The 429,660-nt window shown below is 63.0% G+C and carries 378 protein-coding genes, 3 tRNA genes, 2 pseudogenes and 3 riboswitches (1 of these 386 only partly in view); of the genes and pseudogenes, 165 read left to right on the forward strand and 218 right to left on the reverse strand.

Annotated elements, in window-relative coordinates; genetic code table 11:
- Positions 1 to 1,007 carry the 5' portion of an NAD(P)H-quinone dehydrogenase gene (locus tag BLQ01_RS06700; RefSeq protein ID WP_026542741.1) on the reverse strand. 403 nt of this gene lie to the left of the window's left edge, so 1,007 of the gene's 1,410 nt are visible here — the first part of the coding sequence; it begins with the start codon at positions 1,005 to 1,007; the stop codon falls past the left edge of the window.
- A gap of 104 nt (positions 1,008 to 1,111) precedes the next feature.
- Here BLQ01_RS06700 and BLQ01_RS06705 point away from each other — a divergent pair, with 104 nt between their 5' ends.
- Both BLQ01_RS06705 and BLQ01_RS06710 read left to right on the forward strand, forming a co-directional pair.
- Complete coding sequence (locus BLQ01_RS06705; RefSeq protein ID WP_091550718.1) at positions 1,112 to 1,930, forward strand: purine-nucleoside phosphorylase; 819 nt, start codon at positions 1,112 to 1,114, stop codon at positions 1,928 to 1,930.
- Between the two features lie 115 nt (positions 1,931 to 2,045).
- A complete protein-coding gene (locus tag BLQ01_RS06710) occupies positions 2,046 to 3,791 on the forward strand; it encodes a phospho-sugar mutase (protein ID WP_091550720.1) in 1,746 nt (581 codons plus the stop codon).
- Positions 3,792 to 3,812: 21 nt separating this feature from the next.
- Here the strand turns inward: BLQ01_RS06710 and nirD are convergent, their stop codons facing one another.
- Positions 3,813 to 4,175: a nitrite reductase small subunit NirD gene (gene nirD, locus BLQ01_RS06715; RefSeq protein WP_026542744.1), complete on the reverse strand. Its 363-nt coding sequence runs from the start codon at positions 4,173 to 4,175 to the stop codon at positions 3,813 to 3,815.
- Positions 4,176 to 4,457: 282 nt separating this feature from the next.
- Between nirD and nirB the strand changes: the two genes are divergently transcribed.
- Genes nirB through BLQ01_RS06730 form a run of 3 tightly spaced genes read left to right on the forward strand, consistent with a single transcriptional unit; the run spans position 4,458 to position 9,301 of the window.
- Positions 4,458 to 7,088, forward strand: a complete 2,631-nt coding sequence (nirB, locus tag BLQ01_RS06720; RefSeq protein ID WP_026542745.1) for a nitrite reductase large subunit NirB — start codon at positions 4,458 to 4,460, stop codon at positions 7,086 to 7,088.
- A 9-nt stretch (positions 7,089 to 7,097) separates the two neighbouring features.
- Positions 7,098 to 8,132, forward strand: a complete 1,035-nt coding sequence (gene cobA, locus BLQ01_RS06725; RefSeq protein ID WP_026542746.1) for a uroporphyrinogen-III C-methyltransferase — start codon at positions 7,098 to 7,100, stop codon at positions 8,130 to 8,132.
- A gap of 11 nt (positions 8,133 to 8,143) precedes the next feature.
- Positions 8,144 to 9,301, forward strand: a complete 1,158-nt coding sequence (locus BLQ01_RS06730) for a uroporphyrinogen-III synthase (RefSeq protein ID WP_091550722.1) — start codon at positions 8,144 to 8,146, stop codon at positions 9,299 to 9,301.
- Between the two features lie 110 nt (positions 9,302 to 9,411).
- Here the strand turns inward: BLQ01_RS06730 and BLQ01_RS06735 are convergent, their stop codons facing one another.
- Both BLQ01_RS06735 and BLQ01_RS06740 read right to left on the reverse strand, forming a co-directional pair.
- Positions 9,412 to 10,710: a Y-family DNA polymerase gene (locus BLQ01_RS06735; protein WP_091550723.1), complete on the reverse strand. Its 1,299-nt coding sequence runs from the start codon at positions 10,708 to 10,710 to the stop codon at positions 9,412 to 9,414.
- A gap of 204 nt (positions 10,711 to 10,914) precedes the next feature.
- Positions 10,915 to 11,580, reverse strand: coding sequence for a hypothetical protein (locus tag BLQ01_RS06740; protein ID WP_139183448.1), 666 nt, complete (start codon positions 11,578 to 11,580; stop codon positions 10,915 to 10,917).
- Between the two features lie 315 nt (positions 11,581 to 11,895).
- Here BLQ01_RS06740 and BLQ01_RS06745 point away from each other — a divergent pair, with 315 nt between their 5' ends.
- The 3 genes from BLQ01_RS06745 to BLQ01_RS06755 are packed head-to-tail and all read left to right on the forward strand — an operon-like array spanning position 11,896 to position 16,261.
- Positions 11,896 to 13,422: a tetratricopeptide repeat protein gene (locus BLQ01_RS06745; RefSeq protein ID WP_139183449.1), complete on the forward strand. Its 1,527-nt coding sequence runs from the start codon at positions 11,896 to 11,898 to the stop codon at positions 13,420 to 13,422.
- Positions 13,419 to 14,609, forward strand: coding sequence for an MFS transporter (locus BLQ01_RS06750; RefSeq protein WP_091550728.1), 1,191 nt, complete (start codon positions 13,419 to 13,421; stop codon positions 14,607 to 14,609). The genes BLQ01_RS06745 and BLQ01_RS06750 overlap by 4 nt, the downstream gene beginning before the upstream one ends.
- Positions 14,609 to 16,261, forward strand: coding sequence for an alpha/beta hydrolase family protein (locus BLQ01_RS06755; protein WP_091550730.1), 1,653 nt, complete (start codon positions 14,609 to 14,611; stop codon positions 16,259 to 16,261). The genes BLQ01_RS06750 and BLQ01_RS06755 overlap by 1 nt, the downstream gene beginning before the upstream one ends.
- 19 nt (positions 16,262 to 16,280) lie before the next feature.
- Here the strand turns inward: BLQ01_RS06755 and BLQ01_RS06760 are convergent, their stop codons facing one another.
- On the reverse strand, positions 16,281 to 16,568 hold the full coding sequence (locus BLQ01_RS06760; protein ID WP_254779262.1) for a hypothetical protein: 288 nt from the start codon (positions 16,566 to 16,568) through the stop codon (positions 16,281 to 16,283).
- Positions 16,569 to 16,693: 125 nt separating this feature from the next.
- A complete protein-coding gene (locus BLQ01_RS06765; protein WP_026547099.1) occupies positions 16,694 to 17,125 on the reverse strand; it encodes a LexA family protein in 432 nt (143 codons plus the stop codon).
- A 267-nt stretch (positions 17,126 to 17,392) separates the two neighbouring features.
- On the opposite strand from BLQ01_RS06765, the gene BLQ01_RS06775 reads away from it, so the two are divergent.
- The 12 genes from BLQ01_RS06775 (at position 17,393) to BLQ01_RS06830 (ending at position 29,910) form a co-directional block, all read left to right on the forward strand.
- Entirely contained in the window at positions 17,393 to 17,824 is a 432-nt protein-coding gene (locus tag BLQ01_RS06775; RefSeq protein WP_091550735.1) for a hypothetical protein, read from the forward strand.
- Positions 17,825 to 17,972: 148 nt separating this feature from the next.
- Entirely contained in the window at positions 17,973 to 18,404 is a 432-nt protein-coding gene (locus BLQ01_RS06780; RefSeq protein WP_091550737.1) for a hypothetical protein, read from the forward strand.
- Positions 18,405 to 18,552: 148 nt separating this feature from the next.
- Entirely contained in the window at positions 18,553 to 21,318 is a 2,766-nt protein-coding gene (locus BLQ01_RS06785) for a GMC oxidoreductase (protein ID WP_091550738.1), read from the forward strand.
- A gap of 74 nt (positions 21,319 to 21,392) precedes the next feature.
- Positions 21,393 to 23,378: a hypothetical protein gene (locus BLQ01_RS06790; protein ID WP_254779264.1), complete on the forward strand. Its 1,986-nt coding sequence runs from the start codon at positions 21,393 to 21,395 to the stop codon at positions 23,376 to 23,378.
- Positions 23,375 to 24,448 (forward strand): alpha/beta fold hydrolase, encoded by a 1,074-nt coding sequence (locus tag BLQ01_RS06795; protein WP_091550741.1) that lies wholly within the window; start codon positions 23,375 to 23,377, stop codon positions 24,446 to 24,448. The genes BLQ01_RS06790 and BLQ01_RS06795 overlap by 4 nt, the downstream gene beginning before the upstream one ends.
- Positions 24,445 to 25,416: an acetoacetate decarboxylase family protein gene (locus BLQ01_RS06800; RefSeq protein ID WP_091550743.1), complete on the forward strand. Its 972-nt coding sequence runs from the start codon at positions 24,445 to 24,447 to the stop codon at positions 25,414 to 25,416. Before BLQ01_RS06795 ends, BLQ01_RS06800 begins: the two co-directional genes overlap by 4 nt.
- On the forward strand, positions 25,413 to 25,895 hold the full coding sequence (locus tag BLQ01_RS06805; protein ID WP_026547092.1) for a hypothetical protein: 483 nt from the start codon (positions 25,413 to 25,415) through the stop codon (positions 25,893 to 25,895). Before BLQ01_RS06800 ends, BLQ01_RS06805 begins: the two co-directional genes overlap by 4 nt.
- Positions 25,892 to 26,374, forward strand: coding sequence for a hypothetical protein (locus tag BLQ01_RS06810; RefSeq protein ID WP_223944974.1), 483 nt, complete (start codon positions 25,892 to 25,894; stop codon positions 26,372 to 26,374). The genes BLQ01_RS06805 and BLQ01_RS06810 overlap by 4 nt, the downstream gene beginning before the upstream one ends.
- The gene (locus BLQ01_RS06815; RefSeq protein ID WP_091550744.1) at positions 26,371 to 27,726 is read left to right on the forward strand and encodes a patatin-like phospholipase family protein; all 1,356 of its coding nucleotides are present in this window, start codon (positions 26,371 to 26,373) and stop codon (positions 27,724 to 27,726) included. The genes BLQ01_RS06810 and BLQ01_RS06815 overlap by 4 nt, the downstream gene beginning before the upstream one ends.
- A 156-nt stretch (positions 27,727 to 27,882) precedes the next feature.
- A complete protein-coding gene (locus BLQ01_RS06820; RefSeq protein ID WP_091550746.1) occupies positions 27,883 to 28,800 on the forward strand; it encodes an FAD-dependent oxidoreductase in 918 nt (305 codons plus the stop codon).
- 136 nt (positions 28,801 to 28,936) lie between these two features.
- Complete coding sequence (deoC, locus tag BLQ01_RS06825) at positions 28,937 to 29,629, forward strand: deoxyribose-phosphate aldolase (protein WP_026542761.1); 693 nt, start codon at positions 28,937 to 28,939, stop codon at positions 29,627 to 29,629.
- A 53-nt stretch (positions 29,630 to 29,682) separates the two neighbouring features.
- Positions 29,683 to 29,910, forward strand: coding sequence for a hypothetical protein (locus BLQ01_RS06830; RefSeq protein ID WP_026542762.1), 228 nt, complete (start codon positions 29,683 to 29,685; stop codon positions 29,908 to 29,910).
- A gap of 85 nt (positions 29,911 to 29,995) precedes the next feature.
- Here BLQ01_RS06830 and BLQ01_RS06835 read toward each other — a convergent pair whose 3' ends face one another.
- Both BLQ01_RS06835 and mfd read right to left on the reverse strand, forming a co-directional pair.
- Positions 29,996 to 30,805: a metal-dependent hydrolase gene (locus BLQ01_RS06835; protein WP_026542763.1), complete on the reverse strand. Its 810-nt coding sequence runs from the start codon at positions 30,803 to 30,805 to the stop codon at positions 29,996 to 29,998.
- A gap of 4 nt (positions 30,806 to 30,809) precedes the next feature.
- The gene (gene mfd, locus BLQ01_RS06840) at positions 30,810 to 34,442 is read right to left on the reverse strand and encodes a transcription-repair coupling factor (RefSeq protein WP_091550747.1); all 3,633 of its coding nucleotides are present in this window, start codon (positions 34,440 to 34,442) and stop codon (positions 30,810 to 30,812) included.
- A gap of 109 nt (positions 34,443 to 34,551) precedes the next feature.
- Between mfd and BLQ01_RS06845 the strand changes: the two genes are divergently transcribed.
- Genes BLQ01_RS06845 through BLQ01_RS06855 form a run of 3 tightly spaced genes read left to right on the forward strand, consistent with a single transcriptional unit; the run spans position 34,552 to position 36,861 of the window.
- Positions 34,552 to 36,093, forward strand: coding sequence for an SDR family oxidoreductase (locus BLQ01_RS06845; protein WP_091550749.1), 1,542 nt, complete (start codon positions 34,552 to 34,554; stop codon positions 36,091 to 36,093).
- A gap of 47 nt (positions 36,094 to 36,140) precedes the next feature.
- Positions 36,141 to 36,638 carry a DUF2505 domain-containing protein gene (locus BLQ01_RS06850; protein ID WP_026542766.1) on the forward strand — a complete coding sequence of 166 codons (498 nt, stop codon included), beginning with the start codon at positions 36,141 to 36,143 and terminating at the stop codon, positions 36,636 to 36,638.
- A gap of 1 nt (position 36,639) precedes the next feature.
- A complete protein-coding gene (locus BLQ01_RS06855; protein WP_026542767.1) occupies positions 36,640 to 36,861 on the forward strand; it encodes an SCO4848 family membrane protein in 222 nt (73 codons plus the stop codon).
- 66 nt (positions 36,862 to 36,927) lie between these two features.
- Here the strand turns inward: BLQ01_RS06855 and sufU are convergent, their stop codons facing one another.
- The 10 genes from sufU to BLQ01_RS06905 all read right to left on the reverse strand — a co-directional run bounded on the left by sufU (position 36,928) and on the right by BLQ01_RS06905 (position 51,675).
- Positions 36,928 to 37,380 carry a Fe-S cluster assembly sulfur transfer protein SufU gene (gene sufU, locus BLQ01_RS06860; protein WP_091550751.1) on the reverse strand — a complete coding sequence of 151 codons (453 nt, stop codon included), beginning with the start codon at positions 37,378 to 37,380 and terminating at the stop codon, positions 36,928 to 36,930.
- A gap of 58 nt (positions 37,381 to 37,438) precedes the next feature.
- Positions 37,439 to 38,764 (reverse strand): cysteine desulfurase, encoded by a 1,326-nt coding sequence (locus BLQ01_RS06865; RefSeq protein WP_091550753.1) that lies wholly within the window; start codon positions 38,762 to 38,764, stop codon positions 37,439 to 37,441.
- A 79-nt stretch (positions 38,765 to 38,843) separates the two neighbouring features.
- Positions 38,844 to 41,279, reverse strand: a complete 2,436-nt coding sequence (locus BLQ01_RS06870; RefSeq protein WP_091550754.1) for an ATP-binding protein — start codon at positions 41,277 to 41,279, stop codon at positions 38,844 to 38,846.
- A 473-nt stretch (positions 41,280 to 41,752) separates the two neighbouring features.
- Positions 41,753 to 44,488 (reverse strand): helix-turn-helix transcriptional regulator, encoded by a 2,736-nt coding sequence (locus BLQ01_RS06875; RefSeq protein WP_091550756.1) that lies wholly within the window; start codon positions 44,486 to 44,488, stop codon positions 41,753 to 41,755.
- 32 nt (positions 44,489 to 44,520) lie between these two features.
- Positions 44,521 to 47,253 (reverse strand): helix-turn-helix transcriptional regulator, encoded by a 2,733-nt coding sequence (locus BLQ01_RS06880; protein ID WP_175493363.1) that lies wholly within the window; start codon positions 47,251 to 47,253, stop codon positions 44,521 to 44,523.
- Positions 47,254 to 47,394: 141 nt separating this feature from the next.
- Positions 47,395 to 47,979 carry an aminoacyl-tRNA hydrolase gene (gene pth / locus BLQ01_RS06885; RefSeq protein WP_026547081.1) on the reverse strand — a complete coding sequence of 195 codons (585 nt, stop codon included), beginning with the start codon at positions 47,977 to 47,979 and terminating at the stop codon, positions 47,395 to 47,397.
- Positions 47,980 to 48,120: 141 nt separating this feature from the next.
- Positions 48,121 to 48,690 carry a 50S ribosomal protein L25/general stress protein Ctc gene (locus tag BLQ01_RS06890; protein ID WP_026542774.1) on the reverse strand — a complete coding sequence of 190 codons (570 nt, stop codon included), beginning with the start codon at positions 48,688 to 48,690 and terminating at the stop codon, positions 48,121 to 48,123.
- A 316-nt stretch (positions 48,691 to 49,006) separates the two neighbouring features.
- Entirely contained in the window at positions 49,007 to 49,987 is a 981-nt protein-coding gene (locus BLQ01_RS06895) for a ribose-phosphate diphosphokinase (RefSeq protein WP_011774071.1), read from the reverse strand.
- Entirely contained in the window at positions 49,984 to 51,483 is a 1,500-nt protein-coding gene (gene glmU, locus BLQ01_RS06900) for a bifunctional UDP-N-acetylglucosamine diphosphorylase/glucosamine-1-phosphate N-acetyltransferase GlmU (protein ID WP_026542775.1), read from the reverse strand. The genes BLQ01_RS06895 and glmU overlap by 4 nt, the downstream gene beginning before the upstream one ends.
- Positions 51,484 to 51,603: 120 nt before the next feature.
- Positions 51,604 to 51,675 (reverse strand) — tRNA-Gln (locus BLQ01_RS06905).
- A gap of 299 nt (positions 51,676 to 51,974) precedes the next feature.
- Here BLQ01_RS06905 and BLQ01_RS06910 point away from each other — a divergent pair.
- Together BLQ01_RS06910 and BLQ01_RS06915 are read left to right on the forward strand one after the other, a co-directional pair.
- Positions 51,975 to 52,574: a TetR/AcrR family transcriptional regulator gene (locus BLQ01_RS06910; RefSeq protein WP_026542776.1), complete on the forward strand. Its 600-nt coding sequence runs from the start codon at positions 51,975 to 51,977 to the stop codon at positions 52,572 to 52,574.
- A 248-nt stretch (positions 52,575 to 52,822) separates the two neighbouring features.
- Entirely contained in the window at positions 52,823 to 53,224 is a 402-nt protein-coding gene (locus tag BLQ01_RS06915) for a VOC family protein (RefSeq protein ID WP_091550759.1), read from the forward strand.
- Between the two features lie 473 nt (positions 53,225 to 53,697).
- Here the strand turns inward: BLQ01_RS06915 and BLQ01_RS06920 are convergent, their stop codons facing one another.
- From BLQ01_RS06920 to BLQ01_RS06940, 5 genes are all read right to left on the reverse strand, one after another.
- The gene (locus BLQ01_RS06920) at positions 53,698 to 55,527 is read right to left on the reverse strand and encodes an ABC-F family ATP-binding cassette domain-containing protein (RefSeq protein ID WP_091550760.1); all 1,830 of its coding nucleotides are present in this window, start codon (positions 55,525 to 55,527) and stop codon (positions 53,698 to 53,700) included.
- Positions 55,528 to 55,579: 52 nt separating this feature from the next.
- Positions 55,580 to 56,572 carry a 4-(cytidine 5'-diphospho)-2-C-methyl-D-erythritol kinase gene (locus BLQ01_RS06925; protein ID WP_091550762.1) on the reverse strand — a complete coding sequence of 331 codons (993 nt, stop codon included), beginning with the start codon at positions 56,570 to 56,572 and terminating at the stop codon, positions 55,580 to 55,582.
- Positions 56,569 to 57,450, reverse strand: a complete 882-nt coding sequence (gene rsmA / locus BLQ01_RS06930) for a 16S rRNA (adenine(1518)-N(6)/adenine(1519)-N(6))-dimethyltransferase RsmA (RefSeq protein WP_091550763.1) — start codon at positions 57,448 to 57,450, stop codon at positions 56,569 to 56,571. Before rsmA ends, BLQ01_RS06925 begins: the two co-directional genes overlap by 4 nt.
- Positions 57,451 to 57,476: 26 nt before the next feature.
- Entirely contained in the window at positions 57,477 to 58,634 is a 1,158-nt protein-coding gene (locus BLQ01_RS06935; protein WP_091550765.1) for a resuscitation-promoting factor, read from the reverse strand.
- Positions 58,635 to 58,926: 292 nt separating this feature from the next.
- A complete protein-coding gene (locus tag BLQ01_RS06940; protein ID WP_091550766.1) occupies positions 58,927 to 59,814 on the reverse strand; it encodes a TatD family hydrolase in 888 nt (295 codons plus the stop codon).
- Positions 59,815 to 60,010: 196 nt separating this feature from the next.
- Between BLQ01_RS06940 and BLQ01_RS06945 the strand changes: the two genes are divergently transcribed.
- Genes BLQ01_RS06945 through BLQ01_RS06955 form a run of 3 tightly spaced genes read left to right on the forward strand, consistent with a single transcriptional unit; the run spans position 60,011 to position 65,133 of the window.
- The gene (locus BLQ01_RS06945; protein ID WP_026542783.1) at positions 60,011 to 61,099 is read left to right on the forward strand and encodes an AAA family ATPase; all 1,089 of its coding nucleotides are present in this window, start codon (positions 60,011 to 60,013) and stop codon (positions 61,097 to 61,099) included.
- 9 nt (positions 61,100 to 61,108) lie between these two features.
- A complete protein-coding gene (locus BLQ01_RS06950; RefSeq protein ID WP_091550768.1) occupies positions 61,109 to 62,635 on the forward strand; it encodes a DUF58 domain-containing protein in 1,527 nt (508 codons plus the stop codon).
- Positions 62,632 to 65,133 (forward strand): transglutaminase TgpA family protein, encoded by a 2,502-nt coding sequence (locus BLQ01_RS06955; RefSeq protein WP_091550770.1) that lies wholly within the window; start codon positions 62,632 to 62,634, stop codon positions 65,131 to 65,133. Before BLQ01_RS06950 ends, BLQ01_RS06955 begins: the two co-directional genes overlap by 4 nt.
- A gap of 207 nt (positions 65,134 to 65,340) precedes the next feature.
- Here the strand turns inward: BLQ01_RS06955 and BLQ01_RS06960 are convergent, their stop codons facing one another.
- Together BLQ01_RS06960 and rsmI are read right to left on the reverse strand one after the other, a co-directional pair.
- Positions 65,341 to 66,822 (reverse strand): NAD-dependent succinate-semialdehyde dehydrogenase, encoded by a 1,482-nt coding sequence (locus BLQ01_RS06960; RefSeq protein ID WP_026542786.1) that lies wholly within the window; start codon positions 66,820 to 66,822, stop codon positions 65,341 to 65,343.
- 160 nt (positions 66,823 to 66,982) lie between these two features.
- Positions 66,983 to 67,858: a 16S rRNA (cytidine(1402)-2'-O)-methyltransferase gene (gene rsmI, locus BLQ01_RS06965; RefSeq protein WP_254779299.1), complete on the reverse strand. Its 876-nt coding sequence runs from the start codon at positions 67,856 to 67,858 to the stop codon at positions 66,983 to 66,985.
- A gap of 125 nt (positions 67,859 to 67,983) precedes the next feature.
- On the opposite strand from rsmI, the gene BLQ01_RS06970 reads away from it, so the two are divergent.
- Together BLQ01_RS06970 and BLQ01_RS06975 are read left to right on the forward strand one after the other, a co-directional pair.
- On the forward strand, positions 67,984 to 69,801 hold the full coding sequence (locus tag BLQ01_RS06970) for a dolichyl-phosphate-mannose--protein mannosyltransferase (protein ID WP_091550771.1): 1,818 nt from the start codon (positions 67,984 to 67,986) through the stop codon (positions 69,799 to 69,801).
- 10 nt (positions 69,802 to 69,811) lie between these two features.
- Positions 69,812 to 71,644, forward strand: coding sequence for an AMP-dependent synthetase/ligase (locus BLQ01_RS06975; RefSeq protein ID WP_091550773.1), 1,833 nt, complete (start codon positions 69,812 to 69,814; stop codon positions 71,642 to 71,644).
- Positions 71,645 to 71,690: 46 nt separating this feature from the next.
- Here the strand turns inward: BLQ01_RS06975 and BLQ01_RS06980 are convergent, their stop codons facing one another.
- Positions 71,691 to 72,905, reverse strand: a complete 1,215-nt coding sequence (locus BLQ01_RS06980; RefSeq protein WP_091551148.1) for a TIGR01906 family membrane protein — start codon at positions 72,903 to 72,905, stop codon at positions 71,691 to 71,693.
- A gap of 139 nt (positions 72,906 to 73,044) precedes the next feature.
- Positions 73,045 to 74,037: a stage II sporulation protein M gene (locus tag BLQ01_RS06985; RefSeq protein WP_091550774.1), complete on the reverse strand. Its 993-nt coding sequence runs from the start codon at positions 74,035 to 74,037 to the stop codon at positions 73,045 to 73,047.
- 107 nt (positions 74,038 to 74,144) lie between these two features.
- Between BLQ01_RS06985 and BLQ01_RS06990 the strand changes: the two genes are divergently transcribed.
- Complete coding sequence (locus BLQ01_RS06990; protein WP_091550776.1) at positions 74,145 to 74,948, forward strand: RDD family protein; 804 nt, start codon at positions 74,145 to 74,147, stop codon at positions 74,946 to 74,948.
- 32 nt (positions 74,949 to 74,980) lie between these two features.
- On the opposite strand, the gene BLQ01_RS06995 is transcribed toward BLQ01_RS06990, so the two are convergent.
- The 5 genes from BLQ01_RS06995 to BLQ01_RS07020 form a co-directional block, all read right to left on the reverse strand.
- Positions 74,981 to 75,820 carry a pentapeptide repeat-containing protein gene (locus BLQ01_RS06995; protein WP_091550778.1) on the reverse strand — a complete coding sequence of 280 codons (840 nt, stop codon included), beginning with the start codon at positions 75,818 to 75,820 and terminating at the stop codon, positions 74,981 to 74,983.
- A gap of 187 nt (positions 75,821 to 76,007) precedes the next feature.
- On the reverse strand, positions 76,008 to 77,228 hold the full coding sequence (locus tag BLQ01_RS07005) for a L,D-transpeptidase (RefSeq protein WP_254779266.1): 1,221 nt from the start codon (positions 77,226 to 77,228) through the stop codon (positions 76,008 to 76,010).
- Positions 77,229 to 77,345: 117 nt separating this feature from the next.
- Positions 77,346 to 78,824 carry an adenosylhomocysteinase gene (gene ahcY, locus BLQ01_RS07010; RefSeq protein ID WP_091550781.1) on the reverse strand — a complete coding sequence of 493 codons (1,479 nt, stop codon included), beginning with the start codon at positions 78,822 to 78,824 and terminating at the stop codon, positions 77,346 to 77,348.
- A gap of 45 nt (positions 78,825 to 78,869) precedes the next feature.
- Positions 78,870 to 79,088: a Trm112 family protein gene (locus BLQ01_RS07015; RefSeq protein ID WP_026542796.1), complete on the reverse strand. Its 219-nt coding sequence runs from the start codon at positions 79,086 to 79,088 to the stop codon at positions 78,870 to 78,872.
- Between the two features lie 144 nt (positions 79,089 to 79,232).
- Positions 79,233 to 79,610 carry a DUF3499 domain-containing protein gene (locus tag BLQ01_RS07020; RefSeq protein ID WP_175493379.1) on the reverse strand — a complete coding sequence of 126 codons (378 nt, stop codon included), beginning with the start codon at positions 79,608 to 79,610 and terminating at the stop codon, positions 79,233 to 79,235.
- A gap of 142 nt (positions 79,611 to 79,752) precedes the next feature.
- Between BLQ01_RS07020 and BLQ01_RS07025 the strand changes: the two genes are divergently transcribed.
- Entirely contained in the window at positions 79,753 to 80,271 is a 519-nt protein-coding gene (locus tag BLQ01_RS07025) for a metallopeptidase family protein (protein WP_091550785.1), read from the forward strand.
- Between the two features lie 27 nt (positions 80,272 to 80,298).
- Here BLQ01_RS07025 and BLQ01_RS07030 read toward each other — a convergent pair whose 3' ends face one another.
- The 3 genes from BLQ01_RS07030 to BLQ01_RS07040 form a co-directional block, all read right to left on the reverse strand.
- Positions 80,299 to 81,852, reverse strand: coding sequence for a DUF5719 family protein (locus tag BLQ01_RS07030; RefSeq protein ID WP_254779268.1), 1,554 nt, complete (start codon positions 81,850 to 81,852; stop codon positions 80,299 to 80,301).
- 94 nt (positions 81,853 to 81,946) lie between these two features.
- On the reverse strand, positions 81,947 to 85,333 hold the full coding sequence (locus BLQ01_RS07035) for a glycosyltransferase (RefSeq protein WP_091550788.1): 3,387 nt from the start codon (positions 85,331 to 85,333) through the stop codon (positions 81,947 to 81,949).
- Positions 85,333 to 85,878 (reverse strand): WhiB family transcriptional regulator, encoded by a 546-nt coding sequence (locus BLQ01_RS07040; protein WP_081733423.1) that lies wholly within the window; start codon positions 85,876 to 85,878, stop codon positions 85,333 to 85,335. Before BLQ01_RS07040 ends, BLQ01_RS07035 begins: the two co-directional genes overlap by 1 nt.
- 377 nt (positions 85,879 to 86,255) lie before the next feature.
- Here BLQ01_RS07040 and BLQ01_RS07045 point away from each other — a divergent pair, with 377 nt between their 5' ends.
- On the forward strand, positions 86,256 to 86,951 hold the full coding sequence (locus BLQ01_RS07045; protein ID WP_091550790.1) for a TIGR03089 family protein: 696 nt from the start codon (positions 86,256 to 86,258) through the stop codon (positions 86,949 to 86,951).
- Here BLQ01_RS07045 and BLQ01_RS07050 read toward each other — a convergent pair.
- A complete protein-coding gene (locus BLQ01_RS07050) occupies positions 86,938 to 87,501 on the reverse strand; it encodes a GtrA family protein (protein ID WP_026542802.1) in 564 nt (187 codons plus the stop codon). The two genes, BLQ01_RS07045 and BLQ01_RS07050, sit on opposite strands and share 14 nt — an antisense overlap.
- Before the next feature lie 191 nt (positions 87,502 to 87,692).
- Between BLQ01_RS07050 and BLQ01_RS07055 the strand changes: the two genes are divergently transcribed.
- The 5 genes from BLQ01_RS07055 to BLQ01_RS07075 are packed head-to-tail and all read left to right on the forward strand — an operon-like array spanning position 87,693 to position 93,320.
- On the forward strand, positions 87,693 to 88,880 hold the full coding sequence (locus BLQ01_RS07055) for a 5-(carboxyamino)imidazole ribonucleotide synthase (protein ID WP_091550791.1): 1,188 nt from the start codon (positions 87,693 to 87,695) through the stop codon (positions 88,878 to 88,880).
- Positions 88,877 to 89,440 carry a 5-(carboxyamino)imidazole ribonucleotide mutase gene (gene purE, locus BLQ01_RS07060; RefSeq protein WP_026542804.1) on the forward strand — a complete coding sequence of 188 codons (564 nt, stop codon included), beginning with the start codon at positions 88,877 to 88,879 and terminating at the stop codon, positions 89,438 to 89,440. The genes BLQ01_RS07055 and purE overlap by 4 nt, the downstream gene beginning before the upstream one ends.
- 20 nt (positions 89,441 to 89,460) lie before the next feature.
- Positions 89,461 to 91,077, forward strand: a complete 1,617-nt coding sequence (locus tag BLQ01_RS07065) for an LCP family protein (RefSeq protein ID WP_091551151.1) — start codon at positions 89,461 to 89,463, stop codon at positions 91,075 to 91,077.
- 53 nt (positions 91,078 to 91,130) lie between these two features.
- Positions 91,131 to 92,381 (forward strand): mannose-6-phosphate isomerase, class I, encoded by a 1,251-nt coding sequence (gene manA / locus BLQ01_RS07070; protein WP_091550793.1) that lies wholly within the window; start codon positions 91,131 to 91,133, stop codon positions 92,379 to 92,381.
- A 3-nt stretch (positions 92,382 to 92,384) separates the two neighbouring features.
- Positions 92,385 to 93,320, forward strand: coding sequence for a lipid II:glycine glycyltransferase FemX (locus BLQ01_RS07075; RefSeq protein WP_091550795.1), 936 nt, complete (start codon positions 92,385 to 92,387; stop codon positions 93,318 to 93,320).
- 308 nt (positions 93,321 to 93,628) lie between these two features.
- On the opposite strand, the gene glpX is transcribed toward BLQ01_RS07075, so the two are convergent.
- Positions 93,629 to 94,651 (reverse strand): class II fructose-bisphosphatase, encoded by a 1,023-nt coding sequence (glpX, locus tag BLQ01_RS07080; RefSeq protein ID WP_026542808.1) that lies wholly within the window; start codon positions 94,649 to 94,651, stop codon positions 93,629 to 93,631.
- A 200-nt stretch (positions 94,652 to 94,851) separates the two neighbouring features.
- Here glpX and BLQ01_RS07085 point away from each other — a divergent pair, with 200 nt between their 5' ends.
- The 5 genes from BLQ01_RS07085 to BLQ01_RS07105 all read left to right on the forward strand — a co-directional run bounded on the left by BLQ01_RS07085 (position 94,852) and on the right by BLQ01_RS07105 (position 100,291).
- The gene (locus BLQ01_RS07085; protein WP_254779269.1) at positions 94,852 to 95,553 is read left to right on the forward strand and encodes a DUF4245 domain-containing protein; all 702 of its coding nucleotides are present in this window, start codon (positions 94,852 to 94,854) and stop codon (positions 95,551 to 95,553) included.
- A gap of 51 nt (positions 95,554 to 95,604) precedes the next feature.
- A complete protein-coding gene (locus tag BLQ01_RS07090) occupies positions 95,605 to 96,219 on the forward strand; it encodes a carbonic anhydrase (RefSeq protein WP_026542810.1) in 615 nt (204 codons plus the stop codon).
- 87 nt (positions 96,220 to 96,306) lie between these two features.
- Positions 96,307 to 97,734, forward strand: a complete 1,428-nt coding sequence (locus BLQ01_RS07095) for a class II fumarate hydratase (protein ID WP_091550798.1) — start codon at positions 96,307 to 96,309, stop codon at positions 97,732 to 97,734.
- 185 nt (positions 97,735 to 97,919) lie between these two features.
- Positions 97,920 to 98,606 carry a TetR/AcrR family transcriptional regulator gene (locus BLQ01_RS07100; RefSeq protein WP_026547058.1) on the forward strand — a complete coding sequence of 229 codons (687 nt, stop codon included), beginning with the start codon at positions 97,920 to 97,922 and terminating at the stop codon, positions 98,604 to 98,606.
- Positions 98,603 to 100,291 (forward strand): MDR family MFS transporter, encoded by a 1,689-nt coding sequence (locus tag BLQ01_RS07105; RefSeq protein ID WP_091550799.1) that lies wholly within the window; start codon positions 98,603 to 98,605, stop codon positions 100,289 to 100,291. The genes BLQ01_RS07100 and BLQ01_RS07105 overlap by 4 nt, the downstream gene beginning before the upstream one ends.
- Positions 100,292 to 100,296: 5 nt before the next feature.
- Here the strand turns inward: BLQ01_RS07105 and BLQ01_RS07110 are convergent, their stop codons facing one another.
- Together BLQ01_RS07110 and BLQ01_RS07115 are read right to left on the reverse strand one after the other, a co-directional pair.
- On the reverse strand, positions 100,297 to 100,773 hold the full coding sequence (locus tag BLQ01_RS07110; RefSeq protein WP_091550801.1) for an NUDIX hydrolase: 477 nt from the start codon (positions 100,771 to 100,773) through the stop codon (positions 100,297 to 100,299).
- A 153-nt stretch (positions 100,774 to 100,926) separates the two neighbouring features.
- Positions 100,927 to 101,478 (reverse strand): prepilin peptidase, encoded by a 552-nt coding sequence (locus BLQ01_RS07115; RefSeq protein WP_091550802.1) that lies wholly within the window; start codon positions 101,476 to 101,478, stop codon positions 100,927 to 100,929.
- A gap of 61 nt (positions 101,479 to 101,539) precedes the next feature.
- Here BLQ01_RS07115 and BLQ01_RS07120 point away from each other — a divergent pair, with 61 nt between their 5' ends.
- Together BLQ01_RS07120 and BLQ01_RS07125 are read left to right on the forward strand one after the other, a co-directional pair.
- Entirely contained in the window at positions 101,540 to 102,301 is a 762-nt protein-coding gene (locus BLQ01_RS07120) for a hypothetical protein (RefSeq protein WP_091550804.1), read from the forward strand.
- 238 nt (positions 102,302 to 102,539) lie between these two features.
- Positions 102,540 to 103,205 carry a GNAT family N-acetyltransferase gene (locus BLQ01_RS07125; RefSeq protein WP_091550805.1) on the forward strand — a complete coding sequence of 222 codons (666 nt, stop codon included), beginning with the start codon at positions 102,540 to 102,542 and terminating at the stop codon, positions 103,203 to 103,205.
- Between the two features lie 104 nt (positions 103,206 to 103,309).
- Here BLQ01_RS07125 and BLQ01_RS07130 read toward each other — a convergent pair whose 3' ends face one another.
- Positions 103,310 to 104,704, reverse strand: coding sequence for a PhoH family protein (locus tag BLQ01_RS07130; RefSeq protein ID WP_091550807.1), 1,395 nt, complete (start codon positions 104,702 to 104,704; stop codon positions 103,310 to 103,312).
- 237 nt (positions 104,705 to 104,941) lie between these two features.
- Complete coding sequence (locus BLQ01_RS07135) at positions 104,942 to 105,748, reverse strand: isoprenyl transferase (RefSeq protein ID WP_051420836.1); 807 nt, start codon at positions 105,746 to 105,748, stop codon at positions 104,942 to 104,944.
- Positions 105,749 to 105,855: 107 nt separating this feature from the next.
- Between BLQ01_RS07135 and BLQ01_RS07140 the strand changes: the two genes are divergently transcribed.
- Positions 105,856 to 106,497 carry a PAQR family membrane homeostasis protein TrhA gene (locus tag BLQ01_RS07140; RefSeq protein ID WP_091550809.1) on the forward strand — a complete coding sequence of 214 codons (642 nt, stop codon included), beginning with the start codon at positions 105,856 to 105,858 and terminating at the stop codon, positions 106,495 to 106,497.
- Between the two features lie 195 nt (positions 106,498 to 106,692).
- Here the strand turns inward: BLQ01_RS07140 and BLQ01_RS07145 are convergent, their stop codons facing one another.
- A complete protein-coding gene (locus BLQ01_RS07145) occupies positions 106,693 to 107,013 on the reverse strand; it encodes a hypothetical protein (RefSeq protein ID WP_091551153.1) in 321 nt (106 codons plus the stop codon).
- Positions 107,014 to 107,119: 106 nt separating this feature from the next.
- Positions 107,120 to 108,025, reverse strand: a complete 906-nt coding sequence (gene mca, locus BLQ01_RS07150; RefSeq protein WP_026547487.1) for a mycothiol conjugate amidase Mca — start codon at positions 108,023 to 108,025, stop codon at positions 107,120 to 107,122.
- Between the two features lie 74 nt (positions 108,026 to 108,099).
- Between mca and BLQ01_RS07155 the strand changes: the two genes are divergently transcribed.
- Entirely contained in the window at positions 108,100 to 108,558 is a 459-nt protein-coding gene (locus tag BLQ01_RS07155; RefSeq protein WP_091550810.1) for a DUF4307 domain-containing protein, read from the forward strand.
- A 151-nt stretch (positions 108,559 to 108,709) separates the two neighbouring features.
- The gene (gene greA, locus BLQ01_RS07160) at positions 108,710 to 109,204 is read left to right on the forward strand and encodes a transcription elongation factor GreA (RefSeq protein WP_026542824.1); all 495 of its coding nucleotides are present in this window, start codon (positions 108,710 to 108,712) and stop codon (positions 109,202 to 109,204) included.
- 141 nt (positions 109,205 to 109,345) lie between these two features.
- Here greA and BLQ01_RS07165 read toward each other — a convergent pair whose 3' ends face one another.
- The 4 genes from BLQ01_RS07165 to BLQ01_RS07180 form a co-directional block, all read right to left on the reverse strand.
- Entirely contained in the window at positions 109,346 to 109,963 is a 618-nt protein-coding gene (locus tag BLQ01_RS07165) for a rhomboid family intramembrane serine protease (RefSeq protein ID WP_026547488.1), read from the reverse strand.
- Positions 109,964 to 109,978: 15 nt separating this feature from the next.
- A complete protein-coding gene (gene ilvA, locus BLQ01_RS07170) occupies positions 109,979 to 111,217 on the reverse strand; it encodes a threonine ammonia-lyase (RefSeq protein WP_026542826.1) in 1,239 nt (412 codons plus the stop codon).
- A 3-nt stretch (positions 111,218 to 111,220) separates the two neighbouring features.
- Positions 111,221 to 112,501 (reverse strand): AI-2E family transporter, encoded by a 1,281-nt coding sequence (locus BLQ01_RS07175; RefSeq protein WP_091550812.1) that lies wholly within the window; start codon positions 112,499 to 112,501, stop codon positions 111,221 to 111,223.
- Positions 112,502 to 112,586: 85 nt separating this feature from the next.
- Positions 112,587 to 113,537, reverse strand: a complete 951-nt coding sequence (locus BLQ01_RS07180) for an aldose 1-epimerase family protein (protein ID WP_254779271.1) — start codon at positions 113,535 to 113,537, stop codon at positions 112,587 to 112,589.
- 99 nt (positions 113,538 to 113,636) lie between these two features.
- Here BLQ01_RS07180 and galT point away from each other — a divergent pair, with 99 nt between their 5' ends.
- The 3 genes from galT to BLQ01_RS07195 all read left to right on the forward strand — a co-directional run bounded on the left by galT (position 113,637) and on the right by BLQ01_RS07195 (position 117,246).
- Entirely contained in the window at positions 113,637 to 114,788 is a 1,152-nt protein-coding gene (galT, locus tag BLQ01_RS07185) for a galactose-1-phosphate uridylyltransferase (RefSeq protein ID WP_091550816.1), read from the forward strand.
- A complete protein-coding gene (gene galK, locus BLQ01_RS07190; RefSeq protein WP_091550818.1) occupies positions 114,785 to 115,945 on the forward strand; it encodes a galactokinase in 1,161 nt (386 codons plus the stop codon). Before galT ends, galK begins: the two co-directional genes overlap by 4 nt.
- A gap of 62 nt (positions 115,946 to 116,007) precedes the next feature.
- Positions 116,008 to 117,246: an acetyl-CoA C-acetyltransferase gene (locus BLQ01_RS07195; RefSeq protein WP_091551155.1), complete on the forward strand. Its 1,239-nt coding sequence runs from the start codon at positions 116,008 to 116,010 to the stop codon at positions 117,244 to 117,246.
- A gap of 370 nt (positions 117,247 to 117,616) precedes the next feature.
- Here the strand turns inward: BLQ01_RS07195 and BLQ01_RS07200 are convergent, their stop codons facing one another.
- Positions 117,617 to 118,528 carry a Bax inhibitor-1/YccA family protein gene (locus BLQ01_RS07200; protein WP_091550820.1) on the reverse strand — a complete coding sequence of 304 codons (912 nt, stop codon included), beginning with the start codon at positions 118,526 to 118,528 and terminating at the stop codon, positions 117,617 to 117,619.
- A gap of 418 nt (positions 118,529 to 118,946) precedes the next feature.
- On the opposite strand from BLQ01_RS07200, the gene BLQ01_RS07205 reads away from it, so the two are divergent.
- The 5 genes from BLQ01_RS07205 to BLQ01_RS07225 all read left to right on the forward strand — a co-directional run bounded on the left by BLQ01_RS07205 (position 118,947) and on the right by BLQ01_RS07225 (position 124,025).
- Positions 118,947 to 120,281 (forward strand): branched-chain amino acid ABC transporter permease, encoded by a 1,335-nt coding sequence (locus BLQ01_RS07205; protein ID WP_254779273.1) that lies wholly within the window; start codon positions 118,947 to 118,949, stop codon positions 120,279 to 120,281.
- Positions 120,282 to 120,290: 9 nt separating this feature from the next.
- Positions 120,291 to 121,259, forward strand: coding sequence for a branched-chain amino acid ABC transporter permease (locus BLQ01_RS07210; RefSeq protein WP_026542834.1), 969 nt, complete (start codon positions 120,291 to 120,293; stop codon positions 121,257 to 121,259).
- A complete protein-coding gene (locus BLQ01_RS07215) occupies positions 121,256 to 122,272 on the forward strand; it encodes an ABC transporter ATP-binding protein (protein ID WP_026547494.1) in 1,017 nt (338 codons plus the stop codon). Before BLQ01_RS07210 ends, BLQ01_RS07215 begins: the two co-directional genes overlap by 4 nt.
- Positions 122,269 to 123,042, forward strand: coding sequence for an ABC transporter ATP-binding protein (locus tag BLQ01_RS07220; RefSeq protein ID WP_035761224.1), 774 nt, complete (start codon positions 122,269 to 122,271; stop codon positions 123,040 to 123,042). Before BLQ01_RS07215 ends, BLQ01_RS07220 begins: the two co-directional genes overlap by 4 nt.
- Positions 123,043 to 123,140: 98 nt before the next feature.
- Complete coding sequence (locus tag BLQ01_RS07225; protein WP_091550822.1) at positions 123,141 to 124,025, forward strand: phosphotransferase family protein; 885 nt, start codon at positions 123,141 to 123,143, stop codon at positions 124,023 to 124,025.
- A 98-nt stretch (positions 124,026 to 124,123) separates the two neighbouring features.
- Here BLQ01_RS07225 and BLQ01_RS07230 read toward each other — a convergent pair whose 3' ends face one another.
- The 24 genes from BLQ01_RS07230 to BLQ01_RS07345 form a co-directional block, all read right to left on the reverse strand.
- The gene (locus BLQ01_RS07230) at positions 124,124 to 125,479 is read right to left on the reverse strand and encodes an ABC transporter substrate-binding protein (RefSeq protein ID WP_026542837.1); all 1,356 of its coding nucleotides are present in this window, start codon (positions 125,477 to 125,479) and stop codon (positions 124,124 to 124,126) included.
- A 221-nt stretch (positions 125,480 to 125,700) separates the two neighbouring features.
- A tRNA-Leu gene (locus BLQ01_RS07235) sits at positions 125,701 to 125,774 on the reverse strand.
- Between the two features lie 21 nt (positions 125,775 to 125,795).
- Positions 125,796 to 126,716, reverse strand: coding sequence for an N-acetyltransferase (locus BLQ01_RS07240; RefSeq protein WP_091550823.1), 921 nt, complete (start codon positions 126,714 to 126,716; stop codon positions 125,796 to 125,798).
- Positions 126,717 to 126,838: 122 nt separating this feature from the next.
- Positions 126,839 to 128,293 (reverse strand): NAD(P)/FAD-dependent oxidoreductase, encoded by a 1,455-nt coding sequence (locus BLQ01_RS07245; RefSeq protein WP_091550825.1) that lies wholly within the window; start codon positions 128,291 to 128,293, stop codon positions 126,839 to 126,841.
- A 38-nt stretch (positions 128,294 to 128,331) separates the two neighbouring features.
- Complete coding sequence (locus BLQ01_RS07250; protein WP_091550826.1) at positions 128,332 to 129,723, reverse strand: S8 family serine peptidase; 1,392 nt, start codon at positions 129,721 to 129,723, stop codon at positions 128,332 to 128,334.
- A complete protein-coding gene (locus tag BLQ01_RS07255; protein ID WP_091550828.1) occupies positions 129,720 to 130,691 on the reverse strand; it encodes a Ppx/GppA phosphatase family protein in 972 nt (323 codons plus the stop codon). The genes BLQ01_RS07250 and BLQ01_RS07255 overlap by 4 nt, the downstream gene beginning before the upstream one ends.
- A complete protein-coding gene (locus tag BLQ01_RS07260) occupies positions 130,688 to 131,371 on the reverse strand; it encodes a DUF501 domain-containing protein (protein ID WP_175493381.1) in 684 nt (227 codons plus the stop codon). The genes BLQ01_RS07255 and BLQ01_RS07260 overlap by 4 nt, the downstream gene beginning before the upstream one ends.
- A 68-nt stretch (positions 131,372 to 131,439) precedes the next feature.
- Positions 131,440 to 132,282, reverse strand: coding sequence for a septum formation initiator family protein (locus BLQ01_RS07265; RefSeq protein ID WP_091550829.1), 843 nt, complete (start codon positions 132,280 to 132,282; stop codon positions 131,440 to 131,442).
- A 165-nt stretch (positions 132,283 to 132,447) separates the two neighbouring features.
- Positions 132,448 to 133,728, reverse strand: coding sequence for a phosphopyruvate hydratase (eno, locus tag BLQ01_RS07270; protein WP_026542844.1), 1,281 nt, complete (start codon positions 133,726 to 133,728; stop codon positions 132,448 to 132,450).
- A 116-nt stretch (positions 133,729 to 133,844) separates the two neighbouring features.
- Complete coding sequence (locus BLQ01_RS07275) at positions 133,845 to 134,576, reverse strand: MazG nucleotide pyrophosphohydrolase domain-containing protein (protein WP_091550831.1); 732 nt, start codon at positions 134,574 to 134,576, stop codon at positions 133,845 to 133,847.
- The gene (locus BLQ01_RS07280) at positions 134,554 to 135,696 is read right to left on the reverse strand and encodes an adenosine deaminase (RefSeq protein ID WP_026542846.1); all 1,143 of its coding nucleotides are present in this window, start codon (positions 135,694 to 135,696) and stop codon (positions 134,554 to 134,556) included. Before BLQ01_RS07280 ends, BLQ01_RS07275 begins: the two co-directional genes overlap by 23 nt.
- Positions 135,697 to 135,768: 72 nt before the next feature.
- Entirely contained in the window at positions 135,769 to 136,482 is a 714-nt protein-coding gene (locus BLQ01_RS07285) for a DedA family protein (RefSeq protein WP_254779275.1), read from the reverse strand.
- Between the two features lie 175 nt (positions 136,483 to 136,657).
- Positions 136,658 to 137,308, reverse strand: a complete 651-nt coding sequence (locus BLQ01_RS07290) for a DedA family protein (protein WP_026542848.1) — start codon at positions 137,306 to 137,308, stop codon at positions 136,658 to 136,660.
- An 86-nt stretch (positions 137,309 to 137,394) separates the two neighbouring features.
- Positions 137,395 to 138,705: a thymidine phosphorylase gene (locus BLQ01_RS07295; protein ID WP_091550832.1), complete on the reverse strand. Its 1,311-nt coding sequence runs from the start codon at positions 138,703 to 138,705 to the stop codon at positions 137,395 to 137,397.
- The gene (locus tag BLQ01_RS07300; RefSeq protein ID WP_026542850.1) at positions 138,702 to 139,106 is read right to left on the reverse strand and encodes a cytidine deaminase; all 405 of its coding nucleotides are present in this window, start codon (positions 139,104 to 139,106) and stop codon (positions 138,702 to 138,704) included. Before BLQ01_RS07300 ends, BLQ01_RS07295 begins: the two co-directional genes overlap by 4 nt.
- A gap of 2 nt (positions 139,107 to 139,108) precedes the next feature.
- Positions 139,109 to 140,398, reverse strand: a complete 1,290-nt coding sequence (locus tag BLQ01_RS07305) for an ABC transporter permease (RefSeq protein ID WP_026542851.1) — start codon at positions 140,396 to 140,398, stop codon at positions 139,109 to 139,111.
- Complete coding sequence (locus tag BLQ01_RS07310) at positions 140,395 to 141,765, reverse strand: ABC transporter permease (RefSeq protein WP_091550834.1); 1,371 nt, start codon at positions 141,763 to 141,765, stop codon at positions 140,395 to 140,397. The genes BLQ01_RS07305 and BLQ01_RS07310 overlap by 4 nt, the downstream gene beginning before the upstream one ends.
- On the reverse strand, positions 141,758 to 143,275 hold the full coding sequence (locus tag BLQ01_RS07315; RefSeq protein WP_091551161.1) for an ABC transporter ATP-binding protein: 1,518 nt from the start codon (positions 143,273 to 143,275) through the stop codon (positions 141,758 to 141,760). The genes BLQ01_RS07310 and BLQ01_RS07315 overlap by 8 nt, the downstream gene beginning before the upstream one ends.
- Positions 143,276 to 143,410: 135 nt before the next feature.
- Complete coding sequence (locus BLQ01_RS07320; RefSeq protein WP_035761225.1) at positions 143,411 to 144,649, reverse strand: BMP family lipoprotein; 1,239 nt, start codon at positions 144,647 to 144,649, stop codon at positions 143,411 to 143,413.
- Between the two features lie 113 nt (positions 144,650 to 144,762).
- Positions 144,763 to 145,773 carry an NADP-dependent oxidoreductase gene (locus tag BLQ01_RS07325; protein WP_026542855.1) on the reverse strand — a complete coding sequence of 337 codons (1,011 nt, stop codon included), beginning with the start codon at positions 145,771 to 145,773 and terminating at the stop codon, positions 144,763 to 144,765.
- Positions 145,770 to 146,201, reverse strand: coding sequence for an organic hydroperoxide resistance protein (locus tag BLQ01_RS07330; protein WP_026542856.1), 432 nt, complete (start codon positions 146,199 to 146,201; stop codon positions 145,770 to 145,772). Before BLQ01_RS07330 ends, BLQ01_RS07325 begins: the two co-directional genes overlap by 4 nt.
- A gap of 59 nt (positions 146,202 to 146,260) precedes the next feature.
- Positions 146,261 to 146,695 (reverse strand): MarR family winged helix-turn-helix transcriptional regulator, encoded by a 435-nt coding sequence (locus BLQ01_RS07335; RefSeq protein WP_091550836.1) that lies wholly within the window; start codon positions 146,693 to 146,695, stop codon positions 146,261 to 146,263.
- 121 nt (positions 146,696 to 146,816) lie between these two features.
- On the reverse strand, positions 146,817 to 148,022 hold the full coding sequence (locus tag BLQ01_RS07340; RefSeq protein WP_026547510.1) for an amidohydrolase: 1,206 nt from the start codon (positions 148,020 to 148,022) through the stop codon (positions 146,817 to 146,819).
- A gap of 110 nt (positions 148,023 to 148,132) precedes the next feature.
- Positions 148,133 to 149,266 (reverse strand): mannose-1-phosphate guanylyltransferase, encoded by a 1,134-nt coding sequence (locus BLQ01_RS07345; RefSeq protein WP_026542859.1) that lies wholly within the window; start codon positions 149,264 to 149,266, stop codon positions 148,133 to 148,135.
- A gap of 253 nt (positions 149,267 to 149,519) precedes the next feature.
- Here BLQ01_RS07345 and sdhC point away from each other — a divergent pair, with 253 nt between their 5' ends.
- From sdhC to BLQ01_RS07370, 5 genes are all read left to right on the forward strand, one after another.
- Positions 149,520 to 149,900, forward strand: coding sequence for a succinate dehydrogenase, cytochrome b556 subunit (sdhC, locus tag BLQ01_RS07350; RefSeq protein WP_018777254.1), 381 nt, complete (start codon positions 149,520 to 149,522; stop codon positions 149,898 to 149,900).
- Between the two features lie 3 nt (positions 149,901 to 149,903).
- Complete coding sequence (locus BLQ01_RS07355) at positions 149,904 to 150,380, forward strand: succinate dehydrogenase hydrophobic membrane anchor subunit (RefSeq protein ID WP_026542860.1); 477 nt, start codon at positions 149,904 to 149,906, stop codon at positions 150,378 to 150,380.
- A 98-nt stretch (positions 150,381 to 150,478) separates the two neighbouring features.
- A complete protein-coding gene (gene sdhA / locus BLQ01_RS07360; protein ID WP_026547511.1) occupies positions 150,479 to 152,278 on the forward strand; it encodes a succinate dehydrogenase flavoprotein subunit in 1,800 nt (599 codons plus the stop codon).
- Entirely contained in the window at positions 152,278 to 153,060 is a 783-nt protein-coding gene (locus BLQ01_RS07365) for a succinate dehydrogenase iron-sulfur subunit (RefSeq protein WP_026542862.1), read from the forward strand. Before sdhA ends, BLQ01_RS07365 begins: the two co-directional genes overlap by 1 nt.
- Positions 153,061 to 153,174: 114 nt before the next feature.
- A complete protein-coding gene (locus BLQ01_RS07370) occupies positions 153,175 to 153,951 on the forward strand; it encodes an alpha/beta hydrolase (RefSeq protein WP_026542863.1) in 777 nt (258 codons plus the stop codon).
- A 77-nt stretch (positions 153,952 to 154,028) separates the two neighbouring features.
- On the opposite strand, the gene BLQ01_RS07375 is transcribed toward BLQ01_RS07370, so the two are convergent.
- Positions 154,029 to 155,330, reverse strand: a complete 1,302-nt coding sequence (locus tag BLQ01_RS07375; RefSeq protein WP_091550837.1) for an ABC transporter substrate-binding protein — start codon at positions 155,328 to 155,330, stop codon at positions 154,029 to 154,031.
- A gap of 110 nt (positions 155,331 to 155,440) precedes the next feature.
- Between BLQ01_RS07375 and BLQ01_RS07380 the strand changes: the two genes are divergently transcribed.
- On the forward strand, positions 155,441 to 156,364 hold the full coding sequence (locus tag BLQ01_RS07380; protein WP_091550839.1) for a glycoside hydrolase family 43 protein: 924 nt from the start codon (positions 155,441 to 155,443) through the stop codon (positions 156,362 to 156,364).
- Positions 156,361 to 158,574 (forward strand): hypothetical protein, encoded by a 2,214-nt coding sequence (locus BLQ01_RS07385; RefSeq protein WP_091550840.1) that lies wholly within the window; start codon positions 156,361 to 156,363, stop codon positions 158,572 to 158,574. Before BLQ01_RS07380 ends, BLQ01_RS07385 begins: the two co-directional genes overlap by 4 nt.
- On the opposite strand, the gene BLQ01_RS22305 is transcribed toward BLQ01_RS07385, so the two are convergent.
- The 14 genes from BLQ01_RS22305 to glyA all read right to left on the reverse strand — a co-directional run bounded on the left by BLQ01_RS22305 (position 158,571) and on the right by glyA (position 170,831).
- Positions 158,571 to 158,723 (reverse strand): glycine zipper domain-containing protein, encoded by a 153-nt coding sequence (locus tag BLQ01_RS22305; protein ID WP_172323851.1) that lies wholly within the window; start codon positions 158,721 to 158,723, stop codon positions 158,571 to 158,573. The two genes, BLQ01_RS07385 and BLQ01_RS22305, sit on opposite strands and share 4 nt — an antisense overlap.
- A gap of 23 nt (positions 158,724 to 158,746) precedes the next feature.
- Positions 158,747 to 159,832: a YihY/virulence factor BrkB family protein gene (locus BLQ01_RS07390; protein ID WP_026542866.1), complete on the reverse strand. Its 1,086-nt coding sequence runs from the start codon at positions 159,830 to 159,832 to the stop codon at positions 158,747 to 158,749.
- Positions 159,759 to 160,436 (reverse strand): 2'-5' RNA ligase family protein, encoded by a 678-nt coding sequence (locus tag BLQ01_RS07395; protein ID WP_026542867.1) that lies wholly within the window; start codon positions 160,434 to 160,436, stop codon positions 159,759 to 159,761. The genes BLQ01_RS07390 and BLQ01_RS07395 overlap by 74 nt, the downstream gene beginning before the upstream one ends.
- 4 nt (positions 160,437 to 160,440) lie before the next feature.
- Positions 160,441 to 161,550, reverse strand: coding sequence for a tryptophan--tRNA ligase (trpS, locus tag BLQ01_RS07400; RefSeq protein WP_026542868.1), 1,110 nt, complete (start codon positions 161,548 to 161,550; stop codon positions 160,441 to 160,443).
- A gap of 20 nt (positions 161,551 to 161,570) precedes the next feature.
- Positions 161,571 to 162,404, reverse strand: coding sequence for an exodeoxyribonuclease III (locus tag BLQ01_RS07405; protein WP_026542869.1), 834 nt, complete (start codon positions 162,402 to 162,404; stop codon positions 161,571 to 161,573).
- Between the two features lie 10 nt (positions 162,405 to 162,414).
- Positions 162,415 to 162,981, reverse strand: coding sequence for a hypothetical protein (locus tag BLQ01_RS07410; RefSeq protein ID WP_026542870.1), 567 nt, complete (start codon positions 162,979 to 162,981; stop codon positions 162,415 to 162,417).
- Between the two features lie 139 nt (positions 162,982 to 163,120).
- Complete coding sequence (locus BLQ01_RS07415) at positions 163,121 to 163,954, reverse strand: ABC transporter permease (protein WP_011773963.1); 834 nt, start codon at positions 163,952 to 163,954, stop codon at positions 163,121 to 163,123.
- Positions 163,951 to 164,748, reverse strand: a complete 798-nt coding sequence (locus BLQ01_RS07420; protein WP_091550842.1) for an ABC transporter permease — start codon at positions 164,746 to 164,748, stop codon at positions 163,951 to 163,953. Before BLQ01_RS07420 ends, BLQ01_RS07415 begins: the two co-directional genes overlap by 4 nt.
- Before the next feature lie 58 nt (positions 164,749 to 164,806).
- Positions 164,807 to 165,736 carry an ABC transporter ATP-binding protein gene (locus BLQ01_RS07425; protein WP_026542873.1) on the reverse strand — a complete coding sequence of 310 codons (930 nt, stop codon included), beginning with the start codon at positions 165,734 to 165,736 and terminating at the stop codon, positions 164,807 to 164,809.
- Between the two features lie 196 nt (positions 165,737 to 165,932).
- Entirely contained in the window at positions 165,933 to 166,253 is a 321-nt protein-coding gene (locus BLQ01_RS07430) for an SHOCT domain-containing protein (RefSeq protein WP_051421675.1), read from the reverse strand.
- 150 nt (positions 166,254 to 166,403) lie between these two features.
- Positions 166,404 to 167,069: a response regulator transcription factor gene (locus tag BLQ01_RS07435; protein WP_091550844.1), complete on the reverse strand. Its 666-nt coding sequence runs from the start codon at positions 167,067 to 167,069 to the stop codon at positions 166,404 to 166,406.
- Positions 167,066 to 168,202, reverse strand: a complete 1,137-nt coding sequence (locus BLQ01_RS07440; protein WP_217638354.1) for a sensor histidine kinase — start codon at positions 168,200 to 168,202, stop codon at positions 167,066 to 167,068. The genes BLQ01_RS07435 and BLQ01_RS07440 overlap by 4 nt, the downstream gene beginning before the upstream one ends.
- A 289-nt stretch (positions 168,203 to 168,491) precedes the next feature.
- On the reverse strand, positions 168,492 to 169,385 hold the full coding sequence (locus tag BLQ01_RS07445) for a bifunctional methylenetetrahydrofolate dehydrogenase/methenyltetrahydrofolate cyclohydrolase (RefSeq protein WP_091550848.1): 894 nt from the start codon (positions 169,383 to 169,385) through the stop codon (positions 168,492 to 168,494).
- A 150-nt stretch (positions 169,386 to 169,535) separates the two neighbouring features.
- Positions 169,536 to 170,831, reverse strand: coding sequence for a serine hydroxymethyltransferase (gene glyA, locus BLQ01_RS07450; RefSeq protein ID WP_026542877.1), 1,296 nt, complete (start codon positions 170,829 to 170,831; stop codon positions 169,536 to 169,538).
- A 250-nt stretch (positions 170,832 to 171,081) separates the two neighbouring features.
- On the opposite strand from glyA, the gene purU reads away from it, so the two are divergent.
- The 3 genes from purU to BLQ01_RS07465 all read left to right on the forward strand — a co-directional run bounded on the left by purU (position 171,082) and on the right by BLQ01_RS07465 (position 173,214).
- Entirely contained in the window at positions 171,082 to 171,933 is an 852-nt protein-coding gene (purU, locus tag BLQ01_RS07455; protein WP_091550849.1) for a formyltetrahydrofolate deformylase, read from the forward strand.
- Between the two features lie 21 nt (positions 171,934 to 171,954).
- Positions 171,955 to 172,623 carry a class I SAM-dependent methyltransferase gene (locus BLQ01_RS07460; RefSeq protein WP_091550851.1) on the forward strand — a complete coding sequence of 223 codons (669 nt, stop codon included), beginning with the start codon at positions 171,955 to 171,957 and terminating at the stop codon, positions 172,621 to 172,623.
- 69 nt (positions 172,624 to 172,692) lie between these two features.
- Complete coding sequence (locus BLQ01_RS07465; RefSeq protein WP_026542880.1) at positions 172,693 to 173,214, forward strand: gamma carbonic anhydrase family protein; 522 nt, start codon at positions 172,693 to 172,695, stop codon at positions 173,212 to 173,214.
- Positions 173,215 to 173,288: 74 nt separating this feature from the next.
- Here the strand turns inward: BLQ01_RS07465 and BLQ01_RS07470 are convergent, their stop codons facing one another.
- Positions 173,289 to 174,992 carry a flavin monoamine oxidase family protein gene (locus BLQ01_RS07470; protein WP_175493366.1) on the reverse strand — a complete coding sequence of 568 codons (1,704 nt, stop codon included), beginning with the start codon at positions 174,990 to 174,992 and terminating at the stop codon, positions 173,289 to 173,291.
- Positions 174,989 to 176,419, reverse strand: coding sequence for an amino acid permease (locus BLQ01_RS07475; protein ID WP_245232910.1), 1,431 nt, complete (start codon positions 176,417 to 176,419; stop codon positions 174,989 to 174,991). The genes BLQ01_RS07470 and BLQ01_RS07475 overlap by 4 nt, the downstream gene beginning before the upstream one ends.
- A 194-nt stretch (positions 176,420 to 176,613) precedes the next feature.
- Between BLQ01_RS07475 and alr the strand changes: the two genes are divergently transcribed.
- Together alr and BLQ01_RS07485 are read left to right on the forward strand one after the other, a co-directional pair.
- Positions 176,614 to 177,861, forward strand: a complete 1,248-nt coding sequence (alr, locus tag BLQ01_RS07480; RefSeq protein ID WP_254779277.1) for an alanine racemase — start codon at positions 176,614 to 176,616, stop codon at positions 177,859 to 177,861.
- Positions 177,851 to 179,461 carry a PucR family transcriptional regulator gene (locus tag BLQ01_RS07485; protein ID WP_091550854.1) on the forward strand — a complete coding sequence of 537 codons (1,611 nt, stop codon included), beginning with the start codon at positions 177,851 to 177,853 and terminating at the stop codon, positions 179,459 to 179,461. Before alr ends, BLQ01_RS07485 begins: the two co-directional genes overlap by 11 nt.
- Here BLQ01_RS07485 and BLQ01_RS07490 read toward each other — a convergent pair.
- A complete protein-coding gene (locus tag BLQ01_RS07490; protein ID WP_091550856.1) occupies positions 179,458 to 180,300 on the reverse strand; it encodes a carbon-nitrogen hydrolase family protein in 843 nt (280 codons plus the stop codon). The two genes, BLQ01_RS07485 and BLQ01_RS07490, sit on opposite strands and share 4 nt — an antisense overlap.
- 311 nt (positions 180,301 to 180,611) lie before the next feature.
- On the opposite strand from BLQ01_RS07490, the gene BLQ01_RS07495 reads away from it, so the two are divergent.
- The 5 genes from BLQ01_RS07495 to BLQ01_RS07515 all read left to right on the forward strand — a co-directional run bounded on the left by BLQ01_RS07495 (position 180,612) and on the right by BLQ01_RS07515 (position 187,225).
- Positions 180,612 to 181,802 carry an ROK family transcriptional regulator gene (locus BLQ01_RS07495; protein ID WP_026542886.1) on the forward strand — a complete coding sequence of 397 codons (1,191 nt, stop codon included), beginning with the start codon at positions 180,612 to 180,614 and terminating at the stop codon, positions 181,800 to 181,802.
- Between the two features lie 129 nt (positions 181,803 to 181,931).
- On the forward strand, positions 181,932 to 183,488 hold the full coding sequence (mmsA, locus tag BLQ01_RS07500) for a multiple monosaccharide ABC transporter ATP-binding protein (RefSeq protein WP_026542887.1): 1,557 nt from the start codon (positions 181,932 to 181,934) through the stop codon (positions 183,486 to 183,488).
- A 44-nt stretch (positions 183,489 to 183,532) separates the two neighbouring features.
- On the forward strand, positions 183,533 to 184,804 hold the full coding sequence (mmsB, locus tag BLQ01_RS07505) for a multiple monosaccharide ABC transporter permease (protein ID WP_091550858.1): 1,272 nt from the start codon (positions 183,533 to 183,535) through the stop codon (positions 184,802 to 184,804).
- Positions 184,805 to 184,858: 54 nt separating this feature from the next.
- Positions 184,859 to 185,956, forward strand: coding sequence for a substrate-binding domain-containing protein (locus BLQ01_RS07510; RefSeq protein WP_091550859.1), 1,098 nt, complete (start codon positions 184,859 to 184,861; stop codon positions 185,954 to 185,956).
- 198 nt (positions 185,957 to 186,154) lie between these two features.
- Complete coding sequence (locus BLQ01_RS07515; RefSeq protein ID WP_091551163.1) at positions 186,155 to 187,225, forward strand: Gfo/Idh/MocA family protein; 1,071 nt, start codon at positions 186,155 to 186,157, stop codon at positions 187,223 to 187,225.
- Positions 187,226 to 187,342: 117 nt separating this feature from the next.
- On the opposite strand, the gene BLQ01_RS07520 is transcribed toward BLQ01_RS07515, so the two are convergent.
- From BLQ01_RS07520 to BLQ01_RS07530, 3 genes are all read right to left on the reverse strand, one after another.
- Positions 187,343 to 187,783 carry a DoxX family protein gene (locus BLQ01_RS07520; protein WP_091551164.1) on the reverse strand — a complete coding sequence of 147 codons (441 nt, stop codon included), beginning with the start codon at positions 187,781 to 187,783 and terminating at the stop codon, positions 187,343 to 187,345.
- Positions 187,784 to 187,850: 67 nt separating this feature from the next.
- A complete protein-coding gene (locus tag BLQ01_RS07525) occupies positions 187,851 to 188,522 on the reverse strand; it encodes a phosphonatase-like hydrolase (RefSeq protein WP_091550861.1) in 672 nt (223 codons plus the stop codon).
- Positions 188,519 to 189,286: a GntR family transcriptional regulator gene (locus tag BLQ01_RS07530; protein ID WP_091551166.1), complete on the reverse strand. Its 768-nt coding sequence runs from the start codon at positions 189,284 to 189,286 to the stop codon at positions 188,519 to 188,521. The genes BLQ01_RS07525 and BLQ01_RS07530 overlap by 4 nt, the downstream gene beginning before the upstream one ends.
- 164 nt (positions 189,287 to 189,450) lie before the next feature.
- On the opposite strand from BLQ01_RS07530, the gene BLQ01_RS07535 reads away from it, so the two are divergent.
- The 5 genes from BLQ01_RS07535 to BLQ01_RS07555 all read left to right on the forward strand — a co-directional run bounded on the left by BLQ01_RS07535 (position 189,451) and on the right by BLQ01_RS07555 (position 194,489).
- A complete protein-coding gene (locus BLQ01_RS07535; RefSeq protein WP_091550863.1) occupies positions 189,451 to 190,668 on the forward strand; it encodes a TIGR03364 family FAD-dependent oxidoreductase in 1,218 nt (405 codons plus the stop codon).
- Between the two features lie 30 nt (positions 190,669 to 190,698).
- Positions 190,699 to 191,613 carry a phosphate/phosphite/phosphonate ABC transporter substrate-binding protein gene (locus tag BLQ01_RS07540; RefSeq protein ID WP_091550864.1) on the forward strand — a complete coding sequence of 305 codons (915 nt, stop codon included), beginning with the start codon at positions 190,699 to 190,701 and terminating at the stop codon, positions 191,611 to 191,613.
- Entirely contained in the window at positions 191,613 to 192,383 is a 771-nt protein-coding gene (locus tag BLQ01_RS07545; protein ID WP_026542895.1) for a phosphonate ABC transporter ATP-binding protein, read from the forward strand. The genes BLQ01_RS07540 and BLQ01_RS07545 overlap by 1 nt, the downstream gene beginning before the upstream one ends.
- Positions 192,380 to 193,234, forward strand: coding sequence for a phosphonate ABC transporter, permease protein PhnE (phnE, locus tag BLQ01_RS07550; protein ID WP_091550866.1), 855 nt, complete (start codon positions 192,380 to 192,382; stop codon positions 193,232 to 193,234). Before BLQ01_RS07545 ends, phnE begins: the two co-directional genes overlap by 4 nt.
- A gap of 145 nt (positions 193,235 to 193,379) precedes the next feature.
- A complete protein-coding gene (locus BLQ01_RS07555; protein WP_091550868.1) occupies positions 193,380 to 194,489 on the forward strand; it encodes an FAD-dependent oxidoreductase in 1,110 nt (369 codons plus the stop codon).
- Positions 194,490 to 194,592: 103 nt separating this feature from the next.
- Here BLQ01_RS07555 and BLQ01_RS07560 read toward each other — a convergent pair whose 3' ends face one another.
- The gene (locus BLQ01_RS07560; RefSeq protein WP_091550869.1) at positions 194,593 to 196,815 is read right to left on the reverse strand and encodes an NADP-dependent isocitrate dehydrogenase; all 2,223 of its coding nucleotides are present in this window, start codon (positions 196,813 to 196,815) and stop codon (positions 194,593 to 194,595) included.
- Between the two features lie 355 nt (positions 196,816 to 197,170).
- Here BLQ01_RS07560 and BLQ01_RS07565 point away from each other — a divergent pair, with 355 nt between their 5' ends.
- Positions 197,171 to 198,175: a trypsin-like serine peptidase gene (locus tag BLQ01_RS07565; protein ID WP_091550872.1), complete on the forward strand. Its 1,005-nt coding sequence runs from the start codon at positions 197,171 to 197,173 to the stop codon at positions 198,173 to 198,175.
- 219 nt (positions 198,176 to 198,394) lie between these two features.
- Here the strand turns inward: BLQ01_RS07565 and purH are convergent, their stop codons facing one another.
- Both purH and BLQ01_RS22610 read right to left on the reverse strand, forming a co-directional pair.
- Positions 198,395 to 200,065: a bifunctional phosphoribosylaminoimidazolecarboxamide formyltransferase/IMP cyclohydrolase gene (gene purH, locus BLQ01_RS07570; RefSeq protein WP_091550874.1), complete on the reverse strand. Its 1,671-nt coding sequence runs from the start codon at positions 200,063 to 200,065 to the stop codon at positions 198,395 to 198,397.
- 394 nt (positions 200,066 to 200,459) lie between these two features.
- Positions 200,460 to 200,918: an endonuclease domain-containing protein gene (locus BLQ01_RS22610; RefSeq protein ID WP_254779279.1), complete on the reverse strand. Its 459-nt coding sequence runs from the start codon at positions 200,916 to 200,918 to the stop codon at positions 200,460 to 200,462.
- Positions 200,919 to 201,712: 794 nt separating this feature from the next.
- Here BLQ01_RS22610 and BLQ01_RS07580 point away from each other — a divergent pair.
- The 3 genes from BLQ01_RS07580 to BLQ01_RS07590 are packed head-to-tail and all read left to right on the forward strand — an operon-like array spanning position 201,713 to position 204,986.
- Entirely contained in the window at positions 201,713 to 202,657 is a 945-nt protein-coding gene (locus BLQ01_RS07580; protein WP_091550877.1) for an N-acetylglucosamine kinase, read from the forward strand.
- Positions 202,632 to 203,582, forward strand: coding sequence for an N-acetylmuramic acid 6-phosphate etherase (gene murQ, locus BLQ01_RS07585; RefSeq protein ID WP_091550879.1), 951 nt, complete (start codon positions 202,632 to 202,634; stop codon positions 203,580 to 203,582). The genes BLQ01_RS07580 and murQ overlap by 26 nt, the downstream gene beginning before the upstream one ends.
- A 51-nt stretch (positions 203,583 to 203,633) precedes the next feature.
- Positions 203,634 to 204,986 carry an MFS transporter gene (locus tag BLQ01_RS07590; protein WP_091550881.1) on the forward strand — a complete coding sequence of 451 codons (1,353 nt, stop codon included), beginning with the start codon at positions 203,634 to 203,636 and terminating at the stop codon, positions 204,984 to 204,986.
- 117 nt (positions 204,987 to 205,103) lie between these two features.
- Here the strand turns inward: BLQ01_RS07590 and purN are convergent, their stop codons facing one another.
- Positions 205,104 to 205,673 (reverse strand): phosphoribosylglycinamide formyltransferase, encoded by a 570-nt coding sequence (gene purN / locus BLQ01_RS07595; protein ID WP_091550882.1) that lies wholly within the window; start codon positions 205,671 to 205,673, stop codon positions 205,104 to 205,106.
- A gap of 11 nt (positions 205,674 to 205,684) precedes the next feature.
- Here purN and BLQ01_RS07600 point away from each other — a divergent pair, with 11 nt between their 5' ends.
- On the forward strand, positions 205,685 to 206,134 hold the full coding sequence (locus tag BLQ01_RS07600) for a CD20-like domain-containing protein (protein ID WP_026542906.1): 450 nt from the start codon (positions 205,685 to 205,687) through the stop codon (positions 206,132 to 206,134).
- 41 nt (positions 206,135 to 206,175) lie between these two features.
- Here BLQ01_RS07600 and BLQ01_RS07605 read toward each other — a convergent pair whose 3' ends face one another.
- The 4 genes from BLQ01_RS07605 to BLQ01_RS07620 all read right to left on the reverse strand — a co-directional run bounded on the left by BLQ01_RS07605 (position 206,176) and on the right by BLQ01_RS07620 (position 209,822).
- On the reverse strand, positions 206,176 to 207,507 hold the full coding sequence (locus BLQ01_RS07605; protein WP_091550884.1) for a cell division protein PerM: 1,332 nt from the start codon (positions 207,505 to 207,507) through the stop codon (positions 206,176 to 206,178).
- Between the two features lie 874 nt (positions 207,508 to 208,381).
- Entirely contained in the window at positions 208,382 to 208,759 is a 378-nt protein-coding gene (locus BLQ01_RS07610; RefSeq protein ID WP_091550886.1) for a hypothetical protein, read from the reverse strand.
- Positions 208,756 to 209,175, reverse strand: coding sequence for a J domain-containing protein (locus BLQ01_RS07615; RefSeq protein WP_091550887.1), 420 nt, complete (start codon positions 209,173 to 209,175; stop codon positions 208,756 to 208,758). Before BLQ01_RS07615 ends, BLQ01_RS07610 begins: the two co-directional genes overlap by 4 nt.
- A 224-nt stretch (positions 209,176 to 209,399) precedes the next feature.
- Entirely contained in the window at positions 209,400 to 209,822 is a 423-nt protein-coding gene (locus BLQ01_RS07620) for an Hsp20/alpha crystallin family protein (RefSeq protein WP_026542910.1), read from the reverse strand.
- Positions 209,823 to 209,964: 142 nt separating this feature from the next.
- Here BLQ01_RS07620 and BLQ01_RS07625 point away from each other — a divergent pair, with 142 nt between their 5' ends.
- Positions 209,965 to 210,402 carry a MerR family transcriptional regulator gene (locus BLQ01_RS07625; protein ID WP_091550889.1) on the forward strand — a complete coding sequence of 146 codons (438 nt, stop codon included), beginning with the start codon at positions 209,965 to 209,967 and terminating at the stop codon, positions 210,400 to 210,402.
- A gap of 247 nt (positions 210,403 to 210,649) precedes the next feature.
- Here the strand turns inward: BLQ01_RS07625 and BLQ01_RS07630 are convergent, their stop codons facing one another.
- From BLQ01_RS07630 to BLQ01_RS22525, 4 genes and pseudogenes are all read right to left on the reverse strand, one after another.
- Positions 210,650 to 211,624, reverse strand: a complete 975-nt coding sequence (locus BLQ01_RS07630; protein WP_091550891.1) for a hypothetical protein — start codon at positions 211,622 to 211,624, stop codon at positions 210,650 to 210,652.
- Positions 211,625 to 211,777: 153 nt separating this feature from the next.
- Positions 211,778 to 212,656, reverse strand: coding sequence for a DUF4062 domain-containing protein (locus BLQ01_RS07635; RefSeq protein ID WP_368086110.1), 879 nt, complete (start codon positions 212,654 to 212,656; stop codon positions 211,778 to 211,780).
- A 19-nt stretch (positions 212,657 to 212,675) separates the two neighbouring features.
- Positions 212,676 to 212,741 (reverse strand): annotated as a pseudogene (locus tag BLQ01_RS22855) (hypothetical protein); the annotation flags it as partial.
- 288 nt (positions 212,742 to 213,029) lie between these two features.
- A complete protein-coding gene (locus BLQ01_RS22525) occupies positions 213,030 to 214,772 on the reverse strand; it encodes an FG-GAP-like repeat-containing protein (RefSeq protein ID WP_254779281.1) in 1,743 nt (580 codons plus the stop codon).
- A gap of 310 nt (positions 214,773 to 215,082) precedes the next feature.
- Here BLQ01_RS22525 and BLQ01_RS07645 point away from each other — a divergent pair, with 310 nt between their 5' ends.
- From BLQ01_RS07645 to BLQ01_RS07665, 5 genes are all read left to right on the forward strand, one after another.
- A complete protein-coding gene (locus tag BLQ01_RS07645) occupies positions 215,083 to 216,249 on the forward strand; it encodes a glycosyltransferase family 4 protein (protein ID WP_091550897.1) in 1,167 nt (388 codons plus the stop codon).
- Positions 216,246 to 217,664, forward strand: coding sequence for a UDP-glucose dehydrogenase family protein (locus BLQ01_RS07650; RefSeq protein WP_091550899.1), 1,419 nt, complete (start codon positions 216,246 to 216,248; stop codon positions 217,662 to 217,664). The genes BLQ01_RS07645 and BLQ01_RS07650 overlap by 4 nt, the downstream gene beginning before the upstream one ends.
- A gap of 21 nt (positions 217,665 to 217,685) precedes the next feature.
- Complete coding sequence (locus BLQ01_RS07655; RefSeq protein ID WP_091550900.1) at positions 217,686 to 218,438, forward strand: tyrosine-protein phosphatase; 753 nt, start codon at positions 217,686 to 217,688, stop codon at positions 218,436 to 218,438.
- Between the two features lie 113 nt (positions 218,439 to 218,551).
- A complete protein-coding gene (locus BLQ01_RS07660) occupies positions 218,552 to 218,965 on the forward strand; it encodes a hypothetical protein (RefSeq protein ID WP_026547553.1) in 414 nt (137 codons plus the stop codon).
- A gap of 306 nt (positions 218,966 to 219,271) precedes the next feature.
- Positions 219,272 to 220,543: an MFS transporter gene (locus BLQ01_RS07665; protein WP_091550902.1), complete on the forward strand. Its 1,272-nt coding sequence runs from the start codon at positions 219,272 to 219,274 to the stop codon at positions 220,541 to 220,543.
- On the opposite strand, the gene BLQ01_RS07670 is transcribed toward BLQ01_RS07665, so the two are convergent.
- Together BLQ01_RS07670 and BLQ01_RS22615 are read right to left on the reverse strand one after the other, a co-directional pair.
- A complete protein-coding gene (locus BLQ01_RS07670; protein WP_091550904.1) occupies positions 220,540 to 221,793 on the reverse strand; it encodes an APC family permease in 1,254 nt (417 codons plus the stop codon). The two genes, BLQ01_RS07665 and BLQ01_RS07670, sit on opposite strands and share 4 nt — an antisense overlap.
- Positions 221,794 to 221,862: 69 nt before the next feature.
- On the reverse strand, positions 221,863 to 224,430 hold the full coding sequence (locus BLQ01_RS22615; RefSeq protein ID WP_254779283.1) for a helix-turn-helix transcriptional regulator: 2,568 nt from the start codon (positions 224,428 to 224,430) through the stop codon (positions 221,863 to 221,865).
- Between the two features lie 482 nt (positions 224,431 to 224,912).
- Here BLQ01_RS22615 and BLQ01_RS07680 point away from each other — a divergent pair, with 482 nt between their 5' ends.
- Together BLQ01_RS07680 and BLQ01_RS07685 are read left to right on the forward strand one after the other, a co-directional pair.
- Positions 224,913 to 225,536, forward strand: coding sequence for an ABC transporter ATP-binding protein (locus tag BLQ01_RS07680; protein WP_091550907.1), 624 nt, complete (start codon positions 224,913 to 224,915; stop codon positions 225,534 to 225,536).
- Positions 225,533 to 226,474, forward strand: coding sequence for a hypothetical protein (locus tag BLQ01_RS07685; protein WP_091550910.1), 942 nt, complete (start codon positions 225,533 to 225,535; stop codon positions 226,472 to 226,474). Before BLQ01_RS07680 ends, BLQ01_RS07685 begins: the two co-directional genes overlap by 4 nt.
- Before the next feature lie 72 nt (positions 226,475 to 226,546).
- Here BLQ01_RS07685 and BLQ01_RS07690 read toward each other — a convergent pair whose 3' ends face one another.
- Positions 226,547 to 226,750, reverse strand: coding sequence for a transcription antiterminator/RNA stability regulator CspE (locus BLQ01_RS07690; protein WP_011773907.1), 204 nt, complete (start codon positions 226,748 to 226,750; stop codon positions 226,547 to 226,549).
- A gap of 309 nt (positions 226,751 to 227,059) precedes the next feature.
- On the opposite strand from BLQ01_RS07690, the gene BLQ01_RS07695 reads away from it, so the two are divergent.
- Together BLQ01_RS07695 and BLQ01_RS07700 are read left to right on the forward strand one after the other, a co-directional pair.
- Positions 227,060 to 227,407 (forward strand): hypothetical protein, encoded by a 348-nt coding sequence (locus BLQ01_RS07695; protein WP_091550912.1) that lies wholly within the window; start codon positions 227,060 to 227,062, stop codon positions 227,405 to 227,407.
- A gap of 48 nt (positions 227,408 to 227,455) precedes the next feature.
- On the forward strand, positions 227,456 to 228,700 hold the full coding sequence (locus BLQ01_RS07700; RefSeq protein ID WP_091550915.1) for a flavin-containing monooxygenase: 1,245 nt from the start codon (positions 227,456 to 227,458) through the stop codon (positions 228,698 to 228,700).
- A gap of 12 nt (positions 228,701 to 228,712) precedes the next feature.
- Here the strand turns inward: BLQ01_RS07700 and BLQ01_RS07705 are convergent, their stop codons facing one another.
- The 6 genes from BLQ01_RS07705 to BLQ01_RS07735 all read right to left on the reverse strand — a co-directional run bounded on the left by BLQ01_RS07705 (position 228,713) and on the right by BLQ01_RS07735 (position 238,401).
- The gene (locus BLQ01_RS07705; RefSeq protein ID WP_139183450.1) at positions 228,713 to 228,913 is read right to left on the reverse strand and encodes a hypothetical protein; all 201 of its coding nucleotides are present in this window, start codon (positions 228,911 to 228,913) and stop codon (positions 228,713 to 228,715) included.
- Positions 228,914 to 229,017: 104 nt separating this feature from the next.
- Positions 229,018 to 230,871, reverse strand: coding sequence for an alpha/beta hydrolase family protein (locus BLQ01_RS07710; RefSeq protein WP_175493370.1), 1,854 nt, complete (start codon positions 230,869 to 230,871; stop codon positions 229,018 to 229,020).
- A gap of 166 nt (positions 230,872 to 231,037) precedes the next feature.
- Positions 231,038 to 232,006: a GIY-YIG nuclease family protein gene (locus tag BLQ01_RS07715; RefSeq protein ID WP_091550921.1), complete on the reverse strand. Its 969-nt coding sequence runs from the start codon at positions 232,004 to 232,006 to the stop codon at positions 231,038 to 231,040.
- A 51-nt stretch (positions 232,007 to 232,057) separates the two neighbouring features.
- Complete coding sequence (locus BLQ01_RS07720; protein ID WP_091550924.1) at positions 232,058 to 233,287, reverse strand: McrC family protein; 1,230 nt, start codon at positions 233,285 to 233,287, stop codon at positions 232,058 to 232,060.
- Entirely contained in the window at positions 233,287 to 236,214 is a 2,928-nt protein-coding gene (locus BLQ01_RS07725) for an McrB family protein (protein ID WP_139183451.1), read from the reverse strand. The genes BLQ01_RS07720 and BLQ01_RS07725 overlap by 1 nt, the downstream gene beginning before the upstream one ends.
- A gap of 831 nt (positions 236,215 to 237,045) precedes the next feature.
- A complete protein-coding gene (locus BLQ01_RS07735; RefSeq protein ID WP_091550933.1) occupies positions 237,046 to 238,401 on the reverse strand; it encodes a GmrSD restriction endonuclease domain-containing protein in 1,356 nt (451 codons plus the stop codon).
- A gap of 532 nt (positions 238,402 to 238,933) precedes the next feature.
- Here BLQ01_RS07735 and BLQ01_RS07740 point away from each other — a divergent pair.
- The 6 genes from BLQ01_RS07740 to BLQ01_RS07765 are packed head-to-tail and all read left to right on the forward strand — an operon-like array spanning position 238,934 to position 246,604.
- The gene (locus BLQ01_RS07740; protein ID WP_091550935.1) at positions 238,934 to 240,127 is read left to right on the forward strand and encodes a DNA cytosine methyltransferase; all 1,194 of its coding nucleotides are present in this window, start codon (positions 238,934 to 238,936) and stop codon (positions 240,125 to 240,127) included.
- Positions 240,124 to 240,666, forward strand: coding sequence for a very short patch repair endonuclease (locus tag BLQ01_RS22860; protein ID WP_091550937.1), 543 nt, complete (start codon positions 240,124 to 240,126; stop codon positions 240,664 to 240,666). Before BLQ01_RS07740 ends, BLQ01_RS22860 begins: the two co-directional genes overlap by 4 nt.
- Before the next feature lie 33 nt (positions 240,667 to 240,699).
- Positions 240,700 to 242,997, forward strand: a complete 2,298-nt coding sequence (locus BLQ01_RS07750) for an ATP-binding protein (RefSeq protein WP_217638355.1) — start codon at positions 240,700 to 240,702, stop codon at positions 242,995 to 242,997.
- On the forward strand, positions 242,994 to 244,670 hold the full coding sequence (locus BLQ01_RS07755; RefSeq protein WP_091550941.1) for a DEAD/DEAH box helicase: 1,677 nt from the start codon (positions 242,994 to 242,996) through the stop codon (positions 244,668 to 244,670). The genes BLQ01_RS07750 and BLQ01_RS07755 overlap by 4 nt, the downstream gene beginning before the upstream one ends.
- Entirely contained in the window at positions 244,670 to 245,245 is a 576-nt protein-coding gene (locus BLQ01_RS07760) for a hypothetical protein (protein ID WP_091550943.1), read from the forward strand. The genes BLQ01_RS07755 and BLQ01_RS07760 overlap by 1 nt, the downstream gene beginning before the upstream one ends.
- Before the next feature lie 6 nt (positions 245,246 to 245,251).
- Positions 245,252 to 246,604 carry a sigma factor-like helix-turn-helix DNA-binding protein gene (locus tag BLQ01_RS07765; RefSeq protein ID WP_091550944.1) on the forward strand — a complete coding sequence of 451 codons (1,353 nt, stop codon included), beginning with the start codon at positions 245,252 to 245,254 and terminating at the stop codon, positions 246,602 to 246,604.
- A 592-nt stretch (positions 246,605 to 247,196) separates the two neighbouring features.
- On the opposite strand, the gene BLQ01_RS07770 is transcribed toward BLQ01_RS07765, so the two are convergent.
- A complete protein-coding gene (locus tag BLQ01_RS07770; RefSeq protein WP_091550946.1) occupies positions 247,197 to 248,138 on the reverse strand; it encodes an EamA family transporter in 942 nt (313 codons plus the stop codon).
- A gap of 87 nt (positions 248,139 to 248,225) precedes the next feature.
- Between BLQ01_RS07770 and BLQ01_RS07775 the strand changes: the two genes are divergently transcribed.
- On the forward strand, positions 248,226 to 248,729 hold the full coding sequence (locus BLQ01_RS07775; RefSeq protein WP_091550948.1) for a MarR family winged helix-turn-helix transcriptional regulator: 504 nt from the start codon (positions 248,226 to 248,228) through the stop codon (positions 248,727 to 248,729).
- A gap of 31 nt (positions 248,730 to 248,760) precedes the next feature.
- A complete protein-coding gene (locus BLQ01_RS07780) occupies positions 248,761 to 249,351 on the forward strand; it encodes a hypothetical protein (protein WP_091550949.1) in 591 nt (196 codons plus the stop codon).
- Between the two features lie 42 nt (positions 249,352 to 249,393).
- On the opposite strand, the gene BLQ01_RS07785 is transcribed toward BLQ01_RS07780, so the two are convergent.
- Entirely contained in the window at positions 249,394 to 249,588 is a 195-nt protein-coding gene (locus BLQ01_RS07785; protein ID WP_091550951.1) for a hypothetical protein, read from the reverse strand.
- 135 nt (positions 249,589 to 249,723) lie between these two features.
- Between BLQ01_RS07785 and BLQ01_RS22075 the strand changes: the two genes are divergently transcribed.
- The 6 genes from BLQ01_RS22075 (at position 249,724) to BLQ01_RS07815 (ending at position 253,336) form a co-directional block, all read left to right on the forward strand.
- Entirely contained in the window at positions 249,724 to 250,002 is a 279-nt protein-coding gene (locus BLQ01_RS22075; RefSeq protein ID WP_139183452.1) for a hypothetical protein, read from the forward strand.
- Positions 250,003 to 250,158: 156 nt separating this feature from the next.
- Positions 250,159 to 250,476, forward strand: a complete 318-nt coding sequence (locus BLQ01_RS07795; RefSeq protein WP_091550954.1) for an ArsR/SmtB family transcription factor — start codon at positions 250,159 to 250,161, stop codon at positions 250,474 to 250,476.
- Complete coding sequence (locus BLQ01_RS07800; protein ID WP_091550956.1) at positions 250,469 to 250,876, forward strand: SRPBCC family protein; 408 nt, start codon at positions 250,469 to 250,471, stop codon at positions 250,874 to 250,876. Before BLQ01_RS07795 ends, BLQ01_RS07800 begins: the two co-directional genes overlap by 8 nt.
- Positions 250,877 to 251,055: 179 nt before the next feature.
- On the forward strand, positions 251,056 to 251,925 hold the full coding sequence (locus BLQ01_RS07805) for an FG-GAP repeat domain-containing protein (protein WP_091550958.1): 870 nt from the start codon (positions 251,056 to 251,058) through the stop codon (positions 251,923 to 251,925).
- Positions 251,926 to 252,033: 108 nt separating this feature from the next.
- On the forward strand, positions 252,034 to 252,273 hold the full coding sequence (locus BLQ01_RS07810; protein WP_091550959.1) for a PLDc N-terminal domain-containing protein: 240 nt from the start codon (positions 252,034 to 252,036) through the stop codon (positions 252,271 to 252,273).
- Between the two features lie 4 nt (positions 252,274 to 252,277).
- Positions 252,278 to 253,336 carry a hypothetical protein gene (locus BLQ01_RS07815; RefSeq protein ID WP_091550961.1) on the forward strand — a complete coding sequence of 353 codons (1,059 nt, stop codon included), beginning with the start codon at positions 252,278 to 252,280 and terminating at the stop codon, positions 253,334 to 253,336.
- A gap of 50 nt (positions 253,337 to 253,386) precedes the next feature.
- Here BLQ01_RS07815 and BLQ01_RS07820 read toward each other — a convergent pair whose 3' ends face one another.
- On the reverse strand, positions 253,387 to 253,692 hold the full coding sequence (locus tag BLQ01_RS07820) for a winged helix-turn-helix domain-containing protein (RefSeq protein ID WP_026542943.1): 306 nt from the start codon (positions 253,690 to 253,692) through the stop codon (positions 253,387 to 253,389).
- Complete coding sequence (locus tag BLQ01_RS07825) at positions 253,689 to 254,132, reverse strand: hypothetical protein (RefSeq protein ID WP_091550963.1); 444 nt, start codon at positions 254,130 to 254,132, stop codon at positions 253,689 to 253,691. The genes BLQ01_RS07820 and BLQ01_RS07825 overlap by 4 nt, the downstream gene beginning before the upstream one ends.
- 180 nt (positions 254,133 to 254,312) lie before the next feature.
- Between BLQ01_RS07825 and BLQ01_RS07830 the strand changes: the two genes are divergently transcribed.
- Positions 254,313 to 255,500 carry a TerC/Alx family metal homeostasis membrane protein gene (locus BLQ01_RS07830; protein WP_026542945.1) on the forward strand — a complete coding sequence of 396 codons (1,188 nt, stop codon included), beginning with the start codon at positions 254,313 to 254,315 and terminating at the stop codon, positions 255,498 to 255,500.
- 24 nt (positions 255,501 to 255,524) lie between these two features.
- Here BLQ01_RS07830 and BLQ01_RS07835 read toward each other — a convergent pair whose 3' ends face one another.
- Genes BLQ01_RS07835 through BLQ01_RS07845 form a run of 3 tightly spaced genes read right to left on the reverse strand, consistent with a single transcriptional unit; the run spans position 255,525 to position 258,052 of the window.
- Entirely contained in the window at positions 255,525 to 256,127 is a 603-nt protein-coding gene (locus BLQ01_RS07835; protein WP_091550965.1) for a TetR/AcrR family transcriptional regulator, read from the reverse strand.
- Positions 256,128 to 256,184: 57 nt separating this feature from the next.
- Positions 256,185 to 257,024, reverse strand: a complete 840-nt coding sequence (locus BLQ01_RS07840) for an alpha/beta fold hydrolase (protein WP_091550967.1) — start codon at positions 257,022 to 257,024, stop codon at positions 256,185 to 256,187.
- A gap of 32 nt (positions 257,025 to 257,056) precedes the next feature.
- On the reverse strand, positions 257,057 to 258,052 hold the full coding sequence (locus tag BLQ01_RS07845) for an NADP-dependent oxidoreductase (RefSeq protein WP_091550968.1): 996 nt from the start codon (positions 258,050 to 258,052) through the stop codon (positions 257,057 to 257,059).
- Between the two features lie 189 nt (positions 258,053 to 258,241).
- Here BLQ01_RS07845 and BLQ01_RS07850 point away from each other — a divergent pair, with 189 nt between their 5' ends.
- Together BLQ01_RS07850 and BLQ01_RS07855 are read left to right on the forward strand one after the other, a co-directional pair.
- Complete coding sequence (locus BLQ01_RS07850) at positions 258,242 to 258,454, forward strand: hypothetical protein (protein WP_091550970.1); 213 nt, start codon at positions 258,242 to 258,244, stop codon at positions 258,452 to 258,454.
- 99 nt (positions 258,455 to 258,553) lie between these two features.
- On the forward strand, positions 258,554 to 259,705 hold the full coding sequence (locus BLQ01_RS07855) for a hypothetical protein (RefSeq protein ID WP_091550972.1): 1,152 nt from the start codon (positions 258,554 to 258,556) through the stop codon (positions 259,703 to 259,705).
- 22 nt (positions 259,706 to 259,727) lie between these two features.
- Here BLQ01_RS07855 and BLQ01_RS07860 read toward each other — a convergent pair whose 3' ends face one another.
- Complete coding sequence (locus tag BLQ01_RS07860; RefSeq protein ID WP_091550974.1) at positions 259,728 to 261,092, reverse strand: MFS transporter; 1,365 nt, start codon at positions 261,090 to 261,092, stop codon at positions 259,728 to 259,730.
- 143 nt (positions 261,093 to 261,235) lie between these two features.
- Between BLQ01_RS07860 and BLQ01_RS07865 the strand changes: the two genes are divergently transcribed.
- Complete coding sequence (locus tag BLQ01_RS07865; protein WP_091550975.1) at positions 261,236 to 262,003, forward strand: tyrosine-protein phosphatase; 768 nt, start codon at positions 261,236 to 261,238, stop codon at positions 262,001 to 262,003.
- Between the two features lie 7 nt (positions 262,004 to 262,010).
- Here the strand turns inward: BLQ01_RS07865 and BLQ01_RS07870 are convergent, their stop codons facing one another.
- Positions 262,011 to 262,748 (reverse strand): GAF and ANTAR domain-containing protein, encoded by a 738-nt coding sequence (locus tag BLQ01_RS07870; protein ID WP_091550977.1) that lies wholly within the window; start codon positions 262,746 to 262,748, stop codon positions 262,011 to 262,013.
- Between the two features lie 265 nt (positions 262,749 to 263,013).
- Here BLQ01_RS07870 and BLQ01_RS22620 point away from each other — a divergent pair, with 265 nt between their 5' ends.
- The gene (locus tag BLQ01_RS22620) at positions 263,014 to 263,460 is read left to right on the forward strand and encodes a hypothetical protein (protein ID WP_254779285.1); all 447 of its coding nucleotides are present in this window, start codon (positions 263,014 to 263,016) and stop codon (positions 263,458 to 263,460) included.
- Positions 263,461 to 263,567: 107 nt separating this feature from the next.
- On the opposite strand, the gene BLQ01_RS07880 is transcribed toward BLQ01_RS22620, so the two are convergent.
- The 4 genes from BLQ01_RS07880 to BLQ01_RS07895 are packed head-to-tail and all read right to left on the reverse strand — an operon-like array spanning position 263,568 to position 267,536.
- The gene (locus BLQ01_RS07880) at positions 263,568 to 264,590 is read right to left on the reverse strand and encodes a LacI family DNA-binding transcriptional regulator (RefSeq protein ID WP_091550978.1); all 1,023 of its coding nucleotides are present in this window, start codon (positions 264,588 to 264,590) and stop codon (positions 263,568 to 263,570) included.
- Between the two features lie 24 nt (positions 264,591 to 264,614).
- Entirely contained in the window at positions 264,615 to 265,376 is a 762-nt protein-coding gene (locus BLQ01_RS07885; RefSeq protein ID WP_309803627.1) for a cupin domain-containing protein, read from the reverse strand.
- Complete coding sequence (locus tag BLQ01_RS07890) at positions 265,363 to 266,403, reverse strand: DUF6807 domain-containing protein (protein WP_091550982.1); 1,041 nt, start codon at positions 266,401 to 266,403, stop codon at positions 265,363 to 265,365. Before BLQ01_RS07890 ends, BLQ01_RS07885 begins: the two co-directional genes overlap by 14 nt.
- Positions 266,404 to 266,429: 26 nt before the next feature.
- A complete protein-coding gene (locus tag BLQ01_RS07895; RefSeq protein ID WP_091550984.1) occupies positions 266,430 to 267,536 on the reverse strand; it encodes a Gfo/Idh/MocA family protein in 1,107 nt (368 codons plus the stop codon).
- Positions 267,537 to 267,739: 203 nt separating this feature from the next.
- Here BLQ01_RS07895 and BLQ01_RS07900 point away from each other — a divergent pair, with 203 nt between their 5' ends.
- Together BLQ01_RS07900 and BLQ01_RS07905 are read left to right on the forward strand one after the other, a co-directional pair.
- A complete protein-coding gene (locus tag BLQ01_RS07900; protein WP_091550985.1) occupies positions 267,740 to 270,100 on the forward strand; it encodes a glycoside hydrolase family 3 N-terminal domain-containing protein in 2,361 nt (786 codons plus the stop codon).
- Positions 270,101 to 270,229: 129 nt separating this feature from the next.
- Positions 270,230 to 270,742 (forward strand): GNAT family N-acetyltransferase, encoded by a 513-nt coding sequence (locus BLQ01_RS07905; protein ID WP_091550987.1) that lies wholly within the window; start codon positions 270,230 to 270,232, stop codon positions 270,740 to 270,742.
- A 144-nt stretch (positions 270,743 to 270,886) separates the two neighbouring features.
- On the opposite strand, the gene BLQ01_RS07910 is transcribed toward BLQ01_RS07905, so the two are convergent.
- Both BLQ01_RS07910 and BLQ01_RS07915 read right to left on the reverse strand, forming a co-directional pair.
- On the reverse strand, positions 270,887 to 271,576 hold the full coding sequence (locus BLQ01_RS07910) for an SDR family NAD(P)-dependent oxidoreductase (protein WP_091550989.1): 690 nt from the start codon (positions 271,574 to 271,576) through the stop codon (positions 270,887 to 270,889).
- The gene (locus BLQ01_RS07915) at positions 271,573 to 272,262 is read right to left on the reverse strand and encodes a P-loop NTPase family protein (RefSeq protein WP_026542959.1); all 690 of its coding nucleotides are present in this window, start codon (positions 272,260 to 272,262) and stop codon (positions 271,573 to 271,575) included. The genes BLQ01_RS07910 and BLQ01_RS07915 overlap by 4 nt, the downstream gene beginning before the upstream one ends.
- Positions 272,263 to 272,359: 97 nt before the next feature.
- Between BLQ01_RS07915 and BLQ01_RS07920 the strand changes: the two genes are divergently transcribed.
- The 4 genes from BLQ01_RS07920 to BLQ01_RS07935 all read left to right on the forward strand — a co-directional run bounded on the left by BLQ01_RS07920 (position 272,360) and on the right by BLQ01_RS07935 (position 277,067).
- Entirely contained in the window at positions 272,360 to 272,791 is a 432-nt protein-coding gene (locus BLQ01_RS07920) for a VOC family protein (RefSeq protein ID WP_091550991.1), read from the forward strand.
- On the forward strand, positions 272,788 to 273,282 hold the full coding sequence (locus BLQ01_RS07925) for a DinB family protein (protein WP_091550992.1): 495 nt from the start codon (positions 272,788 to 272,790) through the stop codon (positions 273,280 to 273,282). The genes BLQ01_RS07920 and BLQ01_RS07925 overlap by 4 nt, the downstream gene beginning before the upstream one ends.
- A 44-nt stretch (positions 273,283 to 273,326) precedes the next feature.
- Positions 273,327 to 275,345 carry an HNH endonuclease signature motif containing protein gene (locus BLQ01_RS07930; RefSeq protein ID WP_091550994.1) on the forward strand — a complete coding sequence of 673 codons (2,019 nt, stop codon included), beginning with the start codon at positions 273,327 to 273,329 and terminating at the stop codon, positions 275,343 to 275,345.
- A gap of 384 nt (positions 275,346 to 275,729) precedes the next feature.
- The gene (locus tag BLQ01_RS07935) at positions 275,730 to 277,067 is read left to right on the forward strand and encodes an amidohydrolase family protein (protein WP_091550995.1); all 1,338 of its coding nucleotides are present in this window, start codon (positions 275,730 to 275,732) and stop codon (positions 277,065 to 277,067) included.
- On the opposite strand, the gene BLQ01_RS07940 is transcribed toward BLQ01_RS07935, so the two are convergent.
- Genes BLQ01_RS07940 through BLQ01_RS07960 form a run of 5 tightly spaced genes read right to left on the reverse strand, consistent with a single transcriptional unit; the run spans position 277,064 to position 283,434 of the window.
- Positions 277,064 to 277,789 (reverse strand): DUF624 domain-containing protein, encoded by a 726-nt coding sequence (locus BLQ01_RS07940; RefSeq protein WP_091550997.1) that lies wholly within the window; start codon positions 277,787 to 277,789, stop codon positions 277,064 to 277,066. The genes BLQ01_RS07935 and BLQ01_RS07940 overlap by 4 nt on opposite strands.
- Before the next feature lie 8 nt (positions 277,790 to 277,797).
- Complete coding sequence (locus BLQ01_RS07945; RefSeq protein WP_091550998.1) at positions 277,798 to 279,447, reverse strand: ABC transporter substrate-binding protein; 1,650 nt, start codon at positions 279,445 to 279,447, stop codon at positions 277,798 to 277,800.
- Between the two features lie 5 nt (positions 279,448 to 279,452).
- The gene (locus tag BLQ01_RS07950) at positions 279,453 to 280,322 is read right to left on the reverse strand and encodes a carbohydrate ABC transporter permease (protein ID WP_026548039.1); all 870 of its coding nucleotides are present in this window, start codon (positions 280,320 to 280,322) and stop codon (positions 279,453 to 279,455) included.
- Positions 280,323 to 280,378: 56 nt separating this feature from the next.
- Entirely contained in the window at positions 280,379 to 281,359 is a 981-nt protein-coding gene (locus BLQ01_RS07955) for an ABC transporter permease (RefSeq protein WP_091551000.1), read from the reverse strand.
- A complete protein-coding gene (locus tag BLQ01_RS07960; protein ID WP_091551002.1) occupies positions 281,359 to 283,434 on the reverse strand; it encodes a beta-galactosidase in 2,076 nt (691 codons plus the stop codon). The genes BLQ01_RS07955 and BLQ01_RS07960 overlap by 1 nt, the downstream gene beginning before the upstream one ends.
- Before the next feature lie 643 nt (positions 283,435 to 284,077).
- Here BLQ01_RS07960 and BLQ01_RS07965 point away from each other — a divergent pair.
- Positions 284,078 to 284,830: an ArsR/SmtB family transcription factor gene (locus tag BLQ01_RS07965; RefSeq protein ID WP_091551167.1), complete on the forward strand. Its 753-nt coding sequence runs from the start codon at positions 284,078 to 284,080 to the stop codon at positions 284,828 to 284,830.
- Positions 284,831 to 284,929: 99 nt separating this feature from the next.
- On the opposite strand, the gene BLQ01_RS07970 is transcribed toward BLQ01_RS07965, so the two are convergent.
- Entirely contained in the window at positions 284,930 to 285,931 is a 1,002-nt protein-coding gene (locus BLQ01_RS07970; protein ID WP_091551003.1) for a nucleoside hydrolase, read from the reverse strand.
- A 127-nt stretch (positions 285,932 to 286,058) separates the two neighbouring features.
- Positions 286,059 to 287,480, reverse strand: coding sequence for an MFS transporter (locus tag BLQ01_RS07975; RefSeq protein ID WP_091551169.1), 1,422 nt, complete (start codon positions 287,478 to 287,480; stop codon positions 286,059 to 286,061).
- A gap of 183 nt (positions 287,481 to 287,663) precedes the next feature.
- Between BLQ01_RS07975 and BLQ01_RS07980 the strand changes: the two genes are divergently transcribed.
- Genes BLQ01_RS07980 through BLQ01_RS07995 form a run of 4 tightly spaced genes read left to right on the forward strand, consistent with a single transcriptional unit; the run spans position 287,664 to position 290,065 of the window.
- Positions 287,664 to 288,437: a GntR family transcriptional regulator gene (locus tag BLQ01_RS07980; protein ID WP_026548045.1), complete on the forward strand. Its 774-nt coding sequence runs from the start codon at positions 287,664 to 287,666 to the stop codon at positions 288,435 to 288,437.
- 33 nt (positions 288,438 to 288,470) lie between these two features.
- On the forward strand, positions 288,471 to 289,355 hold the full coding sequence (locus BLQ01_RS07985; protein WP_091551005.1) for a PfkB family carbohydrate kinase: 885 nt from the start codon (positions 288,471 to 288,473) through the stop codon (positions 289,353 to 289,355).
- Positions 289,356 to 289,409: 54 nt separating this feature from the next.
- A complete protein-coding gene (locus BLQ01_RS07990) occupies positions 289,410 to 289,676 on the forward strand; it encodes a type II toxin-antitoxin system Phd/YefM family antitoxin (protein WP_026548047.1) in 267 nt (88 codons plus the stop codon).
- A complete protein-coding gene (locus BLQ01_RS07995) occupies positions 289,673 to 290,065 on the forward strand; it encodes a type II toxin-antitoxin system VapC family toxin (RefSeq protein ID WP_091551006.1) in 393 nt (130 codons plus the stop codon). The genes BLQ01_RS07990 and BLQ01_RS07995 overlap by 4 nt, the downstream gene beginning before the upstream one ends.
- 14 nt (positions 290,066 to 290,079) lie before the next feature.
- Here BLQ01_RS07995 and BLQ01_RS08000 read toward each other — a convergent pair whose 3' ends face one another.
- The 3 genes from BLQ01_RS08000 to BLQ01_RS08010 form a co-directional block, all read right to left on the reverse strand.
- Positions 290,080 to 290,364 carry an acylphosphatase gene (locus tag BLQ01_RS08000; protein ID WP_091551008.1) on the reverse strand — a complete coding sequence of 95 codons (285 nt, stop codon included), beginning with the start codon at positions 290,362 to 290,364 and terminating at the stop codon, positions 290,080 to 290,082.
- A gap of 96 nt (positions 290,365 to 290,460) precedes the next feature.
- On the reverse strand, positions 290,461 to 291,417 hold the full coding sequence (locus tag BLQ01_RS08005; RefSeq protein WP_091551009.1) for a pullulanase X25 domain-containing protein: 957 nt from the start codon (positions 291,415 to 291,417) through the stop codon (positions 290,461 to 290,463).
- A gap of 156 nt (positions 291,418 to 291,573) precedes the next feature.
- Positions 291,574 to 292,605 (reverse strand): adenosine deaminase, encoded by a 1,032-nt coding sequence (locus BLQ01_RS08010; RefSeq protein WP_026543115.1) that lies wholly within the window; start codon positions 292,603 to 292,605, stop codon positions 291,574 to 291,576.
- Positions 292,606 to 292,687: 82 nt separating this feature from the next.
- Between BLQ01_RS08010 and BLQ01_RS08015 the strand changes: the two genes are divergently transcribed.
- The 3 genes from BLQ01_RS08015 to BLQ01_RS08025 all read left to right on the forward strand — a co-directional run bounded on the left by BLQ01_RS08015 (position 292,688) and on the right by BLQ01_RS08025 (position 295,199).
- A complete protein-coding gene (locus BLQ01_RS08015; protein ID WP_026548050.1) occupies positions 292,688 to 293,602 on the forward strand; it encodes an MSMEG_6728 family protein in 915 nt (304 codons plus the stop codon).
- A gap of 155 nt (positions 293,603 to 293,757) precedes the next feature.
- Positions 293,758 to 294,150 (forward strand): DUF1622 domain-containing protein, encoded by a 393-nt coding sequence (locus BLQ01_RS08020; protein ID WP_026543117.1) that lies wholly within the window; start codon positions 293,758 to 293,760, stop codon positions 294,148 to 294,150.
- Positions 294,147 to 295,199, forward strand: a complete 1,053-nt coding sequence (locus tag BLQ01_RS08025) for an alpha/beta hydrolase (RefSeq protein ID WP_091551011.1) — start codon at positions 294,147 to 294,149, stop codon at positions 295,197 to 295,199. The genes BLQ01_RS08020 and BLQ01_RS08025 overlap by 4 nt, the downstream gene beginning before the upstream one ends.
- A 111-nt stretch (positions 295,200 to 295,310) precedes the next feature.
- Here the strand turns inward: BLQ01_RS08025 and BLQ01_RS08030 are convergent, their stop codons facing one another.
- The 3 genes from BLQ01_RS08030 to BLQ01_RS08040 all read right to left on the reverse strand — a co-directional run bounded on the left by BLQ01_RS08030 (position 295,311) and on the right by BLQ01_RS08040 (position 299,062).
- Complete coding sequence (locus BLQ01_RS08030) at positions 295,311 to 297,803, reverse strand: Tex family protein (RefSeq protein WP_091551012.1); 2,493 nt, start codon at positions 297,801 to 297,803, stop codon at positions 295,311 to 295,313.
- A 237-nt stretch (positions 297,804 to 298,040) separates the two neighbouring features.
- The gene (locus tag BLQ01_RS08035; protein WP_026548053.1) at positions 298,041 to 298,475 is read right to left on the reverse strand and encodes a CBS domain-containing protein; all 435 of its coding nucleotides are present in this window, start codon (positions 298,473 to 298,475) and stop codon (positions 298,041 to 298,043) included.
- A 92-nt stretch (positions 298,476 to 298,567) separates the two neighbouring features.
- Positions 298,568 to 299,062, reverse strand: a complete 495-nt coding sequence (locus BLQ01_RS08040; RefSeq protein WP_091551014.1) for a nucleoside deaminase — start codon at positions 299,060 to 299,062, stop codon at positions 298,568 to 298,570.
- A gap of 98 nt (positions 299,063 to 299,160) precedes the next feature.
- Here BLQ01_RS08040 and BLQ01_RS08045 point away from each other — a divergent pair, with 98 nt between their 5' ends.
- Positions 299,161 to 302,739, forward strand: a complete 3,579-nt coding sequence (locus BLQ01_RS08045; RefSeq protein WP_091551016.1) for a TM0106 family RecB-like putative nuclease — start codon at positions 299,161 to 299,163, stop codon at positions 302,737 to 302,739.
- A 63-nt stretch (positions 302,740 to 302,802) separates the two neighbouring features.
- On the opposite strand, the gene BLQ01_RS08050 is transcribed toward BLQ01_RS08045, so the two are convergent.
- The 14 genes from BLQ01_RS08050 to BLQ01_RS08115 all read right to left on the reverse strand — a co-directional run bounded on the left by BLQ01_RS08050 (position 302,803) and on the right by BLQ01_RS08115 (position 315,155).
- Complete coding sequence (locus BLQ01_RS08050) at positions 302,803 to 303,552, reverse strand: triose-phosphate isomerase family protein (RefSeq protein ID WP_091551170.1); 750 nt, start codon at positions 303,550 to 303,552, stop codon at positions 302,803 to 302,805.
- Positions 303,553 to 303,582: 30 nt separating this feature from the next.
- On the reverse strand, positions 303,583 to 304,932 hold the full coding sequence (locus BLQ01_RS08055; protein ID WP_026543124.1) for an MFS transporter: 1,350 nt from the start codon (positions 304,930 to 304,932) through the stop codon (positions 303,583 to 303,585).
- A gap of 147 nt (positions 304,933 to 305,079) precedes the next feature.
- The gene (locus BLQ01_RS08060) at positions 305,080 to 305,844 is read right to left on the reverse strand and encodes an SDR family NAD(P)-dependent oxidoreductase (protein WP_091551017.1); all 765 of its coding nucleotides are present in this window, start codon (positions 305,842 to 305,844) and stop codon (positions 305,080 to 305,082) included.
- A 21-nt stretch (positions 305,845 to 305,865) separates the two neighbouring features.
- Positions 305,866 to 306,873 carry a 3-hydroxyacyl-CoA dehydrogenase family protein gene (locus BLQ01_RS08065; RefSeq protein ID WP_091551019.1) on the reverse strand — a complete coding sequence of 336 codons (1,008 nt, stop codon included), beginning with the start codon at positions 306,871 to 306,873 and terminating at the stop codon, positions 305,866 to 305,868.
- Between the two features lie 2 nt (positions 306,874 to 306,875).
- Positions 306,876 to 307,358 (reverse strand): ribose-5-phosphate isomerase, encoded by a 483-nt coding sequence (locus tag BLQ01_RS08070; protein ID WP_026543127.1) that lies wholly within the window; start codon positions 307,356 to 307,358, stop codon positions 306,876 to 306,878.
- Entirely contained in the window at positions 307,355 to 309,103 is a 1,749-nt protein-coding gene (gene dhaL, locus BLQ01_RS08075) for a dihydroxyacetone kinase subunit DhaL (protein WP_091551021.1), read from the reverse strand. The genes BLQ01_RS08070 and dhaL overlap by 4 nt, the downstream gene beginning before the upstream one ends.
- Before the next feature lie 4 nt (positions 309,104 to 309,107).
- Positions 309,108 to 310,109, reverse strand: a complete 1,002-nt coding sequence (locus BLQ01_RS08080; RefSeq protein WP_091551172.1) for a sugar phosphate isomerase/epimerase family protein — start codon at positions 310,107 to 310,109, stop codon at positions 309,108 to 309,110.
- Positions 310,110 to 310,300: 191 nt separating this feature from the next.
- A complete protein-coding gene (locus BLQ01_RS08085; RefSeq protein ID WP_026543130.1) occupies positions 310,301 to 310,996 on the reverse strand; it encodes a GntR family transcriptional regulator in 696 nt (231 codons plus the stop codon).
- Between the two features lie 162 nt (positions 310,997 to 311,158).
- Positions 311,159 to 312,229, reverse strand: coding sequence for an alkene reductase (locus BLQ01_RS08090; protein ID WP_026548059.1), 1,071 nt, complete (start codon positions 312,227 to 312,229; stop codon positions 311,159 to 311,161).
- A 91-nt stretch (positions 312,230 to 312,320) separates the two neighbouring features.
- On the reverse strand, positions 312,321 to 312,995 hold the full coding sequence (locus tag BLQ01_RS08095) for an SRPBCC family protein (RefSeq protein WP_091551022.1): 675 nt from the start codon (positions 312,993 to 312,995) through the stop codon (positions 312,321 to 312,323).
- Positions 312,996 to 313,090: 95 nt separating this feature from the next.
- Positions 313,091 to 313,714, reverse strand: coding sequence for an SIS domain-containing protein (locus BLQ01_RS08100; RefSeq protein ID WP_254779290.1), 624 nt, complete (start codon positions 313,712 to 313,714; stop codon positions 313,091 to 313,093).
- A 26-nt stretch (positions 313,715 to 313,740) separates the two neighbouring features.
- Entirely contained in the window at positions 313,741 to 314,319 is a 579-nt protein-coding gene (locus tag BLQ01_RS08105) for a hypothetical protein (RefSeq protein ID WP_091551024.1), read from the reverse strand.
- A 106-nt stretch (positions 314,320 to 314,425) separates the two neighbouring features.
- A complete protein-coding gene (locus BLQ01_RS08110; RefSeq protein ID WP_254779291.1) occupies positions 314,426 to 314,857 on the reverse strand; it encodes a hypothetical protein in 432 nt (143 codons plus the stop codon).
- Positions 314,858 to 314,951: 94 nt separating this feature from the next.
- A complete protein-coding gene (locus BLQ01_RS08115) occupies positions 314,952 to 315,155 on the reverse strand; it encodes a hypothetical protein (RefSeq protein ID WP_026548062.1) in 204 nt (67 codons plus the stop codon).
- A 133-nt stretch (positions 315,156 to 315,288) separates the two neighbouring features.
- On the opposite strand from BLQ01_RS08115, the gene BLQ01_RS08120 reads away from it, so the two are divergent.
- Positions 315,289 to 316,464 (forward strand): zinc-dependent alcohol dehydrogenase, encoded by a 1,176-nt coding sequence (locus BLQ01_RS08120; protein WP_026548063.1) that lies wholly within the window; start codon positions 315,289 to 315,291, stop codon positions 316,462 to 316,464.
- Positions 316,465 to 316,484: 20 nt separating this feature from the next.
- Here BLQ01_RS08120 and BLQ01_RS08125 read toward each other — a convergent pair whose 3' ends face one another.
- Positions 316,485 to 317,471, reverse strand: coding sequence for an SDR family oxidoreductase (locus BLQ01_RS08125; RefSeq protein WP_091551028.1), 987 nt, complete (start codon positions 317,469 to 317,471; stop codon positions 316,485 to 316,487).
- Between the two features lie 108 nt (positions 317,472 to 317,579).
- Here BLQ01_RS08125 and BLQ01_RS08130 point away from each other — a divergent pair, with 108 nt between their 5' ends.
- A complete protein-coding gene (locus BLQ01_RS08130) occupies positions 317,580 to 317,765 on the forward strand; it encodes a CsbD family protein (protein ID WP_018777112.1) in 186 nt (61 codons plus the stop codon).
- Between the two features lie 100 nt (positions 317,766 to 317,865).
- Here the strand turns inward: BLQ01_RS08130 and BLQ01_RS08135 are convergent, their stop codons facing one another.
- Positions 317,866 to 319,593 (reverse strand): purine-cytosine permease family protein, encoded by a 1,728-nt coding sequence (locus BLQ01_RS08135; protein WP_091551030.1) that lies wholly within the window; start codon positions 319,591 to 319,593, stop codon positions 317,866 to 317,868.
- A 168-nt stretch (positions 319,594 to 319,761) separates the two neighbouring features.
- On the opposite strand from BLQ01_RS08135, the gene bioB reads away from it, so the two are divergent.
- The 3 genes from bioB (at position 319,762) to BLQ01_RS08160 (ending at position 322,272) form a co-directional block, all read left to right on the forward strand.
- A complete protein-coding gene (gene bioB / locus BLQ01_RS08140; RefSeq protein WP_026548066.1) occupies positions 319,762 to 320,796 on the forward strand; it encodes a biotin synthase BioB in 1,035 nt (344 codons plus the stop codon).
- A 236-nt stretch (positions 320,797 to 321,032) separates the two neighbouring features.
- Positions 321,033 to 321,560 (forward strand): very short patch repair endonuclease, encoded by a 528-nt coding sequence (locus BLQ01_RS08150; protein WP_091551033.1) that lies wholly within the window; start codon positions 321,033 to 321,035, stop codon positions 321,558 to 321,560.
- A 334-nt stretch (positions 321,561 to 321,894) separates the two neighbouring features.
- Positions 321,895 to 322,272 carry an Hpt domain-containing protein gene (locus BLQ01_RS08160; protein WP_091551035.1) on the forward strand — a complete coding sequence of 126 codons (378 nt, stop codon included), beginning with the start codon at positions 321,895 to 321,897 and terminating at the stop codon, positions 322,270 to 322,272.
- An 87-nt stretch (positions 322,273 to 322,359) separates the two neighbouring features.
- Here the strand turns inward: BLQ01_RS08160 and BLQ01_RS08165 are convergent, their stop codons facing one another.
- Positions 322,360 to 323,103: a response regulator transcription factor gene (locus BLQ01_RS08165; protein ID WP_026543143.1), complete on the reverse strand. Its 744-nt coding sequence runs from the start codon at positions 323,101 to 323,103 to the stop codon at positions 322,360 to 322,362.
- 99 nt (positions 323,104 to 323,202) lie between these two features.
- Between BLQ01_RS08165 and BLQ01_RS08170 the strand changes: the two genes are divergently transcribed.
- A complete protein-coding gene (locus BLQ01_RS08170; protein WP_091551037.1) occupies positions 323,203 to 324,873 on the forward strand; it encodes a sensor histidine kinase in 1,671 nt (556 codons plus the stop codon).
- A 6-nt stretch (positions 324,874 to 324,879) separates the two neighbouring features.
- On the opposite strand, the gene BLQ01_RS08175 is transcribed toward BLQ01_RS08170, so the two are convergent.
- The 13 genes from BLQ01_RS08175 to BLQ01_RS08235 form a co-directional block, all read right to left on the reverse strand.
- The gene (locus BLQ01_RS08175) at positions 324,880 to 325,089 is read right to left on the reverse strand and encodes a PLDc N-terminal domain-containing protein (protein WP_223944804.1); all 210 of its coding nucleotides are present in this window, start codon (positions 325,087 to 325,089) and stop codon (positions 324,880 to 324,882) included.
- A gap of 65 nt (positions 325,090 to 325,154) precedes the next feature.
- Positions 325,155 to 326,363, reverse strand: a complete 1,209-nt coding sequence (locus tag BLQ01_RS08180) for a 5-methylcytosine restriction system specificity protein McrC (protein ID WP_035761254.1) — start codon at positions 326,361 to 326,363, stop codon at positions 325,155 to 325,157.
- A gap of 73 nt (positions 326,364 to 326,436) precedes the next feature.
- On the reverse strand, positions 326,437 to 328,671 hold the full coding sequence (locus tag BLQ01_RS08185) for an McrB family protein (RefSeq protein ID WP_091551040.1): 2,235 nt from the start codon (positions 328,669 to 328,671) through the stop codon (positions 326,437 to 326,439).
- Between the two features lie 73 nt (positions 328,672 to 328,744).
- Positions 328,745 to 329,317: a DUF1349 domain-containing protein gene (locus tag BLQ01_RS08190; protein ID WP_254779292.1), complete on the reverse strand. Its 573-nt coding sequence runs from the start codon at positions 329,315 to 329,317 to the stop codon at positions 328,745 to 328,747.
- A gap of 127 nt (positions 329,318 to 329,444) precedes the next feature.
- Positions 329,445 to 331,382 (reverse strand): DUF5107 domain-containing protein, encoded by a 1,938-nt coding sequence (locus BLQ01_RS08195; RefSeq protein WP_254779293.1) that lies wholly within the window; start codon positions 331,380 to 331,382, stop codon positions 329,445 to 329,447.
- Position 331,383: 1 nt separating this feature from the next.
- Positions 331,384 to 334,557, reverse strand: coding sequence for a glycoside hydrolase domain-containing protein (locus BLQ01_RS08200; protein WP_091551043.1), 3,174 nt, complete (start codon positions 334,555 to 334,557; stop codon positions 331,384 to 331,386).
- Positions 334,558 to 334,732: 175 nt separating this feature from the next.
- A complete protein-coding gene (locus tag BLQ01_RS08205; protein WP_091551045.1) occupies positions 334,733 to 335,497 on the reverse strand; it encodes a copper homeostasis protein CutC in 765 nt (254 codons plus the stop codon).
- 80 nt (positions 335,498 to 335,577) lie between these two features.
- Positions 335,578 to 335,994 (reverse strand): acyl-CoA thioesterase, encoded by a 417-nt coding sequence (locus BLQ01_RS08210; RefSeq protein ID WP_091551047.1) that lies wholly within the window; start codon positions 335,992 to 335,994, stop codon positions 335,578 to 335,580.
- Positions 335,995 to 336,050: 56 nt separating this feature from the next.
- Positions 336,051 to 338,129, reverse strand: coding sequence for an ABC transporter ATP-binding protein (locus tag BLQ01_RS08215; RefSeq protein ID WP_026543168.1), 2,079 nt, complete (start codon positions 338,127 to 338,129; stop codon positions 336,051 to 336,053).
- A complete protein-coding gene (locus tag BLQ01_RS08220; RefSeq protein ID WP_026543169.1) occupies positions 338,126 to 339,859 on the reverse strand; it encodes an ABC transporter ATP-binding protein in 1,734 nt (577 codons plus the stop codon). Before BLQ01_RS08220 ends, BLQ01_RS08215 begins: the two co-directional genes overlap by 4 nt.
- A 290-nt stretch (positions 339,860 to 340,149) precedes the next feature.
- Positions 340,150 to 342,318 carry an MFS transporter gene (locus BLQ01_RS08225; RefSeq protein WP_091551048.1) on the reverse strand — a complete coding sequence of 723 codons (2,169 nt, stop codon included), beginning with the start codon at positions 342,316 to 342,318 and terminating at the stop codon, positions 340,150 to 340,152.
- Positions 342,319 to 342,326: 8 nt separating this feature from the next.
- Positions 342,327 to 342,809, reverse strand: a complete 483-nt coding sequence (locus tag BLQ01_RS08230) for a MarR family winged helix-turn-helix transcriptional regulator (RefSeq protein ID WP_026543171.1) — start codon at positions 342,807 to 342,809, stop codon at positions 342,327 to 342,329.
- An 82-nt stretch (positions 342,810 to 342,891) separates the two neighbouring features.
- Positions 342,892 to 343,791 (reverse strand): LysR family transcriptional regulator, encoded by a 900-nt coding sequence (locus BLQ01_RS08235; RefSeq protein ID WP_026543172.1) that lies wholly within the window; start codon positions 343,789 to 343,791, stop codon positions 342,892 to 342,894.
- Positions 343,792 to 343,886: 95 nt separating this feature from the next.
- Here BLQ01_RS08235 and BLQ01_RS08240 point away from each other — a divergent pair, with 95 nt between their 5' ends.
- Positions 343,887 to 344,915, forward strand: coding sequence for an MBL fold metallo-hydrolase (locus BLQ01_RS08240; protein WP_091551050.1), 1,029 nt, complete (start codon positions 343,887 to 343,889; stop codon positions 344,913 to 344,915).
- A 31-nt stretch (positions 344,916 to 344,946) separates the two neighbouring features.
- On the forward strand, positions 344,947 to 346,281 hold the full coding sequence (locus tag BLQ01_RS08245) for an MFS transporter (protein WP_026548084.1): 1,335 nt from the start codon (positions 344,947 to 344,949) through the stop codon (positions 346,279 to 346,281).
- Between the two features lie 62 nt (positions 346,282 to 346,343).
- On the opposite strand, the gene BLQ01_RS08250 is transcribed toward BLQ01_RS08245, so the two are convergent.
- Together BLQ01_RS08250 and speB are read right to left on the reverse strand one after the other, a co-directional pair.
- Positions 346,344 to 348,068 (reverse strand): thiamine pyrophosphate-binding protein, encoded by a 1,725-nt coding sequence (locus BLQ01_RS08250; RefSeq protein ID WP_026543175.1) that lies wholly within the window; start codon positions 348,066 to 348,068, stop codon positions 346,344 to 346,346.
- Positions 348,065 to 349,135, reverse strand: coding sequence for an agmatinase (gene speB, locus BLQ01_RS08255; RefSeq protein WP_026543176.1), 1,071 nt, complete (start codon positions 349,133 to 349,135; stop codon positions 348,065 to 348,067). The genes BLQ01_RS08250 and speB overlap by 4 nt, the downstream gene beginning before the upstream one ends.
- A 221-nt stretch (positions 349,136 to 349,356) precedes the next feature.
- Between speB and BLQ01_RS08260 the strand changes: the two genes are divergently transcribed.
- Together BLQ01_RS08260 and BLQ01_RS08265 are read left to right on the forward strand one after the other, a co-directional pair.
- Positions 349,357 to 351,330, forward strand: coding sequence for an APC family permease (locus BLQ01_RS08260; protein ID WP_091551052.1), 1,974 nt, complete (start codon positions 349,357 to 349,359; stop codon positions 351,328 to 351,330).
- A 246-nt stretch (positions 351,331 to 351,576) separates the two neighbouring features.
- Positions 351,577 to 352,419, forward strand: coding sequence for an endonuclease domain-containing protein (locus BLQ01_RS08265; protein ID WP_035761258.1), 843 nt, complete (start codon positions 351,577 to 351,579; stop codon positions 352,417 to 352,419).
- Between the two features lie 92 nt (positions 352,420 to 352,511).
- Here the strand turns inward: BLQ01_RS08265 and BLQ01_RS08270 are convergent, their stop codons facing one another.
- The gene (locus BLQ01_RS08270; RefSeq protein WP_024819844.1) at positions 352,512 to 353,087 is read right to left on the reverse strand and encodes a helix-turn-helix domain-containing protein; all 576 of its coding nucleotides are present in this window, start codon (positions 353,085 to 353,087) and stop codon (positions 352,512 to 352,514) included.
- A gap of 266 nt (positions 353,088 to 353,353) precedes the next feature.
- Here BLQ01_RS08270 and BLQ01_RS08275 point away from each other — a divergent pair, with 266 nt between their 5' ends.
- The gene (locus tag BLQ01_RS08275) at positions 353,354 to 354,889 is read left to right on the forward strand and encodes a sodium:solute symporter family protein (RefSeq protein WP_175493372.1); all 1,536 of its coding nucleotides are present in this window, start codon (positions 353,354 to 353,356) and stop codon (positions 354,887 to 354,889) included.
- Positions 354,890 to 355,162: 273 nt separating this feature from the next.
- Positions 355,163 to 355,282, forward strand: a riboswitch (SAM riboswitch).
- Between the two features lie 16 nt (positions 355,283 to 355,298).
- A complete protein-coding gene (locus tag BLQ01_RS08280) occupies positions 355,299 to 355,616 on the forward strand; it encodes a hypothetical protein (RefSeq protein WP_026548088.1) in 318 nt (105 codons plus the stop codon).
- On the opposite strand, the gene BLQ01_RS08285 is transcribed toward BLQ01_RS08280, so the two are convergent.
- Positions 355,613 to 355,804, reverse strand: coding sequence for a hypothetical protein (locus BLQ01_RS08285; protein WP_026543179.1), 192 nt, complete (start codon positions 355,802 to 355,804; stop codon positions 355,613 to 355,615). The two genes, BLQ01_RS08280 and BLQ01_RS08285, sit on opposite strands and share 4 nt — an antisense overlap.
- Positions 355,805 to 356,033: 229 nt before the next feature.
- Between BLQ01_RS08285 and BLQ01_RS08290 the strand changes: the two genes are divergently transcribed.
- The 3 genes from BLQ01_RS08290 to BLQ01_RS08300 all read left to right on the forward strand — a co-directional run bounded on the left by BLQ01_RS08290 (position 356,034) and on the right by BLQ01_RS08300 (position 359,225).
- Complete coding sequence (locus BLQ01_RS08290) at positions 356,034 to 357,197, forward strand: VIT1/CCC1 transporter family protein (protein WP_026543180.1); 1,164 nt, start codon at positions 356,034 to 356,036, stop codon at positions 357,195 to 357,197.
- 162 nt (positions 357,198 to 357,359) lie between these two features.
- A complete protein-coding gene (locus tag BLQ01_RS08295) occupies positions 357,360 to 358,172 on the forward strand; it encodes a matrixin family metalloprotease (RefSeq protein ID WP_091551175.1) in 813 nt (270 codons plus the stop codon).
- Positions 358,173 to 358,280: 108 nt separating this feature from the next.
- Positions 358,281 to 359,225 (forward strand): matrixin family metalloprotease, encoded by a 945-nt coding sequence (locus BLQ01_RS08300; protein WP_254779294.1) that lies wholly within the window; start codon positions 358,281 to 358,283, stop codon positions 359,223 to 359,225.
- A 7-nt stretch (positions 359,226 to 359,232) separates the two neighbouring features.
- Here the strand turns inward: BLQ01_RS08300 and BLQ01_RS08305 are convergent, their stop codons facing one another.
- The gene (locus BLQ01_RS08305; protein WP_175493374.1) at positions 359,233 to 360,372 is read right to left on the reverse strand and encodes an LOG family protein; all 1,140 of its coding nucleotides are present in this window, start codon (positions 360,370 to 360,372) and stop codon (positions 359,233 to 359,235) included.
- A gap of 74 nt (positions 360,373 to 360,446) precedes the next feature.
- Between BLQ01_RS08305 and BLQ01_RS08310 the strand changes: the two genes are divergently transcribed.
- Both BLQ01_RS08310 and BLQ01_RS08315 read left to right on the forward strand, forming a co-directional pair.
- Positions 360,447 to 361,238, forward strand: coding sequence for a gamma-glutamyl-gamma-aminobutyrate hydrolase family protein (locus BLQ01_RS08310; protein ID WP_091551055.1), 792 nt, complete (start codon positions 360,447 to 360,449; stop codon positions 361,236 to 361,238).
- 168 nt (positions 361,239 to 361,406) lie between these two features.
- Entirely contained in the window at positions 361,407 to 364,280 is a 2,874-nt protein-coding gene (locus BLQ01_RS08315) for a chitobiase/beta-hexosaminidase C-terminal domain-containing protein (RefSeq protein WP_254779295.1), read from the forward strand.
- 147 nt (positions 364,281 to 364,427) lie between these two features.
- Here BLQ01_RS08315 and sucD read toward each other — a convergent pair whose 3' ends face one another.
- From sucD to BLQ01_RS08345, 6 genes are all read right to left on the reverse strand, one after another.
- On the reverse strand, positions 364,428 to 365,330 hold the full coding sequence (gene sucD / locus BLQ01_RS08320) for a succinate--CoA ligase subunit alpha (protein ID WP_026543186.1): 903 nt from the start codon (positions 365,328 to 365,330) through the stop codon (positions 364,428 to 364,430).
- Between the two features lie 12 nt (positions 365,331 to 365,342).
- The gene (gene sucC, locus BLQ01_RS08325) at positions 365,343 to 366,512 is read right to left on the reverse strand and encodes an ADP-forming succinate--CoA ligase subunit beta (protein WP_026543187.1); all 1,170 of its coding nucleotides are present in this window, start codon (positions 366,510 to 366,512) and stop codon (positions 365,343 to 365,345) included.
- A 253-nt stretch (positions 366,513 to 366,765) separates the two neighbouring features.
- Positions 366,766 to 367,455: a hypothetical protein gene (locus BLQ01_RS08330; RefSeq protein WP_091551058.1), complete on the reverse strand. Its 690-nt coding sequence runs from the start codon at positions 367,453 to 367,455 to the stop codon at positions 366,766 to 366,768.
- Between the two features lie 22 nt (positions 367,456 to 367,477).
- Positions 367,478 to 368,920 (reverse strand): putative Ig domain-containing protein, encoded by a 1,443-nt coding sequence (locus BLQ01_RS08335; RefSeq protein WP_175493375.1) that lies wholly within the window; start codon positions 368,918 to 368,920, stop codon positions 367,478 to 367,480.
- Positions 368,921 to 369,057: 137 nt separating this feature from the next.
- Positions 369,058 to 371,601 carry a DNA helicase PcrA gene (gene pcrA, locus BLQ01_RS08340; RefSeq protein ID WP_091551061.1) on the reverse strand — a complete coding sequence of 848 codons (2,544 nt, stop codon included), beginning with the start codon at positions 371,599 to 371,601 and terminating at the stop codon, positions 369,058 to 369,060.
- A 109-nt stretch (positions 371,602 to 371,710) separates the two neighbouring features.
- Entirely contained in the window at positions 371,711 to 372,556 is an 846-nt protein-coding gene (locus tag BLQ01_RS08345) for an inositol monophosphatase family protein (protein ID WP_026543191.1), read from the reverse strand.
- A 33-nt stretch (positions 372,557 to 372,589) separates the two neighbouring features.
- Here BLQ01_RS08345 and BLQ01_RS08350 point away from each other — a divergent pair, with 33 nt between their 5' ends.
- Positions 372,590 to 373,216 (forward strand): hypothetical protein, encoded by a 627-nt coding sequence (locus BLQ01_RS08350; protein WP_091551063.1) that lies wholly within the window; start codon positions 372,590 to 372,592, stop codon positions 373,214 to 373,216.
- Positions 373,217 to 373,588: 372 nt separating this feature from the next.
- Here the strand turns inward: BLQ01_RS08350 and BLQ01_RS08355 are convergent, their stop codons facing one another.
- Positions 373,589 to 374,419 (reverse strand): DUF998 domain-containing protein, encoded by an 831-nt coding sequence (locus BLQ01_RS08355; protein ID WP_091551064.1) that lies wholly within the window; start codon positions 374,417 to 374,419, stop codon positions 373,589 to 373,591.
- Positions 374,420 to 374,528: 109 nt separating this feature from the next.
- On the opposite strand from BLQ01_RS08355, the gene BLQ01_RS08360 reads away from it, so the two are divergent.
- The 3 genes from BLQ01_RS08360 (at position 374,529) to BLQ01_RS08370 (ending at position 375,456) form a co-directional block, all read left to right on the forward strand.
- A tRNA-Arg gene (locus BLQ01_RS08360) sits at positions 374,529 to 374,601 on the forward strand.
- Between the two features lies 1 nt (position 374,602).
- Entirely contained in the window at positions 374,603 to 375,061 is a 459-nt protein-coding gene (locus tag BLQ01_RS08365; protein ID WP_091551066.1) for a DUF6314 family protein, read from the forward strand.
- Positions 375,058 to 375,456, forward strand: a complete 399-nt coding sequence (locus BLQ01_RS08370; RefSeq protein ID WP_026548292.1) for an NUDIX hydrolase — start codon at positions 375,058 to 375,060, stop codon at positions 375,454 to 375,456. The genes BLQ01_RS08365 and BLQ01_RS08370 overlap by 4 nt, the downstream gene beginning before the upstream one ends.
- Here the strand turns inward: BLQ01_RS08370 and BLQ01_RS08375 are convergent, their stop codons facing one another.
- The gene (locus BLQ01_RS08375) at positions 375,457 to 377,370 is read right to left on the reverse strand and encodes an ABC transporter ATP-binding protein (protein ID WP_026543196.1); all 1,914 of its coding nucleotides are present in this window, start codon (positions 377,368 to 377,370) and stop codon (positions 375,457 to 375,459) included. It abuts the gene before it with no gap.
- Positions 377,371 to 377,373: 3 nt separating this feature from the next.
- The gene (locus tag BLQ01_RS08380; protein ID WP_091551178.1) at positions 377,374 to 379,035 is read right to left on the reverse strand and encodes an ABC-F family ATP-binding cassette domain-containing protein; all 1,662 of its coding nucleotides are present in this window, start codon (positions 379,033 to 379,035) and stop codon (positions 377,374 to 377,376) included.
- A gap of 209 nt (positions 379,036 to 379,244) precedes the next feature.
- Between BLQ01_RS08380 and BLQ01_RS08385 the strand changes: the two genes are divergently transcribed.
- The 7 genes from BLQ01_RS08385 (at position 379,245) to BLQ01_RS08415 (ending at position 385,141) form a co-directional block, all read left to right on the forward strand.
- Complete coding sequence (locus tag BLQ01_RS08385; protein ID WP_091551067.1) at positions 379,245 to 379,967, forward strand: hypothetical protein; 723 nt, start codon at positions 379,245 to 379,247, stop codon at positions 379,965 to 379,967.
- Complete coding sequence (locus tag BLQ01_RS08390; protein ID WP_091551069.1) at positions 379,964 to 380,671, forward strand: hypothetical protein; 708 nt, start codon at positions 379,964 to 379,966, stop codon at positions 380,669 to 380,671. The genes BLQ01_RS08385 and BLQ01_RS08390 overlap by 4 nt, the downstream gene beginning before the upstream one ends.
- A 238-nt stretch (positions 380,672 to 380,909) precedes the next feature.
- Positions 380,910 to 381,725: an amino acid ABC transporter substrate-binding protein gene (locus tag BLQ01_RS08395; protein ID WP_091551071.1), complete on the forward strand. Its 816-nt coding sequence runs from the start codon at positions 380,910 to 380,912 to the stop codon at positions 381,723 to 381,725.
- Positions 381,726 to 382,385 (forward strand): amino acid ABC transporter permease, encoded by a 660-nt coding sequence (locus BLQ01_RS08400; RefSeq protein ID WP_026548287.1) that lies wholly within the window; start codon positions 381,726 to 381,728, stop codon positions 382,383 to 382,385. It abuts the gene before it with no gap.
- The gene (locus BLQ01_RS08405) at positions 382,372 to 383,166 is read left to right on the forward strand and encodes an amino acid ABC transporter ATP-binding protein (protein WP_091551072.1); all 795 of its coding nucleotides are present in this window, start codon (positions 382,372 to 382,374) and stop codon (positions 383,164 to 383,166) included. The genes BLQ01_RS08400 and BLQ01_RS08405 overlap by 14 nt, the downstream gene beginning before the upstream one ends.
- A 13-nt stretch (positions 383,167 to 383,179) precedes the next feature.
- Positions 383,180 to 384,088 carry a hypothetical protein gene (locus BLQ01_RS08410; RefSeq protein ID WP_091551074.1) on the forward strand — a complete coding sequence of 303 codons (909 nt, stop codon included), beginning with the start codon at positions 383,180 to 383,182 and terminating at the stop codon, positions 384,086 to 384,088.
- Between the two features lie 3 nt (positions 384,089 to 384,091).
- A complete protein-coding gene (locus BLQ01_RS08415) occupies positions 384,092 to 385,141 on the forward strand; it encodes a hypothetical protein (protein ID WP_091551076.1) in 1,050 nt (349 codons plus the stop codon).
- Between the two features lie 79 nt (positions 385,142 to 385,220).
- Here the strand turns inward: BLQ01_RS08415 and BLQ01_RS08420 are convergent, their stop codons facing one another.
- The 10 genes from BLQ01_RS08420 to BLQ01_RS08465 form a co-directional block, all read right to left on the reverse strand.
- Positions 385,221 to 388,250, reverse strand: coding sequence for an alpha-mannosidase (locus BLQ01_RS08420; RefSeq protein WP_091551077.1), 3,030 nt, complete (start codon positions 388,248 to 388,250; stop codon positions 385,221 to 385,223).
- A 123-nt stretch (positions 388,251 to 388,373) separates the two neighbouring features.
- On the reverse strand, positions 388,374 to 389,285 hold the full coding sequence (gene fdhD, locus BLQ01_RS08425) for a formate dehydrogenase accessory sulfurtransferase FdhD (RefSeq protein WP_091551079.1): 912 nt from the start codon (positions 389,283 to 389,285) through the stop codon (positions 388,374 to 388,376).
- A gap of 1 nt (position 389,286) precedes the next feature.
- The gene (locus tag BLQ01_RS08430) at positions 389,287 to 391,593 is read right to left on the reverse strand and encodes an FdhF/YdeP family oxidoreductase (protein ID WP_026548282.1); all 2,307 of its coding nucleotides are present in this window, start codon (positions 391,591 to 391,593) and stop codon (positions 389,287 to 389,289) included.
- A gap of 66 nt (positions 391,594 to 391,659) precedes the next feature.
- Positions 391,660 to 393,015, reverse strand: coding sequence for a molybdopterin molybdotransferase MoeA (locus BLQ01_RS08435; protein ID WP_091551080.1), 1,356 nt, complete (start codon positions 393,013 to 393,015; stop codon positions 391,660 to 391,662).
- The gene (locus tag BLQ01_RS08440) at positions 393,012 to 393,917 is read right to left on the reverse strand and encodes an NTP transferase domain-containing protein (RefSeq protein WP_091551082.1); all 906 of its coding nucleotides are present in this window, start codon (positions 393,915 to 393,917) and stop codon (positions 393,012 to 393,014) included. Before BLQ01_RS08440 ends, BLQ01_RS08435 begins: the two co-directional genes overlap by 4 nt.
- A gap of 42 nt (positions 393,918 to 393,959) precedes the next feature.
- Positions 393,960 to 394,460, reverse strand: coding sequence for an HNH endonuclease (locus BLQ01_RS08445; RefSeq protein ID WP_026543209.1), 501 nt, complete (start codon positions 394,458 to 394,460; stop codon positions 393,960 to 393,962).
- A 289-nt stretch (positions 394,461 to 394,749) separates the two neighbouring features.
- Complete coding sequence (locus BLQ01_RS08450) at positions 394,750 to 395,523, reverse strand: NlpC/P60 family protein (protein WP_091551084.1); 774 nt, start codon at positions 395,521 to 395,523, stop codon at positions 394,750 to 394,752.
- 99 nt (positions 395,524 to 395,622) lie between these two features.
- Positions 395,623 to 396,369, reverse strand: a complete 747-nt coding sequence (locus tag BLQ01_RS08455; RefSeq protein WP_238325003.1) for a C40 family peptidase — start codon at positions 396,367 to 396,369, stop codon at positions 395,623 to 395,625.
- A gap of 4 nt (positions 396,370 to 396,373) precedes the next feature.
- Positions 396,374 to 396,542: riboswitch (cyclic di-AMP (ydaO/yuaA leader) on the reverse strand.
- A 138-nt stretch (positions 396,543 to 396,680) separates the two neighbouring features.
- A complete protein-coding gene (locus tag BLQ01_RS08460) occupies positions 396,681 to 397,511 on the reverse strand; it encodes a M23 family metallopeptidase (RefSeq protein ID WP_091551085.1) in 831 nt (276 codons plus the stop codon).
- Positions 397,512 to 397,515: 4 nt separating this feature from the next.
- Positions 397,516 to 397,757: riboswitch (cyclic di-AMP (ydaO/yuaA leader) on the reverse strand.
- Positions 397,758 to 397,944: 187 nt separating this feature from the next.
- A complete protein-coding gene (locus BLQ01_RS08465; protein WP_026543213.1) occupies positions 397,945 to 398,640 on the reverse strand; it encodes an iron-dependent transcriptional repressor DtxR in 696 nt (231 codons plus the stop codon).
- A gap of 293 nt (positions 398,641 to 398,933) precedes the next feature.
- On the opposite strand from BLQ01_RS08465, the gene serC reads away from it, so the two are divergent.
- Positions 398,934 to 400,064, forward strand: a complete 1,131-nt coding sequence (gene serC / locus BLQ01_RS08470) for a phosphoserine transaminase (protein ID WP_091551087.1) — start codon at positions 398,934 to 398,936, stop codon at positions 400,062 to 400,064.
- Between the two features lie 67 nt (positions 400,065 to 400,131).
- Here serC and BLQ01_RS08475 read toward each other — a convergent pair whose 3' ends face one another.
- From BLQ01_RS08475 to BLQ01_RS08500, 6 genes and pseudogenes are all read right to left on the reverse strand, one after another.
- Positions 400,132 to 401,445 (reverse strand): MFS transporter, encoded by a 1,314-nt coding sequence (locus BLQ01_RS08475; RefSeq protein WP_091551088.1) that lies wholly within the window; start codon positions 401,443 to 401,445, stop codon positions 400,132 to 400,134.
- A 43-nt stretch (positions 401,446 to 401,488) separates the two neighbouring features.
- A complete protein-coding gene (locus BLQ01_RS08480) occupies positions 401,489 to 402,136 on the reverse strand; it encodes a DUF3027 domain-containing protein (protein WP_091551090.1) in 648 nt (215 codons plus the stop codon).
- A 7-nt stretch (positions 402,137 to 402,143) separates the two neighbouring features.
- The gene (locus BLQ01_RS08485) at positions 402,144 to 402,527 is read right to left on the reverse strand and encodes a cold-shock protein (protein ID WP_026543217.1); all 384 of its coding nucleotides are present in this window, start codon (positions 402,525 to 402,527) and stop codon (positions 402,144 to 402,146) included.
- Positions 402,528 to 402,854: 327 nt separating this feature from the next.
- The gene (locus BLQ01_RS08490; RefSeq protein ID WP_091551091.1) at positions 402,855 to 403,454 is read right to left on the reverse strand and encodes an NUDIX hydrolase; all 600 of its coding nucleotides are present in this window, start codon (positions 403,452 to 403,454) and stop codon (positions 402,855 to 402,857) included.
- Between the two features lie 147 nt (positions 403,455 to 403,601).
- A pseudogene (locus BLQ01_RS08495) lies at positions 403,602 to 404,153 on the reverse strand (LysR substrate-binding domain-containing protein); the annotation flags it as partial.
- Positions 404,154 to 404,314: 161 nt separating this feature from the next.
- Positions 404,315 to 404,731 (reverse strand): GNAT family N-acetyltransferase, encoded by a 417-nt coding sequence (locus tag BLQ01_RS08500; RefSeq protein ID WP_091551093.1) that lies wholly within the window; start codon positions 404,729 to 404,731, stop codon positions 404,315 to 404,317.
- A gap of 137 nt (positions 404,732 to 404,868) precedes the next feature.
- Between BLQ01_RS08500 and BLQ01_RS08505 the strand changes: the two genes are divergently transcribed.
- The 3 genes from BLQ01_RS08505 to BLQ01_RS08515 all read left to right on the forward strand — a co-directional run bounded on the left by BLQ01_RS08505 (position 404,869) and on the right by BLQ01_RS08515 (position 409,288).
- Positions 404,869 to 405,084: a hypothetical protein gene (locus BLQ01_RS08505; RefSeq protein WP_026543226.1), complete on the forward strand. Its 216-nt coding sequence runs from the start codon at positions 404,869 to 404,871 to the stop codon at positions 405,082 to 405,084.
- Between the two features lie 69 nt (positions 405,085 to 405,153).
- On the forward strand, positions 405,154 to 407,616 hold the full coding sequence (locus tag BLQ01_RS08510; RefSeq protein ID WP_091551180.1) for a helicase-associated domain-containing protein: 2,463 nt from the start codon (positions 405,154 to 405,156) through the stop codon (positions 407,614 to 407,616).
- A gap of 13 nt (positions 407,617 to 407,629) precedes the next feature.
- Entirely contained in the window at positions 407,630 to 409,288 is a 1,659-nt protein-coding gene (locus BLQ01_RS08515) for a DNA repair helicase XPB (protein WP_091551182.1), read from the forward strand.
- A gap of 46 nt (positions 409,289 to 409,334) precedes the next feature.
- Here the strand turns inward: BLQ01_RS08515 and BLQ01_RS22320 are convergent, their stop codons facing one another.
- The 3 genes from BLQ01_RS22320 to BLQ01_RS08530 form a co-directional block, all read right to left on the reverse strand.
- Positions 409,335 to 409,475, reverse strand: a complete 141-nt coding sequence (locus tag BLQ01_RS22320; protein WP_155854161.1) for a hypothetical protein — start codon at positions 409,473 to 409,475, stop codon at positions 409,335 to 409,337.
- A gap of 384 nt (positions 409,476 to 409,859) precedes the next feature.
- Positions 409,860 to 410,084: a hypothetical protein gene (locus tag BLQ01_RS08525; RefSeq protein WP_026543230.1), complete on the reverse strand. Its 225-nt coding sequence runs from the start codon at positions 410,082 to 410,084 to the stop codon at positions 409,860 to 409,862.
- Positions 410,085 to 410,151: 67 nt separating this feature from the next.
- On the reverse strand, positions 410,152 to 411,072 hold the full coding sequence (locus BLQ01_RS08530; protein WP_091551096.1) for a LysR family transcriptional regulator ArgP: 921 nt from the start codon (positions 411,070 to 411,072) through the stop codon (positions 410,152 to 410,154).
- 68 nt (positions 411,073 to 411,140) lie between these two features.
- On the opposite strand from BLQ01_RS08530, the gene BLQ01_RS08535 reads away from it, so the two are divergent.
- The 4 genes from BLQ01_RS08535 to BLQ01_RS08550 all read left to right on the forward strand — a co-directional run bounded on the left by BLQ01_RS08535 (position 411,141) and on the right by BLQ01_RS08550 (position 414,471).
- Positions 411,141 to 411,776: a LysE/ArgO family amino acid transporter gene (locus tag BLQ01_RS08535; RefSeq protein ID WP_026543232.1), complete on the forward strand. Its 636-nt coding sequence runs from the start codon at positions 411,141 to 411,143 to the stop codon at positions 411,774 to 411,776.
- A gap of 68 nt (positions 411,777 to 411,844) precedes the next feature.
- A complete protein-coding gene (locus BLQ01_RS08540; protein ID WP_026543233.1) occupies positions 411,845 to 412,555 on the forward strand; it encodes a response regulator transcription factor in 711 nt (236 codons plus the stop codon).
- A gap of 2 nt (positions 412,556 to 412,557) precedes the next feature.
- Complete coding sequence (locus tag BLQ01_RS08545; protein ID WP_091551097.1) at positions 412,558 to 414,024, forward strand: sensor histidine kinase; 1,467 nt, start codon at positions 412,558 to 412,560, stop codon at positions 414,022 to 414,024.
- Between the two features lie 156 nt (positions 414,025 to 414,180).
- A complete protein-coding gene (locus BLQ01_RS08550) occupies positions 414,181 to 414,471 on the forward strand; it encodes a WXG100 family type VII secretion target (RefSeq protein WP_026543235.1) in 291 nt (96 codons plus the stop codon).
- Positions 414,472 to 414,706: 235 nt separating this feature from the next.
- Here BLQ01_RS08550 and BLQ01_RS08555 read toward each other — a convergent pair whose 3' ends face one another.
- From BLQ01_RS08555 to BLQ01_RS08575, 5 genes are all read right to left on the reverse strand, one after another.
- Positions 414,707 to 415,786 (reverse strand): ribonuclease HI family protein, encoded by a 1,080-nt coding sequence (locus BLQ01_RS08555; protein ID WP_091551099.1) that lies wholly within the window; start codon positions 415,784 to 415,786, stop codon positions 414,707 to 414,709.
- Between the two features lie 209 nt (positions 415,787 to 415,995).
- On the reverse strand, positions 415,996 to 417,621 hold the full coding sequence (gene groL / locus BLQ01_RS08560) for a chaperonin GroEL (protein ID WP_026543237.1): 1,626 nt from the start codon (positions 417,619 to 417,621) through the stop codon (positions 415,996 to 415,998).
- Positions 417,622 to 417,963: 342 nt separating this feature from the next.
- The gene (locus tag BLQ01_RS08565; protein ID WP_026543238.1) at positions 417,964 to 418,167 is read right to left on the reverse strand and encodes a cold-shock protein; all 204 of its coding nucleotides are present in this window, start codon (positions 418,165 to 418,167) and stop codon (positions 417,964 to 417,966) included.
- A gap of 172 nt (positions 418,168 to 418,339) precedes the next feature.
- Entirely contained in the window at positions 418,340 to 418,948 is a 609-nt protein-coding gene (locus tag BLQ01_RS08570; RefSeq protein WP_026543239.1) for a LytR C-terminal domain-containing protein, read from the reverse strand.
- A gap of 49 nt (positions 418,949 to 418,997) precedes the next feature.
- A complete protein-coding gene (locus BLQ01_RS08575; protein ID WP_175493384.1) occupies positions 418,998 to 419,309 on the reverse strand; it encodes a DUF3263 domain-containing protein in 312 nt (103 codons plus the stop codon).
- Between the two features lie 132 nt (positions 419,310 to 419,441).
- On the opposite strand from BLQ01_RS08575, the gene BLQ01_RS08580 reads away from it, so the two are divergent.
- Together BLQ01_RS08580 and BLQ01_RS08585 are read left to right on the forward strand one after the other, a co-directional pair.
- A complete protein-coding gene (locus BLQ01_RS08580; RefSeq protein WP_091551101.1) occupies positions 419,442 to 420,209 on the forward strand; it encodes a uracil-DNA glycosylase in 768 nt (255 codons plus the stop codon).
- 152 nt (positions 420,210 to 420,361) lie between these two features.
- Positions 420,362 to 421,201, forward strand: a complete 840-nt coding sequence (locus tag BLQ01_RS08585) for a siderophore-interacting protein (protein ID WP_091551102.1) — start codon at positions 420,362 to 420,364, stop codon at positions 421,199 to 421,201.
- Between the two features lie 76 nt (positions 421,202 to 421,277).
- Here the strand turns inward: BLQ01_RS08585 and BLQ01_RS08590 are convergent, their stop codons facing one another.
- The 8 genes from BLQ01_RS08590 to BLQ01_RS08625 all read right to left on the reverse strand — a co-directional run.
- Positions 421,278 to 422,765, reverse strand: a complete 1,488-nt coding sequence (locus BLQ01_RS08590) for a threonine/serine exporter family protein (protein WP_026543243.1) — start codon at positions 422,763 to 422,765, stop codon at positions 421,278 to 421,280.
- A gap of 27 nt (positions 422,766 to 422,792) precedes the next feature.
- Positions 422,793 to 424,109 carry a peptidoglycan bridge formation glycyltransferase FemA/FemB family protein gene (locus BLQ01_RS08595; RefSeq protein WP_091551104.1) on the reverse strand — a complete coding sequence of 439 codons (1,317 nt, stop codon included), beginning with the start codon at positions 424,107 to 424,109 and terminating at the stop codon, positions 422,793 to 422,795.
- Between the two features lie 129 nt (positions 424,110 to 424,238).
- Positions 424,239 to 425,327: a lipid II:glycine glycyltransferase FemX gene (locus BLQ01_RS08600; protein ID WP_081733450.1), complete on the reverse strand. Its 1,089-nt coding sequence runs from the start codon at positions 425,325 to 425,327 to the stop codon at positions 424,239 to 424,241.
- Positions 425,328 to 425,635: 308 nt separating this feature from the next.
- Positions 425,636 to 426,142, reverse strand: a complete 507-nt coding sequence (locus tag BLQ01_RS08605) for a hypothetical protein (protein ID WP_091551106.1) — start codon at positions 426,140 to 426,142, stop codon at positions 425,636 to 425,638.
- Positions 426,143 to 426,190: 48 nt separating this feature from the next.
- Positions 426,191 to 426,844 (reverse strand): hypothetical protein, encoded by a 654-nt coding sequence (locus BLQ01_RS08610; protein WP_091551108.1) that lies wholly within the window; start codon positions 426,842 to 426,844, stop codon positions 426,191 to 426,193.
- 434 nt (positions 426,845 to 427,278) lie between these two features.
- Complete coding sequence (locus BLQ01_RS08615) at positions 427,279 to 427,572, reverse strand: hypothetical protein (RefSeq protein ID WP_091551109.1); 294 nt, start codon at positions 427,570 to 427,572, stop codon at positions 427,279 to 427,281.
- A 511-nt stretch (positions 427,573 to 428,083) separates the two neighbouring features.
- Positions 428,084 to 428,905 (reverse strand): DNA/RNA non-specific endonuclease, encoded by an 822-nt coding sequence (locus BLQ01_RS08620; protein ID WP_091551111.1) that lies wholly within the window; start codon positions 428,903 to 428,905, stop codon positions 428,084 to 428,086.
- A gap of 38 nt (positions 428,906 to 428,943) precedes the next feature.
- Positions 428,944 to 429,660: L-serine ammonia-lyase (locus BLQ01_RS08625; RefSeq protein WP_091551112.1), on the reverse strand; the 717-nt coding region annotated here is incomplete at its 5' end.

The following is a 429,660-nucleotide window of genomic DNA, read 5'->3' on the forward strand; positions in this document are numbered from 1 at the left end:
GCGATGCGGCCCTGCATGGCCGCGACCGAGGCCAGGGCGAAGACGCCCGTGCAGTCGCCGGCGGCATAGATGTTGGGAGCTGTGGTGCGGGAAACGCCGTCCACCTTGATGTGGCCGGACTCCGTGAGGGTCACGCCGGCTTCTTCAAGGCCAACACCGGCAGTGTTGGGGATGGAACCAACACACACCAGGCAGTGGGTACCTGTCACGATCGATCCGTCACCCAAGGTGACCTTGACGCCGTCGTCCGTTCGCTCCACCGCGTTGGCGCGGGACTTGGAAAGGACGGTGACGCCGCGGCGTTCAAAGACGCCTTCGAGCAACTTGGCCGCATCCGTGTCCTCGCCGGGGAGGACCTGGTCACGGCTGGAGATCAGGGTGACCTTGGAGCCCAAACCGTTGTAGGCCGAGGCAAACTCGGCACCGGTGACGCCCGAACCCACAACGATCAGTTCTTCGGGAAGCTCATCCAGGTTGTAGATCTGGGCCCAGTTGAGGATGCGTTCGCCGTCGGGCTTGGCGGTGGGAAGTTCACGAGGGTGTGCGCCCACAGCCAGCAGGATGGCATCGGCGTCAATGGTCCGGGTGCCCTCGAGCGTGAGGACCTCGATGGTGTTGTTGTCCAGCAACTTGCCGGAGCCGATCACGATCTCCACGCCCAGGCGCTCCAGGCCGGCACGGATGTCCTCGGACTGTCCATGGGCCAGGTTCAGCACGCGATCGTTGATGTGCTTGAGGTCTGCACGGGGCTTGGAAGCCGAGCCGTCGCCGTCAAACTTCACTCCGAGCTCATCCGCCTCGCCAACGCGGGTCATGAGGTCGGCGGTAGCAATGAGGGTCTTGGAAGGCACGACGTCGGTCAAGACGGCTGAGCCGCCGAGACCTGCACGCTCAACGATGGTGACGTGGGCGCCGAGCGAAGCGGCCACCATGGCAGCTTCATATCCGCCGGGACCACCTCCCAGGATCGCGATACGGGGGGCACTGAAGTCAACTTGGGTGGTCACAATCCTCAATTCTCGCTCATTGCCGCTCCGGCTGCCACTCAGCCCACCCTCACCAGGTCGCGGGTCCCTACCAAAGTCCCGTGGCCGCAAGGTAGCTTGTACCAGTGAGTAACACTGAGCTGATGAACACAGACCCCTTTGAGGCCGCGAAAGCCGCCGCCGACTTCATTGCCGCGGAGACCGGCGTCGAGTCCCACGACGTAGCCCTGGTGCTCGGATCCGGATGGGCGGAGGCTGCGGATTTGATCGGTGAAACCACCGCCACCCTGAACGCCACCGAAGTTCCCGGCTTCCACAAGCCCGCCGTGGTGGGCCACGTTGGCACCATCCGCTCCGTCCTGACCAAAGAAGGCAAGCGGGCCCTGGTCCTTGGCGCCCGGACACACTACTACGAAGGACGCGGCGTGCGCTCCGTAGTCCACGGTGTCCGGACGGCAGCTGCCGCCGGATGCAAGACGCTGGTCCTCACCAACGGGTGCGGCGGGCTCAATGAGGACTGGACCCCGGGCACTCCCGTACTGATCAGCGACCACATCAACCTCACCGCAGCATCTCCGCTTGAGGGCGCGACGTTCGTTGACCTCACCGACCTCTACTCCTCCCGCATCCGCGAGCTCGCCCGTGAAGTAGATCCCTCCCTGCAGGACGGCGTGTACGCACAGTTCACCGGGCCTCACTACGAAACACCGGCAGAAGTCCAGTACGCCAAGCGGATCGGCGCAGACCTGGTGGGGATGTCCACGGCACTGGAAGCGATCGCCGGCCGCCACGCCGGCATGGAAGTTTTCGGCATCTCGCTCGTCACCAACCTCGCCGCCGGCATCAGCCCGGTTCCCTTGAGCCACGCGGAAGTCCTTGAAGCCGGACACGCAGCCGGAAAGCGGATCTCCAAGTTGCTGGCAGAGATCATCGCCAAACTCTAGCTTTGCCCGGGCAACTCCGCCGGGAGTGGGATCCCACCCCTTTAAGACCACTTTTAGGGGCGGGATCACACCGCCCGTTGCCCCTGAAGCGCTCAATGAGGATAGTTTTGACCCTATGACATCCAGCGATGCCGCATTTGACCAGCTGCTCACCGACGCCCGCCAATGGGCCTCACAAGACCCGGACCCGGCGACGTCGGCTGCCTTGGAGGAGCTGACGGAGCTCGCCGAGGGTGGAGATGCGGCAGCAGTGCAGGAACTGGGCGACAGCTTCAGCGGCACCCTGCAATTCGGCACGGCCGGTCTCCGCGCAGCCCTCGGCCCCGGCCCAAACCGCATGAACCGCGTCGTGGTCCGGCGCGCAGCAGCAGGCCTGGCAGCTTTCCTCACGGAGACGGTAGCCGCAGCGGCCCCCGGGACCCGGCCGCGCGCCGTCGTCGGCTTCGACGCCCGCTACAACTCGGACATCTTCGCGCAGGAAACTGCCGCGATCTTCACCGCCGCGGGCATAGAGACGTTCCTGATGCCTGCAGCACTTCCGACGCCGTTGCTCGCCTACGCGGTCAGGAACCTGGACTGCGACGGCGGCGTGATGGTCACAGCCAGCCACAACCCGCCGCAGGACAACGGCTACAAGGTCTACCTCGGGCGGCATGCTGTTTCCGGGAGCGGACGCGGCTCCCAGATCGTGGCTCCCTACGATGCGCAGATCGCGGAAAAAATCGACGCTGTGGGTGCGCTGGACTCCATAGAGCTGGCCGATAGCGGTTGGACCGTACTGCCCGTGGCCATCGCCGCGGACTATCAAGCCACCATGGCCGGGCTGGTTGACCGGGAACATTTCCCGGCCCGGGACCTCAAAATCATCCTCACCCCCATGCATGGCGTCGGCGGCGAAACAGCTGTCTCCGTCCTGAATGCCGCCGGATTTGGGGATGTCACTCTCGTGGCCGAACAGGCTGAACCCGATCCGGACTTCCCCACTGTTGCCTTCCCCAACCCCGAAGAGCCTGGTGCGCTGGACTTGGCGCTCGCAGCTGCCGCGGAGGCCGGCGCGGACATCGTCCTGGCCAACGACCCCGACGCCGATCGGGCTGCGGTGGCCGCCTTGGACCCGTCCACGGGAACCTGGCGGATGCTTCGTGGAGATGAAGTGGGCGCGCTGTTGGGTGCACACATCGTGGCGCGCCGGGCAGCCGGTGAAGGCGAGGAAGCCAGGGAGGGCGTCTTCGCAAACTCGATCGTTTCTTCGCGCCTTCTGTCCCGGATCGCCGCAGCCGCAGGGTACGCCCACGAGGAAACGCTCACTGGCTTCAAATGGATCTCACGGGTTCCCGGCCTCACCTACGGGTACGAGGAGGCCTTGGGGTACTGCGTTGCGCCCGAGCTGGTGCGGGACAAAGACGGTATCTCAGCGGCGGTACTGATCGCGGAACTGGCAGCAGCTGCCAAGGCCGAGGGCAGGACGATCTTTGACACCCTTGACGATCTCTACCTGGTGCATGGCCTGCACGCCAGTGACCAGTTGAGCATCCGGGTGGCGGACCTTGGACTGCTGGATGCCATGATGAACCGCCTGCGCGTCAATCCGCCCGAAGCGTTCGGGGGCTCCGCCGTCGAGGTCTTTACCGACCTTGCCGAAGGAAGCGAAGCCTTACCGCCCACGGACGGACTGCTGTACCTGACCCGGGACCAAAGCCGGGTCATCATCCGGCCCAGCGGCACCGAGCCCAAGCTCAAGTGTTACTTGGAAGTCATCCAGCCCGTGGAGTCCGCCGCGGAACTTCCCGGTGCCCGCCAGGCCGCACGGACCTCCCTGGACGATGTCCTCAGGGATGTCCGCGAAGCGTTGGGTCTTTAGAAGCGTCGGTCTTTAGCCGGGTTAGAGTTCAACCTCGATGAAGCCATCCACCAACCGGGTGGCGAACACATCGAGGGCGAGCTCGGGGTTGGTGAAGCACTCCCCGGTTTCGAGGTCGTAGACCTCTTTATGCAGTGGCGATGAGATGGTCGGCCGGCTTCCGCGGGATCCGATGATCCCGCGGGCCATGACGTTGGCCAGTGTTGCCGGGTCCTGCTGAGCCACGGCGAAGACCTCGGTGGACGCGATGCGGAACAGCGCAACCTGTCGGCCTGCAACCAGTGCCGCCTCGCCCCAAGCCAGCTCGAGTTCATCCAGCGGGCAAATCCTGTGCCACTCGCCGGTAACGGCAACATCCACGGCACGGTCCAGAATTACGGTCATTTCAGCCCCTCTCACTCTGTCCGGGTGCTGGCATTTTCGCCGTCACTCCCCCGGACCGGGCCACGCTTGCGGCCACTCTTCCACGCTAGGACCCTGGTGTTTCATCAGGTGTCCGCGTTTGTGTCCAGCGCGTAAAAGAGACCTCACGCCTCACGAAATGCCGTTGTGATGCAGAAGTTAAGATCACGAAACAAAAGGGAAACTGACGCGAAACTGCCCATACCTAGTCTGGAACCACGAGTTGCAGCAGATCCGTCTGCAACGTCTGCGAAAGGCCCACCAGTGACCGGACACACTTCAAGCACAGAGAACCCGCGCCGCGTCGTCGTCGTCGGCGGCGGCCCCGCTGCCCACCGTTTCACCGATGCCATGGTCAACCGCGGTCTTGAAGGCTGGCAGGTCACGGTGCTGACCGAAGAGGCGCACCTCCCCTACGACCGCGTGGCGTTGAGCAAGGCCCTCACCGAAACCGGTGTGGACCTTACTTTGGGCGACGCGTCCATGTGGGACCACGAGGCGCTGACCCTGGTGACCGGCGAGCGCGCCGTGAAGATCGACTCCGCCTCCAGGAGTGTCCTTACCGCTGCGGGGAACACGTACGAATACGACCACTTGGTGGTGGCTTCGGGCTCGGATGCAGCCCGCCTCCCGATTCCCGGTGCCGAACACACTCACGTGTACCGCACGCTCGATGACGTCTGGGCCATCAACAAGGCCATCGCCGAGCTCCGGGAAAAGCTGGGCCGCAAGGTTAACGCGGTCACTATTGGTGGCGGCTTGCTGGGCCTTGAGTCCGCTGCCGGCACCGAACAGTTGGGTGCCACTCCCATTGTCATCAACGGAGCACCGTGGCTGATGAACACGCAATTGGATGAGGGTGCCGGGCAGTCGCTGGGTCGCCTGATTGAGGCCAAGGGCTTTGAGGTCCATGGTGGCGTGTTCCCTTCCGAAGTACTGACGGACGACGACGGCAACGTCACCGGCGTCTTGATGGCGGACGGCCGCACCATTGAGGCGGACATCGTGATCGTAGCCGTCGGGGTCAGGCCCCGCGACGACCTCTTCCGCGCAGCAGAGGGTGAGGAGCAGCTGTTCAGCCTGGGCCAGCGTGGCGGCGTGGTCATCAACGATTACTGTGCCACTGAGGTGGAGGGCATCTGGGCGATCGGTGAAGTGGCCAACTTCGGAGGCATGTGCCTTGGATTAGTGGCACCTGCCAACACCATGGCCGAGATCGTTGCCGACCGCCTGCACGGTGGCGAGGCGACATTCCCCGGCTTCGACACTGCCACCAAGCTCAAGCTGTCCGGCGTGGATGTGGCCAGCTTCGGTGATGCGTTCGCCCGGACCGAGCATTCCCTGGAAATTGTCTACGCCGACCCGGCACGCGGCGTTTACCAGAAGATCGTCACCACCGATGATGCCAAGACCCTCTTGGGCGGCATCTTCGTGGGCGATGCTTCCCCCTACATGAGCCTTCGCCCGCTCCTGGGCCGCGAACTGGCAGCAGAACCCGGCGCGTATTTGAGCGCCGCGGGTGGAGGTGAGGCACCTGAGACTGAGCTTCCCGACGATGCCATCCTGTGTTCCTGCAACAACGTGGCCGCCGGAACCATCCGCGACACCATCAATGGGTGCGGTGCCTGCGAAGGCAACTCCCCCGTGCAGGAACTCGGCGAGCTCAAGGGCTGCACCCGTGCCGGCACCCAATGTGGTTCCTGTGTCCCCATGCTCAAGAAGCTCCTCGAGGGCGAACTGACAAAGTCCGGCATCGAAGTTTCCAAGGCACTGTGCGAGCACATCAGCCTGTCCCGCCAGGAACTCTTCGACGCCATCCGGGTGCTGGAACTGACCTCGTTCGAAGAGATCATGGCCAAATACGGCACCGGCGCCGGCTGCGACATCTGCAAGCCGACCATTGCCTCCATCCTCGCAAGCCAGCACTCTGCGTACGTCCTGGACGCCGGACGTGGGTCCCTGCAGGACACCAACGACCGCGCCTTGGCGAACATGCAGAAGGACGGCACGTATTCGGTGGTCCCCCGCATCGCAGGTGGTGAGATCACCCCCAAGGGCCTTGGCGTCATCGCAGCCGTCGCTGAGAAGTACAACCTCTACACCAAGATCACCGGCGGCCAGCGCATCGATATGTTCGGTGCACGGCTGGAGCAGCTCCCGGACATCTGGAAGGAGCTGGTGGACGCCGGTTTCGAGTCCGGGCAGGCTTACGGCAAGAGCCTTCGCACAGTGAAGTCCTGTGTTGGATCCACCTGGTGCCGTTTCGGAGTACAGGATTCGGTGGCCATGGCCATTGCGCTGGAGCTTCGCTACCGCGGCCTCCGCAGCCCGCACAAGCTGAAGATGGGTGTTTCCGGTTGCGCCCGCGAGTGTGCCGAGGCCCGGGGCAAGGACGTGGGAGTGATCGCCACCGCGGACGGCTGGAACCTTTACGTCGGCGGAAATGGCGGTGCCACTCCGGCACACGCCCAGCTGCTGGCCAAGGACCTGGACGACGAAACGCTGCTGAAGTACATCGACCGCTACCTCATGTACTACATCCGCACCGCCGACCGCCTCCAGCGCACCGCGCGCTGGCAGGAAGAGCTGGACGGCGGCATCAAACACGTCGAGGAAGTGGTGGTCAACGACTCCCTGGGCATCGCCGAGGAGCTTGAGGCCGCCATGGCCAAGCACATCGACACCTACGAGGACGAGTGGGCAGAAACCTTGAAGGACCCGGAGCGCCTCCGCCGTTTCCGCTCCTTCGTCAATGCTCCCGACCAGAAGGACGAATCCATTTCCTTCGTTCCGGAGCGTGGCCAGATCCGTCCGGCTACCAATGAGGAAAAGGGTGGCGTGCTCATCGCGTCGACCATTCCGGTCCGCAGCGAAACCGTCGGCGCAGGAAACTAGGGGTTCACCATGCAGCTCACTATTGATCTCACCGACCGCGACGTCCTTGTCACGGGCTCGGACACCTGTGCCCGCCAAGCCATCCGGCGATACCAGGCTGCCGGGGCCAACGTGTACCGCCTGAGCACACCTGCGGGGGTGCCAGGTGACGGGCTGCTCCCGGAGCGTCCGTTCCTGGTGGCCGTGGTGGACGACGGCGACGACGGCTGGCTGCCGTTGGTGGAACGCTGCCGCGAGGCCGGTGTGCCCGTGGCTTTTGAGCCTGCCCCCGGCGCGGAGGGTCACGTGACTTTGGTGGGCGGAGGCCCGGGAGCCCTGGACCTCCTGACCGTCGGCGCCGTGGACGCCCTGCGTGATGCCGACGTGGTGTTCTATGACCGCCTGGCCCCTTACCAGGAGCTCGCCGATCTGACCTCTGCGGAACTGGTGGACGTGGGCAAGCAGCCTGGCCTTCACAAAGTCACGCAGCGCGACATCGAGAAGCTGATGGTCGAAGCTGCCCTTGCGGGCAAGAACGTGGTCCGGCTCAAGGGCGGGGATCCCTACGTGTTCGGGCGTGGCGGCGAGGAGGTGGCTGCCTGCGTTGCCGCCGGGGTCCCGGTACGGGTCATCTCCGGCGTCACCAGCGCCATCTCCGTTCCCGCCGCAGCCGGCATCCCGGTCACGCACCGCGAAGTGAGCCACATGTTCACGGTGGTCTCCGGCCACGCACCCTTGACCGAGACGGAACACATGCATTTGGCCGGCCTGGGCGGGACGATCGTGGTCCTCATGGGCATCGGCACCCTTCCCCAACTGGCCGCCGGGTTGCGCCGGGCAGGGATGAAGCCGGAGATGCCAATGGCCGTGGTGGAACGCGGTTACCGTCCGGGGCAACGCACCACCATCGCTGACCTGGGTACGATCGAAACAGCTGCCACCGGCTGCAGCAATCCGGCTGTGCTGGTCATTGGCGAAGTGGTCAAGGTAGCCGAGGCCAACCGCAACCACGCCGAAGCATCCGCTGAACTGAGCCGCCTGGCGGCTTCGCTCCTTGAAGCCTGAGGGTAAAACTTATGACTGTTGCACGCACCTTTGAAGTCCAGGACCCTACAGCTGCACCGGAAGTTTCCGAGGCCGCCGATGCGCCGCTGGATGGATTCCGGATCGGAGTCACCTCGCACCGCCGTTCCCGTGACCTCATTGAGGCCCTGGAGCGCCGCGGTGCGAGCGTGTTGCACGCCCCCGCACTGAAGATCGCCCCGGTGCAGGAAGACATGGTCCTTATTGAGGACACCCGCACCATCATTGCCGCGAAGCCGGACATCTGCATCGCCACCACCGCGTACGGCATGCGCCGTTGGTGCGAGGCCGCCGACTCTTTCGGCATCGGAGAACAACTCCTGGACGCACTCTCCGTCTGCCGCATGTTCGTCCGTGGACCCAAGGCCCGCGGTGCCGTACGCGCGGCCGGTCTTGCCGACGTCGGAATCAGCAGTGACGAAACCACGGCCACACTGGTTGACATGCTCCTGGCCGAAGGCGTGCGCGGCAAGACGGTGGCCGTGCAGCTGCATGGTTACACCGATGTGCGCCAGCTGGAACGGCTGCGCATGTCCGGTGCCATTGTCCTGACCGTCACCCCCTACCGCTGGGTGAAGCCCGACGGCGAGGACAAGCTCCCGCGCCTGATCGAGGCTGTGGTGGGCGGCAACCTCGATGTCCTGACTTTCACCAGCGCACCAGCCGTGGACGCGATGTGGAGCACAGCCCACGAAATGGGCCTTTACCGTCAGCTCATCGAAGCCCTGAAGGGCCCCGTGACGGTTGCCGCAGTGGGGCCTGTCACCGCACAACCACTGGTCGACGCCGGTCTGACGCCACTGATCCCTGACCGTTACCGCATGGGGGCGCTGATCCGGTTGGTTACCGAGCATTTGTCCCTGAACCATGTGCGCCGCTTGGAGACCAAGAGCGCCACCATTGAGCTGCGTGGGCGTTGCCTGCGGATCAACGGTGAGGTCATTGACTTGGCGCCGGCTCCCCTGCTGCTCCTGCGTGCCCTGCTCGGCGCGGGCGGGGCAGTGTTGTCCCGCGAGGCGCTCTCGGACCTGTTGGATCTGCGCGGCTCCGTGCATGCCCTGGACATGACGGTCAGCCGGCTGCGCTCCTCGCTGCCCGATGGCAAGCTCGTGGAAACGGTAGTCAAGCGCGGGTACCGGCTGCGGGCGTAGGTGCACTGCCCAGGCCGCCTGCCTGGGTGCCTGTCTGGGTGCCTGCCTGGGGTGCCTGCCTGGGGTGCCTGCCTGGGGTGCCTGCCCGTAGGTAGTGGCGTCCGCCCACCTCAGGCCGCCTTCACCAAGGGAAGTTCGTCCCAGTTGGTGGTGTACCGGGGACTGAGCATGTCCCGTTTCATGGACCAGTCGGGTCCTCCCTTGATTCCGGCGTGCCCCAAACCGATGGAGCCCCGGCCGTAGCGCTTGCTGACTTGCTCCAACAGGGGGCCGATCCCACGTTCCTCGTGCCGGTTCTCAAAGATCTCCAGCGGTTTCTGATTCCCGCTGGGGCGGAGGTCAGTGACCATAATCCCGGCCTTGGCGTACCTGACGCCTTCCTGGATCCTGGGAACCAATGCATGGGCAGCCTTGGTCAGCAGCACGGGATCCGAGGTGGGCATGGGCAGCTTGACGTTAACCGTCGGAAAGGACTTGTCGTTGGGGTTATAGACCGAAGTGGCGGCAAAGGCCGTGAGCAATTTTGCTTGGAGATCGTGTTTGGCGAGCCTGGCACTTGCCATCTGGCCGTAGACGCTGAGCACCTGCCGCAGCTGCGCCGTCGTCGTAATCGGCGTTGAAAAGGAGCGGGAGAAGATCAGCTGGTCCCTCCCGATCCTTTCCTCCTCCATCGGGATGCACGGGGTGCCCTGCAATTCCAGCACTGTGCGCATCATGACAATGGAGAACTTGTCCCGCAGGGCCACAGGGTCGGCCCGGACCAGGTCAAGGATGGAGAAGATCCCCATGGCGTTCAACCGTTTGGTCAGCCTGGTGGCTACGCCCCAGATCTCAATCACCGACAGCCGTGCCATCAAGGCCTCCCGTTGGGCCTCAGGAACCGAGTCCCAACGGCACACTCCGTTGAAAGCCGGATTGTGCTTGGCCCATTTGTTGGCCAGCTTGGCAAGCGTCTTGGTACGGGCAATCCCCACGCAGACCGGCACGCCCACATGCCGTTGGCACGCAGTTTTGATGGTCCGTCCCAGTTCCAGCAGCTCTTGCGGTTGACCTTTTACCCCCAGAAACGCCTCATCAATGGAGTACACCTCCTGCCAAGCCGAGTAGCGGGCCAGGAGTTCCATGACACGGGAGCTGATGTCCCCGTAGAGCTCGTAGTTGCTTGAGAGGGCAATGAGACCCCATTCCCTGGCCCGTGGAGCAAGTTTGAACCAAGGTTCCCCCAGCCCGATCCCCAGCTTCTTCGCTTCCGGAGACCTGGTCACTGCGCAGCCGTCGTTGTTGGACAGCACAATCACTGGCTTGCCCTCCAGCGAAGGGTTGAAGGCACGTTCCGCCGAAGCGTAGAAACAGTTGATGTCCACGTGGGCGATCTCTTGCATCCGGTGCATGAGTGCTGGCTTGGACATCGGTCTCCTCCGTTCGGCGTCAGCACGCGTGCCGCGATTCTGGAGCAGGACACGCCGCGTACTCGAACATATATTCGAATACCTTTACTGTACCGCCAGGCCCCGACAAGAAGAGGACAGCCAGGAAACCTCCCGCTTCCTGCGCCGAAGAAGTCGGCTGCCGATGACGGCTACAAGGTGTTTCCTGGCCAGTGAGTGGCGACCCTAGCGCGGCACCACGATCTCATCGACTCCGCACTGGAGCACAAGGTTGCCACTTCCGCCCGTCAGTATGCAGTCCTTGGGGTCGAAGAACTGTGTGGCGGACAGCGACGGGACACTTCGCTGCCAGAGCCCCCACGATTTTTGTGAATAAATGGAATAGGTTTGTGGGTCGAACCCTGATTGTTCGACGATGACACTTTCTCCGCTGCTGGCCTTTACTTCGGTGTAGGTTGCCGCCACGGCGGCCAGCCCCATGCCAGCCGAATACAGAGACCACGGCAGAGCCGCCGCCACACTGGCCAGAACTGCAAGTACAGCAGTCAGCCGCCGGAGCCAGCCACGGGAAATCCGCCTGACCAACGCCGGTATAAGCAGAGCCAGTGCCACCACGGCAGCAAATCCGCTCAGAAGGTGAGCGAACAGAATAAACGCCCACCCCGGCATAACGAGGTAGACCAGAACCTCGGGCCACGAGTCGCTGACCCACACCGCGGAGGCTTGGGCGACCGCTCCCAGCAACACCGAGACGAGGGCCGACGCGATGCCCCACATGAGGCGCGAGGCAACGGATCGCCTCGAATCCGTTTCCGCGGAAACCCCTGCTCCTACTCGAGAAGCGCCCAACCGGGCCGCCGTTACGTCGTCCCCTGGCAACAGTTTCCGCACACTGCCATCCAATCACGCTTCTGATGTCGCCGTGGCGTCGCGAAAGCACTGGGGCGATGAAGTGAAGGTTTGAAAACCATGTGACTTTGCCTGTCAATAAATCTGTGTTAGCTTCCTCACGAGGGCAGCAAAGGGCTGTACTCATTTATTGATTGGGGAAATCAGTGCAGCTCAAGATCGAAAAGCCCAAGGAACAGAAGATTGACTTTGCCGTCCTTTATGGCGGTAAAGCAACACTCTAGTTTCCGCTTCAGGGGTGCCGGTTCAGTACCGGCACCCCTGCCTTTTTACATCTAAGGACTCATCTTGTTCTGCGTGAGCGCATCAACTAATTCCCCTGTTTCATTTGGCGTCGTCAAGGCCATACTCCAGAGTTTAGGATTAAGTCCCACCGCGCACCCGGACGAACTCTCCCAGAGCCTTCGTCTCCTCTACCCCTTGGACACCGCGTTGTCGGCCAAAGTGAGGGCTGGATCAGCCAGCCTTACGGACGCAGCAACATCCAGTGAGCAGATCCGCTTCTTTCAGCAGCAGAGAGCCCAGCGCAGTTACATAAAGATCGCCCAGTACCTTTCCCGGACCCACGGGCAAGTGGAAATCGTGGTGACGGACGCCCTGGAAATGGACAAACCGAGCCGTGATTTCCTTGATGTCGCCGTCCGGATCTGCGGCTGGTCGGTTCAGTTGCGGATAGAGACCGTGGAAGATGCCGCCCTTGTCCCCGTCCAGGAAGAGGAACGGGCGTTGCTCGCCCTGCTTCGGGCTCCCTCCAGAGGGGACAATGCTGCCCGCATAGCATCGTTGGCGTTTGACTACGTCAACTCGGGTGATGCCTGGACTGCCCTGAACCTGGGCCAACGCCTACAGGAGACTGAACAGTCACCGCGCGTGTGGAACCTCTTGGCCCTCGCCAGCGCCATGTTGGATGCAACAATCCAAGCCGAGTTCTATTACGAGCGCTGGCGTGACTCCGGGGAACCGCTTGATGCAGTACGCGCGCTCTATGGCAAAGCCATGTTGTACGCCCGCCACCACCCGTCCGGGTTGAGGAGCCTGGATCGTAGTGAGGCACTGCTGAATGAGGCTTATGCCATCATTCAAGGTCTAACGCCGGACGAGCGGGAAAATGACAACGTCGTTTTTGATGAGGTGTTCAACAGGAACGGGCTCGCGCTCATCCTTTTTCGGCGAGGCAACGTCGATGATGCCGTCCGGCTCCTTCGCTGGGGGATCGAAAAGCTCACCCTGACCGGTGAGAAAGTGGCAATCCATCGGTCAGTACTGATCTACAACCTGGCCCAGTGCCACAAGCAATCCGGAGATCCGGCCGCAGCGATCTCAACATACGTTGAACTTCTGGACGTTGATCCTCACATGCCTGAGTATCATTTGGAAGCCGCGAAATGCCTTGCGTCTGCGGGAGAACTTGCTCAGGCCTTGGACGCGTGCAGAACCGCTCTTAAACTCGATGAGACGCTGGCCGCGGCATGGGGGCTGACCGGAGTATATGAAGGGGAACTGGGCAGGCACGACGAGGCCGCGACCGCGCATGCGCGGGCCGCCTCCCTGGCGCCCCGAATCCATGCCCACACCACAGATCTGGTCTACAGCCTCGTGCTTGCTGGACGTGTGGACGAAGCCGCCCACCACGTTGATGGTTGGATCGTCGGCGATCTGGCCCAGAGCGAAGCTGAGCGCCGAGCCTCCCTCAGCGCCGAGATCCTGGTCCGTCAGGGCCACTTCGCTGACGCGATGGAACCGTTGGAGGCCGGACTGGCTCTTTTCCCGGAATCCGAAGTGCTGACAGCCAACCGCGAAGCGATTCTGAGCTATTCCGCATGAAAGTCGGATTGCGCGGACAGCTCGGACTATTTACGGTTCTCTTTGCCGGTGGCATGTGGATGTCCAAGATCGCCCAACCGCTCTATTTTGAACAACTTGGCGCGCTGGTCGCATTCGGCATCGGGTATGCCGTCATGGCAGTCGTAGGAGGATTCTCTTTTGCTTGGGGCGCGTTCGCAGATCGCTTTGGTGGCCTCAATTCTGTTCGCTTGGGGACGCTGATCTACGGTATCGGAATTGCTGGTCGACTTTTTACCGACGTCGTCCCTGTCGTTGTCTTCTCGGCAATTGCCGGGGCAGGCGCTTCGCTGGTCCTCGTGGCCATCAGGCCTTGGGTCCGTGCCACTGCAACTGATGATGAGATACCGAAGATTGTTGGAGCCAGGAATCTGGGCAATCAGACCGGCATCCTCTTGGGCACAGTGGGAGCCGGCTCCGTCTTCGCGCTGGCGGCAACGCAGGTGGACGGAGCAAGGACTGCATTGCTGACCGCGCCTGCGCTGATTGCCGCCGCGTTTGTCTGGGTTCTCATTTCCCCTCAGCCGCCTGCGCGTCCCCGTGTGGAAGCAAAGCCCCAACAGGCCGATCCCACCCTTGATCGCCGGCGATACACGGCGGTCGCGGCCAAGTTGGCTGCCATAGGAGTACTCTCCGGCTTCTATGTCAGCCTGGTTGCACCGTACCTGCCTCTGATTCTGACCAACGGCGGAGCCACAGCGGCGCAGGCAGCATTGATTATGGCGGTTATGAGCCTCGCTCAAATCGGGGCCACGTGGCTTTTTTCACGCCACAGCAAGGCGACCAAACCCTTCGGACTTTTCACAGTCGCCGAAGTTTTCACTGGACTCATTACGACGGCGGCCGCCCTCGCCTTGGGGTTTGGTGTTCTGTGGATCGCCATTATTTTCATTGTGCGCGCCGCATTCGTATCCCTTGCCGTTGCGGCAGAAGAAACCATCCAGTACGCCGTGATCCCTGCGAAGGCCACAGGATTCATCTTCGGGATTTCCCAGACCGCCTTCCTGGTTGGTGATGCCCTCGGGGGAGTCATGGGGGCTCCGCTCTGGATGGGTATAGGCCCGGAAGGACTACTCGTCACTGCAGGCGTCATCACACTGGTTAACTCCGGACTACTTCCGCTTTTACTTAGAGGAGTACGAACAGAACCGATGGTGAAGGTGGCGTAGTGGCCGGCGTCGAGACCGTATTTGAAGAGGACCACTTGGTCCCCATCGCTGTGGCGAACGACGCACTGTTTGCCTTCAGCAGACTGGATGGAAACCTCTATAAGACCTCAGCCGGCGGGCATGACCAAGGTGGAAAATATGACGTTTTGCCAATGTCCGACCTTTCAGCACCGTTCTGTGTCCCTGGGCGCCCGTTCATCTATGACCTTGTCCATAGCGCCAACATGTTGACGGTGAGGGCGATAGCCCTACAGGAGTCAGGGCTGGGCTCCCCGTCGGAGCGGACCTTCGCAGCTCCGATCGACAGCACCCACCGTCTGGACAGCCTGATGCCCGACGCCGCAGAAGCGACTCTCTGCGCAGTCTTTGAACCACTTGTCGAGGACGGGAAAGGGGTGTATTTGGATATCCGCTCCGGGAGGGTGCAGCCATTTGAAGCTACCTTCGGCGTCCCGAGGTGCATACTCACCGATGGAACGATGGTTGCCGAGTCCGATTCAGGGTGGAGCACTACCCTGCGCGGCGTCCCGGTCCGCAAGGGACCGGGATCAGTCATTTCGGTGACCTCCGAGTTTGCCGTGATCAGGCGGTCGAACAAGTCTGGTAGCTTGTTTTCGCTCGTGAGCGGAACAGACGTCCAAGACATCGTCCCCCCTTCCGGCTGGAACATCATTTCCCTTGCCGCATCCGATACCCGAATAACGGCGTACGCCATCCATTCCACACGGGGCCAGCGCCTTCTTTATATGGATCCCCACGATGGATCCTTCGCGTTTGCGGCCACCGAACCCGCAACCTCGCAGGTATTCGCCATGGGGGCGGACGAGGATCCGGTGATCCGGTCCACCGGCCTTGTGCATGGTTCTTCCTGGCGGACCAGCCGAGGCGTGTTTACCGGGATAGCTTCTGAGCGGGTCGATGTGCGGGCTGTGCACCTCAATCCGGCGGGGCTGCCGTGCGTTTACGTCCAAGGCCGGCAACCTCGCGCCGAGGAACTCCTGGTGTGCCTGCACGGGGGCCCCGACAGTCACGAACTCGACGATCTCAGATTCGGCGGCACCTATCGCAGGATCCTCGATGCAGGTTTTGATTTACTGATCCTTAACTACCCGGGCTCCACAGGTTTCGGCGGCACATTTCAGGAGCTTGCCTGGCAGAACTGGGACAGAGCGGTTCAAACTTCCGCAGAAGCGGTTGCCGAGATCCTGAAGAGCCGCCCCACCTCAGCAGTATCCATCCTCGGCGTTAGCTTTGGTGCTTGGATAGGGCTTCGACTCGCAGCACACATCCAAGCTAGGCTCGTGGTTGCCCTGTCCCCCATCCTTGACCTGCAGCAGCACATTCAGCTCCACGGGGACGATCCGGAGTTTCGCAGGTGGGCACAGACCCGCTTCGTTTTCCCTTCGGCAGCTGCAAGGGACGGCGAAGCACACGCACCGACCTGCGCAGCGCCCGTGGTTGTTATTGCCCCGGACAGTGACGAAGTGGTCCTGCCGGCGTCCACACAAGAGGCAATGCTCGCAGCTCAGAAAACCGGTCAGGCGTGGACCGCGGTAGCGGTCCCGGGCAACCATTACCCTGCCGCGTCCGCTGATGCTGAAAGACGCTGGGCCGCGGTGGTTGACGTCCTGACAAAAACCCCGACGGACTGACCCGCAACCCCGGCCTTCGTTACCCTGCAGTGCGACCATCCCGTTCTCCTTGTCCGAAGGAGCGCTCCAAGGCAGAGACGAGGACAGCAGGCGCCAGCCGGTCCAACAGGTCCACGGGCCTGGTATCCCGCAGTCCTGGGCAGCCGGTGACCATCCAGGCCGAAAAGTAATTGTGCGGAATCCTCAGTTCCATGGCACGCGCAAACAGGCACAGCACCACGGGGTGCAAGGACAAGTCTTCGCGGAATTGGAAACCGGGACAGTACGTGCCATCTGCGGAAAACACGCGCACCAGTTGTTGCATCACAGGTTCGGGATCCTCATGTAGCTTCGCGAGCCGATGACGGACCCTTTCCAGATCCGGCAAGCCGAATTCGGCGCCCATCCGTTCCCAGAGTTCACTGGGAACGGGCCCTTGCGAACGGGGCGGGCTCAAATGTGGTGCAGGCATGTGGTGGCAACTCCCCAGATGGTGAGTTCAGAAAGGGCCGGCACGCGGATGTCCGGGTACTTGGGATTGTCGGCCTGGAGGATCACTCCCGAGGGCGTGACGCGGAGCCGTTTGATGGTCAGTTCCCCGTCGAGGACAGCCACGACGACGGACCCATCCCTGGGCTCCAGTGCCCGGTTGACGATCAGCTCGTCACCATCACTGATCCCTGCACCTTCCATGGACTGCCCTGTCACCCGGACCACGAAGGTGCTGGTGACGTCCTTGATGAGGTGCTCGTTGAGATCGATCCGGCCATCAAAATAGTCCTGCGCCGGCGAGGGATAACCGGCCGCCACCGGGAGAGGTGCCAGCAATACTGACATCAGGGAAAAGCCCGCATCTATCACGCGGGGGCCGACTATCACGCCCACAACACACCTTTATTCGAATATATGTTCGATACTTGAGTGTACAGCGGATGACGGACATTGTGGTCACCCCCTTGGTTTCCGCGGCGCAGGAGGCCGGCGGAATGGGGGTTGCGGCCGTTTACGCGTCCTGGCAAAAGACCGGTACTTTAGGGAATGTCAAGCCAACGGAGGCTAGGCAGGAGACTCAACAAACCACCGTCTTCGACTGCAGGGTTCAACGCCGCGACGTTGTCCCCAGTCGCGCTGTGCATCGCGAATTGGAGAGCCATGACCGCCCGGAGCAAGGACGTAGCTGATGCACTCAGCGCCGATGTCACCCGTATTTTCAAGGAACGCTACCCGGATGAGCTGGCACACGCACAGGCCGTCCACGCACGCTCTGAGAAACTGGTTCTCGTCTTGATGTTCTCCACCGTGGCGCTGTGGTTCCTCGGCCCCGCGCTGTTCCTGACCGGTCTTATCAACCAAGTGGTCGTCATCGTGGTGCCGGGTCTGATGACCCTTGCGTTCCTCACCGTCGTGCTCGCAGCAATCGTCCGCAACCGGGCTGCGGCGAGGCCCGTCGTCGAGTACGCAAAGCAATGGGGTCAGAACGTCACAAGCGTGACGAAGAGGGGCATTACCGTCGCTGTTCCTAAGGGCGCTGTCACGGTGCCCGCGGAGTTCCGTGAGACGCGCAGGGTCACCCGCCAGCCCTGATGCCGCCATGGCGCCAAGCCCGGAACAGCGCTGCACGGCACCACCTGCACCAAGCCCGGGCGGTCTCCGCGGAGGTCTGTACGGCGGAACGGGACGAGTCATACCCTGAAGCTGTTCAGCAACGCGAACACCCGAAAAGAGGGCGGCCATGGCACGGGATCCCAAACCTACGTTGGAGCACTTGAACATCCTCCTCGGCGAGTGGGAAACATCAGTTCCGGGCAAGGATGTGCCCGGCCGGACCGCCTTCGAATGGTTGGAAAGCGGAGGCTTCCTCATCCAGCGTTCCACGGTCCAGCGGCCGGAGTACCCCAATGCGGTCAGCGTCATTGGAGCCACAGGCTCGGATGGAGCCTTCCAACAGCATTACTTTGACTCCCGGGGCGTGGCCAGGATCTACGACATGACGCTCAAGGACGGCGTGTGGACCCTGTTCAGGGATGGGCCCGACTGGCCGCAACGCTTCGTTGGCCACTTCTCCAAGGACGGCAACACCATTACTGCCCGGTTGGAACGCGGGACCTACCCCGGCGGGCCGCTGGAACACGACTTTGACATGATCTATACCCGCATTGCCTAGCGCGCGCTGAATCCACTGTCTCCACCTCATTTACAGATCCCCTGCCCGGTGGGAACATAAGCCCCATAGTCCGCGGAGGCATCGCCCGGCCACGCCCGGCGCCGTCAGCTGCAGCTATGTAGTCAGCTTTCCTCTAAGAGGAACGGCCATGGGTCGTCTGGGGACCGGGAACAGTGGGGCTGCGGGACCTGAGCCCGCTTCTGATCAGGCACGCCGCCGCGATGGCATCGAAAAGGTCGACGCCGTGGTGGTGGGCTCCGGCTTTGGAGGTTCCGTGGCGGCGCTTCGACTGGCCGAGGCCGGGCAGTCCGTTGTGCTCATGGAACGCGGCAAACCGTACCCGCCCGGCAGTTTCGCGCGTTCGCCGTCGGAGATGGGGCGGAACTTCTGGGATCCGGACCGGGGCTTGTATGGACTTTTTGATGCCTGGACGTTCCGCGGCACTGAGGGGCTGGTGTCCAGCGGGTTGGGCGGTGGCTCACTGATCTACGCCAATGTCCTCTTGCGCAAGGACGAAAAGTGGTTCGTCAACGAATCCCCCATCCCCGGCGGCGGATATGAGAACTGGCCCTTCACCCGGGCAGACCTCGATCCCCATTACGACGCCGCCGAAGCCATGCTCCAGCCCGTCCCCTACCCGTACATGGACACCGCGAAGACCCTGGCCATGGAGAAGTCGGCCGCGAACCTGGGACTGTCCATCACCAGGCCTCCCATAGCCGTCACGTTCTCGGCAGCACCAGGGACCGAACCGCGAACCAACCATGCACTGCCGCTGCCCGGCTACGGCAGTATCCACGGTCCTGCCACGGTGCGCACCACCTGCACGCTCAGCGGTGAGTGCGACATCGGGTGCAATGCCGGCGCCAAGAACACCCTGGACCACAACTACATCTCAGCGGCCGCCTTCAAGGGAGCCGATGTCAGAACGTTCCATGACGTCCGTGGCATCCGGCCCTTGAACCCCGGGTCGCCGGGTGGCGGATACGAGGTCCGCTATGTGGTGCATCATCCGGATCATCACGGCGAACTTCTCACCGAACGCATCATCCATTGCCGCCGGCTCATGCTCGGTGCCGGCACATTCGGCACCAACTTCCTCCTGCTCCGAAACCGCGGTTCCCTCCCTGCGCTGAGCGACGCCCTTGGCACCCGTTTCAGCGGCAACGGCGACCTCCTGACGTTCATCATGGGTGCGAAGACGCCCCCGGCCAACGGCTCACGGCCCGGCGTCCGGAATCTGGCCGGCAGCCGGGGCCCGGTGATCACCACAGCCATCAGGGTCCCGGATTCACACGACGACGACGGCGATGGCCGCGGTTATTACGTGGAGGACGCGGGGTATCCGGCCTTCATGAACTGGCTCATCGAGACAGCGCAACTGGGCACCACCATCAAACGGACCGCCAAAGTGGCCGGGCAGCTCTTCAAGGACAGGCTGTTCGACGCCGGCCGGTCCAACGTCTCCGCCGACCTCGCCGCAGCGGTGGGCGATGGCCGTTTGTCCTCCAGTTCGGTGCCCATGCTGGGTATGGGCAGGGATGTCCCCGACGGTGTCATGACCCTCCGCGACGGGAGGCTGGCCATCGCGTGGACCATGGCAACCTCCAAGGAGTACTTCGGCCGCGTCCGCGAAACCATGGAGTCCATTTCCAAAGACCTGGACGGGGACTTCATCGACAACCCCCTCTGGTGGGCCAAGCGTGTCATCACGGTGCACCCGATCGGAGGAGCCCCCTCCGGACGGCATCCGGGCGAAGCAGTATGTGATTCCTACGGCGAGGTCTTCGGCTATCCCGGATTGTTCGTGGTGGACGGCGCCGCGATGCCGGGCCCTGTGGGTGCCAACCCGTCCCTGACCATTGCAGCGTTCGCGGAGCGCACCTGCGCCCACATCATCGGGAACGCAGGGGAACCTGGTCGCCGGGGCATCCGCCCGGCAGATGCCGCAGGCTCCGGCGGGTCCGGCGAAAAGGTGGCCGTACAGCAGGAGGCGGCCGGCGCCGTCGTCGACGTCGCCGCGTCCGCTCCGCGTGCGTTGGCTCCGGACGCCACCAAAGGCAAGACCGCACCTGAGGAAAAGCCAGCGAGCGCAGTCTCTGAGGTGCCCGAGGCTTCCCAGGTGCGCAGCCGCGGACTGGGCAGGCCCGGCACTCCAGGCGTAAGCGGCAAAGAGGCCACCTCCGTCCGGTTCACCGAACAAATGCACGGTTGGTTCAGTCCGGGCATCGCCGATCCGGAGAAAGGGCGGAGCCTGGGCAGGGACCGGAGCAGGAAGATCATGTTCGAGCTGACCATCATCGCCGAGGACATCGAGGCGTTCGCCTCCGACCCGAACCATCCGGCCAGAGCTGAAGGCTACGTGCTGGCGGACTACTTCGGTGGCCGGATGCCGGTGGAACGGGGCTGGTTCAATCTGTTTGTCCAGGAAACCGCCGACGCCGCTGCACCAGCAAGGCGCATGCTCTACCGGTTGTGGCTGCGGGACCCGGGCGGAACACCCTTCACGTTCACCGGCCATAAACTAATCCGCAACGAGGCAGGATTCGACCTCTGGGCGGACACCACCACCCTGTATGCCACCATCCTTCGCGGGCATGTGCCACCGGATGCAGCGCCATTAGATGCTGTGCCACCGGATGCAGCGCCACCGGATCCAGGGACGCAGGATGCCCCGCCACCGGACGCCGCACAGCCAACTGCAGGCGGCGCCGCCCAAGCAGGCGTCGTCGGGGCCGGAATCCTCTACATCCGGCCCCTCGACTTCGCCAAGCAACTCACCACGTTCCGCGCCGAAGGACCGGCCCCGGCGGCAGGCTTGGTGACGTTCGGGAAGCTGTTTGCCGGCGAACTCTGGCAGGTCTACGGGCGGCGTCCCAGAGGCGTCCCCTTCCCGTTCACGTCAAAGCGATGAAAAGCCGGGAGCTCGCAAAACACCATGCCGTACTGGGGTTCACACCCCAGCCTGCGGTTCGTTGGCTCTCGCCGATGTCCTTGGCCAGGACTGCGTTGAAGGTCGCAGCGGCCACGGTCTTTGCCGATTTCGGCGATAAGCGCGAGCTTGAGGGCAGCTTTCCCTCGGATTCCCTGAGCTTGGACAAAATTCCCCTCCCGGGCCAACCAGCCCAGCCCGCCGTCAGCAGCCGCGGACTTCCCTCCCCTGGCGATCTCCGGGATGGGCGGGCCGCCGCTGCGGGGGCGACGGAGATGTGGCTCGACTTCGCGGCCGACCTCGGCGACGGCTTCGACGCCACGTACACAGTGGCGTCCTTGCTGGCTCAGGACACGCTGACGGTGGACGGGCATGAACTTCCCCGTGGAAGGGTCCTGGTCCTGGGCGGAGACGAGGTTTACCCGGTCGCATCCCCGGCAGCGTACGAGAACCGGATGGTGGGTCCGTACCGGGCGGCCTTCCCACCCGCGTTGCGAGGCCCGCTCAGCGCCCTAAAACACGTCGATTACGCGCACAGCGGGCCACCCAACGCGTCTCCGGTCATGCTGGCGCTTCCCGGCAACCATGATTGGTACGACGGCCTCACCTCGTTCATCCGAGTGTTCACCAGGCAGCGGAGCATCGGGGGCTGGCGGACCATCCAAACCCGCAGCTACTTCGCCCTCCGCCTGACCGGAACCCCTCCCGGTCCGGGCAGGAACGGCACCCCCGGCTGGTGGTTGCTTGGCCTGGACAGCCAACTGGGGCAATACATCGACGAGCCACAACTGGACTACTTCTACCGGAACGTCACTGTGCAACTGCAGCCCGGCGATGCGATCATCCTCTGCGTCGCCGCTCCGTTCTGGGTTGACGCCACGCAACCCGGGTGGGGTGACTTCCGCCAGGTGAACTTCTTCGAGCAGGACTACCTGCGCCGGCGCTTCAACCCTGGAACGGGCCTGTTCGACGCCACCGGTGCCAGCGTCAGGCTCTGGCTTACCGGCGACCTCCACCACTATTCCCGCTACGAGGACTCCCCTTACGAGGAGTCCCCTTCTCCGGAAACCTCCGGCACCCAGCACCAGACCCCGGATCCGGGCAGGACCCAGATGATCACTTGCGGCCTGGGCGGCGCCTACCTCTCCGATACCCACGGACTGCCCGAACATCTCACCTTGCCTGCCGCGTCGGCCGCTCCCGGTGAATCGTCCAGCCTGCGCCACACACATCAGACAACAACACAGCAGACGGGCACAGAACAGCCAGACACCGGCCGCGTCTTCACCCGCACGCCCACCACGTTCCCCGGCCAAGGACACTCCCGCCTGCTCGGCCCGCAACTGGCCAACCCCTTCTCGCAGTTCTGGCTCCCCATCCGCAACCCCGGCTTCGGGCTCTCGCTGGGCATCATGCACGTGGTGGCCGCCCTGACGTTGTGGACAGTCTTCAGTGCCTTTCGCGGTGAGGCCTTTGTGGACAGCCTGCGCAGCCTGGCCCGCGGAGACACCCCGGTACTTGTCATTGTCCTGATCCTTGCAGTGCCGCTCCTCCTGGCAGTTGCCTCGTTGTCCGTACGTTCGTTGGGTCTGGCACAGGCGGGCATCGTCGTTTTCGCCCGCGGCGCGCTGTACCAACTGTCCGCGCTCGCGGTGAGTACCGCCGTCGTGATCCTGGTTCCCTGGCCGGAGAGTTGGCCGGACGTCGTGATCCTGCTCCTGGTGCTTGCCTTGGTACATCTGGGCGGGTGGGCGCTGGGCAGCGAGGCCTTTGCCCTGTACATCCTGGCGACGCCCAGTGGCGAAGTGGCCACGTGGAAGATGTCGGGCCAGGCGATCGAAGACCACAAGGGTTTCCTCCGCATCCATCTCTCCTCCGACGCCAACCTCACCGTCTACCCGTTGATGGTGGACACCGTCTGCCGCGATTGGAAATTGGCAACGAACGACGACGGCGCGCGGCCGGTACCGGTGGCCGGTTTGCCTGCCGTGCGGCTGCTTGAAGAACCCATCACCATCGCATTGAAGGGAAGCACCCCATGATCACCACCCGTGCCGAGCACAGGACAGAGGTCATCCCTATCCGTGCCCGCGACAAAACACCCTTGAGCCTGGTCCACGTCACCTCCCCTGTTGAGGCCGTCAAAGGGCCGGTGATCCTGGTTCACGGCTCCGGCGTCCGGGCCGAGCTGTTCAGGCCACCGGTCCGCACCACCATCGTCGACGTGCTCCTCGACGACGGGTGGGACGTTTGGATGCTGAACTGGCGTGCATCGATCGACCTTGACCCCCTGTCCTGGACGCTCGCCGACGCGGCCGTACACGACCATCCCGCCGCCGTCGAGCACGTCCTGAACGCAACCGGAGCCGAAAGCCTGAAAGCCGTCATCCACTGCCAGGGCTCCACGTCATTCACTATGTCGGCAGTGGCGGGACTGCTGCCGCAAGTGGACACCATCGTGTCCAACGCAGTGTCCCTGCACCCCGTGGTCCCGGCGTTCTCACGACTGAAAATCGACTACCTCACGCCAGTGGTCAAAGCCTTCACCCCTTACCTGTCGCCGGCGTGGGGCTACAAGTCCCAGGGCTACTTCACCCGCGCCATCCGGGGCCTGGTTAAAGCCACCCATCATGAATGCGACAACACCGTCTGCAAAATGGTCAGCTTCACCTACGGCAGCGGCCGTCCCGCCCTCTGGTCCCATGAGAACCTCGACGACGCCACCCACCAATGGCTCAGCGGTGAGTTCGCCGAAGTACCAGTAACTTTCTTCGAGGAGATGGGCCGCAGCATCAAGGCCGGGCACGTGGTGGCCGCCGGAAACCACCCGGAGCTACCTCAGAACCTGGTGGCCGAAGCCCCGCAGACCGATGCGCGTTTCGCCTTCATTGCCGGTCTGGACAACCGGTGCTTCCTGCCTGAAAGCCAGCAACGCACCTACGAATTCTTCCAAAAACACCGTCCAGGGAAGGACTCGCTCCACCTCATTCCCGGCTACGGCCACCTTGACGTCTTCTTCGGCGAGCACGCCTGGCAGGACACCTTCCCCATCATTGTCGATGAGTTGAACCGAACCTCCCCATCGACCACAGCCCCGGAGTCGAAGCCATGAAAAACCTCACCGAACTTGCCGTCCCCCTGCTCAAACTCCTCCCATCACCTGTGCCGCGCAGGCAGGAACGGCTGCGTGGGCAGCACGCTTTCGCCGATGGAATCAAGTACGTCATGCCCGTCAATTCCGATGACTCACCAGTGCTGATGGCCGCATTTCCCATCAACAAACGGGCCGCCGCAGCCGCACTTCCCGGTTCGGAAATGCGGCCCTTCATCCTTGGCGGCAAGGGGCTGCTGGTGGTGACAGTGGTCAACTACAAATCCACCGACATCGGCAAGTACATCGAGTACTCCCTCGCCATAGCGATCACCCACGGAAGCAGGCCCGCCCCACCCATCCTTCCCCTCCTCTTCCAAAAGACCTTCAAACTGGGCCAGTTCGTGGTGGACCTGCCCGTCAGCTCGGAAGTCTCGGTCAAGGGCGGCAAGGGAATATGGGGCATGCCCAAGCACCAGGCCAACCTGGACTTCGTGGTCACGGACTCCACCGTCTCAGCCCAATACGACAAGGACGGCCAATTGGGTTGCTACATCGAGATCCAACGCCCCGATCCCCTCAACCTGCCCCTCAAACTGGCCGCCTCCAACTACTGCGTCTTCCGGAACATGCTCTGGAAATCGGACATCTACTTCGAAGCCACCGGGGACATAGCCCTCGGTGCCCAAGCCAAGGCGCGGCTCGTCCTCGGTGACGCGCCCGGCGTCGAACCCTTGAAAAGCCTGCAGGTGGAGAGCAATCCGGTGTTCACCGCCTGGTTGCCCCAAGCCCACGGAGTCCTGGATGACCATTACGAAGCGTGGTTCCTCACCGCTCCCACCCAACTCGAGGCCGTGGCCCTGCCTGGCGGGGACATGCTGGACAGCGTGGTGGACCTGGGCCAAGGGCAGGAATGGCTGGCACCGCCGGACCGGAGCCGGGTCTCCGGCGCTGTCCCAAGCCCGGCGCCCCGTGGTGGTGCCCAGTGAACTGGCTCCTCCTGCTGAACGCCCTCTACTTTCTCTTCGGCGCAACCATGTACGTGGGCACAATGTGGGTCCTGAAGTTCTTCCTCTACCCCACGTGGGAATCGTTGGCCCGCGATAACGTGGACATGCACTTCGGCATCCCCACCCGGGCGGCCACCAAGTTCTTCACCATCGTGGTGCCCGTCATGTTCATCTCCGGCGGCATCCTCGTGTGGTCCGAATGGGGCACCGTCCGTGTCATCCCCGCAGTGATCTGCCTGCTGGGAATCATCGTCCTGACCTGGGTGGGGCAAGGGATCATCATCCCCATCAACATCCGGATCCGCGGCGGCGACTTTGCCGACGACACCGAGCTGAGGTCATTGCTCAAACGCTGGATGATGCTCAACGACATCCGCTTCTACGTCTCCACCCTCACCTGGGCCGCCATGGTGTGGCTCCTGGTGGACCGTGGCCGGCTGCTCGAGTCATACGCGTGAACGCGCACCAGCCAACCCAACCCGGACATCCGGCACAAGCCCGGAAACCGCACCCGCCAGGTACCGCCGCCTGGGCGGCCGCCGACCCCCTCCGTGCGGTACTCGCCGTCATTGCCATCATCACGGTCCTGACCGGAGCAATACAGGTCCCTTTCGGCGGGCAAGTCCTGCAACTGATCGGCGCGGACTCCACACCCGTGACCCGCCAACTCTTTGGCACCGTGGGAATGTTCATGGTGGTGGTCGGCGGCCTTCTCCTCAACACCCTTCTCAACGACCCTCCCTCCCCCGAAGTGGTGCTGTGGTCCGCGCTCCAGAAAACCGGGGCCTTCGGAGCCGTGGGCATCGGCGTCCTCAACGGCGTCTTCGCGCCCATTGCCCTGATGGTGGCCTTCTTCGACCTCGCAACCGGGATCCTCCTCCTCATCCATTGGCGCCGCCTCACCGCCGCGCCGGCCACCATCGGGCTGCCAGGATGAAACACGCGGCAAAGCGTTCACTGGTCCTCGCCGGGGGCGGCATGCGGGTGGCCTGGCAAGCCGGCGTGGTGAAAGCGCTCGCCGAGGAAGGCCTGGAATTCCAGCACATTGACGGCACCTCCGGCGGGATCCTCACGGCGGGCATGATGCTCTCCGGTGTCCCGCCGGAAGAGATGTGCGCCCGCTGGTCAGGCGTTGACGTCAAGGACTTCGGCTCAGCATTGCCCGCGGGTGACTACCTCAAGGGCCCGTGGTCCCTGCCCGCCCTTGGCGACGCCGACGGCATCCTCGGCAAGGTATTTCCCGCCTTGGGCATCAACGACGCCACCATCCGTTCCCGCGCAACCCAAGCCGACGCCGTCGAGGGTTCCTTCAACGTGGTGGAGTTCACCGAAAAGCGCTGCCACGCAATCGACGCCGCGGACATTGACGCCGGGCTGATGGCTGCAGGCATGTCGCTTCCGATCTTCCTCAAACCCCTGCGCCGCGAAGGGAAAATCTGGACCGACGCCGTCTGGATCAGGGACGCCAACGTAGCCGAAGCCCTTCGGCGCGGCGCCGAAGAAATATGGCTGGTCTGGTGCATCGGTAACACCCCGTATTGGGGCGACGGGCCACTGGAACAATACGTCCACATGATCGAGATGAGTGCCATGGGCGCCCTCCTGGCTGACTTCGACGCTGCCGCAGCCGCAGGACAGGAGTTTGTGCTGCACGTGATCCGCCCCCGCCACCCCCTCCCCCTGGATCCGGAGTTCTACCTGGGCAGGGTCGACGCCGATGCACTGATCGGCATGGGGTACAGGGATGCCCGCGCCTATCTGGACACCATGACCTCCGCAGGGCTGGCCAAGGACGCCACATGCACGGCAATGACAGACCCTGCGCCAGGAGTCCGCTTTACCGACACGCTCCGGGGCACGCTGGATGGCTCGCCCCTGACTTTCAAAGCGGCGGTAATTCTTCCCTCCGATCCCGGGGATGAAGCGCCGCAACTCACGGGCTATCTGGAACACTCCCGCTTCGGACGGGCATTCCTGGCCGGCGGGCGGCTGGAAACCCATGGCGATGACCTCACGTACCGTGCCCGGATAAGGGTCGACGGCGGGTGGCAAACCCTTGCGCTGACACGGACCCTGAGCGATGACCCCGGGCCCGACGCCTGGGCTGATTCGCGTCACGCCCGGCTCGAAGTCGGCGGGCTCGCGGCCGATATAACCATGAGCCTGGGAGATGCTGCCGGGCTTCTGGCCTCCGTCGAACCAGTGGGCGCTCACGGATTTGTGGACCGCGCAGGAGCGGTGGCAGCTTTCGCGGGCAACGGGCTCCGTGAGCTGCTGCGCCGATATTGATCCCGTCCGCGGAGCTAATGTGACGCACGTTATTACCGGCCGGTAAACAGCGCGCTACGGATACGCCAAAGATGGCAACAGCGGGGAAACACCAGCGAAAAACCAGCCGCCTACGCTGATGATCAACAGCAGGTCATCTGAGCGAAAGGGCCAAACATGTCCGCCACCCCGTCCGCAGCTTCCCTCCACATCGTCATCGCAGGCGCAGGCCCCGCGGCCCAGGCTTTGGTGCGGCGGCTCACAGGCGGGTCGGACTCCCGGCAGCGCCCGTTCAAGGGCACCATCACCGTTCTCAGCAATCGCGACGACTGCCCCGACGCCTTGCTGGAACTCGCCGAACTCCCCCAGGTTTCGGTGCGCTTCGGGCAGCCGGCCAGCTTCATCGACTCCGGCGCCAAAATCGTCACTACTGTGGACGGCATGGAGTTCTCCTATGACCAGTTGGTCATTGCCACCGGCTCGGCGCCCTCCCTCCCGCCCGTAGTGGGAGCCGAATCCGGCCTGAGCTATTCCACCATCGACGACGCCGCCGCTATCGGTGAAGCCGTCAAAGACCTCACCAAACTGGTAGGCCGCCGTCCCTTGGGAATCCTGGTGGGCAATGGACCTGCCGCAGGCCAGGCTGAGGCAGTGCTGCGCGCCCGAGGAGTCCGTCCCGTCCGCACCACCCTTCGCCCCGCTGCTGTCGTTGCCGCGTCAGGCGTTGCCGCGTCAGGCGTTGCCGCGTCAGGCGTTGCCGAAGAGACCGCTTCAAACCTGCCGGCCACTGGCATCCTGTTCGAGGACGGCAGCAGCATGAAGGGTGACCTCGTGGTCCTTGCCGAGGAACGGACCGCCCGCAATGAACTCGCCGGGAGTGCAGGCTTGCTGGTTGCCTCCGACGGCGGCATTTCCGTTGGGCGCGACCTCGCAACCTCCGTCCCGGGCATCTGGGCGATCGGTGATGCTGCTTCATGTGATGGGCTCCGCCTTGGTTTGCTGCTCTCCGCCGAGTCTTCTGCGATGTTGTGCGCCTCCGGCATGCTGTTGGGCCTGCGGGGTACTGAAGATCAGCAGGTCCCGATGGCTGCTTAGCCAGCGCGGCGTGGCCGTCTTCCACGGCACCCAGGCCCTCCCTGCGGCAGGCAACCCATGTGGCAAGATGGTCCTTTGACGGGCAGTGACAACCCTGCGGCCACCGGGCCGGCCACGCCCTGCACGGAAGGATCCCATGAGCAACCAAGCGGTCGCCCCGGCGAACATCGCCTCCTACATCGACCACACCCTGCTGAAGCCGGAGGCCAGCGAAGCAGACGTCCTCAAGGTCTGCGCCGAAGCCATCGAATACCGGTTCAAGTCCGTCTGCGTGAACCCTGTCTGGGTCAAAACCGTAACCAAAGCACTCAAGGGCTCCGGTGTGCTGACCTGTTCGGTCATCGGGTTCCCGCTGGGCGCCACGCCCAGCGACGTCAAGTCGTTCGAAGCCCGCGGAGCGGTCCTCGACGGCGCTGACGAGATCGACATGGTCATCAACATGGCTTCCGCGCGGGCCAATGACAAGGGTGCGCTGGTGGACGACATCAAGGCCGTGGCCGAGACGGTCCACGCAGGTGAGGCCATCCTGAAGGTCATCATCGAGACGTCCATGTTGAACGACGAACAGAAGGTCATCGCCTGCGAAGCGGCCGTGGAGGCAGGGGCGGACTTCGTGAAGACTTCCACCGGATTCAACGGCGGAGGAGCAACCGTTGAAGACGTAACGTTGATGCGCAAGACCGTTGGGCCGGATATTGGGGTCAAAGCGTCCGGCGGAGTGCGGTCCCTTGCCGATGCACAGGCTATGATTGCTGCTGGTGCAACACGTATCGGTGCGAGTTCGGGAATTGCCATTGTCAAGGGTGAACAGGGTTCATCTGCCTACTAGGGGCTTCCAGGACCACCAGAGATTTTGAGCCCTGCGGGGCCGAGGAGGAACGAATGTCCAAGAACGCAACCAGCGCCCCCATCGAGCGCGAGAACAACCTGGTCCAGAGCATTGTCCTGTTCCTGGTCATGATTGTGCTCTTCCTGGGCGCCATCTACTCGCTGTCTTTCCTCAGCCTCGAGAACCCGTGGCCCATGGCCGTTTGCCTCGGCCTTTTCGCCCTGGCTTTCTGGATCCCGCAGACCATTCTTGGCCGCTCTGACTCCGCCGGCGAAAACTAAGCCTCTTATATTCAAAGAAATGCGGCCCGGGTTCATACCCGGGCCGCATTTCTATTTGAGCCAAACAATGACAGCCGCCGGGCCGTCAGGGGACCTGCACTACGCCCCCCAAGGCCGCCAGAACCCCTGGCCAGTGCTGTTGCGCCAGCGTCCACGCCGCAGCTCCCATGCCCACCATGGCGTAACCGCTGACCGGTATCAGGACCAACCATTCGCGTCGGGAACCGGCCCTCCCCAGCAGCGGGATGGAGAAGGCTCCATTTGGCCGCCAGATCCCCCGGATCGGGGATTTCCGCAGGAATTTCGGCGGCTTGATGACAATGGGCCACAGGAGCGGTACACCACCCACAGTGATCATGTCCCCCACGATGTGCACCACCACACCTGTGAGCATGGACAGCGGTAACCAGCCCCACTGGTCCGGGGCAAACCAGGTGACCAAACCTGCCATGACCACAGCAAAGAGCCAGTTGGTGATCCACCCGGACTTCGGGAACAGGTTCAACGCCTTGGCCGCCAGATTGATCATGAACATGCACAGCAGACCGGCTCCGATGGAGAGCTTGCCCACCGGAGTATCCATTTGGAACTGCGCCGCCATGGCTGCGAGCACCACAAATGCCGAGGCTCCCAGGAGTGAATGGGTCCCCTGCCGGTGACCGCCACTGGCTTTTTCGATCCCCACCGCAATCACATTGGACAATGGGGGCAGGGAGTTGGCGATGGTGCTGTGCCGGTGGTCCCAGTCCACCACCAAGGCAGTTCCCGCCGTCGCCATGGCTCCGATCAAGATTCCGGTGGAATCCAAGGGGTACCAGCCAAGGGCGTACGGGCCGGTTGAGGCAATAGCTATCCACGCCGCGGCTCCTGACGCGGCGTGATGTCCTCCCATCATGCAGTCAGCCGGCCTTCACGGGTGCGTCGGTGAAGATCGCTTCAATAACGGTGTTGGCCCATTGCAAAATCTCGGCATCCTGAAGATCGCGTCCACCGATTTTGGCCGTCTTGGGCTTGGGAATCAGGACGGCGTCCAGTGCCGGTTTCACCTGGGAGCCCGGGTACATGCGGTTCAGGCGCATGGTTTTGGATTCGGGCAGTTGCGCCGGCGAGAAGCGGATGAAGTTGCCTTGGAGCGCGACGTCGGACAGGCCGGCTTCGCGGGCACCTACCCGGAAGCGCGCCACGGCAATGAGGTTTTGGGCGGGCAGCGGAGGCTCACCGTAACGGTCCACGAGTTCAGCCAGGACCTCGTCGATGGCCTCGTACGTAATGGCAGCGGCCAGTTTTCGGTAGGCCTCCAGGCGCAGCCTTTCCCCTGGCACGTAGTCGTGCGGAAGGTGGGCGTTGACGGGCAGCTCGATCTTCATCTCCGCGGCCTTTTCTTCAGCCTCCCCGCGGTATTCGGCCACAGCCTCGCCTACCAGGCGGATGTAGAGGTCGAAGCCGACGCCTTGGATGTGGCCCGACTGTTCGCCGCCCAGCAGGTTTCCCGCACCACGGATTTCGAGGTCCTTCATGGCCAGCTGCATGCCGGCGCCGAGTTCGTTGTGCGCGGCTACGGCCTTCAGGCGCTCCAAGGCTACCTCGCCCAATGGTTTCTCCGAGGGGTACAGGAAGTAGGCGTAGGCCCGTTCACGGCCACGTCCAACGCGTCCGCGGAGCTGGTGGAGCTGCGAGAGTCCGTACTTGTCAGCGCCATCGACAATGAGGGTGTTGGCGTTGGAGATATCCAGGCCGGTTTCGATGATGGTGGTGCAGACCAGGACGTCGAACCGTTTCTCCCAGAAGTCCACAATGATTTTCTCGAGGCGGCTCTCGGACATTTGACCGTGCGCCACTTCCACCCTGGCTTCAGGGACGAGCTCGCGGATTTGGGCCGCGATGCGCTCGATCGATGAGACCCGGTTGTGGACGAAGAACACCTGGCCTTCCCGCATCAGCTCCCTGCGGATGGCAGCGGAGGTTTGCTTGTTCGTGTAGGGACCGACGTAGGTCAGGACCGGGTGTCGTTCCTCCGGAGGGGTGGCCAGGGTGGAGGTTTCCCGGATACCGGTGAGCGACATTTCCAGCGTGCGGGGAATGGGTGTGGCACTCATGGCCAACACATCGACGTTGGTGCGCATCTTCTTCAGCGCTTCCTTGTGCTCCACACCGAAGCGCTGTTCCTCGTCCACGATCACCAGTCCGAGGTCCTTGAACTCGAAGTCCTTGGACAGGAGCCGGTGCGTACCGATCACCACATCCACGGCGCCGCTCTTGACGCCCTCGGCCGTTTCTTTCGCTTCCTTGCTGCTCTGGAACCTGGAGAGCGGCTTGACCCGCAGGGGGAAGCCGGAGAAACGCTCCGTGAAGGTTTCGTAGTGCTGCTGGGCCAACAACGTGGTGGGCACCAGGACAGCCACTTGCTTGCCGTCCTGGACGGCTTTGAAGGCGGCGCGGACAGCGATCTCGGTCTTGCCGTAGCCCACGTCACCGGAGACCAGGCGGTCCATGGGGATCTCGCGTTCCATGTCCGCTTTGACTTCGTTGATGGTGGTCAGCTGGTCCGGTGTTTCCACGTACGGGAACGCTTCTTCAAGTTCTCGCTGCCACGGAGTGTCCGGGGCAAAGGCATGGCCGCGTGATGCCATGCGGGCGGAGTAGAGGCGGATCAGTTCGCCGGCGATTTCCTTGACGGCCTTGCGGGCCTTGGACTTGGTGCTGGCCCAGTCCGCACCGCCCATCTTGCTCAGCGCAGGGGTGTCACCGCCGACGTAGCGCGTCACTTGGTCCAGCTGGTCAGTCGGTACAAAGAGCCGGTCCCCCGGAGCACCGCGCTTGGACGGGGCGTACTCCAGGACCAGATACTCGCGCAGGCCGGCATCGGAGGCCGAGGTACCAGTCACCTTGCGCTGGATCAGCTCCACGAACCGGCCGATGCCGTGCTGCTCATGGACCACGAAATCGCCCGCGTGCAGCTGGAGGGGGTCCACGGCGTTGCGGCGCTTGGAGGGCATGCGCCGCATGTCCTTGGTGGAACTTGCCGTCGCCCGGCCCAGCAGGTCGGCTTCGGTCAAGAGGCCAAGTTTGAGCCCGTCAAGGACAAAACCACGCCCGACGGCGGCGGTGGTCACCTCGATGATGCCCGGTTGGGGCTCCTTGTCCAGGGACTCCACCCGGGAGCAGGGAATATCGGCATCGTGGAACAGCTCGGCCAGGCGTTGGGCAGGTCCGGGACCATCGGTCACCACCACCACGCGCCACTGCTCGCGGACCCGGGATCCGATGAATTCCAGCATCTCGGCCACTTCGCCTTGGTATCCGCGAGGTTCGCGGGCCCGCATGTTCAGGACGTCGATATCCAGGACGAGGTCCTCGTCCGAGGCGAGCGAGGTGATGGACCACCAGGAGACGCCGTGGGCGAGGGCGGCCGAACGGGTATCGGTCAGTGACCGGAAACTGGCCGCATGCAGGTCGGTGGATGCCTGGGAAGACAAGTCAAGGGGCGCCGCACCGCCGTCGGACGCAGTTGACCACGCAGCTTCAAGGAATTCCTCGTTGGTGGCTGCGAGATCGTGCGCGCGGGTGCGGACCTTTTCCGGTTCGATGACCACGGAGAGGGAACCCGCCGGGAGCTGGTCAACGAACGGGACCATGGCATCCACCAGGACCGGGGCAAGGGATTCCATGCCCTCAACAGCGATCCCGCCGGCAATCTTCTCGAGCATGTCCGCCGCTGCGGGCATGTCGGCTTTGAGCCTGGCCGCGCGGGACATGACAGAGGCGGTGATCAGGATTTCCCGGCACGGCGGGGCGTGCAGTTCGGTGGGGTGGTGAATGCCGGGTGCGGACAGCGAGCGCTGGTCGGCCACGGCGAACCAGCGCATCTGGTCCACTTCGTCGCCGAAGAACTCCACACGGATGGGATGGTCCTCGGTGGGTGGGAAGACGTCGAGGATGCCGCCGCGGACCGCGAATTCGCCACGGTGCGTCACCATGTCCACACGTGCGTAGGCTGCGTCGGACAGGGCCCTGACAACCTCCGTGAAAGAACGCTCCTGCCCCACCTGCAGTGTCACTGGAACCAAGTCCCCCAAGCCGGCAACAATGGGCTGGACCACGGCGCGAACGGGAGCCACCACTACCCGCAAGGGGGCCGACGTCGAGGTTTCGGGGTGGGTCAGGCGGCGCAGGACGGAAAGCCGGCGCCCGACGGTGTCCGAGCGCGGCGAGAGCCGCTCGTGCGGGAGGGTTTCCCAGCTGGGGAAGGTGGCCACGGATTCGGCCGGCAGATATGAGGCGAGCGCAGCGGTGAGGTCCTCGGCTTCACGTCCGGTTGCTGTGACGGCGAGGACCACGGGAGCGCCGGCACCGTCGTCACCAGCGGAGGCCAGGGCGTCGGCCATTTCGGCGAGCAGCACGGCGCGCATGCCAGTGGGAGCGCTGATCTGGTAGTCGGTGTTGCGGTCGCTGAAGGACCGCTGAGCTTCCGTTCGCACGCGGGCGAAAGTCTTGTCCTCCGCCAAGGCGCGGCGCAGACCGTTGAGGCTCATGACAGAAACTCCTAGGGTGGTTCCAAGGGCAGGCAACACAAATGCCCGGAAATTCAGAAGAACGCCGGGTCATTCCAGCCTACCTCTACCCCCAGCCCCAGGAGTTCCTTTGCAGCCTTCGGAAGCTACGCATTCCAACACACCGCAGGACACCAGGACCGTACTGGTAACAGGCGCCACCGGATACATTGGCGGACGTCTGGTCCCCCGGCTCCTTGAAGCCGGCCACAAGGTCAAGGTCCTGGTCCGCACGCCACAAAAGATCGCCGATGTCCCTTGGCATGATCATGTGGAGATCATCGAGAACAGCCTCTCGGACGCAGACGGACTCACCGAGGCCCTGGCCGGCGTGGACGTCCTGTACTACCTGGTCCACTCCATGGCATCCGGCAGCGGGTTCGAGGCCAAGGAGGAAGCCATGGCCCGGCTCGTGGCTGGAGCCGCGGCAGGGGCCGGTGTGGACAGGATCGTCTACCTCGGCGGACTGCACCCCGAGAACGAGGAACTGTCCATCCACATGCGTTCCCGCGAGACCGTGGGAACGGTGTTCCTGGACTCATCAGTGGACTCGATCGTGTTCCAGGCCGGCGTGGTGATCGGTTCGGGATCCGCCTCGTTCGAGATGATCCGGCACCTGGCCGAAACACTTCCGGTCATGCCTGCCCCCAGTTGGGTGAACAACCGGGTTGAGGCCATCGCGGTCCGTGACGTCCTGCACTACCTCGTGGCTGCTGCGGCGCTCCCGGATAAGTTGAACCGTTCCTTCGATATCGGCTCCCGGGACGTCCTGAAGTACAAGGAGATGATGAACGAGTACGCGGTGGAGCGGGGGCTCCCCCGGCGCCTGGTCATCGCGCTTCCCGTCCCGGCTCCCAAGCTTGCCGGATTGTGGGTGGCCCTGGTGACGCCAATTCCCCTGTCCATGTCCCTGCCTTTGGTGCAGTCGCTGCAGCATGACGCAGTGTCGCGGGAGCACGACGTCGACCGTTACATACCCCAGCCCGACGGCGGCCTGACCCAGTACCGCCGTGCCGTCGCTTTGGCGTTGGGCAAGGAACGGGACGGACAGGTGGAGACCACCTGGGCCAACGCGGGGATCGACGCCGATCCGCTTCCCAGTGACCCCGATTGGGCGGGCTACAAAGTCTTCCTCGATGAAAGGACCTTCCACAGCGAGGCCCGGCCGGAGCACGTCTGGACCATCATTGAGGGCATCGGCGGTAAGAACGGCTGGTATTCACTGCCGCTGGCATGGCGGGTCCGGGGCTGGCTGGACAAGCTCCAGGGCGGGGCTGGTTTGCTGCGCGGACGCCGGCATCCCAAAACCCTCAACGCCGGTGAGGTAGTGGACTGGTGGCGGGTGGAAGCCATCGACCGCGGGCACCTGCTGCGCTTGCGGGCCGAGATGCGGGCCCCGGGCGGGGCCTGGCTGGAGTTGGCGGTGGAGCCCGACGGCGAAGGCAGCCTTTATAAGCAGCGCGCCATTTTCTTCCCGCGTGGACTTGCCGGGCGCCTCTACTGGCTGGGGGTGTACCCGTTCCACGGTTTCATCTTCCCGTCCATGGCCCGGAACATCTCGGCAGCGGCCATCACCCTCCAGGAGAGCTCCCCGGCAAGCACCGGTTCAGGGGTGGCCGGCGGAACCCCGTAGGATGTTGGGAGCTAAAAAGCTTCACCACCACCATTCACGGAGGACCCATGGCCCTGAGCGCATCCACCACCCTGCCGCACAGCGTTGACCGCGTAGCTGCCGTATTTGTCGACGAAGAATTCCTGCGTCACACGAGCGAACTGGTGGGCGGCTCCCTGGAATCGTTCACGATCGACGGCGACCCCGCCGGTGCGTTCAGTACCGTCACTGTCCGCACCCTGCCCACCACGCGACTGCCGGACATTGCCCGGAAGTTCGTTGGCGAAACCCTGAAGGTCACCCAGACCGAGCAGTGGGAAGCTCCCGCGGCCGATGGCTCACGGGCCAGCAACATCGCCTTGAAGATTTCAGGCGCGCCCCTGGACGTCACGGCTGTCCAGCGCCTCGTGGCCGACGGTGCCAACACCAGGATCGAGCTCGAAGGCAACGTCACCTCTTCGGTACCGTTCCTCGGTGGCAAGATCGCTGATGCCGCGGAGCCGATGGTTGGCAAGGCACTGAACATCCAGTCGCAGCAGGCCCAGGCCTGGCTCGAAAGCCACTAGCGTGGAGATCCCCGCGATCCTTGCGGTTGTCCTGATCGTCGCAGGGCTCTGGTCGCTGCTTGTGTGGCCGCAGTTCCTCAAGCGCGTCATGAAGGATCCCCGCGCCCGCGATGCCGCAGGCAAGGCCACCCGGTTCCTCACGGTCCACGTTGTCCTGGTCACCATCTCCATGGTGCTGGGATTGGCGACGGCGGCCATTGGCATTGCAGGTTTGGTCGCCTGAGCTTCACCCGGCCAAACAGGAAGCAGCGCGCGCTGTGAGAACTCATTGCGCGCGCTGCTTCCTGTTTTAGGCGGTGGCCTGGTTGAGGGCATCCTCGGCAGCAACCCAGGAGATCATGGCGCATTTGACGCGCGCCGCGTAACGGGCCACGCCTTCGAAGGCAGCCGCGTCACCGAGGACCTCGGGGTCGGCCTGGACCTTGCCGCGGGACCGGAGGACTTCGCGGAAGTTCCCGATCACCGCGTGCAGTTCCTCCACGGACATTCCCTCGCCGAGATCGGTCAGCACCGAGGCAGAAGCCATCGAAATGGAGCAGCCCGCTCCGTCCCAGCTGATCTGCTGGACGGTTCCGTCCGCAACGGCGAGCCGCAGCGTGACTTCATCCCCGCACACCGGGTTCAGTTGGTGTGATTGACCGGTGGATGCCCCTTCAGGGACGGCCGTTTCAGCCAGGCCACTGCCGTGCCGCTGCTTGGAGTGGTCCAGGATGATCTGCTGGTACAGCTGGTCAAGACTCATGGTGGTTATAGCCTGTTCGGTGGTTGATGGTTGCCCGGCATGTCAGGGCTGCTGATGGTCAGGCCTGGAAATAGACCCGGACCCCGGAAACGGCGTCGAGGAAAGCATCGACGTCGTCGGTGGTGTTGTAGAGGTAGGTACTCGCCCGGGTGGTGGCTGTCAGGCCGAGCCGGCGGTGCAACGGTTGGGCGCAATGGTGACCGACGCGGACGGCGATGCCTCGGTCATCAAGGAACTGCCCGACGTCGTGGGCGTGCACGCCGGCGACGTCGAATGCGGCCAGGCCGATCCGTTCCGACCCGGAGGCCGGTCCGACAACCCTGATGCCGTCGATGCTTTCAAGCCCCTTCACGAGGCGTTGGCCCAGTGTGGCTTCCCAAGCATGGATGCGTTCGATTCCGGTCTCGGTCAGGTAGTTCACCGCAGTTGCGAGCGCCACGGCCTGGGAGATGCGCTGGGTTCCGGCCTCGAACCGCTGGGGCGCCGGCAGGTATTCGGCACGTTCCATGGTCACGGTGGTGATCATGGAACCGCCGGTGAGGAACGGCGGCATGACATCCAGGAGTTCCTGCTTCCCATACAACACGCCGACGCCGGTGGGGGCCAGCATTTTGTGGCCGGAGAACACAGCGAAGTCGACGTCCAGTTCCTTGACGTCCACGGCCATGTGGGGCACGGACTGGCAGGCGTCCAGGACCACCAAGGCGCCCACCTTGCGGGCAAGTGCCACGAGGTCCGCCACCGGGTTGATGGTGCCAAGGACGTTGGAAGCGTGGGTGAAGGCCAGGAGCTTGGTCCGCTCCCCCACGAGTCCGGCGGCGGCGTCCAGCAACAGGGTGCCGTCGTCGCTGACAGGGATGTACTTCAGGGTGGCCCCGGTCCGGAAAGCCAACTCCTGCCAGGGAATGAGGTTGGCGTGGTGTTCCATTTCGGTGACCACGATCTCGTCGCCGGGACCAATGGCCAGCTCTTTCAGGCGCGAATCACCACGGCCCTGTGCCGCCCACAATCCGGCGTTGGAGAGTGCGTAGCTGATGAGGTTCAGGCCCTCGGTGGCATTGGAAGTCCATACGGTTTCTTCATACTGTGCACCGATGAAGTCCGCCACCGTCTGGCGTGCGTCCTCGAAAACCTCCGTAGCTTCAACAGCCAGGTGATGGGCGCCGCGGTGAACGGCAGCATTGCGTTGCTCGTAGTACTCCTGCTCGGCCTCGATGACACTGAGCGGGTTCTGCGACGTAGCACCGGAATCGAGGTAGATCAGGGGTTTACCGTTGACCATCTGGTCCAGCACCGGGAAGTCGTTCCGGATCCGCAACACCTCCGCATTGTCCATGGCATGCACGGACCGAAGCAGTGAGGCTGGGGTTGATACGGCAGTCAAGGGGCGCTCCTTGGAAATCCTTCAGGGACTCCCCATTATCCCACGTGGGGCTGCACCGGGCGGTGTGCCGTTCAGCACGTCAGCCGCCTGCCCTTCCCGGGACCCAGCCCAGCGGCGGAACTGCGCCGCTGTCGAACGCGCTGCGCAGGCGCTCAACCAGGACCGAGGCACGCCGGCTCGCCGCACTCCTGGTGCAGGCTTCGTACCCGCTGGCCGCAAGGGAGTAGCACATGGCAGCATGGGCAAAAAGCCTGTCGGCAGACAAGCTCCTCCCGGCCGTCTCGAGCGTTTTGGGGTCCTGGTTCAGCAGCGCCGACGCAAACGTGCCAAGCGCGGTTCCCCCGGCTCCGTGAATTCCTGCTGCCAGCCCTGCCAGGCGCCGCTGCAGCACCAGGTCCTCGACGGCGGTACTGGTGGCGTTGAGCATCAGGAGGGAGACCGCCTCGGCTTCCAACATCGTGTTGCCCTGGTGGCGGAGTTGTTCAGCCACCTCCATCAAGTGGCCGGACCTGCCTGCAAGCTGGTCCTGTGCGGCTGCCAAATACACGGAGCTGAGTTGCGCGAGCAGACCCCCTGGATCCTGGACTTCCCGCAGGGCCGAGACACTCTGACCACACCGTTCCATCGCCTGCGCAGGGTTCCCGCGCAGCGCCTCGCAGTAGGCCAGCATGGCCGCCGCGAAGGCAAGGACCGGCGGAAGGCCGGCGTCGGGAAGTTCCGCAAGGACAGGTTCCAACGTTGTCGCCGCCGCGCGGGTAAGCCCTTGGCTGAGTTCTGCATACGCGCGGGCAACGTCCAAACACACAGCAAGGTAGGTGGGCAGCACAAAGGCGGAAGGACAGTCCAACAGCGCATCAACCTGGCTCCAGGCCAGGTTGTTGCGAAGGCACACTACGTGTCGGAGCAGCACTGCCGGGCGGAACATGTCCAAGGCGGGGTTTGCATCAACTGCAGCCATGGCCGCTGTTGACCGCTCCAACGCCTCCGGGGCAGCTCCCGTGAGCAGGAGCCGCTCCGCTTCCCGGACGTTGCGGACCAGTTGGGCGGTCCCCTGTTCGCCTGAACCGTCTTCCTCCTGCCCGCTGCGCCACGCCCGGCCCGGAACAGCACCCAGGAGTTCGAGCGCCAGCAAGCGGTGACCGGCGTCGGCCTTCACTTCCGGCGATCCCCCGGCGGCTGCAAGTTCACTCAGTTCCGGAGCGGCTTCGCCCAACAAACCCTCGGCAACCAAAGCGCGGGCCCTCAGGAGCCTCGCCTCGTCCTTCCGCCCCGGGGCGGCCACTGCGGCGGCGGCACGGATGGCCAGTTCTGCCGTTGATGGCCTGTCGGCCGCTGGCGCTGCCGCCAGGAGAAGTTCGTCAGACAAAGTCAGCCCGCAGTCCAGGGTCCAGTTCATCCAGCGCAGCAAGGTGGGAGCTGATTCCCGCGTCAGGACCGGCTCCTCAACGCCAAGGCGGAGGGCCAGGCTCCTGGGCCGGGGCACTGCCAGCCGGGTGCCCTCGCCGCGAAGCCAGGAACTCGTCCTGACCAGCGGCGGCCTCCCGGCCAACAGCCTGATGTGATGGTTTGCCAGGAGATGTTCAACGGCGGTGTGGCCGAAATGGTGCTCCACCACATCCACAGCCACTGGTTCGGCGAGCGCGATGAGTTCCAGGGCGTGCCGTTCCTCGGCCGGCCGTGCAGAGTTTTCCGCCTGCACCTGCGCCACCACGCCTGGCCAGCCACAGTGGGCGCGGACATCAATGGTCCAGTAGCCGTCCTTCTGTACCAGCAGCCCCGCATTTCGGGCATCATTGAGGGCGACTCCCAACAGCCCCACGTTGAAACCGCTCATGGCTGCCAGAAGGCTGCTGGCACGGCGCTGGACTTTGCCGCCCAGGACAGCTTCGGCCAGTGCGTGTGCCTCCATGAAGCTGAAGGGGGGCAGGAAGAACTGTTCCAGGAAGCCGTCTTCCCAGAGTTGGTAAAGATCCGGAGGCAGGGGCCGGCGGCTGTCGGCGGTAGCTACCAACGTGGCGCCAAAGCCTGGGATCAGCTGCAGCAGGACAGCCAGTGAAGCGGGATCGACGTGGTGGATATCGTCCACCAACAACACCAGCGGCGGACGCGCCGCCCGCACCTGGCGCTTGTTCCGGCGTCGTCCGCTGTTTGGCGTGTACAGGTACTCAGCCGCCCCCAAAGTACTGGTCAAGGCACGCAGGACGTGAATTCCCGGCAGCATGGGGCTGTCGCTACCGGCTTCGGCAGCGGCACCCAGTGCGCCATAACTGATGGTTTTGAGTTCCGGCTTTCCCGTGAAAGTCCTGACGTCCATGGTTTCCGGGAGGCCCGCTTTGATGGAGAGCAGCAGGTGGCTCTTGCCGGATCCCCGGTCCCCCGTCACCACGATGCCGCTGGTGGAGGGGGAGGGTACTGCGGAAAGGATGATGTCCAGCAGCCGTGCCCGGTCTGCGAAGGGTGATGGCCTCAGCCCGACTGTGACGGTGTCTTCGTCCAGCCAGGGGTCCGGCAGCATGCGCACTCCAATAGAAGCAGTCCCATGATCCGGGAGGGGTGGTTTTCCGCGAAGTGCGGGCTACCTGGCCTAGAAGCCGGCGGCGGCTGGGGGGAGAGTCTCGGTCTCAGAAGACTCTGTCGCCGCCGGCTTCGTCCAGGGCCGGAACACCTTCCGGTGTCCGGTGCATCGGCTCAAAGAGACCACCGATGCGGATGATGCGACTTTCGGAATCCCGGTGATGCTTGGGGCTGAACCGTTCTTCCAAGATCAATACTGCCGGGGCGGCGAACGCGGTACACCAGTAGTTGGTACTCGATTAGCTGGGGGCTTTTTCCGGGCCTCTACCTTGTTGTACTCAGTCCCCCAAGGGGAAACTACTTGGTTTTGGCACAACACGCCCGCGGGTTACTCCACTGATTGGCAAAATTCCCCGTGATGGCGGGCACAAGTGGCGTCAGAGGAGTGACTGAGTACCCAAACGGACACTGGTATCAGTGACGGACAGCAGCGCCGAGATCTTCCCGCCGGCGAATGCCCAACTTGGCGTAGCTGCGGTACAGGTGGCCCTCCACCGTGCGCACGGAGACCATCAGCTTCTCTGCGATTTGGCGGTCGGTAAGTCCCGAAACTGCCAACGCGACAATGTCCTGCTCCCGGCGGGTCAAAGGCACCGAGCGGTCCGCTTCGGCAGCGGGGTCATGGAGCAGGGCATCGCCGAGGCTGGCTTCGCTGACATCGCGCAGCACCGCCGCCTGGCGGGCCTCCGGGCGCTTTCCTTCGGCGTCAAAGGACAGGGCGGCTTTGTCGAACGCCACGGCCGCCGGCCCGGGCATGCCCGCCGCAGCTAGGAGGTTCCCTGCGTTGACGAAGCCTTGGCCCTCAGCGCCCACATGTGCTTCCGCCAACGACAACCACCCGGCCGCCCACGCTCCGGACATGGTGCCCGCGGCTGCCTTGATGGACTCCATGGCCTGCATGTCGCCAAGCTCGGCCCGGAGCACCAGGTTCTGCAGCAGGACCCCTGGGAGGCGGTGGAGGGACGCGGATTCCGGCAGCGTCCGTAGTTTGTCCAGGCCTGATCCTTTGGATACCAGTTCATGGCCGGCCAGCGTGAAGAGCCCGGCCAGGGCCTCCACGTAGGCTCCGCCGTTGCCGGCCCGCCCATCACCGGCTGGGGCACCGGCAGGGGCACCGGCAGGGGCACCGGCAGGGGCACCGGCCTCGCCGGCAAGGGCACCGGCCTCAGCTGCAAGTCGCTCGGCCAGCGCGGTATCGCCGGAGCGTGCTGCGGCGTAGAACGCCAGCGCATTGCCCAGGTTCCTCAGCTGTTGGGGGTCCTTGACCCGGAGTGCCTCAACGGCGGGAGTCACCAGCTCGGCCGCTTGCTCCAGGCGGCCTTGCCGCAGCAGGGACAACCCTTGGAGGGTTTGGATATCGCCGCCAAAGACTATGAGTCCCAGGGCCGATCGCGCAGAGTACCGTTCAAGGCCGGACGCGGCAGCACCCCAGTCTCCAGCTCCCAGGGCGGCGAGGGTATAGCGGACCAACACAAAGTCGCTGAAATACAGGAGGTCATCATCGGCCGCGTCCAGCAGCGCCAATGCTTGACGTCCGGCATCCAGCGCTTCCACGGCCTGCCCTTCCACTGTCAGGAGCTCACACTTCATGGCCAGAAGGAACACCTGGTTCATGACGTGGTCCGGGTCCCCGCTGTTGAGAGCTTCCCCAAACCGTTCGATCCCCTCACGGAGTTCTGCATAGCAGCCATCGTGGGCAAGGGCGGCCAGCTCCAGTGCCGCAGCGTGCCGTCCCACGAGCCCCACCAGGGGGTCCGACTCAGGAAGGCCGCTGGTGAGCGCCGACGCCGCGGCCCTCACATCGGCCACAATGTCCGCTGAGGTGTCCCCCATGGCCGCCCGTGCAGCGGCCCACAACAGGCCTGTTCCCAGTGGGCCCGACGGATCGGCGTCCAGGTACCCCAGGTCTTCTTCCAACAGCCGTACGGCGTTGCGGAAGTCGCCGTCGTTGTAGTTGACCATGGCCATGACGGCACGGGCGCGGGGGCGCAATGCATCGGAGCGGACCTTTGCCGCTGCTGCCAGCGCAAGGGGGTTTTGCAGCAGTTTCGCGGCCAGGAAAGCTGCTTCCAGCAGCTGTTCATCATCGACGTCGGCACCGCAGTCCAGCGCCCAGCTCACCAACCGGAGCAATCCCTCGGCCGTGGGTGGCTCCGCCAGCAGGTGCTGGACCATACGCTGGCGGATCTGGAGGCTGCGGGCCGGGGAGACGATCTGGCGCAGCGCCTCGCTGTACATGGGGTGCCACATTTTGAGGGGACTTCCCGGCCCGTTGGTGGACAGGACCAACCGGCTGTCCATCAGCGACCGCAGCGTTTCCCTGCCCACCTGGGTATCGAGCACGGAAGCGGGGACCGGTTCGGAGAGGGCGATGACATACATCGCTTCCCTCTCAGCCTCGCTGGTGCGCAGAACCCTGTTCCGCACTACTTCCGCCAGGCCCTCGCCGCTGCCGGAGAGGGCGCGTGTCAGAAACCAGACGCCGTTACGCCGCACCAGGTTTCCATCGGCCTTAGAGTCATCCAGGAGGCATCGAAGGAGCAACGGGTTGCCCTCGGAAACGGAATGCAGCACATCCACGGCGCTGGCCATGACGGTCCCGCCCAAGGTTTTCTCCGCGAGTTCAGCGACGCCCTCGTGGTCCAGGGGATGAAGCTCCAGGCGCTCGGCCAGCCCGTCATACCAAAGCTGAAGCAAGGCCGCGGGCAGACCGGGGCGTGGCCTGCCGGTGGCCACGAGCCTGGCCCATCCTGCAGTCACCAATTCGGCCAGGATCTGGGTACTGCCTTCGTCAAGATCGTGGGCATCATCGACAACCAGCAGGAGCCGCGCGCCCTCGCCCCCACGGCGTTTCTCGAACTGGGCCCAGAACTCGCGCAGGATCGCCACGGGCGAGGTGGCTTGTTCCACGGGCAGATCAAGCAGGTAGGGCGCAAGGACACCGTAGGGCACAGCGGACAAGGCGGGGCTTCCGTGCACCCGCATGACCACCATTTCCCCTGCCAGGCGGGCCGCAATTTCAGAGGCCAGGGCAGTCTTGCCGATACCGGGGTCTGCCACCAGGAGCACGGCCCCCGCGCCTTCCTGGCGCAGGATCTTCATGGCCAGTTCCAGCTCGGCGTCCCGGCCTACAAGGTGCTCAGCCCGCATGGGCACTCCGCACTTCTACGGCTTTGCCTGCTTCACAGCAGCCCATTGAGCTCGCCTCGAGACGAAACACCCAGTTTTGTGAACACCTGGTACAAATGGCCTTCGACAGTTCGCACAGACACCCCGATATCCATCGCGATTTCACGATTGCTGACACCCTTCCCGGCGAGTTTAGCAATTTGGCGTTCCCGCTCCGTCAAGACCGGCGCGTCGCTGCGGGGTTGGATCGGCAGCGCGGACACGGAATGCTCCAGCCGTTCGAGCCTCAACTGAGCTGTGCGGGCAGCAGTTGTCTCGCCGGCGTCGCGGGCATAGTCCAAGGCCATGGCCACGCACCTGGCCTCAACCACCAGCAGGTCCAGGGATGCTGCGGCATCAGCGGCTTCCAGCATGGAACGGGAGTTTTTGCTCAATGCACCACGGGCGAGGTTCCCGGAGATCTGGGCAAGCGGGCCTTGTCGGCGCCCGGCAATGTCTTCAAGCAGCCGGTATTCCTCGTCAGTGCCCTCCACGGTGGCGCCGAAGAGGCAGATGCCGGCAGTGGTCAACCGCTGCTTCCCAACATCGTTGCGGACCCGGGCCAGGAGCCGCTGTTTCACGTCAGGGTCCCCCATCCAACGTCCGGCCATCTCAGCACAGAACTCCGACACGGATTCGGAGAAATACGTCCCGGTTCCCCGGCATGTCCTGTACAGGTCCAGGTATCGGCCTGCCTCCACGGAATTGCCCAGCTGGGCGTAGGCAAAAGCCGTCGCAGCGTAGGCCACCTTGTTCATGTTCATGGCCGGTCGGAGTTCCAGTTGGGCAACTGCTGACCGCAAAGGCTCAATGGCGCAGGCAGGTTTGCCGGCGTAGGCGTAGGCGAGGCCGATGCCCAGTTCGGTCAAAGCGCCCCTGTACTGAAGCCGTGAGGACCGGGAGGGTGTGCGCCGCATGAGTTCAATGCATTGCCGCCACTGTCCTGACAGCAAGAGCACCAGGAAAGCATGCTTCGCGAAGGCCTCTTCCAACTGGGCAGGCCTGTCCGTGTCCCCCAGATGCCGCGACAGTGTCCGCGCAAGTTCCTGCGCCTCAAGCTCCCGGCCAAGGATGCAACGGGCTTCCACCAGGAAAAACGCCGACCTCAACCAGTGCTCCCGGTCTTGCCCGGGGTCTTTGACCAGTTCCTCTTCCAAGGCGTCGATGATCGAGGCGTACTCGCCCATGTAGGTGTTGTACTCGTAGTTGCACAGGTGGAGGCGGTTGAATGCCTTGGCCACCACATCAGCCGGGTAATTGCCCGCCATCGCTGCAAGAGTGTCCAGAGCGTCGGAAATGACCCCTGGGACCATGCCCGCCCGACCATCAATCCAGGTCATTGCCTGGCATTTCGCGGCAGTTATTTCGGCAAACTCCAGCGGGTCCAGCGCGGCGAAGTGCGACTCGGATACCTCGTCCAGGGCCTGGGCTGCGTGCAATGGAAGGTCCAGCATGAGGTACGCCGCGGCCTTCAGGCGCTGGCCGGGCACCCACTCCTCGTCTTTGGGATCCAGGGACAACGTGCATTGGATGGCAAAGTTGGGGTCGAAGTCATCCAAAGCCGCGCGTCCGGCCGCAAGTGCAAGCGCCGGCGACGGTGTGGGCTCGTCCTCGCAGGAATGCATCCACGCCGCATAGCTCAGAAGATCCTGTGCAGCCAAACCCCGCAGTTCAGGTTCCTTGGGACCATGAAGCATCAGCCGCAGTTCACGCCTGCGGCGGGTACTGAGCCAGCCCTGGACTACCTCGCCCACGTAGGGATCGCGCAGGGACACCCAGTGGTCTTCGCCGCGTTCGACCGTGAGCAGCCCGGAATCTTCCATCTCCACCAGAACCTCGGTGCCGAAGATGGCTGCCAGGTCCATCAAGGTCGCGCGCTGCGCACAGGCCAGGATTTCGACGACGGTCCTGCTGGCCTGCGTTTCGCGCGCCAGTTTGGAACGGACAAAGTCCTCCACCACCGTGGCGCCTTCGAGTTTGATCTGGTCCCGGAGCGTCCAGACGGAATCGTTGAGCACCAGGTTGCCTGTGTGCCGCTGCTCTTCCAGGAGAGCGTGGAGGAGCATCGGGTTTCCGCCCACTGCCGAGTGCAGCGAGCCGACCAGCGTTGATGAAACATAGTGTCCAAGGACCGAACCCAGCACCTGCTTGGTCTGTTCTTCGCTCAGGGTGTTGAGGTGGACCTCACCCAGCTCCCCTTCGAGGACCAGGCGGTGGAAGTCGGCGGGGAGGTCGCTGGCACGCTGAACGGTGGCAACTACTTTGGCTGTCCCGCTGGCCATGAGGTTCAACAGCACCCCTGTGCTCATGGGGTCCATGCCGCCTGCGTTGTCCACTATTAGGACGGTGTCCCGGCCGGCCGCTTCCTTCCTGATCAAGCTGGTTACTGCATGCAGGATTCCCGTAGGCGAACTCACGGCTTCGGACGGCAGTCGGGCCAGCAGGAAACCCAGGCAGCCGTAAGGGGTTTGTCCGTTGGCAACGGTGTTACGCAACTGGAGGCTGTGGACCTTGGGGCCCAGCGATGAGACCACGGCCCGGGCGAGGCCGGATTTACCGATTCCCCGTTGGCCTGTGAGGATCACCCCGTAGGACTCGGGAGACTCGAGGAACTTGCCTGCCTTCGACAGATCGTGGCTGCGGGCCAGCAATGACCACGTTTGCCTGTCCGTAGGCCCACCCACAAGATCGGGAGCCGCAGCCCTTGCTGCGCCTCCCCCGCCCTTGTTTAGCAACTCCGCCGACATTCGCATCCTTCGCTACACATCTGCGACAGTCCCCCACCGCTTACCTGCGTACCATGCACACTACCGTCGGGCGCCGACACTTTGTAGGCCTTGGGGTCGCTGGGACCGTCAGGCTTTCCTCAGGCTTTCCTCAAGATTTGCTCAAGTTTTTGCGGGGTGGTGCTTCTGCTGGGCTGACAACAAGCCTTGGTCCATGAGCAATTGCACGGCGTCAGCGGCTTCATCCAACAGGAACGGCAGTTCCTTCTTCTCAGCGGTGGCAAAATCCCTGAGGACGTAGTCGGCAGTCTCCATGCGGCCCGGAGGCCGGCCAACTCCCACCCGGACGCGCAAATAGTCCTTGGTGGCGAGTGCTTTGGAGATGTCACGGAGCCCGTTGTGCCCGCCCTCGCCACCGCCCAGTTTTAGCTTGACTGTGTTAAAAGGGATGTCGATTTCGTCGTGGACCGCAATAACGTGGTCGGGTGCGATGTCGAAAAAATTGCACAGTCCGGCAACAGGTCCCCCGGAGGTGTTCATGTAGGTCATGGGCTTGGCCAGCACTACCCGCGGGCCGCCGATGCCCAGCCGGCCCTCCACTACCTGGGCACGGGCCTTGTGGACCTTGAACTTCCCGCCCATGCGGGAAGCCAGTTCGTCCAGCACCATCTGCCCCACGTTGTGGCGGTTGTTGCTGTACTCGCTGCCGGGGTTGCCGAGGCCGACAATCAGCCAGGTCTCACTCATGGTCTCATCCTAGGAAAGGTTTGGTTGTTTCAGCGGCGGACGTGCCCAACCGACGGATTGGAGCAGCGGGGACAAAGGAAAGTGGCCGGGACCCAAAGGTTCCCGGCCACTCAACGGCTTGCGCCTCAAACAGTCAAAAGACTACTCAGCGGCCGGTGCTTCTTCTTCAGCCTCGGAAGCGGTCTCAGCGATGCGGACCACCAGGGTGTCACCTTCGGTGAGGAGGGTGGAGCCCTTCGGCAGCACGAGGTCGGACGCGTGGATGCTCTCGCCGGCCTTGAGGCCTTCGATGCTGACCTCGACGGCGGTGGGGACGTGGGTTGCCTCGGCTTCGAGGGAAACCGTGGTGGCTTCGAGGCTGGCAACAGCACCCGGAGCAACTTCACCGGAAACGTGGATCGCGATGTCGACGGTAACCTTCTCGCCGGCCTTCACGGTCTGGAGGTCAACGTGCTCGATGATCTGCTTTACGGGATCGCGCTGGATGTCCTTGACGAGCGTCAGGTGCTGCTCGCCGTCGACGTCGATCGCCAGGAGGGCGTTGGAAACGCGCACTGCCAGCGTGGTGGCGCGGCCCGGCAGGTTGATGTGGATCGGCTCTGCGCCGTGGCCGTAGATGACAGCCGGGATCTGGCCGGCCATGCGTGCACGGCGGGCGAAACCCTTGCCGAATTCGGTGCGCAGTTCTGCGGTGAGCTTCTGCTCAGACATGTGTACTCCTTGATTACTGTGGCGCCCGGGAAAATCCGGGCTGGTCTATCAGCAAGGGCGGAGGTCTGGAGACCTTCTACGCCCGGCTGGGATCGACCGCTGAGCAGCCGTTCCGCCTGTGTTGAAGGAGATGCAGACCCAGTCGATAACGGAGACCCGCAACCCAAGCCCACGCAATGTGGACCGGATGTGCTCTCCCTCGCCAAGGTATCCCCAAGAGTTTAGCAGCGGAACGCGTGCAACATGAAAACGGGCAGCAAAACGGGCCACCCGCAAGCTCGCAAGCTGCTGATGGCCCGTTTTGGAACAGACTTTCTTATGCCTTGCCGTCGAACAGGCTGGTGACCGAACCGTCGTCGAACACTTCACGGATGGCACGGGCAATCAGCGGCGCGATCGACAACACCGTCAGGGACGGGAACCGCTTCTCGGCCGGAATGGGCAGCGTGTTGGTAACCACGACTTCGCGGGCACCGGAGTCGGCCAGGCGCTGCGCGGCGGGGTCGGAGAAGACTGCGTGCGTGCAGGCAATGATGACGTCCTTGGCACCGGCGTTCTTCAGGACCTGAACGGCGCCGGAGATGGTTCCACCGGTGTCGATCATGTCGTCGATCAGGACGCAGGTGCGGCCTTCCACCTGGCCAACAACAGTCTTGGAGACAGCCTGGTTGGGGACGGTGAGGTCACGGCTCTTGTGCACGAACGCCAGCGGGGCGCCGCCCAATCGCTCGGCCCACTGCTCGGCAACGCGGACGCGGCCGGTGTCCGGGGAAACAACGGTGATGTTGTCGGCTTCAACCTTGGTGCGGATGTAGTCAGCCAGCAGCGGGATGGCCATCAAGTGGTCAACGGGACCATCGAAGAAGCCCTGGATCTGCGAGGTGTGCAGGTCCACGGACATGATGCGGTCCGCACCGGCGGTCTTGTAGAGGTCGGCCACCAGGCGGGCGGAGATGGGCTCGCGGCCACGGCCCTTCTTGTCCTGGCGGGAGTAGGGGTAGAACGGCGAAACAACCGTGATCCTCTTGGCAGAGGCCCGCTTCAGTGAGTCGATCATGATCAACTGCTCCATGAGCCAGTTGTTCAGCGGCGCCGGGTGGGCCTGGATGACGAAGGCATCGGTGCCTCGCACGCTCTCGGCCGAACGGACGTAGATTTCCCCATTGGCGAAGTCGTAGGCGTCGATGGGCAGGAGTTCAGTCTCCAGCTCCTTCGCGATTTCCTGCGCCAGCTCCGGATGCGCCCTTCCGGCGGCGAGAATCAACTTCTTCTCTCCGTGTGCGGTAATTTCGCTCATGCCTGTTTGCCTTCTTCTATGGTTGCCGGGGATTGTGAAGATGTGGAGGCGTTTGCCGGTTCCTGCGCGGCTTCGGCCAGCTTGGCGGAGGCGGTGCCCGGGCGGTTGGCAGTAACCCAACCTTCAGCGTTGCGCTGCGCGGCCAGGCTCAGGGCCAAGGCTCCTGCGGGAACATCCTTGCGGATGACGGCGCCGGCGCCACTGTAGGCGCCGTCGCCAACAGTCACGGGAGCCACGAATACCGTGTTTGAACCGGTGCGGACGCCCGAGCCGATCACCGTGCGGTGCTTCTTCTCGCCGTCGTAGTTGGCTGTGATGTTGCCGCAGCCGATGTTGGTGTCCTCACCGATTTCCGCGTCGCCGGCGTAGCCCAGGTGGGACAGCTTCGAACCGCGGCCGATGGTCACGTTCTTGGTTTCATAGAAAGCGCCGATCTTGCCCGTCTCGCCCAGGACCGTGCCCGGACGGAGGTACGTGAACGGACCTACACTTGCTTTCGCTCCGATGGTGGAACCCGAACCATGGGTGCGGGTCACCTTGGCGCCCTCACCGACGTGGACGTCGGTCAAGGTGGTGTCGGGACCCACGACGGCGTCGCGCGCCACCGTGGTGGAACCGTGAAGTTGGGTGTTCGGCAACAGCCGGACGTCTTCGTCGAGGTTCACCGTCGAGTCGATCCATGTGGTGTTCGGGTCCACGACGGTAACGCCTGCGCGCATCCAGGACTCGATGATGCGGCGGTTGTGCTCGGCACCAAGCGCGGAAAGCTGGATACGGTCGTTGGCGCCCTCAACCTGCCAACGGTCTTCAGTCACGACGGCGGCAACCCGGCCACCGGCGTCGCGCGCCAGTCCCAGGACATCCGTCAAGTACATCTCGCCCTGGGCATTGTCCGTCGTGACCTTCGCAAGGGCGGTGCGCAACACTGCGGCGTCGAAAGCGTAGATACCGGAGTTGACCTCGCGGATGCTGCGCTCAGCCTCGCTGGCGTCTTTGTGCTCACGAATGCCGGTGACCGTGCCGTCCTCGGCGCGGAGGATCCGGCCGTAGCCGGTGGCGTCGTCCAATACGGCGGTCAGGACGGTGACTGCGTTGTGCTCAGCCTCGTGGGTGCTGACGAGTTCGCCCAGCAATTCGCCGGTCAACAGCGGAACATCGCCATAGGTGACAACAACGGTGCCAACCAGTTCGGCCTCGGCGTCCAGGGCCTTGAGGGCCACCTCCACTGCACGGCCTGTGCCGGGAACATCGTCCTGGTCAACAATGAGGGCTTCGGGATCCAGCGCTGTGACGTGCCCAGCCACGCGGTCGCGTTCGTGGCGGACAACGAGGGCGAGCTTCAGCGGAGAGATGGAGCGGGCTGCCAGAAGGGCGTGGCCCACCATGGAGCGTCCGCCGATTTCGTGGAGAATCTTGGGGGTCCGGGACTTCATGCGCGTTCCAGCGCCTGCGGCCAAAACTATGACCGCTGCGGGACCGTTGGATTCGGGGCTCACGTACTGGCTCTCCTTGCTCGGTATGTCCCGGGTAACCCGGCTTCGGAATGCTGCCATCCCATCGGACCCGGGCACCGTTTGAGCCGTTCCAGGTACAGAGAGGAGCGCATTTTCCGACCGTTCCGCCCATAGGATTCGAACCTATACTCCACGGCTCCAAAGGCCGGGGTGCTGCCATTACACCAGAGCGGACCGTGCATGATTCACACCCTCAGGCAGCAGGGCCTGACAGTTTCCCGGGCTACCGGGATGCACACACAAGAAACTAGTTTGCCATGACCATTGCGTGCTTCGCGACTTGACCGCCCGATCCCCCTTCCGCGGCACACCACAGGACGCGTCCTGGACCCCTTTCCACCCCGCCGCACCGGGCCTGCACCCTGCCCTTAAGGCATGATGGTCACGTGAGCAAGCGCACTGAACTCCCCCGGCCCGAGGACACCGCCGAGCCCTTGGAACAGGTCTCCAGCGGCCCCGCAGTACGCACCAGGATGACCGGGCAACAGCGCAAATCCCAACTGATCGGCATTGGCCGGGCACTCTTCGCGGCCCGCGGCCTCGATGGCACCACCATTGAGGAAATCGCTGCCAGCGCAGGAGTGTCAAAACCTGTCATCTACGAGCACTTCGGCTCCAAGGAAGGCCTGTACAGGCAGGTTGTGGAGACCGAATTCCGGATTCTGCTGGACTCCATCACCGAGGCCCTCAGCACCGAAGCCAAGCCCCGGGTCCTGGTGGAACGCGCAGCGTTGGCCCTCCTCGGCTACATCGAAGACCGCACCGACGGTTTCCGGATCCTGATGCGCGATGCCCCGCCGTCGCAGCCCGAAGGCGCCTTCTCCACACTTCTCTCGCACGTCACGGCACGGGTCGAACACCTGCTGTCCGACGAATTCGCCCGCCGGGGATTCAGCGCCGCGGACGGTGCCATGTATGCGCAGATGCTGGTGGGAATGGTGGCGATGACCGGACAGTGGTGGCTCGACAGCCGCACGCCGGACAAACGGGCTGTTGCCGCGCACTTGGTGAACCTGGCATGGAACGGCCTTACGGGTCTGCAGAAGGAACCTGGACTGCGTTCAGAAGCCTGACTGCGTGTGAGCCTGTGGACACCTCCACCACGCCAGCGCCCTTCGCCGAGGCTTGGACGCAACGCATAGGTGACCCTCCGGTCACGGGGCGGCCTTCATGCACCCTCTTCCACATCCCCCACCCTTCAACCCAACCCTCATCCACATCCCCCACCCTTCAACCCAACCCTCATCCACATCCCCCACCCTCCAACCCAACCCTCATCCACATCCCCCGCCCCTGAGCGGCGGGTTTGTAGGATGTGCACATGACAGCTCCTCAGCTCTACATCACCTTTCCCGGGACCGCGCGTGAGGCCCTGAGTTTCTACGCTGAGATTTTCGGCGGGGAGCTTTCGTTGCACAACTTTGCTGAATTCAACCGAACTGACGGCCTCCCGGACGCCATCGCCCATGGCGTCCTGAGTGGCGTGGTCTCGCTGATGGGTTCAGATGCTGCCGGTGACGAAATGGCCGTCAGCATTCAAGGCGCCATGCTCTCACTGCTGGGAACTGCCGAACCCAAAGTTCTTCACGAATGGTTCGACAAACTGGCCGACGGAGGTCAAGTCCTGGATCCGCTGGCGCCAAAGCCTTGGGGTGCCTCAGACGGTCAAGTAGTTGACCGTCACGGTCTCCGCTGGCTCATAGGCTACGAAGGTGTGCGCTAGAGCCACCCAAACCCGGAGGATGTGAGAGACGGTCGCAACCAAACCCAGGGGATGTGAGAGACCGTCGCCCCCAAACCCCGGGGATATGAGAGACCGTTGGGAACACGCAGGCGCAGCGGCGGGCATCCGGAAGCGTGCGTCAAAGCGACGAAGGAGCAGCACATGGGGGATGTGAGAGACCGTCGCCCCCAAACCCGGGGGATGTGAGAGACCGTCGCCCCCAAACCCCGGAGGATCTGCGAGACGGTCGCCCCCAAACCCAGGGGATGTGAGAGACCGTCGTCCCAAAACCCAGGGGATGTGAGAGACCGTTGGGAACACACAGGCGCAGCGGCGGGCATCCGGAAGCGCGCGTCAAAGCGACGAAGGAGCAGCACGCGGAGGATGCGCGCCCCTGCGCCGCCAGCACGAGACACGAGCCACGAGACACGAGCCAGCACGCGGAGGATGCGCGACCCTGCTCCGGCCGGAAACTACTCGCCCAGGATTTCGGCGGCCTCCAACCACTCGAGCTCAAGCCCCTCTTTTTCCTCGAGCAACTCCTGCAACTTGGCGTTGAGCTCCCCCAGGGCGTCGAAGTCGCCGGATTCGGACTTCGCGGCCATCTGGGTGTGGAGCTTTTCTTCCTGCTGGGAGATCTTGCCGAGCTGCCGGTCGATCCTGTTGAGGTCCTTGCGGGCCTCGCGTTTTTCGGCTTCGCTGGCGCCGGACGGAACGGCAGCGGAAGAAGAGCCGCTTGCAGAGGTCGGCGCACCGGAACTGCCACCGATGGCACCCGAGGCAAGGGCGGCTTCGCGCAGCTCGAGGTACTGATCCACGCCACCGGGCAGGCCGCGGAGCTTGCCGTCGCCGAGCAACGCCATCTGGTTGTCCGTGACGCGTTCCAGGAGGTAGCGGTCGTGGCTGACAACCACCAGGGTTCCCGGCCAGCCGTCCAGGACGTCTTCAACGGCGGCCAACGTGTCGGTATCGAGGTCGTTGGTGGGTTCGTCAAGCATGAGGACGTTGGGCTCTCCTACCAGCAGGCGCAGGAGCTGGAGTCGTCGCCGCTCGCCACCGGAAAGGTCCGAAACGGGGGTCCACTGCTTTTCTTTGGTGAACCCAAGCTGTTCAACGAGCTGACCGGCAGTGAATTCCTTGCCACCCACGCTGAAGGACCGCTTCTCGCGTTCGATCACTTCAATAACGCGCAGATCCGAAACGTCGTCCAGCTCTTTGACGTCCTGGGTGAGCACAGCAGTGACGACGGTCTTTCCGCGCTTCACTTTCCCGGAGCTTGGTTGGATCTCACCGTTGAGCAGTTTCAGCAGCGTGGACTTCCCGGCACCGTTCACACCCACCAGGCCCAGGCGTTCACCCGGGGCGAGCCGAAGCGTGATGTTGTCAAAGAGCTTTTGTCCGCTCTCGCCGCCCAGGAAATCCAGGCTGACGTTTTCCAGGTCCAGCACGTCCTTGCCCAAGCGTGCGGTGGCCATTTTGCTCAGCGCCACGGAGTCGCGGGGATCCGGCACGTCGGCAATGAGGTCGTTGGCAGCTTCGATGCGGAATTTGGGCTTGGCGGTCCTGGCGGGGGCGCCGCGCCTCAGCCAGGCCAGTTCCTTCTTGACGAGCTGCTGGCGTTTATTTTCGACGACGGCGGCCGTGCGGTCACGCTCGGCGCGGGCCAGAACGTAGGCGGCGTATCCGCCGTCGAACATGTCCACCATGGCATCGTGGACTTCCCAGGTGTAGTTGCAGACTTCGTCAAGGAACCAGCGGTCGTGGGTGACCACGAGGAAGGCGCCCTGGTTCGCGCGCCAGCGGGTCTTCAGGTGCCGGGCCAGCCAGGCGACGCCTTCGACGTCGAGGTGGTTGGTGGGTTCATCCAGCATGATGACGTCGTGGTCTTCGATGAGGAGCTTGGCCAGCGCGACGCGGCGCTTTTGCCCACCGGAGAGCGCATGGACGTTGGCGTGCCAGTCGACGTCGCCCACCAGGCCGCCCATGACTTCGCGGATCTTGGCGTTGGCGGCCCATTCGTGGTCCGCACGGTCGCCGACGATCGCAGCGCCAACCGTGAGGTCGCCGTCGAGTACGTCTCCCTGGTCCAGGTAACCGACGTTCACGTCACCACGTTTGGTGACACGGCCGGAGTCCGGCGTGGAGCGCAGGGCGAGCAGGCGCATGAGGGTCGACTTGCCGTCGCCGTTGCGCCCCACCATGCCGATGCGGTCGCCATCCTCCAAACCGAGGGTGACGCCGTCGAGGACTGTGCGGGTCGCGAACGAAACGGTGAGGTTTTCGCCGCCGAGCAGGTGGGCCAATGGGTACTACTTTCTACTGCTGGAATGCGGAGGTACAGGAGTTGGAGGGGTTCTAAAGCAGGGTATCGGAGATGATCCGGGCGCCTGGCACGGGGCCGTGGACAGCCAAAGCGGTGTGTCCGCGGTGACCCAACTCTTCGGCAAGAACCGTGGCTGAGACCGAATCCCGGGCAAGCAGCGCAATGGTGGGCCCGGAGCCGGACACCATGCCGGCAAGTGCGCCCCGGGCCTCGCCCAGTCCAATGGTGTCCCGGAGTTGCGGGGCCAAAGCTATGGACGCCCGCTGGAGATCGTTGATGAGCACCCGGCTGAGTGTCTCCGGATCACCATTGCGGAGCGCCTGCAGAATGGTGGGATCCACGGCAACAGGTTCAGGAATTTCGACGCCCTCCGAGTCCCGGAGGCCATCAAGTGTGCGGAACACGTCCGGCGTGGAAAGTCCGTAATCTGCGAAGACCAGCACCCAATCCATTTGCGCCTTGGCCAGGGCCGGCGAGAGTTTGTCGCCCACGCCAAGCCCGACGGCGGTGCCTCCCAGGAGCGAGAACGGTACGTCTGCGCCCAACTCGGCTGCCAGATGGGCAAGTTCTTCGCGGGAAAGGCCGCTGTTCCAGAGTGCGTCGCAGGCCAGGAGCGTGGCTGCGGCATCCGCTGAGCCGCCTCCCATACCGCCGGCGACCGGCACCCGTTTGGTGATTTCAAGGTGGACGCCGGTCGGCTTTTCGGACATTTCGGCCATGATCGCCGCGGCTTTATAGGCAAGGTTCCGTTCATCCAGCGGGATGTCCACGCCGTCCAGGTCAAGCGCACTGTCCGGGCTGATGCTGATGGTGATGCCGTCAGTCTCCGTGCTGGTGGCCGCCACCTCTTCGTACAGGGAGACCGCAAGGTAGACGCTGGCCACTGAGTGGTATCCATCGGGCCGCAGCGGGCCGACGCTCAGGGAGACGTTGACTTTCCCGGGCGCCTTGACTCGGACTGTCCGGGCATGGAAGCGGTCCCCCGCGAACGGGAGGCTGCTTGGTTTTCGGATGCCCGGGTTCATGCGTCCACGGGGTGGCGTGCTTCGGCGATTTTGACGTAGGCGGAGATGTCCAGGACCTCGCCGCGGGCGGTGGGGTCCACGCCGGCCGCAACCAGGCAGCGCTCTGCTTCTGCAGCACTGCCGGCCCAGCCGGCCAGGGCTGCACGGAGCGTCTTCCGACGCTGGGCAAAGGCGGCGTCGATCACGGCGAAGACCTGTTCGCGGGTGGCATGGGTTTGGGGCGGGTCATGGCGGGTGAAGGCCACAAGCCCGGAATGGATTTTGGGTGCCGGCCAGAAGACGTTCATGCCGATTACGCCGGCTTTTCGCATATGCCCGTACCAGGCTGCCTTGACGGAGGGAACACCGTAGATCTTGGAGCCGGGGGTTGCAGCCAGCCGGTCTGCTACCTCGTCCTGGACCATGACCAAGCCGTGCTGCAGGCTCGGGAAGTACTGCAGCAGGTGAAGCACCACCGGGACGGCAACGTTGTAGGGCAGGTTGGCTACCAATGCCGTTGGGGGCACGGGCAGTTCGGTGACCTTCATGGCGTCGGAAAGCACCAGGTGGAAGTTCTCCTCCGCCCCGGGCCGCCACGCCCGGACGGTTGCCGGCAGCTTTTCGGCCAGGACGGGGTCGATCTCCACCGCCACCACGGTCTTGGCGGCATCCAGCAAACCGAGGGTCAGGGATCCCAGGCCCGGGCCGACCTCCAGCACGGTTTCACCGGAGTCGATGTTTGCGGCAGATACGATCCTGCGGATGGTGTTGCCGTCGATGACAAAGTTCTGCCCGAGGGTCTTCGTGGGGCGTACACCGATTTCCTCGGCAAGCCGTCGAATGTCAGTGGCACCCATCAAAGGCGCGACGGCGGCGGGTTCGGAATTCGGTTCAGTCACCTAGGTATCGTATCGCCTGTGAGGGGTCAGGCTGCGTGCGCGCAGCCCCAGTCGCGGAGCCCGTTCTTGGCGTAGAGGCGGTTGGCGATGTCGATCTGCTGGGCCTTGGTGGCCAGGCTGGCGTTCGGAGCATAGGCGCCACCACCGTTGGCAAGCCAGGTGGGGCTGGAGAACTGGAGGCCGCCGTAGTAGCCGTTGCCGCTGTTGATGGACCAGTTTCCGCCGGATTCACACTGGGCGATCCTGTCCCACATGGCCTCGTTCGGGGCACCGGTAGGACCGCTGGAGGTGGGGGCCGAAGCCTTGGCAGGAGCCGCAGCTACGGGGCGGGCTTTGGTGCCAACGCTGACCTTTTCGGTGACCGGCTTGGTGGTGACATTGCTCGAAACCAGGGCACGTGATGCTTCGCGTCCGTCAACCAGGACCAACTTGAAAGTCTTGACCAGGGAACCGGCTACGCCTTCCTGGGTCACCTTTTCTTCGCCCTTGTACAGATCGGCGGATTCGGTCTTCACGCTTTCGAAAGGCACCTCTTCGGTGGCTTCGGCGGTCTTGCTGAGGTCCACGCGGGAGACCTTGATCACCATGTCCTGGACGATGGGCGCGTTGCCAGGCTGTGAGATGCGGTCGTTGGCGCCGACGGTGATGCCGGAGTCCTTGAGGACAGTGGCGACGTCCGCCGCCGTCGTGGTGGTGCTGGTGTCCTTGCCGTCAGCCACAAGGCTGATCGTCTTGGGCGTGGAGATGGAAACGAAGGATCCGGTGACTTCCAGCGATGCTTCCTTGGGCTGGGAGATCTGGGAGGAGCTTGCCACGCCGAGTTCACTGACGAGCGCGGCAACGTCCGGGGCGTTCGTGTTCACGGTCTTGCGTGCACCGTCCAGTTCAATGGACACGGCCTTGGCGAGGTTGATGTTCACCACGGAACCGTTGTCTACGCGGGCGTCGAGGGCCGGTGAAACCCTGTCTGCGTCCTTCAGCTCGACCTTGGCTGCCTTGACCACCTGGTCAACGGTGCCGCCAAAGGTCTGGATGGAACTTACCTTGCCGTCCACGTTGAGGGTGACGGTCTTGTTGTTGCCCACGAAGGCGACAACACCGACCACCAGCGCTGCAACAACCAGCAACTGGGCACCGACTTTGAGGAAGCTGAACTTGCCATCCGTTGTGAAGAACTTGATCACGATTGCCCATAACTCTCAGACCGTCCGGGCACGGGGAAAAGCACAGAAATAATGCCAGCGGCAAAACGGAGGGGCCAGGCACAAAGCCTGGTCCCACACTTGCTGCCGGCATCTGCGCCGCCAATTACATTCAACTGATTCAGGCCGGTGTTAACCGGGCCCAGCTGTCCGAAGGCCTTCCCCGACCCCGGCTACTTGTTTAACACAGTAACCGATCTGTTATAAACGAGCCAAGACTTCTGCATACCGGGTATTCATCCCGAGGTGCTCCAAGGACCTCGCCAGCACAGCCCTAGGCCCATGAACCGTAGGCCTGGAGCGTGTTTTCCGCCAGGCGCGAACAGAGCTCGGAAAGGTCATCTCCTGTCACTTCAGCCATGGATCGAACCGTGTACGGAACCATGTAGCTGGCATTGGGCCGTCCACGGTGCGGGTGGGGCGTGAGGAACGGCGAATCTGTTTCCACCAGGATCCGGCGTGGTTCGGCAATCGCCAAGGCTGCGCGAAGGTTCCCGGCGTTCTTGAATGTCATGGTGCCGGCAAACGACATGTACCACCCATTCTGGTTGCAGGTCCGGGCCAGTTCTTCGTCCCCGGAGAAACAGTGGAACACCACCCGTTCCGGGGCGCCTTCTTCCATCAGGACCTGCACCACGTCGTCGTGGGCGTCTCGGTCATGGATTTGCAAGGTCAATCCCAGCCGCTTGGCGATATCTATGTGTCGCCGGAAGGAGTACCGCTGGGCGACAAGCCCTTCCCCGTGGGTCCGGAAGAAATCCAACCCTGTTTCGCCGATGGCGCGGATTCGGGGGTGGCCTGCCAGCTCTTCGATCTCGGCAAGGGCCGAGTCCAGTTCGCCGCGTCCTGCGTACACCGGGGCATCGTTGGGGTGGATCGCCACTGCCCCAAGCAGCCGGGGGTCCGCGTCCACTGCCTGCACGGTAAAGCGGGAGGATTCCAGGTCGCAGCCCACCTGGACAGCTCCCTGCACCCCAACAGCCTCGGCCGAATCCATGGCGTCCTTGATGGAAACCTCTATCAGCCCGTGCCGGAAATCCAGGTGCGTGTGGTTGTCCATGACGGGGACGGGAAGGGGTTCCGGTGCGGGCGGGTACTCCTTGCGGGAATCTGTATCCCCGGATGGTGCGCGGTACGGAGCAGGAGCGAGCGAATTACACATGCTCCCACCTTAATCGGACCGCGGTCCCCCTGAGTGGCGGCCGGGCCCGCGGAGATAAATTCCACTCGGCACATAAATTCCCGGGCACTATGTCAGCGGCGACCAATGTCTGGGTAGTCTGGAACGGACAGACGGTCAACAACAGCAACACATCGCCATGATTGCTGATGCAGTGGCCACGGCTGAAGGGCAATCCATGGAGTCCAAGCGACAAGTATCCGTTGAACCTACCCCGTTCCAGGGGGAGGCTTACAGTACGCTGCCACGGGATGGTGCGGCACTGAATGGACACAGGCCGCAGGTCATGGACGCGGAGCGCTTCCACGATGCCAGCGAACGCATCCTGGGATCCATCAGCAAGGTCATCGATGGCAAGGCCGATGCCGCCAAGCTCGCTTTGACAGTGTTGCTGGCCCAGGGCCACCTCCTGCTGGAAGACGTTCCCGGCGTAGGCAAGACCCTGCTGGCAAAGACTTTGGCCCGGACCGTGGACTGCACGGTCTCCCGCATCCAGTTCACGCCCGATCTCCTGCCCTCGGACGTCACCGGTGTCTCCATCTACAACCAGTCCTCACGGCAGTTTGAGTTCCGGCCCGGCGCAGTGTTCGCGAACATAGTCATCGGCGACGAAATCAACCGTGCTTCGGCCAAGACCCAGTCCGCGCTGCTGGAGTGCATGGAAGAGCACCAGGTCACCGTTGACGGGCATTCCTACCAGCTGGGACTTCCCTTCATGGTGGTCGCGACACAGAACCCCATCGAAATGGAGGGCACCTACCCGCTGCCCGAGGCCCAGCGCGACCGTTTCATGGCAAGGATTTCCATGGGCTATCCGGACAAGGAAGCCGAAATCGAGATGCTGGAGACGCACCAGGCGGCTTCTCCCCTGGTCAACGTGACCCCCGTGGTCTCGGCCGCCGACGTCGCGGCCATGATCGCCGCCGTGCAGCAGGTGTATGTGTCCACGGCCATCAAGGAGTACACCGTTGCCATCGGGCGGGCTACCCGCGACAGCGCCCGCCTCCGCCTCGGCGCGAGCCCGCGGTCCTTGTTGCAGCTGCTGAGGGCAGCCAAGGCAACCGCGGCGTTGGACGGCCGGGACTTCGTCCTGCCCGATGACGTGGTGGACGTGGCCGAATCCGTATTGGCGCACCGGATCATCCTGGACCGCAAAGCTGCGAGCTCCGGTGATACGCCGCAGAGCATCCTTCGGGGCATCCTGGCTGCCCTGCCGGTTGCCCAGGAACCACCCGGCGCATGGCGCAGGGACAGGCACACCGCCTAGGAGGCAGTAATGGCGCTCGTGGATCGGCTCCCCAAGCACTTGTTTACCAATCGCGGCTGGGGCTTGCTGGCGGCCGGAGCCGTCTCCCTCGGGTGCGCCTACGTCATGGGGAGGCGGGATATGCTGACCCTGGCGGTCTTGTTGCTTATCCTGCCGCTCGTGGCCCTGGCCGGGGTACGGGTGCTGAAACCCAAGTTCCAGGTGTACCGGGAATTCAATCCCTCCACAGTGGAGACTTCCAGCACCACCACCGTTCGTTTGGCTGTTGCCCGGTCCTCGTATTCCACGGGGCACGTCATCATGGAGGAGCAGTTGCCTCCCCGCTTCGGTTCGCCCCCGGCATTTCGATTCCCGGCCCGCTCCGCGTCCGGAGGAACCAGCCGTTACGAATACCATCTGCGCTCCGGTAAGCGCGGACAGTTCCGCATCGGTCCAGTCACGGCAGAGTTCAGTGACCCCTTCGGTTTGTCGCTGCGGCGGCATGCAATCGACGACGGCGACATCCTCACCGTGACGCCGGCCGCCGTCGAACTTCCTGTCACCGGGCTGGCAGGTGCGCGCGGCAACGACGGTGTGACAGCCACGCGCATCAGGGCCAACCCCAGCGACGATGACATCATGACCCGCGAATACCGGCACGGCGATCCCATGCGCCGGGTCCATTGGGCGGCTACCGCACGTCACGGCCAGCTCATGGTCCGCCAAGAGGAATCGGTGACCACCCCCGAGGCCACCCTTATCCTTGACCAGCGCTTCACCGCTTTTGCAGCAGGCTCGGGTTTCATGTCCGGAGGCCACGACGAGGACTCGGACCTGGTGACCAGCCCCGGCTTCGAATGGGTGGTGACGGCGGCAATGTCCATCGCGGCGCATCTGGCGGAATCAAACTACTCCTTGCGGGTACTGGATGTTTTCGGCAGCCCCGCGTTCATCCGTTCGCGATCGGCGTCGGAGCCGGATACCGAAGAATTCACCGGCATCGGCGGGCTGCAGGCCATCGCCGAAGGGCTGGCCGCCATTGAACTCAGCGGCCCCAGGCACCCCCGTGCAGAGCACCATAAGCCGGACCACCATAAGCCTGAGCACCACGGGCCCGACCAGCACAGGCCGGACCAGCGCAGGGCAGACAACCACAGGGCCGACCACGCCGCTGGCCCCGCAACGGCCCCCGCAGCGGCCCCCGCCAGCTCGGATGCCTCCGATTCCGCCTTCGATGACCGGCTCATGGACAAACTGGCCGCCCACCGCCTTCGCGGCCCGCTTCTTGCCCTGCTGGGCACCCTGACTCCTGCCGAGGCCCGGTCGCTGGCGCCCGCGGCAGCGTACGGTGCCAACGCGTTTGTCCTGATGGTCAGTGATGCCAACCGGAACAATGATGATGTCCCGGAGATTCTGCGCCTGGCAGGTTGGCGTGTGGCCGTGGTGACCTCCAGGACCCAGTTGGCCGCTGCCTGGTCTTCCTTTGACGAAGGCGGAATCGTGGCCGCGGCAGGAGCAGCCATGGACGTTCGCCGTGGAGCGGCGGTGCCCCGATGACCGCTACATCCCACCGGGGGTCCCCTGCCCCTGTTCATCCCGGCGGAACCACCGGGCCAAAGCCGTCGGGGTCCGCGCGCCCACGAACCCCGGGCCCCGGCCCTTACCCCTGGGTCATGGCAGGGTCGATCGTTGTTGCCGTCCTGGGCGCTGCCTTGTCCTTGAACGGAGTCCTCAGGGGGTGGGCCTGGTTCATGCCCTTGATCACCACAGTGGTGGTTGTTGCGCTGACGTTGGCCCTCCTCCGGGCGCTCCGGGCCAAACCGCTGTTGGCTACCTTGGGTTCGTTCGCCTCGCTAGCGGGGATTCTCAGCTTCACCTTCTTCCGGCAGGAAAGCCTGGCGGGCTTCATCCCCACTCCGGGGACCTTTACCGCCGTCGGACGCCTGGTCAAACGCGCTGCCGAGACGGTGGTTTCCGAAAGTGCCCCGGTGGCTCCCAATGCGGGGATCGTCTTCGTCATGTGCGCGTGTTTGGGTCTCCTGGTGATCCTGATCGACGCTTTGGCAGTGCCACTTTCGATGCCCGCAGCCAGCGGTATCGGCCTTCTGGCAGTGATGGTGGTTCCGGCCACCATCAAACCGCAAAGCGTGGGTGTTGCCGGTTTCATTGGCGCCGCTGTTGGGTACCTCCTCATTCTGGGATGCAGCCACTGGTTTGCCCCTGATGCCAGGCTCCAGTCCGGATCCGGCAGGGGCTCGGGCCAATTCCGGCGCTCCTTGGTGACCGGAGGCTTGGCGCTGGCCTTGACCATGGTGGTGCCGCTGGCCATTCCGGGGTTCGAGACCGGGACCTTTCCCCAAGGATCGCGGCTGAGTCCGTGGGGCACCTCCAACGGACTCAACCCCATGATCACGCTGGGCAACAGCCTCCGGAGCCCCACGGGATCGGGCCGCATCACCTATGCAACCAGTGCCAGCGGCCCTCTTTACCTGAGGTCAGTGACCATTGACCACTTCGACGGCGAAACCTGGGCCCCGGATGACCGTACAGCGCAGCGGCGCGCGGGTGCCGACAGGATCGAAACCGGATACGCGGTCCAAGGCGAAGTGGTGAACACAGTCACGTCGGTCAATGCCGGCCTGTTCACCAGCCCCTACCTTCCTGCTCCCTTCGCGCCAGCATCGGTCAACGGCCTTAATGGGCGCTGGACCTGGGATCCTGCCACGTTGAGCATCATGAGTAACGAGACCACCACCCGTGCGCAGCGGTATGTGGTGTTTTCCGGCGCCCCGAAAATCACGGCAGAATCCCTGTCCCGTGCCACCGCGGCTCCCCAAGGCATCTCAGAGGACTTCCTGCGGATTCCGGGCAACCTTCCCGACATCGTGCGGCAAACAGCCGATTCCGTCACTGCCTCCCAGAGCAGCAACTACGGCAAGGCACTGGCCATCCAGAAATACCTGCGCTCCGGTGAATTTACGTACTCTTTGCAGGCTCCGGTGCAGAACGGCTACGACGGCAACGGTCTCTCAGTCCTGGCCGACTTCCTTACCGTCAAGAGTGGCTACTGCGTCCATTTCTCTTCGGCAATGGCCGTCATGGCGCGGGCTGAGGGTATTCCCAGCCGCATTGCCGTGGGTTACGCACCCGGCCGGCTGACAGGCGAGTCGGTGGCGTTGGTGGGCCAGGGTTCCTTCCCTGAGTACGAGGTAGATGCCCGGGATGCCCATGCGTGGCCCGAGCTCTACTTCGAGGGCCTCGGCTGGGTTCCGTTCGAGCCCACGCCTTCGCGCGGCGTCGTCCCCCAGTACGCTACGGAAACCTCCGTTCCGGGCAACCTCAGCACCAATGCGGACGAAAAAGAAGTCCTGACCACCCCGGCCCCGGCCACGCCGGCCCCTGTTCCGTTGCCGGGCGTTGAAACTCCCGCTGCGGGAACAACCAACGCGAACCCGCTGCCGGTCATCGGCGCAGCGGCTGCAGGCGTGGTATTGCTGCTCGCGTTCCTGTGGTCTCCGCGGCTGAGCCGGACCATACTGCGGCGGCGCCGTTTGAACCAAAAGCCACCCGACGACGCCGATGCCCTGGGGCCCGGCTTCAAGGATCCCGTCCCTGAGCTGGCGTGGGCGGAGCTGCAGGACCTCGCTGCGGACTACGGTTTGCCGTCGACGCCCAGCGAAACGCCAAGGCACTTCTCAGCAAGGCTTCGCTCCAGCACAGCCCTCGGGGAAGCTGGAGGAATGGACGACGCCGCTCACGTCGCGGTTGCCTCACTCACCTCGGATTTCGAGCGGCAGCGCTATGGCCGTTGGAGCGCACCGTCGGCGGCGCCAGCGGCCGCGGCGCGCGTCGCCGTCGTGCGTGAATCCTTACGTACCAATGCCCGCTGGCTGGTGCGCTTCCGCGCCGACTGGCTGCCGCCGTCGATGATGCGTCGGTGGGTGCACGCGCTGGGCGCACCGTTCCGGGCCATAAGTTCCCTTGGTACTGCTTCCGGGCGGGGGGTTGCCCGGTGGTGGCGGACGCTGCGGGGAGCGCTCCCCCAGCGGCGCTGACGTCACACCGACGCCGTCGCCACACCGGCAACGACGCCACAGCTGCGCTGACGCCACGGCGGCGCTGACCTCACAGCGGCGCTGGATCCTGCAGACAGCAAAAGGCCCGGCCCCGGGAACTTGTGGTTCCCGGGACCGGGCCCTTGCGTTTACCGGCCGTTCTTGTTGCGAGAGCGGCGGGCGTGCTCCTTGGTGGAAAGAGCAGGCTTAGTCGGCGTACGGGTCCGCGATACCTACGTACTGGGTGTACAGGTACTCTTCGATGCCTTCGGAGCCGCCTTCACGGCCCAGCCCGGACTGCTTGACGCCACCGAACGGTGCCGCCGCGTTGGAGATGACTCCGGCGTTCAGGCCGAGCATGCCGGTTTCGATCCGCTCACTGATGCGCAGGCCACGGTTGAGGTCCTTGGTGAAGACGTAGGCCACCAGGCCGTACTCGGTGTTGTTGGCCAGGCGAACGGCGTCATCCTCGGTGGAGAAGGTGATGATCGGCGCTACCGGCCCGAAGATCTCTTCCTGGAGGATACGGGCGTCGGCCGCGACGTTCTTCAGCACGGTGGGCTGGTAGAAGTATCCGGGACCGTCGACGGCGGCACCACCGGTGACGGCTGTGGCACCTCCTGCTACGGCTTCAGAAACCAGGGCGTGAACGCCGTCGCGGGCCTTGCCGTCGATCAGCGGGCCAACCTTGGACTCGGGCTCGGTACCGCGGGCAGTGGTGAGCGAGCCGATCTTGGCGGCAAACTTCTCGGCGAAGGAGTCGGCGATGGACTCGTGCACGATGAAACGGTTCGCAGCGGTGCAGGCCTCACCCATGTTGCGCATCTTCGCTGCGATGGCACCCTCAACGGCCTTGTCCAGGTCAGCGTCCTCGAAGACCACGAACGGGGCGTTGCCGCCAAGTTCCATGGAGGTGCGCAGGACCTTGTCGGCGGCTTCGCGGATCAGTGCCTGGCCCACCGGGGTGGAGCCGGTGAAGGAGATCTTGCGGAGACGGTCATCCTTGATCAGCGGACCGGTGACAGCACCGGCGGTGGAGGTCTGGATGACGTTGAGGACACCGGCGGGAAGGCCGGCCTCCTGCATGACCTGTGCGAACAGCAGGCTGGTCAGCGGGGTCAGGTTGGCGGGCTTGAGCACCATGGTGCAACCGGCGGCGACGGCCGGGGCAACCTTGCGGGTAGCCATGGCCAGCGGGAAGTTCCACGGGGTGATCAGCAGGCAGGGGCCCACCGGCTTCTTCTGCACCAGGAGGCGGTTCTTGCCATCGGGGGCTGCAGAGTAGCGGCCGGACACGCGGACGGCTTCCTCGGAGAACCAGCGCAGGAACTCTGCGCCATAGGTGACTTCACCGCGGGCCTCGGCCAAGGGCTTGCCCATTTCCAAGGTCATCAGCAGTGCGAAGTCCTCGGCGCGTTCGGTGACCAGTTCAAAGGCGCGGCGCAGGATCTCGCCGCGTTCGCGGGGGGCCGTGCGTGCCCAGTCGGCCTGGGCGGCAGCAGCGGCGTCGAGGGCGGCAGCGCCGTCTTCAGCACCGGCGTCGGAGATGCTGAGCAGGACCTTGCCCGTAGCCGGGTCCTCAACATCAAAGGTCTTTCCGGATCCGGCCGGGCGCCACTGACCGTTGATCAGCAGGCCGGTGGGGACGGAAGCCAGCAGTTCGCTTTCGCGTTCAACCGTGACAGTCATGGCGACTCCTTCGTCTTGGGTGCTTTGGAGAATTGCACCACTGGGGTTCGTTGCCGGAAGTGGCGTGAATTACTGCCACCGTACTGCCCCGTGAGAAGGAGTGTCTACGCCTTCACGCACTGCCATGCAGGCGCTGAATTGTGCAGCTGCACAGCGTCGATCATCGCGCTGCGAGTACCGCCGAGTACAGTTCCCGCTTGCTGACGCGGGCGTCCTCCGCCACTGCTGCCACGGCTTCCTTGAGGCGGATGCCCTGGGAGATGAGTTCGTTAACGGCTGCGACGTGGTCCTCGGGTTTGCCGGGCTCCTGTTCAGGCGCACCACCGACTACCACGGCGATTTCGCCGCGGACTTCGTTGTTCTCTGCCCACTGGAGCAGTTCGCGCAGGGTTCCGCGAATAACTTCCTCATAGGTCTTTGTCAGCTCGCGGCACACCGCTACGCGGCGATCAGCACCAAAGCGCTCGTGGAGTGCCCGGAGCATCACTTCCAGCCGATGCGGGGCCTCGAAGAAGACCATGGTGCGGCGCTCGTCCGCGAGGTCCGCGAGACGTGAATTCCGCTCCCCCGCTTTACGCGGCAGGAACCCCTCAAAGCAGAAGCGGTCGGTTGGCAGGCCGGACAGTGCCAATGCGGTCAGAACGGCCGAGGGGCCAGGGACGGCGGTGACGGTCAAGCCCGCGGCAACGGCGCCTTCCACCAAACGGAACCCGGGGTCCGACACGGCGGGCATCCCGGCGTCGCTGACCATCAGGATGGTCTTTCCTGCCCGCACATGGTCCAGGAGCTCGCCGGTCTTGGCTGCCTCGTTGTGCTCGTGGTAGCTGATGACCCGTCCGGAGACTTCCACTCGCAGGGCCGTCACCAACCGGTGCAACCGCCTGGTGTCCTCTGCAGCCACGATGTCTGCGGTCCCCAGGAGTTCAACCAGCCTCGTGGTCGCATCACCCATGTTTCCGATGGGGGTGGCAGCCAGGACAATCCTGCCCACGCCCGGAGTTGCGCCGGCGCCGGCTGCAGGAACGGCCTCGTCCAGTTCGTCGCTGTAAGGTGCCTCGTCCGGGGTGCTGCGCTGTTCGTCCACCTGCCAAGCCTAATGCCGCGCTGCCTCCAGCGCCGCACCTCAACGCTGCGGCAAGGATGGAAAGGTAGCATGGGCGGGTGAACCAGTCGCCCGTTCCTGCCAGCACTTCCGGAACTCCTGTGGCGTCCCCAGCAACCACCGGAGCCGGTGACGCGGCTGCAGCGGACACCATGGAGCAACCGTCCGCCCCGGTTCCCGGGGACTTGACGCGGCAACGGCGGACCCTGCCTGCCAATCACACGCAGGCCACGACGCTGCCCGGCCGCGGGCTGGAAGGCCACCGGTGGATAGCCCGGCCAGTGGAGGCTTACACCGTCGAGGCCCTCAAGGAGCGCCTCATCGGCGGGATCCAGAGCTGGCGGGACTACCCGCCGTCGCTGCGCCTGTGGTTCTGGCTGATCCCCACCATCACTGCCGTGCTGGGCGGCATCCTCCGCTTCTTCCGGCTGGACGCTCCCCACAGCCTGGTGTTCGACGAGACGTACTACGTCAAGGACGCGTACTCCTATCTGGTGAGCGGCTACGAGCGCAGCTGGCCGGCCAACGCCAACGACTCCTTCAATGCCGGCAACCCCAACGTCCTCCTCAACACCCCGGAGTATGTTGTCCACCCGCCGGTAGGCAAGTGGATGATCACCTTTGGAATGTGGCTGTTCGGTGGCGACAACCCGTTCGGCTGGCGTTTCTCCGCAGCGCTGGCGGGAACAGTGACCGTATTCCTCGTCTCGCTTATCGCCCTGAAGTTGTTCCGCTCCCACACGCTCGGCGCCGTTGCCGGGCTCCTGCTGGCCATTGATGGCCATCACTTGGTGCTCTCCAGAACTGCTTTGCTGGACGTTTTCCTTGCGTTGTGGATCCTTGCCGCCTTCGGTGCCCTGCTGCTGGACCGCGACGACGGCCGCCGTCGTCTGGCTTCACGGCTCGCCGCGCAGGCGGCTGCTTCCCCGCGGGGCCGCCCGTCACCTACGCAGTTGGTGGCCGGCCCATGGCTCGGAATGCGCTGGTGGCGGCTTGTTGCGGGGATCTGCCTCGGTTTGGCCGTGGGAACCAAATGGTCGGCTTTGTTCTTCGTAGCCGCCTTCGGCGTGATGACGGTCCTCTGGGACCTGAACGCGCGGCGTATTGCCGGTATCCGCAGCTGGTTCAGCGCCGGCATCCTCAAGGACGGCCTCCTGGCCTTCGTCACCATTATTCCGGCAGCAGCGGTCACCTATGCAGCTACATGGACGGGCTGGTTCCTGTCCAAGGATGCCTACTACCGGCAGTGGGCGGCCACCAACCCTGCACCGGGATGGGATTGGCTGCCCAATTCCGTGCGGTCCCTGGCCCACTACCATTTGGAGGCGTACAAGTTCCATCAGGGACTCAGCTCGGACCACCCGTACGAGTCCAGCCCCTGGACCTGGCTCGTCATGGGCAGGCCTACGTCCTTCTACTACCAGACCCCCAAACAGGGCACCCCTGGGTGCGTGGTGGAAACCTGTTCCTCGGCCATCCTGCCCGTCGGTAATCCGGTGGTGTGGTGGGGTGGAACCATTGCGCTGGCCATCCTGTTGTTCTGGTGGGCCGGTCGCCGCGACTGGCGGGCAGGTGCCATCCTGGCCGGTGTCGCCGCCGGGTACCTTCCGTGGTTCATGTATCCGGAACGCACCATGTTCATTTTCTATGCGGTGTCCTTTGAACCGTTCCTCGTCCTTGGCCTGACCTACGTGCTGGGCCTGGTCCTGGGCCGCAGCAGCGACCCTCCGTGGCGGCGTCGATCAGGGCTCTACGTGGTGGGATTTGTGGTGGTCCTGGCAGTGGTGGCGACAGCGTTCTTCTACCCCGTCCTGACCGCGGAAGTGATCAGCTACCAGGAGTGGCGGATGAGGATGTGGATGCCGTCGTGGATCTAGGAGGCAAGCAGTGAGGGAAGCCAGCACGGAACTTCTGGTCGAGGCCGACCCCGACTCCAACGTAACCGACCTCCTCCTGGAACGCTGCGCCAAGGATCCGTTCGGCACCCTGTATGCCCACAAAACGGCCAATGGATGGCTCAACGTTTCAGCCGCCAGATTCCTCGCAGATGTCACCGCACTGGCCAAAGGACTGATTGCCGGAGGCCTCAACCCCGGGGACCCCATTGCGGTGTTGTCCCGGTCCAGCTACGAGTGGACACTGGTGGACTTCGCCATCTGGATGGCCGGAGGTGTTACGGTGCCCATCTACGAGACGTCCTCGGCAAGCCAGATCGAGTGGATCCTGGCCGATTCCGGCGCCCGGCGCATCTTTGTAGAAGACACAGCCAAAGCCGGACTCGTGCACAACTTGGTGGACCGGTCTGCGGCCATCGGCGATGATCCCGTGACGATCATCCGGATGGACCACGACGGCGACGCCCCCAACCTGACCAGCGTCTCCGCCGTCGGAGTCGGCATTATGGACTCAGAACTGGAGCGCCAGCGCAGCGCAGCGAACCTCTCCGACATCGCCTCGATCGTGTATACCTCCGGAACCACCGGCAAGCCCAAGGGCTGCGAAATTACCCATGGCAACTTTGTCCTGGTGGCCCGGAACGTCATCCCGTTCCTCCCCGAGCTGCTGATGCAGCAGGGTGCGCGGACGCTGATGTTCCTGCCACTGGCGCACGTCCTGGCCAGGGCAGTCCAGGTAGTCTGCCTCACGGCTGGCATCACGCTTGGCCACAGCGCAGGAGCCAGTGGACTGATGGAGGACCTCAGCACTTTCAAGCCGACCTTCCTGCTCGCCGTGCCGCGCATTTTTGAAAAGGTCTACGCCGACGCCGGCCACAAGGCCGCCATGGGCGGAAAGGCAGCGCTCTTCTCTGCAGCGTCGGCTACCGCCGTGGAATATTCGACGGCGGTGGACCTCGCCGCACGCGGGCAGGGACCGGGGCCGGGGTGGCTTCTGGGCATGAAGCATGCCGCGTTCAACAAGCTCCTCTACCCCAAAGTCCGGGAGGTTTTCGGCGGACAGGTCGGCTACACGGTCTCCGGAGCCAGCCCGCTGAGTCTTCGGGACAACCATTTCTTCCATGGTGCAGGCGTACCTGTGCTGGAGGGCTACGGGTTGACGGAGACCACTGCCCCGTGCACCGTCAACACTCCCAGCATGACCCGAATCGGTACCGTGGGGATCCCCCTTCCCGGCACCACCATCCGGGTGGCCCAGGATGGCGAAGTGCTGGTCAAGGGCATCGGTGTCTTCAAGGGCTACCATGCCAATGAGGAGGCCACCGAGGCTGCGTTTGTTGATGGCTTTTTCCGTACCGGTGACCTCGGCGAGCTGGACGCCGACGGCTTCCTGACGATCACCGGCAGGAAGAAGGACCTCCTGGTCACTGCCGGCGGTAAGAACGTGGCGCCCGCACCTTTGGAGGAGAAGCTCCGCGAGCACCCACTGGTGGGCCAGGCCGTGGTGGTGGGAGACGGCCGTCCCTTCGTCGCCGCGCTGGTGAGCCTGGATCCTGAAGGACTTGACGACTGGTGCGCCGAGAACAAAATCGGTGCTTTGTCACCTGCCGAAGCGGCCGGTGATGACCGGGTGAAAGCGGCCGTTCAGTCCGCCGTGGACGAGGCCAACAAGCTCGTCTCCGCGGCTGAATCGATCCGTAAGTTCGCGTTCATCACTGCGGAACTCAGTGTCGAGTCGGGGCATCTGACGCCGTCCCTGAAATTGAAGCGGGCTTCCGTGGTTAATGACTTCCAGGCCGCTGTGGAGAAGCTCTACGAGAAGTAGCGGCACGTGTTCTGGCGCCCCAGGGCACGCCGCACAGCGGGCCCTGCTAGCGCCTGGCGTCAGTTGATTCCCTGCTGAGGTTGTCCGTATCGTCTGTGGCCGCGTCGTCGTCCAAAACCTCGGGCTGATCAGCCGTTGTGTCAGCACCCCGGCGCCGCTTGGTGGGCCAGGTGAAGATGAACGTCACCGTAGCCACGAGGAACACCAACGCGCCGATGACGATGCCGGCGTCGATCCAGAATTGTCCCGGGAAGAGCCTGATAAGAGTGTCTTCCAGGGAGAACGTCCACGTTCCATTGGCGAAGAAGATCCGGTGGAACTCGGTGAAGAACTGCTCCCAGCTCAGGGCCGCCAAAACTGCGAGGCCAATGATGATGACCAAAGTGACGATCGACCCTGCAAACAGACCTCGGCGGATGCCGCCGTTGCTGCGCTTCCGCAGGTACAGGATGGCGATGATGCTGAGGATGATGAGCAGCAGTCCGGCACCGAAGGAGGACAAAATGACCAGCTTCACGTCGGCCATGTGCGCCACTTCGCTGTCTTGGAAAAGCTTGGTGCCATCCTGGTTGACCAAACCACCCAGGTATCGCGGACCAGCCCAGTTGCTGAGGTAGTCCACGGCGTAGGAGCCGTAGGTCATACGGTCATCAGTGCTGAATCCGTAGCCATCGCCCGGGAAACCCGGACGGTTGTACTCCACCCACAGGAACAGGGGGCTGGTAACAGCCCTGACAGCGAGGACCAGGAGGATCACCGGGTAGAACACAGCCAACAGAACCTGGAAGACGCGCGGTCCGATCGGCTTGACCTTGGCGGCCTGCTCACGTTCAGCGTTGCGTCGGGCCACTTCTTCTTCGGGCGGGCGGACCTGAAGGGCCGACGTCGGCAAGGGTTCCGAATAGTGCGAGGACTCTTTCTCCGAGGCGGTATCGGCAAGAGTGTCAGCGAACAGCGGGGGTTCGGGCTCGGCGTCGGCCGCTTCTGCAGCCTTCCGATCGGCACGGCTTCCGGGCTGGCCACCGACAGGCGTAGCCGGTGTCGCGGTAGCGGGAGTCGCGGTAGCGGGCGTCGCCCCTGTGGCAACCGCCGGTGCGGAGTCAACCGCACTGGAAGTCGTCGTCGTGGGGGCCGCCTTCGGGTCAGCCGCCGGAGAGGCACCGCTGGAGGTCTTCGGCTTCATCCAGTCGAAGGCCGGCTCGTTAGGGTCCTCATGGACGTCCGTGTCCGGTTCTTGTGGTTTTGGGCTCTTGTCGCTCACAGCGGTTTCACTTCCGTAGGCATCCACCGGCGAATGCGTACTGCCGGCTCTCTTGTCTGGCTTCGAGCCTACCGCCCGGTCCGAGGCTGACACGCTGTGCCACCCCGGCTGGGACCGGATCGAAACGTAACTGTAAGGTCTACGCGGCGATGCTGCGATATCCGGCGTCGTTGGCGTCCAGGTCCCCGGTGACACCTGTCCGGGCGGCCCTTCCGCCGAGCACCAACGTGTAGACCCAATAGGCGGCCAAAACCGCCGCACCTATGGCGATCTTGGCCCACACTGGCAAAGCACTGGGCGTCACGAAACCTTCCACCATTCCAGAGACCAGGAGGACAAGCACCAGCCCCAAGGCAACGGTGATCAGCGAACGCCCTTCGTCAGCAACAGCCTGAAGCCGGGTCCGCGGACCTGGCCGCACCATGGCCCAAAAAATCCTGAGGCCGGCAGCACATGCGATGAACACCGCCGTCAGTTCCATCAGTCCGTGCGGAAGGATGTAGCTGAAGAAGACATCCATTTTCCCCGTAGCCAGGAAAAGTCCCGCGGCCACGCCCACACTTTGGGCGTTCATGAACAGGATGTACGGGACCCAGAATCCCGTCACTCCAAACGCCACGGCCTGCGCGGAGATCCAGGCATTGTTGGTCCACACAGCACCTGCGAAAGAGGCCGCCGGGTTCTCCGAGTAGTAGTTGATGAAGTCTTCCTCTACGTACTTCTGGACCTTGGTGTCACTTGCCACCGCACGCAGCGCCTCCGCCGACGTTCCAATCCACAGGGCGTACGCGCCTGCCACCAAGACGAAAGCCACCCCGCACCAAAGGGTCAGCCAGCGGATCCGGTAGAACGCGGCTGGTACGGAGATCACAAAAAAGCGTGCCAGGTCCTCCATGAAATTCGAGCGCGCCCCGGTGAACCTTGTCCGGGCCTGCGCCAGCCCTGCAGATAGGGAGGCGGACAACGCAGTCTCCGGAGCCACCGAGCGGATCAGGGACAAATGCCCGGACACGGTCTGATAGAGCCGCAACAATTCGTCGGCTTCAGATCCCGTGAGGCGGCGCTTATGCGCAAGGAAATGCAGCCTGGACCATTTGTCCCCATGTACGGCCGAGAAGGCGTCGATGTCCACGGCACCACCCTAGCGCCTCAGTCCGCCCAAGAGGTGGGTCCCGCCGCTAGACTCGATGATGCGGGCACGCCACGCGCCTGCAGCGTTGGGAAGGCATGGGGGCTGGCATGAGTTCAATCATCACAGGCGAGGCAGTGGTCCTCGAACTGCGCCCGGCATCCTTCGCTGCCCGCGCGCTGGGCCTCGTCATCGACGTCGTCTCGCACATTGTTCTGGCCATACTCCTCATCATCCTGGTGGGCGTTGCATCAGAGGACCTCGACGACGCCGCAATCCGCGCACTGATCCTGGGCAGTGTTGTCCTCTCCATCGTCATTGTTCCCGTCACAGTGGAAACCCTCACCCGTGGACGCTCCCTGGGAAAGCTCGCCACCGGGCTTCGGATTGTGCGCGACGACGGCGGTTCCATCCGCTTCCGGCAGGCGCTCATCCGTGGGCTCCTTGGCGTCCTGGAAATCTATTTGACCTTCGGTGGCCTGGCGATCGGCGTGGCGCTGTTCAACGACCGGTCCAAACGCCTCGGCGACATTGTGGCCGGAACCTACTCGCTCCGCCAACGCGTCCCCTCCAAACCCCGCATCATGCCTGTGGCGCCGCACTACCTGCAGGGCTGGGCCGCTATGGCAGATATCGGCAGGGTCCCCGACGCCACCGCGCGCAGGGCAGGTACCTTCGTGCAGCAGGCCTACCTCATGGCCCCGGCATCCCGGGTCAACATGGCTACGGCCATTGCCTCCGAACTCGCCAAATACGTCGCCCCTCCCCCGCCCGCCGGGACAATCCCCGAGGACTACATCGGAGCAGTCCTCGGGGAACGCCGCAACCGTGAACTTGTGCGCCTGCGCCAGGCGGAGAAGCGGAACGCGTCAATCGGCGAGCGGCTGCAAAAGCTGCCGTTCACTGACGGTTAGTGCCTGCCACCGGCTTGTCCCGGTTGCAGGCTTTAGCGCCAGTGGTCTGGTCTAGTGAGTCTGTGCGGCAGGAGGGTGGCGGGGTTTCCTTCGGCGGCGTTGACTTGGGGTTGGGTTAAGTAGAGGGCCTTGGAGAGGTCCGCTCCGTGGAGCTGGGCTCCGCGTAGATCGGCTCCCAGGAGGTCTGCCGTAGTGAGGTCGCTGTTCCTGAGGTTTGCTCCGATCAGGTAGGCACTCCGGAAGTTGGATCCGCAGAGGCGTTGGTTCGCCAGGTCCGCGCCCATCAGGTCGGCGCCACTGTGTTCACCGTTCCGGTGAGCACCGACGTCGTGCGTTTGCGTGTCCTCGGCTCCGTAGGAGGCTCGTTGTTCTTCGCTGACCTCCATCAAGAGGACCCGCACTTCCATATGCAGGGTCTCGACGTCGGTGTCCAGGATCGCGGTTGCGTCGCCTTGGGCGATGGCTGCTATGCGCCCGGACAGGCTCACCGCTGCCATCGCCAGGTCCGGATCGAAGGTCCGTTGCTGGGCTTCGACCAGGTACCAGAGCATTTCGTGGAGTTGCCTCACCACTTTGAACACGGCGAACATCGACTGCCCCAGGGAAGGGCTCTCCTTCCAGCTCGTGCCCCCAAAGGTTTGTTGGGACACTACCTGGCCTGCGCCAAAGCAGTCGAAGACGGTGCAGCCGCGGAATCCACGGGGCCGGAGCCGTTGGTGGATTGCGCAGGAAAAGTCGGCGGCCATGTTCGGGCACGGCGTCGCGGCCGGTTTATCGATGGCGAAGTCAGCCGAACGGGCGAATCCGAGCGCCGTGCAGCAGAGGGCAAAACAGTTACTGCAGTCCGGGCTGAGGGTTGGTGAAAGTGCCATTTGTGCTCCATGTGATGAAAAAGGGTCCGGTGGAAAGGGCCGGGGAACCCGTGCAAGGGTTCCCCGCAGGGACACCCGGAATCACCATGGAGGGCAGCACAAAGTGATGGGCCGACGCGTGGTCAGCACAGTGTGTTTTCGTCAAAGCGCGCAGGAGATAATCACTGCGGCCAATCATAACGCTGGGCTAGCGCTGGGCGTAACTTGCCCAAGGGATGTTCCAGTCGCCGAAGCCTTCCAACGGCTCTACTGCCGGTGCTCCGGTGTTCAGGATCTGGACCACGTCGCCGGTCTTCATGTTGTTGAAGAACCAGGCTGCGTCGTCCGGCAGCAGGCCCACGCAGCCGTGGGAGACGTTAACGCGTCCGATGGCTCCCCACGCCGATTCGAGTGCTTGGTGGACGTACACGCCGGACCACGTCAGGCGGTTTGCGTAATCCACCACCATCGGTGCGTAGTAGCCCTTATCGCCTGGCTTCAGCCCGATGCTCCCGGCGTTGAAGTTGGACTTTCGCTCCTGCTCCAGGATCACTGCATAGCCCGTGGGAGAGAGCCAGTCCTCGCCTCCGAGCGACACAGGTGCAGTGTGGACCAGTTGCCCGTCGGAGTACACGTTCATGGTCTTGGTGGTGTCGTCCACAACGGCCACCCGCTGGGGACCGGTGGTGAAGGTCGAGACTACGTCGGAGTTGCCGATCATCTTGTTACCGAAATCGACGCCCAGGAGTTTCATGTCCACGGTGACAGTGGTGCCCGAGGCCCAGAACGCCTCCGGCCGGATCCTGGCCTTCTTGTCTGAATACCAGTGCCAGGCAACCGGCTGGCCGGAAGAGACCGTGATGGCAACGCGCTTCTCCATGGCAGCTTTATCCACCACGGGCTCGCTGAAGTTGATCTCGATGGGCTGGCCGGATCCGGCCGTGGTCCCATTCCGGGGATAGACGGAAGCGTCCGCCTCAAAGGCAGCCGAAACGGTGGTGAACGTTTGGGTCTTCTTGGTTTCCTTCCCGGCGGTGTCCACCAGGGTGAAGGAATAGCTGTACTGGGTCTTGAACTTCAGGACTTCCTGGGTGGTCCAGGTGCTCCCATCCGGGCTGGTCTTGCCCTGGACAGGGGCGCCACCGTCCACGGGGGCCAGGACAACGTCCTTGACCTTGCCGTTGACAGCCTTGATTTGCGGTCCCACCACCGGATTCCACTCAAGTGCGCCGTCCAGCGGGGTGATGCCCAGCTCTACGGGCTTGGCTTCCACCGTAGGCGTGGGAGAGGGTGCAGCGCTGCTGTCCTGGGAAGAACCGGCAAGGAGTCCAGGCACCACAACCACGCCAATGCCGCCCACCGCAATAGCTGCGCAGACTCCTATGATGGCAAGGATTTTGCCCTTTTTCCGTTTGGCGACTTCCGTCATGGTTCCCATCATCCTGTCCCCCGCAAGCATTACTGAACACCCAATTCTAGCCGAAAGGCCGGCCACGCTGATCGCGCGCCGGCCTTTCACCATCGATTTGAGTTGCGGTGGAAACCTTTAGTAGCGGTAGTGCTCCGGCTTATAGGGGCCGGCAACGTCCAGGTCAAGGTAGTCGGCCTGGTCCTTGCTCAGTTCCGTCAGCTCCACGCCAAGTGCGTCGAGGTGGAGCCGTGCGACCTTCTCGTCCAGGATCTTGGGAAGCACGTAAACCTGCTTCCCGTATTCGCGTTCGCCCGCGGGTTGGTGCTTCTTGGTCCAGAGTTCGATCTGCGCGATGGTCTGGTTGGCGAAGGAGTTGCTCATCACGAACGACGGGTGTCCCGTGGCATTGCCCAGGTTGAGGAGGCGGCCCTCTGACAGCACGATGATGGAGCGCTCGGAGTCCGTGCCGGCTTCGAACACCCATTCGTGGACCTGCGGCTTGATCTCCACTTTCTTGACACCCGGGATCTTTGCCAGGCCGGCGATGTCGATCTCGTTGTCGAAGTGGCCGATGTTTCCCACGATTGCCTTGTTCTTCATGCCCAGCATGTGCTCGGCCATGATGACGTCCTTGTTGCCCGTGGTGGTGATGAAGATGTCGCCCTGGGCGAGCACCGTCTCCAGCTTGGCAACCTGGTATCCGTCCATGGCGGCCTGCAAGGCACAAATGGGGTCAATCTCGGTGACAATGACCCGTGAGCCCTGGCCACGGAGCGCCTCAGCGGCACCCTTGCCGACGTCACCGTAGCCGCACACAACTGCAACCTTGCCGCCCATGAGGACGTCCGTTGCCCTGTTGATGCCGTCCGGCAGGGAGTGGCGGATGCCGTACTTGTTATCGAACTTGCTCTTGGTGACGGAGTCATTGACATTGATGGCCGGGAACAGCAGCTTGCCCTGCTCGGCAAGCTGGTACAGCCGGTGGACACCGGTGGTGGTTTCCTCGGTGACACCCTCAATGCGGGCGGCCAGGCGGGTCCACTTTTGCGGATCAGCGGCAAGGGTCCGGCGCAGGAGGTCCAGGATGAGGACGTACTCCTCCGGGTCATCCTCGGTGGCCGTGGGAACGGCGCCTGCGGCTTCGAAGTCGACGCCCTTGTGCAGCAGCAGCGTGGCGTCGCCGCCGTCGTCGAGAATCATGTTGGGACCCAACTCCGGGTTTGCATCAGCCCCGGGCCAGGTGAGGATCTGCTCCGCAGTCCACCAGTACTCTTCCAGGGTTTCGCCCTTCCAGGCGAAAACCGGGACACCCTGAGGGTTCTCCGGTGTGCCCTTGCCAACAACGACGGCGGCAGCTGCTTCGTCCTGGGTGGAGAAGATGTTGCAGGAAGCCCAGCGAACTTCGGCTCCCAAGGCCGTGAGGGTCTCGATCAGGACAGCCGTTTGGACCGTCATGTGCAGGGAACCGGCAATCCGGGCACCCTTGAGTGGCTGCGAAGCACCGAATTCGGCGCGGAGTGACATCAGCCCCGGCATCTCGTGCTCGGCGAGGCGGATCTGGTGGCGGCCGGCCTCGGCAAGGGTAATGTCGGCAACTTTGAAGTCAAAAGTCATGGAAATCCTTAGGGGTACCGTGCGGAATGAGTGAAGAAGCGGGGGCTAAGCCTTTGAATCGTGCTGGCCGGAAGTGGCGGCATTGGCCGCAGCAAGGAGTTCCGGGGGCAGGAGCAACGGGATGCCGTCCTCTATCGCGTAGCGGAGCTTCCCGCCATTGGAGTCTTCAGGAACGGAGACCAGTTCCTCGCCCTCCTGGACCAGCGGTGAACCCGTCACGGGGCAGCGCAGGATGGACAACAGTTCAGGACTGACCTTTGGCATGAATGATGCTCCCTGGGTGGCGCCTACGTGGCGCAGCTGGCGGATGTTATCTGCAGATTCCAGACTACCGCGCAGGATCAGTGGGTTTGCAGCGCGGCGTCGAATTGCGTCCGAAGCCCAAGGCCCGGACCTTCGGTTACCGGGTCAGGAGGGTTCGCGGAGGATGCGAAGGTGCCCGCGACGGGTCCCCTCGATTGCTGCCGGCGGCTCCATCTGCGGGTGGCTTTGCCGTGCAGCGGTTTCGGGGGCTGCCGAAGCCGCCTCACGGACAGCATTGGCAAGGGCCAACAGGTCATCGGGGCCGGGTTCGGGCGGCGTGGCAGGCATAGCCAGCCGGAGCACTTCCCAGCCCCGCGGAACGGTCAGGCTCTCGGCGTGCTGTGAGCAAAGATCGTAGGCGTGCGGCTCGGCATAGGTGGCCAATGGACCAAGGACAGCGGTGGACTCGGCGTACACGTACGTCAAAGTAGCCACCGCTGACTGGCGGCAGGCTGATCTTGAACACTGACGAATGGCACCCACAACATCCCAGATTAGCGCCACTTGGCTCCATCCTGTGGCATTGGATGCCCGTGGCCCCGTGAAGATGGCACCTCCGCCGGTAACTCGCCGCTGTGCGGGCCATGATGTCGCGCAGACGGGTCGCCGGGACTAAAGTCGATATATGCAGTCACAGCCACATGTTCCCGGATTCAGCATCCGGTGGACTGACGCCGATGGCGATCAGGCAGAGCAACACGCCGGTCCTGGCGCGAGGGGTTTCCGGCGGCGCCGGCGCAACCGCCATGGCCGGGGACTGCGGGGAGAGCTCATGCTCCCCAGCCTTCCCGGCTTCCGAACCCGCGCAGAGCGCTTTGATGACATGGTTCTGGACTCTGCGGAGCGGCTCCAGGACATGTGGGGCAAGCAACTGGACGGTGTCCTGTTTGCGGTCGACGAGATCCCGCCCAACCTTGAACAACTCGTTGCCCAGGGAAGCCGCGCCCCCTTGGGCTCCTATACGCCAGGCGGCCGCGGCGAAGCACCCATGATCACTGTGTACCGCCGCGTGGTGGAGCAAGGCTGCGGCAGCCGGGACGAACTGCAGGACCTGGTGCACGACGTCGTGGTGGAGTACACCGCTGAAATGCTGGGCGTGCCCCCTGAGACCCTTGATCCCGTCTACCGCCGCCGGTACCAGTAACACCGGCCAGTAACCGACCAAAACCCGCTAGTAACCGACGGAGACCGGGACCTTTTCAAGTCCGGCAGCCGCATCCTGGATAGCTACTACCGAGATGTCCGCGCGCCCTTGGGTACCGAGGACCAGTGCACCGTAGATGGGGTCGCCGGAGGCTGACACTACATACCCTGCCACCACCGAATCACCGGACTTTGCCGGGAGTTCGATCAACGATGTGGTTCCACCGGACATGTCCACGTCAACAGCTTTGCCCACAGCACCGTCGGCGGTCACAGGAGCATAAGTCACCGTGCCGCGCCCCTCGGGAACTCCGAAGCTCAAATACCGCTGCCCGTTCCGGGGTACGGCCACCAGGTGCTGGCTGCCGAGGCGGGCCGAGGAAGGTGACCAGGCAAAATCGGTGGCTTCCTCAGCTTTGGCCCCCCGCGTAACCCGGGCCGAGGCCACAAAGGCAACATCGGAACTGGCCTTGACCGTGTAGGTGCCGGCCGGTATGCCCTCGAGATCCACGGTGGCTACGGATCCACTTTTGACCGTGACCACTCCCCCGCTGGGTACCTTCCGTTCGCCGTTGGCCCCGTAGAGGCTCACCTGCACTACGGCATCGGTGGACCCCGGGACGGCAATCTGCAGCGCCGGCGAGGCATCGGCGAAACCGGATTTGGCCGCCAGCGCTTTCGTAGCCGCCGGGTCCTGGATGTCGACGCCGGACATCACCTGCAGGTTCGAGGCACCGGAGCCAGGGGCAAGGTATTCGACACCGCCGGGAGCGAGCCCGCGCAAGACACTCTGTTGGATGGTCGCAGCAACCGGGCCACCAGTACTGCGCACGTGGACTGCGAGTTGCGATTCACTGGGGGCAAGTCCTGCAAGGTTCACAGAGCGGGTGGTTCCGGGAGCTACCAGGAGTCCCCGCGCCCCGGGTGCCTGGATCTGGCCCTGCTCCCCGAAAAGGTCAAGGTTCACGGTGGCCGGAGTCTCCGAGGCATTGCTGAGGTTCAGGACTGCCGTGCGTCCCACTGCCGTGTTGGCGCCCAGGAGCCAGGCATCGTTTCCCGGCGATTGGCATTGTGCCGAAGCGAGGCCGCGCAGGTCTCCATCGGTGGCGGAGTAGCTAAGGTTGGCCGCCATGGAGGCTTGCTCGTTCCCCAGCGGATCTGCCCCCACCACGGCCGGGGCCGTCACGGGAGAAAGGGATGCCACTGCGGCAGATAACACCGGAGGTCCGGCAGTTGGCGTCGGAGTGCTGGTGGGAGCCTTTGCAATCTCAGCAACAGCGGCTCCATCCAACGTTGTCACGTTGCTTCCCGGAACCGTACCGGCCGGGTTGCTGAGCACCACCGCATTCAGGGCACTGGCGGCTGTAGTGGACACGGGACTGAACTCCGCATCGGTTCCCACCACGGTTCCATTGACAAGCCGGGCAGGCTCCGGGCACACGCCCAGTGCCCGTCCCGCTGGAACATCGGCCCGCCGGATGTCCATGGTGGTTCCGCCGGAAGGTTCGGGCATCATCGAGGTCGCCGCGACGGCCCCACCGCCGGCTGCCAGGATGGCTACCGCGGAGAGGACCCCGGTCACAACGCCCCGGTTGGAACTTCGAGCCCCTTTGCCTGCACTACGTGACGACTTACCTCCAGCTGGCTGTTTACCTTCAGCTGGCTGTTTCTGGTCCTCAGACACTGCTGTACTCCTTACGGAGGGAGACTTCGTCCCTCGACATGCCGGTTCGGGTGCGTCGCGCCGGCACAGGTATGGCCAGCAGCAGCGTCAGCCCCATCACCACGGCCTGCATCAGGCCGAACCACAAAGCCCAAGGGTTGGTGTAACGGATTTCCAGCTCACCACCGTTGGCGGGGAGCTCAAAGGCTTGCGACCATCCGGACGTAGCGGCTTTGAGCTGCCTTCCATCCATCCAGGCCGTCCAGCCGGGGTCGGAGCGTTCAGCCATCACCAGCTTGCGGCCCTCCCCACCTGCAGGAACGGTCGCATCCACGGATACTTCTTCGGCCGGGAGGTTGGCAACCGTCGTCCCTTTGGAATCAACGATCCGGATGCGGTGCGTGGTCTCTGCAGCCGCGGCGGCCGGCTGGTTCCGCGGCGAGACCCGCCACAGCCATCCGGCGTCCGTCTGTCCAACAGCCACCAGGCCTGGGACGGCGTCAATCCTGCTTGCAGTCAGTTGGGCTGCGTTGTCGGCGGCCTTAAGGACTACGAATCCCGCTCCAAGTTGTTCAAGGTCAGCGCGCGGGTCCACTCCACTGCTTGCCACGATGGTGGCCACTGCCCGCCGAAGCGATGCCGTGGCGGCGTCATCGTCCACAATTTCCTCGCGGCCCGGTGCGCCGATGATGGTGCGGGCCGAAGCGATGGTGGACAAGCTGTCCAGGGTCGTGCCGGCTCCGCGCATTAATGAGGACGTAAAGGCACCTTGTTCTCCACTGGTGATAACCAGCGTCCGGGTACGCTCAGGCCCCTGTCCGCGATCGACCGCGGTGGCCGGCAAAGTGCCGGTGTCCACTGCCCATACCTGGCGTTCGGTCCCCAAGGAGGACGGTTTCTTTTCGGCCGCGTTGGCTGACGTGGACGCACCAGGGGCCGGCGAGGGCTGGAGAACGTTCTGGGCCGCCCAGGCGCCCATGCTTGCCAGCGGCCCGGCCACGAGGAGCGTGAGGACAAGCCCGGAAGCCACACGCTGCAAAGGAATCCTAGGGCCGCTGGTATCAGTCGTGCGGCGGGGCGCACCAAAGAGCTTGTCAGCGCCTGTAACGGCAGCACCGAGCAACAACATGCCGGCAGCTGATACCGCCGGGCCGGTGAAGGGCCCCACGATGACGTCATTGTTGACGCCGGTGGCGACATGCCCCACCAACCAACTACTCGCCAAGGTAGCCAACGCTGCCAACCAGAACACCCTGGCCAGCGCCGTCCGCTTGCCGGGCAGGAACAGGGCCGCCACAGCGAGGACCAGGACCGGCGCACTGACCAGCAGCGCAAGCAGCAAAGCCCAGGGTGCTGCGCCCGGGCCGAAGATCGCCAAGCCGGTCAAGCCGCCGTCGATGTCGAATGCCAAGGGCTGCCCCAGCAGCTGCTGCCAGATCGGCGCGGCGTCGAAGGTCAGGGGCAGTCCGGGATCAGCCAGGAGGGCACGCGGCCTGTCCAGGACCGAAATTCCGTACGGCACGAACAGCGCAACAGTGGGAAGAAGAGACCACCACAGCGTCTTGCCGCGCTGTCCCAGGATGACGGCGGACAGGACTACCGCAACAACAACGGGTCCTAGAAGCGACGGTGCCGAGGCGGTAACAATGGCCATTGCAAGCCCGCCGGCGGCGGCGGCGGTCCACGACGGTGTCCCATTGATGCCCGGCTTTCCGAGAACGGGAGCAGGGCGCCGGGTCAGGGCTGTTCCCTGATGTGAACGTCCTTGACCGATCGCGGATCCTGAGGCACGCAGGAGTGCCAGCAGCAGCAGCGGCATCATCACATGGGCAATCAAGGCACCAGCGCGGCCCTCATTGATCGCGACCAGCAGCGCAGGAGCGGCAGACCATGCCAAGGCAGCAACAGTCCGGAAACGGCGCTTCGTCGTCAAAGCCCCGGCAGCAAACCACGCGCCAATGGCAGAGAGTGGCATGGCCAGGACCAGCAACCAAGCCATGGCCGGGTTGCCGTCCCCTCCGCCAAAGAGGGACAACAGCCACAACACGTAACCGAAGGGATCGCCGTGGCCCGGCAGGCCTGCGCCAAGGGAAATCCACCATGTGGAGGCATTGGCCCAGATGTCTCCGGGCGTTTCAGACAGCGGGATGAGGCCGCCACCGGCCACAATTCCGGAGCGCACCAGGCCCAGCAGGCCAATAAGGGAAGCGGCCAGGGCCAGCAGGGCTGCTGCGGCTGCACCTGTTCCTACCCACCCGCGTTCATTGGTTGCCAGCGCAACAAAGTCGTCGGCGGCATCCCCGCTGGGTTCCGGTGCCAGGAGGTCCGAGACCGCTGACGATTCATCGCCGGGACGGATGGCCTCCAACAGGGACCGCCTGTTGGCACGGACTTCGCGGGTTGACTTTTGGAGGCCCCGGACCACGGCACGCCGGACGCGGCGGGTTCCGGCGGCAACACGGCGGCCCCGGGCGATGGCTACAGGACGCATCAAGGCGGCAAAGGTTGCCGTGAACTGCGAGAAACCGTACCCCGGTTCCTTGACCAGAATGCTCAGCATCAGCCGGACCACGGCACCGAAGACCGCACCCAGCGCTTGGAACGGAACGTTCCACCAGGGGGTGTGCTTGAGACGCAAATGAATCTGGGCTTTACGTGCCGCAGATGAGGTGCCCAGGCCATGGGGCCGGTGCTCCACGTGGAACATCCGGGCGCTGGGAACCACTACCACCCGGTTGCCGGCGAGCCAGTTGCGCCAGCAGAAGTCCACGTCATCGCCGCTGCCGGGCAACGCGGGGTCAAAGCCCTGCAACAACTCCCACACATCCCGGCGGATCAACATTCCGGCGGAATTCACCGCGAAGGTGTCCGTGCGGGCGTCGTATTGTCCCTGATCCACTTCGTCGGCGTCGATCAGTGTCAGGCGCTCGGCCCAGCGGCTGGTGGAAAGCCCGGCATCCACGAGGTGCCGCTCATTGTCCCAACCGAGCTGCTTGCAACCGGCCACCGTTACCGACGGCGCCCTTTCCACGGCATGCAGAAGCTCCGCCAAGGCGTCAGCCGCCGGGGCGGCGTCATCGTGAAGGAGCCAAATCCAGTCAACAGTGCCAGGGCGGTTTCCAGCATCATCGCCGGGCACGCCCCTGTCAGGTGCCAGCTCGTGCAAGCCCGCTTGAACAGCTGCGCCGAAGCCGGATTTTGCCTGCGCGAAAGTGGTGACATTGGCTTGGCCGAAGGCTTCGCGAAGCATATCCAGCGAATGATCCGTGGAGCCAGTATCAATGCCAATGGCGGCATCTGCCGGACGGGTTTGGTCCGACAGTGCCGCCAGTGTCCTGGGGAGATAGTCGCCGCCGTTGTGGGAAACCACAACGGCGGTAACGTGAACTTCCTTGAGAATTAGACCGCTCGCTTCCTTAGCCGACGACGTTCCCGCTCAGAGAGTCCGCCCCAAATCCCAAACCGCTCGTCATTGGCGAGGGCGTACTCCAAGCACTGCGAACGGACGTTGCACGCCCCGCAGACTTTCTTGGCGTCCCTGGTGGACCCGCCCTTTTCCGGGAAGAAAGCCTCCGGATCCGTTTGAGCACAGAGCGCATCAGTCTGCCAGCCAAGTTCACCTTCGTCATCGAAGTCACCCTGGCCCGGAAGGCCGATCCATACAGGCTGGCCCGGTGTTTCCAGCGGGCGGCGAACCTCCATGGGAGGATCGTCCAAGTCTTCTTCCGGCCCTGCAGGCAGGTCCCCGATCAGCGCCTCGTGTGCGGCCAGGAGGGCAGTTGCTTGATCCTCCAAGGAGTCCTGCACATTTTGGTTGTAGCGGTCTGCCGCTTCCGGATCCGCTGGGTCGACGTACCAATCCCCCGGTACTTCCCGCGAACGGTATTTCACCGACGCATGTTCTGCGACGACTGCATCTTCCTGGATACGCAACGCTTGCCCCATGGCGTCCCTCCTGATTTTGCAGCTGCTGCCTGGATGTGTTTCCGATTCCCGGCGACGTTCCGGTCATCTGTGCAGCGGCGTTTGATTACTAATTACACGCGTGTAACTACCCGTCAGTCAAGCCGCGCCGGAATAATAATCAAGAATCCGGAGAAACGTGGGATGCGCCACGCCCAACATTTTGCCCGTGCCGCCGCCTGCCTGCGGGGGAAATGGGAGGGTTGGATCAATTTACGTGAACTTTCATTGAATTTCCGCGGAAAATTAAGCCCTCGCCCCAGAGCGCCCACCGACTGGACAAAATGGCATGTGTCGCAATTCACAAAGCCGGCCCTAATCCCAAGCCCGGCGCCGGACCACCGTGGCAAGATTGACGCATGAGCATCCCGGCAGCAAACCTCATGACCACCCTGCGATCCGGCCATTCGACCTCGCCGCGCCTGACCTGGTACGGGCCGGATGCGGAGCGGGTTGAGCTTTCCGGCCGCGTCCTGGATAACTGGGTGGCCAAGACCAGCAATCTTTTGCAGGACGAACTCGATGCCGAGCCAGGCATGGCCGTCCGCCTTGACCTCCCGGCGCACTGGAAGTCGTTTGTGTGGGCACTGGCTGCATGGCAGCTGGGAATGGAGGTGGTCTTCGACCAGACCTCCGCGGACCTTCTCGTCACGGACACTCCCGACGGCGATGCCGGGGCCGGCTTCGACGCTGTCGTTGCCGTGCCGCTGGCCGCGCTGGCCATGCGATGGCCGGGCGAGCTGCCATCCGGCGTCGTGGATTACGCGGCGGAAGTCCGCTCCCATGGCGACGTCTTCATGGCACACAACGAGGCCGCTGCGGAGCTCCCGGCAGTGCGCGGCACCTCAGAACTCACGCACGAAGCGCTCATGGAAGAGTTCGCGACCGGCCAGGAACCCGGCGTCCGCCTGCTGGTGCGGGCCAGCGAGGGCCTGGAAACCTGCCTGGCAGCTTCACTGGGAGCGTGGCACGGCGACGGTTCGGTGGTTTTGGTCCACCCGGACCTGGAGGTGACTGAGCACCTGCTGCAGAACGAGCGGGTCAGCCGTTCTTAACGGACGGCAACTCGCCGGTGCCGGGGTTGGCAGCTCCGGCCTCGCTCTTGGCCTTGTGGTGAAGGTCGATGATCTCGTGGTCATGCGAGAACTCGGGCTCAGCGTCCAGCTCTTCGTTGAACACCCAGAACCGGTAGGCAAAGAACCGGAAAATGGTGCCCAGAATGAGGCCCACCACGCTGCCGGCAATGAACAGGGACGGCTTGTCGTTCAGGTCCAGGATGTACTTGGCGAACCACACACACCCTGAGGCGATGAGGAGCCCCACGAGGTTCATCACGGCGAACAGCACGGCCTCACGGACCACGTTGGCCTGCTTGCGGTGGCGGAAGGTCCAGAAACGGTTGGCGACCCACGAGAAAACACTTGCAACGATCGTCGCAATGGCCTTGGCCCAGACCTCGCTGCCATGCATCGGTCCGGAGAACAGCCAGATGAAAACGGCCGAGTCAATGACAAAAGCGACACCGCCGACTGCGCCGAACTTTGCTACTTCACGCCAAAAGAGCGAGGCAAGTCCGCGGATGCGATCTGCAAGTGTGGTGATCATGACCCTCCATGGCCGTTGAATAGGTGGGCCGGTGGGCCGATTCCATTTTAGCGCCGTTTTCCGCGCGCTGCCTTTGAGCAGACTGTGAGAAGGCCAAAATCGGCTCCCGCAAGGGGTGTAACGCTGTGGAAAAGCGGTCTTATGGGCGGCAGAATCCGTGATCCTGCCGCCGGTTCGGTAGGCTGAACCTTGTGACTTTTCCAGTAATTGGCGTTGTTGGCGGCGGCCAGCTCGCACGAATGATGGCTCCGCCCGCTACCGCCCTGGGCTTCGAACTCCGAGTTTTGGCTGAGGGTGTGGACGTTTCGGCTGTTGCCGCCGTGGCCACAGCCCCGATCGGCGACTACAAGGACTTGGACGCCCTCCTCGAGTTCTCCAAGGGCCTGGACGTGCTGACGTTCGACCATGAGCATGTCCCCACGGAACACCTGAGGGCCCTTCTGGATGCCGGTGTCAACGTCCAGCCCGGCCCTGATGCGCTGGTGAACGCCCAGGACAAGCTTGTGATGCGGGCAGCGATTGACCGCCTTGGCCTGCCCAACCCGGAGTGGTCCGCGGTCAGCAGCGTTGAGGAGCTCGTGGCATTCGGCGACAGGATTGGCTGGCCCGTTGTCCTGAAGACCCCCCGTGGTGGTTACGACGGCAAGGGTGTCAGGATCGTGGACTCCGCTGCTGACGCCCAGGACACTGCCGATTGGTTCCAGGCAATGAGCCCCCTGCTGGCAGAGGCCAAAGTGGACTTCAGCCGCGAACTGTCCGCGCTGGTAGCGCGAACCCCCAGCGGCGAATCCCGGGCCTGGCCCGTGGTCCACACGATCCAGGTGGACGGTGTCTGCGACGAAGTCATTGCACCGGCACAGAACATTGCCGTTGAGGTGGCCGCGGCTGCCGAAGAGGCGGCACTTCGCATTGCCAACGAGCTTGGCGTCACCGGAGTAATGGCTGCAGAGCTGTTCGAAACCCCGGGGGTCGGAGCCGGCTTCCTCATCAACGAACTCGCCATGCGCCCGCACAACACTGGCCACTGGACGCAGGATGGATCCATCACCAGCCAGTTCGAGCAGCATCTTCGGGCAGTGCTGGACCTTCCGCTCGGAGCAACCGACGCGCTGGCACCCGTGGTGGTCATGAAGAATTTCCTCGGCGGGGAAAACCAGGACCTCTTCAACGCCTTCCCTATGGCCTTGGCCTACGAGCCCGCAGCCAAAGTCCATTTCTATGGCAAATCCGTCCGCCCCGGCCGCAAGATAGGCCACGTGAACCTCGTGGGCAGTTCGGTCTCCGACGTCGACTCCGTCCGTCGGCGCGCCACAGCAGTGGCCAACATCATCCGCGACGGCCACAAGCCCGAGCAGACCACCCTTGAGGAGAGCGCATGACGTCAGAAGCAACAGCCCCGCTGGTAGGGCTCGTGATGGGTTCGGATTCAGACTGGCCGGTGATGGAAGCCGCAGCCGATGCCTTGGCCGAGTTCGGTATCCCTTTTGAAGCCGACGTCGTGTCCGCGCACCGCATGCCCACGGAAATGATCCGCTACGGCCAGACTGCGCACGAACGCGGGCTGCGTGTCATCATTGCCGGCGCCGGCGGCGCCGCCCACCTCCCCGGCATGCTTGCCTCGGTGACACCGCTTCCTGTCATCGGCGTCCCCGTTCCCCTTAAGACCCTGGATGGCATGGATTCCCTGCTGTCCATCGTCCAGATGCCTGCCGGTGTCCCCGTGGCTACGGTCTCGATTGCCGGGGCACGAAACGCCGGCCTCCTTGCTGTGCGCATGCTCGCTTCGGGAACGGACGAACTCGCCGCGAAGCTCCGCGCTGATCTGGTGGACTTTGCCCAGGAACTCAATGACGTCGCCACCAAGAAGGGCGAAAACCTGCGCCGCAAGGTAGAGGAAGTCTTCTCCCCTGCCAACGCTTCAGCCCGGAGCCCCCGCTAGGAAGGCACCGGTTGACCACCATGCACAAGACTCAGAATCAGCCCGGTTCCGCCCTGACTGATCCCGTTCGCTATCCGTCCGGGGCCAGCGCCCCGGTGCGGACCAAACGCGCCTTCGTGCTGGTCCTGCTCACCCTCTTCATTCCCGGCAGTGCCCAGATCGTTGCCGGCGACCGGAGGCTTGGCCGGGTGGCGCTGCGCGTGACGCTCACGGTGTGGGCCCTGGCGCTGGTTACCTTGTTCATCGCCATGGTCAACCGGACCCTGCTGCTCAGTGTGTTCACCCACCCAATCGGTTCCCTGTTGATCATTGTGGTCCTGGTGGCCCTGGCCTTGGGGTGGGCCTACCTTTTCCTTAACACTTTGAGGATCATCAGGCCGGCCCTGCTGGCACCGGGGATGCGGCCCATCATTGCCGTGGTCCTTGCAGCCTCAACGATCCTGGCCAGCGGTTCGCTCGGTTATATCGCCTACGTCCTCAACGTCAGCCGGAATGCCATCGGCAGTATCTTCGATGCCGGCCCCGCCATCGAACCCGTGGACGGACGTTACAACTTCCTCATGATGGGTGGGGACGCCGGGGACGACAGGACGGGACGCCGCCCGGACAGCCTTTCGGTCATCAGCGTTGATGCCAAGACGGGCGAGAGCGCCATCATCTCGGTCCCCAGGAATCTTCAGAACGCCCAGTTCAGCGAAGGTTCGCCTATGCGGAAGATCTACCCGGACGGCTACAACTGCGGCGACGAATGCCTGATCAATGCGGTCAATACCGAGGTCACCAACAACTACAAGGACCTCTACCCCGGTGTGGCCGACCCCGGAGCGCAAGCCACTCTGGAAGCCGTCTCCGGCACCTTGGGAATCACTGTCCAGGCCTACGTGCTGGTGGACATGGATGGTTTTGCCAAACTCATTGACGCCATGGGTGGCATCCGCATCAAGGCCGGCGGCTGGGTGCCCATCAGCGGCCCTGTGACTGACGAAGCCAACGGCATCCATGGCATGCCCGACGGCTGGATACCGGCCGGCGACCAGCACCTGGATGGCTTCCATGCCCTGTGGTACGGGCGGTCCCGTGAGTTCGTGGACGACTACGCCCGCATCGCACGCCAGCAGTGCGTGCAGCAGGCCATGCTCAAGCAACTTGATCCGGCCACCCTGCTGACCAAGTTCGAAGACATCGCCAACGCCGGAACCAAAGTCGTCGACTCGAACATTTCCTCCAACCAGTTGGGGAGCTTCGTGGACCTCGCCTTGAAGTCCAAGAATCAGCCTGTCAAACGGCTCACCATCGGCCCACCGGACTTCGACGCGTCATTCTCCACCGTCCCGGACTTCGACCTCATCCACTCCAAGGTCCAGGAAACCCTCGCCGGATCCAACGGCCCCAAGGCCGATGACGCCCTCGTGACCGGCAACGGCGCAGCTGCCGGAACCATCGTGGCGGCCGGGCCTGTTGCAGGCAGCCACCCGGCGGGCCAGCTTCCCTCACCATCGGCCGATTTCACTCCTGTAACCACCACACCGGACGGCACCCCGATCACCATCGAACTCTTGAACGGCCTCAAGGCCCAGGGCGATGAGCAAGGCATACGTGACCTTGTGGCAACCAACGGGCAGTGCGCACCACTGTAGGCTTGCAGCTCCGTTCAACCCCACGTCCAGCGCAACGATAAGGACTTTCTTTCGTGTACCAGATTGAGAATGTTTTGCGACCCTATGCGTGGGGTTCGACGACGGCGATCGCAGACTTGCTGGGGCGGCCGGCCTCCGGTGGTCCCGAGGCGGAAATGTGGATCGGAGCCCACCCTGACTCCCCTTCTACAGCTGTCCACCCCAACGGCGTTACCCAGCCCCTGAATGCACTGATCGAGTCCGATCCCCAGCGGTTCCTGGGTTCGGAGAGCCTGGCGGAGTTCGGCCCCCGCTTGCCGTTCCTGGCCAAGTTGCTCGCTGCCGAACAGCCGTTGTCCCTGCAAGTCCACCCCAGCTTGGACCAGGCGAAGGAGGGGTTCGCCCGCGAGAACGCCGCCGGCATCCCCGCCGATGCGGCAGAACGCAATTACCGGGACGACAACCACAAGCCGGAGATGATCTTTGCGTTGACTCCGTTCAAGGCTCTGTGCGGCTTCCGTCCTGCTGCCGGGTCCAAGGCCGTCTTTGAACACTTGGCCCGCGTCCTTGATTCCGCTGCCGTCGCCGTCCCGCCCGTGATTTCCAGCGTCATTTCCGATCTCGGCCTGCCCGAGGAGCCCGCTGCCCTGAAAGCAGCCTTCAGCCGCCTCATTGAGGGCGGCAGCCAGGTTTCCGATGCCATCAACGAAGTAGTTGCCGTCTTCTCAGCCGGCGCGCCGCTGGAACCGCATCGTGGGGTTCTTGCTGCGATGCTGGATATCAACGAAGCCTTCCCCGGCGATCCCGGCGTCCTCATCTCCCTGCTCTTGAACCACCTTTCCCTCGAGCCCGGCGAGGTCGTGTATCTGCCGGCCGGAAATATCCATGCGTACCTCCATGGCCTGGGCGTGGAAGTCATGGCTTCCTCCGACAACGTGCTCCGTGGCGGGCTCACCCCCAAGCACGTTGACGTACCCGAGCTCCTCAAGACCGTCCGGTTCGAAGCCTTGGGCGTCCCTCGTGTCCAGGTCAGCGGGACGGAATTCGGACAGGAACTTTATCGCCCGCCGTTCAAGGAATTCCAGCTGCAGCGCATGGAACTTGCTCCTGGCGCCGAACCGGTGCCTTTGGCACAAACCGGGCCAGCCGTCGTCGTGGTGGTTTCAGGTTCGGTGCTGCTTGACTCGCCCAAGAGCGACCTCCGGCTTGGGCGCGGTGCAGCCGCTTTTGTTCCCGACATTGAGGCTCCCGTCAACGTCCACCCCGTGCAGGGCGCCACAGAGGTCAGCGTCGCCTTTGCGGTGACCACCGGGTTGGGGAACTGATCCATGGAGTTTTTCCTGCAAACGCCCGCTTGGGCTGCCGTCCAGCGTTCCCTGGGCCGCCGCGTCCACGAACAGTCCGGTCCTGGCTGGAGCTTCCTGGCCATCGAGGAGAAGAACCCTGCGGGCAAGGTCATTTATGCTCCCTACGGCCCTGTGGCAGAGTCGGTTGAAGCCTTCGACGCCGCTACTGCAGCTTTGGTGGCTTTGGCCAGGAAGGTCCATGCGGTCTTCGTCCGGATGGAACCTGCCGCTTCCGGTTTCACCGCCTCCGACGCCGGTCCCCTCCTCCGCTCGCGCGGCATGCGTCCCGCGCCGGTCAACCAGCAGCCCGAGCTCAGCTGGATCGTGGACCTCGACGGAGATTTCAAAGAGGTCCTGGCAGGCATGAAGCCGACCAACCGGAATCTGTACCGGAACATCCACAAAAAGGGTGTGACCTTCCGGGCTTCACAGGATCCGGCCGACATCAGGATTCTCCTGCACTTCCTGCACCTGACTGCCGCGCGGAACGGCTTCAAACCCCAAAGCGATGAATACCTCACCCAGGTGGCTGCCTCCCTGCTGCCTGCAGGCTGCGGAACACTCTTTATCGCCGAACTGGAGGGCGAGCCGATCGCCGCCGCCTTCGCCTACGACTCCGCTGACACCCGCGTCTACGCCCACGCTGCCCTGGACGATACCCACCGCAAGCTCAGTGCCGGCATCCCCCTCCTGGTAACGCTGATGGCCGATGCCAAGGAGAAGGGCTTGAAGCACGTGGACCTCTGGGGTGTGGCGCCCGAGGACCAGCCTGACCACAAGTGGGCGGGCTTCACGGCGTTCAAGAAGTCCTTCGGCGGCCGCGAAGTGTCCTATCCCGGCACCTGGGACCTCCCGGTCAATAAACTCCGCTACGGGGTATACCAGCTGGCCAGAAAGCTCCGCGACAAAGTCCGCTAGGCCCGGACCTCCCCTAACCCTGACCGCCGCCCTCGCGCACTAAATCAGGTGTCACTCCCACCACCCACTCTGGGCCGGCTCCGACCCCGACACACCCTGCTTCCCGGCACGCCCCGAGGTTTCCAGATTCAAAGTAGGTGGTGAAGGCACACCCCGGGCACACCCTCCCCCACCCTTTAGCAGCTCGAAGCCGAACGTGGCCGGACACAGAGAAGGACGGCGAGTATCGCCAAAGCGGCATCAAATCGACGAGGTACGAGGAGATAGCCGCCGAGCGATGCTCGCCGTCCTTTTGTTAAACCCGGGGGTTACGGCTTGCGCGCGTACGTCTCCCACTTGGATGCGTGGTGCTCAGCCTCGACAAAGCGCACAGTCCCGGACTTGGAGCGCATCACGATGGACTGCGTCATGACGCGGTCCTTCTGGTAGCGCACGCCGTGGAGGAGGTCGCCGTCCGTGATGCCGGTGGCTGCGAAGTAGCAGTTGTCCGAGGTCACGAGATCGTTGGTGGACAGAACGCGGTCGAGGTCGTGTCCGGCGTCGATGGCCTTCTGCTTCTCGTCGTCCGAGGTGGGCCACAGGCGGCCCTGGATGACACCACCGAGGGACTTGATGGCGCAGGCGGTGACGATGCCTTCCGGGGTGCCGCCGATGCCCATGAGGGCGTCCACGCCGGTGCCGGAGCGGGCTGCAGCGATGGCGCCGGCGACGTCGCCGTCCATGATGAACTTGGTGCGTGCGCCTGCTTCGCGGATTTCTTCGACGAGCGGACGGTGGCGGTCGCGGTCCAGGATCATAACGTTGAGCTGGTTGACCTTGACACCCTTTGCCTTGGCAATGAGGTGCAGGTTCTGCTTGACGGGCAGGCGAAGGTCCACCATGTCGGCCGCTTCGGGGCCGGTGACGAGCTTCTCCATGTAGAACACAGCGGAGGGGTCGAACATGGATCCGCGCTCGGCCACTGCAAGCACTGCGAGGGCGTTGTTGATGCCGAGGGCGGTCAGGCGGGTTCCATCGATGGGGTCGACGGCGACGTCACACTCGGGACCGGTGCCGTCACCAACCTGCTCGCCGTTGAACAGCATGGGGGCTTCATCTTTTTCGCCTTCACCGATGACCACGACGCCGTTGAAGTGGACGGTTTGAAGGAATGAACGCATGGCATCGACGGCGGCGCCGTCTGCCTTGTTTTTGTCACCGAAACCTACCCAGTGGCCACCGGCAATAGCCGCGGCCTCGGTGACGCGGACGAGTTCAAGCGCAAGGTTGCGGTCGGGTTCGTCGATGCCGACGGCGAGCGACGGCGAAATCGTGGAATACTGCTGGGTCATTGGTGCAGGAGACACTTGAACCTCTTCTTCGAGTGACGATTCACGGGACCGGACACGGTTGCGCGGGGCAACCCGGGGTTCCTCTATCAACGATCATAGTCGCCGCGTCCACCGGAGGTCGTTGGATGACCACGGCCCGCAATACCGCCGGTGAGGTCCCCGGATGTGTGTTCCCCGCTGCCATGGGGGATCATGGAGGGGTGAGTGAAACGCAGGACAAGCCCGCAGCTGAGAACCAATCCGACGCTGCACCGGCCACTGAAACCGATGCCCAGGCCATCCCGGATGCCCCGTATAAACCCGTGATTGCGGCGAAAGCTGCCAAACGGGCCAATGCTTCGGTCATCGGCATGGTCATCGCGCTGCTGGTCTGCGTTCTCGCTTTCCTTCCCATCGTCTTGATGAACCCGGCTCCCAAGGGCGAGGGTTTCAGGCCCGATATCGATGTCACCGCGATCGCCCGCAACGCCACTGGTGTGGCGGGATTCACACCCGCGACCCCGGATACGGGCGACACATTCAAACCCAATTACGCCCGGTGGGAATCGGGTTCCGGAAGCGGTGTCCCCACGTGGGAGATTGGTTTCCTGACCCCCAAAGAGGGCTTCATTGGCCTGACCCAGACCAATAAGGCCAACCCCACCTGGGTCCTGCAGCAGACGGAAAACCTCCCCGTCACCGGCACGCGCAACGCCGGGGGCCAGGACTGGGAACTGCGCGATTCCGGCAAGGAAAAGCGCAGTATGGTCCTGGACTACCGGGGTACCACCCTGATCCTGAGCGGCACGGCAAGTCTTGACGAGTTCGCGACGCTCGCCGCCGCCGTCGTGAAGTCTGCAGACCAGGCCCCGGCCGCAAGCGCTCCGGCCTCAGGCACGGCTTCGTCGCAACCGTCCGCGTAATCGCCGCAACAGTTTCACGGACTGCACTCTCCGCGTCGTAAAGTAAGGCTCGTGCCTACTTACCTGACTCCAGCCCTGGCGTGGCGCCGTCTCCGCGAGGGCAACGAACGTTTTGTTTCCGGCGAATCCCTGCACCCCAACCAGGACGCTTCGCGACGATCGTCACTGATTGAGAACCAGAATCCCTTTGCCGTGATCTTCGGCTGCTCGGACTCCCGGCTCGCTGCAGAAATCATTTTTGACCTGGGCCTCGGTGACGCCTTCGTGGTCCGAACCGCCGGCCAGGTCATTGATGACGCAGTCCTTGGTTCCCTCGAGTACAGCATCAGCGAACTCCGTGTCCCGCTGATCGTGATCCTCGGCCATGACAGCTGCGGTGCGGTGAAGGCCACCAAGGCTGCTGTGGAAACCGGCGAGATGCCTCCCGGTTTTATCCGCGACCTCGTGGAGCGCATCACGCCCTCGGTCTTGACGGCCCGGCGCAATAACCAGGACGACGTCAACGACATGGTGGTGGAGCATGTGAAGCAGACAGCCGCCCGCCTGGCTGACAGCTCACGTGTGATTTCCGACGCCATCGACGACGGGCGTGTGGCCGTGATCGGCCTGTCCTACAAGCTCGATGAAGGCCGTGCGGCCCTCGTTTCCGGGATCGGCAAGCTCTAAGGAGGCGTGCTCCGGCCGCCGTGCCGGAGCACGTAGCACTCCCCTCCGGGTTTTCTGTGAGGCGTCCAACCGCCCTAAGCTAGCCCCATGACTTCCACCACTGAGTTCCGTATTGAACATGACACGATGGGCGAAGTTCGCGTCCCCGTGAACGCCCTGTACCGCGCCCAGACGCAGCGTGCTGTGGAGAACTTCCCGATCTCCGGCAAGACGCTTGAGCGCACACACATCGAGGCCCTGGCCCGGGTGAAGAAGGCAGCTGCACTGGCAAACGCCGAACTGGGGGTGCTCGATGGTGAGCTCGCCGAGGCCATCGCCGCCGCTGCCGATGAAGTTGCCACGGGCAAGTACGACGGCGACTTCCCGATCGACGTTTTCCAGACCGGCTCAGGCACCTCATCCAACATGAACACCAACGAGGTCATCGCCGAGCTCGCATCGCGCGCCCTCGCGGCCGCCGGGAGCGAGAACGTTGTTCACCCGAATGACCACGTGAACGCTTCGCAGTCCTCCAACGACGTCTTCCCGACCTCCGTCCACGTTGCCGCGACCTCCGCCCTCATCAACGACCTGATCCCGGCCCTTGAGTACCTGGCAGCTTCGCTGGACCGCAAGGCCGTTGAGTTCAAGGACGTCGTCAAGTCCGGCCGCACGCACCTCATGGACGCTACGCCGGTCATGCTGGGCCAGGAGTTCGGTGGCTACGCAGCCCAGGTCCGCTACGGCATCGAGCGCATCAACGCCGCGCTCCCCCGCGTTGCCGAAGTTCCCCTCGGCGGCACCGCTGTAGGCACCGGCATCAACACCCCTGCAGGCTTCCCGGAGCGCGTCATCGAACTCCTGGCTGCCGACACCGGCCTGCCGCTGACCGAGGCCCGCGACCACTTCGAGGCACAGGCCAACCGCGACGGCCTGATCGAAGGCTCCAGCCAGCTCCGCAACATCGCCATCTCCTTCATGAAGATCAACAACGATCTCCGCTGGATGGGCTCGGGCCCCAACACGGGCCTCGGCGAAATCGCCATCCCTGACCTTCAGCCGGGCTCCTCCATCATGCCGGGCAAGGTAAACCCGGTCATCTGCGAAGCGTCCATCATGGTCTGCGCACAGGTCATCGGCAACGACACCGCCATCGCTTGGTCCGGCACCAACGGCGCCTTCGAGCTGAACGTGGGCATCCCCGTCATGGCCGCCAACCTGCTTGAATCCATCCGCTTGCTGGCCAACACCAGCCGCGTCATGGCCGACAAGATGATCGACGGCATCACCGCCAACGTTGAGCGCGCCCGCTTCCTGGCCGAGGCATCCCCGTCCATCGTGACCCCGCTGAACAAGTACATCGGGTACGAAAACGCGGCAAAGATCGCCAAGATCGCTGTCAAGGAAGGCCTGACCATCCGCCAGGCAACCGAGAAGCTTGGTTTCGTCGGCGAGGACGAAGGCAAGGTCTCCGAGGCCGACCTGGACAAGGCCCTGGACGTCACCACCATGACTTCCCCCGCCCACAAGGCTTAGCACTTAGCGCCCTTACTCACCGCACGACGACGGCCGGTACCTTTCGCACGAAAGGTACCGGCCGTCGTCGTACCCGGAAGGTTTTTGCAGCAGGATGCCCTTGGGTATCCTCCCCGGGGTTATGGTTTCACCCGACCTTTGATTTCTTTTTGCACTTTTTGATCAAGAGTGCAAAACTTTACTTTGTGAGCAATAGTGCAAATATCGATGGCGGCCTCCGCGAGCGCAAGCGGGCCGCCACGCGGACGGCAATTACCGCCGTCGCGCGTTCCCTGACCGCTGAGCATGGCCTCAGCGGTTTCACGGTTGAAGAAGTCTGCGAAGCGGCGGGGATTTCGCGCCGAACCTTCTTCAACTACTTCCATTCCAAAGAAGATGCCGTGATCGGTTCCTTCTCGGATGAATTGCCCGCCGAGGCCTTGGAGTCGTTCAACCAGAACCCTTCGCGCACGCCGGACAGCATCTCCGGGACTCTCCTGGCAGCCCTGCATGTTCTCACCGTGACCCTGATGGAGCGTTCGTCCATCAGCCGTTCCGAAGTCCAACAGTTCATCGCTGCCATCACGGCTGAACCACAACTTCTGGCGCGCCTGACCCTGGAAGGGGAGGCGCGCGAACGGGAATTCGCCGCCCTGGTGGCCGCCCGCGAAGGGCTGGATCCCGGGCATCCCGAAGTCATGACTGCGACGGCGTTGTTCGGGGCGGTCTCCAAGAAGACAGCCCAGCAGTTCTTCTCGGAGGAAAACACCCGCCCTTACCGCGGGATCCTCGAACAGAACCTCAACGCCGCACGGAAACTCTTCGCCCAGCCGTTGGCCACGAACCAGCAACTGGGCCCCAATCCCCTTGAAACCTCGAAGGACCCCGCATGAGTACAATTTCGAAAGCGGCAGAACCATTGCTGCTGACCCAGAAACGCATCTGGATCATCTTCTCGGCGCTGATCGCAGGCATGCTGCTGTCCAGCCTTGACCAGACCATCGTCTCCACCGCCATGCCCACCATCGTGGGCAAGCTCGGCGGGGTGGAACACCAGGCGTGGATTACTACCGCATATCTGCTGGCCACCACCATCGTGATGCCCATCTACGGCAAATTCGGTGACATCCTTGGGCGCCGCAACCTGTTCCTGGTGGCCATTGCGCTGTTCACCCTCGCGTCCGTGGGCTGTGCGTTTGCCACAGATTTCTGGGGCTTCGTCATCTTCCGCGCCATTCAGGGCCTGGGCGGCGGCGGCCTCATGATCCTTTCCCAGGCGATCATCGCTGACATTGTTCCTGCCAAGGAGCGCGGCAAGTACATGGGCCCGCTGGGCGCCATCTTCGGCCTCTCCGCCGTGGCCGGACCCTTGCTGGGTGGATTCTTCGTGGACCACCTGACCTGGGAGTGGGCTTTCTACATCAACATCCCTATCGGCATCGCCGCATTCATCACCGCCTGGTTCACACTGACCCTGCCGAACAAAAAAGCCGAAAAGAAGATCGACATCCTGGGTGTCCTCTTCCTCTCAGCCGCCACCACCTGCCTCATCTTCTTCACCGACTTCGGTGGCAAGAAGGACGAAGGCTGGGACTCGCCCCTGACATGGGCCTTCGGTGCGGGCATGGTCCTGGCAGCGTTCGCTTTCGTCATGGTTGAACGCCGCGCCGAGGACCCCATCATTCCCCTCAGCCTGTTCAAGAACCCCATCTTCATCAACGCAACGGCCATCGGCTTCACGCTGGGCCTGGGCATGTTTGCTGCCATCGCCTTCGTCCCCACTTTCCTGCAGATGTCCTCCGGAACGTCCGCCGCAGAATCCGGCCTGTTGATGCTGCCCATGATGGTGGGCCTGATGGGCACCTCCATCTACTCCGGTATCCGCATCTCCAAGACCGGCAAGTACAAGATGTACCCCATCCTTGGTGCAGCACTGACCATCGCGGCCATGCTCTGGCTGACTACGCTGGCAGCGTCCACCCCCATTTGGGTGATCTGCGTCCAGCTCTTCATCTTCGGGGCGGGCCTGGGCCTGATCATCCAGGTGATCGTCCTGGTGGTCCAGAACTCCGTTCCTGCTGACCAGATCGGCACGGCAACCAGTACCAACAACTACTTCCGCGAGGTAGGTGCATCCCTGGGTGTCGCCGTCTTCGGTGCGATCTTCACCAATCGGTTGTCGGAGTCGTTGACGGAAGCATTCACCGGTGCCGGCGCTTCAGCGGAGCAGGCTTCGCAGTCCACCAGCACTCTGGATCCGCAGGCACTCTCACAGTTGCCGGAACAGTTGCGGGACGCGATCGTCAACGCTTATGCCAATTCCCTGGCGCCCGTGTTCTGGTATTTGGTGCCGTTCATTGCCATCGCACTCATCCTGGCCATCACCCTGAAGCAGATCCCCCTCTCCGACACCGCCGGAATGGTGGCACGCGGCGAGGCGGTTGGCGGCGAGGAAGCCATCCGGCTCGAGGCCGAACGTCTGGAGACGGCACGCTTGGAAGCTGAACTGGCTGCTTCCGGCGGAATCGAAGGCACCTCGGACGGGCTCGACAAGGACCGTGCCGGCGCCGGACGATAGCGGTATCAGTCTTCCACTTGGTATGCCACGGGGCCTTCGGGCTCCGTGGCAAGCCTGATTGCTTCGAGGTTTCCGGCGCTCATCTCCGGAAGCTCATCCAGCGCGAACCATCCCACGTCCAGTGATTCATCATCGTTCACGCGGGCTTCCCCGGAGACGTACCGGCAACGGAAGGTGATGTCCAGGAAGTCACATACATCGCCGTTGGGAAAGGTCACCGGGCCTACAACCCCGACGCCGATGATCCGTTCAGTTTCGGCCACGACTGCCGTTTCCTCGAAGATTTCCCGGACCAGCCCGGGAGCCGGGTGCTCACCCGGCTCCAGCATTCCGGTGATCAAGGCCCAGTGGCCGTTGTCGGCGCGTTGACCCAGCAGCACCCTGCCGTCGTCGTCGAGCACCACTCCCCTTACTGCCGGAAGCCAAAGGGGATCGTTACCGATCTTTTCCCGCAGTTTCAGGACGAATTCCGGTGCACCCATGTGTCAGCTTTCCTTCACTTCGATGGTCGCGTGTGAGTTCTTCAGGGTGAGTATGTCGCTTAAACACCTGCTGGCCCAAGCATGCCGCAGCCCGGTGAAGGCGAAAATACGGGGTGGGTTGCAGTTTGGCCGCAGTTCCTTTCGTTGGAATCTTCAAGAGGGCAGGACCACCATCGCAGCCGCCGCTCCGGCCAACATGAAAGGGCCGAAGGGGATGGCCGAACGCAGGGTACCGCGGCGTGAGACCAAAATCACCAGGCTCCACAGCCCACCCAAAATGAAAGCGGCGAACGTCCCTGCAAACACGTGGCTCCACCCCAGGTAGCCCAGGTAGAGCCCCAACACACCCGCGAGCTTGACGTCGCCAAAGCCCATGCCGGGTGGGTGGATGAGACGCAGCACGAAATAGAAAAGCCACAGCACAGCGCCTCCCGCGAGGAGCCGGAGTCCCGGTACAGCGAACAGCGTGGCTGAAAGCTGCTGGCCCTTGCTTCCGCCGTCCAAGAACGACACGAGGGATGCCGCCAGCAGCAACACCCCGGCCACGGCGTAGGAAGGGAAAACGATGCGGTTGGGCAACAGGTGGCTCCGCACATCGATTACCGTGAGCCGGACAGCCATCACCACGAAGTACAAGCAGGCGGCCATCACCAGCCAGAAGCCCAGTGGGCTGGCATCCCAGAGGTCGGAGAGTCGTCGGATCACTCTCGGATGCTATCCCGCTTTGGCCGCCGGGCCCGCTTGAAGGGCTGCGTAAACTGTGGATATGGGGAGCTTCAGTGCAGGAGGACCGGGTTTCGACCTCTCCTCCACGTTTCGGAATCTTTGCCGTTCTTCGCCGTGGAAATGGACGAGCCTCCGCTTCGAGTACCTGGAAAGGCCCGGGACGGGCTCCACCATGGTCCGCGCATGGCTGAGGCGGCCAGGCGCTCTTCGCATGGAAACTCCGGACGGCCAATTGCTGCACAGCACCACGGGCATCAACGACTCCCGGGATGATCTGTACGTCTCCTCAACACGCCGCTCATGGTTGCTTCCAGCCCATCTGGTGACGCCCGTTTACGACGACGCCGGCTTGGTCCGCCGCCGACCGGAGGCTGCCTACGGGGAGCCCTCGTTCGGCAACGGCCGCCTCGCGGCAGCACTGGATCCCGTGGAACTGGCCGGCAACGCACCGGTTCCCCTCGAGTTCCCCGACACCAACCCGGTCTTCCTTGAGCAACCGCGGGAGGTTGACCATGAGGGCCGCCTGGCTTTGGAATCCATCGTCACGCCGAGCCGGACCTACGTTCCCTCTGACCCCTCTGAACCCCTGGCCCACCCCGGGAGGACGCTGATCAGGATCGACGCCGGTACCGGCGTCTGTGTGGCCAGCCAGAGCCTGGACGGAGACACCTCGGGAAAGGGCCACTGGCTGAAGATCCTTGCGGTGGACGAGTACATGTTGGACGACCTTTTCCTGGCCGAGTCCATGAACCTCACCGACGTCCGACGCCACATCCCTTGGGACATAGGCCCCGCCGCCTGACACCCCAGCCGCCGAGGGGCGAGCTCCCGGCAGTATCGAAGCACCAAAACCCCGAGATCCAACCCCTCGGCGAGCCTGACGGAACACCCCCGCCGCCGAGGGGCGAGCTCCCGGCAGTATCGACGTCGCCAAAGTCCCGAGATCCAACCCCTCGGCGAGCGTGAGGGGCGGCGCGGCCTGGGAAGAGCCTGCCCCGGTGTGACTCGCGTGGTTCCTCCTGCCGGGCTAAGCTACGGCGATGACATCGCTGGCAGACATTTGGCCCCCGTTCGGACTCGTCCTCACCACCCCGAGGCTGAGCATCCGTCCAGTCCTCGACGACGACATCCCGGCCGCCGTCGCCGCGGCCCGTTCCGGCGTCCACGAGCCCGGCAAGAGCCCGTTCAGTACCCCGTGGACCGAGCTTCCGGACGATGAACTCGCTCCCAATATGGCCCAGTGGTACTGGCGCTGCCGCGCTAACTTCACCCAGGAATCCTGGACCCTTCTGCTCGCGGTCTGGAACGAGGATGAGTTCCTCGGCGTCCAGGACATCGGCGCCAAGAACTTCTCAACGCTGAAAACCGTCAGCACCGGCTCTTGGCTCAAGCAGTCCGCACAAGGCAAGGGCTTTGGCAAGGAGATGCGGGCCGCCGTCGTGAGTTATGCCTTCGACTACCTGAACGCCGAAGTGGCCGAATCCGAGGCCGCCCGCTGGAACCAGAAGTCCTTGGGCGTCTCCACCAGCCTCGGCTACGAGCTGAACGGCATCTCCCGGGAGGGCTGGGGAGACACAGCCCAGGAAGTCCAAAAAGTCCGGCTCACTCCCACCACTTTCAAACGCCCGGGCTGGACCCTCAAAGTCCAAGGCCACCAAGCCTTCTCCTCCTATCTTGGAATCGAAGAGCTTCCGGCGGGTGACTGAAAAGGCGAAGGCCAGGCATCCGGCAGCGTGCGTCAAAAGCGAGGAACGAGCTAGCACGCAGAGGATGTCTGGCCTTCGCCGAAGGCGGCACCGCGTCGATGGGGTTAGATTTCAGCCCCTTCGAGCAACTCCGTCACCAGCGCAGCAATCGGCGACCGTTCCGAACGGGTCAGCGTGATGTGACCGAACAAGGGGTGACCCTTGAGCGTCTCGACAACAGCGGCCACACCGTCATGGCGCCCAACCCGGAGGTTGTCGCGCTGGGCGACATCGTGGGTGAGGACGATCTTTGAGTTTTGTCCGATGCGGCTCATGACGGTGAGGAGGACGTTTTTCTCGAGGGATTGTGCTTCGTCGACGATGACGAAGGCGTCGTGCAGGGAACGCCCACGGATGTGGGTCAGGGGCAGGACTTCAAGCATGCCCCGATCCATGACTTCCTCGACCACTTCCTGGCTCACCAAGGCTCCCAGGGTGTCGAACACGGCCTGGGCCCAAGGATTCATTTTTTCGGACTCGGATCCGGGCAGGTAGCCAAGTTCCTGGCCGCCCACGGCGTACAGGGGCCGGAACACTACGACTTTGCGGTGCTCACGGCGCTCCAGGACAGCTTCCAGGCCGGCACAGAGGGCCAGCGCGGATTTGCCTGTGCCTGCACGTCCGCCGATGGAGACGATCCCCACGGCGGGGTCCATGAGCATGTCGATGGCCAGCCGCTGCTCGGCGGAACGTCCGTGGAGTCCAAAGACATCACGATCGCCTTTGACGAGGCGAACCTGCTTGTCCGCCCCGACCCTGCCCAGTGCGGATCCGCGGTTGGACAGAAGGACCAGGCCGGTATTGACCGGGAGTTCGGCGGCAGCTGGAATGAAAACCGGCTCGTGGCCATAGAGCGTGGTGATTTCGTCGTCGTTGGCCTCAACCTCGGCCATCCCGGTCCAGCCGGAGTCTTTGACGAGTTCGTTGCGGTACTCGTCGGCTTGGAGTCCCATGGCAGAGGCTTTGACACGCATGGGGAGGTCTTTGGACACCACGGTGACGTTGTGGCCCTCGTTCGCCAAATTCTTGGCTACGGCCAGGATGCGGCTGTCGTTGTCGCCTCCGCGGAAACCTGCGGGCAAGACGTCGGGGGAAATGTGGTTCATTTCCACCCGCAGCATTCCACCGTCCGCGCCGAGGGGGATGGATCGGTCCAGTCCTCCGTGTTCGATCCTCAGATCGTCCAGGAGCCGGAGTGCTTTGCGGGCGAAGTACCCGAGTTCTGGATCGTGGCGTTTTCCTTCGAGTTCGCTGATGACCACGATGGGGACGATGACTTCATGTTCAGCGAATCGCAGCAACGCGTGCGGATCGGACAACAGGACGGACGTATCGATGACGTAGCTGCGGCCTGTGGCGGATTTTTTGGTCCGCGCTGTTTGTGGGACGCGCTTGGCGCGAGAGGTAGCTGCACTTTCCCCGTCGGAAACCATTGCGGGCAGTTGCTCAGAAATAGCCACATCGACTCCAGCCCCGGGCAGTTCGCCCGGCCTAATGGTGAAGCGGCTCGGCCGGAAGGCCGGGCGTGGCCTCCCATGTAACTGGTGCGATGTTCCGCTCCATGTATTGGCCTCCCCGATCAGCGGGCGGTTTTGCCTGCTGATGTGATTAACGTAATCCCGGACACATTCATTTCCGCAACCCGCGCCCGGCAAGTCGCATGTCGGGGGCGTTAATTTTTGGTGAACCTGCCGCCTCTAGGTTCCGTAGCGGCGCTGACGTCCGGCATAGTCCCTAAGCGCCCGCAGGAAATCTACCTTGCGGAACGCGGGCCACAACGCCTCGCAGAAATAGAACTCGCTGTAAGCGCTTTGCCACATCAGGAAGCCGGAGAGCCGCTGCTCGCCGGAGGTGCGGATGACCAGGTCGGGGTCTGGCTGTCCCCGTGTGTAGAGGAAACGGGATATGTCGTCCACCGAAAGTTCATCTGCCACTTCCGTCATGGTCCGGCCTTTAGCAGCGGCGTCGTGCAGCAGTTCCCGGACGGCGTCGACGATTTCGCGGCGGCCGCCGTAGCCGACGGCGACGTTGACATGGATCTTCTCGTGGACCGGCGTGCGGGCTGTGAGTTTGTTGAGCCGTTCGGCGAGGTAGTCCGGCAGGAGTTCAGGAGCACCCATGGCGTGGACGGAGACGTCCTCGTCTTCGTCCAGGCGGTCCATGGTGTTGGCGATGATTCCCATGAGGAGGTCAAGTTCCTCACCGGAGCGGTTCATGTTGTCAGTGGAGAGCATGTACAGCGTCACTACTTTGACCCCGAGCTCCTGGCACCACCCGAGGAATTCGTGGATTTTGTCCGCACCGGCCTGGTGTCCCTGGCTGGTGGGTGCGTTGAACTGGCGCGCCCAGCGGCGGTTGCCATCCACCATGACACCAATGTGTCCCGGGATCTGGTCCTGCTTCAGGGATCTGAGGAGTTTGCGCTCATAGAAGCCATAAAGGAAACCGGGCAGCTCCACCGGACTCTCACCTGACTTCCTTGCTTGTACGACGACGACGCACATCCTAGGCTACCTTCCCCAGCTGGGCAGCCGGTGCAGCAGGCGGTCAAAAACAACCCCGCACTTGTTACCCTGCGGTAACTTACCGGAACGTAAGTTATTGTTTAACCATGGCTGAGCTCGTTGAAACCAAGCCCCTTTGGCGCGGCTGGATCCATGCTGTCGCGGCTCCTTTTGCCCTCGCTGCGGGCATTGTCCTGGTGTCGGTGGCACCCACGGCGGACCGCAAGATCACCTCCGCCATCTACGCGTTAACAGGCTTCCTGCTGTTCGGTGTCAGTGCGGTGTACCACCGGGGAAACTGGTCCCCCAAGGTCCGTATGGTCCTCAAACGGCTGGACCACACCAACATCATGCTGGTCATTGCCGGCAGTTACACTCCGCTGGCCTGGTCGTTGCTGGAACGCTCCGAGGCCGTCACCCTGTTGTGGCTCGTGTGGTCCGGCGCCATCGTGGGGGTGCTGTTCCGGGTTCTATGGACGCATGCTCCCCGATGGCTGTATGTTCCCGTCTACATCGCCTTGGGCTGCGGGGCGTTGTTCTACTTGCCGCAGTTCTTCAGCGCCAACGCGGCCGCGGCGATCCTGATCTGCGTGGGCGGCGCCCTGTACATCGCCGGCGCGGTGTTTTACGCCATCAAGAAGCCCAATTTCAGCCTCAAGCACTTCGGCTTCCACGAACTCTTCCACGCCTTCACCGTACTGGCCTTCGCTGCCCATTTCATCGCCATCATGATGGCTGTGCTGAGCTAGTTCGCGCTCTTTCAGATGCCCGAGGCCATCGCCGGCAAGCAAACGGGCATGTCAGCGGCTGCAGCGGCCTGAGGCACACCACTGAAGAACCCGCGACGGCGGGAACTTCGGCGCGGTGCTGAACCCACCGACGTCGGGTCTTCAGACGGGCGAGCCGCCTTCACCGCTCATTAGCACCGGTTGCAGCCAGGTAGCTCAGCGCGCCCCGGGCGCGGCATCGCCATTCTCATCTGCTGTGGGCGCCGCGGCGTTCCCTGTCGGCGCGGCGTTCCCTGTCTCCGCGTCGCTCCCTGACTCAGCGGCCAGCCGGGCTTCCTCCACCTGGGCCCGGTAACGGACGCGCCGGATGCGGCGGACCATGTCCACAATCAGGAACGTGGTCAGGATGACGATGAAGGCCGTGAGGACGAAGCCCCATGTACCGGGCGTCACCTGGTCCTCGGACAGGCCGGGCCGCAGCGTGCCCGAGGGGTTGGGCGACGGGGTAACGGTCAGGGCGAGAATCAAGTGCTGCACGTTCAAACCTTCTATGGGAGCTGATGCATTGCCGACGAGCGGCAGGTAGCCGGAAACTGGGTGGCCCGGCAGCAATTTCTACGGACGATAGAAACTGCCGGAGTTCTTATCTTATCCCTGCGAACAGGTCCTTCTCCGGCAGCTCGGATGGCACCGTGGACTTGACCAAGGTGTAGTCCTCCCATGGCCACGCCGTCCTCTGCAGATCCGGCGAAACTGCGAAGAAGAAGCCCAGGGGATCGATCTGGGTACGGTGGGCCCGGAGTGCGTCGTCGCGCGCTTCGAAGAAATCACCGCAATCAACCTGTGTGGTGGTCTGGTGTCCGGGAGGAACGGGCGTGTGGCCCTCGGCGTCGGCCTCCAACCACGCAGCAAGCCGTTCGGCGTACGGGGACTGCAGCCCCGCCTCTTCCAACGCGAAGTGCAGCGCACGGAATCGTTCAGGACTGAACGCCCGGTCGTAATAGAGCTTGGTCGGAGCCCACGGCTCTCCCATGCCCGGGTAGCGGTCCGGATCGCCGGCGGCATCGAAAGCTTCCACGGCGACCTTGTGCGCCATGATGTGGTCCGGGTGCGGGTATCCGCCGTTTTCGTCGTAGCTCAAGATCACGTGCGGTTTGAAACTGCGGACCAGCCGGACCAGGGGCGCCGTGGCGCGTTCGAGCGGCTGGAGCGCGAAGCAGCCCGGGGGCAGGGGCGGAAGCGGATCGCCCTCGGGCAGGCCCGAGTCTACAAAGCCGAGCCACCTTTGCTGGATTCCCAGGACAGCAGCTGCATTGGCCATCTCGAGCCGCCGGGCGCCGGCCATATCCCGTTTTGGATGGGGCGCATCTTCCATGGCCGGATTCTGGATGTCACCGCGCGAGCCATCAGTGCACGTAGCGACCATCACTTCCACTCCCGCAGCGGCGTACATTGCCATGGTCGCTGCGCCCTTGCTGGACTCATCATCCGGGTGGGCGTGGACGGCGAGCAGCCGCAGCTGCTGGTCGGAACTGCTGGACGCTGTCACGTGACGGCTCCTCTTTCGTGGATCAAGCTGTGTGGGCGGTGATGGGGCGCCGGGATCGGCACTAAACTGGACGGGTGACTTCAGAGGACCTATCGGCCACCCAAGTACCGGCAAGCACCAGCCTAGCCAATCGCTACGGCGGTCAAAAGCGCGCCATGACCCGCAAAACCAAGCGGAACATCATCATCGGCGCCCTGGTCATCGGGATTGGGTTCGCAGGCTACGTCGCAACCGGCTCCGCGCAGGCCCCGGTCACGTTCAAGGACATCGGCTACAGCACCGTGGACGGCACCCAGGCAGAGGTGGATTACCAGGTCACCAAATACCCTGGAGCCACCGCCAAATGCGCCATCAAGGCCTTGGATTCCAAGTTCGCCGTAGTGGGCTGGAAGGTTGTGGAGGTCGGTCCCAACGATCCCCAGGACGACCCCGACGGCGGCAGCACCACCGTCCAGCGCACGGTCCTGCGTACCGAGTCGCCGGCCGTCTCTGGAGTGGTGGACAACTGCTGGATCACCGACAGCGGGAAATAACGATCATGTGACCCATGACTCAACCGGTTTGGGTTCGTCCAAAGGATTTACTACAATGGATGAAACCTTCACCCCGTTAAGTTGGTTACTGAGTTCCAAAGTGGCCACCTCGGCGGGGTCTTTTGCATTGTCAGATCTAGAGGAGAAATCCGTGTCTACCACCAATAGCGCCACTGCGGCTTGGCTCACCCAGGAAGCTTTCGACCGCTTGCAGGCTGAGCTGGACCACCTTTCCGGCGCTGGCCGGGCGGAAATCGTCCAGAAGATCGAAGCTGCCCGCCAGGAAGGCGACCTGAAGGAAAACGGCGGCTACCACGCAGCCAAGGAAGAGCAGGGCAAGATCGAGGCCCGCATCCGCCAGCTCACCGCACTCCTGCGGGACGCCCAGGTGGGCGAGGCCCCTGCCGATGACGGAATCGTTGAGCCCGGCATGCTGGTTGTTGCCCGCATCGCCGGCGATGAAGAGACGTTCCTGCTGGGTTCCCGCGAGATCGCCGGGGATTCCGATCTGGATGTCTTCAGCGAGAAGTCGCCTTTGGGGGCGGCAATCATCGGCCACAAAGAAGGCGACAGCCTGAGCTACGTCGCCCCGAACGGCAAGGAAATTCCGGTGGAGATTGTCTCCGCCAAGCCTTACGTCGCTTAGGCTCCGGCCCACAAGCCCGAAATACACGACGCCGGCCCACCCCTTAGCGGGGCGGGCCGGCGTTTTTCGTGTGGTCACCCGACTGGGTCGCGGTCCAGCTCGTTCCCTGCGCAGGGAACGACCTGATCCGGGACCTACGGGTTAGAGATCCACGGCCTTGGATTTGGGTCGCAGCAGGACAGCAGCGATGATCCCGCCAACAGCACCGCCCAGATGCGCCTGCCAGGAGACGAAGCCCATCACGGTGGGCAGCACGCCGAAGAGAATGCTGCCGTAAGCCATGAACAGCACCACTGAAAGCAGGATTTGCCACCAGCTCCGATTGAAGAATCCGCGCACCAGCAGGAATGCGAAGAATCCGAACACCAGCCCGGACGCTCCGACGGTCACTCCCCCGCCTCCAATGAGCCACACTGCAAGGCCCGAGCCCAGCCAGCTGAAGGCCAGTGCCGTGATGAACACCCGGACCCCGGACAGGAAAACCAGGAACCCGAAGATGATCAGGGGCAGCGTGTTGGAGAGCAGGTGGTTGAAGTTCGCATGCAGGAGCGGGAACGTCAGGATGTCCAGCACACCGTCCATGGAGCGTGAACGCAAGCCAAAGGTGTAGTTCAGGCCGTGGCGCATCAGGGTGTTGACCATCTCGATGACATAGAGCAGGATCACGAATCCACCCATGACCAGAAGACCACTCTTCGCCCGGCCGGCCAGCGACTCCCGGTCTGCTTCCTTGGATCCTTCAGGCATTCCCAGCACCATGGGCGCTCCTTCCCGTCAGTGCACCACAATCGGCTGGAAGCCCTCGGCCCGCAGTGCGCCGAGAACCTGTTCGCCGTGTTCGTGGCCCTTGGTTTCCAGGTTGATGGTGATGGAGACGTCGCCCATGCTGATGGAACCGCCCAGGCGGGTGTGGTCCAGGCCTGTGACGTTGGCGTCGTTTTCGGCAATGATGCGGGCGATTGTGGCCAGGGAACCAGGGCGGTCGTCGAGCATCATGCGCACCGTCATGAATCGTCCTGCGGCTGACAGGCCACGCTGGATGACTTTGAGCATGAGCATGGGATCGATGTTGCCGCCCGAAAGCACGACGGCGGTGTTCCCCGGGTTTTCGATCTTGCCATCCATGAGTGCGGCCACTCCCACCGCACCGGCAGGCTCAACCACCATCTTGGCCCGCTCCAGGAGGAAGATCAGCGCCCGGGCCAGGGAGTCTTCGCTGACAGTGACAACGTCGTCCACCAACTCACGGATGATGCTGAAGGGCAACTGTCCCGGGCGGCCCACGGCGATGCCGTCAGCCATGGTGGTGACCTTTTTGAGCGGAACCAAGGCATCAGCGGCCAGTGACGGCGGGTAGGCGGCAGCATTCTCCGCCTGGACGCCGATCACGCGGATTTCACGTCCGAGCTCTTTGGCCCTGGCCTTGATGGCCACCGCCACGCCGGCCAGGAGTCCACCGCCGCCGACGCCCATGAGGATGGTGTCCACGTTGGGGATCTGGTCCAGGATTTCCAGCCCGATGGTTCCTTGGCCCGCAACGACGTCCACGTTGTCAAAGGGGTGCACGAACACTGCACCGGTCTCATTGGCGTAGCGCTGCGCTTCAGCCAGGGCTTCGTCAACGTTGTGACCATGCAGGACAACTTCTGCGCCGTGGCTGCGGGTGGCCGCCAGCTTGGGCAGTGCCACGCCGAGCGGCATGTAGATGCGGGCGTTGATTCCCAGGCTCTTTGCGGCCACCGCAACGCCTTGGGCGTGGTTGCCTGCCGAGGCTGCAACGACGCCGCGCTTCTTTTCGTCCTCGGTCAGCCGGGCCATGCGCACGTAGGCGCCGCGGACTTTAAACGAGCCTGCGCGCTGCAGGTTCTCGCACTTGAAAAAGACGTTGCCGCCCACGAGGCTGCCAAGGGCACGGGACGACTCCACCGGAGTCTTGGTAATAATGCCCTCGAGCAACTCCTGCGCCTTGAGGACATCGTCCAGCGTGACGGGCAGGGTTTCGAGGGTATTCACTGACTATTCTCCTTTGGTGGTGTCGGCGGCCGGGCCCTCAACAGAGGTGCTCCCTGCAGCCTTGTTCTTTCCTGCGATGCCTTTACCAAGGCGTGACTCGGGCTTGGGGAGGCGGACCTCCTTGAAGTTGGCGTCTCCATCCGTCCCCGCAGAAGCAGTTGCCGGCTGAAGCTCCGTGCCACCCAATCCTTCATCATGTTCCCACGTCCGGCCGGCAATGTATCGAACGGCCGTATTTACTACGGCGAGCAACGGGACCGCGAACAGTGCACCCGGGATGCCTGCCAGGTACGAGCCCGCAGCCACGGAAAGGATCACCGCCACCGGGTGCAGGGCCACAGCCTTGCCCATCACCAGTGGTTGCAGGATGTGGCTTTCGAGCTGCTGGACCAGCAACACAATGGCCAGCATGATCAGGGCATTGATGGGTCCATTGGCTACCAACGCCAGCAGGACGGCGATCGCTCCTGTCACCAGGGCGCCAACTACCGGGATGAAGGAGCCGATGAATACCAGGACAGCCAATGGAAGCGCCAGCGGGACCTGGATGATGGCCGCACCAACACCGATGCCGACAGCATCGACGAAGGCCACGAACATCTGGATGCGCACGTAGCTGACCATGGAGGTCCAACCGCGGCGCCCGGCACCGTCGGTGGCCCGGCGCGCGGACTTGGGCAGGAGCCGCACAAGGAAACCCCAGATCCGGCTGCCTTCGAGCAGGAAGAAAATCAGGATGAACAGTGCCAGGACCAGGCCTGCGGCAAAGTGCCCCGCCGTACTGCCAAAGGAGAGGGCGCCGCTGAGGATACTGCTGCTGTTGTTCTGGAGGGCATTCGCGCCGTCGGCAATGTATTGGTCAATCTGGTCCGCTGTCAGGTGGAGCGGGCCATCGGCCAGCCACGTCTGGATCTGCTGGATTCCAGCGAGTGCTTCCTGCCAGAGCTCGCCAAACCCGGACACCAGTTGCCTCCCCACCAGGGCCAGGGCTCCGGCGATGACGCCGATGAAACCCACCACTGTGATGGCCACTGCAGCCCCATTGGGCAGATTGCGGCTGCGGAGCCAGGCCACTACCGGATAGAGCAGCCCTGCCAGCAGGGCGGCCACCATGACCGGGATGATGAGGAAGCTGACCTTCCCGAGCAGCCACACCAGCGCGCCGATCATGAGGAGGATCAAACCTGCCCGCCACGACCACGCAGCAGCAATTCGCACCCCGTAAGGGATGTCTTCGGCAATTTGTCGGTCAGAGCGGGATTTGGCGTCCGGTGTTGGCGTCATGAACCCATAATTCCGTAGCCTACGCCGTATGGGAAACCGGCCCGCGCAGCAGGTACCAAACACAGTCGCAGGCGGGACAATCCGCCTAGAGCGATGCGCTGATCCCCCAGCCCATGGTGGAGGCCTCCCCCGGGTCCAGCCAGCGCAGTCCGTCACCGCTGTTGAAGGCGTTGGCCGGGCCTGTCATCGGCTCGATGGCCACGGCTTTGGAGCGGCCAGGGAAAGTGTCGGTGACGAAGACATGGACGTAGGGGCAGGTCTCGTCCTGTTCCAGGCTGACGCTGCGGCCATCCGGCGCGGTCAGCGTGTGGCGGGCAAGGCCGCCGTCGTACGTAAGGTCCGTCAAGGCGACATCAATCAACAGGTCTCCCACCGCGGTGCCACCGGAAAGATCATACTGGCCGTCTGCAGCGGCTGTGCTGCGGGGAATCAGCCGCTCATCGGCCACCAACCTGGTACGCGCGTTGACCGTCAGCACCAGGTCCTCGGGCGCGACGTCGCCCAGCCGCAGGTAGGGGTGCGCCCCCAACACAAAAGGCGCCCTGTCCTGGGAGTCGTTCACCAGGGTCTGTTGCACGCGGAGGTCCATGTTCTCGTCCAGCTCATAGCGGACCGTGTGCCGGACCAGGAAGGGGTAGCCGTGCTGCGGAAAGACGGTGGCTTGGAGTGTCACACTGAACTCGGACTCGTCCACCAAGGCGTAGGCGGCGTTTCGCAGCAACCCGTGGCTGGCGTTGTTGCGGGAGACCTCGGTGATGTCGAGCTGTTGCTTCTTCCCCTCGAGGTACCAGACACCGTCCTCCACCCGGTTGGCCCACGGCGCCAAGGTGATGCCTGTGGCGCCCGGAGGAATCTGGTCGTCGCCGTAGCTTTCCGTCAACTGGATGCCGTCGCGGGAGTAGAGGCGGAGCCCGGCAGCGAGTTCGGTGATGACGGCGAGCGCGGCACCCCGGCGAAGCTCGAATTGGCGACCCGTGGCGAAGCGGCGCGTTTCGGAAGGTCGGGCACTATCGGCAGGTGATGACGAGGCAGGCATGGCAATACCGTACTTCATCCGCGGCAGGGAAGCCGCTCACAGAATGTTAGCTTTTGTTAGAATCTATGCGTTTTTGGTCACTTGTGGAATAATGATCCTATGAGTCGCATCACCAGCACCCGCCTTTCGGACAGCCGCGAGCTGATCTACTTCGACGACCCCGGAACACCGGAACGAACACCGGAATCCTTGGTAGACCACCGCGGGCTTCCTGCGAGGGGAGAGCCCGGCGAGGTCCGGTATGACGCCTTGTCCGGCGACTGGGTGGCAGTTGCCGCCCATCGCCAGTCCCGCACCCACCTGCCACCGGCTGACCAATGCCCCATTTGCCCCACCACAGCGGCGAACCCGTCGGAGATACCTGCAGCGGACTACGACGTCGTAGTGTTCGAGAACCGTTTCCCCTCCCTGGGCCCGGCCCTGGGTGACATTCCCCCTCTCCCTGCCCCGGGTACCAGCGGGCATGGGATGACAGGTCCGGCGTTCGGCCGCTGCGAAGTAGTTGCTTTCACCCCGCAGCACACCGGCTCGTTCGCTGAGCTCGGCGAAACCCGCGCACGCACGGTGATTGAGGCCTGGGCCCAGCGGACCGAAGCCCTCAGCGCAATGCCAGGCATCAAGCAGGTGTTCCCGTTCGAGAACCGCGGCGCGGACATCGGAGTCACACTGCACCACCCCCACGGCCAGATCTACGCCTACCCGTACGTCACGCCGCGCGCCGCCCAGCTTGGTGCGGTGGCCCGGAAGTATTACGACGACGTCGACGCGAAGGAAACGCTGGCGGCCTCACTCCTGAAGGCCGAGCGCGAAGATGGCAGCCGCATGGTCCTGGAGGCCGAACACTTCAGCGCCTACGTTCCCTTCGCAGCGCGGTGGCCCCTGGAAATCCACCTGGTCCCCCACCGCAGTGTTCCCGACCTCGCAGCACTCACGGGCGCCGAACGCGACGAACTGTCGCACGTCTACCTCGACCTCCTCAAGCGCCTAGACTCGCTCTACCCCACCCCAATGCCGTATATCTCCGCTTGGCACCAGGCTCCACTTGACCCGGTCCTGCGTCCTGCCGGCCAGCTCCACCTGCAGCTGACCTCGCCCCGCCGTGCAGCCGATAAGCTCAAGTACCTGGCAGGCTCGGAGGCCGCCATGGGAGCGTTCATCAACGACACCACCCCCGAAGCCGTGGCTGGGCGCCTCCGCAGCGTCGCTGCGGCACCGGCTTCACCCAAGACCCTGGAAGGCACCCGCGCATGACCACCACCACCGACACCAGTGTCCTTGCTGCCCGCTTCCAGGAAACGTTCGGAGCAGTTCCGGACGGCGTATGGCAGGCACCCGGACGGGTCAACCTGATCGGCGAGCACACGGATTACAACGAGGGCTTTGTGCTGCCCTTCGCCATCGATAAGACCGCCAAAGTGGCGCTGCGTGTCCGCGAGGACTCAACAGTGCGGATGCTTTCCACCTTTGGCGGGCACGGACTGGTCGAAGCAGACCTCGCCGGGCTGGAGCCGGGCACCGGTGAGGGCTGGTCCCGCTACCCGCTCGGTGTTGCTTGGGCCTTGAAGGACCGCGGCATTGACGTCCCCGGCTTCGACCTTCTCCTGGATTCGGACGTCCCCTCGGGGGCAGGTCTGTCCTCTTCCCACGCCATTGAGTGCGCCGTCATCAGCGCCCTCAATGAGCTGACCGGCGCCGGGCTCGAAGCCGAAGACCTGGTCCTCGCCACGCAGCGTGCCGAGAACGTCTACGTTGGTGCGCCCACGGGAATCATGGACCAGTCCGCATCCCTGCGCGGAGCCAAGGGACACGCCGTCTTCCTGGACTGCCGCGATCAGCACGTGGACCTGGTCCCTTTCGACGCTGAAGCCTCCGGTCTTGTCCTCCTGGTCATCGACACCAAGGTTTCGCACTCACACGCCGACGGCGGTTACGCATCCCGCCGGGCGTCCTGCGAGTTGGGTGCCGAGATCCTCGGCGTGAAAGCACTGCGCGACGTCGGCGTGGAACGTTTGGAGGAAGCGTCCGGACTGCTGGATGAAACCACCCTCAAGCGCGCCCGCCACGTTGTTACCGAAAACGACCGCGTGCTGCAGACCGTGGAAGTTCTGGGAAAACAGGGACCCGCCAGCATTGGTGCCCTGCTGGATGCCAGCCACGTTTCCATGCGGGACGACTTCGAAATCTCCTGCCCGGAGCTGGATCTGGCTGTTGACGTCGCCCGCGCCCATGGCGCCATCGGTGCCCGCATGACCGGCGGCGGGTTCGGCGGCTCGGCCATAGCCCTGACTCCGGTGGGCCAGGAGCAACAGGTGCGCGACGCCGTCGTGCGTTCCTTCGCCGACGCCGGCTACACCGCACCGGACATTTTCACGGTGACTCCGGCAGCAGGTGCCCGTCGTTTGGCCTGACCTCCGGTGGCTTTGATGCAACCGCCCGGCGCCGTTACAGGCGCCGGGCGTAAGCTGTGGCCATGACTGAGGCTGTCATTGTTTCCACTGCCAGAAGCCCCATTGGCCGGGCTTTCAAAGGTTCCCTCAAGGATGAGCGCCCTGACGATCTTGCCACCGCCATGGTGCAGGCCGCCTTGGCCAAAATACCGGCGTTTGATCCGGGCAGCGAGGATGGGCGGGGCCTGGACGATCTCCTGCTGGGCTGCGCCGAACCCAGCGGCGAGGCCGGCTCCAACATGGCACGCGTGGTGGCCGTCCTGGCCGGAATGGACCGAGTACCGGCGGCCACAGTCAACCGATTCTGCGCCTCGAGCCTGCAAACCCTGCGGATGGCCTTCCACGCCATCAAAGCCGGGGAAGCCCAGGCAATCGTCTCCGCCGGAGTGGAGAGTGTTTCGCGCTACCAGAACTGGGCCGGCGCCGGCGAGACGGACACCGCCAACCACAACCCGCTCTTCGCCGCGGCGGCGCAACGCACCGCCTCCCGGGCGGCGTCCAACATCCCGTGGACAGATCCCCGCATGGGCGGACGCTTGCCGGACATCTACATCTCCATGGGCCAGACTGCCGAGAACGTTGCCACCACCTACGGCATCAGCAGGGCCGAGCAGGATGAATGGGGTGTCCTGAGCCAAAACCGCGCCGAGGCCGCCATCGCCTCAGGCTTCTACGCCCGGGAGATCACCCCTTACACCCGTAAGGACGGCACTCTAGTAGAGCGCGACGACTCTCCCCGGGCCGGAGTGAGCCTTGAAGGCGTATCCGCACTGCAGCCGGTGTTCCGCCCGGAAGGCACTGTCACCGCAGGCAACGCCTGCCCGCTCAACGACGGCGCGGCGGCGGTAGTGGTCATGAGCGACTCACTGGCCCATGAGCTGGGCCTCCAGCCGCTGGCCAGGGTGGTCTCCACCGGGGTGAGTGCACTGTCCCCCGAGCTCATGGGCATGGGCCCCGTCGAATCCACGAGGCGGGCTTTGGCACAGGCCGGGCTGACCATGGACGATATTGACCTCGTGGAGCTCAATGAGGCGTTTGCCGTTCAAGTGGTGGCCAGCGCACGGGAGTTGGGCATCGATCCCGCCAAGCTCAACGTCCATGGCGGGGCCATCGCCCTTGGACACCCGTTTGGCATGACCGGTGCGCGGATGACCACCACGTTGTTGAACGGATTGAAAGAGCGCGACGGAACCCTGGGGCTTGCCACCCTCTGTGTTGGTGGAGGGCAGGGAATGGCTGTGGTTTTTGAGCGCCTGAGTTAGTTTGCTGCGGGGTGCTCCTGCGCCGAGGGGTTAGCTCTCGGCACTATGAGCCCTCCCCCACACCCCCGAGGGGTTAGATCCCGGCACTACGAACCCTCCCCCACACTCCCGAGGGGTCAGGTCTCCGCACTATGAACCCTCCCCCACTCCCGAGGGGTTAGATCTCAGCACTATGAACCCTCCCCATACTGTCGAGGGGTTAGATCCCGGCACTATGAACCCTCCCCCACACTCCCGAGGGGTTAGATCCCGGCACTTTGAACCCCCGCATACTGCCGAGACGTCGCCCCTCGCGGACGCAAAAATGCCCCCGAAGACTCTTCGGGGGCATTTCCGCGTTGGCTTACTTTGCGGGGTGGGACTGCAGCAGCTAGTCGTCGCCTCGCAAGATGGCCAGGAGACGGATGATTTCCACATAGAGCCACACCAAGGTGACCGTCAGGCCGAATGCTGCAACCCAGGAGTAACGCTCCGGGGCGCCGGCGCGGACGCCTTGCTCAATGCTGGTGAAGTCCATGATGAGTGAGAAAGCTGCCAGGCCGATGGCCAGGATGCCGATGAAGACACCCAGCGGGATGCCCGCAATCGTCATGCTGGTGCGAAGGCCGAACGGTTCCTGCACGGCACCGGTCCACATCATGACCATGTTGATCAGCGCGAAGACGGCGTAACCGATGGTGGCAATCATGAAGAAGCGCACCATCTTGGGGGTGGCGCGGACCTTGCCGCTCTTGAAGAGCACCAAAGTGACGCCGAAGACTGCAAGAGTTCCGATAACGGCCTGGAGACCGACACCCGGGTACATGCCGTCGAGGATGCGGGTCAGGCCACCAAGGAACAGGCCCTCAAGGCCGGCGTAGGCAAGGATCAGGGCCGGCGAAGGCTGCTTCTTGAATGTGTTGACAAGTGCCAGGACGAGTCCGCCCAAGGCACCAACGATCATGAGCATGGTGGAGAGGGCGGGAGCTACGAAGAGCGTCACGCCGGCACCGATCACCAGGACCACAAGGCAAGCGACGGTCTTCATGATGACGTCGTCATAGGTCATGCGGCCGGTGTCGGCGGGGCCGGCAGCCGGCTGGTTGTACATCTGCTGCAGCTGCTCATTGGTCATGTTCTGCTGCTGTGCAGACCAAGCGGCCTGGCCGTCCATCACCTGGCTCGGTGCCCGGCCAGGCGCTTGGTTAAACTGCTGGCCGTACGGGTTCTGCGGTACAGGCGGGGCCTGCTTTGCTCCACGGAAATTCTTTCCGTTGAAGACTGGGTTTCCGCCAAGTGCCATTACGGGTGTCCTCCTGAAAAAGGGCTAAGTGATATGTCACGGTACCAAGTACCACGCGCGCGCGGCAGGGAAAGTTCCTTTGTTCACGCAGACGAAACGCAACCGTGACCCTAAAGCGGCAGGGTGGTGGTGGCCGGCACTTCGCCGACCGTTTAGAAACACCCGTGAACAACAAAGGTTTACTTAACTGCAGCTACATCATTAGTTGCCTATAACTTCACAGTTGTTATCCGATCGCGATGTTTGCAACCCCGAACAGGGCATTTATTCCGCTCACCGGGCGGTAACATAGGCCACACATGGGTGACTTAGATCACAATAGAGGCAGCTAGGCAAGAACTGTTCACAAGCCCCATTTACCGTTCGCACCGGCTGCAATGGCGCAGCCGGGACCACCCCCACTGTGGAGGTTTCCATTTTGAGAAGCACACTGCGCGACCCGTCCATCAGACGGTCCAAGGGACTACAGAGAGTGGTAGGGGCATTTTTTGCGTCCCTCATCGCCGCTCTGTTGATCGCCGCCCCCTCGGCACAGGCAACCACCCCTTCGCCTTCGCCGTCACCGACGACATACCAAAACAACATCAGCGGGTTCCTCCGCGACGATGCCCGGGCACCCATACCCGGCGTCAAGATCAAAGCCACCGGCAATGGATTCGAAGGTGACGCCACCTCCGGCGCAAACGGAGCGTGGAACATCGGAGTCCCTGTCCAGGGCACCTACACCATCGAGTTGGACACCTCTACTTTGCCCGAGGGCATCACCCTGGCCGAGGGCCAGGACAATCCCCGTGATGTCACGTTCAGCCAAACCTCCAACCTGTCGGTGATTTTCGCCTTTGGTAAGGGAATCGTGGTCCAGCAGCAGGACTTCGGCCAGAACCTCCTGAACCGCCTCGTCGCAGGCTTGAGCTTCGGCCTCCTGCTTGCCCTTGCCTCCGTTGGCCTGTCGCTGATCTTCGGAACCACGGGCCTGACCAACTTCGCCCACGGCGAGATGGTGACCCTGGGCGCCGTCCTCGTCTTCATGTTCAACGGCTTCGGGCTCCCCTTCTGGCTCGCGATCCTGCTCTCCCTGATAGGTGGCGGCCTCTTCGGCTACGTCCAGGATGCCGGGCTCTGGCGTCCGCTGAGAAAACGTGGTTCGGGCCTGGTTCCCATGATGATCGTCAGCATCGGCCTTGCTTTGGCCATCCGCTACGTCATCCAGTTCTTCTTCGGTGGAGCCACCCAGCAGCTGCCCGGCGCCCAAAGCGCGGAAATCCAACTCGGGCCAGTCTCCATCTCCCCGAACAACCTCTGGTCACTGGTCATTAGTGCGGTGGTCATCGCCCTGATTGGCATCGTCCTGCTCAAGACCCGTCTTGGCAAGGCAACGCGTGCTGTGGCGGACAACCCCGCTTTGGCGGCCGCCTCCGGCATCGACGTCGACTCCGTGATCCGCATCGTCTGGATCGTCGGCGGCGTCCTGGCCTCCCTCGGCGGCATCCTGTGGGCGTACTACCGTCCGGGCGTTACGTTCGATATGGGCTCGCAGATCCTGCTGCTCATCTTCGCCGGTGTGACCCTGGGTGGTTTGGGAACTGTATTCGGCGCCCTGATCGGTTCGATCGTCGTCGGCATCTTTGTGGAACTGACTACCGTGTTCGGCCTTCCCGCCGACCTCAAGTACGTCGGTGCACTCTTCATCATGATCGTTGTTCTTCTGTTCCGACCGCAGGGTATCCTCGGCCGGCGTGAGCGTGTGGGTTAGGAGCGGGCCATGGACTTCGGATTCATTTTCTCCAGCGCCCTTGGCGAGTTATTCAGCCCGACGACGGCGGCGTACGCACTTGCCGCTTTGGGCCTTGCAGTTCACTTCGGCTACTCAGGCCTGTTGAACTTCGGCCAGGCCGGCTTCATGGCCGTTGGCGCCTACGGCTTTGCCATTTCCACCCTGACCTTTGACGCTCCGTTCTTTGTCGCTTTGGTGGTTTCCATCCTGTGCTCGGTGATCTTCGCGTTCATCCTGGGCATTCCCACCCTCCGGCTGAGAGCCGACTACCTGGCTATCGTCACCATCGCAGCCGCGGAAATTGTCCGCTATGTGGTGACCACCAACCAGCTCACCGGCGTTACCGGATCCGCCAACGGGCTGGCAGCCTTTGAAAACACGTTCTATGCCATGAACCCCTTCCCCGAAGGCTCCTACATGGGCATGAACAACCGCGACTTCTTCATCCGCGTGGTTGGCTGGGGATTGGTGATCGTCTGCTGCGTGCTGGTATGGCTCCTGATGCGCAGCCCGTGGGGCCGTGTCCTGAAGGGTATCCGCGAAGACGAGAATGCCGTGCGATCCCTCGGCAAGAACGTCTACGCCTACAAAATGCAGGCACTGATCATCGGCGGTGTGCTGGGCGCTTTGGCGGGCATGATCTTCACGCTCCCCCGCGGCGCCGTCCAACCGTCCAACTACGGCACGGAACTGACGTTCTTCCTGTGGACCTGCCTCCTCCTCGGTGGCATGGCCACGGTGTTGGGGCCGGTCATCGGGGCAATGATCTTCTGGGTAGTCCTGTCGCTGACCCAGAGCCTGCTCTACGGCCTCATCGAATCAGGGGCAGTCACCTGGCTGACAACCGTCCAGGCCGGCCAGTTGCGCTACATCCTGGTGGGCGTGGCGCTGATGCTCCTGATGATCTTCCGCCCGCAAGGCGTCTTCGGCAATAAAAAGGAGCTTGCTTTCGCATGAGTGAGACCAACGAACACAACAGCAACACAGCAAATACAGCAAATACAGACGACATCGACTACATGACCGATTCGCGGCCCATTGCCGTCGGGGAGAACACTCCGGGCTGCAAGAAACGCGATCCCATTGTGGTGGCCGAGGATGTCACGAGGTCCTTTGGTGGCATCAACGCCGTGGACGTCGAATATCTCGAGATCCCGCGGCACAAAATCACCGCTTTGATTGGTCCCAACGGCGCCGGAAAGACCACGCTCTTCAACCTGCTGACCGGCTTCGACACTCCCAATACGGGCAAGTGGCAGTTCGAAGGCAACAGCTTGGCCGGCGTCTCCTCCTACAAGGTGGCGCGCATGGGTATGGTGCGCACTTTCCAGCTGACCAAGGTCATGGGCAAGCTGACCGTCATGGAGAACATGCGGCTCGGGGCAGCGGACCAGCCGGGCGAACGGCTTTCCAAGGCCCTGTTCAAGGGCATGTGGGGTGGACGCGAAAAGGAAATCACGGCCCAAGCCAACCTGCTGTTGGAGAAGTTCAAACTCGATGCCAAGAAGGACGACTACGCTGCGTCCCTCTCGGGCGGCCAGCGGAAACTGTTGGAAATGGCGCGGTCCTTGATGGTCAAACCCAAGCTGGTGATGCTCGATGAGCCCATGGCCGGTGTGAACCCGGCCTTGACTCAATCGCTCCTGGACCACATCAAGAACCTCAAGGCTGAAGGCATGACCGTGCTCTTCGTTGAACACGACATGAACATGGTCCGGCATATTGCCGACTGGGTGGTGGTCATGGCCGAAGGCAAGGTCGTGGCCGAAGGTCCCCCGGGCGAAGTCATGAAGAACCCCGCCGTGATCGACGCTTACCTGGGCGCCCACCACGATGTGGATCTCGGCGACGCGGAAGGCATCAAGGTCCTTGAGGCGGAGCTTGAAGCCGATGAGGAGTCGGTGGTGGGTACCGAAGACGCAGGCATCCTGTCCGAGATCGTTGAAACCAAGAAGGAGGACGGGAAATGAGCAGCAGTGTCAGTGAAATGCCCTCGGCGGCAGCCGCACCGGCAAGCGATTCCGTCGTCAAGGTCACCAATTTGGTGGCCGGGTATATCCCCGGGGTCAATATCCTCAACGGTTGCAGCATTGAGGCCCGCAAGGGTGAGCTGATCGGCATCATCGGCCCCAACGGCGCCGGCAAGTCCACTCTCCTGAAGGCCATGTTCGGCCTGGTTAAGGTCCACTCCGGCACCGTAGTGGTCCGGGGCCAGGACCTCACCGGATTGAAGGCCAACAAGCTGGTGACCCAGGGTGTGGGTTTCGTGCCGCAGACCAACAACGTCTTCGCAGCACTGACCATCGAAGAGAATCTCCAGATGGGCATGTTCCAGCGTCCCAAGGCCTTTGCAGAGCGCTTCGACTTTGTTGCCGGGTTGTTCCCGGAGCTGGCAAAGCGGCGGGCCCAGCGGGCGGGGTCACTTTCCGGTGGCGAACGCCAGATGGTGGCCATGGGCCGGGCTTTGATGATGGACCCGGCAGTACTGCTCCTGGACGAGCCGTCGGCAGGCCTCTCCCCCGTCAAGCAGGACGAAACCTTCCTCCGGGTCCACGAGATCAACCGTGCCGGCGTCTCGGTCATCATGGTGGAACAGAACGCCCGCCGCTGCCTGCAGATCTGCGACCGCGGCTACGTCCTGGACCAGGGCAAGGACGCATATACAGGTACGGGCCGTGAGCTGATGAAGGACCCCAAGGTCATTCAGCTCTACTTGGGCACTTTGGCTGACGAGGTCTAGTTCCAACCACAACGACGCGGGGTCACATCCGGGCCATGTTGGGTCTCCCAACACCCAGGATGTGACCCCGCGTTGCTGTTTGCTGGCATGCTGGACTGATGCCGGAAGGGATCACTGAAAGACAACGGAATGTTCTGACGTCCTGGTTGGGCCCCTACGCGGTGGTGCAGGACCATTCATGGCCGCTCCAGGACACCACAGTGCTGCAGCTGGAGGCAGCCGGCGGAGATCACGTCATGGTGAAGGCAAGCACGGCCAGCCACCATATCCGCCGCGAAATTGCAGCCTATTCCCGTGGGATGCCGGGCCTGGACGGACGGGTCCCGGTCCTGCTGCATGCCTCACCGGAGGCAGGGCTGCTGGTGACCCGCTACCTTCCCGGAACGGTTGTGGCGGGCACACCGTCCGAAAATGAGCCGGAAACGTACCGCCAGGCCGGCTCGATCCTTGCCGCACTGCACCAGCCTGCCGGGACGTCCCACAGTTATGTTCGGGCGTTGAAAACCAAAACCGGCCACATCATCGAGCGCGCAGCCTCGCTGCTCCCCCGGCAGACCCTGGAACATCTCACAGCGGAACTGGAGGGGATCACGCCCGGCCCGGCGGAGTTGGTCACCACCCATGGCGACTACCAGCCCCGGAACTGGTTGAACGACGACGGCGACACTAAAGTCATCGATTTTGGCCGGGCCGACCTCCGCCCCTGGGTCCACGACCTTGTCCGGCTCAGCCATCAGCAGTTCCTGGGGCAGGAACGGCTTTCACAGGCCTTCTACGAAGGATTGGGCAGGGTCATTGAATCCCCGCAGGACAGCAGTCTGTGGAGGCTGGAGAACCTGAACCAGGCCGTTGCCACGGTGGTCTGGGCGCACGGGATCGGTGACGAGGATTTCGAGCAGCAGGGCATCGCCATGGTGGCGAGGGTGCTGGGCCGCGATTTCGCGCCGGAGACGATCCAAGGGTGGCCGACCCGGGACAGTTAGTGAATTGGCGTTTAGTGAATGGGCCTACGAGTTAAGTAGACGGGCCCCCTTCCAACGGGAAGGGGGCCTGTCCTTGGTGCGGTCTGGATCAGAAGCGTTTAGAGCTTGCCGAACTCTTCACGGACCGGCTTGTAGGTGTTGTCATCCTGGTACTCGTAGATACCGATGTACGCCTCGGTGGGGTCACCTGCGTCGGAGAACGTGACAGGACCGGACTGACCGTCGTAGTCAATGTCCTTGCCCTGGCGGAGCAGCGTGACACAAGCAGCAAAGCTGGTGCACTTCTCGCCGCCTTCAGAGACTTCCTTCAGCTTGGCTGCGATCTCGGTACCCTTGGTGCTCTTGGCGGCTTCAGAAGCCAGCGAGATCAGGTTCACGGCGTCGTAGGACTCGCCTGCGTAGCTGTAATCCTTGAGGGCGGGATCGATCGCGAGCAGCTTCTTCTTGAAGTCGTCCTTGGCGAACGTACCGGGAATGGTTCCCTGTGCGCCCTTCATGGTGCCGGCTTGGAAGTCCTTGCTATAGTCCGAGGTATTGCCGTCAACCATGAACAGCTGCGTGGGCTTGATGCCCTTGCCGGTGATCAGGGGGACGATGCTCTTGGCCTGGTCGAAGGTGATCAGGGCGATCGCATCCGGCTTGGCTGCGAGGACCTTGTCCACCTGGCTGCTGAACTGGGAGTCGCCCTCGTTGAAGAGTTCTTCAGCAACAACCTTGCCGCCGGCTGCCTCGAAGGCTTCCTTGACGTTCTTCTGGAGGCCGGTTCCGTAGGCGTCATTCAGGACGATCATGCCAACGGTCTGGGCTCCACAGGTAGCCATGTAGTTGCCCAGGACCTTGCCCTGCAGGACGTCGGAGGGTGCAGTGCGCCAGTAGAGGCCCTTGTCGTCCCACGTGGTGAAGTCAGGCGAGGTGTTCGCAGGCGAGAAGTGGATGACTCCGGCGCCCGTGATCTGGTTGATGACCGTCTTGGAGACGCCTGAGGATGCAGCACCGATGACCGCACTCACGCCCTGGCCCAGGAGGGCCGTGGTGGACTGGGTAGCGATGTCCGTCTTGGTGTCACCGGAGTCGCGGTGGACCACAGATACAGGGGCACCCAGGACGCCGCCGGCGTCGTTTACTTCTTTGATGCCGAGGTTGACGCCGGCAATTTCCGGCGGGCCGAGGAACGCCAGCGACCCCGTCGTCGGCAGGAGCGATCCAAGTTTGAGCGGTGCGTCAGTGGTGGTGGTCGAGGGAGGTACTGGTCCCGTGTTGGTGGCAGCCTGGCTGTTGCCGGCTCCCGCCCCGCCGCTGGGAGCCGGGCAGGAGATGCCTGCGGCTGCGGCAGAAGACGACCCGGTCTGGGTAGGGGTCGAAGACCCACCACAAGCCGTGGCCAAGAGAGCGACCCCAATGCCAAGCGCTGTTAGCTTGGCGGCTCGGGGCGCCGCTGGGGAAAGATCAAACATGCGTTGTCTCCTCGATCGAAAGGTGCGAACTGCCTTTGATGCGATTACTCAGGTGTTCCTGATTAAGACTCAAACTAATGCAATTGCGCGGCGAACATAAGTGATTCAGGTCACATCCCTATAACACTCGTTGCCTGTGGGGAATCTACGAGCCAGCTGGGAATTTCCGCGGAAGACTTCACACGCACGGGGAAGGGAGCATCAGCTCCTACCTTCCGCCGTGCCCCAGGTGGGACTCGAACCCACAACACGCGGATTTTAAGTCCGCTGCCTCTGCCAATTGGGCTACTGGGGCGCCCGGACCATGGTATCCCAGCTACAGCTCATTGAATGGCGCTGCGTAGCGGAAGGTGCCTCCGACGTCGTCGGGCCATTCAGGAAGCGTCAACAACTGGAAGTGATCGCCCCACGCCTCCTCCGGCGGCTGGACGCCCAGGGAGGCGGCCGGCACGTATCCGAAGCGCGGGTAATACAAGGGGCTTCCGAGCAACGCAATCCCTGGCTCTCCGGCCGCCGCGGCCCGGGCAGCGGTCTCACGCATCAAGGCTGAACCGATCCCCCGCTTCTGAAAATGGGGAAGCACGCCGATCGGGCCCAACCCCAACAACTCCAGGTCCCCGATCCAGCCACGGGTGCTGATCGCATGCCCCACGATCTCCCCACCCATTTCGGCGACCACGCTGAACTGCGGCAAGTACTCAGGGCACTCAAACAGCGAACGCAGCAGCCCTACCTCAATCGGCACACCGTCCACGGGCTCGCCGGTCACCGGCGAAATGGAAAAGGCCTGGGCCGTCAGTTCCAGGATCTCGTCACGGTCCCCGGGCCGCTCAGAACGCAGGACCACGCCTTGCGCAAGCAGCCTGAGCACGTCCATGGCCCGGCCGGCATCTGCCGAAGGGACCAGGAGGTGGTCGTGATGGAAACCCGCCAGGACGTTGCAGCTGATGCCCGCATGGGTCAGCGCGGCACTCACGGCAGCCGTGAGTCCCACTGCCTCCAGGGCCGAATGAACCTGAAGCGTGATCCAGGCAGCCACGAAGTCGTAGCTGAGGCCCAAAGCATCGGCTTCGTCCCTGCGCATGACCACCGTAAGGCCCTCGGCCTCGCGGACCGCGGCCTCGATCCCGCCCTCCAGTGGCTTTCCGTGCGGCCAAAGTGCGTAGACGTAGTCACCCTCGCGGGCCACGGGATGGAGGGATTCCAAAAGAGTCTGCAGATCGGTTTCACCGGGCATGAGGACAGTCTAGGGGCGCGGTGCGATGGGGCCGAGGCCACGCGAGGGGTTAAACGCCGACGGCGGCCACTCCCGAAAAGGGGGTGGCCGCCGTCGTGCGTGTACTAGCCGTCGTGCGTGTACTACTTGGCGTCGGCAGTAACCGGGGTCTTGACTTCCTCGGCAGCCGGCTTCGCCTCAGCCGGCGCAGGAGCGGCAGCAGGCTTGGGAGCCGGAGTTGCGGCGGCCACGAAGGCGCCGCGCGGGTTGTCGAGGTCGATCAGCTGCGTGGTGTCGCGGCCGGCGAAGAAGGCCAGGATCCAACCGAAGACCACGCGGAACTTGCGCTCCACCGTGGGCATGGCCATGCCGTGGTAGCCACGGTGTGCCAGCCAGGCCAGGCCGCCCTTGAGGCCGATGCGGCCGAGCAGGTTGATGTTGGCAACACCCTTCCACTCGCCGAAGCCGGCCACAGCGCCAAGGTTCTTGTGCTTGTAGTCGTGCAGCGGCTTGTCCCAGCGGGAAGCCCAAAGGTTCTTGGCGAGCTTCTTTGCCTGGCGGAGTGCGTGCTGGGCGTTGGGGACGCAGGTGCCGTCCGGCAGGCCCTTGCCCGTGAGGTCCGGAACAGCGGCGATGTCGCCGGCGGCCCAGGCGTTCTCCACGATGCCTTCGTCGCCTGCGATGCGCAGGTCAGGGAGGACGCGGACGCGGCCACGCGGTTCCAGCGGGAAGTCGGTGGAGCGGATCATCGGGTTGGCCTGCACGCCGGCAGCCCAAACCAGGGTATCTGCTTCAACTTCGCCGGCGGGGGTCTTGTCCGGGAGGTTGATCAGCTTCAGGTTGCCCTCTGCGCTGTCAAGGGAAGTGTTCAGGAGTACTTCGATGCCACGGCTGCGGAGGTGCTCCACAACCCATTCGGCCTGCGAAGCGGTGACCTCGGGCATGATGCGGCCCATGGCTTCAACCAGGATGAAGCGGACTTCTTCCTGGCGGACGCGCGGGTTGTTACGCACGGCAGCGCGGGCGAGGTCTTCCATTTCGGTGAGGCACTCGATGCCGGCAAAGCCGCCGCCGACCACTACGAAGGTCAATGCCTTGGCGCGTTCTGCGGGGTCGGTCATGGTGGACGCGGCTTCGATGCGCTCGAGCAGCTTGTTGCGCAACGCAACGGCTTCCTCGATGGTCTTCAGGCCAATGCCCTTGTCCGCGAGGCCCTTGATGGGGAAGGTGCGGGTGATGGCGCCGGCGGCGATCACGACGTCGAAGTACGGGATTTCGAAGTTTTCGCCGCCATCGGACGGAGCGATGACCGCGGTCCGTTTGGCGTGGTCGATGCTGGTGACGCGGCCCTGGATGAGCTCAGTCTGCTTCAGGTGCTGACGGTGGGAGACGACGGCGTGGCGTGCCTCGATGTTGCCACCTGCAACTTCCGGGAGGAAGGGCTGGTAGGTCATGTACGGCAGTGGATCTACGACGGTGACGATGCCGCCCGCGTTCGCGATCTTCTTCTGCAGTTTGAGTGCTACGTACAGGCCGACGTAGCCGCCGCCGACGACGAGAACCCGGGGACGGTCAATGAGCTCTGGGGTGGTTGCCATGAGTCCAGAGTACAGCACTTTGTGAAAATCTTCACTAACTACTTCCGGGAGGGTGGATCCACTTTCAAAAGTGCACCCGTTTCGGCCTCCTCGGGCACTGTCGGCGGGTTTTTGGATACCCTCCGCAACTGGATCGCCGCACCGGTCACCAAGGCAAGGAACAAGGCTCCAAAACCAAGCACGACGGCGGCGGGCAAGGCGTCGTCGACCGTCGCCGGAGTCTTCGCGGCCGGTACGGTGGGATCGGCGAGTGTGGGTGCCGCACTGGTGGGACTCGCTACCGGAGCCTGGGACGGCTCGCTGAAATCTCCACGGCGGTGGACCCGGATCCAGTCGGCGATCGAACCCAGCGGGTTACTGCCGGCTGTGGGCACGTCATCCTTCAGGGCCGCATCCGCGTTGAGGATGCCGTAGCCGTAGAGCGGATCCTTTCCCGGAGCTCCTGCGTCCTTGGCCGTGCTGACGATCCTGTTGATGACCTGGTTGGCGCTCATCTCCGGCCACTTGGAACGGATCAGGGCCGCCACGCCGGAGACGATGGGCGCCGCACCGGAGGTACCCGCCCACTCGGCGTAGGAACCCCCCGGGATGCCACCTACAAGTTTCTCAGCCGGAGCGGCAACGCCGATGCTGATTCCCTGGGACGAGGAATCAACGCTGGCGCGCCCCTCGCCATCGAGCCCGGCCACGGTGAGCACGCCGGGGATGGTTGCCGGAGCGCCCACCTGCACATTGCCACCCACACGGTTTCCGGCAGCGGCCACGATCACCACGTCCTTCTGCTCCGCGTACAGGAACGCCGCGTCCCAGCTTTGCGGCCAATCCGGCGATGTACTGCCCAGGGAGATGTTGATGACCTTGGCCCCATTGTCCACGGCCCAGCGCACGGCATCCGGAATCTGCTCCTGGTCCGTTTTCCCGCCCGGGTTGGGTGAGCCAAGCCAGGTGGAGACTGCCAGGATTTCCGCTTCAGGGGCGACGCCGATGATTCCGTCCGGTCCGCCGACCGGTGCCGCGGCGGGTGGCCCGGGCGGTGTGGCCGACGCCGTAGGTGACGGCGAGGCCGTAGGAGTGGTGTGGCCCCGGCCGGCCAACATGGTGGCTACCAGGGTGCCGTGCTCGGTCTTGGCACCAATGCTCTTTTGTCCGTTGGGGGCTCCGGCGCCCGAAACGTCCGTTCCGCCTACTACAGCGCCCTTCAGGTCCGGGTGGCTGCCGTCAATGCCGCTGTCAATGATGGCCACCTTGACTCCGGCTCCCTTGGATACCTGCCATGCGCTGGTGACACCGGAGTCCTTTAGCCAGAACTCCTTGTCGCGCCATGCGTCCGCGCTGGCAGCCGGGGCCGTCAACAACGCACCAGCCAACGCCCCGCCTGCCATGGCGGTAGCCAGGGCAGCGGAGAGAGTGCGGCGGAAACGCAGGGTCATCCGGCGTCCCTGATGCTCAGGGCGATGCCGTCCAGGATGTCGTGCTCACTGGCAACGGCCGCTTCAATCCTGCTGTTGCCGACACTGCCGCTGCAGACACTGGACAGGCGTTCCAGGATACGGCGCCAAACCAAAGCACCGGCTCCTATGACATCCACACGGCCCGGATGCATGTACGGCAAGGCAGCACGTTCATCCCGCGTCATTTCCAACAGGTTGGTGCAAGCATCGCTGATGGTCTCCAGACTCAACGACGCACCATGGATTCGTTCGGGGCGGTATTTGTCCAAGCCCAACGCGTGCGCGGTGACGGTGGTGATTGACCCCGCAACGCCCACCACAGCTGTGGCGCGGTCAAGCGGTACCGCCTGCATGGCCAGGTCCAGTGCGGCGTCGACGTCGGCCTCTGCTGCGGCGATTTGCGCCGCCGTGGGCGGGTCGCTGCGAAGGTGCCGTTCAGTCAGCCTGACGCAGCCGATGTCTACCGAACGTGCCGCTATGACGCCGGTGGAGTCGCCCAGGACAAACTCAGTGCTGCCACCTCCCAGGTCCACTACCAGGATGGGGTCCTCCCCCATGGCCGGCAGGACGCTGCCGGCACCGGCGAAGGACAGCGCAGCTTCCTCGTCGCCGGTGATGACTTCAGGCTCCACTCCCAGGAGATCCCGGATGCCGTCCACAAATACCTGGCGGTTACGGGCATCACGGGTGGCGGACGTGGCTACGAACCGGACACGTCCGGCGCCGTGCACCTTGATGAGTCCGGCGTATTCACGTGCTGCTGCGAACGTTCGTTCCAAGGCCTCCGGAGCCAGCTCACCTGTGGCATCGACTCCTTGGCCCAGGCGAACCACGCGCATTTCACGAACGATGTCCCTCAAGGGGCCCGCCGCGCCGTCTGCTGAAGCATCGGCGATGAGCAGGCGGATGGAGTTGGTTCCGCAGTCGATCGCTGCAACGCGGCTCATGCAGTCCCTTCCTGCGGGCCCGGAGTTTCTGTCTTGGATTGACGCACCGGCGCGGGCCGGCCCACGATCTCCGGCAGTCCCTGGGGCCCGTGGCGGCTCAGGTCCCGGGAGGGAGCCTGGCCGGAAGTGTCCCACGCACCGTCGCAGTAGCAACGGTCCTTGGTCCACCACTCGGCGATGGCGTCCAACGCTTCATCTCCGAGCGGGTTGACACCCGGCCCGGCAGCCAAGGAATGCCCCACCAGTACGTGGAGGCATTTCACGCGGGTGGGCATGCCACCGGCGGAGATTCCGTCAATTTCAGGGACAGCACCTGTCCCGGATCGACCGGCAATGTCGTTGCGCGCCTGCAGGTAGGACTCGTGGGCACCCTGGTAGGCACCTGCGAGGTCCTGGTCAGCGGTCAGTCGGGAGTTCATCTCGTTCATCATCCCGCCGGCTTCCAACCGCGACACCGCGGAAGTGATGACCGGGTGGGTCAGGTAGAACGTGGTGGGGAATGGCGTTCCGTTGCTGAGCCGCGGCGCCGTGGCGGCAACCAACGGATTGCCGCAAACGCACCGTGCAGGGATCTCAACGACGTCCCTGACCGGCCGGCCGAGCTGGCGGCTCAGGACCTCGAGATCGTGTGCTGATGGCCGGCGGGATTCCTGCTGCACGGCTGCCGTGTTCTCTTCCACTTGCGCTGCCACCCTTCCTGCCCTTGGTGCCGTGTCCAGTGCGGACACGACGGCGGTGGGCACCGCGTCTAGTCAGTTGCCGATCGTCTGATTGACTCCCAGAGGGCATCCACCCATGGCAGGTTCTCCGGGTTTGCAGACGATCCGGAGCCGGTGCGGCCTCCTGGCGTGCCGGCGGCTTCTTCTCCCCCAAACACCCAGTAACCTGTTTCACCCGGCATAACCATGTTAATGCGGTCCCGGGCCTGCTGCTTCACGTAGTTGGGATCCTGCCACCGGGAAAGCTGCTTGTTGAGCTCCGTCTGCTCCGCCTTCCGCCCCGCAATTTCGGCTTCCAAGGCCGAAATCTCGGCGCGCTTCTCCAGGAAAACCTTCACAGTGGGGGCCAGCATGATGGTGATGGCAATCATGACCACAGCCAGTGCCAGCATCCTGCCGGAGAACGCCTTTGCCGGAACCGGGTCCAGTTCATGTTCCGCTGCGGCCCTGGCGCCCTGTTTGCCTGAAGACTTGTCCGACGACTTGCCTGAAGTCTTGTCCGCGGCCTTCGAATTGGTCGCTGTGGGCTTCTTGGTGGAGGTCTTTCCGGCCACAGGAGACTTCGGACCGCGGGTTCCGCCACCAGTGGCGGGCGCTTTGGTGGCCCCTGCCGAAGTCGACGTTTTGGCAGTCGTCCGCGCACCACCGAATTCGGCTTTGATGACGTCGCCGCTGCCGGAAACGCCCGTCCGTGCAGCCGCAGCAGGGTCTTTGGGAGCAGTTCCGGGAACGCCGGCGCTGGTCCGGGTTTCGCTGGGACGGGTTTCGCCGGCTGGCGTTCCGCTGGCTGGGCGGGCCGTGGAGGAGGAACGGCCTGCACTGGACCGGCCCAAGGCGTCAGCCCTGGGTACCTTTGGACGACGGGTGGCCATGACACTCCTGTAATGCCCGGTGCTTGCCTGGCGGGTTGCTGCGCTTGCTGGTGTTGACCTGGCCCGCTTCAAACAGAAACTGCGCTAAACAGAAACTGCGTTAAACAGAAACCGGTGGCCATGGTCTTTCCACCATAGCCACCGGTTACGTGTTTTCGCTGAAGGCTAGCCCTTGAAACGCGGGAACGCGCTGCGGCCGGCGTAGCGTGCTGCGTCGTCGAGTTCTTCTTCGATGCGCAGCAGCTGGTTGTACTTGGCAACGCGCTCGGAGCGGGCCGGGGCACCGGTCTTGATCTGGCCCGCGTTGGTGGCAACGGCGATGTCAGCAATGGTGGTGTCCTCGGTTTCGCCGGAGCGGTGCGAGGTGATGGTGGTGTAGCCGGAACGCTGGGCCAGGGAAACGGCGTCGAGCGTCTCGGTCAGGGAGCCGATCTGGTTTACCTTGACCAGCAGGGAGTTGGCCGTAGCCGTCTCGATGCCCTGCTGCAGGCGGACCGGGTTGGTGACGAAGAGGTCATCGCCCACCAGCTGGACCTTGTCACCGATGGTGTCGGTGAGGGTCTTCCAGCCTTCCCAGTCGTTCTCATCCAGCGGGTCTTCAATGGAGACCAGCGGGTAGTCTGCAACGAGTTCAGCGTAGTAGGCGCTCATTTCGGTGGCAGAGAGTGCCTTGCCTTCGAACTGGTAGGCGCCGTCCTTGTAGAACTCGGAGGAGGCAACATCCAGGGCCAGGGCGATGTCCGTGCCCGGGGTGTATCCGGCGTTCTTGATGGCTTCCTGGATGAGGTCCAGAGCAGCGCGGTTGGACGGCAGGTTCGGGGCAAAGCCACCTTCGTCGCCGAGGCCCGTGGAGAGGCCCTTTTCCTGGAGGACAGCCTTGAGGTTGTGGTAAACCTCAACGCCCCAGCGCAGGCCTTCGGAGAAGGTCTCGGCACCGATCGGGGCGATCATGAATTCCTGGATGTCCACATCGGAGTCGGCGTGCGAGCCGCCGTTGAGGATGTTCATCAGCGGAACGGGCAGGACGTGGGCGTTCGGGCCGCCCAGGTACTTGTACAGCGGCAGGTCTGCAGAAGCAGCGGCAGCGTTGGCAACGGCCAGCGAGACACCCAGGATGGCGTTGGCGCCGAGCTTGCCCTTGTTGGGCGTGCCGTCCAGGTCAATCATGGCCTGGTCGATGCTGCGCTGGTCGGTGGCGTCGAAACCAATCAGGGCCGGGGAGATCTCGTCGATAACGGCGTCGACGGCCTTCTGGACACCCTTGCCGAGGTAACGGCCCTTGTCGCCGTCGCGAAGCTCGACAGCCTCGTGCTCGCCGGTGGAGGCACCGGAGGGAACTGCTGCGCGGCCGATCTGGCCGTCGGAGAGCAGAACCTCAACTTCTACGGTCGGGTTTCCGCGGGAATCAAGGATCTCGCGTGCGTGGATGGCATCGATAAGCGCCATGGATGTGCTCCTTATGGGCAAATTACAGGAATGAGGAGGGAAATTCTCAACGTCCTCGTCGCTACTAGCGTAGTCGAGAGTGGCTCAGGTTACGGCACAATTTCCAAAGACCCACGTCATGAAGGCTGTGCCCTGGTGCTCTGGAACGATCGGACAGCGGCACGAAGGGCCCGTTCGGCGTCGAGTCCTTGCTCCCGGGCACCCGCGACAACGGCGAGCAGCAGCTCCCCCAGGGCCTCTTCCGAGGCAGGGATGGCAGGAAGTCCGACGGCGGCCAACGCACCTTGTGGATCGGCCAACCGCGCATCACCATCGAACCCTGAAATGTCCAACCCCGAAACGTCCAACCCTGCGCGGGCTGCCCTATCCAGGGACTTCTGGGCCGCAGCCAAGGCAGGAAGGTGCGGCGGGATGCCCTCGAAGGGATCCTTCCGTTCCGGCTTCTCGGCGCGTTTGGCGGCGTCCCACTTGACGATGATTTCCTCGACGCTGGCCGGGAAAGCATCCCGCAGGGAACCGTCCGCCCTGAACACGTGCTGGTTTCGCCGGACCATCTTGGCGTTGATGCCCCGGGCTACGGCAGCGAAATCAAAGCTGCCGCGCTCCTCGGCGAGCCGGGCGTGAAGCACTACTTGCAGCAGTACATCGCCCAACTCGCCGCGAAGCTCGTCGTCAACAGCGCCGGCTTCGATCGAGTCCACTACTTCGTAGGCTTCCTCAATCAGGTATTCCACCAGCGACTCGTGCGTCAGCGCACCCATCCAGGGGCAGTGCTCACGAAGTGCTGCGATCGTCCGGATGAGCTCTTCGAGCTCGTTGGAGTCCTTAGCCGAGGTTGGCGTAGGCATCGTTGATGTACTCAACCAGGGCTTCACGCTCGTCCAACGGCAGGAAGGCAGCCTCGGCAGCATTGAGCGTCAGTTCGAGGAGATCATCGAGGTCGTAGTCGAAGGTCTCCACCAGGAGCTCCAACTCATCGGTCAGGGTGACCCCGCTCATGAGGCGGTTGTCGGTGTTGATGGTGACATTGAAACCGAGCTGGAAAAGCATGTCCACCGGGTGGCTCTCGATGCCATCACCAAAACCGGAAATGGCGCCGGTCTGCAGGTTGGAGGAAGGGCAGATTTCCAAGGCAATGCCGCGGTCGCGGACCCAGGCGGCAATGCTGCCAATGGTCACCATGCCAACGGTATCCTCGCCGTCGTCGTCGGAGTTGTCTTCGAACTCCACCGAGATGTCCTCGGCGATCCGGACACCATGGCCCAGGCGCAAAGCGCGGCCGTCAACCAGCGCGGACTGGATGCTGTCCAAACCTGCTGCTTCGCCGGCATGGACGGTGGCCGGGAAGTTGTTTTCGGCGAGGTAAGTGAAGGCGTCCTTGAAACGGGACGGCAGGAAGCCGTCCTCGGCGCCGGCAATATCAAAACCAACAGCACCGTTGGCACGGTGGCGGACGGCGAGCTCGGCGATTTCCTGGCCACGGTCGGCGTGGCGCATGGCGGTGATGAGCTGGCCCACCTGGATCTGCCGGCCGCGTTCGTCAGCGGCGTCAACACCGGCTTCGAGACCGGTCTGGACGGCCTCAACAACCTCGTCCAGGGTCAGGCCCTTCTGCAAATGCTGTTCCGGCGCCCAGCGGACTTCACCGTAGACCACGCCGTCCTCGGCAAGGTCTTCGACGAACTCCTTGGCGACCCTGAACAGGCCTTCCTTGGTCTGCATGACGGCAATGGTGTGGTCGAACGTTTCGAGGTAACGGACCAGGGATCCGGAGTCGGCTGATTCGCGGAACCATTCGCCCAGCGCGACGGGGTCGGTGGAGGGCAGGGTGTGGCCGACCTCCGCAGCGAGCTCAATGATGGTGGCGGGTCGGAGGCCTCCGTCCAGGTGGTCGTGGAGGGAAACCTTGGGCAGGCTCTTCAGGTCGAAGTCAAGGGCAGGGGCGGCGTCAAGTATGGGCTCAGTCACGTACTAAGACTAGTCCCCACCGGGCCTTGGCCAGTACTGCTCTTTACCTGCTCTTATACCTGCCGGCCACAACTAGCTGGCCGGCTTGGAGAGGTCGACGCCGGCGACAGCCTTTTCGGTGGGACCGGAAACAGGACCGGCAACCGGTGATTCGGCACCGGCAGCAGTTTCCTTGGCCAGGTCCTTCTTTTCAAGGTACTTGTGCCACCAGCGCAGGGCGTGGTCCACCACGATGCCCAAAATTACGGCGAAGGCGACTGCGATGCCGACTCCAAGGAGCGGGTTGTTATGCACCCATTGACCGGCAAGGAGGCCGATGCCAATCGAGTAGGCAACCCAGGTGACGCAGGCGAAGGCGTCCAGCCAGAAGAAGGTCCGGTGGCGGAACCCGGTCTGCCCGGCAACGTAGTTCACCGCGACCCTTCCCCAAGGGATGTACCGGGCCGTGAAAATGAGGACTGCGCCGCGCTTGTCGAGCTCATACTGTGCCCAGGCAAACATTTTCTGGACCTTGGGCCTGCGCATCCACTTCCAGCGGGTGAGACCAATTTTCCGGCCCAGCATGTAGGCCATGTTGTCACCGGCCATGGCACCTACCAGTGCGGTTGCGCCCAGGATCCAGAGGTTGGGTTCTCCGCTGTGAAGGGACAGCGCCGAGAGGCCCACAATGGCTGTTTCGCTGGGCAGGATGGTGGCAAATCCGTCAATGAAAAAGAAGACCAGGAGTACCGGGTATATCCATGGCTGCCCGGCTGCATGCTCGAGCATTTGGTTCAAAAACTCCACGCGGCGGTAGCTCCTAGGCGAATATGACTTGACACTGTGACGGAAGTCGCTCTTAGTGTCCCATGGCCGGGACGTCGTTCGCTACGCCCCAGCCTCGGGATCACACGCTTAACGCTATAGCTGCCGGGATGGTGCCGTCGTCAACCGCGGGGCTGATCTTCCGGGGCTCCCGGCGTCATACCGTGGGTGGAGCCGGGGCGTCTTCGCCGGGTATGTTCTTACCGTCCAAAGGCACCGATCCCCGGACCTTGCTGATGATCCGATCAATGATGATGCCCAGGATGACGGCCACCACGATCGCTATGACGGCACCCAGAAGGTGGTTGTCCTCGAACCAGACTCCAAAGAAGTAGCCAAGGATCACCGAATACGTGGCCCACAGGACAGCGGACATGGCCGTCAGTGCAACAAAGCGCCGATGGTGGAAATGCGTGGCGCCTGCCGTCAGGTTGACGGCCACCCTGCCGATGGGGATGAACCGGGCCACCATGATCAGCGAGGCAGACCGGCGTCGAAGTTCCTTCCCGGCCCAGCGGAAGGCGCCTTGCATCCGCTGGGTACGCATCCAACGCCAACGCTGGATGCCGATGCGCCGGCCGATGATGTACGCGATGTTGTCCCCGGAAAAGGCGCCAATGGCAGCCATCAATCCCAGCAGCCATACATTGGGCAAGCCGCTGCTTCCGGAAACCGCGCTGAGGCCTACCACGACCGACTCACTCGGGATGGGCGGGAAGAAGCCATCAATGACGCAGCAAGCCAGCACCAGGAACAACACCCATGGCTGCCCGGCCGCGGCGAGGATGAAATCGTTGATGGCCTGCACGGTTTCCTTAAGGTAGCCGGCTCCCAATGGCGCCGGATGACTGGTGTTCCGGGCTGCTCTTGGCGAACAACCCGGAACACTTAAGCCTAGGCGATGCGGTCGATGATGAGCTGGTGCGCCGGGCGTGAACCCTCCGGTGCAATCACCACGGCTTCCTGGAGCGCTTCCTTTGCCCGCTCGAATTTCTCAGGGGTGTCCGTCAGGAGCGTCATGAGCGGCTCACCCGCACGGACCAAGGCGCCGGGCTTGGCGTGCAGCCGCACACCGGCCCCTGCCTGGACCTGGTCTTCCTTGCGGGCCCGCCCGGCACCGAGGCGCCAAGCGGCCACACCTACAGACAGCGCATCCAGTTCCATCAGTACACCGTCCGCAGGAGCATAGACAACCTCGGATTCCTTTGCCACCGGAAGGGCGGCACGCGGGTCGCCACCCTGCGCTTGGATCATCCGGTTCCAGACGTCCATGGCACGGCCGTCCTTCAAGGCGGCCGCGGGGTCGGCGTCGTGGATCCCGGCACCGGCCAGCATCTCCTCGGCCAACCGGACAGTCAACTCGACGACGTCTTCCGGACCGCCGCCGGCAAGGACCTCCACGGATTCCTCGACTTCGATCGCATTTCCGGCGGTCAACCCCAGGGGCGTGGACATATCCGTGATCAGCGCAACGGTATGTACGCCGGCGTCCTTGCCCAGGGCCACCATGGTCTCTGCCAGTTCGCGGGCCCGCGCTTCGTCCTTCATGAACGCGCCCGAACCCACCTTGACGTCCAGCACCAGGGAGCCCGTTCCTTCAGCGATCTTCTTGCTCATGATCGAAGAAGCAATCAGCGGGATGGCTTCCACTGTGCCCGTGACGTCACGCAAGGCATAGAGCTTCTTATCCGCCGGGGCGAGCCCGGAGCCCGCGGCGCAAATGACAGCGCCAACGTCCTGGAGTTGGGCCATGATTTGGTCGTTGCTGAGGTTGGCCCTCCACCCGGGGATGGCCTCGAGCTTGTCCAGGGTTCCGCCGGTGTGGCCGAGTCCGCGGCCCGAAAGCTGCGGAACGGCGACGCCGAACACGGCCACCAGCGGTGCCAGCGGCAGCGTGATCTTGTCCCCGACTCCCCCGGTGGAGTGCTTGTCGCTGGTAGCCTTCCGGCCGCCGTCGGGCCTTGTCAGGGACGAAAAGTCCATCCGCTCCCCCGAGGCGATCATGGCCGAAGTCCACCGCGAGATCTCTGAGCGGTCCATTCCGTTCAGCAGGATGGCCATGTTCAGCGCAGCCATCTGTTCCTCGGCAATCACACCGCGGGTGTAGGCATCAATGGTCCAGTCGATCTGCTCAGGCGTGAGCGTGCCCTTGTCCCGCTTAATGGAAATGATCTGGACGGCGTCGAACGCTTCAGTGCTGGTCACGTGGTTTCCTCCAGGTGTTCGGGACCAAAGGCGTCAGGCAGCACCTGGTCCATGGATTTGATTCCCTGAGTTGTCATGAGCTGCATTCCGGGCGCCCTGAATTCGTAGAGCAACTGCCGGCAACGCCCGCAGGGCATGAGGATGTTGCCTTGGCCATCCACGCAGTAGAACGCGGCGATCCTGCCGCCCCCGGTCATGTGGAGCTGGCCCACCAGGGCACATTCGGCGCAGAGGGTCAGGCCATAGCTGGCATTCTCCACGTTGCAACCACTGATGATCCGGCCGTCCTCGGTAAGGGCCGCAGCCCCCACCGGGAACTTCGAATACGGGGCGTAGGCGTTGAGCATGGCCTGCTTGGCAGCAACTTCCAGTGCCTGCCAGTCAATGTCATTCGCAGGCATCGTCAACCCTTCACGTACGGTATGCCGCTGGCCGCCGGTCCACGTGACTTACCCACCAAACCGGCGACGGCGAAGATGGTCACCAGATACGGCAGCATGGCCATGAACTGGCTGGGAACCGGAGTACCAATGATGCCCAGGATGGACTGCAGGTTGTACGCGAAGCCGAACAGGAGCGATGCCAGGAAGGCGCCGATCGGGTTCCACCGGCCAAAGATCAACGCTGCCAGGGCGATGAAGCCACGGCCGCCGGAGATGTCCTTGGTGAAGGAGTCGATGGTCACCAGGGTGAACACCGCGCCGCCGATACCGGCGATGGCACCACCCAAAGTGACGTTCCAGAAACGGGTGGCGTTGACGTTGATGCCCAGGGTGTCGGCAGCCTGCGGGTGCTCGCCGACAGCGCGGACACGCAGGCCCCACCGGGTCTTGAACAGGCCGAACCACACCACAGCCACAGCCACGTACATGAGGTAGCCCGCGATGGATTGCTCAAAGAGGATGGGACCAATGATGGGGATGTCCGAGAGCAGCGGGATCGGCAGGATATCAAGCCGCCCCGGGGTGTTGAACTGCTCCTTGTTGGGCACCATCAAAGTGCCGTAGAGGAAGCCGGTCAGACCCGACACGAGGACGTTGAGGACAACGCCCACGATGATCTGGTTGACCAGGTACTTGATGCTGAAGACCGCCAGGACCATGGATACAGCGGCACCGGCAGCAGCGGCTGCAATGAGGCCGATGTACGGGCTGCCAGTCATCGTGGCCACCAGGGCAGCAGTGAATGCGCCACCCAGGAGCTGGCCCTCGATGGCGATGTTTACTACGCCTACACGCTCACAAAGCACGCCTGAGAGCGAACCAAAGACCAGCGGCACTGCCAGGGTCACCGAGCCGGCTACCAGGCCGGCCAGTGAAATGGAGGGCTGCCGTGCCCCTGCCACGATCCAGACAAGCAACGCGAACACAAAAACCACGGCAAACACGATCGGAAGCCACTTCGGTGAGCGTTCCCCCTGCGTCCAGAGGTAGATGGAATAGGCGGCCATGGCCAGGAGCAGGATGCCAAAGACCACACCGCCCACCTGCCCGGGAATCATAAGGGCGGGAACGGCGACGGCGTCACCGGCGTCGCTGATCTTCATTTCGGCGGTCTGGTCCGGGCCCAGGAAGCCGAAGAACACCAGGGCTATGAGGGCAAGGATGCCGAGGGAGAGCGGGACTTTCATGGATGGCCGGAAGGCCGGCAGGGCCGTTGATCCCGACGTCGGAGCGGTGGTTGTCGCGCTCATTTGGCACCTCCGGAGGCGTTGACGAGGGCAGCCTTGGGAGCCGCTTTCGGTGTCTTGTTCTTCTTCTTTTGCTCAAGCCGGAAAATCGACCTGATCAGCGGGGGTGCCGCGATGAAGAGAACGATCAGGGACTGGACCACCAACACGATGTCGATGGGCGTCCCCGTCTGGATCTGCATCTGCACGGCCCCTGCACGGAAAGCTCCAAACAGCAGGCCGGCAAAGAACGTCCCCCAGGGCGTGCTCCGTCCCAGCAGTGCAACGGTGATGGAGTCAAAACCGATCTGGGCGGCGACGCCGCCGGTCAGCACTTTCTCGGTGCCGGCCACTTGGGCAACTCCGCCAAATGCGGCGAGGGCGCCGGCCATGGCCATCACCAGGATGGTGGCGCGGGGTACGTTGACACCGGCTGTCCGGGCTGCGATGGGGTTGGCCCCCACTGCCCGGAACTCGAAGCCGATGGTGGAACGGTTCAGCAACCACCACACGCCAAAGGTCAGTGCGATGGCCACCAGGAACCCAAGGTGCAGCCGGGATCCCGGGATGAGCACCGGATATGTCGCCGACTCATCCAGGCGCGGCGAGATGGGGCTGCTGTCCCCTGGACGGCGGAAGGCAGCTGTATTGAGGAGGAAGTCCAACAGGAACAGCGCCACGTAGTTCAGCATGATGGTCACGATGACCTCATGCGCCCCGGTCCGGGCTTTGAGGATGCCGACGATCCCGCCCCACACGGCGCCACCCAGGACACCCATGATGATGACCACCAGCAGGTGCAGGCCGAACGGCAGGTGCCAGGTGAAACCGACATAGGCCGCCAGCGTGGCACTGATGATGATCTGGCCTTGCGCACCAATGTTGAACAGCCCTGCACGGAAGGCCAGGGCCACTCCAAGGCCGGCGCAGATCAGGGGCGTTGCCACGGTCATGGTCTCGAGCAAGGGCTTGAATCCCTCACGTGCGCTGAAGACGGAGCCTTGGAAGAGCGCAACGTAGCTCTCGGTCATGGCCGCCCACAACGCATTGAGGAAGTCCGTGGGCCGGGCAAAGAGATAACCTGCGGTTTTGGCTACCTGGGTATCGGTGCTGGCGATCAACAGGCCGCCCAGGAACAGGGCAACCAGGACCGCCAGGACAGAGACAAAACCGTTGCCCATGACGATCCGGCGCAGGACGCTGCCCTGCTGGTGGCCAGGGTCCCCGCTTTGGGATGAAACAGGAACAATGGAGGGTTCCAGCGTTCCTCCTGCGGTGTCCAGGGAGACCTCCGCCGCGCGGAGATCCGTTGAGGACTGGTCCACTGCGGACTGGTCCGCTGAAGATCCAGTGGGTGTTTGCTCGTTGTTGGACTGATCGTTCTCAGTCATCGGAGCCTCCTTCAGGGCCGACTCCGGCCATCATCAATCCGAGCGTGTCCCGTGACGTCCCGCCGGGGACAATACCGACGAGCTTGCCCTTGTACAGCACGGCAATCCGGTCTGCGAGTTCAATGACTTCATCGAGCTCGGTGGAAACAATCATGACCGGTGTTCCAACATCGCGTTCGGCAACGATCCGTTTGTGCAGGAATTCGATGGAACCGACGTCCACGCCGCGTGTGGGCTGGCTGGCAATAAACAACCGCAGGGGCCGGGATAGCTCCCTGGCCATGACCACTTTTTGCTGGTTGCCGCCGGACAATGTTCCGGCAGCCGAGGCCGCGGAGGGCGTCCGGATGTCGAACTCCTCGATTTTGGTCTTTGCGTGCTCGGAGACCTTTGCAGGTTTCATGCTGATACCGCTGGCAAACGGTGCTTGGTCATAGAGGTCCAGGACCAGGTTCTCAGCTACGGAGAAGGGACCAACCAGCCCGTCCACCGAGCGGTCCTCGGGCACGAACCCAACGCCGGAGCGCAGGACTTCCTTGACGGAAAGCCCCAGCAGCTCCTTGCCATCCAGCGTCACCGAACCAGTGACATGGTCCTGGATTCCGAGGATCGCTTCGGTGAGCTCCGTCTGGCCGTTGCCTTGTACACCGGCGACGGCGAGGATCTCGCCTTGGGCGATTCCGAAGCTGATCCCGTCCACCACGTTGGTGCCGTTGGCTGCCCGGACCGTCAGGTTCTCCACGACGAACGTGGTGTCCTTCGGTTGCGCCGGGGCCTTGTTCAGGCTCAAGCTGACGGGACGGCCCACCATCATCGATGCCAGTTCAGTGGCCGATGCCGTAGGAGGTGCATCGCCCACCACTTTGCCGCGGCGGACCACGGTAATGACGTCGGAGACAGCTTTCACTTCCCGCAGCTTGTGCGAAATGAACACAATGGAGGTGCCGCCGGCCTTGAGCTGGCGCATGATGTCCAGGAGTTCATCGGTTTCCTGGGGTGTCAGCACAGCCGTGGGTTCGTCCAGGATCAGGACTTTGGCTTCGCGGACCAGCGCCTTGATGATTTCGACGCGCTGCTGGACGCCCACGGGGAGGTCCTCCACGAGGGCGTCGGGATCGACGTCGAAGCCGTATTGATCGGAAATCTCCCGGATTTTCTTCCGGGTTTCTTCCATGCTCAGCACACCGCCAAAAGTGGTGGGTTCTGCGCCGAGCGCCACGTTTTCTGCCACCGTGAAAACGGGAACCAGCATGAAGTGCTGGTGCACCATGCCAATACCTGCTGCCATGGCGTCGCCAGGTCCACGGAAGTTGACCGGTTGGTCATCCACCAGGATCTGGCCTGCTGTGGGCTCATACAGCCCGTACAGCACGTTCATCAGGGTTGATTTACCGGCACCATTTTCGCCCAGGAGGCAATGGATCTGGCCGGATTCGACGACGAGGTCGATGTCTTGGTTGGCGTAGAAGGTCCCGAAGGCTTTCGAGATCCCCTTCAATTCGAGTTTCACAACTCCCACCGTTCTGTGAGTCCGAGGGACAGCTGTACTGCTCCAAAGCCACTGGCTTTGAGGCCCAGCGTAGTCAGGGCAAAAACGCGCCGCCAGTACCGGGGCTCGGTACTGGCGGCGCGTCCAGGAATTGATTTACTTCTTGGGGCTCGCTGCCGATTCGACAACCAGCTTGCCGGAGACGATGTCTGCCTTCAGGGCATCGAGTTCGGACTTGGTTTCTGCGGTCACGGCCGAGTCAAGGTCATGGAACGGAGCAATCGCAACGCCATCGTTTTCCAACGTGCCAACATAGGCCTCGTTGGTGAACTTGCCGTCCTTGTCATCCTTCACCACGGTTTCAACGGCCTCGCCCATCTGCTTGACCACGGAGGTCAGCATGAGGTCCTTGTATTCGGGGGCGGTGAGGTAGCCGTCGGAGTCAACCCAGATGAGCTTGACGTCCTTGCCTGAGGCCTTGGCTTCCTTCAGCGCAGCGCCTGCACCCTTACCAACCGGTCCGGCCACGGGCATGATGATGTCCGCGCCCTGGTCCAGCAGGTTGATGGTGACCTGCTTGCCGGTGTCCTGCTTCTCGAAGTCACCCGTGAATGAGCCGTCCTGGGTGTTCTTGTCCCAGCCGACAACCTGGACGGTCTTGTTCTTGGCCTTGTTGTAGGCCTGGACACCGTCGTAGAAGCCGTCCATGAAGATGGTGACCGTGGGGATCTTGATGCCGCCGAAGGTACCCACCTTGCCGGTCTTGGACGTGGCCGCAGCTGCGTAGCCTGCCAGGTAGGCCGCTTGTGCCGTGTCATAGACGATCGGCTTCACGTTGGTGATGGGGGTTTCGTACGAGTAGTCGATAATCGCGAAGTGCTTGTCGGCGTTCGCAGCGGCGGCAGCCTTGGTGGCGTCGCCGAGGAGGAAGCCGACCGTAACCGTGAGGTTGCAGCCTGCGGAGACCATGCCGTTGAGGTTCGTCTCGAAGTCGCTGTTGGCCTTGGATTCGGCCGACTTCACGGTGATGCCCAAGTCTGTCTCAGCCTTCTTGAGGCCTTCGAATGAGGACTGGTTGAAGGACTGGTCATCGAATCCACCGGAGTCCGAGACGATGCATCCAAGGAAGTCACTCTTGGTGGCGGTGCCGGAGCCAGCATCGGGGGCCTGTCCACAACTGGTCAGCAGGAGCGCTGCTGCGCCGAGGGTGGCAACACCGGCCATTGAACCGCGCTTCAGGGTGGCACGCAGTGGTTTCTTCAATTTTCCTCCAGGAAGAAAGTGATTGGCGCTACGACGGATGGTCAATGAGTGTCCGTTTCCTATACCTGAGGCAGAAATTCTGTTTTCACTGATGCTCGCAGCTGCGCCGAAGCGCATTGATGTCACCAACACTAGTGGCCTGGAACACACCCAGCTACCACAAATGATCCCTCCAGGTCAGATTGTTGACCTTTTGTTACCAAGCAGTAGCCGGGTGTGCAAGTCACATGTGATTCACCTGTGGATTAAAGGCGGACCAGCATCTTCCCGGTGTTCGCCCCGTCCAGCAGGTCAATGAAGGCCTGCGGTGCGTTTTCCAGTCCGTCAACGATTGTCTCGTCATAGCTGACGGACCCATCGGCCAGCCATCCTGCCATCCTCTGCGCGAATTCGGGGGCGTGTTGACGCTGGCCGCCCACCAGGAACCCACGCAGGGTGAGCTGCTTGCCGATGGCCACGGCAAGGTTCCGGGGCGCGACCGGGGGCTCGGTGGAGTTGTACTGTGCAATGGCACCGCACATGGCCACACGGCCGCCCACTGTCAGGGTTGCCAGGGCTGCTTCCAGGTGTTCTCCGCCAACGTTGTCGAAGTAGACATCGATGCCGCGCTCCCCTGCCGCATCCTTGAGCTGGTCCAGCACCGGAGCGTCGTTGTAGTTGAAGGCGGCATCAAAACCGAGCTCCAGCAACCGGGCAACCTTCTCCGGGGATCCCGCACTGCCGATCACCTTTGATGCACCCATGGCTTTGGCGATCTGGCCCACCATGGAACCGACGGCCCCAGCGGCTCCGGAGACGAACACGACGTCGCCTTCCTTGAACTCTGCGACCTTCAGCAGCCCCGCGTAAGCAGTCAGGCCGGTCATGCCCAGCGCACCCAGGAAGGCAGACGTCGGGGCCAGCCCCGACGGGACGGGAGTAGTTGCCGCGGCGTCCACTACAGCGTGCTCGCGCCAGCCCAGTTGATGCACGACGACGTCACCCACCTTGTGCGCGTCCGAACGGGACGCGATCACCTCACCTACCGCACCGCCGTCGAGCGCTGCATCCAGACGGAACGGCGCGGAGTAGGACTTGACGTCGTTCATGCGGCCACGCATGTACGGATCCACGGACATGAACTGGTTCTTCACCAAAACCTGTCCCTCGGCGAGCTCCGGGAGCGGTGCCGCTGCCAGCCGGAAGTTCTCCTGGGCCGGGCGTCCCACCGGGCGGGAGGCCAGCTGGATTTCGCGGGTTTCAGTTACGGCGCTCATGCTGCGAACTCCACGAGCTTGAGGTCTACGGCCATGTTGCCGCGGGTTGCATTGGAGTAAGGGCAGATCTGGTGCGCTTTGGCCATCAGCTCTTCAGCGGTGCTGCGGTCCAGCGCGGGCAGGGCAATCTCGAGTTCGGCAGCCAGGCCGTAACCTTCACTGTCCGTCAGGGCGCCGAAGTGGATCTTGGCAGCCACTGCGGAGTCGCTGAGGTCAACGCGTTCCTTGCGGCCCACCAGGCGCAGGGCGGAGTGGAAGCATGCCGCGTAGCCGGCAGCAAAGAGCTGCTCCGGGTTGGTTCCTTCACCGTTGCCGCCGAGCTCCACGGGGCTGGCCAGTGCTACATCCAGCTTGCCGTCATTGGTGCGGGCGTTGCCATCGCGGCCTTCGCCGGAGGCCAGTGCCTCGGCAGTGTAGAGAGTCTTCATGGTGTTTCCGTTTCTCTTCGGGAATGGATGTTCCGGGATTTTCCGGGAGCGGGAGTTCGTCAGAGTGAGCTGTTCAAGGCCGTGGTGAGTTTGCCGAGCGTGGCGTGGAGCTGTTCGATTTCGTCGGCAGAAAGGCCTGCCGCGTCGGCGAGGCGCTGGGGAACGGCCTGGGCACGGGCGCTCAAGGCGGTCCCGGCGTCGGTCAGGACAACGTCCACGCGGCGCTCGTCTTCGGCCGAGCGGCGGCGTTCCACCAGGCCCAGGCCCTCAAGGCGCTTCAGGAGGGGTGACAACGTTCCTGAATCCAGGCCGAGTTCGGCACCAAGGTCGCGGACGCTCCGGGGCTCCTGCTCCCAGAGGACCAGCATCACCAGGTACTGCGGGTAGGTTAGGCCGAGGTCATCCAGCACGGGGCGGTAGACCGCCGTCGCCGCCTTGGACGCCGAGTACAGCGCAAAGCAGACCTGGTGGCGGAGGCGGGGTGCATCACTCATGGATTAAACGATAGTGCACAATTCAATTGCGCACAACTCATCTCCCCCTAAAGTACCCAACTGAGTCGCAGTTAGCGCGTTCTGACAGGTCGAAACGCGCTTAACTGCGACTCAGGTGGGTTTACTGTTCGAGGTCGCGGATGGTTCGCAGGGCAGCTGCGGTCAGCACGCGGATGGCGTAGCCGAGGGCGCGTTCATCAACAATGAAGTCACCGCGGTGGAGATCGTACTCTTCGCCGCCCGGGGTGTGGGTACCCAGGCGCATCATGGCACCGGGAAGGTCCGCCAGGAACCAGGCAAAGTCCTCGCCACCCATGGACTGCGGCGTGAGGACCACCGCATTCTCCCCCAGCTCGGCGCGGGCAGAGGCTTCAATGAGGGCAGTCTCGTGCTCGGAGTTCACCACGGGAGGCACGCCACGGGTGTGTTCCAGATGGACATCCACGCCGTAGGGCGCGGCAACCTGCCTGACGACGTCGTCCAGCAACTCCCCCGCACTGTGCCAGGCGTCGCGGTCCAGGCAACGCATGGTGCCGGCCATGTAGCCGGTTCCCGGAATGGCGTTCGGTGCCGAACCTGCAGAAATCTGGCCCCAAACCACCGACACGCCACTGCGGACGTCCACGCGGCGGGAAAGGACTGCCGGCACATTCACCGCGATTTGAGCCAAGGCGAACACAAGGTCCTCGGTCAGGTGCGGCCTGGAGGTGTGCCCTCCCCGGCCGGAAAGCTCAATCTTGATGGTGTCCGACGCCGAGGTGATGGCCCCGATGCGGGTGCCGATCTGGCCTACGTTGATCCGCGGATCGCAATGCAGCGCCAGGATACGCGGCACGCCTTCCAGCACTCCCTGCTCGATGCAGGCCAGCGCTCCGCCGGGCATGGTTTCCTCGGCCGGCTGGAAGATGATCCGGACCGTGCCGCCGAGCGGGTTGTTCTTGTGCATCCGCTGCAGCGTCAAAGCGATGCCAAGCATGGCAGTGGTATGGACATCGTGCCCGCAAGCATGGGTCACACCATGGTTCTTCGAGGCGAACGGCAAGCCGGTTTCCTCAATGATCGGCAGTGCGTCAATGTCACCACGAAGGGCGGTGGCGATGGGGCCTTCACCCACGTCAACGGTCAGGCCGGTCTCCTCAAGGCGCCTGGGCTTCAGCCCGGCGGCCTCAAGCCGCTCCACGAGCTTGTCCGTGGTGCGGAATTCCTTGAAGGAAAGCTCAGGGTGCGCATGGAGGTCACGCCGGAATTCGATGAGTCCGGGAAGGAGTTCATCCACCCAAGGACTCACAACGGGAGCTGGCTCGGTTTCAGTCGTGTAATTGCGCACGTCACAACTCTAGCCATGCCACGGCTCCGAAGAACGAAAGCCACCTCTTGGTTACGCTGCGTTCAGGCGCAGGACAACCAAAGAGGTGGCTCACGGTATAAGGAGGGTGGTTACAGCACGTCCGTATCGCCGCTGGCCTTGAGGGCATCAACAGTGCCCTTGACCAGTTGCGCGTGCTCTTTGGTGGTGACCAGGAGCGCGTCCGGGGTGTCCACGATGACCACATCCTTGATGCCGATCAGTGCAATGACGCGTTTGGTATCGGAGACCACCACGCCGCTGGCATTTTCCGCGAACACACGGGCGCCTTCACCAAGCACGGTCACTTCGTCAACATCGCCGGCGTTGTTCAGGCGGCCGATCGCGGCAAAGTCGCCGACGTCGTCCCACCGGAAAGTACCGGGCACGACGGCGACATCGCCGGCTGCCGCTGCGGGCTCGGCAACGGCGTAGTCAATGGCAATCTTGGGCAGCGTAGGCCAAACCCGGGCGGTCACTTCGGCACGCTGCGGCGTATCCCAGGCCTCCGCGATCTCCTGGAGGCCCTTGAACAGTTCAGGCTGGTTGGCTTCAAGGTGCTTGAGCATGAGCGCCACGGGAGCCACGAACATGCCCGCGTTCCAGACGTAGTCGCCGGCTTCGACGTACTTGTTGGCTACTTCCTGGCTTGGCTTCTCAACGAACTCCGCAACGGCCAGCGCATTCGGCGCGCCTTCGACGTGGAGGGCAGCACCGGAGCGGATGTAGCCGAAGCCGGTGGAAGGGTGCGTGGGCTTGATGCCGATGGTGACGATTTTTCCCATTGCGGCGGTATAGATGGCCTCGCGCACGGTTTCCTGGAAAAGATCGTCCGGACTGATGACCTGGTCTGCCGCAAAGGAGCCCATGATGGTCTCCGGGTCACGGCGGTAGAGGATGGCAGCGGCAAGACCGATCGCGGCACCGGAGTCCTTGGGTTCACTCTCGAGCACCAGTTCGTCGTCGCCCACTTCAGGGAGCTGGCGGCAGACTGCGGCGCGGTGGGCAACACCGGTGACAACCAATACCCGTTCGCCGGCCAGCGGCTCCAGGCGGTCATAGGTGGCCCTCAGCAAGGTGCTGCCGGAACCTGTCAGGTCATGAAGGAACTTGGGCGCTGCGGCCCGCGAGAGTGGCCACAACCGGGTCCCCACACCGCCGGCCGGAATAACCGCATGGAAGCGGTTCATGGGCGATTCCGGGTATTTTGCGTCTTCTGTACTCACCGCAACACTTTATCCGACGCAGGCGCGAAGCCCTGCAGCGCGCCACGCATGTGGCATTCGTCTCAGGAAGTGGTGAAAATTGCCTGAATACTGGCACGAAACATGGATTTAACAAGGAGAGAAGCCCGTCCTAAATTGAATATGCTGTGAGCGAAGCCTAGATTTAGGCGTGAGCTACGAGTGCTCTCGCAGCAGGCGTTCCCCTTGCGTGGATCCCATGCCAGCGCCGCTGTGTTGCAGGAAGGTTTAATCAGTGCCGACAAAACCAGCTGGCACCTTGTACCGCGGCCGTGAAGGCATGTGGTCCTGGGTTGGACATCGTATTACCGGTGTAGTGATCTTTTTCTTCTTGTTGGTCCATGTGCTGGACACCTCATTGGTGCGCGTGTCCCCCGAGGCCTACACGGCCGTCATTGGTGCTTACAAGAACCCCCTCATGGCCCTGGGGGAAACGGGCCTGGTCGCTGCGATCATCTTCCACGCCTTCAACGGCCTGCGCGTGATTGCCATCGACTTCTGGAAAAAGGGCGCCAAGTACCAGCGCCAAATGCTGTGGGTCGTGCTTGCGCTGTGGCTGGTCACGTTCGCCGGCTTCGCCATCCGCCACCTTTCCCTCGCGCTGGGAGGCCACTAAGCCATGACAACCATCGAATCTCCGCGCAGCGGAAAAATCGGATCCGGAAAGATCGCACCGAAGTACAACCGCACCGGCTCCAGCCGTGGCAACTTCGAGATGATCGCCTGGCTCTTCATGCGCCTCTCCGGCATCGTCCTCGTGGTGCTGATCTTCGGCCACCTCTTCGTGAACCTGCTGGTAGGCGAAGGCATCCACGCGATCGACTTCGGCTTCGTTGCCGGCAAGTGGGCAGATCCGTTCTGGCAGTTCTGGGACCTGGCCATGCTGTGGCTTGCCATGCTGCACGGTACCAACGGCGTCCGCACCATCATCAACGACTACGCCGAGAAGGATTCCACGCGCTTCTGGCTCAAGATGGTCCTCTACGCGGCCACCCTGGTCATCATCATCCTTGGCACGCTGGTGATCTTCACCTTCAACCCGTGCCCCGTCGTCGACGGCGTTCAGCTTCCTGGCGGATTCTGCCCGGCACCGTAGCGGCGCTGCCGGTTGCTCTCCCGAGCCAACCGGTTCGCCTGACGTAGCGGAGCAGCCTCCGCCGACCATCTGAATTTTTGAAAGAGAGAGCATCTGGTATGCAGGTCCATAAGTACGACGTCGTCATTGTCGGTGCAGGTGGCGCCGGCATGCGCGCCGCGATCGAGTCCGGTCAGCGCGCACGCACCGCGGTACTGACCAAGCTCTACCCCACCCGCTCGCACACAGGTGCAGCCCAGGGTGGCATGTGTGCAGCACTGGCCAACGTCGAAGAAGACAACTGGGAATGGCACACCTTTGACACCATCAAGGGTGGCGACTACCTGGTTGACCAGGACGCAGCCGAGGTCATGGCGAAAGAAGCCATCGACGCCGTGCTGGACCTGGAGAAGATGGGCCTGCCGTTCAACCGCACGCCCGAAGGCCGCATTGACCAGCGCCGCTTCGGTGGCCACACCCGCGACCACGGCAAGGCCCCCGTCCGCCGTGCTTGCTATGCAGCCGACCGCACAGGCCACATGATCCTGCAGACGCTGTACCAAAACTGCGTCAAGCACAACGTTGAGTTCTACAACGAGTACTACGTCCTGGACCTGCTGATCGTCGAAGAAGACGCAGTGCGCGAAGACGGAACCCCGTACAAGCAAAAGCGCGTTGCCGGTGTGGTCTCCTACGACCTCGCCTCCGGTGAGCTCCACGTCTTCCAGGCCAAGTCGGTGGTGTTCGCTTCCGGTGGCGCCGGCAAGGTCTTCAAGACCACCTCCAACGCCCACACCCTCACGGGTGACGGCATGGGCATCGCGTTCCGCCGCGGCATCCCCCTGGAAGACATGGAGTTCTTCCAGTTCCACCCGACCGGCCTCGCCGGCCTGGGCATCCTCCTTACCGAGGGTGCGCGTGGTGAAGGTGCCATCCTGCGTAACTCCGAAGGTGAGCGCTTCATGGAGCGCTACGCCCCCACCATCAAGGACCTCGCACCCCGCGACATCGTGGCCCGCGCCATGGCCAACGAGGTGCGTGAAGGCCGCGGTTGTGGTCCGAACAAGGATTACGTCCTCCTGGACCTGACCCACCTTGAGCCGGCGCACATCGAAGCCAAGCTTCCGGACATCACCGAGTTCGCCCGCACCTACCTGGGTGTGGAACCGTTCACGGATCCTGTTCCGGTGTTCCCCACGGCGCACTACGCCATGGGTGGCATCCCCACCAACATCACCACTGAAGTGCTGCAGGACAACGACACGATCGTGCCGGGCCTCTACGCCGCCGGTGAGGTCGCCTGCGTTTCCGTCCACGGCTCCAACCGCCTGGGCACCAACTCGCTCCTGGACATCAACGTGTTCGGCAAGCGCGCCGGCATCGCCGCTGCGGAGTACTCCAAGACCGCCGACTACGTCGAGCTGCCGGAGGACCCCGAGGCAATGACCCGTGGCATCCTGAACGGGCTCCTTACCGGCAACGGTACCGAGCGTGTGGCACAGATCCGCAAGGAACTGCAGGACACCATGGATGCCAACATGCAGGTGTTCCGCACCAAGGAATCCCTGGAGCAGGTCCTTCGCGACATCGCTTCCTTCGAAGAGCGGTACAAGCACGTTACCGTTCAGGACAAGGGCAAGCGCTTCAACCTGGACCTCCTGGAAGCCGTGGAACTGGGCTTCCTCCTGGACATGGCCAAGGTCATGACCGTAGGTGCACTGCACCGTGAAGAGTCGCGCGGCGGTCACTACCGCGAGGACTTCCCGGACCGCAACGACGAAAAGTTCATGAAGCACTCCATGGCTTACCTGGACACTTCCGTCACCGTCGATTCCTCAGCGGAATCCGTCGCGGGCATCCGTCTTGAGACGAAACCCGTCATCTTCACCCGTTACGAGCCGATGGAGCGTAAGTACTAATGACGACCGAAATGGCAGAGCCCGCTTCCAAGATCGAGCTCCCGGCAAGTGTTGCCGGTGACGGTGAAATTCCGACGTTCCACATCACGCTTCGCGTGCGCCGCTACGATCCCGAAATCTCGGACGAAGCACGTTGGGACGACTACAAGCTGACCATGTACGGCACGGACCGTGTGCTGGATGCCCTCCACAAGGTCAAGTGGGAGATCGACGGCAGCGTTTCCTTCCGCCGCTCCTGCGCCCACGGCGTGTGTGGTTCCGATGCCATGCGCATCAACGGCCGCAACCGCCTCGCCTGCAAGACGCTGCTGAAGGACCTGGACACCACCAAGCCCATCACCGTCGAGCCGATCAAGGGCCTCCCTGTGGAGAAGGACCTGATCGTGGATATGGAGCCCTTCTTCCAGTCCTTCCGCGAAGTCATGCCGTTCCTGATCAACAAGGGCCACGAGCCCACCAAGGAACGCCTGCAGTCCGTTGAGGACCGTGAGCGCTTTGACGACACCACCAAGTGCATCCTGTGCGCCGCCTGCACCTCGTCCTGCCCGGTCTTCTGGACCGATGGCCAGTACTTTGGTCCTGCGGCGATCGTCAACGCCCACCGCTTCATTTTCGATTCCCGTGATGACGCCGGCGACATGCGCCTTGAGATCCTCAACGACAAAGAGGGCGTGTGGCGTTGCCGCACCACCTTCAACTGCTCGGAAGCCTGCCCGCGTGGCATCCAGGTGACCCAGGCAATCGCAGAGGTCAAGCAGGCCATCCTGTCCCGCAAGATCTAGTTCGCGTTTCACCACAAGAACACACGACGACGGCGCCACTCACCACTGATGGTGAGGGGCGCCGTCGTCGTTAATCAACTGCCGCAACCGGCTCCGCAACGCAAGGAGATCAGCGTGTCACGCTCTGAAAAGATCAGCTTCACGGGTAGTACCGGCGACGCCCTGGCGGGCATCGTGGACGTGCCCGAGGGGCCCATCCGCGGCTGGGGCCTGTACTCACATGGCCTGACCCTTGGCAAAGACAGCCCCGCGGCTTCGCGCATCTGCAAGGGGCTTGCGGAGCAGGGCGTGGGGATGCTGCGTTTCGACAACCTCGGCCTGGGTGGATCCGCTGGCGAATGGTCGGCAGGGTCCTTCAGCGTCAAAGTGGCCGATACCATCCTGGCCGCGGAGTTCATGCGGGAACAAGGCCGGGCAATTTCCTTGCTGGTGGGCCACTCGTTCGGCGGTGCGGCAGTGCTCGCCGCAGCCCGCGACATTCCCGGCCTGAACGCCGTGGTGACTGTTGCGGCACCGTACGAGCCCAAGCATGTTGAGCACATGTTCGATACCGAGATGGAAGACATCCTGCGCGACGGCAGCGCGGTGGTGGACCTTGGCGGCCGTCCCATGGAGGTCCGCCGCCACTTTGTGGAGGACGTGGAACGCGCTGATCTGCGCGACTGCATCCGAACCCTCCACAAGCCCCTGATGGTGATGCACTCCCCCACCGACAACACCGTGGGAATAGACAACGCCAGCGAAATCTTCCGCACCGCCCGGCACCCCCGGAGTTTCATCTCCCTTGAGGGCAGTGAGCATCTGCTGACCGGCAAGGGCCAGGCAGCACGGGTGGCCCGCATCATCAGTGCATGGGCGGACCCGTACCTGGAAGTCGCCAACGCCGTCTAGCTAAAAGCAACGCGGGGTCAGTTGTGGCCCCTAAACCGCTTCAAAAGTGGCCATAAGTGACCCCGCGTTGCTCTTGCCTACTTGCCTATGGCGGCTTTGCTCTCGCTAAGCCATTGCTCGGCCGCCTTCTCCGGGCTCAGCCTCTTGAACAGAACCTCGGTGTTGATGCGGGCGGTGATCTCGGAGACCGCCGTGGATCCCGTAGGACCAATGAAGGTTGGAGCGAAGTCCATCTTGCCGATCTGGTCGATGTAGGCGGCTTCGGCCTTGCCCTGCGGTGTCAGGAGGTCCTGGATGGCCGTGCGCATGCCGGAGTTGCTGGGCACGCCGCGGTCGCTCTGGATGATCTTCGCAGCGGCCTCATTGTTGATGAGGAAGCTGACCAGCTTGGCGGCAGCATCTGTGTGCTTGCTCCGGGCTGAGATGGTGTAGAACTGCGAGGACTGGAGCCAGATTCCGGGCGTGGGCTTCTCCCCCGGGAGCTTGAGCAGCTTCAATTCTGCCCCTGAGGCTTTGCTGAGGGCAGTCAGTGAGTTGGTCCATGTCAGCATCATGCCGGCCTGGCCCATGCCCATGAGTGTTTGCTCGGTGCTGACGTTCAGTTTCTCAACGGTCTCCGAAGCGCTGGGGGCAGCGCCCGATTCACTGAGCTTCAGGGAGAAGTCGAAGTAGTCCTGCACGGTTTCCTTGTCCAGGCCAAGCTGTCCCTCCTGCGTGTAGAGGGACTTGCCGCGCTGGCGGGCGAAAGCATCCAGGGAATCGTGCGTCAGGACGGTAGCGGTGCCGTAGGTTCCCTTGGGGCTCTTGGCTGTGATGTCCCCAGCGGTCTTGGCAAAGTCATCCCAGGACCAGGAGTCGTCGTCCGGCAGGGCGACACCCGCGGCCTGGAACACGGCAGGGTTCACTACTATGGCCAGGGCGTTGGCGCCGGTGGAGACGCCGTACTGCTTGCCTTGGACCTGCCCGTTTTCCAAGGCTCCCTGGTCCATCTTGGAAAGATCCAGCGAACCCTGCACCTTGGACAGGTCCAGAAGGGCGCCGCGGTTGGCGTACTCAGCTGGGTAGGCACCACCCATGGTGATGACATCCGGGGCGTCGTTGGCCGCAACCTGGGTGGCCAGTTTGTCGAAGTAACCCCCGATGTCGCCGTACTCCGGCTTGACCTTGATATTAGGGTTGGCGGCCTCGAACTCCTTGATGGCCTTGTTGGTCAGATCCGCACGGGTGGCGTTTCCCCACCATGAGAAACGGATCTCCACCGGCCCGTCTTCGGGCTGGTTGGAGGAGGGACTGGAACATGCTGCCGTGAGGCCAAGCATGCTGACAGCCGCGACGAAAGCTATGGATTTCCGGAGATGCCGGAGGGATTTACGCGTCATTGGGTAAGCTTCTTTCAGGCTCAGAAAACGGTTCCTGAAACGTATCAAGACCGTGTATATTCGTCAATAGTTTGGGATATGAACTATTTAGGCCAGTCAAGGAGAATGCCGTGCCGCCCCTGCCCCTGGACCGGATCCAACTCCGGGACCCCTTTGTGCTGACCCAACCGGCCACCGGAAACTACCTGCTCTTCGGCAGCACGGATAAGAACATCTGGTCCGGCCAAGCCACCGGATTCGACTGCTACAGGAGCAGCGACCTGACCACGTGGGACGGCCCCTTCGAAGCCTTCAGGCCCCCACCAGGCTTCTGGAGCCAGGAGCAGTACTGGGCTCCGGAGGTCCACGAATACCAACGGCGCTACTACATGTTCGCGACATTCATCGGCCCCGGCCGCCTCCGTGGAACCCAGATTCTTGCCGCTGATAAACCTGAGGGACCCTATGAACCGTGGAGCGAGGGCCCTGTCACTCCCGCAAACTGGCAATGCCTGGATGGCACCCTTCACTTGGATGCAGAAGGAACACCGTGGATCATTTTCTGCCACGAATGGAAGCAGGTGCACGATGGCGCCATGATGGCCCAGCGACTCAGCGCCGACCTCCGGAATGCCGTGGGCGTTCCTGTTTTCCTCTTCAGTGCCTCGGAGGCGCCATGGGCGCGCGCCCTCGATGTTCCCTCCGTCCGTGACCGGGAATTCCCTGTTTTCGTCACCGACGGTCCGTTCCTCTTCAGGCTCAGCAGCGGCAACCTCATCATGCTTTGGTCCAGCTTTGGCGATGACGGTTATGCCATGGGCATTGCCCGCAGCGAATCCGGAACAGTGCAGGGGCCATGGGTCCAGGAAGCAGAACCGCTCTGGAGCACTGATGGGGGCCACGGAATGATCGGCCGATACCTGGATGGCAGCCTGTTCCTGACGCTCCACCAGCCCAACAAGACGCCCTTTGAACGGGCTGCGTTCTTCCCGCTCAAGGAACTCGAACACACCGTCACACTTGCCGGCACCGACCCTCCCGAAAGGCTGACATGACCCCTCCATCCCCTCCCATCGATCGCAAGGCACTGGTCCGGCGGCACAACGTCCGCCAGGACCAACTGGATCCACGCAGTCCCGTCTCCGTGGGCAACGGCGAGTTCGCCTTCACCATAGACCTCACCGGGCTCCAATCATTGCCCGAGCACTATCCAGTGGGGGCACGCGATGAACTGCCGCCAGGAACACTCCTGGGGACCCAGGCCCAATGGGGTTGGCACTCTGTACCCCCGCCCCACCCTTACGACCTCGCCGGCTCGACCGTCCTCTACGATTCACCCCGCGGCCCTGTCCCCTACGTGGACATGGTGGGTGAGATTGTGAACGATCGCGAAACGGACACCTCCCTGGCCGAAACCTGGCTCCGGGCCAATGCCCACCGGCTGGACCTGGGACGCATCGGATTCCGGTGGAGGGACCATCGAGGTGAACGTCCCCTCGAGCCGGCAGACATTGTTCAGACGGAACAAACGCTGGACCTCTGGACGGGCTCGGTCATCAGCCGGTTCACACTTGCCGGTCACCCCGTTAAAGTCACGACGGCGTGCCACCCGGACCGGGATGAGCTCGGCTTTCGCATCGAGTCCACTGCCCTTGCGGCGGGCTTGGTGGTGGGTATTGGCTTCCCGTACGGCTCCGAGGCATGGCATGACGCTGCGGACTGGACCCGGCCTGAGGCGCACACAACCACGCTCACTGGACCGTCCCCCCTGGACGAACATCATGGTGCTGCAGTGTGGACTGCACACAGGGAACTGGATGATTCCCGTTATCGGGCCATCATTACCGGACAGGACCTGGCGGTGGAACAAGCCGGGCAGCACCACGTGGTTATCGCCCTGGCAACGTCCGGGGCGTTGGCCGTACCAGTGCTGGACTTCTGTGTTGAGTTCCGGTCCGCCGGGGACGGCGACTGCATCCCGCGAGGCAACAACAGGCCCGCCGGCCACGCCGGGCAGCCGGCCGGCTCCGCAAAGGTGGGCAACGGCGTCGAACTTTCTCCCGCCGGTACCGTCATCGAAGCCTCAGCCGCCCACTGGGCGGCGTTCTGGTCCTCGGGCGGAGCGATCGAGCTCGATGCCACCGACGATCCGCGCGCCAAGGAGCTGGAACGCCGGATTGTGCTGTCCCAGTACCTCACCGCGATCAACTGTTCGGGGTCTTTGCCGCCGCAGGAAACAGGGCTGGTGTGCAACTCGTGGCGTGGCCGTTTCCATCTGGAAATGCACTGGTGGCATGCGGCGCACTTTGCGCACTGGAACCGGGTGGAACTTCTGCTCCCGTCCTTGCGGTGGTACTCCACCGTGCTGGAGACCTCGCGGCAGACAGCCAAAGCGCAAGGTTTCGACGGCGTCCGCTGGCCCAAGCAGGTAGGTCCGGATGGGCGCGAGAGCCCCAGCCCGATCGGGACATTTTTGATCTGGCAGCAGCCGCACCCCATCCACCTCGCCGAGCTGGTGTACCGGGCCAACCCGGGCACGGAGGTGCTGGAGGAGTTCGCGGAGATCGTTTTCGAGTCAGCCGCCTTCATGGCAGGCTTTGCCCACCCCAGCCCGCGCGGCTTCGAACTGGGGCCTCCCCTGATTCCGGCCCAGGAAAGCTACGGCTCAATCCGGTCCAAGGTCACCAATCCCACCTTCGAACTGGCGTATTGGCAGTGGGGCCTGCGGACGGCGTCAGAGTGGCGGGAAAGGCTGGGGCTGGAACCTGTTGCGGCATGGTCCGAGGTAGCAGATGGCATGGTCCCACCACGGGTGGTGGACGGCGTGTATGCCGCGATCGACGTCGAGCCCTTCACCATTCGCACCGACCACCCCTCCATGCTGTGCGCCCTCGGGGTCCTTCCGCAGACCGACCTCATTGATCCGGCACTCATGCGGGCCACACTGTCCGATGTCTTGGCCGACTGGGACTGGGGCAGCACGTGGGGTTGGGACTATCCGGTGATGGCCATGACTGCCGCGCGGCTTGAGGATCCGGAAGCCGCCGTTGATGCGCTGCTCCTGGACGCCGGGAAGAACACCGTCCTGGCCAACGGCCACAACCGGCAGACGGACTCATTGCCGCTGTACCTTCCCGGTAACGGCGGACTCCTGGCCGCTGTGGCCCTCATGGCGGCCGGCTGGGACAACGGACCGGAACGGCAAGCACCGGGGTTCCCCGCGGACTGGACCGTTGCCTGGGAGGGGCTGGTGCAGGCTCCCTAGCTGCGGCGGGGGCCCACTGCTGCGCCCACGAGGGCCCCCAACCCAACCCCGATGAGGATGCCCAGGAACGGTGAATTGAAGATCAGCTGGCCAACGATCAAACCGACGGCAGCGCCCAGAAGGCAGCCGATCCACAGTTGATTGTTCATGGCGTCTCCCGGGGTAGGTGGTCTCAGGTGCGGGGAATGACTCTGCGGGACCCCAGGACCTTTTTGCGCGGAGCCTCCCCCGATTCAGTATCGGCCTCGCGAATGGCCGACCACGACGCCGACACCAGATACACCTGGCTCACCAGGTTGAACCAGATCAGCAGGCCGATGATGATGGCAAAGGAAGCCAGCACCGGGTTGTTGCCGGAGCGGGCCAGGAGCTCGGTGCTGAAGAACTGCAGGACAGTGGTCCCCACGCCTGCGAGCACAACCCCCTCCAGGAACGCGCGGCGCCCCAATTTCAGGCTGCCTGCGATCCTGAACAGTACTGCCGCCGTCGCGCAGTTCAGGAGGAGGGGAACCACGATCTTGACCGTGGAGGCGATGGGCGCGGCCACTGCCTCATCGAGCTTCAGCAGGGCGATGAACCAGTCGGCAGCTGTTCCAAAAATCAGGGACGCACCTGCACTGATGATCAGGATGACGCCCAGCAACACCAGGGTGCCGGCATCGATGAGTTTCTGGAGGAGGCCGTTGCGCATGAGCGGATCAGCGTTCATTACCCCACGGAGCCCCTCCCTGACGCTGGCAATCCAGCCCAGGGAGGTGAAGATGGTGACGGCTGCGGCAATCAGTGCTGTCCAGCCGAGTCCGGAGGGGTTCAGGAGCGTTTGCGGATCCACCAGGCCTTCGCCGCCATTGACCTGCAGGAGCCCAGGCGCTGCGGAAGCCACACTGCCGATGACAGCGTCTTCCAGCACTGGGTTGCCGCCCAGGACAATCCCTGCGATCGCGAAGCCCGTGGTCAGCAGGCCCGTCACGGAGAAGAACATGTTGAACCCGATGCCTGCACTCAACAGAGGCCCATGCTGGCGCGTGTAGTGCTGGAAGGCACGCATGGCCCGAATGGTGTTCAACCTGGCCATGAAGAGGGCGAAGAAAGCACCCGCCTTCTTCGGCAGGCCTTCACCTGCGCGCTTGGCGTGACCCCAATCCTGCCTCTTGCGAAGCAGCTCAAGTTTGAGCTTGGCCAGCTCAGTTGGCAGCGGAGGAACGTCCGCCTGTGTGGCGTGAATCCGCTTGCTGTTCTTCGTCAGTATCGCCGCCAAAGTCGAGCTCTTCCCGTAGCTGCCATATTCCATTGGTGTCGTGCTCGTAAAGTCCCATGCTAACCACAGGGAAGGTGGCCCGGTAATCTCTGAGCACCGTTTCGGCCTCATCCAGGTTTTCCTGGGCAACATCATGCGCCACAGTGACGTGCGGATGGTACGGGAAAGGCAGCAACCGTTCGAGGGGCCCGGATTGAAGTTTCTCGTGCAACTGCACGCACTCCTCAAAGCCTTCTTCGACGTTGACGAACACCACAGGTGAGACCGGGCGGAAGGAACCCGTGCCCGAGATGGTGATGTGGAAAGGCTCCTGGGTCCGGGCTACTTCGCGGACATGTTCCCGGGTGGCCGCCCAGTCCTGGGTGGGCGTCGTGGTGATCAGGGTGATGTGGGCGGGAATGACCTCGGCCATGGGGTCGCCGAACGAGGCACGCCATTCCTGCAGTTCGCGGGCGATCTCAGGTGGAAAACCAAGGATGACGCCAACACACATGGTGCTGCCGTCACCGCAGTCGGCGCCGGTGGCACCGCTCTGGCGAGAGTCGTCCGGACCGACACCCTTGCGGGTGTCGGTCTTGACGTTGAGCCGGCCAGCAGAGCACATGGAGTTAGCGGACTCCCAGGTCGCGGTGGGCATCTCCGCGGTAGGGCAGGAAACCGACCTTGGAATAGACATCGGCCAGGGTTGCTGAGGCGATTTCACGTGCCTTGTCTGCGCCGAGAGCCAGGAGACGGTCCAGTTCCGCAGGATCTGCCAGGAGCTCGTTGGCCCGTTCCCGGATGGGTGCCAGATGGCCGGAGACGAGTTCGGCCAAGTCAACCTTGAGGTGCCCGTACATCTTGCCCTGGTAGTCGGCCACGATCTTCTCCACGGGAGTTCCACTGATGGCCGAGTAGATGGTCAGCAGGTTCGAAACACCGGGCTTGTTCTCGCGGTCGTAGCGGATCTCGGTTTCGGTGTCCGTGACAGCCGACTTGATCCGCTTGGCCACCGTCTTGGGATCATCCAGGAGGTTGATCAAGCCGGCGGGCGATTCCGCGGACTTTGACATCTTGGCGGTGGGGTTCTGGAGATCGTAAATCTTGGCCGATTCCTTCTGGATGAAGGCCTCGGGCACCTGGAACGTCTCTCCGAACCGGCTGTTGAACCGGTTGGCGAGGTCCCGGCTGAGTTCCACGTGCTGGCGCTGGTCTTCACCCACCGGCACACCGTGCGGCTGGTACAGGAGAATATCGGCGGCCTGAAGGATGGGGTAGGTGAACAGGCCAACGCTTGCGTGGTCCGAACCCTGCTTCTGCGCCTTGTCCTTGAACTGGGTCATGCGGGCCGCTTCGCCCATGCCGGTGATGCAGTTCAGGACCCAGGCGAGCTGGGCGTGCTCGGGGACCTGGGACTGGACGAACAACGTGCACTTGTCCACGTCCACACCGCCGGCGATGTACTGGGCAGCTGTCACACGGGTGCGCCGCGCAAGTTCTGCCGGATCCTGCGGGACTGTGATGGCGTGCAGGTCCGGGATGAAGTACACGGCGTCATACTCGTCCTGCATCCGAACCCAGTTGACCAAGGCGCCGAGGTAGTTGCCCAGGTGCAGGGAATCGGCGGAGGGCTGCATTCCGGAGAGAACCCGGTGCTTGGCGCCGACGGCGAGTTTGGTGGACGTGCTGGTCTGCGGCGCGGCCACAGTGCCGGTTTCAGTGGTGATGGAACTAGTCATTGAGGAATACCTTAGGAAGCTTAGAGCCGGTAGTCGACTACCAGCGGTGCATGGTCGGAGAAGCGGGTGTCCCACGACGGCGCCCGGTCCACGACAGCCGAGAAAGCGGCCGCTGCGAGGCCCGGTGTGGCCAGGTGGTAGTCGATGCGCCAGCCTGTGTCAGTGTCAAAGGCCTTACCGCGCTGGGACCACCAGGTGTAGGGGCCGGCGACGTTTCCTGCCAGGCCCCTGTGGACATCCCTCCAACCGATTTCTTCGCCGAGGAAGCGGTCAAAGTAGGCGCGCTCCTCCGGAAGGAAGCCGGCACGCTTGACGTTGCCCTTCCAGTTCTTGATATCCAGTTCGGTGTGTCCGACGTTGAGGTCACCCACCACCAGGGCGTGGTCGCTGTGCTTGGCGAGTTCCGGCAAGCGGACCGTCATGGCGTCGAGGAAGCGGAATTTATCATCCTGCTTGGGGGTTCCGACTTCTCCGGAGTGCACGTAGGCGCTGACGACGGTCAGCGTGGCGGGTTCCCCGGCGGAGTTCTTGACGGCGTAGTCAGCTTCAACCCAGCGGCCTGAGGTGTCGAAATAGGAATCGCCGATCCCAATGCGCGTGGCGGTGGGCTCTTCGCGGGAAGCAATCGCCACACCGGCCCGGCCCTTGGCCTCAGCTTCGGTGTGGAGGATGTGCCAGCCTTCGCCGATCAGCTTCCTGACGATGTCATCAGGCGCGCGGACTTCCTGCAGGCAGAGAATGTCAACATCGCGCGGCTCCAGCCATTCCGCCATGCCGTTCTTGTAGGCAGCCCTGAGGCCGTTGACGTTAACTGACGCGATGCGAAGGAAGTCCTTCTTCAATGCCGTACTCACCCGGTCCACTCTAGTCGATGATGGTGCCGGCTACGGGCTCGTCGGAGCCGCCGGAGGACTTGATCATGTCGCGCGCATTGGTAGCTGTAATGGCAATGGTTTCCAGCGCGCGGTTGATGGTGTCCTGATTGGCTGCACCGCCCTTGGCCCGTTCCTCGTCCACTACGCGGACTTGGACCTGGACGATCTTGAACGAGTGGTCCAGCTTGAGGTCCCGAACCTCGTCGGTCTTGCTGCGTTCGGCGACGACACGGGTACCCCCGTTGTCGGCGGTGGACGACGACGGCGCGCGGCCGGCTGCGGCGTTGAACGCATTTTGCGCTTCGGTCAGCTTTGCGCCGGCACGCTGCGCGGCCCTGCGGATGCTGAGCACCACGAAGGTGGCCAGGGCAAGCCAACCGAAGGCCACTACTGCGACGACCCAACCCACAACATCGTTCTGGTTGGCCGCGAAGATCACGGCTACCAGGAACGCGATGATGACAACGGTCATCCCCAGGCCGCCAATGCGGAAGCCTTTGAACATGCCTTTGCCGGCGGGAGACGTGGACGGGTGCGGGTCACCGAGAGATTGCATGGATCCATTCTCTCAAACGCTCAAAGGTGCCTGCGCCAGCTTCCACGGACGGCGAACACCAGCCCCCAAGCCCCGGGTTTTTGTACAGCTAATGCCCCCAAGACGCCTCTTTCGGGGCATTAACTGTACAAAAACTCCATCACTTAAGGAACAGCTGGCGCAGCCTTCCGGTGGTCAGCATGATCCCCAGCGCGATCATCACCACGTAGTAACCCACATGGATGGCCGTGGCAGGGCTGAAGGAGCCCACGCTGATCTGCCGCAGCAACTCCACCCCGTGCCAGAGGGGCATGGCCTGGATGAACCACTGAATCACCTGCGGGTAGACGCTGAGCGGGTAGAACGTGGCACTGAACAGGAACATGGGCAGGAGGAAGAAGTTGATCCAGTCCATTTGTTGGAACGTCTTCATGAAGCTGGTGATGCCCATGCCGAAGCTCGCGAAGCCAAAGGCGATCAGCACCGAGGCAGGAATGACCAGGATGGCCCACCAACTGGTGAGCAGCCCCATGACACCCATCACGGCGGTGAATCCCGTGGCGTAGAGCAATCCGCGCAGGAGGGCCAGGAAGATCTCGCCGATCGCCACATCCAAGGGCCCCAGGGACGTGTAGAGCATCCCTTGGTAGAGCTTGGCAAAGTTCATCTTGAAGAAGACGTTCCAAGTGGAGTCGTAGATGGCGCCATTCATGGCCGAGACCGCCAGGAGTGCCGGGGCAATGTAGGCGGCGTAACTGATTTCCTCACCACCAGGGCCTTGCACGGTGCCCACGATCGAGCCCATGCCCACGCCCATGGCCAGCAGGAACAGCACCGGCTCGAAGAATCCGGACACCATCACCAGCCAGGTGCTGGACTTGGCTGCCATGAGCCCCCGGCCTACCACTGCCTTGGCGTTGCGGGAGTACAGCGAACCGAACTTTCGCTCACGGGCAAGGTCCGTGGCGCTGTGCCCGCCTGTGAGGACACTCATGAGCCCATCCTTTTCACGAATTGGCGGCGCACCATGATCCAGCCGACGGTGGTTGTCGCCAGCAGGAACACCACATGGGTGATGGTCAGCAAGGGATTCTGGTCCATCCCGTGGGTGAAGACCCGGCCCAGCTCCGTTCCATGCCATACCGGTGAGATCCAGCCGATCCAACGCACCGCGATGGGAAGGGAATCCAGCGGGAAGAACGTCCCGGAGAAGAGGAACAAAGGCATGACGATGAAACGCTGCACCAACGCGAATTGCCCTTTGTCTTGCTTGATGCTGGCAGCATAGGCCATCAGCGGCAAACCAAAGGACAGCGCCGCAACTGTTGCCACAACGGCAGACACCCAACCCCAAGGGCTCGGCGAAGCTCCGAACAACGCCACCACCACGAAGTAGACCACGGACTGCAGGAGGAACCTCAGGGTGCTGGCCATGATGTGGCCGCTGGCGATTTGCTCGGGAATCAACGGCGAGGCGTGCGGGCCGTAGAACACGCGGCGCCACTTGAAACCGTCCATGATGGGGTAGGAGAACTCCCCCGATGCCGTCATCACCGCCGCGGAGACCAACAATGCCGGAGCCACAAACTCCAGATAGCTGACACCTCCGAACGCTGCCTCGCTGTTGGCGTCCACCAAGCTGGCCAGTCCCACGCCCATGGCAAAGAGGTACGCCACCGGTTGGCCCACGCTGTACAGGATCACGGACCACCCGTAGTTGCGCATGACGCGGAGCACCTGCTCCGCGTAGAAGAAGGAACCCCATCGCCGCGCCCTGGCCGCCGACACCTCAGGTGAGTGGGCCCGCAACGGTTGCGCCGCCGTCGTAAATGGTTTGTTTGGTGAGTCAGTCAACGAGGCTCCTGCCGGTCAGCCGCAGGAACACGTCCTCCAGCGATGAGCGGCGCACCAGCGAGGTCATCGGATGCAGCCCACGGGCAGAGACCTGCTCCAGCGCGGCCTCGCCGTCGTGGGCGTAGATCAGCACGCGGTCAGGCAGTGTCTCCAAACGCTCGCCAATGCCTTGGAGCTCGACGCCGATGGTCGCGTTCCGCTCGGATCCAAACCTGAGTTCAAGTACTTCACGCGAAGAATGCTCGCGGATGAGGGTCGCCGGGGACCCCTCGGCCATGATCCGGCCCTTGTCCACTACGATCAACCGGTCGCACAACTGCTCGGCTTCATCCATGTAGTGCGTGGTGAGGATCAGCGTGACGCCGCTTTCCTTCAGCCGGAACAGCCTGTCCCAGAGGATGTGGCGCGCCTGCGGATCAAGGCCGGTGGTGGGCTCATCCAGGAGCAGGATCCGGGGCTCGTTGATGAGGGACCGGGCAATCGTGAGCCTGCGCTTCATGCCGCCTGAGAGGGCATCGACCTTGGAATTGGCTTTATCCGTCAGCTGCGCGAATTCCAGCAGTTCATCGGCCTTTGGCTTCAAATAGCTCAGGGGCAGGCCGAAGTAGCGCCCGTAGACGATCAGGTTCTCGCGGACTTTCAACTCTTCGTCGAGGTTGTCCTGCTGCGGAACCACGCCAAGGTGTGCCCTGACCTCAGGGCCGTTCGATTCGGGGTCCAGGCCCATGATGGTCAACGAGCCGGACGTTCGCTGGGACACGCCACCGATCATTTTCATGGTGGTGGACTTGCCGGCGCCATTGGGGCCAAGCAGCCCGAAGGACTCCCCCGCCGGCACGTCGAAGGAGATGTTGTCCACGGCAGTGAGCTCACCATAGGACTTGGTGAGGTTCCGGGCGCTGATGACGAAGGGGCGGTTCATGCCGACGCTGGCTTGCGGGGACTCTGACGGTTTCGATGACTGTTTTGATGACGGTTTTGATGACTGTTTTGATGACTGCGTCGGAGAGCGGGTTGCTTCATTGTGCACCCTCAGCAGACTAGTAGCGCCCACCGATATGTGAAAGGGCTCTTGCAGATATTCCTGCATGAGCCCTCTCGATTCCGTGGAGTTCCGGTCAGCCGGCTGGCTGCGAGCGCAGGACCTCCAACCGCTGCCTGAACTCGGTTTCGTCAATTTCTCCTCGGGCATACCGCTCACGGAGTACGCCCTCTGCCCCTTGCGTTGCGGCCCAGTGATGGTTCCTCCGCCACGTCCTCCGGGCGAGGAAAATGAACAGGCCGATCACAAGAATCCAGAACAACGGGAACAACAGGAAGAACGGCCACGCTACGCCGTCTCCCCACGGCCCGTGCATTGCGACGGCGGCCGGTACCTGTGCCAGTGTGCTCCCCGATGTTGTGGTCGCCCCGATGATGGAAGTCAATGCGGTGAACATGTCGATGATCCAAACTCTCTCCGCCGGTGCCGGCGCGAACCGTCTTTCGGCTCTGGTTCGAGTCTGCCGATCGGCGGGCGGCGTGGCGTCCGCCGTCGGGAGTCACCTTGGGAGGCCCCGCTACTCCCGGTGGAGTCGCCTGTGAAGGGATCAGCTGCTCCAGCCGGGCTTCACCAAACCCGACTCGTAGGCGAGGACTACCAATTGCGAGCGGTCGCGGACCATCAGCTTGGTCATGATGCGCGAAACGTGGGTCTTGGCGGTCAGTGGTGTGATGAAGAGCCGCTGGGCGATCTCGGCGTTGTTCAGGCCCTCTCCCACCAACGCCAGGACTTCGCGCTCACGTTCGGTCACCTGTTCCAGCGGGATGACCTTCGCCGCAGCCCGGCTTTGCGAGGCAAGCTGGGCCATGATGCGCCGCGTCACCGAGGGCGAGAGCAGTGCGTCTCCGTCGTGGACTACCCGGACAGCCCGGATGAGCTCGGCCGGCTCGGTGTCCTTCACCAGGAACCCTGCCGCGCCGGACCGGACGGCCTCGGCTATGTACTCATCGAGTTCGAAAGTGGTGAGGATGATGATGCGGGTACCGGCCAGCTCAGGGTCGCTGAGGATTTCCCGGCCTGCGGCAAGTCCGTCCTGGTCCGGCATGCGGATGTCCATGAGGATGACGTCCGGTTTGTCGCGGGCAGCCAAGCGGACAGCCTCGCGACCCGTCCCCGCCTCAGCCACAACTTCCATGTCCGGCTCGGCGTCCAGGAGTGCGCGGAAGCCCGCCCGAATGAGTGTTTGGTCATCGGCGAGAAGGATGCGGATCACGGCGTGTTTCCTTCCGGTTCAGTCGGCAAGCCGGCGTGGACTCGAAGGCCCGGGTCCAGTTCATGGAGGGTGAGCGTACCGCCCAAGGCCGACGCCCTCTCCCGCATCCCCGTCAGGCCGTTGCCTGGGGCCGCGCCGCGCATGCCACCGCCGTCGTCGTCTATGGTCACGGTCAGCAGCCCGGCGGCTTCAAGGATACGCACGACGGCGGATTGGGCGCCTGAGTGCCTCCCGACGTTGGTGAGTGCTTCCTGGATGATCCGGTAGGCGGCTTCCTGCACGGCCGGGGTGATGGCGCCGTGGTCGGAGTTGTCCTCCAGTGTCACCTGCAGGCCGCCGAACCTGGCGTTTTTCACGAGACCGGGGATTTTGGCCAGGCCGGGACGGGCTGCCGGCGCCAGCGGGACGTCCTCCCGCAGCACGCCCAGGAGTTGCCGGACCTCTGTGAGTGACTCCTTGCTGGCGGCCTTGATGGCTTCCAGGGCCGGCCTGAGCTTCCCGGGATCGTCGGCGCCAACATGCAGCGCCACCGATGCCTGAACGTTGATCATGGAGAGCGAATGGGCAACGACGTCGTGGATGTCCCTGGCCAGGGTGAGCCTGTATTCGTCGCGCTCGGCCTTTTGTGCTTCCGCGCGGCGCCTGCGGAATTCGGCCAAGCGTTCGCTCCGGCGCCGGAAACCCTGCCCGATCAGCACAAGGATCGCAGCCCACGCCACGCCTGCGGAGGCCCGCACCGCCCAGTTGGGGTCCCCCGAGAGGAGGGCAGCAGTGATCACCGCGGCCGCAGCGATCCCGGCCCCCGTCCACGCTTGCCAGCGCAGGCCTGCCGCTGCCGTCAGCACGATCCCCAGCGCCAGGGACAACACCACCGGTCCCCACGCATAGCCCAAAGCCAGGTAGGTCCCTGTTGCCAGGAGAGCGACCGGGAGCATCACCTGCGGGGCACGCCTGCGGAAGGCCAACCCTGCCGGTCCAGCCAGGAGCAGGAGGATTGCCAGGGCGTCCAGGGGCCGGGGCGCTTCCTGGCGGCTGGCGGAAAACAACGTCCCCACCACTTGGACCACTGCCACAGTGATGACGATAAAGCTCGTGGGCGGGCCGGCGAATCGGCGCTGGCCCGGGAATGGCACGGACCCCGAACGCCGTGGGGACCCCGCGGGCCTGGACTCCTGTGGCCAGGACCCCGCGGCTCTGGACTCCTGTGGCCCGGACTCAGGGAATCGGGGCTGCATACACAGAGCCTAGCTGTGCTCCACGGGTGAGTCGTCGGGTTAAAGGAGCAGCCCGCCTACTCCCGGAGGAGTACGCGGGCTGCGGAGCATGCGGGGCCGTTTCGGGGGTTCCCTGCAAAAGCTGCCGTGCGCACGGCATCTCCTGCAGCTTGGCCCCGAAACGGGCTCCGGATGAGTTCGGGGGAACCTAGGCGATGCCTGCCTGACGCTCAGCACTTTCCACGACGTTCGCGAGCAGCATGGCCCGGGTCATCGGACCCACGCCGCCCGGGTTCGGGGACAGCCAGGCGGCGACGTCGGCAGCTGCCGGGTCCACATCTCCGGTGACAACAGCCTTGCCGTTGCCGTCGTCCACGCGGCTGACGCCGACGTCGAGCACTATGGCGCCCGGCTTGAGGTCTTGGGCCTTGATCATGTGCGGCACACCGGCAGCAGCGATCACGACGTCGGCCTGCTTGAGTTCCGCCGGCAGGTCCACCGTTCCGGTGTGGGCAAGAATGACCGTGGCGTTGACTTCCTTGCGGGTCAGCAGCAGTCCGATGGGGCGGCCGATGGTGACGCCGCGGCCAACCACCAGGACACGCTTGCCCTTGAGCTCAATGTTGTGGCGGCGGAGCAACTCCACACAGCCCTTGGGCGTGCAGGGCAGCGGGGACTTCATCTCGCCGTTGACGTTGGCCACCAGGCGGCCAAGGTTCATGGGGTGCAGGCCGTCGGCATCTTTGTCAGGATCCATGGCTTCGAGGATGACGTCCTGGTCGATGTGCTTGGGCAAGGGAAGCTGGACGATATAGCCGGTGCACTCAGGGTTGTTGTTGAGCTCGCGGACAACCTCCAGGAGGTCTTCCTGGCTGATGTCTTCGGGGAGGTCGCGGCGGATGGACTGGATGCCAACCTCTGCGCAGTCCTTGTGCTTGCCGCCGACGTACCAGGTGCTGCCGGGGTCCGAGCCCACCAGGATGGTGCCCAGGCCCGGGACGATTCCCTTGGCGGCGAGGACGGAAACGCGAGTGGTCAGTTCTGCCTTGATGGCTGCGGCGGTGGCCTTGCCGTCAAGGATCTGTGCGGTGGACTGTGTCATTCCATCTGCTCTTTCTGGTGGGTGACCTGTGTGGAGAAGTCTCGTAGGAGGCTCATGCCAACGGGACCCGCCGCCGTAGGTATGGCGGCGGATCCCGTTGGCTCCGGGTCAGAGCCCGGGTGGTGCTTGTCTATCCGCGGAAAATGCGGATTACCACTGCTCGTGCTGCGGGTACAGCGGGAAGTCAGCGGCCAGCTTGTCAACGCGTGCCTGGAGGGCTTCCACGTCCGTAGCCGAACCGGCCTTCAGCGCGGCGGCGATGATCTCGGCAACCTCGGTGAACTCGGCAGCACCGAATCCGCGGGTAGCCAGGGCAGGGGTACCAATGCGGAGGCCGGAGGTGACCATCGGCGGGCGGGGGTCGAACGGAACAGAGTTGCGGTTCACGGTGATGCCCACCGAATGCAGGAGGTCCTCGGCCTGCTGGCCGTCCAGCTGGGAGTTGCGGAGGTCAACCAGCACCAGGTGAACGTCGGTGCCGCCGGTGAGGACCGAGACGCCGGCTTCGGCGACGTCGGACTGGTTCAGGCGGTCGGCGATGATCTTGGCACCCTCGAGCACGCGCTCCTGGCGTTCCTTGAACTCCTCGCCGCCAGCGATCTTGAAGGCAACGGCCTTCGCGGCGATCACATGCATGAGCGGACCGCCCTGCTGGCCCGGGAAGACGCTGGAGTTCAGCTTCTTGGCCCACTCCTGCTTGCCCAGGATCACACCGGAACGGGGGCCGGCCAGGGTCTTGTGGACCGTGGAGGTGACGACGTCGGAGTACGGCACCGGGCTGGGGTGCAGTCCTGCTGCAACCAGGCCCGCGAAGTGCGCCATGTCAGTCCAGAGGAGTGCGCCAACTTCATCGGCGATCGAGCGGAAGGCAGCGAAGTCGAGGTGGCGCGGGTAAGCGGACCAGCCGGCGATGATGACCTGCGGCTTCTCGGCAATGGCCTGCTCGCGCAGCTTGTCCATGTCGATGCGGAAGTTCTCTTCTTCAACCTGGTAAGCGGCTACGTTGTAGAGCTTGCCGGAGAAGTTCAGCTTCATGCCGTGGGTCAGGTGCCCACCGTGTGCCAGGGACAGGCCAAGGATCTTGTCGCCCGGGGTGATCATGGCGGAGAGCGCAGCAGCGTTTGCCTGTGCACCGGAGTGCGGCTGGACGTTGGCGTACTCGGCGCCGAACAGTTCCTTGACGCGGTCGATGGCGAGCTGCTCAGCGACGTCGACGTATTCACAACCACCGTAGTAGCGGCGGCCCGGGTAGCCCTCGGCGTACTTGTTGGTCAGGACGGAGCCCTGGGCTTCCATGACGGCGCGGGGGGCGAAGTTTTCGGAGGCGATCATTTCCAGGGTGCCGCGCTGGCGGCCAAGTTCCTGGTTGAGGACAGCTGCGATCTCAGGATCGAGATCAGCGAGCGACTGGTTGCTGACAGACGCGGAAGTGGTTGAGGTAGTCACGGAGATCTCCTGGCTAGGCAACGGGTGGTGCTACAGGTCAGGCTACCGGCAGCAGCATTCCCGCGTCCCCTTGGTTACGGCCGTTTGATGCGGCAGGGAGCGGTCACGTGCGTGCAGCGGTAAGACATGACCCTCGGCCCAGGCGTACGATCCGTGGTCTTCATGATTGCCGCTCCCTGGTGGTAGTCCACCCAACGCCAGTTGCGACCCGTTAACAGTACAACAACGTGGCACAGGTAGGCTTGATCGTGTGACTGACTCCACCGCTTTCGTTATTACACTCTCCTGCCCCGACCGCCCTGGCATTGTCCACGCGGTAGCCGGAGCCCTCCTGGGGTCCGGCTGCAATATCGCCGACTCCCAGCAGTACGGAAGCCCCAGCACAGGGAACTTTTTCATGCGGGTGGAGGCCACGACGTCGTCCTCCCAGGAGGAGCTGACCGCAGCGCTCCGGCCCGTGGCCGAATCCTTCGGCATGACCTGGAAGATCAACCCGGTTGGTGAAAAGGTGCGCACCATCATCCTGTGTTCCAAGGATGCGCACTGCCTCAACGACCTCTTGTTCCAGCAGCGCACCGGCACCTTGCCTATCGAGGTTCCCGCCATTGTGTCCAACCACCGTGACCTGGAGTCGTTGGCGGAGTTCTACGGCATCCCGTTCCACCACATCCCCGTGACGCCGGACACCAAGTCGCAGGCCGAGGCACAACTGCTGAAGCTGATCGCCGAACACGACGTGGAACTGACCGTCCTGGCACGCTACATGCAGGTCCTCTCCAACGATCTGTGCACGGAGTTGAACGGCAAGGCCATCAACATCCACCACTCGTTCCTCCCCTCCTTCAAGGGCGCCAAGCCGTACCACCAGGCCCACGCCCGCGGTGTGAAGATCATCGGCGCCACCGCCCACTACGTGACGGCAGACCTCGACGAGGGCCCGATCATCGAGCAGGAAGTCATCCGCGTTGACCACGCGCGAACCGCTGCCCAGTTCGTCCAGATGGGCCGCGACGTCGAAGGCCGCACGCTGGCCCAGGCTGTCCAGTGGCACGCTGAACACCGGGTACTCCTCGATGGCACCCGCACCGTGGTGTTCAACTAGCGCTGCTCCTATGCTGAGGGTATGCGGGGCATTCCTCACGCCGAGCACGAGGCTGATTTGGCGGTCTACTACGACCGTCAGGCGCCTGTCCGGAACACCCGCGCGCTCACGCCACACCGTGTCGAGTGCAGAGAATGGTTCATCCGGCTCCTGAAATCCGAGCACCGTCACTCGTTGTTCGAATTGGGGTGCGGCACGGGCATTGAGGGCCTGGAGTTTGTCCGCGCCGGATTGCACTACACCGGGGTGGACCTGTCCTCTGAGAGCGTCCATCTGGCACGCTCGGCCGGATTGGAAGCTACCGTTGCCAGCGGCCGCGGCCTGCCGTTTCCGGATGCTGTCTTCTCAGCCTCATGGACCATGAGCACCCTGCTCCACGTTCCCAACAGCGGAATTCACGACGTCGTCAGCGAACTTGTGCGGGTCACCGCACCAGGTGCGCCAATCGCCGTCGGGCTCTGGTCAGGTGCGGATGATGAGGTCCTGAACCCGGAAGACCTGGAGGAACCGCGGCGTTTCTTCAGTCGCCGTAGCGATGACACCGTGCTCAGGATTTTCGGCGGGCATGGCTCGGTTGAGCATTTCCGGACGTGGCCTGAGGGTGTGGGCGCGGAGTCCGGGCCGGGCGCGGGCAACTGGGTACAGCACTACCAATTCCTGGTCCTCCGTACCCCGGCCCCAACCAGGTGACAGCAAACGTCCCACTGACGGCCCATAGCGACGTTTGCTGTTACCCAGTTGGGAAATAAGCTGGGCACCATGGCTCCCTCTTACACTTTTGCCGGGGACACCCCGGCCATCCATGAATCCGCCTTCGTGGCACCCACCGCCTCCATCATCGGCAAGGCCACCTTGGCGCAGGACTCCAGCGCCTTCTACGGCGTCTCCGTCCGCGCGGACACAGCTGCGATCAGCGTCGGCGCAGGCTCCAACCTCCAGGACAACGTGGTCCTCCACGCCGACCCCGGCTTCCCCTGCACGGTCGGCGAGCGCGTCTCCGTGGGGCACAGCGCCGTAGTCCACGGCTGCACGGTGGAGGACGACTGCCTGATCGGCATGAGCGCAACCATCCTCAACGGCGCAGTGATCGGCACGGGCTCGCTCATTGCCGCCGGCGCCGTGGTGTTGGAGGGCACGGTCATTCCCCCACGCTCCTTGGTGGCCGGCGTACCTGCCAAGGTCCGCCGGGAACTCACCGATGAAGAGTTCGAGGGCGTGAAGCACAACGCCGCGCACTACAAGGAACTCGCGGCGGCGCACCGGGACATGCACGCCTCTTAACGCGTAATGCGAGGCCCGCTCTGCATCCTAACTTGGGAGTTTAGGGTGCAGAGCGGGCCTCGCAACGTATAGAACTAGTCCAGGGAAATCGGGCCGAGCTCGTCCAGGAGGTCGCCCGGTCCAGGGTTTGAAGCAACGGAAGAACCGCCCAGGTGGTTCACCACGCCCCACACGGCGTTGAGGCCTGTGGTCACGGCGCCCTCGGCCCAGCCGGCGGTGAAGGACACGTCATCGCCGGCGAGGAAGATCCCGCGCTGGTACTCCGGCAGCTGGTCCTGCTTGAAGTGCGTGAACAGGCGCTGCTGGTAGCGGTAGTGACCAGGCAGGTTTGCCTTGAAGGCACCCATGAAGTTGGGGTCGGCCTCCCAGGAAACGGTGATCGGCTGCCCGATGATGTGGCTCGCGATGTCCACTCCAGGATAGATCTGTTCCAAGGAGTGCAGCATGAGCTTCACCCGCTCCTCGGCAGTCAGCGCCAGCCATTTCAAGGCGTCGTCGTTCCATGTGTAGGACAGGAGCATCACGGCGGGCTTGTCCGGGCCGTCGTCGAGCAAGTACGTGGCCCGGTTGAGGCGGTCGGTGAGCGTCATGGACAGGACCTCGCGCCCGGTCTCCGGGTCAATGTCCTTCCAGAACGGCCGGTCCACCATCACGAACGTCTTGGACGACTGCATGTAGTGCGAGCGCTCGATCGCGGTCCACAATTCTGCCGGGAACAGCGCTTCCTCGGTGTGGATACGGGTGGACAGCAGCCAGGACTGGCAGGTGGTCACCACGGCCTGGTAGGTGGCTTCGCGTCCCCAGTTTTCGCGGACCAGGAGGTCTCCGTTCTCCGCGCGGCGGATGTTGTCCACGGCGCCCCGCGGCGAACCGCTGTGGAGCGATGACAGCGAGGTGCCTTCGGGCCAGTAAGCAAGGTTCGACGGCGCGTGCTGCCACAGTGCCTCGGGCAGCCTTTGCGCTCCTCCCGCAATGGAGCGGTGCTGGTCATCGGCGTCCGTGTAGACAACCCGCAGGATTTCGAGGATGGAGTTGGGGAAGTCAGTATCCCAACCGCCCGTGCCGAAGCCCACTTGGCCGAACGCTTCACGGTGCGCGAAGCCGGCTTCCTTGAAGGACTTGCTGGCGGCGATAAAGCCGTAGAAGGTCTGCTCATCGAGTTCCGGCAGGAGCGCGTTCCAGAGTTCCTTGATGCGCTTGGTGTCGCGGGCCTTGATGGCTTCCTGCATCTGGGCGAAGGCCGCGCCATCGTTGACTGCAGCCTTCCAGGCGTCGGCCACTTCGAGGAAGAACTCCGGAAGTTCGTCCGCCGTGGTGGCGTAGTGCTTCTTACCGGCGAGTTCGATCACCGTTGAGGACGTGGCGGGGGCCATGGGGTTGGGGAACTCGTTGGTATCCAGGCCCAGCAGATCCACGTAGTGGTAGAACGCCTTGCCGGAGACGGGGAATCGCATGCCGCCAAGGTCTGCCACCACGCCGGGAGCCGAGGGGAAGCTGGCAGTCCGGAGGCGTCCACCGATCTGGTCAGCCTCGTAGATCACGGGCTTGAGGCCAAGCTTCATCAGTTCATAAGCGGTGACGAGCCCGGACAGGCCGGCCCCGATGATGGCCACTTCCGTACCGTAGAGCTCCTCGGGAACGGAGCCCAATCCGTCGGGGTGTGCCAGGTAGTGGTCATAGCTGAACGGGAAGTCCGGATTCAGCATGGTGATGGGGGCACCCGTTGCGTCAGGGACTCCGGGTTCCTCGATCAGGGGGAGTTCTGTGGCGATGGTCATGACTTTGCTGCTTTCACAGATTCCGGGCTCACGGCCCTGGTGGTCAGTTCACGATAGTCCTGCTCGCTGAGCGCGGCTACCTTGGAGTTCCGGCGTCCATAGCCGAAGTAGATGGCGATGCCCACCAGCATCCAAACACCGAAGGTGATCCAGGTGTCGGCGCCCAGGTTGAGCATCAGGTAGGCACACATCAGCGTGCCCAGAATGGGGGTGATCGGGTACAACGGGACCTTGAAGCTCCGTTCAAGGTCAGGACGGTTGCGTCGCAAGTAGATGACTGCAACGTTGACCAGTGCGAAGGCGAAGAGTGTGCCGATGCTGGTGGCGTCAGCCAACGCACCCAGCGGGACCAGGCCGGCGGTGAGGGCGACGGCGGTTCCGATGATCAGCGTGCCGGCAACCGGAGTGCCGGTGCGGCGGGAGACGCGTCCAAAGACCTTTGGCATCATCCCGTCCCGGGACATGGAGAGCATGATGCGGGTCTGGCCGTAGAGCACGGTCAGCACGATGCTGGCGATGGCCAGCACAGCGCCGATGGAGAAGACCAGGGCAACCCAGGGCTGGCCGGTGAGCTCATGCAGGATCTGGACCAAGGCAGCTTCTGTCCCGTCGAACCAGTCCCAGGGGCGGGCACCGATGGCTGCCACGGCAACCAGGACATAGATAGTGGTCACGATCACCATGGAGAGCATGATGGCTCGAGGCAGATCGCGCTTGGGGTTCCTGGCTTCCTCGCCGGCTGTGGAGGCGGCGTCAAAACCGATGTAGGAGAAGAAAACACTGGACGCTGCTGCGGACACGCCGGCCGCGCCCATGGGCAGCAGCGGCTCGAAGTTCCCTGCGTTGAAGGCAGTGAATGCCACGGCGCAGAAGAAGATCAGGATGCCCACCTTGACCATGACGATCGCCGTGTTGATCCAGGCGCTCTCCCGGGCACCCCTGACCAGCAGGACCATGGCCAGGATCACGATCACCATGGCAGGGACGTTCACCAAGCCACCGTCACCTGGCGGCTGGCTGATGGCATCGGGAAGGAACTGGCCGAAAGCGGCCAGGGTTTCATTGACATACTGCCCCGCGCCGACGGCGACTGCTGCCACGGAAACGGCGTATTCGAGCACAAGGCACCAGCCGCAGATCCACGCCATGCCCTCGCCCATGGTGGCGTAGGAATAGGAGTAGGACGAGCCGGCCACCGGAACAAGGCCGGCCATTTCGGCGTAGGACACGGCGGAGAGCAGCGCAGCCAAACCTGCGATCACAAAGGAGATCCAGATGGCGGGGCCCGCCAAAGGCACGGATTCGCCGAGGATCACCAGGATGCCGGTGCCCAGCGTGGCGCCGACGCTGATCATGGTCAGTTGGAGGACGCCGAAGCTGCGGACCAGCGGCGTACCGCCCTCACCGCTTCCTGCTTCGCTGACCATCTGGCCAATCGGCTTGCGGCGCAGCAGCTGAGCTCCCAGGCTCGGCCTCGTGGCGCTCACCGCCGTTGTATTTTCGGTGTTCACAGGCACGGTCACCCTTGACGTCCCTTCAAAGTAGTTTCGATTTCCCCTCCACAAGACTGGCATGTGAGCCACCTCTCACCATGGTGCAAAATGACCTATAGTGTTCAACCATGAGACGTAATGCACACTATCAAGGAGCCGCTTCAGCGGCCCTCTCGGGACAGGTCACCGTGGACCTGTCCGCGATTTCAGACAACATCAAAGCCTTGAAGGCACGCACCGCAGCGCCGCATTTCATGGCCGTCGTCAAAGGCAACGCCTATGGCCATGGACTCATCGACGTAGCCCGCACCGCTGTAGCCGCGGGGGCCGACTGGCTCGGAACTGCCCAGCTCAGCGAGGCCATCGCCCTTCGCAAAGCCGGCATCAGCACCCCCATCCTTTCGTGGCTGTATCTGGCATCCCAGACGAGTTCGGCCATCCTTGAGGCACTGGAAAACGACATCGATGTTTCCCTCGGAAGCGTCAGCCAACTTGAGGTTCTGGCAGGCATCGCACAGCGGGTGGGCCGGCCCGCCGTCGTGCATCTTGAACTGGACAGCGGCCTGAGCCGCGGAGGAGCACGGAAGGAAGACTGGGCAGAACTTGTGAGGCAGGCACGCCTGGCCGAACTGGACGGCACGCTCCGCGTCCGGGGGCTCTGGACCCACTTGGCCTGGGCCGACGTTCCTGCCCACCCGGGCAACGCCACCGCCGTGGCCGAGTTTGAGGACGCTGTGCGGGAGGCCCGGGAAGCCGGCCTGAATCCCGAACTCCGCCATGTTTCCAGCTCCGCCAATATCCTTGACCGGCCCGAATTCCACTTCGACATGGTTCGGGCAGGACTGGCCATCTACGGCCTGGCACCTGCGGACCACCTGAACCCGGCTGACTTTGGACTGCGGCCGGCACTGAGTGTGACGGCACCGCTGGTCATGGTCAAAAAAGTTCCGGCAGGCACCGGCGTCAGCTACGAACACCAAGCCATCACCTACGAACCGCGCTACCTCGGACTCATTCCACTCGGCTACGCGGACGGCATCCCCAAGGGCATCAGCGGGAGGTCAGTGGTGAACATTGCCGGCCGCAGTGTCCCTGTGATCGGCAAGGTGTGCATGGACCAGTTCATGGTGGACCTGGGTCCTGATGCCTCAGGGATCAACGTCGGGGACACGGCAGTATTGTTCGGCGACCCGGCCAGCGGGGCGGCGAGCGCCGACGATTGGGGCGCCGCGATCGGCAGCCACGGCGACGAAATCATCAACAGGATCGCCCCGCGCCTTCCGCGTGCCTACGCAATCGGTGCCGACCAGAACGCCGCCTACCAGTGCCCGGACTACCAGGAGCCGGCCGACGCCGGGCAGGGCAATGTCGCCTGAGCCCGCCACCTCCCGCCTGAGTTTCGTCACGCTCGAACAGTTTGTTGAGCAGCTGCCGCCGGAGTTGAGAATGCTTCACGACGGCGGCAGCGGCTCGTCGCTGCTGCGGTGGGTGGAACCCAGTGAGCTCGAAGATCCCACCCCGTACTTGCCAGAGGGTGAGTTCCTGTTGACCGCCGGGCTGCCCTTCCTGGGGAAGGGTGGCTCGGCGGCAAAGGTGGACGCCTATGTGCGGCGGTTGGTGGAGGCGAAGGTTGCTGCGCTGGGTTTTGGCATCAGGCCCTACTTCGACGCCGTCCCGGACGTCCTGCTGGATGCGTGCCGCCAGCACAATCTCACGCTGTTCGAGGTTCCCGAGTCGGTTCCGTTCGCGGCGATCGGGTTGGAGTTCTCCCAGCTCCTGGAGACCGACAACGCGAGGGTCTTTCGGCAACTGGCAGAGACCAACCGTCAACTCATGCGCGCGGTCCTCTCCCCCAGGCCTGAACACGAGCTCCTGGCAGCACTGGTTCAGCGGGTCCCTGTGTGGGCCATCCTGGTGGGTGCGGACGGGCGGGTCCGGGCGCGCGGGCACAGTGCCGGCGGCAGCACCGGCGTCGAGCATTCCTTGTTGGCGCCGATGCTGGAGCGGCTGCTGTCCGGCAGCGGTCCGCGCGTGGAGATGGACGGCTTCGAGGAGGCGGGCTCGTCCTTGGTGGTTGGACATCCGCTCCGCAGTACCAAGGATGCAAACCTTGGCGCGCTTATCCTTGGCTCGGATACTCCGTTGACGCCTGCCCAGAACAACGTGGTGCAGTCGGCCGTGGGGCTGTTGGAACTGCTGGTGCGGCAGAGAACCAGCGGCTCGCTGGCTCCCAGCCAACTGGCAACAGCGGTGCTGCTCCATCCGGATTCGCTGGCTTCCGGCTCAACCAAACAGCTCAATGGGCTCAAGGACCTGCTGGCCCAGAGCTTGTCCTCCACCAGGTCCGGGCAGATGCGCGTGGTTCAGGGCATCAGGGTGGAAGGCGCAGCCGACGACGGCCCGGTTCGTGAGCTGCTGCAATGGCGGAGGCTGTTCGACACCAAACTGGTGGAGATCACCGAGTACGGATTCGCGGCGATAACCCGGCTGAAGGTGGACGACGCTTTGCTGGCCGACATCGAGAAACTGGGATGGCGCCTGGTGATAGGCGAACCCACCGAGCTGACGGGCCTGACCGCTGCCTACCAACGGGCCACGTCACTGCGGAGCCGGGTGTTGACCACCGGCAAGAGCGCGCGCGTGGACGAAGTGACGTGGTCAGTTGCCGGGCTTCTGGGACGCGAAGCCGGAACCATGCTTGCCGGACGGCTCCTTGGACCGGTGTTGTCGCTGGAGGCGGACCGGCGCGATCCGTTGCTGGCCGTCCTGCGCGGTTGGCTTAGCGAAAACGGCAGCTGGGACGGTTCGGCCAAACTCCTTGGGCTCCACCGGAACAGTGTCCGCCGGCAGATCGGGGTCCTGGGCGAACTGCTGGACATGGACCTCAACCAGGCACAGGTGCGGGCCGAGCTGTGGTTCGCGCTCCAGTATGTGGAGGAGTTGATGCAGGCAGGGGCAGACGGGATGGTCGCCTAGCTGCGCTGGTCCCATTTCCCGTAGAGTTCCGGCCGGCGTTCGCGCAAGTACGGGACTTCCTCCCGCGCCGCTTTCACCGTGTCCGTGCCGACCTCCGCGAACAGCAACGTTGGGGAATCCCCCGCCGCGGCAAGCAACGATCCATCCGGCCCGGCAACCACGCTGCCGCCCAGGAAGTTGTACACATCCTCGTGCCCCGCGTGGTTGGCATAGGCCACATTCAGCTGGCTTTCCAAAGCGCGGGCACGGATCAAGACCTGCGGCACGTTGTCGAACCCGGCCGACAGGGCCGTGGGAACGAGCAGCAGTTCAGCGCCGCGGGTTGCTGCTGCCCGCACGGCCTCCGGGAATTCGACGTCGTAGCAGATCAGCATGGACGTCCGGATTCCGTTGAAATCCACGACGGCGGGAGGTTCTTGGGCGGCGACGAATGCCTTGTGCTCCTCCGGACCGAAGAGGTGCACTTTTGCGTAATTGAGGACCTCGGCACCGGAGTCGTCCAGCAAAGTAGCCGTGATGTGCCAGCGGTTTGCAGCGGCAGCCGGCTGCGCGCCGTCGTCGTGCGCCGGCAGTTCCGTACTGACCGCCGGAAGGCTGTAGACCAACCCGATCCCATGCGTCCGCGCGATCCCGGCCAGGCGTTCCCGGATGTCCGGAAGGGTTGCCGGGTCCAGCTCAGCGTGGAGGCGCAACGGCGCGTATCCAACAGGGAACAGCTCGGGAGTGAGCAGCAGGCCGGCGCCGGCCTGGGCTGCGCGCCGGGCGGCGTCGTCGATCGTTTTGAGGTTGGCGTCGACGTCCATGACGGAAGCATTCGCCTGCAGGACGGAGAGCAGCATCTTTACCACCTAGGTTTTCGCCTGGTACCGGCGCTCACGAGGATGCCGGACGTTTCTTGGTTCCAGACTAGGCCCGGCACGCCTGCCCAGGTTGGGGCATTTGGACCTGCACCCGCGCAAAGCGGGACGCATTGCCCGCATCTCTGGCGTTGATGGGCCCGCTCTGCAGGCAAATCCCCGCTCATAGCGTGCATAGCGGGCCCCGCAACGGGTACGTATCCCACGTTCTTGCGTTGGAGTATGTCGCGGAGAGTTGACTCCTTGTGTTCACTTCTTGACTACAACGTTGCTTGTGGGGCAATCTTCTTGTCATGCCCGCTACGCAGCGCTCAACGAAGAGCCATCCAAGAAAACCCGGCTCGCAGTCCGCGCTGCGCCATCTGAATCAGCAACGCATCATCGAGTGCCTGCTGAACGGCCCCTCGACGCAGGCCGAACTCTCACGCCAGACCGGGCTGTCCACGGCAACGATCTCCAACATCGTGAAAATCATGCAGGACGCCGGCCTCGTTTCCACCGAGCCCACCACCAGCTCCGGCCGCCGCGCAACCAATGTGCGGCTGAACAGCAACGGCGCAGTCGCCGTCGGAATCGACTTTGGACGCCGCCACCTCCGCGTGGTCCTGGCATCACTGGGCTACCACGTCATTGCCGAGGATTACATCGAATTACCGCTTGGCCACCAGGCAGAAGAAGGCATCGCCGCTGCGGTCCCGCTGCTGGAAAAATTGCTCCGGGAGAACGGGATCGACCGCACGGCAGTCGTCGGCGCGGGTGCCGGAATTCCCGGCCCCATCGACCGCCGTTCGGGCACTGTTGCCCAAGGCGCCATCCTGCCGGAGTGGGTAGGCATCGATATCCTGCACCGGCTGGAAGAAGCGCTGAACTGCCCCGTCTTTGTTGACAACGACGCCAACCTCGGCGCGTTGTCGGAAGTGACGTGGGGGCCCCACAGCGGCGTCTCCAACCTGATGTTCCTCAAGATCGGCTCGGGTATCGGCGCCGGCCTGATCCTCAACGGTTTCCCCTACTACGGCAATGTAGGCATCACTGGGGAAATAGGACACGCCACCATCCATGAGCACGGCCTGGTGTGCCGGTGCGGGAACAGGGGTTGCCTCGAAACGATAGCCTCCACCACCACCATGATCGAGCTGCTGGGCCGCGGCCAGGAGAAACTCCTGACGCCGCAGGACATCGTCCGGAATTGCCTCGCCGGCGACTCGGCAACCCAGCGCGTAGTGGACGACGCCGGCCTGGCGGTGGGACGCGCTTTGGGCAACGTTTCCAACCTGATCAACCCTGAAGTGATTGTGGTGGGCGGCCCGTTGGCCGGCCTCGGCGACCTCCTGCTGGACCCCATCCGCAGGGGGCTGGTACGGCATGCCGTACCTGTGGTGGGAGAGACAACCCACCTGGCAATGTCCTCGCTGGGGGCGCGGGCAGAAGCCCTTGGAGCTGCCGCTTTGGTGTTCCAACACGCCGGTATTACCGGTAGGTAACGAAATCGTTAGCTGGCTCTTGCGTTCAAGTCTTGACGACAAGGGCCGTGATCCAGTTTACTTTTTCATCAGACAGCTCCGCCATTGCGGAGCCGACAACGAAGTCATGCATTGGAGGCGTAAGGGCTGATGACATCCCTCGACACGCAAGGTGATCCCATCCTTTTGGAGATGCGCTCGATCACAAAGGAATTCCCGGGCGTGAAGGCCTTGTCGAACGTGAACCTGCGCGTGATGGCCGGTGAAATCCACGCCATCTGCGGCGAAAACGGCGCTGGCAAGTCCACGCTCATGAAGGTTCTTTCCGGCGTTTACGGCTACGGCAGCTACACGGGCGACATCGTGTACCAGGCCGAAACACAGCAGTTCAAGGACATCCGCGCAAGCGAAGCTGCCGGCATCGTGATCATCCACCAGGAACTGGCACTGATCCCGGAACTGTCCATCATGGAGAACATCTTCCTGGGCAACGAACCCACCAAGTGGGGCGTGATCGACTGGGCAGAGGCCCGCAAGCGCTCCCTCGAACTCCTGGCCCGCGTGGGCCTCCGCGAGGATCCCGATACCCCCATCAAGGAAATCGGCGTCGGCAAGCAGCAGTTGGTCGAAATCGCCAAGGCGCTGAACAAGTCCGTGAAGCTCCTGATCCTGGATGAGCCCACTGCAGCACTGAACGAATCGGACTCCCAGCACCTCCTGGACCTGATCCTTGGCCTGAAGGGCCGGGGCATCACCTCGATCATCATTTCCCACAAGCTCAACGAGATCGAACAGATCGCCGACGAGATCACCATCATCCGTGATGGAAAGTCGATCGAGACCCTGAACGTCAAGCGGGACGGCGTGGACGAGGACCGCATCATCAAAGGCATGGTTGGCCGGACGCTTGAGTCCCGCTTCCCCGACCACGAGCCCAAGATCGGTGAGGTCTTCTTCGAGGTCAAGGACTGGACCGTGGGACACCCGCAGATCCAGGACCGCCTCATCTGCAAGGGCTCCAACTTCTACGTACGCCGCGGCGAGATCGTTGGCTTCGCAGGGCTCATGGGCGCCGGACGTACCGAGCTGGCCCGCTCCCTCTTTGGACACTCCTACGGCCGCTTCATCAAAGGCCAGGTTTACAAGGACGGCAAGCAGGTCAACCTCCGCAGCGTTAAGCAAGCGATCGACGCCGGGCTGGGCTATGTCACTGAGGACCGCAAGTCCCTGGGCCTGAACCTTCTGGATGACATCAAGTCCACCACGGTCTCGGCGGCACTGAACAAGATCAGCAACTACTCGGTGGTGGATACCCGCAAGGAATTCTCCGTTGCCGAGGAGTACCGGAAATCGCTGCGGACCAAGGCCCCCTCGGTTGAGGAAGGCGTAGCCAAACTCTCCGGTGGCAACCAACAAAAAGTGGTGCTGGCCAAGTGGATGTTCACCGACCCGGACCTGCTGATCCTGGACGAACCCACCCGTGGAATCGATGTTGGTGCCAAGTACGAGATCTACGGCATCATCCAAAAGCTCGCCAACCAGGGCAAGGGAGTGATTGTCATTTCCTCGGAGCTCCCGGAGCTCCTGGGCCTGTCCGACCGCATTTACACCATTTTTGAAGGCGCCATCACCGGCGTCCTGGACAAGAACGAAGCAAGCCAGGAGAGCCTCATGAAGCTCATGACTTCCGCCCGCAAAACCGCCTGACCGTTGGCCCAGCCTCGCCCCTTCCTGACACAAGGACCAAAACAATGAACGCGCTCAAGAAGCTATTTGGTGGCAATACCCGCCAGTTCGGCATGATCTTCGCCCTGGTGGCACTTATCGTCTTCTTCCAGATCTTCACGGACGGCCGCACGTTGACGCCCGGCAACGTGATCAACCTGTTCAACGGCAACTCTTACATCCTGATCCTGGCCATCGGCATGGTCCTGGTCATCATCGCCGGGCACATCGATCTCTCCGTCGGTTCCGTGGCCGCGTTCGTGGGCGTATCGGTGGCCCTCGCCATGCGTGACTGGGGACTGCCTTGGTGGGCGGGTGTGCTGTTCGGCCTGCTTCTGGGGACGGTGATCGGCGCTTGGCAAGGCCTATGGACGGCCTATGTGGGCATCCCCGCCTTCATCGTGACCTTGGCCGGCATGCTGTTGTTCCGCGGCTTCAACCAGTTCGTCGGCAAGTCCAACACCATCCCTGTTTCCAAGGACTTCCAGTTCATCGGCTCCGGTTACCTGCCGGAGATCGGCCCGAACACCGGATTCAACAACCTCACCTTGCTCATCGGCATAGTGGCGGCAGCATTGGTTGTCATCATGTCCATGCGTGCCCGGGCCGCCGCCAAGGCACTGGGCGCCGATGTTCCCGAACTCTGGGTCGAGGTCACCAAACTGGTCTTGATCTGCGGCGCCATCCTCTACGCCACGTACCTCTTCGCCACCGGCCGCCCCGGAACCTCCTTCCCCATCCCGGGCTTGATCCTGGCCGTGCTGGTCCTGATCTACGGCTTCGTCGCGGACAAGACGGTCCTTGGCCGCCACGTCTACGCCGTTGGTGGCAACCGGCACGCAGCCGAGCTCTCCGGTGTGCAGTCCAAGAAGGTCAACTTCATGGTCATGATGAACATGTCCATCCTGGCCGGCCTGGCCGGCATGATCTTCGTGGCCCGTTCCACGGCGTCGGGTCCGTTCGACGGTGTCGGTTGGGAACTGGATGCCATTGCAGCCGTCTTCATCGGTGGCGCAGCCGTGACCGGTGGCGTCGGCACCGTGATCGGCTCGATCGTCGGTGGCTTGGTCATGGCTGTCCTGAACAACGGCCTCCAACTCCTGGGCGTTGGCGCCGACCTCACCCAGATCATCAAGGGCCTGGTGCTCCTGGCCGCGGTTGCCTTCGATGTCTACAACAAGTCCCAGGGCAAGAGGTCCATCACGGGCATGCTCATCAAGGGATTCCAGCGCAACAACAACGAGATCAAGCCGGACGAAACCACATCCACCAAAGAGGTCATCTCCAAGGAAGCGTAATCCGCTCCGTGACAGACTCGCTCCACCCCACCCATACAGAAAGTGAACCAAGATATGCGAATGTTTGGTAAAGCAGGAAAGGCAGCAGCAGTCGCTGCCATCGCGGCACTGGCGCTGACAGCCTGCGGCCGCGCCGACAGCGGCTCAAGCACCAGCACGGCAGGCGGGGAAGCGTTCCCCAAGGACTCGCTGATCGGCGTCGCACTTCCGCAGAAGACCAGTGAAAACTGGGTCCTCGCGGAGAAGCTGTTCAACGACGGCCTCACCGGCGCCGGCTTCAAGGCCGACGTCCAGTTCGCCAACGGCGGCGTGTCCGAGCAGCAGAACCAGATCAGTGCCATGGTCACCAAGGGTGCCAAGGTCATCATTGTGGGTGCCATCGACGGCGCCCAGCTGGGTACGCAGCTTCAGCAGGCCAAGGACTCCGGCGCAACGGTCATCGCTTATGACCGCCTGCTCCTGAACACCGAGAACGTGGACTACTACGTGGCGTACGACAACTTCAAGGTTGGTGTCCTCCAGGGCCAGGCCCTGCTGGACGGCATGAAGGCCAAGAAGGCAAGTGGTCCGTACAACATCGAGCTCTTCGCCGGCTCCCCCGATGACGCCAATGCGAAGGTCTTCTTTGACGGCGCCATGAGCGTCCTGAAGCCGAAGATCGACGACGGCACCCTGAAGGTAGTCTCCGGCCAGACCTCCTTCGAGCAGGCTGTTACCCAGGGTTGGAAGGCAGAAAACGCCCAGCGTCGCGCTGACACGCTGCTTACCGGCAGCTACGGCACCGCTTCACTGGACGGCGTCCTGTCCCCGAATGACACCCTGGCCCGCGCAGTGCTGACGTCCGTCAAGGCCGCCGGCAAGCCGCTCCCGGTTGTCACCGGCCAGGACTCCGAAGTTGAGTCCGTGAAGTCGATCATGGCCGGCGAGCAGTACTCCACCATCAACAAGGACACCCGCAAGCTCGTTGAGCACGCCATCACCATGGTGAAGGACCTCCAGGCCGGCAAGCAGCTGGAGATCAACGACAAGGACTCCTACAAGAACGGCGTCAAGACCGTCCCCGCGTTCCTCCTGCCTCCGCAGATCGTGACCGCTGAGAACGTCAAGACCGCTTACGTTGACGATCCGGTACTCGGCCCGATCACCAAGTAACACCCTCTTCAGAGCAAGACAGCAAGCCCCGGTCCGCCATTGGCGGGCCGGGGCTTTCTCTTGCCCGCATTCCTGCTGGGACACCGCTGCCTGGCACGTACGTGTCCGAGCTAGCGGTGCGCGGTGTCGTCGGACATGGCGCGGCGGCACCGCTCCTTGCACAGCCACCCACCCCTGCGGAATGAGAGGATGTCAGTCATGACGCTCCCTATCGCCAAGCCGTGGCTTTCCTCACAGACCAACCAGGATCCCCGGGCTGCCACCGGCCGGCGCTTGAAGTGGGGCGTCGTATCTACGGGCAACATTGCCAATAGTGTTTCCAAGGACCTGGCCCTCCTGGAAGACGCAGAGTTGTATGCAGTGAGTTCCCGGACGCAGGCTGCCGCTGATGCGTTCGCGCACACGCTGGGTTTTGCCAAGGGCTACGGGGACGACGGCGGTGTTCCCGGCTACCAGCGTTTGGTGGAGGACCCGGCCGTGGACGTGGTCTACGTGGCCACACCCCATGCCCAGCACTTCCTGATTGCCGCCGCCGCCCTGCGTGCCGGCAAGCACGTGCTCTGCGAGAAGGCCCTCACCATCAACGCCCGCGAAGCCACCGAACTGGTTAAGTTGGCGAGGGAGAATAACGTGTTCTTCATGGAGGCCGTGTGGAGCCGTTTCCTGCCGAGCATGCAGCGGGCCTTCGAGATCGCAGCCTCGGGTGAGCTCGGACAAATCCAGTGGGTCAGCGCGGACCTTGGTTTCCCTGCACCCTATGATCCTTCGGCACGCATCTGGGCCCTCAACGACGGCGGCGGGGCTCTCCTGGACATCACCGTCTACCTCTTGCTGTGGGCCTTGGGAACCCTGGGATTCCCGCAGTCCGTCACGGCGATAGGCACGCTGAACGACGACGGCGTGGACACCCAGAACGCCCTGACCCTGGGCTATTCAAGTGGCGCGCAGGTTCAGCTCACTTCATCGTTGATGGCGCACGGCCCCCGGACAGCCACCGTTGCCGGCGGTCTGGGGTTCCTGCAAACCGTGGGCTCAGTGAACAACCCTCGTGAGCTGATGATCCGAATTGGCTGGGACGAGCCGCGGCACGAGCACTTCGAGACTGTGGGCATCGGCTACACGTATGAACTCCGCGAAGTTACGCGCTGCATCCAGCAAGGACTGACCGAAAGCCCGGTCATGCCACTGGAAGATTCCATCAACGTCATGCGCCTCTTTGACGGTGTCCGCTCCCAGTTGGGGATCCGGTATCCGAACGACGCGCGGTAAAAGCACCGCTCCGGCGACGACCTCCCTGGCGACCGACCTCCCTGGTGACGGGGCCGCACAGCGAGTGTCGCCGTCGTGAGTTAACGCAGGCGCGCTATCTCCCGCGTGCCAGCGCAGCTAGCGCCGTGGACCGGCGGTTTGCTTTGCCAGCTTGCGGTCCACGGACAGCGCACCGGGCCCAAGGAACACGAAGGCCACCGAGATCGCGGCGTAGATGATCAGGAGTTCCGCGGTCACCCCGGCCTTGTCGGTGAGCAAGGGCTTGCCGGCTTCGGTCACGAACCAAATCCCGGCAAACATGATCGCGGCAAGGAATCCCGCCACCCGGGTCAGTGCGCCAAGTATCAGGAGCAGGCCCAGCCCCACTTCACCGGCAATCAACAACCCAGCCACGATCTCCGGCTTCTGCACGCCCATGGCGGCAACGGATGCAGCAAAGGCAGCATGCCCGGCCATGAGCTTCTGGATGCCGTGGACCATGATGAGCGCCCCGAAGACCACCCGCAGGATGGTTATGCCACGGGCGGAGGACTTGGGTGAGGGGTGAAGGAATTTCACGCGTTCCAATCTTCCATGCCTGGAGCCGGGGGCCAAACGCCGGACACTTCGGGCCGGACTCAGTGGGTCAGGCCAGCAGCGCCGGGATGTCCTTCACGCCATCCAGGATGTGGTGGTGCGGGTGCCCGGCCAGGTCTTCGCGGCCCAGTTTGCCGGTCAGGACTCCGACGGCGGTGACTCCCGCGTTATTGGCAGCGGCAAGATCGTTCACCGTATCCCCCGCGGCCAGCACTGCGCGGACGTCCTGGACTCCGGTCAGTTCCATGGCACGGTGAATCATGTGCGGTGCCGGTCGTCCTGCGGCTACTTCGTCGGAGCAGACGACGGCGTCCAACAGGTTATCGTCGTCGACGCTCCAGCCCAGCCGCGCCAGGAGGGGCTCGGCGACGTCGCGCGAGAAGCCGGTTGTCAGGGCCACTTTGACGCCTTGCCGGCGGAGTTCGCGGAACGCGTCTTCGACGCCCTCAAGTGCTACCGGCGGGTTGGCGTCGTAGAACTCCACGAGCAATTCCTTGAAGCGCTTGAAGGCGGCGGCGACTACCTGCGGCGTGGCAGCGCCTCCCCCGGCTTCAATGAGCGCTGTGATGGCCTCAACTTTGTCCGCACCCATCCATTGCTGCACTGCCTCGGGTGTGGTGGCCACTCCGGTTTCTTCAACGCAGCGGGCAAGGGCTACGTACACGTCTCCGTGTTCGTCGATGGTGGTTCCGGCCATATCGCAGGCAACAAGCTTGATCATGGGGTGGCTCCTTCAGTGTGGATGCGGACCAGGGCGGCCCTGCGTTCCACGGTGTTGTCGATGGTGAAGTTGGTCAGCGCCGGCAGGTAGCGGTCCTCCGAGTATTCGAGGGGTTGCCCATCGGCTGATCTGGTAATGCGGCGTTCGCGGAGGAGCGGAATGCCTTCGGTTTGTTCCAGGAGTTCGGCATCCTCCTCGGTGGCGGCGACGGCGTCGATGGTGTGGCGTGCACTGTGCAGGTCAACGCCTCGGTCCTTGAGGAAAGCGAAGATGGAGCCTGAGTCGGTATCAAAGTCGAACAGTTTCCGGCCCACCTCCAGGATGAACGTGGTGCGCTCGATCATCGCCGGTGCGTCATCCAGATAGCGCACCCGCAGGAGTTCCACCACAGTGGTGCCTGGCATCAAGCCAAGTGCCTCAGCTGCTTCCGGACTGGCTTCGCGCCGGGCCACTTCAAGGGTCCGCTGCCCGGGCTTTTTTCCGATCCCGCTGGCCCACTCAGTGAACGAGTTGAACGTCGAGAACGACTGCGATGGCACGGACGAGCGCACCATCGGTGGGCGGCCGCGCCCGCCGGTCACTGCACCCTCAGAGCGCAGGAAGGCGAGCGCCTGGCGGATAGGTCCGCGCGATGTTCCGAACTCCCGGCACAGCTCCGCTTCGCTGGGCAGCTGGAATCCGGGCGGCCAATCACCGTCGGTGATCCGGCGCATGAATTCCTCGCTCAAGCGGACGTGGAGGGGTTCATTCTGCTGTTTGCTCACCACTTGATAATACAAGTCGAGTGACCAGATAGCACTGTATTTGAGCCGCTGTAGGTGAATTCGGCATGAACTCACATGAACGGAAGTTAATTTCGGATTAACTTGTATATACAAGATGCGTTCTGGCTTGATTTACCCTTCCTTGAGCCGTCAAGGTCAGTGATGTGAACAACCCAAGCATTCCCACCACAGCCGCCAGCAGCACCATAGGCCAACCCAGCGACGTCCTGATTGTGGGCGCCGGAATCGTGGGCCTGGCCCACGCCGCGCATGCCGTCTCCAACGGCCTGACTGTCACCATCATTGAACGGGACCATCACGCCGTCGGCGCCTCCGTTCGTAACTTCGGCCACTGCTGCATCACCGCGCAGTCCGGCGAACTGTACGAGCTCGCGCAGACCTCCCGGAAGTACTGGCTGGAGTTCGCCGAGCGAGCCGGGTTTTGGGCGTCCGAAGCCGGCGCTGTGGTCCTTGCCCGCACCGAAGCCGAAATGGACGTCCTGCGCGAACTCTCCGAGGTGCGCGAGCCTGGACAGGTTGAGCTGCTCTCCCCCGCCGGGACCCGGGACCGGTTGGGTGCCACTGTTTCCGCCCGGGAACGAACGCACGACGACGACGGTACCTCGGGTGCATCATGGCCCGCTCTGGTGGGCGGCGCCTTCCTTCGGGACGACCTCCGCGTCGACCCCCGCACCACGGTGGCACAGTTGGCCGAGTGGCTGAGCCGGCAGCCCGGCGTCGAACTTCACTGGAACACTACCGCGCTGGGCTTCAATGAGTCCGCGGAGGGCGTCACCGTCCAGACGTCGCGCGGAGGGCTTCGTGCGAAGCGGGTCTTCGTATGCGTTGGCCACGACGTCGACTACCTGTTCCCGGATCTGGCCACCGAACACCGGATTCAACGGTGTTCGCTGCAGATGTCCTTGGCGGCCCAACCGTCCGGAGTCGAGTTCGCACCTGCAGTTCTCACGGCAACCTCGATGCTCCGGTACCCGGCGTTCACGGACATGCCCGCCGCCGCTGCACTCCGCGAGGAGGTATCGGAGAACCAGCCGGAACTTCTGGAGATCGGCGCCAATGTGATGTTTACCCAGCGTCCTGACGGCACCATCATCCTGGGCGATTCCCACCACTATGCCCGCACAGCGGACCCCTTCCTGGACGAATCCGTCACCTCCACGCTCAACGCCGAAATCGAGTCCAGGATCGGCGAACCATTGGAGATCATCCAGCGCTGGCAAGGCATCTACGCGTCCTCCGACGTCGGCCCGGTCCTTGTCCGGGAAGTCCGCCCCGGCGTCACGGTGGTGTCCGTGACATCCGGGGTTGGCATGACCCTGTCCTTCGGCCTGGCACACCGCAACGTGTCGAGCCTGTACTGAACTCCCCATCCCCTTCGCATAAGGATTCCCATGAAAACCACGCTCTTCACCGGTTCCGCGCTAGCCCTCGCTACCGTTTTGGCGCTCACTGCCTGCGGCGGCTCTGCACAGTCCTCCCCCGACGCCACAAGCGCCACCTGCCCCAATGGTGAGATCAAGTTCGGCATCGAGCCCTACGAGGACCCGGCCAAGCTGAAGCCCGCTTACGACGTCCTGGCCGCCGCGCTGTCCAAGAAGCTCGAATGTCCCGTCACCGTCCAGGTGGTGGAGGATTATGCCGCCGAGGTGCTTGCCATGCGCAACGGCAAGCTGGATCTGGGCCAGTTCGGCCCGCTGGGCTACGTGTTTGCTGATGCCAAGGCCGGGGCTGAGCCCTTGGTTTCCTTTGGCACTGCCGGGAAGGAGCTCAGCACGTACACCGCCGGGATCTGGGTTCCGAAGGACAGCCCCATCCGGGCCATTGGAGATTTGAAGGGCAAGTCCCTTGCCCTCGGCAGTGTCGGGTCCACCTCGGGTGATGTCCTGCCCCGCTTCGGCCTGCGTGAAGCCGGAATCGCCGATGCCGACATCAAGATGGACTACACCGGCGGCCATCCCGAAGCCCTGTTGGCACTGACCAACGGCAAGGTGGACGCGGCGCAGATCAACTCGCAGACCCTGGCGACGGCCATCGCCGCAGGCACGTTTGCTCCGGAGAATTTCCGCCAGGTGTGGACCTCCAACCCCATTCCCAACGACCCCATCACCGTGCGCGGCGACGCAGATCCCGCATTCAAAGCAGCCGTGAAGGATGCGTTCCTCAGCCTGGATCCCGCTGACGTCGCAAAGGTTGGCGAGTTCCTCGATGTCACCCCTCCGGGTCCGCTCCTGGAGGTCACCAAGGACAACTACACGCCACTGTTTGAGCTCGCCGAGACCATGGGCCTCACCGAGAAGGATCTGTAATGACTCTCTCGGTCCAAGGCTTGCGGAAATCCTTCAGCGGCAGGACTGTCCTTCAAGGAGTGGACTTCTCCGTAGCCGCCGGCGAACTTGTGGCATTCCTGGGCGCCAATGGCTCCGGTAAGTCCACCACCCTGCGCTGTGTCATGGGCATCACGTCGCCGGACGCAGGGAGCATCAGCATCGATGGGGCTGCATTGGAATCTTTGCAGGGCCGTGAACTGCAGCAAGCCCGCCAACGCATGGCCATGATTTTCCAAAAGATCCATCTCGTCCCGCGCCGCACTGCCTTGGACAACGTTTGCGCCGGCGCCTTGGCCCGTATCCCCACGGTTCGCTCGCTGAGTCCAGTCCTGTTTCCGTCGGACGTCCAACAGGAAGCCCTCGACTGCCTGGACCGTGTGGGCCTGGCCGACCGCGCTTTCGACCGGGTGGGCCGGCTTTCCGGCGGACAGCAGCAGCGCGTCGCCGTAGCCCGGGCACTCTGCCAGCGCGCCGACGTCGTACTCGCCGACGAACCTGTCTCCGCACTGGACCCGCACGCAGCAGAGCAGGTGATGGCACTCCTGCGCGAACTCGCCCACTCCGAAGGGCTGGCGGTGGCAGCAGTCCTCCATCAACCCGATCTCGCGCTGCGATACGCCGACCGGTCCATCGGCCTGCTCCAGGGCTCCATGACCTTCGACCTCCCCTCCACAGAGGTCACGGCCGACCACCTCGACACGTTGTACGCCCCGGACAGGGACGTTTCAGACAGGACCCAGGCAGCATGACTCCCCACACTTTGACCCCGGCCGTCGCCCGCCGGAACCACACCGGCACACCCCGCGTGGCACTGGTCCGCCCAAAGAAGCCGCTGCGGTGGATCACGACGGCGGCAGTGGCGGCCGCCGTCGTCGGGCTTCATGCCGTGGCCATCGAGGGTACTGACTTCAAGCCTGAGCTCTTGGTGGACGGTTGGAAGGGTATGGCCGCGTTCATCGGCGACGCGTTCCCGCCGGACCTCAGCTGGGAAAAGACGCTCAAGCCCGGGCTCGAAGCCACCCTGGTGACCCTGTGGATTGGTTTGCTGGGCACCACGCTGTCCGTGCCGTTCGCCCTGCTGCTCGCGGCGCTGGCCGCCGGGAACACCAGCCCGCACCGGCTCGTCTACCAAGCTGCACGCGCCATCCTGTCCTTCTTCCGGGCCGTTCCGGACATCGTGTTTGCGCTGATCTTCGTCACCGCCGTGGGTCTGGGTCCTTTTGCCGGGGTGTTGGCGCTGATCTGCCACAACACAGGTGTGATGGGGAAGCTGTGGGCGGAATCCATGGAGGAAATCGACGCCGGGCCGCAGGAAGCACTCCGCACGGCCGGTGCCAACCGGATCCAGCAGGTCGCCAATGCCACGCTGCCCATGGTGGTTCCGCAGTTCGTGGGGCTGCTGCTGTACCGCTTCGACGTCAACGTGCGGTCCTCGCTGGTCCTTGGACTGGTGGGAGCCGGGGGCATCGGGCTGCTGATCAACCAGTCCATTAAGTCGTTCCAGTTCGACTCCATGCTCACCCACATCCTGATCGTGTTGGTGCTGATCATCGTGGTGGACCAGTTCTCCGCGTGGATCCGCAGGCGCCTGGCCGCATAACGCTGCGTTGTTACCCAACTAACTCTCCACTGAGTCCTCATTGCGACGTTTGCTGTCACCTAGTTGGGTCAGTGGGGGCAGAATGGGAGGTGGCCCCAGATTGTGGCCACGGTCCTGAAGCGGGCCGGGTGTGAACGGAGCAGGCATGCAGGTTGACGTTGTGGTTGTTGGCGGAGGAGCCATGGGATCGGCTGCCGCCTGGCAACTCGCCCGGGCCGGGCGCTCGGTGGTTCTGTTGGAACAATTTGAGGCCGGACACCACATCGGCGCTTCGCACGGCGCAACCCGCAACTTCAACACCGCCTACGCCGAGGCCGACTACCTCGATCTCCTGGCCGAATCCAAGACACTCTGGGACGAGCTCGCGGCCGAGCACGGGGCTCCCCTGTTGGACATGGTGGGATTGGCGAACCATGGCAACCTTCCCCGCCTGAAGCAGGTCAGGGAGGCCCACGAGGAACGCGGCGTCGAAAGCTACTTCATCTCCGCCGAAGAAGCCGCCAACCGCTGGCGCGGAATGAACTTCGCCACGGACGTCCTCTTCGTGCCCGGCTCCGGCCGGATCCGTTCGGCGGACGCCCTGGTGGCGCTGCGCAAGTCCGCAGAAGCCCACGGCGCCGTTTTCAAGTATTCGACGCCGGTCCGGGACATCCGCATCGATGGCCCCGAGTCGGTGGTGGTAGTGACCGAAGAGACCGAGTACACGGCTGCCCGGGTGGTGGTGGCAGCGGGTGCCTGGACCCCGAAGGTCCTGAACGGACTGGCCAAGCTCCCGGCCTTGGTGGTGACCCAGGAACAGCCCGCGCACTTCACCCCCACAGACGACACGCTGGTGTGGCCTGGCTTCAACCACAGCCCTGATCCCGATCCGAACAACGAACTCTACGAATACTGGTTCAGCCCCGTCTACGGCATGCTCACCCCCGGCGAAGGCGTCAAAGCAGGCTGGCACGGAGTCGGGCCTGTCATGGACCCCGACGAGCGCACGTTCGAGCCCATCCCGCAGCAGCTCGAAGCGTTGGTGCGGTACGCAGAAGAGTGGCTTCCCGGCGTCGACCCTTCCACCGCAGTTCCCATCAGCTGCACCTACACCACCACGCCCAACGAGGACTTTGTGCTGGACAGCTTTGGACCGTTGGTGGTGGGCGCCGGTTTCTCAGGCCACGGGTTCAAGTTCACGCCGGCCATTGGCCGGGTGCTGAAGGACATCGTCGACGGCGGTGTGGCACCGGAGCGGTTCCGCGCTGACCGCTAGGAGTTTTTGTACAGATAATGCCCCCAAGACCGCATCTTGGGGGCATTATCTGTACAAAAACTCGGAGCTCGGGCGCCCGTGAAAGGCACCCGAGCTCGAAGGACTACTTCTTCAGGTCTGCGAGGACCTTGTTGAACGTAGCCGACGGGCGCATGATTTCAGCGGCCTTGGCGGCGTCCGGACGGTAGTAACCGCCGAGGTCGACGGCGGGACCCTGGACTGCGGCGAGCTCGCCGACGATTGCCTCTTCGTTGGAGGTCAGGGCTTCGGCGATTGCCGTGAAGTCCTTGGCCAACTCGGCATCTTCGGTCTGCTTGGCCAGTTCCTGTGCCCAGTACGTGGCCAGGTAGAAGTGGCTTCCACGGTTGTCCAACTCGCCAACGCTGCGGCGCGGGGACTTGTTTTCCAGCAGGAACGTACCCGTGGCGCGGTCCAGCGTGTCGGCCAGGACCTGTGCGCGGGCGTTGCCCGTGGTGGTGGCAAGGTGCTCGAAGCTGACGGCAAGGGCAAGGAACTCGCCCAGGCTGTCCCAGCGGAGGTGGTTTTCCTTGACCAGCTGCTGGACGTGCTTGGGAGCGGAGCCGCCGGCACCGGTCTCGAACAGGCCGCCACCGTTGATCAGCGGAACGATGGAGAGCATCTTGGCGCTGGTGCCGAGCTCGAGGATCGGGAACAGGTCCGTGAGGTAGTCGCGGAGGACGTTACCGGTGACGGAGATGGTGTCCTCACCCTTGCGGATGCGCTCCAGGGTGAAAGCCGTGGCCTCAACCGGGGAGAGGATCTTGATCTCGAGGCCCTCGGTGTCGTGTTCCTTGAGGTACTCGTTGACCTTGGCGATCAGGTTGGCGTCGTGGGCGCGGGTTTCGTCCAGCCAGAACACGGCCGGGGTCTGGGATGCGCGGGCACGGGTGACGGCCAACTTGACCCAGTCGCGGACCGGGATGTCCTTGGTCTGGCATGCGCGCCAGATGTCGCCCGGGAAGACCTGGTGCTCGGTGAGGACGTTGCCCTTGCTATCCACGAGCTGGACGGTGCCGGCTGCCTGGATCTCGAAGGTCTTGTCGTGGCTGCCGTATTCTTCGGCTGCCTGTGCCATGAGACCCACGTTGGGAACGGTGCCCATGGTGGTGGGATCGAACGCACCGTTGGCACGGCAATCGTCCAGGACAACCTGGTAGATGCCGGCGTAGGAGCTGTCCGGGATGACGGCCAGGGTGTCGGCTTCCTTGCCGTCCGGGCCCCACATGTGGCCGGAGGAACGGATCATGGCCGGCATCGAGGCGTCAACAATGATGTCAGAGGGGACGTGCAGGCTGGTGATGCCCTTGTCGGAATCAACCATGGCCAGCGCGGGACCGTCTTCGAGGCCCTTGGTGATGGCTGCCTTGACGCCTTCGCGGACGTCCTCGGGCAGGTCGTCGAGGCCGCTGAGGATTGCTGCGAGACCGTTGTTCGGGCTGATGCCTGCGGCTGCGAGCTGCTTGCCGTAGGTGTCGAACAGCTCGGAGAAGTAAGCCTTGACGACGTGGCCGAAGATGATGGGGTCCGAGACCTTCATCATGGTGGCCTTCAGGTGTGCGGAGAAGAGGACGCCCTCTTCCTTGGCGCGGGCAACCTGTGCCTTGAGGAACTCGTCCAGGGCGTCGGCGCGGAGCACGGTGGCGTCCACAACTTCGCCGGCCAGGACGGGGAAGTCCTTCTTGAGGACCTTGGTGCTGCCGTCTTCCTTGACCAGCTGGATGGTCAAGGAGTCGTTGGCGTCCAGGACAACGGACTTCTCGTTGGAGCGGAAGTCGTTCTCGCCCATGGTGGCCACGTTGGTCTTGGAGTCAGCGGACCAGGCACCCATGGAGTGCGGGTTCTGGCGGGCGTAGTTCTTCACCGACAGGGGTGCGCGGCGGTCAGAGTTACCTTCACGCAGCACCGGGTTCACAGCGGAGCCCTTGATTTTGTCGTAGCGCGAGCGGATGTCCGTCTCGGTGTCCGAGGAAGGGTTGTCCGGGTAGTCCGGGAGGGCGTAGCCCTGGGCCTGGAGCTCGGCGATGGCAGCCTTGAGCTGCGGCACGGAGGCGCTGATGTTGGGCAGCTTGATGATGTTGGCTTCCGGCTGCTTTGCCAGTTCACCAAGTTCAGCAAGGGCATTGCCCGTGCGCTGTTCTTCTGTCAGGAAATCACCGAACACGGCGATGATGCGGCCGGCCAGCGAAATATCGCGGGTCTCCACCTCTACTCCTGCGGTGGAGGCATACGCTTCAACAATCGGCAGGAATGAGTACGTTGCCAGCATCGGCGCTTCGTCTGTGTGGGTATAGATAATCTTGGCCATTGGCGGGGTTCTCCCTGAAAGTCTGCAGATTTCAACATCTCCTAACTTACCCGAGTAGACCGTTTTGGCGGCTCTTCGTGTCCGGGATCACTCCCTGCGTTACCGCTCACAACAGGAGCCACGCCCGACGGCGGCCTGGCCGCCGCCGCTGCCGGCCGCCGTCGTGCGCTTCTCCGGGCTCGCCCGACGAGGGTGCGCGGACATGAACTGCCCGGCCTCGACAAGAAGTGACAGCAAATTATCACAAACTCTGAAACATCTCTTTACAAACTTGTCACACGTTGGGTAACTTCAATTGCGTCAGTCGGCGGTCGCCATCACTGGCCGCCTCACTCCCTCGATAGGTAGGAACAACGTGACAAAAACCAAGACCCTGGCCACAAGCCTGCTGAGTCTGTCCGCTGCCGCAATCCTGGCGCTGGTTGGAACCACCAGCGCCAACGCGGCACCGGCCCAAAACGCAGACTCCAGCGGCGCTGCGGTCAGCAGCCATGCAGTGTCCGACGCCGGCGCTGCAGACTACTGGACGCCGGAACGCATGAAGAATGCCAAGTCCGGTGAGATCCTCTCCGCAAAAGCACTGGAACGCGGCAAACTCCTCAACGTCGGCAAAGCCCCGGTCACTGAAGCCCCGGGCGCCGTCAGCAGCATCGCCGGCCAGGCACCCGCAGCTGATTCCACAACCATCGACCGCAAGGTCAACCAGAGCGAAACTCCGGTCAAGCACATCGGCAAGATCTTCTTCACCCTGGGCGGCTCCAACTACGTCTGCTCCGGAAACTCCGTCACCGCAGCCAACAAGAGCACGGTCTCCACTGCCGGCCACTGCGTCAACGAAGGCCCCGGCGCTTACGCAACCAACTTCGTCTTCGTGCCTGCCTACCTCAACGGCGCGGCACCCTATGGGAAGTGGACGGCGAAGGCGCTGTACTCCCCCACCCAGTGGGCCTCCAACGGCAACATGCAGTACGACACCGCCTTCGCTGTCATGAACACCCTCAACGGCCAGAAGCTCGCCGACGTCGTCGGTTCCTCGGGCGTCCAGTTCAACGCCGCCCGCGGCCTGAGCTACAAGTCCTTCGGCTACCCGGCAGCCTCGCCCTTCAACGGTGAATCGCTCAAGAGCTGCTCCGGCAAGGCCACCAACGATCCCTACAATCCGCAGTTCAACAGCCAGGGAATCCCCTGCAACATGACCGGTGGTTCCTCGGGCGGTCCGTGGTTCATCGGCACCAGCTCCTCCGGCTACCAGAACTCCGTGAACAGCTACGGATACGGCAGCAACTCCAGCACCATGTACGGCCCGTACTGGGGCACCGTCATCCAGTCCACGTACAACACCGCAGCAGCGGCGTCATAGCGCTCCTGAATTGCCACGCACGTCCCTGTTAAGAATGTGCGGATAAAGCACGACGGCGGCCGTCCCCTACCGGGGGCGGCCGCCGTTGCGTTGTGGTTCTTTGTGCTTGGTGCGCTGTGATGCTCAGCGCACCGTGGTGCTCAGCGCTTGCGCGCCAGGCTGGCCCACGCCGCCCGTTCCCTGGCCGAAGCGCAGCGAGGGTTAGGGCGGCGGTGGGGATTAGTGGAAGAAGTGGCGTGCGCCGGTGAAGTACATCGTGATGCCGGCGGCGTTGGCTGCGGCGATGACTTCCTCGTCGCGGACTGAACCGCCCGGCTGGACGACAGCGCGGACACCGGCGTCGATCAGGATCTGCAGGCCGTCAGCGAACGGGAAGAACGCGTCGGAAGATGCAACGGCACCGCGTGCGCGCTCAGGTGCGTTGGCACCGCTGGTGTTGGACGCGCCGCCCGCACCTTCGACGTCGGACTCCACCGTCACGCCCAGCGTGTTGGCGCGCTCGACGGCCAGGCGGCAGGAGTCCAGGCGGTTGACCTGGCCCATGCCGATGCCCACGGCTGCACCGTGGTTGGCGATCAGGATTGCGTTGGACTTTGCCGCGCGGCAAGCGGTCCAGGCGAAGGCGAGGTCGGCGAGCGTTGCTTCGTCTGCGGCTTCGCCGGCAGCGAGGGTCCAGTTGGCCGGGTTGTCGCCGTCGGCATCTACCTTGTCGGACATCTGGACCAGGACGCCGCCGGAAACCTGGCGCATCTCCGACGGGTAGCGGCCATAGCCCTCGGGCAGGGCAAGGAGGCGGATGTTCTTCTTCTTGGAGAGGATCTCCACCGCTTCGGGCTCGAAGTCCGGGGCGATGACAACCTCGGTGAAGATGTCCGCAACCGTGCGGGCCATGCCTGCGGTGACGGTGCGGTTCGCCGCAATGACGCCGCCGAAAGCGGAGACGGGGTCGCAAGCGTGTGCCTTGGCGTGGGCGTCCGCGATCGGGTCTGCAGCGTCGGCGGAACCAACGGCCACACCACACGGGTTGGCGTGCTTGATGATCGCAACGGCCGGCTCAGCGAAGTCGAAGGCGGCACGGAGGGCGGCATCGGCGTCGACGAAGTTGTTGTAGCTCATGGCCTTGCCGTGCAGCTGGTCGGCCTGGGCGATGCCCGCCGGAGCAGCTTTGTCCACGTAAAGCGCGGCCTGCTGGTGCGGGTTTTCGCCGTAGCGGAGGACCTCGGAGCGTTCCAGGGACAGGCCTGCGTAGGCGGGCCAGTCGATGATGCCGTCGCCGTCTTCGTCCAGGAACTGGCTGGCGGTCCAGGAAGCAACAGCGTTGTCGTAGCTGGCCGTGTGCGCGAAGGCCTTGGCAGCCAACCGGCGGCGGGTGTTGAGGTCGAAGCCCCCGTGAGCTGCGGCGTCGACTACTGCGCCGTAGAAGTTGGGGTCCGTGACAATGGCGACGGCGGCGTGGTTCTTCGCAGCCGAACGCACCATGGCGGGGCCTCCGATGTCGATCTGCTCAACAACGTCGTCCTGGGGCGCACCGGACTTCACGGTCTCGACGAACGGGTACAGGTTGACCACGACGAGGTCGAAGGTTTCGATCTCCATGCCGGCCAGGGTGTCCATGTGGGCCGGGACGCGGCGGTCGGCCAGGATGCCACCGTGCACTCGCGGGTGCAGGGTCTTGACGCGGCCGTCCAGCATTTCCGGGGAGCCGGTGACTTCTTCGACTTCCTTCACCGGGATGCCCGCGGCGGCGATCTTCTTGGCGGTGGAGCCGGTGGAAACAATGGCGACGCCGGCTGCATGCAGGCCCTTCGCGAGCTCCTCCAGTCCCGTCTTGTCGTAAACCGAGATCAGTGCACGGCGGATGGGAACACGGTCAAGCTGCGTCAAGCTCACAAAAGTCTCCGTCTTAGTTCGCGTAGATATCGCGGGTAGTCTCGCGGGTGGTGGGATACGGAGAGTTTATCGCGTTTCGGGAATGGCCCCGTTTTGCGTCTTTGCGACCCTTCCGTTGCGAGGCCCACTCCGCACCCTCGGCCCGACCCAAACCCTGCACACCCGGCCCCACAAATCCCACCCCAGCGTTGCGAGGCCCGCACTACACCCCTGGCCCGGCCCAAACCCTGCACACCCGGCCCCACAAATCCCACCCCAGCGTTGCGAGGCCCGCACTACACCCCTGGCCCGGCCCAAACCCTGCACACCCGGCCCCACAAATCCCACCCCCACGTTGCGAGGCCCGCACTACACCCCAACCCAGGACCCAGGACCCAGGACCCAGGACCCAGGATTACGACGCCGGACCCCGCCACCCGCGCGACACCAACGCATCGCGCACCTTACGTTCCGCGTTGGCCCATCCACTTTTCATTTGGACGTCGGAGAACCTGAGCACGATCCAGCCCATAGCTCGCAGCCGGTCGTCACGTTCGATGTCTTTGCCCCACTGCACGGGGTCGGAGCGATGATGGTCGCCCTCATACTCCATGGCAATTTTGTACTCCCTGTACTGGAGGTCCGGCGTGGATACATACCTACCGTGTTCATCGAAGACCGGCTGCGTAACCGCTGGTTCTGGCAGCCCGGCGTCGACTATTTTCAACCGCAGCCTGGATTCCTGCGGAGAGTCGACCCCAACGCGAAGCAACGGCAGTATCTCCCGGGCCATCCTGATTCCCTTGACTTTGGGTCGCCGGTCAATGACTTCCTGGATGGCCTCGATCGATGACAGCGGATTCTCCCGAGCCAACAAAAAGTCTCCGGCCGCCACAAGCGAAGACCGCCCCATGTGCCGGGCTAGATCCAGCCATGTCCACTCAGGCGATGTCAATTGCACCCCGTTGACTACACGAACATCCTTGGCCAAGAGCGGCGCCCGATGCCCGATCACTCCCCTACGTTTGACTCGTCCAATCTCGTGTCGTCGCGTCACATGAATAGAGCCGTTGTTGCCTTCCTCCTCCAGATATATCGGAAGGGGAATCGACCAGAGGAGCGCAGAGGTCACATGGCTGACCGCACACCTGGGAGTGACTGCCGTATGCAGCCGGGCAAGTAGGGCAACGTTCGGGCGAGCGCTTCGGTTAACACGGATACCCCGGCTCGGTGTGACGAGGCCCGCTGATTGCAGCCTCCCGCGTGGGACTCCGGCGGCGTAGGCATCGCTGACCAGGAAGCCTTCGGGGTCGATCGCGGGCGGCAGAGGCATGGGTTTGCGCATTGGACCATGCTTGCGCGAAACGGTCGGCGGCGTTGCGTTATCCACAGATTTGGCCTCTGGAGGGCGCAGGGACTGTTCCTCCACAGAAGTGCTCCCTGCGTTGCGAGGCCCACTCTGCCCACTAAACCAGCACCAAACCCTGCAGAACAGGCCCCACAACGAAGGGGCCCACCCACTGCGAGGCCCACTCTGCCCACTAAACGAGCCCCAAACCCTGCAGAACAGGCCCCACAACGAAGGGGCCCACCCACTGCGAGGCCCACTCTGCCCACTAAACGAGCCCCAGACCCTGCAGAGCGGGCCTCACAACATAGGGTTGATCCATGGAAGCCACCGAGGTTGTTCTTGTTGCCGATGTTGGGAAGAGCCGTTGCCGCGTGGAGTTGCGCAGCGGCTCTGAATTGCTGGGGGCTGCCGACCAGCACGGCTTCGCCGGCGTGCACGTGGACAACGGACCCACCCTGGCGTTCGAGCTCCTTCTCGAAACGCTCAGCATGTTGCCGCCCGGCCTGCCCGTCGGTGCCGTGACCAGCGTGGGTGCCGCAGTGGCCGGCGTCGAAGCATCTGCGGAGAAGTCGCAGGAACTCGCCACCATGTTGTCCAGGAGATTCAGTGTCCCGGCCGCGGTCCTCTCGGATGCCACCGCCGCCCAGCTCGGCGCACTCCAGGGCGCCCCGGGGACCACGCTCATTGTGGGCACCGGTGCCGTGGCCTTCCGTTTCGATGAAGCCGGAATCCTGCACCGGGCCGACGGTTGGGGTCCCTATCTGGGTGATCGGGGCAGTGGACGGTGGATTGGACAGCAAGGGCTTCAGGCCGTCCTTGAAGCGCACGACGGCGGCCCGGCCACCTCGTTGTCGGCCGCGGCGGCCGCTCTGGTTGAGTCGCCGGCGATGCTCCCGGGGTGGCTCGCCGCCCATGAGAACCCCTACCGCGCCATGGCCCGTTTCGCGCCGCTGGTTCTGCACGCAGCGGAGGCGGGCGACGCCGTCGCGCATGACATCATCGGTGAGGCATGCCGCATCCTGACCCGCACCGTGAAGCTGGCCAACGGCGAGGCGGCCGGTTCGTCCCGCGTGGCGCTCCTGGGCGGAGTGGTGGGTTCGGACTTCTTCGCGTCGCTCTTGCGGAAGTCCCTCGCTTCGGCTGGGATTGAGGTGGTTGCACCGCTCGGCGATGGCTTGGACGGTGCTGCCCTCGCTGCGACGCGCCGCGGGCTCATCCAGGAAAGGTACATCCACCGTGACGGAACAAACTGGCCCGACTAACGCCGACAAACTAGCGGGCCTGCGTACGGAACTCGCCGGGTTGGCGACCGAGGCCACGGCAGAAGGCCTGGAAAACCTGGACATCCTGGGCACCGAGGAACTGGTCGCCGCGATGCTTGCCCACAGTGCAGGAGTACACGCTGCCGTTGAGGCCGCCAGTCCCGCAATTGTCCAAACGGTCGACGCCGTTGCGGAGCGACTCCAGCGCGGTGGCCGCCTTTTGTACGTGGGAGCCGGCACGGCCGGGCGTCTCGGTGTGCTTGACGCAAGCGAGTGCCCGCCAACGTTCGGCACCCCGCCGGGACTCGTCGTCGGACTCATCGCGGGCGGTACCAAAGCGATCCAGCACCCCGTGGAGTACGCCGAGGACAACGCAACTGCCGGGGCACGGGACCTGCACGATATCAACATCACTGAAGCGGACGCCGTCGTGGGCATTACCGCCTCCGGCAGGACGCCTTACGTGATCGGTGCGCTGGAAGAAGCCCGGAAGAGGGGCGCGTTCACGGCGTCGCTGGCGTGCAACAAGGGCTCGGCCGTAAGCCACGTCGCGGATGCAGCGATCGAAGTTGTTGTAGGTCCGGAGTTCATTGCCGGCTCTACAAGGCTGAACTCAGGGACGGCCCAGAAACTTGTCCTCAACATGATCAGTACGTTGGTGATGGTGAAACTCGGCAAGACCTACGGGAACCTCATGGTGGATCTTCGCGCCACGAATGAGAAGCTGCTGGCCCGCTCCCAGCGCACCGTCCAGCACGCTACCGGCGTCTCTGCCGAGGAAGCTGCTGCGGCTTTGGACTCCGTGGGTGGTTCGGTAAAGGCGGCCATTTTGGTGCTTCTGACCGGCATCGAGGCTGGTCAAGCCAAGGGTGCTTTGGAAGCAGCCGCTGGTTTCCTGCGACGGGCGATCGAGAACCAGAAGTAACGCGGACTTCCGCACCGTGCGCAGCGCATAAAGTTGCATGCAGGAGGCCCAATGAATACATACACAGCCGTGCCCAGCGGCGAGCAAGTTGTGCAGGAACTGCCGTGGCGGTGGAAGGTCCAGGGACGGATTTTCGTGATCGGCGGGCTTGGATTTATGTTCGATGCCTGGGATGTCACGCTCAACGGCATCCTGATTCCGCTGCTGTCCAAGCACTGGTCGTTGCAAGCTGCTGATGCGGCATGGATCGGTACGGCCAACCTTATTGGCATGGCCGTGGGCGCGTTCGCGTGGGGCACGATTGCGGACACCATCGGCCGTAAAAAGGCGTTCACTGCCACCCTCCTGATTTTCAGCATCTTCACGGTCCTGGGTGCTTTCGCCCCGGATATCGTGTGGTTCTGCATCTTCCGATTCATGGCCGGATTCGGCTTGGGCGGCTGCATTCCCGTGGACTACGCGCTGGTGGGTGAGTTCACGCCACGGAAGCAACGCGGCAAGGTGCTCACGGCCATGGATGGCTGGTGGCCGATCGGTGCTGCGCTCTGCGGCTTCGTCTCGGCCGGGCTGGTGGCGGCCTTCGGGGACTGGCGGCTCACCATGCTGATCATGGTGCTGCCCGCTTTGTTGGTCTTCTGGATCCGGCGTTCGGTTCCGGAGTCGCCGCTGTTCCTGATCCGGGCGGGCCGCCGTGCCGAGGCCGCGGCCGTGATCGATGGCTTGGTGGAGGCCACCGGCGCTTCGCCGCGCGCTTACAGCCTGCCTGAGCCGCAAGCCGCTCCGCGCCTCTCCCCCGGCAGTGCGTGGGCACAGCTGCGGCGGATTTGGCAGTTCAACTGGAAGATCACCACTGCTGCGTGGGGCCTGTTCTTCAGCATCCTGTTGGTCTATTACTTGTCGCTCACGTGGATGCCGCGCATTCTCATTGGTGCTGGTTTCGAGGAGTACAAGGCTTTCGTCACGACGGCGAGCATGGCCGCCGTCGGACTCTTGGGCGTGGTAGTCGCGGCGCTGCTGGTGGAGCGCGTGGGCCGCAAGTGGATCCTCGCGATTACTGGTCCTTTGTCCGCGCTGACACTGGTGATCGTGGCGTTCGTGGTGGATGTGCCCTCGGCTGCGGTGTTCTGGCTGCTGGTGTTCGGGTTCGTGGTCCAGGTGGCCATCCCGGTCCTGTACGCGTACGTCTCTGAGCTTTATCCGACCGAGCTTCGAGGCTCGGGCTTCGGCTGGGCTTCGACGTTCTCCCGGATCGGCGCAGGCTTTGGTCCCTTGGTGTTTGCTTCGTTCTTCTGGCCCGAGTTTGGGTTGGCTCAGTCGTTCGCGATGGCCGGTGGCCTGGTGTTGCTGTCAGTGCTGTGGATGGCGTTCTTCGCCCCGGAGACGAAGCAGCGCGAACTCTCCTAAACCGCGGCTTCACCCGACTAATACGCAGATCAGGTGGTTCCCGGGGCTGGGAACCACCTGATCTGCGACGTACTTGGGTGTGGGCCTACGCGGGCGTGGACCTATGCGGGCGTGGACCTACGCGGTGACGGCGGCGAGGTCTGCGAGGGTCTGGACCAGCAGGCGACGCTCCACTACCTTGATGCGCTCGTGCAGGGATTCCTCGGAGTCCTCCGGAAGCACGGTCACCGCTTCCTGGGCAATGATGGGCCCGGTGTCCACGCCGGCGTCGGCCCAGTGAACGGTACAGCCCGTGACTTTGACGCCATAGGCCATCGCGTCGCGGACACCGTGGGCGCCCGGGAAGGACGGGAGCAGCGCCGGGTGTGTGTTGACGTACTTACCGTCAAAGGCGTTGATGAAGTCTTCGCTGACAATCCTCATGAAACCGGAGGACACCACGACGTCCGGTGCGTAGGACAGGACCTTGTCGCGCAGGGCGGTGTCCCACTCAGCACGGGTTTCGAACGAGTTGAAGTTGACCACGAAGGTCTCGATTCCGGCCTCGTCTGAGCGCTCCACACCGTACGTGTCGGGGCGGTCGGCGCCCACAGCGGCGATCTCGACATCCAGTTCACCCGACTTCACGGCGTCGATGACTGCCTGAAGATTGGAACCGGTACCGGAGACGAGGACAACAATGCGCATTGCACTAGCTTATGGGCGGCTCGCGTAGGCTGGAAAACATGAATCCCGACGTCGGTCCCAAGCCGAGCCAGCAACCACGCTCCGAGGCCGAAAAGTCCGCCCTCGGCGTGACCCAGATCCTGTTCCGCGCTTTCCTTCTGACAGCTTTGGGTGCGTTCTTCGTGTTCTCCCTGAACGTGAATTACGTCTGGTTGAGTGCCATTTTGACGCTCGCGGGTTTGGTGTTGGGGATCGTCGTGCTGGTGCGCACCCTGAAGTACAAGCACCCGCGGTTGATTCTTTTCGGGACAATTTCCGGACTGGTAGTCACGGCCGTGATGTGCCTGCTGATCCTGACGTCGGTGCTTTTCTTCAACCAGGTCAGCACGTACCAGGATTGTTCCCGCGGGGCGCTGACGGAGTCCGCCAAGTCGCAGTGCCTCACGCAGCTCGAGAACTCCATGCCGGGACCGCTGCGCTAAGCAGATACCGGAGCAGCCCGGCGTAAGGGGCGCCGATCCGCTCAGGCGTGTTCGCCGTCGTACGCTGCTTCTTCGAGGTTCGCCTCGCGCTCCTTCTGGCTGCGTTCCAGCCAAGGCCCCACCGCGTAGCCAATAACGACGCCGATACCTACTTCCGCGGCCAGCCAGACTGCCGTCCACAACGGATGGGGTCCAATTTCGGTGAGCCGCCCGATACCGGCCGAACCGCGGGCGATCCATGCCAAGGCACCACCCAGGAGTCCCGCAACGGCCCCGATGAACGCGCCCAGGAACAGCGTTGAAGCGGCCGCGGTGAACCAGCGGGCCTTGATCTTGATGGAGAGCCACTCGTCAAAATGGTTCTCGCCTTCACGGAGGAACCACCAGCCGGCCAGGATTCCTGCGACGACGGGCAGCGCAAGTGCCATGGCTCCGGCGTCGAGCTGTCCTGCGGGGAGGGCGCCCAAAACGGGGACCGCCGGGAGCGGCCCCACGGCTGTGCCCAACGGACCGGCTGTGGAGCCTATGCCGAGCGAGAAGCCGGCGCCCGTGGACCAGGAAAGGGCGAAAATGACGAGGTTTGGCAGGAAGCCCAACTGCGCGATGGTGAGGACGGCCCCGCCGAGCGCGCCGGCCTGGATGCCTTCGTAGACGGCGATGATGTCCGTCCAGTGCCAGACGATGGTCACCGCCAAAAGCAGTGCGGCCAAACTGACCGAAGCCATGGCCGCAACGAACCCGGCCTTCAATGCCGAGCCCACGTACGAGCCCGCCCAACGGGAATGTTGGCTGGTCTTCGCAAGCCAGGCGACGGCGTCGACGCCGATCAGGCGGCTCCAGGAGCCGGCCTCTCGTCGTGCGCCCACGATCATGCCCAAGCCGAACGAAACCAACGGAATGGTCATGGCGAACCACAGGTTGATGACCACCTCGGGGGTGCGGCACACGAAACCGGTTGCGGCCCCGAACGCCGCGTACACCACGAAGGCGCCGAGAAATGCCTGCCACAGTTGGTCGGTGTATGAGGCCCGGGCCAGCCGACGACCCGCGCGCCACGCCAGCAGGAACGGGATGAGCGTCAGGCCCAGCGGAATCAGGGAGAGCAGCCCCGAACCTGGCTGGGCCGCGGTACCGATGTTGACCTGCGCCAGCTCCAGCGGGACACCGTGGATCAGCAGCCAGGCCTGTCCGCCCAAACGGGCCAGGGAGTCGACGTTGCGGTCCTGGAAACCATCGGTTGCCCAGACTCCCACCAGCGGCAATACCACCACGATGGCCGAAATGAACGCCGCCTGCGCCGCTTCCAAACCACCCTGGAGCCAAAGGGGCATCGGGAGGCCACGGTTTCCGGTCTGATCAGCGCGCAGTTTCATCGTGATCTATCGTGCCACGGCGGGCCGCTCCCACCCCGCAGGCGCCCCTGAAATACCGCGAATTCCAGCGCTTTTTCCGTGCGGCGGCCGTAAAATGGGAGGTGTTCTCCCGGGGCACGGAGCCCTCAACGACCACCTCAGCTCCGTCCCACCTGCGCAAACTTTGCAAGGCCCGGAAACAAACGAAGCCGGGAACTAGGAGCGGCCAATGAATCGGTGTCACAACTCATAACAGAAAGTCGTACTAGCAGCTGGTGCAGCCGCCAACGGATTCTCTCCATAGGCTGCACCAGCCTTCTTTTTGCCCCGCCTCCTGTACCCCACCCCACCCCACCCCACCCCACCCCGAGGGGCGACATCTCAGCACTTTGAAGCACCCTTACTGCCGAGATCTAACCCCTCGCGAGCCACCGCACGACGGCGGTCGGCCAGCCCAAGCGCGCACCCCACCACCCCGCCGAAGGGCGACATCTCGGCACTTTGGAGCACGCTTACTGCCGAGAGCTAACCCCTCGCGAGCCAACCCACGACGCCGGCCGGCCAGCACAAGCACGCACCCAACCACACCCACGCCGAGGGGCGACATCTCAGCACTTTGAAGCCGACCCATACTGCCGAGAGCTAACCCCTCACGAGCCAACCCACGACGGCGGCTGGGCAGCCTAAGCGCGCACCCCACCACCCACGCCGAGGGGCGACATCTCAGCACTTTGAAGCCCACACATACTGCCGAGAGCTAACCCCTCGCGAAAGAACCCACGACGCCGGTCGGCCAACTCAAGCGCACACCCAACCACCACACCGCCGAGGGGCGACATCTCAGCACTTTGAAGCACACACATACTGCCGAGAGCTAACCCCTCGCGGGCGTCCGCTAAAGCTGCGGCCCGTAGATGAACTCCTTGGCGTGATTGACGGCCTTCTTGAAGGCGTCGTTGCGGAGTGTCACCTGCTCCCTGCTGGCTCCCCCATTGGGTTCCAGAAACGTCGTGGGTCCGGGCCGGAGCATCCAAATGTCACCGGCCGGCGGAAGGTAGAACACGCCGAAAGACCGGTGCTCGGGGTCCTCGGTCCAGATCGGCACCACGGCAACCGCAGCGCCGGTGTCCGGATTGATCCACTGGGCACGGGGCATCGGCTGTTCATGGACTTCGGGGTCCAGGAAGGGCGCCGTTCCCCTCCCCCAGCGTTTCTCGAACCGCTCGTAGAACGCAGGAATGATGTGGCCGTCGTACGGACGCCAGGCGCTCATGAATGACTCCTTGGTGATCTCAAGTTGCGGACCGATGGTTCCCAGCGGGGCGGCCCAAAAGTCAGCGGTGACTCCTTGGCGCCCGCGGAGGGTTTGGGTGAAGTCTCGTTACGGTGCACCCGGACTTTCACGGGGGTACCTTCGGTCCCGGACGAAGCCCCACCTTGGGAACCGGGCGTTCGCCGCGCATGATCGTAAGCCGCCCGCTTCCTTGGGTCCGACAAAACGACGTACGCCTGCATGATGGCGTGCAGTTCCTGGAGGTCGGCCGCGGAGGTGGTGTCGCCGTCGTCGACCTTTTGGCGGGTGTCCGGGTGATGTGTCCGAAGCAGCGTGCGGTAGGCGCGCGTGATTTCTCGGGTCGTCGCCTCCGGCGACACGTGAAGAGTCGCGTAGTGGTCAGGTTTGATACTCACTGCTGGTTCCGGTTTCTGCCGCGGAGTTGGAGATGGCCCCCGGCTGAACCGGGGGCCATCACTCGGGAGACGACATCGGGGGCCGCTTTCATGTGCGCTAAAAAACGCTGTGACGTGGCGCGAAGCCTTCGCCCAACTATTCCGATGCGGCCGCTTCCGTCGTTCCCGGCCGGCGCTCCGCTGGCGGGCCACCCCCGGGTGAGCCTTCCGGCGGAGCGTACGGGTTATGCGTTGATTTCCTGCCTCTGCCCGCTGGAAGTAATTTCGATGCGCCGCGGCTTGGCCTTCTCGGCGACCGGGATCCGGAGTGTCAGGACGCCGGCGTCGTAGTTGGCTTGGATGCCGTCGGTATCGAGGGTGTCGCCGAGGATGAGCTGGCGGCTGAAGACACCCTGGGGGCGTTCGGCGGCGAGCATCTCGGTGTTCTCACCCGCGGGCGACTTGCGCTCGGCCTTGACCGTGAGGACGTTCCGTTCAACATCCAGATCCACGGTCTCCGGATCAACCCCTGGCAAGTCGAAAGCAACAACGAATTGTCCGTCCTCCTGCCATGCATCCATCGGCATTCCGGCCGGGCGTGCTGTTGTGCCAAAAACCTGTTGGGCGAGCCTGTCGAATTCGCGGAACGGGTCAGTGCGCATCAGCATTTGGTTCTCACTCCTTAGATCTTGATGCTGATTCTGTTGTTCGTGCCAGCTTCTTGATCTGTATCAGCTGGTATAGATTTTTTATAGCACTGGTGAGAGAGTGGATGCAAGTAGTTCTTCGGAAGATTTTTGGAGGTCTTTGATGGCAGCTTCGGATGGCACGACTGCCGCTGAAGAGTACGACGGCGGAACGACTGCTTCCGCGGCGAACGGCACCCCCGCTTCTGTCGACGACCGTGACGCGCGCGGGGTCTACGCGATCTCGGTGGCCGCGGAGCTTGTCGGCACGGGGCAGCAGAACATCAGGCAGTACGAGCGCAAGGGCCTGGTCACCCCGGACAGGACCGACGGCGGCACACGTCGCTACAGCGAGGACGACCTTGTGACGCTTCGCAGGATCGGAGTGTTGTTGGATGAAGGGCTCAACCTGGCCGGCGTGAAAATGGTGCTGGAGTTGGAGGCTGAGAACCGGGGGTTGAGCGAGGACAACCGGGGGCTTGCTGATGACAACCGGGAGCTGCGGGCTGATAACCGCGGGCTGCGGAAGGATTTGAAGCGGGCGCGGGGTGGGGATTCCTAAGTCCGCGAGTGAACAGTGCACATACCGGGCTACCCGCGTCACCTTCCGAAATGAGGCTCTGCGGGGGCAGGCGTCGCGATGCGTTACGAACGGGCCTCCGGCTCAACGGAGCCCCCGGGTAGTCCCCATCCTCAACTACATCGACTAAGTCTGCAGTCGCGTGAGGCAGCGGTTACACGCTCCCAGCCCCCGGTTCACATTAGACTTCTGGCGACGCATCGCCCCACTCCAGGAAGGGGGTGGTGACTCAGTTATGGGTAGGCCGACCACCGTTCTTCCTGATGTCGAGGACGAACATTGACCAACCCACCTTTTTTCGGCCAGCCCCCTCTTCCATGTACTTGGCGAGGCTAAACACACCGCTGAGCGCTGTCCCGACCACGGGGGCGACCATGTTGCCAAGAGCGCCCATTGTTGCAGTCCCGGCAGTAAACAACATGCCACGGCCTTTGAGGTACCTATCCATAGCCATGGCTGCATAGCCATCCACTTGCCGGTTTACTTCTGAAACCAAACCAACGTAGTCTTTCTGGCTAGGCGCTTCTTGCTGGAGGAATTCCCGGAATTCGGCTAAACGTGCATGAGATCGCAGGTCCTCGATAGACTCGTGATATGCGCCTTGCGCCGTCAAAAAATCCGGCGAGTGAAGACAAGCAACCTCTTCAATCGCCCTTGGGATAAATCCCGCATCCACTTGCTTCACGCTTTCCCCCACGTGCAGCGAGTGAAGTGAGCCAGCGAGAGCAGAATTGACGATCACATCCACCTCAAAATCCAATGAGGCGGCCATCATTAGGTCGGCGGCGAAGAGTTGGCCGTCAGCAGAATTTCCCATGCCGAAGTCGTTGCCTCGTCCATGATTATCTAGGGCAATGTCTGGTAGAACATCCCTGACAGCCTGTCGCCGTCGCTCCGTCAGATCGAAGTCGACCACCGGAATATCATCAGGCAAAAACATCTCACGAGCCTGTTCGGCGGCCACCAGGGCGCGATCTTTCGCTATAGGTTCATCGTCAATGAACCGCACATAATCCAACCCATGCAAGTCTTTTGGACAGAAGTCAATGGATGGGAACCACAGTTCATCGTATGAGAGTAAGAGGCCGTTCACGGATTCGAGAACAGGATTAGGAACGTCACTCAGACTTCCTTCACGTTCACGAATGGGATTTCTATACTCGTACCCCATGGGAGTGGACAAACCTACAAAACCACGCTTCATGTCACTCCTTTTGGCGCCGACACTGCGACCTCCATTGCGAAAAAGCAGCCCCGAGTGGGCAGCATCAGATAATCGTAAGCCCGATATGGATTGCGAAACGCGAATCCACTCCCTTACGGTAACCCTTTATCAGAGTAGATCTCCTGCAAGCTCCTAATCGAGCTTGGTTTTGGTCGTGATCTCATAGGCCACGACGCTTTCTGGGGCCAGGCCATACTCCTCTGTTATAGCAATGAGGCGTGCCTGGAGCTCTATAAACTGCCGTTCCATTCGGGCCAACCGAATCGGAGAAACTTGACCTGAGGCTCCGATCGTGTCCTCATGCCCCTCAAGGTCCGGAAGCTCCCGGAGATCAATTCCGAGACTGAGGGCGCACTCCTGCACCGTGCGACTGGACAGCATCACGCCGGGCGTCGGCTTTCCATCCATGAACCGCAAGTCAGAGACCACCGATGACTGGATCATCTCCTGCAGTAGTCGAACATAGAGCCGGTCCTCAGACGTGCCAACTGATCTTAGAATCTGCTCCGCGATGACTTCAACGCGTTCATTGACATTGGTTAGGACCGCCAAAGTGTCTACGACCTGAGCCTCCTTGCTTCCGTTCGTTAGGAAGCTGTGCATCATGCTGGCCCACTGACTCCGGAGATAGGACTCAATGCTTGCGGTAGACGCAAACGGCACGAGGGCATTGTTTGTGGTTCTCCCTTGCACGGACTCGATAAATTCAAAGATTTTTGGCGTATCCGCGTGAGGAAATGACACCTGGTCAATGAGGTCCGGTTTCGCAGCGTTGGCTCGATAGAGGGCATAGTCGTTGTAGGTTCCTTGCTCCACCAGCGCGAAGACAGGAATCTTCTTCTCCACGGCGGCCTGGAATTCACCATTAGTCACGGAGAGGTCAGATGAAGGTAGCTTGCTGCCGTATCGCCCACCAATCAGCAGTACGAAGATGTCCGCGTGCGACACCTCGCGAAGGCACGACTCCGCCGGCCGTCTCCTGAGGATTATAGAAGACGGTCCCGTCCTCACTGAGAACAGGAGAATATCCCAAGCTTTCGATAAACCTCTTGAGGCTTTCGCGAGGGTACCGAAGATCATAAAAGGTTGAACTCACAAAACTGTTGGAGCTGCCATGGCCTCGGTTTCCCTATAGGTGTACTCAGCGGACAGGAGGGTGCGCAAGCCCCTTCCGTCCTTGCCATTCGAGATTACATTGGCAATCTCCGCATCACGGCCGCCCTGCCATATAGTGATATTTGAGATGTCTCTGTCTAAACTCGGGTAGACCGGACCTGTGCACCGTCCACGGAAGAGAATATGTCAAGGAGTGCGGGGCAACTGGATGTGGTGAATGGGAAGTGGCATCAAACCATAATGTCGACACGTCCTGTGTTGCGCCCGATTACAGAATCGCCGTCATCCCGCCCCAGCCCGTGCCAACGCGGGAAGCCGTGGGCCACGCCGTTCCCCCGCTGCCGGCGTAGAGCCACAGCTCGCCGGCGGCGTTCCGGGCCAGGATGTCGGCATTGCCGTCGCCGTTGAAGTCGCCCGGGCCAACCAAGGAGTTCATGACGTTCCAGCCCTGCCCGATGACGCGCTGCTGCTGCCAGCTGCCGTATCCGTTGGGCGGGTAGAGCCAGAGCGCGCCGGAGCTGTCGCGGGCAACAAGGTCGGAGACACCGTCAGTGTTGAAGTCGCCCACCCCGGTGATCTCGGACATGCCGTTCCAGCCCGTGCCCACTTGGATGGGAGAGAGCCAGCCACCGGCTCCGTTGCCGCGGTACACCATCAGCACGCCTGAGGACGTTCGGGCTGCGATGTCCACATGGGAGTCGCCGTTGAAGTCCCCCGCGGATTCGATGGCGGTCATACCGGACCAGCCTGTCCCGACCTGAACGCGGGAAAGCCAGCCACCTGAACCGTTGCCCGGGTAGAGCCAGAGCAGCCCGCCGGTGTCACGTGCCAGGACGTCAGCGTTGCCGTCACCGTTGAAGTCGCCAGGAGCAATCAGGGCATTCATGACGTTCCAGCCTTGGCCCACCTGGACACGAGGCAGCCAGCCACCTGAGCCGTCGCCCGGGTACAGCCACAGCACGCCCGAAGCTTCCCGGGCCAGGACATCAGCAAAGCCGTCACCGTTGAAGTCGTTCTTGACCGGCGGCTCAACGTTTGCGTCGATGATGCCCACGGATGCCCGCAAGTAACTGACCACGTAGACCTTGTCCGTGGCGGTGTTGACGCCTGCGGCTACGGGCTCATTGCCGGTGTAGACGGTGTAGTTGGTGTTGTTCTGCCCGTTGATGACGGTGGTGCCGCCGCTGTAGGTGGCAGCGTAGATCTTGTTGTTAGTGGGGTTGACTACCAGTTCATGAACACGGGAGGAAGTACCGATAGTGGCGATCTCGGCGTTGGTTGAGCCGTTGAAGACCTTCACGCCACCAGCAGTTGACGGCCCGTCCACGGCAACATAAATCCGGTTGGTGGCGGTGTTAACAGCAACGAGGCCGAGTTGGCTGGACGATGCAAGAGTTGCGTCGATAGTGTCGCTGGCTCCGTCGATGACCAGGAGTTTGGCACCCGAGTTGGCCCCTGTGCTCGCATAGACCTTATTGGTCACGAAGTTCACAGCCACGTTGAGAACAGGGCTCCCGCTCGGGGCGATGGTTCCCGTCACGAAGCCGCCTGCTCCAATGACCTTGAGGGTTCCATTGGAAATGACGTAGGCCTTGCCGGTCACAGGGTTCACCACGATGTCCTGCGCTCCGCCGGCCAGCGGTACGAACGTAGTGGCCAGGGTGGCTCCGTCAATGATGGTGACACCACCTTTGACGCCTACGTAGATCTTGTTGGTGGTCTCGTTGACGGACACGATGTATGGCTGCTCGCCGACCGTAACTGAGGCCTTGACGAGCTCCGTCGCCCCGTCCACCACTGCTACTGTTCCGCCGATCAGGCTGGCATAGACGGTGTTGGTGACGGTGTTGACGTCTACGTCCCAGGGCATGTCACCGGTATTTATGGTTCCGCTGGCACTGATGCCGTTGATGACGGAAACGCCTTCGAAGGAGGCCACGTAGGCCTTATTGGTCACCGGATTCACGGCGATGTTCCCCGGGCGTTCGCCGACGGAAGCAAAATCAGTCACGGCGTCAGCAAATGCCGGCGTAGCATTCAGGCCCAAAGGCCCGGACAACAAAGCCAGCCCCAACCCGACGGCGACCATACCCGCCGCTGCCCGGCGCCGCCGTCGTACGTTTACTCCCCCGAGCGCGCGCGAACTATCCCCAGCAGCAACCATGGCAAGACCCCCAGAACTTTCGACGCCCAGCACGTCGGATACGGGAAGTCTACTTGGACGCTGGGACAAAACAGAGAACCACCTGTTAACCAACTCTTCCTCCACAGGCCACCGGATCGAACCCGCCACGCCAACCGCCCCGACCACCGTGGAAGGCGTGAGGATCGCAATCGTCGCCGAATCATTCCTGCCATTGATGAATGGGGTAACCCACTCGATACTGCGGGTGCTGGAGCATCTGCAGGAGCGCGGGGATGAGGTGATGGTGATCGCGCCGTCGACGTCGGACACTGATGTTTCGAGCGTCGAGAAGGGTGCGTATGTGCACCGGCTTCCCTCCGTGCCGCTGGCCGGTTACACGAATGTGCGGGTTGCGTTGGGTGGTGTGAATCGGGTCAAGCGAATCCTTGCCGATTTCTCCCCCGACGTCGTTCACCTCGCCTCCCCGTTCGTCCTCGGCTGGCGCGCCGTGCAGGCCGCCCACCAACTCGGCATCCCGACTGTGGCGATCTACCAGACCGAGGTTCCCAGCTACGCCGCCCGTTATGGCGTGCCGTTCCTGGAGAACTGGGCCTGGAACCGCGTGGACAACATCCACCTGCTGGCCACCAGAACCCTTGTGCCGTCCACGTTCGCGCTGAACCAGTTGCGCGGACGCGGCATCCTGCGCGTGGACATGTGGCGCCGCGGCGTGGATACCGCCCGCTTCAACCCCGCAAAACGTTCGACGGCGTGGCGCAGCTCGGTAGCGCCCGACGGTCACCGGATCATCGGCTACGTCGGCCGGCTCGCCGTGGAGAAGCAGGTTGAGGATCTCGCCGTGCTGGCTGATCTGCCCAACACGAAGCTGGTGATTGTGGGTGACGGCCCGCAGCGCGCGGCTCTTGAAGCACGGCTCCCACACGCGCACTTTGCCGGATTCCTCGGCGGGGATGGCCTCGCTGAGGCTGTTGCCAGCTTTGACCTTTTTGTCCATCCCGGCGAGTTCGAGACCTTCTGCCAAACCATCCAGGAAGCCATGGCGTCGGGCGTTCCGGTGGTGGCGACCGGCCGCGGCGGGCCCTTGGACTTGGTCGAAAACTCCCGCACCGGGTGGCTGTACGAGCCCGGGAACCTCACCCAGTTGCGCGGCTACGTCCAGGACCTGACGGGCGACGACGCCAAGCGCCGCGCGTTCGCAACGGCAGCAACCGCCTCGGTCCAGGGGCGGACGTGGCCTGTGCTCAGCGCCGACCTGGTGCGGCATTACACCGAAGTCATCGCCTCCTTCTCCCGCGAAAACGGGCCCACAGAACTCACCTCAAGCAAAGGACCCACCTCATGAAGATTTCCGTGATCGGCTGCGGCTACCTCGGCGCAGTCCACGCAGCAACTCTCGCTTCGATGGGCCACACCGTGGTGGGTATCGAGGTCGATTCCTCCAAGGTGGAGCAGCTCAACAAAGCTGTGGCACCGTTCCACGAACCCGGCTTGGACGAGCTCCTTCAGGACGGCCGCACCACTGGCCGCCTCGTGTTCACCACGGATTTCTCCGCTGCAACTGATGCGCAGGTGCACTTCCTTTGCGTGGGTACCCCGCAGTCCAAGACCTCTGACACCGCGGATCTCTCCTACCTCATGGGCGCTACGAAGAGCCTCCTGCCCCACCTGGCCAAGGGTGCCGCCGTCGTGGGTAAATCGACGGTGCCGGTAGGCACGGTGGAAACGCTCCGCGCAATCCTGGCCCGACGTTCGGACGTGCTGCTCGGCTGGAACCCTGAGTTCCTGCGCCAGGGCACGGCGGTCAAGGATTCGTTGGTGCCCGACCGGCTGGTTTATGGCGTCCCGGGTGGCAAGGGTGCCGCGGCCGGCGCTCCGGTTACTGCCGTGCTGGATGCGGTGTACGAGCCCCTGATCAGCGCCGGCATCCCGCGGCTTGTGTGCAACTTCGCGACGGCGGAACTCATCAAGTCGGCGTCGAACGCGTTCCTGGCAACGAAGGTCAGCTTCATCAATGCGATGGCCGAGCTGTGCGACGCGTCGGGCGCTGACGTAAGCGAACTCAGCGAGGCGATGGGCCTGGATCCGCGCATCGGCAACCGGTACCTGCACGCCGGACTCGGATTCGGCGGCGGCTGCCTGCCCAAGGACATCCGGTCGTTCCGCGCACAGGCACGCGAGCTTTCGGTGCCGTCGGTGGATGAGTGGATGGCCCTGGTTGATTCGGTGAATCTGGACCAACGATCCCGAGCCGTGGAGGTGGCCCGCGAGATGTGCCGGGGGTTCCTGTCCGGCCGCACCGTGACCATCCTCGGCGCAGCTTTCAAGCCCGACACCGACGACATCCGCGACTCCCCCGCCTTGGACGTTGCCCAGCAACTCGCCGCCGCGGGCGCTCACGTCACCGTCACGGACCCCAAAGCCATCAACAACGCCTGGATCCGCTACCCGCAAATCCGCTTCGAAGCCGACACCAAACGCGCCCTCGAAGGCGCCGAACTGGTGCTGCTGCTCACCGAATGGGACGAATACGTGTCGCTGTCACCTGCGGTTGTGGGAGGCCTCGTACGACGCCGGATGGTGCTGGACGCTCGGAACGTCCTGGATGCTGAGGCCTGGCGCAGTGCGGGGTGGACGGTCCGCGGGTTGGGGACGGGGGCATCGGTTGTGGCTGGCGAGGGTGGCGGGGCTGGGGTTGCTGTGTCAGGGCGTTCGGGCGGCGCCGGGCGTGCCGGTGGGAAGAAGCACGCGCGGGCGTAAGCCCCTTGCTTTACTGGGGGCATGGAAGAGCCTGCAAGAAAGGACCGTACCCTCAGAGCCGAGGGTCTGGTCAACGCACGCGATCTCGGCGGATTGGAACGCGTTGACGGCACGCTGACGCCGAGCGGAGTGTTCTTCCGCAGCGACAACGTGGACCGGATCAGCCCCGACGGATGGCAGCACGTCTACGAGGCCGGGATCCGTACCGTCGTCGATCTTCGCCAACCGGAGGAACGCGAAAGGGACACCCAGAAACGCCCCGCCTGGCTCACCACCATCAACGTGGACCTCGATGGCCTTGAGAACACGGATTTCTGGGCCGGCTACTGGGACAACGGTTTGGTGGGCACCGCCATGTACTTCCTGCCGCACCTCACTGAAATGCCCGAACGAGCGGGAGCTGCTGTCTCGGCCATAGTCAACGCACCGCCGGGCGGTGTCCTCTTTCACTGCATGGGCGGGAGGGACAGGACCGGTATCATTGCCATGATTCTGCTTTCGGCCGTGAATGCCGGTACGGAGGAGATCGTTGACGATTACCTCGAAACGGTCCGGTTGGGCGATATCAGGGCAGCCAGCGACAACAGGAACAATGCCGAATCTCTACTGAACGAACTCTGCGAGCGCCACGGGACCACCACGGAAGGTGCCTTCCGAACCGCTTTGGCCGGCTTCGACGTTCCCGGCTTTATCGAGGCAGCTGGCCTATCCGCAAGTGACCGCGACGCACTGTTCAGCTGGCGCGGCAGCATCCCAAGCACGGAAGCGTCCTGAGGCCGCTCTGCCTCACTGAAAGTCGTAGCGCCCCGATCCCGCGTCACTCGCCGCCGGTTCCGCTCACTACCTCTATGTAGGGGGTCGAACTCAACGAGGACAAGGACTTGCCAGTGATCACGCATTTCTACCCGGCGGCTCTTCGCATCATCACGTGCGTCGTAGCTGTTTGCTCGGCTGTGTCGGCAACCCTGCTTGGTACGGCGCCGCCTCCTGGTGGCCTCGACGTCCTGGACCCCGCAGATTTGAGGGCAATCGCCGTCGTCCTGACCATGGCGCTGGGAGTCGTGGCGCCTATAGCAGTCCTGATGGTGGACTCCCTCAAGTGCCTGCTTCTCAAAGCGGGCATCTTTGCTGCCGCGGGGTTCGGCAATGCCATGATGCTCAGTCCCTTGATAGTGGTTCCGTTCCAGGGCACCCCCACTTTGCTGGCTGTGATTTCCTCCCTCGCGCTGACCATCGCGAGCATCGTCACCTACATGGAGTCCGTGGAACGGCGGAACGCACGACGGCGGGCCAACACCTAGGCGGGCACCGTCACCACCTATTTCTTCCGCACCAACACCTAATTTCCGCGAATACGGCACCTAGTTGCCCCTTTTTGCCACCTAGTGCAGGAAAACGGGCCATAGTCTCCTGTTGTGCCTTCGAAGCGGGAGTCCCGGTGTCCGGCGGGAGCCCCACCCGCTTTGGCGTAGGAGGCACTGCGGCACGGCTCCACCCGTCTACCCCCAGGTGGAGTCGTGCCCAGCCGGGTACGTGAGTCGTCACAGGGGTAAACGAGAACGATTATTGATAATCTCGAACGTGCCTGCCGCCAAGGAAAGCCGTTCATGAAACCTGCCACCAGCTCCACCCAAACAACCCGATACCCAGGGGAACGGCCAGCCAGCCCAAACCCAAAACTCCTGCTCTCCAGCCAGCTCATCTTCAACATCGGGTTCTACTCTGTGGTGCCGTTCATCGCGCTCACCATGGCCAACGACTTCGCCATGAGCGCGGTGGTGATCGGCGTCGTTCTCGGAGCTCGGACGTTTGCCCAGCAAGGGATGTTCCTGGCGGGCGGCGCCATCTCCGATCGCTGGGGCGCCCGCTACACGATGGTCGCAGGCTGCATTGTCCGGGTGAGTGGCTATCTGCTCTTAGCCGCGGCCGACAACTTCAGCCTCTTCCTCGCGGGAGCCATCGTCACAGGCATCGGTGGTGCGTTGTTCTCACCGGCCCTCGAAAGCCTGGTGGCCGCAGCCGAGGCACGGCGGGAACCATCCGGGAAGCACCGGCCAACCTTGTTCGCGTCGCTGGTTATCGTCGGTGAATTCGGGGCCGTGGCAGGCCCGTTGCTCGGCAGCCTGCTCCTGGGTTTCGGCTTCGAAGTATCTCTCTACGTCGCCTCGGCCATCTTCGCGGTGATGGCTTTCGTCTTCTGGCGGTTCCTGCCGCACACCGACCGCCGCGGACATCCAACAGACGCAGCAGTCCCCAAGCACCAACTTCTGGCCTGCCTTCGGGACAAGCGCTTCGTCGCGTTCGCCTGCTTCTTCAGCGTCAGCTTGCTGGCACACAACCAGCTGTACTTCGGGCTCCCGGTGGAGCTGCGACGCAGCGGCCTCGACGCCGGCGCGCTGGGTTTCGTCTTCGCGTACGCGTCATTGCTGACGGTTTCGTTGCAGTGGCCCATCGCCAAGCTCATGCGCCGATTCGGCGAGCGCAACGCCCTGGCCTTGGGCCTCAGCCTGAAAGCCGCAGGATTCACTGCCGTCGCAATACTGGCCACCCAGCCACCCATCGGTTCGCTCCCGGCTTTACCGGCCCTGGCTCTCGTCACCGGCCTCTGCCTGGGCAACATGTGCGCGACTCCCACGGCGATGCGGCTGGTTCTCGACTTCGCCGGCGGCCGACCCACCGGCGCCTATTACGGTCTCCTCGCCAGCTGCGGCGGCGCGATGGTGCTGATCGGCAACACGGCTATGGCGCCGCTTTACGAGTTTGCTGACCAAACCTCGACGGCGGCCGCCTCACCGTGGCTGTTCACTGGCGTTATCGCGGTAGTCTCGGCGGTTGCGATCCGCCGGTTCCTTCCACTGCCGGCCCGCGCACTGGCCTAGCGGCGTACCCGCAGCCTGATGAGCCTGTAGGCGATACCCACCACGAACATCAGCACGCCCAGCCCCACTGACAACGGCGGCAGCGTCGCGACGAGAACAACACAGGCAATCGCTCCAGCCACCTGCAGGAACTTCGGGTATCGCCGGTCCTCACGTGGCTGGGTGTAAGCGGCGATATTCGCCACCAAGTAATAGAGCAGCACGCCGAAGGACGAGAAGCCGATGGCACCGCGAAGATCGGCCACGGCGATGATCAGGCAGATCACCACAGCGAGAGTCACCTCGGCCCTGTGAGGAACCTTGTACTTCGGGTGAACAGCGGAGAGCCAGTGCGGCAGGTCGTGTTTGCGGGCCATTGCCAGGCTGGTGCGGCCGAGTCCTGCAACCAGTGCCAGCAGTGCACCCAGCGAAGCGACAGCGGCCCCGATACGGACAACAGGTTCTGCCCACGCCAGCGTTCCTGCGCCGACTGCATCAGCCAGCGGTGTCGGCGTACCGGCAACACCGGAGGGCCCTAAAACAGCCAGCAAGGTCACGGCAATGACGGCGTAAATGAGGATCGTGATGCCCAACGCGATCCCGATCGCCCGGGGAATGGTGCGCTGGGGCTCACGGACTTCCTCGCCCATGGTCGCAATCCGCGCATACCCGGCGAACGCGAAGAACAGGAGCCCGGCGGATTGCAGGATCCCGTACCAGCCTTCGGCCAGCAAACCCTGCCCCAGGAAGCCGCCGAAGTCAGGACCGGATCCACCCCACACTGCGGTGACGGCAATCGCCAGGGCAGCCAGAACCGCAATCACCAGCACACGGGTCAGCCCTGCGGTGCGGGTCACCCCGTGATAGTTCACCGCGGTCAAAAGTACGACGGCGGCAATCGCCACCGGGCGTTCCCAGCCTTGCGGTGCGGCGTAGGCGGCGAAGGTCATGGCCATAGCCGCAGCGCTGGCGGTCTTGCCGATGATGAAGCCCCAACCGGCAAGGAATCCGGCCCAGTCTCCCAGACGTTCCCGGCCGTAGACGTAGGTACCGCCCGACGTCGGATATCTGGCCGCGAGTTGGGCTGAGGACGTCGCGTTGCAGAAGGCCACAAAGGCGGCCATTACCAAGCCAATGAGCAGCCCGGATCCCGCGGCAGCAGCGGCCGGGGTGAAGGCTGCGAACACCCCTGCACCGATCATGGAGCCCAGCCCAATGAGGGAGGCATCGAACGTACCGAGTCGCCGGGCCAAGGCCGGGGAGTTGTTCACTGAAACCCTTCACGCTGAGTGACCGGGCTCAGGGCGTGGCGTCGGAGACCGGCGTTGGGAGAATTGCTTTCAGCTTATCCCGGCTCCTCGCGGCGGAAGTGAATTCCCGACGAGCATGAAGAGTCCGTTGCGGGACGTTGCGCCGGTCTTGCGCAGGGCGTTGGAGATGTGGTTTTCCACGGTCCGTGCACTGATGCCCAGGTGTTCGGCAATCTCCACGTTGGTGCGGTGTCCCGCAAGCACGGCCACCTCGATCTCCCGTTCTGTGAGCGGTGTGGTCCTGAACGAGTTGAAGGAGAGTTGCTCGTTGGCTGCCGGGAACCTGACGGCGAACATGGAGGATGCCTGGGCCATGGCGTCGGCAGCGGCAGTGTCCCCTTCTATGACGTGCCTCTTGAGGGCTCCACGGAGAAGCATCCCCACTTGGTAGGTGTCGACGTCAGGTTCGTAGTGCATCAGCAGGAGACCGAGAAGCTTGTGGTCTCCTTCCACCACGGCGGTTGCGATGCCGATGAGTTGATCGTGAACCGTGACGCCGCTGTCCCGCAGGATCTTCTGCAACAGATCCAGGACCGGACGCCCCGGGTTCAGGCAGGTGCACAGCAGTGCAGTCATCAAGGCTTCCAGAACGTAGCCGCTCTTCAGCTGGCGCCGGATGAGCTTCGCGGCCTTGCGGTCGAACGTGGACGGCTGTGCGCTGTTATGCGCAACCAGCTCATAGGCGCCCTTTCCGATGCCAGGCAAGGGTCCGACGTCGGGCACTTCAGTCCGCGCCTGCGCGGCAATCGAGAGGGCTGGCGGCGTGGCAGTGGTTGCGTGGCGGAGCCCTGCGAGGCGCAGCATCGCATCGTAGAGGGCGTCGACCACGAAGCCTGGCCGGCCCATCGCGAAGACACTGCTCATAAGGTACTCGGCTTCTTCAAAGTGCCCGCGATACAGCAATCCGTGGGCGGCGACGTAGCTGCTGGTGATCACGCCGAATTGGTCCAGGTTCTTGCGTGCTTCGGTCCGCCAGTCCAGAGCAAAGACCAGGGATTCCTCAACACGTCCGGAAGCAAACATCGCAAAACCTCGGATGAACGGCCGGAGGTGCGAGAAAGCGTCGTCGTGATTCTGGCCTTCGACGGCATCGTATGCTGCGGCTGGCCTGAAGCGGTAGAGCTCCAGCAGCCCTTGGACCAAAGCGCCCATTCCGGAGGGTTGCGGTTCCACGGCACTGAGTGGCGCGGCTAGAGGAACCCGCCCGTGCGAGGCACTGAGGAAAGCGACCGCGTGGTCGGCTTCTTCTGCAAGGTGCGGGTTATCGGCTGCGAACTTTTGGAGGATGTCGACGGCGGCACCTGGGCCAAGTCCTGTGTGCACCGCGAGCATCGCGCGCGTAATGGTGACGAACAGGAGGTCTTTGGGATCGGCGTCGGACGTTGTAGTTTCGTCACAGATGCGGGCCACCCGCCGGACGTCCACAGGGGCACCCCAATAGATCCGGAGCACGGACGCGGCGTTGGCGGCGTTCTTGTTGGCTTCCCACCGCTCAAAGCGGATACGTTCCCTCGCGGAACTGTGGTCGTGGAAGTGGCGGGCGGTGACGGCATCGCCGTCGCCCCTTTCTGCCCGCAAGGTAGCCAGGACCCGAGCGAGGCAGTCTGCCGTTGTCCGGTTCTCCTGCTCTGCGCCCGGCACGGCTTCCAGTACGCCGGCGATCTTTCGACGCAGCAGTTTCCGGTCCCTGAGGTTCTTGTTTCCGCTGAAGTAGTCAGCGATGACTGGAGGGCTGATGGCGGCGATGGAACCGTTGTGGTGATCGTCCATGACGGAGAGGAATCCCCTGCGTTCAAGGCCTTCCAGTGCCTCGGGCTGGATGACTTTCTGCAGGACGTCCACACGGGCGGTGCCGAGGATTGCCATGGTGTGCAGGGCTGTGAACTCATCGGCGCTTAGTTCTGCCAAGAGCGACTCGAGCGTGCCCCGCAGGTGCTCGTTCCAGAGGGTGTTGCTGGTCATCCCCCACTGCTTGTCCTTCATGACCAGCAGGTTGCTCAGGGATGCTGTCTCGGCGATCCGCACGATGAGGCGCGGATTGCCGGCCGATTTGGTGAGTATCCGGGCTGTGGTGTCCGCGTCTGCCGGGGCACCGAGGACGTGGGCGATCAGCATGTGAACCTGCTCGTAGTGGAGCGGGTCCAGTTGCAGGTGTGCCTCGCGGCCGTTGTTCAGGATGGCCAGCTGCCCTTTGGAAAAGGCCCAGGTTTCCGGCGCCGTGGCCACCATGGGGCACGTGGATCGGCGTCGAACCGCCTCCAGAACTGCCAGCGATTCGCTGTCCACCAGGTGGAGATCGTCTACGACGAGAAGGTGCTTCCCGTTGGTCGCCAGCTGGCTCGTCAACACGTCCGCGATGTCGAAGACTCCGCTGCGGCCCGGCCTCAAGTCCAGCCCGAGTCCTTTGATGGCCGCGTACGGGATGGTGCGGTGCGTGCGCAGTCCGGTGATGAAGTGAACGGCTACGCCGGTCTTTTCCAGATTGCTCATGACACTGCGGACTACGGACGTCTTGCCGCTGCCCGGCGCGCCGACGACTCTCACGCCGATCCCGCGTGCGACGTAGTCGAGGATTCGCTGGACCTCAGAATCGAACACTCGACCCAACCTTCTGTTTCTGTGGATGCCCGACATGCGGCTCACTTCGCAGGCTAGATCGAGAAAACGGGACTAGGTGGCAAAACGGCCTTGCACAGGCCGATTTGGGACCGTCTAGGTGGCGATTTGGGCAAATCTAGGTGGTGGCGGGACTCGTCTAGGTGGTGGGGCTGTTCGGTAGTCAGGTGATCCATGGGATTCTCCCTCAGCTCTGTGGGTGGATTACCTCCAACGCTACGGAGGGCTGAGCGAGAGTTACATGGGTGTAATTTGCTATGTGGATATGTATTCGAACTATCTTTTCGTGACTAGTAAACATGTTCTAGGTGGCCTTCCCAGGCACGCCACCGGGCAGCGCCGCCGTCGCATCGCATTTGACACGGACCGGCTCCCAGGATGAGAGTGTTGCTCAATCACCCGGAACCGTTAGCGTGAAGGGGTGATTCTCGGGCATTCCATTGTGGGGGGACAAATGAGGATCAATGCTGCGCATCACCAACCTGTCCAAGAGCTACGGCCGCCATCGCGTGGTCAGCAACGTCAATCTCGTAGTTCCGTCGACCGGAATCCACCTCATCCGGGGTGAGAACGGAACAGGCAAAACCACTCTTCTCAAGTGCCTAGCGGGACTGGAGCGGTTCACCGGAGAGGCAACCTGGCACAAAAGCGACCTTCGGGATTACGTCTCCGCAGCTTTCGATGACTCAGCCGTTCATGAACGCCTGACGGGACTGCAGAATCTCAGCGCTCTCCTGGACATCCCCCGCCGCCTGGCCCTTGCCCATCCGATCATCAGGACATTCCTCAGCCGCGATCTGCTGAATCGGAGATCTTCCACCTACTCGTTGGGGCAGCGAAAGAAACTCAAGCTGGCAGCGGCGTTCGCAAGTGGCCGGCCATGCATCCTGCTGGACGAGCCGAACGCAGGCCTTGATGAGCATGGGAGGCGTGCGCTTCGCCAAGCGCTTGAATCCGCTGAAGCGAGCACTTGTGTCATGGTCGTTGATCATGACTATTCCGCTTACGGAGATCTTGCCTCTTCCAGCTTCACCATCCGCCGAGGGAAAGTCCGACTCGACCGGGAACCCGGGGCACTCGTTCAATGAACAAGTATCTGCGATCCTTGCGAACAGAACTCCGTTACCAGCTCTGGAGCAAGGCTTTGGTTCTGCCCATCGGCGGCCTGGCAGCCTCGCTTGTCTTCGCCTTCGCCGGGAGCATCAGCAACGTCAAGGCGACACTGTCTAGGCTGCATACCTCGGAGGCACACGCTTCGGAAAATGGCCTGACTTTAGGCGCCGCCATGGAACAACCCAATAACGTCCTCATCCAAGGCGCCCAACGAGTCGTGGACAATCCCCTCCGCTTTGACTACGAGGCCGCCTACTTCGCCAACCGCGCACTGGAGGGTACTCATGCTATTGGCACAGGACTGGAGATGATCACTTTCCTGGTTATCCCACTGCTCTTCTTCATCCATGGATGCGGGACAGCCGTGGGCGATGCTCGCCGGCGGATTCTGAAGGATCGAATTCTTGCTCAGGGCGCTGCGGCCTACGTCGCAGGGAAGGTGGCAGTAATCGCGTTGGTTTCAGTGGCGGCCGTGGTACTGGCTGCCTTACTGAGCTGGGGTGCAGCGCCAGTACTGAGGGCACTCTTCCTACAGGGCAATAGCCACGACTTCATCTATCCAGTCAATGACGCCGGTGCTGCCAACCCCATCGTTCAGATCGCGTTCGCCAGTGCTGTAGCCGTCGGATTTGGTTTGTTAGGACTCTTTACTGGGCTCGTGGCCAGGAGCATGCTGATCCCTTGCTTGGCCGCCAGCGCATTGCTCCTGCTGCTGCCGTTCGCCGGACCCTATGATCCCCGCAACATCCTTACGGCGGCGGCGGAAGGCGTCTTCAACTACTGGGGCGGATTTAACCCACGTGCGCCTTTTCCAGTGTGGACTGAGCTCGGGGTCTTGCTGTCCGTGGTGGTCTTGGTGTTGGCGGCGCTCGTTTCGACGGCGGCCTGGTCGCGGATGTCGAAGTTCGTATAACCCACACCTGTGGGAGGGCAAACAAAAGCAGGGCCGGTCAATGACCGGCCCTGCTTCTTTGTTATCCGAAGACTAGATAGCCTGGATGTTTACTGCCTGGGGACCCTTGGGGCCCTGCTCGACGTCGAAGGAAACCTTCTGGTTCTCTTCGAGGGAGCGGTAGCCCGAGGAGTTGATCGCAGAGTAGTGAGCGAAAACGTCCTGGCTGCCATCTTCAGGAGAGATGAAGCCGAAGCCCTTTTCGGAGTTGAACCATTTCACGGTACCTGTAGCCATTTTTTCAGTCCTTACTGAAGGTGGAGATGCTCCCGACTTTCGGGTCTCCGGTGTGGGGTGTTCTCCACCGTTACTTCAGAAGGTCACGATCCAGAGGGACCGTGGGGACTGCCTGAACTACCAAATGCCAAACACAACAACACCGTCAAGTCTACAGAGTTCTGAGCAGATAGCTAGTGCTGGGAAATATTTATCCAGTGGTTGTTTTCCGCAGGGCGGTCTGGACGGTGTAATCAGACCAGTTTGCAGGGTTCCAGACCACTAGTAGGGCAGAGTGTTCTTACAGCCGAGACTTGGAAGCAGGTGAGCATGGCCAGCACTGAATACCGGGCGGGGGAAACAACCTATGGCCCTCTCCAGCTGAAGAGCATCTGGATCAACCATGGGTTGAGGGACTTTGAACTGGTGGTCATCATCCAGGCCTCCGGCTGTGAACTCATCGCGGAACGGCTGATTCAAGGCGAATCCGTTTCGGGGACCGACGAACCTCCCTTGGAAGTCGCCAATTACATAGCCAAACAGAAGGGCTACCTGCCGCTGTTCGACCTGTCAGGGCAAGAACCGGACTTGGCAGGGGGTGCGGAAGCGGGATTGAGGGATTTCTTCTCGTCTGACGAATGGAATTCGCGGGACCCCCGAAAGACTCGTCGTATCTGACCGCCCGCGACCTGTCCTGAAGTGGACTGCAAGCGTACAGTTCACCCCATGGGACCGACCCTGGATACGGTCATCATCGGCGCAGGCCAAGCCGGCCTCACGACGAGCTACTGGCTCACGCAATTCGGCGTCGAGCATCAGCTCCTGGAACGACGCGATTCCCTGGGCGGGGCCTTCCAGGACCGCTGGGACAGCTTCTACATGAACACCCCGAACCTCGCACTGGACCTCCCCGGCATGCCGTACGACGGCGAGGACCGGGATGCGTTCATCTCACGCATCGCTGTCGTCAACCTCTTCAGGCGCTACGCAGAGCTCATCGCCGCTCCCGTCCACACGGGCGTGGACGTGACCCGGCTATCCCCTGCGTCGGACGGAGCCTTCAATCTTGCGACATCGCTCGGGAACCTGCGGGCCAAGAACGTGGTCCTCGCGACCGGTGCGTACCAAGTCCCCAAGATCCCTGCCCTGTCCGCCATGCTCCCCGCCGGCGTGACACAACTCCACACGCACGAATACCGCAATCCTGAGCAACTTCCGGAGGGCGCCGTGCTGATAGTCGGTACCGGTCAGTCAGGCGGGCAAATCGCCGAGGAGCTCCACGCCGCCGGCCGCGAAGTCCATCTCTCCGTCTCAATCGTCCCCGAAGCACCCCGCAGGTACCGCGGCCAGGACCTCATCTACTGGATGCTCGAAACCGGCAAGCACGGCCCCGAGTTCGGCGTCAACGCCCTCACCCGGGAAGCGCTCCCCTCCCCCGCCGCCCGCTTCGCGCCGAACCCACTGCTCTCGGGTACCGACGGCGGTCATGCCATCCACCTCCGCGAGCTCGGCCGCCGCGGCATGCACCTGCACGGCCACCTGGAATCAATCGACGACGGCGACATCACCTTCAGCGACGACCTCGCCGACCGCCTCGCAGCCGTTGAGTCGATCTTCGCGCAAAGGTCCGGAAAGGCAATCGATGCTTACATTTCGGCGGCGGGGATTGACGCGCCAGAGCAGGAACCCATAGCTGCCGATGAATGGCTCCCATCAGGGCCGGCTCAGCTGAACCTGGCAGGCTCGAACATCACGTCCGTCATATGGGCCAGCGGGTACAAACTCGACTTCAGCTTCATTGACACGCCAGTGATAGATGAGTGGGGCTATCCAACGCACTCGCGAGGCGTCATGGAAATCCCAGGGCTATACGTGGTGGGCCTGCCATGGCTGACGAGGCACTACTCAGCAATAGTCGGCGGAGTTGGACTGGACTCGGAGTACGTGGCCGGGACGGTCGCCGCAACGTGACAGTCTGACCAGTTACGCCCCGTCCCTCATCTTCTCGGCGCCCAGGCGCCGCTCAAGGATCACCCAAAGGACCGTCGTCGGGACCCCGATGAATACCAGGAGCGCCATGCCCCAGAACATGCTGATCACTTGGGTGGATTGCAGAGTCACAACGGTCACCAGCAGGACTGTGGCGGAAATGTTCAAAACGCGGAGCTTACGTGCAGTAGTCATCTTCAGAATCGTTCCCCTTACGATGTCGTCCATGAAGCCTAACGGCTCACGCCCATCAAAGACTTCGGATGGGTAGTGACGGTCTGTGCCGCGTTTGAGGCCGGTCACCCTCCCTGTTTAGAAAACCAAGGTTCCCTCTCGGAGAAAGCTGCTGTTGGGTACTCGTCCTCCTGAGGAGAATCGGCGCGAGGCTCCAAGCCGTGGTCAGTAAGGTATTTCAGCGCCCGCTCGATGGCTTCAATCTTCCGTTTCAGCTCCTTGAGCGCAGGTGCCGACGCATCAGAAAACTCATCAAGCCGCTCGTGCTCTCGCCGCACCTCTATTTCGGTTTCTACGAGGACCGCCCAGAGACCTTCGTCAGGATCGAGATGCTGCCGCTGGCGCAGAATTGCTGCTGCGAGCCGGCGCTCAATAACGCCGACAAGAGTTTCAGCCGTGGTTCCAGGACTGGCTAGTCCATATGCAATGCCGCCACCGCCGGCCGTAACGAGTGTGCCCGCAGTGAGCAGGCCGCCAATCATTCCGCCGGGGCCGAAACTGGCTAACGCGCTCGTGATCACTGCCGCTCCTGCAAGGCCCGGTGCGGCAGCGAGCGCCAAGCCACCGGTCGCGACGACTATGGCTGCCGCGCCCGCGCCGAGGGCGCCCCACTTGATCCAATTGACCCCACGACTGCCACTGAGTGCGTCTTGCGAATTCTTTGCCGCTACGAACACGTCTGCGCCGTACTGGCCTCCCAGCCCCATTTCAGCGGCGAGGTCCTCCATGGCTTCCTGCCATAGCTTTCTGGGGATCGAGATCTCGAAGGGGCGTATGACATTTTCTGCCGCAAGCACCGTCAGAAGGACAACTGCATCCTCTTTCGTGATGTGACTGCTCGGAAGCGGCTCGGGTACTGGAGTCTCTGGATCGGAAACGTCGAATTCGAGTCTGGCAACTTCTGATGGCATCGCCCTGCCTTCGCGGAGGTTTCGTTTCCTGATGTCTTCGACGGCGGCCGCCTGCACTTGCCGAAGGGCCCCCGCAAAGCGATCTTTTCGTTCGCCTTCCAGGCGTGTCTTCATCAGGTAGGCGTACCGCAAGGCCAGGAGTGCGAAGTGCTCTGTGGCGTCCAATGGAATGTCCAGCCCCCTACCTGCCTGCGCAACTTCTGTAGTTTTGGACCCGTAAAGGGCGAAGCCGATGGCGGCCGCCACGGCGTCATTCGCCAGATACTCGGCTGCCGCATGAGCGGTGAATGGCAGCGCCTTGGTGTTAATCCGAAAATCAATCATCCACGGAAAAGCGGACGACACGCCACGGTGGGCTGCCACAGGGTCAGCGACATTCCAGAAGTTCACCCACCATGCCAAATTCGTCGGCGGCTCACTCAGCGTGTCGCGAAGTTTATCCATGTCGAAGGCACCGTTCGCCAGGGGGCTCCCGATCGTGACCATGCCAGCCACCTCAAGGCCCACAGGCAAACGCCGGACGATGTCGGCCGCGATAACCGAACCCAAGCTGTGCCCCACGATCACTAGCCTCCCTGACTCCGGAAGTTTGCCTAGAATGCGGTCCAGAACCTGAGCTCGAATTTTCGGATTATTCAGGTAGTTGTGCGCTTGCCGAAAAAGTGGCAACTCGACTGAGGCATTGACCGCGACGTCACCGCCAAAGTAGCCGCTCCCTCTATCGTGACGGCCGAGTCTGTACTCCAGGGCTCCGATTCGACGCTCGAATTCGCGGCGGTTCTTTTTGGCCGCCTCCCGAAGAGGCTGCTTGATGGTCAGACCCGGCAGCTGGCACGGTTCGTCTGAGCCTTTTAGTGCATGCGCATATTTAGGGGCTATGACGCGCAGCGACTCCAAATTGGGGTAGCCGAGCCGTTCCAGAGATTGCGTCAGCCCGACCATCCAGTGGTCCTCCTGGTCGCCACTTCCCACACCATGCAAGAACAGCAAGATTGATTCGTTCGACAAGAAAAGTCCCTTCGAGTCCACCCCTGGACATCCGCGACAATGAACGCCAGGTCATTTGGGCAAGCATAGCTATGCAAAAGGTACCTTTCTCTGAACCGAGGCCCGAGAGCGCGCTCTTCGGCGGCGGGCATGCGTTTCAACGGAACGTAGGCGGTACCTGCGAAAATTAGGGCAGGTCGCTCTGCTGCTCGATCAAAGAAGGACAATCGACGCCACTTTCTACAGATCGGGCATCCTCCACCCCGTGCTCCTGCCACTGCCCATACGTCAGCCCTGTGGAAGGGTCTTTCCAAGTCACCCGTCCATTGGTGGCCCTCCCTGCGACCACAGCTGCAGCCGCACTAGGACTCTTGAACACGTAGTCCTTCGAGAATGCGAGATTCGAGCCGTTTGGGACCAAAACCCCATCAGAAACAAGGACTTCATGAAGCTTCGAGTAGCCGGGAGTGGATCCAACCCAACCGTTTCGGGCCGTGGATTCCGCCAGGACAACGAATTCGTTATCGGTCTCTTGTGCCCGAGCTAGGATCCCCTCGCTGCTTACTGTCATCTCGAATACCGGCGACTTAGAAGCTGAGCCCGTAGAGGCGGGCTCAAGGCTTGCAAGGGTCGGAACGGCGCGCAGAGCGTCAACGCCCAAGACTGGCAGGACTATCCGTGCGTGCTCAATAAATTGCTCCATGTCTGAGACATCCGCCTCGGGTAGCGGGAGGGGTACCGGAGCCGTACCGTTGGTCACAAAGGAACGCCCAGCGACCTTGGCAATAGAGATGAAACGGCTCTCAAGATACCTGGCGTGGGCCTTAGTGAGGTTTGCATCCTTACTGGTCAGAATAATGGCTCTGTTCCAGAAGTCTTTGCCGCCTTTATCCTCTGATCGGCTATGGATGCGGAGCCGCTCTCCGACCTCGTCAGCTTCTCCAATGTATATAGCGTTAGAGTACGAGTCATTGGGATCATCGCCTAAAAGCAGGTACACCCCTGTGCGTTTCACCTCATCACGTTTCAGCAGCTCCGGTAAATCAGATCTGCCGGCGGCCATGATATGACCAGTCCAGTTCATGATCTCCGCCGTCAGCATTCCTCCGGGGGTTCCATCAACCAGGAACAGTCGCACCTGCTTACCAAGCACCATTCTGTCCTCCGCTCCTACCAAAAGCTGCCGCATTCAAGGCTTAGCAGAATCTTAGGCGCCGCCTGCAGCATCCAGGGTGAACTCGCTCCGATAAGCATGTCCTGCTAGCTCACGCACACGCACTAGAAGAGCCTCCGGCTCCTGCGAAAGATCCAGCGGAAACTCCACCACGGACACCCCCGTATTCAGTACTCGGCGTACGCGCGGCTCTCCAGCGCCCGCGTAAACGAGCCAAGCACGCGGCACCCCAAGCGCCGTGCAGTAAGCCAGCATCTGGTAATGGTCCGCATTTGGATAAGCTCCACCGGCAGATGCGGCCTTGTACTTGGCATCAAAGATCATCGCCGGCCGTCCCCCAACGGAGTGCACCACGTCCACGTACATCCGTACTCTGTCGCTGCTCGGATACCCGGGCTCTGCTTCGTCCAGGAACGCTTCGTATTGCGACTCCGTCAGCCCTGGGTATGGCTCCAGCGCCTCCCTAAGCGCTGTCGCAACAAAGTCCTCAAACACGGTGGCCATGTTCACCACAAAAGACGCAACTGCGCGGTGACCCATTCCAGCTTCGGCGGACATGGTCCGAAGGATGATCTCAGCCAACCTCAACGCCGGCACGTAATGCCCGTTGATACGAGATTCGCTCCAAGACGGCAGCGGAGCCCCATGGTTCAAGGCCGAAACGCCGTCGAGTTTTGAATTCAAGTGCGCAAGTCGCGCAACAAGTGATTCAGTCAAACGCGGAACATGGAGCATCATCCGAATGGCCGCACGAAGAATCTGGTTTTCCGCTACGTCCGAGGTGTAGTCGTCATAGGACACTTCTAGTGGCAATAACATCCCAGGCCGACGGGTCATCTGATCGCCGACGCGAATGCGCCCTCTGACTGTTCGCAGTGATTCTTCCATGTGCACGTAGCCGTTGAGAGGGCCTCGTTCGAGTGCCCGTTCACCGTGCCTTGCAAGCGATTCACCCAGCGCAGCAAAGAGATCCTTATCCTCTTCCGCAGCCACGTTGCCTGGCCTAAACCCAGGATCGGCGGCGTAGCCCAGCAAAAAGAGCAGCCTGCTGAGACCTACCTTTTCCTTAGGGTTCACCCTGACCAGAAGGTCATCGATCTGGACGGCTCCAACCTTGCCAGAAGGCAGAATTGTCCAAGCACCGTTATGCGCCGGGACAACGGTAACCAAACCCGTATCCCGCAGGGTGGCCGCTACTTCGCGTTCCAGCACGACGGGCTCCGGGTAGCCCTGAAGCTCGTCGAGGATGATCTGCGTTGGCATTAGGCTCGCGCGTTGCCAGGGTCCGAAACATCGGCATTCGGGCCGACGTCACCGCTCGCCTTGCGCCGAATGGCGGCGAGGCCGAACTTCTCACGGATCTTGTCCCGACTCATTTGCCCGAAATATTGTTCCTCGAGCAACGGCAACAACTCGTACTTCCAGATCTCGGCCAGACCCTGATCAGTTTCCGCGTGCTCCTTCATGAAGTATGAAGGTCCTATCATCAAGTCGCGCTTCGTGTCACCAAGCTCGCTGTTCAGTGCATTTAGCAGGTCTGCACGCAGAGTCGGCTGCCCGGTCGTCTCCAGGAAGCGCTCGAGCATGCCCGAGATCATGCCTTCCTGCGGATGAAGCTCCACAAACGCGAACCGGCGTCGAATCGCGGCGTCCACCATGGCAATTGAGCGGTCAGCCGTATTCATCGTGCCGATGATGAACAGATTCGGTGGCAGCACGAACGTCTGGTGCGGGTTGTACTGCAGGTTGATTCCTTGGTCACGGTACTCCAACAGGAAATACAGCTCACCGAAGATCTTGGCCAGATTCCCGCGGTTCATCTCATCGATGATCAGGAAATACGGCTTGTCACGGTTCCCGTCCAGCGAAGCCTCTGCGGCGATTCGCCGCAAAGGTCCGGGTTCCAGGCGGAAGCCAACATCCCCGCCGTCGGACTTCGCGGGACGATAGCCCTCAAAGAAGTCCTCGTACGCGTACGAAGGATGGAACTGTACCGTCTTGACGTGATCTCCGTGCTCCTCCCCCGCAAGGAACCGTGCGATCTTTCCCGCCAAGTAGGTCTTGCCTGTTCCCGGCGGTCCGTAGAACACAATCTGCTGACGTGTTTGTAGGAGCCGAATGACTTCGTTAATGTCGTCCCGCTCGACATGCAGTTTAGTTGCGAGGTCGGCGGTCGCCTCGCGCAGTTGAGGTACGACGACGGGCTGCGGCGGTGCGGTCATCTTTGGTGTGGTGCCGTCCACCACTGGTTCGGCCGCGGACCACGCGCTGATGATGGAGAGTGCATCCGTAAGGTCGACGACGGACCCCTGTTCCTCCAACAACCGCGGCATCGGTGCCGGGAGATCATCATTGGCTATGGGTTCCTGCCGCCACGTGACTTGCCTACGCAAACGGGACGTCTCGTCGTCTACGTACTCCGCTTCGCCGGTGATAACGCCCAGATAGAGGTTGCTTTCGAAGGCTGTCAGGACGAAATCGTCCACCTTCATCTGGCTGAGGAATCGATAGAACTCTTGGGCCCGGACTTTACGTTCCGCATAGTCGATGTGCTGATATCCAGCATTTACCGCGGCCTGTACCTCATCAAAATTGCTTCGAGGAGAAGGTGAGCCGAGGTGCTGCGCCCTGAGGGAGACGAAGTCATGTCCGAACCAGGAATCGACCATCCCAACGCCGCCCTGATTCTGGCGAACCAGCCAGCCCCGTCGCCCCGGATTATCAGACGGCTGCCACTCGCTAAGGTACGGTTCGTCGTACCATTCGATGAACTCGTCCGAGTCGCCTTGCTGTGCTTTCCGTATGGCGAACAGGTCCTTGGCAATATCGAGATCGGAATCCCCGCTCGGCCCCCCGATAATTCCCGCGAACGCGTTGCGGATTTTGATCCGGTGATCACGGCTGACTATAGGCTGCAGGTGATCGGGCCACGCCAGAAAGTCGATGCAGTAACGGATTGTTGGCCAGTCCTTGGTGACCGCCTGCGTCAGTCCCATGAATGCCCACGGGTCCTCAAGAGCCACGTTGATTACGCTCGCAGGCTGCTCCGTAACGTGCTCCACAAAGCGGCTGAGCCAACCAACGTGGTCTGCGACTTGAATGTTGAAGCCTACTCCCCCGTTGAAGGAGCCTTTAGCTTGAAGCCCTTGGCGGAGCACCTCCGGCAACTCGGCATCGGCCTCGGCCTCGGGCACCCACGATAGGACTTTCTCCACCCGGGCGATCTTCGTTGACGGCATAACGTTCTCCAGAGGGAATACCTGGAGATAAACCAGTTCGGCTGCGAGAAGGATGGTCTCCCTTGGGGCGCCCGCTAGTTGGCGCTCCAGCTTGGCCATGAACGAGCCCGGGCCGACGTCGGTGTTCTTGCTCCGATTAGCAAGATCCTTGGCCGCTTCCGGCGTCCAGGTGTACGTGCGGCCGTCCATGGGCGAAGGCTCGCCACGGAGACCGCGTCTAATGATCAGCTGGGCCGGAGTCTCGGCCTGCACCGACCCAACGAATGCTGCCTTCACTTTGTCACCCCTCCATGCCCGGAATGCGGCACTATCTTCAGGACTCCAATCATCCGTCGGGTCCACATTCATGACAGTCCACATCAGACCCTGCGCGTCCAAGCGGTCGCGAAGCGCAATGCCATGTTCAGGAGCCAGCCGAATGATTTCGTCGAGCGCCTCCAGCAAAAGTTCATACCGGCGAGCTGGTTCACCATTGGCTCCTCTGTTGTCCCATCCCACAAGTTTGAGGAACTTCTTCGCCGCTTGGGCTCGATACGGTGGGAAACGAAGGGGGTCTCGACCCATAAGCAAGAGTGAAGCAAACCCGATTATCCCCCCAACCGAGAACTGCTCTTGATTGTGTGGGCGAAGCGCGGCTGTGAAGTCGTCAATGCGACGGGCATCCACGTTGCCTTCCCACAGCAAAGCAACCACTTTCCAGAGTTCGTCTGGTGTGGTTCGGCCAACGTCGATCAGACGCATCATGAAGTATTGGTTCATGAGATTCGACGAGGCGATGTCTCTGCGAAGAGCCTCGAACCATCCGTTGTTGTGCTGAAGGAAAATCTCCCTAGTCCTTCGAAGCTTCTCGGCCACTGCGAGCTTGTAGTTGTACTCGTCGGCGTCCAGGTCCACCGTCTCGACGAATTTGGCGGCGAACTCCATAAACTGCTGCCATTTGGGATCGCTCACGCTGCGACCGTCCTAGATAGCACCATAGATTCGCACTCAACAAGACGGGGCATTCATGAACTCCGATTTCTGGTCAGCCGGCACAACCGCATGCACCTTGGCCGCGAGGCAGCTCTAGGGCTGATTTCAGCTCGGCGTTCACGACCACCTATATATTTAGCACTTCAATGCGCCAATCCGCGGTTGACACAAGAGCACGGTCAGCATCGCGCGCGACAGATCCCCGCGCACTCACAGCACCGAAACCGAGGTCGACCTGAATGCGTCCACTTGTCCCGAGGCGCCCCGCCGTCACCGTGGCCACGACATTCTGTATCGGCGCCTCGAAACAGGCAAGTGCGGCCCGACTTGGCGTCAACGCCCTCATCGTGAGTCGTTCCCCCCGCGCTCGCTTCGCCTGGAATCCGCTCCTTTCCGGCACCGACAGCGTACACAACATCCACTGTGCAAGCTCGGTTTCCGCGCTCTGCATCGGCACTGTCGATTGGAAACCAAGCTGGCTCACTGAACCTGGGTGATGCCGGGATTACCTCGGTGCCGTGGGCTACAGGGCATGGGCTGGGCTGGACCGGTCGCTTATCAACCTGCCTGGGCTGGATCCGTGGGGGCCGGCAGGATTCACCGGGTACGCCGGAGATTCCCGGCCCGCACGCGACGGGACCGCCGTGGCTGACATGGCACTACTCATCGATCCTTGACGGTGTTGGCCTCGGCGTGGAGCGCGTAGCGCGTAGCGACCAAGATTGCCCCTCCTGTAAGGGTTAACAAGCGTCCGCAGTGGCACACTCGAGCAAGTCCGCACTTCAAGCCCTCCGGTCCGCCACGCTTACCCTACGTGGCTTTCCCTCGGTTGTGACGCTGACAAAGGAGCCTACCGTTGTCGAGCGTGGTCGTCCCGCCTTCAACCCAACGGATGATGTGGTCCGCATCTGCTGCACGGAAGTCAGGAAATAGCGCTTCGCAGCGTGTTCCGTTTACCTTGTGTTCGCACCGATGATCTGCACGCTCCCAGATAGCAATCTTTTGCGCCTCACCAAAAGCGCGTGCCGTGTCCTTAGGTTTCAAATTTGGGTATCTATGCATAATGAAAGTCATCAGAATGTCATGCCGTTCATTAGCTCGATTTTGCGCATATCCTGCATTACTAAGCGCGGAAGTGAAGTTAACCCACGGAGTAATCTTCGGATTCTCGATGCGAAGAGTTTCAAATTCGCTCACTACCATTGCAAAATCGTATCCAGGCTGCTTCGCATAAACATCCTCAACTTCTCTCCATGCTCGGTAGAATGTCAAGATCAAGAATGCACTCCTTAATTGAGGCAATATTCGCCTTTGCCCCCCGACCTCAACCGAGCATGAACGCTGGAACTTACCCAGGCGAGTTCTAAATGCTTCCTTCTCCCGCGCTGTCAGCGAAGCAGACTTCTCCCGATATAGAGCCTCCAAACCAGACCAATGCTTTGCAGTCCCCGGATAAAGATCTTCATGAAGCAGTACATCGCAGAGATTACGATGGGCCTTTCGGACATTTCGTACGTTAACCTGTTGAAAGAATGGATGATGAGAACCCGGTTCAATCTCATCCTCATCATCATCGGTTGTAGAGGTTGGAGAGCTCGTAAGTTCCGTGACAAAATCACACACCTTGCCGCCCAGAGCAGACCTAACCTCTGTTTTAGTGAGTGACTTCCCCCCTTGCAGTTTGATGAAAATGTCCATGGCCGTGCTCTCATCGATATTCTCAAACTCGACTATCTGTGGTTCGTAATCATCAAACTCCTCTCGATCAGAAAGTTCCAATTCTAAAAACTTTGGATCATCGCCGCTTAACCGGCGATACTTTCGATTCTTGTAAGAATCCGGCACGCCGGGAAGGTCGGGTATTGCTACCAAGCCGCCATGGAATTGCTCAATTGCTGTGAGCCGCTGACGGCCATCAATTGGAACGCGGACGCCATCACCCTTTCGCCACAATATGACGAGCCCGATTGGATAATTACATATTATGCTGAGCGCAAGCAGTCCCATCTCTTCGGGCGTCCATACCACATTGCGCTGCCATGAGGGGACATCTTTGTCGTGGGCTGAAATTTTTATTCCGCTGGCTTCCTCAGCGTGCATTCGATTGATCAGCTTCTTGACTGAATTAAAGTCAACCTTGCGTGGTCCCGCCTGGATACGAGGCATCAGTTCTCCCTATTTTTCGACTAATTCTGCGGAATCTGGGTCAGCAGAGTCGATTGAGTCGTTGTACTACTGAGTCGTTGTACTACTGCGCGCTTCGAACATCCCACATGGAACGGAAGCGGTTGTGCAAGTTGAAACGTATACGTCCCGGGTGAATGCGCAAAGAACAGACTTGGGGGCACCCAGATATGCGAACCGCGGGACTCAGGGCCCCAGCGCTTGCTTTCGTCCTACACACTTAGACCGCAAGCTAGGAGGCGGCCCAGAACCGGCAGGAATTGCGGCTGTCGCCGACGCTGGGTGCCTCTGCTGTCAGACTTTTGATACTCGCGCAGCTATCGAAGGCAAACAGCGGCATTACGTTGGATCGGTCCCGAGCCCACTTAGGAAATCGTGCGAACCATCCCCCTGACGACTGAGCAACGTCGGCCTGAGCAAGTTGAAGGTACCAAGGAGTTCTGCGTAGATCACCAGCTCTGTAGGTAGGCGATTCACTTCAAGTTTCGCGGGCCACTTGAGGTAAAGTCGCGGTATGTCCGACTTCGCCCCAATGCCTACTTCCGGGGGCGTCGGTACGTCCATCGAGCTGTTCTCTGGTGGCGGTGGGCTTGCCATGGCGTTACACGCCGCAGGATTCCGCCACCTTCTTGTCAACGAGTCAAACAAGCGCGCGTGCGCGACCCTCCGCGCAAACCGGGCCATCGACTTCGTGCCAGATGAGGCTCCGCCCGCGACGCTGTCGGATGCCTGGCCACTGGTCGAGGGGAAAGTTCAGGACGTCGATTTCGCTCCCTTTGCTGGCGAAGTTGACGTTGTTGCCGGTGGTGTGCCCTGCCAGCCATTCAGTCTCGGTGGAGCCCACAAGGGGCATCTCGATGAGCGGAATCTGTGGCCAGAGTTCAATCGGTGTGTTCGTGAAACTCGGCCACTAGTAATAGTGGCAGAGAACGTCCGCGGTTTGTTGCGGCCGTCATTCGAGCCCTATTGGGACTACATTCGTCGGGAGCTGGCGGCACCGTTCGAGCAACGGGTCGAGGGAGAGGCATGGGTCGACCACGACCGTCGGCTGGTCAAGGCATTGCGGTCGGAAGGCCATGACACCGAGCGGTATGACATCGCCTTTCAACTCGTCAACGCGGCGGACTACGGCGTGCCGCAGAATAGACTCCGTGTGCTTCTAGTCGGCTTCCGGAAAGACTTGAACGTCTCGTGGAAGTTTCCCGATCCGACGCATAGCGCGGGTGCACTTCTGCGGTCACAGTTAAGCGGTGAGTACGCCCAACGGCATCCGAACGCGCCGATCAAGGAACATCCTGGCGTCATCCCTCCAGAAGACGGTTTAAAGCCATGGCGCACGTTGCGCGACGCGATCAGCGATCTGCCGGAACCGATCGAGCGCCAGGAGACCCCTGGCTACATCCATCACATAGGCTGGCCAGGCGCCCGCGAATATCCGGGGCATACACCGAATCTGTTGGATAAGCCAGCAAAGACCGTCAAAGCAGGCGTCCATGGCGTGCCCGGTGGCGAATCCGTTCTACGTAGGGATGATGGCAGCATCCGCTACCTAACAGTGCGCGAGGTAGCTCGAATTATGACCTTCCCTGATGACTGGAGGCTTGAAGGTCCTCGGGGCGAGCAGATGCGCCAGCTCGGAAATGCCGTCCCGGTATTGCTCGGCTCCGTGCTCGGCGGAGCGATCGCGGAAGCGTTGGCTAGGCGATGACGCCAAGACGGACCGCAGCTGCGGAATCGGTAGCGCGAACAACGCGGGATCCCGCCGTGACACGTCGAATCATGGGTGCTGTCCACTCTAAGAACACAAAGCCGGAACTCCTTTTGCGCCGGGCATTGCACGCCCAAGGCGGCCGGTTCCGTGTACATGCGCGAGACGTAATAGGCTGTCCCGACATTGTCGTTCGTACACGCAAAGTTGCGGTGTTTGTCGATGGCGATATGTGGCATGGTAATCCTGCGGAGTGGAAGCGCCGCGGTCGGGACAGTCTGGCGGACCTGTTTCCCAATCGCACTGAATGGTGGGTGCGCAAGATCGAGAACAACGTCCGGCGAGACCGCGAGGTTGACCGCGCGTTGACCGAGAGTGGATGGCTCGTAATGCGACTCTGGGCCAGCGACATCCTTGCTGACCCTGATGGCACGGCTCGCCAGGTACTTCAAACGCTTCACCGCTCCGAACAAGAACCTCATCCTCACCGCTCTGACCATTCCGATCCGACAACGAACGTGAAAGCGACGGACAGCTAGATGGACATAACCCCCTCCCCTCGGATCTTGCGCATGCTCGGCCAGATCGAGTTCGACGAGTGGCAGTGCATCGCTGAGTTCGCCGATAACGCGTTTGACGACTTCACGGAGATCCTCGATTCCGGTCAGAGCTGGCCAGGCGGATTCAAGGTGAGTGTGACGCTCCCCGGGCCAGGCGCCGGGCTTTCGGGCGCCGAAGTGGTCGTGCGAGACACCGGCCGCGGCATGACCCGTGAAACCCTCGAGCAGGCAGTCAAAGCCGGCTGGTCGAGCAACGACCGCTTCGACAAGCTGGGCCTGTTCGGGATGGGCTTCAACGTCAGTACGGCCCGCTTGGGTCGCCGCACGCGCGTTCTGACGACGCGACAGGGTGACCCGGAATGGATCGGGGTTGAGATCGATCTTGACGAGCTCGGCGCCGACTTCGAGGCTCCGGACATCACCGAGCCCAAGGACGATCCAAGCGATCACGGAACGAAAATCATCGTCAGTAACATGAATCGCGATCGGGCTGAATGGCTGCAACGGAACGCGGAGAACCTACGCACAACGCTCGGCAGGGTCTACGGCTGGCTGCTCGACAATCGTCCGTTCGAACTCTGGGTGCAGGGCAACAGAGTGAAGCCGCGACGGGCATGCCGTTGGGGCGAAGATCGATCCATCATTTACGGCAGTGGCGCCAGTTCAGAGAAAATTCCGGCTTACATCGAGATCGATCAAACGTTCCAGCCCGCCGATGCTTGTGAGCTCTGCGGCAACTGGCAGAACCCGGGCAAGGAAGCCTGCGACCAGTGCGGCAGTGATCAACTGCGCGAACGCGAGCGTCGACTGCACGGCTGGCTTGGCGTGCAACGGCATCTCGCCCGCCGTGATTTCGGCATCGACTTCCTGCGCAACGGTCGCAAGATCCTCCAATACGACAAGAGCCTGTTCAACTGGCGAAACCCGAACGACCCCACCGGGGCGGTCGAAGTCGAGTACCCCATTGAACTTGCCAATCAAGGTGGCCGACTTATCGGCGAGATCCACCTGGACTACGTCCCGGTTCACTATGACAAAACGGCGTTTGAGTACAGCGACCGCGCATGGCGCGCTGCCGTTGACTATCTGCGCGGGGAGGCGCCACTGCAGCCGGAGAAAGCCAAGAATGCCGGATACGCCCCGAACGCCTCGCCACTCGCTCGCCTATACAAGGGCTACCGCCGCAATGCCGCCGGCATCCGCTGCCTTATCCCTGGTGACGGGTCACGCCCCCTTCACGAAGAGACCCGGCAGTGGGCACAAAAATTCTGGGCCGGTGACCCTGAGTACCAGACAGATCAGAAGTGGTGGGATCAAGTTCAAGCCCACGAGCAGCGACTCACCGAGGCCAAACTCGCGAAGGCGACGGGTGGTGTTAAGGACGATGCCGATGAAGCGGCGGTGCTTGCGGCGCTTGGTGTCGTACCGGGCCCGGACGAAGACGCCGAGACTTCAGCGACGAGCCCTGATCCCGCACCAGCACCTCCAAAGACTGAAACTGTCCAGGAACGACTCACGCGGTACACCATCGCTGGCGTCCTCGTGCCAGAGCTGACACGCGATTTCGGTCTCCCTGAGCTTGGCCAGATGAAGGTTGAGTCGCGCGCCGTGAGCGAGGCAATCATGGACTCAGAGGGCAACCCAACGCCCGTGTGGCTCGCTCAGGGCCCCGGCGGGACCGCAACCGCGCTTATCGATGTGACCCACGATGCATTCACGAAGCTCGGAATTGAACCGGCGGAACTACTGCTCGCCGAGGTCACGGCGGCGTTGAAAGTCAAGGCGGACAGCCACCTGAGCCATTCCCAGATCGCATCGCGCCTTCGTGCAGCCTGCATGCCAGACACTGCAGTCGATCCCCAGGTCATCCGCGCGCAAGCCAGCGAATTGCTGGCAGAGGTGCGCCAGCGCATGGCGGACAACGTCGCCTCGGATCCGCAGCGGGCGCTGGGCTTCCTAGACCCTGACGAGCAGACGGCGACCGAGAATGCTTTGATTGCAGATGGCGCCGACAAGCTCACGGCGACGCTTGGCGGCAGCGGCCAGTTCATCCTCTACGCGCCACCGTTGTACCTTGTGAAACTACTGGAGAGTTGGCCGGAAGCCTTCATGGAAGGCAAAGTCTTCTCAGGCGCCTACCAAACTCTCACGTCAGCCTCTTCGCGTCGACTGAGCCTCGCGCGAATTGTCGGCTATTTGAACGACATCGCAACGCTGTTGACCTTCCAGTCCCCGAACGTCGCGCAGCTTCGGCGCACACGATTGAGCGTCGAACTGTTGCAGCGCGAACTGGCATCGGATCAGTCATGAACGGATTCCTGTCGCCTGAATCACTTCTTGCAGGCGGGCCGCGGGGCCTGACCCATGCCACTGAAAGGGCGCTTTGGCACCTCGGCTTCACTGACGTCCGTCTCATCGACGGAGCGAACGACGAGGGAGCTGACATCCTCGCCGTTCGTGACCGCCAACAGTGGGTGATGCAGTGCAAGTACTCGAGCCGAGGGGCGATCGACCGCACCGGCGTGGATGACGCCGAGCGTGCTCGCTCACGGTACGCTGCCGACCACGCTGTGGTGGTGACAAACAGCCGGCTCAACGCCACAGCGGAGGCCCGCCGGAAGGCACTCGGCAGGATCGGCATTCGAATCGACGCGTGGACGGGGCCGACACTGGAGCAGATATTCGCCCAGATGCCCGGTCGTGTGCCGACGACCTACACGCTTCGCTCATACCAGGAGACTGCCGCCGATCGCGTCGAGGCCGATCTCGATGCCAATGCCCGATCCCTTCTGGTGCTCGCTACAGGGCTCGGCAAGACTGTCGTCGGCGGCGAAGTCATCCGGAGACATCTTGAAAAGAATCCGGGAACACGGGTCCTTGTTGTCGCCCACATGAAGGAACTCGTAGAACAGCTAGAGAAGGCGCTTTGGCGCCACCTCGACAAGTCAGTGCCCACCCAAGTGCTCACGGGTGACCTAAAGCCAACGTCCTACGAAGGTGTCACCGTCGCTACGGTGGACTCGGCCCTAGGGCTGATTCGGACGGATTGGCGGCCCAGTCTGATCATGATCGACGAGACACACCATGTTGGGGAGACAGGAATGTTCGCGAAGTTGCTGGACACCTGCGCCGATGCCAAGCAGTTCGGTGTTACGGCGACGCCGTGGCGTGGAGACAAGTTTGATATCACCGCACGGTTCGGTCAGCCGTGCTTTAGTATGGGCATCGCCGAGGGTATGGCGGCCGGCTACCTAGCCAAGGTCGATTACCGCATGTACGTCGACAACTTGGACTGGGACTTCGTGCGGCACATCAGCGAGCACGGCTACTCGATCAAGGAACTCAACCGAGCCCTTTTTCTGCCGCAGCGTGACGAAGAAATCGTTGATCAGTTCCGCGAAGCCTGGCGTGACATCGCTGATCCACGCGCCATCGTGTTCTGCCAGACGATGGAGCACGCGGAGCGTATGGCTACGCTTCTGGCTGGTGCAGACCAGAGTTGGCGCCGGGCCGCATTCCTACACAGCGGCGTGCCGCCTCAACAGCGCCAGGTGCTTCTCAATGCCTTTAGGCTGGGTCGTGTGCCGATTATCACGTGCGTCGATGTTTTCAACGAAGGTGTCGACGTCCCCGATGTGAATCTCATCGCCTTCCTGCGCGTAACGCATAGTCGGCGGATCTTCGTACAGCAGCTAGGTCGGGGCCTCCGGCTCCGCGACGGCAAGGAACGCTTAAAGGTCCTCGATTTCGTTACGGATGTCCGTCGCATCGCGGCCGGCCTCGATCTCAAGCGTTCGCTGGCGGCGATTCGTGGCGGGGACATCGAGGAACTGGATCTACCGCTCGGGGCTGACTCCCGCATCAGCTTCAACGACGAGACCGCTGGTTCCTTACTCGACTACTGGATCAAGGACGCCGCAGACTTAGAAACTGCCGCTGACGAGGTGCGGCTCCAGTTCCCTAACGCCGTTGGGCTCGACTGATGCGCATTCCAAAGGAGATTGAGCGAAAGGTCGTGTGCAAGCTCTATGCCGAGGCTAAGGAGCTTGACTGGGCAATGCTGACACCGCAACAACACTCCGCTCAGTACGCAAAGTGGGTTGCCGACGCGGAGGTCGGCGGGAGGCTTAGAGAGTACTTGTCTGACCCCGAGACTCGTGTGTGGATCAAAGACGGACCGATGAAGGAATGGAGTCGCTCCCTCAGCGGCGTCGGCAAGTACGCCGACTTGGTCGAAGATGCTGACGACGTTCCCTCGAAGCTGGTGCGCAAGGCGCTGGGCACGGATTGGGAGAGCGATCGCTCAACCATCCGTACCAAGCCGCTTCGGATCCTCGCGCGCAGGGGAGAAGACGAGACTGTTGTAACTTGGGCTGCCGCCAAGGATCTGAAACACCTCATTTGGGCGGCGCTCACGGCTGATGCCGAAGGGGACGCGCGCCTCTGGGTCGTGTGTGTGGTCGAGACTTTCACCAGGCCAACGCCTGCTAACGAGCGCAACGCCCACCTTCGGCTCGCCAAGCGGTGCGGCCTGCGACTAATCCACGTCACCCTCTAACCCGCAATGCACGAGACCCCTGAGAGCGATCGCGAGCTGGGCAATCTGGGACCACACTCCCCAGGATTCGGCGGAAACTGGCTGGACGCTGCATGGGAGTCCCTTTCTGAGAGGAATCGGGAGATTCTTACTTGGAGGGCGCGTCGAGAGACGCTCAACGCGATCGGCACCGAGTTTGGTTTGACACGCGAGCGTATCCGGCAAATCGAATCCCAAGGCGCAAAGCTGCTTGTTAGAGCACAGGAGATCTTCGACCCTAATCTCCCTATAAAGATTCTCGAGTACCTCGGTGATCAATCGGCGGTGCCTGATGACGTAATCGCCGCTCTGTTGGGCACTCGTGCCCCGGCCGCCGCGACGATCCTGCTCAAGCAGCTCGGCGTTCAGCCACCCGTCGTCCGTTCGGGGCCGCTAATCGGATATTGGAGTGCCAATCCCAAAGCGCTCGATGCGCAGCTCAAGGCACTCACGGAACGCTTTCCGCTTTCCAATGAAGAGTTTGGGCAAACAGCGCACGCATTAAATATCCCCCCGGCCGCGCCATTGGGCGTCATCTTGGAAAAGGATTATCGTGCGGAGCTCACTGAACTAGGTTGGGTTCGCGCCAACCGAGGCGCTCGAGATCGCGCCTACCTTTGGCTGCGACAACAGGGTGAACCGCGCACGGTCCTTGAAATCGCAAACGTCGCTGGTGCGTCGGAACACGCGACACGGGAGACCATGCGACGCGATGAGGCTTTCGCGCAGGTTCGACCCGAAGGAACCTGGGCGCTGACGGACTGGCGGGTCCAAGGAGCGGATCAGCGGTACGCAAACGCGGTTGACGTTCTGGTCGAGGTTCTTAGGGATTTGGGCCCACTTGACTACGCCGAGCTCCGCGCAGAGATCCAAAAGCGCTATCCCGTCGGCGAGTGGCGCGTCGCACAGTGTCTTTCGAGCAACCTAATCGGAAGAAATGCTGCCGGGTTGTACGACTTGGCGGAGCGCGGCGCTGAACCGATCGAAGACGCCGAACCTCAACGGCCCAAGCATATCCAGGCCAGCGGAAACGTGGTCGGCGTTGAGGTCCCCGTGACCCACGACGTGTTACGCGGCAGCGGTATTCCCGTGAATCGATGGCTGACCTGGTACCTCGGCCTCCGCACAGCCCCCTCCACTCGGTACTTCGCACTGGGAAATGGAGACGACGAGCTGTCGGTTCGACGAATGACGAGCAACTCGCAGCTATCAAGCTTGCGGGCGCAGGCACTTTCCCTAGGCGTCGCCGAAGGCTGCACACTCGTTCTGCTCCTGCGTCTTGACAGCAACACCGCGTCGCTCCGGCACGCGTGCACTCCAGAGCTCTGCCCGGCACGTTGATGCTTGCCCGTCCACAGCTGCTGCAGCCGTACTGGCTGGACACTCGTACCCACGGAAGGCATAACTTCTTCTGGCGTCCACCAGCCACTGCTAAAGCATTCGCGTCACTCAACGCTGTTGCGCAAAGAATCGTAAACGTCACCGATCCCAAACAGCCGATGACCCCACGCGTCACCCGCCACAGGCAGCTTCTTCTAGGAAAGCGGCGCCACAGCCTCCTCAACCACCCTCCAGCCCTCCGCAATCTTCGCCATCAGCGCCGACAAATTACTGTTCATAAGGCCGCCGACCGGACCCGCAGCCAATCCGCCAACCACCCCGCGTCTCCTTCCCCTACCGACAGGACCGCTCTTGAGCCTCAGAAAACGCCTACATAGCCAGCCTCGGCGGTTTATGGACGCACATACCTTTGACGGAAGTTAGACCTCTTGGCCAGCTCCAATCCCGGTCTACCGCTAGCCGATGAATGCCAGTTCCCGGATACAGCTCAGGGACAGAAACGACGCAACACCGCACGCGCGCTTCAGCGATGCATGTCAATTGATCATCCTTCCACCGCGACTATGGGACAAGTATCAGAACAGCACCCCTTTCAGCTAAGCGCTTCCGTCTTCGCCGACAGCCGCCGGCCCGCACTCGCCCCCGGCCGCTGGACCAAACCCACAGCCCCCAGCACCAACACCGCACCCACCAACTGCCACCCCGACAACGCCTCCCCCAGGAACACGAACCCCAGCACCGTCGCCACCAGCGGGCTCAGGAATCCCAGGAACGACACCACCATCGTCGGCAGCCGATGAATTCCCCGGAACCACACCGCGTAGGCAGCCAACGCACCAATCACGCTCAGATAAGCAAACCCCGCCAGATTAGGTCCAGTAACCGCCCCCGGCAACCCTTCAACCACCAACGTCACCGGCAGCAGCATGACCCCACCCATCGCTAACTGCAGGCCAGTAAACCCAAGCAGCCCCACGCCGTCGGGCCTTCCCCAGCGTTTGGTGAGAACTATGCCGGCCGCCATACTCAGCGCCGCCGCCATCCCGGCGAGCACACCCACAAGAGTCAACGTCGCGTCGGATCGAAGGACGAGCAAGCCGACACCCGCGGCTCCCACCCCGCAGGCAATGATGTGCGCCTTGCGGATCCTCTCCCCCAGCAACAGCACGCCAAGGAAAAGCACAAACAGTGGCTGGATGGACATGACCAGCGCTGCGAGCCCACCCGGCAGTTGGTACGCGGTGAAGAACAGGAGAAAGAAGAACAGCCCAATGTTGAGCGCGCCCAGCGCCGCCGCTTTGAACCACCAACTCCCCCGCGGCCACGTTCGAGTGACCAGCATCAGCACAATACCCGCCGGCAGGGCCCGCACGGTTGCGGCCAGGAGCGGCCGATCGGCGGGGAGGAACTCCGTGGTCACCAGATAGGTGGAACCCCAAACCATCGGGGCAAGGGCGGTGATGAAGAGGTCGCGAGGGGATGCTTTGGACGTACCAACTCCCTCCCTGCTGGCAACCGCTGCAGATGAACTCATCTTTCACTTCCATACATTTCGATGTCGAACTATTTGATGTAAGACAATTTAGGTGCTGTACTGTTTGAGGTCAAGCATGGGAGGACGATGAACCGCGACGCAGTGGACATGATTCTTGAGCAGTGGAACACCGAGCGACCCGACGTGGACGTCAGCTCCATGGGCGTTCTGGGCCGGCTCAACAGGGCGAGTCGCCTCGCCTCGCTCGAGGTCCAGAAGTTCATGAACCAGTTCGGGCTTGAGCCCTGGGAGTTCGACGTCCTGGCGACGCTTCGCCGGTCAGCGGCCGAGGCGCCGCTGACGCCGGGACGACTTGCCAGCCTCACGATGATCGGTTCGGCGGCCATGACCAACCGCGTAGACCGACTTGTAAATCGCGGCCTGGTTCATCGCGAGACCAACCCAGAGAACCGCCGGCAACTCCTCATCAGCCTCACCCCCGAAGGGCTCGCCCTGGTGGATGACGTGGTGGAGCACCACGTCGAGAACCAACAAAAAATGCTCGAAGGCCTCTCCAAGACCGAGCAAACACACCTGGCAAACCTGCTGCGCAAGTTCCTGCTGACAAACCACGACGGCGAACCCTCCTAAGCGGGTCGTGTCACCCATGCGAGGATGAGGCGTGGACACTTCCTCTGAGCAGCTGGCGATCGCGATCGGAAAAGCGCTGGGCGGCGGACAAGCAAGCGCCTACACCGGCACCTCGTATTGCCAGAGCGGCAACCATCAGATGAGTTATGCCATCTCGGTGCACCCCAGGGTTTTCATGTGGACCGCTAAGGAACTGCCGGACGGGCGCACCCGAACCTTCGACACCCGAAGACTGATCATCCAGACCGACGGAGTAGATGATCCTTACGGCCTCTCGATTGACCGCATCCCGTTCTCATTTCCTGAAGCTGTACACCTCTCGTTCCCGCTCTCCCTACCCATCTGGGGTCGGCAACTGGACGACTACCACCCTGTCACGTGTGAAGTTAACGGCTCGGACACAACCCTCCTGCTAAGACACCGAGTAGACCGGACAATCTTCGGGTCCTTCACCTTCGACAGTGAAAGCGGCATTGCGAGAACCCTGTTCACGCCGACGACGGCACTAAAACTGGAGCGCGATCTTCCTCCGGAGAACGGAGAACACGACTTCGGGTTCGTGGCCGGCTTCGGTGACCCCGATCTGCAGAATCGCCTTCGCCCCGACGAAAACACCCATTAACAAAGTAATGGCCCGCGGACATCAGTCCACAGGCCATCTGGGTCATTCAAGCTCGCTGGACTCCTGGATGGATTCCGTACGCTTGCTCCGGCGCAACACATAAACGCCGTAGCACCCGAACCCCAGCATGAGTACAGCAGCACCGGCACGCCACCACGAGAATGGTTGCCCCGTCGCGAAGATGACGGCCATGACGAAGAACATCACAACTTGCAGTGGATGTGGGATGGCTTTCATCGCTTGCTCCTCCAGATAAGGCGCCCGCCCCTGGTGAGTTCTCGAAACACTATGAGGGCCGCGACAACGCTGAGCAGAGGCGTCAACACGAAACTCATCGGGTATCCCCTCAGAAGCAACGCCACGGTCGTCGCCGTGACGGAACATACACTGAGTCTGGCCATACGCGCCTCGCCGACGCGAAATGGTACCCAGCGCCATTCTCTGAAGGACACGGCTGCAGCCAAGATGCACGCCATCAACGCCGCGCCCACGAGGAAGGTCTTCGGCTCAGGCATCAGCCCCACGCACGTTATGCCCGCCCCCAAGATCAACGACAAGTACAAAGAGTACCGCTTGGTCACCTCCGAGCTTGCCGGCATACAGCCTCCCCTAACCCAAATTGCCGAGACACAAACAGTCTGGGCCCGCTAAACACCCTCTAGGTGGCGGAAACCCCGAAACTAGGTGCTGTTTCAGCGAAATTAGGTGCTCAAAAGCCCCAAAATGAGTGGCCGCCAAGAGCGCCTAGGTGCCGCTCACTCCAACAAGAACTTGTCATTTCGGAAATTTCCGACATATCATCGAGGCGTGCCCATCGACGTCTTCGGAGCCCTAGCGAACCCTTCGCGCCGCACCATCCTCGACAACCTCCTCACCGGCCCCCTCCCGGCCGGAGAACTGACGGGACGTCTGGAACTGAGCCGCTCATCGGCGTCGGAACATCTGACCGTCCTCAAAGAGGCAGGCCTGATCCGTGAGGAACGGAAAGGCCGGCAGCGGATTTACCACCTCGAAGCCCGTGGACTCCAAGAGGTCAATGGGTGGCTGAAAAACTACGAACAATATTGGAACCAGCGCCTCGATGCCCTGGCCGATCTACTGGATGAGGAAAACACCCATGACTGAGAACGCAATCCGCCTGGAACGCACCTTCTCGCACCCTAAGGACGCAGTGTGGGCGGCCCTGACCACGCCCGAACTCCTCGCACGATGGTGGGCAGCGGGCGACATCGCATCCGTTGTGGGCCACCGTTTCACCATGGACATGGACCGCTGGGGCCAGCAACAATGCGAAGTCATCAGCGTCGAGCCCGGAACTTCCATCACGTTCCTCTTCGCCGAGGGCAGCCTGGACACCACCATCACCTGGACTCTTGAAACGGTCGACGGCGGGACCACACTTCACTTCGAACACGCCGGCTTCAACCTGGACTCACCCATGGGACGGCAAGCCATCGAGGGCATGGGCAACGGATGGCCCGGCCTCCTCAACCGCATCGATCACGTCCTGGCAAGCGTCAGCTAAGGCCCGCCGCAAGAACAACCCGCCCGCACTTACCCCTAACAAAAGGCACCCAGCAGGACTATGCTCCGTTGCATCGCGTGATGACGATGTTGCTAATGGGGGTAACAGTGATGTTCCGATCAAAGTCGACCAAGAATTCCTGCCACAAAACACAGGGAAAACCAAGGCGCCCACTTTTCATGGGGACAACTCTGGCCGCGATCGGGGCCCTGCTGTTGGGCACCACAGCACTTCCAGCACAGGCAGCCCAGCCGGGCACACGCGCATCAAGCGTCCCAACAAATAACTGGGACTACGTCGACATCAACACAAGCTACTTTGACGACGTCCTGGCTCGAGATACCGCCGGCGACCTTTGGGTTTACCCCGGGGACGGCAAGGGCGGGTGGAAGAAGCCCCGCTTCAAGATGGGCGAGGGCTGGAATGTGATGACTGCCATCATCGGCGCAGGCAAGTTCCAAAGCGAGTTCAACGACGACATTCTTGCCCGCGATACCAACGGCGACATGTGGCTCTACCCTGGCGGTTACGGGTACCTCAAACCACGAACCAAAGTGGGATTCGGCTGGAATGCCATGACGGCAATCATGGGTCCTGGCGACTTCGACGGCGACTATTGTGCCGACGTCATCGCCCGCGACGCGGAAGGCCGACTCTGGTTGTACCCCGGGGACCACGCCGGCGGCTGGAAACCCCGGAGCCAAATCGGTGTCGGCTGGAACGTGATGACAGCCCTGATCGGGCGCGGTGACTTCAACGAGGACGGCAAGCGGGACGTCATGGCCCGGGAAACCAGCGGAGCACTGTGGCTTTACCCTGGCGACGGCAAGGGCGGGTGGCTGCCCCGCATGCAGGTGGGCGAGGGCTGGAATGCCATGACGGCGATCATCGCAACCGGAAGATTCGACGGCAACTACCCCGGCTACTCACAGATCATCGCCCGCGACGCCAACGGAGACCTTTGGCTCTACCCCGGGGTCGGCAGCCGTCACTTGGAACCAAGGAAGAAGATCGGGGAAGGCTGGAACGTCATGACCGCGCTGATCTGACCCAACCCAAGCGTCCGTCAACGGCAGGCACCCAAAGCGGGCTCCGGCGTCGTACGTCTGCAGCGCCAGTGCTACTTTGTACGGAAGCTGCAGGTTCAGGGGGATGACATGGAAGCTTGGGAATGGGTCTTGGTGCTGCTGGCGGGACTGTCCGCTGTGTTCGTGATGGGAGCGAACATTTGGGCAATCTTCGATGTCCTGCGGCAGGACGGGCTCGATCAAATTGCCCGGATCCTGTGGGTCCTGCTGTTCTTCGTGGTACCGCTGTTCGGTGTTGTGGTGTGGCTGTACGCGAAGCCGCGGCTGACAAACATGAGCGGAGGCATACGCCTTCGCAGAACCCTCTAGTGCCATGAATTCACTGCTCCAAGGCCCCCGAGGACGCCGCCTTTGCCTTGAACTCGCCATGGAAATGGATCAGGACATCCGGATCGCCGTCTTCCATCTCGGGTACAACCTCGATCCCGGCGCCGGCAGGTCACGAAAACTCTTGACCATGAATCCCTCCGGAGAGGCCCCACCTCCCCCGCCGCAGCCAACCGTGGATCAACTCGCGGCACTGATCAGGGCCCTGGATCTTCGGAACATCACGGACGCGCCGATTCACTACGCCCTTCAACGCGCAGTAGATACCGCCAGATACTGGCAGGAGCCCGACGGCGAGGACGTCCTCGCCGCCACCGAGGAAATCACAGGGTCCCTGGCGCATATCGCCAAGAGTCTGAAAGGAAAACGCGGAACCCAGTGGTGGGACCAGAAGGCCCTACCCGGACAATGGGCCATCGACTGGCGTGCAGAATCAGATCCCACACCGCTCCCCCGAAACCCGCAACACACCCTGGCCGAATGGGGACGAAAGGAACGGGCTGAGGAAATCCGCGCGGCCAAGGAACGGCCACAAGACCCTCACGCCAACTTCAGTGGCGAGTGGTGGTCGATCCCCCACGGGCTGATTCACACGGTGGCGCGAATCCCCGACGGGCTCAGCCTGGTTGAAGATTCCCTCGGATGGGAAGAAGCAACCGTGATCCCCGTCGCCGGAATGGGCAGGATTTTGGAGATCACCACAGAAGCGGACTGGATCAAGCTGTGCAGGGATTTCCCCTTGGAGGTCACCGCGTCCCGGCGTCACGACTGGTTCCGCACCACTGGCCGCCATGGCCGCTGGGTCATCCCCGACTGGGAACTGGCCGCCAAAGAATGGGATGCCGTACATCTCACTGTCGCCGGCTACCTCAGTTCTGCTGGCCGGGCCCTACAAGTCGGTGAAGACACCGCAAGCGTCATCGCGGGCTGGGATCCCGGCAGCACCATTTGGCTCACGGACGTGGCCCGCGAAACTGAGGGTCCGCGGCAGCTCTGGCACCGGCCGCACAACGAGGACCTGTGGCAGTTGGTCCCGGCAGGCTGAACCCACCCTCGCAACCCGCCGCCGTCGTACCCTTCACGGAGCGCAAGCAGTCAGCCGCCCGCAATCTCCCGCAGCGTCTGCAAGTGCGCCGCCCACACGTCCCGCCCCGCAACAGTCAAACTCGCGGAAGTCCTCGGAAACTTACCGGCGAAGCTCTTCTTGATCTTCACGAACTCAGCCTTCTCCAAGATGGAGAGCTGTTTGCTCAGCACGGAGTCGCTTACCTGTATGGCGTCGCGCAAGTCCTTGAAGTCCAACGACTCCGCCTTGGCCAGCGCAGCCATGATGGAGAACCGGACCGGCGAATGCACTACCTCGTTGAGCTGGTGGCGCGGGTGTTCCGCCGGTGTGCTCATGCGCGCAGCTCACGGAAGGCGGCGGCGAGGCCAATGGCGGCCAGTGCGATAGCGGCCGGGATGTAGAACCAGAGGTTCCCGGTCGGGAACAAGATGGTGCCACCCACGAGGGCCGCGACATAGAGCCCGAAGTACCCCAGAAGTGACGTCAGGAAACGCTTGGTGTACCCGGCTTTGGTGGACCGTTGGAACATGGGCCAAATGCACGCCGTTAAAGCCGCCCAGACACCCACGGAGCATGCCAGCAAAGCAGCGCCATATCCCGTGTGAGTCACAATGTGCATCCCGATCATCAGCAGTGAACCCATGATGGCCAGGCTGGTGAACATGACAGCCACGGGCCAGGCCGCTGCGTTGATGGATGAAGCACCCACTGAGTCGGCCCTCGCAAGGAGTTCGCGGGCTTCAGCTGGTGTCATGCTGCCGGTGGTCTCGTTCATGGTTCCCCCAAAGTTGTGTGGATCAGTAGCTCCACCATAAGAAAGTACTTTCCAAGTTGTCAAGTACTTTCCCATGGAAGCCTAGTTAGCGCGCAAACCACGAGTCCCGGTAAATTTGATTCCACGAGTTTGACCCTCGGTGAGCAACACCACTCGCGCGCCTCACGAAAGCAGGATCATATGACCGTCTCTCCCCTCATCTGGGGCATCACCATCGTCGTCATTCTGGCGCTATTGGCCTTCGACTACTTCTTCCACATCCGCAAGGCACACGTCCCCTCCCTGAAGGAAGCCGCCATCTGGTCCTCCATTTACGTGGGCCTGGCTGTGGTCTTCGGCATCCTGGTGCTGGTCTTCGGCGGCGCCCAAATGGGCTCCGAGTACTTCGCCGGCTACATCACGGAGAAGGCCCTCTCGGTGGACAACCTGTTCGTGTTCCTGATCATCATGGCCAGCTTCCGGGTGCCGCGTGAGGATCAGCAGAAGGTCCTGCTCTTCGGCATCGTGTTCTCACTGATCGCCCGCACCGGCTTCATTTTCCTGGGCGCCGCGCTCATCAACTCGTTCGCGTGGGTGTTCTACATCTTCGGCCTCATCCTGCTGCTCACGGCCGGTAACCTGCTCAAGCCCGGCGACCACGGCGACGATCAAGCGAACAACTTCATCATCCGGCTCGCCAAAAAGCTTTTCCACACCACGGATAAGTACGACGGCGACAAGCTCTTCACCATGGTCAACGGCAAGAAAGCCCTGACTCCCATGCTCCTGGTGATGGTGGCCATTGGCGGCACGGACATCCTGTTCGCGCTCGACTCCATCCCGGCAATCTTCGGCCTCACCCAGAACGTATTCATCGTCTTCACCGCAACGGCGTTTTCCCTGATGGGCTTGCGCCAGCTCTACTTCCTGATCGACGGCCTGCTGGACCGCCTCATCTACCTCTCCTACGGCCTGGCAGCCATCCTGGCGTTCATCGGCGTCAAGCTGATCCTGCACGCCCTGCACGAGAACAACCTGCCGTTCATCAACGACGGCGAACACGTCAACGTCATCGAAATCACCACCGGCCTCTCACTCAGCGTGATCATCGGCGTCCTGATCATCACTGTGGTGCTTTCACTGATCAGCCCGGCGGGCAAGGCCCAGACGGCCATCAACAACGCCCGCCGCCACGCCGTCGATTACCTGGACCTCGACTACACGGCGGACGCCAACGAGCGCGAACGCATCTACCGTGCACTGACAGCCGAAGAGGCGCAGATCGTTCAGATGCCACTGAAGTACCGGAACAAAGCAAAGGACGTGGAGAAGATCCGCGAACAGGTGGCCGAAGCGCATCGCCAGCACGAGGCCTTCCTCAACCGCTAAATCCCGCGCAAATAGCTAAGACAGTCAGGCGCCCAGGAGCACGCTGATCTGATCCCGGATCTCGTCGCCAACCTGGGCGTCTGTCAGTTCCATGGTGGCCGATGACGTCATGCTGATGAACATGATCGAGGAGACGATCCGCGCCAGCTTGGCAGGGCCTCGGGCAAGCAATTGTTCGTCCCGGCGCAGGACGTCGGCAATGGCTTCTTCGGTGCGCATGGTCAGCGACAGCGCCTCCGCGTGGTGCGGCTCGGACGGGTCCCCGAAGACGATTTCCTTCAGGTAAGTCCGGCCGTTCTCGATCTGGACGCGGTTGCATACAATGATGGGCCGGATGATGGCCATCACCGCATCCAGCACCGCCTTTTCACTGGCCGCCGCGTCCACGCCTTTGGTAAAGGCCTGGGCGTACTTGACGTTGTGCACCAGCAGAAGCAGCTCCGCCTTGGTTTTGGCGTACAGGAACAAGGTTCCCGAACCGACGTCGGCCTTTTCAGCTACTTGCTGGGTAGTGACCTCATCCACCCCGTACTGGGTGAAAAGCTCACGGGCTGCCGCAGTGATGCGGTCAAGCTTTTCCTGCTTATTCCGCTCACGTCGGCCAAGGGTCTGGGGCGCAGGCTGCATGGAGCTACCGTATCAGCGGCGCCACATCAGCGGGCCGAAGTATCAGCGGGCGCCACATCATCGGCCTAGGAATTCGAGGGCTACGGGAACAAAGCGGTCGTGGAACTGGAAGATGCCGCCGTGCCCGGAGTCTGGGTAGATCACCAATTCGCTGCCCGGAATTCGCCGATGCATGTCGCTCGAAAGTACCGAGGGGACCATGCGGTCGTTGTCGCCGTTGGCGATCAACGTCGGTTGGGTGATGACGCCAAGATCGGCCGACGGCGACAATCCCCACCGGCGGATGGCTTTGAGTTGCGTCTGGAATGCGCCGAGTTTGATGGGCGCCTCGCGATTGGTGGTGCGTTCCTTGAGCCGGTTGATGAAGGCCCGGGCAGCCGGCTTGCCTGCGGCGTTCCGGTTGAAGAAGAGGAACTCCTTGGGGTCCTGCCGGGTGAGGGTTCCCCGGAGAACGTCGTAGTAAGTGGTCCCGATGATGTTCTGGATGCCTTCGCCACCTGCAGGGCCCGTGCCAGCGAGCACCATCTTGCGCACCATCGTGGGGTGCTTGAGCACCAGCGACTGGGCAATCATGCCGCCAAGGGAGAAGCCGAAAAGATCCACCTGCGGATAGCCGAGGGCCTGAATGAAGGCAGCGGCGTCATCGGCCATGCTTTCGATGCTGTCCGGAACACTGCCTGTAGACGCACCCACACCGCGGTTGCTGAAAGTGATCACGTGGTGCTTCGCGGCGATGGGATCGATGATGCGCGGATCCCAGTTGTCCATGGTCCCGGCCAGGTGGATCAGGAAAACTACGGGAACCCCGCCCTCGGGCCCCATCTCGCGGTACGCGTACGTAACATCGCCGGCCGTCACCGTTTTTGAAGGCACCTGCAAATACTGTTCGCTGCTCATGATTTTTTGTCCTATCGGGTGGTTGGTGGTGGCTAAAGGTGGCTGACGACGGTCTTGCCACGGACGCCGCCCTTTTCCAAGGCAGCAAGGACATCGGCCGTCTGTTCGAACGGGACTACCCGGCCCAGGACAGGCTTGATCTCCCCGGCATCGATGAGCGCCGCAATTTCCCTCAGCTGGTTGCCGTCTGCGTGCATGAAGAGGAACTCGTAGCTGACGCCCAAGCGGCGGGCTTTGCGGCGGATTCCCGAGCTCAGCAACGTCATCGCACCCAGCAGTACAGGGTTTCCGCCCAGCTGCCGGGCAAAACCCGCATCCGGCGGTCCCGCGATGCCGATAGCCTTGCCACCCTTTTTCAGGACCTTCAGGGACCGCTCCAGGTTCTCGCCGCCGAGGCTGTCCAGGACGAGGTCATAATCGTGAAGGATCTCCACGAAATCCTCGGTGCGGTAGTCAATCACCACGTCAGCGCAAAGTTCACGGACAAAGCCCTTATTGCCTGCGCTGACCGTGGTCGCGACCGTCGCACCCAGGTACTTGGCCAGTTGGATGGCAATGGAGCCCACTCCACCGGCCCCGGCGTGGATGAAGACCTTCTGGCCGGGGCCAACGTTTCCGCGCTCCACCAGTGCCTGCCAGGCGGTCAAAGCCACCAGCGGTAGCGAACCCGCTTCCTCCATGCTGATGGTGGCCGGTTTGATAGCCAGGTCTTCCTCGGCCACGGCGATGCGCTCCGCGAAGGTTCCAATAGTGTCGTTGCCGGGGCGGGCGAAAACCTCGTCGCCGGGCTTGAAGGACCGCACCTTCGACCCCACCTGCAGGACCACGCCAGCAACATCGTGGCCCAGGACCTGAGGCAGTTTATACGGGAGGATCTGCTTGAACTCCCCCAGCCTGATCTTCTCGTCCAACTGATTCAGGCCGGCTGCGTGGACCTGGACCAGCACATCGCGATCGCCGAGCACAGGCTCAGGAACGTCGGTCTGCTGCAGCGGTTCCTTGTACTGGTTGAGGACGAAGGCTTTCATGCGGGTTCTCCTATGCCTGGTTTACTGACTAAACTCAATTATGAGCGCACTCAGTAAATTAAGCAAGGGACAGCCCGGGTGAGGCCGCGAAGGGATCTTGTTGAGGAAAAGTAAGCATGCTTAGCTTAAGAACATCCCGGCTCCTCCCCTCCAGCAGGAGCCGGGTCCCGAACCTCAAAGGAGAGACCCATGGCAATCTGCGATACGTGCGGAAACGAGTACGACAAAACCTTCACCATCACCCAAGGCGAGCGCTCCGGCACCTTCGACAGCTTCGAATGCGCCATTCACGCGATGGCTCCAAATTGCGGACACTGCGGCTGCCGCATCCTCGGCCACGGCGTGGAAAACGAAACCGGCATGTTCTGCTGCGAGCACTGTGCCCAGCACACCGGCGTATAGTCGGCAGGCGCGGTTCACCGCTGGCCCGCACTACATAATGGTCGGGTGGGATGGCGGAAAAATGATGGCGCGAAAGAGCGATGGCGCACTAAGACACGATTGCCCCTGATCGTTGAGGCCATGGCGGCGTCCGAAGAAGATCCCGCCGTGCAGCGGCTGATCGATGCCTTCGGCGGTCAACCGGTGGCAGCCAAGGAACGGCTGGTGGGCGAACCTGCTTACCTTTCGAAGCGGCTGCAGTTCGCCTCTGGCAGCGAAATCATCATGCACGACGACGCCGTCGTGGCAGTCGTGCTGCACGCAGCACCTACCGGGTTCGCAGCCAACGGGTTCAATCTTTCCCAGTGGATCCAGGGTCTGGACAAGAACGCCACCCTTGCCGACCTCAAAGCCGCCATCGACGCACCCCGTACTCTCGGCGGCATGGGATTCATGCTGGACGGCGCGTACGCCGAACCAAGCTTCAAGAACAACCGCGGCTGGAATGACCCCGGCAACCTCCTCAGCATCAGTTTCACAGTGGAGGCTCCGCAACGCGCCTGCCGCCCGGAGGATGACGACTGCCCAAGCTGCTGCGATCTCCTGGTTCGCGCAAAGGCCCCGGACAGCGGAGTCTACGTGGAGCAGACCATCGCCGCGCTCGCCGGCGCCGCGGCCGCGGGACTGATCATCGAGAGTCCTCGCTGGGTTCCGCTCGCCGACCTCCATGCACTTCACGCATCCCGGCTCATGGAACGGGTGGAGAGCCAACTCAGCTGCACGGCGTGCAAGCGAATCATCTGCCTGACCCTGTATCGCGAGTCACCAGCCACCTTCGAATTCACCGTATTCAATGAAGCCCGGCAGCGACCTCTCGAAGCCATCCCGCCGGTTGAGCAGTGGGGTGATGACCTGAGGCTCGCCCAAGACCGCGACGCCATGCACTACGTGGACCACCAGCCTGGCTCGTGGTTCCTGGTGGAACAGCAAGGAACCCTGTTCCTGGAAGCACGGTACTGGCGCAACTCGATGGTGGATTCCTCGGCCCTGATCCGTTTGGACCAAGCCGAAACCGACTCCTACCGGGCCGGCGGACACGATTACCTCTCCGAGCTCGTTCATCAAATCGACAAGAGCGGCCCCCACACGGATGGGTCTCCGTATTTTCAGAGGGACCTCTACCGCGGGCCGGACAGTGCCAACTTATCCAAGTGTTTCGCGGCAGCCATTGTGAATCACACGTGGATTGCTGAGCAGCGGCGAGGGTCGTGATGCGCGCTCGACTCTCTCAGCGCTAAACCGTGGGCTTCCGCCACATCACGGCCAGCACCAGCACCACGGCACTGAGCCCCAGCATCACCAGGACCATGATCCCCCAGTTCGCCTGGTTCACGCCCGGTCCATAGAGGACACCAATCAGCACGGTGGCCGTGATGGCGCCAAGGTAGCGGCAGGTCTGGAAAATTCCGGCGGCAACGCCCCGCTCCTCGGGACGGGCCGAAACATACAGGCCTTGGTTGGATGCGGTGCTTACAACGCCATACGGAACGCCCATCAGCGCTGTCAGCACGAACACCAGCGGAGCCCACAACGTCATGGTCAGGAAACCCAGCATTCCCGCCGCAACCGTCAGAATCAGGACGCCGGTGATCAGGACGGAACGAACACCGTACCGCTCAATGAACCTCACCGTCAGTGGCGTCACCACAACCGACAACGCCGCAAGGGGCAGCATCAGCAGGCCCACCACACCGGCGTCGTAATTTCCGGCCTCCTGCAGCAACTGCGGCAGGCCGAAGAACGCGAAGTAATAGACGCCGCTGAACACGATGAACAGCAGGTAGACCAGCAGCAGCGGCCGGTTCCTGCCCAGCAGCCGAAGGTCCAGGAACGGGGGCTGGAAGCGCAGCTCGCGCCAGGCGAAGAGAGCGCCGATCACCGTGGCGGCACCCAGCAGGTACCAACGGTAGCCGGGCATCACGTTGAGCAGCGCCATCATGGCGAGCATCAAGGACGTGACGAAGGCGAGGATGCCGGGGATATCGGAATCGCGGATCAGTTGACCGAGCTTTCCGGTCTCGCGCCCGGAATCCACTGGCGCCACTTTGTACACCACAAACATGGCCAGCAAAGCGATGGGCACGTTGATCGCGAACAGCGCCTGCCACCCCACCAGGCTCACCAAAAGCCCGCCCACCACGGGTCCCACGGCAGCGGCGGACGTGTTTGCCATCTGGATCCGGCCCAAGGGCCGCGTAGACGGCAAGTTGGCCAGCTTGCTCAGCTCGGTGACCATCACGACGGCGGACGGGTACGCCGTCGCGGTCCCCACGGCCATAAGTGCGCGGGCCACGCAAACCAGCGCGAAATTGGGGAGGAACGGTGCGATGGCACAGGTGACCGCCACCAACGCCATCCCGAACATGAACAGGCGCCGAGGGCCGAAGCGATCGGCGAGCCGCCCCATCAGCGGCTGGCCGGCGGCGGAGGCGAGATAGAAGGAGGTGATCACCCAGGTGACCGTGGCGACGTCGAGCTCGAAATGCTCCCTCAGGACCACCAACGCGACGGCGATCATGGACGAGTTCAGCGGATTCAGCGCCGTCCCAAGGCTCAGCGCAAAGATCGCGAGGCCGGGGCGGGGTTTGTTGACGGTCACCCAACCCAGTGTGCTCCATTGTTGCCTCGGGTCACCAAACAGGGTCACAGGGCGGACAATCGCGGACGTTTACTGGGAGGATGCTCCCATAATCCACCTGTAGCATTACGCACACACTGCGCCGGACAAGCTAGGAATCTCATTTGGAAACTCTGGACCTCTCCCCCGTCAACCTGCGCGACCTCGGCGGGCTTCCCGTGTCCGGCGGCACCACCCGCTCCGGCGTGCTTCTCCGCAGCGACGACGTCTCGGTAATGCCTGCCGCGTTCGCCCAGCAAATGATCGACGACGGCGTCACGTCGGTCATCGATCTCCGCTCACCGGAAGAGGCACTCTTCACCGGGCGGGGTCCATTGACCGTTGCCGGCGTCAGCTACCACCACCTCGCATTGACGGCGTCCATTGCGTCGCCGGAAACCCTCAGCCACGACATGATGACGGCCGCCACCACCCCGGCTCACGTGGGCGCCTGGTACGCCAACCTGCTCGAGACCCAGGCCCGGCAGCTCGCCCTCGGTGTGACCTTGGTTGCCATGGCCGATGGCGCCACCGTCTTCCACTGCGCGGCCGGCAAGGATCGTACGGGAGTGTTCGCCGCCGTCGTGCTTTCTGCGTTGGGCGCTACGCCGGAAACCATCTCGGCCGACTATGCCGTCACCGCCACCCGCCTGCCGCAGCTGTTCCCGAGACTTAGGGCCATCCTGGGCGGGCTCATGCCGGATCGCGTGCTGGATGAGGAAGCCATCAAGAGCATGGGCGCCATGATGGGCGCCCACGCCGAGTCCATGGAGGCCATGCAGGCGCTGCTGATTGAGCGGCACGGAAGCGTGCTGGAGCCGGTTCGGCGTGCCGGGTTGTCCGACGCCACCGTCGCCCAACTGCGTGAGCGTTTGGTGGTTCCGGGCAGCTGAAGGCCGCCTACTCCTCGAAGTGCGTAGTGACCGTGCCCGAGGAAACTGCCGCGATGATCGACTTGGCCAGATGCCGCAGCTTAATGTTGCGGTTGCTGGATGCTGTGCGGAGGATGGTGAAGGCCTCATCCTGGCTGCACTTGTTCTGCGCCATGATCGCTCCAACAGCGAGGTCGATCACGGTGCGGGACTGCATAGCCGCAGCGAGGTCGTTCCTGGCATCGCTGAGCTGGGCGATCTTCAGGGCCAGACGCAACGACTTGGAGGCATGCTGGGCAAAGACTTCGGCACGTTCAACGTCGGACTCGCTGAAGGCGTCGGTTCGTTCTGAATAGAGATTCAGGGCAGCCCGCGTATCGCCCTCCACCATGAGGGGGACACTGAGAATGGACCGGAGTCCATGATGTGATGCCGCAGCGACGTACTCGGGCCAGCGATGCTCCTTCAGCAGGTCCGGCACCAGCACGGAGGTCAGCTTATCCATGGCCGTGAGGCAGGGGCCCTCAAAGTCGTTTTGAAGTTCGTCCATTGCCTGGGCGCGGTCATCGCTGCTGGCCGCCGTGGCCGCCTTCTTCCGGCGCAGCACGGTGATGCCGCAAAAGACGGTGGCGTCGGGATGCGAGAGGCTCTCGGCAGAGAAAGCCGCGAGATCGGCGAGAAAAGCTTCTACATCTTCACTGCCCAGGACTAGATCCAAAAAGTTTCCATTCTGGAGAGCTTCCTGCTCAGGGCGGGGGTTGACCATGCACGTTCCTACTGACTGAAATGCGTCCCCAGCAGACAGCAAAGGAGCGAAAAGGGCCGCCCTCTGCAAAACGGTCTGGCAATACCTTATCGTCCAACGATCAACGGTACAAAGTGCGGCTCGAAAGGTTTTGACCTGCGGCAACGCAAGCGGCGAGGAGCTATTTTGTCAACCCCGGGCAGGCTTTCGGATCAACCAAGAAGTAAGTAGGCTTACTATGCAAGCGCGGCCTGGTATCAGGCCTTTCATGCAAAGGAGTCAACTGATGGGCATAGAAGACAGCATCCGCAAGACCGCCGAAAACGCAATGGAAGATTTGGCCGGCACGTCCGATCCCGTGAACAATGACCGGGTCCCCGAGCCCGGCGAAAAGGATGACGACGTCCAGGTCCACTCCTCCATCAGCGAGGGCTCCAACGCCATGGACTCGGATGTGCCGGGCGAGAATGATGACCCGCGCACGGCCGGCCACGCGGAAACCGGAACCACACACGGGACCGCTTCGCACGGCACTGCTTCACATAGCACTGATTCACCCGAGACGACGGACGACGCCGACACCAGCCGCGGCAGCGAAGCGGACACTGACGTTTCGGCCGCCTCAGGTGACGTATCCGGCCCGGCAGGACTGCCACAGGACGATCCCGACGACCTGCGTGCCGATCCATCCGAAGGCGGCGGGGACCCGTCGACGAGCATGGGCCGGGGCTAAGCACGCCCAGCTGAGAAGCCCGGCTAAGACCGCTCTGACGGGACGCCCGGCTAACACCCCTCTGCCAAAGCGCCCTGCTAAGACCGCTTGGGGTTAGGCAGACCCGGCTAAGAAACCGGCCCCGCCGTCGAGCCCCTCACCACCAGCTCCGTGCCGAGTTCGATTCGCTGAGGCAATTCCTCATCACCTTCAAGGTGCCGGAGCAGCGCACGCATGGCCGTCTCAGCCATCTGCACCACAGGCTGGCGGATGGTGGTGAGGCCGGGCTCGATCCATTCCGCGGCGGGGATGTCATCGAAGCCGATAATGGAGAGGTCCTCAGGAATCCGGAGGCCTGCCGAGCGCGCAGCCCGGTAGGCGCCGAGGGCTTGGGCGTCGTTGCCGGTGAAGATCGCTGTGGGCCGGTCGGGAAGGGCCAACAACGCCTCGGTCCCCCGCGCTCCGGACTCTGTGGAGAAGTCGCCGGGCACCATCAGGGTCGGATCAGCTTCCACGCCCCCACGGCGCAGCGCCGCAAGGTACCCGTCTTCACGGGCACTGCTGCACTGGAGGTCATCGCGTCCACCGATCATGCCGATTCTCTTGTGGCCAAGCTTCAGCAAATGCTCGGTGGCCGAGAAAGCACCGTCCCAGTTGGCTGCGCCCACAGTCATGAGATCCGGTCCGGGCTGGCCCACAGGATCGATCAGGATCACGGGAATGCCGAGCGACTTGATCCGTTGGATCTGCTTGGAGTCCAGTTCGTACACGGCGAGCAGGACGCCGTCGGACTTTCGCTCCGCAAGGTTCGCCAGCCACGGCCGGATCCTCGAGCCGTCCAGTGACAAGCTGCTGACCACTGTGCCGTACCCGGCTTCCTGGGCCACCCGCTCCACGCCTTCGATGATCTCGCACGCCCACTCCGAACCCATGCCCGGGAAGACGAGGTCAATGAGCCCGGCCTTCTTGCTGCGCTTGGCGGGGCGGCGCGCGTAGTCGCGTTTGGCGATGATTTCTTCAACCCTCGCGCGGGTAGCTGCCGCGACGTGCGCATGGCCGTTGAGGACCTTGGAAACCGTGGGCACGGACACGCCGGCTTCCCGGGCGATCTCGCTGATCGTCGCCCGTCCCGAGTCCTGCTTGGTTACCATGGTCCCCACCTTCCCGGCCGGAAATCACGTCCCGGCGATGACAGTTTCGGAAAGTTCCCACGCTTGGATCCGGCCACACATGCCGTAGATCCTGCGGGTTTTCCGTTCGCCCATCGTAGTCCTCGCATCCTGCATGTAGAAACTTTCCATGGACCCAAGAGAGGCCAACTGCTCCCCTGTGAGGCCGGCCTGTCGCTCGGCGCCCTGGTTGAGGTATCCGCGCCAGCGTTCGGTTTTCCCCCTCACCAAGCGCGCTGCGGCAGCATGAAAGTCTGCGAGCGCCGAAACACCTGTTTCCTGCACGGCAGCTTTCAGTTCCAGATATCCCTCCAACGCCAGGTCACGACGACGGCGCGCAGCCGCCTCGGCGGACGCGTCACCGCCGTCGGCGTTCTTTGACGGCAGGGCGGCGGCGCGCGCGTAAGTATCGTGATCCACCAGGTGCCCGGGCGGAAACGTCATCACGGCGTCGCCATTCTCGGGCAGCCCCGCGTTCTGCATGACCACCAGAACCCTGAGGTCCCCCGAATCGTTGATGGCGCGGTGCACAGTACCCGGCGTAAACCACACCACGGTTCCCGGCGTCAGCGCAGTGGAAGTAAAGCCCCGGGAATCCAAAGTCTCCAGCCGTCCGACGCCCTGCTGCACCACGTACGCTTCCGTGGACGCAGTGTGCAGGTGCGGCGACCCTCCGGCCGCGCCATCCAGTCCGGGCCAATCGTAAATACTGACCTCGGACACGGCGGTTGCGCCCGGGAATGACGTGCACATCTCAGGCCCAGGCATCCAACGCTGTTTTCGCAGCGTCGGCGAGCGCTGCGGCCTGCTGGTCTTCCAGCGCGCCGTCAGAAATCACGACGGCGTACCGGTACGTCAGCGGCTGCCCCTCCTTGAGCGGGACTACTTCGCTGAAGAACGGAGCCGAACCGAGGCACGCAAACATGGACGAGCGGGCAAACCACTGGTTGGAGGCACCCGGGTTGGCTTGGTCCTCGACGAACAGGACGCTGGACTTCCGGCAGGTGACATCGTGCTGGCCGGTGAAGGCGATCCATGGTGAGCGGGTGCCCATGAACTCGTCCCCGCCGGTCCCCTTTTCGGATCGGAATTCCCCGCCGGTGAAGGACCGGGGTCCGCGCCAGAACAAACCGCCGTATCCCGCGTTGTCGCGTCCCTCGGTGGTGGGGCTGCCGATTCCGATCACAGCACCCGAGACGTTCTCCATGGTGGTTTCGAAGAGGATCGTCCACGCGTTGCCGGCCGGGAGGAGTTGAATGGCGAAACGGCGCTGTTCGCGGATCAGGGGTGCGCCCTGCTGCCCTGGTTCGGCTGGCTGAGCGGTCCAGAGAAGCGTTTCCGCTGCGGTGATACCCGCGCTGGCGCCCTCTATGCCGGTGACCTCGATGCTGGTGAAGGCCTCGTGGTTCATGGCCCCGTTGTTGTCCAGGTTCGAGTAGCCGGTCTCGCGGGTGTAAGTGGCTCCGCCCCAGAAGTTGTGCTCGCCCACGTTTGGCAGCGCCCATGAGAGACCCTTGTGCCAGACGTGATCCCACGGCCTGGAAATGGTGACCTCGTCCCCCTCCAAGGTGGTGAGCGGGTGGAAGTAGGGACGGGGGCTCTCGTACTGGTCATCCGTGGGTCGGTAGGTGTACGTCGCGATGTCCTGGGTTCCGACCGTGAAGGTCAGGGAACTGCCATCGTCCGTGTAGCTCAGCGTGGTGGCAGGGGCGGTTTGGGTAGTGGTCTGGGCAGCGCTCGGGGCAGTGGCGGCTGGATTGGTTTGGGCAGGTGTGGTCTGGGCTGTGGTGGTCATCAGGGTCTCCGTTGTGAGTGGGGTTTTCAGGCGCGGGCTGTGGAAGCGAGGACGCGGGTGCCACGGCCCTCGCCGTCCATGCCCTCATAGAAGGGATGGCCGGGAACGATTTCTCCGCGTCGGACGGGCTGCCCAGTAAAGGCTGAAGCGTAAATGGCGGCAGCGAACTCCAGCGTTTGCCGCGCAGAGTCCGCGCCGGCTGGGAGCGGCAATCCGGCGTCGAGCGCTTCATACATGGCAAGGAACTGGGCGGAGTGGCCGCTGCCGCGTTCCAACGGTTTCGCATTCCACGCGGCGGACACGGAGTCCTCGTGCCCGGGAGCTGCGGTGATGGTCCAGTCCTTGGTGCCGTACCCGTAGAGGTGGCTGAGCTCGATGGTGGCAAATTCGCAGTCAATCCGGATGTCCGAGGTCTCCCGCGGCGAGAGCAGCGAGTTGGTCACGGTGGCCGCGGCGCCGTTCTCGAACCGGACCAGGGCGGCGGAGAAGTCTTCAGTGGAGGTGGCCCGGGCTTGCCGTGAAGCGATCGCGGTGACCTCTTCCCACGGTCCCAGCAGGTGGAGCAGGAGATCGAACTGGTGGATGCCGTGGCCCATGGTGGGTCCACCGCCCTCGGCCTTCCACGTGCCACGCCAGGGGAGGTCGAAGTACTCGTCCGGGCGGTACCAGAGGGTGTCGCAGCGGGCTACGAGCGGACGGCCAAAATCGCTGCCGCCGATCAGCGTACGGGCTGCGGCCGAGGCGTCCCCGAAACGATGCTGGAAGACGCAGGAGAACTGTGCGCCGCCTTTTACCTGGGCGTCGTTGAGGCGGTCGAAGTCGGCCAGGCTGAGGGCCGGCGGCTTCTCGGAGAGAATGTGGACACCTGCTTCGAGGCACTCGATCGCTTGGTCAATGTGCATCATGGGCGGCGTGCAGAGGTGCACGATGTCCGGCTTGGCCTCAGCCAGGAGTTCCGTGAGGCTCTGGTAGCGGCCGGCGATGCCGTGCTCATCCGCGAAGCCCTGCAGGCGGGACTCGTCCACATCGCACGCTGCCACTAACTCCGCCCGATTATCGGTCCGTGCCAGGTTGGACGCGTGGACTGCCGCGATCCCGCCTGTGCCAACAAGGGCCACTCTGTACGTGTGCATGTGAGTCTCTCCATCGGGATTCATTTCCGAAAGTTTCTTATTTCATCCGGGGAGTTTCTATCACTTCCGAGATGAATGCTTCCGCTTCACTGCTCAACGCTATGAAGCCTGCGCTGAACAAGTCAAGGGTTTGGGACTATGGAAACTAAATATGTATTTCTGATAGTTTCTAAAAATCATCTTCAGAATCCAAGGAGAAGCCTGTGAGCACCGGCGCCGCCGATCAGCAAGCACTTGCCCGCGTTCCGGCGTCGGACGTCGTAGAGCACCTCATCCGCGAGATGACCCTCGAGGAAAAGCTCGCCCAATTGGTGGGCGTGTGGGTCAACGCCTCCACTGACGGCGATTCCGTGGCTCCCCTCCAAAGCCAGATGGCGGGAGACGCCCGTTCCTGGGACGAGATCATCGCTGACGGACTGGGGCAGATCACGCGCATGTACGGCACCGTTCCCGTGGAACCGACCGAAGGCGCCCGACGCCTGGCCGCCGCACAGGAACAGATCATGGCCGCGTCCCGGTTTGGCATCCCGGCCCAGGTTCACGAGGAATGCCTGGCCGGCCTTGCAGCATGGAAGGCCACAGCGTTCCCAGTTCCCCTGGCTTGGGGCGCCACGTTCAACCCGGCACTGGTCAAGGAGATGGCAGCCCGGATCGGTAGCAGCATGCGGTCCTTGGGCGTCCATCAGGGCCTGGCCCCGGTGCTGGATGTGGTCCGCGACCTCCGTTGGGGCCGCGTGGAGGAGACCATCGGCGAGGACCCCTATTTGGTGGGAACCGTCGCCACTGCATACGTCCAAGGCCTGGAATCCACGGGCATCGTCGCCACGCTCAAGCACTTCGTGGGCTACTCAGCTTCCCAGGCCGGGCGCAACCACGCGCCCGTCTCCATGGGACCCCGCGAACTCGCCGACATCATGCTGCCGCCGTTCGAAATGGCGATCCGTCACGGCGCTCCCCGTTCGGTAATGCACGCTTATACCGACGTCGACGGCGTACCGGCCGCCGCGAACCGCGCACTGCTGACCGGGCTGCTTCGTGAGGAATGGGGTTTCACCGGGACTGTGGTTGCCGACTACTTCGGCGTTGCCTTCCTGGACGTCACCCATGGCGTGGCCGCGGACTCCGGTGACGCCGCCGTGCTGGCCCTAAGTGCCGGCGTCGATGTTGAACTGCCTACCGTGAACTGCTTCGGCGAGCCACTGCTGCGTCGTATCCGCGAAGGCGCGCTGAACGAATCCGTAGTGGACCAAGCCCTGCGCCGCGTGCTGACCCAGAAGGCGGAGGTCGGCTTGTTGTCGCCGGACTTCTCCCCTGTTCCGGCGGTGTTGGCTGTTCCTGCGGGACCGGGTGTGATCGACCTCGATCCCGCCGAAAACCGGGAGTTGGCGCGCCAATTGGCCGCACAATCATTGGTGCTGCTGAGCAACCGGGACTTCGCTGAAGCTCCCGCTCTACCCCTCGGTCACGTCGGTTCACTGGGCGTGGTGGGTCCCTTGGCCGATGACCCCTTCGCGATGCTTGGCTGCTACTCCTTTGACGCCCATGTTGGAGCCTCCCACCCTGAGGTGCCCATGGGGATCTCCGTTCCATCCGTGGCCGGCGTTGCTTCTGGACGCTTCGGCTCTGTGGCCGCGTCGGTCACCGGAAACTGCGAGGCCGCCACCGAGGAACAGATCTCCGAAGCCTGCCAGGTTGCAGCCTCCGTGGACACCTGCGTAGTGGTTGTGGGCGACAACGCAGGCCTGTTCGGCCGGGGCACCTCGGGCGAAGGAAACGACGCCGCCGACCTCCGCCTGCCCGGCGACCAACACAGGATGCTGGACCGTATCCTCGCGTCCTGCGCTGAGTCCGGAACGCGCGCAGTGGTGGTTGTGTTGAGCGGCCGCCCGTACGCTTTGGGCGACTTCACTGACCGCGCCGACGCGATCATCCAAGGGTTCTTCCCGGGCGAAGAAGGAGCCGAGGCGCTCTGGGACGTGCTCACCGGGATCGTCAATCCGTCCGGCAAACTTCCTGTCTCAGTGCCACGGTCCCCCGGCGGCCAGCCCGGCACCTACCTGCATTCCAAGCTGGCCGGTCCCAGTGGTGTCAGCGCCCTGGACCCCTCGCCGCTGTTCGGTTTCGGGCACGGCCTGTCGTACACAACGTTCGAGTTGACCGGCCATCAGTGCAGCGCGCCCACCATGTCGACGTCGGACTCGGTCACGGTCAGCTGCACGGTCACCAACACCGGTTCCCGTGGCGGCGCCGAAGTTGTTCAGTTGTACCTGGAAGATCCGGTGGGCGAAGTGGTCCGTCCCGTCCGCGAGTTGATCGGCTATGCCCGCGTCGAGCTGGAAGCCGGCGCGTCCGCCGTCGTCGATTTTGTGGTTCACGCCGACCGCACCTCCTTCACCGGACTGGACCTTCAGCGCGTGGTGACGCCCGGGCTGGTGAAGCTCCACGTCGCCACGGCCAGCACCGCCGACGCCCATACACATGAGGTGATCCTGCACGGGCCGCGCCGCGTGGTGGGGTTCGAGCGGGAAATGCTGACCCCGGTGGAGCTGCGGCCCCTGCCCTGATCGGTGTACGGCCACCACCCACTTTGGACTCCATGCCGGGCTAATGCAGCCAATAGCGGTTGTTTATCGGGGCCGCGGAGCTGAAAGTGGGTGGTGAAGACACAGCCCGACGACGGGTAGGCTTCGGGAATGCTCCCCCACCCCACGCCACGGCTGCGCTTCCGCGAAATGACCATGGCCGATCTCGATGCGATGAGCTCGCTGCTGGGTGATCCCGAGGTGATGACGTACTACCCCGCTCCCAAAACCCGCGACGAAGCGGCTGCCTGGATCCAGTGGAACAGGGACAACTATGCCCGCGACGGGCACGGGTTGTGGATTATTGAAACGCACGACGGCGGATTTGTCGGGGACTGCGGGTTGACATGGCAACAGGTCAACGGGCGGTCCGAGCTTGAGGTTGGTTACCACGTTCGCCGGGAGCTGCAGGGCCGGGGGTACGCCTCGGAAGCAGCCTTGGCATGCCGGGATCTTGCGCGGGACGTCCTCAGGGTTGAGCTCCTTGTTGCCATCATCCATCCGGACAATATCGCGTCGCGCCGGGTCGCTGAGCGGCTGGGGATGCGGCACCTAGAGGATGATGCGGGCGGGTCCGGGAGCAACCCCATTGTGCGGACCGTGATGGGCGTGGAGCTGGATTAGGGTGTGCCGTCACCACCCACTTTGGATTCCGTTAGGCCGTAATACACCCAATTTCGGTTGCACCGCGGCCTATCCGGGTTCAAAGAAGGTCAGGAAGCCACGCCTCCACTGCAGGGAAGCGCCGAAGTGCAGCAGTCCACCCCACTACCAGGCGAGGTCCGCCGCTCCGAGGGACACAAATCGAGGCGACACGCGGTCCCCCGAATCCACCAACTCCCGCAGCTCGCGGGCGGCCAGCCGTGGATCCTTCGAGGCATCGGATTGCCCCATCCCCGTGGCCAGCTTTCCCGGGTGAACAGCCCAACAGCGCACTTGGCCGGCGAGGTCCTGGGCGAGGGAGATGGTCAACATGTTTTGCGCAGCCTTGGAGATTTTGTAGGCGTAGCTCGTGGAAAGGTCCGAGTAGTCGCCCCTGGCCTGCGCCGCCACTGAGCCCAGGCGGGACGTGACGTTGATGATCACCGGATCGGGCGCGGCCAACAGGTTCGGCAGGACGGCCTGCACCAGGCGCAAGGGTCCAGCGACGTTGACGTCGACGGCGTTCATGACGCCTTCCGCTGCAATGTCGCCCAGCCCGGAGTGCCGTGCTCCCTGGGCGGCATTGTTGATCAGCACGTCGATTGGGCTGTCCCCGAGGGCTGACATCAGCTCAGCCGATGGCTCATGCCGGACATCGTGGGTGATTGTGGTGACGTGCTGCCGATCGGCCCACTCCGCGGGTGTCCGTGTGAGCGCGACAACCGCCCATCCGGCGTCGGAAAATTCTTCCACCAATGACTTCCCCAGACCGCGGCCGGCACCGGTAATGACCGCGAGCCTTTTCCTGGGCGTCAAGCGAACCGCACGTCAGTGTCCGGGTCCTTGCGGGAATCGAGCATGCTGACGATTTTGCTTTCGAGTGCGGCAACCGTCGCCTCCGGCAGGACAATCAGGCCGTCGAGTTCCTTGCGGGCACGCTTGTATGCGGTTTGGCGCTCGGCCGGGGTGGCGGCAGTGTCTTCGGCGATGCGCAGCAGCTTCCTCGCCGTCGCAAGTCGTTGGCGTTCGGGGCCACTGAAGTTGCCGTCCTTGATACGCCGGGCTTCCCGCTCGGCCACATCAAAAGCGAGTTCGTAGCTGTGGACGGCCGCACGGTATTCAGCCAGCCGGGCCGGCGTCGAAATCTCTTCAGGGGTGGCGGGCCTTAAGCCGTCGGCCTCTTTCTTGGCGCGCAGGAAGGCGACTGTGAGGGGTTCCCTAACGTCGGTCATGAGCGGGAAATCAATGAGGTTGCCGACGTCCAGCTCATAGTCGAGCCATTTGTGGTTCACGGAATCGTGAGCGGACATCAGCGAAACGACCTCGGCCTGGTTGGCTTCCTCGTGCACCGCCAACTGGTTCTGCAACTTCAACAACTCCACTTTGCGGCGGTGCCGTTCCTCGCTGGCCTTGGACCACGACCGTGCCCAGCCACCAGCCATCGCGCCGATAGGAAAAATGAGCCACCAGACACTGCCAAGGAAGTCGAAGAGGGGTTCCACTGCTCCATCCTCCCACCGGCTTGGACCAGGCCTCAACAGGCCGGCAGGACTCGCGCGGCGGGTATCGCCGTCGTACCTTCCCGTTAGGCTTTCCCTTATGGAACAGCGACTGCATTTCCTCACGTTCGCCACGCCGGACCTCGACGCCGCCCGCGACTTCTATCGGGACGGGCTCGGCTGGGATCCGGCCATGGATGTTCCCGGCGAAATTCTCTTCTTCCAGATTGCGCCGGGGCTGATGCTCGGCCTGTTCGATGCCGACAAGTTCGATCAGGACCTTGACGCCAGCACTCCTTCCCCCGGCGTTAGCGGAGTGACGCTCTCCCACAACGTGGGCAGCGCGGCTGAGGTGTCCAGCACCATCGAGGCGCTGGCGGCGGCTGGTGCGACGGTTTTGAAACCGGCGCAGGCAGGAGCTTTCGGCGGCATCTTTCACGGGCACGTCAAGGATCCGAACGGCATCATCTGGGAGATCGCTCATAACCCCGGTTGGAACATCAACGACGACGGAACGGTGGTTTTCGGATGAGCGCACTGCCGCACACGTTCACTGAGGACGTCATCAACCAGGACGCCCGCACGCAGTTTGATACGTTCCTCGACGAGCACCGCCGGGCCCTCAACGAGTGCCTCGACGGGCTCACTGAAGAGCAAGCACGACGGCGGCTGGTCGCCTCGCGCACTACGCTCCTGGGCTTGGTGAAACACGCAACCTTCGTGGAGAAGGTGTGGTTCGACGAAGCCATCACGTGCCGATCCCGGGCAGAGATCGGCATCCCGGCGACGCCTGATGAGTCCTTCATCCTGGAAGATCACGACACCATTGCCAGCATTCAACGCGCCCATGCGGAAGCTTGCTCAGAGTCCAGGGAGGCGGCCTCATCCCTTGGGCTCGATGACCTTGTGCTCGGGAACCGCCGCGGACCGCTTCCCCTCCGGTGGGTCTACCTTCATATGCTCCGCGAACTGGCACAGCATTGCGGGCATGCGGATATTTTGCGTGAGCAGGTCACTCGGTAGCGGAGGGTCCTAAAAATGTCAGACCCTCCTGACACGATGTTTTTATGGAAGATGCAGGGCAGGTATCGGCACTAAGGGCGCAGACGTCCCCTGCTGTGGCTGCCTTGACCGCTGTCCGGTCACGACGCTTCTTGAGCATGCCCGACTTGCTGAGGGCCGGATTCAAGGATTCGACGGCGCCGCTGACCGTCAGCGTCGGATTCCATGACGCTTGGATCCCGAAGAAGCCGGCTAAGCGCGCTCCGTCTCCGGCCGTTGCCACGCACAGCTCCGGATCGAGCCCGGCCCTCCAACCGATCCAACGTTTCGATGCTACGCAGTCGAAACACCTTTCATCTGCCGCGCTGGACCTGAGGGCCCTTCTGAACGACAGTGCGGCCCTTCTGGACTCCGCACGCGTGTCTGCTGCCGACGAAGCTTCTCTTTTTGCGTTTGTTGAGGCTGCTGATTTTGCTGGCAGGGTGGAGGAGATCGCCCGGTCCGTTGAGTATTTACAGGTCGTGGCGGCGCAGGCTGTGGAGCGGACGCGGACGGCAGCACAGCAGTCGAGTCGGGGGACGTTGTCGGCAGCGACGGAATGGCGGACGGGGTGGGTCGAGCCGGTGCCGGTGACGGAGCAGGGATCCGAGGGCGCAGCGGCTTCCCAGTCCTGGACGGGAACCAGCAGCGCCCAGGCTGGCAGCGCTCAGGCTGGCAGCATCGAGACCGGAGCGAAAACAGGGTCCGAGACTGCTGTTGCGGGATCGGCCGGTGTCTTGGATGACGGGTACCGGAACGCGGCTGAGTTCTTGCGGGCACGGTTGCGGATCGGGATCGGCGAGGCCCGGCGCAGGCTCGCCCTCGCCCCGGATGTCCTCCCCCAACCCGGCATGACCGGCCAGGACATCCCTGCCCGACGCGGGATCCTGGCCGAAGCCCTGGCCACCGGAGAACTACCGTCCCGGTCAGCGACCATCATCAGCAGCACCCTGGACAAAATCCGGAACCTCACCGACGACGCCACCATCACCCGGATGGAACACGCCCTGACCAAAACCGCAGTCGAGTCCGACCCGGACTTCGTCACCAAAATGGCCAAACGCTGGACCGACCGCATCGACCAAGACGGACCCGAACCTACCGAAGAAGTCCTCCGCCAACACCAAGGCGCGTTCCTGCGCCGCCGACGCCGCTACGGCCTGCACCACATCGAAATCTTCGCCACCACCGAACAATACGAAACCCTCACCACCACCATGAACACCGCCACCAACCCACGCCTGACCACCACAGGCGCCGGTAGGGTCACGGCCGCTGGTGCTGGCCCCGGTGTTAGTGCTGGCGCCAGTGTTAGTGCGGGCACTGGGGCCGGTGCGGGTCTGGGTGCTGATGCTGGCTTCGGCGCTGATGCTGGCCCTGATGCCGGCGACGGCCCTGACCTTGACCGGCGCTCCCGGGCACAGAAACTCCTGGACGGCCTCACCGGCGCCTGCAACCTCGCCATGACCACCGCGAAACTACCCTCCAACGGCGGACTCCGACCCCAACTCACCGTCACCATCGACTACAACGAACTCTTCGATCAACTCACCCACCAAACCAGCACCAGCACCGGCACCGGTTTAGGCGCGGGCTCCGGCACAGGCACAGGCACAGGCACAGGCACAGCGACGTTCGCCGGACCCATCCACCCCAACACCATCCGCAAAATAGCCTGCGACGCCGACATCATCCCCGTCCTGCTCGGCAGCGAAGGACGCATCCTGGACATCGGCCGCACCACCCGGATCTTCCCACCCCACATCCGCAAAGCCATCATCGCCCGCGACGGCGGCTGCGCCTTCCCCGACTGCACCATTCCAGCACCCTGGTGCGAAGCCCACCACACCACCTACTGGTCCCACGGCGGCACCACCTCAACACACAACGGCACCCTGCTCTGCAGCCACCACCACCACCTCATCCACAAAGAACAATGGCGGATCGACATGAAAACCGGCGTCCCCTGGTTCATCCCCCCACCCCACATCGACCCCAAACAAAAACCCCGACGCAACCACCACCACACACCCCAACGAACCTAAAGGGTGTTGCGCGGATGCGCCGCGATCTTGGGTGAGCGTGAACTTTGCGGGTCGAAATTTGGGAGGGCCAGGCGACGCGATATTTGCTTTCGGGCCGCTTCCCCGTGCCCGCGATGTGCGCCCTGCGAATGCCACCGCGGTAGACCAGCAGAGCGCCGGCGAATAAGATCAACCGCACGCTGGTAGGGGCCCGCACCGAAGCCGGCGATGAGAGGCCCGTGGTGCCCCGAAGTGGTTGCCATTTGGCATACCAAACATGCTGTTGATCCTGAGAGTTTCTCGTTATTGCTTGCGTCACACCTCTACGCTGAGGCATTCTGGAATACCAAATGCTCAACCGCAGGTAAGTAGCGGCCGGGCAGCTCGTTCCCCAGGAGTCCAATCATGTGCCTTCACGATCACACCTCAGCACCCAAACCCGAGGGTCAGTTGCCCCGCCGTGGCATCCTCGCCGGTGCTGCAGCATTGGCCGGAATCTCTGTTGCCGGCATTGCCGCGCAGCTGGCTTCAGCGCCGGCTGCCGTCGCCGACAATACGCAGTCGGCTCCAAACTACCCGGGCCGGCCATTGACCACACAGGCCCTAATCATCGAGGGCGGAACCGTGGTGGACCCAAAAACCGGCGATGCTGTGGCCGATGGGGTGGTAGTGCTCGACGGCGGCAAGGTCGCCGCCGTCGGTACCCGGGACGAAACGCGCAAGGCTGTTGCCGCCGTCGCGAACCGTGCCCGCAAACTCAACGCCTCGGGTAAATGGGTCCTCCCAGGACTCGTCGATGCCCACGTCCACGCCAACGCTCTGGCCGATGCCCGCGCCCTCCTGCAAGGCGGTGCCACCAGCGTACGCAGCGGTTCGAGCACTTTCTACCAGGACATTGCCCTCGCGGCCCTGCCGTCGTGGGCTCCTGGCCTCTCACCCAGGATGACGCCGGCGGGACTGTTTATTTCACCGGATCAAGGGGATTCCCTTTTGGCTGATCCGGATTTGGCACCCTTGGCGACCCTCAGCGGTGGTGTGAAGGAGCCGCAGGACCTCGCGTACCTCACCCGCATCAACCTCAAACGGGGCGCCGAGGTCATCAAGACCCGCGCCAACCCGCGGGCTGGCATTCCCGAACAGGATCCCCGTGAATTGGTCTACAACGTGGACCAGATCGGCGCGATCGTCAAGGCCGCCAAGGGAGCCGGTGTCCTCTGCCACGCCTACAGCGCCGAAGGAATCGATGGCGCCGTCCGGGCCGGGGTTCGCAGCATTGAGCACGGCGTCTTCATGACGGAAAAGACCATCCAGGAAATGGCCCGTCGCGGTACCTTCTTTACGCCCACCATGGACGCCATCACCAGCATGGCCCGCTCCGCCAACCCCATCCTGGCAGCACGCGGAATCGAGTACACGCCCATCCTCCAGGCCGCCGTACGGGCGGCCAAGGACGCTGGAGTGACGATCGTGGCCGGCACCGATTCCTTCGGAACGGATGTGACGCCCATTGGCACGGAAGCGCGTTTGCTCGCCGAAGCCGGGCTGACCCCGTTGGAAGCATTGCAGGCAGCCACCACCAATGCGGCGCGGTTGCTGGGCCGTGGCGAAAATGTTGGTCGCTTGGTTCGCGGCTCCATGGCGGACGTCGTGGTGGTGGATTCGGATCCCCTCACTGACGGCTCGGCCCTGGAAAAGGTCAGCACGGTGATCGCTCAAGGTGCTGTGGTGCGGACCAACCTCTAGCCCGTCGCGGAGGAACCCGCCGGGGAGTAGCCGGCCGCTGAAACCTCTGCAGCCACGGTGAACCTCTCTTCCACCAACGCCAGAAGCGGGCGGGAGTTCAAGCACAACAGGTAAAGGATCAGGCCGCCGATCAACAGCAGCAACCACACGCTGCTGGTGATCAGCGCGAAGCCAGCAACGAAGAGGATCCCTACGTTCCCGAAGGCTACCCGCGTCCGGGCTCCAATGGTGTAAACCGACAACCGGTAGATGTCCACAGTGCGGAAAGTGAAGCGGGACAGCAACAGCATCGCGTGCACAGCAGCAGCGCTCACCACCAGGCCCAGGCCCACCAGCCCGACCCGGGCAGCAACCGTTTCAGGGTTGCTGCCCGGCAGGCTGCTGAGATTGGCAGCAATAATTGCAAGGAGCGCTGCGTAGGGCAACCAAACCACCAAGGCTTGGCCGAAGTTGCTCCGGTATGACTTCACGAAGTCGCCGAACACGCCGGTGTCCTCACCGGCGATGAGTCGGTTGAAGGCGTAACAGCAGGCCACCAGTGACGGCCCCACCAGCACGAAGCCCAACAATGCGGCAGGACCCACCAGCCCGGCCAGCAACGGCATGAGTACCACCAGCACATTCGCCAGCACCAGCAATGCCCCGCCCACCATGACGCCGTACACCAGGCCCGCTGCCTTGAACAACGGGCCGGACCCGTACTGGGCTTCCTTCGCAGCCATCGGAAGGGCTACTTCTTGTCCGCGTAGGCCTTGTAGGCCTTGTTGGCCAACTCCACGTATTTGGTCTGGCCCTTGCTGTCGAGTTCCTTGACGTAGGCGTCGAACTCGCCCAGGGCCCGCTGCCCGGTGATGAACTTGAGAGCGTTCTGCTTGACGTGGTCCTTGAGCGGGGTGAGCGCCAGTGTTGCCTGTTCCCGGTCAACGTCGTTGAACGGAACGGGCGGGGGCACCGGGCGGGGCTTTTTGGACTTCATTGCCTCCTGGAACGCCAGCTCCTCTTCATTGAACGTCGAGTGCAACAGTTCCGTGGCACCGCCGTAGGCGAAGTTGCCACCGGAGAAGCCATAGTCCACCCGGAGATCCTTGGTGCCGGCGGGGTTGAGGCCCTGGAAGTTGATGTCGGAAGCGAGTTGACGCTTACCGCCCGACTTGGTGAACGTGGTTCCTTCCACGCCCCACTTGCTGAACTCCTGGCCGGCGTCGCTGTAGAACAACCAGTCGATGTACTGGATCAGTGCCACGAAGCTGTCTTTGTCCTTCACGGAAGAGTTCAGCATGATGCCGTTCTCCAAGCGGGTGCCTCCAATGACGTCACCTTCCGGGCCCCCGGGAACCGTGATCTTGCCGATCTCGAAGTTGCCCTTGCCCATGGACTGCTCCATGGAGGTGCGGTACGTGATGACATTCTGGGAGTTGGCGCTGATGACGAACGACTTGCCGGAAACAAACTTCTGGATGGCCGAATCGTCGGTCTGGGTGAAGCTTTCGGGGTCCATCAGGCCCTCGGAGACCAAGGAGTTGAAGTAGGTCACCAAGTCCTTGAACTTGTTCGAGCCGGCGGCGAAGCCGAACTCCTTCTTGTCCTCATCGAACTGCAGGCCGTCCACCAGCCCCCACCCGGCCTGGGTCCCGAAAGCCGCACTGGCAATATTCAGGACACTGTCGCCCTTGAACCGGTCGGAGTAGGGCACCACGTCAGGGTAGGCCTTCTTCAACGAGCGCAGGACCTCCCTGAATTCATCCCACGTGGCGGGTTCCTCAAGGCCTTCTTTCTTCAACACATCCTTGCGGAAGCAGAGGGAGTAATCCGGCCAGAGTTCCTCGTGCAGGCCCGGGAGGACGTAGTACTTGCCGTCTTCCTGCGTCAGTCCTGCAATCTCCGGCTCAAGCTTCCACTTCTTCACCTTCTCCTGGAAATGCGGCATCAGGTCCACGTAGTCACTGACAGGCAGGACGGCCCCGGCGGAAACAAATGCTGCTTCCTGTCCCGGGTAGGTTTTGGCGATGATTTCCGGGGCGCTGCCGGAGCTGATGAGCAGGCTGCGCTTTTGCTCGTAGTCGCTGTTCGGCACGATGGTGGGTTCCAGGGTGACGTTGTTGTCGCTGGCCATTTTGGTGAACAGCAGCCAGTCCTTCTTGTACGGGTAGGTGGGCTGGTCGGAGAACAGGAATGTGAACGTCAGCGGCTCCGTCGCCTTGAACGTGTCACCGACGCCGAAGCTGTCCATCGCACCCTTGCGGGACTTGGAGGTGTCCACCTTTTCGGTGGTTTCGGCGTCGCAACTGGTCAGCATGAGGCCGATGGTGACAACGGATGCGAGTCCAAGAAAATCTCGTCTGCGCAGCTCAGGTTTGTGGATCATTGGATGTCCTTTCATAAGGGTTATTCCTTGACGGAACCGAGCATGACGCCCGAGAAGAAGTACTTCTGCACGAAGGGGTAGACGCAAAGGATGGGGATGACGGTCAGGACGATGGTGACCGATTGGATGTTGGCGGCGATCTGGCCGACGTTCTCCGCTGTTCCGCCGGCTGAGCCCGCTGTGGTGACTCCGGCGATCATGTTGCGCAGGTAGATGGTGACCGGGAAAAGGTCGGGGTTGTCGAGGTAGAGGAAGGCCTGGAACCAGGAGTTCCAGTTGGCCACGGCGTAGAACAGGATCATGGTGGCCACGATTGCCTTGCTGAGCGGCAGCACCACCCGGAACAGCACCCCGTACTGGGTGAGTCCATCGATCGATGCTGCTTCTTCCAGTTCGCGGGGCATGTTCTCGAAGAACGACTTCATGATGAGCAGGTTGAACACACTGATCGCGTTCGGGAGCACGACGGCCCATATGGAGTCCCTCATGCCCAGGGAGCTGATGAGCACGTAGTTGGGAATCAGGCCGCCGTTGAAGAACATGGTGAACACGGCCAGGCCAATGAAGACGCTGCGTCCTTTGAGGTCCTTTTTAGCGATCGCGTACGCGAAGGCAGTAGTGAGGACCATGGAGATGGCCGTCGCCACAACGGTGTACAGGACGGTGTTGCCGTAGTTGTTCCAGAAGGTGGAGTCAGCCAGGATCAGCTTGTACGTCTCAGTGTTGAAGCCCATGGGGAACAGGTTGACCTGCCCCGCGTTGATGAACCCTTCGCTGGAGAATGATTGGGCGATGATGTTCAGGAACGGATAGACCGTCAGGAACACCACCAGCAGCAGGAACACCAGGTTGAACGCCCGGAAGATGCGCATGGCACGGGAGACTTTCATGTCTTTCACCAGGACGCCTTGGGCGGCGCCGCCCTTGGTTGCAGTAGCTGTTTTGTTCACCACAGGCTCGTTCCTGCGAGGCGCTTGGAGATCGCGTTCGCTGAGAGGATCAGCGTGAGGCCGATGACGGATTCGAACATTCCGATTGCGGCCGCATAGCTGAAGTTGCTGGATTCCAGGCCCACCCGGTACAGGTAGGTGGAGATGACGTCTGAGGTTGCATAGTTGAGCGGGTTGTAAATGAGGAGGATCTTCTCGAAGCCCACCGCCATGAATGTGCCGATGTTCAGGATGAGCAGGGTAATGATGGTTGGCCTGATGGCCGGCAGCGTCACGTGCCAGGTCTGCTGCCAGCGGTTGGCACCATCGATCCGGGCCGCCTCATACAGGGACTCGTCCACCCGCGTCAGCGCTGCAAGGTAGAGGATGGCGCCCCAGCCCATGGTCTGCCACACCTCGGAACTGATGTACATGGGCCGGAACCAGCCGGGATCCTGCGTGAAGTTCACAGTGGTGCCGAACAACGACTCCGCGATTTGGTTGACCGTGCCGTTCATGGAGAAGTTCTGCAGGATCATCCCGGCGATGATCACCACTGACATGAAGTGCGGCAGGTAGGCCACAGTCTGGACGAACTTCTTGAACTTCTGCGACCTCAACTCGTTGAGCATCAGGGCGAAGATAATCGGCATCGGGAAGCAGAACACCAGGGTCAGGACACCCAGGATGATGGTGTTCTGAAAGGCCTGCCAGAAGCTGGGATCGTTGATGAACAGGGTGACGTATTTGAAGCCCACCCATTTCTCGCCGAAGATGCTGCCACCGGGTTGGAACTGACGGAAAGCGATCACGTTGCCGGCCATGGGCAGGTATCTGAAGATCAGCAGATAAAGCAGGGGCAGCGCCAGCAACGTGTACAGGCGCCAGTCGCGTTTGAGGGCCAGCTTCCAGCTTCCGGGCTTGTCGCGGCGCTTCTTGCCGGCACCGGTCTCAGGGCCGGCCACTGCCTTGGGCGGAACATCAAGTCGCAGTGCCATTAGTCAGCCTCCCGTCCCGTTGTTTCGTCAAGGATCAGGACACCGTTGGCAGGGAGCTCAACCAGCCCGCTGACCGCGCGTCCGCTGAGGCGGTCCGTGCCGCCGTCGAGCACGTCCACCATGGACGGAGCGTCGTTGTGGTTGAGCACCATGAGGAAACTTCCGGCGGTGCCCTCAGCTGAGGTGCCAGTACGACGCCGGACCTGGACTCCGGCGGGCGTCTTCAGTTCCGGTTCCACACCGGCGGTGCTCAGTTGGTCCGCCAATATCTGGTTTAGCAACCCGTCATCAATTCGGGCCGATAAGTACAGTGCGGTGCCCCGCCCGAAGGAGTTACGGGTGACGGCCGGGGTGCCGGCGAGGCGGCCCGACGAGTAGCTGGCCAGGACCTCCGCAGATTCAGCGTGCAGGTGCTCGGTCCAGTAGCTCGCGGAGGAGGTGCCGCCGTCGGCCGTTGAGAGCTTTACTTGCTCATCCGCGCCGGCGAGCGGGTGCATTTCCTCGCTCCAGGCGCCCAGGACGTTCCTCAATGCCCCGGGGTAGCCGCCCAGCCGGACGGTATTGTCCTGGTCCACGATCCCCGAAAGGTAGGAGACCACCAGCTGTCCGCCGTCGGCGACGTAGTCCTCGAAACGCCGCGCGGCGTCGTCAGTCAAGAGATACGACGCCGGCATGACCACCAGGCTGTACCCGGAAAGGTCGCTGTTGGCGTTGACGAAATCAACGGTGATGTTGGCATCGAACAGCGGGCGGTAGAAGCGCAGGACCTCCTGGGCGTAGTTCAGGTCCGACCTCGGTGAGTTGCCGAGTTCCAACGCCCACCAGCAATCCCAATCGAAAACGATGGCCACCTTGGCCGTGGACCTGGTGCCCGTCAGGTCGCCAAGGGACTTCAACTCTTGGCCGAGCTCGCAGACTTCCCGGAAGATCCGGGTGTTCGGTCCGGCGTGGTTCACCATGGCCGAGTGGTAGCGCTCCGTGCCGCCCTTGGCTTGCCGCCACTGGAAGAACAGGATGGAATCAGCGCCCTGGGCTATGGCCTGGTATGAGCCGAGCCGCATCTTGCCCGGGAGTTTGGAGACGTTGACAGACCACTGGCTGACGGCCCCGGTTGCCTGCTCCATGACCATCCAAGGCTGTCCGTGGCGCAGCGACCGCATGAGGTCGAAGTTCAAAGCAGCAGCAATGTGGGCGTCGTCCTCCCGCGGGTCCGGGTAGATATCCAGCGCTGCAGCATCTTCCTCGGCTGCCCAGGCCCAGTAATCGTTGGTCTTGTAGAAGCGCATGAAGTTCGTGACGATCGGCAGGTCCGGGCTGTGCCGGCGGAGGATGTCCCGCTCGGCCTTGAAGTGCTCCAGCATGCTGTCCGAGGTGAAGCGGTGGAAGTCCAGGCGTCGCGACGGGTTGGACCAGGTGCGGGGTTGGGCAGGGACGCGGACTTGCTTCCAGTCGGTGTAGAGCTGACCCCACACCGTGGTGCTCCAGGCCTGGTTGAGCTCATCCAACGACGAATACTTCCGCTGGAGCCACTCACGGAACGCCTTCTCAGCCCACGGACCATAGGACACGGGTCCGTATTCGTTGCCGACGTGCCACATCCGCAGCGCAGGATGGCTGGCGTAGCGCTCGCCCATCTTCTCCGCCAGCGCCAGGGACTTGGCGCGGTAGACCGGGTGGGATACATCGAAGTGCTGCCTGGAACCGAAGCCGAAGATGCTCCCGTCCGGACGCTCAGGCATGATGTCCGGGTGCTGCTCCACCAGCCAAGCCGGGGGTACGGCATCCGGGGTTGCCAGGTCTACGCCGATGTCGTGCGAATGCATGAGGTCCATGACGTCATCCAGCCAGCCGAAATCGAAAACGTCATCGCTGGTTTCAAGCCGGCTCCATGAGAAGACCGCCAAGGTCACCAGGTTTACCCCGGCCTGCTGCATGAGTTTGGCGTCCTCAAGCCAGACTTCGCGTGGCCATTGCTCGGGGTTGTAGTCCCCGCCGTAGGCTACGCCGCCTATTCGTTGGTGCAGTTGCCGCAGCCGCGCCCCGGCTGTCCGCAAGTCCTCTGGGTGGATGGTCATCATTGTCCTTCACTCGGCCTTCGTCGCCCTGAACAACAGTGCGACGCACATCACACAGAGAAACTATCGTAAAGTTTACGCAATAACAACAGGTTGATATCGGAAACCCGTGAGTAACATGAGAGCCCGGGAAATAACGGATAATCAAGCGTTTGGCGGGGTTTCGGGCCGATGGATCGCAGTAGTGGCGGGTGTAGATCAACCTGAAAGCAGTTAAGTTTCCGACCCTTCATGGAAACTATCGGAGGCTGCCGGCGGCTCGGACCATCGCTGGCGGGTCATTGCTCTGCCGGGCTAGCTACCCTGTCGGGCGCACTGCCGAGTTCGTGGGTAAGCCTGCGGGATCGCGGGACCGGAACGGCGATCCAACACGCTTCCCGCGATCTCGCCGCCATCCCCGCACGCTTCCCGCGATCTCGCCGCCGTCCCAGCACGCCCCCGGCCCGCTTCCCGCGATCTCGTTGGCATCCCGTACGCTTCCCACGGTCTCGCCGCCATCCCCGCACCCTTCCCGCGACCTCGCCGCCATCCCCGCACATACCGGCCCGCTTCCCACGATCTCGCTGGCATCCCCCACGCCCACCCGCGGCCCAGGACCCAAAATCCATTGACACGTTACCAAAAGGTCACCTATCCTGAGGTCATGGACGCCGTGTTCAAGGCCCTGGCAGACCCCACCCGCAGGGAATTGCTGGACGAGCTCTTCCGCGAGGACGGCCAGTCCGCGTCTGCCTTGGGCGCCCGGTTCGAAATGACCCGTTTCGGCATCGCCAAGCACCTCAAGCTCCTGGAGGATGCCGGACTGGTTGTCACCCGCCGTCGGGGTCGTGAAAAGCTGCACTTCCTCAACCCGGTACCCATCCGCCTCATCCACGACCGCTGGGTGAGTAAATACTCAGAACCATGGGCCGCTGCCCTCAGCGACCTCAAATCCAGATTGGAAAGTCCCATGGAAAAGATCTTCGAAATCTATATCAAGACCACCCCGGAACGGCTCTGGGAAGCCATCACCACCAGCGAGATCCGCAGCAAGTACCAGTTCGGGAACACGCTGAGCTCCGATTGGACGCCGGGCAGCCGCTTCGAAATGCGGAACCCCAAGGCCGATGCTCCGCTGGGTGAGGGCGAGAACATCGAGGTTGATCCCCCACGCCGGCTCGTCCAAACCATGCAGTCGCTGTGGGGCGAGGATGTCAAAGCCGAGGGCACCTCGCGCATCACCTGGGAAATCGAACCCGTGGGCGATTCCTGCCACCTCACCGTCACGCACGATCAGCTCCGCGAAGGCGCAAACGACCAACTCTACGGCGGCTGGCCCATGATCCTGTCCGGCCTCAAGACCTGGCTCGAGACCGGCGAAACCCTGACCACCCCCGGCTCGCTCATGTACGCGTAGAGGGCCCGAATAGCAGCGGGTTAAAAGAGGACGACGACGGCGGGCCGCTGCCGCCGTCGTCGTCCTCTGTCACTCTTCCGCCTGTCACTCTTCCGCCACTCAGGCGACAGGTTCCACTGCCCTTATCACTTCAGATTCCGTCAGCCAGGCCGCCTGCAGGGTTCCCAAAAGGTGGGGCGCGAAGTCCTCGCCGATTTCCAGGACCACGCGGCAACGTGCGCCCCGCTGATCCGGCAGGCCAGCATAAAGTCCTCGGAGATCGCACACTGTCTGTCCGCGTCCCGGTCCGTCCGTAGTGTCCACCTGGACGCGGACGGTTGGTGCCGAGGCCAGTTCCACTCCCCTGACGGCGATGGCGGCGGCGAGGGGGTCGTGCATGGCAGAGCATGCCCGGCCGAAGATATCGACGTAGAAGCCGAAGTAATAGCCCAGCATCTGGCCCAATGCCTGCGAGACGGGGTGCTCGTTGGCGAGCAGTTCCTGGCGGTGGTTTTCCTCCAGGACGTTGGTCATGGTGACATCCAGGGGTACCAGCGTCACGTTCCAGTCCGCGGCCAGGACCTCGGCTGCAGCTTCGGGATCGTTGGCGATGTTGGCCTCGGCCACCGGCGTAATGTTGCCCGGTGCCAGCGCCGCGCCACCCATGATGGTGACCCCGGCAACGAGTTCGGGCAGCTTGGGTTCCAGGCGCAAGGCCTGGGCAATGTTGGTCAACGGGCCAATCGCCACCAGCTGCAACTCCCCCGCGTACTGGTGCGCCAACTGGACCAGCAGTTCCGCTGCGGTAGCCTCCACCGGTTCGCGGTGGGACCGGACCAGGTCCACTCCACCGATGCCGTTGTCACCGTGGACGTGCGGGGCGCCGCCGTGGAAAGTACCAATCTGGGGATCGTGCGCCCCGATTGCCACGGGAACGTCCGGGTGGCCGGCCAGGTTCAGCAGGTCCAGGGTGTTCCGGGCACCACCGGCTGCACTGACGTTGCCGCTGACGGTGCCGATACCCACCAGGTCTGCCTTCGGAGAGGCCAGGAGGTAGGCGAGGGCCAAGGCGTCGTCAATGCCGGTATCGCAGTCGAGGAAGAAGGGTGCGGGCTGGGTCATGGTGGTCTCTCGTTTCAGGTGAAGCGGGCTGCAGTTGTGCGGTGTGCGGTGAGTGCAGCGTGAGGGGTTTGCTTGGGTGCCCAGTTGGGGTGCGCCAAGCGCTAAAGCCTGGTGCCGGCGTCGTGCGTTAGATCTTTTCGCCCTTGGGGGCTGCAATAAAGAGGCTGACGATGAAAGCCAGTGCCGTGATGGACACTGAGATCCACAAGGCTGTGGAGTAACCGGCTGCAGTGCCGAGGCCCGCGAACGGTGCAACGATCACGACGCCGAGACTCGCCCCGATGCCGAACGAGGCACCGTTGATACCCGGCAAGGCAGCGGGCGCTTCCTTGGGCGAGAGCAGCACGGACAATCCGTTGATCGCAGTAAGGAAGAAGCCGTTGTAGAAGACGCCCAGCGCGGCAATGGCGATGAGGACCGCCACTTGGTTGTGGGAGAACAGAGCAGCGACGATTGCGCAGGCGAGGCTGGTTGCCGTGCCCACGCGGACGGTCTTGATCCAGCCACGGCGGTCGGCGATCCAGCCGGCGAGCGGAGCGGCAAAGACGCCGATGAGGGCTGCAGGAGTCAGGAACAGCAGGGCGGCAACCGACGCGGAGAGGCCAAAGCCGTTCTCCTTGTCCTGGCTGAGGAGCACCACGGTGAAGTTGATGATGGCGAAGATTCCGGCGAGGGTCAGCACGGTAGTGGCGATGACCGGCCAAACCTGGCGTGAGCGGAGGTGGTGGACGGCAACCAGCGGGGTTTCGCGCTTCTTCTCGATGAGCCAGAACGCGGTGAAGGAAGCGATGCTGCCCGCGAGCAGGCCGAGCGCGGCAGGTGAGGTCCAGCCAGCCGAGGAGCCCGTGGACACGAAATAGGTGATGAAGACCAGGAACACCGACAGCGAACCCGCACCCCACCAGTCCATCCGGCCGGGAGCGATGGCGGATTTTCCGCCGGGAACCACTTTGATGACACACACGACGGCGATCGCGGCCAGAACCAGCACGGCAACAAAGATCGACTGGAAGCCCAGGGTCTCGGCCATGAGCCCGCCGAAGTAGCCGTCCACTCCGCCAACGCCACCGTTGATGGCCGCGATGATGCCGATGGATGTTCCGAAAAGCCGGGCGGGCAGGTACTCGTTGAGCACGATGTAGGAGAGCGCAAAGATGGCGCTCGAGACGCCCTGCATGAACCGGCCAGTGACAAGCAATGGCAGCGTGGGCGCGAAAATGCACAGGACGGTTCCGACGGCCATGACAGCCAAAACCAGCAACAAAGCGTTCCGGCGGCCGATGAAGTCGCTCCACCGCCCGATCACGGGACCGGAAATTGCTCCTGCCAGGAAGAACATGGACTGAACCTGCGCCACGGCTTCAGGGGATTCGCCAAAGAAGGAACCGATATGCGGCAGTGCCGGGGTGATCATGCTGGCGTTGAGCTGGAAGGCCAGCACGGCCAGGACCAACGTGGTGATCAGCAGCGCAGCGGCTTTGCCATGGAAGCGGCCCTCGTCCGTCTGCTCAGTTGTTGCTGCCGATGCTCCCGGGGGTTGGGTGTTCACGGGCTGCCCGTCTACTGTGTTCGGGCCTGTCGCGGTGGGGATGTTCACATCAAACTCCTTTGTCCGAGGGCGCGGGGCGGCGCCACGAGATGTGAGTTGTTATACAAGCATGTATTACGAGCTTGTGCAACCTATCACAGTCATCCGGTACAGTGTCCGTAACCCATCCCAAGTGAGGCACCCTTGACCGACAACGCCGTCCAGTTCCTGTCACGACCCATCGCTGCCCAGCCGGGCCAGCCCTTGCGCGTCGCAGCCTACTCGCGCATAGCCGAAGCCATCAGGACCAAAATCCTGCCGCCCGGCTCACTGCTGCCCACCGAGACCGAACTGGGCACCATGATGGACGTCAGCCGCACCGTGATCCGGGAAGCCCTGATGTTGCTCGAAGAAGACGGCCTCACCCGCGCACGGCGGGGTGTTGGCCGCTTTGTTGCCGACTCACTCCCCCGCATCGGAATCGAGCACATCCGCCCCTTCGATCAACTCCTTGGCGGAACCGAGCAAGACATCCAGGTCAAACGGGTTGCGGCCATCAAACAGCCGGCGTCCGAATTCGTGGCGCCCGGCATCGGAGTCCAGCCCGACCAGGATGTGTGGTTCTGGGAGAGCGTACTGATCCGCAACGGCGAACCCGTTGCCCACCTGCAGGAAAACGTGGCCCAGGAAATACCCGAAGCCGAAGCGCTCGCCGACGCAGCAGAAGCACCCACGTTGTCCGCCTCGACACTCCTCGAGGTCCTGGGCGGGCTCCCGGGCATGTCCCTCGGCCCCGGCGAATGCCAGATCAGCCTCAGCACCGCCGGCCCCAGCCGCGCAAAGCTGCTGGGACTGCGCCCCTCCGACCCCGTGCTGGTCCTCACCCAATACGTTCGCCGCAACGGCAATGCGTTCTACCTTGCCAAATGCCTCGTAGCTGCCAAGGCGGGCCACCTCTCCGTCATCCAGTCCTCCTGATTTACCTCCCCGATCTTCCGTAAAGGACCTTCCATGAGCACGCCCCTCCAGCCTGCTGCGCCCTCTTCCCTGACCGTAGTGGGCAGCATCAACCTCGACATCACTGCCACAGCCGAACGACTCCCCTCCCCCGGTGAAACCGTGGGCGGCGGAGTCCTCCGCCAGCAGCCCGGCGGCAAGGGCGCCAACCAAGCCGTTGCGGCGGCCCGGCTCGCCGGCACCTCCCGCATGGTGGGGGCAGTGGGCCAGGACCACGCCGGACTCAGCCTCATCAGCGCCATGGCAGGTGCCGGCGTCGACGTCCAGGACATCGCCCGCGTGGATGCGGCCACGGGCACCGCCCTGGTGCTGGTGGACAGCAACGGCGAGAACCAGATTGTGGTGTGCCCGGGAGCCAACGCGGACGTGGCCCTGGAGGGCGTGACCTTCGGTGCAAACGAGGCCGTTCTCTGCCAGCTCGAAGTGGACCAGGACGTCGTCTTGGAAGCCGCGCGGCAGGCCAAGGGCTTCTTCGCCCTGAACGCCGCCCCTGCGGCACCGCTCATTCCTGAACTCCTGGAGCGCTGTGACCTGGTGATCGTGAACGAGACGGAGTATGAGCTGATCCCCTCTCTTCGTGACGCCCCGATGGTGGCAGTGACCTACGGCGGGGATGGATCGGCCATCTTTGTCGACGGCGAACGGGTGGCCGAGGCTCCTGCCGTGCTTGTGAACGATATCGCCAACACCATCGGAGCCGGGGACGCCTTCTGCGCGGCACTGGTCCTGGCACTTCAGTCCGGACTGGAGTATGCACACGCTTTGGCTGTCGCCAATGCCGTTGGAGCGGACGCCGTCCGGGATGCCTCATCGCAGCCGGTTTTGAAGCCGTTGGAGCACTACATCGAGGCGACGAAGACCGCTGCCCAGCCCGCTTGATACGCGCGAGGGGTCTCCAAAACCCGCGTGCTACGATTGCTACGGAGGCAAGCCATGACAACTATTCCGCACCGGGAACTACGCAACCAGAGCAGTAAGATTCTGGAACGCGTCAAGAATGGGGAAGTCATTGACGTCACCAACAATGGCGAGGTGACGGCCACCCTCATTCCTCCATCAGCTTCGCCATTTGAGCGACTTCTCCAAGCGGGCAGCGTCCGGCCCGCCAGTGAGTCGCCTGTGGACTTCACTCTCCTGCCTCGCATCAGCAGCGACATGACCACAGCCGAGATCCTGGCCGATCTGCGTGGCGATCGGTGATCGCCTACGTAGACACTTCAGCCGCCATGAAGTTGGTGGTCAATGAACGCGAGTCCTCGGCCGCTGCCGCCTACTTGGTAGAGGTAGCAGCCTCCGGAGGTCACCTGGTGGCCTCCATGCTCCTTTACACAGAGCTGCACTGCGCGGCCCGTCGCAGGAATATGCCGTTCGACGTTGTCAATGCCGTTTTGGCCGGCATCAATCTGGTGGACGTAACCCGCTCAGATCTCATGTATGCAGCTGCCCTTCCGGGACAACTTCGCAGCGCCGATGCCATTCATTTGGCCACAGCCATTCGGCTCCAGACCGACAAGTTGGTTGCTTATGACCATGAACTGCTCCTTGCCGCTACAGAATCAGGCCTGACCACCACGTCGCCAGGGGCGTAGCATCCGCTGACTCGTTAGTCCACAATCCGGAAGTCGCTGAACTCCCCTGTTGCTTCGGAGAGCTCAAGGTCAACATTCTCCACACGGCCGGGCGCGCGGGTGGAGTGGAGCCATGCCACGAGGTGCTCAACGTCGGAGACAGTTCCCTCGTCAACCAATTGCACAGAGCCATCGTGGTTGTTACGGACCGTTCCCTTCAGCATGAGCTCGTCGGCTTTCCGGGCAGTCCAATAGCGGAAACCCACGCCTTGGACAACGCCGGTGATGCGGGCTGTGACGCGCTGGGCTTGGTCAGTCATGGAACCACCTTAACGAAAACCTGCCCCTGTCCGTCCCACTCACCGTTGAACTGGGAGTGGAGCGAACAAGGGCAGGTTTGATGCCGGCAAAGGAACTTAGCTGACCACGATGTCCCGGGTAGCGTGGCTGTACGTGATGGTGACCGGGCCGCCGTCGTGGTTCAACTCGTGGTTGGCGCCGTCGCGGGCACCGAACGCACCATAGTTCTCGTCCCACGAGCGGTTGAGCGCGATCTTGTAGGTGTAGAAACCGGCGGGCAGTTCAGCCGTGATGGTCCATACCTGGACCAGCGGGTTGAACTCCATCTGGGCTTCGTCATACTGCGGCGCCCAATCCTCCGGAGCACCGAGGATCTTGTTGAAGTCCCCGGCAACCGCTACGGCGTCCGGCTGCGGCAGGGTTTCGACGGCGGGAGCCGCCGCTGCTTTCACCGGCGCCTTGCGTGTAGCCTTCTTCGCCGCCGGCGCCTTCTTCTGCGTGGGTGCAGACTCCGCAGCTGCAGCCTCGGTGGATGCAGACTCGGCGGGTGCAGCTTTGCCCGTGGCAGCTTTGGCCCTGGGTGCCGAGACCCTGGCGGCAGCAACCTTGGGCTCAGCCACGTCGGTCGCGGCAACTGCGGGCCCGGTTGCCTTTTTGGCTGCAGCCCGTTTGGTGGCTGCCTTTTTCGCCGCAGGCTTCACTGGCGGGGCCGTGGGAACGGCGACGTCGGACGGAACCGGAGTTCCGGCGTCGAGCGCTGCTCCAAAGGCGGCCGCATCCGGGAAGGCCACTGTGGCGCGCAAGCCGTCCTCCGGAATGGTCCAGCCAGAACGGCCCTTCACCAGCCAGCCGGCCTTGACCAGCTTGGCCGACGCCGATGTCAGGGTCTTGTGCCCGCGGGGGATCCCCCCACTGAGCAGCTCAGCCTCGTGATCATTGAAAGGTACGCGGACAATCGCTTCGGCCAGGACTTCGCCTGCGTTGAGGGTGGTCTCGGACCACACACTTTCAGCGAGGATGTCCAGTACGGCCTTCAGACGAAGGTTGGTGTTTTCGGCGGTGTTCGCGCCCATGCTTCTCCTTCAAAGGTGATTACTCTCTTTGCAGTTTGCCAATGAATTGTTAATTCCCGCGACTGCAGAACGTAAACACCGTGTGTCGTGACTGAGTGTGACATCCCCGACGCCGCAAGTGATGGACGGGTCTCAGCTGGGACGCCGGCGCGCGGCTTAAGGGTGGGGTACCGAGGCTTTTACCCACTCAGTGACCTCGTCCAGCAGGACGGATTTCCGCGCGTCACTGGCGAACGAGGAACGGATGGAGTTGGCAGCCAACGTGGCCTGCTCCGGCACCGAGAATTCCAGGACCTTGGCCAGCTGCTCAAAGTTATCGTCCACGTAGCCGCCAAAGTAGGCGGGGTCGTCCGAGTTCACGCAAACATTCAGGCCGATGGCCAGCATTTCGGGCAACGGGTGGTCAGCCAACTTGTCCACTGCACGGAGCCTAACGTTGGACAAGGGGCAGACCGTCAGCGGCACCTGCTCGGCCACCAACCGCTGGACCACCTCGGTGTCTTCCATGCAGCGGATGCCGTGGTCAATCCGCTCCACGTGAAGCACGTCCAACGCCTCGGTGATGTAGCTGGCCGGGCCTTCTTCTCCCGCGTGGGCTATCCGGCGGAGCCCGGCCTCGCCGGCGCGCTGGTACAGGCGTTCAAATTTCGACGGCGGATTACCCACCTCTGCCGAGTCCAGACCGATGCCCACGATGGGCGCGTGCATGGCAAGGAGCTGATCCAAAACCTCCAAGGCGGAATCCTCGGACATGTCCCGCAGGAATGCGGCAATGAGCAGCGTAGAGACCCCGAAGTCCTCTTCCGAGGTAGCCAAGGCGTTGGCCACTCCGTTGACGCAGGTTTCCAGGGCGACACCGCGGGAGACATGCGCTTGGGGATCCATCATAATTTCCGCGTGGCGCACTCCCCCGGCGGCAGCCCGCTCCAGGTAGGCACGCGTCATGTCGGTGAAGTCCTGCTCTGTCTGCAGCACAGCCATGTTGGCGTAGTACAGGTCCAGGAAGGACTGCAGGTCCGTGAACTGGTACTTCTCGCGCAGTTCCTCGATGTCTTGGTACGGCAACTCAATGCCGTTACGTTCGGCCAGGGCAAAGATCAGCTCTGGCTGGAGAGTCCCTTCGATGTGCAGGTGCAATTCGGCAACCGGGGGCGCCGTGGTGACAGTTTTCTCGTCAAAAGTTTCCACCCTGCAACTCTAGGCCCAACAATGGCACGTGTCCCGGAGCACTCAACTTGGTTCTCACGCCCGGCACCCTCAAACTGAAAGGATGCAGACTTTCCTCCCTTTCGCCGATTTCCGTGAAAGTGCCAAAGCCCTCGACACTTCCAGGCTCGGCAAGCAGCGCGTCGAAGCGCTCCAGGTCCTCCGCGCGTTGGTGATCCCGGAGTACGGTTGGCAGCAGCACCCGGCTGTCCGGATGTGGATGGGTCATGTCCCCGCGCTGACCATGTACGGCCTGGCCATGGCCGACGAATGGATGGAACGTGGGCACCCGGACAACACGCGCGCGAACATCGCCGAGTTCGCCCCGCAGGCAGCCCACCCGGACTATGCCTCCCGGATTGTCATGCCGCCGTGGCTCGGATACGAGGACCTGCACCTCAGCCACCGGTCCAAGCTGCTCAGCAAGGACCCCAAGTACTACGCACAGCTGTTCCCGGGCACGGAGGAAAAGCTGGAATACGTGTGGCCTGAGCCCAAGCACGAGTTCCACCCCGAGGACCCGGAAGAGGACCGCCTCCTGATCCTTCGCTCCAATGTCGAAGACCTCCGCCCGGAGCAACTCACCGTTGTGAGCATGCCCCCGCACGGCAAGGCGAAGGCAACACCGGCCACGGACCCTGACGAGTACCAGTTTGTGTACGCCGAGGAGAAGTCCCGCCGCCAGGTGGGCGGTCCCAAGAAGCGGCCGGTTGCACCCCCGGAGAAGAAGCCCACGCGGAAGCGCCAAGCCCAGGAGCGCGCCTTCAACACCTTGCCCGGCAAGACGGAACTGGCGGTACCCTTCGACAACGGCCAGACATTCGCCGTTGGTTTGATCCAAGGCCGACCCATCACTGTGGATGGCCGATTTGCCCGCAACTTCGAAGTCACCAACGTGATCAAGCGCTCCGACTTCGACTACCCCGCGCTCCTGCAGGATCCCCGGGTCTTCTTTCCGGTGCCCGCGCCGGCGCTGTAGCGGCACCACCCAATAACGCACGACGGCGGCAGCCCGGGTTCTGTTCTTACGGAACCCGGGCTGCCGCCGTCGTTATGTGTTCTGTGTTCTGTGTTCTGTGTTCTGTGTTCTGTGTTCTGTGAGACGGTGGGTGCACGCAGCTATCGGGGAGGGCCATGGATTTCCAGCACATCATTGAACAAGTTGGCCGGTACATGGACGCGGCCGGGGTGGCGGTCATGGTGATCGGAGCGTTGGTTTCCATCCCGCTCGCGCTGCGCGGGTATCAGCCCAAACGCGCACGCGGCCTCACTCCGTTCACGCCCTACCGCTCGTACCGGCAACTGCTTGGCCGGTCCATCCTCCTGGGCCTGGAGCTTCTGGTGGCGGCCGACATCATCCGTACCGTCGCCGTCACCCCCACTTTTGAAAGCGTCGGAGTGCTGGCAATCATCGTGCTCATCCGGACCTTCCTCAGCTTCTCCCTCGAGCTGGAAATTACGGGCAAATGGCCGTGGCAGAAGGAAAAGGGCCCCGACGCCGGCGAGCCGCTACGATCGACGTCATGACCCAGCCATGGAAACCGGACATTCTTGGCGAAGGTTTTGAACAGCAAACGCTGACCCTCGACGACGGTGCTGTCGCCACCTTGGTGCGCTACCTTGGCACTGACCGGCCTTACCCCGACGCTGAAAGTGTTGGCCTCGACGCCGACGTCCTTTATGTGCACGGCTGGTCCGACTACTTTTTCCAACGCCACGTCGCCGAGTTCTGGCACCGGGCGGGAGCCCGCTTCTACGCCCTGGATCTGCACAACTACGGCCGGAGCCTAAGCCCGGACCTGGTACCGGGCTTTGTCACCAGTCTCTCCGACTATGACGCCGACATCTCAGCCGCCCTGTCCGCCATGGGCCGCACAGGGGCTACCGGGGCTACCGGGGCTACCGGGGCTACCGGGGCTACCGGCGAGGATCGGCCGCTCATTCTGTTGGGGCACTCCACCGGCGGACTCACGCTCAGCCTGTGGGCTGCCCGCCACCCCGGCATGGTTTCAGCACTGATCCTCAACAGTCCCTGGTTGGAATTCCAGGCGACTGAACTCGGCCGGCGTGCCATTGCCCCGTTGGTTGGGCTCCACGCCCGACTCCACCCTTTGGCCCCACTGCCACCAGTAGATCCGGGCATCTACACCCGGGCAGTATCAGCCACCTTGGATGGCGAGTGGGACTACAACCTCGAATGGCGGCCAGACCGGGGCTTCCCGGTTACGCCGGCCTTCCTCGACGCCGTGTTCCGCGGCCAAGCCACCGTTGCCGCCGGTTTGGGCATCGACGCACCAGTCCTGGTATTGCTCTCGGACAAGAGCTACCTGCAGCCCAAGTGGTCCGCCGATGCGCTCACTGCCGACGTTGCCTTGAACGTGGACGCAGTAGCCCACCGGTCGTTGTCCTTGGCGGACACGGTGACTGTGAGCCGGCTGCCCAATGCCTTCCACGACATCTTCCTGTCCCCCGAGCCCATCCGGCGCGAAGCATTCACCCGGATCGGGCGCTGGCTGCCTATGGCTTTGCAACCGGCGGACGCGGTGGGGTGGGACGCCAAGACAGCGGGTTTGTAGCCCACGCGCGCCGGGCAGACCCGGCCTTGTTCGCCCGACCCACCGTGGTGCGTTGCGCGTCAGGCTGTTGTGTGTCGGGCGAACCAAGGCGAGGATTCGACGGCGGTTGGCCTACTTCCCGAGTCCGGCCCGGCGGAGGGCTTCTGCCATGGCAGTGTTCGCGGGTTCCGGGGACTGCTGGGGCCTTCCTTGCCGCGAGCCGCCCTGCCCGCGATCACTCTGTCCCTGCCGCGGCGCCCCCTGACCGGGCTGACCGCCACGCTGGGCGGGCTGACCGGAACGCTGACCAGGCTGACCCCCGCCACGCTGACCCGGCTGTCCCCCGTCGCGCTGGCCACCTGCACGCTCGCCGACACTCTGCCCGCCCGAGGCGCGCCCGCCGGAGCCGCGGCCACCCGCAGAGCCGGGTTCGTCGTCGAGCCTCAAGGTCAGGGAAATACGCTTCCGTTCGGGGTCGGCTTCGAGGACCTTGACCCGGACCACCTGGCCGGACTTCACAATTTCCCGCGGATCCGAGACGAACTTGTTGGACAACGCCGACACGTGGACAAGACCGTCCTGGTGCACCCCGACGTCCACGAAAGCGCCAAACGCTGCCACGTTGGTAACGGTGCCTTCAAGGATCATGCCGGGCTTGAGGTCGGAGATCTTCTCGATGCCCTCAGAGAACGAGGCCGCCTTGAACGCGGGACGCGGATCCCGGCCCGGCTTCTCCAGCTCGGACATGATGTCCTTCACGGTGGGCAGGCCGAATGTGCCGTCCACGAATGCCTGCGGATCAAGCGCCGTGGCCGGTCCGCCTCCGGCTGCGGCCAGGATTTTCCGGGCCACAGAATATGCTTCCGGGTGCACGCTGGAGGCATCCAGTGGCTCGGCACCCCCGGTAATCCGGAGGAAGCCCGCGCACTGCTCGAAAGCTTTGGCTCCAAGCCGGGGTACTTTCTTGAGGTCGCTGCGCTTGGCAAACGGCCCATTCTCGTTCCTGTAAGCCACGATGTTCTCACTCAGAAGCGGTCCAACACCGGCCACACGGCTGAGCAGAGCCGGCGAGGCTGTGTTCACATCCACACCCACAGCGTTGACGCAGTCTTCCACCACGGCATCCAGCGAGCGGTCAAGCTTCGCTGCGGTGACATCGTGCTGGTACTGGCCCACGCCGATAGACTTCGGCTCGATCTTGACCAGCTCCGCCAGGGGATCCTGGAGTCGTCGGGCAATGGATACGGCGCCCCGGAGGGAAACGTCCATGCCTGGCAGTTCGGACGCGGCGAGCGCGGAGGCCGAATACACAGACGCTCCAGCTTCGGACACCACCAGCTTCTGGATTCCCTTGGACCCTGCAGCTTCGAGGGACTTGATGAGTTCGGTAGCCAGCTTGTCAGTTTCGCGGGAGGCTGTTCCGTTGCCGATCGCCACCAATTCCACGTTGTACTGCTTGGCGAGGCGGCCAAGGGTGGCCAGCGCCTCATCCCACTTCCTGGCAGGTGCATGCGGGTAGATGGTGTCCGTGGTGACAACCTTGCCCGTGCCGTCCACCACGGCCACCTTCACGCCGGTCCGGAGTCCGGGGTCGAGCCCGAGGGTGGCGCGGTTCCCGGCAGGCGCGGCAAGGAGGACATCGCGCAGGTTGGCCGCGAACACACGAACAGCTTCATCTTCAGCGTCAGCGAACATACGTCCGCGGAGGTCGGTGGTCAGCCTGTCCAGGATCCGTCCGCGCCAGGCGAGCTGGGCGGTCTGCATCAGCCAGGTATCGGCGGGCCGTCCCTGGTTGGCGACCCCAAGGCACTTGGCCACCGCGTTCTCGTACTTACCGCGGGCGGCGGCCAGGGCGTCGTCGTCGGCTGGGTCCGCCTCAGCGAGGTCCAGTTCAAGGACACCGTCCTTTTCACCACGCAACAGCGCCAGCACCCGGTGCGAAGGCATTCCGGAGGGCACTTGCGTGAACTCGAAGTAGTCCTTGAACTTCTGGCCCTCAGCCTCCATGCCCTTCTTCACTCGCGACACCATGCGTCCTTGCTTCCAAAGGCGTTCGCGCAGGTCCTCGGCGAGGTCGGCGTCCTGCCCCACCCGCTCCACCAGGATGGCGCGGGCCCCGGCGAGCGCGGCGCCAGCGTCCTCGATTGAGTGCTCGGCGTTCAGGTACTTCACGGCCTCGGCATTGGGGTCCAGTTGCGGGTTGGCGAGCAGGACGTCCGCCAGCGGCTCCAGCCCGGCTTCGCGGGCGATCTGGGCCTTGGTTCGCCGCTTGGATTTGAAGGGGAGGTAAATGTCTTCCAGCCGCGCCTTGGTGTCGGCCCCGACGACGGCGGCTTCCAGTTCCGGTGTCAGCTTGCCTTGCGCCGCAATCGCCTCGAGCACGGACTTTCGCCGTTCCTCGAGCTCACGCAGGTATCTGAGCCGTTCCTCGAGGTCGCGGAGCTGGGTGTCATCGAGCGTCCCAGTGACTTCCTTGCGGTAGCGGGCGATGAAGGGGACGGTGGATCCGGCGTCGAGCAGTTCCACTGCGGCTTTGACTTGCCACGCCTTGACGCCGAGTTCTTCGGCGATCTGGGCGTGGATGGCTGAGTCGGCTGACTGGTGTTGGAGATTTGAAGTCACCATGACAGTTTGCCTCACCTGGCCGACAGTTTCCGAAGGCAGGTACTCGGCGGCCCTATCCGGGCTGTGGTCTTAGTGCTGTAGTTGTATCAGGCGGGACCGCGGACAGGCTGCGATGACAGCGAAATCCGTGTGCCCAGAGTCGGGCCGCGAGGCGTACCTTCCGGGGATGCCTCGCGGCGGCTGGTGTGGGACGGCGGCCGGACTTGTCGGTTAGGCCAGCCGCACCGGTTCAACTGGTCAGTGGGCCATGTGCTCCTTGGCGGAAATGTGCTCCACCATTTCGCCGAGGCGCTGTTCGGCGTAGTGGTTGCGGGCAATATCGCCTTGGCTGATGATGCCAACCAGTTTGTGATCACTGATGACTGGCAGGCGACGCACCTGGTGCTCTTCCATCATGGTGACGGCCTCATCAACGTTGGCATCCGCGTCCACCCAGTAGGGCTTGCCTGTGGCCAGTTCGCTGGCACGCACTTCGCGTGCGTCCTTACCTTCTGCCAAACACTTGACCACAATGTCGCGGTCGGTGATGAAGCCGGTGAGCTTGCCGTCGTGGCCGCAGATGGGAAGTGAACCGCAGTCCATATCCCTCATCAGCCGCGCGGCTTCCTGAAGAGTCTTGTCCTCTTCGATGCACTGGGCGTTGGTTGTCATGAATTCGCGTACGGCACTCATGGGTCCTCCTTCATCGATTGGGATTATCGACGCGCGGGGCCTCTCGGCACCGACGCCGATGATGCCAGCCTACGCTCGGAGGGTGAGCGTGGCTAGGCGAATTTGTGGCGTTCCAAGGGGCCGCTTTCCGGCTGCTGTTCGGCGATGTCTTCAGCCCACAATTCGGGGTGTTCCTCCTGGAAAGTGCGCATCATATCCACGCACCGGGGATCGTTCAGGACCACCACCTCCACGCCACGTGAGCGCAAGAGGTCGAACTCGCCCGGGAAGGTTTCGGCCTCGCCAACCACCACCCTCGGGATTTTGAACTGGATGATGGTTCCGGTGCACATCGCGCACGGTGCCAAGGTGGTGTAAAGAGTGGTGTCGAGGTACGTCTTCTGGCGTCCTGCCGCCCTGAGCGCAGACATCTCCCCGTGCGCAATCGGGTCGCCGTGCTGGACCCGTTCGTTGTGGCCGCTGGCCACCACCTCGCCGTTGCGGGCCAAAGCGGCTCCAATGGGGATGCCGCCCTCACTGAGGCTCTTTTGCGCCGCTTGGTAGGCGGCTTCGAAGGCAGGGTCAAAGGCCTGGGCTGTTTCAGTCATGGGTGCAGTCTAAAGTGACTGCGCACTAAATTGTCGGTGCCCGCTGATAGCTTGGCTGCAAGGGTTTGTTGACGGCATGGAGAGGTAGGTGGGTCGCGGTGTTCTTCCTCGATCCTGAGATAGCGGGCGCTCCGCAGGACCTGGTGTTCTCGGCCAGCGACCTCGTTATCGCTGCAACCTGCGAGTACCAGCTGCTGCGCAAACTTGACGAAAAGCTCGGCTGTTCCCCCAAACCGGACTTCGCCGCTGATGCCATGCTGGAACGTACTGCCGCCCTTGGCGATGTCCATGAGCATCGGGTCCTGGACGGGTTCGTGGAAGAGTTCGGGCATTGGGATGCGGCCACCGGGAAGGGCGTTTACGACGTCGTTCCCGCCTCTGCGATGGACCGCGCCACCCTTTCGGCCAAGCACGCGGAATCCATCGACGCCCTGCGGTCCGGCGCGGACGTGGTGTTCCAAGCCGCCTTCTTCGACGGCCAGTTCCATGGGCGGTCCGATTTCCTGGTGAAGCAGCCCGGTGGGCTCTATGCGGTGTTCGATACCAAGCTCGCCCGCCACGCGAAGGTCACAGCCCTCCTGCAGCTCGCAGCATACGGGGACCAACTCCTGAACGCGGGCATCACTCCGGACCCCACTGTCACCCTGGTGCTGGGCAACGGAGTCCACAGCGACCATCCGTTGTCCCGCATCCTTCCTGTCTTCAAGGAACGCCGCGAACGTTTCCTCACCATGACCGGAGCGCACGTGAGGGCAAGCGGGCCGGTGGAGTGGGGCGATCCCCGGTATTCCGCCTGTGGCCGCTGTGATTACTGCGCTGAACAGGTGGAAATTCACCGGGACCTCCTCATGGTGGCCGGCATGCGGATCAGCCGCCGCAAAAAGCTCATCGAATCCGGCGTCACCACCATTGATGAGCTGGCTGCCCTTCCAGCGGTTGGTGACTCCACCCTGCTCAGGCTCCGTGGGCAAGCCCAGTTGCAGACTGGCACGGGCACCCCCGATGGCACCGTCCACTACTCGGACAAGAACGGGGAAGCCAAGGCCATCAGTTACAACGTCTTGCCGGAGAACACCCTTGACCGGCTGCCGGCCCCGGACCCCGGCGACATCTTCTTCGACTTCGAGGGCGATCCCCTCTGGCAGGATCCCGCTACCGGGAAGTGGGGGCTGGAGTACCTTTTCGGAGTCATCGAGAATCCTGTGGAACCTGGTGCCCGGCCCGTGTTCCGGCCCTTCTGGGCGCACTCACGTGCTGAGGAGGGCGCGGCATTTGTCGACTTCCTCGACTACGTCTCCCAGCGCCGTGCCGAGTACCCCGGTATGCACATCTATCACTATGCCGCCTACGAAAAGACCGCCCTGCGCAACCTTTCCCTGACGCATGTGGTGGGTGAAACCGCCGTCGACGACCTCCTGCGCCAAGGGGTCCTGGTGGACCTCTACGACACCGTCCGGCACAGTATCCGGGTCTCCGCGAATTCGTACAGCATCAAGAAACTCGAGCCCCTGTACATGGGGCAACACCTGCGCTCGGGCGACGTGACCGACGCCGGAGCTTCCGTAGTTGCCTACGCGGACTACTGCACGGCCCGGGACAACGGAAACGCCGGGGAAGCAGCAGCCATCCTCGAAGGCATCCGGGATTACAACGAATACGACTGTCTCTCCACCCTGGAACTTCGGAACTGGCTGCTTGCCCGTGCTGCAGAGCGCTCCATCGTTCCCGGCCATGCTGTGGCCGAGGCTGGAAAACAGGACGCCGAGCCCGAAAAATACGAGGCTCCGCCCGAAGAGAAAGCCCTGTTCGACTACGTCGCCGGGCTGCCCGTGGAAGAACAGTCATCATCGGATTCACGGGCCATCGGCATCGTCGCCGCCGGAGTGGGGTACCACCGCCGGGAAGACAAACAGCATTGGTGGGGACACTTCGACAGGTTGGAAAAGCCAACCTCACAGTGGCCCGATGAACGCGACCTCTTCATAGTGGATCACGCCGAGGTGCTCCAGGACTGGGCCAAACCCACTCCCCGCAGCAACCCCGCCCGGCGAGTGAAACTGCTCGGCCGGTCCGGAGACGGCGCTGGATTGGACGCCGGCAAGAAGTACTTCAGGATGTACCAGTCTCCCCTGCCGGATGCTCTGGCTTCGAAGGAATCCTCGGTGCTCGGCCGTGCAGGGTGGGGAGGAACCGAGGTCATCGAGGTAGGGGAAGACGACGATTTCGAGTCAGTCACCATAGTCGAGAAGCTGCGAAACGACTCCACGGAATTTGGCCAAACTCCCATGGCCCTGACGCCCGACAGCCCGATTCAGACCACTGGACAAAGGACCGCATTGGCTGCCTTGGCCACTAAGCTCCGCGCCTCGCTGCCTTCCTGGCCCAAGGATCCTGCCTTGGACCTTGTCCGTCGGAAACCGCCCAGGCTGGGCACCCTCACCGCACTGCCGTTGGTTCCCTCCGGGCCCGATGGCTACGTTGAGGCCATCACAGCAGCGGTCAAAGACCTGGATCACTCTTACCTTGCCGTTCAGGGTCCTCCAGGCAGCGGCAAAACCCACGTGGGCGCCCACGTACTGGCCCGGCTGGTGGCCGCCGGGTGGAAGGTCGGAGTGGTGGCGCAGTCCCACGCCGTGGTGGAGAACATGCTCTGCGCAGCCGTTGAGAAAGCAGGTCTCGATCCCCGGTTGGTGGCCAAGGACGTCAAGCACAATGAGCCCGTGCCCTGGACCAATTGTGCCAAGGGAGATGTGGAGGAGCTCTTGTCCAGGCCCGGCGGTGCCCTGATCGGAGGCACTGCGTGGACCATGGTTGGCAAGGAAGTGCCCCCCGGATGCCTCGACCTCCTGGTCATAGATGAAGCAGGACAGTTCTCCCTGGCCAACACCATGGCTGTCAGCCGGGCCGCGCAGCGCCTGCTGTTGCTCGGGGATCCCCAGCAGCTTCCGCAAGTCACCCAAGGCAAGCACCCGGAGCCCGTTGATGAATCGGCCCTGGGTTGGTTATCCGATGGCCACAACACGTTGCCGTCCCACTTGGGCTACTTCCTGGCGTTGTCATGGCGCCTGCATCCTGAGTTGTGCAGCGCAGTCTCTGAGTTGTCCTACGACAACCGACTGGAGGCTGCCCCCGTCGCCGCCCTGCGGGAACTGGAAGGGGCCGCCCCCGGGATTTCCTGCGTCTACGTCCAGCACAGTGCCAACTCGACGGCCTCTCCTGAGGAAGCTGCTGAGGTTGTCCGGCAAGTGCATGCCCATCTGGGCCTGAAATGGCTGGACCCTTCAGACTCTCCGGAACGCCGTCCCCTGGAGGAAACGGACATTCTGGTGGTCGCGGCCTATAACGCCCAGGTCCAGCTGATCAAGCATGCCCTTCGCAGCGCCGGACTCGGGAAAGTACGGGTGGGTACCGTGGACAAGTTCCAGGGCCAGGAAGCGCCCGTGGTCATCGTCTCCATGGCCGCCTCCGCAGCCGAAGAGGTCCCCCGCGGCATGGAGTTCCTGCTCTCACGCAACCGGATCAACGTGGCAGTCTCCCGCGGGCAGTGGCGTGCCGTCGTCGTACGTTCGCCCGAACTGACCAACTACCTGCCCACGCATCCGGAAGGACTGGAGAACCTCGGCGGTTTCGTGGCCCTCTGCCAGCGATCTCTTCTAAAGAGCCGATCCGCCAGCTGACAACGGCAGTCCAACCGACAGCCCACAGCCCACAGCCCACAGCCCACAGCCCACAGCCAGTATTCAGCTGAGGGCGAGGGCCTCGTCCAGCACCCGGCCGAAGTTGGCGGGATCGTGGGCGAAGCGGCCGAGGAAAAGCCCGGATACACCGTCCAATTGCGGCAGGAGGCCGGGTTTCGCCGAGCCACCATAAATGATGGGCAGTGTTGCCAACCCGTGGGGAGCCAAGGCGGCCCTCAGTGCGCCGACCACCTCGGAGACGTACTGCGCAGAGGCAGGCTCGGGTGCGCCGATCGCCCACACCGGTTCGTAGGCGACGACCATCCCGGAGGCAACGGACCAGTCGCCGGACACTGCCGCCTTCAGCTGCCGGAATACAGTTTCTGCCGCTGCTTCCGGGCCGGTCAGCTCCGTCTCCCCTACGCACAGCAAAGGCTTCAGGCCGGACTCGACGGCGGCACTGACCTTGAGCGCGATCATCGCGTCGTCTTCGGCAAAGTGGCGTCGCCGCTCCGCATGCCCGATTTCCACAAAGCCCACGCCCAGCTCCGCGAGCATGGAGGGTGACACCTCGCCGGTCCACGGGCCATCAGACCAGCCGCAGTTCTGGGCACCCAGGACCAGTGGTGTTCCCGTGATCAAACGCGCTGCCTCAGGTAGCACCGGGAACGACGGGATCACCAACGGGACCACCCGCCCGGCCGCGAGGGCCGGACGGGCGTCCACTTCGACTATCAGCTCTTCCAACCACCGCAGGCTGTGTGCGTAGCCCATGTACATCTTGGTGCTGACGCCAACGAACACTGTGTCCATGGGTGTGTCGGTAACAGCCAGGTTCACGATCTACTTCCCCAGGAGCTCGTCGGCTTTGTTGCTGAAGCGCTTGGTGCCGAACATGAGCAGCGCCGCAACGAACGGCAGGACACCCAGCGCGTAGACACCCATGGTTCCTGTATCCGAAGCCGTGACCTGGTTAACAGTGGTGCGCAGGATTGGGGCCACGAATCCGCCCAGGTTTCCGAGCGAGTTGATCAGCCCAATACCGGCAGCCGCGGCAGTTCCGGTGAGGAACGCCGTCGGGTATGACCAGCAAATGGGACCGGCGGAAAGGAAGCTGCACACCGCCAGGGTGATGAAGATGATGCCCAGGGCGGGCATCTGGTTGGCGCCTGCCCACGCGGATCCGAAAATGCACAGTCCAGTGGAGATGAACAGCGCCGTGCCCCAACGGCGGCGGCGCTCCACGGTGTTGGCTGCCTTACCGATGAAGTAGCAGGCGAAAATTCCGAAGAACCACGGGATGGCGGCAAGGAGCCCGACGGCGAAGCCCACCTTTTGGCCGGTCAGTTGCGCCACCTGCTGGGGCAGGTAGAACGTCACGCCATAGACTGCCACCTGCAGGCAGAAGTAGATGACCGTGAAGTACCAGACGCGGCCGTTTCGCATGGAAGCAAGGACGCCCCGGGGGCCGGTTTCTTCCTTGACAGTGTCCTCAAGTGCCATGACATCGGACAGTGCCCGCTTCTCTTCCTTGGTCAGGAACTTGGCGTCCTGTGGGCTGTTGATGAGGAAGAAGTACGCGGCGACACCGGCCAGGACGGCCAGCATGCCCTCGACGAAGAACATGACCTGCCACCCTGCGACGCCAGGAACCTGATCGCCGATGTTGATCAGCCAACCGGACAGGGGTGCGCCCATCATCTGGGAGAACGGCTGCGCAAGGTAGAAGATGGCGAACATCTTCACGCGCACCTTGTTGGGGAACCATGCGGCCAGGAACATGATGACGCCTGGGAAGAGCCCGGCCTCCGTGACACCCAAAAGAAACCGGAGAATGATGAAGGACGTCTCGCCCTGCACAAACGCGAAGCACGCCGAGACGATGCCCCAGGTAATGGCGATACGGGCAAGCCACACCTTGGCCCCAAATTTGGTGAGCAGCAGGTTGCTCGGAATCTCGAACAGTGCGTAACCGATGAAGAAAATACCGGCTCCCAGCGCGTAGGCGCCGGCAGTAATACCCTTATCAACTTCCAGGGCCGCTTCGGCAAAGCCAACGTTGGTGCGGTCAAGGAAGGCCACCACGTACAGGATGACCAGCATTGGCATGAGCCGCCGCGACGCCTTGGAGATCGCCGATTTCAAGACCGGCGTATCCAGCAACTCCTTCGTGGAATTGGTGGCAACAGACATTGAAACTCCTCTTTGAGTGACAGGAAAGTGATTAATGCAGCGCAATCAGCGCGGGAAGAAAATGAGCACCATGCCCACTGCGCAGGCAAGGACGCCCACGGCAAGGTAGATCTTGCGCTCTCTGGTCCAGGTCTTCATGCCAGGGACCTAGTGCATGTACAGTCCGCCGTCCACATTCAGCGTTTGGCCGGAGATGTATCCGGAGTCCTCGCTGATGAGGAAGGCGATGGCGGCGGCGATGTCCCTGGTGGAGCCCACACGGTTGACCACAAGGTCCTTGGTCAGCTCGTCCTTGCGTTCCTGGCTGAGCGTTCCACCCATGATGTCGGTGTCGATGGGTCCCGGGGAGATGGCGTTGACGGTGATGTCGTATTCGCCGAGCTCACGAGCCGTAGCGCGGGTCAGTCCGATAACACCGGCCTTGGCTACGGAGTAGGGGGTCTTGGAGAACGTGCCGCCGCCGCGCTGGGCCGAGACGGAGGAAATGTTCACGATCCGGCCGATCCGGTTCTTCACCATGGACTCGGCCACACGGCGGGTGGCGTAGTGGACACCGTTGAGGTTGATGTTCAAAACCCTGTCCCACTCGGCGGGTTCGAGATCCAGGTACCCAACCGGCGAGCTGACGCCGGCAACGTTGGCCAAAGCGACGATCTGCGGCAATTCCGCTTCCAGTTCGTCAATGGCTGCCCGGACTTCGGCTTCGCTGGCAACGTTCGCGCCAACACCGTGGGCCTGCACACCGTACTCTGCGGCGATTTCCTTCGCGGCAATCTTGCAGGCGGCGTCATCCAGATCGATGATGCCGATGTTCCAGCCCTGTGCGGCCAGGTAGTTGACGGTAGCCCGGCCAATGCCGCGCTCGGAAACGGCTCCTGTGACAATTGCTGTGCGTTCTGCGGGGAAAGTCATCTGTGCTTCTCCTCTAAAGAGTTAGTTGATGGGGGCCGGGCCGAGCTCTTCAATGAGCTTCTGCATGGCGACGTAGGCCTTGTTGCGGTAGGCGATGAGTTCGGGAGTGCGTTCTGCAGGCACGTTGAGGAACCCGGCGCCGGTCTTGGTGCCGAGCTTGCCTGCCTCCACAAGGTCCGAGAGGATCTTCGGGGTCGCGAAGCGTTCCGGGAACCCGGTCTGCAGTGACTTGTAGCAGAAGTTGTACACGTCCAAACCGGCCATATCCGCAATGGCGAACGGGCCAAAGAAGGGCAGGCGGAAGCCGAACGTCGTACGTACCAGGGTGTCGACGTCGTCCGCGGTTGCGATTCCCTGCTCGACAAGCTGCGCTGCCTCGTGGAACAGCGCGTACTGCAGGCGGTTGAGCACGAAACCGGTGACATCCTTGACCACCGCGGTCTGCTTGCCGGCAGCGTGAACCAGCTCCCGGGACGCCGCAACCGTCGCGGCTGAGGTTCCGGCGTGGGGGATGACCTCGACGCCGGGAATGAACGGCGACGGGTTGGAGAAGTGCACGCCCAGGAACCGTTCCGGATGGGTGACGGCTTCGGCGAGGGAAGCGATGGAAATCGTGGACGTGTTGGAACCGATCAGCGCCTCCGGACGGGCCGCTGCGCTGATGCGGGCCAGGGTCTGGTGCTTGATTTCCAGCACCTCGGGAACGCACTCCTCGATGAAATCGGCGTCGGCCACGGCTTCTTCGATGTCCTTGGCGGCCCACAGGTTCTGCTTGAGGATTTCTGTGGACCCTGCGGGGAAGAGGCCGTCGGCGATGAACTGGTCCGACTCCACCAGCAAGCGGTCGTAGTTCTTCTGGGCGATCTCGGCAGAAACATCGGCCAGGGCAACGCGCGCCCCACCCAGCGCCAGCACCTGGGCGATGCCGCCGCCCATGTAGCCGGAGCCGACGACGGCGATCTTCCGGGCCGCGCCGGGCACCGTGGATTCAGTTGTTTCAGGAGCTTCAGTTGCTTCAGGGGTGGTCATGATCAGACTGCCTTCGTGTAGTCGGGCTCGTAGGAGCAGATTGCGTCCACCTTTGCGGCGGAGGATGAGGTGTGGTCGAAGTGGTGGCCGAGCCATTCCCCGACGAGCTTCTTAGCCAGTTCCAAGCCAATCACCCGCTGGCCGAGGGTGAGGACCTGTGCATTGTTGCTCAGCACGGACCGTTCCACCGAGTAGCTGTCGTGGGCGGTGACGGCGCGGATCCCGGGGACCTTGTTGGCCGCGATGGCCACCCCTAGACCGGTGCCGCAAATCAGCAACGCCCGGTCTGCTTCGCCTTCAGCGACCTTCCGGGCAGCGTCGACGGCCACGTGAGGGTAGGCGGTGGAATCGTTGAAGCCCACACCCACGTCCGTCACCGATGCCACCCGGGGATCTGCCTCCAGCAAGGCAACGAGTGCCTGCTTGTACTCGACGCCGGCCTCATCGTTGCCGACGACGATCCGCCAGCCTGGGTTGTTGCTCATGCTTGTGCTCCGTTTCCGGCCGCTGGGGAGGCGGCGGCCAGTTGTGAATCGACGAATTGCGAGATCCTGGCAGTGATCAGCCCAAAGGACACTGCACCGGGATCGGGATGGCCAATGCTTTTCTCGGCAAGGGGACGCGCCCGGCCCTTGAGGGGCCGGAGTTCGGCTGTCTTCGCGGCAGCGGACTCCGCTGCTGCGGCAGCGACGGCCAACGCCCTGTCAACGGGAGCTCCGCCGTCGAGCTCTGCCAGGAACGTGTCCCGGAATGGCAGGAGGGCGTCCACCATGGTCTTGTCCCCGGGATCGGCTTTGCCGAGTTCGGTAATGGCGCGGACGAAGGCCTTGACGGCAGCGGCCGCGTCGGCGGAGCTGTACGTTTCACGGTTGCCGAGGGAGATTCCTGCGGCAATCACGGCCGAACCCCAGAGGGCTCCGGATGTCCCGCCGGCCCGTTCGCTCCATGCTTCCCCGGCTGCGGTCAGGACGGCCGCTACCGAGGATTCACCTGCGGCCTCGCTGGCCGCGGCTGCTGCGTCAACGCCACGCCGCATGCCAATGCCGTGGTCCCCGTCGCCGGCGATCGCGTCCAGCTTCCCGAGTTCCTCTTCATGCTCGACGACGACGTCGCGCACCTGGGCGAGGATCGCCACGGCCTGCCGCCCGAGTTCAGCGGCTGCCGGGGTGGGCTGTTCGACGTCGGCGGTTTCGGCGTCCTCGAGTGCTGTCTCGGCGCGGGGTGCGCGCGGCGCCATGCTGCCCTTGCGGACAGCGGGAGTGTCAGCCGGCGCAGCCCAGTACTGCTCGAGTTCCTCGTCCAGCCACAGCAGGGTCAGCGACAGTCCGGACATGTCCAAGCTGGTCACGAGCTCCCCGCACTCGGGCTCCACTACGGTAAGGCCCGCGTTCGTCAGGAGCTTTTCGATCTTGCCGAACAACAGGAACAGTTCGTCGTACTTCACCGTGCCAAGGCCATTGACGATCGCCACCACACGATCCCCTGCGTCCTCCGGCTTGTCCTCGAGAAGCTTCGAGACCAGGAGTTCGGCAAGCTCGGAAGCTGTGGGCATGGGGTGCTCGGAGATGCCAGGCTCACCGTGGATGCCCAGGCCCAGGGACATCTGCCCCGCAGGTACATGGAAAAGCGAATCTTTGGCACCGGGAAGCGTGCAACCGTCAAAAGCCACGCCCAGGGACCGCGTCCGGTAGTTGGTCTTGATGGCCAAACGCTCGACGTCGTCAAGGTCCAGTCCCGCTTCTGCTGCGGCTCCGGCAATCTTGAAGACTGTCAGGTCGCCGGCGATCCCCCGGCGCTTCTCGAGTTGCTCGATCGGCGCACTGGCGATGTCGTCGGTGACGGTGACCGTCCGGGTTTCGATGCCCTCGGCATTGAGCCGGAGCTGTGCTTGCCCGAAGTGCAGGACGTCACCGGCGTAGTTGCCGTAGCTGAGCAGGACTCCCCCGCCGGCGTTCGCGGCTTTGGCTACGCGGTACACCTGGCCGGCGGCCGGGGAGGCGAACATGTTGCCGCACGCAGAACCGGTGGCGAGGCCTGGGCCGACCAGTCCGGCGAACGCGGGGTAGTGTCCGGAGCCACCGCCCACCACCAGGGCGACCTGGCCGCCGGGGACTTCAGTGGACCGCACCACGCCGCCGTCGACGCGGGCAACATAGCCGCGGTTCGCTGCAACGAAGCCGTCCAGCGCGTCATCGGCGAAGTCTGCGGGATTGTCGAAAATCCTGGTCATCGTCCTAGACTCCTGCGAGCTCGGTAGCCGGTACCTGGCGACCTTGTGCTACCTGGCTCTTGCCGAGCTCGTAGCCTTCGGTCTTCGGGAGAACATGCCTGCGGAGGTATTCCTGGTTGCTGGCGGTCACGCTCAGACCATCTCCGCCGTAGTGCTCCGTGCAAAGGATGCCCTGGAAGCCCACGGAAAGTGCCAGCTTGAAGGCCTCACGGTAGTTGATGAGTCCGCTTTCCATCGGCGCGGGCATGGTGATGTAGCTGTCGCGGGCAACGTCTTCGTCGCGGATGTAGTTCTTCATGTGCCAGTAGTTGGAGTACGGCAGGGTCTTCGCCACCATCTCGCGCCAGTCCTCGATAGGGCGGTGAAGGCGGATCAGGTTGCCCAGGTCCGGGTTCAGGCCTACGTTGTCCAGTCCGATGTCCTGGACCAGCTGGACCGAGGAGTCCGCGGTTCCGAGGTAGGTGTCCTCGTACATTTCCAGCGAGACCAGGATGCCGGCCTCTGCTGCATGCTTGCCGAGTTCACGAATTCGGGAGACTGCGTTGCCCCAGGCTTCCTTGTCCCCCACCGGGTCCTTATAGCCTTCCACTGTCCAGAACCACAGCTGCTTTTGCTGCTCGGGAGTGATGGCCTGGTGCAGCCCGAAGGACACTACTTCGCAACCAAGCTCCGCCGCGGCGTCGATGGTGCGGTGGCTGTAGGCAAGGTTGTCCGCCCAGTCGGTGGCGTGGATGACGCTGCGTCGAATGGCGGAGATGACGGGGACGCCGATGCCCACTTGGTCAGCTGTCTGCTTGAACTCGGCCAGGCGTTCCTTGCTCAGGTCGCCCGGCCGGACCCAGCTGTCAGTGAGGTCCGCGTTGACGAACCCGGCTTCCTTCACTTCCTGCAGGACGGATGCCCAAACCGAAGAGTCGGCGTCGTTGATGTGCTGTCCCGCGGCATCTGTGCCGGGGAACTGCAGGAGGGCCGCGGTGATGGGCCAATTCTCGGCGGTGTACGCCATGATGATCACTCCTTCGTGGAATCCTGTTTCCTATAGGATTTACGAACGAGGCAAGGCTGTCAACCCTTTTCGGAAACTTCCTAGATCCTATATGTCATACAAATATGTGTGAAGGGGGTCACTGGGAGGTGTTTTCGGTGGTGGAGAGGGATCGAGCGGGTGCGCCCGTGCGGAAGCGGCAGCGCCCCGGTTCAGTCTTCCGGCGCGTCAGCCATGGCCCTGCCACGGACCTTTTCGACGTGGTCGATCATCATTTCAGCGGCCTTGTCCGGATCGCCGCTGGTCATGGCGTCGAGCACGGCCTGGTGTTCGGAAATAGCTTGCTCGGCGTCAGTGATGCCCACTCCCCCAAACAACCTGAAGCGTTGGATCTGCCCGCCCAAGGTGTTGTACGCCGCGAGGAGGAACTGGTTGTTCGCCTGGGCGGCGATGAGCTGGTGGAACCGCTCATCGGCTTCCAGATAACTGCGGTACTCGGCGAATGTCCCGCCCCGGGGGGCGGTCTTCAGATCCTCGACAGCCTGCCTGAGGGCATCCAACCCCTCCGGTGTCATACGGGAACACGCGAGCTTGGCATTCACGGGTTCAATGGAAAGCCGGGCTTCCATGAGCTCAGCGAAATCTTCGCGGGTGAATACGGGCGCCACCCTATAGCCCTTCAACGCCACCCGCCGCACCATGCCGGTGTGCTCCAGACGGGCCAACGCTTCGCGCACCGGCGTAGGCGAAACCTCAAGCTCGCGCGCCATCCCGTCGATGCTCACTGCCGCACCAGGCTCAAGCCGTCCATCCATGAGCCACTCAAGGAGTGCTTCGTAGACGTGGTCGGCCAACACTTGGCGGCTAACGGGGAAGCCGGCGCGGGCAGCCGGGGAAGGAACAGACATGCCACAAATCCTATAGGAACTCAGGGTTCCCGCAGGGGAAGCGTATCCGTCACATTCTGTGCGGGCAGCCACGCCTCGGGCTCCAGGAAGTTAAACCACGACGTCGGCACTCGCGTGAGTGCCGACGTCGTGGTTCAACCTTGGGTTGGTGTGCTGGAGTGGTTAGTTGGCGTAGAACGGGTAGTCCGTGTAGCCCTCAGCGCCGTCAGCGTAGAACGTGGAGGCGTCCGGCTCGTTGAGCGGCAGGCTTTCACGCCAGCGGCGGGCGAGGTCCGGGTTGGCAATGGCGGGACGGCCAACTACAACCGCGTCGGCAAGCCCGTTGTCGATGATGGCGAAAGCCTCTTCGCGGGTGGTGATCTCACCGAAACCGGTGTTCACAAGGAACGTTCCGTTGAATCGTTCGCGAAGGTCCTGGACCAGGCCGCTCTTGGGGTCATGGTGCAGGATGCTGAGGTAAGCAAGGTTCAGTGGCGCAATGGTGTCCACCAATACCTGGTATGTTGCGCGGACGTCGGCGGGGTCGGTTTCTGCGATCCCCTGCACGTTGTGTTCGGGTGAAATGCGGATGCCCACGCGGTTGGCGCCGAGCGCCTCCACCACGGCGTTTACCGTCTCAATGACGAAGCGCGCCCGGTTCTCCGGGGAGCCGCCGTAGCTGTCCGTGCGGATGTTGGAGTTGGGGGCAAGGAACTCGTGAAGCAGGTAACCATTGGCGGAGTGGAGCTCCACGCCGTCGAATCCTGCCTCGATGGCGTTCTTTGAGGCTGTGACGATCTCCTGAATGACTCCCGGCAGCTCATCGGTGCCCAGTTCGCGGGGCACCGGGTAAGGCTGCTTGCCGTTGGGGGTGCGGACGTCCCCGTCGATGGCGACGGCGCTGGGGCCAACGATCTCGTGACCGCTGGTGATGTCGGCGTGGGAAACACGGCCTCCGTGCATGACCTGGGCGAAGATGCGTCCACCCTCAGCGTGAACTGCGTCGGTGACGGCCTTCCAGCCTGCGATCTGTTCTTCGGTGACAAGCCCGGGCTGCCCCGGGTAGGACTGGCCGGCCTGGACAGGGTAGGTTCCTTCGCTGACGATCAGCCCCAAGGAAGCCCGCTGGCGGTAATGCTCGGCGATCAACGGACCCGGGACACCATTCTGCCCTGCGCGCAGACGCGTCAGGGGTGCCATGACAAGTCGGTTGGAGAGTTCGAGCTCGCCGAGGGCCAGAGGGGAAAACAGCATGCGCAGTTCCTTTCAGAATGAATCAGGTTCATAGTGCGCAACTGCATGGCGTCTGCAACTATTCCGAAAGAGTTGCAGGTCACAGGATGTGCTACTCGAGTGCGCCCTCCAGCTTCCTTTGCTCCAGCAGCACCCAAAGGCCTTCCAAGTATGAATCGCCGAATCTCTGCATGGCCTGCTGATCTGCCATGAGGAAATCGGGAGTCTCAACGATCGACTCGAGAGTAAGGCTGCAGCCCCTGGCGGTCGGCTCCAGGCGGTACACCGTTTTTGTGGAGGCCCCATCCTCATCCGGAGGGAAGATCGACTGCGTCACGGCGAGCCGCTCGGGCACTTCCTCAATAATCTCCAGCATGGAAATACCGCCATTCCGGCCGAAAAAACATTGTCGTTCGCGCGGCCCGTCGGGGATGGCCGGAACGGTGAAGGCGTATGCGACGTTGCTTCCATCCACGATCGCAGCTTCCGCGGGCCGGATGGTTGACCAAACGACGGCTGGAGAAAAATCGTAGTCGGCGGTGCTCGTTGTGGCGGTGGTCCTGACACCGGGCATTTTGGCAGCTTTTGGAGGTTGGACCTTGACCCTGGCAGTGCGACTAATGATCACCCCATAGAGGAACGTCAACAACAACCCGCCCACCACAATGATGAGGACCAAGGCGCCGCGAGGGTCACTCTTCTGTAGCAAAGATGCCCCTTGGATGCTCAACGTCACAAGGCCAGTGAGTGCCAAAACAGCGAAGTAGGCAATAACGGTGTTCTTCACGGGAACACCATGCCACGCACTTCAGTGATTCGAGGAAGCCACGCGCGTAGCCAGCGGCAGCCGTTCGGCCACCTGAGCGACGCCGCCCCGCCGGTCTACTCTTGGCCGGCGGCCTTCATGGCGTCATCAAAGCACTCGCACAACGCCAGAACAGCCACCAGGTGCGCTTCCTCAGCGTGGGCGGGGTCCGTGTTGACACAGATCGCCTCGTTGACGGACTGCGCAAGGTCCCTTGAGTCCCTGCCGGTCAGCGCCCACACCCGGGCGCCCTTTGATTTGGCGGCAGCAGCCGCAGCGCGAAGATCGTCCGTGATCCCCTTTGCCGCGAGCAGGACTACGATGTCGCCGTCACTGACCTGTTGGGAGACTTGGTCGCTGATGCTCCCGGCCCCGTCAGCCTCCGCATTGGCGTTCCTGGAGAAAGAGATGGCTTTGAAAGTGCCGCCGTCGCCGGGGTCGTGGGCTGAGAGTTCAGAAGCGAAGCGCTGGGCTTCGTGCGCAGATCCGTCGCTGCCGGCTGCGAACACACTGCCTCCCCGGCGTCGGACCCGAGCCAACTCCTCACCCCATTCGGCCAGCCGGGAAGATTCCCTGCGCAGCGCTGCTACAGCTGGGCCGATCTCCCCCAGGTGCCCCAGAACCACATCCACTGCGTGCCTGCTCGCCTTCGACTCTGCAGAACGCACCGCCTGACCTGTCCGCCTCACCACGATGCTCACTTCCTGCCTCCCTTCCTCAACTGAAACTATGAATTCCGGTCGCCCTCGCGCGTTGATCCCTCAGGGGGCAAATTTTCACGGCCGCTGCGGTCCCGGGTCAGACGCTCGCCCTCGTTGACCGACGCTTCGTTGCTCCGGTCCCGGTCACGGTCACGGTCGCCAACACCGTCCCGCTCGCCAACATGGTCGCGGTCACCAACATGGTCGCGGTCACCAACACGGTCGCGGTCACCAACACGGTCACCGTCCCGCTCACCAACACCGTCCCGCTCGCTCCGAACATTCGGGTCGAGTTTGTCGGCGTGACGAAGGTGCTCTTCCACCCGGTCGTGTGCTTCGCCGGCCTTCTGGGCGTGACGCTCCGCGTCCTTGCGGAGCCGGTTGGCTTCGACTTCCGCCTGGAGCGCAGCGGCCTCTGCCTGTGCCGATTCGGCCTTGGCCTGGTGGGCTCCGATGGCTTCTTCGGCTGCCTTCTCACGCAGTTCGGCTGCCCGATGCCGGTTGGCTTCGGCCTTCTTGCGGCGTCCAATGACTACCGCGACGATCACCACAGCAATAACAACCACGGCCAACACGATGATGAGAACCACTTGTCCTGTGTCCATCTGCACTACCTCCTGGTGGGCGGCTTGTGTGGGCGCCGCCCGCGGCCCTCGCTGTGCTTGATACTCGAGGTGTACCCATATCGGGCACCTCAAAACTGCTGTCGCCTCAGGCCGGCAGCTCCATTCGGAAGCCGCAGCGGCACTGGATGACGCGGGTCTTCAAATACACGTCCGGCAGGTCCTCGTCCACGTCTTCGGTTGATATGGGCGCATAGACGCTCCGGCCTGAGTTCTTTGCGAACGTCATGGGCTCGCCGCAGTGCAAGTACGTGCCGCCGAATTGGAGCAACCCGGCGAAGCTTTCCTTGCGGTTCAGGACGGCGGCCACATTCCGGAAGGAGGCGTTGTGTTCATAAGCGGATTCACAGGCCGAGCAGGTGTAGGCCACCCGGACCATCAGCTCGCCGGCATGCGGCTCGAGGGATTCGATGGTCTCCAGGTTCAAAAAGTAACTCGTACCGCAGCTGGCGCAGGCGAGCGCGTCCCCTGGTGGATGGGGCGCATCCCCGGAAATCAGCGGGTTCTTCCTCTTGGGCACTGCGATCACTCCTCGGTCAACTCCGGCCGAAACTCTCTCCCTTTCACCATCTTAACACTAATAATCAGGTTGCTTACTATGCTCCGGGCCGGCCTCAGCTGCCGGTTGCCTCCGGGTGCTCCCTTGCGCGCTGCTCTTCCGGGGTCTCTTTTCGCTCGTCGGGGATAAAGGTCGGATCCACTTCCGTAGTGAAGTCGCCGGTACCGGCGTCGCCTTTGTCATGCTCGACGGCGGGTGGCACAGAAGGCTTCGGGGCTTCAGGAGGTGCCCCGTCACTTGTGTTGGGTTCATCGCTCATAGCCACAATGTAGGCGCGGCCACCGGCGGTGTCGAGGGTGGGCAACCTTGTGCTGAACTGCCAACTCTGTTTCGCTGGGAGGGTCTCCAGCAGCGAGGGACCCACCCAGCCGAAACGCCAGGGAGAACCAATCGTGAAAGCAGTGACATGGCAAGGCCGGCGCTCACTCAGCGTCCAAGAAGTCCCCGATCCATCCATCCAGGAACCAACGGATGCAATTGTCCGGATCACGTCCACAGCCATTTGCGGCTCGGATCTTCACCTCTACGAAGTCCTGGGACCCTATATGCACAAGGGTGATGTGATTGGCCATGAGCCCATGGGAATCGTGGAAGAAGTCGGATCCGGAGTCCACCGGCTCAAGAAGGGCGACCGCGTGGTGGTTCCGTTCAATATTTCCTGCGGGCATTGCTACATGTGCAACCAGGGCCTGCAGTCCCAGTGCGAGACCACCCAGGTCACTGCGAAGGGATCAGGGGCAGCCCTTTTTGGCTATTCCGAACTGTATGGATCCGTCCCGGGCGGGCAGGCACAGTATTTGCGGGTCCCGTTCGCAGACTACGGTCCGGTCAAGGTCGATTCGGATGCCCCCGACGAACGCTACCTCTTCCTCTCCGACATCCTGCCCACTGCATGGCAGGCCGTTGAGTATGCCAACGTTCCCTACGGCGGCACCTTGGCAGTTCTGGGACTGGGACCGGTGGGGCAGTTCGCCTCCCGGATCGGCGTGCAGAAGGGCTTCCGGGTGATCGGCATAGACCCCGTCCCGGAGCGTCGGGCCATGGCCGAGGCACACGGCGTGGAAACCATGGACTACGGTCCCGACGTCAGCGGGCAGGTTCGCGAGCAGACACTGGGCCGTGGCCCGGACGCTGTGGTTGATGCGGTGGGAATGGAGGCGCATGGCTCCCCTGTGGCGTCCTTCCTCCACAAGGCCGTCTCCCTGCTTCCGGACAAGCCTGCACAGGTTGCCATGGAGACCATGAGCGTTGACCGACTCGCCGCCCTTCACACGTCAGTGGACATGGTTCGCCGCGGCGGAACGGTTTCGCTGAGCGGGGTTTACGGCGGCCAGGCCGATCCCATGCCGCTCATGACCATGTTCGACAAGCAAATCCAGCTCCGGATGGGCCAGTGCAATGTGCGGCGCTGGATTGATGACCTGCTCCCGTTGGTGGAGGACGACGCCGATCCGCTGGGAGTCATGCATCTGGTCACCCACACCGGCGGGCTCGATGAGGCGCCGGCGCTCTACGAGAAGTTCCAAAAGAAGCAGGACGGCTGCATCAAAGTGGTCCTCAAGCCTTGATTTGGGGGCGATCCGGACGGTCAGGCCAGGTGCTTCCCACCCGTGACACCAATGACCGAACCCGAGATAAAGCTGGAGTCCTCGCTGGCCAACAACACGTACGTTGAGGCCAGTTCGGCAGGTTGCCCCGCCCGGCCCAGCGGGGTGTCCTGGCCGAACTTCTGGATCTTTCCTGCTGGCTGGGTGGGCGGTTGGAGCGGAGTCCACACCGGGCCCGGGGCTACGGCGTTGACCCTGATTCCCTTGGGCCCCAGTGATTCTGCCAAGGAGAAGGTGAGGCTGTTGATGGCGGCTTTGGTGGCGGCATAGTCCATCAGCGAGGGGCTGGGATGGTAGCCCTGTATGGATGACGTGTTGATGATGGCGGCACCGGGCTGCAGATGCGGGAGGGCAGCCTTCGTGAGCCAGAACAGGGCGTACACGTTGGTTTTGAAGGTCCTGTCGAACTGCTCTGTACTGAGGTCTTCGATCCCTGCGTTGGTGGTCATTTGGAAACCGGCATTGTTCACCAGGACATTGAGCCCGCCAAACTCGGTGAGGGTTTGGGCAATGACCTCCTGACAGAATTCCTCATCCCGGAGATCTCCTGGCAGGGCCAACGCCTTGCAGCCGGCATCCTCAATCAGCTGGACCGTGTGCTCGGCATCCTGCTCCTCTTCGGGCAGGTAGGTGAAGGCCACATCGGCACCTTCCCGGGCAAAGGCAATGGCTACGGCTTTCCCTATTCCGCTGTCACCCCCGGTGATCAAGGCCCGCCGGCCGAGCATGCGGTGGTGGCCCACGTAGCTTTGCTCACCATGGTCCGGCCGGGGGTTCATGGCTTCGGTCCAGCCCGGGTAGTCCTGTGTCTGGGGTTGGAATTCTCCCGACGGGTACTTTGTGCGGGGATCCCCCGACTCATCGTCCGGATCGTAGGATTCGGAGACCACATTGTTGACCAAAGCCATGGCGATGTCCTCGTCCAGGTCTGTATTTTCCGTTTGTTCGTTGCGGATCTCCTCATCCATGCTCTTAGTGTAAGCACCCTGACTATCTATGGGACCCGTTCAGGAAGTACTCAGAATTGCTCGATAGCCTAGCGATTGTCAGCGTTGGATTACATCGAAGGAGGGCCCATGGGACTCGGAGACAAGATCAGCAACAAGGCACAGGAAGTCACCGGCAAGGCAAAGGAAGCCTTGGGCGACGCCACCAATAACGAGAAACTGCAGGCAGAGGGCGTCGCTGACCAGGCGGCAGCCAAAACCAAGCAGGCCGGCGAGAACGTCAAGGATGCCGCGAAGGACGCCTTCGACAAGTAAGCCGCACAGCACAAACCACACACAGCAGAACGCCCCGGTTCCCTTCATGGAAGCCGGGGCGTTCTGCATGAACCCCACTAAGTCAGTTGGGTGGACAGGGCTACTTTTGGGCCGGGAGCACCAGTCCGCCCGACTTATCCGTGGACAAGGCGAGGGACGAGATGTACTGGGGTTCGCCGTCGGGCCCGTCCTGGGCGGACCGGAGCATGTCCGGGCGCTCGAACTCCAGGCCGGTGACGTGGCAAAGCAGCTTCTCGTCGCTGGGGTTTCCGTCGGCGTCGAACATGGGAAGGTCAATACCGTCGTCGGTGCGGCGGAGGTAGTACCGGCCTTTCGTGGCAAGGGCCAATAGGGGCGGCAACACCAGCGCCAGGCCCACGGCGAAGATGGGCGAGAACGGCTGGACAGCTGCACCAAACGCTCCAAAGAACACCGCAATGGACACACCAGCGGACACCAGCATGGACACGAAGCCCACCGGATTCACGGCGTAGAGCATCCCGCGGCGGAATTCAGGAACCTTGGGCGAGATCTTCAACAGGTACTTGTTGATGGCAATATCGGAGGCCACCGTCACCACCCAGGCCATGGCGCAGTTGGCGTAGAAGCCCAGGATGGTGTTGAGGAACTCGAACATGTTCGACTCCATGAGGATCAACGCGATGACCAGGTTGACCACCACGAACACCATGCGGCCCGGGTACGTCTTGGTGATGCGGGTGAACGAGTTGGTCCACGCCAGCGAGCCGGAGTAGGCGTTGGTCACGTTGATCTTGATCTGGGAAATGACCACCAGCACCACGGCCAGTGTCATGGCAAGCCATGCCGGCATCATTTCTTCGTAAACCCCAAGGAACTGGTGGACAGGCTCGTTCGCGTGCACAGCTGCCGCGGGATCGAGCTTGGCGATGAGGTAGATCGCAATGAACAGTCCGATGATCTGTTTGATGGCGCCAAAGATGACCCAGCCCGGTCCGGCCAGGATCACTGCACGCCACCAGGCGCCCTTGTTCTCAGCGGTCTTGGGCGGCATGAAGCGGAGGTAGTCGATCTGCTCGGCAATCTGCGCCATCAGGGACAGGCAGACGCCCGCAGCCAGCATCACCGAAGCCAGGTTGGGACCACCCTCGCCTGACGCCCCGGTGAAGGCGAAGAAGGCATCGATGCTCTCCGGGTGGGACAGGAGCAGGTAGCCCACCGGAACCACCATGAGCAGCAGCCACAGGGGCGTCGTCCATACCTGCAACGTGGCGAGCGTCTTCATCCCGTAAATCACCAGGGGAATGATGATGATGGTGGACACCGCATAGCCGATCCATTGCGGGATGCCCAGGCCCAACTGCAGGCCTTGGGCCATGATGGAGCCTTCGAGGGCGAAGAAGATGAAGGTGAAGGTGGCGAAGATGATGTTGGTGACCACCGAGCCGTAATACCCAAAGCCCGAGCCGCGCGTGATCAGGTCCAGGTCGATGTTGTAGCGGGCTGCGTAGTAAGCCAAGGGAAACCCGGTAGCGAAGATGATCACTGCAGCCACGATGATGCCGAAGATGGCGTTCACCGTTCCGTAGGCGATGCCGATGTTGGCGCCGATGGAGAAGTCGGCCAGGTAGGCGATGCCACCCAGTGCGCTCGTGGCCACAACACCGGCACTCCACTTCCGGTAGGAGCGCGGGGCGAACCGGAGCGTGTAATCCTCCAGGCTCTCCTTCGCAGCGCTCATGGCGTCGGCGTTGCCTGCCGCAGGTGCAGATGTGGTGCCGGGCCCGACGGCGGTGCGGGCCGCCGTCGTCGGTTCCAATGTGGCGGTACTCGTCTTGTCGTCGATCATTCGTGGTCGCTTTCGTCGTGGTCCATGCCTCGCCCAGGACGCTAGTCACGCAGCGCGTCAATTCAGTCACGTCCATGTTTCACGGTTGTAACTTCTGCCAAAACCAACCATCCACGTTTGTCCGGACCCCACAAAACCGCCGCCCACCAGCGCCGATACCGTCAGGACATGACCAGCCAAGGAACATATGAAGCCCCTGAAACCAGCACCTACGCCATTTTGGACACCGCACGGGAGCAGGTCCTCGAACGCGGAGCAGGCCTGGACGAGGCCCAGCTGATCGACATCCTGGAGCTTCCCGATGACGCCATCCCCGCCGCCCTCCAGCTCGCCCACGAGGTTCGCCTCAAGCATTGCGGCGAGGACGTGGAGGTGGAAGGCATCATCTCCATCAAGACCGGGGGCTGCCCGGAGGACTGCCATTTCTGCAGCCAATCGGGCCTGTTCGATTCTCCCGTCCGGGGCGTATGGCTGGACATCCCGGAGCTGGTCAAAGCCGCCAAGGAAACCGCGGCCACGGGGGCCACGGAATTCTGCATTGTCGCAGCTGTCCGGGGTCCCGACATCAAGCTCATGAACCAGATCAAGTTCGCGATTGACCGCATCAAGGAAGAAGTGGATATCAACATCGCGTGTTCCCTGGGAATGCTGACGCAACGTCAGGTGGACCAGTTGGCCGGGTGGGGCGTCCACCGCTACAACCACAACCTGGAAACCGCCCGCAGCTACTTCCCGGAGGTGGTCACCACCCACAGCTACGAGGAACGGTTGGAAACCTGCGCCATGGTGAAGGCCGCCGGAATGGAATTGTGCTGCGGCGCCCTGATTGGCATGGGTGAGTCCTTGGCGCAACGGGCGGAACTTGCTGCCCAACTCGCCGCCCTTGAACCCCATGAGGTCCCACTGAATTTCCTCAACCCACGCCCCGGCACGCCTCTGGAAAACCAGGGCATCATGGACGGCAAGGATGCACTCCGCGCCATCGCGGCGTTCCGGCTCGCCATGCCCCGAACCGTGCTCCGCTACGCCGGTGGACGCGAGCTGACCTTGGGCGATCTCGGCACGCGCGATGGCCTCCTGGGCGGAATCAACGCGGTCATCGTGGGCAACTACCTCACCACGCTGGGCCGGCCCGCAAACGCGGACCTGAACCTGTTGGTGGAGCTCAATATGCCCATCAAGGAATTCCAGAAGTCGCTGTGACCACTGCGCTGATCCCGCCCTTCTGTGGGCACTGCGGCGGTGCGGCCGACAACGCAAGTGGCCGTTCGACGTCGGACGCCCACCGAAGCTGCCACCAGCGGCTCGCGATGGAGCCGCCCCGCTTTTGCCCGGAGTGCCGCCGCCGCATGAAAGTCCAGGTCACACCTCTGGGCTGGACCGCAGAATGCTCCCGGCACGGCAAGTTGACGTCCTGAACTCCTGGGTAGGCTGGACCCATGGGCCAGAGCCGGGACCTCCTGACGCCGGAGCAACGCAGCCGCAACATGTCCAACATCCGCGGCAAGAACACCAAGCCTGAGTTGCTGGTCCGCAAGCTACTGCACGCCAAAGGGTACAGGTATCGGCTGCACGGTCAAGCTGGCTCAACGAAGCTGCCGGGCCGGCCGGACCTGGTGTTTGCAGGACGCCGGAAAGTCATTTTCATCAACGGCTGTTTCTGGCATTTCCATGACTGCCGGGTCGGTCAGCACGCTCCTGCGGCAAATGCGGAGTTCTGGGAAGCAAAGCGCAGCCGTACCCGTCAGCGCGACGCCCTGCAACGTGAGCAACTCGCCACGGACGGCTGGGAGGTACTGACGGTGTGGGAATGCGAATTGAAGGACCGGTCAGTGCTGGAAGAGAGGCTCACAAGGTTTTTGGGGCGCCGGCAGTCGCTGGAAGACGTTAGCAGCCCGAAGCCGGCCGGAAGGCGTCAGCGGCCCGAAGGCGCCGAGGTAACTGACGGGGCAGAGTTGACGGACTGATTTCCCCCCGAGGGGTGCGTGCCCTGCTCCCAAAGCGCATAGGCAGCAGTCCCGCCTATGCCAAGGAGGACGGTCATGCAAAAGACGATGATGACCATCAGTCCTGGTGATGGACGTGCGCTGCTGTTCATGCTTTTCCCGTTCCTTGATACAAGCCTGGAATCCCCCGGATCCACGATCTTGCCTTTGCTTGTCCTACTCTGGGGGCCGGCAATCAAGACTCCCTCTGAGTCCGCTCAAGATTGGATCAAGCTTTCGTTTTGTGACGTCCTGCCGGTTCGCGGGGTCCTACTGTTGAATCGTGAATCTATTGTTTGGAGGCGGGAGGAGTCTGGTGTCTGAGTACGACGAGTGCACTGATTCCCTGGTGGATCGCACCGTTCTCACCGAACTCCAGGCCGAGCTTGGCGGAGACCAAGCCATCATCACCACGTTCGTCCGCAATTATGTGGGGCTCCTGCCGTGGCGCGTGGACCGCCTTCACATTGCCTCGGAAAACCTGGACATTGAAGACGCCATGGACGCCGTCCTCAGCCTGAAGACCTCAAGCCACATGGTGGGCGCCATCTGCATGGAACGCCTGGCCGCTGAGTTGGAGATCAGCATCAGGTTGCTGCCCAACGGGGATCATTTGGACGAACTCGCGGTACAGCTCCAGGCGATCGACAATTACGTGCACGGGACCATCCGCGAGCTCACAGCACCACGGTAACCCTGCGCGTCCGTTAGCCCCGGTAGAAAGCAGTTCAGGCCGTTCTGAGCACTCTGAACGGCCTGAACTGCTAACTGCTTGGGTCTTTTAATTATTGCTGGAGGCAGGCGCCAGCCGGTATCCGACTCCTCGCACCGTCTCCAGCCAGCGGGGCGCCTGAATGCTGTCGCCGAGTTTTTTGCGCAGGTTTCCCATATGGACCTCGACGGCCCGTTCGTCTGCGTCGCTGACGTAACTTCCGACGTCGTACGGTTCGTTGCGGAGGCGACGCGCCAGGTCCGCCTTGGTCCGGACAATCCGTCCGGTTTCCAGCAGGGCGAGCAGGAGGTCGAACTCGGTCCGTGTGAGCTTCAGCTCCTGGCCGTTCAGGACGGCTGTGCGTGAGCCCGCGGAAACGGCCAAGCCGTTGTGGCTCACCTCGGGATCCACTTGTTCAGCGACGCTCTTTGAGTCCGACGACGCGCGGGGCCTTCGCATCATGGCCTCGACGCGGGCGCGCAGTTCCCGGGGCCGGAACGGCTTGGTGAGGTAATCGTCGCCACCGGCCTCCAACCCCATGAGGGTGTCAAGTTCCTCGGCGCGGGCAGTGAGCATGATGATGTAGGCATCCGAGGACTTGCGGATTTGGCGGGCGACCTCAAAGCCATCAATGTCCGGAAGTCCGAGGTCCAACGTGATGACATCCGGATTCAGTTCCCGTGCCGACGTCACACCAGCAGAACCGGTGGACGCAGTGTGCACATCGAACCCTGCCTGGGATAGGACAACCCTTACCAGTTCACGGATATCCTGGTCATCTTCAATGACCAGCCCCACACGTACTTCACTCATCGCTGCCCCTCAGCCCCTTCGATAACCTCAGAAGTATATCCATTATGGTTAGGCTGATCTCATGAACCGACTTTCTTCTGCATCCGTGGTGGATGTGCCATGACCCACCCTTCGACGTGGGATATCGGTGAAAAGAAGAAACTCTTGTTCTTTCAGCGCTCTTTCCACGAACATACCCTGAGAATGCGGGTTGTCCTCAGCCAACTGCCGTTGTCGGTATGTGTTTGCATTTCTGCCATCCTGGTCTGGCTGTATTTCCCGGCCACACTGGAAAATCCGCTCTTTCTGATATTCCTGCTGAGCCAGGCACTGCTCTTGGCTTTGTGCGTCATGGTGCCGTGGCACCGGTTGCCCTTTGCCAGTTTCCTCAGCATCCCCATCCTGGACATGGTGTCCATCGGTTTCGCCCGCGAAGGCGCAGTGGAGTCCATCACAGGCCTCAGCGTTTTGGTGGTGCTGCCGGTCATTTGGCTGTGTGCCTCGGGCCTATATCCCAAGCTGGCCATTTCCATGTCCTTCCTCGGACCCTTGGGCATCGTGTGGGTTCCCCTGTTCGTTCGTGGCACCTTGACCGAGCAGGACCTCACCAAACCCCTGCTGTTCCCCATCCTCATGCTCGGCATCGGGATCTCGGTCAGCGTCCTGACCCTGAGCATGGTCCGCCAGCAACGGGCGTTGGAGGAAAAGGACCAGGCGCTCAAGGACGCCCTGGATGTCAGCACCAAGCAGGAACGGCTCCTCAACACCGTGATGGAGGCGCTGCCCCTGGGTGTGGTGGCTGTGGATGGCGAGGGCCATGACATCCTCATGAACCGCCGCCAACGCCAAACGCACGTCCTGGCCACCCCCCGGGATAACGATGATCCCAACGAGTCCCAGTTGCTGATTTTCGATATTGACAGGACCACGCCACTTGATGCGGACCGCCGGCCCGTGCGGCGCGCCGTACTGGGCGAACGGTTCACGGATCAACTGGTGTGGCTGGGGTCCGGCCCGGACCAACGCGCCTTTACCGCAAGCGCCCGCCCCATGGTGGACGACGACGGCAAGTTCGCCGGCTCCGTTGTCGTCTTCAGCGACGTCACCGAACTGGTTAACGCCCTGGCCGCCAAAGACGATTTTGTTGCCAATGTATCGCACGAGTTCCGCACGCCGTTGACGTCCATCCTGGGCTATGTGGAGCTGATCATGGACGATCCCGATGCCCTTGACGCCCGCGCCCGGAAGCAACTGGACATCGTCCGGCGGAACGCCGAGCGCCTTCTGACCCTGGTCTCGGACCTCCTGGCAGTGCGCTCCGGACATATCGTCATCCAGCCCCACGCGGTGGACATCGCCGAACTGGTCCGCGGCAGCGTCAACTCCGCTGAACCACGCGCAGCGAAGGCCGGTATCCGGCTGTCCATGAACATTCCCGAGGCCTTGGAAGCCCGCGTCGATTCATCCCGCATCGCCCAGGTGCTGGACAACCTGGTGTCCAACGCCATCAAGTACTCCCCCGACGGCGGCGATGTGGAAGTAGCGGCCTGGGAGGATGACGAGTTTGTGTTCTGCCGTGTCACGGACACCGGTATGGGCATGACCGAAGAGGAGCAGGCCGAAGCTTTCACCAAGTTCTTCCGTGCCGGTGCTGTCCGCAAGAGTGCCATCCCTGGCGTCGGCCTGGGGCTACCCATCAGCAAGGCGATTGTGGAGGCGCACGGCGGCACGATCACCCTGACCAGCCAGCCGGGCAGGGGAACCACCTTTACGGTGAAAATGCCGTCGTAGTTCTACCTAGCTCTTCAGGGCCGCCTCGCGACGCTTTCCGAACAGGAAGTAGCTGACCGGTCCGAAGAAGTTGACGAAGGACACTGCGCGCCAGAGCACCTTCTTGCCCCTGATCATCGAATCGGGCGTCTTGGCGATGCTGCGCTGCGCCGCCACCAGCAATGCCAGGTTCAGGGCCCCGCTGACCACCAATGAGATGCGTTGTCCCTTGCTCATCCCGCGCCATGATTTCTTGCCCGCCATCATGCCTCCTTTAGCTCCGAATCCGTTGTCCTTTCAGGCTAGTCCGACGCCGATCGACCCGCCACAGCCTGGCGTACTACTTCACCCCAGGACTGCTCAGCGAGGTCAGCCACCGCTGCAAGGATTTCCGACGGCGGCAGTGACAAGTCCAGTGGATACTCCACAATGTCGATGTCCGTGTTCAGGATGCGCCGCAATTTCACGTCCCCCCGGCCGGCGTAGACCAGCCACGCCGTAGGCACCCGGAGCGCCGTGCAGTATGCCAGCAATTGGTAGTGGTCGGCACTGAGCGAGGCACCGGCGTCGGAGGCAGCTTTGTACTTGGAGTCGTACACCACCACAGGGCGTCCACCCAGGAAATGTACAGCGTCCGGACGCACGGTGAGGCGGTCCGAGTCATGCACGGCCTCGTTGAGCAACGCACCGTACTGAAGGCGCATCTCCCCCGGATGGGCGCTCATGGCCCCGCGCAGTGCAGTTCCCACGAATTCCTCGAACACCCGGGCCATGTCCACCACGAAGGATGCTGTTTGCTGTTTGCCCTCGCCGGCTTCAGCGGAGGCATTGCGCAGGATCACTTCTGACAACCTCAACACGGGGTGGTAGCGCAGGTTCATCCGGCTGGCCCGCCACTGGGGCAGCGGCGCCCCGGGCTGAAGCCGGGTCACGGCGTCGAGTTTTCCCTTGAGCTGCCGCAGGCGGCTCAGGACATCGGGCCTGACTCCGGGGACCTTGCCCATCCGCTCCAGTGCGGCACGCAGGATCCGGTTCTCAGCAATGTCTTCGGTGAATTCGTCGTAGGCAACCTCCAGCGGCACCATCATTCCGGGACGCCGGGAGATCTGGTCCGAGATCCTGATCCGGCCTTTGACGGTCCGCAGCGACTCCTCAACGGTCAGGTACCCCTGCAGGACTCCGCGGTTGAGGGCCCGGTCCGCCAACTGTGCCAGCGATTCGGCCAGCGCACTCCAGAGGTCCGGGTGCTCCACAGCCTCGACGGAATGGTCACGAAACCCTTGTTCGCCGGCGTAGCTGAGCAGGAAAAGCAAGCGGCTCAGGCCAAGGCGGTCCTTGGGCCGGACTTCCAGCTGCACCGTGGACGTGCGGACCGAGCCCACCTTGCCCAGCGGTTCAATCCGGTAGAGGCCCAGGCCCATGGGAGAGGCCTTGGCCAGTCCGCTGGTATTGATGAACGCTGCGGATCCCGGGTCGAGTTTGTCCACCACGCCGCCGGAAAGCTCGTCCATGACGATGTGCCGGGGACCTGTTGGGGCCTTCGCCGCTGAGGCAGGCGCCCGGCCCGGCCTTGGCGGAATGGCCTTAGCGGGCTGCAAGACGTCCCAGCAACTGGTCCAGCCCGAAGCGTTCCTCCAGCTGGGCCCGGTTCAGTTGCCCGTGGTAGTGCTCCTCCAGCAGCGGCATGAGCTCGTACTTCCAGATCCGGCGGAGACCCGCAGGGTTTTGGGCAGCGTTCTTCATGAAGTAGGAGGGCCCGATCATCAGGTCCCGGTCCCAGTCATCAATCGCATCATTGAGCGCATCCAGCAGGTCCGCGTTGAGTGTGTCCAAACCCCGAGCCGCCAGGAACCGACGCAGCGTGCCGCGGATTGGCTCTTCCTTGGGATGGAGCTCAATGAAGGCGAACCGACGCCGGATTGCCGCGTCCATCATGGCGATGGAACGGTCCGCCGTGTTCATGGTGCCGATGATGTAGAGGTTGTCCGGCAAGCTGAAGGGCTCGTTGGGGCTGTACTGCAGGTAGATGCGGTCATCCCGGTACTCCAGCAGGAAGTACAGCTCTCCGAACACCTTGGCCAGGTTGGCACGGTTCATTTCATCAATGATGAGGAAGTACGGTTTGTGCGCGTTCTCCGTTTTGGCAGCTTCCTCGGCGAGCCGGCGCAGAGGTCCGGCCACCAGCTTGAAGGAAACCTGGCCGTCGTCGGTTTTGTCCGGGCGGTAGCCCTCAAAGAAGTCCTCGTAGGCGTACGAGGGGTGGAACTGGACCAGTTTCACCCGTTCATCGGTGTGATCACCGGCGAGCTCGGCTGCCAGGTGCTTGGCCAGGTAGGTCTTGCCTGTGCCCGGCGGACCGTAAAGGACCAGCTGCCGGTTCTCTTCGAGCAGTTCCGAGATTTCCTTCAACGGTTCCAGGTCCATGTGCAGGGACGCCGCGAACTCCTCGGTCAGCGGCCGGAAGCCCTGCTGGACAACCTCGACGACGGCGGTGGGCGGCGCTTCGTCCTCGCCGTCGGTTTCGGCTTCCACCGGGAGCAGTTCCTGCAGCGCCTGGATGACCCTGGTGACATCCACCAGGATCCCCGGGGTGGACAGTTGACGCTGGGCATGCCGGGGAAGCTCAGGGATGGCATAGCTGTCATCGAACCAGCGGACCTTGCGGCGGATACGGCGGTTGTCCTCGTGGTGTTCGGGCTCGCCCAGGACCACGCCCACGCGAACCCGCCCGGCGTGCTGGTACAGGGTGAGATCGCCCGGTTTCATGACCGTGAGGAAAGCGAAGACAGCCGTCTTCGTGTCCTCGCGTTCGACGTATCCCAGGTGCTTGTAATCCTCGTCCACGGCGTGCTGGACCACGCCCGCCGTGACACCTGCGGTCAGGGCGCGCAGGTGCTCCACGTCCAGGGTGGCTTTTTCCTCGGCGACCCAGGCGGCCAGGAGGTCCGCGTTGTCATGATGGGTGCGCAGGAGCCAGGAGCGGCGCCCGGGATCCCCTACTTTGCGCCATTGGCTCACCAGCTGGCGCGCGTACCAGTCGATGCGTTGGCCTGCCTGCTCATCGAGGTGCAGGCGGATGCGGTGGATGTCCGCGGTGATGTCCTCATCCGAATCACCCTTGGCGCCGCCCACCAGTGAAGCAAAGGCGTCCCGGATCTCCTGGCGCTCCACATCGGCCACCACGGGCTCAAAGTAGCTGGGCCACACCAGGTATTCGATGCTGCGACGCAGGGCGGGCTGGTCATCAGGGGTAGCGGCCGCGAGTTCGTGGAACTTCAGCGGGTCTTCCAGGGCTTCAGTGATGGTGGCCGTGCTCTGGCTGTCCACGTGGGCCACGAAGCGGCACAGCCACTTCAAGTGGTCCCAGATGGTCCAGTTGAACTCAGCAGTACGGTCCCGGATGACGCCATGGTCCGTCATGCCCTCATAAAGGGCCTCCGGCAGCTCTATGGCCGGCTCAACCCAGGATGCGGCCTCGGCAACACGGGCACGCTTCACCCGGAGGGACTTGACCTCATGCGCCAGCGGCAGCGATTGCAGGAACAACAATTCCACCGCGAGCAGCTTGGCCTCACGCGACGCGCCTTCCAGGTTCTGCCGCAGGTTGGTCATCATGGGGGCTTTGGAGTCCTCGACGCCGCGTTCCAGCCGTTCCAGGAGCTCACCGGCGGCGTCCGCGGTCCACGTCAGCGTCTGTCCGTCCAGCGCTGAAGGTCTCCCCTGCAGCGCCGGACCGAGCACATACCAGGCCGCGTCCTCGATCTCCTTGGAGACTCCGGGGGCGCGGTCAATGGCAGGTTCTACGGAGGGAATCACCATGCCAACTTACCTTGTTTGGCTTACCTAAGCATCCGGATATCCACAGGCACCCGCTGCACCCGTTTGACCGGGACTAACTTCCGTCGCGCAGGTCCGCAGGAGGTTCTTCCGTCAAGGTAATGGCATCAAAACGTGCCTCGCAGCTCTCTCCCATCGGCGCCTGGGACATGAAGCCAACGTGCACGGGTTTCTCGGATTCCAGCCTGAAAAGGCGGACAAAGTCCCACGCACTGCCATCGGCTGACGAGTGGAACGCCCATGCCGGGCCCACTCTGCTGATGCGAAGGTAAACCCATGGAGCAGTGACCACGGGCCCGTTCGAATCGTCCGAGAATCCGTTGGTGACCACACTGACCACCATGGCTTCGCCATGGGGTGAATACTCGAAGCAGAGCTTTGCCCAGTGGTCGCTGTCCGCCCACAATGTCAGCACGCCGGCGTCGAACGTTGTCCGGGGTGAGGCCACCAGGACCCTGGCCGAAAGCGAGAAAGCCGCCGGAGCCCTGAACCCCAGGGCCGTGGCGCCATGTTGCGGCACCCCGCCCAGGGAATCGTTGGTCCAATCGACGCCGGGAGCTGCCGTGAGCACCAAGGTCCCGTCCGCTTCGCCGTAGCTGGCATGACCGGTGGACGAGGTCCACTCCATGGGCGGCAGTCCTGGTATTTCGGGGATCAATTCATGCTCCGTTCGTCGTCGCTGCGTTCCAGAACACGCTTTCAGAGAATGTCCCGGATGAGCGGGAGGCCACCCCGGGGACCCTCGGAAAAGATCCCTAGTGCATGCCGAATTGGTAGCTGAACGGCACCGCCTCCCCCGGGCAAACCTCCTGCCACAAGGCCGAGATCGCATCTTCGCCTTCGCGGAGGTCCGGAATCTCGACACCCTCCCGCAGGATTGCCGCTGCCCCGCCGGGGTTCCCCGTCCGTGCGAGCGCCAATGCCTTCAGGAACCGCAAACGTCCGACGCCGGGGCCCTCCTTGGGTGCGGTGTCGTTCAGTTCCAGCGCCATGGCCGGGTCGCCGTGCCGGATGCTCAGCGTGACAGCCTCGGTGAGCAAGGACGCGTTGGCGGGGTCGGCAGCCACCCCCTTCCGAAGCCACGCGAGTCCTTCCGCTTCCTCTCCCCCAGCGAGCAACGCCAATCCCAGCCCCCGATGGGCAAGCGCCTTGGTCCGCGGCCTCGCATCGTTGGCCGCCACTACTTCCCCATAGAGGGATATCGCCCCTTTCAGGTCCTGGCGGGCATGCTTGATGGTGGCCAAGTGGAAGCGCGCCTCCGGGCTGTCCTGACCTGCCAGCAAGTCTTCCCAGTCAGTACCGGCGACGAAGCTGGGCGAGCCGTCGAACGCTTTTCCATGCAGCAGCCTCAGCCACGGTTCCTGCTCCCCCGTGATGCTTTCATCCACGAACGGTGTTCCGCTCTCGTCCACCCAGCCTTTGCCGGTCCTCAGCCGCCGGGCCCGCTCCACCACGCCCCAGCCGCTGCCGTGCAGCAACATTTTCGACGGCGGGACGTCGGCATCGGCGATGGCTGCGGGAAGCATCGCCTCGAGTTCTTCGTGCGGCAGAAGCCCTTCCAAACGTTCGCCGGCGTGCGCCACCGCGGCGGCCCAATCATCACCGTGGGAGGTCCCGGGGTCCAGGTGTCCGTTCCCGTAGGCCTCCACCCACGCCCATTGCGCACCGGCAGGCATCACCAGGTGTTCAAACTGGGTCTGCGCAAGGCCGGCCTGGATTTCGGCGTACGGTCCGGCTCCGGGGCTCAGCCATTCCTGCCACCGTTTCCCGCCCTGGCCCTGGCCCCAGACGAAGAGCTTCTTTCCCCGCAGGAGTCCCGTGGACAGCATCGCCAGCCCATCGCCGTCGTCGTCCGCGGCCACAACCCAACGCCGTTCGGAGGGGTCGATGTCGAAGAAGAAGTCGGCCGCGTGAGGGCTGTTGACCAGCCAGGTTCCGTCGTACCCCTCATGGCTGGTGGGCCGGACGCGCGTGATGTCCGTGGTGTAGTCACTGCCGAACGCTTCGTCCGCCGGGGCGATCACGCGGGTGCGCTCCGTTTCGGGGATGGCGGCGTTGCTCCACCAATACATGGGGACATCGTGGTCATTCGGGTTCCGCAGCCGGACGGCGGCGAACAGAACGGCAGAGTCTTCCGGCAACCAAATGTCCACTTGGAACACCACTTCCCTCAGTCGTTCAAACTCCCAGAGGCGAAGGATGTGCTTGCCGTCCTCGGTGTGGACGATTGCGGTGTGCAACGGATCGCAGCTGGTGGGCGAATGTCCACGGGTTCCGATGTTCCACTCAAGCCCACCGGCAAACCACGCCTTACGCAGGGCAATATTGGCCAGCTGCGGAGCATTGTGGGTGTGGAGGAGCTGTTTGCCGGTGGCTTTGTCGAAAAGCTCCCAGATGCGGCCGCCCAGCGAAGGGATGACTGTCACCTTGAGTTTGCTGTTTTCAAGCACGACGGCGGGTACTTCCCTGGGTGCCGCGTCACGGCTGTACCCGTCCTGCATGAGATATGGGTAGACGTTGGGCACCACTCCGTAGCGGGCCGACGCCTGGAGTTCCTCCGGCACGCCCTCACCCACGGTGTAAGGCTGATCAAGTTCGGCGGCCACCACGGGCAGGGGATTGAGCGGACCGGTTTCGGCCATGGTCAAGGTGATGGTGGTGACGGTGAGGTTGGAGCTCGCGGCAGTTGTCACGTCAGTATCCGATCGTCAGGAGGAGGCCGCGCTGCGGCTGGAGGGTGATGGCTTCGCCGGGGGCGTAGCTTGCTGCGGATTGGAATCCTGGAATGGCCGGGGCATGCACCGGGCCGGCGGCAGCGTCGTCGTCGTCGAAAATCAACGTCACCTGCTCAGTGTCCCCGGCCCATGACGCCAGCGCCACCACCAGTCCCTGAGCGGTCTCCCACGAGGTGGCAAGAACGTCCGGGTGGCTGATCCGCACCGGTGATTCCGGGTCCCAGAAGCCGCGCATTTGCGCGCCCTCCAGCCCTGTTTCTGCCCAGAAATCCCAGAGGGGACGGTTGTCGACGGCGGGTGCCCGGCCGGTCATGCCGAACACCATCCCACGCCACGGGTTGCCGCCGCCTTCCAACATCTCGCCCATCAGCCCGAACGGGATTCCGGAGAGCTCCACCAACCAGTAATCGGGACCGGTGGAGTCGTAGTCGAAATACTCCCCCAGCCAGAGCCTGTCCACATAGGGCAGCTGCTCCATGTACAGATTGGCGGAGGATGCGTAACCGTCATGTGCCGTGAACTGGTTGGCAGAGTGGAGGTCGATCTCCGGCCCGTCCACGCCGCGGTCTTCGCAGGCCCGCTCCAGGACCTTGCGGACCCGGAGCATTGCATGCCGGTCATAAGCAATGTCATCCAGGTAGATGCCGTCAATCCCGTCCTCGCCGGAGGCCAGCTCCTGCAGGCTCCGCACGTAGAAGTTCTCCCACCGCGACTCGCCAGTGGTCACCACGGCGATGTCCTCCACATTGGGAGCAAACCAGGCGGACACATAGCCAGTGCCGGCATGCTCCTGCAACCAGATGTGCCCCTTGCCCGGGCCATCGCTGAAGATCTCATGGTCCAGGTGCAGCAACGGCAACAACTCCGGGCTGTGGAAAGTGAGCTCCCTGACCGTGTTGTACACCTTGGCTTTGAGTCCGTGCCGGTGACACTCAGCCACATACCTCCGGAGCCTGTCCTGCGTCAGCAACGGATCGTTGATGTATGGCGCCGGTGCCGTGGCGTGATGGACGTTGACCACCGTGGCTCCCGCCGCCTTGATGTCCGCAGGCTCTGCCGGTTGGTGGAAATACCGCTTGGCAAGGTGGTTGCCGGGCTGGATGGGTTTGAACGGCGTCAGCAGCAGGCGGAAATCAAAGTCCAGGGGTTCATGGGCCGCCAGAGTCCGCGCGCCACTGTGCGCACGGACGGTCACTGTCCCCTCGTGGGTCCGAAGCTTGACCCCTCCCTGGACTGCGGTGCCGGAACCGGACACCTGGCGGTTGGCCCAGGACGACGGTTCCACCAGCGGCTTCCCGAGGTAGAAGTTGGTATTCAGTGGACGCTCGTAGTTGCCGTCCCGGAGTGCCAGCTGCATCCCCACATTCACGCTACCCAACCACAGCGCATCCTGGTTCCTCGCCGCAACGTCCCAGGTCCAATCCAGGGATTCCGGACGCCGCCCGCCCGGGACTCCCAAGCCCATCGCGAGCGGAACCGCAGCCTCATCAAACGCAAGCTGCAGGCCGACGTCGGGCACCTCCAAGGTTCCCAGGGACCTGAGGCGAAGTGAGTACGAGACCGCACCATCGGCCTCGAGGACGCCCTCCAGCTCCAGCCACAACGCAGGGTTTCCGTCTTTTGCGCCCATCCACGTGGACTGCCACGAGACCCGCCCGGGCCCCTCCTCCGTGAAAGTCAGCGGCGGGTGACTCCACTGGATACCGTCGATCTCCAGCCGCATCGGACCGCTGAAAAGCCCGACGCCGGGACCGTCCGTTGCGGTCACGGCCGCGGTGAAGGTGGACGTCACCTGCGCCGGAAGCCCCGACTCCGTCAACTCCAGGACCCTGCCCAGGATCCCCAACGTCCTGCTGTCCCGGTCCAAGGTGATGGCGGTGAAAGGACGGACCAGCCCGGCATCCTGGGCCACACTGGAATCCAGCCAGGCCAGGCGCCGCAGGTAGCGCGGATCGCCGAAACCTCCCCCTGGCTGGTACTTGTCGCTTGCCGCAGCAACCTTCTCCGCAGTGGCCGCATCGCTCGCAGCAGCCACATCGTGCGCCGCAGCAACCTTGTCTGCAGTGGCCACATCGCTTGCAGCAACGTCGTGTGCAACAGCCACTTCGTTCCCAGCAGTAACGTCCAGGCAGACCTCAACTGCTTGGGCAGCGTGACCGGAGGCCGTGACCGCGACCACGGCTTCGTGGCGCCCTCCAGCACTGTCCTCGGGGACAGGCAGTAAGACGTAGAGTGCGCGCACCGTCCCAGCCCGAAGATCCAGAGTCCTTCGCCACGGCTTGCCGAACCGGTCCACGCCGTCGGTGTTGAGGCAGTGTCCGCGCGCCGGGGAGGCCACCTGCACTTCGACGCCTTCCAGGTCCTCCAGCGCGTACAACCCCAACTGGACCACATAGTCCTCCCCGCATTGGGCCAGCGCGTGAAAGTTTTGGGCCGGCCCGTTGATCACCCAGTGCGCCGGAAGCTCCCGCCGCAGGGAAAGGGGATTCAGCCGATCCTCCGGAAACAGCAGGAACGCTTTGCCGGAATGCCTGTTGTGCAGTTGTTCCAGCTCGTCCGCGCGGGCTGTGAAGTTCATCGGGGCAAAGGAGTCGCGCTGGCTCGCGGCCTCATAGCGAAGGACAGTTGCTTGGGAAATCGAGCCCTTGGCGGCCTGCCATGGTGAAGGCACGACGCCGGCCGCCCACCCGGGCTCCGCCGAGGGCCGGTACGGGAGGTACTCCGCCTGCGGATAGTGGGGTTTCCCCAGCATGGCGTAGGGCAAGTAGTAGACGAAATAGAGCCCCGGACCATCCGTGGGCTCGAAAACGATGGTTCCCGCCTCCCGGGTGGCTTCTTCGACCACCACATTGCGGACCCGGGTCCCGCTTCTTTCCGAGATCACGATGACGTCCACCGATGATGGGTCCTGGTCTTGGCGACGCCATGGAATGAGGACCCGGCGGGCGGGTATTTCGCCTTGCTCGTCCCGGTCCCGTTCCTGGACTTCAATCACGAACCGGTGGTTTCCATAGCGCAATTGGTCCCACGTCCCGATGCCGCATTCCACCTCCGGGTGGCCTGTTGTCCGCTTGCTTCCGGCGAGTGGGTGGGCGGGCATGACAACCGGTGAAACCGGCGTGGGCAGCGGCATCGCTGGGACTCCTGAAGGTAGCTTCCGGGATGTACTCACCGAGTTGGTGAATCCTTACATCATCCCGGCCTCCGGCGGCCCGGTAAAGGGTTATTGCGATGCGTACTTACTGGGATTCATACGGCGGGGCGCATGCCGAATCCATCCTTGGCTATGAATGCCTGACGCTCGGGCTTCAGATCCCGGCGTCCAGGTTGAGCGCGTTCACCATCGCTTTGGCGGCCCGGACCACTTCACGGTCTGTGACTGTGTAGGCGGTAGGATCGGCCCCGTCCTGGGCACCAAGGGAGATGGTTCCCTCCCCCAGGGTGGACACGGTCTTCTTGGCGGACAGATGGACGGCGGAAAGACCGGCGGCGTGCATGGCAGGGATGTCTTCGAATGCCAGTCCCCCGCCAGCCATGATTTCCAAGGCGCCCGCTGCCCGTTCGACCATGTCCGACAACGTTTGCAGCCCAGCGCCGGCGGTGGCCGCATGCCCGGAGGTCAGCACCCTGGTGAACCCCAGTTGCAGCAGCCGCTCCAGCGCAGCTATGGGGTCTTTGGACTGGTCGATGGCACGGTGGAAAGTCAGTTGCACTGCAGGGTTGGCCTCTTTGGCAGTGTCCACGAGCCGTTGGATCGCATGAACGTCCACTTCGCCTGAAGGCGTCAGAGCTCCGACCACCACTCCGTGGGCGCCCTGTGCCAGCAGGTGGCGGATCTCATGGACCATGGTGTCCACATCCGATGCCGAGTATTGGAAATCTCCTGGCCTGGGACGTATCAAGGGATGGATTTCCAGGCGGCCATCGACGTGCTCCATGCTTGCCTCCATGAGCCCCTGGCTTGGAGTAATGCCACCAAGTTCCAGGCTGCTGCACAGTTCAACGCGGTGCGCACCCTCGGAAGCGGCGGCACCTGCGCCGACGGCACTGACCACGGCAATTTCAAGTTTCATGCTGAAACTCTACGCGCAGTTTTTGTACAGGTAATGCCCCTAAGAAGGCTCCTTAAGGGCATCAACTGTACAAAAACTCGTCAGGCTTGATAGCGCCCGAGCTTTTCCTTTTGCTCCGGAGTGAGCCTGAGGACCCGTCCGGTGGCTTCGGCTACGAAAGCCAAATGAGTGGTGGCCTTGACGCAGTCTTCCCGGGTAACGGGATCCTTGATGACGTAGTGCAGATCGAAGCTCGCACCCTTGATCGCCCCCACCCAGATTTCCACTACGGCCGGAATATTGCGGTAATCCAAGGTCCTGACGTACCGGACCTTGTGTTCGACCACGAGGGTCATGGTGCCTTCATCGACATCGTTGAACAGGGCAGCCGGCGGCTCTACGCCGGGAAGGCCTGCTCCGCGGGGTGGACCGAAGGCCGCAATACGGGCTTCCTCCAACATCCGGACGATCTGGACGTTGTTGATGTGCCCGTAGGCGTCCATGTCACCCCAGCGCATGGGTACTGAAACCTCCATGCGCCGGGGTGCCACGGACTCCGTCAGTGCTTCGGTGCTCAGCTGTGCACCGCCGTCGAATCGTCCACGGCGGTCTCTTCCTCACCCGCGAACTGGGACATGTACAGCCGGTAGTACGCCCCTTGGAGGGCGAGCAACCGGGCGTGGTTGCCCTGCTCCACGATCTTGCCGTTCTCCATGACAAGGATGGTATCGGCGTCCCGGATGGTGGAGAGCCGGTGTGCGATCACAAAGCTGGTCCGGTCCGTGCGGAGGGCGGCCATGGCCTTCTGCAGCAGCAACTCGGTGCGGGTATCAACGGAGCTGGTGGCTTCGTCCAGGATCAGCAGGGAAGGATCGGAAACGAACGCGCGGGCAATGGTGATGAGCTGCTTCTCACCGGCACTGACGTTGTTTCCTTCTTCATCAATGATCGTCTGGTAGCCGTCAGGCAGTGCACGGACGAACCGGTCCACATACGTGGCCTTGGCTGCTTCCATGATCTGGTCCTCTGTGGCGTCCAGGTTGCCGTACTTGATGTTGTCGTAGATGGTCCCGCCGAAGAGCCAGGCATCCTGCAGCACCATGCCCACCTTGGACCGGAGCTCGGAACGGGTGAGGTCCTTAATGTCCACACCATCCAAAGTGATCCGGCCGGCGTTGAGCTCGTAGAAACGCATGACGAGGTTTACCAGGGTGGTCTTGCCGGCACCTGTTGGTCCAACGATTGCAACGGTGTGCCCCGGTTCTGCAGCGAAGGACAGATCCTCAATGAGCGGCTTGTCCTCCACATAGCTGAACGAAACATGCTCGAACTCGACGTGGCCGTCGGTCTTGGCGGGCAGGTGGCGGGTGCCGTTCTCCTCTACCTCTTCCTCAGCGTCAAGGAACTCGAAGACACGCTCGGCTGAGGCTACGCCGGACTGGAGCATGTTCGCCATACCGGCGATCTGCCCCAGCGGCTGGGTGAACTCACGGGAGTACTGGATGAATGCCGTGGCATCGCCCAGGCTCATGGAGCCCGAAGCCACCCGAAGGCCGCCTACCACTGCGATGCCTACATAGGACAGGTAGGACACAAAGTTCATGGCCGGGAAGATCACGCCGGAAACAAACTGCGCGCCGAAGGAGGCTTTGTAAAGTTCCTCGTTCTTCTCATCAAAACGCTCCAGCATGTCCGCGTCACGGCCGAACACCTTCACGAGGTCGTGCCCGGAGAACGATTCCTCGATCTGTCCGTTGAGGGTACCGGTGTTCTTCCACTGTGCCGCGAAGAGCTTCTGGCTGCGCGCGCCGATGACACCTGCCACGATGCCGGAGAGCGGCAACGCGATCAGGGCGATCAAAGCCAGCTCCCAGGACACGATGAACATCATGACGGTGATGCCCAGGACGGTCAGCACGGAGCTGACCAGCTGAGCGAAAGCCTGCTGCAGGCCCTGCTGGACGTTGTCGACGTCGTTGGTAACGCGGGAGAGGATGTCACCACGCTGGCGGGTGTCGAAGTAGTTCAGCGGAAGCCGGTTCAGCTTCTTCTGTACATCGTTGCGGAGCTGCTTGATGACCCGCATGACGATCCGGTTGAGCAACCAGCCTTGGGCCCACAGGAAGATGTTGGCCACGAAGTACATCAGGAGCACGATCGAAATCAGGAACGTCAGCTTGGGGAAATCGATTCCGTTGGTGAGCTCCATCTTGGACACCATGTCCGCGAAGTTGCCTTGCCCCTGCTGGCGCATCAGCTCGACGAACTGTTCCTGGGAGACCCCTTCGGGGATCTGCTTGCCCATGACGCCACCGAAAATGACGTCCATGGCGTTGCCAAGGACCTTGGGGGCGATGACGTTGAGGACAACTGAGACCACCACGAGGCCGATCACGATGTACACGCCGACGCTCTCTGGCTTCAGCAGGCCCATGAGGCGCTTGGCCGAGGGCCAGAACGCCTTTGCTTTCTTGGCCGGAACATCGCCGAACATGCCGCCGTCGGCCTCCGAAGGAACGTATTCCTCTTCTACGAAGTCGTCGTCGTCCAGGACCTCTGTTGCCACCTCGGCCTCGGCTGTTGCCTTGGCATCCTTGGCGGCCTCGGCTTTGGCGGCCCAGCCACGCTTCTTCTGCTGGTTCTGCTCGCTCATGCCACTTCCTCCACGCTCAGCTGGGATTCAACGATTTCCTGGTACGTCGGTGACGTCTCCAGGAGTTCGTCGTGGGTACCGCGGTCAACGATGCGCCCGTTATCCAGCACAAGGATTTCGTCAGCATCCGCGATGGTGGAGACGCGCTGGGCCACAATGATGACCGTCGCATCCCGGGTTTTGGCCTTCAGGGCCTTCCTAAGCCGGGCGTCAGTGGCGACGTCCAGGGCGGAGAAGGAGTCGTCGAACAGGTAGACGTTGGGCTTGGTGACCAAGGCCCGGGCGATGGAAAGCCTCTGGCGTTGTCCGCCGGAGACGTTGGTTCCGCCCTGGGCGATGCGTCGGTTCAAACCTGAGGACTTTTCCTCCACGAAACCCTTGGCCTGGGCTGTTTCCAGCGCGTCCCAAAGTTCCTCGTCGGTGGCATCGGGTTTGCCGAAGCGGAGGTTGTGCTCGATGGTTCCGGAGAAAAGGTAGGGCTTCTGCGGCACGGCCGATACTCGGCTGGTGATCTCCGAGGCATCCATGGCGGTGACGGGGACGCCGTCGAGCAGTACATCACCGGAGGCGACATCGTAAAGCCGCGGGAGCAGCGAGACCAAGGTGGTCTTGCCGGCACCCGTGGAACCGATGATGGCCAGGGTCTTGCCCGGCTCGGCAGTGAACGAGATGTTGCTCAGCACGGGAGCCTCGGCTCCGGGGTACTTGAACGTAACGTCGCGGAACTCCACCCGCCCCTTCTTCTCGGCCGGAACCACCGGCGCGCTGGGGTTATGGATGGAAGGCTCGACGTCGAGCACCTCGCCGATGCGGTCTGCACAGACAGAGGCGCGGGGAATCATCATGGCCATGAACGTGCCCATCATGACAGCCATCAGGATTTGCAGCAGGTACTGCAGGAACGCTGTCAGGGCGCCCACCTGCATCTCACCGGAGTCGACGCGCTGGCCACCGAACCACAAGACGGCGGCAGTCGAGAGGTGGAGGATCATCCCGATCGCCGGGAACATCAGGACGAACAGGTTGCCGATCTTTACGGACACGGCCGTGAGGTCTTCGTTGGCGTTGCCGAAGCGTTTGGCTTCGTGGGGTTCACGAACAAAAGCGCGGACCACGCGGATACCGATGATCTGTTCGCGCAGCACTCCGTTGATGGCGTCGATCTTGGTCTGCATGGAACGGAAGAGCGGCATGAGCCGGACCACAAGGTAACCCACCACGGCTACCAGGACGGGCACGGAAACCCATACAAGCCAGGAAAGGTTGAGGTCCTCGCGGAGGGCCATGATGATGCCGCCGATGCACATGATGGGCGTGGACACCATGAAGTTCAGGCCCATGAGGACCAGCATCTGAACCTGCTGGACATCGTTGGTTCCGCGGGTGATCAGCGTAGGGGCACCGAACTTGTTGACGTCCTGCGCGGAGAAGCTGCTGACCTGCCGGTACACGCTGCGGCGCAGGTCCCGGCCGATCGCCATGGCAACGCGGGAGCCGAAGTACACGGCGATGATGGCAGCGAGCACCTGACCAAGGGCAACGGCGAGCATGAGCGCGCCCGTCTGCCAGATGAAGTCGGTATCGCCGCGGGAAACACCCTCGTCAATGATTTTGGCGTTGAGGCTGGGAAGGTAGAGCGTGGCGATGGTGGACGCCAACTGAAAGATCAGCACGGCCACAATCTGCGGCAAATACGGCTTGGAGTAGCGCCGTATAAGGGTGACAAGCATGCCCACGGGTCCTTAGAAAAAGTGCACGAATGAGATAAGAGAAAGTGTTGCAGCAAGGGCTGACAGTATTAGCCTCCCTACTCTACGAAATCCTTTGCTCCGGCGAAACAACTTACGGAAAAGATCATCCCAGCGGAGTATTTGCCGTGTCGCTGATGCTCCCGCCGGCGCAGGAACATCGTCCCGCCGGCGCAGGAACATCGGGAGGCAGAGTCAACAAGGCACCGGCTGGAATTCCAACCGGCGCCTTGTTTCCGCTGCTTCGAGCGGGGCAGTCATTTACTTCAGAATCACCCTGCGTGCTTGCCGTGCTCAGGCCGGGCTTCCACGCCTTGCAGGAGCAGCAGCGCCATGCGTTCCTGCTGCCGGCGTTCGCGCTTCAGTTCCTTGCGGATGGCGGCGAGCTCCTCGGCAGTATTGGCCTGCTGTTCGGCAATGGCCTGCTGTTCCCGCAACCTCGCCTGCAGTTCCACGTTGGCGCGGCTTAGCTGCAGTTGCTGTTCGGCCAGGACATACTGCGTGCGGGACAACTGCTCCTGGACGTCCTTGATGTCACTGGCAGCTTTGACGTCACTTGCCGCCTTGACGTCGCTGGCAGCCCTGACGTCACTGGCCGCTCTGACATTACTGGCAGCGTGCGGGCGTTCCTGGGTAAGGATCCGGGCGAACTCAAGGTCGAGGTCGGATCCGGAATCCTGGCGTGGGGCAGGGTGTCCGGCTTTCGGAACCTGCCGTTCCCCCACCGGAAGCCCCTGCCCGGCACCCAAGTTACCGGCGGCGTCGTCGTGCGCTTTCATTCCGTCCTCTTTTACGGCGTCCAGGGAGGAGGTATCCAGAGACATCCCGGCATCGCCGGAAGCGGTCGCCATGAGTTCCTTCTCCGGTGCGGCATCCACGGTCCGCCGCAGGGGGCGTTCCTTGATGAACAGCACTGCCAGAAGGGCCACAACGCTGATGATCGCGGAGATCAGGAAGATCTGGGCGGTCGCATCACCATAGGCAGCGCGCATGATGTCAGCGATGGGGGCAGGCATGTCGGCCAGGTCCATGCTGGCTCCGGAGCCGCCGCCCTGGACTGGAATGCCGGCAGCTGCCATGCCCTCAACGGCCAGGTCCTTCACGTGGTTGGACATGATGGCACCCAGGACGGATACGCCGATCGCGCCACCCACCGAGCGGAAGAAGGCCACCGAAGCACTGGCGGTTCCAATGTCCTTCGCCTGGACGGTGTTTTGGACAGCGAGGACCAGGTTCTGCATCAGCATGCCCAGGCCCAGGCCGAACACGCCGGTGTAGATGGCAACAATCCAGAGTTCAGTGGTGTGGTCCATGGTTCCGGCGAATGCGAGACCGCCGATCAGGAGGACGGAGCCTGCAATCAGGAACCTCTTCCACTTACCGAAGCGGCTGATCAGGACACCGGAGGCGACCGAACCGATCAGGTTGCCGGCAATCATCGGCAGCGTCAGCAGGCCGGCTTCGGTGGGCGTGGCGCCGCGGGCTACCTGGAAATACTGGCCCAGGAAGGTGGAGGAACCGAACATGGCGATACCGACAGCAACGGAGGCAATGATGGCCAGGGCGGTGGTGCGCTCGGAGATGATCTTAAGCGGGATGATCGGCTGCGCCACTTTGGTCTCCACGAACACCAGGACGGCCAGCAGCGCTACACCGCCACCCACCATGAGGGCTGATTGCCAGGAGAACCAGTCATAGTAGTCAGGGTTGCCGGCAAAGGAAACCCAGATGAGGAGCAGGCTGACGCCCGAGGTCAGCAGGATGGAGCCCAACCAGTCGATCTTGGCAGGACGCTTGATGTGCTCGATCTTAAGGGTCACCTGAAGCAGGATGAGCGCGACGACGGCCAGCGGCACGCAGACGAAGAACGTCCAGCGCCAGCCGAGGGGGCTGTCAACGATGAAGCCACCCAGCAGCGGGCCACCGGCAGTACCCACGGCCATGACGGCACCCATGTAACCGGAATACTTGCCGCGGTCGCGGGGCGGAATCATCGATCCGATGATGGCCTGGGCCAAGGCGGTGAGGCCACCCATGGCAACACCCTGGATGACGCGTGCGGTCAGCAGGAGTGGAATGGTTTCGGAGAGGCCGGCCATGACCGAACCGGCTACGAAGATGATGATGCTCAGCTGGACCAGGAGCTTCTTGTCGAAGAGGTCCGCGAGCTTGCCCCAGATGGGGGTGGTGGCCGCGTTCGCCAACAATGCGGCCGTGATGACCCAGGCAAAATCGGTTTGCGTGCCCTTGAGCTCGGACATGATGGTGGGCAGCGCGTTGGCAACAATGGTGCTGCTGAGGATCGCGGTGAAGAAGGCCGCGAGGAGGCCCGTGAGGGCTTCCATGATCTGCCGGTGGGTCATGGGTGCTGCGGCTTTGATGGCCGCGGTGCTGACTGAGGCGTCCGCCGCCTTGGTGTTCTGAACTGCTGGTGTGGCCATGGTGGCTCCTAAGCTGTCTGGTGTGTTGTGGTGGAGCCGGCCGCCGTTGCCCGGATTGAGTCCTTGAGGGACTCTGTGAGTTTGTTGATGACCTGGGAGGCCTCGAGGGCGTCAGCCTCGCTCCAATCCGCCAGGTAATCCCGCAGTCTCACGCTGCGTTGTTCTTCAAATTCGCGCAGTTTCGCTGCCCCTTCGGGCGTCAAGGCAAGGAGTTGGGCCCTGCCGTCGGCCGGGTCCGGCCGCCTGACCACGAACCCCAGATCCTCCAACTCCGTGACGTGCCGGCTGAGGACCGGGGCGCTGACGCCCAGGCGCGTGGCCAGATGCGTAGCGCGGGTCTCCCCCTCGCCGATGAACCGCATGACGCCCTGAACTGCCATTCCGACGTCGGGAACGCGGGCCATGTGGGCGGTGACCACGCAGCGCAGGGTGCGTTGGAGATCGAAGATTTGATGCACAAGATCGGTTGCTGTGGCAGAACCGACGGACATGGAAAACACCCCTCTTTTTGTTTGCCTAAAGCAACTATAACCTAATTTGATTGCTTTGGGAAACTAAAGATGGCTCCGGGGTTCAGCCTGCCAGGTGAATCGCGGCTCCTATGACCTCATCCACCCGGCGCGCCCGCTTGATTCCAGGAGGCACGGCGGCAACAAGCCAACTCTCGGGAAGCTCATCCTTGATGGGCACCAGCGCAACCTTGGCGTCGGCATAAACAGGAGCCACTCCCGGCCATGCGTGGGTCACGGAAATCGCCCTCCCGCTGGCCACCACGCCGCGAATGGTCTGCGCCACCACACTTTTCCAGCGAACCCTTGGCTCGATCCCCGCCGCAAGGTACATAGCCGTAACGCGTTCGGCGCTCGGCGGCACGTTGAAGAGAATGACGTCCTCGTCCGCAAGATCCGCGAAGCTGAGCGACGCACTTCCCGCCAAGGGGTGGCCGGCCGCGAGCATGAACTGGGGACGCGACTCCACCACCTTGACGACGTCGACGCCGGGCACCACTTGCAGGGAGTAGACGAAGGCAAGGTCCAGCTCCCCCTCCCCTACAGCCTTCTGCAGATCTTCGGCCGCGCCCTCCACAAAGTCGAGTTCCACCTCGGGCCACTTCTCGGCGAAGTAGCCAATAAGCTCCGGGATGACCCGGGGCGAAATGGCCACCATGCAGCCAATGGAGACCCGTCCGCGCATCTCCTCATGCGATCCCAGGAGCGCACCGCCCCGCAGGTCCGCAGTCTCCCTGAGGATCCGGCGCGCCCGCAGCCCCAGCTCGATTCCCGCCGCCGTCGGCTCCACACGCTTGGCGCGGGTCCGGATCAGCAGGTCCAGACCGAGGCTCTTCTCCAATTGGGCAATGGCCATGGACGCTGCGGCCTGGGAAATATTGCTTTCGCTCGCAGCCTTGGTGAGGGATCCGTGATCGAGGACGGCCACGAAGTACTCGAGCTGGCGCAGCGTGAACTCAGCCATCAGTCCTCCTTATGAACTTCTTTGAATTGATTGATTATACAAGTCACGTGAGCCCGGCCACACTTGAAGAAAGCCAAGAACTGCAAGGAGAAACAATGACGACGACGTCATCCCTGAAACCACACGTGATCACCCTGGGCACGGCCGGCGGCCCCCGTTGGTGGGCGGCAGCGGACTCCGGCGAGCGCACGGGAATCGCAACTGCCGTGGTGGTGGGTGACGCCTTCTACCTGGTCGATTTCGGCCAAGGTGCCGGACGCCGGCTCAGCCAATCCGGGCTCGAGCTTAAGGATCTTCGGGCGCTCTTCATCACGCATCTGCACTCGGACCACGTCTACGATCTCGCAGGCCTTGGCATTTTCGGACTGTATGCCCTCGCCGATCGGAGCGAAAACCCGGTCAAAATCATTGGGCCGGGCAACCGGGACGAGTTGCCCCCGGTGTCGCCACGCGCCGTCGTCGAGCCTCTTCCGCTGGCGCCGGAGAATCCGACGCCGGGTACCCGGCAGATGTTCGAGCAATTGATGGCCGCCCACGCTACGGACCTCAATGACCGCATCCTGGACAGCCTCAGGCCCAGCCCGCTCGACATCTTCAACGCCGAAGATATCCAGGTACCGGCCGGGTCCGGGTACCACCCCAACAACAATCCGACGCCGGACATGGAACCGTTCGAGGTCTACCGCGACGAGCTGGTGATCGTAACGGCCATCCTGGTGGAACACCCACCGGTTGCTCCGGCGTTTGCCTTCCGCTTTGAGACCACCGAGGGCTCCGTGACTATTTCCGGCGACACCGCCTACACACAGAACATGATCACGTTGGCCCAGGACACGGACCTGCTGCTGCATGAGGCCATCGACTTCGCCTGGGTGGAATCGCTGTACGCGGACAAGACCGACGACGGCAGCCGGGCCGCCCGGGACCACCACTACAAGTCCCACACGAGCGTGCGCGAGGCAGCGAAACTGGCCGAAGCCGCAGGCGCCAGGCACCTCGCCCTGCATCACCTCGTACCCGGCTCGGCCTCCGCATCCGTTTGGCTCGAAGCCGAAGAACACTTCACCGGAACATTCACCGTCCCCAACGATCTCGACGTCATTCCGTTCGCCCGTCAGCGCTGATGAGCGAACCCTAACCACCGTGAGGAATCACATGAGCTCAGCATCACCGCAGGACACCCTGCCCGGAACTGCAACGGACACGCCCCAAGCCTCCATGAAGTCCAAGGACATGCGCCGCATCCTTGCCTCCAGCTTCATCGGCAGTGCCATCGAGTACTACGACTTCATGCTGTACGCCACGGCCGCCAGCCTGGTTTTCAACAAGGTGTTCTTCGCCAACCTGGGTCCTGGCTTCGCGCTCTTCGCCTCCTTTGTCACTCTCGCCGTCGGCTATGTTGCCCGCCCCCTTGGAGGCCTCATCTTCGGCCACTTCGGCGACAGGGTGGGCCGAAAGAAGATGCTGGTTCTCTCCATGCTCATCATGGGCTTCGGGACCACGATGATCGGTTTGTTGCCAACCACGGCCCAGATCGGCATTGCCGCGCCCATTGCGCTGGTGGCACTGCGCCTGGTTCAGGGCGTCGCGGTTGGCGGCGAGTGGGGTGGCGCTGCATTGATGGCCATAGAGCATGCGCCCAAGAAGCACCGTGGATTCGCGGCAGCTTTCGCCAATGCCGGCGGCCCGGCGGGAGCAATCCTGGGCACACTCGCGTTGTCCCTGTTCGCAGCGCTCTCCGGCGAGGACTTCCTGGCCTGGGGTTGGCGCGTGCCGTTCCTGCTCAGTGCCGCGCTGATCGCCGTCGGCATGGTCATTCGCCTCAAAGTCTCCGAGACTCCTGCTTTCCAGAAACTTGAAGCAGAAGGAGCCAAACGGCGGGTGCCCCTTCTTGACGTCCTCAAGAACAACCGCCGCGCCGTGGTACTCGGTTTGCTCGCAACCACAGCGTTCTATGTGTGCCAGTCGATGACTACCGTGTGGGGTGTATCGGTTGCCGTGGAAAACGGCGCCGACAAGAACGGCATCCTGAACATCAAGGCGTTCGCGGCACTGTTGACCTTGATTATCTGCTTCTACTCGGCACGCCTCAGCGACAGGATCGGCCGACGCCGTGTCCTCATTGGAGCGTCGCTGCTGGGCGCCGTCCTGGCTTACCCCATCCTGGTGCTCATCAACAACGGCGAACTGTGGGCATTTGCCCTCGCCATCGTGCTGGGCAATGGCCTCGTGCAAGGTTTCCTCTACGGACCTATTGCTGCCTACGTTGCAGAACAGTTCCCCACCCGCAACCGTTACACGGGCGCTTCGCTGGCGTATCAAGGTGCCTCGATGATTGGTGCCGGTTTTACTCCCATGATCGTCGCCGGCCTAAGCCTCGCGACCGGTGGTGGCCTGTGGCTTATTGCAGTGTTCTGGATCGCTGCGATGCTTGCGGCGGTTGTTGCCGTGAAACTCACACCGGAGGGCACCGAGCGCGAACTCGACTGAGTGTCAGGATAAAAGTCAGCCCCCGCACGGATCACCGTGCGGGGGCTGGCTGAACTGCGTGTCTAGTCGTCCAAATGCGTGGGGCCGAACATCTTCAAAAGCGTTTCAACCACGACGACGTTGGGTCCGTCCGCTGCAAAGGATGCCTTCAGCGCGTCCCCCACTTCCTCCGGGGCAACCCGGCGGGCCGGGACGCCGAAGGACTCAGCAAGCTTGACGAAGTCCGGGCGGGCAAGCTCGGTGGCCGTGGCCTGGCCGAAGGCCCCCACCATGTATTCGCGCAGGATGCCGTAGCCGCCGTCGTCCACGATCAACCAGGTGACCGGGACGTTGTGCTGCTTGGCGGTGGCGAGTTCGGAGATGGAGTACATGGAGGAACCGTCGCCGGAAACTGCAAGCACACGTGCAGAACCGTTGAGTTTGCCGGTCGTTTCCAAACCCACGGCACCGCCGATTGCTGCCGGGAAGCCGTAGCCGAGGCCACCGGCGCCCTGTGCAGAGTGGAACTGGCCCTGCCGGGCGTCCCAGCAGCTCCAGCCCCAGTACGCGGAGATGGTCATGTCCCAGAAGGTTTGCATGTCGGCCGGGACGGCCTCGCGGATGTCGGCCATGAACTTCAGTTCCTTGGCCAGGTCCTGTGATTCCAGGCGTGCCTTAACCTTGGCCAGGGATTCCTTGACCACGTCTTCCGGGCTGCTGCCATGCCAATCCCGCTTGGTTGCCTCCGAAGCCCCTGCTGCTGCGAGGGCTTCGTCCAGGGCTGCGAGTGCCTGGCCGGCGTCGGCACGGATGCCCAGGCCTGGCCGGTTGGATTCGAGGACCCGCGGCTCGGCGTCGATCTGGATGATCCGGCCGCGAGGCTCAAACGTGAAGTAGTTCGAGGTCACTTCACCCAGGGATGAGCCGATCACGATCAGCACGTCGGCGTCTTCAAGGACGTCGGTCATATACCGGTCTTCGATCCACGACTGCAAGGACAACTCGTGGGTCCACGGGAACGCACCGTTGCCACCGGGAGTGCAAATGACCGGGGCGCGAAGCTGCTCGGCGATCGAGAGCAGCGACTTCTCAGCCCGGCCACGGCGCGTACCGCCACCTGCGATGATCGCGGGACGTTCCGCCGTCGAAAGCCACTTCACGGCCTCGCGGATCAACTCCACGCGGGGCGGGTTGTCGAATGCCTCGGCGAGCGCATCCTCAACCGGCGGAACCATGATCGGATCCAGCAGGACGTTCTGCGGGATTTCGATCCAGACCGGGCCCTGCGGCGAGGAAATGGCTTCGGTCCAGGCGTCCTGGATGGCCGACGGGATTCCGGAGGCATGCTGGATCAGCCGCTGGCTCTTGGTGACGTTCGCGGCCGAAGCCTTCTGGTCATCGAGCTGGTGCAGCATGCCTTTACGGCGTGCGCCCAGGCCGTCGAGCGGGATCTGGCTGGCCACAACCACCATGGGAACACCCGTGGCGTAAGCCTCCTGCAAACCGGCCAGGGAGGTCAGCGCGCCCGGTCCCGTGGACAGGAACAGCACACCCACCTCGCCGGTGGCGCGGGAGTACCCGTCAGCTGCGAATGCGGAATTGTTTTCCACACGGGAAGAGACGAAGTGCAGGTTGCCGCGGCCCATCGCGTCGAACAGACCCAACGCGTGCTGGCCCGGGATACCGAAAACGGTCTTCGCGCCCAGCGCCTCGAGGGTCTCGACGACGAGGTCCCCACCGTTGCGCTGATTGGTGCCAGCGTCCCCACCTGCAGCAGCGGCTGCCGTGCCGGGGTCGAAATCGATCATCGCTGATCCCCGGCCGCTCCCGTTGCCTGCGCGATTTCTGCAATGCGTGCGCCAAGAGCCTGCTGTGCATAGCCGTTCGGAGCGCCGTGGCGATCCCCTTCAACGGCGTTGTCCGCCATGAGGGTTACCAGTTCATAGGCCACGTGGCTGCCTGCAACGCCGGTGATTTCAGCGTGGTCGTATGCGGGGGCGACTTCCACGACGTCCGCGCCAACGAGGTTCATGCCACGGAAACCGCGGATGATTTCCAGGAGCTCGCGGCTGGTGATGCCACCGGCTTCAGGGGTGCCGGTTCCCGGGGCGTGTGCCGGATCCAGGACGTCGATGTCCACCGAGATGTACAGCGGACGGTTGCCGATGCGGTCCCGGATCTTTGCAACCGTCTCCAGGACACCCTGGTAGTAGACATCAGCGGAGGTGACAATGCCGAAGCCGAAGCGGTGGTCGTCGTCGAGGTCCTTTTTACCGTACAGCGGGCCGCGGGTACCCACGTGGCTGATGGCTTCGGTATCCAGGATGCCTTCCTCGACTGCGCGGCGGAACGGTGTCCCGTGTGTGTACTCGGCGCCGAAGTAGGTGTCCCAGGTGTCCAGGTGGGCGTCGAAGTGGAGCATGGCGATGGGTTCACCGGCACGCTCTGCTGCTGCGCGGAGGAGCGGCAAGGCAATGGTGTGGTCACCACCAAGGGTGACCAGCTTGCTGCCGTTGGCCGTGAGGTCCATGGCGTTCTGCTGGATGGTCTCGATGGCTTCGTTGATGTTGAACGGGTTGACGGCCATGTCACCGGCGTCGGCGACTTGGACGTTCTCGAACGGGCTGACGTCCCAGGCGGGATTGTACGGGCGCAGCAGACGGCTGGCCTCGCGTACGTGGTTGGCGCCGAAGCGCGCGCCGGGGCGGTACGAAACGCCGGAGTCGAAGGGGACGCCAACAACAGTGACGTCGGCCTTGGAGACCTGGTCCAGGCGGGGCAGGCGGGCATAGGTGGCGGCACCGGCATAACGCGGGATGCGGGATGAATCGATGGGACCAAGGTTGCCGTTGGCCTCAATACGGAGCTCTTCCAAAATGCGCCACTCCTTAGTGGATAGCTGGGATGACTGTGACACCCATCATACACTCAAAGTTGTCTAATATGCATCACTTGTTTACACATCTGATTTGAAGGCGGGCGTCATGAGATGCCCGTCACAGCAGGCGTAAAGATTCCATAAAAACCGGGGTCCCGGCGTCGAAAGCGGTCATACGCTCCTTGCGGAAGCAGCACAGTGCTGCACGAAAGGACACAGTGACCACCTTGTCGAGGCCTCCGGCCGATCCGGCCAACCGGCCGAAGAATTCCTTCCAGCTCAAGCCCTGGCTGCTGGAGGGAATGCCGGACACCTCGGGCAAGAGGCAGGGCCCCCACGGCCGCCCCTCGGACTCCCATAAGCCGCAAGCCTGGTGGAAGGTCATGTGCCTCACCGGCCTGGACTACTTCTCCACCCTGGGCTACCAGCCCGCCATTGCCGCGCTTGCCGCCGGGCTGCTCTCCCCCTTGGCCACCCTCCTCCTGGTGTTGGCGACCCTGGCCGGCGCCCTGCCCGTTTACCGACGCGTGGCTAAGGAAAGTCCCCGCGGAGAAGGCTCCATCGCGATGCTGGAGCGGCTCCTCCCCCGCTGGGGCGGCAAGCTCTTCGTCCTGGCCCGCCTGGGGTTCGCCGCAACGGACTTCATGATCACCATCACCCTTTCAGCAGCCGACGCCACGGCCCACTTGATCGAGAACCCCTTCGCCCCGCACTTTTTGGAAGGTCAGCAGGTGGTCATCACGCTTGCCTTGATCGCCGGGCTCGGTGTGGTCTTCCTGCGCGGATTCAAGGAAGCCATCAACGTGGCCGTAGTCCTCGTGGCCGCATTCCTGGCCCTGAACCTGGTGGTCATCCTCGTGTCCATCAGCCACCTCTTTACTGAGGCACACGTCATTTCGGACTGGTGGAGCGCCCTCACCACGTCCCACGGCGATCCGATCATGATGGTTGCGCTGGCCCTCCTGGTCTTCCCGCGCCTGGCACTGGGACTCTCCGGATTCGAAACCGGTGTAGCCGTCATGCCGCAGATCAAGGGCCACCCTGCAGACACCGAAGCAAACCCCGCGGGGCGGATCAAGGGCGCCCACAAACTGCTCACCACCGCAGCAATCATCATGAGCACCTTCCTCATCACTTCCAGCTTCACCACGATCATGCTGATCCCGGCAGCCGAATTCCAGGAAGGCGGCAAAGCGGAGGGACGCGCCCTCGCCTACCTTGCCCACAAGTTCCTCGGCGACGGCTTCGGCACCGTTTACGACATCAGCACCATCGCCATCCTCTGGTTCGCCGGAGCATCTGCCATGGCCGGACTGCTGAACCTGGTCCCCCGCTACCTGCCGCGCTACGGAATGGCTCCGGCGTGGGCCAGGGCGCTGCGCCCATTGGTCCTGGTGTTTACGGTCATCGCGTTCATCGTCACCGTCATCTTCAAAGCCGACGTCAACGCCCAGGGCGGCGCCTACGCCACAGGCGTGCTGGTCCTGATCACGTCCGCATCCATCGCTGTCACCCTGTCCGCCCGCCGGAAGAAGCAACGGGGCCAAGTCATTGGCTTCGGGATCATATCCCTGGTTTTCGTCTACACCACGGTGGTGAACTCGATCGAGCGTCCCGACGGCCTGAAAATCGCGGCTCTCTTCATCCTGGGCATCATGGTGGTCAGCTTCATATCCCGCATGAGGCGCGCCTTCGAGCTCCGGGCAACCCACATCAAGATGGACGAGAAAGCCTTGGAATTCACCGCCAACGCTTCCGAAGGGCCGGTCCGGATCATCGCCCATGAACCAAAACACCTCAGCGCCAGCCGGTACCGCGAGAAGCTCCAGCACGCCCAAGAGGCAAGCCACTTACCTGTCGATTGCGACGCCGTCTTTATTGAAGTGATCGTGGACGACAGTTCGGACTTCGAACAGGAACTTAAGGTGGTCGGCAAGACGCGGCACGGCTTCAAGATCCTTGAAGTGCACAGCAACAACGTTCCCAATACCGTTGCCGCAGTGCTGCTCCACATCCGCGACGTCACTGGGTTCATGCCGCACATCTACTTCCGCTGGACCGAGGGCAACCCGATCTCCAACCTCAGCAAATTCCTGTTCTTCGGGGAAGGCGAGATTGCCCCGGTGACCCGTGAAGTGCTGCGGGAGGCAGAGCCGGACATCACCCGCCGGCCTTGGGTGCACGTCGGCTGACCGCTCCCACCCTCGCCGCGTTCCTCCCCACTTCCTGGCGGGAGCGGGGAGCATGGATCCCGGATTCCCGTATCCAGGGATCAGCCTTGGGCCTCCTGCGCCGAGGCAACCGGGAAGGAACGCACCCACCACCCGAGGCAACCGGGAAGGAACGCACCCATCACGAATCCGGAAAGCCTCCTGGGTTACCCACATACGGGCACCCCGGCATTCCCTGCGCCCCCTCAGTCCCGGTGGACTTGCTGGATGGATGCTCTCCAATACCTTCAAAAAGTAGGCGGCGTGGCCCGGACCGGGCAACTCCTGGCCGCAGGCTACTCTCGTACGGACGTTGCCCGGCTGCCCACGCAGGGAGCCGGGCAACCGCGCCGTGGCGTCTTCATGCTCAAGGGCTGCAGGGCGGAATTTGCCGCGGCGATCCGGAACAACGCCAAAGTGACGTGCGCGAGCGCCGCCGGCCACTACGGTCTGTGGCTCAGGAGGCCGCCCGAACGGCACCACTTGGCGTGTAACCACGGCCATGGATCAGGTTTCGTGCGGCACCGGACCGTGAGGTTCGACGGCGATCCAACACTTCCCGTCGCGGGCGTGGAGGATGCCGTGATTCACTCGCTCGGATGCCTCGAGCCCAACGCCGCAGCAGCAATGGCGGTTTCGGCTGTTCGGCTTCACGGAGTGCCCTTGGCCCTGCTGCGGGAGGAACTCTCTGCAGACAAGTCGCGGCCGGCTCTGGTGATCCTTCAAGAACTCGATCTGCGGGCCGAATCCATCGTGGAAGTTGACGCCCAGTACCTGTTCAAAGCCCACGGGATTGGCTATGACGCCCAGGTGCAACTCCCAGGCATCGGCCGCGTGGACTTCCTGATCGAAGGAATGCTCATTGTGGAGGTGGACGGCTTCGCTTTCCATGCGGACCGGGCTTCCCTGCGCCGGGACCTGTTCCGGAACAACGCGTCCACACTCAAGGGATTCTCTGTCCTTCGCTATCCGCCGGAGGCAATCTGGTACGAACCGGACCGGGTTATTGCGGAAATCCGGGCAGTCTTGGAAAGGCTTCGCGACGTTCCTCCCCGGTTCGTCAGCAGCTGAATCGAACCTACCCCCGGCAGTGGCAAGGGCAAGGAGAACCACAGCTCCGAAAATTCGGGGTATCCGGGAAGGAGCGCCGTGGCTCGAAGGAACTAGCGGCTCGCCGCTGGCACCAGGACCCAGAGCACCTCGACGGTCTCGTCCGTGGGGTTGATCCACGTGTGGGGTTCACGGCCGGGGAAGGAGAGCGTGTCCCCTTCTTCGAGGTCGTACTCCTCGTTGGTCAGAATCAGCTTGATGCGGCCTTTGACCACATGCAGGACATCCACATCGCAATCCACGGCGTAGAGCTCGTTTTCCCCACGGCCCCGAGGTTCGATGGTGGCCTGCAGAATCTGGAGGCGGCGCTCCGAACGTGCCGTCAGCAACCGCTCCACGATGCCTTGGCCACCCAGGGAGATGCGGGGGCCGTCGTCGCGCTTGGTCAGGTGCGTTTCCGGGGCGGCGAACAAGTCGCCAACCGAGACCGACAACACCTGGCACAGGGTGACCAGGGAAGCGACCGACGGCGATGTCAGATCGCGCTCCACTCGGCTGAGGAAGCCCTTGGTCAGCCCGGTAGCGTCCGCCACTTGCTCGATGGTGAGTCGCTGCGCCTGCCGGGCTGCGCGGATTCTGGAACCGATGGCAACGGGTACATTGCTCGGTTCAACGGGGAGAGCCTTCATTCACGAACCTTTCAGGCCTGTCATGTGGCCCTGTCATTGGAGCAATAGTAGCCGGGAGACGGGCCAACAAGGCCAGAATCCGCGTAACCATGACCAAAGCATCTTGACTGTTACTCCGATCACAACATATCCTCAGAGGCAACAAGTGTTGTCTGTGAGGCACACAACACCTCCCCAATCTCCAATCGTCAGCACAGAGACTTCGACGCTTCGCAGGAGTATCGTCGAAAACCCCAACCTCCGTGCATCAGCTCCAAGGACCGTTCATGGAATCTTCGGCTATTAACATCGCAATCGTGGTGGTGTACCTGCTTGCCATGCTGGCATTCGGCTGGTGGGGCAAGTCCCGCACCAAGAACAACAGCGACTTCCTGGTGGCCGGCCGCCGCCTGGGCCCCTTCCTTTACACAGGAACCATGGCCGCAGTGGTCCTCGGTGGCGCATCCACCGTGGGCGGCGTAGGCCTCGGCTACAAGTTCGGCATCTCCGGCATGTGGCTGGTCGTAGCCATTGGCTCGGGCGTCCTGCTGCTCAGCCTGCTGTTCGCCGGCACCATCCAGCGCCTGAAGATCTACACGGTCTCCCAGATGCTGAGCCTGCGCTACGGCAGCAGGGCAACACAGACCTCCGGCATCGTCATGCTGGCCTACACACTCATGCTCTGCGCAACCTCCACCGGCGCCTACGCCACCATCTTCGTGGTCCTCTTCGATTGGGAACGCTGGCTGGCGATCGCAGTCGGCGGCGCGATCGTCCTGGTCTACTCCACCATCGGCGGCATGTGGTCCATTACCCTGGCCGACCAAGTGCAGTTCATCATCAAGACCGTAGGCATCTTCTTCCTCATGCTCCCGTTCGTCATGAACGCAGCCGGTGGCATGGATGGCATCCGTTCACGGCTTGAGGACAGCTTCTTCCAGATCGACGGCATCGGCACCCAGACCATCATCACGTACTTTGTGGTCTACACCCTGGGCCTGCTGATCGGCCAGGACATCTGGCAGCGTGTGTTCACTGCCAAGACCCCCACCGTTGCACGCTGGGGCGGCGCCACCGCCGGTGTTTACTGCATCCTCTACGGCATCGCAGGTGCACTGATCGGCCTGGCTGCCCGTGTAGCCCTCCCGGATATCGACGTCGCAAACCTCGGCAAGGACGTTGTCTACGCAGAGGTTGCAACGCACATCCTGCCCGTCGGTATCGGCGGCCTGGTGATGGCAGCAGCTGTTGCCGCCATGATGTCCACCGCTTCCGGAGCGTTGATTGCAGCAGCAACGGTTGCACGCGCCGACGTAGTTCCGTTCGTGGCCAGCTGGTTCGGCAAGACCATCAACACCGATGACAGCGAGAACCCCGAGCACGACGTCAAGGCCAACCGCTACTGGGTCCTTGGACTCGGTGTTGTGGCCGTACTGATCTCCATGGCCGCACAGGACGTGGTGGTTGCCCTCACCATCGCTTACGACATCCTGGTCGGCGGCCTCCTCGTGGCAATCCTCGGCGGCCTGGTGTGGAAGCGCGGTACGGGCATCGCCGCCGCGTGGTCCATGGCAGTTGGCTCGGTGCTGACGCTTGCCCTGCTGATCCTCTTCGCCGTCGGTATCATTCCGAGTGCGGACGGCGTCTACGCCAACGAGCCGATCTACTACGGTCTCGCCGCCTCGTTCATCGCCTACGTGGTGATTTCGCTGCTCACCCCGCCCACCGACCCCGCAGTCCGTGAGGCCTGGGACAAGCGCGTTGCCGGGGCCGTCTCTGAGGAACTTCCCCCTGAGGCCCACCCGGTCAGCAGCCACAAGTAGGACCCCACGCAATACCCCAACAACAAAGTTCGACGGCGGCGCCTCCCCTTTTCGGGGAAGCGCCGCCGTTGTTTTTCCCCGGGGAAGAGGGCGTTGCGTGGCCCGCTTTGCTCCCTAAAACCTCGCCAAAGCCCGCAGAGCAGGCCTCACAACGGGAAGGAAGAGGGCGTTGGGTGGCCCGCTTTGCTCCCTAAAACCTCGCCAAAGCCCGCAAAGCAGGCCTCACAACGGGAAGGAGGGAGGGGTGGGTGCTGTGCGGTAGGGTTGTCCCAGCTTCAAGAGATGTGGTGCCAAGCTCCGACTGGCCACACACCAACCCCATGTTCACGGGTGGTTCGGATGAGGAAGCGGCCCGTCCCGGACCAGAGACAACCGAGCGGGCAAGAGCACTCCCCCAAGGAGAAGTCCCTTGCCGTACCAAGGCGCTACCACCCCGGCCGACTCATCAGACCCGGCAATTTCCAAGCCCACGGCCCCCGTTGCCTCGACGGTCGCGGTGATTCCCGCCGTCGATCTCTTCCTCGGCACGGTGACGATCGTGGCAAAAGCCGGAACGGCGAAGTTCCGCCATCCCCAACCGCACCTGATCGCGGGGGCGTTGGCCCGGGCCGTCAGGCCCACCCGCTGGTGCGGGCCGACCAGGACCCTCACGGTGACTGTTGCCGCCGTCGGCCAACGGGCGGGTGCGCAGCAGCACTACACCCTCACCGACCAGGACCCGTCCTAGATCTCCTCGTCTTCCTCACGGAATTCTTCAGACTCGTCCAGGGGAACCACGCGTTCGTCGTCCTCCGGGGCGTCTACTTCCTCTACCCAGGGCTCGTCCACTGGCTGATCTTCGGCGTAATCGTAGGCCGGGTCGGACTCAATGGTGGTCCGTTCCGGGTGGTTGGCGTGTGATTCGGTGGTGTCCATGGTGCAACCTCCGTCTCGCGGGCCGCTCAAAGCCCTGGTGACCGTGTGCGGGGTGGGCCCCGCCCCTGTCCTTCCATCTGAGCACCGGCGCAGGCGAGGGTCAAGGGCCCAAAATTACGGTGCGCCGAACATTCCGATTGAGGAATACCGGCCAAAAAACCGCGCAAATACGCGGTACAGTGGGGCGTGCAATGGGGCCGCAACTACCCCACCCAGCACAGGAGAAAAAGTGCAAAAGCACCAGGAATCCCACGGTTCGTCGAGCCCCGCTCCGGACCCCGCCCCCGAAACAGCAGACCCCGGCAACGCCTCGCAGCATCCCACGTCCTCGGACATCCGCCGCTGGCGGCAGTACCTGGCCGACGAGCGGGCCGAAGCCGCCGTCTACCGCGAACTCGCCCAGCGACGCGATGGAGAAGAGCGCCAAATCCTGCTGGCTCTGGCAGAGGCCGAAGGCCGCCACGAGGCCCACTGGCTCAAGCTCCTGGGCGAGCACGCCGGAATGCCCAAGGCAGCATCTGCCCGGAGCCAGTTCCTGGGCTTCCTGGCCCGCAACTTCGGATCAGTCTTCGTACTCGCCCTGGCCCAGCGCGCAGAGGGCCGCTCCCCTTACGGCACCGAACCCGCAGCAACTCCTGCCATGGTGGCTGACGAGCAGATCCACGAGGAAGTTGTCCGTGGCCTGGCAACGCGTGGACGGAACAGGCTCTCCGGAACTTTCCGGGCCGCGGTCTTCGGTGCCAACGACGGTTTGGTGAGCAACCTTTCGCTGGTCATGGGCATGGCCGCAACAGGTGTGCCCAGTCCCGTGGTGCTGATGAGCGGAGTGGCAGGCCTATTGGCTGGCGCGTTGTCCATGGGCGCCGGGGAGTACGTCTCGGTCCGCTCCCAGCGCGAACTACTCAACGCTACGTTGCCAACGCAAGCCACCCTCACGGCCGCACCGTCCCTGGACATCGAGCACAACGAATTGGTCCTGGTCTACCTAGCCCGCGGAATGACGCGTGAGGCCGCAGAGCACCGGGCCGCGGAGCGCATGGGCTTGTTCAGCTGCGATTGCGATCCCAGCCTTTCCTTGCAGCCTGAGAAGCCTGCCACCGATGAGCACGAATCCGTTGGCTCGGCGTGGGGCGCGGCAATGTCCAGTTTCTGCTTCTTCGCCTCCGGCGCCATCGTTCCCATCCTGCCTTTCATTTTTGGGATGACCGGCTTCGCCGCCTTGGTAGTGGCCGGCGCTTTGGTGGGCGTCGCGCTTCTGGCGACCGGCGCCGTCGTGGGCTTGCTGTCCGGAACCTCGCCGCTGAGCCGCGGCCTGCGCCAGCTCGCGATCGGGTTGGGAGCAGCTGCCGCCACCTACGGGCTGGGCCTGGTGTTCGGCGCCACCATCGTCTAGTTTGGACGGCTCCCCCCGCAGCCCGTAATGTTGGTTCGTCCTCCGCGCTGCCCCGCGTGACCAGGGCGTGAGGAATGGAGAACCGTGGACTCAGAGCGGGAAACGCGTGCGCCCAGACACCGGCGTGCCGGTACAGTGTGGCGCATTCTGCGGGGTGTGCTCATGGCCGCAGTTGCCGCTGTAGTGGCAGTGCTGGTCAGCGGCTACTTGCATGGCGACCCACGGATCACGGCCCTTTTCCCGGGTTTGAGCGTCCCTGGAGCAGCGCCGGGCGCGCAAAAACAGGCCGCGCCCGCACGCGCGGAAGACGCCCCGCCTCCCGGGTTGGAGGAGGCGGACGCCCCGCTGGCCCCGCCGGCGCAGCCCGCCACCACCAACAGTTCATATAAGTTCCTGGCCACCAACGACGACGGCACTCCGGTGGGGTACTCGCCCTGCCGGCCGTTGCACTACGTGGTGAACAACGCCTCCGCACCGGAGGGCTCCGATGCCCTGTTGGAGACGGCGATCGCCAATGTCTCCGCCGCTTCCGGGATCCGGTTCGTCAACGACGGCACCACCGACGAGTTGCCGGTAGACCGCCGGGAGCCTTATCAACCGGCCAAATACGGCGATCGTTGGGCTCCCCTGCTGATTTCGTGGACCACCCCTGAAGCGGCACCGGCGTTGGCGGACAAGGTCATTGGTACCGGCGGCAGCACCATGTATTCGCTCAACAAAGGACCCAAAAGCTACATCACGGGCAGCCTGGAGCTGGACACACCCCAGGTCTCCGAACTCCTCGCCAGCCCTGAAGGAGCCGACTACGTTCTGGCGGTCATGCAGCACGAATTGGGGCACGTCATGGGATTGGACCACGTTGATGACCCGGTCCAATTGATGTATCCCGAGATCGGCGCCCCTGACGGTCTTGCCGCGGGCGACCTGACCGGCTTGCACCTCCTTGCCTCAGCACCCTGCCGCAAGGACATCTGAGAGCCGGTTCCCTGGCCATGGACTCCCGGCCCGTCCGGACCTATGCTGGCGATTACGGCCGACGGCGGCGCCCCATCTCCCGTCGCAGCCTCCAGGTCAGGGGGTTCCATGGAACCTTACGGGTCGCCCCAGTGGCAGGACCCCGATCCCCGCCGCCCGCATGATCCCCCGAACGGTCCCCTGAACAGCCTCCATCACTACGCCCCGGAGCCCACGCCTCCCATCAAGCACAGCAGCATCGCGGCCATCCTGTTCTTCCTGGGCATCCTCGGCCTGGTATGTGCCGGGGCCTATTTCAGCGGCGACCTCCAGCGGTTCCTGTACGGCTCCTCCGCGACGCAGAGCCAGGCGCCCCGGCCCGGGCTGGTTCCATTCGGGCAACGCCAGGACCCTGTGCCAGGTTTGGAAGAGGCAGATGCACCGCTGGGAACCCCGGCGCCCGTGAACCGGACCAGCACTTCCTACAAGTTCCTCGCCGTGAAAGAGGACGGCACTCCCCTGGCGTATTCCCCCTGCAGGCCCATCCATTACGTGGTGAACTCGGACCTGGCCGATCCCTCCTGGCAGCTGTTGGTGGAAGAGGCCATCCGGCAGGCCAGCGTGGCCACGGGTTTGAAATTCATCTATGACGGTCCCTCTTCAGAGGTCCCCTCCACCAACAGGCAGGGGTACCAGCCGGCCAGATACGGTGACCGGTGGGCGCCCGTCCTGATCGCCTGGAGCACGCCGGAGCAAGTACCCCGCCTGACCGGCCAAACCGTGGGCCTGGGTGGGAGCTCCTCGATTGGATTGAGCAACGGGTACAAGGCCTATGTCACTGGCACTGTTTCCCTTGACGCGCCGCAGTTCGCCGGCATCGTGGACACCTCCGAGGGGAAGGAGATCGGTGTAGCGGTGATCATGCATGAGCTGGGACATCTGGTGGGCCTTGACCACGTGGACGATCCCCGCCAACTGATGTTTGACCAGGCGTCCTGGGTGCGGCAATACGCTGCCGGCGACAGGACCGGCCTGGCCCAGCTCGGCTCAGGTCCGTGCAGCAAGGACTTCTAGGCGCACCTCATGCCGCGCCGGCCACCACTGCGAGCGCATCCTCCACGGTGTCCACCAGGAAGATCTTCTCCGCCATGGGTTTTCCCGCGGCAAGGCTCTGCAGCATGGGCCATGCGGGCAGTGTCCGCTCCCAGTGTTCGCGGCCCACCAACACCATGGGACTGATGGTTTGGGGCGCTCCGTAGTAGTTCTCGCAGGCATCCTGGAAAATCTCCTGCACCGTTCCGGCGGCACCGGGAAGGAAGACAGTCCCTCCGGTGCACAGCTCCAGCAGTATGGCTTCCCGGACGGCGTTGGCAAAGTATTTGGCAATGTGCGTGGCGAACAGGTTTGGTGGCTCGTGTCCGTAGAACCAGGTGGGAATGCCCAGCGTGGGCGCACCGTCGGGATGGCGTTCGACGACGGCGGCCGCCAGCCGCGCCCAGGCCGTCACCGAGGGCCTGAACCCGGGGACTTCGGCGAGGGTTTCGAGCTCGGCCGCAGCATCGGCGTCGGAGATCCGGCTCAAGTAGGCGCCCAGGTTGGCTGCCTCCATGGCCCCGGGTCCCCCGCCGGTGGCGACCCCAAACCCTGCCTGGGCGAGCAAGCGGCCCAGCCTGGCGGCGTCGGCGAATTCGCTGGTGCCGCGCTGGGCGGCGTGTCCGCCCATGACGCCCACTACTTTGGTCCCGGCGAGGGCTCCGGTGTCCAGGAGTTCGTCCAGGGCGTCGCCGATTGCGTGGTCGTGCAGGGCAGCGGCGAGGGTGGCGTCCAGGTTTCCCCGTTGCCCGGGAATGATGCTCCACTGGTAGACCCGGGCGTCCAGGGTGGATTCATACTCTGTGGAGGAGATGTCCGGGTAGAGTTCCGCTGCTGTGTACAGGCCGTTGCGGTAGGGGTTGAAAGGCACACCAGCCAGCTTGGGGAAGATGAGCGCTCCGCGTCGCCGCAGGCTCTCTTCCACGCCGTCGTCGAAGGTACATCCCAGGAAGATCGCGCCTTGGGCGTCCAAGGTCTTAAGCTCCTTGGCGTGGCCCCTCAGGTCCAGTGACTGTGCATGCCAGCCGCTCATGGACCCGGCTCCCCCGGCGACCAGGTTCTCGAAGTGGACCAAGCTTTCTACATCCAGTGTCCGCGGGCTCGGGTTCAGGGGTCCGGTGCGATTCATGGTTTCAGCGTAGTATCGGCCGGGCATGACGCCGGCTTTTACGTGCGGTGCTGTTGCCCGGTGCATCATGGAGCATGAAGAGTTCAGAAGTGGGCCGTCCGCGCATCGGTGTTCCGATCAGGCTCAGCAGTTCGGACACCCCGGACGCCAGGGTGGGTGCAGCCAATCAGCTCTTCACGTTCATTGTGGAACTGCTGCGCGAGGCCGGCGCGCAGCCGGTGCTGCTGACTCCGGTCTCGGCGGACAGTGCCGGGCGTTTGGCGGCCGAAATGCAAAGGCTCGACGGCGTGCTGCTGCCCGGCGGCGGCGACATCGACCCCCGCCTGTATGGCCAGGATCCCGAGGACGCGCTCTATGACGTGAACCAGGAGCAGGACCACCTGGACATTGACGTTGCCCGCGCAACCATTGATGCGGGCCTGCCTCTTTTGGGGATCTGCCGCGGCCACCAACTCCTGAATGTGCTGTACGGGGGGACCTTGACCCAGGACATGGCCGTTACCTCGGTGACGCACAGCAGCCTGGACCCTGGCAACCCGGGGGCCAGCGAATGGGCTTGGCATGATGTCCGCCTCTCCCCCGGTTCCAAGGCCGCTGCACTCCATGGCTCCCCCGAAGGCTCCACCATCAAGGTCGCCTCCGGGCATCACCAGGCGGTGGCCCGCGTAGGGGAAGGCCTGGTGGTCACGGCGATCGCCGACGACGGCACGGTAGAGGCGCTGGAAGATCCGTCGCGGTGGGTTGCTTCCGTTCAGTGGCACCCGGAGGTTTCGCAGCTTGCCGACTCGGACCGGCTTGTACTTTTCAGCTCCTTTGTCCAAGTGTGCCGGCACCCTACCCAGGCTCGTCCTGGTGGAGTACAGTAGCGCTCACTGCATCGCTTTCAGCCTCGCTGGAAGTTCAGCCAGTACCAACTTCATCTGCAATGACGTCCGCGGGCGTCGTAAGTTTGCCGGCTGGGGGGCCCAACATCTGCTCAAAGGAGCATGGTTGTGGACCGTCCAAAATACGCCAGTCGACCCCTACGTACTACTATGCGCACTTCGTTCCATCGCTGGGTCCTGGGCTTTCTGCTCGGCCCCGCCATGGTGATGGGCTCTCTGGTCCTCACCACTGCATCTGTGGCAACCGCCGCCGAACCGCCGTGTGCGGGCACGGGTGGTGCCCTGCAGATTGTTGCCCATACGGACGATGACCTGCTCTTCCTCAGCCCTGACTTCATGCGGGACATCCAAGCCAAGCGTTGCGTCCAAACGGTTTTCACCACAGCAGGTGAGGCCGGCGAGGGAGCAACGTACTGGCGCAGCCTCGAATCGGGCATCCAGGCAAGCTACGCCAAAATGGCCGGCGTCTCCAACAGCTGGACGACCTCAGACGCCGGAGTACCGGGGCGTCCGCTGACGATGCGGACCCTCAACGGCGCTCCCAACGTCTCTGTGGTGTACATGCGGCTGCCGGACGGCTTTCCGAACGGCTTGGGCAGCGCCGCCTACAACAGCCAGAGCATCCTGAAACTCTGGGATGGCCGGCTTTCCTCCATCCGCCCCGTGGATAATGCAGCGACGTTCACCAAGTCCCAGTTCCAATCGGCGTTGAACCGGCTTGTGGCCAACTTCCAGCCCACCACTTTCCGCACCCAGGACTGGACCGGAAACTTCAACAGCCCCTATGACCACAGCGACCACTGGGCCACCGCAAAATTCGCCCAGCTCGCAACCCGCAGCTACACCGGGCCGCACACTTCCCTCGCCTATGACGCCTACGTCATTGACGAGTATGCCCAGAACGTGACGGGGGCCGAACTGACGGCCAAAGTTGATACCTTTGTCCGGTTCTCCGACTTCGACATGTATATCTGCAGCACCCCCGGTGAGGGCTGTCCGGATTCCCCGTATGACGAGTGGCTGAAACGGCAATACATCACGGCCATTGAATGGGTGGGCAATGCCGCCAAATCGGCGGGCACCACCGTCACGGCTTCCTCACAGAAGGCCGCCGCACAGAGCCCGGAAAAGGTCCGCGACGGGTACCAGTGGGGTGCTCCGATGGATGCCACCCGTGAGTGGGTGTCAGCCGGGGAAAAGGCGGGCAGCTGGATCCAGTACAACTTCTCCCCCACCCGGACAATCGATGCCGTGACGTTGTCCGACCGACCCTTGCTCACTGACCAGATCACCGCCGGCAACCTCCAGTTCTCCGATGGAAGTACGGTGGCTGTACCGGCCCTGCCCAACAACGGCTCCGGCCTCACCATCAAGTTTCCTGCGAAGACGGTGAGCTCGGTGCGGTTGAACATTACCGGGGTCAGTTCCGGGACTACGAATGCCGGCTTGGCCGAGTTTGAGGCCTACCTTGGCGCTGATACCGCGGCTCCGGTAGTCACCGCAGCGCCCCCGGGCGGAAGTTACACCGCAGGCCAGGCGATCACCCTGACGGCCAACGAAACATCCACCATTTACTACACCACCAACGGAAGCACCCCGACCACCGCCAGCAGCAAGTACACGGCACCGCTGATCCTGAATGGTCCGCTGACGCTGAAGTACTTCGCCGTGGACGCAGCAAACAATTCATCGGCTGTGGTCACACAGACATACTCCACGGGTCCGGACGTCACCAAGCCCGTGGTCACGGCCAACCCCGTGGGAGGCCAATACGCTGCGGGAACCACCATCACCTTGTCCGCGAATGAACCGGCTGAGATCCGCTACACCACGGACGGCACGGATCCCCTGACGGCAGGACTGACCTACACCACGGCCATCCCCTTCAACGGTCCCGGTCCCATGACGTTGAAGTACTTCGCCAGGGATACCGCCGGCAACGTCTCCGAGGTAAGCACTCAGAGCTATTCGATTCCGCCGGACACAGCCGCCCCCACGGTCACGGCCAACCCCACCAGTCGTGCGCTGGCCAGTGGAGCAACCATCGCCCTGTCCGCCAATGAACCTGCCACCATTTACTACACCACCAACGGAAGCACGCCAACGGCCACGGAATCGGCCACCAACATCAAGTACAACCCCGCCAATCCGGTAGTCATGGGCAGTTCCACCCTGGTGCTCAAGTACATCGGCGTAGACACTGCCGGCAACACCTCGGCTGCAGGCACCCAGACCTACACTGTTCCGGCAGCCGGGCCGCCGTCCAGCCATGACTTCAATGGAGACGGACGGGCGGACGTGCTGGCCGCCGATACTGCGGGCACCCTGTACCTCTACCCCGGCAATGCCTCCGGCGGACTGGACCCACGTCAGGTCGCCCTGGCCGCACCAGCCTGGTCCACCATCACTGACACCGTCACCCCCGGTGATTTCAACAAGGACGGTAAACCGGATCTGCTGGCCCGCGCAGGCGACATCCTCTGGTTCTACCCCGGCAACGGCACAGGGAGCTTCGGGGCACGGACACAGGTCAGCACCGGATGGAGCACCATGACGCAGATCTTCTCACCCGGCGACTTCAGCGGCGATGGCATCCCCGATTTCATTGGTCGTCGCAGCAACGGCGAGCTCCGGCTCTACGAAGGAAACGGGACCGGAGGGCAGCGGGCTCCCTACACCGTGGGCTGGGGCTGGGACGTCATGAACGCCATCTTCAGCACCGGCGATTTCAACGGCGACGGCAAGGCAGATGTACTGGCGCGGCGAACCGACACAGGCGCATTATGGCTATATCCGGGCGATGGAACCGGGGGCTGGTTGCAATGGACCCAGATTGGGACGGGCTGGGGAACCCGCACCGCGCTGGTCGGTCCGCGGGACCTTGACGGCGACGGCAAGAACGACATCCTGGGCCGCATCGGAGACACGTTGTGGCTGTATCCGGGCTCGGGAGGCGGAACGCTCAGCAACGTCCCGCCGATCAGCCTCGGCACCGGCTGGCAGGCGATGAAAGTCATCGCCTAGCCGACCCCTTGGACCTGGCGCGGGTCGGAGTTTTCCCCCAGACTCTTCGGCTCGCGTCAGCTGCTTAAAGTACGACGACGGCCCGGTACCTTCCGCAGGGAAGGTACCGGGCCGTCGTCGTACTTCTTGTGCCTTTCGGCGGTAAACCTAGAGCGTGGCGAAAACTTCGCGCAGCAGCGTAGCGGTCTCGGACGGCGTCTTGCCGACCTTCACGCCTGCGGCTTCGAGAGCTTCCTTCTTGGCCTGCGCGGTGCCTGCAGAGCCGGACACGATGGCGCCGGCGTGGCCCATGGTCTTGCCCTCGGGAGCCGTGAAGCCGGCAACGTAGCCAACAACGGGCTTGGTGACGTTGGCCTTGATGTAGTCGGCTGCACGCTCTTCAGCGTCGCCACCGATCTCACCGATCATGACGATTGCCTTGGTCTCCGGGTCAGCCTCGAACGCAGCCAGGGCGTCGATGTGCGTGGTGCCGATGATGGGGTCGCCACCGATGCCGATTGCGGTGGAGAAACCGAGGTCGCGGAGTTCGTACATCATCTGGTAGGTCAAGGTACCGGACTTGGACACCAGGCCGATGGGGCCCTTGCCCGTGATGTTCGCCGGGGTGATGCCCACCAGGGCTTCGCCGGGGGTGATGATGCCGGGGCAGTTCGGCCCGATGATGCGGGTGATCTGCTTGCCGTCGGCGTCAACCTTGGACTGGGCCAATGCCCAGAATTCGGCGGAGTCCTGAACCGGGACGCCTTCGGTGATGACAACAACGAGGCCGATGCCGGCTTCGATTGCTTCAACAACGGCGTCCTTGGTGAATGCCGGCGGAACGAAGACGATGGAGACGTCTGCGCCGGTTTCAGCGATGGCTTCCTTGACGGTGCCGAAGACGTTGATTTCCTTGTCGCCGTGCAGGACCGTGGTACCGGCCTTGCGGGCGTTGACGCCACCAACAATGTTGGTGCCGGCCTTGAGCATCAGGGCGGTGTGCTTGGTGCCCTCGCCGCCGGTGATGCCCTGAACGATGACCTTGGAGTCTTTGTTGAGGTAGATAGACATTGTCGCGTCCCTTTACTTAGCTGCGTTGGCGAGCTCGGCAGCCTTGTCGGCGCCCTCGTCCATGGTGGCGGCCAGGGTAACCAGCGGGTGGTTGGCCTCGGTCAGGATGCGGCGGCCTTCCTCAACGTTGTTGCCGTCGAGGCGGACTACCAGCGGCTTGTTCGCAGAGGTACCAAGCTCAGCAAGTGCACCCACGATGCCCTTTGCCACGGCGTCGCACGCGGTGATGCCACCGAAGACGTTCACGAACACGCTCTTGACCTGGGAATCGCCAAGGATGACGTCCAGACCGTTGGCCATGACCTCGGCGGAAGCTCCACCGCCGATGTCCAGGAAGTTGGCGGGCTTGACGTTGCCGTGCTTTTCGCCGGCGTAAGCAACGACGTCGAGGGTGGACATCACGAGGCCGGCGCCGTTGCCGATGATGCCTACTTCGCCGTCAAGCTTGACGTAGTTGAGGTCCTGCGCCTTGGCCTTGGCCTCGAGCGGGTCAGCTGCGTCCTTGTCTTCCAACGTGGAGTGGTGCACGTGGCGGAAGTCGGCGTTCTCGTCCAGGGAGACCTTGCCGTCGAGGGCAACAATTTCGCCTGCGCCGGTGCGGACCAGCGGGTTGACCTCAACCAGGGTTGCGTCTTCCTTCTTGAAGACATCCCAGAGCTTCAGAATGACGTCGGCGACTTTGCCGCGCAGTTCTTCAGCGAAACCTGCTTCGGCGACGATTTCGTCGGCCTTGGCCTGGTCGATGCCCACAGCGGGGTCGATGGCGATCTTGGCCAGGGCCTCGGGACGCTCAACGGCAAGCTGTTCGATCTCCATGCCGCCCTCTACCGAGCACATGGCCAGGTAGTTGCGGTTGGCGCGGTCCAGGAGGACCGAGAAGTAGAACTCTTCGGCGATGTCTGCGCCCTGGGCGATCATCACCTTGTTGACGGTGTGGCCCTTGATATCCATGCCCAGGATGTTGGTGGAGTGCTCAAGCGCCTCTTCGGCAGTCTTGGCAACCTTGACGCCGCCAGCCTTGCCGCGGCCACCAACCTTAACCTGTGCCTTGACGACAGTTACGCCGCCGATCTTCTCGGCAGCTGCCTTTGCTTCTTCAGGAGTGTGCGCCACGATGCCGGCGAGCACGGGTACACCGTGCGCTTCGAACATATCGCGCGCCTGATATTCAAACAGGTCCACGGTTTAGTGTCCTTCTACGTCGAAGTAGTTTTCTGTTCAGCCGGGAACCGCGATGACCGCGATAGCCAGCTGCGGAGAGTACGCGGTAACAACCAGGATTGAAGCCGGTCACATTGCGTAAGGTCCTCTCGGAACTTTAGCCCTTTGAGGAGTCCCGCCAGCTACACACTACCTGTTAAGTGAGTAACCTTACACTTCTATGCGCTGTAGAAAACCCGCAGAATTTCGCGGTTTTTGGGCCATCCACCGGCTGTCACGACGCTTGTTTCAGGTTCCCCGTGACTGTTTTGCCGCCGTCGGAAATCAGCTGGTAGCCCTCTGGCGTCACGAAGAAGGCCACGCCACCGGAGACGTTTCCGCAGGCAACCCCGCCGTTATAGGCCGAGCACCGCAGCCCGTTACGCTCAATGTTCTGCCCATCTGCCAGTTCCCGCAGCTTGGAGATTGGCCCGTTGCGGCTGCCCTTGGGACCGAACTCGGACTCCATTTGTGTTACGCCGGAACGACACGAGCCGTAGACCGCCTTGTCCGGAGAGAGCAGCACCGTACCGCCGAGGTAGCCCAGCCCCGTTCCGGCGCAGTCATCGGCGATGTCGGTGAGATCGGGCTTGGCGTACTTCGCCAGTTCGCAATGCGCCACCGGAACCACCGGGAACTTGTTGTTGGCCGCGTCCGAGTAGGAATTTGCCTCGTAGGGCAGGTTCAGGTGGCCGCCCTTGGACGACGTCAAGGCGCACACGATGCTCTTGTCCTGGGTGACGAAGGCAGTGACATCCTCCCCGGCCGCCAGAGTGGTCTGCTCCGTGACAGGAACCTGCTTCAGTTGCTCAAGGGGTGGCAAAGGGGCCGGTGGAACGTAGTCCGGATCCTTCGTGGCGAAGGAGCACCCGGTGGCCAATACCAGGAGCACGGCAGCAAGAATCCCCAAAACAGTCCGTCGCATGCCACCAATTATGCCGGTAACCTCACGCCGTACTGCCTCGGCGGCGCCGGAGGCTGTTGAAGACCACCAGCGCGACGCCCGCCGCAAACATGGCGGCAGCTGCCCACAGCATGGTGCGCAGCCTTCCGGACTCCAGGCCGGTCGCCGCGAGTTCAGCGCTGCCGTATTCAGAGCTGCCGTATTCAGAGTTGCCATATTCAGCGCTCGACGCCGGGACCACCGCTCCTGCCGGAGTCACCGCCGCTGGAGGTGCTGGCGCCTCGGCAGCCGGCGGCGGGTTCTCCGCGGGCGGCCGGGTTTCGAGGACGGTCACGACCGTAGAGAACACCCACTGTTTGTACAGACCGGAGTCACTGAAGTACACAAAGATCTGGAAAGACCCGGCTCTGGTAGGGATGCCTTGCAACACGCCATTGTCATCAATAGTGAGCCCGTCCGGTCCCGGATCGTGCCACGACAGGCTACCGGCCATATGGCGGGGCGTCGCCCACCAAAAATCATAGGGAGCCACGCCCCCGGTGACGGAGGCGATCTTCGCAGAATACGGTTCGCCCAAGACTGCCGCTGGAACGGCGAAACCCGTGGGCTGTGGCCTTGAGGCGCGGACAGTCAAGGTGAACTGCGCATCGATGGATTCATAGAGGTCCGAGAACCGCACAGTGAAGGTGTACGTTCCCGCCGCAGTCGGCGTGCCGGAAGCGGCGTTCCGCCCCCACGACATCCCCGGCGGAAGAGCACCTGAAACCACAGCCGTGGTGTATGGCTGGCCACCCACCGTCCAGACCAGGATGCTCTCGCTGTACCAGGCTCCAACGACGCCGTCAGTGAACTTCTCCGAGTTAGTCACCGTCCTGAAGTTGGGCGGTGCGTAGTCGAAAAAGTCTATTGCGACCTCCTGGACAAGTGATTGCGCGGGCTCTGATGAATCCGTCACCGTGACAGGCATCCGGAAGTAGCCCGCTTGGGTGGGCATGCCGGTGAATCTGAGGCTCGCTGGGTCGAACGTCAGACCGGGAGGGACGTTATTGACGGTGGCGGTGTAAGGTGCTGTTCCTCCGGAAATCACCAGCGGCGCATCGTACGTCTTGGTGAGGTACCCCCTGTCCACGTAAGACCGCACAGTCAATGGATCAGCGAGGTCCGCTACAGCTGGTGCAGGTGGCTCTTGCTGCGGCGTGGCGGGATTCGTCGCGGGCGGATTGGTCACTCCCGGTTCCGCGAGGGCCGGCTGGGTGGCCCCGGAAATGGCAGTGGGTGTCGGCGTTGGACTGGTGCTTGCCGATGGGTTCGGGCTGGCCGTCGGCGTCGGGCTGGCGGTTGCTGCCGGACTCCCGGTTGGTGACGGCTCCGCATCGGCTATCCCAGGCGGAGCGAACTGGAGCGCCAGGGCGCTTGCCACGGCCCCCACCAGCAGCAGCCTCGCGGCCTTGCCCCGCAAACGACGTTCCCCAACAAAAGCGCCCACGCGCGTCCTCCCCCACAAGAATGCAAGCAAATTGGCATTGCAAGGAGGGAAACAAACCGGCGTCGGCCCCAGTGCAACGCCCGGTCAGTCTAGGCTGGGATGGGGTTCAGGACAATGGGTATGGAGCGCTGCGGTGCTCAAGCATCGAGTTTTGTCAGCGGCGCGTACCTCAGCAGCAGGCGCTTCTCGCCGACGTCGAACTTCACCTTGGCTACCGTCTTGTCTCCGGCGCCCTCGACGCCCAACACCACGCCATTGCCGAAGCTCGTGTGGTTGACCTTGTCCCCCACCACCACGGAAATAACTTCCTTCTGCGGCTGCACCCGGTTGCGGGCGACAGCGGCAGGAACGTCGGCGTCGAACCCTGCTGTGGGGCTTGCGGCAGCCCCGCGTGAGGTGCCCGCCCCCCAGAACGAACCACCGTACCGGTTGGAGCCGATGGGGGCGCTTCCCCAGCCACCGGCTTGGCGGCTCATACCTTCGCGCTTCCATTCCACCAACCCGGAGGGGATTTCCTCCAGGAACTGGCTGGCGGGGTTGTACTGGCTTTGGCCCCACATGCTGCGGACTTCGGAACGCGTGACGTAGAGGCGCTTGCGGGCGCGGGTCAGGCCCACGTATGCCAGCCGGCGTTCTTCCGCGAGCTCCTTAGGGTCCGTGGCCGAGCGCTGGTGCGGGAAGATCCCGTGTTCCATGCCGGTCAGGAAGACCACCGGGAACTCCAGGCCCTTGGCGGTGTGCAGGGTCATGAGCGTGACCACACCCATGCGCTTTGCCTCTGCCACTGCGGCGTCGATGTCAGCGCCCGGTGCATCGGGGATCTGGTCGGCGTCGGCTACCAAGGAGACCTGTTCCAGGAACTCCCCCAGGGAACCTTCCGGGTTGTCGCGTTCGTACTCACGGACCACGGCAACCAGTTCGGCGAGGTTTTCCACCCGGGATTCATCCTGCGGATCCGTACTGGCGCGCAATCCGGCAAGGTATCCCGTCTGCTCCAGCACGGCTTCCAAAGCGGCAGCGGCGCCTGAACCCGATGCCACCTCAGCAAGGTCATCCATGAGTTTCACGAAGCCAAGAACCAGGTTGACCGAACGGCTGGCCATTCCGGGCGCTTGGTCGGCGCGTCGGGCGGCGGCCATGAAGGAGGAGCGCTCACGTTCGGCCAGGGCAGCAACGGCGCCTTCGGCCCGATCACCGATTCCCCGCTTGGGTTCGTTGAGGATGCGGCGGAGGTTGACGTCGTCATCGGGGTTCACCAGGACGCGAAGGTACGCCAAGGCGTCCTTGATTTCCTTGCGCTCATAGAACCGGGTGCCGCCCACAACCTTGTACGGCAGGCCCACCCGGACCAGCACGTCTTCAATGGAACGGGACTGTGCGTTGGTGCGGTAGAAGATGGCGACGTCACCGGGACGCAACCCTTCCTCGTCCTGCAGCCGGTCTATCTCCTTGGCGATGAACTGGGCTTCGTCGTGCTCGTTCTCGCCCACGTAGCCGATGATCTTTTCGCCATCGCCCTCCGCAGTCCACAGGCGCTTCTCCTGGCGGTTGGGATTGCGTGAGATCACGGAGTTGGCCGCGCTAAGGATGTTCTGGGTGGAGCGGTAGTTTTGCTCGAGCTTGATGGTGCGGGCGTTGGGGTAGTCGGCCTCGAACTCCACAATGTTGCGGATGTCCGCGCCGCGGAAGGCGTAAATGGACTGATCGGAGTCGCCCACCACGGTCAGTTCGCTCGGCTGAACGCTGGTGTCCGTTCCCACCCCCACGATTTCCCGGACCAAAGCGTACTGGGCATGGTTGGTGTCCTGGTATTCATCCACCAGGACGTGGCGGAAGCGGCGACGGTAGGACTCCGCGAGCGCCGGGAAGGCCCGGAACATGTAGACGGTCTCGGCAATGAGATCGTCAAAGTCCATCGCGTTCGCTTGGCGGAGCCGCTGTGTGTAGCCCTTGAAAACCTCGGCAACCGCTGTATCGAAGGGGTCGTTGTAGTTCGCGGTGGAGGCATAGGAATCGGCGTCGATCAGCTCATTCTTGAGTGCCGAGATCTTGTGCTGGATGGCCTTGGGCGCGAATTTCTTGGGGTCAAGGTCCAGGTTCTTGGACACCAGGGTGATCAGGCGCAAGGAGTCCGCTGAGTCATAGATGGAGAAGTTCGAGTTCAGCCCCACCGTGGTGGCTTCCCTCCGCAGGATCCGGACGCAGGAGGAGTGGAAGGTGGAGATCCACATGGCCTTGGCCCGCCCGCCGACCAGCGCTTCGATGCGTTCCCGCATTTCGGCTGCAGCCTTGTTGGTGAACGTGATGGCCAGGATTTCGCCATGGTGGGCACGCTTGGTGGCGATCAGGTAGGCGATCCTGTTACTGAGGACACGGGTCTTGCCGGACCCTGCACCGGCCACGATCAGCAAGGGAGTGCCCGCGTGTTTAACGGCTTCTTCCTGCTGCGGGTTCAGCCCTTGCAGGAGTGCTTCGGCAGAGGGAAGTCCGGACCCTCCGCTGTTGCCCCATCCTCCGGACGCCGACCCTCCGGCAGTGTCCGACGACCCGCCGCTGCCCCCTTGGACGCGGGCGCCGGCAATGCCTCCCCCGGGGCGGGAAAGCTCCGGGGCAGCCTTGACTGCGGCCTTGGTGCCTGCTTTGAAGGGTCCGTCTGCGTAGGGGTCAAACAACATATCCATGGTGCCTACCAGTCTAGGCGGTGGCCCTGACACTATAAGGCGCCGGGTCTGCAGCCCCCGTAATCTCCACGGATATACAAGCATCCAAGCGCTTCTGCGGCTTTACTTCCTAGGCAAACTGGGGAACAGAGGTGAGGGCAGCGCTCAACTCACGTACCGCCGTCGGGCCTCCCGCGACGAACCAGTTCAGCCCGTTCACTTTCACGACGGCGGTGTCCCCGCCTGCTGCGCGGACAATCGCTTTGCCGGGGAGCCAGTCCCATTCGGGGCAGCTGTGCTGGAACCAGCAACCGAGCTCGCCGTCCGCAACGCGGCCGAGATCACACGAACCCGAGCCGAACATGCGCAAAGAGGCGGCAGTGATCGCCGCAGCGTGCCAAGGCATTGCCGTGCGGGGATCGGCCAGCCAGGTGGGGTGGATGTAGGTGGCCGCACTGATTTCACCCACGGCCCGATCGCCGGACCCGGAGATCGGTTCGCCGTTCAAGGTGGCGGGGTGTTCTTCCCCACCCAGCCACAGCTTGTCCAGCTCAGGCTGGTAGATGGCTCCGAGCAGCACCTCCGGGTCTGCTGCAGGGCTGGTTCCGTGCTCCGGGCTGTCCCGCTTGAGGGCGATCGCTGAGCACCAGTACGTGGACCCGTGCAGGAAATTGTAGGTGCCATCCACGGGGTCGATCACCCAGGTCCGGCCACTGGTTCCGGCTACGGAGGCGCCCTCTTCTCCGAGGATGCCATCCTCGGGCCGGCAACGGCGCAACTGTTCCAGGACGTAAGCCTCGGCCGCGTGATCGGCTGCCGTGACGACGTCGGACACTGAGGTCTTCCGTTCGCCTTGGAGGCCGCCCATGCGCATGAGCAGCGCCAGCTGGCCTGCCTCACGGACCAGGGCGCTGGCCAGTTGGTAGTCATCGAGGGTGGGATCAAGTTCAGTTGCGGTGTGCCTGCCGGTGGTCATGGTTCCAGCTTATGTGGCGGGATAATGAATGACATGGCCAAGACACCAGCCCAGCGCATCAAGAAGCACGGAGCAAAGGCAGTGGTTCCCGACCACACGCTGCCTCCCGTGATCAACACCACCACCGGGCGCACACCGCAGAAGGCGCAGAGCAACTCCAAGCTCATCGTGATCGCGGGCGTGGTGGTCAGCTTGTTCCTGTTCTGGTACCTGCACCTGCTCACCTTGAACCAGATGACGCAGCTCTCCGGCGGATTGGCCATGCCGGATTCCCTGATCGGCGGGTTCTCGCAGGACTACATCAGCCAGCTTCGCGGGGCCATGGACGAGTCCGCCCGCGGCCAGCTCAACTACGTGCACAAGACCGCAGGCACCCTGTTTCCCCTGATCTTTGGATTCAGCTGGCTCCTGTTGATCGGCACCAATGTGGCGCGTAAGTCGTGGCGCTGGGCCATGTGGGCTGCTCCCCTGCTGTTCGCTGTGGCCCACTTGTGGTCCAACGTGGCCATTGATTCGATGCTGGCTACCGAAACGCCCGACGCCGGTTCGGTGGCTTTGGCATCGTCGCTGACGGTTGGGTCGTGGGTGCTGTTTTTGGTCAGTCTCCTGTGCGGCGTGCTGGCTGTATTTGTGGGTCGGAAAAGCGCAAAGCCCTCCTGACACGTAGTCCCCGCACCCGTACCCGCCCGACGCACCACTTGTTCGCCAGCACCGCACCCCTACCCGCCCGGCGCACCACTTGTTCGCCAGCACCGCACCCCTACCCGCCCGGCGCACCAGAGCTTACGGGCGCGATCCGCGGCAAAGGGTGCAGCACCCCAAACTCCGCCACCGCACCCCTACCCGCCCGGCGCACCACTTGTTCGCCGCCACCGCACCCCTACCCGCCCGACGCAGCACTTGGTCGCCGCCACCGTACCCCTACCCGCCCGGCGCACCACTTGGTCGCCGCCACCGTACCCCTACCCGCCCGGCGCACCAGAACTTACGGGCGCAATCGGCGGCAAAGGGTGCGGGACAGGCCAAGAAAATTCAGCGCGAACCTACCCGCTGCCTGGCAATGTGGGCTTTCCGTTCCGTCTGGACACGCTGGGCGATCACCAAACCAGCCGCAGCCAACCCGATCGTTACCGGGTACCCCATGAAGCGCTCCAGCAGGCCGGGCAAGGGCACCTCCATCCCGGTGATTCCGCCGATGATGAGCGCGCCGATGCTGACCAGGCCGCACACGCCCAGGAACCAGCTCATGGGTGTCTGCCGGAACCACAGGATGCCCAGCAACAGCAGTGCGAATCCGCCGCCGATGAAGAACATCAGGGCGCCGGCAAAATGCCATGGCGAGTCGAGGTCTTCGGGAACCAGGCCAACAATGATGGTCCCTACACCGGCTACACCAGTGAGGATTCGAATGGCCACCGCCAGGATCCACGGGACCGTCAGCACCCGGGCCGACTCACTGCCAACAGAACCACCGGAACCAAACGCACCACCCCCAACAGACCGGAAACGCCGGGCAGCAACACCGGGCTTCGCCGCGACGCAGAGGAGGCCCGCGGTCAGGAACAGGGCGCCCAGGACCAGCGCCAATCCCTGGACCACGAACGAGGCATTCATGAGCACGTGCAATGGCGAGCAGACTGCCCGTTCTGCATACACGCCGCACGAGACCGCTCCGAGGTCGCTGATGTATCCGGTGGCCCGGCTGTAGGGCTCCGGTCCGGCCCACGCTTGTATGACGGCCGCCTCGGCCACGAAGTACTGGACAACGCTCAGCTGCGCCCAGCCGCCGATGTTGGCCCTGATGTTGCGGACATCGGGAAAGAACGATCCGGCCTGCGCCGGTGCAGAGGAGGGCCCAGTCATGCTCGCCAGCCTAGCGGTGTTCGGGCAGCGCCCCGGCAGCTTGTATGCTTGTAGTCGTGTCCGGGCCCTCGAGCTCCAGCAGTGGGATTTTAGAGTCATGGACATACAGGCCCTCGTAGCTCAGTGGATAGAGCACGGCTCTCCTAAAGCCGGTGTCGTTGGTTCGATTCCAATCGAGGGCACTTGAATCACCAGCTACCCGCCCAGGACTTGCAGGCCTACCTGGCCGGCAGCTGGAGTGTGGAGCGGACACTCCTGGACCGTGCCTCCGGTACCAACGGAACCTTCACCGGCGTCGTGCGTTATTCCCTGAATCCCGACGGCGGACTGGACTACCGCGAAGACGGAACCATGCAATGGCCCACCCATTCAGGGCCGGCTTTCCGTGAGTATGTCCTCAAACCGGGCGCCACCGCAGACTCGATGGACGTCTTCTTCCCCGATGGCAGGCCGTTCCACAGCATGAGCTTCTCCGAACGGGGCAACCAGGACAAGCACTGGTGCGACCCCGACGACTACCACGTCAGCTATGTGTACCAAGGTCCGGATTCGTTCAGCTTCACCTGGGACGTGCACGGCCCGGCAAAGGATCTCCTGCTCGAGTCGCACTTGGTCAGGATCGACGCCGGGAGGCAAGAGTGACCACTACGGACCTCATCGTTGTCAGCGCCGTGTGCGTGTACAACGCCGAAGGGCACCTGCTGACCGTCCGCAAACGCGGAACGGATAAGTTCATGCATCCCGGCGGCAAGCCCGAACAGGGCGAGACCGCGGCGGAAGCGGCCTCACGGGAACTGCAGGAAGAAGTAGGCATCGAGGTCAGCCCCGGGCAGCTGGAGTTGCTGGGCGTCTGGCTCGCCGTGGCTGCCAATGAAGCGGCCACCACCATTGAAGCCACCGTTTTCACCGCCCCCGGCACCTGGGAGGCGCACCCCTCGGCGGAGATCGCAGAGATCCGCTGGCTGGACCTCAACGGCCCGTTGCCCGAGGACCTGGCGCCCCTGCTGACGGACCACATCATCCCGCTGCTGAAGTAGCTACAGTTCCGGGACGGCTTCCTGTGCCACCGCTGTGGCCTCCGCGAACTGCGTTTGGTAGAGCTCCGCATAGCGCCCGTCCGCGGCGAGCAGTTCAGTGTGCGTGCCCCGCTCCACAATCCTGCCGTCCTCCACCACCAAAATGGCGTCGGCGGCGCGGATGGTGGACAGCCGGTGGGCAATCACGACGGCGGTGCGCCCCTCGAGCGCCTCGCCCAGGGCCGCCTGGACGGCGGCTTCGTTGGTGGAATCCAGTGCTGCCGTGGCTTCGTCGAGGATCACAACCCGGGGCTGCTTGATGAGCAACCGGGCAATGGTGAGCCGTTGGCGTTCACCGCCGGAGAGCCGGTAGCCACGCTCCCCCACCACGGTTTCCAGGCCATCCGGCAGTGACCTGATCATGGGTTCAAGGCGTGCACGCCGGAGCACATCCCACATGTCGTCCTCGGTGGCGTCGGGACGGGCCAGGCGCAGGTTGGAGGCGATGGTTTCGTGGAACAGGTGGCCGTCCTGCGTCACCATGCCCATGGTGTCGCGGAGCGATTCAAAGCTGAGGTCCCGGACATCAACACCCGTTCCGGACTGCTTTCCGCCAAGCCGCACAGCCCCGGAGTCGACGTCGTACAGGCGCGAAAGGAGCTGGGCCACCGTGGACTTGCCTGCACCGGAAGAACCCACCAGGGCAACGGTCTGGCCCGGTTCAACCCGGAAGCTGAGTCCGTGCAGGACTTCCTCACCACCGCGGGTATCGAGGGTGGCGACGTCCTCCAGGGAAGCCAGCGACACCTTCTCGGCCGAGGGGTAGGAGAACCGGACGTCGTCGAATTCCACGGCAACCGGTCCCGCAGGAACCGATACGGCGTCCGGCTTTTCAGTGATGAGCGGCTTCAGGTCAAGAATTTCAAAAACCCGCTCGAAGCTCACCAGCGCGCTCATGATTTCCACACGGGCGTTGGACAGGGCTGTGAGGGGCGCGTAGAGCCGTGTGAGAAGCAGCGCCAGGACCACGACGTCACCCGGGGCCAGCTGCCCGCCGAGGGCCAGCCAACCACCCAGCCCGTAGACCAAGGCAAGGGCGAGGGCCGAGACCAGTGTCAGGGCGGTGACGAACGTGAACTGCAGCATGGCGGTCCGGATTCCGATGTCCCGCACCCGGCCTGCGCGGTCAGCGAATTCACGGGATTCCTCATCCGGGCGGCCAAACAGCTTCACCAGGGTGGCCCCCGGGGCGGAGAACCGCTCGGTCATCTGCGTGCCCATGGCGGCGTTGTGCGCGGCGGCCTCACGGCGGAGGTCAGCCAGCTTGGAACCCATCCGCCGTGCCGGGATCAGGAAGATCGGCAGCAACACCATGGCCAGTACGGTCACCAGCCAGGAGGTGTTCAACATGACCACAAGAGTCAGCGCAAGGGCCACCACGTTGCTGACCACACCGGAGAGCGTGCCGGCAAATGCGGACTGCGCTCCGATGACGTCGTTGTTCAGGCGGCTGACCAGGGCGCCGGTCCGGGTCCGGGTGAAGAATGCGATGGGCATGCGCTGGACGTGGTCAAACACCCGGGTCCGGAGGTCCACAATGACGCCCTCGCCGATGATCGAGGACAACCAACGGGTCAACAACCCCACGCCCGCTTCACCCACAGCGACGATGGCGATCAGGACTGCGAGCCAGATGACCGTGCCCACGCCTGCGTTGGCGATGATGGCATCCACCACTTGCCCGGCCAGGACCGGAGTAGCAACAGCGAGGAAAGCACCCGCGATCGATGCGATCACAAAGGCGATGAGCTTGCCTTTATGCGGGGCGGCAAAGGCCATGACCCGTTTCAGGGTTTCCTTGGAAAACGGCTTGGATCCGCTCTTGGCTGTAGTGATGTTGTACAGCGAGCTCCAGGCCACGCGGTCCATGCTCATGGGTTATTTCTCCTGGCTTGGGGTGTGGTGCAGTTCCTGGACCTGGCCGTTTTCCAGGTGCCAGCGTGAATCGAGCCGGACGTTTTCCAACAGCCGGCGATCGTGGGTGACCAGCAGCAGCGCGCCTTCATAGCTCTCCAGCGCCTCTTCGAGTTGCTCGATCGCGGGGAGGTCAAGATGGTTTGTGGGCTCGTCCAGCACCAGCAGGTTCACGCCACGGGCCTGCAGCAACGCCAGGGCCGCGCGTGTCCGCTCCCCCGGGGACAACGAGTCCACCGTGCGCGAGGTGTGGTCGGCTTTCAGCCCGAATTTCGCCAACAGCGTCCGCACATCTGCGCTGTTCCAGTCCACCAGGACCGCTTCGACGGCGTCGCCAAGCGTCTGCCCGCCGTCGAGCAATCCGCGTGCCTGGTCGATTTCACCGATGGCCACTGAGGCACCCATGGAGGCATCGCCGTCGTCCGGCGCCTGTGTCCCCAGCAACAGCCGCAGCAGCGTCGACTTTCCTGCGCCGTTGGGTCCTGTGATGCCAATCCGTTCGCCGCCATTGAGTTGCAGGTTCACCGGTCCCAGCGTGAAGTCGCCTTGACGGGCGACGACGTCACGCAAGGTAGCGACGACGGCACTTGAGCGCGGTGCCTGGCCGATGCTGAACTGCAGCTGCCATTCCTTGCGGGGCTCCTCCACCTCGGTGAGCCGGGCAATGCGGGACTCCATTTGGCGGACTTTCTGGGCCTGCTTCTCGGAGGACTCGCTGCTGGCCGCCCGGCGGATCTTGTCATTGTCCGGGTTTTTCTTCATGGCGTTCCGGACGCCCTGGGAACTCCACTCCCGTTGGGTGCGTGCGCGGGAGACGAGGTCAGCCTTGGTGTTGGCGAACTCGTCGTAGCGTTCACGGGCATGGCGTTTGGCCACGGCGCGTTCTTCGAGGAAAGCCTCATAGCCGCCGTCGTACACAGCCACCGAGTTCTGGGCCAGATCCAGTTCCACCACAGTGGTGACGCAGCGGGCCAGGAATTCACGGTCGTGGGATACCAGCACCACGCCGCCGCGAAGGCCCTGGACAAAGGCCTCAAGGCGGGCCAGTCCTTCAAGGTCAAGGTCGTTGGTGGGTTCGTCAAGGAGGACCACGTCAAAACGGCTGAGCAGCAGGGCAGCCAGAGCCACGCGTGCTGCCTGCCCGCCGGAAAGCCCCGTCATGAGGGCATCGGCGCCCACTTCGAGTCCGAGGTCCGACAACACAGCCGGTATGCGGTCCTCAAGGTCCGCCGCACCGGAGGCCATCCAACGGTCGAAGGCCAGGGAGTAGGCGTCATCGGCTCCAGGAGCCCCGGAGCCAAGGGCTTCTGCGGTGGTTTCCATTTCCACTGTGGCCTGGGCGCAGCCTGTCCGGCGCGCAATGTAGGCCGCAACGCTCTCGCCGGCGGTCCGCTCGTGTTCCTGGGGAAGCCAGCCCACAAAAGCGTCCGACGGCGCAAGGCTGACGCTGCCGGCCTGGGACTGGTCCACGCCTGCAAGGATGCGGAGCAGCGTGGACTTCCCGGCCCCGTTCGCGCCCACGACACCCACAACATCGCCCGGAGCAACGGTCAGGGAGAGGTCGGAAAAAAGTGTGCGATGGCCGTGGCCACCGGCAAGGTCCTTGGCCACCAAGGTTGCTGTCATGTGTCTATCCTCCAGCAGGGAAACGCAGGAATTCAGGCCGCGATTCCCGCAGGCATGGAAAAACCCGTTGGTCCGGACTTGGGGGGTGTACGGACCAACGGGTTCAAGCATCAAGCATAATTCAATGTGGCGTCAGCGTAAAATCGTTTCGTACTCCCACTTACGGCCTGCTCCTGTCCTGCCCCGCGACCCGTCCCGGAAAGTTACCCATGCCCTTACCGTCCAAGGCGTTCCAGCGCTGGCTTCACGGCGTCGCGCCCGATGCCAGCACAGCTGATGTCTGCCGGATTGCCGGCATCAAAAGGACAACACTGGCCCAGCAGCTGGTCCGCGGCAAGGTTGCTGAATCAACGCTCGTGAGCATCAGCCGTGGGTTCCATGTGGATCCCGTGCATGCCCTGGCCACCTTCGACCTTTACGCCGACCTCCGCGGCGGACCCGTGCCGCCCACCCCCTGCGAACTGGTCAGCCAGGTGGCCACGATTGATCTGCTCCGGGCAGTAGTGGAACGCAGCGAGCCGGGCACTGCCGCGGCGGCCCCCCTCTCTGAACCACCGCACCCTACGTCGGTGCGGAACTGGGTGGACGCAATCGACGACGGCGAGTTGCGGCACCGGGTCAGTGAAGCCACCGGGATCGCGCCACAGAACTTCTCAGCGCATCTGACGGCCAACAGGCTTCCCCCTGAACTGGCCATCGCCACCTCCCGGGCTGCCGGCGTCGGACCCGCAGGAGGACTGGTGGCCGGAGGACTGGTCACCGAGGCAGAAGCCGGGTGGGCACCGAATGCCCGCCGGGAAGCGCTGGACCGAATGAGCCAAAGCGCGCTGGTCACCCTGGCCGGCGAGCGGCTCCTGGCGATGGGAAAGACCCTCAAACGCCAGGAACAAGACCACGAACGTACAGAACGAATTTGGGAGAACCTCGGATGACGGCCGTCCTGCCCTGGATAACGCTGGTTGTCTGCCTGGCCATCACTGTGGCGCGGATACCCAGTGCACTGCGCGGGGAGAACAGGGTGGTCTTCTATATTTTCGCCCTGATCTCCTTGAGCATCTTCATCAGCATCGAAGCGCCATACCTGGTCCTTGACGGCTGGCTTGGCGGGATGAACGTATGCAACCTGGTCCTGCGCTTCCTGCTGTATGCGACGTTCTTCCTCATGGGCATCAAGATCGCCACCGCGTTCGGATCGCCCTCTGCCGTCCGTGCCATCCGCGGTCCCATTGGCCTCACGGTCGCGGCAATCGTGGCCGTCCTGACCGTCTACTTCTTCGTTGTCACGGACACCCGGGGTTCTTCGGCCGGCATGAGCGGTCTGACATGGGGCCCCTCCTTGGAGGCCTATGCCTTCATGGGCCGCTTCTACCCAGGTTTCGTCGCTGCCTGTTTGGTTCCCGCAATCTGGCGGACGGTGGTCAGCGCCGCCCCGGTGTTGCTCCGGGTGGCTTCGGCACTGTTGCTCCTGGGATTGTGCCTGCTCCTGCTCTCCCAATTGTTCCCGTTGATCCCCTTCTCGGAGGCCTGGCTGCGGGTCCTCATCAACTACTCCGCAGCCATGGCCACGGCCCTTGGGCTGGCCGGAATCTGGTTCTCGAAGGCGTATTCGCGACGAAAACGGCGTCTCGCAGCGTAAGACTTTCACAAAAGCATTAGATCGTGGCACAATCATGAATGTGTGAACACGGTTGCAGCCTGACACCGGAATCAGAGAACGGGTTTCCGGTGGATGTGGCGCCCATGGGATCACAATTGGGGGGATGAGTGGTGGCGGGCTGTTGGGGACCGCCCCCACTCAGCCTTTTTAACGCCCCGTTGCGGCCCACCGGAAGCCCACACCCAGCAAGGCTCCTTACGGTGGCTAAGATGGCTCCATGAACAGCCTTCGCACCCGCCGCTCCATCATCGCCGCCACTTTGGCCTCGGCCGCCCTCGTGCTCACAGCGTGCGGTGGAGGTTCAACTCCCGCGCAGTCAGGTGGAGACACGTCCCTCTCGGACGTCAAGTCCAAGGGCGAACTGGTGATCGCTACCGAAGGCACGTACCGCCCCTTCAGCTTCCACGCAGAAGGCGCCGGCGACCTCACCGGCTTCGATGTCGAAGTGGCCCAGGCAGTAGCCGGAAAGCTCGGCGTCAAGGCTACCTTCCAGGAGACACAGTTCGATGGCATCTTCGCCGGACTGGACTCCAAGCGCTTCGACACCATTGCCAACCAGATTTCCATCAATGACGAACGCAAGGCGAAGTACGAGTTCTCCACCCCCTACACCGTCTCCACGGGCGTGGTGGTAACCAAGTCGGACAACTCCAGCATCAACAGCTTCGCGGACCTCAAGGGCAAGACCACCGCCCAGTCGCTGACCAGCAACTTCTACAAGATGGCTGTAGAAGCAGGCGCCAATGTCCAGGCCGTGGAAGGCTGGGCGCAGTCCGCGACGTTGGTTCAGCAAGGCCGCGTGGACGCGACCGTCAATGACAAACTCACGTACTTGGATTACGCCAAGAACACCCCGGATTCCGGCCTGAAGGTCGCTGCGGAGGCACCTGACAAGACCGAAAGCGCGCTCGTCTTCCGCAAGGGTACAACCGAGCTCACCTCTGCCGTGGACAAAGCACTGGCTGACCTCCAGGCAGATGGAACCCTGGCGAAGATCTCCGAAAAGTACTTCGGCGCGGACGTCACCAAATAGATGAACTGGGACCTCATCTGGAGTTCCTTCGGCCCGCTCATCACCGGGGCCGTCACGGGGACCATTCCCCTGACCCTCGCCTCATTCGCCTTCGGCCTGGTGCTCGCCTTGGTGGTGGCACTGATGAGGCTGAGCCCCAACTGGCTGCTCTCCGGAATCGGCCGTTTCTATGTCTCCGTCATCCGTGGCACTCCCCTGCTGGTCCAGCTGTTCGTGATTTTCTTCGGCCTGCCCAGCATCGGCGTCAGGCTTGATCCCTGGCCAAGTGCCATTATCGCGTTCTCCTTGAACGTGGGCGGCTACGCGGCGGAGATCATCCGGGCAGCCATCCTGTCCGTGCCCAAAGGCCAGTGGGAAGCCGGCCACACCATCGGCATGTCCCGGCCGCAGACGCTGGTACGCATCATCCTCCCCCAGGCAGCCCGGGTCTCGGTTCCCCCGTTGTCCAACACCTTCATCTCCCTGGTGAAGGACACCTCGCTGGCGTCCTTGATCCTGGTCACCGAACTGTTCCGCAATGCCCAGCAGATCGCTGCTTTCAGCCAGGAGTTCATGGCCCTGTACCTGCAGGCGGCCTTGGTGTACTGGGTCATCTGCCTGGTCCTTTCCACGGCGCAGTCCGCCGTGGAAAGGAGATTGGACCGCTATGTCGCCCACTGACGAAACACTCCCCGCCACAGTGCTGCAAGCCCGCAACCTCGCGAAGGCTTTCGGCAGCAACGTGGTGTTGCGGGACATCGACATCGATATCCGCCGCGGGCAGGTGGTGGCACTTATCGGTCCTTCCGGCTCGGGCAAGACCACCGTGCTGCGTTCGCTGAACGGCCTGGAAACCCCCGACGCCGGCACCGTCACCTTCGGGGGCAGCGACGGCGGCGCAGGGCTGTCGATCGACTTCAACGCGAAGGTGGGCAAGAAAGAGATCGCGGATTTGCGTGACCGCAGCGCCATGGTCTTCCAGCACTACAATCTCTTCCCGCACATGACGGTGCTGAAAAACATCACCGAGGGCCCCATCCAGGTCCAGAAAAGGCCACGAGCCGAGGCCGTTGCCGAGGCGGAACGGCTTCTGGAGCGGGTGGGGCTGGCCGATAAGCGCGATGCCTACCCCTTTGAGCTCTCCGGCGGACAGCAGCAACGCGTGGGCATCGTCCGGGCCCTGGCGCTCAAGCCCCAGCTCCTGCTGTTCGATGAACCCACCTCTGCGCTGGACCCCGAACTGGTAGGGGAAGTCCTGGGAGTCATCAAGGAACTCGCCGAAGAGGGTTGGACCATGGTGATCGTGACCCACGAACTCGCCTTCGCCCAGCACGTGGCGGACGAAGTAATTTTCATGGACGGCGGCGTGGTGGTCGAACGCGGTCCCGCTGCAGATGTCCTGAGGGCACCCACGCAGGAACGCACCAAGCTTTTTGTGAAACGGCTCCAGCACGACGTCTAGGAGGCTCAAGGAAATGGGGGAAGAGACTTTGGACGCAACACCCGAAACCGGCCGCAGGAAGTCGCGGCGTACCATCATCATTGCCGCGGTGGTCGCCGCAGTGGTTGCGGCAGGCGGGCTCGGCACTTGGTTTGCGCTCTCCCGCCCGGCAGGTGTCCAGCGCGCAGATGTTGTCCGTTTGGATAAGGAGCGGGCAATTCTGGACAACTCGATGAATCTCTACGATCCCCTGTTCAACCAGTTTTCGGTCCGCTACTCAAGCGTGATGACCGAAAACGCGGAGCAGGAGGAAAAGGAGAAGGTCCTCAACCGGGATGGTGAGCGCCTGAAACGCGAGTCACGGACCAACCTGGACCGGCTGGATCGGATGGCGTCCTCGCCGGCAGTCCAGGAACAGGAAATCGGGGACGCCTTCAACCGCTTCAAGGAACAGTACGGCGCCGTGATCGCCTATAACGACCAACTCGTGGTCGATACGTCCAACATCAACGAATCCATCGGCGGTCCCTGCGCGCCGCTGCACTCCACGCTGAACGTTGGCGCTGAGTCGTACTCCGCGGATTACGTCAAAGGCGCCGATGAGTGCCTTGCTGCGATGGGCACCGCCAAGGACGGCACCGATGCTGAAACAACCGAACTGCTGACGGCGGTGGAAGGCATCATTCGCGGACAGCGGGACAAGCAACAGGAAGTCCTGGACAGCAAGGACGACCTTGAGCGGCTGGCCAAGCGCACTCTGGCCGGTGTAGCCATGCTGGACATCAACGATGCCCTGTCAGCGGCACAGACCAAGTATGAGAGCGCCATGAAGGAGAAGTACAACCAGTTGGTGGCCAACGCCAACGAATCCAACAAAGCGCTCGAAAGTGCCCTCAAGACACGCACTGACCAGTTTGATGCTGCAGGCAAGGACGGGAAATAGGCCATGACTTTTGAATCCGGTCCCGCCCAGCCTGCCCCTCAACCCGATCCCGCCCAGCCGCCGGTGCCCAGGAAGCGCAGGCTTGCTCTGATCCTGGTTTCCAGTGCTGTTGTTCTGGTGATCATTGCCGTCGCGGCGGTGATCGCTGTGGCGCACTTCTCCGGGCAGCAACGCAAGGAAAACCTGCAGGCCCTGAAGGACGGACACCTAACGGCATTGGTGGACGCGCGGGGCAAGCTTCAGCCCGCTGCCAACGCCTACCTGGCTGCATACAAGAAAGCCCGGAACGCCCCCGCCTCCCAGGAGGAAGCGGAGAAGAACTCCGCAAAAGAGCGGGACGCGTTCCAGCAGGCCGTCAATGACGCCCGTGCGGCCCTGTCCACGGTCAAGAACGCCCAGTCCCCCGCCGATGGCGGTGTCGGCGTCGCCGTGGGGCAACTGGAAGAGTCCTACCAGGGCTTCATCGACCACATGGAAGGACTGGTGGAGTCATACCCGCAGTTTGAAGGCCTCTTCAGGGAAGACGGAGCCGGCTGCAACGGCTTGTTTGTTGGCTCCAAAGCCGCCACCCTTCGTGAACGCCAAACACTGCTCGGCCAGGCCGCAGGTCCCTGCCGGGAAGCGGTGGACCAACTCAAGGAATCCAAGAACGTGGCCTACGTCGAGTTTGCCCGCACATTGGGCAACCGGGTGGCACAGCTTGAATCGAACGCCGAGATCACGGCAAAGTCCGAAGAGAACTACAACGAATTCGTGAAGATCAAGGATCAGATGACCCAAAAGGTCGACGACGCCACCGCCCGCAATGCCTCCGATGAGGAATTCCGCAAGATTGCCGACGAGCTCAAGGTCCTCAACACCCGTATCCGGAACAACAGGTCGGAGTTCGACTTCGCTGCCAAGCGCTACCTGTCCGGTGTCAAGGAAATGCCGACTCTGGTCGAAGAAGTGTTCTCCAAGAAGATTCCGGCCGAAATCAAGAGCTACGAATCCGTGATACCCCTGCGGACCCAGATCTTGAAGGACGCAGTGGACGTCGAGTTGGTCGAATAGGCACCGGCAACACGAACAAACGCCGACGGCATTGCAGGATTTCCCCGCAATGCCGTCGGCGTTTTGCTGTCTCTTGGGATCAGCGCGCGAAGCGCAAAGTGACCAATTGGAACGGACGGAGCACCAAGTCCACCGCCGAGTCCTCCCCGGCAGTGACTCCAGGAGCTTCTGCAGCCCGTTCCAGCAGATCCGTGGCCATCACGCCGGTGGTCTTGAAACCGGGCCGGAGAGTGGCAGCTGAGCGCTCACCAAGGGATTCGTAGAGCCTGACGATCACATCGCCCGACCCATCCTCGGCCAGCTTCACCGCTTCGACCACAATGGCCGGGTTCGAGACCGACACCAGAGGATCAACCCCGTGGCCGCCGGTCACGAACCGGGGCTTCAGGTTGGTCCGGTACCCCTCTTCGACGGCATCGGAGATTGCAGCTCCGGGCCTGATGGAAACCTCCAACGTGTGCTCCCCCCTGTCTGCTTCAGGGTCCGGGAACCGGGCCGAGCGCAGCAGCGAGGTGCGGATCGTCGTCGTGGTTCCGCCGTCGGTGCGGACGGCCCTGGTGACGTCGTGCCCGTAGCTGGAGGAGTTGCTGACGGCCACGCCATAACCGGGCTCGGCAACGTGGATCCAGCGGTGTGCACAGATTTCGAACTTTGCAGCTTCCCAGGACGTGTTGGTGTGCGTCGGCCGGAAGACGTGGCCAAACTGTGTCTCCGACGCCGAACGATCAGCCCTCACATCCAGCGGGAAGGCGATCTTCAGCATCTTTTCGCGCTCCTGCCAGTCCACCGTGGTGGAGATTCCCAGTGACTTGGCACCGGCGTCGAGCGTGATGCGCTGCGTGATGGTGGAGGCGCCCACCTTCCGTTGGACCACCACGACGGCGCCGGCCGGCGTACGTTCGAGATCGATGGTGTCCGCGTGCGTCAGCTGCGTGACGTTGCGGCGGTAGAACTCTTCGATGTCCCACGCATCCCATTCGTTGGGAGTGTCCCGGAACAACTCCAACAGGTTGCCGGCCTCCCCGGGGGCTATGGCGTCTCGACCGCTGGCATGGTCCACCAGTGAGGTGAGCAGCCCGTTCCCGTCCAGCACCGCGCGGACGATGCCGTTGTCCAGCACGAAGCCCTCGCCCGGGTCCTCCACCTGGACGCCGGTGCCGTGTCCGCCGGTTTCGGCGATCCCCAATGCCGGCACGCCGCTGCGCTGATGCGGTGCGGCGTTGAGCAGGTAGCTGGTGCTGCCGGTGCCTACCAAAGCCTGGGCTGCTTCACCGATGATGGCCTCGAGGTCTCGGGCAATGGCCTCGTAGTTGCGCTCGGCGTCCTGATGGACCCAGGCGATGGAGCTGCCCGGGAGGATGTCGTGGAACTGCTGCAGGAGGACCAGTTGCCAGAGCCGCTTCAACTCCTCGCGGGGATAGGTGTAATCCGTACCGAGACGAACCGCTGCGGTGGAACACCACAACTCCGCCTCCCGCAGCAGGTGTTCGCTGCGACGGTTGCCACGCTTGGTCTTGGCCTGGCTGGTGTACGTTCCGCGGTGCATTTCCAGGTACATCTCGCCCACCCAGACCGGCAGGTTGGTGTACTCCGCCTCGGCTTGGGTGAAGAAGTCCTTTGCGGTGCCCATCCGCACCTTCGGGGATCCTTCCAAATCCGCCGTGCGGTGCGCGGCCGCGACCATCTCCCGCGTAGGTCCGCCGCCGCCGTCGCCGTAGCCGAACGGCACCAGTGACATGGTGCCACGGCCGTGGTCCCGGTAATTTCGTTCTGCGTGGGCCAGCTCGCGGCCGTGCAGTTCAGCGTTGTACGAATCCACCGGCGGGAAGTGCGTGAAGAGCCGGGTGCCGTCAATTCCTTCCCAGGAGAAGGTGTGGTGCGGCATCCTGTTGACCTTGTTCCAGGAAATCTTCTGGGTGAGGAACCAGCGCGAACCGGCCTCTTTCACAATCTGCGGGATGGCACCGGAGTAGCCGAAGGAGTCAGGAAGCCAGGCCTCCTGGCATTCGACGTCGAACTCCTTCAGGAAGAAGCTCTTGCCTTCCACGAACTGGCGCGCCATGGCCTCGCCGCCGGGCATGTTGGTATCCGATTCCACCCACATGCCGCCCACGGGGATGAACTGGCCGGCCTTGACTTTCTCGCGGATCCGGACGAAAAGCTCGGGGAAGTACTCCTTTATCCACGCCATCTGCTGCGCCGAGGAGCAGGAAAACACAAAGTCGGGATCTTCATCCATGAGCGCCACTACGTTGGAGAACGTCCTGGCGCATTTGCGGATGGTCTCCCGGACCGGCCACAACCAGGCAGAGTCGATGTGGGCATGGCCAGTGGCAAGGAGTTGGTGGGCCGAGGCATAGGCGGGCCGGCACAGCACTTCCTTCAAGGCCTCACGGCCGGCCATCGCTGTTCCGGGAACGTCGTCCGGATCCATGATGTCCAGCATCCGCTCCAGGGCCCTGAGGATTTCATGCCGGCGGGGAAGTTCGGTGGGGAGTTCATGCATGAGTCCGCTGAGCGTCCAGATGTCCTGGTTCAGTTCCCACACGGTCTCGTTCAGCTCTGCCATGGCGATGCGGCCCAGGCGGTACCGGGGATCGTCGCCGGAGGTGGCTTTGTCTCCGAGCGGGGTGGGAGCAAAGGACCAGCCCTGGGCAACGTCCGGGTTCGCGGCCGCCTCGACGTAAAAATCCACCGAGTGTCCGCCGCCCAGCAGTTTGAGGGGGACGTGGTAATTCCGTGGCGAGATCGCCTTGATGATGCTGCCGTCAGCCCGCCACGCAGTGCCTTCGCATTGGAAACCGGGGACGTCGCTGTTGAAGCCGAGGTCCACGATGATCTCCACGGACGTGGAGTCAGCCATGCCCCAGTCCTGCGGGACTTCACCCTGCAGGTGCAGCCATTTGGTGCTCCAGGCCTTTCCCCATGCGGCTCCGTGCTCCTGGGGGGTGAAGAGCTGGCGCACGGCCTCCGATGCCGGCACAGGTTCGCCGGGTACCTCCCAGCTGCTGAGCTGTAGCGGTATTGCCCTGCCGTAAATGGCCGGAAGAATGCGTTCCCGAACGAATCGATCGAGGCGCTGTTCAGTGATCCGGCGGTCGTCGTGCAATTAATTCCCCTTTGGGCTTTAGCTGGATATCACGAATGGTTCACGCACCTGGGTGCATGCCCGCGCGGCAGTTCTGGGTTCGCTACGCTTCCAATCGATGGATAAAATCTACGTTGTTCCAGCTCAATAGCCAAGTGATCGGCCGCTATCCCCCACGGACAGCGCTTCCGGTTGGGCGGGTTCTGCAATGATCCTGTCCCGGCCTGCGTAGACGTTGAGACTGTGCCCACGGCTGAAACCGGCCAGGGTAATCCCGCTCTCCTCCGCCAGCTCAGCGGCCAGGCTTGAGGGCGCACTGACCGCAGACAGTACCGGAATGCCGGCCATGGCCGCCTTCTGGACCAGCTCGAAGGACGCCCTGCCGGAGACCTGGAGGACTGTCCCCTTCAGCGGCAACATCCCTGCCCGCAGCGCCCAGCCCACTACCTTGTCCACCGCGTTGTGCCGGCCAACATCTTCGCGAAGGCACAGCAATTCGGAGGTGCCGTCGTCGTGGATCCTGAAAAGGCCCGCGGCGTGGACGCCGCCCGTTTTATCGAAAACGGCCTGGGCCTCCCTGAGCCGGTCCGGCAATGCGGCGAGCGCCCTGACCGGTACAGTGACGTCGTCCTCCTTGGGGCTGTGATGCGAGGCTTTGCGGACTGCGTCAATGGAGTCCGTACCGCAAATTCCGCACGAGCTCGATGTATAGACGTTGCGGCCGGTATCGGGCCGTTCCACATCGGGCCGGAGTTGGGCGTCCACCACGTTGAAGGTCTGGACGCCGTCCTCGTTTTCCCCGGCGCAGAAGCGCTCCGAGATCAGTTGGGAGGGTTCCCAGATGATGCCCTCAGAGACCAGGAATCCGGCCACGAGGTCAAAGTCGTCTCCCGGGGTCCGCATGGTCACGGAGAAGGACATCTCGCCCAAGCGGATTTCCAGGGGTTCCTCCACCGCGAGTACGTCTTCCTTGAAGCGGACCGGATGCTCCAGTGCTTGCGGCGAGCCGTCCAGGACAAACTTATGCACCTTTCGGCGCTGCGTTACGCGTCCCACGTCAGGATCCGTCCTCCTCTGTTTTGACGAAACGTACTGTCATGGCCTTGTAGCCGGGGGTGTTGGATTCCCTGGCCACCAGTTCGCGGTGCACCAGGGCGTTGGCCTCCGGGAAGTAGGCTGCGGCGCACCCCTTGGCGGTGGGGTACTCAACCAGCCGGAACCTGTTGGCCCGCCGCTCCGTCCCGGCGAACGTGGAGATGACATCCACGAGGTCGCGGTCCTTGAACCCGAGTTCGGCCAGGTCTTCAGGGTGGACCAGGATGACCCGGCGGCCATCAGAGATCCCGCGGTACCGGTCGTCCAGTCCATAGAACGTGGTGTTGTACTGGTCGTGGCTGCGCACCGTCTGCAGGATCAGGTGGCCTTGTGGGGCCTGGAGGTACTCCAGTGGTCGCACCGAGAACCGCGCTTTGCCGATGTCCGTGGCGAACGTCCTGGTGTCCCGGGGCGGGTTGGGCAGCACGAAGCCGTTCTTGGTGCGAACCCTCGTATTGAAATCCTCGAAGCCCGGTATCACCCGGGAGATGTGGTCCCGGATGACGTCGTAGTCTTCAGCCATGGCACGCCAGTCCACGCTGTGCTCATCGCCCAGGGTCGCCTGCGCCATGCGGGCTACGATCACCGGTTCGCTGAGCAGGTGCTCCGAGACAGGTTCCAGTCTTCCCTGCGTTTTATGGATGACGGACATGGAGTCTTCCACCGACAGGAATTGCTTGCCTTTGGGGTGTTTGTCATCCGTGTCAGTCCGGCCCAGCGTAGGCAGGATCAGCGACGTTTTGCCGTGGACCACATGGGCCCTGTTGGGTTTGGTGGAGATATGGACGGTCAGTCCAGCGGTCTTCAGGCCCTCTTCCAGGGCTGCGGTGTCCGAGCCGGCGGCTGCAAAGTTCCCGCCCATGGAGACGAAGACATCCACCTCACCCTTTTCCAGGGCGTGCTGGGTTTCCACGGAGTCATATCCGTGATCGCGCGGCATATGGAAACCGAATTCCTGGTCCAGCGCTGCCAGGAACGATTCCTTGGGTTTCTCCCAGATCCCCATGGTGCGGTCGCCCTGGACATTGGAGTGTCCGCGGACGGGGCAGGCTCCGGCGCCACGCTTGCCGAAGTTCCCTTGAAGCAGCAGCAGGTTGATGATTTCACGCAGGGTATCCACCGAGTGCGGCTGCTGTGTCAGTCCAAGGGCCCAGCAGATGATGGTTGCCTTGGAGGCAGCCATCATTTCTGCTGCCTTGGTAATTTGCCTCCGCGTCAGGCCGGTAGCCCGCTCGGTCTCGGCCCAGTCCAGGACCGCACGGGCTTGGGTGTAAGCGGCAAACCCTTCGGTCTGCTGCTCAATGAAGGAATGGTCGACGACGGTGCCCGGGTTGCGCTTCTCTTCCTCCAGGAGCAGGTGGCCCAGTGCCTGGAACAGCGCCAGGTCCCCACCGACCTTGATCTGCAGGAATTCATCCGCGATGGTGGTGCCACCGCCGATAACGCCATTGAGGGACTGGGGGTCCTTGAAGTTCAGCAGGCCCGCCTCGGGAAGCGGGTTCACGGCGACGATCTTTCCGCCGTTGTTCTTGCAGTCCCGCAGTGCAGACAGCATCCGGGGATGGTTGGTTCCCGGATTCTGTCCCACCACCAGGACCAGTTCGGCGTGGTGGATATCCTCCAGCGAGACTGTGCCCTTGCCGATTCCAATGGTGGGGTTCAGTGCGCTGCCGGACGATTCATGGCACATATTGGAGCAGTCGGGCAGGTTGTTGGTGCCCAGGCTTCGGGCGAACAACTGATACATGAAGGCGGTCTCGTTGGCTGTTCGGCCCGAGGTGTAGAAAACGCACTTGTCCGGAGTGGTGGCGTTGATGTGCTCACCGATCAAGGCGAAGGCGTCGGTCCAACTGATGGGTGAGTAATGCGTGTCCCCGGGCCTGATGACCACGGGCTCGGACAATCTTCCCTGGCTTCCCAACCAGTACTCGGTCTTGTCTTCGAGATCCGCCAGGGAGTGCTTCGCCCAGAATTCGGCGCCTACCGTGCGGGTGGTGCTTTCCTCGGCGATCGCTTTGGCGCCGTTCTCGCAAAATTCGGCGGGGCTCCGCTTGCCCGTGATGGATTCAGGCCACGCACACCCCGGGCAATCAAAGCCGTCATGCTGGTTCACCCTGAGCATGGAACGGACCGTGCGGGCTACTCCGGCCTGGGCGTAACCGCGTTCAAGGGCCACCGTGACAGCTTTGAGGCCGGCAGCGGCTTGTTTGGGCGGGTGGATTTGCAGGTCATCTTCATTGATGTCCTGTTCGGGAGCATGCCTGTTCATATGTCCATCATTGCACTTTGTGTGAGCCTGTTACCTGGTTCGCCGCAGCGCCGGCCAGTACAGCCTTCAGGCGTCGAGCGCGCTCCAGTCCACCGGCCCGGAGGGAGCCTTCTTCGCTTGCCGTGTGGCGGCCTTGCGGGGCTGGTCTTCCGGGGGCTTTGGCTGGGGCAACGGTTTGCCCCAGGGCAAGGCAAACGCAGGGACCAACTCCCCCAGTTGGACTCCGTGGGGTGGGACCACCATGACCCCGTCCGCAGCGGCCAGGCCCCGCATCATTCCCGGTCCTGCGTGCTGCGCCGGCGAGGCCAGGCCATACACCAGCTTGAACGGCATCAGCCGGGTCCGGCCGGGATCGGCCTCGAGCATTGCGCCGCACGGTACCTCACCCACCTGGGGCGGCTTCCGGTGGCCCAACGCAGCAAGCAATGGAGCGCCCACCGTGAACAGCGCCATCATCGCGGCAAGTGGATTTCCAGGCAGGCCCAGGACAAAGCGGCCATCGGGCAACTCGGCCAGTACGGCGGGGTGGCCGGGTCGCATCGAAATACCGTCGATCAACAGCCGGCCACCCAGTTCAGCCACCGCTCGGCGGAAATGGTCAGTCCCCGACCGGCCTGTACCGCCCGTAGTGATGACGACGTCGGCCGGGGGTTCGGCTTCTTCATCGGAGCCAGCCGCGAGCTCGTCCACGGCAGGCTCACTCTCCTGGAGGGCGGCAATCCACTCCTCATAGTTATCGCCCACCCGGAGCTGCTCTCCTGCTATGCCGCCCAGGAGCTCTACAACGGCACCCAACTGCGGACCAAAGGTGTCGCGGACCTGTCCGGGCAGCGGGATCCCCCGTTCCACAACCTCGGAACCTGTCAGCAGGAACCTGACCAACGGTTTGCCGAGAACCTCTACATGGTCCAGTCCGGCCAGTGCAGCCAAAGCGATGTGGGCTGGATTGAGTACCGTTCCAGCGGTCAGCAGGATCTCCCCCTCGGCAGCCTCCTCCGCGGCTTTGCGGATGTGCTGGCCGTTGCGGGGTTCACCGGGCTTGGCGGCGCCGCCCAAAGCCAGGACCGGCAGGCCGTCGTCGTCGGTGGTGATGACGCCACTCTCGCTGCGCAGCACGGCCTTGGCCCCCGGCGGGATCAGGCCACCGGTCACAATGGGGCTTGCCTGGTGCGGGGCAAGCCTCTGGCCGGGTTCGCTCAGGATCCACGGACCACTTCCGTTGACGGCCCAGCCGTCCATGGCCGACGAAGCGTAGTGGGGCATGTCCTGTACGGCCAGGGCATCGGCTGCAAGGGTGCGGCCCAGCGCCGAGGTGAGCGGCACGGGGCCTGGTGGAATGGGAGCGGCACACTCAAACGCGCGCTGGCGGGCCTCCTGCCAGGTGTGCGCTGCGTGATGGCCCTCGGCAGGGGCCTGGGTCATTCGGCGTCAGCCTCGGACTCCGAGTACTCCTTGGCAACTTTGCGGGCCAACTCCAGGGCCGCGTTCATGGACGCATCATCGCTTGCCTGGCCAATGCCGCGGGCCATGCCTGCCGCATAGCCGGCAATGAACGTGGTCAAAGGCGCAGCGGGACGGACCACTGAATGCGCTGCCACTCCGGCTACGGCGAGTACTTCATTGACGTCCACCTCAACGCCTTCAAGCTCAAATGCCTGCAGCAATGTGCGGCACCAATCCTCGAGCGTCTCTTCCTGGCTCTTCACGTCCGCCTCCAACTTGTAGTCAATGCCCAGGGCCGCAGCGTCCTCCCACGTATCCACGTCATCCGTGGAGCCAGCGGGGACAGCAACGTCCAGCAGGTTCAGCCTAGCAAGCAGCCGGAACACAGAAGAGTCCGCCAGACCGGCACCTTGGGATGCTACGGCTGCTTCACGTTCCAAGGCTGCAGTGTCGTAAGCACCCAGGAGGGGTTGCTTCCGCCCGTCCACGGAAACGGCCATGGCACCCTCAACGCCCGGGTGGGCGGCCAGTGCATCCCACAAAGCGGAAACTCCGCGGGACGCATGCGGCATGTCGCAGGCAAGGACCAGGGTCCACCGGGCGCGGGAACGCCGGCTTTGCAGCGCCGCCAGTCCGGCTGCGATTGCCGCTGCCGGCCCGGCAAACGCCGGCTCCTCGCGGGCATGCAGCACTTTCACTGGGAGCGGCACACCGCCCGCTACCGGAACATCGGGGCCTACCACCACCACGGCTGAAGCACCCCGGGCAGCCTGCAGGGCATGCGAAAGGAGCGTGGCGCCGTCGTACGTCAGCGATGGTTTAGGCACGCCACCGAGGCGGGTGGCCCTGCCACCCGCCAAAATCACGGCATTGAACTCCATCCGCCCAGAGTACCCGGACGTCCGGAGCTCAGCAGAAATCGATCAGGCAGCGGATTCCGGCAACAGGAACGGGTCCCAGTCCGGCGCAGGTTTCTCGAGTTCCTTGATCTGCCACATGGTCCCCTGGGGCACACCGGGTTTGAAACGGAGTTTCCAACCCATCTCGGCCAGTGTGTGGTCGCTCTTGGCGTTGTTGCATTTCAAGCACGCCGCAACCAGGTTTTCCCAGGAATCCGCGCCGCCCCTGGACTTGGGGTGGACATGGTCAATGGTGTGGGCTGTTTTCCCGCAGTAGGCGCAGCGGTGGCCATCGCGGCGCAGTACCCCGCGCCTGCTCACGGCGGTGATCTTGTTGTACTGGGGACGGATGTAGCGGTTGAGGAGGATCACGGATGGTCTTCCGAGAACTTCCTGTGGCCCGACGACAGGCTCGTCGCCTTCGGCCACCACGCTTGCTTTCCCAGTCAGCACAAGGACCAGCGCCCGGCGGAAGGTTATTACCGCCAGCGGTTCATATCCAGCATTCAGAACGAGTGTGCGCATGCACGTACCTCTTCACGGCCGCACCCGTCAGGGGCACGAGGGCCGGCTGCCCTCTGCATGTACGGGCTGTGGATCGACAAGATAAGGGTAAGCACTTGTATGCCGTATCAACGAATTTATATGTGCTTTCGCCCACAGTGTCGCCCAGAGTTCATGCGTCGTTAGCGGAACCGGCGTCCGATCTGCCCCCTGAACATCCGATGTGGCCCCTAGGCAAACAATCCGCGGTTAAACAGAACACCCCGCGGGCCGTAGCCTGCGGGGTGTCCTGGAATAGCGAAGGGCTGGATCAGCCGTTGACCCGAATGAAGACCGGGCCGGAGCCGACGTTGACGCTGAACAGTGCCGTGGTGGATCCGTTCCATCCACCGTGGACTGCCTGGCCGTTGCCGACGTAGACAGCAATGTGGGCCTGTCCGGCCAGACCGCCGTTGGCGTAGTAAGCGAGGTCGCCCGGCTGTGCTTCCGCTGCGCTGACGGTGCGGCCAAGGGAGAGGTAGCCGGCCGGCCAGTCGTGGAAGTTGATGCCGACCGCTGCCAGGGAGTTGGTCACCAGCATGGTGCAGTCCTGGGTTACACCAAGCTGTGCGTACGCGGCTGCGGCGATTGCGGCACCAAGGCCACTGGCAGCGGCGGGAGCCTTAGCCGCAGGAGCCGAGGTGTTGACGGCCAGCGTGGCGTTTCCGCCTGTTGCCGTGCTTGCCGCCGGCTCCTTGGTTTCAGCCTTCGCGGGAGCCTTCTTCTCTACGGGAGCCGGAGCCTGCACCGTGGTGACCACGGGGCGTTCGTAGGAGATGGCAACCGTGGAGTCTGCAGCGATGGTGGACTGCACAACCGACTGGACGTCCAAGGTAGACGTCGAGGTGGATTCACGGTCCACTTTGGTCTCGGCAGCGTTGGCTGCGACACTGCCGGTCAGGACCAGGCCTGAAGCTGCGGCAATGACGGCTGCCTGTCGGCCCACGCCGCCGGCGTTTTCACTGACGGCCTTGGCGATCACGGCAAGCGAGCTGGTCTTGGGGGCCTCAGCGCGATGCCGTGCAACCTTGTGTGCACTGGTCATGGTTTTCTCTTTTCGTATCCGCGTGCAGTTGGGGTACACGCGGCTCATTGGCGCGCCGGCACTTGGGGGCATGCCGGCGAACCCCGAATCGGTTTGTTTCTAGCGGAGGGTGAAGAAGGAGGAGGTGCCCGTGGAGGCAGCCGAGTGCAGGAGCGTGCCCTGTCCCGGGTTCAAGGCGCTGATCATCATTCCGTTGCCCACGTAGATGCCTACGTGCGCTCCACCGTTCTGCATGACCAGGTCACCGGGGGCAGGGGTGCTGGTGGGCTTCATGGCCGTCCAGGCGTTGACGCGCGGGATGCTGATGCCGGCCTGGGCGTACACCCACTGGGTGAATCCGGAGCAGTCCCAACCGTTGGGGGTGGTGCCGCCCCAAACGTAAGGGTGCCCGATGCCGGTGTAGGCGATCGCGGCGAGGCCGGAAGCGGCGGCGCTGGAAGCAGCATCCTTGGCTTCGGTGGACTTGGCGGTCACAGCACCTGCTGTGGCCTGGTCGCCGGAGGCCGAGGTGCGTCCGGTGGTCTGGGAAGCGCGCTGGACAACCTTGGGAGCTTCCTTCGTGGCCACTACGGGGCTTTCGAAGGAGACGGTTGCCGTGGGCTCCGCGGTGACTACCGCAGTGGTGACCATCTGCTGGGTGCTGGAGGCTTCCGACTTTGAAACATCGGTGTCTGCTGCCTGGGCCGGCAGACCAACGCTGAGGACGAGACCTGAGGCTGCTGCCAGGACGACAGCCTGGCGGCCGACGGTACCGGCGTTGGATGAAACAGCCTTGGAAAGCGAGTTCAAGGGGTTCGTACGAACCGATTCAGCGCGATGGCGCGCAGGGGTAGTGCGTGATGACACGTAGGTAGCCTCTCCCAATGCCTGCGAGGTGAGCTGTCGGATTCGGATGGGAGTCATCCGGCCGCGCTGCTTCAAGGAAGCTTTTGCGACTTAACCCCAAGGTCTTCTCACGAAGACCAGAAGTGGTTCCCCCGCCCCTGCCAGACGATTTATGCGAACGGACCTTGAGTAGTGGCAGAGCTAGGCAATCCACTCAAGTGCACCGGCCCCCTAAAAAGCCGATGCGCTTTGTACGGTACAACAGTTGAACGCGAATGTCACATTCAGGTCACGAGGCGTGTCACGAATGCGAGAGACGACCATCAAATGGACTAAAGCCAGCCCATGGGGTCAACAACTTCGCCGTTGACCTGTACTTCAAAGTGGAGGTGGCAACCGGTGGAGGCGCCAGTGGTACCGCTGAGCGCCACGGTGTCGCCGCGGGTGACCGTCTGGCCCACCTTGACGGTGAAGGACGACAGGTGGTTGTACGTGGTCTCGAGGCCGTTGCCGTGGTCGATGACCACGCGGTTGCCTCCGCCGTACTCGTGCCATCCGGCGAAGGTGACCTTGCCGGATGCCGCTGCATGGACGGCCGTGCCGCACTGCGCCACAAAGTCCTGGCCGCGGTGGAAGTCACCGGAGCCTCCCGTGAGGGGACTGACGCGGTAGCCGAACGGTGACGCTGTGGTCAGCGTGTCGAGGGGGCTGGCCATGGTGCCTGCAGAGGAGGCACGCTGGATGCTGCCCGCGGACTGGGCGCTGAGCAGTTGCTTCAACTTGCCGTCGGGGTCGGCAGCCGTGGCAACCGCTGCCCGGCTGAAGTCGATTTTGGCCGATGCGGCCGCGGAGACCTCCGGCTGGCTGCCACCGGATACTGCCAGGGCAGACTCGGTCTGGCCTGACTCCGAGGTGGCCATGACGGGGCTTGTGGCCGGCAGACCGACAGTCAAGGCCAGGCCGGTGGCGGCAAGCGCAACTCCGGCCTTTTGCCCGACGCCACTGGCTGCAGCGAAGTCGGCAACCTGGCGCAACGGGCTCTTACGGCGGCGAACCTGGCGTTCGGTGTCGCGTGGCCGGATCTCCGATACGACGCGGGCTGGCCGCAGCTCAGCAGCGGGGCCCGACGCGCGGCGACGGCCCCTGACGTTCTGCGTTGTCAAACTCTATTCCTCTCTAAAAAGCCTGCGAAGTTAGCTGTCGGATTCGGGTCAGAGAGTTTCAAGACCCGGCCCGCACGAAGCGCTCACGGCACACAGGTATCCCAGGAGGTACATGCGTTAATGGGCACTTCTGCTGCGGACTTCACCCCAAGGCTGCTTCTTTAGACAGCCGCTTGTGGTTCCCCCGCCTCTGCCAGTGGTGGATGGCACACCTGTTCCGCTGGCAGAGCTCGGCTCCGGAACAGGTAACGCTTTGGTATCAGCGCTAGTAGATAACTATAGGGGATTAAGGCCCGCAGTAATAAATTCGTTATCAACAGGAACGGGCATGCGGGCGGCAACCCCTTATCACTAATCCCGGAAAACCGCAGGTCACATGCGCGCCGGGCGTTCAAAAGTGAGATATGCCACCGTGCAGCAAGGCAGGGTTGTCTCAGCCAACAGAGACGAAGACGTGTGCCGCAACCTCAGGTGGAAGCTCCAGGGCACCTTCAATGCCTGGGACGCGGACGGAAATGTACTCCCCCACACGTTCCAGCGAGACCGCGGCGCCGGGCCGGATTCCGCCTTCGTCCAACTGGGTAAGAAGCTCAGGCTCAACCTGGATGGGCTCCGCCAAGCGGGTGACCGCTACCCGGGAGTTGGCCGCGTAACCCTCCATGGCCTGCAGGAGGTTGACGTCCACGCGGGGGAATGGCTGGGTGGCAAGACCGCCGAGCGCTTCCAGGCCCGGGATGGGGTTGCCGTACGGGGATTCTGTGGGGTGTTCCAGGAGTTCGTACAGGCGGCGCTCCACGCGCTCGCTCATCACGTGCTCCCAGCGACATGCTTCGTCATGGACATAAGCCCAGTCCAAGCCAATGACGTCAGCCAGGAGCCGCTCCGCGAGGCGGTGCTTGCGCATGACCTCGGTGGCGCGCTTCCGCCCAACCTCGGTCAGTTCGAGGTGGCGGTCGTTGGAGACAATCACCAGGCCATCGCGCTCCATGCGTCCGATGGTCTGGGAAACCGTGGGTCCGGAGTGCCGCAGCCGTTCGGCGATGCGGGCCCTGAGAGCCACGATGTTTTCTTCTTCAAGCTCCAAAATGGTCCGAAGATACATCTCAGTGGTATCGATCAGATCCGTCATCCAGCTCAGCTCTCCTCGAACGCAGTTCCTTGCGTAATCTCCACCGTACAGCGTCCCCTGCCGGGGTAGGCGGAGTGCACCGCCGCCCCTTGAACGCCAACCCCTAGCCTAGCTTATTTGGAATTACTCTGGATAATTCCGGTCGCATATGGTTTGCCGGCGTTCCACGTGGCGGACTATGACGGCCACAGGTTCCTGCCGTCGCACCGGGTCAGGCAGAATTGGGGTGTCGAAGGGGCAGTTGATGCCACCTGCCACGACCCATCTCTAGCCGATACCCATTGGAGCCACACGTGAGCGACAACAGCATCACCATTCCCGCCGATCTGCTGCCCAAGGATGGACGCTTCGGTGCCGGACCGTCCAAGGTCCGTCCCGAACAGATCGAGGCCCTGTCTGCCGCGTCGTCCACCATCCTGGGCACGTCCCACCGCCAGGCTCCGGTCAAGAACCTCGTGGGTTCGGTCCGCGAAGGACTCAGCCAGTTCTTCCGTGCGCCCGAGGGCTATGAAGTTGTCCTCGGCGTCGGCGGTTCCACGGCCTTCTGGGATGTCGCCGCCTTCGGCCTGGTCGAGAAGAAAGCACAGCACCTTTCCTTCGGTGAGTTCGGTTCGAAGTTTGCTGCCGCCACCAACAAGGCTCCCTTCCTGGATGCTTCCTCGATCATCAAGGCCGAGCCGGGCACCCGTCCGGTGTCCCAAGCCGAGGCCGGAGTCGACGTCTACGCCTGGCCCCAGAATGAGACCTCCACGGGCGTGGCCGCTCCCGTCAAGCGGGTCCAGGGCGCCGACGAAGGCTCCCTGGTCCTGGTCGATGCCACCTCCGCTGCAGGCGGGTTGGACGTGGACGTCGCCGAGTCCGACGTCTACTACTTCGCCCCGCAGAAGAACTTCGCCTCAGACGGTGGTCTCTGGCTGGGGCTGTTCTCCCCGGCCGCCCTGGAGCGCGCTGCACGGATCAAGGCGTCCGGCCGCTGGATCCCGGACTTCCTGGACCTGCAGACCGCCATTGACAACTCCAAGCTCAACCAGACGTACAACACTCCTTCGTTGTCCACCCTGGTGACTCTGGACGCCCAGGTGCAGTGGCTCAACAGCAACGGCGGCCTGGACTTCGCCAGCAAGCGCACTGCGGACTCGGCCAACCGCATCTACTCCTGGGCTGAGGCATCGGAGTACGCGACGCCGTTTGTCACCAATGCCGAAGACCGCTCCAATGTCATCGCCACCATCGACTTCGACGACTCCATTGATGCCGCAGCCATTGCCAAGGTCCTGCGTGCCAACGGTGTGGTGGACACGGAGCCTTACCGCAAGCTTGGCCGCAACCAGCTGCGCATTGCCACGTTTGTCGCCATTGAACCCGACGACGTTTCAGCCCTGCTTGCCAGCATCGACTACGTGGTTGGCGAACTGAAGAAGTAGGACCACAGACTGCTGGTCGGCGTCGTTCGGAGGTATTCCGGACGACGCCGCCGCCGTTTAAGGCGCCTTATCCGCCCTGCCGGCCCACGCCGTCGTCGTCCTCCTCGGTGACGGGACGGGCCAGCAGCGACTCCACCCGGAAATGCTTGAGTCCGCGCGCACGGCGATCAAAGCGGAGGCGCAGCTGCTTTGCGCGGATGATCCAGACCAAACCCACGACGGCGGTGCTGACGCCGGCCAGCGCAGCGACGCCGACGGACCATCGAGGCCCGCCAACGTTGGCCACCCATCCCACCAACGGTGCTCCGATGGGAGTACCGCCCATGAAGATGGCCATGTACAAGGACATGACGCGCCCCCGCATGACAGCCTCGGTGGTGGATTGGACATAGCCGTTGGCACTGGTGATCAATGTCAGGGCGAACAGACCGCAAGGAATCAGGGCCAGGCCAAAGAGCACGGCGTTGGGAGCCAGTGCTGCCAAGGCGCTGGCGACACCGAAACCACCTGCCGCCGCGAAGATCAACCTCAAGCGGGGCCGTCCGCGTCGGGCGGCCAGCAGGGCACCTGTCACGGATCCGATGGCCATGACGGAGTTCAGGAGTCCGAATGCTCCGGCGTCCATGCCGAACTGAGTACCCACCATGGCTGCGATGAAGAGGGGGAAGTTCAGCCCGAAGGTGCCCACGATGAAGATGGCCACCAGGACAACTTGGATATCGGGTCTGTTGCGGACGTAGCGGAGGCCCTCCCGGATCCGCCCTTTGCCCGCGGCGGCGCGGGGCTGGATCCGGAGCGAGGACACCGGGATGAGCTTCAGTGCCCAGAGCATGGCGACAAATGAGACGGTGTTGATCAGGAAGACCCAGCCGGGACCCACCACCACCGTGAGGACGCCGGAGACGGCCGGTCCGATCATCCGCGCGACGTTGAAGGATGCACTGTTGAGCGCCACGGCGTTGGGCAAGTATTCGTCGGTGACAAGTTCGGAGACGAAAGTCTGGCGCACGGGTGCGTCCAAAGCCGTCACGATCCCCAGCAACAAGGCAAAGACGTAGACGTGCCAGAGTTCAGCCACCCCCAGCAACACCAGGATGCCCAGGCCGGTGCTGAGCAAGGCCATGGCCACCAAAGTGATGAAGAGCAGTTTCCGCCGGCTGTAGCGGTCGGCGAGCAGTCCGGCCCAAGGGGCAAGGAAGAGTTGGGGACCCAATTGAAGGGCCAGGGTTATGCCCATGGCCCCGGCGTCGTGCGCGGTCAGGTGGTCAAAGACCAGCCAGTCCTGTGCGGTACGTTGCATCCACGTGCCGATGTTGGAGATCAGGGCACCGAAGAACCAGATGCGGTAATTGAGGATTCCGAGTGACCTAAAGGTGGACATCAGTGTCCGCCTTCGCTCTGGTCACCCCGGGTTTCCGCAACGCTTATTCAGCCCCGGTTTCGTGCTGGTCCTCGTCGACGTCCGCCTCGATGTCCTCGTCAACTTCCGCGTCGATGTCCTCGGAATCTTCCGGATCAGCAGCGTCGGCAGCGGGCCCGGTTAATTCGTCCTCGTCGGCCTGCACGGACTCTTCCGTGACATCTTCCACGGTTTCCTCCACCAACGGAGTCTCGTCCTCAGGCCGGACGCGCTTGGCCCATGGCACCCATTCGGGCGCCAGGATGGAGTCCTCCGAGGGCAGGAGCCCAAGTTCGCTCACGGTGACGATCTTGGAGCGGGAGTTGCGGGTCACCACTGCGTACCACTGCCACCCGCCGTAGCCGGCGAGCTTGGATTCAAAGAGGTGGGTCACCACACGGTCACCCTCCGACTTGGCACCCAGGTGCGACCCGATTTCGCCAGGGTCGGCAATGCCTTCCACTGCCTCGCGGGCAACATCGACGGCGGCAGCAAGGAAGGCGTCCGGCTTGCCGGTGCGCCACACGGGCAAACCGGCGCGCGGCTTGTCCGCAACCGGCTTCCGCGCGGGGGCTTCCCCGAGGCCAGGAGCCTGGGCAGCGTCAGGGCCGGCCGCAGGACTTGCCTGGGCGTCCCTTCCGGCCTTTGTATCCTGTGCGGATTCCGATGTCATGGCCGGCCTAGGCTTCCAGCTCGTCGGCGACCTTGCGCAGCGCCAGGCTGATGGCCTTGGCTTTGTTGCCGTCCGGGTATTTACCGGAGGACAAGGAGCCGGAGAGGTTGTCCAGAACCGTCACGAGGTCCTGCACCATGGGTGCGAGGTCCTTTGCGTTCATCCGCTTGGCCTTGGCAATGGACGGCGTCTTTTCCAGCACGCGCAACCCCAGCGCCTGGGCTCCGCGGCGGCCATCAGCCACGCCGAACTCCACACGGGTTCCAGCCTTAAGCTCGGTTACTCCCGCAGGCAGGGACGTCTTGGGAAGGAATACTTCCTGGCCGTCCTCAGCCGCGAGGAATCCGAAGCCTTTTTCCTTGTCATACCACTTGACCTTGCCGGTAGGCACGTAATCAACCTTCTTCGTTTCTTGCTCTGGGAGACACGTCGGGCCAGTCACCGCATCCGCAGGGTTCTGCGGGATCGAGGGTGGCAGCCCGGTCCGTGTTGGTCTATTCCTTCAAGGTTATCCTGCCCGGCCCGCTATTCCCGCTTTGCCGCGTTCCCTGAGGGCCGGATGAGGACCAAGACGGCCGTTTACTTCTCTTGAAGAGCCCTTTCGTTACCCTGATGTGGCTTGTTCCCAGGAGCAGGCTCCGCGTGGGCGGCCAGGCTCCCCCTCCCATCATCCGGTTCACCCAGAACGCCGCAGCGGACAGCAGTGAGGTGCCCGTTGCTAATGGGTCATGAGGAGTTTGCGGACGCAATCCCGTAGATCTTCGAGAACTTCGGTCTCGGGATTGCTGCGTGCGAGAGCTGCCAGGCCGCGGCAAGCAAGACCAGCGTCGGTAAGTTCTCCACTGATGAGAAAATCCATGAGTTCCGAGATCGGAAGGAGGCGGACTTGCCCGGATTCAGACTCGTCCCACGTTGCTTCAAATCTTTCCGATGCGTTGGCGGCGAGTACAAGATGCTTACGTCGTGACGAGTTCGCAGCCCACCACTCTGAGCCCGCGTAGAAAGCTGATTCTGAGTGGTAGCCGGTTTCTTCTCGTAGCTCTCGAAGAGCTGCATCAACAGGTTGCTCGTCGCTATTGAGGTATCCCCCGGGGAGTTCCAGTAACGCCTTCCCCGGCCCAACACGGAACTGCTCGAAAAGGACGACGTGACTTGCTGCAGGAGTGAAGGCGAGGGTTGCTGCAGAGTCACGGCCTGCAATGACGTCCCAGTCGGTCATGGCCCCACTTGGCTCTTCATAGGTTGCACGATTGACTGTCACGAAGCCGTTGTAAGCGGTGGTCGTTCGGACTTTTTTCCAAGTGTTGGCGACAGACATAGTTCTCCTTCTCGAGGGAAGATCAATCACATCCCGTCCACGCTAAACGGTCCCTGCCCCCACGGCATGATCCTCTAGAGCGCGGCGTCCAATAAAGAGCGCGGCGTCCAATAAGGGGTCCTCTAACGCACACCCGCGGGGTCAGCGCTAGAGGCCGGCGAGGAGGGTGATGATGTCCTGCAGCATTGCGGGTGGGTCCTTTTTCGTCCAGGCAGCGTAGACGGGTACAGGTGGTCCGTCGCGGACGGCCCGGTACGTGAGGCCTTGGCGTCGGTATTGGTGGGCTGTTGATTCTGCGGTTATTCCGCGGGCTTTACCGCTGCTGATAACGGTTAGCCAGTCATCGACGTCGTTGGTGGGGATGGTGTGGTGCGGGTGGCCGCCATCGGGCCACAGGTCGAGTCGGGTGCTTCCGGTTCGGTCATTGATCGCAAGTGGGGCCGTGGCTACTTGGGCGAGGGTCACTGTGCGTTTCGTGGCCAGGGAGTCATCGACTGACATCGCGCAGTAGCGCTTCTCAACACCAATCAGAACCAGTTCGAGGCTTGTCGTCTCCGGCACGCGCCGCAGGATCGCTAAGTCGCTGGTTCCTTCATGCAGTCCTGCCGTAGCTGTATTCGTTCGAGTCAGACGCAATTCATGGTGTGGAAGGGCTGCCGCCCACCGGCGTTGGAACTCCGGCGTTTGCTTGCCCAGAGCTGACCGAACACAGCCGCCCTGCTCCTACCAAGCGACACACCACACGCAGCGACGGCCGGTGCAGCCCAGCGTCCCGACTGAACCGTACTGGTGACTTTCAGCGCAAAATGGCGGTGTTTCCAGCACTGTTTGGCATATGGGGTAGTCCGCAAGGTGACGGGTCAACGGACACGAGCCATCATTCTTGATGGCTCAGTCAGCTCGGTGAAGCCGTATTGGGCGTATAGGCCATGGGCATCGGCAGTTGAGAGCAGAACGCGTTTCAGGTCCAGTGGTTCCAGGTCCGCCATGACACCGGCGGCGAGCATCTTGCCGATGCCCTGACCCCGGACTTCGGTCGCAACGAACACATCGCAAAGCCAAGCAAACGTAACGCCGTCAGTCACGACGCGAGCATAAGCCACCTGCTCTCCAGTCCCAATGTCGTAAACGCCGTAGTTCCGGGAGGCGTCGATAGCTGCATCCTGTTTCTGACGAAGCCGACCCTGCGCCCAGTAGGACTGCTCACTGAGCCACTGGTGCACACGGGCGCGATCAACCCTGTCGGACTCGGCTGAGAAGACGTAGCGTTCAGTCATGAGAACACCCTAGGGGAACCAAACAAGGAAGCTCGAAACAACGCATGCCAACGTTTGTCTGGATTTACCGCTGAAAGTCACACTTCCTTGCACCCCCTTTTACACCGCCTTCAGGCGCTGCTGCTAGCGTTGGGGACATGACTTCCCCGGTTTACCGCCGCCCCCTCATGATCGTCGCCGCCTTGATTGCGGTGGCCTCCCTGGCCGCCGTCGGCGCTGTCATGGCGATCGCCTACAACGGCAGCACGGCTCCGGTCTGGATCACCTCGGCTGCCCTTTACGGCTTGCCCTTGGCCTTCATGCTCGCTGTGGTCCTGGTGTTGGACGCCATCCGGCTGCGCCGCCGGCAATAAGCAGACCGGCTGCAACAGAACGCGCTGGTGACGGGCAACAAGTTGCCCGGGGGCGGTAACGTTGGATTGATGTCCCTCATACGCGCGCTCAGCAAGGAACTGGAAGCGCGCAGCGACGATTCGCTGCGGGCCTTGTTTGCCGCGCGACCAGACCTGATCTCTCCCATGGCGCCGGACTTCGCTGCCTTGGCTGCGAGGGCGAGCGCCCGTGTCAGCGTCCAGCGGGCCCTTGAACGCCTGAATAAACCTGAGATGCAAGTGCTGGAGACGCTCCACCTTTCTACCAACGCCGATACCGGGCACAGTATCTCCGCGGCTGGCCTGAAGAAAGTCATTGCCGGTTCGACTCTTTCGGCGCTGGACCCGATCCTTGCCAAACTGCAGGAGCTGGCCCTCATCCATCGTGCCGATCCTCCGGCAGGTTCGCCCGCTACCTCCTCACGGCAGCGCTTCTACCTTCCAGTGGGCAGCCTCAAGGACGTTATCGGCATCTACCCTGCAGGTTTGGGCAGGAGCTATACGGAACTGGTGCGGTTGCAGCCGGCTTTTGCCCAGCGGGTAGTTCAGTTGGTGGCCGAACTCCACCAAAGCGGTGCCGGCATCCACCCCGCCAGCACGCCCATGGATGCTGCCCTTGCACTCCAGCGCTGGACTTCCACGCCGGAGAACCTGCGTTCCATCCTGGCAACTGCGCCGGAACGGACGGTTGGCCTCCTTGATAAGTTCGGCAGCTGGGCCATGGGCGCGGTCCCCCAGGCGCAACGGCGTGCCTCCGTTACCCACGAAAGCCACGACGTCGGGCCTATCGACTGGTTGCTGGCGCGCGGCTTGCTGGTCCCCCTCGACGCCGGCCATGTGGAACTTCCCCACAGCGTGGGCCTTGCGCTTCGGGGCGGCGCCATTGTTGACGATTTCACCCTCACCCCGCCCGTTCCGGAGCTCGGTCATACCAGCGCGGCCCTGCGACGCAATGCTGCCATGGGCGCCATTGCGGAGATCCTGAGACTGGCAGGTGAACTGCTGTTCGCCGTGCGGGAGCAGCCTTTGGCCACGCTCCGGAGCGGTGGCGTGGGAGTGCGCGAACTCCGGCGCCTGGCCGAGTCCATCCGGATGGGCGTCCATGAGACCGCTGTCCTCTTGGAGTTGTGCGCGATGGCAGGGCTGCTCCGCCTTGACGTTGACAGTTCCACGTGGGTCCAGCCGCCCTCACTGGAGTGGCTCACCCTCCCCCGGCAGGAACAGTGGCTCTGGATGGTCAATGCCTGGCTGGCCAGCGAGCGCGCACCTTCACTGGTGGGGCAGCCGCTCACTGGTCCTTCGACAACCGCCCATCAAGGGGCCGCGGGTACCACCATCAACGCATTGTCCGCCGAAGCACAGCGGCCCGATGCTCCGGTGGTGCGGCGCCGGGTCCTGGAAATCCTGAATGAACTTACGGTCGAAGCTGCGGCACCGGATGGCAAAGCGCCTGTCCTGGATGCCAGGGCTGTGATGCAGCGGGCTGAATGGTCGCAACCGCGAATGTCCCGGCGTTTCAGCTCCTTGGTGCGCGGCATCCTGGAGGAAGCCACGCTCCTTGGCCTGATGGGTTCGGGCGCCTTGACCCAGTTGGGTGCGGCTATTGCCGAGGCCCGGCCGGAACAGGCCATGACAATCCTGGGTGAGCATTTGCCCGCGGCTGTGAACCACATCCTCTTGCAGGCCGACCTCACCGCCGTGGCTCCGGGGTATCTGGCCCCGGAACTCAGCGAGACACTGCTCCTGATGGCCGACGCCGAGGGGCAGGGTCCGGCGTCCATCTACCGTTTCTCGGCCGTCACCATCCGCAGGGCTCTCGACGCCGGACAGGATGCGGAATCGCTGTTGGCGTTCCTCAGGGAGCACTCGGCCACTGACGTGCCGCAGCCCTTGGCGTACCTCGTCCAGGACACGGCGTCCCGGCACGGCCGCTTAAGGATCGGCACCAGTGCCAGCTTTATCCAAAGCGACGACGAAACGGCCATCAGCGATTTGTTGGCCGAGGCCCGCACCTCCGTTCTGAGCCTGGTGCGGATCGCCCCTACGGTCCTGACCTCCTCGGCCAGCCCCAAGGAAACTGCGCGGGTGTTGCGCGAGCTGGGACTTTCCCCTGCCGTCCAGGAGGCTGAACCCGCCGTCGTGCGTTTTAAACGGACGACGGCGGTGCCGGGCAGTGCCCGCCCGGTCTACACAGCCCCGCGCACGGCTCCTCCGGACGATGACGTCGACGCACAGTTGTTGGTCCTGCGGCAGCACCGCGGAGTGCGGTCCGAGGCTGGAGGCGAGGCATCCACCCAGCTGGGCCTGGAGACCCTGCAAACGGCCATCCGGCTCAAACAGGCTGTCACCATGAATGTGGTGGACAGCCTGGGGAATGCCAACACAGAAACCGTTGTTCCTGTATCTGTCTCCGGTGGACGCGTCAGGGTGTTCGACCCCGCGAAAGACACCGAACGGGTGCTGTCCATCCACCGGATCATCGATGTGGAACCAGCAGGAGACCTGCGTTCATGAAGAGGAATCAACAGTGACCGACGGTCCGCTGATCGTACAAAGTGATAAGACCATCCTGCTGGAAGTCGACCACGAACTCGCCACCGAGGCACGGCACGCCATTGCGGCCTTTGCGGAGTTGGAACGTGCCCCTGAGCACATGCACAGCTACCGGTTGACGCCATTGGGCCTGTGGAACGCGCGGGCCGCTGGCCTGGATGCCGAGCAAGTGCTGGACACCCTGCTGAAGTACTCCCGATTCCCGGTGCCGCATGCCTTGCTGATCGACATTGAAGAGACCATGTCCCGCTATGGCCGGCTGCGCCTGGAGAAGGATGCCCAGCATGGATTGGTGATGCGCACCGATGACTACCCCGTGCTGGAGGAAGTCATCCGTGCCAAAAAGATCGCACCCCTGCTTGGCCCCAGGATCGACGGCGAAACAGTAGTGGTCCACTCCTCCCAACGGGGCCAACTGAAGCAGCTGCTGCTCAAACTCGGATGGCCGGCCGAGGACCTCGCAGGCTATGTTGACGGGCAGCCACACCTCATCATGCTGGACGAAAGCGGCTGGGAGCTGCGTCCTTACCAGAAGCTGGCCACGGAGAACTTCTGGGCCGGCGGCAGCGGCGTCGTCGTACTTCCCTGTGGTGCCGGCAAGACCTTGGTGGGTGCGGCAGCGATGGCGACGTCCTCCACCACCACGCTGATCCTGGTGACCAACACTGTCTCGGCCCGGCAATGGAAGGACGAACTCCTCAAGCGCACTTCCCTGACCGAAGACGAGATCGGTGAGTACTCAGGTGCTGTGAAGGAAGTCCGGCCTGTCACCATTGCCACCTACCAAGTCCTCACTACCAAGCGCGGTGGGCTCTATCCTCACCTGGAGCTCGTGGATGGCCACGACTGGGGACTTATCATCTATGACGAAGTCCATCTTTTGCCGGCCCCCATCTTCCGCATGACCGCCGACCTCCAAGCCAGGCGCCGGCTCGGTCTCACGGCAACGCTGGTGCGGGAAGACGGCCGGGAAGGGGAGGTCTTCAGCCTGATCGGTCCCAAGCGCTACGACGCCCCGTGGAAAGACATCGAGGCCCAGGGCTACATAGCGCCCGCCGACTGCGTGGAAGTCCGGGTGGACCTCCCGCGGGACGAGCGGGTGGCTTACGCCATGGCCGATGACGCCGACAAGTACAGGCTCTGCGCCACCTCGGAAACCAAGACCAAGTTGGTGGAAGACCTCGTTGCCGTTCATAAGGGCGAGCAGTTGCTGGTGATCGGCCAGTACATCGACCAGTTGGACGAGATCGCCGAGCGCCTGGACGCTCCCCTGATCAAGGGTGAAACCACGGTCAAAGCACGGCAGAAACTTTTTGACGCCTTCCGCAAGGGTGAGATCCAGACGTTGGTGGTCTCCAAGGTGGCCAACTTCTCGATCGACCTTCCGGAGGCATCGGTCGCCATCCAGGTATCGGGTTCGTTCGGTTCACGCCAGGAGGAGGCCCAGCGTTTGGGACGGCTCCTGCGCCCCAAGCAGGACGGCCGTGCTGCCCGGTTCTACTCCTTGGTGGCCCGTGACACCCTTGACCAGGATTTCGCCGCCAAACGCCAGCGGTTCCTTGCAGAACAGGGATATGCGTACCGGATCATGGATGCAAAAGACGTGGGCAAGGACGTCGGCCAGGAGCAGTAAAGGGCTGCGGGAAGCAAGAAACCCTTGCTATTCATCTCCAGCAAATTTACGATTCCAAGTGAAGCTCTCCGCCTTTGAAAGGCTGCCCCTGGTCCAGGCAGCCCGGCGGCCAGTCGTCGGCGGTGGGGGTATCCCGCAGGCAGGGAGCCGGCGACCAGAAGCCCTGGAAGAATCCGAGAATTCCCATCAGAGGATTCCCCCGTGAGCAAAGCCCTTGTGGCCCTTTCCGTGGTTGTCCTGCCGTCTGCCTTTGCGCAGTTGCTTCCTTCGGATTTCTTCCATTTCCAGAACAGCCTGCTTGGTGCTTTGGCGGCAGGTACCACTAACCGCCATCCCCGCGGCTTGGGCCGCGCTGGCCGGTGTTCCGTGCTTGCTGAGGAGGCGGAACACCGGCTTCACATCCCCAGCGACGGGAGCGCCAAGCACTGCTCGGCGACGTCGTCGCGTACGGCCCTGCGGGGTACGATCCTGCAGCGTTCCACGCAAAGGTGGACCGCAGTGGCCGGTCACGACCTCAGCGGTCTGGGGTTGCTGGGCTCCTCAGACCGCAAGGCCGTGGCGGGGGTCAGACCTAGGCAACCATCCGGCTGGTCTGCTGAAGGGTGACGTGGTCCACCACTGCCCAGCAATCCTCGTCACGGAGCTGGGCACTGGCGAAGCGCTCGGCGGCGGCGAGGTCCTGGAAGTCCTCCCGCCGGACCCGTCCCGTATCGCTGTCAAGGTAGGTCACATGGAACTCGACGAGCGCTGCGTCCTGATGCTGGTGAATGCTGACTGGAGCTGCTGTGTTTGCCATGGTTCCAGTGTGGAACGGGGCACTGACATTTTTGGAAGCATCCATGGGCGTGTTCGGAATCAGCGATTCAGGGCGTGCTCAGGTATTGGCCGGACACCTCGCGGACGGTGTCGCTAAGAACATCCAGGACCTTGGACGCTGCCTTCCACCGCTGCCAATACAGGGGGACGTCGAACGGCCTCTCCGGAGCAAGTTCAACCAGGCGGCCTTCGGCAATGTCCGGTCCACACTGGATCTCAGGGACCAACCCCCAGCCCAGCCCGAGCCGGATCGCGTCACCAAAATCGTGGGACGCCGGAACATAGTGGCGGGGCCCGCGGCGTTCCACTGCTTGACCGGTTTGGCCCGGCCAAGACCGCACGAATGCCCACTGGTAGGTGTCCTTGCGGTCGAAATCAACCGTGGGAGCCGTGTTGAGGACTTCCCCGTCCAGTCCTTGGGGAAAATCGGGAAACCACCGGTCCACGAAATCCGGCGCAGCAACGGCCCGGTACCGCATGACGCCCAGGCTTTCCACGCGGCACCCCTGCACCGGCTCGGGCGTGGCCGTAACAGCTGCCATGACTGTCCCCGAACGCAACAAGGAGGTGGAGTGCTGTTCATCATCCCGATGCAAGTCAAAAGTGACATTGAGGTCGCCGGGTACTCGCGCCAGCGCCTGCAGGAACCACACTGCCAGCGAGTCCGCGTTGACCACAATCGGCAGGGCCAGCTGTGCCCTGTCCGCGCCCAGGCCGAGTTCCCTGCCGGCATCAGCTTCCAGCTGGGCGACCTGGCGCGCCAGTCGAAGAACAACTTCGCCCGCTTCCGTAGCTTGGGCAGGATTGCTGCGTTGCATCAGCACTCTGCCGGCCGCCTGTTCAAGAGCCTTCAATCTCTGGGACACCGCCGATGGCGTGATGTGGAGCAGCCGCGCTGCGGAATCCAGGGTGCCTTCGGAAAGCACGGTGGCGAAGGTCAGCAACTGTTCTGATGGAAACTGCGACATAAGAGCATCTTATGCTGCATCAGAATCATTAGCTGGTCTAAGGGCTGCTCCAGCCGTAGTTTCGAAGAGTGAACTACACCGACTTCCTCCAGTCCGCAGGCCTCGGCCTTGCCACCGGCCTTGCCCTGATCGTCGCCATTGGCGCCCAGAATGCCTTCGTCCTCCGGCAAGGAATCCGCGGCGAACACATCGTTCCGATCGTCGCGGTCTGCGCCCTCTCCGACGCCGTGCTGATAGCTGCCGGAGTACTTGGCACCGGTGCGCTCATTACGGCAGCCCCTGCCGCCGTCGTCGTTCTTCGCTATGTGGGGGCCGCCTTCCTGGTGACCTACGGAGTCCTGGCGGCCCGGCGCGCACTCCGTCCGCAGGCGCTGACCACCAGTGAGGGGTCAAGGAACGACGGCGGCGCGAAACGCGGCGCAGCAGCGGCGGTAACCACTGTCCTGGCCCTGACCTGGCTCAACCCGCACGTCTACCTGGACATCGCGCTCCTCGGGTCCATAGCCAGCGCACAAGGCACTCCCCTGCAGTGGTGGTTCGGGGCCGGCGCCATGCTGGGAAGCATCCTATGGTTCTGCTCCCTGGGTTTCGGCGCCCGTTTCCTCCGGGGCTTCTTTGCCCGGCCCCGCTCGTGGCGTTTCCTGGACGGCGGCATAGCCGTCACCATGGTGGCGCTGGGCGCGGGACTGGCGCTCGGGGCGTAGCCAGCCACGCAGAGGGCTCACATGCAGCGTCCAGACAACTCCCAGTTTCTGGGAGCATCATGGGTGTCATGAAAAAGAACGGCCCCGAAGCCAAGCTCCTTGTCGTCGATGACGAACCCAACATCCGCGAGCTTCTCTCCACGTCCCTGCGCTTTGCAGGTTTCGAGGTCGTTGCCGCGTCCAACGGTCGCGAAGCCCTCGCCGCAGCCGACCTCCACGCTCCGGACCTCGCCGTCCTGGACGTCATGCTGCCGGACATGGATGGTTTTACGGTGACCCGCCGCCTCCGCGCAGCAGGCAAGCACTTCCCTGTCCTGTTCCTGACCGCGAAGGACGACACCGAGGACAAAGTCACCGGCCTGACAGTTGGTGGCGATGACTACGTCACCAAACCGTTCAGCCTGGACGAAGTAGTGGCGCGGATCCGGGCGGTCCTCCGCCGCACCCAGCCCTTGGAGGACGACGACGCCGTAATCCGCGTCGACGACCTCGAACTCGACGACGACGCCCACGAGGTCCGCCGCGGCGGCACAGTGATCGAGCTGTCCCCCACCGAGTTCAAGCTCCTGCGCTACCTCATGCTGAACCCCAACCGAGTACTGTCCAAGGCCCAGATTCTGGACCACGTTTGGGAGTATGACTTCAACGGCGACGCCTCGATCGTGGAGTCCTACATTTCCTACCTCCGGCGCAAAGTGGACATTGATCCCGATGCCGCGGCCCTTATCCAGACCAAGCGCGGCGTGGGCTACGTGCTGCGGACGGCAGAGAAGCGCTGACCTTGCTGCAACGCTGGAAATCGGCGTCCCTGAGGTCCCAACTCGTCGCCATCATTATGGGCCTGCTGCTGTTGGCCTTGGCGGCCACAGGTGCGGGAACGCTCACGCTCGTCAAGAGCTACCTGCAAGGCCAGGTGGATGACAAACTCAAGGCCGCAGTCGCCTTGGCGCAGGAGCAACAGGGTTTCAACAAGCTTGCACAGCCCAACCCGGCCACGCCCACCGACTCGGCCGTCCCCACGGACTACTCTCTTACGCTGTACCTGCCTGGCTTTGAGCCTTACCCCTACGGCGGCAGCCAGGGGGATCGTCCCGCCATCACCGACATCTCGCCGGCTGAAGCGAAACTTCGCGGCAACTCCCCCTACCAGGTCAACGGCACTGCTGGCACCAACTGGCGCGTAGTGGCCCTTGGCGTCACCACCTCGGACGGCCGAAACGGCGTCATGATCATCGGGCTGCCGCTTACACCGGTGGATAAAGTGATGGAGCATGCGGTCCTGGTGGTGGTGGGCGTTGGCCTCTTGACGCTGGTTTTGGCGTTCTTCATCGCCACGTGGACTGTTGCCCGGTCCTTCCGTCCACTGGCCAAGGTGGAGAAAACGGCCGCCGCCATTGCCGCGGGCGATCTGTCCCGGCGTGTGGACGTAGACAACCCCCACACCGAAGTCGGCCGGCTCGGCGGTTCCCTGAATGCCATGCTGGCCCATATTGAAGCCTCCTTCGCAGCCCGGGCAGCTTCCGAAGGGCGGATGCGCCGCTTCGCAGCCGATGCCTCCCACGAACTGCGCACCCCCTTGGTGACCATCCGTGGCTTCTCTGAGCTGTACCGCCACGGTGCGCTGACCAGCGAGGAAGACGTCGCGATGGCCATGGGCAGGATCGAGAGCGAAGCCAAGCGGATGGGCTCCATGGTGGAGGACCTGTTGATGCTGGCACGCCTGGACGAGCAGCGTCCGCTTCAACTCAAGCCAGTGGACCTGCAACTCCTTGCCCATGACGCCGTGGTGGACACCAAGGCCTCCTCCGGAGACCGTCGCATCACCCTCACAGGACTCGACGGCGACTCCCCCACCGCTGCTCCCGTCCAGGGCGACGAGGCCAAACTGCGCCAAGTCATCGGCAACCTGGTGGGCAACGCGCTGCGGTACACGCCCGAGGGCAGCCCCATTGAGCTGGCTGTCGGTGTTCGAACTACTGCTTCGGGAACGTTCTCGGTCATAGAGATCCGGGATCATGGGCCCGGTATTCCGGACGCGGAAACCAACAAGATCTTCGAGCGTTTCTACCGCGCCGACACCTCCCGGACCCGCGAGACCGGTGGCAGCGGCCTGGGCCTGGCCATTGTTGCCGCCATTGTTGGCTCGCATGGAGGTACCGTGCGGGTCACGGAGACCGAAGGCGGAGGCGCAACCATGGAGGTCAGCCTTCCGTCCCGCGAAGAGCCGGCAGAGTTGGTATCCAACTAACGCTGGGGCCGTTGTCCACATACCCCTGCTGTCCGGCAGTTGTCCACATAGCGGCGAAGCTGTGTTCCGGGGCTACCAGCGGGTGCCTAGGCTCAATGTTGTGGCCCACGCATCCCACCGCGATGAGCGGAACATCTTCGTCGAAAGGCACCACCCATGAGCGTCATCTCCGTCGATACCGAGTTGCTTCAGCTCAAATCGGCCAACGTAAAAGGAACCGTAGATCGCATCAGCTCCGATGTGTTGGCCATGAAGCGCGGCCTGGACGAGCTGGAGGCAACGTGGCGGGGATCCGCCGCCACCAACTTCCGGTCCTTGGTCCTTGAATGGTCAGTTACCCAGGGAAAGGTTGAGGACTCCTTGGCATCCATCAACCTGGCATTGGCTTCGGCCGCCACAAGTTACTCCGAGGTGGAGCAAGGAAACACGCAGCGCTTCGCCTACTGAGCACCTTTCCCTATGAGCTCCTGCGGGGCCGGCTGTCTTCCCCCTGTGCATGCCGGCCCTGCAGGTCATAGGTCAGTAGGACTTCGGTCAGTAGGACTTCGGTCAGCAGGACTTCGGTCAGGAGGTCATCAGATCATCAGCCAGCGGGCCATCACGTCATCAGGTCATCAGCCAGCAGGTTGTAAGTGGGCAGGTGACAAAGCCTGGCACTTCGGTGCCTGGACGTTCAAAAACCCTAGCTTTCCAGCGTCCCCTGATGGAACCGGAGCCTCCATTGACCGCGGTCCAATATCCAGACAGAGCTGCGCAGTGCCGAGCCCGCGTGGGAGAAGCTGCGATAGTTCAGCAAAATGGTGTTTTCGCTGAGACGGTCGGCGCTGAGCAGTTCAAGCTCCGTGGGTTCGCCGGGGTCCTCTTCCAGGGCCATCATCATGGCGTCCCGCGTCCAGAACCGTCCCGAGCTGCCAATCTCGGCAAAGTCGGGGTGGAGCAGCACACCGATCCTGCCAATGTCGGCGCGAACGTCGGGCCGAAGAAGTTCCCGCTCCAAGGCAAGCACTGTCTCTTCGGCGGAGAGCTCCTGGGTGGAAGCATCCTCGAGTTCACTGAAAAGATCCGGTTGGCCAAAGATGCCTGATTCTCCGAAGAGCGTCGGCTCAAAATGTGGTCGGGTGCTGCGTTCACTCCTGGCAGGGCTGGAGGCTGCCCGGCCCTGCGCCGGCACCTGTACCGGAACCAGCGCCGGCGCTGGGACCCCTGCCTGCGTAAGGTTCTGCGGTCCGCCCTGCGCGGAGGTCTGCGTTCCGCCCGGCGCGGACGCCTTCACGAGCTCGTGGTCCTGCCCCTGCGCGCCCGGGAAGCCGGGGCCGCTCCGGTGCGCGACACCCTGCTGGAAGGCCGTCGCTGCAGCCCGTGCCCGCTCATCGGCTGCCTCGTTGAGGTCGTGCCCGGCATGTCCTTTGACCCATTCGAAGGTGTACTTGCGGCCAACTATCGCCTGGTCGATGTCCTTGAGAAGGTCCACGTTCAACACAGGCTTGCCGTCGGCTTTGCGCCAGCCTTTGCGTTTCCAGCCTGGCATCCACTTGCTGATGCAGTTGATGACGTACTGGCTGTCGCAAAGGATCAGCAGCTCTTCCTCCGGCACGTGCGCCGTGGAACGGAAGAGGTCCAGGACAGCCATGAGCTCACCCTGGTTGTTGGTGCCATGCGGCCAACCTCCTGCGCGCCAACAGGAGTCATCAACGTACCAGGCCCAACCGGCCGGCCCAGGATTGCCGAGGGCGGACCCGTCGGCGGCAGCAATAATCGTCATAACGTTAATCCTGCCAGACCCCACCGACACTGAATCCGTGATAACACCCAAGTAGGTGCAGTGGATGCCCTTTGAGCGCTCATAACGGCATGTACTGCTACCTACTTGGGTGCGCACAACAAAACAGCGGCCCCCACCAAAAGGTGGGGACCGCCGTCGTTTGCTCTAAAGCGTGACGCCTGGGCGCTGTATTGCTACAGCAGAGGGGCTTAGAAGCCGCCCATGCCGCCCATGTCGTCGCCGCCGGGAGCCGGAGCGTTCTTCTCGGGCTTGTCAGCAACTACAGCCTCGGTGGTCAGGAAGAGACCAGCGATGGAAGCAGCGTTCTGGAGAGCCGAGCGGGTGACCTTTACGGGGTCGTTCACGCCGGCAGCCAGAAGGTCTTCGTAGACGCCCGTGGCAGCGTTCAGGCCGTGGCCCGAAGGCAGGCCGCGAACCTTGTCCACCACAACGCCCGGCTCGAGGCCGGCGTTGAAGGCGATCTGCTTCAGCGGAGCGTCGATGGCAACCTTGACGATGTTGGCACCGGTTGCCTCGTCACCTTCGAGGGTGAGGTTGGCGAATGCCTTGGCACCGGCCTGGATGAGGGCAACGCCACCACCGGCAACGATGCCTTCTTCAACGGCAGCCTTTGCGTTGCGGACTGCGTCCTCAATGCGGTGCTTGCGTTCCTTGAGCTCAACCTCGGTTGCGGCACCGGCCTTGATAACTGCAACGCCGCCGGCCAGCTTGGCCAGGCGCTCCTGCAGCTTCTCGCGGTCGTAGTCGGAATCGGAGTTCTCGATCTCAGCGCGGATCTGGGCCACGCGGCCTGCGATCTGCTCTGCGTCGCCGGCACCTTCAACGATGGTGGTCTCGTCCTTGGTGACAACAACCTTGCGGGCGGTGCCGAGGAGTTCGAGGCCGGCGTTTTCGAGCTTGAGGCCAACTTCTTCGGAGATGACCTGGCCACCGGTGAGGATGGCGATGTCGGCCAGCTGTGCCTTGCGGCGGTCACCGAAGCCCGGTGCCTTGACGGCGACGGACTTGAAGGTGCCACGGATCTTGTTGACGATCAGGGTGGCCAGGGCCTCGCCCTCGATGTCTTCGGCGATGATCAGCAGCGGCTTGTTGGACTGCATGACCTTCTCCAGAACCGTGACGAGTTCCTTCACGTTGGAGATCTTGGAGTTGACGATCAGGATGTACGGGTCCTCGAGGACCGTTTCCTGGCGCTCAGCGTCGGTGACGAAGTAAGCGGAGATGTAACCCTTGTCGAAGCGCATGCCCTCCGTGAGTTCGAGCTCCAGACCGAAGGTGTTGGATTCCTCGACCGTGATAACGCCTTCCTTGCCCACCTTGTCCAGGGCTTCGGCGATCAGGCTGCCGATTTCCGGGTCACCGGCGGAGATGGAAGCCGTAGCTGCGATCTCTTCCTTGGTTTCGATTTCCTTGGCGGAAGACAGCAGTTCGTTGATGACTGCCTCAACAGCCTTCTCGATGCCGCGCTTGAGGGACAGCGGGTCGGCGCCGGCGGCAACGTTGCGCAGGCCTTCCTTCACCAGTGCCTGGGCGAGGACGGTTGCAGTGGTAGTACCGTCGCCAGCGACGTCATCCGTCTTCTTGGCAACTTCCTTGACCAGTTCTGCACCGATCTTCTCGTAGGGGTCGTCCAGTTCGATCTCCTTGGCGATGGAAACACCATCGTTGGTGATCGTGGGGGCGCCCCACTTCTTTTCGAGGACGACGTTGCGTCCACGCGGGCCGAGGGTGACCTTGACGGCGTCTGCGAGGATGTTCAGGCCCCGCTCGAGGCCGCGGCGTGCCTCTTCATCAAATGCAATGATCTTGGCCATAACGGCGGTAGTCCTTTCGGGACAGTCGTTAAGAAGGTACCTGTCAGATGGGGTGCCCGCGACGGACGGTCCCTTGCCCGCGGCCTCTGTATGCCCCGCGCTCCGGACCTCACCCCACCAAGGTGTTTCTTGATCCTCCGCTGGAACCGACGCTGCCCAGCCTCGGAGTAAACCGGCCTGGACTTAGCAGTCGAACCATAGGAGTGCTAAATCAATAATTAGCACTCGGCCGGGGAGAGTGCAAGCAGAGATGCCATTTTGCTCTATAAACACAGGGCTTTCAGCCGAGGGCTGACCCGGATGCCGAGGGCTGACCCGGATGAAGCGGAAGCCGGCCAGGCGCTACGCGACGCGCACGCCTTCGGCCTGCGGCCCCTTCTGCCCCTCGCCCAGTTCAAATTCGACCCGCTGGCCCTCTTCAAGGGCACGGAATCCATCCATTTGAATGGATGACCAGTGCACAAAGACGTCGTCACCCGATTCATCCACAGTGATGAATCCGTAGCCTTTTTCGGCGTTGAACCATTTGACGGTTCCCAATGCCATGATGCCCACACTTTCGCAGTAGCCAAGACCGGTTGCCGGGATCTCCGTACCGGATCTAATCCACTGTAACCACAGTCACTCTGCCGGCGCTCCCACGGAGGGCCAGGGCATGGGTTTTGTTATTGAGGCTTAACCGAGTTGGGGCTTTGGGGCCTTGGGACGGGCCGGAGGGCTACTGGTAGCCAGGTCCTGCCACAACCACCAAGGGCTGCTGGATTTCAGGCGATTCAACAACCGACTGGATTCCCAGCAACGCGCCGAGCGCCTCGGCGTTGGCCTTCTGCCCGGGCGTGTTGTAGAAGATGACGGACGTCTGCTGCGGCAGTCCGCCCCAGTTGCCCACCGTGCCCAATGTCCAGCCATCTGCTTGCACCAGGCCGGCCACCCGGCCCGCCAAACCTGCAGTGCCTGCTCCGTTATAGACCGCTACGGGGGTGGTCTTGTCCACGGGAGCCGAAGATGTGGTTGCCGAAGGGCTCTCGGACGGGGTGGGTTCACTGGAAGCAGACGGCGCACTGCTGGATTCGCTCGGAGCAGCAGAAGGCGTCGCATCGCTTTGCTGAGGCGCCGGCGTCGAGACACTGGGCGCCGCAGTGGGAGCTACTACGCCGAGGTTTGGCAGGACCAGGAAGGCCACCAGTCCGAGGACCAGGGCCACCGCCCCAACGGTCAGGACCGGCCACAGTGTGGGACGCGCAGTCTCCTGGGCGTCACGGTGAACGCCCTGCCGGGAGGTGTTCTGCGGGACCTGGTCGAATTCGTCCTTGGCATATTTGGTCATGGTGAAGCGATGTCCTTGCTGGTTGCTGCTGACAGATCAGCCTGGCGATTTACGCGTCGGACCCCAAGCGACGTGCCGTCCGCGCGCGCTGGCGGGACGTACGTAGTCTACGCAATCTCTTGACGAGCATGGGATCGTGGGCCAACGCGTCTTCAGTATCGATCAGTGCGTTCAGGATCTGGTAATAGTGTGTAGCCGAGAGATCAAACAGCTCGCGGATCGCTTGTTCCTTGGCCCCTGAGTACTTCCACCACTGCCGTTCCAGGGCCAGCATCTGCTGGTCCCGTTCGCTGAGCGGCGAGTCGCTGCGGGTCCCGGCCGCAAGGTCTTCGAGGGCAAAACCACCTGACTGCGGCGCCATTGGTTCCGGTGCGGGCTCTGCCACGGCATACTCCTTCGACGCTTGTTGGGGAAAATGTCCTACCCCCATGTTACGGGCGAATAACAACGCTGTCATTCGCCGGGCCGGGCACGCGCGGGAGACAATGGCGGAGTGAATGGCGAGGATGCACTCTTTGACCTTGAGCCGACAGACCTGGGGGAGGCCGGTTTCGCCGGGCTGCCCGATCGCCCGCTGGAAGAGCTGATGGCCCCGGACTGGGCCGACGCCCTCCGCCCTGTGGAAGGCCAGCTTCGCAGCGCCTTGGCCTTTGTGGCGGGCCAAGCCAACAGCGGGGCCCACGTCCTTCCGGCCGCCAACAACCTTCTGCGCGCCTTCCAGCAACCGTTGGCCGACGTCAAAGTGCTGATCCTTGGGCAGGACCCGTACCCCACGCCGGGACACGCCGTCGGCCTTTCCTTTGCGGTATCACGGCAAACGCGACCCATCCCGCGAAGCCTGGCCAACATCTACCGCGAACTCCACGACGACCTTGGCCTGCCACCCCGGGTGCACGGCGACCTCAGCGCCTGGACGGATCAAGGCGTCCTGCTGCTGAACCGCGTCCTCAGCGTCAAAGCCGGAGATGCCGGTTCACATCGTGGCAAAGGATGGGAGGCCATCACGACGGCGGCAGTTACCGCCGTCGTCAACCGTACCGACGGCGTGGGGCGCCGTAGTCCGTTGGTGGCCATTCTCTGGGGGAAGGACGCCGAGGGCGTCGTGCCGCTGCTCGAAGGAGCGCCCTCGATCATCTCGGCCCACCCCAGTCCCCTCTCCGCCTCCCGCGGCTTCTTCGGTTCCAAGCCCTTCAGCCGCAGCAATGAGCTGCTTCTCGAACAGGGCGCCCAACCAGTCAACTGGGAACTGCCTGTCCTGTAACCGCTCGTCCTGAAACGCTCACTCACATCCCAAGCCCTTCAAACCCAACGCTCACTCACCTGGCTCCCGAAGCACCTGGGACATGCAAGAGGGCGTGTAACCTTCGACTCATCCCCAGCAGACGTGCAGGTAATTAGCTTAGGCTTACCTATATGACTGCTCTCCCCGTCACTTCGTCCGCCACCCGCACAACACGCCCGCAGGTCAACCTGACAGTCCTGCGGAACGAACGCCTTTCGCCGCACATGGTACGGATCGTGGCCGGCGGACCGGGCTTCGGCGACTACGCGAACAACCAGTACGTGGACCGCTACGTCAAGATCGTCTTCCCCCAGCCCGGCGTTGACTACCAGCTCCCCCTGGACCTGTGGGCCATCCGCGAGACCATGCCGCGGGAACTATGGCCGCACACCCGGACCTACACCATCCGCTGGGTGGACCTGGAAGCCCGGGAGCTGGCCATTGATTTCGTGGTCCATGGCGATGAAGGCCTGGCAGGTCCGTGGGCAGCAGAGGCCAAACCCGGCGACTCGTTGGTCTTCACGGGTCCCGGTGGCGCTTACAACCCGGCCCCGGAAGCCGACTGGTACTTGTTCGCGGGCGATGACGCCGCGATCCCGGCCATCGCCGCCTGCGTGGAGGCCCTTGCCCCTGAGGCCCGCGGAACAGTCTTCCTTGAGGTGGACAGCGAAGCGGACATCCTCCCCATCTCGGCACCCTCGGGGGTCAAGCTGCACTGGCTGTACCGCAACGGAGTACCTGCGGGTTCGAGTGACTTGCTGCTCGAGGCTCTGCGCAGCACCGAATGGCTTCCCGGCCGGGTGGACGTCTTCGCCCACGGCGAGCGGGGCTACATGAAAGGCCTGCGGGAGATTTTCTTCGTACAGCGTGGGCTGGAGCGCTCCCAGGTTTCCCTGTCCGGCTACTGGGCGCAAGGCCGCGTGGAGGAAGTGTTCCAGGCCGAGAAAAAGCTTCCGGTCGGGAAGATCTAGCCTCAGCCGCTAGCACTGGCTGCGCATTAACGACGAAAGGCACCGCCTCCAGGCGGTGCCTTTAATCGTTGGATCATCAGCGCCTGCGCACCCTGCGCCGCTCATTGCTGGACAGGCCCTTCGTCAGCGGCCTGGCCAGGTTGTCCCCGAGCACGATGCCCGCAGCCACTCCCAGCACGATGGCCCCGGCGTTGAGCATCCCGCCCGCACCAAGGAGGATGTCTCCCTCTTCCACGGTCAAAACATACATGGACCGGAAGATGGTGAGGCCGGGAAGCAGGATCAATGCCGCGGGAACTGCAACCACCAGCTGCGGCGCACCGAGTTTGAGCGCCACTACCCGGCCCAGCAGGCCGATCACCACCGCAGCCACTGCGGGCGACAAGCGATCGCCGAGTCCGGCTGCGCCGGCCCCCCACAAAACGAAGAAGCCCACCAAGCCGACTGCCGCCGTCGGGAATAACAAGCGCATTTGCGTTTGTTCGGTGACGCCGATGGCCACCACCGCAATGGCGATCAGGATCGCCCTCCCCCACAAGGGGTAGGCGTCGGGGAATGTATCAGTGACATCCAGGACGGCGCTGCCCATCAGTGTTCCGACCACCACGGCCACACCGATACCGGCCACGATGGCACCGAACGTCAACGCCGTGGAAAGGAAACGACCCGCCGCAGTCACAGGGAAGCCGTTGATCGCGTCCTGCACTGAGGAGACAAGGCGACCCGTTGGCAGGAGCAGCAGGATCCCACCGGCAACCACAATGGACGGAGCAATGTCCACACCAGCCCACCGCAGCATCAGGGCAATGAAGGTGACCAGGAACGCGCACGCCATGGTATTGAAGAAGTCCGCCGTCCGCCACCGTGCCAGCTGCCGTGACAGCAGGCTGATCAGGATGTTGGAGCAGAAAGCCACAGCAGACGCACCCAGCCCACCGCCAAGGACGCCCACGAAAACGGCCGAGAAAATACCGAACGCAATGGTGACCATCCAGCGAGGGAAAGGCTTGGCACTGCGGATGATCTCGTTCAAGCGGCGCACAGCTTCATCGCGCCCCACGCCCCCGGCCACAATGTCTGTCACCAGTTGGTGCACTTGCGCCAACCCCGCGTAGTTGTTGGTCCAGGAGCGGACAACACGCAGGAGCGTGATGGGTGTCTGGTCCTTGGGTGCGTAGTTAATGGCCACCGACTGGTTGGTGATGTCCACTTCCACGTTCTTCAATCCCAGCGCCGCCGTCACCGCGATCATGCTGGTCTCCACTTCAAGGGCACCGGCACCGTAGCGGAACATGACCTCGGCCAGATGCAGGGCGAAGTCGATGGTTTTGCGGGCGGAAGCATCCACTCCCACCACCTGGATGGTGGGGTTGGCATAAGGGCTTCCCGCCAACCGGTCCACGATGTTCATGGGCGCCGTGGGCGGGCTGTCACCTTGGACCAAGCGCATGAGCATGCGTTTGGCGTTGACGTTCTGCCGGACCTGGGATGGCCGCAGCGGCTGCGTTTTGGGCAACCCGTCAGTATGGGGCCTGCTGGCGGACCCGTCGGGGCGTTCAGTCACGCGGTGATCCTCCCTTGGCTTGTGTGATTAGCGGTTCCTCCGAAGTTTTCCTACTACCGGCAATTTCTCAAGTGGCAATCGTCCCAGCACTGTCTGGGCGGTCCCTGCGAGCTTCCTGACCGCGCGGTATCCGTGGAAGATGACCGGATTGACCGGGGCCACGAAGTCCCCCACCAGTTGGACCACTTCGCCGCCGAAGCCCTTCTTGAACTCGTACCCTCCGTGGCCGGTTTCATCCTGGCCTTGTATGCCGAACGTGCCGTAGAAGTTATACCGCGAGTATCCGTTGTTCAAGGCGTGCAGCATCATGCCCCAGTAGAGGGAAGTAGCGCCGTTGAAGTAGATGTAATCCTGCACGGTGCCGCCAATGACGCACACCAGTTCCTCGCCGGAGCAGGCAAAGTGGATGGCGGCCACAGTGGCTACGCCGACTGAATCCGGGAAGCGTTCGATGTCCTTGAGGCTGCGCTCGTAACTGTCAACGAGGTCCTGGACAACCTTGACCCTGTTGGCCTTCTTCTTGCTGCCGGTCTCCTCGACTTCCCGCTTCAGGTCTGCGAGGGTCTTGGATTCGGCATCGAGCCGTTCGGTGATCGAGGCCCGGTATTCCGGGATGTTGATCTTGGCCATCATGAGCTTGGTGAACTCGTCCGAGGTGTTGCGGAGCAGTTGCTCGTAGTACTCGCGTTCGCGGTACGTGAAGCCTTTCTCGTCCCCGGCAGTGCTCAGTGCGTTGTAGAACTCATCCAGCGTCTCCAGCGTTGCCTGTTCGAGGTAGACGCCGTTCTTCTCGGCTTTCCGGATGGCTTTGCGGGTGCGGTAGTTCATGCCCATGATGAGCTCTTCGGAATCAGCGATCCCATCCAGCTGCTTGATGAACATCCAGTTGATGTTGGCGAAGTTCATCTCGAAGCCCTGGTGCTTGAAGCCCAACCCTTCGAATTCCTTCAGCAGCGGACGGTTGTCCTCAACTTCGGGGTGCTCGGCGCCTTCTTCGTCCCGGGCGATGTACCGGATGTTGGGCGAGATCCGCAGTTCGGCGGCCTTCTTGCCGGCCGCGTGCTTCTTCAACTGCTCGACGACGAACCTCACCAGGGTGGGATCGCTGTAGTCCATCAGGGGTCCCTTGGCGCAGTCAGCGGTCTTGTAGCCCAGGCGGTTGGCCGTGTAGACCAGCTTTCCTGCAGCGATCAGGCCGCCGTTCTGCGTTACTCCGAAGAGTTCCACTTCCTGGCCGCGGGCACGCTGGAATCGCGTGAGGTCCAAGGACTGAATGAAGCTGCCCTGCGGGTGTCCCTTGGCGAATGTCTCGAAATCAGCGTCACTGAGAATCACGAATTCCATGTCGGTTCCAGCCTCAATCGGAGTCAAAGAAATTACCTCACCTAACAGTAGATTTGCACCCGTTGGTGGCCGGGGCGGGCCTGAATTTAGCTTGGGGACTTTGTGGAGTGGCGTCGCCGAGGCCGGCTGCTAGTAGAACTGTCCGCCGGTGCGCGTGGTCTCGAGCCGACGGAAGATGCGCTCCGCACCCTTGACCCACAGCTTGTGGCGGACAGGGCCCAGGACGAGGTCGTAGCAACCCACAAAATCCGTGACGGTCTTGGTAAAGCTTGTCTTGAACGATCCCAAGCCATAAAGCGGATGGGACTTGTCCTTGATGTGCGCGGCCGGCGGAGTTCCGCAGAAGTCGTACTCCACGCAACCGAGTTCCTGCATGCGCTGGATCGCGGCCCACTGCGCCAGGTGTGAATCGCCGTATTGCTTACGGTTCTGGGTGGATCCACCGTCCTTGTACGTGGCCTTTGATCCGTAGTTGATGACGAAAGCACCAACGCTGGGTGCGCCGTCCTCATGGACGAAGAAGAAGTGGCCCTGCCCGCGGCTGCAGAACTCTTCCCAGAACTTTGCGTAGTACTCGTAGCTCCGCAGGGGCATGGCCCCTTTAGCGTCCATGGTGTTCCGCATGAGGGCGTACAGCTTGCGGTAACTGTCCTCGCCGGGCTCTCCCTGCACAACCTCGCACCCTTCACGCTCGGCCCTGCGGACCGCGTTGCGTGCACGCGAGGAGATGCTCCTGAGCACTTCGTTGGCCGGGGCCGAGATATCCAGAATGGCAGTGGAGTCGTTGGATTGGATGTTGGGCGCTTTGACCAACCCGGCGGCCTTCAGTTGCGCAGTCACCTCAGGTGACTCCACGACGTCGGGCTCTATCTTGATGGTGAAGACGTTCATCTTCTGTTCCTTGGCCAAAGTAGCCACGGCCTTCAGCAGGGGCTGGATGTCTTCCACAGCAGCAACGTCCGGGCCCTTGATCAGGTACCAGAGCCGGCCCAGGACAGGGAACTTCTTCTCGAGGAGCAAGTTGTAGCTGCTGTATTCCTGGGTTTCGATGACGAGCCGGCGGACCAACCAGCCGTTACCGTCCTTGACTGCGGCGTAGGCGTCGGACTGCAGCATGTTGCCGCCGTTCGGGTTGGCCGTGACGTGCTTGTCCCAGTTGTCGATTTCCTCGGCGGTGGCAAAGCGGGCGGTAAATTCTCGCAAGGTGGCCGTGTCCAATCTCAGGGGTTTGGTGCAGTGTTCAAAAGCTCGGTACGCATGCGGACATGCAGCCCCAAGTCTATCGGGCCAAGCGAAATCGGCGATTCCGGGCTGGGACTGGCGTTCAAGAGGTCCTCTCTTGATCCCGAAGCTTCCGCCCCGGCAAAGCCGGGTCCGGGAGGGCGAGTGAGGAAGAGGTGCAACGTCGGGGCAAGGCCCTTCCGCTCTCAGCGTTGATCGTCTCTCCTCGATCGAATCGCTCTAAACGTCACTCGATCTCGAAGAACAGCATCACATTGAATCCCCGACGTCGACTGCTGGCGCCGTCACTCCTTCTTCGTAAGGACGTAGCTCTTATTCGGCAAATCCGGGTACCCAATGTAGATGGCGAGTTTCACCTCTCCGTCCTTCTTCTCAATAGCCAGGCGTCGAGCCACATCGAACCCATTACGAGAATCCGTCTGTTTTAGAACCAGCTCTATGCCGGGCTGGTTTTCGAATTTGATCGGCTCAGGTGCTAGTGATTGAAATTCCCAAACACCAACAGATGTGAACGGGGATGCCGCAAGGGTCTCGTCGCTGAGTTGACTTATGGGAAAGTCGGAGACGGTCGCGGTGTTGTCATCGTTGAGCTGGATCTCGGCTTGAGGAACGTCCCCATTCACGGTGCTTGCGGAAGCCGAGTAGGTCCAAGTACCGACAACTTCAGCCCGTTCAACCTCAGGCATTCGAGGGGAGGAACATCCCACCAGAGCCAGTAGGGCTATACACGCCATGGCTGTTGGATGCCAATGCTCCTGTAGCAACAGGGGCATCTTTTCGTCTCCGTCCATGATCCTTTTCCTCGCCTTCGTCAATGAATCCCCTACGAACAGTTGGGTCTAGCTCAAGCCCGCGGAAGGAAGCGGGCCGGTCTGCCCGGAGCCGCTTCCCTTATCACGCACGTATCGCCAGAATGTGGACAGGTCTTCGGCAGTGAGCGGGAGGCCCCACCCTTGGGGTGATCTGATGTCCTCGAGGTCCAGGTCACGACCGAACCAAGGGGGCCCGGATTCTTGCCAATCTCCGCGGTCATCTTGTGCCAGGAGGATTCCGATTTCCCAGTCTCTTTGTGCCCAAACTGACCAAGCCTCTGATGAACCAGTCACAGCGAGGACGTCTATTGAGGTGCCGAGAGAACCAGTCGACTCACCGTCTGGTTCCCACCACAGGGCACGTCCGTAGTCGTTGCGGATTGAAGAGCCGCTGAGCTCAAAGGCAGGAAAAATGTTGTAGGCGTCGCGGTAGGCGGCTACGTCCGGGGAGAGGACCAGCAACGTCACGTGGTCATCGCCATATTTGTCGACAAGCGCAGCCAAAACCGCTCCGAACTGATCATCCAACACGGTGTCGTACTCGTAAATCGTGGCGAACCCACAAGGTGCACGGAACGGCCATTCAGGAAACACGGCATTCAATGTCAGGTTTTGGGCAACGGCATCCCGGGAGGCTTCATACCGGGCGTAACTGTCCGGCTGGCCAACCGACGTGCTCATTTGGCTCCTAGTCTGATTTTCGGCGAAAGCTTCTGTTAGTCGGGATAAAATTTGCTCAGGACCTCCTCACCGAGGGTTCGCACAACTAAAGCGATGAGCACTGAAAGCAATGTACTAAGAAAACCCCATCCGGTTCATCCGGATGGGGTTGTTTCTTTCATCAACTTCAGCTGGCTATGCTTCTCTGCGAGTGCGGATTCCTCGTTGCATCGACATACTGGACTCTTCCGCTGGATCGAGCAATATCAACCTTGGGCGTGTTCCTGTTAAGGACATTGACAGACCGGGCGATCGGGGGCAGCTTCATTTCGGAAAGCCGCTTCACGGTAGGCGATGTCTTCCGGTTTAGTTGCTCGTCAAGGGTGACTTTCAAACGTGCTGCGAGAATCTCGCGACGCAACTTCTTGAACACCTGTTCTTTTCGTGCCCGATTCTTATCTATCGACTGAGCCATCTGCCTCCTCCCGCTCGTTCCTGGACCGGTGCTTGTCCTTATTGTCTCCCGCCCCAGCAGATTGGTCTACGTTGTAGAAACTCTGAACAACAGCTTTTTCTTCCTCGTCCAGACCTTCAAGATGGGCAGCCTCCTCAACGAGTTGCTCAATACTGTCGTCTCGCATCTCAGTGTCAGTGACTTCCCATACTGCATCGAGGAGCTCTTTGTCCCTCGTGCTGGCCAGCTCGCTTCGGGCCAATAGGTCCAGCATGCCCTTACCGTATGCATTCATCGCTTCATTTTCTGGATCAGCTGCCGCTTCCAATGCCCACTGCGTCCGACGCCACCATTCGGCTCTGGCATCAGCCTCGCGCTTCTGCTTAATAGTCCACCACCCTATGACGAATGCAACAATGGCGGCAGCGAGAGTCGCATATGAGCCGAACGCGCCCTAGACCTGCCAGTCCTGAGTGGCAGGAGCTACTGGTTTCAGTCCCTCCAGCGCTTTGATAACTCTGTCGACGATCTCCTGTATCTGCTGCTCATCCATATAGCTTGGCGCCGCGGCGGGCGCTACTCCCCCTCGTTGGTGAGCTTGGTGCTCATATCAGCGATAACTTTTGTAGCCTTCGGGTTCCACTGGACCCAAGGTCCTGGTTTCGAAATTTAGAACACCGACGATGCTCAGGTTGCGCAACAGTTCCAGTTCAGACTCCTTGAATAGACACCTCGGGTTTGGCAATGAGCGCTTATCCGGATCTGATCAGAACCAAAGCGCAGCTTTCCTCGTCAGATGAGTTTGGCTACAGCTTGATCTGGTCCGGGCGCTCCAACTCGATCGCCTTCGGTTGCCTGCCCAGTTCACGCTGGCCGCTGACAAGCCGGTCAGCGTTGGCAAGCCTGCTGAGGCTCAGCCCGGTTAGGTCTGCGATCTGCCCAATGGGAACCTGGAAGGTCCGGAACGGTCCCAGCGGAGGTGGCTCTCCTTCGAGGAGGCGCTGATCGATGGCCCGTTTCAGCTCGACCTTGCCCAGGAGCGGCGACTGGTCAAGGACGAACCCGACGGCGGCCAGCTTGGCATCATTGGTCCACGCGGCGATCTTCCAGAATTTGCGCGGGATTTGGACGCCCCGGTAAGGCTGGTCATCGTCCAGGAGCACGGGTCCCGTGAAGACGCTGATCTTGGCGTCGTGGGCATCCGCATGACTCAGCACGTGGTCCTCGAGCCCCACCCAGAGTTCTTTGCCTTGGTTGAAGTCGTCCACCTGTGGGGCAGCGTTGGTGAAAACGAAGGTGTCCTGGTTGGCTTTCTTTGCGGTAGCAGCATCTCCCCAGACGGGATCCAGCCGCCGGACCAGGTGGCCGCGGTCGAAGGCGTTGTTCTTGTAAACGTCCGGGCCCGCCTGCTGTTCCCGCGGAATCCTGTCGTCGAAGTGCCACGTTCCCTCACGGGCCAGTGGGTTCAGCTCGGCACCGCTGATGTTGACTCCCACGATCGCCGCGAGCTTCCGGGACACCCGGAAACGCACGGAGAAGTGGATGTAGTCCAACAGAATCGTCGTTGCCGACGGACTGGGCAGCTCAAGCCGTGCCCGCAAAAAATCCCTGTCGTATCCCCCGCTCATGGATACAGCATGGCACTAGGCACTGACAGTAAACAGACTCAGCATTCGACGACGTTGACAGCGAGGCCGCCCATCGCGGTTTCCTTGTACTTATCGGACATGTCCTTGCCCGTTTCCCGCATGGTCACGATCACCTCATCCAACGAGACCCGGTGCGTACCATCACCCCACAACGCCATCTTCGCCGCGTTGATCGCCTTCGCCGCAGCAATCGCGTTCCGCTCGATACACGGAATCTGCACCAACCCGCCAATCGGATCACACGTCAACCCCAAATTATGTTCCATCGCGATCTCCGCCGCGTTCTCCACCTGACCCGGCGTACCACCCATCACCTCAGCCAAACCAGCAGCAGCCATCGACGACGCCGACCCCACCTCACCCTGACACCCCACCTCAGCACCGGAAATGGACGCCTGCTCCTTATACAAAACCCCCACAGCACCAGCAGTGAGGAGGAACTTCACCACCACATCGTCCCGGTCCTTTTGGGAGGCCTTGTCCATCCCCGGGGCGTAATTCAACGCGTAATACAACACCGCCGGAATGATCCCCGCAGCACCATTGGTCGGCGCCGTCACCACCCGGCCGCCCGAAGCGTTCTCCTCATTGACCGCCAACGCGATCAGGTTCACCCACTCCTGCCAATACTTCGGATCATTCCGGTCCTTGTCCTCCTTCAGCAGCCGCTCCAACCAATCAGGAGCACGACGCCGGACCCGCAACCCACCAGGAAGCACACCCTCACGCTTCAA

Source organism: Arthrobacter sp. UNCCL28, from assembly GCF_900102805.1.
In the GTDB taxonomy this organism is placed as follows: Bacteria; Actinomycetota; Actinomycetes; order Actinomycetales; family Micrococcaceae; genus Arthrobacter; species Arthrobacter nicotinovorans_A.

Bases quoted from the DNA above. Each gene is read 5' to 3' on its own strand.
- BLQ01_RS06710 (WP_091550720.1), top strand. From the start codon at position 2,046: ATGACATCCAGCGATGCCGCATTTGACCAGCTGCTCACCGACGCCCGC.
- nirD (WP_026542744.1), bottom strand. From the start codon at position 4,175: ATGACCGTAATTCTGGACCGTGCCGTGGATGTTGCCGTTACCGGCGAG.
- cobA (WP_026542746.1), top strand. From the start codon at position 7,098: ATGCAGCTCACTATTGATCTCACCGACCGCGACGTCCTTGTCACGGGC.
- BLQ01_RS06730 (WP_091550722.1), top strand. From the start codon at position 8,144: ATGACTGTTGCACGCACCTTTGAAGTCCAGGACCCTACAGCTGCACCG.
- BLQ01_RS06735 (WP_091550723.1), bottom strand. From the start codon at position 10,710: ATGTCCAAGCCAGCACTCATGCACCGGATGCAAGAGATCGCCCACGTG.
- BLQ01_RS06750 (WP_091550728.1), top strand. From the start codon at position 13,419: ATGAAAGTCGGATTGCGCGGACAGCTCGGACTATTTACGGTTCTCTTT.
- BLQ01_RS06775 (WP_091550735.1), top strand. From the start codon at position 17,393: ATGACCGCCCGGAGCAAGGACGTAGCTGATGCACTCAGCGCCGATGTC.
- BLQ01_RS06780 (WP_091550737.1), top strand. From the start codon at position 17,973: ATGGCACGGGATCCCAAACCTACGTTGGAGCACTTGAACATCCTCCTC.
- BLQ01_RS06785 (WP_091550738.1), top strand. From the start codon at position 18,553: ATGGGTCGTCTGGGGACCGGGAACAGTGGGGCTGCGGGACCTGAGCCC.
- BLQ01_RS06790 (WP_254779264.1), top strand. From the start codon at position 21,393: ATGTCCTTGGCCAGGACTGCGTTGAAGGTCGCAGCGGCCACGGTCTTT.
- BLQ01_RS06795 (WP_091550741.1), top strand. From the start codon at position 23,375: ATGATCACCACCCGTGCCGAGCACAGGACAGAGGTCATCCCTATCCGT.
- BLQ01_RS06800 (WP_091550743.1), top strand. From the start codon at position 24,445: ATGAAAAACCTCACCGAACTTGCCGTCCCCCTGCTCAAACTCCTCCCA.
- BLQ01_RS06815 (WP_091550744.1), top strand. From the start codon at position 26,371: ATGAAACACGCGGCAAAGCGTTCACTGGTCCTCGCCGGGGGCGGCATG.
- BLQ01_RS06820 (WP_091550746.1), top strand. From the start codon at position 27,883: ATGTCCGCCACCCCGTCCGCAGCTTCCCTCCACATCGTCATCGCAGGC.
- deoC (WP_026542761.1), top strand. From the start codon at position 28,937: ATGAGCAACCAAGCGGTCGCCCCGGCGAACATCGCCTCCTACATCGAC.
- BLQ01_RS06830 (WP_026542762.1), top strand. From the start codon at position 29,683: ATGTCCAAGAACGCAACCAGCGCCCCCATCGAGCGCGAGAACAACCTG.
- BLQ01_RS06835 (WP_026542763.1), bottom strand. From the start codon at position 30,805: ATGATGGGAGGACATCACGCCGCGTCAGGAGCCGCGGCGTGGATAGCT.
- mfd (WP_091550747.1), bottom strand. From the start codon at position 34,442: ATGAGCCTCAACGGTCTGCGCCGCGCCTTGGCGGAGGACAAGACTTTC.
- BLQ01_RS06850 (WP_026542766.1), top strand. From the start codon at position 36,141: ATGGCCCTGAGCGCATCCACCACCCTGCCGCACAGCGTTGACCGCGTA.
- sufU (WP_091550751.1), bottom strand. From the start codon at position 37,380: ATGAGTCTTGACCAGCTGTACCAGCAGATCATCCTGGACCACTCCAAG.
- BLQ01_RS06870 (WP_091550754.1), bottom strand. From the start codon at position 41,279: ATGCTGCCGGACCCCTGGCTGGACGAAGACACCGTCACAGTCGGGCTG.
- BLQ01_RS06875 (WP_091550756.1), bottom strand. From the start codon at position 44,488: ATGCGGGCTGAGCACCTTGTAGGCCGGGACGCCGAGCTGGAACTGGCC.
- BLQ01_RS06880 (WP_175493363.1), bottom strand. From the start codon at position 47,253: ATGTCGGCGGAGTTGCTAAACAAGGGCGGGGGAGGCGCAGCAAGGGCT.
- pth (WP_026547081.1), bottom strand. From the start codon at position 47,979: ATGAGTGAGACCTGGCTGATTGTCGGCCTCGGCAACCCCGGCAGCGAG.
- BLQ01_RS06890 (WP_026542774.1), bottom strand. From the start codon at position 48,690: ATGTCTGAGCAGAAGCTCACCGCAGAACTGCGCACCGAATTCGGCAAG.
- BLQ01_RS06895 (WP_011774071.1), bottom strand. From the start codon at position 49,987: ATGAGCGAAATTACCGCACACGGAGAGAAGAAGTTGATTCTCGCCGCC.
- BLQ01_RS06910 (WP_026542776.1), top strand. From the start codon at position 51,975: ATGACCGGGCAACAGCGCAAATCCCAACTGATCGGCATTGGCCGGGCA.
- BLQ01_RS06915 (WP_091550759.1), top strand. From the start codon at position 52,823: ATGACAGCTCCTCAGCTCTACATCACCTTTCCCGGGACCGCGCGTGAG.
- BLQ01_RS06925 (WP_091550762.1), bottom strand. From the start codon at position 56,572: ATGAACCCGGGCATCCGAAAACCAAGCAGCCTCCCGTTCGCGGGGGAC.
- BLQ01_RS06940 (WP_091550766.1), bottom strand. From the start codon at position 59,814: ATGTGTAATTCGCTCGCTCCTGCTCCGTACCGCGCACCATCCGGGGAT.
- BLQ01_RS06945 (WP_026542783.1), top strand. From the start codon at position 60,011: ATGGAGTCCAAGCGACAAGTATCCGTTGAACCTACCCCGTTCCAGGGG.
- BLQ01_RS06950 (WP_091550768.1), top strand. From the start codon at position 61,109: ATGGCGCTCGTGGATCGGCTCCCCAAGCACTTGTTTACCAATCGCGGC.
- BLQ01_RS06955 (WP_091550770.1), top strand. From the start codon at position 62,632: ATGACCGCTACATCCCACCGGGGGTCCCCTGCCCCTGTTCATCCCGGC.
- BLQ01_RS06960 (WP_026542786.1), bottom strand. From the start codon at position 66,822: ATGACTGTCACGGTTGAACGCGAAAGCGAACTGCTGGCTTCCGTCCCC.
- BLQ01_RS06990 (WP_091550776.1), top strand. From the start codon at position 74,145: ATGAGTTCAATCATCACAGGCGAGGCAGTGGTCCTCGAACTGCGCCCG.
- BLQ01_RS06995 (WP_091550778.1), bottom strand. From the start codon at position 75,820: ATGGCACTTTCACCAACCCTCAGCCCGGACTGCAGTAACTGTTTTGCC.
- BLQ01_RS07005 (WP_254779266.1), bottom strand. From the start codon at position 77,228: ATGACGGAAGTCGCCAAACGGAAAAAGGGCAAAATCCTTGCCATCATA.
- ahcY (WP_091550781.1), bottom strand. From the start codon at position 78,824: ATGACTTTTGACTTCAAAGTTGCCGACATTACCCTTGCCGAGGCCGGC.
- BLQ01_RS07015 (WP_026542796.1), bottom strand. From the start codon at position 79,088: ATGCCAAAGGTCAGTCCTGAACTGTTGTCCATCCTGCGCTGCCCCGTG.
- BLQ01_RS07025 (WP_091550785.1), top strand. From the start codon at position 79,753: ATGCAGTCACAGCCACATGTTCCCGGATTCAGCATCCGGTGGACTGAC.
- BLQ01_RS07040 (WP_081733423.1), bottom strand. From the start codon at position 85,878: ATGGGGCAAGCGTTGCGTATCCAGGAAGATGCAGTCGTCGCAGAACAT.
- BLQ01_RS07045 (WP_091550790.1), top strand. From the start codon at position 86,256: ATGAGCATCCCGGCAGCAAACCTCATGACCACCCTGCGATCCGGCCAT.
- BLQ01_RS07050 (WP_026542802.1), bottom strand. From the start codon at position 87,501: ATGATCACCACACTTGCAGATCGCATCCGCGGACTTGCCTCGCTCTTT.
- purE (WP_026542804.1), top strand. From the start codon at position 88,877: ATGACGTCAGAAGCAACAGCCCCGCTGGTAGGGCTCGTGATGGGTTCG.
- BLQ01_RS07065 (WP_091551151.1), top strand. From the start codon at position 89,461: ATGCACAAGACTCAGAATCAGCCCGGTTCCGCCCTGACTGATCCCGTT.
- BLQ01_RS07075 (WP_091550795.1), top strand. From the start codon at position 92,385: ATGGAGTTTTTCCTGCAAACGCCCGCTTGGGCTGCCGTCCAGCGTTCC.
- glpX (WP_026542808.1), bottom strand. From the start codon at position 94,651: ATGACCCAGCAGTATTCCACGATTTCGCCGTCGCTCGCCGTCGGCATC.
- BLQ01_RS07095 (WP_091550798.1), top strand. From the start codon at position 96,307: ATGACTTCCACCACTGAGTTCCGTATTGAACATGACACGATGGGCGAA.
- BLQ01_RS07105 (WP_091550799.1), top strand. From the start codon at position 98,603: ATGAGTACAATTTCGAAAGCGGCAGAACCATTGCTGCTGACCCAGAAA.
- BLQ01_RS07110 (WP_091550801.1), bottom strand. From the start codon at position 100,773: ATGGGTGCACCGGAATTCGTCCTGAAACTGCGGGAAAAGATCGGTAAC.
- BLQ01_RS07120 (WP_091550804.1), top strand. From the start codon at position 101,540: ATGGGGAGCTTCAGTGCAGGAGGACCGGGTTTCGACCTCTCCTCCACG.
- BLQ01_RS07125 (WP_091550805.1), top strand. From the start codon at position 102,540: ATGACATCGCTGGCAGACATTTGGCCCCCGTTCGGACTCGTCCTCACC.
- BLQ01_RS07135 (WP_051420836.1), bottom strand. From the start codon at position 105,748: ATGTGCGTCGTCGTCGTACAAGCAAGGAAGTCAGGTGAGAGTCCGGTG.
- BLQ01_RS07140 (WP_091550809.1), top strand. From the start codon at position 105,856: ATGGCTGAGCTCGTTGAAACCAAGCCCCTTTGGCGCGGCTGGATCCAT.
- BLQ01_RS07165 (WP_026547488.1), bottom strand. From the start codon at position 109,963: ATGGTGCTGGGAATGCCTGAAGGATCCAAGGAAGCAGACCGGGAGTCG.
- BLQ01_RS07175 (WP_091550812.1), bottom strand. From the start codon at position 112,501: ATGACGCCAACACCGGACGCCAAATCCCGCTCTGACCGACAAATTGCC.
- BLQ01_RS07180 (WP_254779271.1), bottom strand. From the start codon at position 113,537: ATGCCTGCCTCGTCATCACCTGCCGATAGTGCCCGACCTTCCGAAACG.
- galT (WP_091550816.1), top strand. From the start codon at position 113,637: ATGAGTCGCATCACCAGCACCCGCCTTTCGGACAGCCGCGAGCTGATC.
- galK (WP_091550818.1), top strand. From the start codon at position 114,785: ATGACCACCACCACCGACACCAGTGTCCTTGCTGCCCGCTTCCAGGAA.
- BLQ01_RS07195 (WP_091551155.1), top strand. From the start codon at position 116,008: ATGACTGAGGCTGTCATTGTTTCCACTGCCAGAAGCCCCATTGGCCGG.
- BLQ01_RS07200 (WP_091550820.1), bottom strand. From the start codon at position 118,528: ATGGCACTTGGCGGAAACCCAGTCTTCAACGGAAAGAATTTCCGTGGA.
- BLQ01_RS07210 (WP_026542834.1), top strand. From the start codon at position 120,291: ATGGACTTCGGATTCATTTTCTCCAGCGCCCTTGGCGAGTTATTCAGC.
- BLQ01_RS07215 (WP_026547494.1), top strand. From the start codon at position 121,256: ATGAGTGAGACCAACGAACACAACAGCAACACAGCAAATACAGCAAAT.
- BLQ01_RS07220 (WP_035761224.1), top strand. From the start codon at position 122,269: ATGAGCAGCAGTGTCAGTGAAATGCCCTCGGCGGCAGCCGCACCGGCA.
- BLQ01_RS07225 (WP_091550822.1), top strand. From the start codon at position 123,141: ATGCCGGAAGGGATCACTGAAAGACAACGGAATGTTCTGACGTCCTGG.
- BLQ01_RS07230 (WP_026542837.1), bottom strand. From the start codon at position 125,479: ATGTTTGATCTTTCCCCAGCGGCGCCCCGAGCCGCCAAGCTAACAGCG.
- BLQ01_RS07240 (WP_091550823.1), bottom strand. From the start codon at position 126,716: ATGCCCGGTGAAACCGATCTGCAGACTCTTTTGGAATCCCTCCATCCC.
- BLQ01_RS07245 (WP_091550825.1), bottom strand. From the start codon at position 128,293: ATGGCAACCACCCCAGAGCTCATTGACCGTCCCCGGGTTCTCGTCGTC.
- BLQ01_RS07250 (WP_091550826.1), bottom strand. From the start codon at position 129,723: ATGACCCTGCGTTTCCGCCGCACTCTCTCCGCTGCCCTGGCTACCGCC.
- BLQ01_RS07255 (WP_091550828.1), bottom strand. From the start codon at position 130,691: ATGAGCCGCGTTGCAGCGATCGACTGCGGAACCAACTCCATCCGCCTG.
- BLQ01_RS07265 (WP_091550829.1), bottom strand. From the start codon at position 132,282: ATGGCCACCCGTCGTCCAAAGGTACCCAGGGCTGACGCCTTGGGCCGG.
- eno (WP_026542844.1), bottom strand. From the start codon at position 133,728: ATGGCGCTTATCGATGCCATCCACGCACGCGAGATCCTTGATTCCCGC.
- BLQ01_RS07275 (WP_091550831.1), bottom strand. From the start codon at position 134,576: ATGCCTACGCCAACCTCGGCTAAGGACTCCAACGAGCTCGAAGAGCTC.
- BLQ01_RS07300 (WP_026542850.1), bottom strand. From the start codon at position 139,106: ATGCCTGCGAATGACATTGACTGGCAGGCACTGGAAGTTGCTGCCAAG.
- BLQ01_RS07305 (WP_026542851.1), bottom strand. From the start codon at position 140,398: ATGAGCGCGACAACCACCGCTCCGACGTCGGGATCAACGGCCCTGCCG.
- BLQ01_RS07310 (WP_091550834.1), bottom strand. From the start codon at position 141,765: ATGACTGAGAACGATCAGTCCAACAACGAGCAAACACCCACTGGATCT.
- BLQ01_RS07325 (WP_026542855.1), bottom strand. From the start codon at position 145,773: ATGAGCGCCGTAACTGAAACCCGCGAAATCCAGCTGGCCTCCCGCCCG.
- BLQ01_RS07330 (WP_026542856.1), bottom strand. From the start codon at position 146,201: ATGAAGACTCTCTACACTGCCGAGGCACTGGCCTCCGGCGAAGGCCGC.
- BLQ01_RS07335 (WP_091550836.1), bottom strand. From the start codon at position 146,695: ATGAGTGATGCACCCCGCCTCCGCCACCAGGTCTGCTTTGCGCTGTAC.
- BLQ01_RS07355 (WP_026542860.1), top strand. From the start codon at position 149,904: ATGACAACCATCGAATCTCCGCGCAGCGGAAAAATCGGATCCGGAAAG.
- sdhA (WP_026547511.1), top strand. From the start codon at position 150,479: ATGCAGGTCCATAAGTACGACGTCGTCATTGTCGGTGCAGGTGGCGCC.
- BLQ01_RS07365 (WP_026542862.1), top strand. From the start codon at position 152,278: ATGACGACCGAAATGGCAGAGCCCGCTTCCAAGATCGAGCTCCCGGCA.
- BLQ01_RS07375 (WP_091550837.1), bottom strand. From the start codon at position 155,330: ATGACGCGTAAATCCCTCCGGCATCTCCGGAAATCCATAGCTTTCGTC.
- BLQ01_RS07385 (WP_091550840.1), top strand. From the start codon at position 156,361: ATGACCCCTCCATCCCCTCCCATCGATCGCAAGGCACTGGTCCGGCGG.
- BLQ01_RS22305 (WP_172323851.1), bottom strand. From the start codon at position 158,723: ATGAACAATCAACTGTGGATCGGCTGCCTTCTGGGCGCTGCCGTCGGT.
- BLQ01_RS07395 (WP_026542867.1), bottom strand. From the start codon at position 160,436: ATGTGCTCTGCTGGCCGGCTCAACGTCAAGACCGACACCCGCAAGGGT.
- trpS (WP_026542868.1), bottom strand. From the start codon at position 161,550: ATGACTAGTTCCATCACCACTGAAACCGGCACTGTGGCCGCGCCGCAG.
- BLQ01_RS07410 (WP_026542870.1), bottom strand. From the start codon at position 162,981: ATGCAATCTCTCGGTGACCCGCACCCGTCCACGTCTCCCGCCGGCAAA.
- BLQ01_RS07415 (WP_011773963.1), bottom strand. From the start codon at position 163,954: ATGAGTGTCCTCACAGGCGGGCACAGCGCCACGGACCTTGCCCGTGAG.
- BLQ01_RS07425 (WP_026542873.1), bottom strand. From the start codon at position 165,736: ATGAACCGCCCCTTCGTCATCAGCGCCCGGAACCTCACCAAGTCCTAT.
- BLQ01_RS07430 (WP_051421675.1), bottom strand. From the start codon at position 166,253: ATGTTCACCGCATTGACTTCCATCATCGGGGCGACCACAACATCGGGG.
- BLQ01_RS07445 (WP_091550848.1), bottom strand. From the start codon at position 169,385: ATGACACAGTCCACCGCACAGATCCTTGACGGCAAGGCCACCGCCGCA.
- BLQ01_RS07460 (WP_091550851.1), top strand. From the start codon at position 171,955: ATGCGGGGCATTCCTCACGCCGAGCACGAGGCTGATTTGGCGGTCTAC.
- BLQ01_RS07465 (WP_026542880.1), top strand. From the start codon at position 172,693: ATGGCTCCCTCTTACACTTTTGCCGGGGACACCCCGGCCATCCATGAA.
- BLQ01_RS07470 (WP_175493366.1), bottom strand. From the start codon at position 174,992: ATGACCATCGCCACAGAACTCCCCCTGATCGAGGAACCCGGAGTCCCT.
- BLQ01_RS07475 (WP_245232910.1), bottom strand. From the start codon at position 176,419: ATGGTCAGCGAAGCAGGAAGCGGTGAGGGCGGTACGCCGCTGGTCCGC.
- alr (WP_254779277.1), top strand. From the start codon at position 176,614: ATGAGACGTAATGCACACTATCAAGGAGCCGCTTCAGCGGCCCTCTCG.
- BLQ01_RS07485 (WP_091550854.1), top strand. From the start codon at position 177,851: ATGTCGCCTGAGCCCGCCACCTCCCGCCTGAGTTTCGTCACGCTCGAA.
- BLQ01_RS07490 (WP_091550856.1), bottom strand. From the start codon at position 180,300: ATGCTGCTCTCCGTCCTGCAGGCGAATGCTTCCGTCATGGACGTCGAC.
- BLQ01_RS07495 (WP_026542886.1), top strand. From the start codon at position 180,612: ATGCCCGCTACGCAGCGCTCAACGAAGAGCCATCCAAGAAAACCCGGC.
- mmsA (WP_026542887.1), top strand. From the start codon at position 181,932: ATGACATCCCTCGACACGCAAGGTGATCCCATCCTTTTGGAGATGCGC.
- mmsB (WP_091550858.1), top strand. From the start codon at position 183,533: ATGAACGCGCTCAAGAAGCTATTTGGTGGCAATACCCGCCAGTTCGGC.
- BLQ01_RS07510 (WP_091550859.1), top strand. From the start codon at position 184,859: ATGCGAATGTTTGGTAAAGCAGGAAAGGCAGCAGCAGTCGCTGCCATC.
- BLQ01_RS07515 (WP_091551163.1), top strand. From the start codon at position 186,155: ATGACGCTCCCTATCGCCAAGCCGTGGCTTTCCTCACAGACCAACCAG.
- BLQ01_RS07525 (WP_091550861.1), bottom strand. From the start codon at position 188,522: ATGATCAAGCTTGTTGCCTGCGATATGGCCGGAACCACCATCGACGAA.
- BLQ01_RS07540 (WP_091550864.1), top strand. From the start codon at position 190,699: ATGAAAACCACGCTCTTCACCGGTTCCGCGCTAGCCCTCGCTACCGTT.
- BLQ01_RS07545 (WP_026542895.1), top strand. From the start codon at position 191,613: ATGACTCTCTCGGTCCAAGGCTTGCGGAAATCCTTCAGCGGCAGGACT.
- phnE (WP_091550866.1), top strand. From the start codon at position 192,380: ATGACTCCCCACACTTTGACCCCGGCCGTCGCCCGCCGGAACCACACC.
- BLQ01_RS07555 (WP_091550868.1), top strand. From the start codon at position 193,380: ATGCAGGTTGACGTTGTGGTTGTTGGCGGAGGAGCCATGGGATCGGCT.
- BLQ01_RS07560 (WP_091550869.1), bottom strand. From the start codon at position 196,815: ATGGCCAAGATTATCTATACCCACACAGACGAAGCGCCGATGCTGGCA.
- BLQ01_RS07580 (WP_091550877.1), top strand. From the start codon at position 201,713: ATGGAAGCCACCGAGGTTGTTCTTGTTGCCGATGTTGGGAAGAGCCGT.
- BLQ01_RS07590 (WP_091550881.1), top strand. From the start codon at position 203,634: ATGAATACATACACAGCCGTGCCCAGCGGCGAGCAAGTTGTGCAGGAA.
- purN (WP_091550882.1), bottom strand. From the start codon at position 205,673: ATGCGCATTGTTGTCCTCGTCTCCGGTACCGGTTCCAATCTTCAGGCA.
- BLQ01_RS07600 (WP_026542906.1), top strand. From the start codon at position 205,685: ATGGGCGGCTCGCGTAGGCTGGAAAACATGAATCCCGACGTCGGTCCC.
- BLQ01_RS07605 (WP_091550884.1), bottom strand. From the start codon at position 207,507: ATGAAACTGCGCGCTGATCAGACCGGAAACCGTGGCCTCCCGATGCCC.
- BLQ01_RS07610 (WP_091550886.1), bottom strand. From the start codon at position 208,759: ATGAGCGCCTGGCGTCCGTACGACGGCCACATCATTCCTGCGTTCTAC.
- BLQ01_RS07620 (WP_026542910.1), bottom strand. From the start codon at position 209,822: ATGCTGATGCGCACTGACCCGTTCCGCGAATTCGACAGGCTCGCCCAA.
- BLQ01_RS07625 (WP_091550889.1), top strand. From the start codon at position 209,965: ATGGCAGCTTCGGATGGCACGACTGCCGCTGAAGAGTACGACGGCGGA.
- BLQ01_RS07630 (WP_091550891.1), bottom strand. From the start codon at position 211,624: ATGAAGCGTGGTTTTGTAGGTTTGTCCACTCCCATGGGGTACGAGTAT.
- BLQ01_RS07650 (WP_091550899.1), top strand. From the start codon at position 216,246: ATGAAGATTTCCGTGATCGGCTGCGGCTACCTCGGCGCAGTCCACGCA.
- BLQ01_RS07655 (WP_091550900.1), top strand. From the start codon at position 217,686: ATGGAAGAGCCTGCAAGAAAGGACCGTACCCTCAGAGCCGAGGGTCTG.
- BLQ01_RS07665 (WP_091550902.1), top strand. From the start codon at position 219,272: ATGAAACCTGCCACCAGCTCCACCCAAACAACCCGATACCCAGGGGAA.
- BLQ01_RS07680 (WP_091550907.1), top strand. From the start codon at position 224,913: ATGCTGCGCATCACCAACCTGTCCAAGAGCTACGGCCGCCATCGCGTG.
- BLQ01_RS07685 (WP_091550910.1), top strand. From the start codon at position 225,533: ATGAACAAGTATCTGCGATCCTTGCGAACAGAACTCCGTTACCAGCTC.
- BLQ01_RS07690 (WP_011773907.1), bottom strand. From the start codon at position 226,750: ATGGCTACAGGTACCGTGAAATGGTTCAACTCCGAAAAGGGCTTCGGC.
- BLQ01_RS07695 (WP_091550912.1), top strand. From the start codon at position 227,060: ATGGCCAGCACTGAATACCGGGCGGGGGAAACAACCTATGGCCCTCTC.
- BLQ01_RS07700 (WP_091550915.1), top strand. From the start codon at position 227,456: ATGGGACCGACCCTGGATACGGTCATCATCGGCGCAGGCCAAGCCGGC.
- BLQ01_RS07705 (WP_139183450.1), bottom strand. From the start codon at position 228,913: ATGACTACTGCACGTAAGCTCCGCGTTTTGAACATTTCCGCCACAGTC.
- BLQ01_RS07715 (WP_091550921.1), bottom strand. From the start codon at position 232,006: ATGGTGCTTGGTAAGCAGGTGCGACTGTTCCTGGTTGATGGAACCCCC.
- BLQ01_RS07720 (WP_091550924.1), bottom strand. From the start codon at position 233,287: ATGCCAACGCAGATCATCCTCGACGAGCTTCAGGGCTACCCGGAGCCC.
- BLQ01_RS07735 (WP_091550933.1), bottom strand. From the start codon at position 238,401: ATGCCTCGTATCCAGGCGGGACCACGCAAGGTTGACTTTAATTCAGTC.
- BLQ01_RS07740 (WP_091550935.1), top strand. From the start codon at position 238,934: ATGTCCGACTTCGCCCCAATGCCTACTTCCGGGGGCGTCGGTACGTCC.
- BLQ01_RS22860 (WP_091550937.1), top strand. From the start codon at position 240,124: ATGACGCCAAGACGGACCGCAGCTGCGGAATCGGTAGCGCGAACAACG.
- BLQ01_RS07750 (WP_217638355.1), top strand. From the start codon at position 240,700: ATGCTCGGCCAGATCGAGTTCGACGAGTGGCAGTGCATCGCTGAGTTC.
- BLQ01_RS07755 (WP_091550941.1), top strand. From the start codon at position 242,994: ATGAACGGATTCCTGTCGCCTGAATCACTTCTTGCAGGCGGGCCGCGG.
- BLQ01_RS07760 (WP_091550943.1), top strand. From the start codon at position 244,670: ATGCGCATTCCAAAGGAGATTGAGCGAAAGGTCGTGTGCAAGCTCTAT.
- BLQ01_RS07765 (WP_091550944.1), top strand. From the start codon at position 245,252: ATGCACGAGACCCCTGAGAGCGATCGCGAGCTGGGCAATCTGGGACCA.
- BLQ01_RS07770 (WP_091550946.1), bottom strand. From the start codon at position 248,138: ATGAGTTCATCTGCAGCGGTTGCCAGCAGGGAGGGAGTTGGTACGTCC.
- BLQ01_RS07775 (WP_091550948.1), top strand. From the start codon at position 248,226: ATGAACCGCGACGCAGTGGACATGATTCTTGAGCAGTGGAACACCGAG.
- BLQ01_RS07785 (WP_091550951.1), bottom strand. From the start codon at position 249,588: ATGAAAGCCATCCCACATCCACTGCAAGTTGTGATGTTCTTCGTCATG.
- BLQ01_RS07800 (WP_091550956.1), top strand. From the start codon at position 250,469: ATGACTGAGAACGCAATCCGCCTGGAACGCACCTTCTCGCACCCTAAG.
- BLQ01_RS07805 (WP_091550958.1), top strand. From the start codon at position 251,056: ATGGGGACAACTCTGGCCGCGATCGGGGCCCTGCTGTTGGGCACCACA.
- BLQ01_RS07810 (WP_091550959.1), top strand. From the start codon at position 252,034: ATGGAAGCTTGGGAATGGGTCTTGGTGCTGCTGGCGGGACTGTCCGCT.
- BLQ01_RS07815 (WP_091550961.1), top strand. From the start codon at position 252,278: ATGAATTCACTGCTCCAAGGCCCCCGAGGACGCCGCCTTTGCCTTGAA.
- BLQ01_RS07820 (WP_026542943.1), bottom strand. From the start codon at position 253,692: ATGAGCACACCGGCGGAACACCCGCGCCACCAGCTCAACGAGGTAGTG.
- BLQ01_RS07825 (WP_091550963.1), bottom strand. From the start codon at position 254,132: ATGAACGAGACCACCGGCAGCATGACACCAGCTGAAGCCCGCGAACTC.
- BLQ01_RS07830 (WP_026542945.1), top strand. From the start codon at position 254,313: ATGACCGTCTCTCCCCTCATCTGGGGCATCACCATCGTCGTCATTCTG.
- BLQ01_RS07835 (WP_091550965.1), bottom strand. From the start codon at position 256,127: ATGCAGCCTGCGCCCCAGACCCTTGGCCGACGTGAGCGGAATAAGCAG.
- BLQ01_RS07840 (WP_091550967.1), bottom strand. From the start codon at position 257,024: ATGAGCAGCGAACAGTATTTGCAGGTGCCTTCAAAAACGGTGACGGCC.
- BLQ01_RS07845 (WP_091550968.1), bottom strand. From the start codon at position 258,052: ATGAAAGCCTTCGTCCTCAACCAGTACAAGGAACCGCTGCAGCAGACC.
- BLQ01_RS07850 (WP_091550970.1), top strand. From the start codon at position 258,242: ATGGCAATCTGCGATACGTGCGGAAACGAGTACGACAAAACCTTCACC.
- BLQ01_RS07870 (WP_091550977.1), bottom strand. From the start codon at position 262,748: ATGGTCAACCCCCGCCCTGAGCAGGAAGCTCTCCAGAATGGAAACTTT.
- BLQ01_RS22620 (WP_254779285.1), top strand. From the start codon at position 263,014: ATGGGCATAGAAGACAGCATCCGCAAGACCGCCGAAAACGCAATGGAA.
- BLQ01_RS07880 (WP_091550978.1), bottom strand. From the start codon at position 264,590: ATGGTAACCAAGCAGGACTCGGGACGGGCGACGATCAGCGAGATCGCC.
- BLQ01_RS07885 (WP_309803627.1), bottom strand. From the start codon at position 265,376: ATGCCTGGGCCTGAGATGTGCACGTCATTCCCGGGCGCAACCGCCGTG.
- BLQ01_RS07890 (WP_091550982.1), bottom strand. From the start codon at position 266,403: ATGACCACCACAGCCCAGACCACACCTGCCCAAACCAATCCAGCCGCC.
- BLQ01_RS07895 (WP_091550984.1), bottom strand. From the start codon at position 267,536: ATGCACACGTACAGAGTGGCCCTTGTTGGCACAGGCGGGATCGCGGCA.
- BLQ01_RS07905 (WP_091550987.1), top strand. From the start codon at position 270,230: ATGCTCCCCCACCCCACGCCACGGCTGCGCTTCCGCGAAATGACCATG.
- BLQ01_RS07920 (WP_091550991.1), top strand. From the start codon at position 272,360: ATGGAACAGCGACTGCATTTCCTCACGTTCGCCACGCCGGACCTCGAC.
- BLQ01_RS07925 (WP_091550992.1), top strand. From the start codon at position 272,788: ATGAGCGCACTGCCGCACACGTTCACTGAGGACGTCATCAACCAGGAC.
- BLQ01_RS07930 (WP_091550994.1), top strand. From the start codon at position 273,327: ATGGAAGATGCAGGGCAGGTATCGGCACTAAGGGCGCAGACGTCCCCT.
- BLQ01_RS07935 (WP_091550995.1), top strand. From the start codon at position 275,730: ATGTGCCTTCACGATCACACCTCAGCACCCAAACCCGAGGGTCAGTTG.
- BLQ01_RS07940 (WP_091550997.1), bottom strand. From the start codon at position 277,789: ATGGCTGCGAAGGAAGCCCAGTACGGGTCCGGCCCGTTGTTCAAGGCA.
- BLQ01_RS07945 (WP_091550998.1), bottom strand. From the start codon at position 279,447: ATGAAAGGACATCCAATGATCCACAAACCTGAGCTGCGCAGACGAGAT.
- BLQ01_RS07950 (WP_026548039.1), bottom strand. From the start codon at position 280,322: ATGAAAGTCTCCCGTGCCATGCGCATCTTCCGGGCGTTCAACCTGGTG.
- BLQ01_RS07955 (WP_091551000.1), bottom strand. From the start codon at position 281,359: ATGGCACTGCGACTTGATGTTCCGCCCAAGGCAGTGGCCGGCCCTGAG.
- BLQ01_RS07960 (WP_091551002.1), bottom strand. From the start codon at position 283,434: ATGACCATCCACCCAGAGGACTTGCGGACAGCCGGGGCGCGGCTGCGG.
- BLQ01_RS07965 (WP_091551167.1), top strand. From the start codon at position 284,078: ATGGACGCCGTGTTCAAGGCCCTGGCAGACCCCACCCGCAGGGAATTG.
- BLQ01_RS07970 (WP_091551003.1), bottom strand. From the start codon at position 285,931: ATGACCCAGCCCGCACCCTTCTTCCTCGACTGCGATACCGGCATTGAC.
- BLQ01_RS07985 (WP_091551005.1), top strand. From the start codon at position 288,471: ATGAGCACGCCCCTCCAGCCTGCTGCGCCCTCTTCCCTGACCGTAGTG.
- BLQ01_RS07990 (WP_026548047.1), top strand. From the start codon at position 289,410: ATGACAACTATTCCGCACCGGGAACTACGCAACCAGAGCAGTAAGATT.
- BLQ01_RS08000 (WP_091551008.1), bottom strand. From the start codon at position 290,364: ATGACTGACCAAGCCCAGCGCGTCACAGCCCGCATCACCGGCGTTGTC.
- BLQ01_RS08005 (WP_091551009.1), bottom strand. From the start codon at position 291,417: ATGGGCGCGAACACCGCCGAAAACACCAACCTTCGTCTGAAGGCCGTA.
- BLQ01_RS08015 (WP_026548050.1), top strand. From the start codon at position 292,688: ATGCAGACTTTCCTCCCTTTCGCCGATTTCCGTGAAAGTGCCAAAGCC.
- BLQ01_RS08020 (WP_026543117.1), top strand. From the start codon at position 293,758: ATGGATTTCCAGCACATCATTGAACAAGTTGGCCGGTACATGGACGCG.
- BLQ01_RS08025 (WP_091551011.1), top strand. From the start codon at position 294,147: ATGACCCAGCCATGGAAACCGGACATTCTTGGCGAAGGTTTTGAACAG.
- BLQ01_RS08030 (WP_091551012.1), bottom strand. From the start codon at position 297,803: ATGGTGACTTCAAATCTCCAACACCAGTCAGCCGACTCAGCCATCCAC.
- BLQ01_RS08035 (WP_026548053.1), bottom strand. From the start codon at position 298,475: ATGAGTGCCGTACGCGAATTCATGACAACCAACGCCCAGTGCATCGAA.
- BLQ01_RS08040 (WP_091551014.1), bottom strand. From the start codon at position 299,062: ATGACTGAAACAGCCCAGGCCTTTGACCCTGCCTTCGAAGCCGCCTAC.
- BLQ01_RS08050 (WP_091551170.1), bottom strand. From the start codon at position 303,552: ATGGACACAGTGTTCGTTGGCGTCAGCACCAAGATGTACATGGGCTAC.
- BLQ01_RS08055 (WP_026543124.1), bottom strand. From the start codon at position 304,932: ATGTCTGTTGCCACCAATTCCACGAAGGAGTTGCTGGATACGCCGGTC.
- BLQ01_RS08060 (WP_091551017.1), bottom strand. From the start codon at position 305,844: ATGACTTTCCCCGCAGAACGCACAGCAATTGTCACAGGAGCCGTTTCC.
- BLQ01_RS08065 (WP_091551019.1), bottom strand. From the start codon at position 306,873: ATGACCACCCCTGAAGCAACTGAAGCTCCTGAAACAACTGAATCCACG.
- BLQ01_RS08070 (WP_026543127.1), bottom strand. From the start codon at position 307,358: ATGAGCAACAACCCAGGCTGGCGGATCGTCGTCGGCAACGATGAGGCC.
- dhaL (WP_091551021.1), bottom strand. From the start codon at position 309,103: ATGACCAGGATTTTCGACAATCCCGCAGACTTCGCCGATGACGCGCTG.
- BLQ01_RS08080 (WP_091551172.1), bottom strand. From the start codon at position 310,109: ATGGCGTACACCGCCGAGAATTGGCCCATCACCGCGGCCCTCCTGCAG.
- BLQ01_RS08085 (WP_026543130.1), bottom strand. From the start codon at position 310,996: ATGTCTGTTCCTTCCCCGGCTGCCCGCGCCGGCTTCCCCGTTAGCCGC.
- BLQ01_RS08090 (WP_026548059.1), bottom strand. From the start codon at position 312,229: ATGCTGTTTTCCCCTCTGGCCCTCGGCGAGCTCGAACTCTCCAACCGA.
- BLQ01_RS08105 (WP_091551024.1), bottom strand. From the start codon at position 314,319: ATGGACACAGGACAAGTGGTTCTCATCATCGTGTTGGCCGTGGTTGTT.
- BLQ01_RS08115 (WP_026548062.1), bottom strand. From the start codon at position 315,155: ATGAGCGATGAACCCAACACAAGTGACGGGGCACCTCCTGAAGCCCCG.
- BLQ01_RS08125 (WP_091551028.1), bottom strand. From the start codon at position 317,471: ATGGATGAGGAGATCCGCAACGAACAAACGGAAAATACAGACCTGGAC.
- BLQ01_RS08130 (WP_018777112.1), top strand. From the start codon at position 317,580: ATGGGACTCGGAGACAAGATCAGCAACAAGGCACAGGAAGTCACCGGC.
- BLQ01_RS08135 (WP_091551030.1), bottom strand. From the start codon at position 319,593: ATGATCGACGACAAGACGAGTACCGCCACATTGGAACCGACGACGGCG.
- bioB (WP_026548066.1), top strand. From the start codon at position 319,762: ATGACCAGCCAAGGAACATATGAAGCCCCTGAAACCAGCACCTACGCC.
- BLQ01_RS08150 (WP_091551033.1), top strand. From the start codon at position 321,033: ATGGGCCAGAGCCGGGACCTCCTGACGCCGGAGCAACGCAGCCGCAAC.
- BLQ01_RS08165 (WP_026543143.1), bottom strand. From the start codon at position 323,103: ATGAGTGAAGTACGTGTGGGGCTGGTCATTGAAGATGACCAGGATATC.
- BLQ01_RS08170 (WP_091551037.1), top strand. From the start codon at position 323,203: ATGACCCACCCTTCGACGTGGGATATCGGTGAAAAGAAGAAACTCTTG.
- BLQ01_RS08175 (WP_223944804.1), bottom strand. From the start codon at position 325,089: ATGAGCAAGGGACAACGCATCTCATTGGTGGTCAGCGGGGCCCTGAAC.
- BLQ01_RS08180 (WP_035761254.1), bottom strand. From the start codon at position 326,363: ATGGACGAGCTTTCCGGCGGCGTGGTGGACAAACTCGACCCGGGATCC.
- BLQ01_RS08185 (WP_091551040.1), bottom strand. From the start codon at position 328,671: ATGGTGATTCCCTCCGTAGAACCTGCCATTGACCGCGCCCCCGGAGTC.
- BLQ01_RS08190 (WP_254779292.1), bottom strand. From the start codon at position 329,317: ATGGAGTGGACCTCGTCCACCGGTCATGCCAGCTACGGCGAAGCGGAC.
- BLQ01_RS08200 (WP_091551043.1), bottom strand. From the start codon at position 334,557: ATGCCGCTGCCCACGCCGGTTTCACCGGTTGTCATGCCCGCCCACCCA.
- BLQ01_RS08205 (WP_091551045.1), bottom strand. From the start codon at position 335,497: ATGAAACTTGAAATTGCCGTGGTCAGTGCCGTCGGCGCAGGTGCCGCC.
- BLQ01_RS08210 (WP_091551047.1), bottom strand. From the start codon at position 335,994: ATGCGCTGGGGTGACATGGACGCCTACGGGCACATCAACAACGTCCAG.
- BLQ01_RS08215 (WP_026543168.1), bottom strand. From the start codon at position 338,129: ATGAGCGAGCAGAACCAGCAGAAGAAGCGTGGCTGGGCCGCCAAAGCC.
- BLQ01_RS08220 (WP_026543169.1), bottom strand. From the start codon at position 339,859: ATGCTTGTCACCCTTATACGGCGCTACTCCAAGCCGTATTTGCCGCAG.
- BLQ01_RS08225 (WP_091551048.1), bottom strand. From the start codon at position 342,318: ATGGCCACACCAGCAGTTCAGAACACCAAGGCGGCGGACGCCTCAGTC.
- BLQ01_RS08230 (WP_026543171.1), bottom strand. From the start codon at position 342,809: ATGTCCGTCGGTTCTGCCACAGCAACCGATCTTGTGCATCAAATCTTC.
- BLQ01_RS08235 (WP_026543172.1), bottom strand. From the start codon at position 343,791: ATGGCTGAGTTCACGCTGCGCCAGCTCGAGTACTTCGTGGCCGTCCTC.
- BLQ01_RS08240 (WP_091551050.1), top strand. From the start codon at position 343,887: ATGACGACGACGTCATCCCTGAAACCACACGTGATCACCCTGGGCACG.
- BLQ01_RS08245 (WP_026548084.1), top strand. From the start codon at position 344,947: ATGAGCTCAGCATCACCGCAGGACACCCTGCCCGGAACTGCAACGGAC.
- BLQ01_RS08250 (WP_026543175.1), bottom strand. From the start codon at position 348,068: ATGATCGATTTCGACCCCGGCACGGCAGCCGCTGCTGCAGGTGGGGAC.
- BLQ01_RS08265 (WP_035761258.1), top strand. From the start codon at position 351,577: ATGGATGCTCTCCAATACCTTCAAAAAGTAGGCGGCGTGGCCCGGACC.
- BLQ01_RS08270 (WP_024819844.1), bottom strand. From the start codon at position 353,087: ATGAAGGCTCTCCCCGTTGAACCGAGCAATGTACCCGTTGCCATCGGT.
- BLQ01_RS08275 (WP_175493372.1), top strand. From the start codon at position 353,354: ATGGAATCTTCGGCTATTAACATCGCAATCGTGGTGGTGTACCTGCTT.
- BLQ01_RS08285 (WP_026543179.1), bottom strand. From the start codon at position 355,804: ATGGACACCACCGAATCACACGCCAACCACCCGGAACGGACCACCATT.
- BLQ01_RS08295 (WP_091551175.1), top strand. From the start codon at position 357,360: ATGGCCGCAGTTGCCGCTGTAGTGGCAGTGCTGGTCAGCGGCTACTTG.
- BLQ01_RS08300 (WP_254779294.1), top strand. From the start codon at position 358,281: ATGGAACCTTACGGGTCGCCCCAGTGGCAGGACCCCGATCCCCGCCGC.
- BLQ01_RS08305 (WP_175493374.1), bottom strand. From the start codon at position 360,372: ATGAATCGCACCGGACCCCTGAACCCGAGCCCGCGGACACTGGATGTA.
- BLQ01_RS08310 (WP_091551055.1), top strand. From the start codon at position 360,447: ATGAAGAGTTCAGAAGTGGGCCGTCCGCGCATCGGTGTTCCGATCAGG.
- BLQ01_RS08315 (WP_254779295.1), top strand. From the start codon at position 361,407: ATGCGCACTTCGTTCCATCGCTGGGTCCTGGGCTTTCTGCTCGGCCCC.
- sucD (WP_026543186.1), bottom strand. From the start codon at position 365,330: ATGTCTATCTACCTCAACAAAGACTCCAAGGTCATCGTTCAGGGCATC.
- BLQ01_RS08330 (WP_091551058.1), bottom strand. From the start codon at position 367,455: ATGCGACGGACTGTTTTGGGGATTCTTGCTGCCGTGCTCCTGGTATTG.
- pcrA (WP_091551061.1), bottom strand. From the start codon at position 371,601: ATGGATATGTTGTTTGACCCCTACGCAGACGGACCCTTCAAAGCAGGC.
- BLQ01_RS08345 (WP_026543191.1), bottom strand. From the start codon at position 372,556: ATGACCACCGGCAGGCACACCGCAACTGAACTTGATCCCACCCTCGAT.
- BLQ01_RS08350 (WP_091551063.1), top strand. From the start codon at position 372,590: ATGGCCAAGACACCAGCCCAGCGCATCAAGAAGCACGGAGCAAAGGCA.
- BLQ01_RS08355 (WP_091551064.1), bottom strand. From the start codon at position 374,419: ATGACTGGGCCCTCCTCTGCACCGGCGCAGGCCGGATCGTTCTTTCCC.
- BLQ01_RS08375 (WP_026543196.1), bottom strand. From the start codon at position 377,370: ATGAGCATGGACCGCGTGGCCTGGAGCTCGCTGTACAACATCACTACA.
- BLQ01_RS08380 (WP_091551178.1), bottom strand. From the start codon at position 379,035: ATGACAGCAACCTTGGTGGCCAAGGACCTTGCCGGTGGCCACGGCCAT.
- BLQ01_RS08385 (WP_091551067.1), top strand. From the start codon at position 379,245: ATGCCCTTACCGTCCAAGGCGTTCCAGCGCTGGCTTCACGGCGTCGCG.
- BLQ01_RS08390 (WP_091551069.1), top strand. From the start codon at position 379,964: ATGACGGCCGTCCTGCCCTGGATAACGCTGGTTGTCTGCCTGGCCATC.
- BLQ01_RS08395 (WP_091551071.1), top strand. From the start codon at position 380,910: ATGAACAGCCTTCGCACCCGCCGCTCCATCATCGCCGCCACTTTGGCC.
- BLQ01_RS08400 (WP_026548287.1), top strand. From the start codon at position 381,726: ATGAACTGGGACCTCATCTGGAGTTCCTTCGGCCCGCTCATCACCGGG.
- BLQ01_RS08405 (WP_091551072.1), top strand. From the start codon at position 382,372: ATGTCGCCCACTGACGAAACACTCCCCGCCACAGTGCTGCAAGCCCGC.
- BLQ01_RS08410 (WP_091551074.1), top strand. From the start codon at position 383,180: ATGGGGGAAGAGACTTTGGACGCAACACCCGAAACCGGCCGCAGGAAG.
- BLQ01_RS08415 (WP_091551076.1), top strand. From the start codon at position 384,092: ATGACTTTTGAATCCGGTCCCGCCCAGCCTGCCCCTCAACCCGATCCC.
- BLQ01_RS08430 (WP_026548282.1), bottom strand. From the start codon at position 391,593: ATGAACAGGCATGCTCCCGAACAGGACATCAATGAAGATGACCTGCAA.
- BLQ01_RS08435 (WP_091551080.1), bottom strand. From the start codon at position 393,015: ATGACCCAGGCCCCTGCCGAGGGCCATCACGCAGCGCACACCTGGCAG.
- BLQ01_RS08440 (WP_091551082.1), bottom strand. From the start codon at position 393,917: ATGGAGTTCAATGCCGTGATTTTGGCGGGTGGCAGGGCCACCCGCCTC.
- BLQ01_RS08445 (WP_026543209.1), bottom strand. From the start codon at position 394,460: ATGCGCACACTCGTTCTGAATGCTGGATATGAACCGCTGGCGGTAATA.
- BLQ01_RS08450 (WP_091551084.1), bottom strand. From the start codon at position 395,523: ATGACCAGTGCACACAAGGTTGCACGGCATCGCGCTGAGGCCCCCAAG.
- BLQ01_RS08465 (WP_026543213.1), bottom strand. From the start codon at position 398,640: ATGACGGATCTGATCGATACCACTGAGATGTATCTTCGGACCATTTTG.
- BLQ01_RS08475 (WP_091551088.1), bottom strand. From the start codon at position 401,445: ATGTCCACCTTTAGGTCACTCGGAATCCTCAATTACCGCATCTGGTTC.
- BLQ01_RS08480 (WP_091551090.1), bottom strand. From the start codon at position 402,136: ATGACATCGGAATCCGCACAGGATACAAAGGCCGGAAGGGACGCCCAG.
- BLQ01_RS08490 (WP_091551091.1), bottom strand. From the start codon at position 403,454: ATGTCTGTCGCCAACACTTGGAAAAAAGTCCGAACGACCACCGCTTAC.
- BLQ01_RS08500 (WP_091551093.1), bottom strand. From the start codon at position 404,731: ATGACTGAACGCTACGTCTTCTCAGCCGAGTCCGACAGGGTTGATCGC.
- BLQ01_RS08505 (WP_026543226.1), top strand. From the start codon at position 404,869: ATGACTTCCCCGGTTTACCGCCGCCCCCTCATGATCGTCGCCGCCTTG.
- BLQ01_RS08510 (WP_091551180.1), top strand. From the start codon at position 405,154: ATGTCCCTCATACGCGCGCTCAGCAAGGAACTGGAAGCGCGCAGCGAC.
- BLQ01_RS22320 (WP_155854161.1), bottom strand. From the start codon at position 409,475: ATGGGAATTCTCGGATTCTTCCAGGGCTTCTGGTCGCCGGCTCCCTGC.
- BLQ01_RS08525 (WP_026543230.1), bottom strand. From the start codon at position 410,084: ATGGCAAACACAGCAGCTCCAGTCAGCATTCACCAGCATCAGGACGCA.
- BLQ01_RS08530 (WP_091551096.1), bottom strand. From the start codon at position 411,072: ATGTCGCAGTTTCCATCAGAACAGTTGCTGACCTTCGCCACCGTGCTT.
- BLQ01_RS08540 (WP_026543233.1), top strand. From the start codon at position 411,845: ATGAAAAAGAACGGCCCCGAAGCCAAGCTCCTTGTCGTCGATGACGAA.
- BLQ01_RS08550 (WP_026543235.1), top strand. From the start codon at position 414,181: ATGAGCGTCATCTCCGTCGATACCGAGTTGCTTCAGCTCAAATCGGCC.
- BLQ01_RS08555 (WP_091551099.1), bottom strand. From the start codon at position 415,786: ATGACGATTATTGCTGCCGCCGACGGGTCCGCCCTCGGCAATCCTGGG.
- groL (WP_026543237.1), bottom strand. From the start codon at position 417,621: ATGGCCAAGATCATTGCATTTGATGAAGAGGCACGCCGCGGCCTCGAG.
- BLQ01_RS08565 (WP_026543238.1), bottom strand. From the start codon at position 418,167: ATGGCATTGGGAACCGTCAAATGGTTCAACGCCGAAAAAGGCTACGGA.
- BLQ01_RS08570 (WP_026543239.1), bottom strand. From the start codon at position 418,948: ATGACCAAATATGCCAAGGACGAATTCGACCAGGTCCCGCAGAACACC.
- BLQ01_RS08575 (WP_175493384.1), bottom strand. From the start codon at position 419,309: ATGGCGCCGCAGTCAGGTGGTTTTGCCCTCGAAGACCTTGCGGCCGGG.
- BLQ01_RS08585 (WP_091551102.1), top strand. From the start codon at position 420,362: ATGACTGCTCTCCCCGTCACTTCGTCCGCCACCCGCACAACACGCCCG.
- BLQ01_RS08595 (WP_091551104.1), bottom strand. From the start codon at position 424,109: ATGGAATTCGTGATTCTCAGTGACGCTGATTTCGAGACATTCGCCAAG.
- BLQ01_RS08605 (WP_091551106.1), bottom strand. From the start codon at position 426,142: ATGGACGGAGACGAAAAGATGCCCCTGTTGCTACAGGAGCATTGGCAT.
- BLQ01_RS08610 (WP_091551108.1), bottom strand. From the start codon at position 426,844: ATGAGCACGTCGGTTGGCCAGCCGGACAGTTACGCCCGGTATGAAGCC.
- BLQ01_RS08615 (WP_091551109.1), bottom strand. From the start codon at position 427,572: ATGAATGCATACGGTAAGGGCATGCTGGACCTATTGGCCCGAAGCGAG.
- BLQ01_RS08620 (WP_091551111.1), bottom strand. From the start codon at position 428,905: ATGAGCGGGGGATACGACAGGGATTTTTTGCGGGCACGGCTTGAGCTG.